Source organism: Arthrobacter sp. DualSoilB13 (genome assembly GCF_055389195.1).
In genome coordinates this window covers 2,455,671-2,915,753 of sequence record NZ_AP035865.1, presented here as the reverse complement: position 1 = coordinate 2,915,753, position 460,083 = coordinate 2,455,671, and the positions used below count along the sequence as shown (strand labels likewise).

Below are 460,083 nucleotides of genomic sequence, written 5' to 3'. Positions count from 1 at the left end.
CCTTGCGTAAGCTCGCCTTGCGGGACCTTCGTGAACGGCGGGCTCGCCGTGCGGCTCAGGCCTCACCCATCCCCACGCCTGCCCGGTACTTGCCCAAGGAGCCGCTTGTCGCAGCGAAGGAAACCACGGTTTTTGACGCCGAAGCCTCTAGCCGTGAAGCTCCTCGATTGTCAGCCAAGGAATTGCGCGAGGCAGCGCTTGCTGTGGCAGTTGCCGCAGGCGATAAATCCGCTCAAGTTGCCAACGACTCCAAAGGCGCCAGCTGGCAGCCGGTGGAGGTCCCCAAGCCAACGTACGTGGCCGCTGCGAAAGCACCGCGACCAGCTCCAGAGCCCTTGGACCTGCCCGAGGCACCAAAGCCCGTTGGCAAGCCTGTGCTGAAGCAGAACGTTGAGCAGGCCGAGGCAGCAGTTGCTGTAGTGGCCACTGCTAAGAACCACAGCGCCCTGAGCAACTTGGACGATGTCCTGCAGCGTCGCCGCGCCTAAGTCCTGGAAGCGACCACAGGTGCAAGGCCAGGAGACGTTCGTGTGGTGGTTGGAAAAGCGCAGGGAAAGTTTGTAGCCTAGGGACACTGGCCGGGCAGTTGAGGCTCTCGGTCCAGGGGCTATAGCTCAGTTGGTAGAGCGCTTCGTTCGCATCGAAGAGGTCAGGAGTTCGAATCTCCTTAGCTCCACAGATTTTATTGCACTCAATCGTTCAAGTGCGGAAGTATCCACCATGCCGGCTGAGCGAAACATGCGCTGCGCGAATGAGGTTGGACCGTGATGCAAGGCAGCGGTCCGTTGTTTGCCTCAGCGCCGGGAGTGCTTGGGCGGCGTCGTCGAAATGATTTTCACGGATCATTGATTCCATCGCCCGGCACTGGTGCTCTGTTTCCAAGGCGCCCACCATGGCTGAACTGATCTTCAGGCTGAGGAGTGCCGTTGTGGTCTCTGATGCGTCGCCCTCATCCACAGCATGAACGATCCTTTCCACCCGTTGAGGGAGCATTGAAAGGTACTTTGCCAAGAACCGCAATGCCGGCCTCGGGTTTCCAAGCTCGTCGGCGAGTGACTGGATTCGGCTCAAGTCCCAGTCGCCGGCGGCAGCGCTACGCGGCGCTTTCATCCCCGGCTCCTACTGTGGCTTGCGGGGCTGTGTTGTCCGGGTTTTTGGTCCAGATGGAGGCCAGCATTCCGATGACGAGGATGGCGGGTGCGCCGTACATGAGGGTGTTCATGACGATGGGTTCACGTAGGGCCCGGATGGCGTTGCCAACGTAGGGGATGGTGGCTACGTGCTTGTCCACGGTTTTGCCTTGGAGGGTGGCGATCCAGGGGTCGATGCCGTTGTTGGCGTCGCCTTTGGTCTGGACTGCGATACCGCCGTCGGCGGTGGTGGTGATCTCGGTGATGCGGTGGGTTTCCACGCGCTGGTCTTCGACGGGGATGTGGTAGGTGATGATGTCGCCTACTTTGACGTCGGTGGTGGGTGTGGGGACGGTGACCACGACGTCGCCCGGGTTGATCAGCGGGGCCATGGAACCGGTGAGCATGGTGGAGGTTTGGTAGCCCAGGATCCGTGGCCCGATCGCCAGGAACAGGAACACCAACGCGCCTAGGATCAGCATGCCCACGCCGATGCCCTTGACCACATTGCCGGCAATCCGACGGAACCGGCCCGAAGTGCCAGCGGCGCTGGCAGCAGTTGTAGGGGCCGCTGCGGGCTGCTTCACAGCGGCGGTCTCGGCGGCGGTTACGGACTTTGCGGCTGAACGCCGGCCGTGGACGGCGGGGGTGGAGATGGTGCTCAGTGCGCTCATGCCTGGCGTTCCCTTCAGGTGTTCGTTGTGCTTTTAGTGTCTCTGGACAGGCTCAAGGGTTGGTGTGCAATGCCCTCAAGACTTGCTCAGGATATGGACCGGGGACCGGCCTGAAGGGCAAACGGGCCGGCCCCCGGGGCCTTGGGTGGGAGCCTTTGGCTCCCTCTGGCTTTACTTGGTGGTTTCGGTGCGTTGGGTGCCGGTGAAGGCGAAGGCGATGGTGGAGGTGGCGCCTTGGAAGTCGTTGTTCGCGGTGGTGGGGAACGCGGTGGTGACTTTGAGGTTGTCGGTCTTGGCCGAGGTCAGCGAGGTGAGGTTGTTCAGGACCTTGTTCGCTGCGATGACCGGGCCGGAGGCCAGGACGGTGGTCTTGGTCCCGGTGCAGTTGTACGGGGCTGCGGCGCCGGTCCAGGCCACGGAGCAGTTTTCGATGGTCAGCTGCAGGCCGTTGGTCACGTCCGTGGTGAGCAGGGATGCGGTGGTGCCGGCGTTGGTGGTGAGGGTGACGTTGTTCAGGTCCGAGTTGCCGGTGTTGGCCAGGGTGACGAGTTTTTCGACCTTGTCGCCGGGCAGCAGTCCAGCGACCGGGACGTTGAGGGTGTTCGCGGGGCCGGGTGCGCCCAGGGCGATGGTGACCGTTCCTGCGGTGACGGCTTGGGAGGCGGAGGTCGAAGAGGTGAACGCGCCGTAGGTGCCCATGCCGGCGACGGCGGCTGCGGTGCCGACCAGTGCGACGGAAGCGAGGATCTTGCCGGAGGTGGTCTTGAGGCTGATGGCCATGGGAATCAGTTTCCTTTCGGGAGGCCACCGTGAGACCGGCCGGCCGTTCGTTTCCAGCCTCTCTGGCTGACAAGAACTACTGTGCCGGGCCCGGATCAAGAACAAATCCTGCATACCCGCAACACTTCCTCAGGAAAACCTCAAGACTCCCGCACGGGTCCAGACTGGAACTCCGATCCTTTTGCCCCTGGAAGTAGGCTGTAGGTGTGAGTCAACCGCTGATGAATCAACCGCTTGACGAGGGTCCCTTTTATCACGGGACGAAGGCCGACCTCACGACGGGCGATCTCCTGAGTCCCGGCTTCAGATCCAACTATCGTCCTGAAGTCGTGATGAATCACATCTACTTCACAGCTCTTCGGGATGGCGCGGGGCTGGCTGCCGAGCTCGCTGCCGGCGATGGCGAACCGCGCGTCTATGCCGTTGAGCCAACCGGAGCTTTCGAGGACGACCCGAATGTGACGGACAAGAAATTTCCTGGCAACCCCACCCGGTCTTATCGCAGCAGCGCCCCCCTCAAAGTTATCGGTGAAGTTGACGGGTGGACTCGCCTAACTCCTGAGGCGCTGCAGGAGTGGCGGGTACGACTGGCGGCGATCGTTGCGGACGAACGCGGCGAAATCATCAACTAAGGATGACGAACACGAAGGGTGCGTTAGCCTGCCAGGCAGCCATTGTTTCGCGCATCCAGCATGTATATCGTTAAGTATCGTTCAGTATCGTTCACGACCAACCGAGGTGAGCTTGATGCACAATTCATTCCCTGCAAGCGGATTTATGGGTAACAACCTTGACGGCATGTGGCAGGCCGTGGAGGAGTTCAGGTCGCGGTTTGAAAAGCGCTCCGGAACCCGTGCTGGACGGGGTGAGTTGAGGACAGCCATTCTGGCCCTCCTCGCTGAACGACCCATGCACGGTTATCAGATCATCCGTGAAATCGAAGAGCGCAGTGGCGGAAGCTGGAAGCCAAGCGCCGGCTCGGTGTACCCCACCTTGCAACTGCTGGCAGATGAGGGTTTCGTCAGCACTGAGGAATCCAATGGCCGCAAAATATACTCCCTCACTGAGGCGGGCCGCGAAGATGTCGCAAGCGCCGAAACGGCAGCGCCTTGGGAATCCACAGGCAGCACCTCAGGTTTCGCGGCATTGCCCAAAGCGGGGGTGGAGCTTGCCCAGGCTGCTGCGCAAGTAGGGCGGACAGGAACCCCCAAACAGGTGCAAGAGGCCGTGACGGTGCTGGAAGAGGCTCGTCGTCGGCTGTATTCGATCCTCGCCCGGGACTGAAGGGAGTGACGTCGCTTCGACGCGACCGGACAGATCCCATGGCCGGGGAAGCCCGTGCCCGCTATCGTCGAATCCTCAGGTTTGCTGCATGGCATTTGCTGGTGACCTGGTGGTTTGAGCTGTTCCTTCCTCGTGTGGGCCTGCGAAAACTGACTGAACGCAGCCGTTCGCGGAGGATGCAACGCTTTGCCCGGCGATTCCATGGCCTCGCCGTGGAGCTTGGTGGGCTAATGATCAAGGTAGGCCAGTTCATGTCCTCCCGGCTGGATGTTCTACCGCCTGAGATTACGGCTGAACTGGAGGGCCTTCAGGACGAAGTGCCGCCGGTTCCCTTCCCCGCCATCAGGGCCCTTGCCGAGGCGGAGCTGGGGGCGCCCTTGGAATCAGTGTTCGCTTCGATAGAGGAGTCGCCCATAGCCGCGGCATCCTTGGGGCAGGCGCACCGGGCGAAGCTGCTCGCGGGCAATGCCGAGGATACTGGCCTAAGCAGCGTGGTTTTCAAGGTACAAAGGCCGGGCATCGACAAGATCGTGGACGTCGATCTTGCCGCTCTGCGACGGGTGGGAGGCTGGCTTAGCCGCATCCGCCTCGTCTCAAACCGCGCCGATGTTCCTGCTCTGATCAAGGAGTTTGCGCAGACCAGCCTTGAGGAGATCGATTACCTTAATGAGGCCGCAAATTCAGAGCGCTTTGCAGCTGATTTCGCCGCCGATGGCAGGGTGACCGTGCCGGGGGTGGTTTGGGAACGGACTACACGCCGGGTGCTCACCCTGGAAGACGTCACAGCCATCAAGATCACGGACGCAGAGTCGCTTCGTATGGCGGGGATTGACCCGGCGGAGGTTGCCCCCGTTTTCGCGTCAGTGATGTTTGACCAATTGTTCACCAAGGGCTTCTTTCACGCCGATCCACACCCCGGCAACATCTTTGTCACACCCGATTCCGGGTCAGTGGAACATCCATGGAAGCTGACGTTCATCGACTTCGGCATGATGGGGGAGGTTCCTGCGAAGACCAGAAGCGGATTGCGCAAGCTCCTGATTGCGGCTGCTTCGCGGGATGGAAGGGGGCTCGTGGCTGCCATCAGCGATGTTGGCGTTCTGATGCCTTCGGCTGACACGGCCGAGCTGGAGCGGGCCATGACGCAGCTCTTCGCACGCTTTGGCGGCATGGGCTTTGCCGAACTTCGAGAAGTGGACCCGCGGGATTTCCGAGATTTTGGGACGGAGTTCGGCAGCGTCATCAGGTCGCTTCCGTTTCAGCTGCCGGAGAATTTCCTGCTCATCATCCGCGCCATGTCACTGACGTCGGGTGTATGTAGTTCGCTGGATGCCCGGTTCAACTTGTGGGACTCGGTGGAACCATACGCTGCGCAACTGCTGCGGGATGAGCGAGGCAACCTGGTCACTGACGTCGCAGGGCAGGCATTCGAGGCCGCGGCGGTCGCCTTGCGATTGCCGAAACGGCTGGATGGGCTGGTTACCCGGTTCGAAGACGGAACACTCCAAGTATCCAACCGCCGTCTGGAACGACAAATGTCCCGGCTTATTATCCTGGCGCGGCGAGCAGTAGCTGCCGTGATCTTTGCAGCCCTCCTGGTGGCTGGATCCGTGATGAGAGCTGACGACCTCATACTTGGCAACGTGGTGATGATCGCGTCGGCGGTTCCGCTGCTCTATGGTCTGTGGCCCGGCCGCGGCAATCTGTGAGCCGACTCCGTCGTCGTAGAATTGCGCTGTGACTGAGACCCCTACACCCCATCCCGAGGCCTCCGGCAAGATGTCCGGACCCGTCCTGGTAGGCGTGATGCCCGGGCAGCAGCCCGCAGTCCTGGAGCAGGCAGCACGGTTTGCCGCCCGTGCGGGCCTGCCACTTGTTTGCGCGTATGCCGACGTCACGGTGTATCCAGTCGATGGGACCACCGGAGGGCCGGCAGCGCCCATCGACCCCGATACCGTTGATGGAGCCCAAGGGATCCCGGAATCACTAGCGACCACCATTGCCCAACTCTTGGCTGATCAAGACGTTGAGTGGTCCATTGTCCCGCTTGCAGGGGAACCAGCGCACGCCTTGGCCCGCGAGGCCAGGAGCATCGGCGCCTCCATGATTGTGGTGGGCACCCGTGAGCATAAGCTGACGGCCGCGATCAAGGAGCTGACGGCTGGTTCCGTGGCCCGGCATCTGTTTCATCGGCAGGACGTGCCGGTCCTTGTGGTGCCCGTGAACCCCCGGGTCCCGGACGACGATGACGAGGACTGAGGCAAGCAAGCCAGTTCACCTTCACTGGGGTTTCATCGGCATCGTGGCGGCAGGCGGCGTGTTCGGAACGCTCGCCCGGTACAGCCTTGGACTGGTGATCCCAGCGCCGGATGCCTGGCCGCTGCCTACCTTGGTCATCAACCTCTCAGGTGCCTTGGCCCTGGGGGCCCTGCTGGAAGGACTCTCGCGCAGGGGGCCCGACGTCGGCAGCCGCCGGGTTGTGCGCCTCGCCTTGGGTACGGGGTTCCTGGGCGCGTTTACGACGTACAGCACACTGGCTTTGGATGCCATCCACTTATTCAGAGCGGATGCGGCCCCGGAGGCTGCCGGGTACCTCGCAGCGAGCTTGTTCGGCGGGGCCGCTGCCACTACTGCCGGCATCTGGTTGGGTGCCTGGCATCACCGTCGCGTTACCGGGCGTGTGCCGTGACGGTGATACTTCTCGCCCTTGCTGGCGGAGTCGGTGCAGCGGTCAGGTTTATGGTGGACGGATTGATCCGGCAGCGCCTCAGGACTGCACTTCCCTGGGGAACCATCCTGATAAATGTCACGGGCTCGTTTGCTCTCGGGTTCCTTGCCGGACTGGTAATGCGGGGCCAGGCGCCGGAGTCCCTGTTGCTAATACTGGGGACGGGCTTCCTGGGCGGGTACACGACCTTCAGCACGGCGAGTCTGGAGACCATCAGACTGGTACAGAGTGGAAGGGTGGGTTTGGCGCTCATCAATGGATTGGGATCCATGGTGGCGAGCGTTATCTCTGCTGCGGCCGGTGTTGGGATCAGCCTTCTGCTGCCTTGAGTAGTGGCCAACCTCACCAATAAAAGTGTCATGCCCCGGCTGTAGGATCGAGCCATGGCTAAGAAGACTTTCAATGAGCTGTTGTCCGCCCAGGTTGCCAATGAGTTTGCGGCCTCCCAGCAATACATCGCCGTGGCTGTGTATTTTGATGGCGAAGACTTGCCACAGTTGGCCCGCCACTTTTATCGCCAGTCCCTGGAAGAGCGCAACCACGCCATGATGATGGTCCAGTACATGCTGGACCGCAACGTCCACGTGGAGATTCCGGGCATCGCCCCGGTTCGCAATAACTTCGCCAACGCCAAGGAGCCCATTGCGCTCGCCTTGGAGCAGGAAAAGGAAGTCACCCGCAACATCGAGGAGATGTTCCGTGTTGCCCGTTCAGAGGGCGATGCCTTGGGTGAGCAGTTCATGCTGTGGTTCCTGAAGGAGCAGGTTGAGGAAGTTGCCTCCATGACCACGCTGCTGAACATCACCGAGCGCGCCGAGAACCTCTTCGACATCGAGAATTATGTAGCCCGCGAAACCGTTGGCGACGGCGGTCACGACGCCAGTGCTCCCTCCGCGGCCGGCGGCGTCATTTAGCTGCCAGCCTCGGGGTATTTACTACAGGAGGCCGTTGGAACCTTACCTTCCGGCGGCCTCTTCGCGTTCCAAGGCCTGGTCCGGATGGGATCGACTCAGCGGGGATAACCGGCTGGCGATGCGCGCGAGATCCACGGGTAGAGCGTTGCCGTTAGGCTCGATGTCCCAGTCGAGGGGGCCGTTGCCGATCAGGAAGAGGGTGATGTCCTGGTCGTAGAGCACATCCACCACGTTGCTGAAGCGCTGCCAGGCCGGCGCGGACGCAGCGTCACCTACCGCTGGCGAAGGGACGTCGTCGATGACCCACGTCCTGAATGTTTCGGCCAGGACCAGAAAGTCCGACGTCGAGGTCAAGCCACCGCACAGTTCCGCAAAACCAACCCATAGAAGGTCCGGGTCGGAGTTCTTGACCACTATCGGCTGGGTAGTTGGATGTCACCACGAGGGAGACGCGACGCTGCGCGGCGGTCCGCAAGAGTCGGTAAATGAACATGCCGTCACCGATGTCGTGGACGTGGAACTCGTCAAAGATCAGCACCTCAACACCGTCCAACAGCGCGTCCACGGACTGTTGGATTGCTGTTCCATTGCCAGCTTCCAAGCCATGTGTTCCGCTGTGGACCTTGCGGAAGAAGTCGTGGAAGTGGACACGCCGTTACCGCGCCTCAAGCCTTCCGTAGAAGCTGTCCATCAGCCAGGTTTTCCCGCGGCCCACAGGGCCGTGCAGGTAGAGGCTTCGTGGCGGCTTTCGGGGAAGCGCCCGACGGCGGCCTGTCACCTGGGCGCCAAAGGTCGCCAACCGCTCAGCTGCTTGCCGCTGGCTGGGTTCAAAGGCAAAACCGGACTGCCCGGCGTCGTGTGCCATGCCCTCGAGTAAAGTCCTGGCAATGTCGCGTTGACTTTGAGGACGTCCCAAGGAAGGCGTCACAGCCAACCTTTGCGTTTGAAGATGGCGTACATGAGGAGGGCTGCGCCAAACATCAGCCCTACCGCCAGGGGATAACCGAAGTCCCAGTGGAGTTCGGGCATATGGTCGAAGTTCATTCCGTAGACGCCGGCTACGAAGGACGGCGCAAACAAGATGGCCGCCCAGGATGAGATCTTCTTGACCTGCTCGTTTTGGGCGGCGCTTGCCTCGTTTTGGCGGTTGGCCGTTAGCGTTCCATCTAGGGTGAGCGCATTCTGGAGGAGGTCCCTGAACGAGTTGGCCCTTGAGATCACCCGTTGGACGTGGTCCTCCACGTCGCGGAGGGAGCGCTGGAGCTCGATGTCAACGCCGTACTTTTCGAAGCCCTTTTCCAGTAGCACCATCATGTCCGGCAGAGGGTGGATGGCACGCTGGAACTGGATCACTTCACGGGCCAGCTCATAGATACGACGTGAAACAGCGCTGTCGCCGCTGAAGAGCTGGTCTTCGATCTCGTCGATGTCGTTTTCCAGGCCTGCGACCACGGGAGCGTAATCATCCACCACTTGGTCCAGGAGGGCGTACAGCACAGCCTCGGGGCCATGGCGAAGGAGATCGGGGCGCTCCTCAAGCCGTTTGCGCACTCGAGCCACGCCACCGGTTTCGGCATGGCGGATGGTCACCACAAAGTTTGGTCCGGTGAAGACATGGAGCTCGCCGAATTCCACCGTCTCGGTTTCGTCCAGGTACCGGGCCGGCCGTAGGACGGTGAACAGGTTGTGGTCGTAGCGCTCCAGCTTGGGCCGTTGGTGCGCCGAGACGGCGTCTTCCACGGCGAGGTGGTGAAGCCCGAACTCGTGAGCGACGGCGGCCATCTCATCCTTGGTGGGACGGTACAGCCCAATCCAAGCCATGCCCCCATGTTCGGAGAGCGTCTCAAACGTCTGTTCAAGGCTGTGAGGGGTGGCGGTGCGCACGCCGTCTACATATACGGCGTTGTCGATAATGGTCACTGGTTGAACGCTACTGCATGGCACCGATGATGGCGCCCGCAATGGTCATTGCCAGGAGGTCGTGGCCGGAATCAATGACGGTTACTGCGGTGGGGCGGCCAGCGAACCCGTTGTGAATGACGTGGCCCCCGGCACGGAATACCAAGGCAAGGATGAGGGCGAAGAAACCGCCGGCAACAAAAGTATTGAGATCCAGGGCGCTGATGAGGACGGCCAGGAGAATGCTGGTCACGGCCGCTGCCACCATCATGGGAACCCAGATGCCCGCTCCGCCTTCGATGTTCTTGAGGTCGTCTTCGGTCTTACCGATTGCCTGCATCCACCTGCGGCCCAGAACGGCCGGCATGTACCAGACAAAGCCGATCACCATGGATGAAACGAAAGCCAGAAGTACGGCGAGCCAGTTGATCTGGGAAATGTGTGAGAGCCAATCCATGCCTAAAAGCCTAGTCCGTTTAGCCCTCCGAGCCGGCGCTCCGGCCCTCTTGCCGGGGCCGTGTTGGCGTTGCCGCCATCCTGCCGATCAATGGCTCCGTGCGGTACGGGATGTGGGTGTGCAGAGCAAGCACCGTTTCGGTTCTGATGACTCCCTTAGTGCGAAGCACCGAGCGCAATGCAGACTGCAGGTTGTGGGTGTCCGTTGCCACCACCCGGCACCACAGGTCGCCGCGACCGGAAATTTCGTGGACCTCCAACACTTGGGGGATCAGGCGCAAGGCGCCAATAACGCCGTCGAGTTCCCGGTGGGTGACTTCAATGGTCACAAAGGCGACGACGTCGTACCCCACCTTTTCGAGGTCTACTTCCCGCCCGGCTGCATGAAGCACCCCGGACCGGAGAAGGCGCTTGACCCGGCTTTGAGCAGTGTTACGCGCTATGCCCAGTTCCTCGCTCAACTCGGCGATCTGGATGCGTGGATCCTTAATGAGTTCCAGGAGGATCTTCAGGTCCATGGGGTCAAGGGTGTTCAAATGGTCACTCCAGCTCATTTGGCTCGCAGTACTTTGAGTATTTTGCTCAATTCTTGCATCTCCATAGCTCTTCGAGGTCAATGCCATTGCATTCTGTTGCCATCAATACTTAGCCGGACTGCGCTTCCCACAAGGAGATCAACAGCCCGGCCACCGAGCCCGAAGGCAATGAAATGACTGTCTTGAGCGAACTCCGCATGCGCCCGGCCACAGCCGCGCGCTGGGGATGGGATGCCTCCACCACCGCCAGGCTGGTCCTGGCCGGGGTTGTGATCTTTACGCTGCTGGTTGGCGCCAACCTCGCTACGCCCTTGTATCCCTTGCTCCAAGCCAGGCTCGGAATGTCATCGCTGGGCGTCACTGTCGCTTTCTCGAGCTACGTCCTTGCCCTGGTAGCCGTCCTCATGGTGGCTGGCCACTGGTCCGACCACATAGGGCGGAGGGCTGCGCTGGTCCTGGCTGTGCTTGTCGGTTTGGCAGGCGGGATCATCTTCGCCAATGCGGACTCGCTGGTCTGGTTGTGCCTTGGCAGGGCGCTGCAGGGCGTGGCCGTAGGGCTTGCTACGGGAGCCAGCTCCGCGGCGCTGCGCGAACTGCTTCCCCTGCGACCTGACTGGGCCTCCCGTTTTACATTGCTGTCCTCAGCCGGAGGTGTAGCGGCAGGCCCCGCCATCGGTGGCCTCTTGTCGCTCTTGCCGGACCCCACCCGCACCCCGTACTTCGTCCATTCGGCAGTGTTGATTGCTGCCCTCATTCCCCTGTGGCTCCTGAAGGCCAGGCCTGCGATCGCTCCGGCGGAAGGCCCCAAACCCCTCAAGGTCCTGGCTCCCCGGAAGCCGTCCATCTCCCGGGATGCCCGCGGAGCCTTCTGGATGGCTGCGGCAACGGGGTTCCTCAGCTTCGCGGTATTCGGCTTCTGCCTTTCGTTGGCACCCGGATACTTCGCCAGCGTGGTCCACGCCGATTCAAGGCCCCTGATCGGGCTGCTTGCCGGTGTCACTTTGGGTGCCTCGGCCCTGAGCCAGCTGCTGGGTGCCCGTGGAAGCTTGGTTGTTCCTGTGTCCCTTGGCGTGCTGGGGGTCTCGGTGGTTCTGGTGGGAGCCGCGGCGGCGTGGTCCAGCCCTTGGCTGCTGGTGGCTGCCAGCATAACTGCCGGGGTAGGCCAAGGGATTGCCTTCCGGCAGGTTTTCAACGAGGTGGCCGGAAAGGTCGAAGCAGCGCGTCACGCCCAGGTGATCAGCACCGTCTACGTCATCACCTACCTGGGCAGTGCTGCTCCGGTGATTGGGCTGGGACTTGCAGTCACCGCACTCGGCCTGCAGACCGCCGTCGTAGTTTTCACTGCTCTGTGCGGCGTGGCAGCCATGATCCTCGCGGCAGTGTCCCTGCGGAGTTCAGTGTCTCGCCGTAGCGCCCTGTCTCTTCGAGGTTCTTCGGGTTCCTGAGGTTTACTCGGGCAACGGTCCGCGATTGCCGGGAATGTGCTGGAAGACCATGGTGGTTTCGGTGTGGCCGACCACGGGGTCCGTGGCGAGGTTGTCTAGGAGCCAGTTACGGAGGTCGTCGGTGTTGGCGACGGCAATGTGGAGAAGGTAGTCCACTGAGCCGGTGGTGTGAAACGTGGAAATGACCGCCGGAAGCTTGGGGACGCGCGCCGTGAAACGGTCAATCTGGTCCCGGTCATGGGCGCGCAGGCGTACAGCGATGAGGGCCTGAACAGAGCGGCCGATGGCCGGCAGACTCAACACGGCCTCGAAGCCTTCAATGATTCCGCGTTCGGAGAGTGCCCTGGTGCGCATCAGGGCCGTGGAGGGGGCGATCCCCACTAGTTCAGCCAATTGCTTATTGGAGATGCGGGCGTCGTCCACCAACGCTGCGAGAATCCGTTCATCGATCGCGTCAAGGGGCTCTGCGCTGCCCGTGGTTGACCGAACATTCTTCGTGGGGTTGCTCACGGATCCTCCTGAAATTGCCTTTCATTCATCTTAGGCCGTCAATTCTTCAGGTGACTATCGTTTCAGGGACGAGCGGGCGCCTCGTCGCCGGTCCAAGCGTTGGAGCGGCTCGCTCAGGAGCATCAACAGCAGGGGCCAATTTCCCGCGCCGGGGATAACGACGGACAGGACCAGGGCCGCCAGGAAGAGCCCGGAAACGATGAAACTGGCTCGAATCCCCATAACAGCGTCGTCGTCAGACATCTGGTGGAGGTCAGGGTGGGACCGCAGATAAGTGCGTGTCAGGAGAAGCATCAGGCTGGTGGCCAACAGGGTTCCTATGTAGACCAAAGGCTGGGCCCAATCAGACTCCATCTGGGTGGACAACGATGTTGCCACCGGCATCACCACAATGGTGAACATCCATGCAACGGTCAACCACAACAAACCCGCGTCCACCTGCTTGACGCTGCGAAAGAGCTTATGGTGGTGCACCCAAAAAACTGCGATGAGGATGAAGCTCAGGGCAAAACCGAGAAGGGCGTATTGTTCCTCCGCCAACCACTCAGCCGTAGTGCCGTCATGGTCCGCCAGTTCACCCACGCTCTCCATGAGCGGCAAGATCAACAACGTCAATGCAATCGCCACCACGGCATCCGTAAACGCCTGCAAACGCTCCGGTGACGACAGCTCCCGGTTTTTCGTGACCTGTGTCATGCCTCCGATTGTAGGGGCAGACCGCCTTGAATCAGCGGGAGTGGCGCGGTGGGCGGTGAACAATCAAAGTGACGGCCGCCGTCGTGCAAGACAGTGCGATCACGCTCAACGCCAAAGCCGGCCAGCCAAAAGCCTGAAAGGCAAGACCGCCCGCCCAGCCAATGACGCTGGAACCCAGGTAATAGGACAGGTTGTATAAGGACGCTGCTTGCGCCCTGCCTGTTGTGGCGATGGCCCCGGTCCACCCTGAACCCACGCTATGGGCGGCGAAGAAACCGCCGGTGAAGATCACCAGCCCCACCAAGGTGGCTGCCAGGTTCTCCACCAACGTCATGGCCAAACCTGCCGACATAATGGCGATACCTGCCACCAGGACGTTCCGCCGTCCAAACCTGGTGGTCAGGCCCGCTGCCCAGCGCGAACTGACCGTCCCGGACAAGTACGCCAGGAAAATGAGGCTCACAACGGTGGCAGGAAGCCCAAAGGGTTCTGCGTGCAAACGGAAGCCAAGGTAGTTATAGACGGCCACGAAGCCACCCATGAGCAGGAACGCCTGCAAGTAGAGGGACAGCAGCTTGGGATTGCTTGAGTGCCCACCCAGGGTCCGGAGAGCTCCGCGAAATCCCAAAGCAGGGGCGGGGCTGAACCTGCGTTGCTTCGGAACAAGCACCAGGAACAGGACAGCTGAGACCGTGGCCAACAGGGATACCGCCAGGGCTGCGGCGCGCCATCCCCATAGTTCTCCAACGGGCCCGGCCACCAGGCGCCCGGCCAATCCGCCCAGGGTGGTTCCGGCAACGTACGTGCCCGCTGCGAGGGCTGTGTGGACTTTGGTGACTTCCTCGTTGAGGTAGGCGATGGCGATTGCGGGGATGCCTCCCAAGGCCATGCCTTCCAAGGTCCGCAGTCCCAACAGCACAGGCACGGTGGGCGCAAGGGGCACCAGTAATCCCAACAACGTGGCGATGGCGATGCCAAGGGCCATGGCGCGGACCCGGCCAATTCTGTCCGCCAGGAAGGACCATGGAAGTACGGTGGCAGCCAGGCCCACAGTGGCAAGGGAAATGCTCAGCGCGGCTCCGGCTGCAGTGATCTGGAGGTCAGCTGCCATGAGTGGAAGGACGGCTTGGGTGGAGTACAACTGCGCGAAAGTCGCGACGCCGGCAAGGGCCAGCGCTGCCAGGACGCGGCTGTAACCGCGGGATCCCTTCGCATGCCCGTCCCAGGCTACGGTGCTGGTCACGGAGGTTGTTTTGCTCACTGGGCCAGATTAGGAGGGAGCACACTCCCCGTTCCAATGCATAGGTCTACTAGGATCAATGCATTGACGCATCAATCGTGAATGGCAAAGGAATGCTGTGGAGCCGAATCATCAGCAACTCGTCCAGCTTCTGCCCCTGTTGCCCGTCCTGGCTGAACTGGGACGTACGGAACACATGACTGAAACGGCGGAGATCCTCGGCGTGCCCCAGTCAACGGTCAGCCGGGCTGTGGCACGGGCCAGCGCCATAGTCGGCGTGGATCTGCTCATCCGGGACGGCAGGGGGATCCGGCTTACGTCAGCAGCCAGGACCTTGCTGCCCTACATTGAGGCAGCACTCCAGGATTTTCAGTCGGGGCTGGACAAGGTACGGCACGAATCGGACGTGGTGCGCGGGCGCATAGGGGTCTCCTTCCAGCACACCTTTGGCGAAGCGACGCTGCCCCTTCTCATCAGTGCCTTCCGCAGCCGGTACCCGCATACGGTCTTCGAACTCTGGCAGGGTCCCCGCGACGACTGCCTGACGCAGCTGGCCAGCGGGGACATGGATTTCGCCCTCACGGCGCCTATTGCACCGGAGGGGCGGGGCGTTCGTGCCATGCCGCTGTACCGCGAACCGTTGCGGGCCGTCCTTCACTACAGGCATCCCTTGGCGGAGCGGAGCAGCGTGCACCTCTCCGAGCTCCGGCACGATCCCTACATCACCCTGCCCGAGGGAGTGGGCCTGCGGGCGCTTGGGGAGGCGCTGCTGCGGGAAGCCGGCTTTCGTCCGCGGATTGCCTTTGAAGTCCAGGAGTCCACCTCGGCCCGTGGCCTGGTCTCCGCCGGGCTGGGGTTCAGCATCCTGCCCCCGGCAGGCCCCGGCTCAGGGACAGGCCAGTTCCTTCCTGAAGCTGAACTTGGTCTGGTGGAAGTGCCGATCGAATCGGACCTGGCCTTCCGGCAGATCGGTATTGCCTGGCGGGAGCGCAGCTTCGAACCGGACGCCGTCAGGCTTTTCCGGGAACTCGTTGCCAATGAGGGCGGGGACTTGCTCGCCGAACTTGTCAGAGCCCGTTCAGGAACTCCCTGACCACATCCGCCGCCGAACCGTCCTTGGCCCGCTGCCAACCTGTCCCGGCCCATAGGTTGAGGCGGTGGGGGTCTCCGGCCGCAGCTGCCGCAGCCCGAACAGGGCTGGTGAGATGGTGGATGGCGGGGTAGCCCTCCGGTGCGTCCCGGTGGTCCCGGACGAAGTCGTTAACCAGGGATCGGGCCCATCGTCCCGTGAAAGCCCGCGTCATTGCCGTCTCCGTAAATGCCGGATCGCCCAGCGCGTCCTTATGCGGCTTCCGTGCACCGCTCTCCTCGGTGCGCACCAAAGCGGTACCCACCTGCGCGGCCTCCGCACCCGCTGCCAGCACTTCACGCAGCGCGGAACTGTCCATGATGGCGCCTGCCGCAATGAGCGGAAGCCCGACGGCGGCACGCACCTGGGCGACCAGTTCCGCCGTCGTACGGGCTAATGGTTCCCGGCCGCCAGGCAGAAAGGCTGCCGCGTGTCCCCCCGCGGAGCTATGTTGCACGGCGATGGCATCAGGGCCTTCCTCTGCCGCAGCTAGAGCTTCCTCCACACTGGTGACACTGGAGATGACCCGGCTGCCGGCTTTTTGCAGGGCCCGGACCACCGGCTTTCCCGGGAGGCCAAACGCGAAGCTTACAAACTCCACCGGGTCGGCCAGCAGGGCGTCGATCTTGTCCTGCCATGAGTCGTCGTCATTGAGCCGAAGGGGCGGAATCGATACACCGTAGCGGGCTGCCTCGGTTTCCAATGCGGCACGGTACGCCTCCAGGCTTGCCTGGGCTTGAGGAGTTGGAGGGAGCTGACTTGCATCCGGTACGAACACATTCATGCCAAACGGAACGTTGAGGGCCCGCGTGGCAGCGATTTCGGCCGTCATGCCTTCGGGGCTCTTGTATCCGGCTGCGATGAAACCCAGCCCACCACCCTCATGAACTGCCTTCACCAACGCCGGTGTGGACGTTCCCCCAGCCATGGGAGCTGCAATAAACGGTTTTCCAAACAACGATTCGGACATGTGCGGTTTCTCCTCCGGACGCTCCAAGCTAGTCTTTCACGGTGAACAATCCTGACTCTGGCCAGCATTCCCACGCCCGCCCGGAAGCCGTGAGCGGCACCGTCATAGGGCTCGACATTGGCGGCACAAAGACCCGCGGCGTTCGGTTCGAAAACGGTACGCCGGTCCGTGATGAGAATGCAGGCAGTTCCAACGTCCAGAACGTCAGCCGGGAGCAAGCCGCAGCCAACCTGGCTGAGCTGTTCGGGAAGATCGGTGGCGGCCATGTCGATCAGGTGTACGCCGGGGCCGGCGGTATCGATACCGACCAAGACGCCCAGGCGCTGGCTGATCTGATTGCACCGCATGCGCCGGGCGCGCGCATCACTGTGGTGCACGATTCGCGCCTGTTGCTGGCAGCAGGGGGAGCGAGCACGGGCGTTGCGGTCATCGCCGGCACCGGCTCGGCCGCGTGGGGACGGAACGACGCCGGTGAGGAAGCCCGGGCTGGCGGCTGGGGCTACCTCCTTGGGGATGAAGGTAGCGGTTACTGGCTTGGACGCGAAGCTGTCCGGCACAGCCTGCGCCGGATGAACCAGGGCCTGGAGCCTGATCGGCTTAGCCGGGCATTGTTGGAATCCGTCGGTGTGGACGAGCCGGGCAAGCTGATCGCATTGTTCCACTCCCCGGACACGGGCCGTCGCTATTGGGCCCAGCAGGCCCGGTTGGTGGTGGAAGCCGCCGACGCCGGTGATGAAACCTGCCGGGCATTGGTGGATCAGGCGGGTGGTGATCTGGCTGACCTTGCCGAACAAGCCATCCGTCAACTGGGCCTGGACGGTCCGGTGATCCTCGGCAGCGGACTCGGCATGAACGTCCCCCGGCTTCAGGAAGCATTCAAGGCCAAGCTGGCCGAGGGCGGTATCACTGATGTGCGCATCCTCCAGCAGGACCCCGTGTTTGGTGTCCCGCGGCTTGTAGCGGAGCAGCGACCCTAGCGGAGTTTTTGTACACCTAATGACCTCAAAGGGGCCTCTTTAGGGCATTAGCTGTACAAAATCTCAGCCGCGGGTTCGTGGACGCAGCTTTACACCCGGCAGGGGCGGGGCCGGAATGCGGCCGGCTTCCGGACCTGCGTCAGGGCCATGGCCGGGAACGAAACCGAAGCGTGAGCTGGCGGCAGCATCGTCGTCGAGCAGCCCGTCGGCTTCCCATTCCTCACGGGCCTTCTCCACTTCTTCGTGCGTCCTGCCTACAAAGTTCCACCACATGAGCAGGTCTTCACCGAACGGTTCGCCGCCGAGGAGCATGAAGCGGGTGTCCGGCTGCGCTTCCACAAAAAGGCTGGACCTTCCGGCTCCCAGGTAGGCCAGGGGGCCCGCTTCAATGTCCTCACCATCGATCAAGAGGTGGCCGTCAAGGACCAACACTGCGTGCTCGAAGTCCGGCCGTAACGGCAGTTCAAGGGAGCCTGTTCCGGTGATGTCCGCTCCAACTATGGGGCTGAACATGGTGGCGGGGGAACGGTGACCGGCAAACTCTCCCACCATAACGGTGGCCCTGAACCCATCGCCCACTGCCACCGGCAGATTCTTCACTTGTTCAAAGGACGGCGCCCGGTGCCGGTGCTCGTCCGGTAGCGCCACCCACAGTTGGAGTCCGCGGGACATGGGAATTTCTTCCACCAACGCAGCGGAGCCGCCCTGGGGCCCGGCTGTAAGGACAGAGAACTCGGAGTGGGAGATGCCATGGCCTGCTGTCATGATGTTCAGCTCACCGGGCTGGACTACAACATCGCTACCCACGCTGTCGCGGTGCCGGACCGAGCCTTCCATGGGCCAGGTGACGGTTTGAAGCCCGCAGTGCGGGTGGGGGAGTACGCTCATGGCCACCCGATCCGGACCGAAGCTGTCCAGGAAGCACCACGCACCTACGGTGGGCAGTCCCCGCTGGGGCAGTGTCCGCATCACGTTCATGGCGCGCACTCCACCCAAAGGAACCTCGCGCTCGGGCCACAGTTGAACGCAGGGACCTTGACCTTCCGGCGCTGCGGGGCAGACTTCCTGTGCGGGAGAAGTATCAAGATTGGTCATGTGATCATCGCCTGTGCATAAATGTTGGAAATTGAGCTAATCTGTTGCACGTGAACAACGCCCTCCTGAGCTACCGTGACGCTGTCCTTTACCGTTCGGGTGAACCGTATCGCATCCTCGCCGGAGCCATCCACTACTTCCGTGTTCACCCGGCCCTGTGGCAGGACCGGTTGCGTCGGCTCAAAGCGATGGGCGCCAACACGGTGGACACGTACGTTGCATGGAACTTCCACCAGCCTAAGCGCGATGAGGCGCCCGACTTTAGCGACTGGCGCGACCTGGGCCGGTTCATCGACCTCGCCGCCGAGGAAGGGCTGGATGTCATCGTCCGCCCCGGCCCCTATATCTGCGCCGAATGGGACAACGGCGGCTTCCCCGCCTGGCTGACCGGCATCCCCGGCATCGGCCTGCGCTGCATGGACCCGGTGTTTACCGCTGCCATCGAGGAATGGTTCGATCACTTGCTTCCCATCGTCGCCTCACGGCAGGCGTCCGCGGGTGGCCCGGTGGTGGCGGTACAAATCGAGAATGAGTACGGCAGCTACGGCGATGACCACGAGTACATTCGCTGGAACCGGCGCGCACTGGAGGACCGCGGCATCACTGAGCTCCTTTTCACCGCCGACGGCGGCACGGACTACTTCCTCGACGGCGGTTCCATAGAGGGAACTTGGGCGACGGCGACGCTGGGAAGCCGGGGCGACGAAGCGATGGCCACATGGCAGCGACGCCGGCCCGGCGAACCCTTCTTCAACGTGGAGTTCTGGGGAGGCTGGTTCGATCACTGGGGTGAACACCATCACCGCCGGGATGCCGATGAAGCTGCTGTTGAAGCGCGCAAGATGCTGGACCTTGGCGGATCGATCTGCGTCTACATGGCCCATGGCGGGACCAACTTCGGCCTCAGCTCCGGAAGTAACCACGATGGCACCATGCTGCAGCCGACGGTCACCAGCTACGACTCGGACGCGCCCATCGCAGAGAACGGCGCACTGACGGCCAAGTTCCATGCCTTCCGCAAAGAGTTCTTCCGCGCCCAGGGAATCGAAGAGCTGCCCGAGCTGCCCGCTGAATTGCTGGCTGACGCTCCCGTACTGCCCGCCCAGTCCTTGCCTCTGAGCGATGGCCTGGACCTGTTGGAGTTGGCGCGCTCCGCCGGAACGCCGATAACCAGTGTCAAGCCACTGGGCTTCGAGCAGCTGGGACTCGACACCGGCATGGTCCTCTACGCCTCCGAAGCCATCCTTCCCGGGCGCGCCGATGCTCCCACAGAGAGCCGGTTGAAGATCACAGGGCTTAACGACCGTGCCTACGTGTGGGTGGACGGCACCTTCGCCGGGGTCCTTGATGACGTCACAGGAGCGGAGGGTCTCGCCGTTACGGGCACAGGCGTCGCCGCCAAGCTGGAGATCCTCGTAGAGAACCTGGGCCGCATCAATTACGGCCCCCTGACGGGTCACGGCAAAGGAATTCTGGGCGGCGTTCTGGTCAACCAGCGCTACACCTTCCACTGGACACAGACCCCCGTGGCGCTCGCCGACTGGAAGCTTGAAGACCTTGAAAGCTTGGCAGGAGCCGACTTCGAGGTGGACGAGCCGGCCGACACCTATATCGCCTTGCCGGATTCCGGAAAGGGCTTCGTCTGGCTCAACGGCTTCCTCCTGGGCCGCTACTGGGATCAAGGCCCACAGGTCACCCTTTACGCACCGGCTCCACTGCTGAAATCCGGCCGCAACAGCATCAAGGTGCTGGAACTCGTGACGCCCGGCAGCGTGGTTGAACTACGCGGTGTACCGGACCTGGGTCCCGAAGAAGCGGGTCTCATCGAGGCCGCCGAACTTCCCTAGCGTTCGACGCAAGGATTTATGCTGACACCATGACCCTGCAGTTCGATACCCGCCCAGCCGCTTACGCCGTGATGATCCATGAAGGGAAGATCCTGCTGGCGTATTGGAAGCAGGACGGCAAAGAAGGTTGGACATTGCCGGGCGGCGGCTTGGATCTGGCAGAACATCCTGTGGATGGTTGCAGGCGTGAGGTCTTTGAGGAAACCGGATACGAAGCCAGGATTGAACGAATGCTGGGTATCGATGTCGGACACTGGCCGGGCGAGATCCGCCCCGACGGTTCGGTGAAGGATTTTCAAGCCCTCAGGCTGGTCTACGAGGCCACAGTCGTGGGCGGCGAACTGACACACGAAGTGGATGGCAGCACCACCCACGCAGCATGGATCCCGCTGGAGGACGTACAGAAACTCAACCGCGTCTCCTTGGTGGATACAGCACTCCGCCTACACCGGGAGCGTCCTGCCAACGGAAAACTGAGCTAAAGCCTAGCCAAGAGCACTTCGCCTTGGCTACGCTATACATCGTTGCCGGCTCACCAGTTGCCGGCGCGGATGCCAAGGAGGTGGATTTGATGATTGCCGAGACCTTGCGCGCCCCGCACTCAGTTGCGGCGCGCCGTCATCAGCCCACCATTCCTGTCCCGGCGTCAGCCTGCCAAAACTAGGCGGCCGGGCCTCATCAGAGGCATTTCATTGAACACTTACGCTTCTTCAAGCGAACCATTTTTCAGCACCACGTCAGAACAAATGCAGGGGCCTGTGGAGTACGGCTTCACAGACAAAACCGCGGACCTTTTCCGTGCCCATGCCGCTCCTGATGGCCAGGAAACGGCCGTCCCCGGCCGCGTAGTCCGCTTGGACCGGAATCGGGTCCTCGTAGCCTCGGCAGAAGGCCTCCTGCATCTGCCGTATCCACACCACGGCCTTGTGCCGGCCACAGGGGACTGGGTCTGGGTCGGCCACAACAACGCCGGTGAGCCATCCGTCGTCGAGGTCCTGCCCCGCCATTCCGCTCTAAGCCGCAAGCGTGCCTTTGAGGCCTCCTCGGAGGAACAGATCCTGGGCAGCAACATTGACATTGTTGCCGTTGTGGTCCCCGTGGATCGTCCGCTGACCCATAACCGGCTCGAGCGGACGCTGGTGGCGGCATGGGATTCCGGTGCCACGCCGCTGGTGGTCATCACCAAAGCAGACCTCGCCCACCTTGCGGACGACGTTGTAGGGGAGGTTATCCTGCAGGCCGCCGGCGTGGACGTTGTCACTACCTCCGCGGAGCAGGGCGACGGCCTGGAGGAACTGATGCAGCACATACCCCAAGGTGCCACGTTGGTATTACTGGGTCCTTCCGGCGCCGGTAAGTCAACACTCATTAACGCCCTCGCCGGGCGTGACATTCAACAGACAGGTTCCGTCCGAGCCGGTGACGGCAAAGGCAAGCACACCACCACCTCGCGGGAGCTGGTGCCTCTAGCCGGCGGCGCCGTACTCATGGATACGCCGGGAGTCCGTGGCTTCGGGCTCTTCGACGCCGATGAGGGCATGGAGGAAATGTTCGGCGATCTGGAGGAACTTTTCTCCAAATGCCGCTTTACGGACTGCGCGCATCAAGCAGAGCCGGGATGTGCGGTTCAGGAGGCGCTCGCGGAGGAAACCCTTGATCACCGGCGTTGGGCCAGTTACCTCAAGCTGCAACGCGAATTGGCAGCCTTGGCCAGAAAACACGATGCGGCCGCACGCCGCGCCTACCAGCGTGAATGGCACCAGAAGGTGATGTCGGCTGACCGGGGCCAGCGCGCCGCTGAGCGGTACAGGCACGATCAAGCTGAGGAGCGGGCCGGAAAAGGCGGCAAACGACGGAAACGCTGAACATTGCCGATTCATTACGGAACTCGTGGCGGCGCTGACATCGTCGGTGGTGCTGGCTACGCTGGGTGAAGATTGCTTTGCAGCCAAGTAATAAGAGTGCATATGATCATCAGGCTCTACCGATGTTCTCCTCCACAGATAGGTAAGCCCGGGTATGGCCGAAGCCATGATTGAGTTCAAGAGCGTCACCAAGCAATACCAAGGCGGGCAACCGGCGGTGGATGCCCTCACCATGTCCATCGACAAGGGCGCTATTACTGTGTTCGTCGGCCCCTCGGGCTGCGGCAAGACAACCTCCCTGCGCATGATCAACCGGATGGTGGAGCCCACCAGCGGAACCATCACCGTTGCCGGGGAAGATGTCTCGCGGGTTCCCGCAGCCCAGCTTCGTCGTTCCATGGGTTACGTGATGCAGTCATCAGGCCTGCTGCCGCACCGTTCCGTACTGGACAACATCGCTACGGTTCCGCGGCTCAACGGCGTTCCCAAAGCGGCGGCGAGGAAACGCGCTGCGGAACTGCTCGACGTCGTCGGGTTGGCTTCCGTTCTGGGCAAACGGTATCCGTCGAAACTTTCGGGTGGTCAGCAGCAGCGTGTGGGGGTTGCCCGGGCGCTCGCTGCTGATCCGCCGGTACTGCTGATGGACGAGCCCTTCAGTGCCGTGGATCCTGTGGTCCGTGACGAACTTCAGCAGGAACTTCTCCGACTTCAGCGGGAGCTGGCCAAGACCATCGTGTTCGTCACCCACGACATCGACGAGGCAACCGTTCTTGGCGACAAAGTGGCTGTTTTCGCCGTCGGGGGAAAGCTCGCACAGTACTCGGCGCCGGAAGAGATTCTGCGCGCACCCGCCAACGACTTCGTTGCCTCCTTCGTGGGACGTGACCGCGGTTTCCGGCACTTGGCCTTCAACGCCGCAGATGCCGTGACCTTGCACCCGGTGACCATGGTGAGTCCCTCCGACGGCCACCACGCGGGACGCCAATCGGGGGAGTGGGCATTGGTGGTCGATGACGCTTCGAGGCCACTGGGCTGGTCCTCGCCGCGCGACGGCGCCGGACTGATCCCCGGAGGGTCACTCTTTCGCAAGGGAGACACTTTGCGGCGGGCGCTGGACGCGGCGTTGTCGTCGCCGTCCGGCCTTGGCGTTGCGGTAGACGACGACGGCCGGGTGGCCGGAGTCCTGAAGGCCCCGGAAGTCCTGGCACTGATCGAAGAAGTCCGCCACCACAGGGAGGATGCCACCTGATGGAGTGGTTCCTTGCCAACAGTGGCATGGTCCTGGGGCTTGCCGGTCAGCACATTGTCCTGGCCGTCATCCCCATGATCCTTGGCCTGCTGATTTCGGTTCCCCTGGCCCAGTTGGCCAGACGTAACAGCACGCTCAGGTCAGTGGTGGCCACTGCGACGTCGCTGCTCTACACCATTCCATCACTGGCCCTGTTCATTATTCTTCCCACTATCCTGGGCACGCGGATCCTGGATCCCCTGAATGTGGTGGTGGCGCTAACAATCTATGCGGTGGCCCTGCTGGTGCGTGCTGCGATGGATGCCTTCGACTCCGTGGACGACGACCTCCGGAACGCTGCGGTGGCCATGGGTTTCAAACCCTTGGCACGCTTCTTCCAGGTGGACCTTCCGCTGTCCCTGCCAGTGCTGTTCGCAGGTCTCCGTGTGGTTTCGGTCAGCAATATCTCCCTGGTGAGCGTGGCGGCACTGCTGGGGGTGGGCAACCTGGGGGTCCTTTTCACGGATGGCTTGCAGCGCACCTTCATTACCGAAGTGGTGGTGGGCATCATCGCCATCCTGGTGCTGGCGCTGTTGATGGATGCAGTGCTGGTGGTCTTGGAGCGGCTGTTGACCCCGTGGACCCGGGCAGCTGGTGGAAAGTCGCCGCGTCCGGACACCAACGCCCTGGTAACTGAGCCCAAGACCGGGGCTGCCAAGCCCGTCGCGGCAGTACGCCCGGACCCGGGAGCGTCTGCATGAACATCTTTGCCGAAACCATCGCCTGGCTGACCAACCCCAAAAGCTGGGCCGGTAGCGGGGGAATCCCCACCCGCTTGCTGGAGCATCTGCAGTACAGCGCGTTGGTCCTGGTTATCGCCGCTGCGATCGCCATACCCATCGGCCTCTATATTGGGCACACCGGCCGTGGCCGCGTAGTTGCGGTTGCCGTGGCGGGCGCTTTGCGTGCTCTCCCCACGCTCGGGTTGCTGGTCCTTTTTGCGTTGCTGGCCGGTAGTGGCCTGATGCCTCCTGTGTGGGCGCTTGTCATTCTCACTGTGCCGCCGCTGCTGGCCGGGACCTACGCCGGCATTTCCAGCGTTGACGCCACTGTGGTCGACGCCGCCCGGGCCATGGGGATGACCGAACTTCAGATCCTGTTTCGGGTGGAAGTACCCAACGGGTTGCAGGTGATGTTCGGCGGTATTCGCACCGCCGTTCTGCAGGTCATTGCCACAGTCTCCGTGGTTGCCTACCTACCGTTGGGCGGGCTGGGCCGGTATCTATTCGATGGCCTGGTCCTGCAGGATTTCCCCAGGATGCTCGGTGGTTCCCTGCTCATAGCGGGGCTGGCCATTGCCGTGGACCTGGTCCTCGCCGGAGTGCAACGGCTCGTTATTTCGCCAGGACTCACCCTCGACTCTCGCGGCCGCCAGAAGGCAGCCGACGATCTCACAGCCGCGGCTCCCGCCGAGGCTGCCGTTCAAGGAGGTACACCATGAAAAACCCCGTCCCCATGACCCTGACGCGCCGTGGTCTCGGCGGCCTCGCCGCTGGACTGGGCGTGGCCCTCGCTTTGAGCGCGTGCGGCGGCAGCCCCTTGGCCACCCCGTCCACCTCCGCAGCCAGTGGCTCCGCCGAAGGCGGCTCGTTGGTGGTTGGCTCCGCTGACTTCCCGGAGAGCCAGGTTGTCGCAGAGATCTATGTGGGTGCCCTCAACGCTGCTGGTCTGACGGCAACGTCCAAGCCGAATATCGGTTCGCGCGAGATCTACTTCAAGGCGGTCCAGGACGGCTCCATAGACCTCGTCCCGGACTACTCCGGCAACCTCCTGTCCTATGTGGACACGGAAGCTACCGAGGTCTCCGCCGACGACGTTTACAAGGCACTCCCAGGCAAGCTTCCGGAAGGCCTTGCAGTCCTGGAGCCGGCCAAGGCCGAGTCCAAGGACGCCATGGTGGTCACTAAGGCCACCGCCGAGAAGTACCAGCTGAAGTCCATCGAGGACCTGGCGAAGGTGTGCAAGGACTTCACCATGGCTGCACCGGCCACTTTCGAGACCCGCGCCTACGGCTTCCCGGGACTGAAGGCCAACTACGGTTGTGAGCTCAAGGGTTTGCAGCCTTTCAATGACGGTGGCGGCAATCTGACGCTCCAGGCCCTCCTCGAAGACAAGGTCCAGGTGGCGGACATTTACACCACCACTCCGTCCATCGCAGATAATGACCTTGTGGTCCTGGAGGATCCGAAGAACAACTTCAAGGCCCAGCAGGTCCTGCCGTTGGTCAAGGAAGCCAAGATGACGGACAAGGCCAAGGAAGCACTCAACAACGTCTCCAAGATCCTCACCACCGAGGACCTGATCAACCTGAACCGCGCAGTCAGTGGCGACCAGAAGCAGGCCCCCAAGGACGCAGCCGCAGCCTGGCTGAAGGACAAGGGAATCGTCAAGTAACACCTGAACAAAACCGCGTACGACGGCGGTGACGGGCCCGCGCGGGACCGTCACCGCCGTCGTCGTTTCTGTGAGTTAAGTCTCAACTAAACTCCATCACCCGTATGGCATATTTGAGGGATGGCGAATTTCAAGCAGTCCACCAAGCTTCATAATGTGCTTTACGACATCCGTGGACCGATTCTTCAGGCCGCCCAGCAAATGGAAGCAGAGGGTCATCGGATCCTCAAACTGAACATCGGAAACCCGGCACCTTTTGGTTTTGAAGCGCCCGACGCCATTTTGGTGGACATGATCCGGCACTTGCCTAATGCCCAGGGCTACAGCGACTCCCGTGGCATTTTCTCTGCCCGGACCGCGGTCTCGCAGTACTACCAAACGCGTGGCATCCAGAACATCCACGTTGACGATATCTACCTGGGCAACGGGGTCAGTGAGCTCATCACCATGTCCCTCATGGCGCTCCTGGACGACGGCGACGAAGTGCTGATTCCCACTCCGGATTACCCGCTGTGGACCGCCTCGGTGGCCCTTGCCGGGGGCCGTCCCGTGCACTACCTCTGCGACGAAGATTCCGGATGGCAACCCGATCTTGAGGATATGGAATCCAAGATCACGCCGCGGACCAAGGGCATTGTGGTGATCAACCCCAACAACCCCACCGGAGCCGTCTACCCGGAGGAGACCCTCAAGAAGATCGTGGCTTTGGCGGAGAAACATGGACTGGTTCTCTTCGCTGATGAGATCTACGAGAAGATTCTCTACGAAGACGCCGTCCATGTGAATCTCGCCGGGCTCACCGGGGACGACGTCCTGTGCCTGACGTTCAGTGGATTGTCCAAGGCCTACCGTGTGTGCGGTTACCGCGCCGGCTGGATGGCCATTTCCGGTCCCAAGAAGGATGCTGCGGACTATCTTGAGGGCATCAACCTGCTGGCCAACATGCGGTTGTGCGCCAATGTTCCTGCACAGCACGCCATCCAAACTGCGCTGGGGGGCTACCAAAGCATCAACGACCTCATCCTGCCCGGCGGCAGGCTCCTGGAGCAGCGCAATAAGGCCTACGACCTCTTGAACGAGATTCCCGGCGTCAGCACCCAGCAGGCTCGAGGTGCCCTCTATTTGTTCCCGAAGTTGGACCCGGAGGTCTTCCACATTCGGGATGACGAGAAGTTCGTCCTCGATTTGCTGAAGGAACAAAAAATCCTGGTTTCCCACGGACGTGCCTTCAACTGGGTTCGACCGGACCACTTCCGAATGGTGACCTTGCCCAACGTCAAGGACATTGAAGAAGCGATTGGCCGCATGGCGGACTTCCTGTCGAGGTACCCGGGCAACTAGCCTGAGGTCCATAGCCGCGCCACGGAGGCGCGGCAGGGCAGAAAGGCATGCCGATGGCTGCAGCAGTTGAGTTCGCCACAAGTCCGGCCGAAGCCCTCAGGGTGGGATCAGGGTTTTCGCTGGCAGAAGTGGATCCTGAATCCACCCCCGGCTACACAGGCGCGAAAGCGGATGGCACAGAACTGCTGGGGGCGCAGGACGCGCAGCTGGCGGAGCTGCAGGAGAAGCTCTTTGCCGCTGGTAGGGCCGGCAGCCAAAAACGGCTCCTGCTGATACTCCAAGCCATGGACACTGCGGGCAAGGGCGGCATCGTCAGCCACGTGGTGGGGGCCATGGATGTGCAAGGCGTTCAAGTGTCCGCTTTCAAAGCCCCAACTGACGAGGAAAAGGCGCACGACTTCCTGTGGAGGATCGAAAAGCGGGTTCCCGACGCCGGGATGGTGGGGGTCTTCGACAGGTCACACTACGAAGACGTCCTGATCCACCGCGTCCACGGCTGGGCTGACGCTCCCGAGCTGGAACGCAGGTATGCCGCGATCAATGACTTCGAGGCTCGCCTTACCGAGCAGGGAACCACCGTGGTGAAGGTCATGCTCAACATCAGCAAGGACGAGCAGAAGAAACGCCTCATTGCCAGGCTGGACGATCCCACCAAACATTGGAAGTACAGCCGCGGTGACCTCGCGGAGCGTGCATTCTGGGACGACTACATGGACGCCTATCGCGTTGCCTTCGAGAAGACCTCCACGGAGATTGCTCCCTGGCACGTGGTGCCGGCCAACAGGAAGTGGTACGCGCGCATCGCAGTGCAGCAACTCCTGTTGGATGCCCTCGGTGGGCTGCAGCTGGACTGGCCCAAGGCTGACTTTGACGTCGCCGAGGAACGCGCCCTCGTGGAGGAGTCCTAAACGGTCCGGTTGCCGGGTGCCGAAGTGCCGTCGTCGTTGCTTGCATCGCGGGCGGTTGCCAGGCGCTGACGGGCTCCTTCAAGCCAGTCCTCGCAGCGCTTGGCCAATGCCTCGCCGCGTTCCCAGAGAGCCAGCGATTCTTCCAAACTGGCTCCGCCTGCCTCCAGGCGTCCCACCACCGCCACAAGTTGTTCGCGGGCTTCCTCATAGCTCATCCCGTCAAGGGATTCCGGGGTAGGTGCTGTCTGGTTGTTCTCAGTCATGGTGGTCCTTCGTGGTGGTGACGGTGTAACCGGCGCATCAAGTTCGGGTGAGAGGTGGGTGCTGGGAGGGTTGTCAGCGTTCCATAAGCTGACCCGATCCAGCCGAGACTGCCCTGAAACGACCCTCAGCTACCCGAACGCTCAGTGGAGTTCCGTCCGGAGCTTCTTCGGGGCTGCTGACCACGTGGTGACCCGCTTGGTCCTGGCCAATGAGCTGAACGACGGCGTAGCCCCGGTCCAGCGTCTTCTGGGGTGACAGGGCGCGAACCTGCGCACGGAGGTGGTGGACCTGGTCCAAGGCCCGGAGAACCGCGGTGCTGACCGCTGAATGAGTTCGTCGCTGGAGGCGGTGGATGTCCTCGGAACGGGCATCCACCATCGAAGAGGGGGTGGCCAGGACGGGCCGGGACCTCAATGCGTGGAGCCGATCAGTCTCCCGGTCCACCATGCGGCCAATGCTCCGGCGAAGATGGTCCCTGGCCTGCCGGACCATGGCCAGTTCCTCGGCCACATCCGGAACGATTCGTTTGGCCGCATCAGTGGGTGTTGACGCCCGGAGGTCCGCGACGTCGTCCAGGATAGGACGGTCGGCTTCATGGCCGATCGCACTAACAACCGGTGTAGTGGCCGCAGACACGGCACGGATGAGGTCCTCATTGCTGAAAGGCAGGAGATCTTCCAAAGCGCCGCCGCCGCGGGCAAGGACAATCACATCCACGTGCGGGTCGGCATCCAGTTTCTTCAAGGCGGCTATGATCTGTGAAACGGCGTTGTTGCCCTGGACAGCCACTTCGCGGACGTCAAACTCCACCGCCGGCCAACGCAAAGCAGCGTTGCGCATGACGTCCTTCTTGGCATCGGAATCCCTGCCGGTAATGAGGCCGATGCGGTGGGGAAGAAGAGGAAGCTTCCGCTTCCGGGAGTCAGCGAACAGGCCCTCGGCCGCCAGCGCCTGGCGCAGCCGTTCAATTCTTGCCAGCAGATCGCCGAGGCCTACCGGACGGATGTCCTTCACGGACATGTTCAGGCGTCCTGTCTTCACCCAGAAGTCCGCTTTCACCAAGGCAACCACGCGGGAGCCACGTTCCAGGGGTATCTTCTGGCGGTCAAGCACCGTTGACCACACAGATGCAGGGAGTGAAATCTCCGCGTCCACATCACGCAAGGTCAGAAAAGCGTTACCGCCCCTGCGGTTCAGTTCGATGACCTGACCCTCAATCCACGCAGCCGGCGCCCGCTCTATGTGTGCCTTGAGCTTGCGGGAGAGCAACTGCAGGGGCCATGGATTGTCCGGGCTGGTCTCAGCAGCGGTCCCAGGCAGCGTCGATTCCGGCGTTGCTTCAGCGGACATGGGTGGTCCATGCCTGGTTCAAGCGCCGTGTTTGTACCTGCATTGTCATTGTCCTCGCTCAGGGGTGCGGCTGTGGTGCCAACCGGCCTTCCAACTCTATCCATAGCTTGGGCGAGGCCTCCGACATTTTTTCTGCTATGTGGACACACCTAGGATGGTGGCATAGCCCCCGAACCCCGAGGATGACCTTGCGTAGTTTTGTTTCAGCATTGGGAGTGATCCTCGCTTTACTCCTCACAGCCGTCGCCGTTCCTACCGCGTGGGTTGACCAGAACATCGTCAAAGAAGAGGGCTTTGTCCGGATGGCAGGTGCACTGGGCAATGATCCGGAATTCCAAAGCAAACTGGCCGCTGCCGCAGTTGGAACCTTCGAGTCATCCGTGGATCTCCCAGGGCCCATCCAATCGTTGGCGGCTGACGCACTCCGCAGCGCTGCATCTGGAGTGCAATCGTGGAGCGACTACCCCCGGGCGTGGGAAGAGACAGTGCGCAACAGCCACAGGTTGAACTTCGGCGCGGCGAACCAATCAGAGGAAGCAGCCACCACCTCTGCGCTGGTCCTTGATATCAGCCCCATGGTCAGACTCATTCGCGATCATTTCGCCGAGGCCACCCGGATCCGGATTGATGTTCCAGCGGAAAGCCTGGTCTCTCTGGGGGAGCCCTCCCACCGCCAACTGGTGGAGCGGGTGGCTGCGTTTGCGCCCCTATGGTGGGTGGCCGCACTCGGCGCTCTCATTTCCTTATTGCTGGCTCTTGTGGTTGCACGCAGGCGTTCCCTGGTGCTGGTCTTCGTTGGGCTTGGCGGCCTGGCGCTGGCTGCGCTCTGGACGGCGGGCGCGGACCTGGCCGGAGGAGTAGTGGGTAACCTGTCCAGCGCAAACGGTGTGGCTGAGCTTTTCAAACAAGAGTTCTTCACGGCCGCAAAGACAAGCTTCGGGCAATGGATCCTGATCGCAGCGGTGACATCCGGCGCATTGTTTGTGGCAGGCGTCATAGGATCCTTCGTGTCAGGGCGACGACGGTCACGTTCGGCCCCCGGGTAAAGGCCGGGCCGGTAGCATGGAGGAATGACCAGCACAGCAGTTTCCATTCCTATGCCCACGGTGCCCCGCAGACGCCGTTCTCCGGAAGAGGTCCAGGCAGCGGCGCCCGTCACGGGTCCCAAGAAGGTCCTGTTGGCGGCCCCTCGAGGTTATTGCGCTGGCGTAGACCGGGCTGTCATTGCTGTGGAAAAGGCTTTGGAGCACTACGGGCCTCCCGTCTACGTACGCAAGCAGATCGTCCACAACGTGCACGTTGTTAGCTCCCTGGAGGAGCAAGGCGCCATCTTCGTTGAGGAAACCGACGAGGTCCCCGAAGGCGCACTGGTCATCTTCTCCGCACACGGCGTCTCACCTGCAGTGGTGCAGTCAGCCGAGGATCGCGGATTGCGCACCATCGATGCAACCTGCCCTCTGGTCACCAAAGTGCACAAGGAAGCTGTGCGCTTTGCCAAGGAAGATTACGACATCCTGCTCATTGGCCACGAAGGCCACGAGGAAGTCGAAGGAACAGCCGGCGAAGCTCCGGAGCATATCCAGATCATTAACGGGCCCCATGAAGTGGACAAGGTCACCGTCCGTGACCCTGAGAAAACCATCTGGCTTTCTCAGACCACGCTCAGCGTGGACGAAACCATGGAAACCGTTCGCCTCCTCAAGGACCGTTTCCCCACCCTGCAGGATCCGCCCAGCGATGACATTTGCTATGCCACCACCAACCGGCAGGTGGCTATCAAGAAGATCGCCCCGCAGGCTGACCTCGTGATCGTTGTTGGTTCGGCCAACTCTTCCAACTCCGTGCGCTTGGTTGAAGTAGCGCTGGAATATGGTGCCAAGAGCTCGTACCGCGTGGATTTTGCCAATGAAGTGGACGAGTCCTGGTTCGAGGGCGTTGCCACCGTGGGCGTGACTTCCGGCGCTTCCGTTCCTGAGGTGCTCGTCAAGGATGTTCTGCGGCTTCTGGCTGACTACGGTTACGGTGAGGTCCAGGAAGTGGTGACAGCAGAGGAAGACCTGCTTTTCTCGCTTCCCAAGGAACTGCGGGCCACCTTGAAAAAGGCCGGCGACGTCACACGCGCCCTTGGTGGTCGCGGAAACCGCACAACGTCCTAGCAAACAGTTGCTAGACAACTTGCCCGCAGTGGTTACCTTCCTTCGGGAAAATCTCCACTGCGGGCCAGTTCAGTTAAGCGGCATATCTTCTAGGCTGCCGACTCCCGGTCGTCGCTGTCATCTTGGTCGCGGGCTGTCTCCTGATGTCCGAGGGTGTCAACCGCCAGCAACTCCGGGGCTGCCAACGCGCGGGGGACAACCTCGACGGATATCGGTGCGGACAGGCCGGCATCGTCCATGGTGTTGAGCTTTCGCGCCGTCGGGAGAACCCGGGCCTCCAACGTGCCCACCATGGCGTTATAGCGATCCACGGAGGTCTTCAATGAGCTTCCCAGCTTGCTGACATTGTCCCCGAGGGTGCCCATGCGTTCGTACAGTTGCTTGGCGAGCTCGAACAGCTCATGGGCGCTGTCGGTGAGGACATCCTGTCGCCAAGTGAAGGCTACGGACTTGAGGACCGCCAGCAGGGTGCCTGGCGAGGCGAGAACTACATTCCTGGACAAAGCGTGTTCCAGCAGGGCAGGGTCGGCCTCAAGGGCTGACGCCAGAATGGACTCTGCCGGAAGGAAGCAGATCACCAGCTCGGGGGAGTTCCCAGGAATGTCCCAGTACTTCTTGGCCGCCAACGCATCGATGTGGGCCTTGAGAGCCTTTGCATGCTGTGCCAGCAGCGTCTTGGAGTCATGGCTGATGGCAGGACCTACCGACTCACCGAAGGATCCGTCTCCGTGGAGTTGTTCCTGCGCAGCGAGGTAGGAAGCCAAGGGCACCTTGGCATCTACTACCAGCTGCTTACCACCAGGAAGCTGAACCACCAGGTCCGGCCGCAGCGTGTTGTCGTTACGGCCCGAATGAACCTGCTCATGGAAGTCCACGTGCTTGAGCATTCCAGAGGCCTCCACCACTCTGCGGAGCTGAACCTCGCCCCACTGGCCGCGTGCACTGTTGGAACGGAGTGCTGAGGCCAAGGCGTGCGTTGACCGCAAGAGCTGTTCGTCGGATGAACGCGCATCCTGCAATTGCTGGGCCAGTTGGCCGTACTGCTCCACCCTGTCCCGCTCGAGCAGCGATACCTGTTGCTGCACCGCTGTGAGCTTTTCGGCCACGGGAGCGAGCGCGCGCAAAACACTGCCGTCGGAGTTCCTTGCTGCGCTCAACTCCCGGTTCTGTGTGAACAAAAGCCGCCGCTCGGCGTCGGCGGCTGCCAGCTGTGCCGTCACTTCCGAAAGCCGTGACGAAACGGCATCAAAGTCCTCCTCCAGCCCAGCGCCCCGGCGTCGGAAGACAATATAGCCGGCCGCAAGCCCAACCGCGGCGCCAATCAGCAGCATGAGCAGGGCCAATACCAATCCAAATCCATCCATGTGGCAACCCTGTCACAGGGGTACGACAGTTTTAGCGAGGCTGTACGCGTGGGCCCGGTTTGCGGGTGGTGGCAACCCCGGACGTGGTTCCAACGGGTAGAATCAATGCTCGTGGCTCTTACTATTGGCATCGTCGGACTGCCCAACGTCGGCAAATCAACTCTTTTCAATGCACTGACTCGTAACCAGGTGCTCGCTGCGAACTATCCGTTCGCAACGATTGAACCCAACGTCGGCGTGGTGAACCTTCCCGATCCGCGTCTGGCGAAGCTGGCGGAGATCTTCGGTTCGCAGAAGTTGCTGCCCGCTCCGGTGTCCTTCGTGGACATCGCAGGCATCGTGAAGGGTGCCTCGGAAGGCGAAGGCCTGGGGAACAAATTCCTGGCCAACATCCGCGAAGCGGAGGCCATCGCGCAGGTGGTTCGTGTTTTTGATGACCCGGATGTCATCCACGTCGATGGCAAGGTTGATCCGCGCTCCGACATGGAAACCATCAACACCGAGCTGATCCTTGCTGATCTTCAGACCATCGAAAACGCCATCCCGCGTATCGAAAAAGAAGTCAAGATCAAAAAGCGCGAAGCAGCTGAACTGGCCGCCATCAAGGCAGCCCAGGCAGTCCTGGAACGCGGCGACACCATCTTCTCCTCGATCAAGAGCGACAAGCTGGAGATGGAGCACCTCAAGGAGCTCGGGCTTTTGACTGCCAAGCCCTTCATCTACGTCTTCAATGCCGATGAAGGCATCCTTGGTGACCAGGAAAAGCAGGATGAGCTGCGTGCTTTGGTGGCCCCTGCTGATGCGGTGTTCCTTGATGCCAAGCTCGAATCCGACCTCGTTGAACTGGACGAGGAAGAAGCCCGCGAAATGCTGGAAATGAACGGCCAGAGCGAATCCGGCCTGGACCAGTTGGCCCGCGTTGGGTTCCACACCCTTGGCTTGCAGACCTACCTCACAGCCGGTCCCAAGGAAACCCGTGCATGGTCCATTCGCCAAGGCGACACTGCGCCTCAGGCCGCTGGCGTGATCCACTCCGACTTCCAGCGCGGCTTCATCAAAGCTGAAGTTGTTTCCTTCGACGATCTCATCGACGCCGGTTCCATGGCTGAGGCCAAGTCCCGAGGCAAGGTCCGTATTGAAGGCAAAGAGTACGTGATGGCCGACGGCGACGTGGTGGAGTTCCGCTTCAACGTGTAGGTCCACAGCCAAAAAATCCTTGGTCCGCTCGCAGACCATGCGTTATCCACATATGGCCACTGGCCGGGCCTTCCGAGGTCAGCCAGTGGCCATACTTGGCAAATGGGAATCAGATACTACGCATATGCCTTCGACGCTGACGTCACGGACTTAGTCCTCGCCGATCCGAGACGCTTTTTATCGACAGACCCAATTGCTGACGCTTGGGGTCTCAAAGCTGCCGACGGGTTTGAGATCGCCACCTTCGAACAAGCCGTACCGGAGTGCGACATGCTCTACCTGGACAAAGCATGGCGCTACTTGCAGGCCTTCTTCGCGCCCTCAAGGGCCGGAGGCGAAGCAAGGCCTGCGTTTCGCATGTTTGAAGGTGCAGTGACCATGCATCATGACGGGTGGGAATCATGGGTGCGCGTCCTTCCTCCGTCCGACGTGGTGGCCATTGCCGAGGATCTGCACGATGTATCTGACTCGGAGTTCGGCGACTGGCTGCAGGAGTACTTGCCGACCGAGAGGGACTCGAATGTCCCGTACGGTGTTGGCTATCTCCAACAGGCCCGGGTTTTCGTCACGGATCTGGCGGCCGTCGGTCGCGGGCTGGTCTACCTGATTGGCTAAAAGCCAGCGACGACATATCACGCGATATCATGGCTGCATGGGAAACGCGGTGAGGGAAGTCCGTGAGGCTGCTGGCATCAGCCAGGGCGAGTTGGCTCGGCGCTCTGGGGTGGCCCAGCCAAACATTGCTGCTTACGAAGCTGGTCGGCGCACGGCATCCCCGGTGATGTTGGACCGTCTTCGTGCAGCAGCGCGCCCTTTGCCGCATGAAGTCCTTGCATCGCGGGGCCAGGAATTGCTTCAGCTGGCACTGCGCTATGGTTTCAGCAATGTTCGCGTCTTCGGTTCTGTGGCCCGCGGACTCGATCGCCCAGGAAGCGATCTGGACATCCTGGTCACACGATCACCCGGCGTCGGGTTATTGACTGTCGCGGCGTTTGCCGCCGAAGCAAGTGAATTGTTGGGGGTAGAAGTTGACGTCGTCACCGATGGCGGCTTGCGGGAAGATCACGAAATCCTGACCACCGCGGTGGCCCTATGAATCAAAGGGACGCAGCCGCACTCAGAGAGATCGTCCGTTTGTGTGGCGTCGGGGCTGCCCTCGTCAAGCGCGGCCGTGCCTGGTACCTCGGCGACGCTGACAATGTGCCGGGCTTGGCGGCGGAGTCGTTGATCATCAAAATCGGAGAAAATGTCGCTCGCTTGAGCATCGAGACGACCGATCGGTACCCCGAAGTTCCGTGGTCTCTGATCAAGCGAATGCGGGATCGGCTCGCGCATCACTATGAGGGGACAGACTACGACGCGGTCTGGGACACCCTCGACGCTGACTTACCGACGATAGAGCACCTTATCCGATCGATCAACTAGTTCCTCTATCAGGAGCCTCGATCCACTGTATGTTCAGCGCGGACCGGGGCTCCTTTTTCGTCTGAAAATCGTCCTGTCCTGCTGTCAGACAGCGTATGCTACCACCGAGTAACGTTTGACTTGAAATCCGCGGCAAATTAGGCATGTGTAGGTTGCGGAACGGTTACAGTTTGGCCAGCATGTCCCATCATCTGGACACAATGTGGGTAGGCTTACACTCACATGTAGGCAACGTCACAGTAGGAAACTGTGCCTGTGCCTGGGGGAAATCACGAATTTTCCCTGCTCAACTCCACGACTCATAGGAGGCGGAATGCGTTTCTCGCGCACTTCCAAAGCTCTAGGCGTAGCGGCGATCATCGCCCTCGCAGCTACCGGTTGCGGTGGCGGCGGCAGCAACGACTCCGGTACATCCGCGGGCGACCCGAACAAGGTCATCATTGCCGACGGCTCCGAGCCGCAGCGTCCGCTCATGCCGGCTGACATCAACGAAGTCGGCGGTGGCAAGATTGCCACGCTGATCTTCTCTGGCCTTGTCAGCTATGACCCTTCCGGCAAGCCGGTGAACGAGTTGGCGGAGTCCATTGAGGCGCCTGACGCGCAGAACTTCACCATCAAGATCAAGAAGGACCAGAAGTTCACCAATGGTGACGCCATCACGGCCAAGACCTTTGTTGACTCCTGGAACTACGGTGCAGCGGCAAAGAACGCGCAACTGAGCGCCACCTTCTTTGAGAGCATCAAGGGTTACGACGAAGCCAGTGCAGAGGGTTCCACGGTGGACACGCTGTCCGGCCTGAAGGTTGTCGATGACACCACCTTCACCGTCGAACTCAAGCAGCCGGAATCTGACTGGCCGCTCCGTCTCGGTTACACGGCGTTCATGCCGGTTCCGGCGGCAGCACTTGCCGACCCCAAGACCTACGGCGAGAAGCCCGTGGGCAACGGCCCGTACAAGATGGCGGAGAACGGTTGGCAGCACAACGTGCAGATCCAACTGGTCCCGAACCCCGATTACAACGGTCCCCGTAAGGCAAAGAACGGTGGCGTGACGTTCAAGATCTTCCAGAACGATGACGCTGCCTACCAGGATCTGCTGTCCAACAACCTGGACATTCTGCAGGTCATCCCCACGAGCGCCCTCAAGAACTTCAAGTCTGATCTTGGCGATCGATTCATTGAGAAGCCGTACGCAGGCAACCAGACCATTGCTATCCCGGAGTACCTTCCGGAATGGAGTGGCGAGGCTGGCAAGCTCCGCCGTCAGGCAATCTCCATGGCCATCAACCGGGAAGAGATCACTAAGGTGATCTTCAGCGGTGGCCGCCAGCCGGCCAAGGACTTCACTGCCCCCGTCCTCGACGGTTACAGCGACAGCATCCCGGGCTCGGATAACCTGAAGTTCGACGCCACCAAGGCCAAGGACCTCTGGGCCAAGGCAGATGCAATCCAGAAGTGGGACCCGAACACGGCCTTCACCATTGCGTACAACGCTGACAAGGGCGGCCACAAGGCTTGGGTTGAGGCTCTCACCAACCAGCTGAAGAACAACCTCGGCATCAAGGCCGAGGGACTTCCCTTCGCAACGTTTAAGGAAGCACGCGATCTTGCAACCACCGGCAAGCTCACTGGCGCCATCCGCGCAGGCTGGCAGGCAGACTACCCGTCGCTGTACAACTTCCTCGGCCCGATCTACAAGACCGGCGCTGGCTCGAACGATGCCCGCTATGAGAACCCCACCTTTGACAAGGCTATCTCTGACGGACTCTCCGCACCTTCCGTTGCCGAAGGTAACAAGGCAATGAACAAGGCACAGGAAATCCTTCTGCAGGATCTTCCCGCCATCCCGCTGTGGTACCAGGTTTCACAGGGTGGCTGGAGCACTGGCGTCTCCAATGTTGACTACGGCTGGGACGGCGTTCCGCTGTACTACAACATCACTGGCAAGTAACCGCGAAACGGCGGCGGGGGTGCTCAGCTGAGCATGTCCGCCGCCGTATCACGTTGCAAATCAATGACGCCCAACTACGGTTGGGCGTCCTTGTGCAGGCCTACTTGCCCCGGCAGGGAACGTTTGCACATCAGACGAAAAGGTTCTTTGATGAACAACTCCGCTGCACCCCTGGACAGGGTGCCTGCTGATCGGGGTGTGATGCGCTGATGGCCACATACATCCTCAAACGATTCCTCCAGCTGATTCCAGTTTTCCTGGGGGCCACACTGCTGGTGTACTTCCTGGTTTTCAGCCTTCCCGGCGACCCCATTGCCGCCTTGTTCGGTGATAAACCGGTTAACGAAGCGGTTGCTGCGAAACTACGGGCTCAGTACAATCTGGACCAGCCTTTCTTCATCCAGTATTTGCTGTACCTCAAGAGCATCTTCACCTTCGACCTTGGCCAGGACTTCTCCGGCCGGCCCATTGCCGCCGTCCTCGGCGAGGTCTTCCCAGTCACAGCCCGGCTTGCCGTGATGGCTCTGATTTTTGAAGCGGTCTTCGGCATCGCCTTCGGCCTCATCGCCGGTCTTCGCAAGGGAAAGCTCTTCGACGGCACCGTCCTGATCGCCTCGCTAATCGTCATCGGTATCCCGATCTTCGTGCTCGGCTTCATTCTTCAATTCTTCATCGGTGTGCAGCTGGGGTGGGCTAAACCAACTGTCAGTGCGGCCGCGACAGTGCAGGACTTGATCCTGCCTGCAATCGTTCTTGGCCTCGCGTCGTTCGCTTACGTTCTCCGTTTGACCCGGACCAGCGTCATCGAGAACATGAATGCCGACTACGTCCGGACAGCCACGGCAAAGGGGTTGTCCCGTTTCAGGGTGGTCAACGTCCACATTTTGCGTAACTCGCTTATTCCAGTGGTGACGTTCCTGGGCGCAGACCTTGGCACCCTGATGGGAGGAGCGATTGTCACAGAAGGTATCTTCAACGTTCCCGGCGTAGGCAACAGGCTTTATCGGGCCGTCCTGTCGGGTGAGGGACCCACGGTGGTCTCCATTGTCACGGTGTTGGTGTTGATCTACTGCCTCTCCAACTTGCTTGTTGACCTCCTTTACGCCTGGCTTGACCCGAGGATCCGCTATGACGCCTGAAAGTAACCTGACCGGGCAGGACACCACCCGGCGACACATTGAGCACTTCGTTGCCGATCTTGACGAAACGCCGCTGCAGGCAACCGACAAGGTCAAGGAAGACAGCGCTCCCTCCAGCCTTTGGGGTGAGGCATGGAAGAACCTGCGCAAGCAGCCATTGTTCATCATCTCGGCCATCATGATCCTGGCCGTAGTAGTGGTTTCCCTCTTCCCGGGTTTGTTCTCTCAAATTGATCCCTCCAACGAAGCCTGCCAGCTGTCCAACTCAGACGGCGGACCGGCATCGGGTCACCCTCTTGGCTTCACGCAACAGGGCTGCGACGTTTACGCTCGCGTCATTTTCGGTACCCGATCGTCGGTGACCGTCGGCCTGTTCACGACCATCGGCGTCGTCCTGTTCGGGGGCATCGTTGGTGCCCTCGCCGGATACTACGGCGGTTGGGCGGATGCACTGCTGGCCCGCCTGACGGATATTTTCTTCGCACTGCCGCTGATCCTTGGCGCCATCGTGATGATGCAGCTCCCCGTTTTCCGTGCGAACCGTACGGTATGGACGCTGGTGTTGATTCTTATCGTCTTCGGGTGGCCGCAGATTGCCCGCATCACCCGAGGCGCAGTGATCGAGGTCAGAAATGCTGACTTTGTGGTGGCCGCGCGATCCCTTGGTGTTTCGCGTTTCCGTTCGCTGCTGCGCCATGTGCTGCCGAACTCGCTGGCTCCGATCATCGTCGTGGCAACCATCTCCCTCGGCACCTTTATCGTTGCCGAGTCCACCCTTTCCTTCCTTGGAATCGGGTTGCCACCGAGTGTCATGTCGTGGGGCAATGATATTCAGGCCGCACAGGCATCCTTGCGATCCAATCCGATGCCCTTGCTTTACCCGGCAATAGCTCTATCCATCACAGTCTTGAGCTTCATCATGCTGGGCGACGCCCTGAGGGATGCGCTGGACCCCAAGGCGCGTAAACGATGAAAGGCGAAGCCATGAACTCTTCAGTTCACATCAAGGAAGAAGTCGCCGGCTCTGAGCGTCCGCTGCTGGAGATCAGAAACCTTGCAATCAACTTCACCACCAGTAATGGTGAGGTCAACGCAGTAAGGAACGCTCATCTGACGGTCATGCCCGGCGAGACTGTCGCAATCGTGGGGGAGTCGGGCTCAGGAAAATCAACCTCAGCCCTGGCTGCCATTGGACTACTTCCCGGAAATGGCCGGGTGGCCGGCGGAGAAATTTTCTTTGACGGCGAGGACATTGCCCACGCGAGCGAGAAGCGCATGATCGAGCTCCGCGGCAATTCCATTGGCATGGTTCCTCAGGACCCCATGTCCAACCTGAACCCCGTGTGGAAAATCGGATTCCAGGTCAAGGAGACTTTGAAAGCGAACGGGCTCCCCTCAGGGCCCGAGGACGTCGCCAAGGTCCTCTCCGAGGCAGGCTTGCCCGACGCTTCGCGCAGAGCCAAGCAGTACCCGCATGAGTTCTCCGGAGGCATGCGTCAGCGTGCGCTCATTGCCATCGGACTTTCATGCCAGCCGCGCCTGCTGATCGCGGATGAGCCGACGTCGGCACTTGACGTTACGGTACAGCGGCAGATTCTGGATCACTTGGACAAGATGACGTCCGAGCTGGGTACAGCCGTGCTTCTCATCACCCACGATCTCGGCCTCGCCGCCGAGCGTGCGGACAAGGTGGTTGTCATGTACAAGGGCCAGGTTGTGGAGTCCGGGCCTTCGCTGGAGCTGCTCCGCAACCCACGGCACCCCTACACGAAGCGACTGGTCGCTTCGGCGCCGTCGCTGGCTTCACGTCGTATCCAAGTGGCTAAGGAGCAGGGGATCGAATCTGAGGAGCTGCTGGCTCCTGCAGAACCGGTGGTCGTCGAGGCAGCCCTGCCGGAGGAGGTTCTGAAAGTTGAGGACTTGACGAAGGTCTTCAAACTTCGTGGCGGCATTGGCAAGTCCACGGACTTCACTGCAGTCGACTCTGTTTCCTTTGCCGTTAAGCGCGGAACCACTACGGCCATTGTTGGCGAGTCCGGATCCGGCAAGTCGACTGTGGCGCAAATGGTTCTCAACCTGTTGGAACCGACGTCGGGAAAGATCATCTTTGACGGCGTGGATACGTCGACGCTCAGCAGCAAGGACCTGTTTAAGTTCCGTCGCCGGGTCCAGCCGATCTTCCAGGATCCCTACGGTTCCCTCGATCCCATGTACAACATCTTCCGCACCATTGAAGAACCGTTGAGAACACACAAGATCGGCAACAAGGCCAGTCGTGAGAAGAAGGTCCGTGAGCTGTTGGACCAGGTGGCCCTGCCGCAGTCCACCATGCGCCGGTACCCCAACGAGCTCTCGGGTGGCCAGCGGCAACGTATTGCCATTGCACGAGCCTTGGCTTTGGACCCTGAAGTCATCATCTGCGATGAAGCGGTCTCAGCATTGGACGTGCTTGTCCAAGCACAGGTGCTGAACCTGCTGGCTGATCTTCAGGACAACCTCGGCCTGACGTACCTGTTCATCACCCACGACCTCGCCGTGGTCCGGCAAATTGCCGATCACGTCTGTGTCATGCAGAAGGGCAAGCTCGTGGAGACCGGCAGCACGGATGATGTCTTCGACAACCCTCGAGAGGCATACACCCAGGCACTCCTGGACGCCATTCCGGGTGGTTCGCTGCTCTTGCCGCCAGAGGTGGCCTGACCGGCGTCGTACGTTCTCTTCGCCGTAACGCAACAGAGCCGGTGGTTCCCTGAGAAGGGGACCACCGGCTCTTGCCGTTTAAGGCACGTGTTGCGGGGCCCGCTCTGCAGGCCAAGGCGCTCACAAAGCATGCAAAGCGGGCCTCACAACGTTCGGGTTGACGACGGCGCGGGCTACTTCGCCGGCGGGGCGGTATCCGGGCGGGCCGTGAGGCCAAGGGCCGTGAATTCGCGAGCCAATGCTGCGCCCAGTTTCGCGTGCCCGGCAGGCTTCAGGTGCACGCCATCTTGGAGATCCCCGATCGCGTCGTAGCGGGTGAGCCAGTCGCCCGCACTGACGAACGGGATGGCGTGCTTGGCCGCGATACGTCCCAAGAGGGCGTCAATTTCCGTACGGCGTCCGCCGCCATTGCTCACGCCTCTGGCCAGGGTTCCAATCATGGCGAAGGTGGTTCCCGGGTAGCGCTTCTTGAGGGCAGCGAGGAGCCGCTCGGCATTGCTGGTGATCTGCGCGTCCGTGGCGCGTTGGGTGGCGTCATTGCCGCCACCCTGGATCACGATCAACGGTGGATCGCCAAAGGGCAACACCCAGTCTCCGCGTTGCAACGCATCGATGTAGTTGCCGGTTTTCCCGTTGGTTGCTACGTATCCTGTGCCGCCCATGCCCACGACGTGCAGTTTGTAGCCCATCGCAGCAATTCCTTGCTGCGGCCATGAATCCTTCGGCATGGATTGGGAATCGCCGATGAGTACAGCGGTGTGGCGAACGTCCGCCAGGACCAGCTCGCTGCGGTTATTCGCCGGGTTCTTGTACAGCGAGCCCACCGGTAGGTTGAGGGAACTGGGGGCAGGGGCCACTCGTAGCGGTTTATCGGCGGCCGCTGTCTGCGCGGGCACGGGCGCGCCTGATCCAGAGGGGGCGGTGATTGGCGCTGGGTTTGATCCGCAGCCCACCAGGAGAACGCCGGAGGCGATCAGTGGTGCGAGCATGCGGAACGCGGCCGGAGCTTGTCGCATCTATTGTTCTCCACGTGGCACTGGTTCTGGAGCCAATCATGCTGCACGCGACCGCGAAAATCCAGCATCTTGACTTGCGTTTACGTCACAACGCGGGAGTGTGAGCAGTGCCACATTCGGGGGGTGAATGGCTTGCTTTTTAGGCTCATAAATGCAACTGCGTTTAGACTGGATGCAGGTGCCCTGTGTCCCGGGGTCTTTTCGCTGTGTGTTCCGATCAAGTCGATCAGGTATGCGCGCGGATACAAACAGCTGACTTCACCACTGAAACGAGTCATTAACGCATGTCTGAAACCATCACCAACACTGCGTCGCGGAGCGATCTGCGCAACGTCGCGATCGTCGCACACGTTGACCACGGCAAGACCACGCTGGTCGACGCCATGCTCAAGCAGACCAACTCCTTCGCTTCCCATGGTGAGGTTGAGGACCGTGTCATGGACTCCGGTGACCTGGAGCGCGAAAAGGGCATCACCATCCTCGCCAAGAACACCACGGTTGCCTACAACGGCCCGTCGTCCAACGGCGAGACCATCACCATCAACGTCATTGACACCCCCGGCCACGCCGACTTCGGTGGCGAGGTAGAGCGCGGTCTGTCCATGGTTGACGGCGTCGTCCTGCTGGTCGACTCGTCTGAGGGTCCCCTGCCCCAGACCCGCTTCGTGCTGCGTAAGGCCCTCGCCGCCCACCTGCCGGTGATCCTCCTGGTCAACAAGACCGACCGCCCCGATGCCCGCATCGATGAAGTTGTCCACGAGTCCATGGACCTGCTCCTCGGCCTTGCCTCGGACCTTGCTGACGAAGTTCCGGACCTGGATCTGGACAAGGTCCTCGAAGTCCCCGTCGTTTACGCTGCCGCCAAGGTTGGCCGCGCTTCCCTGGAGCAGCCGGATAACGGTTCCGCTCCGGAGAACGAGGACCTCGAGCCGCTCTTCAAGACCATCATCGAGCACATCCCCGCTCCCACGTACAACCCGGACGGCGTGCTGCAGGCACACGTGACCAACCTGGACGCATCGCCGTTCCTTGGTCGCCTCGCCCTGCTCCGCATCTACAACGGCACGCTCCGCAAGGGCCAGACCGTGGCCTGGGCGCGCGCAAACGGTGAGCTCAAGAACGTCAAGATCACCGAACTGCTGGCCACCAAGGCTCTGACTCGCGTTCCCGCCGAAGAGGCCGGCCCGGGCGAAATCGTTGCTGTTGCCGGTATCGAGGAGATCACCATCGGTGAAACCTTGACGGATGCCGAGAACCCGCAGCCGCTGCCGCTGATCACCGTGGATGATCCCGCGATCTCCATGACCATCGGTATCAACACCTCGCCGCTGGCCGGCAAGGTCAAGGGCGCCAAGGTTACGGCCCGCCAGGTGAAGGATCGCCTGGACAAGGAACTGATCGGTAACGTCTCCATCAAGGTTCTCCCCACCGAGCGTCCCGACGCCTGGGAAGTTCAGGGCCGTGGTGAGCTCGCGCTGGCCATCCTGGTTGAGCAGATGCGCCGTGAAGGCTTCGAACTGACCGTTGGCAAGCCGCAGGTTGTTACCAAGACCATCGACGGCAAGCTCCACGAGCCGATGGAACACATGACCATCGACGTGCCGGAAGAATACCTCGGCGCCGTCACCCAGCTCATGGCTGCCCGCAAGGGTCGCATGACCAACATGGCCAACCACGGGACCGGCTGGTGCCGCATGGAGTTCATCGTTCCTGCACGTGGCCTGATCGGCTTCCGCACCCGGTTCCTCACGGACACCCGCGGCGCCGGCATTGCTGCCTCCATTTCCGAAGGCTACGAACCGTGGGCCGGCCCGATCGAGTACCGTACCAACGGTTCCATGATCGCCGACCGTGCCGGTGTTGTTACGCCGTTCGCCATGATCAACCTGCAGGAACGCGGTTCCTTCTTCGTGAAGCCCACCTCCGAGGTCTACGAAGGCATGATCGTGGGCGAGAACTCCCGCGCTGATGACATGGACGTGAACATTACCAAGGAAAAGAAGCTCACCAACATGCGTGCGGCTTCCTCCGACACCTTCGAGAACCTGACGCCGCCGCGCGACCTGACCCTCGAAGAGTCCCTGGAATTCGCCCGTGAGGACGAATGCGTTGAGGTCACCCCGGAATCCATCCGAATCCGCAAGGTCATCCTGGACTCGAACGATCGCGCCAAGGCCAACCGCGCCCGCGCCAAGTCCTAGCCTGGACTTTCTGACGCAGTCAGGAACAGCTGAATGAAGAAGAGAGCCGCCGGTATGGCACGCAGCATTGCTGCGGCCGTGCCGGCGGCTCTTTTTGTTGCCCTCGCCGGAACAGCGCTCCATCGGCAGACCGTACTGTGGTCCGGCGTTGAGCTCCCATGGGGCGTGGCCGCAGCTCTGCTGCTCGTGGCGTCCGTACAGTTGTGGCTCGCTGCCTGGTGCCGCTCGGTGGTACCGGCGGCGGTGGCAGGCGTGGTGAGCTACGCCGTCGTCGGAATCCTGTCCTCAGCCGGTCCGGCCAAGCAGTTGATTCCGGGCGACGCCGTGGGGAACGTCTGGGTTTTCGGCATCGGCGGAGTGACGTTAATCATGCTTGTGGTCATCAGCCGGCTGCCCGTCAGTCGGACGCGGCGCGCACGGATTGCCGGCGCGGCGGCGGAGGTGGAACCTCTTTCGCGGCGATAACCATTGCCAGCGGAATGTCGACGTCGGACGTGCGGGTCCGGACTGTACAGGCGCCTTCGGTGGTTCCTACCAGATAGCCGAGTGCGTCCGTCAAACCGTCCTCGATCCTGTACCGGACCACTACCCGGATTCCTGGCTCTGCGTTGAGGAGGAACTGTTGGGGCGGCACATTCGGGGGAGTCACCGTTTCATACTAAGACGCGGGCTAGGTTGGCGTTAGCGCACTGTTGGATAATAGGCTCGGAAGTTGAGTGCCCGGCATGATGCCGGCAGTGTTACCCCGGCCATCGCCGGGACAAACCGTGGAGAGGTCTGGGACGTGACGTACGTAATCGCGCAGCCGTGTGTGGATGTCAAGGACAAGGCATGTATTGAAGAGTGCCCTGTCGACTGCATTTACGAAGGTGAGCGTTCCCTCTATATCCACCCCGATGAATGTGTCGACTGTGGTGCTTGTGAACCTGTGTGCCCTGTTGAGGCCATTTACTACGAGGATGACACCCCGGAAGAATGGGCCGACTACTACAAGGCCAACGTTGAGTTCTTTGATGACCTGGGTTCCCCTGGCGGAGCCGCCAAGATCGGAAACACGGGCAAGGACCACCCGTATATCGCTGCACTGCCCCCGCAGAACCAAGACCACTAAGGGCGGTTGTTTCCTTGATTTCCGCGGCGCCGGCTTTCGGCCTGAACCTGCCTGACTACCCGTGGGAGGCTATGGCGCCGTATGTTGCCACAGCCGCTAAACACCCCGGTGGCGCAGTGAATCTTTCCATCGGCACGCCGGTGGACCCCACTCCCGAACTCATCCGTGAGGCCCTAGCGGCGGCCTCGGACGCCCATGGTTACCCCACGGTGCACGGCACAGAGGCCCTGCGCCAAGCCGTGGTGGACTGGTTCGCCAGCCGCCGCGGCGTGCCGGGGCTGGACCCCAAGGACGTCATGCCAACCGTTGGCTCCAAGGAGCTCGTGGCCTGGTTGCCGTTCCTGCTCGGTTTGAGCGCCGGCGATGTTGTTGTCCGGCCTACCGTTGCCTACCCGACGTACGATATCGGCGCCTCACTTGCAGGTGCCACGGCAGTTGCTGCGGATGACCTCGACGAACTTGATGCAGCCACCCGCGCGAAGGTTCGTTTGATCTGGATCAACTCGCCCGGCAATCCCACCGGTAGCGTCCGTGATGTTGAGTCACTGCAGCGGATCGTGGGCCAGGCCCGCGAGCTCGGCGCGGTGGTGGCTTCGGATGAATGCTACGCCGAGCTGGGTTGGGGCGTATGGGATGCCCAACGCGGGGGAGAAGCCGTGCCCAGCATCCTGGATCCCCGCGTCACCGGCGGCTCCACGGACGGCCTGCTGTGCGTGTACTCGCTGAGCAAGCAATCCAACCTTGCCGGATACAGGGCAGCCTTCGTTGCCGGGGATTCGGCTATTATGGCCAACCTGGTGAACAGCCGTAAGCATGCGGGCATGATTGTTCCCTACCCCGTGCAGGAAGCCATGCGCGTTGCACTGGGCGATGCCAGCCACGTGCTGGCCCAAAAGGACCTGTACCGCGGACGCCGCGAGAGGATTGTGCCTGCGCTGGAGAAGTTCGGGCTGACCATCCACGAATCCAAGGCCGGGCTCTATCTGTGGTCCACGGCCGGAGAAACCACGTGGGACACCGTGGCTCGATTCGCTGACCTCGGCATTGTGGTGGGCCCGGGCGTTTTCTATGGAGACGCCGGTAACGGATTCATCCGGGTGGCCCTCACCGGCAGTGACGAACGAATCGATGCCGCAGTTGAACGGCTTGCCACAGCCTCATAACAATGCTGTGACTTGCGCCACTAATAGCGTCATTCCGCCAGTAACCGGACGGTACGGATTAGTTCCGTAGGGTTACTGGCGGTAGCTTTTTAACTGACTATCAATGGTGGCCTTCTCTAAGAATGCACTTCGGCCGTTGGAGCCCTGCAACAGTAGGGCCGAAGGCGGCGGCACCAGAAGGTGGTTGGACAAGCGTTCGATAGAGGCCCTGAGGCCTCATGAAGGGGACTCCATGACTGAGACCACCAGCGCGACACTGCGCCATGCCGGCGGCGAACTCGAACTGCCGCGCATCAAGGTTGTAGAAGGAAACGAAGGCTACGACGTTTCCAAGCTGCTGAAGCAGACGGGCGCCGTTGCCTATGACCCCGGCTTCATGAACACAGCGGCCACTACCTCGGCCATCACCTACATCGACGGTGACGCAGGCATCCTGCGCTACCGCGGTTACCCCATTGAGCAGCTCGCGCAGCACTCGAGCTTCCTCGAAGTTTCCTACCTGCTGATCTACGGCAACCTTCCCACTCCTACGGAATTGGAAGAGTTCGATCAGAAGATCCGCCGCCACACACTCCTGCACGAAGAGCTCAAGGGCTTCTTCGGCGGGTTCCCGCGTGACGCCCACCCCATGCCGGTGCTCTCCTCGGCTGTTTCTGCGCTGTCCACGTTCTACCAGGACTCGCTGGATCCCTTCAACGCGGAGCACGTGGAAGTTTCCACCATCCGCCTGATGGCCAAGTTGCCGGTCATTGCTGCCTACGCGCACAAGAAGTCCATCGGCCAGCCGATGCTCTACCCGGATAACTCCATGAACCTGGTGGAGAACTTCCTGCGCCTGAGCTTCGGTCTTCCGGCCGAGCAGTATGAGATGGATCCGGTAGTGGTCAAGGCACTGGACCTCCTGCTCATCCTGCACGCAGACCACGAGCAGAACTGTTCCACGTCCACCGTGCGTCTTGTGGGCTCGTCCAACGCCAACCTCTTCGCGTCGGTGTCCGCCGGCATCAACGCCCTCTTCGGCCCCGCACACGGTGGCGCCAACGAGGCCGTGCTGAAGATGCTCCGCCAGATCCAGGCCGACGGCATCAAGCCCGAGGACTACATGGAGAAGGTCAAGAACAAGGAAGACGGCGTCCGCCTCATGGGCTTCGGACACCGTGTCTACAAGAACTACGATCCCCGCGCCAAGATCATTAAGGCAACGGCACACGAAGTTCTGGGCAAGCTCGGCGGCAACGACGAACTGCTGGACATCGCCATGCGCTTGGAAGAGAAGGCCCTGGCTGACGACTACTTCATCCAGCGCAAGCTGTACCCGAACGTCGACTTCTACACCGGCCTCATCTACAAGGCCATGGGCTTCCCGGAGAAGATGTTCACCGTACTGTTCGCCATTGGACGCCTCCCGGGCTGGATTGCCCAGTGGCGCGAAATGATCAACGATCCCCAGACGAAGATCGGCCGTCCGCGGCAGCTCTACACAGGGGAGCCGGAGCGCAACTACCCGGCCAACTGACACGGCAGCAGCGTTAATAACGACGGCGGCCGCTTACCTCGCGCGAGGTGAGAGGCCGCCGTCGTTGGTTGCGGTGCTTGCAGACTAGGCGTTGTTCGCCGCTGCAGGCTGAGCAGAGTTGTAGCCGTAGGGGTTGTTCTTCTGCCAGCGCCAGTGGTCCTCGCACATCTGGTCCACCGTCTTGGTGGTGGACCAACCGAGGTCTGCAAGGGCGGAGGAAGCGTCCGCCCAGAAAGCGGGGAGATCGCCGGCCCGGCGGCCGGTGATCTCGTAGGGGATGGGCTGGCCCACGGCCTTCTCGAAGGACCGCAGAACCTCCAGGACGGAGGAACCGCGGCCCGAGCCAAGGTTCCAGCGGCGGACACCGGCACGCTCAGCGATGTAGTTCAGGGCTGCTACGTGCCCATCGGCCAGGTCAACCACGTGGATGTAGTCGCGCTGGGCTGTGCCATCGGGGGTGTCGTAGTCTCCGCCGAAGACCATGAGCTTCTCGCGGCGTCCCACGGCTACCTGCGCGATGAAGGGGACAAGGTTGTTGGGGATGCCCTGGGGGTCCTCGCCAATGCGGCCGGACGGGTGTGCTCCCACGGGGTTGAAATAGCGCAGCAGTGCGATATGCCAGCGGTCGTCCGCGTTGCCAAGGTCAGAGAGGATGTCCTCGATCTGCTCTTTGGTGCGGCCGTACGGGTTGTTGGCGCCGATTTCCATCTTCTCGATGTACGGGATGGGGTTGTGCTCACCATAGACCGTGGCGGAGGAGCTGAAGACGATGGAGCGGACGTTGTGCTTGTCCATGGCTCGGAGCAGGTTAAGGGTGCCCACAATGTTGTTGTAGTAGTAGGCGAGGGGTTCCTGGACGGACTCGCCTACGGCCTTCAGGCCGGCGAAGTGGATCACGGCGTCGATCTGGTGCTGGTCGAAGACCGCCTCAACGGCAGGCTCATCCACCAGATCCACCTTGTGGAAGGCGGCGGTCTTGCCGGTGAGCTCGGAAACGCGGCGGAGGGATTCCTCGCTGGAGTTCACGAGGTTGTCGAGCACAACGACGTCGTGGCCGGCTTCCTGGAGGGACAAAACGGTGTGGGAACCGATGTAGCCGGTGCCACCCGTGACAAGAATTTTCATGGTTCCTACGCTATCGGAAATTGGAGCCACGCCGCTCTCTGTTGAGCGGTGTTGAAGCACGTTCGTGCTAAAAACAATTAGTGCCCAAAATTGTTGATGCCGAAGCCCGGCGCCATGAAGTTGTCCAAGCCGTCTTCCGGATCATTGCCAGCGATGGCTTGGAACGGGCATCACTGAGGGAAGTGGCTGACGAAGCAGAACTGGCTGTTGGTTCGGTGCGCCACTACTTCGCAAGCAGCGATGAGCTCTTGGTCTTCTCCTTCGGGGCAGTGATCGATCGCATCGTAGGCCGCCTTGAAGCGGCACTTGCATCGGTCGAGGATGCGTCGCCGGACAGCGCCGAACAACACGATGCCGTGCTATACCTCCTCGGCCAGTTCCTGCCGTTGGACGAGGAACTGGCGGTAGACGCTTGTGTATGGATGGCGTTCCGGCAGGCTGCCCGGATCAGGCCGGTCCTGGCCGCTGAAGCCGAGCGCAGCCACCGCACCGTGGCCGCCGTCGTCGGTCGCCTCATCCTGATCCTTAACCCCGGTGAAGCTGACGCCCGGCAAACCCTTGTGACTGAAGCGGAGAGGCTCCTTGCCACCATGGACGGCTTGTGCATGCACGCATTGCTGCAGCCCGAGTGGATGACCGCAGAGATGTGCAGCGACGTCCTCACGGCTCACCTGCGGTCCCTCAGGGCCGCGCCATCCAGCCGCTAAGCGTCATTGCGTCGGCCGAGCCCCATAAGAGGCGGATGACGCCATTACCGTGCGGAGTCATCGGGAATAGACTGGAACATGTCGGGGACCTGCCAAAGGGAGGAATTCGCATGCACGAGTCAGGCGGCCCGGGATGGCGCATCACCATGGATACGTCCGGGCCGATGCTCATCGCCCTGTACTTGCGCGACGTAGCGGGACTTGATGGCGCCGGAAAACCCATACTCTCGCACGCAACACCAAAAGTCCGGCATGCAGACCATAAACACCTCACTTCTGATGTGGGTGGCCTCCCTGCACTGAAGACCGAGTGGGAGGCTTGGTGGGAGAGTCTGGTGAAGTCCTATCCCCATCCGGCCCCGGAGCTCTCGCCGCCCAGCTTCAAGGCTTTTGGCAACTCACCGGCCCTTCAACGCGTTCTGCAAGCTCATTTTGGCTCTGCCTTGGGGTGGGCCACCGACAGGATCGATGAGTATGCCAACCTTGAGGCCACCCGTGAAGCCAACGGGATGACACAGGTGCTGAGCGAAATGGTGGAGGACAGGCTTCTTGAAGTTGGCCGCAATTCCCATGACTTCGAACTCACCATTATTGAGTTGCCGCTCAATGAACCCCGTGCCTGGTATTTGGAACCCAACACCATGATCATGAGCCACCAACTGCTCTCCGAGCCGGATGTCTTCCGCAGCTACGTCCAACCTGTGGTGGAGATTCTCGCCTGAGCGAGTTTTTGGACAGATACGGCCCTTAAGACGCGCGTATAAGGGCGGGAGCTGTACAAAAACTCAGGTGGCGGGGGCGGAGACCGTGATGGTGACCATCTCAGATGGGGCGGCAGAAGGTTGCCAGCCGTCCCGTTTCTCCCGGTTCCACGTCTGGCCAGCAACGTCCACCTGGGTAATGGACAGCGTCTTGGCGTTGGCCACTGCCCAATGGGCCACAGCCCAGGCCAGTGTTCCATCGATGTCCAGCTGCACCGAGCGGCCCTGTACGGTGGCCGCTTGGGTGCCGAACGCCGTCGTGAGTTCATCAACGACGGCGGCAGGGTCACCAGCCGCCTCGGGCATGCGCAGTTCGCAGTTCAGTGCAGCCTCGGAGTGACCGGTGAGAGCAGAAGCGAAGGCCCTGCCCATGCCTTCGTGCTGGGCATAAGCGCGGGGGAAGGCTGAACGTTGGACCGCTTGGGCGGCCTGGGTGATCTCCATGGATTCGTAGCCTGGGACCTTAACCAAGCCGTCATAGAACGCGTTCGATGCGTAGACGGGGTCCATGACCTGTTCTTCGGTTCCCCATCCCTGCGAGGGCCTTTGCTGGAACAGTCCACGGGAGTCCGGGCCGGCGTCATCGCCGTAGTTGATGTTCCGCAGCCTGGATTCCTGCATGGCTGTGGCCAGGGCAATGGTTGCTGCCCGTGGTGGAAGCCCTCGCTGGACGGAGATTGCGGAGATGAGTGAAGCATTGGCTGTCTGATCCGTGGCGAGCTCGTGGCTTTCGGGACCGACCATGGCGAGGCAGCGCTCCGTGACAAGTGTCTCGGAGCGCTGCAGCACTGCAACTATCGCGTAAATGGCACCTGCTACGAGGGCCAAAGCCAGCACCGCAACTATGGCGCGGCGGAACCGGCGCATTGATTCTCTCCTGCTAATTGGCGTGGAGAGCCTCGTTCAGCTCCACCGTTTGGCCCTTGCGGGGAAGTACTTCCACGCCGCCGGTGGTGGAGTTGCGGCGGAAGAGCAGGTTGGGAACGCCGGAGAGTTCCACGGCTTTGATGATCTTGGTGGTGTCCTCGCCGTTTTCGTCTTTGGGGCCCGGAACGCGGACACGGGTACCGGCGGTGACGTAGAGTCCGGCCTCCACCACGGAGTCGTCACCAATGCTGATGCCTACGCCGGAGTTGGCACCGAGCAGGACGCGCTCGCCCAGTGCGATCTTTTCCTTGCCGCCACCGGAGAGCATGCCCATGATGGATGCTCCGCCGCCAACGTCTGTACCGTCGCCGGCAACAACGCCAGCAGAGATGCGGCCTTCCACCATGGAGGTGCCCAGGGTGCCGGCGTTGAAGTTCACGAAGCCTTCGTGCATCACAGTGGTGCCCTCGGCGAGGTGGGCACCCAAGCGGACGCGGTCGGCGTCGGCAATGCGCACACCCGTGGGAACCACGTAGTCAACCATCCGCGGGAACTTATCCACGCCGTACACCACAACGTTGCCGCGCTTGCGAAGGCGTGCGCGGGTCAACTCGAAGCCGTCAACGGCGGCGGGGCCGAAGTTGGTCCACACCACGTTGGGCAGCTTGCCGAAGACGCCGTCCAGATTGATGCTGTTCGGTTTGACCAGGCGGTGGGAGAGGAGGTGCAAACGCAGGTAAGCATCGGCAGTGTCTGCCGGGGCGGCGTCGAGGTCGATCTGCGCGAAGACCACTTTCTGCTCCGTCCCGCGGGCGGCATCCTTGCCGTCGTTGGCCAGTGCAGTGAGCGCGGGGTCGGCATTCTCAACGTCACGGAGGGTTTCGGCCGCAACGCCAAGTGCGGGTGCCGGGTACCAGACGTCCAGCACGGTTGCTTCCCCGGAAGCCGAGGTGGCGATGGTGGCCAGGCCGAAGCCATAAGCCGATCGGGGGTTGGCGGGCGCGGTTGCGGGCACAGCAGAGGAAGCAGTTTCAGTCATGCGCCAAGTCTATCCAGCAGGCGGAGGTCGGTTAAAACCTGTCTCACACCACAGAAGTCGCATTTGCGGGCATTAGGCTGGACGGGTGACTTTGAACCCTGCCCCCGCCCTCCTTGACCTGCGCCAGGACGTTGCCTTGCTGACGGCTGCGATCATCGACTTCAACAGCGTTTCCGGCAACGAGACCGAACTCGCCGACGCCGTCGAGGCAGCTTTGCGCGCCATTCCTGCCTATACCGTGATTCGGGACGGCGACGCCATCATTGCACGGACCGAACTCGGGCGCTCGGAGCGTGTCATCCTGGCCGGACACCTGGACACCGTGCCCCTGCCCACGGTTGAGGGCTCCTTGGGTACAGTTCCGGCCACCTGGGAGTCCGGCGTTCCTGGTGAAGGCGTGCTGTATGGCCGTGGAACCACGGACATGAAGGGCGGCGTGGCGGTGCAGCTGGCGCTTGCGGCAACACTGTTCGACGACGGCAGGCAGCCGGACAAGGACGTCACCTTCGTCTTTTATGACCATGAAGAGGTGGAAGCGGTCAAGAGCGGACTCGGCAGGTTGGTTCGGAACCACGGAGATCTGCTGAAGGGTGACTTCGCAATCTTGTTGGAGCCAACCCACGGCACGGTGGAAGGTGGTTGCAACGGAACCAGCCGTTTCGAGGCCACCACTATCGGCGAAACAGCCCACTCTGCGCGTGCCTGGATGGGCGTCAACGCGATCCACGCCGCGGCACCCATCCTGGCGCGGCTCGCCGCTTACGAGCCACAGACCATCAACGTGGACGGCCTGGATTACCGCGAAAGCCTGAACGCCGTGAAAATCAACGGGGGCACGGCAGGGAACGTCATCCCGGACCGCTGCGTGGTGGAGATCAACTACCGTTTCGCTCCGGACAAGAATCCGGACCAGGCAGAGGCCACCGTCAGGGAGCTTCTGGAAGGATTCGACGTCGTCCGTACAGACGCTGCTGCCGGCGCGAGGCCCGGACTTAGTCACCCCGCCGCCGCGTCCTTCGTCGCCGCAGTGGGTGCCGAGCCCAAACCCAAATACGGATGGACCGACGTCGCGCGTTTCAGTGAACTGGGCATCCCGGCGGTGAACTTCGGCCCCGGCGATCCTTTGCTGGCGCACAAGGACAACGAGCACGTCGACGCCGATGCCATCCGTGAGTGCCTCCGTGCACTGAGGACGTGGCTGGCGCCGTAGTCCCGAGCACGTTCAAGAAATCAAAAACGGCGGGTCCGGTTCCATTGGAACCGGACCCGCCGTTTGCTTGCCAGAGAACTACTTGGCGGTGGGAACCGCTCCGGCTGCGGTCGCCTTGGCCGTGCCGCCAGCGGTTTTTTTGGAACCGCGGCGTTCAATCCAGATGGCAATCCGCGACACTGTCAGGTTGATCAGGATGTAGATGGCCGCGCCCACAAAGAACGCCGGGAACAGGAAGTCCGGGCCCAGGAAGTCGGCCATGATCTGGATCTTCCGGAGCAGTTCCTCGTAACCGACGATGTAGCCCAGCGAGGTGTCCTTGAGCAGAACCACCAACTGGGCAACCAATGAGGGAAGCATGCGGCGCACAGCCTGCGGGAATTCGATGGACATCCGTGACTGGAAGCTGCGGAGGCCAATGGCCAAACCAGCCTCGCGTTGTCCCTTGGGGAGGGACTGGATGCCGGCACGGAGAATTTCAGCGAAGATAGCGGCGTTGTAGAGAACCAGGCCAACAACAACGGCTTGGAACTGTCCCGTGGCGAAAACCAGCAGGACGAACAACATCATGAGCACCACAGGCATGCCGCGGAGGAACTCCAGCACTACCTGCGTTGGTATACGGACCCAGGGAATCAGGGAGATGCGCAGGAGGCAGAGCGCGATACCCAGGGGGAACGCGATCACGGCTGCAACGGCAGCAGCGGTCAGGGTGGAAACGATGCCCTGGCCGATCAGGTTCCAGACGTCCGGCGCCATGGGGCCGTAGAAAATCTCCCAGCGGTCGGCATCGAAGATACCCTGCTGCGCCAGCGTTATGACAGCGATAGCCAGGATGCCAAGAATGATCAGAACGCCGGCGGCAGAGCCGATGAGCGAATAGAGGCGGGCCTTGGGCCCGGGGACGTCGTAAAGGACCGATGTCATCGGGCAATCGCCACCTTTCGTTCAACAAAGTGCGCCAGGAGTCCCAAGGGAACTGTGATCAAGAGGTAGAAGAACGCCACCCCGAGGAGGATCCAGAGGACCTGGTTGCCGTAGTCGTTGGAGAGCTGCCGGCCGTAACCGAAAAGCTCCAGGACGAAGAATGCGCCGGCCACCGAGGAGTTTTTGACCAAGGCAATCAGGATGTTGATCAACGGGGGTATGACGGTCCGCACGGCTTGGGGGAGGACGATGAAGCCGAGGACCTGGGTGAAGGTCATGCCGACGCTGCGGGCAGCTTCTGCCTGGCCCACAGGCACGCTGTTGACACCGGAACGGACCGCTTCGGCGATGAAGGCGGCCGTGTAGCTGCTCAACGCGATGATGGCAGCAACTTCGAATTGTTCGAACTTGACGCCCAATCGGGGCAAAACAATGGCGGCGAAAAAGAAAATGATGGTCAACGGGGTGTTACGCGCCACTTCAACATAGAACATGCTGAAACCGCGAAGTGCTGCCACGGGGGAAACCCTCATGGCCGCCAGGAGTGTGCCGACAATGAGGGCAATGATTCCTGAAATTACGGAGAGATACAGGGTTCGGAGAAATCCGTCCCAGTATTCGGGGAGGCTTGCTATGACGGCGTCCATGGCTTCCTTTGGCTGCAGCTAATCAGGGAACAGGGTCCTGGATTCGTCAACTGCCGCCGCCCGGAGGGGGCGGCGGCAGTTGACGGGTCCCGACTAGTAGCGGTTGATCGTAGGAAGTTCAGGTGCGGTCTTGATGACCTTGCCTGCTGTGGCTTCCCAAGCCTTCTTGTAGGTATCGTCCTTGGCGAAGCCCTCAAGCTGATCGTTGATCCAGTTGCGGAAGACAGTGTCATCCTTCTTCAGACCGATGCCGTAAGGCTCCTTGGTGAAGGTTTCATCCGAGGCGAGCTTGAAAGCATCCGGTTCCTTGTCCACATAGCCGGCAAGGATCACGTTGTCAGTGGTGACCGCGACGACCTGCTTGTTGCGCAGCGGTTCCAGGCAAGCGGTGTAGGTGGCCGCGGGGACTACCTCTGCGTTGTACTTCTCGGCGATGGTCTTGGCCGGGGTGGAACCCGTAACGGAGCAGACCTTCTTGCCGGCAACATCTTCAGGCTTGGTGATGGAGTTGTCGTCCTTATTCACCAGCAGAGCCTGGCCAGCTTCGTAGTACGGTCCGGCGAAGGAGACCTTTTCCTTACGGGCATCGTTGATGGTGTACGTGGCGATAACGAGGTCCACGCGACCCTGCTCGATGAACGACTCGCGGTTTTGGGAGACCGTCTCTACCCACTCGATCTTGTCCGCGGCGATGCCCAGTTTTGCGGCGATTGCCTTGCCCATTTCAACGTCGAAACCGACAGGCTTGCCATCAAGGCCCTTTTGGCCGAACAACGGCTGATCGAATTTGGTTCCGATCTTGATGGTCCCGGCCTTGTTGAGCTTCTCCATGGTGGTGCCGGCTTCGAAGCTTGCCGAAGCAACCGGGGGAGTAGTTGTGGTGCTGCCGCCGCCGCAAGCGCTCAGCGAGAGAGCAAGCGCAGCCGATGCGGCCACCAGGAGTGACTTCCTCCGGGTAATAAGAGACTTCATGGTGTTCCTTTCATATGGGTGGCCGCCTTACGGCCGGGGGTGCTGGCGGTAAGGAGCTAGTGGGTCAATAGCTTGGACAAGAAGTCCTTTGCGCGGGTGCTCTTCGGGTTGGTGAAGAATTCCTCGGGGGTGGCGTCCTCGACGATCTGGCCGTCAGCCATGAACACCACGCGGTCGGCAGCCTTGCGGGCGAAGCCCATCTCGTGGGTGACCACGATCATGGTCATGCCTTCCTTGGCCAGCTGGATCATGACGTCCAACACTTCGTTGATCATCTCGGGGTCCAGTGCCGACGTAGGTTCGTCGAACAGCATGACCTTAGGCTTCATGGCAAGAGCGCGGGCAATGGCCACACGTTGCTGCTGGCCGCCTGAGAGCTGGGCGGGAAGCTTCGGGGCTTGGTGGCCAACGCCTACGCGTTCCAGGAGGGCCATGGCTTCCTTGTCGGCCGTACCCTTGGCCACTTTCTTCACCTTGATGGGACCCAGCGTGACGTTCTCAAGAATCGTCTTGTGGGCGAACAGGTTGAAGGACTGGAAGACCATGCCGACGTCGGCACGCAGGTGCGCGAGGTCCTTGCCTTCTTCGGGAAGCTTCTTCCCGTCGATGGCGATGTCGCCGTCGTCGATTGTTTCCAAGCGGTTGATCGCACGGCAGAGAGTGGATTTACCGGATCCGGATGGTCCGATAACCACCACCACTTCACCCTTCTTAACCTGAAGGTTGATGTCTTTGAGGACATGCAATTGACCGTAGTGCTTATTGACGCCGTTCAGGGAGACGAGGGCATCGCCGGACGCTTGAGTAGTCATACGACGAATCTAGCGAACAAAGAAGCAAATATGACCACGGTCACGGCAACTTCCTGAAGATCGTGACTGAACAGAAACCTGCCCCACAGCGATATACCAGACTGCAATGCAAGATGCGGGTCGCTGCCACGGAGCGCGCCGTCATCCGCGCTAGCCTTGGGCAATGAGCATGAGCCAGCACCACGTTCCCCGTCCGGATGCCAACGGCCGCGTCACGGGCACCCATGTGCCCCTCCCTTCGGAGGTCGCCCCCGCCAAGCACAAAGGCTCCCTTGAGCTTCGGCGCAAACAGGCTGACACGGGAATGTCGGACCAGCATTTGCTGGATACCAGCGGTGCCGGGCAGTTCATCCACACCGATCCGTGGCGTGTCCTGCGAATCCAGAGTGAGTTCGTAGAGGGCTTCGGAGCCTTGGCTGATCTGGGTCCTGCCGTTAGTGTGTTTGGCTCCGCGCGGACCAAACCCGGATCCGAGTACTACGAGATGGCCGTGGATGTGGGCCGCAAGCTTGCTGAAGCCGGCGTGGCCGTGATTACCGGCGGTGGCCCGGGATCCATGGAAGCTGCCAATAAGGGCGCTGTGGAGGGCAATGGCGTTTCCGTTGGCCTGGGCATCGAACTTCCCTTCGAGCAGGGGCTCAACCAATGGGTGGATTTGGGCATCAATTTCCGCTACTTCTTCGCCCGCAAAACCATGTTCGTCAAGTACGCGCAAGGCTTCGTGGTGCTTCCCGGAGGACTAGGGACTCTCGATGAATTGTTCGAAGCCATGGTGCTGGTGCAAACACGTAAGGTCACTTCCTTCCCCATTGTTCTTCTGGGAGTGCGGTTCTGGGGTCCCATGATCGAGTGGATCCGGGAGACCTTGGTGGCAGAGGGCATGGTTTCGGAGAAGGACCTTGACCTGATCCAGTTGGTGGATGACCCCGCCGACGCCGTGCACCGCGTCCTACATGGCGCGCCGTTGCCTCCGACTCCCAACGGAGACCAGCGCCCGGAGTAGACCTTCGTTTCTGGCACGATGGACCTGTGAGCTTTTTCCTGGTGTTTCTCGCGATAGTCCTCGTCGGCGCTGCGTTGTATCTCGGTGCCGGAATCGTCAAGGGGCGCTCTCTTGGATCGGGACTGGAGCAACCCGTTCCCAACCTGCCCGCTGTCCTGCTGCCGGAGGACGCCAAGCCCGTCGACGTCGATTCCCTCCGTTTTGCGCTTGGCCTCCGTGGCTATCGGATGGATCAGGTGGACCAGGTCCTCGACGAGCTCAGGGACCAGTTGCAGGCCAAGGATCGCGAGATCCAACGGTTGGGCGCGCTGGTTCAGCGTCGTGGCGAGGACGGCGAAACCGGCCGGACCCGGCAGTGAGCTCGCGGACTCCAGCCTCGCAGCCCCCTGGCTCAAAGACGCAAGGGGCGCGGGGACCCGCGGACCGGCTGTCCTTGGGTCTATCAGCTGCCGTCGCCGGAATGGCCGGATGGCCTTGGTGGCTGCAGGTTACCTTGATATTTGTGGTGGCCCGGCTGGTCAGTGCCTGCATCTTCATGGCGGCAGCCATTCACCAAGGAACCAACCCGTGGTTCCCGCCCGCTCCGGATTACTGGAACTTCATCACTATCTGGGATGGACGCTGGTATCAGGAAGCGGCTGATAAGGGCTATCCCTCGGTCCTGCCCGTGGACGCGAACGGCGTCGTTCAGCAAAACGCATGGGCGTTCTATGCACTCTTTCCCTTCCTGGCCCGGGGTCTCGCGGCAGCCACCGGGATAGGAACCCTCCCGGCGCTCACCATCATCGCCATGGTGGCGGGTGTGGGCGCCGCTTTGGTGATTTACAAGCTCTTCCGCGAGTTCGCAGGTAAGCGCGCGGCGCTGTGGGGCGTCGTCTTCGTTTCCACTTTTCCGGTGTCCCCAATCCTTCAGGTCCCGTATGCCGAGTCCTTAAACCTGCTGCTGTTGTCCGGCTCGTTGTTGCTGGTGGTCCGCGGCCGATATCTGGCGGCAATTCCGGTAGTGCTTCTCATGTGTCTTTCCAGGCCCACGGGAGTCCCGTTTGCCGCCATGGTGGGATTGCTGTTGCTCTGGCGTCTGTGGCAGCGCTTCAGGCCTTCGGGGACGCTGTCAGCCCCCGCGTCAGGCGGTGACGACGCGACGTCGGTGCGCAGCTTGCTCTCGCTGGGGGCGATGGTGCTTGCGGCGGGCATTGGAGCTCTCGCGTGGCCAGCCATTGCCTGGGCAACCACCGGTGAACTCACTGCCTACACACGCACGGAAACAGCGTGGCGGGGGCACGATCTTGTGCCTTTCAAGCCGTGGTTCGACACGGGTCGGATGCTGTTCGGTCCTGTGTTGGGCGTGTTGGCCCCGTTCGTCTTCACGGCGCTTTTCGTGCTGGTCATGATGTCCAGGCCGGTCAGGGCGCTGGGAACTGAGTTGCGGCTTTGGTGCGCTTGTTACATGGGCTACCTGCTGGTCTTCCTTCACCCCCAGACCAGTACCTTCAGAATGCTGCTGCCGCTTTTTCCCCTGGCCTTGGCGGTGGCGTTGCTCTCCAAATCCAAAGCGTACCGGGGGACGGTCGTGGTGATGTTCGTCCTCCTCCAGATCGTCTGGGTGGTGTGGCTGTGGGCGTGGGCTCCGCTCCCCGGCGGCGGGGACTATCCGCCCTGACGTGGACGTTTGCCGCGCCGGCGGAGTATGTACAAAGTCCGGACAAATGCGCGTTTGATTAGCTACGGACAGGTAATTACGGGATAATAGGACAAGAGCAAGGACAAAGCACCGAAAAGTGCCCGGCCAAGGCGGCCTCCCAAGCGGTGCCGCCGGCTGCAATTGCGACGCGGAACCAGCCCGGCCGGGTTGGCGTGACTTGGGACAAATGGAGGGGATTTTCCTAATGGCGGCTATGAAACCACGTACCGGCGACGGCCCTATGGAAGTTACCAAAGAGGGACGCAGCTTGATCATGCGTGTGCCGCTCGAAGGCGGAGGACGACTCGTTGTCGAACTCAACGCTGCGGAAGCGGCCAACCTCAAGGAATGCCTCGTAGGCGTTACTGAATAGGCATTTGGATAGATTTACAAAGCAGGGCCCGGAAAACCGGGGCCCTGCTTTTGTTTAACCTGCTTTTCCTGATGCTGGCAGGCACCCTACTTCTTGACGGCCACCAGAAGGCCGTCGCCCGTCGGCAGCATCGCCGACGCCAACCGGTCGTCGTCGCGGATGGCCTTCACAATCTGACGCAGAACCACCGTGGTTGCCTCACGCGCTGCCGGGTTGGCGACGCGGTCCTTGTCCAAAGCATCGTTGATCACCAGGGTGCCGCCTGATTTCAGGAGGCGGATTGCCTGTTCCACGTATTTGGGGAAGTTGGGCTTGTCGGCATCGATGAACACGAGGTCGTACGCGGAGTCGGTCAGTCGTGGCAACACATCCGCCGCGCGGCCTGAAATGGTGCGGGTACGGTTGGCAGGGCTACCGGACTCAAGGAATGCTTCCCTGGCGGCCTTCAAATGCTCGACGTCCACATCGATGGTGGTCAGCACGGCATGGGGGCTGAGGCCACGCAGCAGGCAAACCCCGGACACTCCTGCCCCGGAGCCAACTTCCACCACTGTCTGCGCTTTGGACGCCGCGGCAAGCACTGTCAGCACCGCACCCACACCGGGGCTGATGGGGGTAACACCCAGCTCAAAGGACCGCTCACGGGCGCGCAACAACACGTCATCCTCAGCCGGCAGATCTTCTGCGTAGGACCAGCTGCTTGACTTGTCGGCACTCATGAAGGGGTTCGCTTTCCGCGGGAAGGGGTGTTTGTACCAAGACTACTGTGTCCGCACGGGTAAACCCGCTGAAGGGATGCTCCCTGGGGCTGTGTCCATGGCCGTTTTCAGCCTTGCGGAGAAATCGCCGTCCAGTCAGGAAATTCCCAGACAAACTTGGGATGATAATGCTCCGGTCATCCATGAGGTGGGCGGCACCGAAAGTTCGGTGAACCACAGTTTGAGGGGAGTGGACGATGCCGGCATCGCATGCTGCGCCAGTCCAAACAGCGGAAAGCCTGGAGGCCGTTACTGACTGGGTCATGCCCAGCTGGGAGGAAGTGGTGTCAAACCACTCCGCCAAGGTATATCGCCTCGCCTATCGCCTGACCGGCAACAAGTACGACGCCGAAGACCTCACCCAGGAAGTTTTTGTCAGGGTGTTCCGTTCCCTGGAAAACTTCAAACCCGGAACCTTGGATGGCTGGTTGCACCGCATCACCACCAACCTGTTCCTGGACGGGGCACGGCGCAGGAGCAGGATCCGCTTCGATGCGCTCGCCGAAGATGCCGAATCCCGTTTGCCGGGCCGTGAACCCGGACCTGAGCAGAGCTTCGAGCACAATAACCTTGACCTCGACGTCCAGCGCGCTTTGGAAGAACTCCCGCCGGACTTCCGCGCCGCCGTGGTGCTGTGTGATCTTGAAGGTCTTTCCTATGATGAAGTCGCCGAGGCGCTCGGTGTGAAACTGGGAACTGTCAGGTCCCGAATCCACCGCGGGCGGACCATGCTCCGGGAGAAACTGGCCCACCGCGATCCCCGCCCGGCAGAGGCGCGCAAGCCGCGGTTGAAGATGCCCCGCATCGCCAGCATTCTTTAGGTTGTCGATGCCTCGACGTCCCCTTCGTCCGGGAGCCCCGCCCCGGCGCACCTTGGCTTCGCTGCGCCATACTCGCAGCACGGAACACCTGCAGCACTGCGCTGAATGCCGCTTGGCCCTCCGCCGCGAACGGCAGTACATTGAGCGCCTTCGTGGCGCGGCCGTACCTGAAGCCAGCCAGGACCTTGCCGCGCGACTGATCCAGCACACGGAACGCCTGGCGAACGATCCTGGACCGGCTGGCTCGACGCCGCACTTCCCACCGCTGCGAAATTCGTACCGTCGTTTCCCGGGCCTTCGTATGGCAGGCATTGCTGCGGGCACCCTGATGGTCAGTGCGGGTGCACTGGCTGTGTCTGCCTACGTGATCGCCGGCGATGCCGAGCCGCAAGTCCTCGCGGGAACAAGCAGCGCCAGCGGGTTTGCCGGTGCCTGGACGGGCAGCCCCGCCGATGCCATGGTGGGACCTGCGTTCCGAGCCGGGAGCACCGTCAGTTTGAGCCCTGACCAGTTGGATTCACTTCGGGCAGAAGGTTGGGCGTGCCCTGAGCTGTCAGCAATGGGCTTCCACGTTGTATCCGCCCAAGCAACCAAGCACAATGGCAACCCTGCTGTAGAGATCCGGCTGGAAAACAACGGTCACTTTGCCACCATCGTGGAGGAACACTTGCCTGCGAACCGAGAACCGGGGCAATCTACATCCGCGCAACTCTCACTCACGCAGGGAACCCCATGGAAGGCTGTCTACACCATGCCTGCAGCCGTTATCAGTTACGCCTCCGACCTTCCGGCGGACACTGCGGACGATGCTGTCCCTGAAATCGTCCGCGCGGGGGAGTCCATGTCCATGGCTCCTGCACCGGAAGATCAGGAGCCGTGGTACAAAAGGGTGCTGCGAGGCGTGCAAACCCTACTCCGTCCTGCCGGTTTAGGAGCGGCACCAGAGACAAGGTAATCTTCGTTACGTGCTTGGAATCAATGGCCCGGAGTTCATACTTCTTCTGATTATCGGCGTACTCGTCATCGGTCCCAGCCGTTTGCCCGAATACACTCAAAAGCTGGCCAACCTGGTTAAGGAAGTGCGTCGGATGGCATCCGGCGCCCGCGAGCAGATCAAAGAAGAAGTCGGCATCGACATCGATGAGGTCGATTGGAAGAAATACGATCCCCGCCAGTATGATCCCCGGCGCATCATCAAGGATGCTCTTCTTGATGACGAGAAACCTGTCAGTGCCGGAGCGCCCGCTGCTGCCGCTGCCGTAGACGTTAAACCCAAGACCCCGGTGCGGGTCATTGAGCGGCTGGCCGAGGGCGAAGCCGCCCCCTTCGATTCCGAAGCGACCTGAGCCGAACTAGAAGCAAGCTCTGCCGAGGTCCGTCGGCCCAGGCCTCGTGACTTAGCGGGGCTGGATCCCCAACGGCATGCCGGACAGCCCGCGGGGCCGCGTGGCCAAAGAGGCAGCAATACCCTCCAGCGCTTTCGCGGCAGCCGTCTCTGGTGCTGCCAGAACCACAGGCTTCCCGGCGTCGCCACCCTCCCGCAATCGGATGTCCAGCGGAATCTGGCCGAGGAGCGGAACGCTGGCGCCCACGGCAGAGCTCAACCGCTCAGCCAGGATGGCGCCCCCGCCGCTTCCGAACAATTCCATGCGTTCGCCGTCGGGCATTTCCAGGTAGGACATGTTCTCGATAATGCCGGCCACCTTCTGTCCGGTCTGGGTGGCGATGGTGCCGGCTCGTTCGGCCACATCAGCGGCAGCTGCCTGCGGGGTGGTCACTACCAGAATCTCTGCGTTGGGTAAAAGCTGCGCCACGGAGATGGCGATGTCCCCCGTGCCGGGAGGCAGATCCAGGAAGAGGGCATCGAGGTCGCCGAAGTAGACATCGGTCAGGAATTGTTCAAGGGCCCTGTGCAGCATGGGGCCGCGCCATGCCACTGGCTGGTTGCCGTCAACGAACATGCCAATGGAAATGACCTTGACGCCGTAGGCCACGGGCGGAAGGATCATGTCGTCCACCTGCGTGGGTTTTTGGGTGATCCCCATCAGCCCGGGCACGGAAAAGCCGTGCACGTCGGCGTCCACGATGCCCACACGGAGGCCTTGGGCGGCCAGTGCGCAGGCCAGATTAACAGTGACAGAGGATTTGCCTACACCGCCTTTTCCGCTGGCCACGGCGTACACCTTGGTCAGGGAACCGGGTTTAGTGAAGGGTATGCCGCGTTGTCCGGCGGGTCCGCGGAGCTGTTCCTTGAGGGCTTCACGCTGTGCCGGCGTCATGACCTTCAGCTCCACGTCTACACCGGTGACGCCTTCCACGTGGAGGAGGGCGTCTGTAGCGTCCTTGGTAATTGTTTCCCGCAGGGGGCACCCGGCGATGGTCAGCAGAACAGCCACATGCACGGTGCCGTCATCATTGGCCGATACCGATTCCACCATGCCAAGTTCGGTAATGGGGCGCCGTAGCTCGGGATCAATGACGGTTGCCAAGGCAGCATTCAGTGCCTCGACCGATGCGATGCTCATATGGTCAGGCTCGGCTTTCAGGGTTTTCAGGCGATGGTTTGGTGGTTGAATGCTGCGGACCTGCGGCCCGAGGGGCGCGGACTCGGGGAATCTGCTGGGTGCGGGGCCCGCGCGATTTGTCCCGCTTGTCCTTCAGCTTCTCCTTGACCCTCTCGCCGGGTGATTCAGTGCCGTCAGCGGCGGCATCGCCCTCGCGAAGTTCCTCTTGGGCATCAATGATGTCTTCAAGCAGGCTTCGGAGTTCGGTCCGGACATAGTCACGGGTGGCCACTTCACGCAAGGCAATGCGGAGCGAGGCCAATTCCCGTGTCAGGTACTCGGTGTCGGAGAGATTGCGTTCGGCCCGCTGGCGGTCCTGCTGGAGCGAGACGCGGTCGCGGTCGTCCTGCCGGTTTTGGGCCAGCAGCAGGAGCGGCGCGGCGTAGGAGGCCTGCAGCGAAAGCATCAGCGTCAGCAGGGTGAAGCCCAGCTCCATGCGGTCGAACTGCCAGTCCGTGGGAGCGAAGGAGTTCCACGCAAGCCAGAACACACAGAAAACCGTCATGTAAACCAGGAACGTAGGCGTGCCCATGAACCGGGCGAAACCCTCCGTAGCGTTTCCAAAAGCGTCCGGGTTCGGCGAGAACTTGGGCAGGATGCGTTGACGTCCGCTCAGGGGCGTGTCGAGGCTGCTGCTTGAGCGTCCCGTGGACTTGGTGGATCGGGTGGCGTTGTTATCAGCCAATGCGGCCTCCAAGTTTCCTTATAGGGGCGTCGTCCTCGTGGGCGCGCCAGTCATCCGGCAACAGGTGATCCAGCACGTCATCAACAGTCACCGCCCCCACAAGGCGGCCGTCGTCGTCCACGACTGGAAGTGAATTCAGGTTGTACGTCGCCAGGGTCCGGGCCACTTCGGAGATGTGGGCTTGGTCCGAGAGCGGCTCCAGGTTTTTATCGACCAGGTTGCCCAGCGGTTCCGGCGGAGGGAAACGCAGGAGCTGCTGTATATGCACCACGCCCAGGAAACGACCAGTGGGGGTCTCCAAAGGGGGACGAGCGATGAAGATGGAGGAGGCCAGCGCAGGCGAGAGTTCCTCGCGTCGGACGTGGGCAAGGGCTTCAGCGACAGTGGCTTCCGGCGGAAGGATGACCGGGACAGGCGTCATGAGACCACCGGCGGTGTCTTCGTCGTATTCGAGGAGGCGGCGGACGTCCTCGGCCTCCTGGGGTTCCATGAGCTGAAGCAGCTCTTCCGCCTGGGCGGAGGGAAGCTCGGCCAGGAGGTCGGCAGCGTCGTCAGGATCCATCTCTTCGAGGACGTCAGCGGCGCGTTCGACATCCAGGGCGGAGAGGATCTCCACCTGGTCATCTTCCGGGAGTTCCTGGAGGACATCTGCCAGGCGTTCATCCTGAAGCTCACTGGCCACTTCAAAACGCCGTTTGTCGCTCATTTCCTGCAGTGCTTCAGCGAAGTCGGCAGGTTTGAGGTCTTCGTGGGTGGCAACGAACTGCGTTGCGGCCTGTGGCTCGTTGTGGCCGCCGGTCTGGGCATCGGCCCAATCGATGATCAGTGTCTCGTTGCGGCGGAGCCTGCCGAAGGGCGAGAGAGAATGGCCACGACGGACGAACAGCTTGCTGACAAACCAGTCCTTGGACCTGTGCTGGTCCATGGCGATGTCCTCGATCGTTGCGTCTCCACTGCCATCGGCCAGCGTCACGCGGCGGTCGAACATCTCAGCCACCACCAGAGTTTCGGCACCGCGCTGCTCGAAGCGCCGCAAGTTCACCAGTCCGGTGCAGATAATTTGCGTCTGGTCGATGGACGTAATCCGCGTCATGGGAACGAAGACCCGCTTCTTGCCCGGAACTTCAACCACGATGCCCACCACATGGGGAGCGCCACGGGTGCCGCGGGAGAGCACCACGACGTCGCGCAACCGGCCAAGACGATCGCCCAGGGGGTCGAAGACGTCCAAGCCGAGCAAGCGCGCGACAAAGACGCGTGAGGGATGTGTGCTCATATTTACAGGCTACCGAGTCTGCTCTCTTTTAGCTGAATTCCAGCCGCTACACATGTCCATGAGACACAATGGGGCTATGTCAAACATTTTTGGTGGTCCCAAAGCCGTTGAGGAGTCCCGCAGCGTCCCCCAAGGGGACACCGTAGGCTCGTACACCTCGTATTTGGACGCCCAGAAGGCGGTGGACTACTTGGCGGATCAGCAGTTCCCTGTTCAGCTGGTGTCGATCGTGGGCAATGACCTCAAAATGGTGGAGCGGGTGACCGGCCGCCTGAGTTACCCGAGGGTGGCACTGTCCGGTGCCCTCAGCGGCATGTGGTTCGGCCTGTTCGTCGGCGTCATGCTGTCCTTCTTCACTCCCGCCGGGGGTCCGTTCTCTATCATCACCTCAGTTCTGATGGGTGCGGCTTTCTTCATGCTGTTCGGCATCGTCACTTATGCCACGCAACGCGGAAAGCGTGACTTCACCTCCACCAGCCAGGTGGTGGCCACCAATTACGATGTGATCGTTGCCGTGGAGGCAGCCCAGGAGGCCCGCCGACTGCTCCATCAGCTGCCGATGAACCCGTCCCAGGCTGCTACGCCGCAGGCCAGCGGCTACAACCAGCCAAGCGCCCCCTTCCAGCAGCCCGGTACGGCGCCTGAGCGGCCCACCACGTGGAATGATCCCTATGGCCAGCGCGCCCCCGAGCCCAGTGGCTCAAGTGCCCCGGAGGGACAGGACGCAGCCCCGGCGAACCAGCCGGCACCATCCCCCGCGCCGGCAGCTGTCCGGTACCCCGACCTCCCGGACGGACGTCCGCAATACGGTGTTCGGGTAAGCGACGGACAGGCTCCTGCACGGAATCATGAACAAAACGCGCCGCAGGAAGATTCACAGCAGTCCAGCTCCGAGGATTCTTCCAAGCAGTAGACGCCTCCGCAGGACAACAATTTTCCTCAGTACAGATTTTCCTCAGTACAGAAGGGAAGGCCACCGGATCCCCGGTGGCCTTCCCTTCTGTACTGTTGAGTCCCTGGGTTATTCCAGAGGCCTGGTTAGCCCTGGGCTTCCTGGTAGATGCCTGCCATCCAGGACTCGACGTCGTCGGCCTTGCGCGGCAGCGCGGCGCTGAGGTTGACGGGACCGTCGGAGGTCATGAGGATGTCGTCCTCGATGCGGACGCCGATCCCGCGGTACTCCTCGGGGATGGCGAGGTCTTCGTTCTTGAAGTACAGGCCAGGTTCGATCGTGAAGACCATGCCCTCGGTGAGGATGCCATCAAGGTAGAGCTCACGTTTTGCCTGCGCACAGTCGTGGACGTCGAGTCCCAGGTGGTGGCTGGTGCCGTGAGGCATCCAGCGACGATGCTGTTGGCCCTCGGGGGAGATTGCTTCCTCGACGGAGACGGGCAGCAGGCCCCATTCAGCCAGGCGTTCGGCCAGGACCGTAGTTGCCGCCGTGTGGATGTCCCGGAACTTCACGCCCGGTTGTGCGGCCGCGAAGCCGGCATCTGCGGCGTCGAGTACAGCTTCATACACCTTCCGCTGGACGTCGGTGAAGGTGCCGGTGGCCGGAAGCGTGCGGGTGATGTCAGCTGTGTAGAGGGAGTCCGCTTCCACTCCGGCATCGAGGAGCAGGAGTTCGCCGGCGTTGACGGTACCGGAGTTGCGGTTCCAGTGCAGCACCGTGGCGTTGTTGCCTGACGCTGCAATGGTGTCGTAGCCGAGTTCATTGCCTTCCTCGCGGGCTCGGGCAAAGAAGGCGCCTTCGACTACCCGCTCGCCGCGCTGATGGGTCAACGCGCGGGGGAGTGCGCGGACTACGTCAGCGAAGCCTTCCACCGTTGCAGCCACGGCAATCTTCATCTGCTCGATTTCCCAGTCGTCCTTGATCAGGCGCAGTTCGGACAGTGCTTCGCTGAGCTTCTCATCCAAGGCGTCCAGTTCGCCGAGGTCAAGGTTCTCGGGGTCCTTGGCCGTGTTGTAGCGGGCGGTGTCCACTAGGGCGTCAATGTTCTCGTCTGTTTTGCGGACCAGCCGAATGGAAATGCCGCCGATTTCCGGGGCGCCAACATTCTTGGTGATCGCCATTTCGAGCTCGGAGATGTGGGCCGTGGGAAGGCCGAGACGGGCTTCGAATTCGGCGAGTGTGGGCCGTGCACCGATCCAGAACTCGCCGGCGCGCGAGTCAGCGTAGAACTGTTCGGTATCCCGGCCGGCCAACGGGCGGAAGTAGAGCGTGGCAGTGTGGTGACCGCCGTCGTCGCCCTTTCCTTCGGCTACGGGCTCGAGGATCAGTACGGCGTCGGGCTCGTGGTCCAGCCCCAGCCCCGTGAGGTGGGCGAACCCGGAGTGGGGGCGGAAGCGGTAGTCGCAGTCGTTGGATCGGACCTTCAGCGGACCGGCCGGGATGACTAGACGTTCGCCTTTGAACTGTTCGGAAATAGTACGACGCCGGCGTGCGGCGTGGTCTGCAACGGCGTCACGCGCAGGGGTCACCTGCGGGGCGGGCGCCCAATTGCTGGCCATGAATGCCTTGAAGGCATCTGACGTGGGCCTTTGCGAGCGGTTGTTGACACGCTCCTGCAGTGGCTGGGAGGACGAGTTTTGGGTGTTTTCGGCATCGTTCACCGTTACATCGTCCCACCAGTTAGGTGAGGAGGCCAACGGCGCAACCCGCCAAGCGGGCCCGCATCCCATAGGCTGGGAAAGTGAGGATAGACCTGCATGCGCACTCGAATGTTTCCGATGGAACCGAGACACCGGCCGGGGTGATCATTTCCGCCGTCTCGGCCGGTCTGGATGCCGTGGCCCTGACAGACCACGATTCCACAGATGGCTGGGAGCCTGCCGCTGCCGCCGCACGGGAGCATGGCATTGCATTCGTACCCGGGATGGAGATCTCCTGCCGTACGGAGCAGGGAATCAGCGTCCACTTGCTCAGTTACCTCCACGACCCCGCCCATGCCGGCCTGCTGGAGGAAATTACCAAGTCCAAGGATGCCCGGCTCACCCGTGCCGAGCATATGGTCACTTTGCTGTCCGAGGATTATCCATTGACCTGGGACGACGTGATCCACCATGTTGCACCCGGTGCCACGGTGGGCCGCCCCCACATTGCCGATGCTTTGGTGGCCGCCGGCGTGGTGGCGGATCGAACGGAAGCGTTCACTTCCATCCTCACCTCCCACTCGCGGTATTTCGTGCAGCACTATGCGCCCAACCCGGCTTTCGCCGTCGAGCTTGTCCGCGCGGCTGGCGGCGTGCCCGTCTTCGCCCATCCGGTGGCTTCATCGAGAGGACGGATCGTGGGGGAGCGTACTTACCGGGACATGATTGATGCCGGACTGTTGGGACTTGAGGTTGAACACCGGGACAACCCGGAGGAGGGCCGCGCTTTCCTCCGTGGCCTGGCGGTCGAACACGGCTTGCTCATGACAGGATCTTCCGACTATCACGGGGCAGGCAAACCCAATCTCTTGGGCGAGAACACCACCCCGCCCGAGGTCTTGTCCAGGATCGAGGAGCTGGCAACGGGCAGCACGGTCATCCGGTGATGCACGGGCATTCCGTGAGAGGAGTCCGCTGATGGACCTGCAGCTGCTGGCCTCCGTGATCATCACGTTGTTCGTGATCATGGATCCGCCGGGTACAGTCCCGATATTCATGTCCTTGACGGCCCAAATGTCCGCCAAGGACCGGAATCGTTCCGCGTTCCAAGCCCTCTTGGTGGCCACAGGTGTGATCGTGGTGTTCGCGATCTTCGGCCAGTCGATTCTCAACTACATGCACATCTCGCTGGCGGCGTTGCAGGGTGCCGGTGGCCTGCTCCTGGTGCTGATCGCGCTGCAGCTGCTCACAGGCTCCACCAGCGGCGAGGAAAACGCCGCCAAGTACAAGAACGTGGCGTTCGTGCCGCTGGGCACACCGCTCATGGCCGGGCCGGGCGCGATTGTTGCCGTCATGGTGTTCGTGCAGCAGTCCAGCCAGCTCGCGGAGTATCTGGCGGTGGGTCTGGGCATCGCTGTGGTGCTTGGCTCGTTGTACCTGGCGATGCGCTTCGCGGGCGTCGTTCAGCGGGTCCTCGGTGAAAACGGTGTGGAGCTGGTGACGCGGATCGCCGGCCTGCTGCTCTCAGCCATTGCCGTGCAGATGATCGCGGACGCCGTTCAGGCTTTCGTGAAAGGTGCTGCCTGATCCTGGCTGGTGTCCGGCAAGGAACCGCTCCGGCGGAAGTCTGCCTTGTTGCCCAGCCTTTTCCGCATGACGTCGATGGCTTGCTCGTTCTGGTCGACGCACACAAAGTTGCGGCCCAACTTGGCTGCCACAGCTCCGAGGGTCCCTGAACCAGCGAAGAAATCGAGGCACCAATCGCCCTCACGGCTTGATGCGGAGACAATCCTGCGTACCAGGCCCTCGGGCTTTTGGGTGGGGTAACCGGTCTTCTCGCGGCCGGTAGGCGAGACGATGGTGTGCCACCAGACATCCGTGGGCAGCTTGCCGAGCTCACGTTTGGCGGGGGTGACCAGGCCAGGTGCCATGTACGGTTCCCGGTCCACTTCGGCGTTGTCGAAGTGATACTTGGTGGGGTTCTTGACGTACACCAGAATGTTGTCGTGCTTGGTGGGCCAGCGGTTCTTGGCCCGGGCGCCGTAATCGTAGGCCCAGATGATCTCGTTGAGGAAGCATTCCCGGCCGAAGATGGCATCGAGCATGACCTTGGCGTAATGAACCTCGCGGTAATCCAGGTGCAGGTACAGTGTGCCGTCGTCGGACAGCAGCCGCCAGGCCTCCACGAGCTTGGGCTCCAGGAAGGACCAGTAGTCGCTGAAGGCGTCGTCGTAGCTGTGCAGGGCGCCCTTGATGGTGTCGTAAGAGCGGCCTTTGAAGCCGACGCGGTCGCCGTCGCCGTCCGCGTTGCGGACCATGCGGGTTTCCTGGCGGCGTTGGACCCGGCCCGTGTTGAAGGGCGGGTCCACGTAGATGAGTGTGAAGGCGCCGTCCGGCAGCGTAGGGAGGAATTCCGCGTTGTCCGCGTGCACCACCAAGTTGCCGCCGTCCGGCGCCCAAACAGATTCAGTCATTGAGGTTTTTAGGCCTCGGTGCTACCGGACTGGGCAGCTGCGGTCTCACCGGAAACCACTTCGCCGTTGCGGCGGCGCGTGCGGGTCCGGCGCGTGCGGGCCGGCTTTTCTGCGTTGTCTGCGGTGGCAGTGCGGGTTTCCGATGCACCGGCAGCGGGGGCTGTCTCACCATCAGAGGTACGACGGCGGCGCGTACGGTTGCGGCCACCCTCGCCCTTGGATCCGCTGGACTCGGCGTCGCCGGACCTACCGGAGCGTCCACGACCGCCATCACGACCGCCGTCGCGCTTGCCGTCACGTCCGCCATCGCGGCCTGAGCCGCCGGAGCGTGCATTCTTCTTGCCGGTTTCGCCGAGGTCCTCGAGGACTTCGGCGTCAACGCCGGCGAGGACGCGCTTGTTGCGCGGCAGACGACCCTTGGTGCCCTCGGGAATGTCCAGATCCGTGTACAGGTGCGGCGATGAGGAGTAGGTTTCAACGGGCTCGGGGACACTGAGTCCCAAGGCTTTGTTGATCAGGCCCCAGCGAGGCATGTCGTCCCAGTCAACAAACGTGACGGCGGTGCCCTTGTTGCCGGCGCGGCCCGTACGTCCAACGCGGTGCAGGTAGATCTTTTCGTCCTCCACGCACTGGTAGTTGATGACGTGGGTAACGTCATCGACGTCGATGCCGCGGGCTGCGACGTCGGTGGCCACCAGGACGTCAACCTTGTTGTTGCGGAACGCGCGGAGGGCCTGTTCACGGGCGCCTTGGCCGAGGTCGCCGTGAATGGCTGCAGCCGCGAAGCCGCGGTCCACGAGTTCCTCGGCAACCTTTGCGGCGGTGCGCTTGGTCTTGGTGAAGATGATGGTTCGGCCACGTCCGCGGGCCTGCAGGATGCGGGCCACAACCTCGGTCTTGTCCATGCTGTGCGCGCGGTAGATGAGCTGGCGGATGTCGCGCTTGGTCAGGCCTTCATCATTGGGGTCGGCTGCCCGGATATGGGTGGGCTGCGTCATGTAACGGCGAGCCATCGCGATCACGGGGCCGGGCATGGTTGCCGAGAAGAGGAGGGTCTGGCGGACTGCGGGGGTGCCGGCAATCAGGGTTTCCACGTCCGGGAGGAAGCCAAGGTCCAGCATTTCGTCGGCCTCGTCAAGGATGACCATTTTGACGTTCTTGAGGCTGAGGTGCTTTTGCTTGTAAAGGTCGATCAACCGGCCGGGGGTGCCGACAACGATTTCCACGCCCTTCTGCAGGGCATCAATCTGGGGTTCGTAGGCACGGCCGCCGTAGATGGTGGCGATGCGGGCGTTGCGCTTGCGTGACGCGGCCTGGAGGTCGTTGGCTACCTGCACGGCAAGCTCACGCGTGGGGACGATGACCAAGGCCTGCGGTGCGCCCGGGACAGCGAGCTTGGCGTATCCTGCATCATCCCTCCCGGCGACGCGCTGGAGGGCGGGGATGCCGAAGCCCAGCGTTTTTCCGGTACCGGTTTTGGCTTGGCCGATGATGTCGTGGCCGCTCAAGGCGACCGGCAGGGTCATGGCCTGGATCGGGAACGGGTGTGTGATTCCGGCGTCGGCCAAAGACTCAACGATGTCGGCGCGGACGTTGAAATCAGCGAACGACTTCTCTTCGATCTCGTGGGGCGTCTCATCCGAGATGATCGTTTCCTCGGGTTCGATGGATTCGGTTCCGGTGGAGTCCGTCAGGACTTCGTGGGTATGCAATTCACTCACAGGGAGTTTCCTTATTCATTTAGGCATTGGCGCTGCATGCTCAACGGGGCGGTAGAGCCGTACCGGAGCACGAACGGGCGCGCAAGCAAATCCAGTGGAAGCCGATCGCGGGCTATCTAAGTACTGGCACTGGTGACCAGTTGGTACATCTCAAGATCGCGTAGGGGCGGGCTTGTTGAGTTCAAAAATTAACTGAATCAACGACCGGGCATCCATTACTACACGCCCAGTCTATCCTCTGAGGGCCGGAAAGCCCGGATCGCCGCATGAACGCCGGTCAGGGCAGCAGCTCGAACCTGATTTCCCGGCTGGCAATGTCGGCCTTGAGCAACCGCACCCGGACTGTGGTTCCGGACTCCATTTCTCCGTCACACCGGGCGGTAACCGCGGGGTCTGCTATCTGTATGACGCCGAAGGGCCCGTTGCCGTTGCTGCTGCCGTTGCCGTTCTTTGAGCTGGATCCGTTGGAGGGTTTGGATCCGGAAATGACGACGGCGTCGAATTCCTGGCCGATGTGATTGGCCACCAAGGCTGCTTCCACGGTGTCCAGTGCGGCGCGCTCAAGGCGTCCGGCCAATTGGTCTGAGGAGGCCATGATCTCCGGCAGCGAGGGGAGTGCTTCCCGGGCCCATTGCGGGATGTCGTGGTTGTTGCTGAGTGCTTCGCAGATCACCAAGACAAAGCGATCGATGAGCCGCCGCAGGGGTGCGGTGGTGTGCGCATACGGAGCCCCGATGGCTGCTTGGATGACCTCCGCGGGCACCTCACCGTCAAAGGGTGTGTAACCGGCGCCCCTGAACAACATGCCGGCAGAGTGCAGGATGGCCAACTGTTTGGGATCGGATGCGTCCAAGGTCCGCAAATATTCGCCATAGGATACTTGGCCGTCCCAGGGCTTTCCGAGTGCAGAAGTCTGGCGCTTGAAATGGAGCAGGGATCGATCGTCAGGTGCCGGCATGGTGCGCAGTATCCCCACTTTGCCATCAAGCATCATCTGAGCTGCGGCCATACCGGTCATGAGGGATATCTGCGCGTTCCAGTCCTCAACCGGCAGCGACGGCGCAGCGACGATCCTGTACCCGCCGCCGTCGGTGGCTTGAACTATTTCCTGTTCCGGCATGTTCAGGCTTGCGCCCCCACGTTGCCGCTCCAGCTCAACGCGTTTGAGCCCTACTTCTTTGAGGAGCTGCAGAACGGGTGGGGCCGTACCGTCGTCGAGTTGCTGTTGAGCGCCCTTGTAGCTCAGTTTGGCCCTGCTGCGCACGGCAGCCCGGGCAACGGTGACCGTCTGAACTTCGGCTTTGGCATCCAAGTCAAAACGCCACACGAAAGCACTGCAATCCTGGTTGGCAAGCAGGCTGCCGGCGTTCTCGCTGATAACTTCCGGATGCAACGGGATCCGCCCGTCAGGAGCGTAGAAGGTTTGTCCGCGTTGACGCGTTTCTGCGTCCAACGCCCCACCCGGAGCCACGAAAGACGGAACATCGGCGATTGCGTAGAGGACCGTGTAACCGTTACCGGTGCGGTCGATGAACAGGGCCTGGTCCAGGTCGGTGGATGTCGCCGGATCGATAGTCACAAACGCTATGTCCCGCAGGTCCTGTTCCGGAAGCTCGAGGGCGTCTACGGCCTGCTGTGCTTCTTCCACAGCGTCTTCAGGGTATTCACCGGGGAGTTCCAGCTCTGTCCTGAGAGCGGCAAGGGCCGCGGCGAGCTGGTCCGATGAGTCGTCGACGTTGGGTGCTATCCGATGATGTGACACGAAATTCAGGTTAGCCCGAAATGGGCCGATAGTCTTGGACGCGCTAGCGAAGGAACCCGCCGTCCATGAGGGACGGCGGGTTCCTTCTTTGAGCGCGTAAGCCTGTCCGGGTGGGTTATTGACCGGCCGGAGGTGTCAGCGTGAAGGTTGCGGCCTCATCGCCATAGACATCAGTGACCACGATCTTGGTGGGGCCGTTCTTGATGTCGAACGCGATCACTCCCTGTTTGACCTCCCCCGTGGCGACGCTCCCCATCGGCAGGCTGCCCAGGTCCTCAGTGAGGAACAGCAACTCACCTTCTTTTCCGTCAGCGTCGAAGGCCTGGAAGTTCGTTGAGGAAGCGAAGCTTGTCCCCGTCAGTGTCTCCCAGGACACCTCCACCACGAGGAACCCCCCGTTGGCGGGTTTCATGTACGACATCGAGGGGATTTCGTTGGTGTAAAGAGAATCGACCACGCCCACCTTTACCTTGGTGCTGTCATCAACATCCACGGTGAAGGAGTTCGCCTCGTTGGCAGTGCCAGGCGAGGGCACCAGGGGCCCTTGACTGGCGGAAGGGAGCGGTGCAGCAGGTGTGGTTCGTCCCTGCTGGACTGCAGCGGCGAAGAGGTTGAAAGACAGCACAGTGGACACAATTCCCACGATCACACCAGCGAACCAGACGACGATGGTGATGATCCACGCCTTCTTCTTGTTCTCCAGGTAGCCTGCCAGCGGCCTGCCCTCTTTGTCCCGGGCGTTTCCTGTCAAGGTGATGATGAGGTCCACAATGGACCAGATGCCGAAGCCGCCGGCAGTGAGCAGCTTCGCGATTCCGGTACCAATCTTGCCCAGATAGAAGCGGTCCACACCCAAGCCACCCAGAAGCAGCGCCAAAATCCAGGTGGTCATGAAGGACTTGGCCGGAACCGCCCCGCCCGTAGTTCCATAAGGGCCTGAAGCCGGTCCGGGTTGGTAGCCAGGCTGTGCTCCACCTTGGAACTGGCCGCCGTAAGCATAAGGCGCGGCCGGGACCTGCGGAACTCCTGATCCGGCATCGTTTTGGGGCGCGGGCGGGTAACTCGGGTGACTCATGGAAATTCCTTCAGTGAAGTGGGTGCGAGGAGGAGGACGGGCGGTATGCAGGGCACATGGCAGTCAACTCACGTCGAGCCAGCCTAGTAGGAACGAGGCCGGAAGCAGAACGCAAACCCCGGGAATCTCATGCCCGGCCAGGGATAGGCTGGGTTCATGGGCATATCCCCGGACGCCGCAGCCTCTGCCAGGGAACTCTCAGCGGAGTTGCTTGGAGCCATGGCCTATGGCGAGCTGTCTGCTTTCGGACGGCTCTCGCTGGACTCCCGTTATGCTCCCACCCTTCATGACAGGTCAGTGCTGGCGAAGATCGCTGTGGGTGCCTACGGCAACTTCGCGCTCCTCAGCGATCGATTGGTGGAGATGGGGGTCGACCCCGAACATGCGATGCTGCCGTTCCAGCGTTCCTTCGACCATTTCCACGAGCGCACCAAACCGGGAGACTGGTTCGAATCCGTCATGAAGGCCTATGTGATCGACACTGTGTCGTCGGACTTCTACAGGGCTGTCGCGATGTTCCTTGACCCACAAACGCAGCATTTTGTTGAACGGGTGGCTTCCCCCGATCAAGCCACTGAAGTCCTTCGGGTTCTGCTGAGGAGGGCCCTGAGTGATGACCCACGCCTGGCATCGCGCCTTGCACTGTGGGGCCGCCGCCTGGTGGGAGAGGCCTTGACGCAGGCGCAACGCGTCGGCATGGAGCACCCGCGGCTGGGCCCAACGCTGAGAAGCGGAGGGGACTCGCGTGCTGAGGTGAAACGGCTGACGACGGAACTCGCCGGGAAGCATTCCCGCCGGATGACGGGCCTTGGCCTGACAGCGTAGACGCCGGCCAGCTCAGGACCGGCTAGGGCTCAACGGTGTCCAACGCCTGCAGCAGCGACTTCGCTGCCGCCGTCGGGTCTGTTGCCTCCGTGATTGCGCGCACGACGACGATGCGGCTGGCCCCCGCGGCGACTACCTGTTCAACGTTGCTGTGGTCGATGCCGCCAATGGCGAACCACGGAAGTGTCGTCACGTCGCCTGCACGTTTCTGTGCCTCTGCGGCATATGTGACCAAACCCGGACCCACAGCCGCGCGCCCGGGTTTGGTGGGCGTTGCCCAGACCGGACCCACACAGAAGTAGTCCAGTCCCAAGGGGCCTTGGGCGGTAGCAATTGCCGCGTCGATTTGTTCCGGTGTGTGGGTGGAAAGACCGATGCCGGTGACATTCGGCAGGAGTGTGCGGGCGGCCGTCAGAGGCAGGTCCTTCTGACCGATGTGGAACACGGGAGCCCCGGAAATACTGGCAACATCGGCCCGGTCGTTGACAGCCCACAGCCGTCCGTGCCGTTGTGCGACGCTCCGCAAAACGGCCAGCATTTCAAGCTCCTCGGCAGCTTCCAGCGTCTTGTCGCGGAGCTGGATGATGTCCACACCACCGGCGAAAGCGGCGTCCACAAAGTCTTCAAAATCGCCCTGCCGTTGACGGGCATCAGTGCACAAATAGAGGCGGGCAGAGGCGAGGGCGTCAGGCTGGGTCATGGAAACCAGAGTAGTTCCTCTAAACTGGGCACGTACTGCGGGAGCCGCGACATTCGTCATATGACTGTCCGGCTGAGAGGGCTTCAGCGCCGACCGCTTGACCTGATCCGGCTAGTACCGGCGTAGGGAAGGAAACCAATGGCAGATCCCCGCCATACCCCCATCCAGGCAGACGTGGCCGTCATTGGCGGCGGCATCATAGGCCTGGGCATCGCTCATGAAGCCCGGCGACTTGGCCGTTCAGTGGTGCTGATCGACCCCGCCCCGGCCTCGGGCGCAACGTTCGCCGCCGCCGGAATGCTTGCACCCGTCAGCGAACTGCATTACCAGGAGGAAGACCTCCTGGAATTGATGATTGAGTCTTCCCGGCTGTGGCCCTCCTTCGTGGACAGACTGCACTTGGGGGGAGCGGGCAGCGGATACCGCACGACGCCCACCCTCGCCGTGGGTGCCGACGCAGCCGACCGCAGGGCGCTCGCAGACCTCAGGAACGTACAGCTCGCAGCTGGCTTGGGAGTCGAACCTCTTGCCCTGCGGGACGCGAGGAACCGCGAGCCGCTCCTTAGCCCGCAGATTTCCTGCGCTTTCGACATTCCCGCCGACCACCAAGTGGATCCGCGAAAGCTCGCCGCGTGCATCCTGGCTGGATTGGCTAACCATTCGCCTGACGACGCCTCCTGGGTGCCCGGGGCCGATGACGGATTCGCCGTTCTTTCCCCGGCGCGCGGTGTGCTGCGGGATGGCGGGCGGGTCACCGGAGTGGAACTCGAATCCGGAGTCGTGGTCCTTGCCGCGGAGACTGTGGTGGCCAACGGGCTGGGGGCATCCCACGTGTCGGGGCTCCCTGAGGGACTGACCCTTCCAGTGCGGCCGGTCTATGGCGACATCCTCCGGCTTCGCGTCCCCGAAAAGCTCCGGCCCTTGGTGACGTCCACTGTTCGGGGGATGGTTCGAGGCGTTCCGGTTTACATCGTTCCCCGGGACGACGGAACCGTGGTGATCGGAGCGACGCAACGCGAAGACCGGTTGTCAGCGACTTCCAACGCAGTCTCGGCCGGCGGCGTCTATCAACTGCTGAGGGATGCCCAAACTCTGGTCCCCGCAGTGGCGGAACTGGAACTCCTTGAAGCAACTGCCCGCGCCCGCCCCGGCACTCCGGACAACGCCCCCCTGCTTGGACGGGTCAGCGGTCCCCACGGCGACATTGACGGCTTGGTGATCGCTACAGGATTCTTCCGCCACGGTGTACTCCTGACTCCCGTAGCCGCCAGGATCGTGGGCGAACTCATCAACGGATCCAAGGACCCTCGATGGGCTCCGTTCCTGCCTGATCGCTTCGCGGGCAACGCTTCAGTTCCCCAAGTACTCACACCAGCAGCACACGCTCCCACCAAGGAAACAGCATGAACATCAAACTCAATGGAACTGATCACGCAGTCTCCGATGACGCATCCGTCAGCACTCTGGTCACAGCGATCACGGGCCGCGCCTTGGACCCTCGCGGTCAAGCGGCCGACGGCGGCAAGCTGGGAGTCGCGGTCGCACGTAACTCCGAGGTGGTGCCCCGCAGCCAATGGGCCGTGACGGCGCTGGCCGACGGAGACGAACTCGAACTCGTAACAGCAGTCCAAGGAGGCTGAACCATGACAACAGCAAACATTGACGGTCGAACCACTGATGTGCTGGCGATCGACGGCGTGGAATTCGGTTCCCGACTCATCATGGGCACCGGAGGCGCGCCGAGCCTTGATGGCCTGGGATCAGCGCTCCTGGCTTCGGGGACCGAGCTCACCACCGTAGCCATGCGGCGCTACTCACCCGCCGAAACGGGATCGCTGTTCCAGCTCCTGGTGGACCACAACATCCGGGTACTTCCCAACACTGCGGGCTGCTTTACTGCCAAGGACGCCGTGATGACCGCTGAACTGGCCCGCGAAGCGCTGGAGACAGATTGGGTGAAGTTGGAAGTCATCGCCGACGAACACACGCTCCTGCCCGACGCCGTGGAACTGGTGGATGCAACGGAACAACTGGTGAACCGGGGCTTCAAGGTTTTCGCCTACACAAATGACGATCCCGTGCTCGCGCTCAGGCTCGAGAACCTGGGTGCCACCGCCGTCATGCCCTTGGGATCACCCATTGGAACCGGCCTCGGCATCCTGAACCCACACAACATTGAACTCATCGTGTCCCGGGCCTCCGTACCCGTGGTCCTCGACGCGGGAATCGGAACCGCCTCCGATGCCGCGTTGGCCATGGAGCTGGGCTGTGACGCCGTCCTGCTGGCCACCGCTGTAACCCGGGCCCAGAACCCGGTGCAGATGGGGGAGGCCTTCAAGCACGCTGTCATCGCCGGTAGGCTGGCGCTGCAGGCAGGCCGGATTCCCCGGCGGGAGCACGCGCTCGCGTCCTCGGCGATGGAAGGCCGGGCAGAGTTCCTCTGATCTGAACCTCGGAATGTGGCAGCCGGGCTCGGCGACGCATTTCAGAACGACAACCTCGGCGCACACGCGGCGTCGTGCGGGGCTTAAGTCGTGCCGGGGCTTAAACAGTAGTGACCGCCACCATGGGGTGACGGTCACTACTGTCTAAGGTTCTAAAGCCGCAGCGCCTTGGTGAGGGCCGCAGTATCGTGCTGGGTCCTGGTCCGGCCGAGAAAGAGCACCACGGCAACCGCCGCGGCAGTGCCGAGCACAATAGGCAGGACCCACGGAATCCACGTTGCGCCAGGCTGGTAGCCCAATCCGGCGCTGATGAACGCGATCCAACTCAGCGTGCCCACAGCTGCTGAGACACCGGCCGGCAGCGCGATCCCGTACTTGCCGTGCCGCTTGTCGTTAGCCCACACAATGAAACCGGTGGCAATGGTGGCCAGAACCACCACGACGAGAGAAAGCATGAAAACTCCTTAGCGGACGACGAGACGTAGGAAGACCCTAGAGAGCGCCGAAGCCGACGCGCCGGGTTTCCTCGGCGCCGATTTCCACGTAGCCCAGCACGTTGCCGGGAACAATGACCTGTCGGCCCTTGTCATCAGTGAGGCGAAGCTCGGAGCCTTTGGTCACGGCCTCAGCCACAATCTTGGCGACGGCGTCGGCATCCAGGGAGGATTCGAGCACGATCTCACGGCCAACGTTCTGAATGCCGATCTTTACTTCCACAGCAAGGCCTCCAAGCCAATCAAGTGTTAAGTCAGTCCTCTATTTGTAGCCTAGGACTCTTTGGGGAATCGACTGATTCCGCGCCAAGCTAAACGATAGATCAGATCGCTGGCCACATCGAGGTCCAGGTTTCCGTCCGTTTCGAGCCAATATCTGGCGCTGACCTGAGCCATTCCGGCCAAACCACGGCCAAGAAGCTGCGCTTCCAGAGGGGGCAGCTTGGTGTCCTCGGCAATGACACGGGCCACGGCGTCCGCGAACGTCTTGTTGAAAGTCTCCAAACGCGAACTGACATCGGCATCATTGATCAGGTCGGATTCGAACACCAGGCGATGGGCTTGGTCGTCATCGGCAATGAACCTGTAGTAGGCGCGCATGACGGCCTTGACGCGTTCCTTGTTATCCGTGGTGGAGTTCAAGGCGTTGAGCATCAGCTGCGTCAGGGTTGCAAGGTGGCTGTCCAGGAGCGCCATGTAAAGCTCGCGCTTGGAGGGAAAGTGCTGATAGAGCACTGGTTTGCTCACATGGGCGGCCTCCGCGATTTCGTCCATGGCCGCCCCGTGGAAGCCGTTGGCAACGAATACTTCCAGCGCCGCGTTCAGCAACTGTGCGCGGCGCTCGTCCCGCGGCAACCTTGGTGAACGCGTTGTACCTGCCCGTTCCTGCCTGGCCGGTGCCCCATCGTTTGCCCGTGTGCCGTCAGCCACAGTCTGCCGCCTTTCCTTCGCAGTTATGACTACTCTACCGGGGGGTAATATGACCGGGCGGCATCTGCAGGCATAGATTGGGGTATGGCCTCAATTGTTGCTGCCCACGCTACTGCGCCCGCTGTCCTCCCGCCCCTCGTTGAACCGGCCGCCGAACTTACGCCGGCCGAGGTGGAGCGGTATTCCCGGCATCTCATCATTCCTGAAATTGGCGCCCTGGGCCAACGCAGGCTCAAGAATGCCAAAGTCCTGGTCATAGGCGCCGGTGGCCTTGGTTCCCCCGCACTGCTGTACCTGGCCGCCGCCGGAGTGGGCACTCTGGGCATACTGGACGATGACGCGGTGGACCTTAGCAACCTGCAGCGGCAGGTCATCCATGGTGTGAAGGACGTGGGTACGCCCAAGGTCGAATCCGCACGTAACGCCATCGCAGAACTCAACCCCTTGGTCAACGTTGTCCTGCACAATGTCCGCCTTGACGCTTCCAATGCGCTGGATCTGTTTGCGCAGTATGACCTCATCCTGGACGGCGCTGACAACTTTGCAACGCGGTATCTGGTGAACGACGCCGCTGCCATCCTCGGCAAGCCCTATGTCTGGGGATCCATCTTCCGCTTTGACGGCCAGGTGAGCGTCTTCTGGGCGGACCACGGGCCCTCGTACAGGGATCTCTACCCGGAAGCGCCTCCCGCCGGCTCGGTGCCGTCCTGTGGCGAGGGTGGCGTGTTCGGCATGCTCTGCGCAGCGGTTGGATCGCTCATGGTCACCGAGGCCGTGAAGCTGATTACCGGCGTCGGGCGTTCATTGCTGGGCCGGGTGGCACTTTTTGATGCTTTGGGCGGAAACTGGCGCGAGATCAAGGTCTCCAAGGATCCGGAAGCCGAACCCATTACGGAATTGACAGACTACGAGGCCTTCTGTGGAGTAACGCCGCCGGCGGCCACGGACCAGGAGCACACTGTTTCCGCCAAAGACCTGGCCGCTATGCTTGCCGAACGGGAGTTGGGGGAGCGGGACTTCGAACTCGTGGATGTCCGCGAGTCGGGCGAGCACAGCATCGTGAGCATCGACGGCTCTATCCTGATTCCGCAGGGACGCATACTCTCCGGCGAAGCGTGGGTGCAGCTGCCGCAGGACAGGGACATCGTGTTCCACTGCAAGGCCGGGACTCGATCGGCTGCTGTCCTTGAAGCGGCGCAAAAGGCCGGCTACACGCGCGTCAGCCATCTCGACGGCGGTATTCTCGCCTGGGTGCGCGATGTGGAACCGGAGAAGCCCATTTACTGATCGTTGCCCGTTCAGGCCTTTGTCTGTAAAGCTCAACCATGAGCGAAGATCTGGCAGAGACCCTGCAACACCCTCTTGGTTCCGGTTTTGGGCACGGTTCCACCGCCCGGGAGGTCATCGATGGAATCGACCTCGCCGGAAAGGCGGCTATCGTTACCGGCGGATACTCCGGGCTCGGCCTGGAGACAGTTCGGGCGCTGGTTTCAGCCGGCGCGGAAGTCACAGTCCCGGCTCGCAGGACCGAACACGCGAAGGAAGTGCTGGCTGGCGCCGGTCTCGGTGACACGGTCACGGTGGAAGAGATGGACCTGGCAGACCAGGACAGCGTTAAAGCATTCGCCCAGCGATACATGGCCGGGCACGGTTCGTTGGAGATCCTCATCAACAACGCGGCCATCATGGCAAGCCCGGAACAACACGTGGGACCGGGCTGGGAAGCCCAGTTCGCCACCAACCACCTGGGGCACTTCACTCTGGTCAACGCCCTCTGGCCTGCCCTGTCGGCATCCGGCAACGCCCGCGTAGTTTCCTTATCCTCCACCGGCCACAAGCTGTCCCCGATCCGGTTCGAGGACATCAATTTCGCTACCGGCTACGACAAATGGCGGGCCTATGGTCAGGCCAAGACGGCCAATTCACTTTTTGCCGTGGAACTTGACCGGCGGGGACGGGAATTCGGCGTGCGGTCTTTCGCGGTGCATCCAGGGGGCATCATGACTGAGCTGCAACGGCATTTGCCCAAGGAAGAGATGGTGGCCGCAGGCTGGATGGACGGCGAGGGAAATCTCCGGGAAGGATTCAAGACGCCGGAACAGGGCGCAGCAACCTCGGTTTGGGCGGCGACGTCACCGGCTTTGGCAGGCAAAGGCGGGGTTTACTGCGAGGACTGCGACATCGCCAATCCCACCGACAAAGATTCACCCCTCGCCCGCTACCAAGGTGTGGACGCGCACGCTATCGACAAAGCAGAAGCAGGGAAACTGTGGGACCTGTCCGCCGAGCTGACAGGTATCAACGCTTTCGCGTAAGTGGCGAGGTGGCCTCAGGCGCTTTCGGAGCGGAGTTGCCCGTGATCCACCGGGCACTCCGCGGCCGGGGCGGCTTGGGGCTTCTCCACTTCGATGCCGTAGAGGGCTTCCAGAGCGGCAACATACTCTTCCTGTTGGCCGTTGGCTGCCAGTTCGCGTGCCCTGACCGTGGGAATGTGCAGGAGCTGCTTGACCATCCGGCGAAGGGCGAACTCAACCTCTTCGGCGGCGGCGGTGCAACCATGCCGTGCCCGGACTTTTTCCATTTCCGCGTCAAGGACGTTCATGGTGTGGCGGCGCAGCGCCACAATGGCAGTGTCCACGGAGCGGGCTTCGCGTTCGGACTCGAAAGAGGTGGCGGCGCCGTTGACTATTGCGCTGGCCTGGGAAAGTGACTCTGCCTGCTCCTGAGGCGCAGCCAGCCGTACGGATTCAAGCGTCAGGAGCTCAACGCCATCGAGTTCGCCCACTGCGGGGTCGAAGTCGTGGGTGAGGGCGAGGTCGATAGCGATCAAGGGTTTGCCCGAGTGGGCCCGGACGCGGGCAAGATCGGCGGCCTCCACTCTGTTGTCAGAGCCGCTGCAGCCAATCATGACGTCAGCTGCGGCAACAGCAGCGGGAAGAGTGTCGGCGTCGAGCGCTGTTCCGCCGCGGGTGGCTACAAAGCCTTCGGCGCGGCCGGAAGAAGAGTAAACGGAGACGTCTGTGCAGCCGCGCTCCCGCAGAAGCGACATGGTTGCGCCGGCGTAGGCACCGGTTCCGAAGACCACAACCTTTTTGCGGGACCAATCGTCGTTTTCGGCGAGGTCGGTGGCAAGGTCCAATGCGACGGAAACGATCGAGAGCCCGCGCGAGCCGAGGGCTGTCTGCGCGCCGACATCCTTGGCCGTTTTGGAGGCCGCCTGGAACAAGCGCACAAGGCCGGAGCTGGCGGTGCCTTCCTGCTGTGCTGTGATCAGCGCCCGGCGAACCTGGCCTGCGATCTCGCGCTCACCTACCACGGCTGAATCCAGGCCGGCGCTCACAGCAAACAGGTGCCGTGTGACGTCCGGACCGGTGTTTGTGGCGAAGGAGCGTGAGACGAGTTGCTCGTTGAGGCCGCTGAGTTCGCTGATCTGGGAGACAAGGGCCGAACGAGCCGCCTCAAGGTCAGCTCCGTTGGCTGTTTCTCCGTAAATTTCGTAGCGGTTGCACGTGGCCAGGACAACGGCTCCGGAAACCAGGGAGGAGTCTGTCAGGGCTGCCGAGGCAAGCTCAGAGGAACCGTTGCTCAACTGAGCGACAGTTTCGAGGTCGATGTCGGCGTGTGTAGCCACCAATGAGAAAAGAACCACAGCACCCCAATCATAGCTTTTTCGTAGCCCGGTAGAACAATGCAGCACCGTGGTGATCCCCACGAAGGCCAGTGATCCCCGACACAACGGCCCGGGCCGGGCGCGACGTGACAGCTTGTCGTTATCTTTTGCCCCGGATTTTCGGCACAATCGAAGGCATGACTTCTAGCGCGGCAGCATCCAACAGTACGGCTTCCAACGCCCCGGCGGGAACCCTCGGCGCCAACCACCCGCTCAACGACGGCCGTACCTCGGACTCGCCGTTGATCACTGCCTACCGCGGTGGCACGCCGTCCCGCAGGCCTGTATGGTTCATGCGCCAGGCGGGTCGTTCCCTGCCTGAGTATCTGAAGGTCCGCCAAGGCGTTGCCATGCTGGACTCTTGCCTGCGGCCTGAACTGGCCGCCGAGATCACCCTGCAGCCGGTTCGCCGCCACGACGTTGACGCCGCCATTTTCTTCTCGGACATCGTTATTCCTTTGAAGCTCGCCGGTGTGGGCGTGGACATCGTCCCCGGCGTAGGACCCGTGTTGGACAAGCCGGTGCGAACGGCAGCTGATGTGGCCGCCCTTCCCACCCTGACGTGGGAAGCCCTCGAGCCGATCCGCGAAGCCGTCCGCCTGACGGTTGCCGAACTCGGAAAGACCCCGCTGATCGGCTTCGCCGGTGCGCCATTCACCCTGGCCGCCTACATGGTTGAAGGGAAGCCCTCCCGTGATCACCTCGGGCCCCGGACCATGATGCACGCCGATCCCGAGACGTGGGCGGCGCTGGCCAACTGGGCTGCCGATACCTCCGGAATGTTCCTTCAGGCCCAACTTGAGGCAGGCGCTTCGGCGGCGCAGCTCTTCGATTCCTGGGCCGGATCCCTTGGCCTGGCTGACTACACCAAGTACGTGGCGCCGGCATCCACCCGGGCGCTTAACCACGTCCGTGGACTCGGGGCGCCGTTGATCCACTTTGGAACCGGCACTTCCGAGCTTCTGGTTGCCATGCGCGACGTCGGCGTAGACGTCGTAGGTGTGGACTACCGGCTGCCCTTGGACGAAGCCAACCGACGCCTGGGTGGAACTGTGCCGCTTCAAGGCAACATCGACCCCGCTCTTCTGTCCGCCCCGTGGGAGGTCCTTGAAGCCCACGTCCGGGAGGTCATCGCTGCTGGTTCCCACGCCCCGGGCCATGTGCTGAACCTTGGTCATGGAGTTCCTCCCGAAACAGACCCCACCGTTCTGACGCGCGTTGTGGAGCTCATCCACTCCATCCCTGCGGAGTAGGCGCTATGCGCGCGGGGCATGCGACGTCCACGTCGGAGCCGATACCAGCAGCTGCACGGCCAACTGCCGTGGTAGTTGGCGGCGGCATCTCAGGCCTGATCGCTGCGCGGGAGCTTGCCGCGGCCGGGTCAGCGGTTACTGTCCTCGAGGCGACCACCGCATGGGGAGGCTGCGTGGGAAGCCATGTTGTTGCCGGGCTGCGCCTGGACAGCGGGGCGGAGTCGTTTGCCACACGGTCCACGGCCGTCGCCGACCTCGCGCGTGAGTTGGGCCTGGCGGACCATATAGTTGCTCCCCATCCCGGAGGTGCCTGGGTGCAGCTTCCGGACGGCCCGCAGGAGCTTCCCAAAACCGGAGTACTCGGTATTCCCGCGAATCCCTGGGACCCTGAGGTTCGACGATCCCTGGGTCTCCTCGGAGCCATCAGAGCCTCGTTTGACCGCTGGCTCCCGGCATCTGTCGGTACGTCCGCGGAGGTCACCAGTGTTGCCGCTCTGGTTGGTACCCGTATGGGCAAAAGGGTTCTGGAGCGGCTTGTTTCGCCGGTGGTAGGCGGCGTTCATTCCGCTGACCCTGCCCTTTTGGACGTGGATATGGTGGCCCCGGGCCTGCGCGCCGGAATCCGCTCTCATGGCTCACTTGCTGCTGCTGTCGCAGCTCAACGCAAAGGGGCCAAGGACGCCCCGTCTTCATCCTCCGGGGCGTCGTCCGGAACGGCAAAAGCGGGTTCCGCCGTGGCCGGCCTGAAGGGTGGAATGAACACTCTGGTGGACGCCCTCGTCGCTGACCTGCAGGAGCGGGGGGTTCAGTTGCTCGCCGGTCGGCGTGCCGAGGACGTTGTGAAAACTGAAGAGGGTTGGCGGGTCACCGCTGAAAGTTCCACCTACGACGCCGGCCGCCTGGTGGTTGCGCTTGACGGCCCGGCCGCCGTCAGGTTGCTGGAGAAGTCCTTGCCTGTGCTGTCCGGCCTCCGTCCGGCTCCAGGACCCCTGGTAAGCCTGGTGACCTTGGTGGTGGACCTGCCGCAACTTGATGGCAGGCCCAGGGGGACCGGAATCCTGGTTGCACCCGAAACCCCGGGGATCAAGGCCAAAGCCCTCACCCATGCAACGGCGAAGTGGGATTGGTTGGCTGACGAAGCCGGTCCGGGCACCCACGTCCTGCGCCTGTCCTATGGTCGGCGTGAAGTGGCAGGCGGCGGCGCGGACGTTGTCATGGACGATGAGTCGCTCCTTACCGCCGCCGTGGCAGATGCTTCCGCGCTGCTGACGGTTCCGGTATCCAAGGCGGACATCGTGGATTGGGATGTGGTGCGCTGGGCTGGCGCCCTGCCGTTCGCCGCCGTCGGTCATAAACAGCGCGTGGCGGAGGTTCGTCAGGTGTGCGCCGCTGCCGATCGTCTTGCCTTGGTGGGTGGCTGGTTGGCCGGAAATGGCCTGGCCGCGGTGGTGGCCGATACGCGTGCACAACTGGCCGTTGCGGCCGCAGGCGATTCCTCTCATTTGTGATTTGCATCACTTCTACGCCTTGTAGAAGTGATCCGTTTCGACTTAGCGGCTGGCACGGGGCAAACTTGAACCATGAGCCACACTTCTGCCGAATCTGTCACTAAAACTGCTGGTACCGAAGAGCAGTTCTTCACGCTCTGGACTGTCTTCAAGCGCTCGGCCGATGTCCTGCGCAGCGGCGACGCAGCCCAGGAGTACGAGGCGCTGGTAGAGAAGCTTGCCGAAGGCGGAGTCACCGTTCGCGGCAGCTACGACGTCTCCGCTATGCGCTCCGATGCCGACATCATGGTGTGGCTCCATGGGGCCAAGCCCGAAGACCTGCAGTCCGCGGTCCGCTCCATCCGGCGCAGCAAACTCTTTGCCGGCACCGAGATCGTATGGTCCGCCATGGGCGTGCACCGCGAAGCGGAGTTCTCCAAGAGCCACATTCCGGCCTACGCTCGTGGCGTGGAGCCCAGCACCTGGCTGTGCGTGTACCCCTTCGTCCGCTCTTACGAGTGGTATATCCTCCCGGCCGAGGAACGCGGCGCCATGCTCCGCGAACACGGTCTGCTGGGCAGGGAATTCCCGCAGGTCATCTCCAACACCGTCTCCTCGTTCGCGTTGGGTGACTGGGAATGGATCCTCGGACTCGAGGCACCGGAACTGGTGGACCTTGTGGACCTGATGCGCCATCTGCGGGACAGCGAGGCCCGCAACCACGTCCGTGAAGAAATCCCGTTCTACACCGGCCGCCGCGTGTCCGCTGCCGAGATTGCCGAGGTCCTTGCATGAGCACTCCAGTCGTTTCCACGGCCGTCAACGAAGTCACCGAGCGCGGCCGCCAGGAACCCAAAAATTACGACGCCGTGCTGCTTGCGTCCTTCGGCGGGCCCGAAGGCCAGGACGACGTCATTCCCTTCCTCCGCAATGTCACCCGCGGTCGCGGCATTCCGGATGAACGTCTCGAAGAGGTCTCCCACCACTACCGCGCTTTTGGCGGCATTAGCCCCATCAACCAGCAGAACCGTGAACTGAAGGCTGCCATTGAGGCCGAGCTGGACCGCCGTGGCATCGAACTGCCGGTCCTCTGGGGTAACCGCAACTGGGACCCGTACATCGCCCCGGTACTTCAGGACGCTTACGACGCCGGACACCGCAGGCTCCTGATGCTCACCACCAGCATCTACTCCTGTTACTCAAGCTGCCGCCAGTACCGCGAGGACATCGGCGTTGCCCTGACGGAAACCGGGTTGGATGGCAAGCTCCAGGTGGACAAGATCCGCCAGTACTTCGACCACCCCGGCGTAGTCCAGCCCTTCCTGGAGGGTACATCTGCGGGCTTGGAGGAGATCCGCGGCAAGCTCGTCGCAGCCGGCGAGACTGACCCGGACTCAAAGATCCGCGTCCTGTTTGCTACGCACTCGATCCCCACCCGGGATGCCGAGGCCGCTGGAAGGTCCGAGGACGAGCCCCGCGAATTCGCGGAAGGCTCGGCTTATGCTGCCCAGCACTTGGCCAACGCCAAGGCCATCATGGATGTTGTGGCACCCAATGTTGCCTGGGACCTGGTGTACCAGTCCCGTTCCGGCGCCCCTCACATCCCGTGGCTTGAGCCGGACATCAACGACCACCTCGAGGAAATCGCCCCTGAAGGGGTCCGCGGCGTCGTCATTGTTCCCCTCGGCTTCGTCAGCGATCACATGGAAGTTGCCTGGGACCTGGACACCGAGGCTCTGGAAACCTGCAAGGACCTCGGCATCGAAGCAACCCGTGTCCCCACCCCGGGTACGCACGCAGCTTTCGTGTCCGGCCTGGTAGACCTGATCTGCGAACGCACGGTGGAGAACAACATCGCCGAGCGCCCCCACGTGACGGACCTGGGTGCTTGGTACGACGTCTGCCGTCCCAACTGCTGCGAAAACTTCCGCGGAGCGAAGCCCGTCATTTCGGAAGTTGGTACCACAGTGGGCATCGGGCACGACGCGTACCCCGCTCCGGAGGCTGCCAAGTGACCGTACGCATCGGCACCAGGGCGAGCAAGCTCGCCCTGACGCAGACGCAGCAAACTGCGGACCGGTTGGCTGCCGTTGGCGGCTTCCCTGTGGAACTCGTGCACATCAAGACCGAGGGCGACGTCAAAACCGGGTCCCTTTCCCAGATGGGCGGCACAGGCGTGTTCGTCGCGGCCCTTCGGGACGCACTTCTCGCTGAGACCTGTGACGTTGCCGTGCACTCCCTCAAGGACCTGCCCACGGGCGCCGCACTTGGCCTGAGCATCGCTGCAACACCCAAACGGGTGGATGTCCGCGACGTACTCTGTGCCCGCGATGGCATGACGCTCGCCGAACTGCCGGGCGGCGCCAAAGTCGGTACAGGCTCACCACGGCGGGCCGCGCAACTCCGGGCTGCACGTCCGGACATTGAGGTGCTCGACATCCGTGGGAACGTGGATACCCGCCTCGGCCGTGTCCCTGGTTTGCCGGGAAATGTGACCGATGTTGTTGTCCCCGGCAAGACCTGCGATCTTGACGCTGTGGTGTTGGCCGCAGCGGGCTTGGAACGCATGGATCGGTTGGACACCGTCAGCGAATTCTTCGAATCCGACGTCATGCTGCCGGCCCCCGGGCAGGGAGCGTTGGCCATCGAATGCCGGACGGATGACGCTCCGCCACTGGGCGGTTCCACCGAGGGATCAAACTCGGTGCTGGCCCAGGCCCTTGCCGCTTTGAACGACGATGACACCCGCCTCGCCGTTACGGCCGAGCGTGCCGTTCTGGCCCGGCTCGAAGCCGGTTGTGCTGCCCCCGTGGGGGCTTACGCCTTCCGGAAGGGCAGCATGCTGCACCTTGAAGCAGTGGTCTGCGCCGTGGACGGCACCAAGACAGTCCGCGAAAAGAAAGCCACGGACGGTCTAACGGAAGTCGGAGCCACGTTGCTCGGCATCGAAGTGGCTGAGCTCTTGCTCGCTGCCGGCGCCGCGGAGATCGCGGACCTTGCCGCGTCCTGAGCCGTATGAAGTAAATGGGCTGACCGGCCGGCGTGTCCTGATCACCAGGAGCGCCGACCGTGCACGCCCTTTGGCGGCGCTGCTGAGTGAGTTGGGGGCCGAGCCCTTGGTGCTTCCGCTCATCGATTTTGAGAGGGCAGGGGACCAGGCTTCCCTTGATGCGGCCTTGGACAAGTTGGCGGCCGGTGACTTTGACTGGCTGGTGATCAGCAGTATCACCACCGTCCGGGTTCTCATGGAGAAGGCTGCCCAGCGCGGGATGGCACTCGCGGATCTTGTTCCATCGGGAACAAAGGTGGCCACCATTGGCTCTTCGTCCCATCAGGTTCTCGAATCCGTAGGCCTCGCCGTTGCTCTGGCGCCTGAGGATGTCCAATCGGCGGACGGCCTCCTTGCTGTGTGGAAAGCGTCCCGCGTACGCGTGTTCCTGCCCCAAGCCGATATTGCGGCGGCCAGCCTGCGCGACGGCCTGGCGGCAAGCGGTGCGGACGTGACGTCCGTGGTCGCCTACCGCACGGTTGACTACCCTGCCCGTGCCGAACTCCGCCTGACAGCGGTACTTCCCTCCGGCGTCGGGACGTCCTTCACTGACGATCCGGCAACACTTGTTCCGGAAGACGCGCGGGCAGCACTGGATGCCGGAACCGTGGACGCTGTGGTGGCTGCTTCTCCCAGCGCGACGCGCCGTATCGCTGCAACATTGATGCCCTTGGGCAGGTGCCGGCTGATCGCCATTGGACGGCCGACGGCGGCAGAGGCCTCCCGGATAGGCCTCACCGTGGCAGCCACCGCCAAAGAACCAACCCCGGACGGCATTGTGGCCGCCTTGGAATCTGTTTTCGCCAACGAAGGGAAATCGTCATGAGCTTTCCGAACCATCGTCCCCGCCGCTTGCGCACCACTCCCGCCATGCGCAGGCTCACCGCCGAAAACCGCCTGGCGCCCGCGGACCTGATCCTCCCGGCGTTCATCCGGGAAGGCCTCACCGAGCCGAGTCCCATCAGTTCCATGCCGGGAGTCGTCCAACACACCACAGAGTCCCTCAAACGGGCCGCAGCCGAAGCCGTGGAGTTGGGCGTAGGAGGCATCATGCTGTTCGGTGTGCCCGCCGAACGCGATGCGCAAGGCACCGCTGCACTGGACCCGGATGGCGTCTTGAACAAGGCCATCCGCGACGTCAAAGCCGAGGTGGGCGATTGCCTGGTGATCATGGGCGATGTTTGCCTCGACGAGTTCACCGACCACGGCCACTGCGGCGTCCTCGATTCCGAGGGCTACGTGGATAACGACGCCACGCTGGAGATCTACGGTCAGATGGCAGTTGCCCAGGCCGACGCGGGCGCCCACGTGCTGGGGCCCTCGGGAATGATGGACGGCCAGATCGCGGTCATCCGTCAAGCACTGGAGGAATCCGGACACAAAAACACAGCAGTCCTTGCCTACGCAGCTAAATACGCCTCAGCGTTCTACGGCCCGTTCCGTGAGGCCGTGGATTCCCAACTCAAGGGTGATCGCCGTACTTACCAGATGGACGCAGCCAACCGCCGGGAAGCCATCCTGGAGGTGGAACTCGACCTCGAAGAAGGCGCCGACATGGTGATGGTCAAGCCCGCCATGAGCTACCTGGACATTCTCGCTGATGTGGCTGCAATGAGTCCGGTGCCTGTTTCGGCCTACCAAATCTCAGGCGAATACGCCATGATCGAAGCGGCCGCCGCCAACGGCTGGATCGACAGGCGGGGCGCCATTACTGAATCTGTCCTCGGCATCAAGCGTGCTGGAGCCGATACCGTATTGACCTACTGGGCCTCCGAACTGGCAGGCTGGTTGAAGGAGTCCTGATGTCTTCTCTCCCTGCAGAATCCGCTGTTCCCCTGGATCCCACGGCACCGTCCCGGACCGCCGTGCCTTCCGATCCCGCTGCGCCAGTGGCGGCCAACCAGATCCTGCTCGGCCTGAACACCTTCGGCGACGCCGGTGTGGATGCTGACGGAAACCCGAAGGAGCATGCGCTTGTCCTGCGGGAGCTGCTGCAGGAAGCGAAACTGGCTGACGCCGTCGGAATCCATGCCTTTGGCGTGGGGGAGCACCACCGCCGCGATTTCGCTGTGTCCGCGCCTGAGGTTTTCCTTGCTGCGGCGGCCGCCGTGACATCACGGATCCGCTTGGGGTCCGCTGTTACCGTGCTCAGCTCAGATGATCCCATCCGCGTCTTCCAACGTTTCGCCACGGTTGATGCCTTGTCCAATGGCAGGGCCGAGGTCATGCTCGGCAGGGGTTCGTTCGTGGAGTCATTCCCGCTGTTTGGCTTGGACTTGGCAGACTACGAAGTCCTCTTCGAAGAAAAACTGGAGCTGTTCGACAAAGTACGCGCCCAGAAACCCGTTCATTGGGCGGGGCGCACGCGGCCCAACGTCAATGGGTTGCAGGTATACCCCCAACTCCAGCATCACCTCCTGCCGGCCTGGATTGGTGTGGGTGGCACACCGGAGTCCGTGCTGCGCTGCGCCGAATACGGCTACCCCATCATTTTCGCCATTATTGGGGGAGAGCCCCGACGCTTCGCACCGCTGGTCAACCTGTACCGTGAGGCGATGGCAAAGTACGGCCATCCCATGCGCCAGATTGCCACGCACTCACCAGGATTCATCGCGGACACGGACGAGGCCGCCCGCGAGGAGCTGTTCCCGCATTGGCTGGAGCAGCGCAACAGGATCGGTGCCGAGCGTGGGTGGGGGCCAGGGAACCGTGGCGAGTTCGACGCCATGTGCGGCCCTGAGGGTGCCCTCTATGTTGGTTCCCCGGAAACCGTGGCGCAGAAAATCGCTCTTCTCAAGAGGAATCTCGGTGTGGACCGATTCGACCTCAAATACAGCAATGGAACGTTGCCGCATCAGTCAATGATGCGCTGCATTGAGCTCTACGGCACCGAGGTGGCCCCGCGGGTCACCGAGCTGCTGGCCGACGCCGCATAAGACTGCGCCCGGCCAAGCTGAAATCACTGAAAGAATAGGAACCATGACCTCAAATACCCCCGTGTCCGATCAACTTTACGACCGTGCCCGGTCCCTGATGCCCGGCGGCGTGAATTCGCCGGTGCGGGCCTTCGGTTCAGTGGGCGGTACCCCGAAGTTCATGGTCTCGGCCAAGGGCGCCTACCTGACGGACGCGGACGGCAAGGAATACGTGGACCTCGTCTGCTCCTGGGGGCCTGCGTTGTTGGGACACGCCCACCCCGCCGTGCTCGATGCCGTTCACGCAGCTGTGGATCGAGGCCTTTCTTTCGGAGCTTCCACACCGGACGAAGCCAACCTCGCTGAGATCGTCAAGGACCGGGTGTCCGCTGTTGAACGTCTGCGGATGGTATCCACTGGAACCGAAGCCACCATGACCGCCGTTCGTTTGGCCCGCGGTTTCACCGGCCGCAACTTGATCATCAAGTTTGCCGGGTGCTACCACGGCCACTTGGACGGGCTGTTGGCAGCGGCAGGATCCGGCGTGGCAACGTTGGCTTTGCCCGGCTCTGCCGGCGTTACGGAGGCCACTGCCGCTGAAACCCTGGTTCTGCCGTATAACGATCTCGCCGCCGTCGAGGCTGCCTTCGCTGCGCACGGCAAAAACATTGCTGCCGTCATCACCGAAGCGGCACCGGCCAACATGGGCGTCGTCACTCCGGGTGAGGGCTTCAACGCAGGCGTGTCCCGCATCACCAAGGAGCACGGTGCGCTCCTGATCGTGGACGAAGTCCTCACCGGCTTCCGTACCGGGTACGCCGGCTACTGGGGCTTGACCGGCCGCCAGGAAGGCTGGGCTCCGGACCTGCTCACCTTCGGTAAGGTCATTGGTGGTGGAATGCCGACGGCGGCACTCGGCGGCCGTGCCGACGTGATGGACTACCTTGCTCCCGTCGGTCCCGTGTACCAGGCCGGAACCCTGTCCGGAAACCCCGTGGCCATGGCTGCAGGAGTGGCAACTCTGACCCACGCAACTCCTGAGGTCTACGCCTACGTTGATGGCCGCTCGCTGGAACTCTCCGCAGCGCTTTCCTCTGCCCTTGATGCAGCAGGGGTGGACCACTCGATCCAGCGGGCGGGCAATCTGTTCTCCGTGGCGTTTGGGACCTCCGCCCATGGCGTACACAACTACGACGACGCGCAGCGGCAGGAAAGCTTCCGCTATGCCCCGTTCTTCCACTCCATGCTGGACTCAGGCGTCTACCTTCCGCCGTCGGTCTTCGAAGCCTGGTTCCTTTCCGCCGCTCACGACGACGCAGCGATGAACCGGATTATCGACGCCCTTCCGGCGGCGGCAAAGGCTGCAGCGGGCGCTACGGCTTAGTTTTTTAGTGATGCCCCGGCCAGATGCTCGAAGCATGTGGCCGGGGCATCGTTGTTTGTCCCGGGGTAGGCTCGTAGGTGGAAACCCACCCCCAACGAATTCACGGTTTACCATGCGCAAGTTCCCGTCCATTGCATCGATTAGTGTCAGCATCGCCACCGCCGGTGTACTTCTGGTGACGGCCTCGGGTTGTTCCAGTGGCCCATCCAACTCCGGCCAAGCCACGGCGGAGGGGACGCCGTCTGTTTCTCCTTCCTCACCGACAACCACACCGGCACCCTCATCCCCGCCGGCGTCAACCACGCCGTCTGCTGTTACTTCCCCGCCTCCCTCCGCAGCGTCGGCCCCGGCACCTAGCACCCCGTCAGCTGTTGAGAAACAACTCGCCGCGCTCAGCCTTGAGCAGCGCGTGGGACAACTGTTCATGGTGGCCGCCAAAGCCACCGGCGCCGAGCCCGGAACCATGGAAGCACTGACCAAGTACCATGCCGGAAACGTTTATCTCAGCGGGCGCAGCAAGGCCGGAACTGCTCCGACGGCCGCCGTGGTGTCTTCCTTGACGGGCACTGTCTCTGCTGCCACAACGGGCGGGCTGCCTCTTTTTGTTGCTACCGACCAAGAAGGCGGATACGTTCAGGTGCTCTCCGGCCCGGGCTTCTCCACGATTCCTGCTGCCCTGGTCCAAGCATCTTCCGGGGCGGCCAAGCTCCGGGCGGATGCCGCAACGTGGGGAAAGGAACTTCGCAGAGTAGGGGTCAACGTGAACCTCGCACCGGTCCTGGATACAGTGACCAGCCCGGAATTTGCACCCTCAAATGCCCCCATCGGCCATTTCCAGCGGGAGTACGGCTATGACCCCGGCAACGTCTCGCTGCTGGGCAACGCTTTTGCCGACGGCATGAAAGACGCCGGGGTTGCTCCGGTGGTCAAACACTTCCCGGGCCTGGGCAGGGTGGTTCCCAATACGGACGTCAGCAAAAATGTCCGTGACACCACCACCACAAGGGACGATCCCGCGCTGGAGCCGTTCCACACCGCCATCGCATCGGGTACCAAGTGGGTCATGGTCTCCAACGCCTACTACGACAAGATCGACCCCGCAAACATCGCACCGTTCTCAGCGACGATCATGGACGCCATGCTGCGTGCTGACGCAGGTTTCACAGGGATTGTCCTTTCTGACGACCTCTGCAGTGCTGCGCAATTGGAAGCCTGGTCAGATGCTGATCGGGCCCTGAACTTTTTCGGCGCAGGCGGAACCATGTTGGTGTGTGCCGATCCCACCAGCATTCCGGCGATGCACCAAGCTGTAGTGCAAAAGGCCACGTCAGATCCGGCCTTCCGGGCCAAGGTGGACGCCGCCGCGCTTACTGTGTTGCAAGTCAAGGCCGGTCAATAGCGGCTCCACGTCAGGGATCAGGAACAAAGAACCCCGCCTTCCATGTGAAAGCGGGGTTCTTTGTACGTGGTGCGTGTCCTGTTGTGAACAGGTCCTTAGAGGACGTCCGAAAGGAAGCCCTGAAGGCGTTCCGTTTGCGGGTTGGTGAACAGCTGCTCCGGAGGGCCGGATTCAACCACCACACCGGCGTCCATGAAGGTCACCACGTCGGAGACATTGCGGGAGAAGCCCATTTCGTGGGTCACCACCACCATGGTCATGCCTCCTTGGGCCAGGTCCGTCATGAGGGCAAGGACGCCCTTGACGAGTTCCGGGTCCAGTGCGGAAGTGGCTTCGTCGAAGAACATCACCTCGGGCTTCATGGCCAAGGCGCGCGCTATGGCTACGCGCTGTTGCTGGCCACCGGAGAGGTTTGCCGGACGCGAGTCAGCCTTGTGCTTCAAACCCACCAGGTCCAATTGGGCCAGGGCTTCGTCGCGTGCCTGCTCCTTGGACATGCCACGGAGCTTACGCAGGGCCAGGGAGATGTTCTCTGCCACAGTCTTGTGGGGGAACAGGTTGAACTGCTGGAACACCATGCCAATACGGCGGCGCAATTCGTCCGGATTGTCCTTGAGGACCGAACGTCCGTCCAGGAGGATGTCGCCTTGGTCCGGTTCGATCAGCCGGTTCATGACGCGCAGGAGCGTGGACTTGCCCGAGCCGGACGGGCCGATCACCGAGGCCGTGGTGCCCTTCTCAACATGCAGGTCAATGCCGCGCAGTACGTGGTTGCTGCCAAAGGACAAATGGATGTTCTTGGCTGTCAGTGTGCCTGATGCAAATTCGCTCATGCCTGGGCTCCCTTTCCTACCACGGCTGCTGCCTCGTCCGGTTCTTTCTTCTCCGGCCGGCCGGAGCGCATGCGGGCGTCAATCCAGTTCACAAAGTGCGTGAGTGGAATGGTCAGCGCCAGATAGAAGATGGCAGCGGCCACGTAAGGGGACAGGTTGCCGCTGTTGGCGGCTGCGTCCTTGCCGATCTGGAAGATTTCACGCTCCGTGGCCAGAAGACCGAGCATGAACACCAGCGAGGATTCCTTGATCAGTGCGATGAACTGGTTCACCAGGGCGGGAAGAACCCGCCTTATTCCCTGGGGTACCACCACCAGGCGCATGGACGAGCCGTAGCTGAACCCGAGGGCCCGGGTTGCTTCGAGTTGTCCCTTGTCCACGCTCTGGATGCCTGAACGGAAGATCTCACCGATGTAAGCGCCCGACATCAAGGACAGTGCCGCGATGGCCATGGGGTACGGGCTGGTTGAACCCGTGAGTTCGCGAATGATGGGGCCGAAACCGAATCCGATCACGAGGATGGTCAGCACCGGTGGAAGCCCGCGGAGGATGTCGGTGTAGATGCGGGCTATCCACCGTGCCGCTGCGTTCCGGGAAATCCCCATCAGGGCGAGCAGCATCCCGAGAGCAGTCCCGATGATGCCCGAGACGACAGCCAGAACGATGGTGTTGGGCAGCCCGACGGCAAACATCTTAGGGAGAACTTCGCCTATTGCCTCCCAGTCAAAGAAGGACTCGGCTAGTTGATTGAGGATATCCATGGAACGCCCTGGTTACTTGGCGGGGAGCTGGACGGCCTTGCTGCCCGGCTTCCAGCCCTGGGGGGTCTGCTCGGCGGCAGTCGGACGGTCCTTGTACCACTCGGCCGTGAGCTTGGCCCAGGTGCCGTCAGCAATGACAGCATCCAAGCCGGAGTTCAAAGCGTCGATCAGCGGCTGGTTGTCCTTATTCACGGCGTATGCAGTGAAGTTCTGGGTGTTGACAACCTTCTCGGCGATCTTGGTGTTGTCGCCTTCCTTGACCTGGCCTTCGGCCTGCTGGGAAGGAGCAACCCACGCGTCGATCTGGCCGTTCTTCACGTTGCCGTAGACCGTGTTGTAGTCAGGGAAACGGACGGGCTCAATCTTGAGTGTGTTCGTCATGTAGTCGTCCTGGACGGTGCCCTGGACGACGCCGATGCGCAGGCCTTCCTTGACGTCGGCGAAGCCGGTGACCTTGGAGTCGTTCTTGGTCACGATAGCCATGTAGCCGAAGTCGTAGCCGTTGGTGAAGCCGACCGTCTTGCGGCGGGCGTCCGTGGTGGAGATGGAGGAGGATCCGACGTCGAACTGCTTGTTGCCCACCTGGGACAGGAGCGCCGAGAAGTCGGTGGATGCAAACTCCACCTTGAGGCCCAGCTTGTCGCCGATGGCCCGCAGGAGCTCATTGTCGTAGCCGGTGAACTTACCGGAAGGATCGATGAAGATGTTCGGCGGGGCGTCTGAGAGGGTGCCTACGCGCAGGGTGCCGTCGGTGATCAGGCCTAGCTTGGTCTTGTCGATCTTGTCCAGAGGCGTCACATCGGCGGTGGTGAAGGTATCGAGCGATTTCTGGTCGCTGCCAGCCAGCGCATCGGTGGGCGAGCCGCTGGGCTCGGAGGTTCCTCCACCGCATGCTGCCAGGGAAATCACCAGGGCTGCTGCCACGGGGGCAACAGACAGCCACTTAGGGGCTTTGAATTTCATGAAGAAATCACTTTCATCGGGTAACGGAGACGTTTCGCGGTGGGCGGGGAATGCGGCAGCAGAAAAGCAGCAGAACAAAGGTTGGCTGCCCTAGCAGACTTCAACCCGCCAAACTTAATTATGTCACCAGCCCACTAGCCCGCGGTGAATCGAAGAAGTGAATGCCAGCAATCGAATTAACCGAACAAAGTTCCCATCAGGTGCCCGATGGACTCTGGACTATTCCGGGTTCGAGGCCACGCCTGGAATCTCCGCGCGGCCAGTCCCACCTTTTGGGTTCCCGAATTCGCTGTGACATGCGTCGCAAAAAGTAATGCCTGGCGTGCTTCCTGTTCTACCTGCCGTGCTTCCTGTTCTAGAAGCCGCCCCGGCTGGCGTCCTCAGGCGGCAGCACCGGCCACTCACCCTCGATCACGGCGGTGGGCTTGCTCCGCCGCAAGTATTGCTGGAAATCAGCAGCCTGGGACGCCGCCCAGTCTACTTGCAGCTGATGCAGTGTGGACGCCGGCATCTGCAGCTTGGGAAACTTGCCGGCCATGGCATCCAAAACGCGGAGGGTAGCCAGCGCATCCGCCGCGGAGGTATGGGCGTTTGTCAGGTCCACGCCGTATTCCTCGCACAAAGCGGTGAGGGTGCGCTTTCCCTTGCGGTAGCGGTCCACTTGCTTGTTCATGACATACGGATCCAGCACGGGGAAACGGCTCAGTTGGGGAACGCCGTAGCGGGCAGACTCTGCCGCCAACACGGTGAAATCGTAACTGGCGTTGAAAGCAATGACGGGAGTGCCGTCGTCGAACAGTCCTTGGAGTACCCCTGCGACTTCGCGTGTGACTTCTGCTGCCGGGCGGCCTTCGGCGCGGGCCTTCTCCGTGGATATTCCGTGCACCTCACTTGCTTCGAGCGGGATCTCCACCCCTGGATCTGCCAACCACTCGTGCTCTGCGATGAGCTCCCCGTGAGCATCCACTACTGTGATGGAAGCGGTGACGATCCGCGCTGACCGCGAGTTTTTCCCGGTGGTCTCGAGGTCGAATGCGGCACGGGAGAGGGTATTCCAGGAACTCATGCCTTCAAGCTACCGGCTGGGTCCGACACTCTTTGGGCACGACACTCCTGCCGTTACGCTGAACACATGCGGATGGAGTATGTGACGGCGGTTCTGGCCGTTGTAGACCTTGTTCCGTCAGGCTCGGCGGTCTCCTATGGTGACGTCGCGGAGCTCCTGGGTGCTGGCGGACCGCGGCAGGTGGGCGCAGTCATGAGCCATTACGGTAGCTCTGTGGCCTGGTGGCGCGTGCTCAGGGCCAGCGGGGAGGCGCCTCCCGGTCACGAGGTTGACGCGTTGAAACATTACCTGCAGGAATCGACCCCGCTTCATGGCGCGTACGAGGCATTCCTGAGGACGGGGGAAGGCCGTTGGAGGGTCGACCTGACAGCAGCACGCTGGGCGCCTTCGGATGGCGACTTCGATCAACTTGATGTGATCTCTGACCAGTTGGAGCGTCAACTCCATAAATTGTCGGTGCCCGATGATGAAATGACTGTGTGACCGCCACTCCTGCCAAAACCCGCCAAGCACCGGCAGCCCTCCGCCTGCTCCCGCCGCGTGAGACCCACTACGCGGCACCCGTTTTGTCCCCGGATCAACGTGCAGTCGTTTCCCTCCCGCAGGGGAGCGGCCCCGTCCTGGTGCCCGGCGGGCCTGGGACGGGCAAGTCAACGGTGCTGGTGGAATCGGCAGTCCGCCGTGTTCGTGAAGACGGCCTGGACCCGGAACAGATTCTCGTTCTCGCTCCCGGGCGCCACGCCGCCGCTGCCTTGCGCGACACCTTCACAGGGCGCCTGGACCGCAGCCTTAGTACGACGCCGGCACGCACCTGGGCGTCGTACGCTTTCGACGTCATCCGGCGGGCAAAGGCTGAAGGCATCCTGCCGCTGTCGCGGCCACCGAAGCTTCTGTCAGGCCCTGAACAGGACCTCATCATCAAGGAACTGCTGGAAGGCCACTCCCGTCCCGGCTTCCATCTGCCTTGGCCGGAGGACCTCGCAGCAGCACTTCCTACCCGCGGTTTCCGTCACGAGATCAGGCAGCTATTCGACCGCATCATCGAATCGGGGCGCACCGCGGAGGACTTGGTGGGGCTTGCCTACGAGTGCGGACGCCCTGATTGGATGGCGGCGGCCCAGCTGTACAGCGAGTACCGGGACGTCCTGGACCTCCGCATGCCGGAGGCGTTTGACCCCGCCGGGATCATCACCACGGCACGGCAAATTTTCCAAGACTCGCCGGAGTTCCTCGCCGCCGAGAGGCAACGCCTCCAACTCATCCTCGTGGACGACGCCCAGGAATCAAATCCGGCAGTATTCGAACTCCTTGCCGACATTGGAGAAGGCAAGGATGTGGTGGTCACCTACTCACCGGACACGGTAGTGCAAGGTTTCCGCGGCGCACGCCCGGACTTGGTTTCAGAGTTGCCATCGCTGCTGGGCGGCACCCAGCAATCCGTCCTGGAACGACCCTTATCGGCGACCCACCGGCATACGCCGGAAGTAGCCGAGGCGTGGATGCGGGTAGCGGCCCGCATCTCGCAGCGTTCCGGTGGTCAGCTGGCCAGACAGATGGAACAACCTCAACATCCGGAAAGCCCACGTGAGGCGACCGTCGGCGATGGTCGCGTAGAAGGGCACGTGCTGCCGTCCGCAGTCCACGAGCTCCGGTACGTCGCGCAGCGCATCCTTGAAGCGCAACTGCGGGAATCGCGGGAGTTCAGCGACATCGCAGTGATCGTGCGGAACGGCGGACAGATCTCTCAGTTGCAGCGGTATCTGAGCGGCCAAGGAATCCCGGTGCGCGTTCCCGTAGCGGACTCAGCTGTCCGTGACGAAGTCGCTGTCCGCCCGCTGCTGGAGGCTTTTGCCGTTGTTCTGGACCCGGCAAAACTCACACCGGAAACTGCAGTATCCCTCCTGACATCGCGGATCGGAGGCGCCACTGCCATCGAATTGCGGAGGCTGCGGCAATCCCTACGCCGCGAGGAGCTTTTAGGAGGCGGCGGCCGCTCCAGCGACGCTCTGTTGGTCGAAGCCTTGCTCCAACCGGGGGCACTGGCATCGCTGGGAATTGAAGGCAGCTCTGCCCGCAGGCTCGCCCGTATGATCGCGGCCGGTACCACTGCTGCCGCCGAGCCGGGCGCCAACGCGGAATCTGTTCTGTGGGCCTTATGGCACGCAACGGGGTTGTCATCGCGTTGGTCGGAGATGGCACTTGAAGGGGGCAACGCGGGGGCGCGCGCAGATCGGGACCTCGACGCCATGATGGCTCTGTTCCACACAGCCGAGCGCTTTGTCGACCAGCTGCCCGGTTCCGGTCCAGAGCAATTCCTCGACTACCTGCTGAACCAGGAACTGCCCATGGACACCCTTGCCGCACGGGCACAGCTGGAGGCATGCGTGGAGATCATGACTCCGGCGAGTGCGGCGGGCCGGGAATGGCCGGTGGTAATCGTTGCAGGCCTCCAGGAAGGAGTGTGGCCCAACACGCGCCTCCGTGGAGAGCTGCTGGGCAGCACCGTCTACGCCGATGCCGTGGAGCATGGAGTGGACTACGCCCTCCGGCGTGGACCCCTCAGCAGGCTCCGGGATATCCGCTATGACGAACTCAGGAGCTTCTCAACAGCCGTGTCGCGAGCCCGTGAAGTGTTGATTTGCACTGCAGTGTCTTCCGAGGACGAACAGCCTTCTGCCTTCCTGGACTACGTGGCCCCGCTCGCATCCGGTGAGTACAAACGCGGTTATACAGCTGTTGACCGTCCCATGACCTTAAGGGCACTCGTTGCGGAACTGAGGCAGCATGCCCAGGCAGAAGACGAAGCACCCGGGGAATCCCGTTCCGCGCACGAGGCGGCACGGATACTGGCCAGGCTCGCCACTACGGACCCGCCGGTTCCGGGGGCGCACCCGGACACGTGGTGGGGTTTGGCGCCACTGAGTTCCCAGGCAGCCGTAGTGCCGGCTGGCGGTACCGTCTCCGTCTCGCCGTCCAAGGTGGAAGCTGTCCACAAATCCCCGTTGGACTGGTTTGTCCAAGCAGCCGGCGGGGAAGCGGCCACCGACTTCGCACGCAGTCTGGGCACGTTGGTCCACGCCATTGCGCAGGAGCTTCCCGAGGCCTCGGGAGCCGAGTACGTCGCCGAACTCGTCCGCCGCTGGCCAAGCTTGGGCATGAAGGATAACTGGGAGGGGAAACTTGATTTCCAGCGGGCGGAACTCATGGTCCGGAAGTTGGCCCAGTATGTGCTCATCATGCGCAACGACGGACGAAGCTTGCTGGCAGTAGAGCACGACTTTGAAGTTCAGCTTCCTGATGTCACGGTTGATGCCGTTGGCGTCAGTGGTCCTGAAGCTCTTGAAGAGGTGGCCGTACGTCATGCGGTATTACGCGGCCAGGTGGATCGCCTCGAAATAGATTCGGAGGGCAGGCTTGTGATTGTGGACCTTAAGACCGGCAAACGGCAACCCGGCAAGGCCGAGGTTGCCCGGCACCCGCAGCTGGGTGCCTACCAGGCTGCGGTCCTCAAAGGTGCTTTCCAGGACGCTGCAACGGGACAGGGGCTCACTGCTTCCGGGGCAGGAACAGGCTTCGCTCCCGGTGGCGCAGTGTTGGCCCACCTTGGGACCAAAACAAAGAGCCCCGGAGTGCAGCAGCAGGATCCATTGGATCCGGCAGAGAACTGGGCAGAGAGCCTGGTGAACGAGGCGGCCACGCTCATGGCAGGGTCAACGTTCGATGCACGGCACGACCCCGGCAAGTCAGGGCATGGCGGCCATGGATGCCGTCTGCCCGACATTTGCCCGTTGTGCGCCCGAGGAAAGCAGGTCACCGAATGACAACCGAGCTCCTGGACGGCTTCGCCTCCAGCCCCCTGGGTGTAGAGGGAGTCCCCGCGCCCAGATTTTCGCCTTCCGAACTGGCCGGTATCCTTGGCGAGAAGAACCACCCGACGCACGAGCAAGCGGCGATTATTGCCTCGCCCCTCTCACCCCGCCTGGTGATCGCAGGAGCAGGTTCCGGCAAGACGGCCACCATGGCCGACCGTGTGGTGTGGCTGGTGGCCAACGGCTGGGTGCGTCCGGAAGAGGTTCTGGGGGTAACGTTCACCCGGAAAGCTGCTGGCGAGCTGGCGAGCCGGATTCGGTCCAAGCTGGCCACACTCCAACGGATCGCGGCGGAGGACGACGGCAGCATTGGCTTCCCGGAGGGGCTCGTCGGTGCTGACGAGCTCGAACCCAAAGTGTCCACTTACCATTCCTACGCAAGCGGCATTGTGTCGGACTACGGCCTGCGGTTGGGCATCGAACGGGACGTCGTCTTGCTTGGCGGTGCACAGTCCTGGCAATTGGCCAGCGAAGTGGTGGAGGCGTACGACGGCGACTACGAACACTTCACCGCCGCAAAGTCCACCCTCGTAAATGCGGTCATCCAGCTGGCCGGAGAGTGCGCGGAGCACCTTCAGGACCCCGGGGAGGTGCGCGAGTGGGTTCTGGAACGCGTTGAGACCTTTGAGCAGCTTCCTTATGTAGCCGGGGCCAAGAAGAATCCCAGCCAGGCCGCGGGAGACCTCGCGGCTATGCTCCGGACCCGAGCCAGCGTTGCCGACATGGTGGTTCGCTATCAGGAGGCCAAACGTCAACGCGGGGTCCTCGATTTCGGCGACCTCGTGGCGCTGGCAGCGCGTATCGCCAGTGACATTCCGCTCGCTGCAACCACTGAACGTGCCCGCTACAAGGTGGTGCTCCTGGACGAGTTCCAGGACACCTCCCACGCACAGCTTGTCCTCTTTTCACGCCTTTTCGGCCAGGGTCACGCAGTTACCGCGGTGGGAGACCCCAACCAGTCGATCTATGGGTTCCGCGGCGCTTCTGCAGGGCAGCTCTTCCACTTTGTGCAGGAGTTTCCCGTGCAGCGCTTGGACCCCTCCGGAAGCGATGGTTCCTTCTCCATTGCACCCACCTCTTATCTGACCACTGCCTGGCGGAACGGCAGAAACATCCTCGAAGCCGCCAACACCATCGCAGCGCCCTTGAACAGGGCGGCAGCATCGGAGGGTCCGGCAGGGGACAGGAAGAAAGCCGGTAATGTCTCAGTCCCCGCGTTGGTACCCAGCCCTGCAGCGGTGGATGGGAGTGTAGTGATCGGTCGCTTCGGCACGGATGAGGACGAGGCCGCCGTCATAGCCCGCGATGTCCGTCGCTATCAAAGAACTGTTTTCGAGGAGGAGAAGGACGGCACCCCCGTCAAGCCCACCATGGCGGTCCTGTGTCGCCGGCGGGCGCAGATGGAGTGCCTCCGCCGGGAGTTCGAACTCCAGGGCATTCCCTACGAGATCGTTGGACTTGGCGGCTTGCTGGACACACCGGAGATCGTGGACCTGGTGGCGACGTTGCGGGTCCTCGCCGATCCGGGACGTTCCGATGCTCTGATGAGGTTGTTGGCCGGGGCACGATGGCGGATTGGTCCGGCAGATTTGATGGCGTTCAGCGACTGGTCCCGCTTCCTGGCCCGTCGCCGGTCGACCCCGGAAGCCCGCCATGACACTTTCGAAGACAACGAAGAACCCGCAGCAGTCGTGGTTGAAAGCGATATCACCGATGCCGCAAGCCTCGTGGAGGCCCTTGATTTCCTCCCCCGGCCGGACTGGACTTCAGGGCATGGGCGGAGCCTGAGCCCTGCCGCCCTGGATCGACTGACCAGCCTTGCCTCGGAGCTCCGCTCGCTCAGGAGCTACATCGGAGACGACCTCACCACACTCCTTGGAGAGGTGGAACGTGCCATGCTGCTGGACATTGAGGTTGCCGCCAAACCAGGAATCAGTATTCACCAAGCACGCCGCAACCTGGATGCATTCCAGGATGCAGCAGCAGGGTTCCTGCAGACTTCACAGCGTATTGATCTGCTGGCGTTCTTGTCGTGGCTTGAAGCCGCGGCCTCAGAGGAAGGCGGCTTGGATGTGGCCCCCGCTGAGACCAACCGGGAGGCGGTGCAATTGTTGACTGTCCATGCCTCCAAGGGCCTGGAATGGGACGTGGTTTTTGTCCCTGGACTCAATGCTGGTTCTTTTCCCAGCAGCAGGGATTCGAGGTGGAGCACCGGCGCCGCGGCCTTGCCGTGGCCATTGCGGGGCGATCGTGCTGACCTTCCCCAATGGGACCTGGAGCAGCCTGACCAAAAAGGATGGTTGGACGCCGAGAAGGACTTCAAATCCGAGGTCCAGCATCACGGCGAGGCAGAGGAGAGGAGGCTCGCGTATGTTGCCTACACCCGTGCCAAATTTGTCTTGTGGGCCTCCAGTGCTGCTTGGAACGGCTCTCGATCGGGAATGACCGGAATGTCCTCCTTCCTTTCCGAACTCGCACCGCTTGCCGGAATGGCTGCAACGGCAGAGGGCGCCAGTGTCACTCATTCGCAGGGCAGTGCTGTGGTCCATCCCCAATCGGTAGCCGAGGAGGCCTTGCCCGAGGAAAGCCCCTTGACCGCAGTGCTCGAGGTAGCCCAATTTCCCTATGACCCCTTGGAGGGGCCTTCGGACCCACGGACCGGTGCCCGCCTGAGGCTTACCCCAGGCAGAAGGCTGGCCATGGATCAGGCTGCGGCCATGGTTCGTCGATACATGGAGGAACCCGGCAAGGATCCTTCAGGCGACCTAACCGGTGCGGCCGGGAAGTGGGCACAGGAGGCAGAACTCCTGCTGGATCGCCAGCGCCAGCTGAAAACCGTTCAGGATGTCCACTTGCCCAGCCATATCTCCGCTTCACTTTTCGTAGATTTGGGGGCTGACCCGGCGGCCGTCTTGCACCAGCTTCGCAGGCCGGTGCCCCGTGAACCGGGCATTTCGGCCCGCAAAGGTACGGCCTTTCATGCCTGGGTGGAGGAGTACTTCGGGACAACGGGCATGTTGGACCTTGATGAAGCGCCGGGTTCGGACTCCCATATTGATCAGGCCTACGGGCTGGATGACATGGTGGCGGCGTTCAAGAAGTCCGAGTGGGCCCAAAGGGCTCCCGCTTTCGTCGAAGTACCTGTGGAAACCCGGATTGGCGACGTCGTAGTACGCGGGCGCATCGATGCCGTGTTCCGTGATGCCGACGGCCGTTGGCAGCTCATTGACTGGAAGACCGGACGACGCCCGGCAGGTATACAACTGGCAACCCGCGCGGTGCAGCTGGCTGTTTACCGGCTCGCATGGGCTCGACTCAAGGAAGTTCCCCTGGAGGACGTCAGCGCTGCCTTCTACTACGTTGCGGATGACGCCGTCGTACGCCCACACGATCTTGGCAGTGCCGAGGAGTTGGAGCTGATTGTCGCGAGGGCGTTGAAGAGCGGCAGCTGAATGACCGAAGCCCGGAATTCAGGAACGTTCGGCCGCGCGAAGCGGCGTTACGCTGACCACGCTGATCGCGGCAGTCGAGGTCTCGTCATACCTTGGGGTAGTGCCGCCGTCGCCGTCCTGGGAGCTTTCCGACTCGCCTCCATCCGGAATCGCCGCGACACTGACAGCGGGAACGCCCGCCGGGGAATCTGAAGCCCTCAGCATGGCGGCTTCATTCTCAGCGGCTAGCGCAGCTTCTTCATCGCGGCGCATCTGCTCATCAATGTCGTCGGCGAGTGTCTGCAGCATGGATTCTGCCTCGGCCGTCATGCTCTGGTGCCCAGCCGCCATGGCCTTGACCAAATACTGGGCGAGGGCAAACTCGGCCAACAGCGCCGCCCGGCGGAGAAGGTGGGCGTCAGGGACGTCCCGTCGGGCCTGGGTGTAGTCGTTCAGGACCGCCTCAACAAATGATGCTTCGTTGGACGCCACCAGCCAGGCGAAATCATCCGCGGGATCACCGATCCGCAGGTCTGTCCACCCCGTCAGCGCTGTCACGGTGTCGTCCTGCACCATGAGGTTGTCCTCGTGAAGGTCCCCATGGACTACTGAGGGATTGAATCGCCAAAGGGCGACGTCTTCAAGGGCATGCTCCCACCGACGCAACAGTGTGGCCGGTATCTTGCCGGTGGTTGCTGCCTGGTCCAGCTCATTGAGTTTTCGTTGCCGGAACTCATTTGCCGAGTAGCTGGGAAGATCCGCGTTGATGACCAAAGTCAATGGAAGGTCGTGAATAGCCGCCAGAGCTGTGCCCACTTCCCGTGCCAGGGCGGGGCTGCCGGCTGAAAGTTCTTCGATCGAGAGCATTGAGCCTTGCAAGTGCGTGTAAACGAACGTCGTCAGGGCACCTTGCCGGACTGTGCCGGCAATGGTGGGCACGTGAAAGGGAAGTTCGGCACGGATTGCCGGCGCGAAGGCGCGCAGCACCATGAACTCGGTTTCAAGCCGCGTGCTTGCCTCCGGATGGCGCGGTGAACGAACCCGCCAGCGTTTACCCTCCGCATCGAGCAGCAACGCTGAGTCGAAGTCAGCGTCATCGTCGGGGGAGTATGCTGCGGCCGTCGGCGCCAGGCCGGGCACCGCCGCGGTTGCTATGGCGGCCAGTTCGAGCGGTGTTCTTCTCACGTTCTCCACGGTAGATTGAGTGCGGCCTGTGGCCATGATGTGGTGCGGCGAGTCTTCAGATCCGCAGGAAATACGAAGCAAATCCCGGTATTGACACCCCATCGGGCAACATCACAGACAGGTGTCCACAGCGGGGGGCCTTCCAAATGTTTTTTGTCGGTGTGAGTCAGTACGGTAGATACATGAGTTATACGGAGTCGCCGGCGCTTGCCAATCACCTGATGGAGACTGTCCTTCCCATCCGCCCCGCCATGGTGGATCGCGGCTCGGGCATCCGTATGAAACCGGGAATGGTTGAGGAGCTTGTTGCCTCCGGCTCGGCGAAGGCCATGGTCATTTCGCAGCGCAAAGCTTTGGTGTCTGGTGACGGTCTCTGGTTCGGGGACGCCGCGCCGCTCTATAACGCTCTCACCGCCTCGGGCGGCGGTGCTGTTTCTGCCATCTACCTGGGCACCACCTTGACGTCGTCCTCATTGCCCGAAGGCACGTCGGTTGTGCTGTTCACTGTTGCGGAACCGCCAGCGCCGGGAACCGTTACGGTCCCGCTGGGTACGGAATGGGCAGGCTTCCGGGATGTCGCGGCGCGTCTGGACGCGAACGACACCGCTCTGTTCATTGAGGCCAGTGCAATCTCCAACTGGCATGCAACCCACACGCATTGCCCGCAGTGCGGGACGCCCACGGAAATCGAGGCAGGCGGCTGGGTTCGGCGGTGTCCCAAGGACAACTCAGAGCACTATCCGCGGACTGATCCGGCCATCATTGTCACGGTGGTGGGCCCCGATGGCCGGCTCCTTCTCGGTGGAGGCGGGCCCCTTGACGCCAGGAATTACTCAACGCTCGCTGGATTCGTTGAGCCCGGCGAGTCGCTTGAGCAAGCCGTCGTGAGAGAGATAGGGGAAGAAGTCGGCGTCCGTGTGACCGCCTGCCAGTACCTCGGTTCTCAGTCCTGGCCTTTCCCTGCCTCCCTTATGTTGGGGTTCACGGCCACGACGGACGACACCGTGGCGCGGCCCGATGGCGTCGAGGTCACCCGTGCCCGGTGGTTCAGCCGCGAGGAATTGCAGGAGGCCGTGCTGAGCGGTGAAATCACCATCTCAACGCGCTTGTCCATAGCACGTTCACTGATTGAGCATTGGTATGGCGGCGTCATCGAAGACCTCCAGCCGTGACTGAAGGAATCTTTGACGGCGGTGTCTCACTTGAGGATCGCATCCTCGGCGGCTTGGACGACGAGCAGCGCGAAGTAGCCAGTACGCTGACGGGACCCATGTGCGTCCTGGCAGGAGCAGGCACGGGTAAAACTCGCGCCATTACCCATCGAATTGCCTACGGGGTTCACTCCGGTGTGTACAGTCCGCAGAGGCTTTTGGCCGTCACATTTACTGCCAGGGCCGCGGCCGAGATGCGCAGCAGGCTCCGCGATCTCGGCGTTGCAAACGTGCAAGCCCGCACCTTCCACGCCGCCGCGCTGAGGCAGTTGCAGTTCTTTTGGCCGCAGGCAATCGGTGGCACTTTGCCCAGCCTGCTGGACCACAAAGCAAACATGATTGCCGAAGCTTCCCGCAGGCTGCGCCTGAGCACTGATCGGGCATCCATCAGGGATCTGGCGGCCGAGATCGAGTGGGCCAAAGTGTCCATGCTTACCCCGGCCAACTATCTGGAGAATGCCCAAGGACGTGGAACTCCGGGAGGCTTCGATCTCACCGCGGTCTCCAGGGTTTTCCAAGCTTATGAGGACATCAAAACCGATCGAAACGTCATCGACTTCGAAGACGTCCTGCTCATCACCGTGGGGATCCTTCAGGAGGACCCCAAAGTGGCGGCAACAGTGCGGGAACAATACCGCCACTTCGTAGTGGACGAGTACCAGGACGTTTCGCCGCTGCAACAGCGGCTCCTGCATTTGTGGCTCGGTGGTCGGAACGAGTTGTGTGTGGTGGGCGATGCCAGCCAGACCATCTATTCCTTTACCGGAGCTTCCCCCAAGCACCTTCTGGGTTTCAAATCGCAGTTCCCCGAGGCAACGGTCGTGAAGCTCATTCGCGATTATCGCTCGACCCCGCAAGTGGTGAAGTTGGCCAACGATCTCCTGGGATCCCGCCGTAGCGGCGGACCCGTTGCCGATGCCGCGTGGGCCTCGCCCCTCAAGCTCGTCGCCCAACGGCCGTCCGGTCCGGAGCCACGCTTCATGGAGTGCCCGGATGACGAGGCAGAGGCCGCGGTAGTCGCAGGCAGAATCCAGGAACTGCTCAGCACCGGGGTCAAGGCCAGCGAGATTGCCATTCTGTTCCGCACCAACGGCCAGTCCGAAGCGTACGAGCAAGCACTTGCCTCGGCTGGTATCGGCTACCAGCTCCGGGGAGGGGAACGGTTCTTTGCGCGGAAGGAAGTCCGTGATGCGATCCTCCAGTTGCGGGCGGCAACCCGTGCCGTGGCAGAAGGACCCCAGGAAGCACTAGGCCAAATCGTTCGTGACATCGTCGCGTCACTCGGGTATACAGCGGCCGCTCCACACAACGGGGGAGCACTGCGCGAAAGGTGGGAATCCCTGGCAGCTTTGGTCGCATTGGCTGATGAGCTAGCTGTTAGCCGCGGAGAGTCCTTCACCCTGGCTGAGTTCGTGAACGAACTCCAGGAGCGATCGGTCGCGCAACACGCCCCGACCGTTCAAGGTGTAACTCTGGCTTCCCTTCACGCCGCCAAGGGCCTGGAATGGGATGCAGTGTTCCTGGTGGGCCTCAGCGAAGGCCTCATGCCTATTTCCTTTGCCGACGCCCCCGAGGATGTGGACGAAGAGCGAAGGTTGCTCTATGTCGGCATAACCCGGGCGCGAGAGCACCTGAATCTCTCATGGTCCACGGCCCGAACACCGGGCGGTCGGGCCAACCGCAAGCCGTCCCGTTTCCTCGACGGACTTCGCCCCAATTCCGTGGCTTCCGCAAACGCGCGCAGCAAAACAGGTCCCACCCGACGGAAAGCTGCCGCACCGGCGTCATGCAAGGTATGCGGAAGCATGCTGGCAAGTGGAGCCGAACGCAAGGTGGGTCGATGTAACCAGTGCCCGCCCACATATGAGGAACAAACGTTCGATGCGCTGAGGCAGTGGCGCAGGGACGAAGCCCAGACGGCCGACGTTCCGGCATATGTTGTTTTCACGGACGCCACACTCACGGCCATCGCGGAGGCCAAGCCTTCATCGTTGGAGGAACTGTCTGGCCTGGCTGGAATTGGCCCATCCAAGCTTGAACGCTACGGCGAAGCTGTTCTGGCCGTACTTGCTGAGAGTTCGGAACTCTGATGACGCGTCCACCCGCCCCCGGTGCCGGTGGTTCGCACACCACAGACGACGGCGCTCCGGTGGTCGTGCGTCGATCAGCCAGACGCCGTCGAACTGTTGCTGCCTTTTGGGAAGACGGCAACGCCGTGATCGCAATCCCAGCCAGCTTCACCAAGTCCCAGGAACATGAGTGGGTCCAGCGAATGCTGGCCAAGCTGAAGAAACAGGGAGAACGGCAAACAGGTCCTGGCAGGCGCCGCCCCGCCACGGATCAAGCCCTCGCCAATCATGCGGAGCACCTTTCTCGGACGTACCTCGGCGGGCGTGCGGTTCCGACGTCGGTTCGCTGGGTCTCCAATCAGAACTCCCGTTGGGGTTCGGCTACTCCTGCGGACGGCACTATCAGGTTATCGAACAAGCTGCAGCGAATGCCGCAGTGGGTCATCGACTACGTCCTGGTCCATGAGCTCGCGCACTTGCTGGTGGCGGGCCACAACGCCGAGTTTTGGAGACTAGTCGAGGCATACCCTGAGACTCATCGGGCAAAGGCCTTCCTGGAAGGCGTTGCCTTTGCTACATCCCGGGGACTCCCGGAAGAGCCAGGCTCTGAAAACTCCGACGAACCAGCTGGGGACGTGACTGACTAAGCGCTGTGTGACGGAATTTACCCGATGACGGTGCCTTAACCGAGCAGCGGCCGCCATGGATATGGCGGCCGTTGCACTTTTTATTTCTAAGAGTGGAGCCTACTTGGTGGGTGCCTCGGGGTCGGAGTCATCCGATTCCGACTCTTGCCCGGACCCGGTCTCCGTGGAAGTGCCCTCTGAGTCTGAAGCTTCAGCTTGATCGGCGTCGGAGGTTTCGTAGCCGCCGCTCAAAAGCTTCTGCAGGGCGTCATCAACTTCGCTGTCACTTGCCTCGGCAAGGCGCCTACGTTCGGAGAACCCCTTCGGGTCGTCGAGGTCCTCGCCGGTGGGCAGGAGATCCGGGTGGTGCCAGATCGCGTCACGGCCGGCGATGCCTCGCTCTTCCTTCAAGGTCGCCCACAGCGTTGCCGCTTCACGGAGCCTGCGGGGCCGAAGTTCCAAACCGACGAGGGACGAGAACGCGTGCTCGGCCGGTCCGCCGGTGGCGCGGCGGCGCCGCACCGTTTCGCGCAGTGCAGTAGCGGACGGCAGTACCTTATCAGTGGCTTCCGCTGTGAGCTCGTCCACCCAGCCTTCCACCAGGGCAAGCGCTGTTTCCAGCTTCTCCAGTGCTGCCGTTTGGACCGGCGTGCGTTCAGGAGTGAAGACTCCCTGGGACAGAGCTTCCTGAATTCCTTCGGGGTTGCTCGGGTCAAGGTCCCGGGCGAGGTCTTCGATGCGGGACATATCTATGTGAATACCGCGGGCGTAGGCCTCGATGGCTCCAAGCAAGTGACCTCGCAACCAAGGAACCTGGACGAACAAGCGTGCGTGGGCGGCCTCGCGTACGGCAAGGAAAAGTCGGACGTCGTTCTCCGGAAGGCTCAGTCCTTCCCCGAATTTTGCGACGTTGGCAGGCAACAGGGCCATTTCGAGGTCTGCCAAGGGGACTCCAATGTCAGTGGAACTGACAACTTCCGCTGAAAGTGCGCCGATGGCTTGTCCCAGTTGCATGCCGAAAATGGCTCCGCCCATGTTCTGCAGCATGGATGAGGCCCCGCCCATCATGGACTTCATCTCTTCGGGCATTTGTTGAGTGAGTGCACTGGAAAGGGCGTTGGCGATGCTGTTGGCCACCGGCTCTGTCAGGCGCTTCCATGTGCCCAGGGTCGCTTCAACCCATTCGGCCCTTGACCAGGCCCGCCCGATCAGGCCGGTTGCCGAGAGATCAGTAACCGGGTCCAGCCAAAGCTCTGCAAGCCTGAGGGCTTCGTCAATCTCTCTGGCCTGTTGGGCGTTGACCGAGGGATCGCTACCGGCGGCGGCCACGCGGCGTGCATTCTCGTGGGCGAGTTGCCAGTTCACGGGGCCATCGGAGGTGGAGCTCATCATTGCCTGGACCTGGGCGAACATCTGCTGTAGGAGCTGGGGATCGTTGGGCAAGCCAGCGGCCTTAGCCAGCTCAGCGGGATCGATGTTTCCCATGCCCTGGCCACCCATCAGGTTCTGGAGCATTTCTGCCAGCGGATCCTTGGGGGTTTCGTCGTCGTTGGACGGATTATTGGGGTTGGAAGTCATGGTGCCGCCGATCGTCGAACTGGCTGGTGATCTCTTTCACCGTACCGCGCGGCCGGAAGGCTGTCTGCCCGGAGGAGGTCCCGTTCGCTGTAGGCAAAGCAGCCCTGCAACGTCAGACCGCGTAGTGTTGATGTTTGGTATGTGCCGCCGCTGCCTTTGGCGGCAGGAACCATGGATCCGGTCACGCAATGCCGGCATAGAGAGGCCTCAATGCTTACTTCGCCCAGCCCCGAGGGCTCATTGGACCCGCGTCAGACGCCCGACGCCGATTCCACCTCCGTGCCTACGTCGCCTCCCCGGGATGGCCGGTACATGATCATGGTGATCTCCGGGCTTGTCGCGCTGGGGCTTGGCATCGGTGCGGCAGCGTTGCCTGTCCCGTATGTCATTGAGTCAGCCGGTCCCACTTTCAATACTCTGGGCAAGGACGGCGACAAACCTGTGATCAGTATTTCCGGTCGCGAGTCCTTTCCGGCGAATGGCAACCTTGACCTGACCACTGTTGTCATGACGGGTGGTCCGAAAACCCCGGCAACCATCTTCGACGTCTTCCGGGCCTGGGTGGATCCCTCCAAAGCCATATATCCGGAGGAACTCATCTATCCCAAGGGCACCACGGCCGAACAGACGGTGCAGCAAGGCGAAATTGCGATGGAAACATCGCAGGAGAACGCAGTGGCCGCAGCATTGCGTGAACTCGAAATCCCGTTTGAGCAACGGCTCAACGTCGCGGGACTGTCTGATCCTTCGCCGTCAGCTGGAAAGATCCAGGAAGGTGATCGGCTTGTTTCCATCAATGGCAAAGCGATTACGTCCATGAGCGTGGTCCAAGCAGAACTGGCCGCAGGTGCAGGATCGCCGGTCGTTGTGGGCCTGGACCGGAAGGGTATGGCAGTTTCGGAAACCATAACTCCTACCAGGAACCAGGCTGACCGTTACGTTCTGGGTGTGCTGCTCGCCAGCGACTTCACCTTCCCGTTCGACGTCAGCATTTCCCTGGACAACGTCGGCGGACCCAGCGCAGGTTTGATGTTTGCTCTGGGAATAGTGGACAACCTCACGCCGGGGGATCTCACGGGCGGCAAACACGTCGCTGGCACGGGAACCATCACAGCCGATGGTGCGGTGGGACCTATCGGTGGCATTGCCCAGAAGATGATCGGTGCCCGCCAAAAAGGCGCAACCATGTTCCTCGCTCCGGCTTCCAATTGTGCCGACGTCGTAGGCCACGTACCGGACGGGCTTCAGGTTGTAAAAGTGGAAACCCTTGCAGACGCCACCTCCGCCGTGGAGCGCCTCGGAGCCGGCCAGGACACGGGGAGCCTCCCCACCTGCACAAACAACTAGACTGACGGTGGAACTTAGCTCCACTGCCACTCGTGGCATAGATGACGGCCTCTGCCACCTCCCAGCGGTAGAGATTGTCAGCACGCGCACACCGACTGTTCACTGACACCAATGAGGTACAGAGTTTGTCCCGTCCCGCCAGCTCCAACCCGCCCGGAAGATCACCGCTGAGACGAGGTGCCCTGACGCCGACGCTCATTGTCGTGGCCGTGGCCGTCGTCGGGTTCATTTTCTTCGCCAATGTGTGGACTGACGTCCTCTGGTACCAGCAGCTTGGCTTCTTCGAAGTTTATCTCCGCGAAAACCTCGCCAGGATCATCACATTCATCATTGGCTTCGCCATGATGTTTGCCGCTGTTTTCTTTGCCATCAGGATCGCCTACCGTTCCAGGCCCGTCTATGCTCCGGATGCTGAGGCCCGGGACAACCTCAACCGCTACCAGGCGCAGCTCGAGCCTGTTCGCCGGGTTGTCATGATCGGCCTCCCTATCCTGTTCGGGCTCTTTGCCGGCAGTGCGGCCGCTAGCCAATGGCAGAAGGCACTGTTGTTCTTCAACCAGGAACCTTTCGGTCAGAACGACCCGTTGTTCAACATGGACATCAGCTTCTACCTGATGACGCTGCCGTTCCTCGGTTTTGTCACAGGATTCCTGATCAGCATCGCGGTTGTCGCCGGCATCGCAGGCATCCTGACCCATTACCTTTACGGCAGCATCCGCCTCATGGAACGCGGTATCTTCACCAGCCGTGCAGCGCAGATTCACATCGCCGTCACGGGCGCTCTCTTCCTTGTCCTGCTTGGTATCAACTTCTGGCTTGACAGGTACACGACTGTCCAGAGCAACTCAGGCCGCTGGGCCGGGGCCCTCTACACGGATGTTAATGCTGTTGTACCTACCAAGGCGATCCTTGCCGTGGCCGCGGGCCTCGTTGCCATCCTGTTCATCATTGCTGCAATCATTGGTCGCTGGCGCCTGCCAGTCATCGGTACTGCGATGTTGGTTATCACGGCCATACTGGCCGGTGGCGTTTACCCGTGGGTTATCCAGCAGTTCCAGGTACGTCCGTCGGAGAACACCTTGGAAAAGGAGTTCATTGATCGAAATATCAAGATGACGCGCGCTGCTTATGGTCTGGACAAGATCGATGTCTCCGCCTATAACGCCACTACCACCGCCACCACCGGTGCCTTGGCCGCGGATGCCCAAACCACTGCCAACATCCGTCTCCTTGACCCGAACCTGATTTCCTCCGCATTCGCTCAGCTGGAGCAGTATCGTCCGTACTACCAGTTCCCGCAGACCCTGAATGTCGACCGATACATGGTTGACGGTAAGGTCCAGGACACCGTTATTGCGGTTCGTGAACTGAACCCGGACGGCCTCAGCGCCAACCAGCAGACGTGGGTCAACAGGCACATCGTCTACACCCACGGCTACGGTGTGGTGGCAGCCAAGGGCAACAAGTTCACCGCCGATGGCAAGCCGGAGTTCCTGCAGTCGGGGATTCCGTCCACTGGCGTTCTCGGTAACGATACTTCTTACGAGCCCCGCATCTACTTCGGTGAGAACTCACCTGAATACTCCATTGTGGGAGCGCCGGATGGTGCCCCCAACCGCGAGCAGGACCGGCCGGCGGGCCGCGAAGGCGGCGGGGAGACCCAGTACACCTTCAGCGGTAACGGTGGACCGAACGTAGGCAACTGGCTGAACAGGATTCTCTACTCCATCAAGTTCCAATCTTCCGACCTCCTGCTCTCGGACGGCGTGAACGCGGAATCCCAGATCCTCTACGAACGCAATCCGCGCGAACGCGTTGAGAAGCTCGCCCCGTACCTGACCGTGGACGGCAACGCCTACCCGGCGGTGGTGGACGGCCGCGTCAAGTGGATTGTGGATGGTTACACCACCAGCCAGTACTTCCCGTACTCACAGCCCCAACAATTGCAGAACGCCACGGCCGATTCCCAAACCAGCGCAGGGCGCACAGTAGCCTTGCCGAACAGCTCGGTGAACTACATCCGGAACTCGGTCAAGGCCACCGTGGATGCGTACGACGGTTCGGTGAACCTCTATGCGTGGGATGATCAGGACCCCATCCTGAAGGCTTGGCAGAAGGTCTTTCCCACAGTCATTAAGCCGTACTCGGAAATGTCCGGCGACCTCATGAGCCACGTTCGCTACCCCGAAGATCTCTTCAAGGTTCAGCGTGAACTTCTGGGCCGCTACCACGTGACGGATCCGGACAGCTTCTATCAGAACAACGATGCTTGGAGCGTGCCGAACGATCCCACCGTTTCCGAGGCCGTCAAGCAGCCGCCGTTCTACATGTCCCTGCAGATGCCTGACCAGGAGAAGCCGGCCTTCCAGCTGACGTCATCGTTCATTCCGCAGACTGTCAACGGCAGTGCGAGGAACATCTTGTATGGATTCCTTGCAGCTGACTCTGATGCCGGAAACGAGAAGGGAGTCAAAGCCGATAGCTACGGAAAGCTAAGGCTCCTCGAGTTGCCAACCGACACCCAGGTGCCCGGTCCCGGCCAGGCCCAGAACAAGTTCAACTCCGATCCCACGGTGTCCCAGGCGTTGAACCTCCTGCGGCAGGGTGCATCGGATGTACTTAACGGCAACCTGTTGACCCTTCCCGTGGGTGGCGGTTTGCTCTACGTACAACCCGTCTACCTGAAGTCCACCGGCGAGACGTCCTACCCCACATTGCAGCGTGTGCTGGTTGCCTTCGGTGACAAGATCGGCTTCGCGCCCACCCTTGACGAAGCACTGAACCAGTTGTTTGGCGGAGACTCCGGCGCTTCTGCCGGGGATGTCGCCAACAATGGCCAGACACCGACAGCGCCGCCCGGCACTACGACGCCGCCGGCTGGTCCCACCGATGCCAAGGCAGAACTCAAGGCGGCCCTGGACGAGGCCAACAAGGCCATCCAGGACGGCCAGGCAGCATTGGCTAAGGGAGACTTCGCCGGCTACGGTGCTCAGCAGACCAAATTGTCTGACGCGCTAAAGAAGGCGATTGACGCTCAGGCCCGTTTGGACGCCACTCCAGCTCCAACGGCGACGCCGGGGGCTACTCCCAGCGCGACGCCCGCACCTACGCCGAGCAGCTAGTCCTGTAGGCAGCTGAAAGGCCGGTGCCTGTTCCCTTCGGGGGCGGGTGCCGGCCTTTCGCGTAGGGGGAGATGCAGATCACGTCGCCAGGATTTGGTCTCTCATTCACCGGCCGGTAATGTTGTTCTTGCGACGCGGGGTGGAGCAGTTCGGTAGCTCGCTGGGCTCATAACCCAGAGGTCACAGGTTCAAATCCTGTCCCCGCAACTGGAGAAAAGGTCCGGATCAGTAATTACTGATCCGGACCTTTTGTTGTGCCCTCACCCCCGCGATGGGCGCCCCCTCAGGCCCATCGCTCTCTCACATCCCGACGGGTTGGGCTGGATCCTCTCTCACATCCCGACGGGTTGGGCTGGATCCCCTCTCACATCCCTCTGGCCGGGGTGCTGCGGCAGCTATTGTGTGGGGCTTTAGGGTGCGGGGGAGTGATCTGCGGCACCTTAGGGGCCATATGGTCAGAAGCACCCTGAGGGGTGCGGTAGAGTTGTTCTTGCGACGCGGGGTGGAGCAGTTCGGTAGCTCGCTGGGCTCATAACCCAGAGGTCACAGGTTCAAATCCTGTCCCCGCAACTGGAGAAAAGATCCGGATCAGTTATTACTGATCCGGATCTTTTGTTTAACTGTTCGTCGGGATGCGAGTGCTAGCATCAAACCGGATTCGCTGAGGTATGAAATAGATGGGACGCTCAATGGTCAACGACGACTATGGATTTGGCCTTCAGCGGGAAGTTCTTCAGAGGGATGGCCCGGTGGCCGTGTATCAGCAGGTGGCTGACGTTTTGACGGATCACGTCAGCCGGCTGGAGCCAGGATCACGGATCCCCACGGAAGAGACTCTGATGGACGCCTACGGCATTAGCCGGACCACGGTCCGGAAAGCGCTGGAAACCCTGGTTGTGAAGGGTTTGTTGGTTCGAAGGCAGGGCAAGGGAACGTTCGTGATGGCCCAGCGTCCCGTCAAGATGCTGAACCGCCTGGCGCCGTTCATGGAGACGTTCACGGCGGCCGGCATGAAGACGGTCAAGGGACTCATCGAGTATAAGTGGATGGAGAAGGACCAATCAGTGCCAGCCAAGCTGGTGTCTGACGACAATCTGGTTTTGGTGATCCGGCGTTCCTACTCAAGCGCTGGGTGGCCTTATGCCATTGCGGAGATTTTCATTCCCTCCCACATCGGGCGCCATATCAGCTTGGCGGACGCCGAACGGAACTCCATTTATCAGGTCATTCAGGACAGAACGTTGAAGCCCCTCCACCGGGCTGAAATTACCGTTACCATGCATGCCCCGCCTGAGCATTTGGCAGACGCTTTGAACGTCCGTGGGTTCCCTATGGTCCCGCGCTTGGAACGAACGACGTTGGGCGCGCATGGGGAGGTCCTCGAGTGTACGGTGACCTACTTTCATCCCAAGGGATTCGAAATCCGCGCCGAGGTGGCAACCGACGTCAGCCCCGGCCAAGACACGCTAGGTCCCTTGACGGACCAGATGTAGTGCATGAAAAAACCGGGCCGGATCCACTTCAGGATCCGGCCCGGTTCTGGTTTCAGTCTCTGGGCAGCTTGACCGATCGGTAGCTGGAGCCCAACTTCTTCTTAGAGTTTGTCGAAGTCGGCTTCGTCCACAGTTGCTCCGGTTGATGCGGGGGCGCCTGCGCCAATGGCGGGCTTGGCACCGCCCGATTTCAGGGCCGCAAGGCGGGCTTCGATCTCAGTCTGCTCTCCGAGGTCTTCGAGCTGGTTGAACTGGGCGTCAAGGCTGGAGCTGGCGAGTTCCTGCTGGCCCAGGACCTTGGCCTCTTCGCGACGGATCTTCTCTTCGAAGCGACCTACCTCGCTGGTGGGATCCATGATGTCGATGCTCTTGAGTGCGTCGTGCACCTGGGATTGTGCGGCGGCGGTCTTAGAGCGTGCCACGAGTTCGTTGCGCTTGGCGGTGAGCTGGTTCAGCTTGTTCTTCATCTGGTCAAGCCCGGTTTTGAGCTTGTCCACTACTTCGGTCTGGGAGGCGATGCTCGGCTCAGCTGCCTTTGCCTCGGACTCGGCAGTCATCTGGCGCTGGATTGCCACCTTGGCAAGGTTGTCAAACTTCTGTGCGTCTACGGGATCTCCGGCGGCACGGTACTCGTCGGCCTTGCGGGACGCTGCTAGAGCCTTATTGCCCCAGTCCTGTGCGTTCTTGACGTCTTCGTTGTAGTCCGCCTGCAGCATCCGGAGATTGCCGATGGTCTGGGCCACGGCTGATTCGGCCTCGGCAATGTTGTTCGTGTAGTCGCGGACCATCTGGTCCAGCATCTTCTGCGGGTCCTCAGCCTGGTCCAGCAAGGCGTTGATGTTCGCCTTGGCGAGCTGTGAGATCCGACCGAAAATGGACTGCTTAACCATGGTGTTGCCTTTCGTCCTGCTCAGTGGTGCCACTGGAAATCAGTGATCAGTTGTTGTACCGCTTCTATACGGGGCGTTGACCCCGCCTAGTTTGTCTGGCTAGAAGCTGCCGGAGTCTCCGCCGCCAAAGTCGCCGCCGCCGCCGAAGTCGCCTCCGCCGCCGGAGTCGCCGCCGAAGAATCCGCCGCCGCCTCCGCCGTCGTTGCCGCCTCCCCAGCCGCCTCCGCCGCCGTTCAGGATGGAGTTGATGAGGATACCGCCAAGGATGGCACCGCCAAGGCCGCCGCCTCCGCCGCCTCCGCCGAACATCCCACCGCGGCCGTAGCCCTGATCGGCGTAACCGAACTGATCGACGTCGGACTGGGCGAGTTGTGCAGCCTGCGCCGCGAGCGAGTGCGCCTGCTGGGCGTAGGTAAGTGCGGTGACTGGATCATTGCGTGAGATGGAGAGTGCATAGTCAAGGTTGCGCTGGGCCTCGGCCAACCTTGTCCGGGCCTCTGTGCCCACGCCCCCGCGACGTGCAGTGATGTAGTCGGATGTAGCGCTGATCTGTGCCTGCGCCGCCATGATGGTTTGCTGAAGCGAGGCCTGGGCCCGGCGGGCTTGCTCCTGCTGATCGCGGACGCCGGACAAGGACTGATCGAGCGCCTGATGAGCAGACTCCAAACGGCTAAGCGTCGCGATGGGGTCGATCTTTCCGCCCTGAATTTCGGTTTTTACCTGTGCCAAGGCCGCTTCCACCCCGGCCACTGGACCGGCCAGTTCAGGGTGTGCACCGGACTGGATCATTGCCCGCGCCTGTGCGAGGTCCTGGCTGGTTTCTGCCACAGCGCCTTCCAGGGAAGCCCGGGCCTCATCCAGGCTGCCGGCCGTCTTGGAGATGGCATCGATCAACACGTTGGTTTGGTGCAGGCTCTCTTCTGCGGCGCGTACCGCAACAGCAGCGAGGCTGTTTTCGCCGCTTGCCAGCTTCTCCTGGGCAGCAGTTGCAGCGTTCTGTACGAACGCGAGCCGCTCCTTGGCCTGCAAGATGTTGTCGGAGACCTGGGTCAAAGCAGATTCGGCATATTTGGCGCGCAAACCTTCAAGCGACTGTTCCGCGCTGGCGATCTTGGCGTCGGCTTCCCTGGCTCCGGCCGTTACCGCTGCCAAGGCTTGAGGAGCGTTCTTTTCAAGCTCGCGCAGAGAGTCGAAGTCAGCCTTCTGATCTCGCAGCGAAGCCAATGCGGCTTCTGAGCGGCGAATGATCTCGCCGAGCCAACTACGCTGCTGCTCTTCAGTGTCAGGAATGTGGTCATCCAGCTGCTGCTGCAGCTTGAACGACTCCGTCATGTGGCCCTTCGCTTCTTCCAGGGCTTTGGTGAAGTTACCAATTGCGGAATCACCATACTGAGCCTGGGCGAAGCCCAGTTCCTGCTCGCTGGACTTGATGGCGTCGTCCGCCTCGATCAACAGTGAGCCGCTCTTCTGGCGCAGTTCCGGAATGGTCAGGCCCGCCAAGGGGTCAAGCTGTTCACCTTGTGGTCCATAGCTGGCGCTGACCGCCTTGGTGCTGCCCTTCTTGCGTCGGTTACGGAGGTACAGATACGTGCCTGCACCGCCGGCCGCTACGACGCCTACGCCGACAAGGACACCGACACCTGCGTTTCCGCTCGGAACGGTACCGCTACCGCCGCCGGCAGCGTCCCCGATGGCAGCCGCTGTGTCGATGGCCGCCTGTGCGAAGTCTTTCTTGCCGCCTGCCAGATTGGCTGTCACGGCATTTTGCGTAATGGCGGACTGCTTGGAGCGGATGGAACTTCCGGAATTCAGTACGAAGGTGTACTGGCCGGAAGCGGCAATTGCCAGGATCGCGTCTGCCTTACCCATGCCCTTGTTCTTGGCTACGGCCTCCGCCCAGGCGGGGGGTTCGGAGGGATTCGTGAAGGAGTCCACAGTGACCACATACAAGTTGTATTTGTGGTCCTTGAGCGTCTTTTGGATCGCTTCCTGAACTTCGCCCTTACGGCTACCCAGAAGATTGGCGTCATCCACAATGTTCTGGCCGGACGGAATGGTCACCGGATCTGCAGCCCAAGCGGAAGTGGCCGGTAGGGCCAACATTCCAGCCAGGCCGATTACGGCGAGTACGCGTTTAACTATTGACCGCATGTGCAACCCTTCAGCACGTCTGCGACTGGAACAAGGCGTACCAATCGTCACAGAATGCTCAGCGCCCCCACGCATGGTGTAAAGCCGCAGGTCGCTGTGGCAATTCCTCTTGATTCTATGGTGCACCCCCGAACCCGTCCACAGGGTTGAATATGCCACCAGCGAAATATAGGAGAGAGCTGGATTGGTGAGCCGTTGAGAGTCTTCTTGAGGGGTCGGCTACCAGCGACGACTTTCTTTCAGCAAGCTCCCAGCGAACGTCCGCTTTTGTTCCAGTTATTGGGTACATAGTGGTTGAAGACGAGGATGAAAGGAAGACCCATGACGGAGAACCCAGCGCAGGGCACTGCACCAGAGAACCGCGAGCCGTCGGAGCCGCGGGACAGCACGGGGGAGCAGGGCGATGCCGGCACCACTCCGCAGCAGCCCGCGTGGACTTCCCGGCAGGAGGCGGGGACCGAAAACCCGGCGCAGCCCACTACTCCGCTGCCTGCCTTCCAGCCTCCTGCGGCTCCGCAGCAGCCGCAGTACTACGGCGCTCCGCAGCCGCACAATCAGTCTTACCAGCAGCATGACCCGTCTCATCGCCCAAGCTACCCGCAGCACCAGCCGTTCTACGGGGGCTCAAATCCGGGAAACAATGCCGCTTCCCAGTTCCACAACCAGCAAGGTTTCCAGGAACAGCAGGGGCACAACAGTCCAGGGATGCAGCACACCCCAGGGCACTCTTCCGCGGTGACAACCAAGCGCAAGCCGGCTTTCGGCGTCGGCACCCTTGTAGCTAGCATGCTGGCAGCGGGTCTGATCGGTGGCGGCGTGGTGGCGGGCAGTAACGCTCTGTGGGATAACCCCGCCCCGGCTGCTTCAACCGGCGGACAATCCAGCACCGTTATCGTGAATAACAAAGATGACGTCAACGTCATTACCGCTGCGGCCGCCAAGGCTTCGCCCAGCGTGGTGACCATCAAGGCGACCAGCGGAAATGAGGGCGGTACTGGTTCCGGCATCATTTTGGATGACCAGGGCCACATCCTCACCAACACCCACGTCGTCACGCTCGATGGCGCCACCGCAAACGCCGCAATTGAGGTCCGCACCAGCGATGGCAAGGTCCTCAAGGCCACTGTGGTTGGCACTGACCCTTTGTCCGACCTTGCAGTCATCAAGGTAAGCGATGCCTCTGGCCTCGTCCCGGCAACGCTTGGTGACTCTTCCAAGATCAATGTGGGGGACACCGCCGTCGCCATCGGTTCACCGTTGGGTCTTACCGGCACGGTGACCGATGGCATCGTGTCCACGCTCAACCGAACCATCAGCGTGGCGTCCTCTGCTGTGCCGGAAGGCACGCCGGATGAGAGCCAGGGCGGAGACGAAGGCTTCCAGTTCGCGCCGCCAAATGGTGGCCAGAGCCAGAGCACAGCCAACGAGGGCTCGATTGCCATCAACGTCATCCAGACTGATGCTGCCATCAACCCCGGCAACTCCGGGGGCGCGCTCGTGAACAGCAAGGGTGAAGTAATCGGCGTCAACGTGGCCATCGCTTCGGCGGGCAGTGGAACGTCCGAATCGTCCAGCGGTAACATCGGCGTCGGTTTCAGTGTTCCCATCAACCACGCCAAGCGCGTGGCGCAGGAGATCATCGAAACCGGTAAAGCCAGCCACGGGCAGTTCGGTGTGTCAGTTCGTTCGAAGTCGTCCTCGGGCAGCGATTCAGGCTTCTCGGTGGGTGCTGAGGTTGCGTCGGTGACCTCGGGTTCTGCTGCTGCGAAGGCAGGACTCAAGGTTGGCGATGTGGTGACCAAGTTCGGCGACTACGCCGTGAGCGATCCCAACCAGCTGACTGCGGCGGTTCGGGAGCAACCTGCCGGTGCCAAGGTCAAGGTAACCATTCAGCGCGGGGGACAGACACAAGAGGTTGAGGTCACCCTCGACGCCGCTCAGCAGTAGCGCTCAGCAGTAGGCGGCCCAGCGGGAGGCAGGAGCAACCCACGACGGCGGACGGCACCTTGGCGGTGCCGCCCGCCGTTTGTGGGTGTCCCGGCACCGCACGCTGCAGCACAAGAGCATCGCGCGTAGCTGAAACAGGGCTTAACGCTGGGAGTGGTTTTCTGCGGGCAATATGCTTAGCTAGGACGAGCCCACGCGCTGGGTTATTCACGGCCACGCTGCTGCGTTTGGCCGTCCACAAGCATGGAAGGCTGCTTCGAAGACAGTGGAAGAGACATTGAAGATTGTCGTTCTGGTCAAGCACGTCCCGGACGCCCAGTTTGACCGGCACATCACCGGACCTGGCAACACGACCGACCGTGATGAGAGCATCTTGTCTGAATTGGACGAGTACGCCCTCGAGGCAGCGCTCCAATTGGCGGAGGAACGCGGCGGACCGAAGGCCGGGAATGAGGTCATTGCTTTGAGCATGGGCCCGTCCGGTGCGGTCAATGCTGTGAAGAAGTCCCTACAGATTGGCGCGTATTCCGGCGTGCACCTCAGCGACGACGCTTTGGCTGGTTCGGATGCGGCTGCCACTTCGCTGGCGCTTGCCGCTGCTATTCGCCACATCTCGGCCGATGGCCGCCCGGTGGACCTGGTCCTGACGGGCATGGCTTCCACCGATGGCGAGACTTCGCTCATCCCGGCCCAACTTGCCGAGCGCTTGCAGTTCCCGCAGGTCACGTTCGCTTCCAGCCTTGAGGTTACGGGTGGCCGGGTCAGCGCCCGCCGTGACGCCGGCGCCTTCTCGGAAACCGTTGAGGCGGAGCTCCCGGCCGTTGTTTCCGTCACGGACCAGATCAACGAGCCCCGTTACCCCAACTTCAAGGGCATCCTGGCGGCCAAGAAGAAGAAGATCGCCTCCCTGTCACTTGCTGACATTGGCGTGGACGCTTCACAGGTGGGCTCGGCTGGCTCCTGGACAGTGGTGGAGTCCGCAGAGGCCCGCCCGCCGCGGACAGCAGGAACCATCATTACCGACGACGGCGACGCCGGCATCAAGCTGGTGGACTTCCTAGCCGCACAGAAGCTGCTCTAAAGGGGACTCGAACCATGGCAAATGCACTTGTTTTCATTGACAACCCGGGATCAGCTCTCAAGAAGAGCAGCCTGGAGCTCCTGACCATCGCCCGCTCGCTGGGGGAGACCGCCGTCGCGTTCACCGGGGAGTTGAACGACGACGTCGCCGCCACTTTGGGTGCCTACGGTGCCACGACGGTTTACCAGCCGTCGGTGGACGACCTCGACAACTACTTGGTGGGCCCGAAGGCCGCCTACCTTGCCGCTGCAGTAGCAGCATCCGGCGCCACAGCAGTCCTCGTGGACAACTCGCCTGAGGGCAAGGAGATTGCGGGCAGGCTGGGCATTAAGCTCAGTGCCGGCGTCATTACCGACGTAGTGGGTGTTGACGCTGACGGCACTGCGCACAAGTCCGTCTTGGCGGGCTCTTACAACACCACGGCGAAAGCTACTACTCCTGTGACCGTCCTTTCGGTCAAGGCCAACAACGTGGAACCTGTTCCTGCCGGTGCCGCCGCTGCACCGGCAACTGCCACTGTTGAGGTTCCCGCTCATGGCTTGGCGAACTCCGCACGCATCGCAGCCCGCACCGAGAAGCCCGTCAGCGGGCGGCCTGATCTGAGCGAAGCGAGGATCGTGGTTGCCGGCGGCCGTGGCGTAGATGGTGACTTCGGCCCGCTCGAAGAGCTTGCCGACGCCCTTGGCGCTGCTGTAGGTGCTTCCCGCGCCGCTACTGATGCGGGATGGATTGGCCATGATGCGCAGGTTGGCCAGACCGGTGTCACGGTGTCTCCGCAGCTGTACATTTCAGCCGGTATTTCAGGTGCAATCCAGCAGAAAGCTGGAATGCAGACTTCCAAGGTCATTGTGGCCATCAACAAGGACGCGGAATCGCCGGTGTTTGAGATTGCCGATTACGGCATCATCGGTGACCTCTTCAAGGTCCTTCCGCAGGCCACCGCAGAGATCAAGAAGCGGAAAGGCTGATCCCTTTGACCACTGACATCACGTCAGCAAAGAGCCCGTTCGATGCCTCCACGGAGCGCGTTGAGCGGGTGCTTTGTTTTACTGCCCATCCCGACGATATCGATTTTGGCGCGGCCGGGACCATCGCGGCCTGGACGGCTGCCGGCGTCGAGGTCAGCTATTGCATCATGACCGACGGCGATGCCGGAGGCTTCGATCCCGTGGACCGCGAACGGATCATCGAACTGCGGGCTGAGGAGCAGAAGCGTGCTGCCGCTCTGGTGGGCGTTACGGATATCCACTATCTTCACGAACGGGACGGGTATCTGGAGCCGACACATGACGTCATCAAGCGCGTGGTGAAGCTGATCCGGGAAGTCCGGCCGGACATCGTGTTGACCATGCACCCCGAAAGGAACTGGGACCGGCTCCAGAAGAGCCACCCGGACCACCTTGCAGCGGGGGAAGCCGTGACCCGGGCAGTCTATCCGGCAGTGGAGAATCCGTTCGCTTACCCGGAACTGGATGCGGCCGGACTAAAGGCCTACAAGCTACCGTGGCTGTGGTTCATCTCCAGCCCGGAGGCCAGGGAGAACCACTCTGTGGATGTTTCGGATCATGTCGACGCCAAGCTTGACGCCATCAGGATTCATGCGAGCCAGCACCCCGATATCGAGGGCATGGAGCGTGTGGTGAGGTCCATGATGCTCGGCAATGGCGAGCGGGCCGGGCTGCCCGAAGGAGCCAGCGCAGAGTATTTCCACGTTGTCCCAGTCAACGGTTCCACTACGATCGCCGGCTTCTGACGTTGCTGTGGTGTAACCCGTGTCATATGCTTGATCTCGGTTAAATCATATTTATTCGAGGAAGGCAGACTTTGATGGCGAAGACTGCGCAACAACCCGTACTGGTGATTATGGGAGTCTCCGGTTCCGGCAAGTCGACGGTGGCCGGCGTTCTCGCCGGGAAGCTTGGATGGGATCTTGCCGAAGGCGACGACCTGCACCCGGAGGCCAACGTGGCCAAGATGCAGTCGGGGCTGGCTCTGAGCGATGAGGACCGGTGGCCCTGGCTGAGCATCATCTCGGACTGGATCCGTGAGCGCGCGGATGCCGGAACACCGGCAATCATTACGTGCTCGGCACTCAAAAAGAAGTACCGCGACGTGCTCCGCGGCGACAACGTTGTTTTCGTCTTCCTGCAGGGGAGCAAGGACAAGATCTCCGACCGCCTGGCCTCCAGGCATGGCCACTTCATGCCGCCGTCGCTCTTGGAATCGCAGTTCGACGCACTTGAGGAACCCACCCGGGACGAGAACTACATTTCCTTGTGTGTTTCCGCGTCCCCCGCAGAGGAAGCCGACGAAGTTATTGAACGGCTCGGTCTCCGGCCTGTAGGTGCCGGTACCGAAGCGACCGCCTCGTGAAAGTCCTCGATACAGCGACGCAGATACAGGAATGGACGGCCCACGACACGCAACTCCTTGTGGTGGCTGCACTGGGCATTGCACTGATTGTGGTGCTGATCGCAAAGCTCAAACTTCACCCGTTCCTGGCGCTGGTTCTGGGCTCGGCCTTTGTGGGCCTGGCGTCCGGCGTCGAGCTTGGCAAGGTCATCTCCAACTTCGAGGACGGTGTGGGGGGTGTCCTTAAGGAAGTCGGCTTACTCATTGCGCTCGGGGCAATGCTTGGTAAATTGCTGGCCGATTCCGGTGGCGCAAACCGGGTGGTGGATACCCTGTTGGCCAAGGCCAGCGGGAACAAGCTCGTCTGGATGATGACCTTGGTGGCCGTGATCATCGGCCTGCCCATGTTCTTCGAAATTGGGCTCGTCCTGCTCCTTCCGGTGATCGTCCTGGTAACGCAGCGCTCCAAGATGAAGCTGATGCGCATCGCGATCCCGGCGCTGGCCGGCCTGTCCGTGCTTCACGGGCTGGTGCCGCCGCACCCGGGGCCATTGATTGCGATCAGCGCAGTCAAAGCCGAACTTGGCACAACGTTGGCACTTGGCATTCTTGTGGCCATTCCCACGGTGATTATCTGCGGCCCGCTGTTCTCCAGGCTTGCTGCCCGCTGGGTACCCGTCGACGCGCCCGCCGTGGCCGGCGGGATCGACACGCAGCATGCAGTGGACCTCAGCGCGGTCAAACGCCAGCCCTCGTTCCTGGTGACTTTGCTGACCATCATTTTCCCTGTGGTCCTCATGCTGTTGAAGGCCGTGGGTGGAATTATCTGGCCGGACCCGGAGACGGCACCAGCCCTCCGGACCTTCTTCGACTTCGTGGGTCAGCCCTTGGTGGCCATGACGTTGGCTGTGCTTCTGGCCATGGTGACGTTCGGATACGCTGTTGGGTTCACCGGCAGCAAGATCACAGCCAAGCTGGGTGAAAGCCTTGGACCCATTGCGGGGATCCTCCTCATTGTTGGCGCGGGCGGCGGTTTCAAGCAGACCCTGATCGGTGCCGGGGTAGGTGACTCCGTCAAGAAGTGGGCCGAGGGCACCAACATGTCAGTTCTGGTGCTGGGCTTCATCGTGGCTGTGGCGCTCCGGCTGGCCACGGGCTCGGCAACGGTGGCCACTGTTACGGCCGCCGGCATCGTGGCACCCCTTGCCAGCAGCCTGAGCCCCACGCACGCGGCTTTGTTGGCACTTGCCATAGGTGCGGGTTCCTTGTTCCTGTCCCACGTCAACGACGCTGGATTCTGGTTGGTCAAGGAGTTGTTCGGACTTACCGTGGGGCAGACTTTCAAGACATGGTCTGTCATGGAGACGTTGATCTCCGTGGTGGCCTTCGGCTTCGTCATGCTTTTATCGCTCGTGTTGTAGCTGCGGAAGCAACTGCTAAATGCCCGACGGCGGCCGTCCCCTGGGTGGGGCGGCCGCCGTCGGGCGTTGGAACGTCAAGAGTCAGGCGCTGAGCCCGACCACCAGCACCGGATCCGTGGTGGGGGCGCTGGAGCCGCCCGTGGGTTCCACCGTGATGGCTACGGACGACGCTGAGGACAAGCCCTTCACTACCGCCGGTTTGGAGAGTGTCTCAGCATCCATGGTGCCCTGCGGTACAGGGGCAGAGCCGTCCTTGGGGAGGGTCCACAACTGGTAGACCTTGCCCTCCGGTGCGGGCGAAACGCCATCCATGAGCACCACAAAGGAATCCTTGGCCGACGATGCGGAAATGGTGGCGGTACCGCCGCCGGGAACCGGTGCAGACTTCTTTTGGACGTCCTGGGCCTGGAGTACTTGGTTCACCGGGTCATTTTGTGCAGAGACGTAGGCGCCCACCCCGATGCCACCGAGTGCGATGACGGCTGCGGCGGCGGCGCCCACGATCCACCGGCGTGCGCCACCAACGCGCGTACGCTCCTCACGCCTCATCCTGGCGGCAGCGAGGTCATCGACGGCGGGGCTTTCCACTGAGGGAGCCACCGGCTGTGCGAAGGGCTGGGCGGCGGCATCCTTGGTGATGCGCTCCAGGATATCGTCGAAGAGACCTGCAGGCGGTTCTTCCTCCGGGGCAAAACTCACGGCAAGGGTCTCGCGGGTTTCGCGTACCCGCTCCAGGAATTCAGGACGTTCGGGGGCGTCCTTGATGTAATGGTCAATCATTGCCCGTTCGTCGTCACTCACGGCGTCCAGGGCGTAGAGTTCGGCGAGTTCGAGGACACGGCCCTCGGCGAGGTCTGTAGCGATGTCGTTGGCAAACATTCTGCGGATAAAGCCTCCACTGGTGTTTTCACTCATTTCAACCCACCCCCAGGCACGTCTTCAGGCGCAGTAGTCCATCACGGATGCGGGACTTGATGGTGGGGACTGCGGCACCGAGATGCTCGGCGACTTCCCGATACGTCAGCCCGCCGTAGTACGCGAGCCTGACGGATTCTCGCTGCGTGTCCGTCAGGGTACCGAGGCATCGGCTGACAGCTTCAGCTTCCAAGTTGGTGTCGGCTTCCTCGGTTACCAGGTCCCGGTCCGGGTCCTGGCTCGCTGCGCCGTACTTGGCTTCCCGGTCAGTTGCCGCTTGCACGGCGCGGACACGGTCAATGGCGCGCCGATGTGCGATAGTCATGAGCCAGGCCAGCGGTGTCCCTGCAGCGCGGTCAAATTTTGCAGCTCCCTGCCAGACCTGGAGATAAACCTCCTGGGTTGCGTCCTCGCTGAGGTCAGGGTCTATCAGGACGCGCCTGGCCATGCCGAAGACACGCCTGGAGGTGAGGCGATAGAGCTCGGCGAATGCCTGCTGGTCGCCTGCTGCCACGAGTTCGAGCAAGAGGGCAAGCTGCGAATTCAGATCAGTCGAAGAGCCTGTAGCTTCGAAGACCGGGGGGCCGGGATTGTTGGGGATGTCCATCACGGTCCAGCATATGTCGTCCCGTTTGAAAGCGGCAGCATCATGGGGTCGCGTCGGCGGCGCGGCGGTGCTCTGACTTGCCGTCATCACCCTGGTCTGCAACGCGCTCACGTAGGCTCCCTCAACGAATGTCCAAGGCAGGAATTGTCCTGCACAAGGTATTCGGTGCCGGGACGCCGTTGGATGGGCTACATCTTGGCGCCGGCAAATCCGTTCTGCCGCCAGGCTTCAAACACGGCGATTGAAGCAGCGTTGGCCAGGTTGAGCGAACGCAGAGAAGGCTTCATGGGAAGGCGGACACGAGCGGTTACGTGTGGATCCTGCTTGAGCCAGTCCGGCAAGCCCACGGATTCGGGCCCGAACATCAGGACGTCACCTTCGCGGTAGCTGATGTCCGTATAGGAGGTCTCGCCGTCGGAGGTGTAAGCGAAAACCCGTTCCGGGGTGAGGGCAGCCCAGGCGGCGTCGATGTCTTTGTGGACAGTAACTACGGCCAGATCGTGGTAATCGAGACCGGCACGACGCAACTTGGCGTCGGAAAAATCAAAGCCGAGTGGCTCCACCAGGTGAAGCTCGGCCCCCGTGATGGCGGCCAAGCGGATGGCGTTGCCCGTATTGCCCGGGATTTCTGGAGTATGGAAGAGGATGCGGAACACCGTCCCATCTTAGTCAGCCCGTGCGGCTAGGGCCGCGTCCAGAGACGGCACCGCTGTGACTAGTGCATTCCGCGAATCAGCCTGGCCAGGACCGGCACGACTACGGTGTTCGGCGCCGGCCCGGAGCTGAGGAACTGCTTCAGCCCCCTTACCAGCCCCGCCGCGTTGACTACCTCCACAGCTGTGTTGCTCGATTGTCCCTTGCCATATTGGTCAATGACAGGTTCGTGAAGATTTCCGTCAGGACTGTGAAGGACCACCCATCCGGTGACATTGAGCTCCGGAAAGAGGTCCTGCATATGCCGGACGATATGGCCGAGCTGTGGAGGAGCCACCGAACGACCACCATGGCGCAGCGAATGGCCGTCCCAGGCGTATGCCCCTTTGGGCAGCAGCATGGAACCTATCAGTGCCAATCTGTAGCCGGACAGGACGGCGTGGTCGATGTGGTTGTTGTCCGACGGCGAGCGCAACCCATTGATGAGCCTGGCTGCGGGTATGGCGGGCAGGACTTGCCGGCTGATGAGCTGGACCGTGCGCATTTCGCGTTGGATGCGGGCATCGGCGCCAAAGATGCCTCGTTTGCGGGGGAGGCCGTGAACCTGTTGGGCCGCTTCCGCCGCTGGGATGAGCGGAACCTCGTTGGGATCATCAAAGGGGGGAACATAGACTGCAGGATCGCCGGCAGTGTTGCGCTGGGCCTGGGGTCGTTTGAGGTTTGCGGTCGCGAAGGGCCCCGGTGCCGCAGCGCCTGTGTAGTCGCCCGCCCGAGGCTGGCTCACATCGGAGGCACCGCGGCCGTACCTTCGGTCGTAGTCGGCCCTGCGTTGGGGATCTATGAGAGTTTCGTATGCGAGGGTCACCCGCCGGAACATCTCCGCTTCTCCGCCGTGATCGGGGTGGGCTTTCCGGGCAGCCTTGCGGTAGGCCACTTTGATCTCCTTGTCCGTAGCGGTGACGGAAACGCGGAGAACCTGATAGTGCGAACTGCTGCCCTCGGCCAAGCACGGGCCCTTCTCTATGATGGTGGTCGCGCCTCTGGAGAGGTGCGGTACTGGCAAGTTTATCCAGCCACTCTGTGAACGTCGGTAACGTGGCGTGTGGTTCCCGCTGGCATAATTCAGGCTGTGAATCCTCCGGCAGCGAAGAACCCATCCATCGCGCCGATGAAGATCGCTGTTGCCATTAATCCTGAGGCATCTTTTGGTCGTCGGCGCAGTGCCGGGCACCAAGCCGCAGAGTACATCCGCGCCGCCGGTTGGGACGTCGTCGTACTTGAAGCGGAGAACTATGACGCTTTGCGCAGATCGGTGGACCGGACGCTGGAAACCGGGGTGGAGGCGTTGGTAGTGGTGGGCGGCGATGGCATGGTCCACCTTGGCGTCAACGCGCTCGTGGGGCTGGACTTCCCTCTCGGCATCGTTCCCGCCGGGACAGGCAATGATGTGGCGCGGCTGTTGGCTTTACCGTTGAACGACACCGCGGCCGCGTGCCGTCGGCTACTGCTTGCGTTGGAGACCGGCGGGCGGAGGATCGACGCCGGAAGGGTCACCGCTGGTGGTGAGACCACCTACTTCGCAGGCGTCCTGTCCGCCGGATTCGATGCAGCCGTCAACGAGCGCGCCAATTCGTGGAGCTGGCCACGCGGCAGGAGCCGCTACAACCTTGCTATGCTCCGGGAGCTGGGCTCTTTTCGCCGGATCACCTACTCCGTGACTGCCGATGGCGTGTTGTGGAGCCAGCCTGCCCTGCTCATTTCAGTGGCCAACGGACAGTTCATTGGCGGGGGCATGAAGATCACCCCTGAGGCAGTGCCCGATGACGGGTGGTTGGACATGTTTGTGGTCAAGCCCCTGTCCAGGATCCGTTTCCTGGGCGTGTTTCCCAAGGTTTTCGCCGGAAAGCACACCAGCCATCCTGCCGTGGAGATCATGCGCGTCCGGAAAGTGCGCTTGGAGGCTGACGGGGTGGTGGCATATGCGGACGGGGAACGAATCGGCCCATTGCCGGTGGAGGTGGAGGTGGTTCCTGCTGGTTTGCGGGTTCTCGCCTAGTGCGTCCGTCTATGAGTGAGTCCTCAAGCGCGCCTCCGTACTGACGCAGCCTCGCTGCGACGGGCAGCTAGACTCGATCGCGGTGGCAGGCGAGTCGATCGGCGCGGTCCCCACACCATATTCCAGAGCGCACGGCAAGGAGACATAGTGGCGAGCAACGTTCGACGACGACTGGCCGGCTTCGCTGCCCTCGGAACCGCCGGTGTCCTGCTGGCAGGCTGCAGCGTCAACGTCCCTGACCCTACTGCCCCTAAGCCGTCGCCGTCGGTCTCCACGCTGGCGACGCCCACCATCACTCCGGGACACGACGCGGCCGCGGTGGCTGCGAAGGACTTGCCGCTTGCGGCAGGGAGCACGTTGGCTGCGGGGGAGCCCGTGACAGTTTCCACACGGTTGGAGGAGGTTCCCGGTTGGTCGGTGGTGCACTCCGGCCTGCAGGGCGAAAGCAGATACAAGAAGGCTGACGGTTGCACGCTCGCAGTCCGCGTGAGCGTGAATCAGGGCCCGCTGGTGGTGGCCGCTGACGACGTCGCCTCAACCAAGGAACTGTTCACCTATCTCAACGTCGGTTCGCTGGACGGCCTGAAGCCGGCGACTTTGCGTTGGGGAGAAGGATCCGATAAACCACAGCGTAGCGTGGAGTTCCTGAGCCTGGAGTCTTCGGCCGCATCCGGCGGTAAGCCTGCCTTGGTCCTGGCCAGGTTGTTCAGCGCCCCCGCGTCCTCCGTCTATGTTTCCCTGTCGTGCCCGGACGACGCAACGTTGAGCGCCGCCCGTGCGGAAACTGTGGCCCAGCTCGTTGTGGTACCGCCGTCCTGACCCTGCCTTTCTTGGCTATTCCGCTAAAGCAACGATTCTTATTTTTAGATATATCTTTGGTGTATGGGCACGTCCGAACTCCCGTGGATCCGGAAAATCACTGCTGTTGCTGCCTTGGGCGATGAAAACCGCCGCAGGCTATATGAGTACGTTCTGAGTGCAGGGGAGGCCGTCAGCCGGGATGGGGCGGCCTTGGCACTCGAGCTGCCCCGCAGTTCGGCTTCCTTCCATTTGGACCGTTTGGTCCGCGAAGGGCTCTTGCGGGTTGAGTTCAGGAAATCCCCTGAGAAGACAGGGCCTGGGTCGGGGCGGCCATCAAAGCTCTACAGGCCCGTCATGGACGAGGTGGGCGTCTCTGTTCCTGAGCGGCACTACGACCTCGCCGGTCACCTCATGGCCGCGGCGATCACGCGCTCTCAGGCCGACGGTGTGCCGGCGCTGGAAGCGATGCGCGATGTCGCTGCAGCTGCAGGGCGCGAGGTTGGACGCCCTGGCCATTTCCTGGGTGCACTCTCGGAACTCGGATACGACCCCTCGCCGGACGCTGCCGGGGGATACCGCCTGCTCAACTGTCCGTTCCATCGCTTGTCGCGGGACCACACGGAAGTGGTGTGCGCAATGAACGGCGCGTTCCTCAGCGGTGCTGCTGCGGCCTCCGGACTCAGTGCCGGCATCATCGTGCCGGATCCGGACCATGGTCCGGGACACTGCTGTGCGCGCATCAATGCCCTTGGTAAGGAATCCTGAACGCCAGGCATCGGTAGAATTACAAGGTGCCTGTATACCTTGACCACGCCGCAACCACGCCCCTGTCGGCCGAAGCGCTCGCTGTGATGACGCGCGAGCTGGCGCGGACCGGTAATCCTTCGTCGCTTCACGGTGCGGGCCGCCGCGCGAGGCGAGCGGTGGAGGATGCCAGGGAGGCGCTGGCGGCGGCTGCCGGGGCACACCCATCCGAGGTTATTTTCACCTCAGGCGGGACGGAAGCGGACAACCTGGCGGTGAAGGGTCTGTTCTGGGCCAGGCGGGACGAGAACCCGCGCCGTACACGCATCCTTTGCTCCGCCGTCGAGCACCATGCGGTCATGGATACCGTCGAATGGCTTGTAAGGCATGAAGGTGCTGACGTTGTGTGGATTCCGGTAGACAGCGAAGGCGCTATTCGGCTGGAGGTCGTCCGGCAGGAAATCGAACGCGATCCCGAATCAATTGCCTTGGTCACAGTGATGTGGGCCAACAATGAAGTAGGTACCATCCAGCCGGTGACGGAGATTGTGGAGCTGGCAAAACCGCATGGAGTCCCGGTTCACTCCGATGCCGTCCAGGCTTTCGGATCGATTCCCGTGGACTTTCGTGGCTCGGGACTCTCTGCAATGTCCGTTTCGGGGCACAAGCTTGGTGGTCCGGTGGGGGTCGGCGCACTTTTCCTGGGAAGGGCCGTGAAGCTGACGCCGGTGCAGCACGGCGGCGGGCAGGAACGCGATGTGCGCTCGGGAACACTGGACACTCCCGCAATCGCCGCTTTTGCCGCAGCCGCGGAGGCTGTCACTGCAAACCTGCCCGTTGAAAAAGAACGTCTCAGTTTGTTGCGCGACCGCCTTATCAACGGAGTACACGATTCCGTGCCGGGCGCGGTGCTGAGGGGTGCTCCCGGGGACGGGCGGCTGCCGGGGAACGCCCACTTCACCTTCCCTGGTTGTGAAGGCGACTCATTGCTCTTTCTCCTGGACCTGGCAGGCGTTGAATCCTCCACGGGTTCGGCGTGCACGGCAGGGGTGCCACGGCCTTCGCACGTCCTCCTGGCAATGGGCCTGGATGAAGATACTGCACGCGGCGCCCAGCGCTTTACGCTGGGGCACAGTTCCACCGATGCGGATGTGGACGCGCTCTTGAAAGCCCTGCCCGAGGCGTGCTTAAGGGCCCGGCAGGCCGGAATGGCCGGTCATGAATCCAGCATTCAAACAGCAGCGACGGTGGCTCGGCAGGCCTCGTCGGAACCTTTCTAGCTCTTACGGCTCATCGGGCAGCAGTTCGTCCAGTGGCACCCCGAGATCCGTCAGTTTGTTGACGTTCACAGGGGTGCGGGTTGAAATCAAGGCCTTGATGGGCTTCTGAACCCGGCGCTGGTTGACGCTCATTCCGGCAACTACCACCCCCTCCCTCAACCAAAAAGCGATGAAGCTGCCGTCATCAAGCGAGCCGCGGATCATCGGTGTGATTCCGGAGGTCAAGGAGGGAAACCCCGAGTACTCCATGCTGACGGTGAACTGGTCCGTATAGAAGTACGGCACCACGTCCAGTTGGGCATCCCGGCCCATCATGGACTTTGCAGCCACCTTGCCGCCGTTGAGCGCGTTGGCCCAATGTTCGCTGCGATGGTGCTCGGCGGTAAATGGGTGGAGTGCGTTGGCTACATCTCCTGCAGCCAGCACATCCGGTGCACTGGACCTCAGCCCGGTATCCACCAGTATTCCATTGCGGATGGCAAGCCCTGCGGCTTCGCCGAGTGCGGTGTCAGGTACCACGCCGACGGCAACGATCACCACATCGGCGGGCAGCGTTTCGCCGGTATTGGTGCGGACCGCCGTCGCCCTGCCGTCCTGTCCTTCAATTCCGGCAGCGCTTGCCGGAAGGCGGAACGTCACGCCCTGATCTTCGTGGAGCCGATGAAAGAATCCACCAAGTTCAGGTCCGATGGCGGCACTCAGCGGTATGTCTTCCAGCCCCAGCAGTGTGACGTCGTTGCCATATGTGCGGGCTGCTGCCGCCAGTTCCATGCCGATCCACCCGGAGCCGATCATGACCACCTTCTTGCCTCCGTCCTTAAGGAGGTTCTGAAGCTGCACACTGTCATCGAAGGTTCGGAAGGTCATTACCCCGTCAAGGTCCGCACCTGGAAGCGGAATGGTTCGAGGCCGGGCGCCCGTGGCGAGGAGCAGCTTGGAGTAGTGAAGGCTTCGGCCGTCGGCCAGTGCCACAGCGTGCCCCCGGGGGTCGATCCGGCTGGCGAGGCTTTCGAGAAGAAGCTCGACGCCGTTTTCCCCGTACCATTTATCCGGCACCACCAGAGCAGCATCTGCCTCAGCTTTGCCAAGGAGGAATTCCTTGGAGAGGGGAGGGCGTATATAAGGTGGTCGGTTCTCTGCGGCCACCAAGGTTACGGGCCCTTCATAGCCTTCGGCGCGGAGGGTTTTGGCTGCGGTGGCGCCGGCAAGCCCGCCGCCGACGATAACTATGTGTTCGTGTGCCATGTCAGCTCGATTCTAAAACCAATTATTTTGACTTTAGAAGCACGGGTGGGGTCAGTCAAGGGTTTTAGGGTAGGCGTGGCACGGCAGGCTAGAATAGATGGGCACGCCGGCTGTTCCCAGCCGGATCAGTTGCTCCAACTCCCACAGACAGAAAGCCAGCATGCGAGTACTTGCAGCAATGAGCGGCGGAGTTGACTCCGCTGTGGCCGCAGCCCGGGCAGTCGAGGCCGGACACGACGTCGTCGGGGTCCACCTTGCGTTGTCGCGGATGCCCGGCACCCTGCGCACAGGAAGCCGGGGTTGTTGCACCATCGAGGATTCCCGCGATGCCTGGCGTGCTTGCGATGTCCTTGGAATTCCCTACTACGTGTGGGACTTCTCGGAGCGCTTCAAGGAAGACGTTGTCCAGGACTTCATTGACGAGTACGCCGCTGGCAGGACACCGAACCCGTGTATGCGGTGCAACGAGCGGATCAAGTTCGCAGCACTTCTGGAGAAGGCCATCGCCCTTGGTTTCGATGCTGTGTGCACCGGACACTACGCCAAGGTCATCGAAGACGCTGACGGTAACCGGGAACTCCACCGCGCCGCCGATTGGGCCAAGGACCAGAGCTATGTTCTGGGCGTCCTGACCCACGAGCAACTGAAGCACTCCATGTTCCCGCTGGCGGACACTCCTTCCAAGGCCGAGGTACGTGCCGAGGCAGAACGCCGGGGCTTGTCCGTGGCCAACAAGCCCGACAGCCACGACATCTGCTTTATCTCCGACGGCGACACCCGCGGCTGGCTGGCCGAGAAAATTGACATGACCACCGGGGACATCGTTGACGAAACCGGTGCCAAGGTTGGTGAACATCCAGGTGCCAACGCCTTCACGGTGGGGCAGCGACGAGGCCTGAAGCTGGGTACGCCCGCGGCAGATGGCAAGCCTCGGTTCGTCCTGGAGATCCGTCCCAAGGAAAACAAGGTGGTTGTGGGGCCGGAAGCCCTGCTGGCGATCGACGAGATTCGCGGCATCAAGGTTTCGTGGGCCGGTTTGCCCATTTCCGAGGTAGCAAGCGGCGCCGAGTTCGACTGCCATGCCCAAGTGAGGGCTCATGGCGATCCCGTTCCGGCGCGTGCCCGGGTGGAAGCCGTCGCTGATGATTCAGGCGTTGAGCGCGCCCAGCTGGTTGTCACGTTGACGGATCCGTTGCGCGGCGTTGCCCCGGGGCAGACCATCGTTCTTTATCAAGGTAGTCGTGTCCTGGGACAGGCAACCATAGATGCCGCCCGTTCCCTTCAGCGGGAAGTCCTATAGTCCGGGCGTTCAGAGCAAAAGCTACTGGAAAGTAAATTTTGTGTCTCAAATCACAAAATGAGGGGTTCGCGGCCTGCGAAGTCTGGTTGAATCGTGGAATCAAGAGTGCGCGCCGTCACAAATATCTGACGGCGGCGCGCCGAATCCATCGAACAGAAGGTTCACCAGATGGCACTGAACAAGAAGGCCCTGCACGGCGCTATCGCGCTGGCGGGCATCTCCGCGCTCGCCCTGACGGCATGCACGGGACCCTCCGGTGGCGGCTCATCTTCCGCCCCGGCCGCCGCAGGCCCCATCGCCTACGGCACCACTGACAAAGTCACGTCTTTGGACCCCGCAGGATCCTATGACAACGGTTCATTTATGGTGATGAACCAGGTCTACTCATTCCTGCTCAATTCCAAGCCCGGCGGCGCGGAACCCGTTCCGGACCTCGCCGAATCGTCGTCTTTCACGGCGCCGTCGGAATACACCGTGAAGCTCAAGTCCGGGCTCAAATGGGCCAACGGGCACACTCTGGATTCCAAGGACGTAAAGCACTCCTTCGATCGGCAGGTGGCCATCAATGACCCCGCCGGACCAGCCTCGCTCCTGACCAACATCGACAGCGTGAGCACGCCAGACGCCACCACGGTGGTGTTCAAATTGAAGAACGCCAACGACCAGACATTCAGCCAGATCCTCAGCAGCCCCGCCGCGCCGATCGTGGACGATGAAGTCTTCCCGGCCGACAAGATCCTTTCCGACGACGAGATCATCAAGGCGAACGCGTTCTACGGCCAGTACACGATTGACAGCTACAAGAAAAACGAACTTGTCAGCTTCAAAGCCTTCGCCGACTACAACGGTGTCCTGGGCAAGCCGGCCAACGATGCCGCCACCATCAAGTACTACGCCAGCCCCACCAACCTGAAGCTGGAAATCCAACAGGGCGCCATTGACGTTGCCTTCCGCAGCCTCAGCGCGACCGACATCGACGATCTCCGCAAGGACTCCAAGGTCAAGGTCCTCACTGGTCCGGGCGGCGAAATCCGCTACATCACGTTCAACTTCGACACTATGCCGTACGGAACCAAAGCGACCGGGGCGGACCCCGCCAAGGCCCTGGCCGTACGCCAGGCGATAGCCAACCTGGTGGACCGGCAGGCAATAGCCGACCAGGTGTACAAGGGCACCTACCTGCCTCTGTACTCCAACGTCCCCAGCGGATTCCTCGGCGCCAACGAATCCTTCAAGGACGCCTACGGCGATGGCGGCAAACCAAGCCTGGACAAGGCCAAGAAAGTCCTGACGGACGCCGGCATCAACGAACCCGTTGCCCTGAACCTGCAGTACAACCCGGACCACTACGGTGGATCCTCCGGAGACGAGTACGCCATGGTCAAGGAGCAGCTGGAAAAGTCCGGGCTCTTCACTGTGAACCTGCAGTCCACCGAATGGGTCACCTACAGCAAGGCCAGCCGTGCTGACGAATACCCGTTGTTCCAGTTTGGTTGGTTCCCGGACTTCAGCGATGCCGATAACTACCTCACCCCGTTCTTCCCCGAGGGCGGCTTCCTGAAGAACCACTACAACAACGCCACGGTCAACGAACTCATCGGCAAGCAGCTCACCGAAGCGGACAAGACCAAGCGTGAGGCAGCCATCAAGGAAGTCCAGAACGCCCTCGCCAAGGACATCTCCACACTGCCCCTGCTTCAGGGTGCGCAGGTGGCGGTCGTCGGAAGCGGCGTCAACGGAGTCGACAAGACCCTGGATCCGTCCTTCAAGTTCCGTCTGGGCGTAATTTCCAAGTAACCGCACCTTTGTGAAGAGAAGGGAGGCGGGACACTGATCCGGTGTTCCGCCTCCTTTGCTGACCACCAACGTGGCCGGCACGCATCAGACAGTCCCGCGTAATCCACGGGCAAGAAATGCAGGTAGCACATGACAACACTTATTGAGGTTCCCGAGGCTGAACCCGGCATCGTCGCTCCCAAGAGCAAGTCCAAAGCCGGGGGAGGGCTGGGCAGATACATCGTGATCAGGTTCTTCCTGATCATTCCCACCGTTTTCATCCTGGTAACACTGGTCTTCTTCCTGATGCGGGTCATCGGCGATCCCATCACCGCATCACAAGGCGGACGGCTTCCCCCGGACGTCCTGGCCCAACGCATCCATGATGCCGGGTACGACCGTCCGGTCCTGGTTCAGTACTTCGAGTACCTTGGCCAGCTGATCACCGGGAACTTCGGAACCACCATCACTGACCGGCGTCCTGTAGTTGAGGTGATGACCACCTTCGGCGCAGCCACCCTTGAACTCTCCATCAACGCGCTGATCGTGGCGCTCGCAGTCGGTATCCCTTTCGGGCTGATTGCCGCCCAACACCGGGACAAGACTCCCGATGCCCTGCTGAGGTTCTTCGCCATCCTTTGCTACGCCACTCCGGTCTTCTTCTCAGGGCTGCTCCTCAAGCTGACGTTTTCCGTATGGCTCGGATGGTTCCCGGTAGCAGGCCGCGCCTCCACTCGTACGGAACTAACCATGAGCGCTTTGGCTGCTCCATCCGGTATCTACTGGCTCGACGCGCTGCGAAGCGGAAACTTCACCGCCCTCGGTGACATAGCGTCCCACGCAGTTCTTCCGGCAGTCGCCCTTGGCCTACTCACCGCAGGTGTGTTCCTTCGCCTGGTCCGCACCAACGTCATCGGAACATTGGGAAAGGACTACATTGAGGCAGGGCGCTCCAGAGGCGTCAGGGAGTTCCGCCTGGTGACCAAGCACGCCTACAAACCCGCGCTGATTCCCATCATTACCGTCATGGGCCTGCAAATTGCCCTGATGCTGGGCGGCGCGATCCTCACCGAAACCACCTTTGAGTGGAAAGGCCTTGGCTACCAGCTGGTGCAGTACTTGAATGCCCGCGACTTCGTGGCCGTCCAAGGGATCGTGGTGCTGCTGGCCATCATCGTGGCCGTCACCAACTTCATCGTGGACATCATTGCCGCGCTCATCGACCCCCGAGTGAGGTACTGACCATGAGCACCCCTCAATTGACCCGGGCCAAGCAGCCCTTGTTCTCACGGCTTCCCGTGATCAGCCACCTGAAGAAGAGCGTAGGCCTCCAGCGAGGCATGCTGGTGGTGGGTGTTGTCCTCAGCGGAGTCTTCCTTCTCACCAGCATCTTCGCCCCGCTCCTTGCTCCCTATGGCTACTCCCAACTCAGCGATGCCTCCGGCTCGTTTCCCACCCAGGAAGCCCCTGGCGGCAAACACCTGCTGGGAACGACCGTTGGTGGCTACGACGTCCTGTCTCGAGTGATTTGGGGTTCCCAAACGGCAGTGACAGTCATCATTGTGTCCGTGGCAATGTCCTTGTTCCTCGGCGTGGTGCTGGGGCTTCTCAGCGGATACTTCGGCGGATGGCTGGACAGAATTTTGGTCGTCGTTGCGGACGCCATCTACGCATTCCCAACACTGCTCCTGGCGATTGTGATCTCAATTGTGATCAGCCGCGGCCAGTCCAGCTTCTGGGGCGGCATCTTCTCCTGTGCTTTCTCCATCACTGTGGTCTTTGTGCCGCAGTACTTCCGGGTGATCCGTGCAGAGACCATCCGGCTCAAGGCCGAGCCTTTCGTGGAGTCGGCCAAGGTCCTCGGGGCGTCCAGTGTGCGAATCATCGGGCGGCACATCTTCAAGAACGCCACCCGAACCTTGCCGCTCATGTTCACCCTCAACGCCTCCGAAGCGATCCTGACACTGGCCGGTTTGGGATTCCTTGGCTTCGGGATCGAACCCACGTCCGCGGCCGAATGGGGTTTCGACCTCAACAAAGCCTTGGCTGACACCTCCTCCGGTATTTGGTGGACAGGCGTCTTCCCCGGCATCGCGATCGTCCTCACCGTCCTGGGGCTGACCCTGGTGGGCGAGAGCATCAACGACCTCAACGACCCCAGGATCCGTGGCCGCAAACGCGCGGGCCGAACACCAGTACCCGGTACACCGGCAGGACCGGAATCGTCGGAAAACCCGGCAGAGGCAGGAAAGTCATGACCACCAACCTTGGAAACCTCTCAGACGGGACAGGCACGGAACAGCCGGTACTTACCATTGATCGGCTCCAAGTCACCTTCGCCACTGACGGCGGCGACGTTCATGCCGTCAAAGACGTAAGCCTGAACGTTGGAGCCGGAGAAGTAGTTGCCATTGTGGGCGAATCGGGTTCCGGTAAAACCGTGACGGCCAAGACCATCCTCGGCCTGCTTCCGGAAACAGCCATCAGCTCAGGCGCCGTGGTGATCAACGGCAACAACGTCATCAGCGTCAGCAAATCCACCCTCCGCACAATCCGCGGCCGCGATGTGGCCATGGTGTTCCAGGAGCCCTCCACAGCCCTCAACCCGGTCTTCACCGTGGGCTGGCAGATTGCCGAAGGCATCAGGGCGCATTCCACTGACGGACGGCGCATCTCCGCCAAGGAAGCCAAGGAACGGGCAACCGAGGCACTTCGCAAGGTTGGCATCCCGGACCCCGAAACGCGGGTCAACTACTATCCTCACCAGTTCTCCGGCGGACAGAAACAACGCGTGGTCATAGCCGCGGCGTTGGCACTCAATCCCGGACTGATCGTGGCCGATGAGCCCACCACGGCCCTGGATGTGACAGTCCAGGCCGAAATCCTCCAGCTCCTGCGCGATTTGAGGGACAATTACGGCACCTCGATCGTGCTCATTACCCATAACATGGGCGTCGTGGCAGATCTGGCCGACCGTGTAGTGGTGATGTACCAGGGCGACGTTGTGGAGGAGGCCCCGGCCAAGGTCCTGTTTGCTGAACCCCGGCAGGAGTACACCAGGAAACTGCTGGCCGCTGTGCCGCACCTCGGACGGAACTCCGCCTCCGAGGGTGCCCGAGGCCGGCTCCACCAAGATGGCAAAATCCTGGTGGAGGCAAAGAACCTCACCATCGAATACCCCGGCCGTTTCGGCAGGCACGGATTCAAGGCCGTGAACGATGTCAGCTTTACGGTGTCCGAAAACGAGGTCTTCGGGTTGGTGGGTGAATCCGGTTCCGGAAAGTCAACCATTGGACGAGCGATAGCCGGCCTGACCCGGACCACAGGGGGAAGCCTGAAGGTCCTTGGGTACGAGATGTTGGACTTCAAGGAGCGTTCCTTCCGACCCCTCCGCAAGGAAATCGGCTTCGTGTTCCAGGATCCGGCGGCGTCCTTCAACCCGCACCTCACCATTGGCGAATGCGTCGCCGAACCGCTGCTGATCCACACCCGGCCGGGCGCCGCTGAGGCGAGGAAAAAGGTAGGTGAGCTGCTCGAATCAGTCCAGTTGCCGGCGTCGTACGCCGAACGCTACCCGCACGAGCTCTCGGGCGGGCAGCGGCAGCGCGCATCCCTGGCGAGATCCCTGGCGCTTAATCCGCGCCTGTTGATCGCCGACGAACCCACATCCGCCCTTGACGTCTCGGTGCAGGCCAAAGTCCTGGACCTGTTCAAAGACATCCAAGCGCAGTACGGTTTCGCGGCTCTCTTCATCAGCCACGACCTCGCAGTGGTGGACATGCTGTCCCACTGGGTTGGCGTGTTGTATAAGGGCCGGCTGGTGGAGCAGGGGATCGGCAACCAAGTGATGGGCTCACCGCAACACGACTACACCAAGCGGCTCATCGCGTCCCTGCCGGTACCGGACCCGGATGAACAAGCACGACGGCGGGATGCCCACCGATCGCTGCTGGGTGGCTAAACCGTTCGAAAGGACGTTGGTAAGAAGCGAAGGCACGCCCCCTCATCTGCGGAGGGCGTGCCTTCGCCATCACGTCAGGTAACACCCACGGCGGTACAACCTCACACCATAGACTGGGGTGCATGACCGAGCAGAACAACGCCCTTCCCCATGACGCCGATTCCTTCAACCCGGCAGCGAGCTCCTTGGCCGGCCACGTGGACCGTGCCGTCATGGATGAGCTGCTGTCCATCCGGTCCAGCATCGACAACATTGACGCAACACTTGTTTTCCTGCTCGCTGAACGCTTCAAGGCCACCCAAAAAGTTGGCATCCTGAAGGCCACACACAAGCTTCCCGCCGGAGATCCGGGCCGCGAATCCGCCCAGATCGCCCGCTTGCGCAGGCTCGCCGAGGATGCGCACCTCGATCCAGCCTTCGCAGAGAAATTCCTCAACTTCATCATCAGTGAAGTGATCCGCCATCACGAGGCCATCGCCGAGGATCACCAGATCTCCAGCCAGCAGGCCTAACCCGTGACAGAAGTGGAAAGCGTACGCGCCAGCGCCACCGCACTAGGGCCGTGGCCCGGCACCGATCCCGCGGAAGCCAACCGGATCATCAGGGGCGAGTTGGGAGACCCCCATCTTCCGTTCCTGCCCGAACTGCCGGAGCGAGGGGTGGGATCGGACGCCGTTGGGCGGACAGGTTCCCTGCTGATTGACCTCCCACTCGACGTCCAACCCCACGGCTGGCGTTTGGTGGACAGGCCCGGTAAAGATGCCCGTCGCGCCAGCTCGGCACTATTGACCGACATCAACATTTTGGCCGACGTCGCCGGCGCCGAGGATGTTTCAGCAACGGAGTTCAAGATCCAGGTGCTGGGACCCATGAGTCTCGCGGCCAATCTTCACCTGCACAGTGGCGAACGGGCACTCTTGGACTACGGCGCTCGGAGGGACATTGCTGAATCCTTGGCCGCAGGCGTGGGAGAGCACCTCAGCCGCATTGCCGCCGGTGTCCCGGGCGCCCGGTTGGTGGTCCAGATAGACGAACCGGACATTGCCTCCGTCATGGCAGGGACCATTCCAACAGCCAGTGGCTACCGCACGTTGAGGTCCATCTCCGGTGAGGAAGTCACAGGTGCCTGGAAGCTGGTGATCGACGCCCTGAAATCTGCTGGCGTCATGGAGACAGTGGTCTCCATACCGGAAATTGAAGCGCCCATCGACAGGGTACTCGCCGCCGGTGCTGATGGCGTCGCAGTTCCCCTGAAGGCCCTGACGTCACGCCAGTGGGAACAGCTGGCCGCAGCCGTGGAGGACGGTAAGCGTGTGTGGGCAGGGGCGCTTTCCACCAGCGATCCCCGGGCGCAACTACCGCGTACGGCCGAGGTAGTTGAAAGCATCTGGAAACCGTGGCGCCAGCTGGGCCTTCCTGCATCCGGCTTGGCGGGACTGCGCGTCACACCCTCCACTGGACTGGCAGACTTCACTCCTTCAACGGCCAAAGACGTTCTGACGAAACTGACACAAGTGGCTGACGGACTGGACCAGCTGGCTCAGGGCTGACCTCAGGGAAGTCAGATTCTCTTTTCCCAGCGGTCTGGTTCGGCATAGCGGGGGAGGGAGTTACCGGGGGCCATTCCTGGCAAGTACGGTGCCAGGCGGTAGTCGAAGCGTCCTGCATAGACAAGAACCAGACCGATCTGTGGCTGGATGACCTTGACCTGAATGCGGTGCTTGCCCTCGTCGTTGTCCCACCATTGTTCGGCATACGCTCGTGCGTCGAGGGCTGCCGGCAGCGGAATGCGCAGGGGGCCCAGGAAGAGCCTGCTCGCCTGGGACACACCACGGAGGCGGCCTTGGGAGGTGACGCTGACATCCAGGTCCGTGACCAGTCGGCGGTAACGGCCTACATGGTCCACCAAGCGGGCGTTTCGATCCCCATGGCCAGGCAGGATGGCGCTGGTCGTATCGTGGAAGAGCCGTGTTCCGGACGGGAAGTAGATCTCCCGGCGCGCTGTTAGTGCCGGGCGTCCGAAAGGATCCACATGGGCGTGGTTTTCGATCCGGAACGGAATTCCCTCGCCGTACTCTGGAAAGAAGGCTTCCTCGCCTCCTGTCAATGCGAGGAGCGGCCGCAACCATTTCTGCCGGCACCCCACCACATCAAAGACGCCTTCGCCTATTCCATAGAAACCCGATCCGGCCGCCAACGAGAAATACTTTTGGAGTTCCGGGGTGAGCCGGGCGAAATCCTCGCCCAGCGCCAGCTGGTAGATGGGGCTATTCATGGCAGTCCTTCCTTGAACACAACATCGGAGCCGTACTTAGGCTGGAGCTTTGCTTTAGAGCCGGCCGGCTGCTTTGAGGCGAATATACGTATCAGCGAGCAGTGGAGGAACATCGTGGGGTTCGGCATCCACCACCTCGGCTCCAAGCTGCCGGAGCTGAGCCATCACCGCTGAGCGTTCCAAGAGCGCGCGTTCGGCAGCCGCTGCCCGGAAAACCTGACTCGCCGTAGTCCTCTCTTTCTTCATGGCAGAAAGCAAGGGATCCCGGACGGATGCCACCACCACAACGTGCTGGCGTGCCAGTTGGGCAACGGTAGGCAGGAGGCCCTCTTCCGGGGCGCCGCCGTCAAGCGCCGTCAACAGCACCACCATGGAGCGATGCGCCGAGACGGCACGCACTTGAGCAGGAACCTGCTGCCAATCGAGCTCGATCAGTTCAGCCTCCAAGGGAGCCATGGCTTGAACGAGCTGACCCAGCAAATTTCCTTTCGACGCCGACTCAACCCGTGCGCGGAGCCTCCGGTCGTAGGCGAGGAAATCCACACGGTCGCCTCCGCGCTCGGCCAGCACGGCGAGCAGCAGAGCGGCCTCAATTCCAGTATCGAGCCGCGGTTCATCTTCGATTCTTGCTGCCGCCGTACGGGAAGTATCAAGAACAATCACCACGCGCCTGTCGCGCTCGGGGCGCCACGTCCGCACCACCACCGATGTGCGGCGTGCGGTAGCGCGCCAGTCGATGGACCGGACGTCGTCACCGCGGACGTAGTCACGCAACGAGTCGAATTCGGTACCTGCCCCGCGGATCTGCACGGCGGCCCTGCCGTCCAGTTCCCGGAGCTTCCGGAGTTTGGATGGGAGATGACGTTTCGAGTGGAACGGCGGGAGGACCCGCAACTGGCCAGGCAGGACGCGTGTGCGCTGCCTCGCCGCCATTCCCAGGGGACCCATGGAGCGGATGGTCACATGGGGGCTTGTAAGGTCGCCGCGTCGCCGAGGGACCAAGGTCACTGTCATGCGCCGGCGCTCACCAGCCGGGACCACAAGGGATTGCGCAGAGTTCACGGCCCCCGCTGAGGGCTGCCAGGTATCTCTGACTTCCGCCCGCAATGTGCGCCGGGTGGGGTTGGTGATGGTCACTACAGAGTCAGCTTTGCCCTCGAGCGTCACGTTTCCAGGGAGGACGCGTTCCAGGGCAAGCTGAGCGGGCGACGCCGCCAGCACCAGATCCAACACCAGCACAAGAACCAGCCCCGCGCCAACCAACAGGACAGTGCTCCACGCGGGAAAAGCCACCAACGGCACCAGACCCAGCAGAGAAAGCAACACAAAACGACCCGTTATGGCCACTCAAGCCCCCTCGGCCAACGTCGCCCCGGCGATCATCGCGGTACCGGGACGGAGGCGAGAATACTGCCCAAGACATCGTCCACCACAATGCCGTCCATCTGGGCTTCCGGCCGCAGACCTACCCTGTGCCTCAGGCACGGCAAGGACAACGCTTTGACGTCGTCCGGGGTGACGAAGGACCTGCCGGACAACCACGCCCACGCTTTTGAGGTTTTGAGCAGCGCGGTTGCCCCGCGCGGCGAAACGCCGAGTTGGAATGAGGGCGCAGACCTTGTGGCGCGAACAACGTCAACGATGTACGCGAGGATCTCCGGAGCCACAGCCACGTGCGCAACGGCTGCTTGGGCGTTGGAAAGCTCGACGGCGCCAGCCACCGGGCGCACGCCGGCTGCGGAAAGGTTGCGGGGATCAAACCCGCTGGCATGGCGGCGGATGACTTCAATCTCCTCAGCCCGGCCGGGCAGCGGCATGGTCAACTTGAGGAGGAAACGGTCCAGCTGCGCCTCCGGCAGGGGATAGGTTCCCTCGTACTCCACAGGGTTCTGGGTGGCCGCAACAATGAACGGACTTGGCAGTGGACGCGATACGCCGTCCACGGAAACCTGGCGCTCTTCCATTGCCTCCAGGAGTGAAGCCTGGGTCTTCGGCGGGGTTCGGTTGATCTCGTCGGCCAGCATGATGTTGGTGAACACCGGGCCTTCACGGAAAGTGAACTCGGACGTGTGGGAGTCATAGACCAAAGAGCCCGTGACGTCACCGGGCATGAGGTCCGGAGTGAACTGAACACGCTTGGTGTCCAAGCTCAGAGCGGTGGACAAAGCCCTGACCAAAAGGGTCTTGGCCACGCCGGGAACACCCTCGAGGAGGACATGTCCGTCACATAGCAGGGCGATCAGCATGCCGGTAACCGTGGAGTCCTGACCGACTACAGCTTTGCCCACTTCGGCTCTGACATTGAGCAACGACTGCCGTGCCGGATCCTCAAGGGGGTGCCTCTGCCCGTTTTCTGAAGGTGGCGCCTCGTGCTGCGACGCCTCGTTCTGCAGGGCTTCCTGCTGGGACGTCGTCTCCGCGTAGTGGCTGTTGCTGTCCGTGTGGCTGCTCATCTGGCGATCGCTTCCTGTTCGATTCGTTCAATCTGTTGTGCCCACTGCACCAGCTGTCCTTCACTTTCGGGCATGAAGTCGATCAGGACGGACCGCACTTCCGTGGCCGGCAGCTTCACATGGCGGGCTGTTGTATCCAGAATTGCTTCGGTGGTGGCGTCGGCTCCAAGGTTGAAGTGCCGGGCCAGCCGTGACAGGGTTCCGGCCCTCAAATTCCGGGCGGCCCGCTCCACGGCGCGTGAGTCCTGGTACAGGCGAGCACGCCCTTCTGCTGTTTCGGCGGCCTTGACCACCACGGGCAGTGGCTCGAAAACCAAAGGGCCCATGCGTCGGCCCCGCCATACGATGGCCAGCAGGGCTACGAAGCCCAGCCAGGGGCCCGCGAAGGCAAGCCATCGCGGCGCGAGCTCGTTGAGCGTGGGGCTTGAATTTGACGCCGGGATATCTCCGACCCCGGGGAGGTACCACACGAGGTTCGCGTTGTTGCCCAGCGTTCGGAGGGCGAGGGCCGCATTTCCCTCCAGTGCAACGTGTTGATTGTCCAAGAGCTCCCTGCTGCCCAAAACAATGACCCTGCCATCGGCTGATTCCGCGTACAACCCGGGTCCGCTCCCACGCGGGGCGTAGCAAACTACGGGTCCTGAAAAGACGGATCCTTGCGCCGATACGCGGCCCGCTGCCAAGGCATCGTCCTGCTCGCAACCCGGTTCAATGACCTGTATCGCTTCCGGAACCACGCCGCCAGGGCGGATACCTTCAGCCAGGCCATTGAGCGTCCTGAGTCGTGGAGTCACCACCACTACACGGTCTGCTGCGGCTGTGATCTCCTCAAGCTGGGACCGGTCAAGGAAGCCCTGTGCGTCAAAGAGGAATACCGTGGCGTCATCTTTGTTTGATAGCGCCTCCAACGTGTCCTCGAACGTCTCGGTCGGAGTGACGGACACGCCGTGGCGCCCCAGGATCTCGGCTACCGCCATTCCGCCGTCCGGTGCCGGGTTCCGCGCTGACAAGCGCCGGGAGTCGGTGGCGCCTGCAACGCTGTCAATAGCCAGGAAAATTACCAAACCAGCAAGCAAGGCCCCCAAGGCAATCCACACGAGGTGTTTTTGGAACCAGGCTTTGAACCTCCCGCCGGCCGGGAAACCTGGGGTAGTGATTTCCTCCTGGCCCACATGTTCGTTCGTGGTCATCGGGGAACCGCGAATCCAGCGTTGGCCTGTCCTGCGAAGTCAGGCTTCAGCGCAAGAAGTTCAGCATCCAGCTGGCGGACTGACTCGTAGTCCGCGCGTGTTGCCGGGTGGTCGCCATACCGCACGGCATCGAAAACACCGGCAGCGGCGATCAGCTTGGCTTGTGCCGCACCAAAAACCCCGCCCAATTGAGCGGCGGCTTCGTCTGCGGTCCTGCCGGCTCGAGCATCAATGATGTCCCGTTCTTCCGCGGAGCGGACAAGAGCACGGAACTGATCGACGACGGCGGCCGGCCAGTTGCCGCCGTCGGCTGCTGTCGCCGCCCGTGCACGGTAGCCCTCTGCGTCGACTGTGCGGTCGTTTCCATAGAGGTCTTCCGCCTCTTTAGCCCTCCGGGCGTTCAACCTCGGCCTCACGAAGAAGATGGCGGCGATGATGAGCACCAAAGCCAGAACCACCATCAACGGAACAGCGATGTTGGGCCCGGCACCGGATCCACCATCCAAGGATGAAAGCCAATCCATGAAATCCCGCCACATCTGTTCAAGCCAGCCGGGCGTCGCGTCCGGGTACCGGGGGTTAGATAGCTCCTCAACGGCCCAGCGTCGCGCTTCGTCCCGGTCCGGGATCACAGGCGGTTCCATCAATGCCCATGACGAAAATACATCGATCGCGGCTGCCCTCATGCCTGAGGTTGCTGCCCTGGGGGAGCGGACGGAAACTGTCCCTCGCTCGGTGGCCAGGCGGTGTTAGCGGGCGCATTGGATGGTCCGCCGGGGATCCCTTCAGGATCGGAACCCGTTTCCATCAGCCGCATCAATTCAACATCCAGACCGTCCCGCCGCATGCGTAGGTCCATATAGATCAGGCTGGAAACGGACGCTTGAAAGGCGAACGTTACAGACCCCACCAGTGCCCCGATCGCCGTGGAAATCACGGTCGTCAGAACCAGCGTGGAGGTCATCGACTCCGCGTCGGGGTGGGGGGCCACTACTCCACCGATGGCGGCGGAGACCAAGGACACGGGAATTTGGACAATTTGGGCGATGATTCCCACCATGATGGCTACCACCAGCGTGATGCCGAAAATGCGCCACCAGTTGTTCCTGGTCAACTTCCACGACCTGAGAAGTCCGTCGTAAACTCCGGTCCGCTCCACCACTATCACTGCAGGGGCCAGCATCAACTTCAGGCCGATCCACACAAAGGCCACCACTGCACCCAGCCCCAGAGGCAGGACGATCAGCAGCGCGGCAGGTCCCATGGCGGTGAACAGCAAGATCGCAATCCCGATCACCGCGGCAACGGCGAGAAGGCCGCCCAGCGTCAGCAGCGCAGCAACGCCCAGCAGAGGAATTATCCGGGGGCCCGCCAGTTTCCACATCTGCTTGAATCCTGTCCGCCGGTTGAGCACCGAACGGGAGACGGGCACCACCAGGACACCTTGGAGGACGGATCCCAGGAACCCAATCAGCACCGAAACCCCTAGGGTGCCGGCCATGAACGCGAAGAACGGACCCATCGCGTCGGCAAACTCCGCTTCCGAACTGACGGATTCAAAGGTCGTGGACAACTGGACCATGCCCACCGTGACAATGCCGATCAGGACTGCCCCGAGGACTTGCACGATCAGCGCGGAGCCAAACATGGAAGCGGCATTGCGGCGGATCGTCTGGAACGAGCCATCAAGGATCTCGCCGAATTGCAGCGGACGCAGGGGGATGATTCCGGGCTTGGGAGGCGCGACATAAAAGGGTTGCCCGTAGGGTGGACCTGGAGGCCAGCCGCCAGGAGGTTGACCTGGACGATATTGCCCGCCAGCCTGCGGCGCAGCCCAAGCCTGGGGGCCGCCCCACTGTGGTTGGCCGCCCCACTGCGGCTGATTGCCGCCTTGTGGTTGGCTGCCCCACGGTGGCTGATTGCCGTTTTGTGGTTGGCCGCCCCACGGTGGCTGATTGCCGCCTTGTGGTTGGTTACCCCACGCGGGCTGACCACCCGGCGGTGGATTCTGGCCGTGCTCTGGCTGTGACACGATTTCCTCCCCATAAGATCCGGCCCGCCGACTCCCGACGTCCCCCACACGGACCTTCGCACCCAGCCTATAGTCCCGCCGTCGTCCCTCATAGCCTGCCGCCCGCGCGGCCATCACGGAGCGTGGTGAATAACAGTGCAGTACGGTGGAAGTGCCCCGGGGGCGCCATGCCGTGCGCTGCGCCCAACGGGACAAAGACTTGGCGATAAGGGAATATATAACTATGAAGGCACGCATTCTGGTAGTTGACGACGACGAAGCACTCGCAGAGATGATTGGCATCGTCCTGCGCAATGATGGCTTCGAGCCGGTGTTCTGCGCAGACGGCGGCCAGGCCTTGGAGATCTTCCGCTCCTCGAAGCCGGACCTGGTGCTCCTGGACCTGATGCTCCCGGGCTCGGACGGGATCGAGGTATGCCGCCAAATCCGCGGCGAGTCGGACGTTCCCATCGTCATGCTCACCGCAAAATCTGATACTTCGGATGTGGTTCGTGGCCTTGAATCCGGCGCCGATGACTACGTGCCCAAGCCCTTCAAGCCCGCTGAGCTTGTAGCGCGGGTTCGTGCGCGGTTGCGGCCCGGGGACCAGAAGGCCCCCGAAACCCTGCGCATTGCCGATGTCACTATTGACGTTGCAGGTCACTTGGTGACCCGGGGCGGAGAGCGGATCTCGCTGACTCCCCTTGAATTTGATCTCCTGGTTGCGTTGGCCCGCAAGCCGTGGCAGGTGTTTACACGTGAACTTCTGCTTGAGCAGGTGTGGGGATACCGCCACGCCGCCGACACGCGGCTGGTCAATGTCCACGTCCAACGGCTGCGCTCCAAGATTGAACGTGATCCCGAAGCGCCCGAGGTCGTTTTGACGGTGCGTGGTGTCGGATATAAAGCAGGTTCCTGAGTCGCCGGTCGGAAAGACCGGCGCGGAGGGCGAGAACCCGGGGGCCAAGGATCCCGGCGCGGCCGGAGTCGAGCATGTGACCCCGGCACAGTCAGAGTCCCCGGAAACTTCCCCTGAGCCAGTGGGCGCCACCCACGAGCGGCCCGCCAGGAACACCAAGAGTCTTTCCTGGCTCCTGTCCCGGGCACGGATCTGGACACGCCGCGGCCTGATTCTCGTCCTTCGGATTACGCGCCTTGTGTCTCTTGGCATGAGGCAAATCAGGCCAGGACTGCGCTTCGTCTGGCGTTCACTGTTGCGGCGTTGGCGCCGGTCCTTGGAGTTCCGCACGGTCCTCACCACATTGCTTCTGGCAGTGACGTCATTCGCCATTGTGGGCGCATACCTGTCCAACCAAATCGCCAACAACCTGTTCCAGGAACGGCTGGCCCAGGCGGAATCCGAGTCACGGTTCAACGTCAAACAAGTACAGGACACGTTCGACGGCGCGCAGGTCACCGACCAGTCAAGCGTGATCACCCTGGTCTATGACACGTTGACTGCCGTGGAAGGCCGCGGCTCGGTTATACAGCGTAGATACGTTTTTGAAGCCGCCCCGGAACAAACAAAACCCCGTAACCGGTGGGTCGAGTCACGTGCTTCGGACCAACTAACGGTCCGCGTCATTCCCCCCGAGCTGCGCAAGGCCGTGCAAAGCGGTGGCAAGCAGCAATTTTGGGCCTCCACACAGTTCCCGGTGGGAAACGAGGACAGACCCGGTATTGCCGTGGGGAACCTTGTCACATTCAACGGAACAGCCTACGAGCTATATCTGATCTACGACCTCAACACAGCCCAACAGACACTGGACGAGATCCAGAACGTCCTGTGGGCGGGTGGTGCGGCACTTGTCCTCATGATTGGTGCCATCGCCTGGTACGTGACCCGTAACGTCGTCAGCCCGGTAAGCCATGCTGCCGTGGTGTCGGAAAAGCTTGCTGCCGGCCAGTTGCAGGAACGCATGGTGGTCAAGGGGGAAGACGAGGTCGCGAGATTGGGCGCGTCCTTCAATCACATGGCCGCAAGCCTCCAGGAACAGATCACCCAATTGGCCACCCTGTCGCAGATGCAACAGCGCTTTGTGTCCGATGTATCCCATGAACTGCGTACCCCACTGACCACCGTGCGCATGGCGGCCGAGGTTCTGTTCGATGCCCGCGAAGATTTTGATCCCATGAACAAGAGGTCGGCAGAGTTGCTCTACCACCAGGTTGAGCGCTTTCAGTCCTTGCTGTCGGATCTGCTGGAGATTTCGCGGTTTGACGCTGGAGCCGCCGTCCTTGATGCAGAACCGCAGGACATCTTCCAAGTGATCTCGCACGTCATGGAGGGTGCGGCACCGGTTGCTGCGGAGTACGGCTCCGAAGTGCGACTGAACGCCCGCCAGAAGAGCATCATCGTGGAGATGGATTCGCGCAGGATCGACCGGATTCTCCGTAACTTGTTGCTCAACGCCCTGGAACACGGCGAGGGAAAGCCAATCCACATCTCCGTTGCGGCCAACCATGATGCTGTAGCGGTGTCAGTAAGGGACCACGGTATTGGGATGACCCAGGCTGAGGCTGCCAGGGTTTTCGACCGGTTCTGGCGGGCAGATCCTGCACGGGCCCGGACCACCGGTGGAAGCGGACTGGGCCTCTCCATCGCTGCCGAGGACACCAAGCTCCATAACGGCTGGCTCCAGGCATGGGGGCGAAAGGGCGCCGGTTCCAACTTCCGGTTGACACTTCCGTTGCGGCAAGGCGGCACCATTGTGAAGTCTCCCCTTCAGTTGGAGCCTGCGGACATTAAATTTCCCGGGTCGCCAAGCGAACGGCAGATGCTTGTACTGGCCCCGGAATCCGGCAACACTCCGGCGCAACCCCAAGCCGCCGGGGGAGATCCCGGTCCCGGCGAGGGCAGAACAGGGGAGATCTCATGAGTGCGGGAAGGTCACAACGCGGCAGGGCAGTGGTCGCATTGTTTGCCGTGCTGATGATTCTGCTGGCTTCCTGCGCCCAAATTCCCCGCTCCGGGCCTGTTGGCAAGAGTAAGGACGAGGGCGCCGGCAATCCCAACGCCCCGGTCTTCTTCCCTGCCGCTCCGCGTGCAGGTTCCAGCCCGGAAACCGTGATCGAGGATTTCTACATGGCAGGTAGCGGTTATGAGGATGACTACCCCGTGGCACGCCAGTTCCTGACGCAGGCGCAGTCGGTGACGTGGAAACCGGACAAACGCGCCTTGGTGTTTCGCGAGCAACGGGTAGTCAAGGCAGCGGGGGAGAACGAATACCTTTACGAGCTCGACGTTGCCTATTCAGTGGATGCTGACGGCGTTGCAACGCAGTTCCCTCCCGGAACCAAGGAAACCATCCCCTTGACGCTCGAGCAGGTGGAGGGCGAATGGCGTATTTCCAAGGTGCCCGATGGCACCGCCATCCCCGAAGAGACGTTCAAAGTGATTTACGGGGCCAACCCCATCTACTTCTATGACCCGACGTTTACCTACGCGGTGCCGGACTATCGATGGTTCATCAAGAAGAACACCGTGAAGTCCATGACCAGCGCGTTGCTTGCCGGGCCGGCCCCTTACCTGCGAGGGGCAGTGGTCAGCGCCTTCCCCTCGGGGATGAAGCTCGCACGGGAATCTGTGCCGGTTGTTTCCGGCGCAGCTCAGGTGGACCTCTCAGCCAAGGAACTCTTTGACGCCTCCGCCGAGGACCGGCAGAGGATGCAAAATCAGTTGGCACTGACGTTCCGTAGTCAGCCCGATGTCATTAACGTTCAGCTCCGTGCCGACCAGGACCTGGTGCGTGTTGAAGACAACGGGACAGTTCTGCCCCCGGTGCTGGACAAGAGTGTTCCTGCCCGCCAGATCGCAGTGAACAATGGCGATCTGGTGCGCTACGAGAACAACAGGGTCACTCCGCTGCCGGACATACAGTCGGTTGCCGGGCTTGGTCCCCACTCGCCCGCTGAGTCGCCGGTCTCCCAGACCGCTGCTTTCCTCAACGGCGACAAAACGACGCTTTACTCCATCGAACCAGGGCAGGCAGCGCGACAGCTAACCACCAGAAGCACTCTTACCGGACCCTCCTTCAGTCCGAACGATTGGGTCTGGACAGCGGGGCCCGGTGCAACCGGTGCCGCCGAAGTTGTGGCTTACAAACCCACAGGGATAGCTCCAGGTGCCGCGATTCCCAGTGTCACCATGACGCCGGCCTGGCTCACGGGACGAACAGTCAAGGATTTCAGGGTTTCTCGCGAGGGAACCAGGGCCTTGGTCATTTCCGAGGCAAACGGTAAATCCGCCGTGCAGATCACGGGCATCGTCCGCAACCCGGACGGTGTTCCCAAGGACCTCACGCTTCCCATCACACTGCTCAGTAGTAGTGCTGCCGATCAAGGCGCCTGGGTCAACGGGTCCACGGTGGCGGTGATGTCCGGCTCGGCTACTTCAACAGTGGTTCCGGAACTCCTGTCGCTGGCATCCGGTGAACCGCAGCAGTTGGCCCCTTGGGATGGATTGACCAGCCTCAGCGTCGGAAACGGCGCCGAGCAAATTTACGGACAGTCGGCTGCAGGGATCTTCCAACGCGTCGGAAATGGCTGGGAGCTCCAGCTCAAGGGACCTACCGAACCAGCCTTCCCGGGGTGAGCGCCCGGCGCCTGTTTCCCTCCTTTATCCACATAGCTCCCCTCGTGCCCTCCTCAAGGCGAACATCACGTTCAAACTGCCAGAATGACGTTCTCCTCCCTTGGTCCATGGTTCCGTAACCGGCTCCGCCGCCGTATCGATCCCGACCTCGGTTTTCCTGAACCTGCCGGGGCGCGGCGTCGTGGCCCTTTTCGAGGAAGAACGGGCCGGATCATCGCCGCCCTGCATGGCACTGTGGTTGACCTGCTGGCAGTGCTCATTCCTGTGGACTGCGTCTGCTGTGAGATGGAAGATGCGGTGCTTTGCAGCAGTTGCGCAAGAAGAATCCGTCAGCTGTGCCGGCACCCATTTCGGGCCGAACTTGAGTCACCCGCTTTGATTGACATCAATGGAACAGCGAAGATCGGGGTGGTGGCGGCGGGGCCGTATCGGGATGAGCTCGCCCGGTGCCTCCTCTCGTTCAAGAGCCACGGCCAATGGCGCCTTGCCTCTGTTCTGGCTCCCTGCTTGGGCAAAGCCGTGGATGCTGCCATCGGCGGCCGCTCCGGCTACTGCCTTGTGCCCGTTCCCAGTAGCGGTAAGGCGTTCCGGAGGCGAGGATTCAGCCCGGTACACCTTCTGCTCTTTTTCCTCCGAATCCGCCGAATGCTGCTCCATTGCCCCATTCTTGACGTTCTGGAGAAGTCGGGGGAGTGGAGGATATTTGTGGCGGGCCCCGACGCTGTCCGGCAGAGAGCGGCCCGGCTTGGTGACGAAGTTCTGGGACGTGCTTCCGTTCGATATGGAGGCGGAGGTCAAAAGGGGCTTGGAAGAGGTGAGCGCGCCCGCCGGGTCCGAGGATCCATGAGAGTACGGCGGGGACAAGCGGACAAGCTCAAAGGCCGCAAATGCATACTTGTTGACGATGTCCTGACCACTGGTGCCACACTCGCTGAGGCGGCAAGGGCGGTCACGGCTGCCGGTGGCCTGGTATCAGGCGCAGTTGTACTCGCAGCCACGAGGCCACCAGCCTACGCTTCCGCAGCGGCCATGGACCACCCCGGTTCGGTCCTTAAGACTCAATCAAAAAATAAGTGGCTAAAGGATGAATAACCGGTGGCGATGAACTAACGTCGGTTGTGGGTACCAAGAAAAGATGTACCTGTCGATAGCGGCTCGGAAAGGGGCTCGACTGTCCGTCAGACAAGCCCCCAACAGCGCCGTTGTCGTGTCACCTGAGTTATTGGAGGGCACCATGGAGTTCATGATCAGCGGACGAAATCTGACAGTTTCTGACCGCTTTCGCGAATATGCCGGCGAAAAAATCTCAAAGATTGAATCGCTGGGGGATAAGGTCCAGCGGGTTGACGCAAAGGTTTCCAAGGAAACCAACCCCAGGCAGACGCCTGGCGAGCTCACCGTAGAAGTCACCGTCCTGGGCCGGGGCCCCGTTATCCGTGCCGAGGCCACAGCCGCCGACAAGTTCGCTGCCTTCGACCTGGCGTACAACAAGCTGCTTGAGCGGCTTCGTCGTGCGAAGGACCGTAAGAAGGTGCACCACGGCCGCCACACACCCAAGGCTGTGCGCGAAGCCACGGCCACACTTGAACCAGCCAGTACGAGTGAGCCGCTTTACGTCGAGGCAAGCAATCATCATGAGTCCGCACCGGCGGTAGATGAGCGGTCTCCTTACGACATCGAGAACGACATTCCGGCAGGCGACTCACCTGTCCTGATCCGCCGGAAAGTATTTCCCGCAGCATCGCTGACCCTCGATGATGCTGTGGACAACATGGAGCTTGTTGGACACAACTTCTACTTGTTCCTGGACAAGGAAACGAACGCGCCGTCGGTTGTGTATCGGCGCAGTGGCTGGACCTATGGCGTGATCACCCTCGACTCCAACTGCGAGCCCGGCGAGGAAGCCGTGGAAGAGAAGATCCACGCCTACCGCTCCGATGATCAGGCCGCCACAGCCAAGTAAAGCCTCATCTTAGGTACGAAGGGACTTCAATGACCGTTTCGCTGAGCCTTTCACAGGCACGGCGGATCGCATTGGCAGCTCAAGGATTAGCGAAGGTCCGGCCCACCGGCCCCGTGACTTCACGGGCGGTGGGCCGGACCTTTGCCCGGATCCAGCTAGTCCAAATCGATTCAGTCAACGTTGTGGCGCGAAGCCACTACCTTCCATTCTTTTCCCGGCTTGGCAACTACGATCCCTTCATCCTCCAATCGATGGCCAGCCGCAAGCCACGCAAAATGATGGAGTACTGGGCACACGAGGCGAGCTTTATCCGGCCGGAGCATTTCCAGGACCTGCTCGTATGGCAAAAGCGGGCGTGGGTGGGCGCACACCGTCTTGATCCGGCCGTACGGCAGGACATGGAAGACCGCATTCTGATTGCGCTCACTTCAGGGCCTCCCATGACTGCATCCGAGTTGACTGCAGAACTCGGTCACGACGAGGACCCGGACCGTGATAACTGGGGCTGGAACTGGAATATCGTCAAACGGGTGCTGGAGCACCTCTTCGAGGAAGGCCGGATTTCCGCCGCTTCCAGGACAGCGCAGTTCGAGCGAAAATACACCCTCACTTCCCGGGTTGTTCCAGACGCCCAACCGCCCGAAGGCGATGCTGAAGCGTCCCTTGACCGGCTCATGGATGCAGCCGCGCGAGCCCACGGAATTGGCACGGTAAGGTGCTTCTCCGACTACTTTCGGACGCCCTTGAAGGCGGGCGCGGGTTCGGTGCAACGCCTGGTCCGCGCGGGCCGTCTTGAACGCGTTAGTGTTCGGGGATGGGACAGGGAAACCTTCCAACACGTCGATGCCACCTTGCCGCGAAAAGCAGCAGGCAGGGCCCTCCTGAGCCCATTCGATTCCCTGGTCTTCGAAAGACGGAGGCTGGAGGAGTTATTCGGATTCCATTACAGGATTGAGATCTACACCCCTGCCGCCAAGAGACGTTTCGGCTATTACGTCTTGCCGTTCCTGCTCAGGGAAGCCATCGTTGCCAGAGTGGACTTGAAAGCCGATCGGATATCCCGTCAGCTTCTGGTGCGCTCCGCCTTTGGTGAGATGGACGCGCCAGCGGATACCGCCGTCGAACTTGCCGCGGAACTCAGGCTCATGGCAACGTGGCTCGGCCTCCAGGAGGTGGTCGTCTGGCCAGTGGGGGACCTCGCCGGAGCGTTGTCCGAAGCCTTGGCGAACGATGGTCCTGCCCCGGGAGAATACGTCCAGCCGGGCAGTCCGCTCAGAGGTGAACCCGGCAACGTGGCGCTGGTCTCTCCCGTAGACTGAAACAGCCAGAATTCGGCAGCATGAGACTGGGAGCAATTTCACGTGGCATCACTAATCGAAAAACTTCTCCGCACGGGTGACAAAAAGACACTCAAGACACTGCGGAACTATGCCGATTCCATCAATGCCCTGGAAGACACTTTCAAGTCCTTCACGGACGCTGAAATCCGCGAGGAAACGGACCGGCTAAGGTCGCGCCACCAGGACGGCGAAACCTTGGAAGCACTCCTCCCGGAAGCCTTTGCCGCTGTCCGTGAGGCCTCCTCCAGAACGCTGGGAATGAGGCACTTCGATGTCCAGCTCATGGGTGGCGCAGCCCTCCACCTGGGCAATATCGCGGAAATGAAAACGGGTGAAGGCAAGACCCTCGTTGCCACAGCTCCCGCATACCTCAATGCGCTGTCCGGCAAGGGTGTCCACGTTGTCACGGTGAACGACTACCTCGCCGAATACCAGTCCGAACTCATGGGCAGGGTCTACCGTTTCCTTGGCCTTACCAGTGGCTGCATCCTGTCCAACCAGGACCCCACGGTACGCCGCGAGCAGTACAACGCTGACATCACTTACGGAACCAACAACGAATTCGGCTTCGATTACCTGCGCGACAACATGGCCTGGGATGCCAGCGAACTGGTCCAGCGCGGGCACAACTTTGCGATCGTGGACGAGGTGGACTCCATTCTGATTGACGAAGCACGTACACCGTTGATCATTTCGGGTCCTGCGCAAGGCGACACCAACCGGTGGTACAGCGAATTTGCCAAAGTTGTCCTCCGCTTGCAGCCTGACGTCGACTACGAGGTGGACGAGAAGAAGCGAACCGTGGGCGTGCTGGAAGCCGGGATTGAGAAGGTAGAGGACTACCTCGGCATCCAGAACCTCTACGAATCTGCCAACACGCCGTTGATCGGCTTCCTCAACAATGCGATCAAGGCAAAGGAACTGTTCAAGCGGGACAAGGACTACGTCATCCTCGACGGCGAGGTGCTGATCGTTGACGAGCATACCGGCCGTATCCTGGCCGGTCGTCGCTACAACGAAGGCATGCATCAGGCCATCGAGGCCAAGGAAAACGTAGAGATCAAGGCAGAGAACCAGACGCTCGCTACGGTGACGCTGCAGAACTACTTCCGCATGTACTCCAAGCTCGCTGGCATGACCGGTACGGCTGAGACCGAAGCCGCAGAATTCATGAGCACCTACAAGCTCGGCGTCGTTCCCATCCCCACAAACCGCGACATGCAGCGCATCGACCAACCGGACCTCGTCTACAAGAACGAGGTAGTTAAGTTTGATGCTGTCGTTCAGGACATCGCTGAACGGCATGAAAACGGCCAGCCTGTACTGGTGGGTACCACCAGCGTTGAAAAGAGTGAGTACCTCTCGAAGCTCTTGGCCAAAGAAGGCATCCGGCATGAGGTGTTGAACGCCAAGAACCACGCGAGGGAAGCGTCCATCGTTGCCCAGGCCGGACGAAAAGGCGCAGTTACGGTAGCAACCAACATGGCGGGCCGAGGCACTGACATCATGCTCGGCGGCAACGCCGAGTTCACTGCCATCGCCGAACTCGCCAAACGTGGGTTGGATCCCGAGGAAAACTCGGAAGAGTACGAGGCCGCATGGCCCGAGGCCCTGGCTGCAGCCAAGCAGGCCGTCAAGGACGAGCACGAAGAAGTTCTGGACCTCGGCGGACTGTACGTGCTTGGCACCGAGCGCCACGAATCCCGCCGGATCGACAACCAGTTGCGCGGACGTTCCGGACGTCAGGGTGACCCTGGCGAATCCCGTTTCTACCTCTCCCTCACGGACGACCTCATGCGGTTGTTCAACTCAGGTGCGGCCGAACGGCTGATGAACAGCTCCGTTCCCGACGACGTAGCGCTGGAGTCGAAGCTCGTATCCCGCGCCATCGCGTCGGCGCAAGGCCAAGTAGAGGGTCGCAACGCCGAGCAGCGCAAGAACGTCCTCAAGTACGATGACGTCCTCAACCGCCAGCGTGAAGCGATCTACGGCGACCGTCGTCGCATCCTCGAAGGCGATGACCTGCACGAAAAAGTGCAGTTCTTCTTGGAAGACACCATCAACTCACTCATTGATGCCGCTACGGCCGAGGGGTCAGGTGACGACTGGGACTACAACCAGCTGTGGGCAAACCTGAAGACCCTGTACCCGGCAACGGTTACCGCCGAGGAAATCATTGACGAAGCCGGCGGTAAGTCCAGGGTCACGGCAGAATTCCTGAGGGAGGAAATCCTCTCTGACGCCCGGCTTGTCTACCAGGCGCGGGAAGAATCCATCGGCGCCGAGAGCATGCGTGAGCTTGAGCGGCGGGTTGTGCTTTCGGTCCTTGGGCGTAAATGGCAGGAACACCTCTACGAGATGGATTACCTCAAAGAGGGAATCGGACTTCGTGCCATGGCCCAGCGTGATCCCCTGGTGGAATACCAGCGCGAAGGGTTTGTCATGTTCCAGAGCATGATGGAAGCCATTCGTGAGGAAAGTATCGGATTCCTCTACAACCTGGAAGTCGAAGTAACACCAGCCGAAGACGTAGTGGTGGCAGACGATTCGGCTTCCGGCGCACACACAGAGCACCACGATCCTCAGATCCGTGCGGCGGGCCTTCAGGCGCCGGAGAAGCCCGCGCAGCTGCAGTACACCGCGCCCGGAGAAGACGGAGCGACCCAGACGCGCATTGAGGGTAGGGCATCGGGCCGGTCCGGAAATCCTGCTAAAGCAGCAAGTCAGGATCAGCGGAAACAGGCAAAGAAGAAGCGTCGCTAAGCGGTTTCCGTAACGCGGTCACAGCAAAGGGTGAAGCCCGGACGGAACGTCCAGGCTTCACCTTTTTGCTTTCTCTCAAAGCACGATCGGTTGGGCCTACCCTATTTCCAGGGCGGTAACCTGCCAAACACCGTCCAGCCGCTCCAGCCTCATGGCGACGGCACGGCAACGCTGCTCCTCAGCGACGACGATGCTTGCTTCACAGATTGATTCGGAAATGGAACAGACCCGAACCGAACGCACCATGGGACTACGGTGCGGTTGGGCAGTACCTCGGCTCCTGGCTGAGTGTTTTCGGGTCAATGCTGCCCGATGCTGGAGCGACAGATAACACTCGGCGTCCAGCGAGCGTGAGAGCTGCTGGACGGGACGGGTTCCCGCCAGTACTTCCAAGGTTGCCTGCGCGATGCTTCGGGCAACAAGCCGGACGTCGATGTCCGAGCCGCTTTGGCCGGATGCTGGTGCCGTATGTTGCGTGCTCCGAGGGCCTGCTGGCCGGGTTTTCGTTGCAAGGGTCATGGTCATACCTCTGGCATTCACTACATGAGTTGCAGCGTGGGGACGCTTTACTCATTGGCTTCTGCTGGGATGACACTACGGATTGGCTTTGAGATGTGAAGGTTGTCCCTGAGCGGACGGTCCTTATGGAGGAAGCGGGCACTGAAGTCCCGGCCTTACTAGCTTGGTGCCGGGGGCTGAAGAACCTGCCCCGGGAGTAGCACGGTGGGGTCCCCTCCGATGACTGCCCTGTTGGCGGCATACCACTTGGGCCACGTCAACGCGACGTCCACGTCGGTTGCAAAGGGTCCGAGCCGGGAGGCCGCAATCGACCATAGCGAGTCGCCATCCTCAACAACAACGGCGGCTTCTCCCGCTAGGGTGGTTGAACGTGTGGACTGGCGGCTTAGCAACCCCGGGTCAACCACGGGGGGCCGGGGTTGCCAGCGCGGGTCATGAGGCCGGGATGCTGAAGCATGGGCATCGTCTACAGATCGCGGGATGGAACTCGCGCGGTCCAAGGAAGCCGGAGTCCACGCCGCTTTTCCCGGCGCCCTATGAGGAGAGGCGCTTTGCCAGCCAGGTTCCGGTGGTGCGGCATCTGCTTGGGCTATTCCCGCGCCCATGAGATTCAGGCTCACGACGGCCACCGCGAGCCGCAACATAAAGGCGGGGCTGAACCGTGAAAGGAGATGGGCGCTCTTCTTGTGCCCAACCCGATGCAACAACGATGCCAGGAAAGCGATGAAGAACGTCAGTGCCCACCAGATGACAACAGAAAGTCCCACTGCGTTGGCTGAGAAGCCGAGAAGATGTTCGAAGGTAAGGGTCTGACCATGCCGCTCCGCTGCCTGCCACTGCGTAAGCAGCACATTTCCCGTAAGTACCAAGGACAGTCCCAGCCCAAGAACAAACGCTGCCAGGGCAGAGTCACTACGCAATACTTTTGCCACTAAAAGCCCCCATGCTCCCTTTGATGCAATTTGATGCGGTTTGATCTATTTGACTCATTCTGAACATGTTTGCAGTGCCTTGTCCAGTTGCAACCCTGATGTACCTCTCCGATTCGTCGCACATCCTTCATGCAGCCTAGTCTGACCACATGAGATGGGACTCTCTCTTTAGCGATCTGGAAGCACAATTCTCGGCGGGGCGCGCCTTGGAAGCCGAACTCGAGATCACAGAGCGGGCAAGGGTTGAGCTGGCGGGCATCGAATTGGCTGACCGTCTGCGTGGGGCCTTCGGAGCGGACATCAAGGTCGTTCTGATTGACGGCAGGGTCCTACGAGGACGGTTGAGCCACGTGGGCGGCGAATGGCTGGTCTTGACGGAGCGAGCGCGGGAGTGGTTACTGCCCTATCCCTCCGTTGTGACATACGAAGGACTCGGCAGGGTAGCGCTGAAACCTGCGTCCCGGATACAGCAGTCGCTGGGCATCGCCTCAGCACTGAGGGCACTGGCACGCGATCGTGCCGAGCTGGTGGTTCATCTGAAAGTAGCGGCACGTGATGGATATGAGCTGCAAGGAGTAATAGACAGGGTCGGCCGGGACTACCTTGACCTTGCGGTGGTTCAGAACGGTGAATCGCGCCGGCCCGGCAGGGTGGCTGCGGTAATGACCATTCCCTTCAGTTCGTTGGCAGCGCTTTGCTCGGCGGGTAACCAGGACTTCAGGAGCGGCGGGGACTAAGACCGGTTGGTTTTGGCCTTGGCCTCTTCGATCATGCGGCCAGCTTCTGCATAGCGGTCTTCGATATATTGCTCCAACATCTTCTCTTCGATACGCCACTGTCCTCGGCCACCCACTTGAATGGCCTTCAGCTCGCCACTCCTAACCAGCGCGTAGGCCTGTGGCGAGTTGATTTGTAGTTGTTCTGCGACGTCCGCAAGAGTCAGGAATCGGGGCATGGCTTCATTTTGCCACCGTTGCTGATGTTTGGTGTAGTTATCCACAGTTTCGGCCCATTTGAGGCCGGTGGCCTTGGCTCCGCGAAAATGCGCCGGTAAGAATGAGGAGGCAGGTGCTTCCACCATGCCGTAACTCAAAGCGGGGAAGCAGGAAAATGGGAGAAAGTATCGGCGTGGCCGCGAGGCTAAGGAAACCATCATGGAAAGATCCGCGGCTTCTTATCGGTCTTTTGCTGGTCCTGGGGTCCGTCGCAGGCGTCATTGCCTTGGTGGGCACCGCAGACAGGACAACCCAGGTCTTCGCCGCCCGGGAAGACATCGCGGTAGGTCAGGTGGTCACGGAGGCGGACCTCTCCATTGTCAAAGTTCGTTTGGATGACGTTGAGGCCGGCTACATCACTGTGGAACAAGGGCTTGCGGAGAGCAGCGTGGCACTGCAGCGGATGGCAAAGAACCAGTTGATCCCTCGGGCAAGCCTGGGAGTCGCCGATGCGTTGGACCGCAAACCTGTAGCGATTGCCTTGGAGGAAGAACTCCCCCCGCAGGCCGTTCCAGGCGCCAGGGTGGACGTGTGGGTCTCCATGCCGGGTGCAAGCAGCGCTTTTGACGCGCCGGAGATGCTCCTGCCGAGCGCAGAAATTGCCGCGGTGACTCCTGGGAGTACTACGTTGGGCTCGGCCAGAACAACTGTGGTGATGGTGCTGGTGACGGATGAACAAATGCCGAAATTGTTGGGCGCCCAGGCGAACAGGGCCAAGGTCTCCGTCGTGTGGAACCCCACGGGCGTTGTTCGATGAGCATTCCTGTAGTGACCGTCGGCTCCGCTCAGGAAGCTGTAGTGGGCGGGTTGGAGCGCCTCCGCGGTCCCGTAACGGTTGTGCGCCGTTGTTCGGAGCTTGCTGAGCTTATTGCTGCTTGCCAAAGCGGCCTCGCGGTTGCCGCCGTCGTAGCGGAGGGCTGCGAGGAACTCACCACCACGCTGGTTGATCGTCTTGGGGCGGTGGGTGTCTCAATCATCGCCCTGACGGACGATCCAGCCGAGGCCAAACGTCTGCACTCCATAGGTGCCTTACCGGCTATGACGGGCATCGAAGCCGGTGACTTGGCGGCCAAAATATCTGAGGCCGTTGGCAGGGGGAGCCGGCAAAGCCTGCCTGCCTCCGCCCGAGACACCGGATTTGCCGATCCTGGGGCAGAGCTGCGCTCGATGCCGGAATCGGACCGCAGGGATGAAGAGACTCCGCAGGGAGGCGGCCGGATCATTGCCGTGTGGGGGCCGATCGGCGCCCCCGGAAGGACGTTCCTTGCTGCCAACATCGCGGCGGAGTTGGCCGCGGAAGGCAAATCAGTCCTTCTGGTGGATGCGGACAGCTACGGCGCAAGCATGTCGGCGGTGCTCGGCCTTCTGGAGGAGTCGGCTGGTTTTGCCCAGGCTTGCCGACTGGCGGACCAGGGACTGCTGGATGGTCAAGCCCTCAGGGCGGTGGCGATTCCTGTCTTCACCAAGGGAGGAACTTTTAGGGTGCTGACGGGTACAACCAGAGCGGATCGATGGACCGAACTCAGGGCGGGAGCCGTCGCGATGGTTCTGGATGCGGCGCGGCAACTAGCGGATCATGTTGTGGTGGACACAGGTTTCTGCCTTGAATCAGACGAAGAGCTTAGCTTCGACACTATGGCTCCGCGTCGGAATGCCGCCACCCTGCGGAGCTTGGAAATGGCTGATGTTGTGTTTGCCGTTGGTTCCGCCGACGCGATTGGAGTGCCACGTTTGGTACGGGGACTGGCGGAGCTTGAGGCTGCGGTCCCGGAGGTATCTCCCCGGGTCGTGTTGAACAAGGTGAAGCGCTCGGCAGTTGGCCATTCGCCCCGGCAACAACTGAACGATGCGTGGGACCGATACGGCCCCGGAGTGGGCGTGGACGCCTACCTTCCCGCTGACCCCGTGGCATGTGACGCGGCTTTACTCACGGGTTCAGTATTACTGGAAGTAGCACCCGACTCGCCCCTGCGAAAGGCCATAGTAGGGCTGGTCTGTGCACCTGTCCAGCAAAAACAGGATTCCTTTGGCCGAACTATCAGAGCTTTGCGTCTGCCAAAGCGCTAGGCTCGCCATGTGGGCTGCAGAGTCGCAGCAATCAACATGTGATGGAGGCGTTTGTCGATGTCGTCAGGATCCAGCGTGGAGGATCGGTCCGATGCAGCAGTTGTCCGTGAAGGGTTCTTCGGTGACTACTATGAACACCTTGCAGAGGAGGATTCACGTGCGTATTCGCCCGAACTCTTGATTGCGCGGGCTACAAAGCACAGGGACATCGCCCAGTCCCGTCTACCTGGGAATGCAGTCGTCAAAATCGCCGGTGAGCCCGAGCGAAGTGTCGTTTACATCGTCACTGACGATATGCCGTTTCTGGTCGACTCCGTCAATGCAGAGCTTGTTCGCCAGAACTGCGCCATCCGGCTGGTCATGCACCCTCTGTTCGTGGTCACCCGTGATCGCAAATCCGGCGAGCTCACCAGTATCTCCAGGGTCCCCTCCAATGTCGGCATTTCCAGTGGCGACACCGCAGCACTCCCCAGCGTGGCCCATCTGCTGGGCGATGGCGATAACGCTTCCCACATGGAGTCATGGATCGCGGTTGAAATTGACCGGATAGGTGACGACGCGCGGGAAGAATTGATCGCAGGGCTCCAACGTGTCCTCGGCGACGTCAGGGCGGCAGTGGAGGACTGGCCCAAGATGCGCAGCAAGGCGCTCGAGCTGGCCGAGGCATTGGGTGGCGTGACGCACCCCGAGCAAGTGGCTGAGCTCAGGCAGGCACAAGACCTTTTGCGTTGGCTGGACAACGGAAACTTCACGTTCCTGGGCTACCGCGAATACGACCTTGTGGATGAAAACGGTGAGGACGTTCTTCAGCTCCGGGAAGACAGCGGCCTGGGCCTCCTGCGTGCCGGAGACACCACGCGTCAAGTCCAGCACCTCACGGATGCGGGCCGGAAGCGTGCAAGGGAAAAGCGTGCTTTGGTGATCACCAAGGCCAATTCGCGCTCCACTGTGCACCGACCCGCCTATCTCGACTACATCGGCGTCAAGAGCTTTGATGCGTTGGGCAACGTCAACGGGGAACGCCGCTTCATCGGCCTCTTCGCCACGAGTGCATACACCGGATCCGTGCGCAGCATCCCGATTGTTCGGGACAAGGTGGACGCTGTTCTTCGTAACGCCGGCTTCCCCATTGACTCCCACTCCGGCAAGGACCTTCTGGGAATCCTCGAAACGTATCCCCGCGACGAACTCTTCCAGATCGAGATTCCGGACCTTGCCTCCACGGCCACCGGAATTCAACGGCTCCAGGAACGCCGGCGGACCAAGCTGTTCTTGCGCCCGGACATTTACGGCCGCTTCATGTCCGCAGTGGTCTACCTGCCTCGTGACCGTTACACCACCAGTGTTCGTCTCCGAATCGAGCAGGAGCTTCGCGAAACGTTCCATGCCGAGAGCATCGACTACGAGGCCCGGATCACTGAATCTGCCTTGGCCCGTGTTTTCTTCAGGATCAGGTTGCCCCGCACAGCTGAACTGGCGGAAGTGGACGTAAAAGAGTTGGAACAACGTCTGATGCGCGCCTCCAGATCGTGGAGTGAAGGTATCTCAGAGGTTCTCCGCGAGCACAGGTCTTCGGCGGATGCCGACGTTTTGTCAGCACTCTGGGCCGAGGCATTCCCTGCAGGCTACCGTGTTGACTACGAAGTGGAAGACGCTCTTGAGGACATTGAGCGCTTCGAGAAATATGGAGCGGAGGCAGAGCGGGCAGGCCGGGTAACCAAGCAGATCAGGCCTGGCGTCCATGTGTATCTCCCTGAGGGCGCCGGTGAGGCCTTGGAAGAGGATGCCCGCGTCAAGCTCTACTTGATGGAGCCCAAGAGCCTCAGCCAGATCCTTCCCTACTTCCACAATCTCGGCCTTGAGGTCCTGGATGAGCGGCCCTTCGAGATTGAGACCTCGGATCACCGCGACTTCTTCCTGTACGATCTCGGACTCAAGTACCCCGTGGGTGTAGACCCGTTGGCCACGGGAGATCTCCTGAGCGATTCCTTCGGCGCAGCCATCACCGGCGCTGTCGAGTCGGACAACTTCGATCGGCTGGTACTCCGCGAAGGAATCCACTGGCGTCAAGTGGTGGTGCTCCGCGCCTACGCCAAATACATGCGGCAGATGGGCAACACCAACTCCTTTGGGTTCATCGCCGATACGCTGCTTGGCAATCCTGATGTTGCGCGGGGGCTCAACGAACTCTTCTCCGCGCGGTTCGATCCCACAGTTGCTGAAGAGCAGCGGCCCGAGCGCCAAGCTGCAGCCCGGGCAGCCCTTGCGGAGTCGATTGAGCAGGTGGCCACGTTGGATGCCGATCGCGTCCTGCGAACTTTCGTGAACCTTATTGAGGCGACTCTGCGGACCAATTACTACCAGAACAAGGAATACCTCAGCTTTAAGCTGGACCCCACATCGATCGATGGTCTTCCTTTCCCGCGCCCGATGTACGAGATCTGGGTCTACTCACCGAGAGTTGAAGGCGTGCACCTGCGGTTTGGAAAGGTAGCCCGCGGTGGCCTTCGCTGGTCCGACCGTCGGGAGGACTTCCGGACGGAGATTCTGGGACTCGTCAAGGCTCAGACCGTCAAGAATGCCGTCATCGTCCCCACAGGTGCCAAGGGTGGCTTCTTCGCCAAGAAGCTTCCCAACCCGGCCGCGGACAGGGCAGCTTGGATGGCCGAGGGAATCGAGAGCTACAAGACTTTCATTCGAGGCCTGTTGGACATTACGGACAACCTCGTTACATCAGCAGACGGCGAAAGGCTCGTGCCGCCGTCGGACGTTGTCCGGCACGACGGCGACGATTCCTACCTCGTGGTGGCAGCAGACAAGGGCACGGCAACGTTCTCCGACACCGCTAACGGATTGGCGGCCGAATACGGATTCTGGCTTGGTGACGCGTTTGCCTCGGGCGGGTCGGTGGGCTACGACCACAAGGCTATGGGCATCACCGCGCGCGGGGCGTGGGAATCAGTCAAGAGGCATTTCAGCGAGCTTGACCTCGACACCCAGACCGAGGAATTCACAGTAGTTGGCGTCGGCGACATGTCCGGTGACGTCTTCGGCAATGGCATGCTGCTTTCCCGCCATATCCGGCTGCTCGCCGCCTTTGACCACCGCCACATTTTCCTTGACCCCGCACCTGATGCGTCCTCATCGTTTGACGAGCGCCAAAGGCTCTTCGAACTGCCCCGGTCTTCCTGGGACGACTATGACCGGTCGCTGATCAGCGAAGGCGGCGGCGTTTACCCCCGTCAGGCCAAGACCATCCCGGTCTCGGAGCAGGTACGCAAGGCGTTGGGTCTGCCCGAAGGAACGACGCAGCTAAGCCCGCCGGAGCTTCTCCGCGCGATTTTGCTGGCGCCGGCTGACCTTCTCTACAACGGTGGTATCGGCACTTACGTCAAGGCCAGCACTGAAACGCATGCTGCCGTGGGCGACAAAGCAAATGACGCTATCCGCGTGGACGGCCGGGATCTGAGGGTCAAGGTTGTTGGCGAAGGTGGAAACCTGGGCCTGACGCAAAGGGGCCGCATCGAAGCCGCATTGCAAGGCGTCATCCTGAATACTGACGCAATCGATAACTCTGCCGGCGTGGACTGCTCCGACCATGAGGTCAATATCAAGATCTTCGTTGACCGGATGGTAGCGGCCGGCAAGCTTGACGCGGCGGAAAGGGCCGGCTTCCTGGCCGATATGACCGATGAGGTGGGACGGCTTGTCCTGCAAGACAACATTGACCAGAACATTTTGCTTCTGAACGACCGCACACGGGTCGCGGACTGGAGCCCAAGCTACGAGCGGCTCATGGACTGGCTGGAGAAGTCCGCCGATCTCAAGCGCGATCTGGAAGCACTTCCCACCACAGAGACTCTCCGGTCCAGGCTGGAACAGGGGCAGGGTCTTACGTCTCCCGAACTTGCGGTCCTGGCCGCATACGCAAAGATCGAACTGGCTGCAGCGTTGCGGGATAGCAACCTTGCCGATGATCCGTGGTTTGCGGACACTATTCGTGACTATTTCCCGAAACAGCTGCGGGAGAAATTCGACGCTGAGCTGGATACGCACCCGCTGCGGCGCGAGATCATCGCCACAGTAGTTGCCAACGACATCATCAACCTGGGCGGCATCACATTCGCTTTCCGGGCCATTGAGGAAACCTCGGCCAACGAGGTAGCCGTTGGCAAAGCCTTCGTTGCGCTGCGTGAAATCTACGATCTTGATCCGATGGTGGCCGAGCTGAATGCGCTTCCCGCATCATTCCCGACTGAACACTGGAGTGAAGTCCATTTGGACATCCGGCGGTTGCTGGACCGGGCAGTGCGTTGGGTGCTGGGGCAAGGGATGGCGTCGCAGCCTATTTCGGACGTAGTGGAATCCTTCAAGCCCTTGTTGGCCCCACTGAGGGCCAAGCTTCTGGACTACCTTCGGGGTGAGGACAAGGTCCGCATTTCGGGCTGGTTGGACAAAGCCCGTGGCTGGGAACTTCCGGACCACCTCGCGAAAAGGTGGGCGGAGTTGTTCGAAAGTTACGCGCTTTTGGACATCGCGCGAATCGCCGAGACCGGAAGCGAAGGCGTCGAGGATGTAGCGCACGTTTACTACACGGTGTTCAACCGCTTCCACGTGGATTCACTTCTGGAACGCATCAGTTCCCTGCCCCGCGATGACCGCTGGCAGGCCCTGGCACGGGCAGCCCTTCGCGACGACTTGTACTCCACAGTGGCTGACATGACGACGTCGGTCCTTGAGTCGACGGAGTCCGGCACCGTGGCTGAAGAACGCCTTAAGGCCTGGGAAGGGCAAAATGCTGAGCAGCTGGCACGCGCCAAGACCATGTTTGACGAGGTCAACGCGCTGGAAGCCGACGACATGGCCTCACTGTCGGTAGCATTAAGGCTCTTGAGGTCAATCGTTCGACGCTAGGGTCAGTCCCGGCGTCGCAAATGGAGGTGCAGTGGCAATCTTTACAGACCCCATCAGGGAACACGCTGATTTCGGGCCTGGGGATGCCGAATGGCTGCACCTCCTCGTCGGCGACTGGCAAATGGTCGCTGACTTGGCTTTCGCGGACCTCGCTTTGTGGTTTCCGCACCCGGAATTTGGCTACATCGCCCTCGCCCACGTCCGTCCGTCGACATCGCATACGGTGTTCCACGCGGACTTCGTGGGTGAGGGCATACGCTCGGATCTGCGCCCCCTAGTGGATAAGGCGTGGAACAGCCGGTCGATTGAACGTTCCAGCGAAACGAGTTGGAGCAGCGAGATGGCACTCCGGGTAGAGGCTGTGCCGATGGTGCGCAACGGCCGGACTCTGGCGGTTGTGACATCGCATATGGACTTGTCCAGTTCACGCATGCCATCGAGGCTGGAACTCACCTATCGCCAGTGCGCCTATGACCTCCTGCGGATGGGTACGTTGGGACTATGGCCCGACTTTGCCTCCCCAACGGGCTCGCGTCGCGGAGCACCTCGAGTCGGCGACGGCCTCATCCGACTCGACGCCGAAGGCATCGTCCAATACGCCAGCCCCAATGGCGTTTCCGCTTTCCGTCGACTCGGCGAAGTTGAGTCCTTGGAAGGCCGTTCTTTGGCGGAGGTGACGGCCGGCCTTCTGAAGGACCGGCGCATGGTGGATGAAACGCTGCCCTTGGTGGTCACGGGGCGCATGCCTTGGCGCAGCGAAATTGAGTCCAGGGGTGTCAGCCTTTCACTCCGAGCCATCCCTTTGCGCGATGAGCAGCACCGCTTCGGAGCCCTTGTCCTGTGCCGCGACGTCTCTGAATTGCGTCGCAGGGAAATGGAACTTGTTACCAAGGACGCCACGATCCGGGAAATCCATCACAGGGTCAAGAACAATCTTCAGACGGTGGCAGCCCTTCTGCGAATGCAATCACGGCGAATGGTCAGCGACGAAGCCAAGCAGGGCCTCGAGCAAGCGATGAGGCGCGTAGCCACCATTGCCCTCGTTCATGAAACTCTTTCTCAGGGGCTGACGCAGAGCGTCGACTTCGACGAACTGATCGGGCGCCAGTTCCGGCTTTCTGCGGAAGTAGCCTCCCCGTCCCAACAGGTGCGGACGGAACGCTCAGGAATGTTCGGCGAATTGCCCAGCGATTTCGCCACTCCGCTGGCTTTGGTCATCAACGAACTGGTCACCAACGCTGTTGAGCACGGACTCGAGGGGCGGACAGGAACCGTATGGCTCCTGGCCGACAGGGCAGAAGGGGACGGAGACGACGAATTCCTGACTGTGACTATTGCAGACGACGGCGTTGGACTGCCTGACGGCCAATACACCGAGGGTCTGGGCTTGCAGATTGTTCGCACACTCGTGACAAGCGAACTTGGAGGGTCCATCCAGTGGATCCCGCGCGAAGGGGGCGGAACCGCCGTCGAAATCGTCCTCAACCTTGCCAGGGCTTAGCCCCCGGGGGCAGGAGACTGACTCCCGGGGGCGGGAGTCAACGAGAAGCGCGAATAAGCCAACGAAAAGGCCGCGGACCAAACGGTCCGCGGCCTTTTTCGGTCCGTGGGTTAGGAAGCGCGACGTGCGCGTGCAGCGCGGCGCTTGAGCGCGCGTCGTTCATCTTCACTCATGCCGCCCCAAACACCGGCGTCCTGTCCGGACTCCAAGGCCCACTGAAGGCAAGTGTCCACAACGGGGCAGCGGCGGCAGACGCTCTTGGCTTCCTCGATCTGCAGAAGTGCTGGTCCCGTGTTGCCGACTGGGAAGAAGAGCTCCGGGTCCTTGTCGAGGCAGGCTGCGCGATTACGCCAATCCATGCTGATCAGTCACTCCATTCGTGAGAACTAGAAGGGCCTTTTGTGAAAACATTCACGAGAGGCTCCAAAGGAAAGGGGCCCGCATGGGCCCCCTTGGTCGTCTGAGTCAAGCGTTTCATGTTAACGCCTTGTAAACAAGGGGTGTTAGTGGTCGAAATGCTCGGAATCCGTGAGCGATGCATCACATCAGCCGCCAGTGCCCTCACTGCTAGATGACTATGTCCGGTAGTGTGCCAGTGTGTCAAGACCTCCCGAAAACCCAGCCCAGCCCGTGTCCGGCCCGGACGGTAGCGATGATTCCGGCGCGACCGGGAACAACGCTTCAAGCTCATCTGGCGTAGCTCGACCGCCGTTGGGAATTGTGATCATTTCAGTGGTTGTACTGCTCGAAGCACTAGCTCTCCTCGGTGCCGCCGCATGGTACGCATATGAACTGCTGCGTGGTGCTCCTGTACTGACTTTTTGGGGGGCAGTTTTCACTCTAGGGCTTTTGCTGGCCTTCTCCGTCTGGTTATTCGCCGTAGGCCACTTCCTCTACCGTGGCTATAGGTGGACGCGGGCGGCTGCGCTCGTGGCCCAGTTGTTTGTCCTCACCATCGGCTTTCCCACCATGACCGGCGGGCTGGTGTGGCAGGGACTGGCAATGTTGCTCCCGGCACTGGCTGCGATCGTCTTCCTATTTCAGAAGGATGTTGTGGCTTATGCCTCACGGACCGGGGGAGCGTCCGCGGCACTGTGATGACCGGCGGTCCCTTCCGGTGCGGCGTGCTTACGGCTTCAATGGATTTTGCCAGACGGCGGAAAACCTGAAGTGAAGACGCCCTGAAAGGGGATTATCTGCTGCCCGTTGACCAGAAACCCGCGCCCTGGACGCCCGGCGCGATCGGCCTCAAGCCGGACGCCAAGGAGATCTCCGTCGTGGGGTGTCCCGGGCGCCAACACCAATCCCATGCTGGAAGCCTGCGCTTCCTTTGCGAACGGCAGATGTAAAAGCAGGGACGGCCCTGGTGTCGCTGTCATGATGATGCCGCGGACTTTTCCAACCAAGCCAGCCAAAGCCTGGCGCCCTTGGGCATCCAGTGTCTCCGCGTCGTCCACCAGCAGAATGCTGTTGGCGCAAAAGCTACCCGCTGCAGCCTTGCGCGCGACCGAAAGCCAAAAAGTCCCAGCCGTCGACGCGTCCGGCGGGTATACCCACGGAAACGAAGGGTTGAGAGCAAGCAGTGACGCCAAGGTGGAGCTCTTTCCAGATCGTGGCGTGCCAAGGATAGTGCTGACCCCATTTTCGCGGAGAGGCATGGACACAGGGTCGGCTTCATCTCCGCCGACGCCGATCCATAGCGGGCCCTGCAAATGACCGTAGGCGGCTTGTGCGCTCTCCGGGCGGGCTATAGCCGCGACGCCGAATCCGCCCGGCACTTCCCGTGCGCGTAAGGCGGCCACTAGGGCCTGAAGGTCCCTGACGTGAAGAAGGTCGGGGAGTGGTCGCACCCTAAAAGGCGGTTCGGAAGGCTCGAGATCATCGAACGGCCAGCGCTCGTTGGACGGAGCCCCGCGAAACTGAGCCACGGTTCCGTCTTCTTTGGCAAACTTTCCCATGACGACGGCCCTCCCGGGATGTGATTGCACATCCGGGAGCCGCGGCCAGTGGAACCGCGACTCTTCGGTGGATCCCAAAGGGAAATACGCGCGGTTCTGTATTGCAGCAAAAAAGCGCGAGCTGACAAGTTCCCTTTCCCCTGAAATGAGAACAGTGACGCCAAGGGAACCACCGTCCCTGACGATGTCCTGCAGGATTCCTTCTGCGTATCCGAAGGGCCCGCTCCGGATTGCTGCAGCCCACGAGCACCACCCGGCCACGATCAAGACCAAGGGTGAATTGCCTGCCTCGAAGACACCAGCGCTTCGTCGACGTTCCATTTCTTCGGCGAGGCGTTTCAAGACCCGCGTGGCCAAGGGCAATTGGTGCAGGCCCACCACGGCGCCAATCCGGCCCTCAGGACCGAGGTGCCCAAGCGCGCCCGTCGCATCCAGGATATAGACGTGGGGTTGGGGTCTCCGGGTAGCAAGCATCGCGGATGCAGCGATGAAAGACTCCCGCATGCCACTGGAGTCGCTGCCTATCATTGCCAGATGTCCGTCTTCGGAAGGCGACCACACCAGCGGTTCCACAACTTGGTGCAGTGGCCTATCGATCATCGCCAAGGGGCCGACTGTCCAACGGTCCTTCTCATCGGACCCATCTCCTTCATCAACAAGAAGCTGTTCGTGCCACGGAATTGATGTGGTCAGTGGCGCCGCAATCGGACGCCGGGGGAAGGGCTCGCCTAGTACCCGCCAAGCCTCGCGGACTATTGAGACGACCCCTTCGGGACCGGTATTCGGGGGAGAGCCTTGCTCATTGGCCGCATACCGCACGTCGGAATGCTGTAAGGCCCGCGAAGCCGATTGCACGGCCTGCTGCGAACCATCAGGTCCTGCGCCGGATGCTTCACTGTCGGGGGAGAGCGCGAGAGAGGCTGTCTGAAATTCTTCGGGGCTACTCGACGCTTTGGCAAGGTATGCCCGCCCAGGAGTCTCTACCCGTATGGAGGCGGCGGCCTTCGTATTGATGATGTCCATGGACTCTGCTTCCGTTTGCACTCGCATGGCTATGCTGGACGTCACATTTGCCCGGATATCTGCGGTGAGTGCTCCCTGCGGCCTCTGCGTAGCCATCACTAGGTGAATGCCCAGTGACCGCCCGATAGTCGCGATACGCATTAGCTCGCGGAGTGTGTTTGGGGTCTCGTCCACCAGGACCCGGAATTCATCAATCACGAGGACCAGATACGGGATATTCGGGTCGGTGACGGAGCCCGCTTGCCGATACTGCGCAAGATCAGACACGTTGGCCGCAGCGAACAGCTCCTCGCGGTACCGGATCTCTCCGCGCAGTGATACAAGGGCGCGATCCACATGGTGCCTGCTGAGGTCTGTCAGGAGTCCGACGCAGTGCGGAAGCTGAGCAAGTGGTTGCAGTCCCGACCCGCCCTTGAAATCCAGGAACAGGAAAGTTGTGTGATCCGGAGAATGGCTCAACGCGATGGAAGACACCAGCGTCCTCAGGAGCTCGGATTTACCTGCGCCGGTGGTTCCGGCAACCAGAAGGTGGGGGCCGTCGAGCCTGAAGTCAAAGGTCACTGGGCCGCTGTTACCTTTACCCAGCGTCGCGATTGGCCCGTTTCGCCCGGACGTCTCGGTCCACTTACGAAGTACCCTGCGTTGCCCGTGGGGAAGCAACTCAGCCAATGAACACTCCTCCGGAATCACTGCGCCCTGCCCCGGGTCTTCAGCGAGGGACGTGGCGGAGGACTTACGGCAGAACCTGTCGAAAACTTGCGCTGACACCAGGTCCGGTACAAACGATCGGCGCTCGCCATCCGTCTCCACATAGCCGGCACTTCCCGAGGGTGAAATTTCAACCACCACCGCCGAACGTTGTAACGAAACGCAGCAATGTAGCACCTGCCACCCGGAGGATCGTGCGGCTTTCAGGAGGGATGACCATAATTCCGCGTCATCAGGTAGGAAATCATCGACCATGAAGAGCCTGCCGCCCATCTTCCCGCTTCCGCGGTGCAGGGCGGCAAGGACGGTTTCCGGGCTGATTGCCAGCGTAACGCGGGGGAGAAACCGGGCACTCAGTGGCAACCTTCCCGCTCGTCCAAAAACAACGACAGGCGTTTCCGCGGCAGCGGGGAAACTGGCTAGCTGCATCAATAGGAAACGAAGCAAGCCATCTGTATGGTCCGGCTGTCCGCACAGCGCCACTTCGGGATACCTGGGGTCCAACGTTATCGCCGCCGCCCCAATGGTGGGCTGCCGAAAGTCTGGATCATCAGGAGTCAGTCGAATGTTTGCCACTGTTTGAGTGACTCCGATACGAAGCCATACATCTGGCCCATGTGCGTGGGATTCTGCCGCCGAAGCCGCAGGCCGGGTGACGGCTGGATCTCTTGTGGCAGGTTCCATTGCCAGTTGTTCCACAGGGGAGGGGTGATGAACTGCCAAAACCAACTCGGCGGCCGATGGCGAGCATCGGTGTCGGCGTTCTATGTCGTCCTGGACGGCGCGCGATATGGCCAGTTTGCCGGCCAGCCGCCCTTTCCGCCCTGCGATCAACGGGACGAGAATGCTCATTGCTGAAATGGCGGTGAACCCCAAATACATCCACATCCCCGTAGCCAGGGAGAGGCCGATTCCCGCTACCAAGGGCAGGCCGGCAGCCAAGGCCATGGCCCGGCGATTTCCTTGGCGGCGGGTATGGCGTACTTCCAGCGGTTCTTCAATCGACAGCCCTGCGTCGACGGATATAGGTGGGTAAGAACCGCCGTCCATGGCGACTGTGAAGGTGGAGTTGCCACATCGCACCGTTGATGAGGAAGAGAGCAAAGTACGATTGGTGGACCGATCGTCCACGAACACCGGATTCGCACCGCTTACCGCCCTCACCGCGAGAGCTGTACTGGATACTTCCAAAATGGCGTGTTCCCTGGACATCGCGGGATCAGACACAGGAATGTCCGGCGACGCCCTTCCGATTCGGTATCGGCCACGGTGAATCCGGAAGATGGAACCCGCTCCGGGGCCTGTGTGGGTAAGCAGCATCAGGGACCTAAACAGGATCCTCCCTCCTCGATGAGGCGGAGCATCATCCACAAGGACGGCCCCTGTGATGAGAGGCGGTTGTCCCACCGTCAGAGAGCTAAGGAGGCGTCCGCCGACGGACAGGACGCCTGTCCCACGCGCGTCGGTGAGAAGTTGCTGCACCCGCGTACCGGATGCGCCCACCGGGACGGCGATGCTTAGTTCTTCAGGCTCCGCCGTTTCAGCAGCACCAGGGGCGCGTACCAAGGTGCACTCCAAGGCCATGGCTCTCCCTCTACGTCGTGGCGGTGATCAAGTGTGGGGTTGATACGAATCACGCTACGGCCCCGCGAACTCAAGCGCGGGGGCTGTTGTGGCCTATGTGGACAACTTTTGCAAAGCCCGTCGACGCGCATCCTTGACACCGCGGCTTGGTGTCTCAGCTAAGATGAATCTCGTTGTCGCGTGTGCTCAATGAGGAAGGACCTTCACCGGTGATAGTGGTTGCGGAGAGCGCCGATGTTTCAGACAAGGCGGTAATTGGTGATGGATCAAAGATTTGGCATCTGGCCCAAGTCCGCGAGCAGGCCGAATTGGGCGTCAATTGCATCGTAGGACGCGGAGCTTATATTGGCACCGGGGTCAAGATGGGGGACAACTGCAAAGTTCAGAATTATGCACTTGTCTACGAGCCCGCGGTACTGGAGGCCGGCGTCTTTATCGGCCCGGCCGTGGTACTCACAAACGATACTTACCCCCGGGCGGTTAGCCCGGATGGCGGCTTGAAGAGCGCTCACGACTGGGAGCCCGTTGGCGTCACCATTCGTGAAGGAGCATCAATCGGTGCCCGCGCCGTCTGCGTCGCACCCGTGACCATTGGTCGATGGGCAACAGTGGCTGCTGGTGCTGTTGTCGCCAAAGACGTCCCTGATTTTGCCCTGATGGTCGGAGTCCCGGCCAAACGCCATGGTTGGGTCGGTAAAGCTGGTTTCCCGCTGCAGCGCAGTGGTGAGAACTGGGTATGCCCGGAGACCGGCGCCACATATGTTGAACAGAACGAGACCCTTCGAGAGGTAGAGGCATGAGCCCCGAATTCATTCCCCCCGCTAAGCCCATCATCGGTGATGACGAGCGCAAGGCAGTAGAGGCCGTCCTGGCCTCCGGCCAACTCGCACAGGGTACGGAGGTTGCGTCCTTTGAGCAGGAGTTCTCGCAGGTCCTCCTCGACGGCAGGGCTGCCGTGGCGGTTAACTCCGGCACTTCCGGACTGCACCTCGGCCTGTTGGCTGCAGGCATCGGCCCCGGCGACGAAGTAATTGTTCCGTCGTTCACTTTTGCTGCCACCGCCAACTCCGTGGCTTTGACCGGTGCGACTCCTGTCTTCGCGGACGTGGACCTGGATCACTACACCCTTGATCCCGCATCCGTTGAATCTAAAATCACGGACCGCACGGCTGCCATCATGCCCGTTCACCTCTACGGCCACCCCTTTGACGTAGACGGAATCGGCGCGGTCGCTTCCAAGCACGGCGTGAAGGTATTCGAAGACGCAGCCCAGGCACACGGGGCGGCAGTCAACGGCCGGAAGGTGGGTACCTTCGGTGACTTCGCTATGTTCAGCCTGTACCCCACCAAGAACATGACCTCCGGCGAAGGAGGCATGGTCAGCACCGGCCTGCCCGACGTCGAGCGTCGACTCCGGCTGCTTCGCAACCAGGGCATGGAGCGCCAGTACGAAAATGAGCTTGTTGGCTTCAACGCGCGAATGACCAACATTCACGCTGCAATCGGTCGCGTGCAGCTGACCAAAATCAATGCGTGGACCAAGACCCGTCAGGAGAACGCTGCCTTCTTCGACGCCAACATCGAGGGTGTTGTCACTCCCAAGGTGTCTGAGGGCTACGAGCACGTGTACCACCAGTACACCATTCGCATTGCCGAGGACCGTGATGGATTCGCGAAGGCACTGCGTGAGGAATACAACGTTGGCTGTGGCGTGTACTACCCCATCCCCAACCACCGCCTCGCACCTTTCCAGACTTCAGATGACCTGCCCGTCACTGAGGAAGCCGCGGCCAGTGTGTTGTCGCTCCCGGTGCATCCTTCGTTGAGCCAGGACGACCTTGACCGCATCGTTTCCGCGGTCAACGCCATTGCGAAGGCAGGCAGCTAGTGGCAAATCTGCGCGCAGGCCTTATCGGGCTGGGGATGATGGGCCGCCACCACGCCCGCGTTATTCGCGAGCTTGAAGGCGTGGACCTCGTCGCCGTCGCTGATTCCTTCGGTGATCCTCACAACGTAGCCAGTGGGCTTGAGGTTTGCAGCTCGGTTGAACAGCTCATCGAGCAGGGTATCGACATGGCTGTAGCCGCGGTGCCTACTGTGCTGCACGAAGAAGTGGCGCTGCAATTGGCGGAAGCCGGAGTGCACTGCTTGGTGGAGAAGCCCATAGCCAACGACTCCGAGTCAGGCCGACGAATTGCCGAGGCTTTCGACTCACGGGGATTGATCGGTGCGGTAGGTCACATTGAGCGGTTCAACCCGTCTTTGCAAAGCCTCCGCGAACGGCTCGGCAACGGTGACCTCGGCGAGGTCTACCAAATTTCGACCCGTCGTCAGGGGCCGTTCCCGTCCCGCATCGCCGATGTCGGTGTGGTCAAGGACCTCGCAACTCACGACATCGACCTCACGGCTTGGCTTGCGCAAAGCAATTTCGTGAACGTCGTGGCACACACTACGTCCAGGAGCGGGCGCGAGCACGAGGACATGGTCACCGCTATTGGCCACCTCAAGAGCGGTGTAGTCACCAACCACATCGTCAACTGGTTGTCGCCCATGAAGGAGCGCACAACTGTGGTTTTGGGTGAGCGGGGTGCTTACATCGCGGATACCATCTCGGCTGACCTGACCTTCATCGAGAACGGCACTTTCCAGACCGATTGGGACTCCGTCGCGGCATTCCGTGGTGTTTCCGAGGGCTCGTCAACGCGTTTTGCCCTGGCAAAGCGCGAACCGCTCAAGATGGAGCACGAGGCATTCCGTGACGCTGTGCTCGGGAAGTCCATGAACATTGTCACAATGGCCGAAGGGCTTGAGACACTTCGAGTTGCTGAGGCGGTACTGGAGTCTGCAAATACGGGCTCCGTGATCTCGCTCTAGCGTTGTTCTTTTTGCAGTATTGAACGGGAGGCTGCCTGAGGGCCGAGCCTCCCGTTCGTTTTTTCCGGACAATTGCTGCCTTGCTGCCACGTACCGCCGAATCGGGGAACGATCGTAACGTCGGGTAGCCTTGACAAGTAGACGTGGGCATTTCTGTGCCCGCACGCCAATACACAGGAGAGTTTGTGAACGCTGATCTCGTCGTCGTCGGCTCGGGTTTCTTTGGCCTGACCATTGCAGAACGCGCCGCTACCGAGTTGGGGCTGAAGGTTGCGGTGCTCGATCGCCGCCACCATATTGGTGGAAACGCCTACAGCGAGAATGAGGCGCAGACCGGAATCGAGGTTCACCGCTACGGTGCACACCTCTTCCACACCTCGAATGAACGTGTATGGGAGTACGTGAACAGGTTCACCAAGTTCACGAGCTACCAGCACAAGGTTTACACCAGCCACAAGGGCGAGGTGTACCCCATGCCCATTAACCTGGGCACCATCAACCAGTTCTTCCGTTCGGCCATGAGCCCCACGGAAGCGAAGGCTCTCATCGCCGAGCAGGCTGGCGAACTGGCGGGCACCGATCCCCAGAACCTCAATGACAAGGGCATCCAACTCATTGGCCGTCCCCTGTACGAGGCTTTCATCAAGCACTACACGGGCAAGCAGTGGCAGACTGACCCGAAAGACCTGCCGGCAGAGATCATCTCGCGGCTTCCCGTGCGTTACAACTATGACAACCGGTACTTCAACGACACCTACGAAGGTCTCCCGGTAGATGGCTACACCGCTTGGATTGAGCGCATGGCAGATCACCCGAACATCGAGGTTGTCCTGAACACGGACTTCTTCGACGACGGCGAGTACGGTCGGTCATCTGTCCTCGGTCAGGTGCCGGTCATCTACACGGGTCCGGTGGACAGGTACTTCGACTACACCGAAGGTGATCTCTCGTGGCGCACCATCGATCTCGAAGAAGAGGTACTGCCGATCGAGGACTTCCAAGGCTGTTCAGTCATGAACTACCCGGACGCTGACGCCGCGTTCACGCGCATCCACGAGTTCCGTCACTTCCACCCTGAGCGCGACTACACCAAGGACGCCACCGTCATCATGCGTGAGTTCTCGCGCTTTGCTGAGAAGGGCGACGAGCCTTACTACCCCGTAAACACCTCTGATGACCGTCAGAAGCTCCTGGCGTACCGTGACCTCGCCAAGGGCGAGAAATCGGTTCTGTTTGGTGGCCGTCTTGGAACGTACAAGTACCTCGACATGCACATGGCCATCGGTTCGGCTTTGTCCATGTACGACAACAAGATCAAGCCGCACTTTACCGGCGGCGCCAAGCTTGAAAGCGGGGGAGTGGACGCATGACCGCTACAACAAACGAAAGCCAGGAGATCTCCATGACGGGCACTACTGCCGCTGAAACCCCGGCACCGACGGAAGAGAACCTGCGGATTGTCCAGCGCGTAATTTTCCCCGCCAACCGTGACCTCGACACTCTGCCGCTGTACGTGGATCCTGACACCAACAAGGTCCAGAGGAGCGGCGGGAATACCGATGTACAGGCCATCGGCATGGCACGGAAGCTCCACCCCGAAGACATCCTGGGCCGCGGCTCCGTCCAGGTCCGCCGTGGGGAGCGCCTTTCATTCGGGTCCTACTTCAACGCTTTCCCTGCCAGCTACTGGCGTAAGTGGACTATTGCTACCAAGACCGTTCTTCACATTGAAACCGAGGGCGAAGGAACGGTCATCGTGTACCGTTCCAACGCTCGTGGTGCGGCCCAGCGTGTTGATTCGATTTTGGTGGAGGGCTCGTCCACTAATGATTTCGAGCTGACATTGGCTCCCTTCGGCGACGGCGGCTGGTACTGGTTTGATCTCATTGCCGGCGGCGACGGCATGACGCTCAAGAGTGCTCATTGGGCCGTCCCTGATGAGGGTCGCGCACAAGGCCGCGTCACGCTCGGCGTCACAACGTTTAATCGCGCCGATTACTGCCTCGAGACCATCAAGTCCATCGATGCCGACGCGGGTCTCCGGGAAATCCTTGCCGAGCTCATCATCGTGGATCAGGGCAACAAGAAGGTAGCTGACGAAGCTGGCTTCGACACCGTTGCAGAGTCCATGGGTGATCAACTCCGGATCATCAACCAGGGTAACCTGGGCGGCTCTGGCGGCTTTGCCCGGAACATGTACGAAATGGTTGTTTCTGACAAGAGCGACTACGTCATGCTGCTCGACGACGACATCGAGCTGGAAACAGAGGGAGTCATGCGTGCGGTGGCGTTTGCCGACCTCTGCCGCAAGCCGACCATTGTTGGCGGCCACATGTTCGACATGTACAACAAGTCGGTCCTGCACGCCTACTCAGAGGTCGTCAACTTCTACCGGTTCCTCTGGGGCCCGGTGGAAGGGCTCGGTAATCACGACTTCTCCAATGCAGGTCTGCGTTCCACGCCTCAGCTTCACCGTCGCTGGGATGCAGACTACAACGGCTGGTGGATGTGCCTTATCCCCAAGACGGTTGTGGAGACCATTGGCCTGTCCCTCCCGGTGTTCATTAAGTGGGACGACGCGGAGTATTCCCTCCGCGGCCGCGCAGCCGGCTTCCCAACAGTAACCCTTCCCGGGGCTGCAGTTTGGCATGTCTCTTGGGCCGATAAGGACGACTCCGTAGACTGGCAGGCCTACTACCACGAACGCAATCGTCTCATCGCGACGCTCTTGCATTCGCCGTTCCCCAAGGGCGGACGCATCTTGCGGGAGAGCCTGAACACGGATGTCAAGCACCTGGTGTCAATGCAGTATTACCCCGAGCAGGCCCGCGTTATGGCGCTCCGGGATGTACTTGCCGGACCGGGCAATCTGCACGAGCAACTGCCCACCACCATGCCTCAGCTCCGTGCCATGCGGGAGGAATTCCAGGACTCCCAGGTCAAGACGGACCCCGCTGCGTTCCCGGAAGTTTTCCGCAAGCGTCCTCCGAAGAAGCCGCAATCCTACAAGCAGCCCGGGGCGCTGGGCCTGCTTCCCTGGGCCGTGAAGACTGTCCTTAAGCAGACGCTTGCGCCTGTCCGTGATACCGCGAAGGCCAACCCTGAAGCGCATGTAGCTCATCAGGATGGCAAATGGTGGAGCTTGGCGCACTTGGACAGTGCCGTTGTGTCCAACGCGGACGGCACAGGGGCTTCCTGGCATTTGCGGGATCCCAAGATGGCCCGGCAGCTGCTGGTCGAATCCGCCAGGCTCCATGCGCAGCTCTTCTCCAACTGGGAGACCCTTCGGGCCCAGTACCAGGAGGCGCTTCCTGAGATTACTTCCATGGAATCGTGGCGGAAAACCTTCGAAGCCTCGGAGCCCAGCAAGTAGCGATGACGACTTCCACTGATACCTATGCTGTTCCCGGGGTAGGAGCGGGGCTGCTGGATGTTTACCGGCGCCGCTATCTCCTGAAATTGATCGTGCGTAAGGAACTCCGTGTGAGGTACCGGGGTTCTGTCCTGGGCCTTGCCTGGTCCTACGTCAAACCTCTGGTTCAGTACGTTGTGCTGTTCTTCGCTTTGGGGATTGTGCTTCGCGTAGGGGATCAGATTCCCAATTACGCGCTGTACATGTTCTCCGGCGTCATCGTCATCAATTTCTTCTCGGAAGCGTTCTCGAATGCCACGAGATCAATCGTGTCGAATGCCGCGCTGGTCAAAAAGATCTATCTGCCAAGGGAGCTGTTCCCGGTAGCCTCTGTCTGGGTGGCAGCGGTTCATTTCCTTCCCCAACTGGTGGTCTTGTTGGCAGCTGCGCTGCTCAGCGGGTGGAAACCGGACATTATGCAGCTCATTGGAGCTGCTCTGGGCTTCGTCATTGTGGCAGTAACGGCGACCGGCCTGGGCCTCTTGGCCGGAGCCGTCAATGTCTTCTTCCGCGATGCTGAGAACATCGTCGACATGTTGATGATGATCGTCACGTGGACATCGCCCGTGCTTTATGACTGGACCATGATCCGCCGGCTGGCACCGCCTTGGGTGTTGTTCATCTACCAGCTCAACCCGATCACGGTGGCTGTCGAGTTGTTCCACTGGGCCTTCTGGTATCCCACTGTTGACCGTCCAGTCGAACTGCCTCCACATCTGATGTGGACGGGATTGATTGGTTTGGGCATGGCTGCCTTGTTCCTTATCATCGGCCAACTCGTCTTCCGACGACTTGAGGGCCACTTTGCGCAGGAGGTCTAGATGAGCGCCGCAATAATCGTCAAGGGCCTTAAGAAGACCTTCAATCTCCGCCATTCGCACTCCCTCAAGGAGACCCTGGTATGGCTGGTGAAGGGCCGGAAAAGCGACCTCAGCAAGAAGTTCGATGCACTCCATGACGTGAGCTTCGAGATTCAGCCAGGGGAGACCGTGGCTTTGTTGGGTTTCAACGGCTCGGGTAAATCCACGCTGTTGAAACTCATCTCCGGCGTTATCCTGCCGGACAAAGGCACAGTCCGCACGAAGGGTCGCGTTGCCGGGTTGATCGAAGTTGGCGCAGGTTTTCACCCGGACTTGTCCGGTCGCGAGAATGTCTTCCTCAATGCCGCTATCCTCGGAATGACCGAGCAGGAAATCAACGAGAAGTTCGACGAAATCGTTGCGTTCTCCGAGATAGAGCAGTTCATCGACACCGAAGTGAAGTTCTATTCCTCCGGTATGTTCCTGAGGCTTGCTTTCGCAGTAGCAGTCCACACTCAGCCCGATATCTTCTTGGTGGATGAGATTTTGGCGGTGGGCGACGAACCCTTCCAGAAGAAGTGTCTGGCTAAAATCAAGCAGCTTTCGGATGAGGGACGGACGCTGGTTGTGGTCAGCCACGACCTCGACATGATCTCGCGCATCTGCGACAGGGGAGTTGTGCTTGCCTCCGGCACGGTGCAGTTTGAAGGCCCCGCTGACCAGGCTGTGGCATGGCTTCGCGATAGCAACTAGCAGGTACTGGCTGTTTGAACCCTACGGTGGACAGTAATATGGCCACCGCACATCATCTCTGTATGATGCGCGGTGGCCTTTGTCGTATGTGAGTAGCAATAGGCGGGAACGGGGCCCCGCCCGCACTACTTAATGGCTGCTGAAGGCACCTGCCAGGGGTCCACAAAGAAGAGCGTCCGCCCCCTTTGGGGCGGACGCTCTTCTGACTTATGGGTGGCTCTACTGCCTTTCAGCCGCTTAGACAGCGACCTTCTCAGCTGAAACCGGTAAAACGTCTGCCTCTGACCGCGTGCGGCGATGCCGACGAACATAGTGGAATACCGTGAACAACAGAATGCCGAACCATGCAGCGCCCTGAGCGGCGAGACCCATGGTGAGGCCCGGCGTCGTGAACGTTACGTCCACGGATGTGGCGCCGGCCGGGACATCCACCAGTATTACTCCTGCCGGACCCTGCGTGAGCTTCTGCGGTTCGCCATCAACCGTGACGGTGTAGCCGGGCCATGCGAGACGGGCAAGCGTCAGCTTTCCCGCAGTGCCGTCTCCGGACAAGGTGATGTGTTCGTCATTGCCGTTCCTGACGGAATCCTTGACGGAGATGCCATCTGAAGCCCAGGAAACGGTGCCTGGATAGGGCAACGGGTTATCCCGCTGAAGGATGGTCCTGGTCTCATCCGAGGCCACAATTGACCAGCCCGGGGCAACGGTGAGTTGGTCAGGGGCGATCAGCGTCTTTTGGACGGACACCGTCTCGACCTGAAGAACGTCAGCCAACGTTACGTCGATTTCCCCGGAGGCCTGTTTGAACAGCTCAGTGTAGGCCAGAGGGCAGGTCTCGCCCCGGTAGTTCATGCACAAGGCATTGACGTATGTTGTGAAGCTGATTCCGCTATAGCGGCCCATGCTGTTGTTGACGTCTGCATTGAGGATCTGATTGCCGTAGAGGAGGCGGCCCTCAGTGAATTCCTGGCCAGTGATCTTCATAGTGTTGAAGATCTGGATTGTGTTGCCTTTGTAGCTACTGGTGGCGTCACGGAGCGTGTCCGCATCCACGGGGGAGCCGATGCCGGCAACAGCATTGTTAGGGATGAACTGCCTGGACTGCATGCCCAGCGTCGCGATCGTTCCCACCACCATCACTGCCGCCAGCCCCCGGTAGCCGAACCGTTTCCATCCAAGTACAGCCAAAGCCACCAGAACAAGCGTCACGAACAGTGTGAAAATCTGCCATTTGCCGCCGCCGGGCACCATGGACCAGGCCCGGTAGGTCCCAAAGCCGAGGATGGCGACGGTGATGAACAACCGTTTCTTCCAGGATGAGGTCTTCAAACCGGCTGAGGCCACCACCGCGACGAGGACGATGACGCCGAGGTAGACGTATTCGATGAGTCGGATGGGCCAGCGGAAGACGAGCACCTGGGAGGGGGCAAAGGTCAGCAGGAAGTAAATGCCAGTGATGATGTAGATGCTGAATATTTGGCGCGAGCGGTTACGGAAGCTGCGGAAATCCAGCCACGGAAGCAAAGGCAGGACGAACCACGCCAAGTAACTTGAGGGAACGTTGTCTATGGGGGCCCAGAAGTTGTTGATCCGAGGCATCATCGAGGATGTACTCATCGTTAGCAGCGATGACATGTCCGGAGCGAGAAAGAGGTCATTCAGGATTTCGTTCTGCTGGCGAACGGTCACCGCGGAGCTGAGTGGCAGGGGGAAATAGACCAGGACAGCGGTCAGACCCACCAAGGCGCCGACGATGACGATTGGAATGAGCCGACGCCAGTGCCTCATCAGCATCAGTTCGACGGCGACTGCTGCCAGGACCAGGATGACGCCAATGGCTCCGTAGGGATTCCCGGCCGTCATGGTAAGGAAGCCCAACAGGAACGGCAGGAACGGGGAGGTGTTGCGACGTGCGTAGCGTCGGACCGACCACCAGAAAACGGTAATCCAAGCGAAGGCCATGAGGCCTCCCGGCCAGCGGGCTGCTTCGTAGAAGAGCGTGAAGCCGCTGAAGGGGATGGCTACGCCGGCGGCCAAGGCAAGCGGCCGGTTGGAACCGTAATCGCGGGCCAGCATGAACGTACCAAATGCGAGCAACGCGATGAACTGGACGATGATGAAATAGCTCGCCAGAGACAGGTTCTCGAAGTTCGAAACAATAACAGAGTTGACGATGTTGACCGGGTTGAAGATACCGTAGCCCACCTCGGCCACAATGTTCCCGCCAACCCAGCCGCCTGGCTCCATGAGCGGGAATCGGCCGGACCGTATTTCCTCGCCCATGTGCCGCCACAGAGGGAGGAAGGACTGCATCATGTCGTCCCAGTAATAGAACGTGGGGTTGAAGAGTCGGGGGATGATGGAGGCGACGGCTGCTATGGCGGCAGTGACTATGCCCCAATGCCAGTCGTGCTGCAAGAAGTAGCGCCGCCGGGCAACCGGCGGGCGCTGGGCAGTAGCCCCGGATGTTCCTGCTGTCATGGTCTTGGCTTGCTCCTTAGCGCGCGGCATAAGTCTGAATATTGGCCCGGGGCATCCGGAACCCGCTACTTGGCCTCGGCGGTGGAGTCAGCGGGGGTCTTGGAGACGGACTGCTGCCGCCACCGGAAGTGAACAAAAGCGATACCGACGCACAGCAGGTCCGCAATGGTGAACATGATTCGTGACAGGGCTGCGATTGCTGTTGCAGCGCCGGCGCTCATCATTCCGGCCAGGGCAAGGATGAGGATGGCTTCCCGGGCACCAACGCCGGCAGGAAGCAGGAATGCGAGTACACCCAAGGTCATGCCAAGCGCCAAAGCGCCGGTCAGGACCAGGAACGTCGCGAGGTCCAGGGTGGCCTCGTGGCCGACCAGGATCCACAAGTGCAGGCCAAAGCACAGGTACATCAGAACGCCAAGGATGAAGGCCTTCACCATGGTGTTGGCCTGAATACGCTCGGGAAGCGGCGGACGGCGGAAGACCCGCAGGACGATATTGACCAGGAACGTCACAACGTTCGGGTTCATCGCCAGGATCACTACAGGGAGTATGACGTACAGCCACTGCAGATTTGGCTGACGCTGGACCAGTATCGGAAGAGCCGAAGCTCCAACTACCAATGCCGCTCCGATGGTGATCCCCGTACTCACCAGGGATGCAACGAACACCTGCGCACGCGCGATGCCGTTCTTACGTCCAAGCTCCATCTGCAGCACGAACGCCCACACGGAACCGGGCAGGTATTTGCCGATTTGGCCGACGAGGTAGATCTGGTTGAGCACCAAGCCCTGGGGTTCGATGTCTACTGACCGTAGGAGGCTTGCCATGACGACGCGCCACATAAACATCCCGAGGAGAACACCAGGGATGAGTGCCAAGAGGGACAGCAGGACCTGCCACCACTGCAGGGCGAAAACTGTGGCCTGCACCTGCGGCCATTGGACTGCAATGAAGTACACTGCGGCGGCGAAAACGATGACCACCAGCGCGCGCCGTGCGAAGTCAACCAGCTTGGCTTTCGTGGTCTTTGCAGGCGGCTGTTCCTGGTTCAGATCGTTGTCGTTTGACGGAGTCTCTGCGATTGAATCCGTCATGAGGCGTGCGTTCCCGCGCTGGGAGCCGCGGCGAACTCCCGCCGGCGGCGACGCATGGCCACCAGTCCTTTGAACATCTTCACGACGTCGGCAGTCCGGATGGTTGTTTCGCCCGGTTCGTCGTCGGGTGCCAGAGTGACGGGCACTTCGACGATCTGGAAGCCTTGCTTTTCAGCGGCATAGACGACTTGGGTGCTGAAGAGGAACCCGGGATCGTCGAAGCGGTCAACCATGCTTCGAAGCCACTCGCCGTCAACAATCAGGGTTCCCTGGGAGTCGCCGATCTTGGATCCAAGGATGACCTGACGCAGGGTCTTAAAGCCGAAGGTGGTGATTCCACGGATTGCACTTCGCTCAGTGACCGAGTCCTTGTGGGCCTTCGAACCGATGACAACGTGTGGTTTGGTGGCTAGTTTCTTGTCTTCGTCCAGATCATCCGTGCCGAAGGGGAGATCGTCGGCCGTAAGGAGTACCCGGCGGCCGGAGCTGGCTTCGATGCCCCTGCGGTAGGCATTTCCCATGCCCTTTTGGCTCTGGAGAACCTGGAACGTCACGTGGGGAGTGTCCACCGCGTGCTTGTGGGCGACCTCGAGTGTTTTGTCGGAAGAACCATTCTCCACGATGATGATCTCGGAGGTGCCACTGGTCAAGTAGCCGGAAAGACGGGCCATTGTTGCCGCCAAAATCCGTTCTCCGTTATAGACCGGGATCACAACGGAGAGATCCGGTTGGCCTGCCTGGTCGAAAGTCAAGACTCTCCTCGGTAGTTCGTGCCGACGAATTCTTGAACGCCAGCCGCAGCCCGCAACGCTGGTGTCACGAGTTCCTTGCAAACCCTCAGTCTAGTTCATTGTTGGATGCCTTCTGTGGAAGGGCAGCAGCTTCGCCGCCCATGGCAGACAAAAGGGGTGCACCGGATATTCTCCGATGCACCCCTCGAAACAGCAAGCTACGTCCGGCCCCTATCAGGGGAGCGAAGTGAATCCTTGCCATCCGTTGCCGACCTGGCCCCAGGCCAGCCAGCCGCCGGAACCGTTGCCGGGATAGAGCCACAGATTGCCGTTGGCATCCCGGGCGAGGACATCAGCTTTGCCGTTGCCGTTGAAATCGCCAGGTCCGAGCAGCGCCGTCATGCCACTCCATCCGCTGCCGATCTGCGTGCGCGTTCCCCAGCCGCTGCTGCCGTTGCCTGGGTAGAGCCACAAGCCGCCGCCCGTATCCCGGGCAATGACATCGGTCTTCGAATCACCGTTGAAGTCGCCGGTGCTGAAGATGGCATTCATGACGTTCCACCCTGCTCCGACCTGGGTCCGGCCGGCGCTGAACTTACCTAGTCCGTCACCCTTGTAGAGCCACAGCACTCCGGAGGCATCCCTGGCCAGGACATCGGATTTGCCGTCTCCGCTGAAGTCGCCCGGTGCCAACACGGCCGTGAAGCCGCTCCAGCCGGCACCTACAGCTTCCGCAGGTTGCCACCCACCTGCGCCGTTGCCCCTGAAGAGCCAGATCTGGCCCGACGCATCCCTCGCCAGCACATCGCTTCGTCCATCGCCGCTGAAGTCCCGCGTGGGGATGATCAGGTTGTAGTTGTTCCACGATGTACCGGTGTTGACCTTGCCCAACCAACCGCCGGTGCCATTGCCCGGATAGAGCCACAACGTACCAGCAGCGTCCCTGGCGAGGACGTCATTCTTGGCGTCGGAGTTGTAGTCCTTCCAAGTGTTTGCCGGCGCCGCTGGAAGTGTGTACGTCTGCGAGGCCACCGCGGATTGGTTCCCGGCAGCATCAACCGCGAAGTACTTCACCGTGGTAGTGGACGCCGGAGTAACTGTCACCGTCGTGGTCCCGGAGGGGCTTGAAACGGTTGGAGTGGAGTTGTCCGTGGTGTAGTAGATCTTCGCCCCGGACTCCGTAGTCAACGTGACCTTTTGACCAAGGGTGAGCTTTCCGCCCAAGGGGCTTGCAGTCACCGTTGGGGCGACGTTGTCCAGTACGTACACCTGGGATTGAGGTGCGGAGGCATTGTTGGCTGCGTCCACGGCAATGTACTGGATGGTCTTGTTTCCCATGGTGATGGGACCGGTGTAGAGCGTGCTGGCAGCGGTGGGAGTGGTGCCATTGTCCGTGTAGTAGATCTTGGCATCGGGCTCATTCGCGGTCAGCGTGACCTTGGTTGCAGGTCCGTACGTTCCGCCTACGGGACTGGCTGTCACCGTCGGTGGAGTCGTGTCAGCTACGAAGACCGTGAAGTTGACGCCCGCAACAGTGGTGTTGCCTGCCCCGTCCCTGGCCTCTACCTCGAACCTCTTTGGTCCGTTCGCGATGTCCGCGTAGACCTTCGGCGAGGTGCATGCGGTAAAGGCATCGGTTCCCAAGCGACAGCGGAATCCCGCCACGTCCGGGGAGCTGGAGCCAAATTGGAACTGGTAGCCAGCACCTACGGTAGCTCCGCTGGCCGGAGCTGTGATGGCCACCTGGGGGGCGGTCAGATCAGCTGTCACTGTTTGTGCAGCAACGGGGCTGACGTTGCCGGCCCGGTCTGTACTGCGGATCCTCAAAGTGTGCGCACCTTCTGTGGTGAGCGTGAAAGTGTCTCCGGGTACACAAGCCTGGAAAGCGGCGTCGGCCGTCGAGTCGACTGAACAGGTGAGCGCTGTTCCCGGCTCGAACGTGGCACCCAGGACAGGTTTACCGTTGACTACCTGTCCACTGTTTGGAGCGGTGAAGACAGGCGCAGCAGGTGCGACCGTGTCCACAGTGAAGCTCCTGGACACCGGGACTCCACCCGGGGCAGGCCTTACGGAGAAGGTCTGGGGTCCGTTGAGCAGTGCAGCTGACGTATACGTTCCGCCTGTGCAGTTCACCCACGTGCCGCCCATTGAACATTCCAAGGCACTGCCGGCCGGTTCAGCTGTCACAACGAACGTTGGTGTGGTGTCATTGGTGAATTCGGGGTTGGGGGCCAGTGCACCGTTGGCCAGCGTGGGTCCTGAGGTAATTTTGGCCACCGCGCCGCCAAGGATGCTGATACTGCCCCGGCCGGTACCCGGGGTTGAGCCCAGTTGTCCCGGATCGTCCAGGACCAGAAGTTGACCCCCACGCATGCCCAGGCCGCTGATTTTGCTGAATCCCAAGGCCCATTGGTTGTCGACTGCGCCGGTGCTGAGGTTTAGCCGCGATACCTTGTCTGCGCCCGCCGTGGTGCCGCTGCTCGTCCCTGTGTAGATAACGTGGGCGTCGTAGTCGTAGAAGATCGCTGAAGCGACGCCTACGTTGTAGGAGGTCAACGGTACGTAATCTGTCATTTCACCGTTGCCCGGAGCGGAGAATGCCCGGAGGCCACTGGTTTCGAGTACATAGACACTGACGTGTCCGTTGCTGTCCCAGCCTGCTGCAACAAGGCCCAGCGCCCGAGTGGTGACCGATGCGATGGATTCGATGCTCGGATGCATGATGGTCGGATCAACGATCTTGATGATGGAGCGGGCATTTGCGAAAGACAGGTAAATGTTGCCGTCAGGGCCGTCGGAAACTGCATTGGGACGAACGTCGCCATCGAGGACCGTCAGCGTACTGCTGTATTCGAAGAGGTCCAGCGGCGGATTCCACACTGCCCGGACAAGATGTGAACTCCCCACAGCGGAGTCGGGGATGAATGCTGTCTCATCACCGTTGCCTATGGATCCAGGCGTCGGATCAAGGACGATGGAGACTCCTGGAACCTTGGGTCCTGGCCCGGCATCGGGTGAGGTTCCGCCCAGGCACGTGTCCTGTTCAATGGTGCCTGCATTTCCGTTCACTGGTTCGGACATCCGGCAGAAACCGGCCACGCTGTCTGAAACCCACATCCGCCCAATCGGGTCCAGCACCGTCCCCGCCGGCTTGGTAAGCCCGATCCCAATGATTTGTTTCTGTTGGTCTGCATGGGCTGGGGTGCTTGAGACCACCGCCGACATACCCGCCACCGTCAGAAGAACCGCAGCCAATGCTGTGATGATCTTGTGTCCCCGAAGCCGCCAACCGGCGTCGTTCCTTTTTTGCTGTTCCATCACGCCACTTCCTTCAGCCACTTGGTCAGGACTGCGGCCTGAGGTGCCATGGGGGCCAGCGTGAGCGCTCCCTTAACAATGGGAACTCCACCAAGCCCATAGAGTGCGGTACTGATGGTTGGCGGATTGTTTCTGGTGCAGGCTTTGATAATCGCAAGACAAATGTCAGTGCGCGCGCCGGTGGCTCCGGCTTCTACAGCGACATTAACCGCGGCATTTTCTTCCGCTTCCAATACTTGGGGCTGAGGGCCCACATAAGTCACTACGACGTCGGAGAATTTTTTGTATTGGGTGTTTGCCCAAACCTCTTGAAGGCTCGACAAGATGATGAGCGGATTCCCGTTGGGTCCGCGACACTCGAATTGATAGCGCTTTACTGGTTCAGGTCTTTCGACGCGTGGTTTGTCGGCATCGCCGGCATTCGTCACGCCCAGTTTGAATGGCTCAACATTTTCAACGACCTTGACCGAGCAGCCTGTAAGAACGAGACCGGCTAGGCCAAGCTGGACGACAACGCGTCTTGGCATGTCCACCGAGGGATCCCCACTTCATTCGGATGCTCCCCAGCTCCGCATGCAGTTGGATTTTCGCCCCAGCCGTTACCGGCTGCATTACTCCATCTTCTCCCAAATTCCGCATTTGTCACTAGTTAGGACGTCTTTTTCTTCAAGGATTATTCCGGATTGACCTTCTGCTGCCCCGCCCGAGGCCTTTTTGCTGCCATCAGAGGCCGAGACCGACCAGGTGCAGGCCTCGGGCGGGGTCTTCCGGAGCTGGAACTTCCCCGGAACCAGGCCGCCGTCGGCTACTGCATACTCGCCGTCTGCAGCCCGTTCGCCTGATGCCCAGAGCCCTATGATTCTTCCTTGTGGTGCCCTCGGGCAAAGCTCACTGGCGGCCTGCAGCATCTGCCGGCTGCTTCGTCCGAAAAGCTCTGACGCAGCGTCATCGCTGACCCGCGTGCATAGTGCCAGTGCCGTCAGGTAGGTGTCGAGACCTTCTGAGGGAGTAATGCCGGGCTTTGCCAGGGAGATGATCCTTGCTTCATCCTCAGTGGGTTCGAAGGGAAGGGGGCCTTCAAAGCTCGCGGTGCATGAAGACAGCCGCACATATTCTGTCGAAGCCCACACCTCGGCAAGGCTTGAGTACGTAACATCCGGAACAGCCTCGTTGAGGTTCGAGCACGTATAGAGAAACCGGCCCGAATCATCAGGGGCACCGGCACCCTGGCCGCTGCCACTAGCTGCTGTGGTGGGTTCGGGATCCGACGCTGGCGATGAAGGAGTTGAGCTCGGAGGTGCCGACGCGGAGGAAGGGGCGGTAGGGGCGGGCGGTGCTGTTGGCCCGGAGCATCCGGCAATCAGCAGTATCAGCGCCGCAGCGGCCGGGTACAAGGTTCTCATGATGACCTCCACCTCCATGGTTGTCGTACCGCGAGTGCCGGTCAATGAATTTGCCCCGGAATCGGGTATCGATACCGCTACAAAATGGTGCAACCGTCGAAGGCCCTGCTCCTTGGACCAGGGCCTTCCGCAGTGATGGTTTTCAGGCGAACATCGAGTTCAGGGTGTTGATGACCGTTGCTTCAACGCCTGTTGTTCCACCCCGGAAGTGGCCGATGTGTCCGTAAACGGTCATGGAGCCTCCCGCAATGCCCGGATGGTCAGGATCCCAGCCGCCCTCGTAGCTGCCCCCGGATGAATAGGGTGGCAGGAACTGCGCACTGGGGACGTAGTAGCAGGACTCGTTTCCGTAACCACCAACAATCACTCCGTTGGCGCCTCCGAATCTTCCACGGAAGTATGCGGCATAGCCGCTGACCAGCTCTCCACCGACGATTCCGATCCTCAGCTGAGGGCTGCCCCCGAACTTCCACACTTGGAACGGGCAGACAACCGACGTCTCATAGCTGCCGCTATCGATTCGACCGATCATGACTTGGGCATGGCGGCCGTACCACGCCGGGTTTCCGTCCAGATTGGGCAGACGGGAAGCGTAAGCGGCGCGTACCGCTGCCATGTTCCCGGCCGTGGGCGTGATGTCCAGCGGGATCTGCACTTCCTGATAGCTGGTCTGGAGGGGGCTGCCAATGGACCTTCCCGGTGTTTGCATGGCCCGGTCAACAGCAGCGCCGAGGGTGGTGGCATACTCATCCCTCAGCTCCCAGCTGGGCACTCCCATGGGGTTCTGGTCTCCAGCCGCTCCCTGGAGGAACAAGGCAAAGCACTCGGGGTTGGTGTTTTCGATGTAGTTGCATGCTCCGGCGGGATAATCGCCGTCGAAAAGCGTGCGCATACCAGCGGCCACAGGGTGGCAAGCGTAGTTGAAAATAACCGCAGCGGCGTTGCCGTTTGGCTTGCGCGCGACGATGACCGGAACAGTGTTCTCAAGATAGGGCAATCCCACCCTGTTGTACGCGATGCTGGCAGTGGTGACTTTGTAGTCCAAGGTGACCGGCGTCTGGGCTGCGTTCAGCGCTTCACTGGCAGCCTGTACGAGATCGTTCTCCAAATGCTGGCTGTACGTCTCCACCATGGACAGATCCGACAACCCATAGCACATGAACGGATGCAGGGTGTCCACCACGGCCGGTCCGTTGTGGGTGTGCGTGGACTGGATCAGGATGTCGCCGTTGGACCAGCCCGCCAGCGCCAGGATCCGTTGCCGGGCCCGTTGGTGGATAGACCTGGGGAGGGCAAGAATGTCCACGCTCATGATCAGGTTGGGGGAGCCGTTTTCCCACAGTACGATCGCACGAACCCACAATGATTCGTAGGGTGCACTGCTGGTGGCCTCCCGGCCGCCGTCGAGAGTCCCGTACCCCGCCATGTAGGGATTGACGTCAAGCGGCGGCGAAATGCTGACCTTGGCCGTTGAAACGGTAAACGCCATGAAAGATCACTCCTTGATTGTGCGCATTGGTGACCTTCGTTTGCCCCCAAACAAAGCCCGTTTCCCGAATGCGCTGAACAGCCAATACGTGAGACCACCTTCATTAGATCACGCAACCCCGTGATTTAGACCCCGTCCTTCGACCGAAACATTATTTGTTTCCTTTAGAGAGTTTTTCCAAATGCGAAAGGACCTGCACGCTCAATTATGGAGCGTGCAGGTCCTTCTCAAATTCCGGGACCTCAGCTGAGCTGGGCCGATCCGGGGGGGCTTAACCGGCGGGGGCCTAACCGGCGGGGGTGAAAATTTTCAGAGCGCCCCAATCGGTGCCCACCCTGGTGGGCGTGCCCCAGCTTCCCTTCTGTCCCAGAGGGTAGTAACGCAGATCGCCGCCAGTTGTCCGTGCCAGGATTCCGGTGGACCCGGCTCCGGCGAATCCACGGATGGCTCCATAGCTGTTGATCACGTTCCAGCCGACCCCCACGGTGTTGGCCGGTTCCTGCACGAATGATCCACTGCCATTTGATCTGTAGAGCACCAACTCGCCGGCAGTATTCTTGGCCAGCAGATCCATATTCGAGTCTTTGTCGAAGTCCACCTGGATGATGCTCAAGCCGGACCAACCCGTACCAATCTGCACGCGCGCTCCCAATCCTGCGCCGGACGGGTTGCTGATATGGAATAAACGACCTGAGGGGTCGTATCCTACGATGCTGGGCCTGGCATCGGACTTCTTCCACGAACCCACTGTGAGGGTCCAGTCCTTCCAGCCGGTGCCGAGGCTGATCGGGGCCCCGTAGCCACGACCCTTGAACCCCGGGTAGACGCTGAGCCGCCCGTCATTCCATTGCGCAAGGATGTCCAAGGCGCCGTCTTTGTTCCAGTCTGTCAGGAAACCTGCCTTTAGGCCGGTCCACTGTACGCCGATAAGTTCGGCAGGCAGTAAGGAAGTGGAACCTGATCCCGGGTATCGGTAAAGGTTGCCGTCCTGGCGGGCAGCGACGACGTCTTGCGTGTCGACTCCCAGAGTTGCCTCGACGTTGACAGGCGCTCCACTGATGACGTTTGCGTCATTCCAGCCCACGCCGATGAGGAAGCGGTTACCCCAGGACTCGGAGACCGCAGGATAGTAGTAAAGGTCGCCGTTGGCGGTTCGGGCTTGAAGTCCCTGCGAACCGGCGCCGTTGAAACCGGCTGCGGAGCTCACCGATGTCATGGCAGACCAGCCGTTTCCAATCACCCGGCTCGGTTCGGCAAAGAACGAACCTACGCCGTTTGAACGGTAGAGGCGCATGATGCCATCGCTGGTTCGGGAGACGATGTCCTGGTTGCCGTCACCGTCGAAGTCCAATTGGTTGAACTGGTGCCCACCGAATCCGGTCCCGATCAGCACGCCGCCGCTGAGGGCGCCCGCGCTGGCATTCGTATAGCGGTAGAGGTTTCCTTTGCCATCCTGCCCAATAACACCGGGATATGCGTCCTTGGAGTTCCACCATCCCACGGTCAGCGACATCTCCTGCCACCCTGTTCCCACGAGTATGGGAGTGAGGAAACCGCCGCCCGACGTTCCTCTGAAGACTTGGAGCGAGCCATCCGGCCATTGAGCGAGGATGTCCTGGACGCCGTCCTGGTTCCAGTCAACGACGTGGACGGATTGTGCGGTTCCCCAACCGGCCCCTATGGCTACCGGCCCTGTGATGCGGCCCTGTCCGTCCGCCGGGAAATTGTCCAGGCGCCCGGAGGGCATGACGGCGAGTAGGTCGGCCCCGGATCGGATCGAAGGGCTGGAAGGCCGGGAGGCGCCTCGCGCGAAGGTTCGAAGCTGGTCATAGGTGCCATTGAAGATGTTTGAATCACCTTCGAAGGGACCGGTGCTGCTGTACTGCCACATGGTGTAGTTGTCCCAACTGACGGGCATGTTCCCGGGCGAGTTGGTGGGGTTGTTCCAATAGGAGGCGAGCCACAGCGGATAGTTTCCGAAGGTCGGGTTCCCTACGCAGGTGTTCCACCAATCGGTGGTGCTGTAAATGACAGGGAAGCGGCCGGTGAGGGCCTTGACGGTGTTACCAAAATCAGCCGCCCATTGTCCGAGCTGGGCTTTAGACATGTCGTAGCAAGTGTTGCCGAAGTAGAAGCCGTTGATGGTGCGTCCGGCGTAGGGGTTGTATTCGATGTCCAGGACGGGCGGGAGGGTGTAACCGTCGGCAGTCCAACCGCCACCGTTTGCCACGAAGTACCTGGCCTGGTCCGCGCCCGATGACCAGTTGGGGATAGCGAAGTGGTAGGCGCCCCTGACCATGCCTACGTCACGGGAGCCGTTGTACTGCTGTGTGTAGTTTTCATTGAGGTAGTAGTTGCCTTCGGACGCCTTGACGTAGGCCCATCGGGAACCTTGGTTCCATTGGCTTTGCCAGTTGACGTTGCCTTGGTGGGCGCTGACATCCTGCCCGGCGATGCCGATGGTTGGGCGCCAGTGACCCGGGTCGGCCGCCATGGGAACCACCGAATTCACTGCTCCGCCTATTGAACGTGCTCCCGAAGGCGGTGCACTTGCGCTCTGTTGCTTTGACGACAACACCCTTGGCGATCGCTGGCCCATTTCAGCGCCACCGGCCGGAATTGCTGCCCGCATGGCCGCTTTCATGGCATCGGCATTGGGTGCGGTGCCAGGCGTTGCCTGGGGCGTCGGCCGTTGGGCTTCACCCTGCCCCAAGGCCTTCGAGGCTTGCGGCGGTGCAACAGCTGGTGAAGGTTCGACGGCGGGCAGCGGCTCTTGCTGCTTGGGTACCAACGTATTACCCGGCAACTCGCTGCCGGGGGTCGCTGATCCGGAACCGTTTCCGGCCGGGCGGGGACCCTGCGATGGCGAAGTGTCCTGGGCTTCCGACTGCGGAGCCGGTTGCGGTCCGGGGGTCTGGGCCCCTGCAGGCGCCCCAAGGCAACTTCCCCCCACCAAGGCGAGAGTGAGCGCCAGGGCTGCACGTGCCAGCGTGATGCGGCGGACCGGGTCCATCCACTTAATGTTCATTTTCACATCCGGCCCTGTACCGCGGCTCAGCGGCGCATGGGGTGGCTTGCGGACAAGCTCCAGGGCGGGCGCTTGCGCATGAGACCAAAGGCCAGCTCCTAACGGGCTTACCCTAACATTCCGAAACTGGAGTGACTAGTGGGATTGACGATGCTGAGGTGACAGTTGGTGATAGTTATCCACATGCGCTTCACGGCAACTTGAGGCCCCGAATCCGCTCGCCTAGCGTGAGAACTCGAGATGCGCCTCTCGTTTACGTGCTCGCGATCATCGGGGAAAGATGTGGATGCTGTAAAAATCGTCGAAGGAGAAGTCCGGGAGCTCATACGACGCCGCGGCTTGGATCCATTGGAACAAGCCAAGGACGTGCGGCTCCTAGTGGACGCCGCAGTCAACGATTACGACGAACGGGCATTACTGGGCCCGCTGCCTTCGCTCGGACAGCTCGAGGCCGCCCGACAACAAATCTTTGATGCGGTGGCCGGATTTGGCCCCCTGCAGCCACTTCTGGATGATCCCGGAATTGAAGAGGTATGGATCAACGCGCCGCACGAAATCTACGTGGCCCGCAATGGGGAGTCCGAGCTGACGGCCATCAGTCTTAGTGAGCAGCAAGTGCACGATCTTGTTGAAAGGATGCTCAAGAGTTCCGGGCGCCGTGTGGATCTTTCGTCCCCTTTTGTGGACGCGGCCCTTCCGGACGGTTCCAGATTGCATGTAGCGATCCCGGACATCACCCGAAAGCACTGGGCTGTTAACATCAGGAAGTTCATCGCAAGGGCAAGCCGGCTCGAACATCTGGTTGAGCTCGGCAGCCTGACACCCCAGGCTGCCAGATTCCTGGGAGCGTCGGTAGCCAGCGGATTGAACATTCTGGTGTCGGGGGCAACCCAAGCGGGGAAGACCACCATGTTGAACTGCCTGGCTTCAAGCATCGGTTCCCGTGAACGCGTCATCACTGTTGAGGAAATCTTTGAGCTACAGCTGCCTCTGCGCGACGTGGTGGGTTTGCAATGCCGCCAACCCAACCTTGAGGGTGAGGGCGAAATTCCTCTGCGGCGGCTTGTCAAGGAAGCGCTCCGAATGCGTCCTGATCGCTTGATAGTAGGAGAGGTTCGCGAAGCGGAAAGCCTGGACATGCTCATTGCACTGAACTCAGGCTTACCCGGGATGTGTACTGTGCACGCCAATTCCGCCCATGACGCTGTCACCAAGATCTGCACCCTCCCGCTCTTGGCCGGGGCTAATATTTCAAGCGCCTTCGTGGTGCCGACTGTCGCATCATGCATTGACCTCGTAGTGCACTGCGGTCGTCATTCAACCGGGCGCAGGCAGGTGACAGAGATCCTGTCCCTGGGACGGAGGGTGGAGAACGGGATCATCGAGTCCTCCGGAGTTTTCGGGATGGTTGCGGGGCGGCTGCAGCCCCGGGCCAACTCCATGCCTGCAGCGGAAAAGTTTGCGCGTGCAGGCTTTGACGTGGCTGCCCTGCTGGAGTCGAACTGATGGCGCCTCTCCTGGGGATCATCGCCGGCTTGGGAGTCTTTCTCGTGTGGTGGTCCACGTGGGTCCAGCCACCCTCTGAACCCAAACGACACAGACCCCGACGCCTGGACCTTCTCCTGATGTCAGCAGGAATCGAGAAAGTTTCCGGTGGCGGACTCCTGCTAACCTGCGCCGGATTTGGCCTCTTTGCACTGCTTGCGTTTTATGTGCTGACAGGATCCCCGCCAATTGCACTGTGTTTCGCAATTTTCGGCTCCTGGGTTCCTTTTGCCATTGTGCGTTGGCGGGCGGGGAAGCGCAGGAACGCACTGCGGCAGCTATGGCCGGACGTAGTGGACCACTTGCGCTCAGCGATCCGTGCCGGTCTCGCACTACCGGAGGCTTTGATACAGCTGGGACACAACGGGCCCGAAGAACTGCGGGAATTGTTCCTGGATTTCGGGTCCGACTACAGAGCCACCGGCAATTTTGAGGCTGCGGTGAACAAACTCAAAGAGCGCCTCGCTGATCCCGTGGCCGATCGCATCATCGAGGCCTTGCGAATGACCCGCGAAGTGGGCGGCTCCGACCTCGGGCGGATGTTGGGGACTTTGTCGGGCTTCCTTCGTGATAGCGCACGGACGCGTAGCGAGCTTGAAGCCCGTCAATCATGGACCATCAATGCAGCCAGACTCGCCGTAGCCGCGCCCTGGATAGTTTTGGTGGTCATGACAAGCAGGCCTGAAGCCATGCTTGCGTTCAACTCCGGCATCGGCGCCATGGTGTTGCTTGGAGGCCTTGTGGTCTCTGCTTTCTGCTACTCCGTGATGCTTCGGGTCGGCGCCTTGCCAGAGGACGAGCGGGTTTTCGGATGAACACGTCAACCGCTTTAGCCTTGCTGTGCGGCCTGCTTCTGGGTGCCGGATGCTGGTTAATCCTGGCGAGGCTCCCGTTCATGCGGGGAACGAGATTCTCCGAGCGCATCGAACCGCAGTTGAAGTCGCAGAATCTCGAATCACGCCTTCTCCGCAGGCCCACGCACAATCTCACGCCGTTTGGACCCCTGGAACGAATACTCCGGCCTATCATCCGCGATGCGGTCTCCTCCATGTCCCGCTTCAACGTAGGCTCCACCGCCCTTGCAAAGCGCCTTGCCCGTGCCGGTTCAACTAAATCAACGCTGGACTTCCGGGCCGAGCAGCTTCTTTGGGCCGGAGTCGCTTTTGTGCTTGCTGTCATCGTGGTTGTTGCCGGCGCCAGTGCCGGCCGGTTCAGCCCGGTGGTGTCCTGCATCTCGGTCATCGGAAGCGCACTGGGCGGTTACCTGTTGCGCGACTATCTGTTGGGGCAGACGATCAAACGACGCGAATCAAGGATGTTGTCTGAGTTTCCCAGCCTCGCGGAGTTGATGGCGCTCGCCGTCGCTGCGGGGGAGAGCGCAATGGGCGCGATGGACAGGGTAAGTCGGAGCTCCAACGGTGAGCTCTCCGGGGAGTTCGCCACAATCCTGGCGGATACACGATCCGGTAAGCCCCTGACTGAGGCGCTCCAGGCTTTCTCGTCAAGGGCGGAACTGCCACCTTTGGTCAGGTTCATCGACGGACTGGTGGTAGCTGTGGAACGCGGGACGCCCTTGGCAGACGTTCTCCGGGCGCAGGCGGCGGACGTCCGCGATGCCGCACAGCGGGAACTCATGGAGTCCGCGGGGCGAAAAGAAATTGCCATGATGGTGCCGCTCGTCTTCGGAGTGCTGCCCCTGACCGTAGTATTCGCCGCTTTCCCTGCTATCGCTGCATTGGAAATGAGCCTTTGACGTCCAGCCATCAAGCCACCTAGGTAGTCGCTTAACGCGCCACGCACTAAGACGCCACAACACGTCAACACTTCTCGAAACCTTAAGGAAAATCATGAAACAAAGTGCACGCAAACTGTCCGTACTATCACTCCTGCTGCTCGGCTCCTCTTGGTTGTTCGGGCTGATCACACGCAGAGCGTTGCCGCTGCGGAGTGACCGCCAACGTGGTGACGTACCGGGCTGGGTGATGATCACCCTCATGTCCGCGATCCTCGTGGCAGGACTTCTTGCCATCGCCACGCCGGCGCTGAGCGACCTCTTCAATCAGGCAATGAGCAAGGTAGGCAAGTAGCGCGCGTGATGGAACGTGCTACATGGATCACCCACGACCGTGTTTCCGTAGGGCCAGCCGGAGCCGCAAAGGAGCGCGGATCCGCGGTGGTTGACTTCGTGTTGGTTGGTGCATTGCTGACTATGTTTTTTATGTCGATTGTTCAACTCATGCTGGTCCTGCATGTGCGGAACACACTCATTGATGCAGCGGCGTCGGGTGCGCGTTACGGGGCGTTGTCGGACCGCACTTTCATGGATGCCCGGGCCAGGACCGCTGAGTTGATCGGTGGCGCCTTGAACCACGATTTTGCCCGTGACGTCACGTCGACTGAAGTCAGTATTGATGGGATACGAACCTTGGAAGTTACGGTGAAGGCACCCTTGCCTGTTGTTGGCCTGATCGGTCCTGGTGGGATGTTGGAGGTCAAGGGACATGCGGATCTCCCGGGTTGACGCGCCAAAGGCTGTGCTGGCCGCTTGCCGGCAAAGGGTGCGCCAGGCCTTGTGCTCGCCGGCCAGATCGCCTGGCGGCGCGTCTGATGGCTCTGCGACTCCTGAACTTCAGAATCCTGGACTTCAGAATCCTGAACGTCAACGGGGAAGCGCCGTCGTGGAATTTACGTTCCTCGCGTTGTTGCTCATGGTTCCTGTGGTCTATTTCGTAGTAACCGTAGGTCAAGTCCAAGGCGGATCCTTTGCGGTGGTGGGTGCTGCGGATCAAGCAGCAAAAGTCTTCGTGACTCAATCGGACCCGGCCATGGCGAGGATTGCGGCGGAGCGTAGTGTGCTCCTTGCCCTCAAGGACTACGGTTATTCGCCCGAACTAGCGAGCGTGGCGATCGAGTGTGATCGTGCGGTTTGTTCGTCGGCGGGTACAACGGTGACTGTGACGGTAAGCCTGGACGTTTCGCTGCCTCTAATGCCGTTCGGGGACTCGCTGCAGTTGAAGGCAAGCCGACTCAGCGCATCAGCGTCGCAGGTTGTGGGGCGTTACCGGTGAGAGTGGTCTCGTCGAGGAGCGGGGCCTCGGAAGAAGGCCAAATAACGGTTCTCATTGTTGGCTTCGTCCTCTTGTCCCTTCTCCTCGCCTCGGTGGTGATGGCTGCTTCCACGGTCTATTTGGAACACAAGAAGCTGCTGTCCCTGGCTGACGGTGCCGCGCTCACGGCAGCGGATTCCTTCGTGGCGGGAGACGTCGGTGGAGCTAGTTTCCCCTCCCCCTCCTTGGTCGAAGCGAGAGTGCTGGCCGCAACGGAGTCGTACCTGAGAGCTGGTAATGCCGGATCCCGGCATGAAAACCTGGCTGTCGCGGAAGGTACCGGAAGTGAGCCTGGCGGGACTGCCGTAGTGGTCCTCACCGCCGTCGTGCGCCCTCCCGTGGTCAGTTTTCTTCTACCGGATGGGATTCTCATCGAGGCGAAAGCGACGGCCCGATCCCGACTGACCCAGTAATAATCCGCCGGGCGGGGAGCTATGGGTGCCCGCGGGCACGGGGTTAGGGGAGCCATCGGGGAGTGCAATGGATAGCGTACGCTGGGATGATCATGGCTGAAATTGATTTTCCCGCGGAAATCCGCGCACTTCGAGCAACGTACAGCTCCATTGAAAACGTCACCGATGTCGATGCCCTCAAGGCTGAGATCGCTGAGCTGAGCGAGCAGGCAGGGGCTCCGGACCTTTGGGACGATCCTGCTTCCGCCCAGGTCATCACCTCGCGTTTGTCGCACAGGCAGTCTGAAGTTGAGCGCCTGTCCAAGCTTGCGTCCCGTATTGACGACCTCGAAGTCCTTGTGGAACTCGGCCAGGACGAGGGCGACGAGGACTCCATGTCCGAAGCGGCCAAGGAACTTTCCTCCATCCGCAAAGCGCTGGCTGAGCTTGAAATTACTACGCTGCTGTCCGGAGAGTATGACGAACGCGAAGCCGTCGTCACCATCAGGGCCGGAGCCGGTGGCGTTGATGCAGCCGATTTCGCCGAGATGTTGATGAGGATGTACCTGCGTTGGGCTGAACGCCACGGCTATCCGACCACCGTCATGGATACGTCCTACGCTGAAGAAGCGGGCTTGAAATCCGCCACCTTCGAAGTGAAGGCCCCCTACGCCTTCGGCACCTTGAGCGTCGAGGCCGGTACGCACCGGTTGGTTCGCATCAGTCCCTTTGATAATCAGGGACGCCGTCAGACATCCTTCGCTGCGGTAGAAGTCATTCCCTTGATCGAGCAGACGGACTCGATCGAGATCCCGGATAACGAGATCCGTGTTGACGTCTTCCGCTCGTCGGGTCCGGGTGGGCAGTCCGTGAACACCACTGACTCCGCCGTGCGGCTGACACACATCCCTACGGGCATTGTGGTCTCTATGCAGAATGAGAAATCGCAGCTTCAAAACCGTGCGGCCGCCATGCGTGTGCTCCAGTCGCGATTGCTGCTGGTTAAGAAGGAACAACAGGACGCCGAAAAGAAAGCCCTGGCTGGAGACGTCAAGGCGTCCTGGGGCGATCAAATGCGCTCCTACGTCCTGAATCCCTACCAAATGGTCAAGGACCTGCGGACGGAACACGAAGTGGGCAACACCTCGGCCGTACTTGACGGCGACATTGATGACTTCATCGACGCCGGCATCCGCTGGCGTACCGGAAACCGAAACGCGGCAGCCAACTAGGAGTTGGGCTGCCTCATGTGAGCCACATGAACCACATGAGTCTTCGGATTCCGCGACACGCCTTTGAAAGCTGCGGAATTACAGTTGCCCCGTGCGTATAGTCGAGTGGCCGGTGCTCTCACTTCCCCCATCGAAAGCCCGCGCTCCGGCTGTTGGACTGGGCGGCTACGTCATGTCCGGCGGGGTTCTAAAGGGCCATGATCAGATTTGAGAATGTCACCAAGGTCTATGAGCAGAATGCCCGACCGGCGCTCGACTCTGTGAGCCTTGAGATCAACCGCGGCGAATTCACCTTCCTGGTGGGCGCTTCAGGCTCTGGCAAGTCCACCTTCCTTCGGCTGATCCTGAAGGAGGACAAAGCCTCGTCCGGCTCGGTGTATGTCGCGGGCCAGAACGTTGCCAACATTTCGAGTTGGCGTGTTCCAAAGCTTCGGCGCGGAATCGGTGTTGTCTTCCAGGACTTCAGGTTGCTCCCGCAGAAGAATGTGTTCGCGAATGTAGCTTTTGCGATGCAGGTGATAGGTAAGAGTCGCTCCATTATTCGGGAGACCGTGCCGGAGGTCTTGAAGACCGTTGGCCTGGAGGGCAAAGAACGCCGTATGCCCCATGAACTCTCCGGTGGCGAGCAGCAGCGCGTGGCGATTGCCCGCGCCGTCGTCAACCGTCCGGGCATTTTGCTGGCCGACGAACCGACCGGAAACCTCGACCCCATTACCTCAATGGGAATCATGGGCGTCCTGGACAAAATCAACCAGAACGGGACCACTGTGGTCATGGCAACCCACGACGACGACATCGTCAATGAAATGCGCCGCCGCGTGGTGGAACTTAAGAACGGCAAGGTTATTCGCGACGAAGCGAAGGCACTGTACACCTCGATGATTCCGGTGGTTGGCGAGTCGCGCCGGCTCAGGGATGCCAGCGGCGAGGAACTTAACCGTGCGCAGGGGGCACAGCTGTGAGGCTTTTGTTTATCCTGGGGGAAATCGGCAGTGGCCTGCGCCGGAATCTCTCCATGGTCATTTCCGTGGTCCTGGTGACTTTTGTGTCCCTGACGTTCGTCGGTGCGGCAGGAATGCTGCAGATGCAGATCAACCAGATGAAGGGCTTTTGGTACGACAAAGTCCAGGTTGCGGTGTTCCTCTGCAACGATGGCTCGACGGCGGTCGGTTGCGCTTCGGGTTCGGCCACCAAGGAGCAGCAGGCTAACCTGCAGGCGATGCTAGAATCCCCGGCAATAAAGCCGTATATCAACGATTTCCAGTTTGAGTCCCAAGCTGAGGCGTACAAGCATTTCAAGGAGCAGTTCTCCAATTCGCCCATTGTGGACTCCGTCTCTGAAGACCAGTTGCCGGCCTCCTTCCGCATCAACATGAAGAACCCTGAAAAGTACCAAATCATCAGCGAGACGTTTTCTTCGCAGCCCGGTGTTGAGACGGTCAGCGACCAACGGCAGGTGCTGGAACGCATCTTTTCCTGGATGAACGGGGCATCAGTTGCAGCCATCGGCGTGGCGGCGGTGATGATCTTCTGCGCGGTCCTGCTGATCACCACCACCATCCGGCTCTCGGCCTTCAGCCGACGGCGGGAGACGGGAATCATGCGGCTCGTGGGAGCATCAAAGATGGTGATCCAATTGCCGTTCATCCTTGAGGGTGTCATAGCGGCCGTGGTGGGGGCACTGCTGGCCTCCGTCACTCTCTGGCTTATGGCACATTTCTGGCTCAATGGTGATTTGTCGCGTCAGTTCCTGAATACTCCGTTCATCTCCTCCACCCAGGTCCTGGTGATCGCACCGGTCCTGATTGCACTTGGCGCCGGTTTGGCGGGTATATCTTCGCTGTTGACCCTTCGGCGTTACCTGAAGGTGTAACCGTGGATACCCGGAATGAAATAACTGCCATGCTGACAAGCGAAAAGGACTTCTGATGACCACGTTGGACCCGAACCCCCTGCGCCGGCGCTTTGCGCCAGGCCATGCTCGGTTTTTGGGGGCCGTCCTCGCTGTGGGCTTGGCAGTCAGTCTGCTATCGGGCGCGCCAACCGCAACAGCTGACAGCCTGGAAGACCAGCAAGCTGCCTTGGAAGCAGAATCTGCGCGGGTTCAAGCATCATTGGAGTTTGTTGATGCGAACATTGCAAAGGCTGCCGGTGATCTGGTGATCTACCAGGGCCGCCTTCCCGGAGCGCAGCAGGCGCTGCTGGAGGCGCAGGGCAGGGTGGCCAGTGCGGTCAAGGAAGTCGAAGCTCTTGCCGCCAGGGTTGAACTTGCCCAGCAGAACAAGGCCAAGATTACTGAGCAGCTGGAGAGTGACAAGCAGAAAATCACCGACACCAAGAAGCTGATCGGTCAGATCGCCTCACAGGCGTACAAATCCGGTGGTGTCCCCACCAATATTGCACTGCTGTTCGGATCCAGTGAATCCGGCAGCCTGACAGAGTCCATGGACTTGGCTGATCAGGCCATGCGTAGCCAAAACGCGGCGATGACCAAACTCACCCAGCAGAACGCCACCAATGTGAACTCGCAGGCGAGACTTGTTGCTGTTGAGGAAGAAATCCAAGACCTGAAGAGCAAGGCGGACGCCGCGCTGGAGCGCGAAAAGTCGGCAAGGGATGAAGCTGCGAGCAAAAAAGCTGAAGTCGACAAGCTGATTGAGGACACCACCCGCCTCAATGGGCAACTTCAGGCCGCGAAACCCGGCATTGAAGCCAACCTGGCCCGGGTAAAGGCAGAACAGAATACGATCGCCGCCGAAATCGTGGAGCGCGACCGGAAGCTGAGGGAAGCATGGGAAGCAGAACAACGGCGGATCGCGGAAGCAGCTGCTGCTGCCGCCGCTGCTGCGGCAGCAGCCCAAGGACGGCCTGCACCTCCTGAGCCGCCGTATTCTCCTCCGCCTGCCGGTTCGCCGTCGGCGTTTGGTCTCCGGCACCCGTTCGCCAGCGCTGTTCCCATTACCTCTGGTTTTGGCTGGCGGGCGACACCACCGGGCACCATTGATTTCTATGGCACCGGTGGTTACATGCACACAGGGATCGACTTCGGAGCGGCATGCGGCACGCCCGTCTACGCAGCCGCTGCGGGCGAGGTCTTCAATTCTGGTTGGAACTCTGCCGATGGCGGCGGATGGCGCGTGAAGATCTCCCATGGTGTGGTGCAAGGCAACTCTTTGACCACCATCTACTACCACAACAGCAGCATTGTGGTGGCGAATGGTCAGCAGGTTTCGGCGGGGCAACTCATTGCCTATTCGGGCAGCACGGGTAACTCGACGGGTTGCCACGCGCACTTCGAAACCTGGCTCAACGGTGCCGCAGTGGATCCCATGACTCTTCTCTAACGTGCGCCTGGCGCGCGGAGGCACCGCCGCGCTGGCGTACACTAGTTGAAATCCGCATCTAACAAGGAGTTCTACCGTGCCCAAGGAAAGTGGCCGTAAGGTAGTGGCCACCAATCGAAAGGCCCGGCACAACTACCATGTCCTGGATACCTATGAGGCAGGTATTGCCCTCATGGGAACAGAGGTGAAGTCCCTCCGTGAGGGCCATGCCTCCATGGTTGATGGCTTTTGCACCTTCTACAATGACGAATTGTGGATGGAGGGTATCCATATCCCGGAGTATCACCAGGGGAGCTGGACCAACCATGCCGCCCGCCGGCGTCGTAAGCTTTTGCTGCACCGCGATGAACTGAACAAGATTTCGCAGAAGATTCGTGAGTCCGGATTCACTGTCGTGCCTCTCCAGCTCTACTTCCTGGACGGCCGGGCCAAGGTGGAGATCGCGATTGCCCGCGGTAAGAAGGACTATGACAAGCGTCAGACCCTTCGCGAGCAGCAGGACAAGCGAGAATCTCTGCGTGAGTTGCGCGAGCGCAACCGCCGCTAAGTGGCATGTGTCCGGGGAATGATCCACTGCATGAATGCGTTATGATAAGTAGTCCGACGAGAGTTCAAAGACTCTTGGCGGGTTTGGTAACAAAATACGGGGATGATCGGTTTCGACGATGTTAGTCGCGACAGGTGAAGCGGGCCGAGGATGCAGAATTATCTCGTAAACGCTGTCTGCAAACCAATAAGTGCCGAATCTAAGCGCACTGACTTCGCTCTCGCTGCCTAAGCAGTAAGACAGTCCGTCAGCCCGGGGTTGCTATCGCCCCGGTTCCTGGCGTCATTTAGATAGCCACTGCTGTTTGCCTTCGTCATTGAGGTAAACGGGACTCTTAGATGACTGGGCCCGGATCAGCCACCTGTTCGCAGGATGGCTGGGGCCGAGAAAATCCGACGCGAACTGCGCCCGGAGAAGCCCTGACAAAACGACATCGGACGGGGGTTCAATTCCCCCCATCTCCACCCCTGAAAGCCCTCGGATCCTCGTGATCCGGGGGCTTTCTTTTTGCCGTCTGCAGGGTGCGTTCACCTACGGCGTAGCGCGTTCAGGACTACCGGCACCTGCTTGGCCGTTGTACTGGTTGGGCGCTTCGCCGAAGGATCGCGGTTAAGCGTGGCAGGGCGTTGGCAGGAGGCACATGATGAGCACAAATCCAGCATTTGAAGAGCAAGCCGCGGACGACCATGAAGCCTTGGACGCGTACTCCCGGATCGTCATAAGCGTTGCTGAATCTGTGACACCCCACGTTGCCGCGATCGAGATGACAAGTACTGACCGCCGCGGCCGGGTCCGTGGGGGAAGTGGTTCAGCTGTGGTTTTTACCGCCGACGGATACATGCTGACCAACGCCCACGTGGTGGCGGGCATCCAGTCCGGCCGGGCTGTGTTCGCTGATGGCAAGCACACTGACGTGGAGCTGGTGGGAGCAGATCCACTCTCGGACCTCGCAGTGGTCCGTGGCCTGAAGTCCACCCCGCCGCCGGCATTGCTGGGCAATGCCGACACGTTGCAGGTAGGCCAATTAGTGATTGCCGTGGGCAATCCGCTGGGCCTGGCCGGTTCGGTGACCGCTGGCGTAGTGAGCGGCTTGGGGCGGTCCATTCCCGTGAGGGCAGGCGAGCACAGGCGGGTGATCGAGGATGTCATCCAAACCGACGCCGCCCTGAATCCGGGAAACTCCGGAGGTGCACTGGCCGACACAAGGGGGCGAATCGTGGGCATCAACACCGCCGTTGCCGGCCTCGGGCTCGGGCTGGCAGTACCAATCAACACCACGACGCAACGGATCATCGCGTCGCTGCTGAGGGACGGCCGCGTTCGCCGCGCATACCTGGGCCTGGTCAGCACGCCCATACCCCTCGATGCGAGTGCGGTGGTTAGGACCGGCCAGAAGGAGGGTCTGCGGGTGGTGGAGGTCATTCCGGGCTCGCCCGCGGAGTTGTCCGGACTCCAAGCAGGGGATGTGGTGTTGCGCGCGCAGGACCGAGCGGTTTCCAGCGCTGAAAGCCTGCAGAAATTGCTGTTTGCCGAGGCTATCGGCGAAACTTTCCCGTTGACGGTGCTCCGCGATGGCAAGGCCCTCCAGCTCACTGCCGTGCCATCCGAAATGAGTCAGCCGGCCTAGGAGTTCCCGGCTAGGCTCCCTGTTTAGCCTTGGACCTTGCGGACGTCCACTACACCGACGAATCGGCTTCCGACGCCTTCATATTCGCTGCGTACGTCACCGAGGAAGAGTTCGGGCAGTTCGCTGTTCCGGTGGGTGCCACAGAAGACGAAGGAGAAATCGGGCCACCATTTCTTGGGGCGAACGGCCTCGGTGTAGCCGCACACAGCGCAGGTCAGATGGACCCACACGGGTCGCTTACCGGTTCGGTTGGCTCGGGACTGTACCAACCACGCTGGGGGGTTGTCCTGCATGTCCCTGAGGTCGGCCTCAGAGAGGCGGGACGGAATACCGTGGCGTTGGGCCATTTCCATCGAAATATCAAGGGCCAAGGCGGCATCACGTCTGCTAATCACCATTCAACGATACGGGACTTCCCCGGCGTAGGCTGTGCACATGACTGACGCAGCGGCCCTCCTGCCGAGAACTCCGCTCCAAAAGCGCGTACTTGTGGTGGCAATTGTGGCTTCGTTCATCGCCATCCTTGATGGATTTGTGGTGAATCTCGCACTCCCGGCCATCGGGCGTGAACTGGGTGGTGGGCTGGTCATCCAGCAATGGGTGGTGGACGCTTACCTGCTCACCCTGGGCGCGTTGATCCTGGTTGCCGGCTCACTGTCCGACCATTTCGGCAGGGCAAGGATTCTCGAATGGGGCCTTGCTGGTTTCGCGGTCACCTCTGTGATGTGTGGTCTGGCATGGACCGGTGAAGTGCTGGTGGTGTCCCGTGCGTTGCAGGGGATCGCCGGCGCACTCCTGGTTCCGAGTTCGCTTGCCATGATCATCTCGTCGTTCTCCGGCCCGGCGCAGTCGAAGGCCATTGGGCAGTGGTCCGGGTGGACCAGTGCCGCGGCCATTGTGGGTCCGCTGATCGGCGGAATGGCCGTGGACCTTTTGTCCTGGCGGGTCATCTTCTTCATCAATGTCATCCCGGCCGTTGCCATCTGGCCTTTGCTTGCGGGTTTGCGCGCATCCGACGCCGCAAGGGACAAGAGCAAGAGCATCGACTACTTGGGAGCATTCTTGGCCATGGTCGGCTTGGGTGGGCCGGTGTATGCGTTCATCGAGCAGGGGAGGATGGGGTGGGGGAGCCCGCAAGTGTGGATTCCGCTTATGGTGGGCATTGCGGCAATGGTTTTGTTCCTCCTCCATGAGGCCCGGACTGCTCAGCCCATGTTGCCTCTGAGGCTCTTCACTATCGGCAACTTTGCCTGGGGTAACCTCGCTACCTTGGCCATTTACGCCGCGATCTCCCTGGGCTTCTTTGTGCTGGGCATTTACCTGCAGCAGGTGGGTGGCATGGGAGCCACTGTGGCGGGCTTGGCGCTGCTACCAGGGACGGTCATCCTGATGCTGGGTGCGTCCTACTTTGGTGGGCTTGCCGGTAAGTACGGCCCACGATGGTTCATGACGATCGGACCGATTCTGTGTGGTGGGGGTTTCCTGATGTCGTTGACTATTCAGGACCCCCTCAACTACTGGACGCAGGTGCTGCCGGGCCAGGTGGTCTTTGGTCTCGGGCTGGCTACCTTGGTGGCGCCGCTGACGGCCGCAATCCTTGGCGCCGTCCCGTCTGAGGAGGCTGGGATTGGTTCGGCGGTGAACAACGCCGTGGCGCGTATTGCGGGTCTGATCTCCATCGCTTTCGCCGGAGTCATTGTGGGGCCGGCCTTTACCCGGGAAGGCCTGTATAACGCTTTGCTGGTGACGGCGGGCCTGTTCCTGTTCGGGGCGGTGGTTTCCGCCGTCGGAATCCGGAACCCTGTCCAGGACGCCGCAACTGCCGCTGTCAGCGAACCTGGTACAGCGTCCGACGACGGCGGGCCGGGCGGGCAGGTCAACTGACCTCGGGCGCGCACGGGCTCAGACGCGAACGGGATCAGGCGCGAACGGACTCAGCGGGCGGGAAGAACGCAGCCTTCGTGCGTCTCGGAGCTCTGGACCCACAGAGCTGACGTGATTTCATCCGCGAGATCGAATTCCCGGCCACGGGAGCCGCTGCCGATGCGCACTACCAAAGCTCCGCCAAAGGGTTTACGCCCCACCACTTCCACCGGTGCGTCCAGGGAGATCTCCTCCGAGGCAAGGTAGCGCAGGAGGTCCGGATTTTCGTCGCTGATTCGTGTGATGCGACCCGAGTGGCCCTGATCCAACTCGATCATTCGGTAGGCGTGCGGCAGCTCAACCGATCCATCGGCCGAAGGTATCGGGTCCCCGTGCGGGTCCCGGACAGGATGGCCAAGCTTGGCGGACATGCGTTCGATGAAGGTATCGGACACCGCATGTTCCAACATCTCGGCTTCGTCGTGGACTTCGTCCCAGCTGTATCCGAGTTCCTCAACAAGGTACGTCTCAATGAGCCGGTGCCGGCGCACCATGGAGAGGGCGAGCCGCATGCCTTCAGGGGTCAGTCTGATGGCGCTATAGGGCTGGTGATCAACCAAACCCTGGTCCTTGAGTTTGCGCACCATCTCCGACACTGAGGAATTTGCCACCCCGAGGCGCAGGGCGAGCTGGGATGACGTAATCGGCTTGTCCTGCCACTCCGTGTAGGAGTAGATGACCTTGACGTAGTCCTCAATCGAGGAGGAGGGCGTACTGGTCTTCACACCCCAAGCCTACCGTGGCGCCGGACCCTGAATCTTGAACGCCCGCCAGGTTTGCGTCATGTAGGGCAACCCGATGGTTTCACCTGGGGCATGACCGAGGTGGTCATGGAGGTACCACTCCAGGTTGTGCATGACCTTAGCCCGGGTGGCGTCGTTGGCTCGGAGATAGTAGCTGCGGGATTTGGTGAGTTCCATGATGTCCTCAGGAGTCAGGGCATCCTCCCACTGGGTCAGGTGGCTTTCCAAACCACCAAACTCCGGGCCAATGACTGGCCGGAAGCCAGGCTTGTGGACATCGCCTGCATGCATGATGCGGGAAAGGCGGTGTACCCAGGGAATAGACGTGTCCAACTGATTCCAGATCAGCCCCAGGACTCCGTGCGGACGCAGGATCCGGGAGATCTCCGTGCTCGCTGCCATGGGCTCACACCAATGCCAGGCTTGGGCAACGCTGACGACGTCGAATGCTGAGTCCGTCAGTCCAGTTCCCTCTGCCGTTCCCTCCAGCGCGTTGACGAGGGGGTAGCTTTTTCGCAGTTGCTCCAGCATGTCCGTGGAAGGATCGACGGCGGTGACCGCCAGTCCGCGCTGGATAAGGAGTGCCGTGAATTTTCCCGTGCCCGCGCCGAGGTCGGCCGCCGACCTTGCCGCGGGAGGAACGAGCCAATCCAGGGAGTCCCGTGGGTAGCCAGGACGCACACGGTCATAGTGTTCTCCGCCGTCCTGGAAGCTCTGGCCGAGTTCGCGCCGACGGGCAGCGTGGAGCTTGGGACCTCGCGGTCCAGCGGGTCCGGGAATGCCGGCCGCACCGTTTGCGGCGCCCGGGGGACGCAGGGACACGCAGAACTCCTTCACAGGATGGCCAGTGGGTACCCTACGAATTTACCGCAGCGGCCGTTACGCCTGGTCCACAGTGTGCCTGGTCCACAGTGTTTCTAGTCGACTGTGTGTTTTCTAGTCGACTGTGCAGGGAGCTGCTCCCGCAGTGCCCGGAGTGTTGGGCGCCCATTCGGGGTAGGTGCGGTGGTCATTGGCGGGAACCCATCGGCCCTCGTCCACCACGTAGTCCCAACCCAATCCGTCGCGCTTGAGCCCTTGGATGCCTGCGAGCAGCCTGGAAGCGTCCTCCAACCGGGAGCCGACGCCGAAGCTGGCACGCAGAGAGCCAGACGGGAGCCCCAGGCGCTTGAGGAGCGGGTGGGCGCAGAAGCGGCCGTCCCGCAGGCCCACGCCGTGCTCTGCTGCCAGGTAGGCGGCCACCAATCCGGCGTCGAATCCTTCGACGGAGAAATTGACCACACCGATGGTGTCCAAGGAGTCTGTGAAGATCTTGTGCACGGTCACGCCGTCGATGGCTTCCAGGCCTTCCACCAAGTAGGAGCGGATGGCGGTTTCATGGGCGTGCCACTCGTCCTGGTCCAACCCGGCCAGCACCTGGGTGGCACGGGCGAGGGTTGCGGCACCCAGAACATTGGGCGAGCCGCCCTCGTGCCGCGCAGGGCCTGCTGCCCAGCTAACGGAGTCCAATCGGGCTTCACGGACTGCGCCGCCACCGGCCAGGTGCGGAGTGCCGGCGTCGAGCCAGTCGGGACGGCCCACCACAACGCCGGCACCGAAGGGGGCGTAGAGCTTGTGTCCGGAGAAGACCACGTAGTCCACGTCTGCCTCGGTGATGTTGATCCGACGGTGCGGTGCGAGTTGGGCGGCATCCACCACAATCCGTGCACCGTACTGGTGGGCCAGGGAAGCAAGCTCTGCGATGGGTAGGATCTCACCGGTGACGTTGGAGGCTCCGGTTACCGCAAGCAGGCTAACACCGCCTTGAGCCAGCTCCCCGCGGAGTTTGTCCAGGGTCTCGGCCAAGGTTGATGCCGCTACGACGCTGCGGTGCGGGACGCCCTGCCACGGAAGCAGGTTGGCGTGGTGTTCGATATCCAGGTACAGGACCTCACCTGCGGGCTTGCCGTTGATCAGCGGAAGGCAGCCGGCCAGCAGGTTCAAGGAGTCCGTGGTGTTCCGGGTGAAGATGACAGAATCATCTGCCCGCCCGCCAACGAATTCGCGGACGATGTTCCGTGAATTTTCGTACACCGACGTGCTGATCTGGGAGGCGTAGCCCGCACCGCGGTGGACACTCGCATAGTAGGGAAGGACTTCGTTGAGGTAGGCCGAGACGATGGTCAACGCCGGAGCCGATGCCCCGTAGTCGAGGTTTGCGTAGCGAACGTGTCCGCCCTGAATCAGGGGCGCTTGCAACTCGGCGCCGGTAACAGCGGCCAGCGGCCGTGCAGCGGCAGCTGTCTCTGCTGTGGTTTCTGCGGCGAAGGACGGAATGATGTTTGAGTCGAACGTGACAGTGCTCATAGGACCTCACTCAAGAGGGACCCCCATAGGGAATCCGCGCTTGCCGCATCCGTTCCGGACCGGCCGGGTCGTCACCCGGGGCACCCCACCGCGAATGGAGGGTTGCCGGCCAGCTAACCGGGGTTTAGCGCTGGCACTCGTGACCTGTAAAAAGGCTAAAGCACGTCCGGGGGGCCTTCCAAAGCCGCTGCCGATTGTTAAGCCCTTTGTTACGTCGGAGCCAAAATGCCTGCTTCGTCGAATAAAAAACGGCGGAGACCCACAAAAGGGGGCTGCCGCCGTCGAATATTCCGTTCCTGCTGGTTTGCAGGAGGACTAGAGAAGATCGTCCAGGCCCGGGTTGAGCCGCTTGAGGACTTCTGAGTGGAGGATCGAGTTGGTGGCCAGTGCATTGCCGCCGAAGGGACCGTCTTCGCCTTCCAGGGAGGTGAAACGGCCACCGGCCTCAGTGACGATGGGGACGAGTGCTGCCATGTCATATAGGTTCAGCTCAGGCTCGCAGGCGATGTCCACTGCGCCCTCGGCCACGAGACAGTACGACCAGAAGTCACCATAGGCGCGCGTGCGCCAAACATCTTCGGTGAGGTCCAGGAACTCGTCAAGATTGCCGCGTTCCTTCCAGCCCGAGAGGCTGGAGTAGGACAAGGAGGCGTCAGCCAAACTGGAGACGTTGGAAACTTTGAGGCGCGTGGCCGAGGCGAGGGACCGGCCCATGTAGGCGCCCATGTCCTTGGCGGCCCACCAGCGTTTCCCCAATGCCGGGGCGCTCACAACGCCCACCACAGGTTCGCCCTCGTCCACGAGGGCAATTAACGTTGCCCACACCGGAACACCCCGGACGAAGTTCTTGGTTCCGTCGATGGGGTCGATGATCCAACGGCGCGAGCCGTGGCCGCTGCTGCCGAACTCCTCGCCCAGGACCGCATCACGTGGGCGCGAGCGGGACAGCTGGCCGCGGATAGCTTCCTCAGCGGCCTTGTCAGCGTCAGTGACCGGCGTGAGGTCAGGCTTGGTTTCGATCTTGAGGTCCAGTGCCTTGAAGCGATCCATGGTCTGGGCATCGACTGAATCAGCGAGGACGTGGGCCAGGCGCAGGTCATCGTTGTACGTGGAAACGGGATGGGTCATGCCACCAAACTATCCTGAATCGTTCGCCTCATTGGGGACGTGAAGCCGGTAACGATCAGTTGACGGTGCCCAGTTCCTTGGTCTCTTTCGCCTCGAGTCTTGGGTCTGCACCCAACAGGCGGCGCAGGGAGGCCAACCGTGCTACTCCTGATGGTCCTGCGTGGCCATCGTTCACCCATGCATCCAGCCCGCAATTGGTGGCGGTTGCACTGTGCTTGCAGCCCCGGTCGCAGGTTTCCGTGCCGGGCTCAAGGTCCGGGAACGAATGGAGGATCCGGTCCGGGTCCACATGCGCCAGGCCGAAGGAACGGATGCCGGGCGTATCGATAATCCAGCTGCCGGACGGGGCGTCGTCCAGCTTCAGCGCCAAGGCCGAGGATGAGGTGTGCCGGCCACGGCCCGTCACCGCGTTGACGCCGCCCGTGGCGCGCTCCGCCCCTGTCAGTGCGTTAACCATGGTGGATTTGCCGACACCCGAGTGGCCCAGCATGACGGTGACTTTGCCACCTAGATGTGAGCGGAGCTGGGATACGGCGTCCTTGTCCAGCCGGGCTGAGAGTCCATCATCCGAGCGGGCATCAATGCCGCCGGCCTCGGAGTCAGCGGTACGGCTGATGATCACGGGAAAGTCCAAGCTCAGGTAATTGGCAAGGAGCTCCGCCGGATCCTTGACGTCCGCCTTGGTGATCAGCAGCAACGGCTCGATGCCGGCGTCGTATGCCGCAACCAGGGCACGATCAATAAACCCGGTGCGTGGTTCCGGGTTGGCCGCCGCAACAACCACAACAAGCTGATCGGCGTTGGCTACAACTACCCGTTCTATGGGGTCGGTATCGTCAGCGCTGCGGCGAAGAAGTGTCTTCCGCTCTTCCACCCGGACAAGCCGCGCCAAAGTGTCGGGGGACCCGGAGACATCACCTACCAGCGCGACGAAGTCCCCTGGGACAACGGGATTTCGCCGCAGCTCACGGGCGCGGGCTGCAATCACGATCCGCTCGTTGGCGGAATCTTCGCCAACAATTGCCCGGTAGCGCCCGCGGTCCACAGTGATGATCCTGCCTATCACGGCGTCATCGTGGCTGGGGCGGTCCTTGGTGCGCGGCCTGGATCCTTTTTTGCTGGGACGGATCCGGACGTCGGATTCGTCCCAGGAACGTGCGTCACGGCCCATGGTCAGTTACTGGCCTCATCAAGATCGTCGCTGTCATCTGTTTGCTGCAACATGGCCGCCCACATCTGTGGGAATTCCGGCATGGTTTTTGACGTCGTGGCGATGTCTTCGACTTGTACGCCTTCGACAGCGAGCCCGAGGATCGCGCCGGCAGTAGCCATGCGGTGGTCGGCGTAGCTGTGGACGACGCCTCCATGAAGGGCAGCCGGGCGGATCACCAAGCCATCGGCGGTTTCCTCAGCATCGCCTCCGAGGCCATTGATCTCGGCAACCAGCGCGGCAAGCCGGTCGGTTTCGTGTCCCCGGAGGTGGGCGATGCCGGTCAACCGTGAGGGCCCGTTGGCCAGGGCGCACAATGCGGCGACCGTCGGCGCCAGTTCGCTGGTTTCGTCGAAGTCGGCACCTTTGATCTCGGCCGCGCCGGTCACTGTCAGCGTTCCGTCGTCAAACGTTACTTCTGCACCCATGGCAGCCAGGATGCTCCGCCATTGATCGCCTACCTGCGTGGTGCCGGCAGGCCAATTGGGAATGCGGACGGTGCCACGTGTGGCCAGCGCCGCGGCGAGGAAGGGTCCGGCGTTGGAGAGGTCCTGTTCAATCCGTTGGTCAAAGGCCCGGATGGGGCCGGGCGAGACACGCCAGTGGTTGGGTACGGAATCGTCCACCGTGACACCCACGCTGCGGAGGACCTCCACCGTCATGGTGATGTGGTCCAAGCTGGGAACGGGTTTGCCCACGTGTTCCAGATGCAGGCCCTCAACGAACCGGGCACCCACCAGCAACAACGCGGAAACGAACTGCGATGAAGCGCTGGCATCAATCACCAGGTGGCCGCCCCGAACTTCGCCGGTACCGTCCACAGCGAAGGGAAGGGACGACGGCGTCCTGCCGCCATCTGCTGCCACCGGGACTCCGAGGGCGATCAGGGCTTCGATGATGGTCCCCATGGGCCGCTTGCGGGCGTGGGGGTCGCCGTCGAAGACTGTGACGCCGTGACGCAGCGCAGCCAATGGGGGAACGAACCGCATAACGGTTCCTGCGAGCCCGCAGTCGATTGCCGTCTCAGCTCCGGGTGCAGCCGGATCCAACGGAGTAATTTCCAGGTCCGGACCGAAGTGGCCGTCGCCGGGTACCTCCTTGACGGTGGCACCCAGATGCTGGAGAGCTTGGATCATCAGTGCGGAGTCGCGCGAGTGAAGGGGAGCCCTCAACCGTGAGGGACCATCCGCCAAAGCCGCCAACACCAGGAACCGATTTGTTAGCGACTTTGAACCTGGGACCGTCACCGTTGCGTCCACTGGCCCCTTGGCGTGAGGCGCCGGCCACAAGGGCAGCGTGGTGGCGGCTTTTGCTGATTCGGTGTTAGCGGAGGTGGTGCCGGTCATGCTTCCTTATGCTCCAACTGCGTTGTCTACGGCCTTGCGAACTGCTTTGTCTGCGCGCTTGATTTGCTTGCCTGTCACTTTTTTGGCATCGGCCGCCAAGTGTTCTGCCCGCCAGGCAATGCTCGGACGGCCGTCGGTATCAACTGCGGCAAGAAGCACGCCGCCCGTGAGGGAAATGTTCTTCAGCAACTGCGCCTTGCGGGCGCTCCGGCCTTCCTTGGTGCTGATGTCGGCCGAACGCCACTCGACATAGGAGTTCAGCGCCGAAGTGATAGCGAGAACCGTGGCGGCAAAGCGTGATAGCTTCCCGAGCCCGAGCAAAGCGCCGGCGCCCAACTGTGCACCGCCGAGGACGCGCGCGAGTGTCTTTTCGTCAGCTTTGAAGGGCAGCGATTCGGAGGCGCGACGAAGGACGGGAGAGAGTTGCTTCGCAGTGTCGTCCGCGTTCCTGAGCTTGTCCAGCCCTGCGACGACGAAGCTGGACGCGAGCATGGGACGTGCGAGAAAACGGATAACAGACATGTCTTGCCTCCTGATGGCTTGCCACATTAGTTCGGTGAATGTTGTGTTCAAGGGGTGCAGTCTGATCTAGTCTTGCACTTTTGCGGAATATTTACCCGGCAGCCACCGTTGTGAACCACAGGTGCGGCGGAGACCGGACTGCGGCATGGTGTGTGCCGCCTGTTGAACGGAGTGGGTTTTTTGACTTTGGTTAAGGACCGGGTGGTGCTGCCGGAGCCTGGATATGGAATGCAGCCGGAATCGCGGCAGCTGACAGTAGACTTGGCAACGATGAGCACCACTGAACCGGCCGCAGCGGCCAAGTACCAGGCAGCCGGCGCGGATGATGACGCGACGGCGGCAAACGACGTCGATCCTGCTTCGGAAACCCCGGAACAGCGGCGGGCACGCTTTGAGCGTGACGCCATGCAGTACGTGGACCAGTTGTATTCGGCAGCCATGCGTATGGCGCGCAACCCCTCCGATGCCGAAGATCTGGTCCAAGAGGCCTACACCAAGGCGTTTTCGGCGTTCCATCAGTACAAGCCGGGGACTAATCTCAAAGCCTGGCTGTACCGGATCCTCACCAACACTTACATCAACCTTTATCGGAAGCGCCAGCGTGAGCCGCTGCAGTCCAACTCGGACACGATCGAGGATTGGCAGTTGGCCAAGGCGGAGTCGCACACTTCGGCAGGCTTACGGTCGGCAGAGACCGAAGCACTGGATCACCTCCCTGACTCCGACGTGAAGAACGCTTTGCAGTCGATTCCTGAGGAATTCCGCCTTGCGGTCTACTTCGCGGACGTTGAGGGCTACGCATACAAACAAATTTCAGAGATTATGAATACCCCGATCGGCACGGTCATGTCACGGTTGCACCGCGGCAGGAAGATGCTGCGGGATATGTTGGCGGACTATGCCGCCGAACGGGGCTTCAGGGCCCAAACCGAAGATCAGGCCGCGGCCGGAAGCAACAATCAGGAGAAAGAGAAATGAGCGACTGCCAGGGATTGGGCGATTGCGACGATACGCGAATGCAACGGATCTACGAGTACCTCGACGGCGCATTGACCCGCGAGGATCTCACTGAGATCAAGCAGCACTTGGATACCTGCGAGGAGTGCGCCGAGCAGTATGACCTTGAGTGCCTCATCCGCACCATGGTTAAGCGGTCATGCACTGAATCCGCCCCGGAGAACCTGAAAAACTCCATACTGGACCGCATCCACGCCATCAAGCCAGTGGACGCCTGATCCCGGCCGGATGCTGAAGAGCCTCATTCTTTTACAGGATTGACCTTAACGTCGAAGGCCCCGGAAACCGCATGGTTTCCGGGGCCTTCGCTTTTAAGCCTGTGACGCTAAGCCGGTGGCTTAGGTGTTGGGACGCTTGCCGTGGTTCGCGCCGCCGCGCTTACGGTCACGACGCTTACGTGCACGCTTGCTCATAGCTGGCCTCCTTCAAGGATTGATACTCAATAAAGCTGCCCTCCAGTTTCGCACATCCGGGTGCTGCGCCGCGAACCGGCAGGTTTCGTGCTGCTTGGTGGCCGCCGGCGTCGTCAATGATGCAGCGTGTTCCTGATCGATATGCGGGCCTGGTCCAATACGGTGCGCACGGTTTCGAGCGTCAGGGGAGTCAGGGACTGCGAGGCGCCGTATTGGCGTAACTCGACGCGGATGTCATCCCTGAAGGACTGAACCAATAATTCCGCTTCCTTGAGCATGCGTTGACTTTCGGGAGTATGCCCCATCGTCCTGCTCCGCAAATGGGCCGAAGAAGCGCTGGTTCGTGCAGCTTCAGCAGTGGCCGCAAGATCTGCCCGCAGGCCGCGCATGTTGGTGCGGATGTCCTCCCGCAGGTTGTCGGCAAGTCGCCTGACGGACGCGGAGATGGTGTCTTCGACATTGGCCAGCTCATCCCGGCGAGTATCGAGCTCAGCGCGACCGGCGTCCGTAATGAGGTACTTGGTGCGGCGGCCTTCGGTCTCCGTGGCAACCAGGCCTTCCTCCTCCAGCTTGCCCAAGCGCGGGTAAATAGTACCGGCGCTAGGGGAGTAGGTGCCCCCAAACCGTTCGCCCAACGCCTTGATGAGCTCGTAGCCGTGCTTGGGACCGGCCTCCAGCAAGGCGAGCAGGTACAGCCGCAGGGCGCCGTGAGCGAAAACCGGAGGCATCAGAGGCCCGCTTCCCCGGGGATTGGGTGGCCGCTTTCCGGTGTGGGAGCCGATCCGTGCATGATGTAGGTCTTGCCGGAAACGGTGTTGGTCCGCACCAGCATCAGCCTTTCGTCGGGACCGACAATAGTGTGAACAGTGCTGCCTGCTTGGGCGTACATTTGGTCGTCGATCACCACGGTTCCGCTGGCCGACTTCGCCACGATGTCCAGGCCGACGTCGTGCGGCAGCCGGATGGTCAGGTCTCCGGAAACGGAGTTGGCCCCGAGGTCGTTGGTGTAGTCCTGCAGGTCAAAGCTGAGGTCGCCGCTCACGGTGCTCGCACGGACGTTCTTGAACTTGCCCGAAGCGGTGACTTCGCCTGAGACGCTCTTGGCGGTCAGGACGCCGTCGTGGTTTCTGGCGATGACCTCGCCACTGACTGTATTGACGTGCAGTTCGCCGCTGGTGCCGTCCGCCAGGACAGAACCGGACACCGTATTGAGCCGGGTGCGTCCACTGATGCCCGAGACCATTCCGTCACCGCTCACGGTACCCGCCTCAACGTCGACGCCGGATGGCAGCGCAATGCCGACGATCACCGAGTTGCTGCTGGTGTTATTGACGGTGCTCATCAAGTTGCGGAACCAGCCCTGCGGTCCATGCAGTTGGTGGCGTACTTCCAACCTTCCGTCAACAAGAGTGACCGTCAGCGGGTCGCCCGTGATCTCACTGACTTCGATGCGGACGAAAGGTTCCTGGTGCGTCACGACGTCAAAGCGGCCTTTGACAATGCCGAGTTTGAGTGAGCGCACATTCTCCACGTCAATGGTTTGGGGGCCCGTCACGGTCCATAGTTCGTCAGACATCATTCCTCCAGGTTGCGATATATCGCGTTTATGTAAACACGATATATCGCATCTGCTGTGGAGGCAATGGTTCTGCGTGTGCTAATCAACGGCAGGGTGGGCCTAGGACCGGTACATCTTTCCGATGAGCGTGACGTCGTTGGGCGCGAGCGTGCCGGCGATGGCTTCCTGCTGCATGGCCTCCGGCAGCGCGGGATTAGTCATGGTCAGGACGTTGTCCCCGAAGAAGTAGCCCTGGGGGTGGGGTGCGGGAATGCTGTTGGACGAAATGTCCGGGAAGACTGTTCCTGTCATGCCCAGCGGCTCGAAGATGCGGTCCCTGAACAGTTGCCCCAAGGGTTTCCCGTCGACTTTTTCGGCGATGAGGCCTAGCAGACCGTACTGGTATTGGAGTAATGAAAACCCTGGCCGGGCGCAAAGTACGGTGGGTGCCTGTACGCCAGGGCAAGTAGTTCGTCCGGTTGCCAGACCCTTTGCGGGTCTGTGTCCATGGCCGAATTGAGGTCAAGGGTTTCCGTGTAGTTGTACAGCCCGCTCCGCATGGTCAGCAGTTGGTCGATGGTGATGTTGTCGCCGTTGGGAACGTCGGGGCGGTGCCGGGACACCGGATCATCCAAGGAAAGCTTGCCCTCCTGGACCATCTGCAAAATGGCAGTTGTGGTCCAGGTCTTGGTGACGGAGCCCACCCGGATATGGTCCTCGATGGATACTTCGCGCTGGGCGTCGCGGACACCAGTGCCGTACGAAGCCGTGAGGGCGGACCGGAACTGCAGGAAACTGTAGCGACCACTGCGGCAACAACGGCCGCGGTGAATGGTGCTCTGACAGAAACCTACACGATCCGCGTCATGGCTACTCCGGTTGGGCGATATTAAGCCACTGGAACCAGCCGCGGTGCAGGACAAGCCACGCAATCAATCCGTAGCCGGCCTGGCCCGGTGTTCCCCCATTGGCTGCGAGGTCCGTCCTCCACTGCTCATGATTGAGCAAGGGAGAGAACGTGTCAACGTAATGGTGGTTCCGCCTGGTGGTGACGTCGGCAAACGCCGTGTTCAGCTCGGCCAGACGTTTGTTGCGTGCGGGGTCCAAGGTAGGCGGCGGGCCCACCACAAAGACCTCCACGCTGCTGTGCGAAGCCCCGTCAAGGATGTTCGCAAGGTTCAGCCGGCTGCGTGCCGTGGACAGTCCAAACTCAAGGTCGCGACCCGAAAGGCCGATCACCAGTCGATTCTCATGCTGATCACTGAAGCGCCTTCCGGCTTCATCCTGCCAGCGTGCGGCGAGGCCCTCGGTGCCTTCCATGGGGCAGGGGAGCGGGAAACTTTCCACCACGACGGAATCCTGGGGTGTGCGGGCCAGGACTCTACCGAGCCAGCCCAAGGCGCGGGGATCCCCCAGGCCCGCGAGCAGTTCATCTCCTACAGCTGCGATGCGCAGCTTCCTGTCTTCCACGGCTACCTCTTCACACTCGTTACGGTCCTTGCACGGTTTGGCCGATCATCGGCCGGTTTGGGAACCGGGTCCTGTCCCATTAAACAGAACTGCCCGGCCTAAGGCGCGCACATCGCTCCTCAGGCCGGGCAGTTTCGCTTACTTGCGTTCGAACGCCTGCTTTATCAGGGTGTCCTGTTCAGCGGCGTGGCGCTTCATGGATCCGGCAGCGGTGGAGGCCGAAGCCGGACGCGACACGAGGCGGAGCTTGCGGTCAAGCTCCGGTGCCAGGTTAAGGCCCATGAACGGCCAAGGACCCTGGTTGGCGGGCTCATCCTGTGCCCACACGATGTCAGCGTTCGGGTACTTGGCGAGCTCGGCATCGATCTCTGCCTTGGGCAGCGGGTACAGCTGCTCCACGCGGATGATCGCCGTCGAGGTATCGCCGGACTTTTGACGGTTGGACAGGAGGTCGTAGTACAAACGCCCGGAGACCAGAATGACGCGGTCCACGTTGGCCGGCTGCACGTCCGGATCACCGATAACCGGCTTGAAGCCTCCGGTGGTGAAGTCCTCAACAGCCGAAGCCGCGCCCTTGAGGCGAAGCAGCTGCTTGGGGGTGAAGATGATCAACGGCTTCCGTGGGCGGCTGTAGGCCTGGCGGCGCAACAGGTGGAAGTGTGAGGCAGCAGTGGTGGGGTTGGCCACGATCATGTTGTCCTCGGCGCACATCTGCAGGAAGCGCTCAATGCGTGCCGACGAGTGGTCCGGTCCCTGGCCTTCGTAACCGTGCGGGAGCATGAGCACCAGCGAGGAGCGCTGGCCCCACTTCTGTTCCGCCGAGGAAATGAACTCGTCAATGATGGTCTGGGCGCCATTGACGAAGTCACCGAACTGGGCTTCCCAGAGGACCAGAGCATCCGGACGCTCCACAGAGTAGCCGTATTCGAAGCCCATGGCAGCGTATTCGGACAACAGGGAGTCGTAGATCCACAGCTTGGCCTGGTCGTCGGAGAGGTTGCCCAAAGGCAGCCACTCGTTGCCGTTGGCGCGGTCGTGGAACACTGCGTGACGCTGGACGAACGTGCCGCGGCGGGAGTCCTGGCCGGCCAGGCGTACGGGTACGCCTTCCATGATCAGTGAGCCAAAGGCTGCGATCTCGCCAAAGCCCCAGTCGATGCCGCCCTCACGGGACATCTGCTCACGCTTCTCCAGGAGCTGCTTGAGCTTGGAGTGAACGGTGAAGCCATCCGGAATTTCCAGGTGCGCCTTGCCGATGCGGGCAAGGGTTTCGGCGGAAATCGCTGTGGACGTGGGGGAGTTCGTCCCGAAGTCAGACTGCTGCGCAATGGGACGCTCGATGTCCGAGACAGCAGCGGAGTCCGCCGTGATGATCGGGATCGGGGAAGTCTGTGCGGCATGGGTTTCAGCGAAGACGCGCTCAAGGCGCTCCTGGTAGTCGCGGAGCAGCTGCTCAGCTTCTTCCTCGGTAATGTCTCCGCGGCCGATGAGCGACTCGGTGTACAACTTGCGAACGGAGCGCTTGGCTTCGATCAGGTTGTACATGAGCGGCTGGGTCATCGAGGGGTCGTCGCCCTCGTTGTGGCCGCGACGACGGTAGCACACCATGTCGATGACGACGTCCTTGTGGAACCGCTGGCGGAACTCGTAGGCGAGCTGCGCAACGCGCACCACGGCTTCGGGGTCGTCGCCGTTCACGTGGAACACCGGTGCCTGGATCATCTTGGCAACGTCGGTGGAGTACGTTGACGAACGCGATGACGACGGTGCGGTGGTGAAGCCAACCTGGTTGTTGACGATCACGTGAATGGTACCGCCGGTGCGGTAGCCGCGCAGTTGCGAGAGGTTGAGGGTTTCAGCCACAACACCCTGGCCCGCGAAGGCTGCGTCGCCGTGGACCATGATGGGCAGGACAGGGAAGGACTCACCCTGGTCCAGGCGGTCTTGCTTAGCGCGGACAATGCCTTCGAGGACGGAGTCAACAGCTTCCAAGTGGGACGGGTTGGCGGCGAGGTAGACCTTGGTCTGCTTGCCGTTGTCCGAGGTGAAAGTACCCTCAGTGCCGAGGTGGTACTTGACGTCACCGGAGCCCTGGACCGAGCGGGGGTCCTGGGTGCCTTCGAATTCGCGGAAGACCTGTGCGTAGGTCTTTCCTGCGATGTTGGTCAGCACGTTGAGGCGGCCACGGTGGGCCATGCCGATGGCAACTTCGTCCAGTCCGTCGTCGGCCGCGTCAGAGATGACGGCGTCGAGCAGCGGAATCAGCGACTCGCCGCCCTCGAGGGAGAAGCGCTTCTGGCCAACGAACTTGGTCTGCAGGAAAGTCTCGAAAGCCTCTGCGGCGTTGAGCTTGGAAACGATGCGCAGCTGCTCTTCGCGGCTCGGCTTGGAGTACGGGTGCTCCAGCTGATCCTGGAACCATTTGCGTTCCGCCGGCTCCTGGATGTGCATGTATTCGATGCCCGTGGTGCGGCAGTACGCGTCGCGGAGGACTCCAAGGATGTCGCGGAACTTGAGCTGTGGTTTGCCACCGAACCCGCCGGTAGGCCACTCGCGGTCCAGATCCCAGAGGGTCAGCCCGTAGGTCAGGACGTCAAGGTCCGGGTGCTTGCGCTGGACATACTCCAGGGGATCGGTGTCAGCCATCAGGTGGCCGCGCACGCGGTAGGAGTGGATTAGCTGCTGGATACGGGCAACCTTGTTGATCTCGTCTGCAGGATCAACCTGGAGGTCCGGGCTCCAACGCACGGGCTCGTACGGGATGCGCAGGGCTTCGAAGATCTCATCATAGAAGTTTTGCGCGCCAAGGAGGAGCTGGTGGACGAGCTTCAGGAACTCTCCGCTGCCTGCGCCCTGAATAACACGGTGGTCATAGGTGGAGGTCAGGGTGAGAATCTTGCTGATGGCGTTCTGGGCGATGATCTTCTCGCTGGCACCCTGGAACTCGGCCGGGTAATCAAGCGCGCCGACGCCGATGATGGCAGCCTGGCCCTTGGAAAGGCGCGGCACCGAGTGGACGGTGCCGATCCCACCGGGGTTGGTGAGGGACACCGTGGTGCCCGCGTGGTCGTCAGCAGTGAGCTTGCCGTTGCGGGCGCGCTTGATGAGGTCCTCGTAGGTGTGCCAGAACTCCGCGAAGTCCATGGTCTCGGCCTTCTTGATGTTCGGAACCATCAGGAGGCGGGTGCCATCGGGCTTGGGCATGTCAATGGCGATGCCGAAGTTGACGTGAGCCGGCTGGACGGCGCTCGGCTTGCCGTCGATTTCGTCGTAGTAGACGTTCATCGAGGGGAACTGGGAGAGCGCGCGGACAACGGCGTAACCGATGAGGTGCGTGAAGGACACCTTGCCACCGCGGGCGCGGGCAAGGTTGGAGTTGATGACAACCCGGTTGTCAATGAGCAGTTTGGCAGGAACTGCCCGGACGCTCGTGGCGGTGGGTACTTCCAGGCTGGTCACCATGTTGGTGGCGATGGCCTTGGCCGGGCCGCGGAGGACGGAAACGACGTCTTCCTCGGGTGCCGTGGGAGCTTTGGTGCTCTTGGGAAGCTGTGCCGGAATCGGCTGGGCCGTGGCACCGGCGACGGGCTTCTTTGCTCCGTCCCGGGCAACCGTGGCGGGTGCCTTCTTCGCCGGGGCGGGTGCCGCCGGTGCAGGCTCGGGGGCAGCTGCGGGAGCGGCCGGCGTCGGTGCCGGTGCCGCTGCGGGCGGAGCTACCACGGGAAGTGCTTGGGTAGGGGGATTGACAGCCGAAGCGGCTGCGGAGGATCCGTTGGAAGAAGTGCCGTCACCGGAAGCAAAGGACTCGAAGAGCGGCCACCACTTGGCGTCGACCGAATTCTTGTCCTGTTGGTACCGCTCGTACAGTTCGTCAACGAGCCACTCGTTTCCGCCAAATTCCTCTGGTAGACGGTGGCTGGGCTGCTCTGGCACTTGAAATACGCCTCTTCCATGAGTGTTGTTTTCCCGCTGGCCACAGATGCTCTCCACAATGACGGGCCAGGGTCCGGGTCCCGCGAACTCAGACCCATGTCAGTCTAGTTAGCATCGTTGGTTAACTGCCAATAGTGGTGACCTAAATCATGTTGTGGCTGACTTAATGGACATGTGCCTCTTCTTTGAAGGGTACGTGACGCCGGCAGGGCATCACTGCCCGGCTGACTGTAGACTGAAAGTCTTATGGACAGTAAATCTAGGTGCCGGCCTGGGAACTGTCGGGGGAGCCGCTCAGGCAACCCCGCACAGCGTGCCCGTCGAGCCGGCAACACCCGTTCACATGCCCATCACTCGCCGGCGCTCACTGCCGGTGGTTCTGCGGACCGTCCGTCTGCGGGACCCGACCAGCCTCCGCCCGGGCGAATCCCGGCGCAGCAGGCATTATCTCCACTGCACGCGCCCACTCTTGGAGTGATGCGCTAAGTGGAATGGATTCTCCTCCTAGCCGGTTTTGCTCTGATTCTTGGCACCGGCTTTTTCGTAGCAGTTGAGTTTTCCCTTGTTGCTTTGGACCAAGCCAGCGTTCAGCGCGCGGTGGATAATGGCGACCACGCCGCCGCCCCGCTGTTGAAGTGCCTCAAGTCCCTCTCCACCCAGCTTTCCAGCTGCCAGTTGGGCATTACGCTCACCACCTTGCTGACAGGTTTCGTGATGGAACCGTCGCTGGGGCAGCTTCTCCTGGGACCATTGGGTGCGGTGGGCATCCCTGCCGAGGTCACCCATTCCGTGGCGTTGATCCTTGCCATGGTGATCGCAACCCTGTTGTCCATGCTGATTGGCGAACTGGTCCCCAAGAACATGGCCATTGCTCTCGCTTTTCCGTTAGGTAAGCGCCTGGCGCGCCCCCAATTGATGTTCACAGCTGTCTTCAAGCCCGCAATCGTGGTGCTGAATGGATTCTCGAACAAGGTGTTGAACCTGTTCGGTCTTGAAGCCAAGGAAGAGATCTCAGGGGCAAGGACACCTGCAGAACTCGCTTCCTTGGTACGGCGCTCCGCCGAGTTGGGGACATTGGATGCCGGCACGGCCAACTTTGTTGCCCGCACCTTGAACTTTTCCGGTCGCACTGCGGCGGACGTCATGACGCCACGCATCCGCATGGAAACGATCGACGCCGACCAGCCGGTATCCGATGTCCTGGATGCTGCGCGACGGACCGGATACTCCCGATTCCCTGTCATTGGTGATTCCACTGATGACATCCGCGGCGTGGTCCACGTCAAGAAGGCGGTAGCCGTCCCCGCTGAGCGCCGGGCCAAGCTCGAGGCCGGTGCCATCATGACGGATGTCCTGCAGGTCCCGGAGACGATCCACTTGGATGCGCTCCTGTCCGAGTTGCGGGAAGGCAACCTCCAACTGGCGGTTGTACTCGATGAATACGGCGGAACCGCAGGAATCACCACGCTGGAGGACCTTGTGGAAGAAATCGTCGGGGAAGTTGCTGACGAACACGACAAAGTCCGGCCGGGAGTGCTGCAGAGTGCATCCGGCGATTGGTACTTTCCGGGCTTGCTGAGGCCGGACGAGGTATCCGAGCAGATACCCAACCTCACTGTCCCCGACGAATCGGCCTACGAGACCGTGGGCGGGTACGTCATGAGCCAACTGGGGCGCATCGCAAGGACTGGCGACGTCGTCGAAACCGTCGGCGGGACGCTGACTGTGACCAGGATGGACGGCCGAAGGATCGACAGGATCTGTTTCCATCACGTGGAGACGGACATGTCGGATGCTGCGGATGCCGAAAATCCGCGCCGTGAAGCAGGTGCCCTATGAATGACTGGGTAGGAATCGTCTGGCTTGTGGTGCTTCTGATTGGCAACGCCTTCTTTGTTGGCGCTGAATTCGCGGTCATGTCCGCGCGTCGAAGCCAGATTGAGCCGTTGGCACAAGCCGGGTCCAAGCGCGCGCAAACAACACTGCGTGCAATGGAAAACGTCTCGCTGATGCTCGCCTGTGCGCAACTTGGCATTACCGTCTGCTCGCTCCTGATCCTTCAGGTTGCGGAGCCGGCCATCCACCATCTGTTGGCGGAGCCCCTTGAGCTGGTTGGTGTTCCGGTTGAATTGGCAGACATCATCGCGTTTGCCATCGCTTTGCTGTTCGTCACGTTCCTGCACGTTACCTTTGGCGAAATGGTGCCCAAGAACATCTCGGTTTCCGTTGCAGACAAGGCGGCTCTCTTGTTGGCGCCGCCGCTGATGTTCATAGCCCGGGTGGTGAACCCGGTGATCTGGTCATTGAACTGGCTCGCCAACCACATCCTGCGGCTGATGAAAATTGAACCCAAGGATGAAGTGTCCTCTTCCTTTACGCTTGAGGAAGTCCAGTCGATCGTCCAGGAGTCCACGCGCCATGGGTTGGTGGACGATGAAGCGGGTCTTTTGAGCGGTGCTCTGGAATTTTCCGAACACACTGCTTCGCACATCATGGTTCCCTTGGACAAGCTGGTGGTCCTGAAGACAGCATCCACTCCCGTGGATTTGGAGAAGGCGGTCAGCCGCACCGGTTTCTCACGGTTCCCGATGGTTGACGACGACGGCGAACTCGCCGGGTACCTCCACGTGAAGGACATCCTGTCCATTCCGGACGAGGGCAGGAAACACCCGATTGCCGAGGGCAGGATACGGTCATTGGCCAACCTGGCTCCGGACGACGAGATCGAGCAGGCATTGTCCGTCATGCAGCGAACGGGTTCGCACTTGGCCCGTGTAGTGGGTTCGGGCGGGGAGACCCAGGGCGTGTTGTTCCTGGAGGACGTCATTGAGCAGTTAGTGGGTGAGATCCGCGATGCTACACAGGCAACCGGCATTCGCCGTTATGGCGGTCAGCAGGTGCAGTAGGAAGCGGTAGATCCCTCTGGCGTCGCCTGGTTCCAGGTGACGCCAGAGCCTTCTAAATAGGAATCATTCCCATTTGGGGCTACACTGAAATCTCCCAGTAATTGTGTTTGATTCTCATTTTGAGTAGATCCGAGGTCTTCGTGCGTCGTTCCGCCACCCGCCTGTCCGTGGCCGCTTCTGCAGCTCTGTCCGCCCTACTGCTGTCGTCCTGTGCCGGGACCGCCGGAGCGAACAATGATCCCACAACAGGCGCCATTGAAGTTGTCACCTCTACCAATGTCTACGGGGATGTCGTGAAGGCTGTCGGCGGGGACAAAGTCAACGTGAACGCCATCATCACCAAGACCAGCCAGGACCCGCACTCATACGAGGCAAGCGCCCAGGACAAGCTGGTGATTTCCAAAGCCAAGCTCGTAGTGGAGAACGGCGGTGGCTATGACGAGTTCCTCCACAAGATTGCTGATGAGACGAAAGTCGGCCACGAGAACATGATCAGCGCCGTCGAGATTTCAGGCCTTGCTCCGGAAGAGGAGGGCCACAGCGAAGAAGCGCACAGCGAAGAGGGCCACACCCACAACCACGGAGACTTTAACGAGCACGTTTGGTACAGCCTGGACACCATGGGCAAGGTTGCCGACGCGGTGGCCGCCAAGCTGGGCAGCCTTGACGCGGGATCGGCCTCGACCTTCACGGCTAATGCGGAGACATTCAAGGCAAAGCTCTCAGAATTGACGGGCAAGCTTGACGAGATCAAGGCCAGCAATGAGCACGCCCCCGTGGCCGTCACTGAACCCGTTCCGCTGTACCTCCTCGAAGCTGCAGGCTTGGAAAACAAGACGCCGGAAGCCTACAGCGCGGCAATCGAAGAAGAGACCGATGTCCCGGCTGCGGTACTGAAGGAAACCACAGATCTGGTCAGTGCCAAATCGGTCCGGTTCCTGGCGTACAACGAGCAGACGGAGGGGCCGCAGACCGAGTCGGTCAAGCGGGCTGCGGAAGCGGCCGGGGTACCTGTTGTGAACTTCACTGAAACGCTGCCGGACGGGAAAGACTACCTCCAGTGGATGACGGACAACGTGGAATCAGTCACCGCCGCACTCAAGAAGTAGCGTTCCCTGCACCCGTTATGGGGTGAAGGGCCCCGCTGGCGTCCTAAGATATTCAGGATGGCTGCGGGGCCTTTTGCTTGCCACCAGCCTGGTGGCCAATACCAGCGGCACAACAACTGCGTTCCACGGAATGCATGGATATGAGGATAACTTTTGACACCGGTAGTGAGCCTCCGCGGAGCCAGCCTGCAGTTCGGCAAGCGGACACTCTGGCGGGACCTGGACCTGGACATCAACCCGGGTGAGTTCTTCGCTGTCCTTGGTCCAAATGGCAGCGGCAAGACCAGCTTCCTGAAAGTTCTGCTCGGATTGCAGGAACTGCATTCCGGAACCGTGTCCCTGGGTGGGCACCCGGTGGAGCGGGGAAGCAAAAAAATCGGCTATATACCCCAGCAAAAATCGTTTGCCCCGGACACCCCGCTTCGCGCCCGTGACCTGGTGGGGCTGGGGATCGATGGGCACCGCTGGGGAATGCGGTTTGCATCCGGCAAAGTCAACGAGCGGATCGACCAGCTGCTGGAGCAGGTGGGCGCATCGGACTACGCCAGGGTGCCGGTTGGACAGTTATCCGGCGGCGAGCAGCAACGTCTCAGGGTGGCGCAGGCCTTGGCGACCGAGCCGCAGGTTCTCCTCTGCGATGAGCCACTGCTTTCCCTGGACCTGCATCATCAACAGGGCGTCAGTTCACTCATCAACAAGCAATGCCATGAGCGGAACAGCGCCGTGGTCTTCGTGACCCACGAAATCAACCCTGTGATCGACTACGTGGATCGTGTGCTCTACCTGGCCGGTGGAAAGTTCCGTGTCGGAACTCCGCAGGAGGTCATGACCACGGAAGTACTCTCCGAACTGTACGACAGCCACGTGGAAGTCATTCACGCCAATGGAAGGATCGTGGTGGTGGGTCTTCCCGACGCAACCACCCACTTCCATGACGAAGCCCACGCAACCACCGGGGAGGAGTTCTAGATGGACGTCGAGAGCATCCTGCAGACCATTTTCAATTTTGAGAATTATGGTGAATTGCTGGTTCTCGTCCAGAATTCCATCTGGGCGGGTGCCGTACTGGGGCTTCTGGGCGGGTTGGTGGGTACGTTCGTGATGAAACGGGACCTGGCTTTCGCGGTCCACGGCATCTCCGAACTGTCCTTCGCCGGTGCTGCCTTCGCCCTGCTGATCGGAGCCGACATCATTTTCGGCTCCCTGATTGGCTCTGTGGCCGCGGCTGTACTCCTGGGCTTCATGGGAGTAAGGGCACGCGACAAGAACTCGATTATTGGTGTGATTATGCCGTTCGGGCTGGGCCTGGGCATTTTGTTCCTGGCGCTCTATGAGGGTCGCGCGGCAAATAAGTTCGGTCTGCTGACAGGTCAGATCGTGTCCGTTGATACGGTGCAACTGCAGGTGCTTGCCGGCACGGCTGTGGTGGTGATGATTGCTTTGGCGGCAATCTGGCGTCCACTGAGCTTCGCCAGCGTGGACCCTGAAATGGCAGAAGCGAGGGGTGTGCCGGTTCGTGGCCTTGCCATCGCTTTCATGGTGCTGCTGGGTGTCAGTGTGGCGTTGTCCATCCAGATCGTGGGCGCGCTCTTGGTCCTCGCCTTGCTGATCACCCCTGCAGCTGCCGCGCTGAGGGTGACTACATCACCCCGTTTGGTAGTGCTGCTGAGTGTGCTTTTCGCGATGACGGCCACAGTGGGTGGAATTCTTTTGGCTTTGGGCAGCCGCCTCCCCATCAGCCCGTATGTCACCACGCTGTCCTTCCTGATTTACGTGGTGTGCCGGATCATCGGCAGGGTCCGCGCTAACAGGGGCCTTAATGGCCGCGTATCACGGGACCAGCCGGCGGGAGCGCTCTAAAGCTTGCCGGCTGCCTTTTTGGCTGTGCATTCGGGGCACAACCCGAAGATTTCCACTGTGTGGGCAACCTCGGTGAAGCCGTGTTCAGTTGCCGTCCGGGCAGCCCAGGTCTCGACGGCGGGTGCCTCCACTTCTTCTGCCTTACCGCAGTTGCGGCAGAGCAGGTGGTGGTGGTGTCCGGTGACCGCGCAGCGCCGGTAGACGGCTTCACCGTCGCCGTTTCGAAGGACATCAATGAGGCCGTCGTCGGCCAGGGACTGCAGAATCCGGTAGGCCGTGGCAAGCGACACGGAGATGCCTTTGTTCTGCAGCAGCCGGTAAAGCTCTTGAGTGCTCACGAAGTCATCCAATTCGTCCAGGGCGGCGCTGACGGCCAAGCGCTGCTTGGTGACGCGCTGCTCCCTGACACCGCTGGTGGCCGGCGCTGCGTTGCCGGTCGTGGCCGAATTGGTGCCCTGTGGCATTGAAAGACTCACTTCCCTGGGGATGTTGGCAAAGCCCAATTTTACCAGTAGGGGAGGCTTGGAAACTGTCAGTGGGCGCCCATAGGCTGTCTCCATGAAGCTCACCAAGTACACCCACGCTTGTGTCCGGTTGGAGAAGGAAGGAAAGGTCCTGGTGATTGATCCCGGGACTTTCTCCGAGTCTGAGGAAGCCCTGCGCGGAGCCCACGCCGTACTTGTCACCCACGAACACAATGACCACATCGACCAAGCGGCAGTGACAGCAGCCCTGCGCAGCAACACTGCGCTGGAGGTCCATGCGCCGGCCGGGGTGGCTGCTGCTTTGAAGGAAAACGGGGATGTGGCCGATCGCGTGTATGCCGTGGAGGCCGGTTCTGGCTTCGAAGCGGCAGGGTTCAGCATCCGGACTTTTGGTGGCCAGCACGCTGTCATCCACGCTCAGATCCCGGTGGTGGCGAATATTGGCTATCTGGTGGATGACAACGTCTTTCACCCCGGCGATTCGTTCGTAGTCCCCGATGGAATCAATGTCCAGACCCTTTTGGTTCCCCTCCATGCTCCGTGGTCCAAAGTGGGCGAGGTAGTGGACTTCGTCATCTCCGTCCGTGCTCCCCAGGCTTTTCCGGTCCACGACGCCCTGCTCAACGAACTGGGCCGGGGGATCGTAGAGGGCCATGTCACCCGGATCGGCGCCCGCTACGGAACCACCTACAGGCGTCTTGCCCCGAAGGAGTCGGTGGAGGTCTAGGCGGGCCACACCCCGGTGTCGTGAAAGCGTTCCAGAACTGCTTCATGCGGTGCGGGGTCCAGGCCGTGCGCGGCCAGCCACCCGGCGTCGTTGTAACTACCCGCGTAACGGTCGCCGGCGTCGCACATGAGAGACACGATGCTGCCTTGCCGGCCCTCGGCCACCATCGCGGCCACCAACTGCCAGACGCCCCAAAGATTTGTCCCTGTGGATGGTCCTGCGTGCAGGCCGGTGAGTTTCCGTAAGTGCCGCATGGCGGCTACCGAGGCAGCATCAGGCACTTGGATCATGTGGTCGATGACTGCCGGGACGAAGCTGGGCTCTGACCGCGGCCGGCCGATGCCCTCGATCCTGGACGGAAGGCCCGTTGCCGCGGCCGCGTTTCCGTCGCGCCAGGCCGGAAAGAAAGCCGAGTTTTCGGGGTCCACGACGGCCAGCCGGGTGTCATAGCGGTTGTATCGGAGGTAGCGACCAATGGTGGCGCTGGTACCGCCGGTGCCTGCACCCACCACAATCCATTCCGGAATCGGGTGTTCTTCCAAGGAGAGCTGTTCAAAAATCGATTCCGCGATGTTGTTGTTGCCGCGCCAATCCGTTGCCCGTTCGGCGTAGGTGAATTGATCCATGTAGTAACCACCCGAGGTCCTTGCGGTCTCTTCCGCAACGGCGTAGACCTCCGAAGCATGGTCAACCAGCAGGCATGCGCCGCCGAAGTCTTCGATCAGGGCGATCTTCTCCGGGCTGGTGGTCTTGGTCATGACCGCGATGAACGGTAGCCCGATGAGCCGGGCAAAGTATGCCTCGGACACCGCGGTGCTCCCGCTTGAGGCTTCGACGATGGTAGTGCCTTCGGTGATCCAGCCGTTGACCAGGCCGTATAGGAAAAGTGACCTGGCCAAGCGGTGCTTGAGGCTGCCCGATCTGTGGGTCGACTCGTCCTTAAGGTACAGGTTGACTCCCCAGTGGTCCGGGAGTGGGACGGCATAAAGGTGGGTGTCGGCCGAGCGGTTGTTCTCAGCCTCGATTTTACGGATGGCCTCGTTGGCCCATGCCCTGTCCTGAATACACGAATTGCTCACCGGATAAGCCTAGGCTGGAATCCGGGCGCCGGAAGCAAAGGGGTCCATGCCGCAGGAACGAAGGAGAACTTATGGCCACGCTGATCAGCGCGTCGGAACTGCACGCGCGCCTCGAGTCCGGGAAACGCACTGCACTTCTGGACGTCCGCTGGGTCCTGGGCCGTACTGATGGACACGACGAATACACGGCCGGTCATCTTCCTGGCGCGGTGTTCGTGGATCTCCCCACAGAGCTGGCCGATCACGCACAGCCCCGGCAAGGCCGCCATCCTCTGCCAACCCGTGAGCGCTTTCAGGAATCCGCGCGCTCGTGGGGCATCAGCGACGGCGACACCGTGGTGGCGTATGACAACAGTGGCAGCATGGCCGCGGCACGCGTTTGGTGGATGTTGCGGAATGCGGGCTTTGACTCTGTGTACCTGCTCGACGGCGGCCTGGCCGCCTGGCGCGCGGCAGGGCACCCGGTGGAATTCGGTGAGGTGCGACCCGCCGTCGGAAATGTCACTTTGGGTGAGGGCCGCATGCCGGCGATCACTGAGCATGACGCGGGGCAGTGGCACCGCAACGGTGTGTTGCTGGACGCCCGGGCAGGGGAGCGGTACCGCGGTGAGGTGGAACCCATCGATCCCAAGGCCGGGCACATTCCGGGCGCCGTGAGCGCGCCCACCACGGGGAATGTCGCCGCTGATGGCACGTTCCTTCCGGCAGAGGAGCTACGCCGGCGTTTTGAGGAGCTGGGTCTGGAGCCGTCGTCCAAGGTGGCTGTCTATTGCGGGTCCGGGGTGACGGCCTCCCACGAGGTGGCTGCATTGGAAATCGCTGGATACCGGGCTGCGCTGTATCCGGGCTCGTTTTCGCAATGGTCCAACAATCCTGCCCATGACGTTGCCGTGGGCAGTGCGCCGTTTGAACAGCACGCCGCCGGACCAAGTGGCACAAGCAGGGCTGCCGGGAGTAGCGTCGAAGCATGACTCCCGGACGCCCTGTGCCCCCACCTCTTGCCAAGCCGATCACCATGGACACCAGTGAAGATCGCCCCGGAACGCTGGCTGCAGCGTACGGTGCCACATCCCCGGATAGTGGGTTGGTACCCCTGACGGTGGCCCGCCGCGTACCTACAGAGGATGACGTGGAGATTGCCATTGAGTTCTGCGGGCTGTGCCACTCGGATGTGCACGCAACGCGCGGTGAGTGGAGGGTTCCGCCCTACCCGTTGATCCCGGGTCACGAAATCGTGGGCCGCGTAACCCGTGTTGGGGCGGCCGTTCAGGACTTCGCCCCAGGCGACCGCGTGGGCGTTGGCTGCATGGTGGATTCCTGCCGCGAATGCGAGAGCTGCCTCGAAGGACTGGAACAGTACTGCGAGCGGGGCAATGTAGGCACCTACGGGGCTGCAGATCCGCGGCACGGTGACGAGATCACCCAAGGTGGATACGCAACCTCGGTGGTGGTGGACAGGCGTTTCGTGTTGCGGGTCCCGGATGCGCTGGATCCGGCTGCGGCGGCTCCGCTGCTGTGTGCCGGTATCACCACGTACTCGCCGCTGCGGTATTTCGAGGTGGAGGAAGGCGACTCTGTGGGTGTTGTTGGCCTGGGCGGACTGGGACACATGGCCGTCAAGATCGCCAAGGCCATGGGTGCTGAGGTAACGGTTTTCACCACCTCCGAATCCAAGTTCGAGGCCGCACGGGAGCTGGGCGCGGACCATGTGGTCCTGTCCAAGGACGCCGATGCCATGGAGGCAGCCAACCGGAGCATTGACGTGATCATCGACACCGTTGCAGCCCCGCACGATCTCAACCCGTACTTCCGGACCCTTCGCCTGGACGGGGCCCTCTTCCAGCTGGGCCTTCCCGCCGATGACATGCCACCGGTCAGCCCCGGGTTGCTCATCCGCCGGAGGCTCGCCTACGCAGGTTCGTTGATTGGTGGCATTGAGGAGACGCAGGAAATGCTGGACTTCTGTGCCGAACACGGCGTAGTGAGCGACATCGAGGTGGTGGCGGCCGGGCAACTCAACGAAGCTTATGACCGCATGGTGGCCGGAGACGTGAAGTACCGTTTCGTTCTGGACACAGCAACACTTCAGGAACCATCGGAAAGGGCAGACGCATGAGCACGCTGTTTACCAAGATCATCAACGGTGAGATCCCGGGCCGCTTTGTCTGGAAGGACCAGGACGTGGTGGCGTTCCTGACCATCTCGCCCATCACCCAAGGACACACCTTGGTGGTGCCGCGTGAAGAGGTGGATTCGTGGACGCAAGCCAGCCCGGAATTGCTGGCCAAGGTCATGGACGTGGCCCAGCGCATCGGCAAGGTGCAGGAGTCCCTGTTCGACGCCAAGCGTGTTGGCGTGTTGATGGAGGGTTTCGAGGTGGATCATCTGCACGTCCACGTGTGGCCGGCGTATTCCACGGCGGATTTTGAACTTCACAACGTGGACCACAACCCGGACCCCGCCATCATGGATGCCACTGCCGTGAAGCTGCGCGCGGCTTTACGCGACGCGGGCCACAGCGACGCTGTCCCCGAGGGGTGACTTTGCCAGTGGTGGCGGTCTCTGCCTGTGGCTGATTCCTGCATTATTTAACCCGGCGGTGCTTGTGAAGCGCCGCCGGGTTTTCTCATGCCTGCCCGGCTATACCGGCGCGAGTGCTTGGTTCAGTGCCGTGCGGATTCGCTTCTCCGACACGGAGTAGGCCGTGCCAAGTTCAACCGCGAAGAGGCTCACCCGCAGTTCTTCGATCATCCAGCGCACACGTGTTAACTCCGGGCCGGCGCCGCGCCCTGGAAGCAGAGCCGATACGGCGTCGTCGTAGTCATCCTCCAACGCCTGTACCACTGCCATGTTCAGGCCGTCACGCTGGACGTTGCCCGGGAGCTTTTCCAGCCGCTTCTCGATTGCCTGAAGGTACCGCGGGAGTTGGCTGAGCTGCGCATAGCCCGTCTGTGCCACAAAGCCCGGGAACACCAGCTGCTCCAGTTGGCTCTTCATGTCATTGAGGGCGCTGATCAGGTGCAGGCTGGTGTTGGACTTCAGCTGCTTCTGGATGCGGCGGGTACTGGCCAGGACACGTTCGACGACGGCCGTCACCGTGAACACGGTATCGATCAGTTCTGCACGGACTACCTCGTACAACGCATCGAACGATTTCTTGTCCCACGGCAGATCCTGCGGAACCAGTTTGTCGATGGCTGCCAGTGCGCAGTCCGCGATGAGTGCGCTCACGGATCCATGCGGGTTCTGGCTAAACGTCAGCTTCTCCGTATTACTGAGGTGCTCCAGCACGTAACGGTCCGGTGGCGGGATCCGCAAGGCAAGCAATCGGATGACGCCGCCACGCATGGCGGCTTCCTGCTCCGGCCGGGTCTGAAATACCCGCAGTGCCACGGATTTTCCTTCGTCCACTATCGCCGGGAAGCCGGTGACGGCATGGCCCTTGACAGTCCGGGTAACATGGCGCTCCACCGTGCCGAACTCCCACATGGTGATGCCGCCGCGTTCGGCAATAATTCCATCGCCTGCCGGCGTTGCGCCCGGGGCTGGCGTTTGACCGTTGGGTGCGCCCGACGTGCCGGTTCCCTTGCCGCCCTTGGCGCGTGACGTCGTCGCGGGTGTGGCGCCGAGCGATTCGGCGATGGCACGGCGCGTTGCCGGCGCCAGCTTCTCCTGGAGTTCAGCAAGGTTCTTTCCTTCGTCAAGCACCTTGCCCTTGCTGTCCACCACCTTGAAGCTAACCCGTAGGTGCGGCGGTACGGCATCCCAGTTCCACGAACCTGGAGGAATGACGTGTCCGCGGAGCCGGCGAAGAACAAGTTCCAAGGATGGCTCAAGTTCGTCGGTGGCGGGATCAAAGTCGGCTTCCAGCGCTGCGGTTGCCTGCCGTGCAACGTCCGGGGCAGGCACAAAGTTCTTCCGTACCTGTTTGGGTAGTGACTTGATCAGCGCCGTGACCAGTTCCACCCGTTGCCCGGGAATTTGCCAGCGGAACGGGGCGTCGTCCAGTTGGTTCAGGAACAGCACCGGGACTTCAGCCGTGACACCGTCAGATGGGTTGGGGGCCGAGCCTGGCGCCACGGGATGGAACTCGTAGCTCAACGGCAGGTCGAAGCCCTTGTGCAGCCAGCTCTTCGGATACGCGGAGTCGTCCAGTGCTTCGGCGTCTTCGCTCATGAGTAAGGATTGGTCGAAGTCCAGGAGATCGGGATCTGACTGCCGGGCATCCTTCCACCACTTATCAAAGTGCCTCTCGGAAACTACGTCCTTGCCGACGCGGGCGTCATAAAACTCGAAGAGTGTCTGGTCGTCCACCAGAATGTCCCGGCGCCGCATGCGGGTTTCGAGTTCTTCGATCTCCTGGAGCAGGGCCCGGTTCCGGTGGAAGAACTTATGGTGTGTCTTCCACTCGCCCTCCACCAGGGCATGGCGGATGAACAATTCGCGCGACAACTCGGGATCGACGCGCCCGTAGTTGATGCGACGGTTGGGAATGATGGGTACGCCGTACAGCGTCACTTTCTCGTGAGCCATGACAGCGCCCTGCCGTGATGACCAATGCGGTTCGCTGTAGGACCGCTTCACCAGATCCGGGGCTACCTGTTCAGCCCACAGGGGATCGAACTTGGCGGCGACGCGCGCCCAGAGGCGGCTTGTCTCCACCAGCTCAGCGGCCATCACGAAGGTGGGTGATTTCTTGAACAGCGCTGAGCCGGGGAAGATCGCAAAACGGCTTCCGCGGGCACCGGCGTATTCACGCTTGCGCTCATCAAGGAGGCCGATGTGGCTCAGCAACCCGGAGAGCAGGCTGATGTGGATGCCCTCGTAGTTGCCCGCGGGATCTGCTTCGCGCTTATTGTCCAGCGCGATGCCGAGGGGTTTGGCCATTTGCCGGAGCTGGGTAAAGAGGTCCTGCCACTCCCGGACGCGCAGGTAGTTGATGAACTCGTTGCGGCACAGTTTGCGGAACTGGGTGGAGGAGAGCTCGCGCTGCTTTTCCTGGATGTAGTTCCACAGATTGAGGAAGCCGGTGAAGTCCGAGAGCTCGTCACGGAAACGAGCATGCTTCTCCGCAGCCAACTGTTGCTTGTCCGTCGGCCGTTCCCGGGGGTCCTGGATGGTCAGGGCAGCCGCCAGGATCATCACCTCGCGCACACAACCCCGCTTGCCCGCCTCCACGATCATCCGGCCCAGCCGTGGATCCACCGGCAGTTGGGCCAATTTCTGCCCGACGGCGGTCAGTCCACTGCCGCTGCGACCGTTGCCGGCCGCGTTACCGGACTTGGGCGAGGTCAAGGCGCCGAGTTCGCGCAGGAGAGTGACGCCGTCGTTGATGGCCCGCGAGTCCGGTGGTTCCACAAACGGGAAGTTTTCAACGTCCTTGGGACCGCGGGCAACTCCCATGGCGGTCATCTGCAGGATGACGGCCGCGAGGTTGGTCCGGAGGATCTCCGGGTCCGTAAACAAAGGACGCGACTCGAAGTCCTCTTCGGAGTACAAACGGATGGCAATGCCCTCCGAGACGCGGCCACAGCGGCCCGAGCGCTGATTGGCAGAAGCCTGGGAAACACGCTCGATGGGGAGCCTTTGTACTTTGGTCCGGTGTGAATAGCGCGAGATGCGGGCGGTTCCGGTATCTATCACGTACTTGATGCCGGGAACGGTCAGGGACGTCTCGGCCACGTTGGTAGCCAGGATGATGCGACGTTTTCCGCCGGGATTGAACACCCGGTGCTGCTCCTGCAGGCTCAAACGGGCAAAGAGCGGCAGGACTTCCGTCCCGGCAAGTCGCCTGTTTGTTTGGATACGGCCGTTGATCGCCTCAGCGGCGTCCCGGATTTCGCGCTCGCCGGAGAAGAAGATGAGGATGTCCCCGGGCGCTTCCTTAGCGAGCTCGTCCACAGCGTCGCACACAGCGTCCAAGGGATCGCGGTCCTCTTCGAGTTCGTCGTCCGAGGTATCTTCTTCTCCACCGGCCGGCTGGAACAAAGGACGGTATCGGATCTCCACCGGGTAAGTTCGTCCGGAGACTTCGATGACCGGCGCTGGATCATCCTCACTGCCGAAGTGCCTGGCGAACCTTAGGGGATCAATGGTTGCCGAGGTGATGATGACCTTGAGGTCCGGGCGCTGGGGGAGGATGCGCTTGAGGTAGCCCAGGATGAAGTCGATGTTGAGGCTGCGCTCGTGGGCTTCGTCAATGATGATGGTGCTGTATTTCCGGAGCAGTTTGTCCCGCTGAATCTCGGCGAGGAGGATGCCATCAGTCATCAGCTTGATCTTGGTGGATGAGCTGACCTCACCGGTGAACCTGACCTGGAAGCCCACCTCCTGGCCAATCTCTACGTCCAGTTCAGAGGCGATGCGCTCGGCCACCGTCCGGGCTGCGAGTCGGCGTGGCTGGGTATGCCCGATCAGGCCTTTGTCTCCAAGGCCCAGTTCGAGGCACATTTTGGGGATCTGTGTGGTCTTGCCCGAACCGGTCTCACCGGCAATGATGGTCACCTGGTTTGCGGAGATGGCCGCCATCAGATCCTCGCGGCGCTCGGATACGGGCAGCTCTGCGGGGTAGGAAATATGAAGTGTCATGGCTGCTGCCAGTCTACTGTGGCTGGGCTCCCGCGTCCGCTGTGTCCGTCACAGTCCCGGCTGCAGCACTGAGACGGTGCGAAAGTTCCATGGCGTAGGACTTGAATTCAGCAGGCTCGAGGATCTCGAAGTCAACATCGAGTGCTGCAAGATACGCCGCCGGGGCTGCGAGGTTGTCCCATCCGGACCGCAGGATGGTGGCTTTGGGTCCGTCGGACGCCAGTGTTGCGTACTGGGAATTTACGACGGCGGCAATCTCGGCCAGGGGCGCGCGGAGCCGCACCACGACGTCGAACCTGTACGGCGAACGGGTGATGGACTGCTGCACGTAGGCGGCGAGGTCTTCCGCGGGCAGCGGACGTGGAGTGTATTTCTTGCGTTCCGATGGCAGCGAAGCAAGACGGTCCGCCCGGAAGGTTCTCCAGTCCTCCCGTTCGACGTCCCACGCCACCAGATACCATCGCCGGCCGGTGTCCACCAACCTGTAGGGCTCCACCAGCCTTCGTGCGGATTCGCCGCCGGACGTGACGTACTCAAAGGAGATTTGCCGTCTGTCCGATATTGCGGCGGAGACGACGGTCAGTTGTTGAGGATCAACAGTTCCTGCATTGCTGGGAAGGGTAGTGACGGCGGCCTTCAGCATGGCGAACTTGGGACGCAGCCTGGACGGCAGGACCTGTTCCAGCTTCGCCAACGCGCGCACAGAGGCCTCACCAATGCCGGCTACGGGGCCAGCAGCCACAGAGTTCAATCCCAAGGCCACCGCCAGGGCTTCATTGTCATCCAGGAGCAGAGGCGGGAGCTGCGCACCTGCACCAAGTTGATAGCCACCCGCGATTCCCGGGGATGCGTGAATGGGATACCCGAGATTGCGCAGTTTGTCGATATCGCGGCGGACGGTCCGTTCGGTCACGCCCATCCGATCAGCGAGTGCCGGGCCCGTCCATTCCCGACGCACCTGCAACAGTGACAGCAGCTGGAGGAGCCGGGCAGAGGTTTGGATCATGCAAGTGAATCTAGCTCATGTCCGCGTAAAACCTTGGTGGGATTGGGACCGCGTAGGGACGCCCGTCGATCGAAGAATCCTGCAGAATTCCGTGAACGGACGGGCGTCGGTTTGAGTGGCTTTGGTGGACCTTGCAGTCGCTTGGCATGCCCCTAGTAGATGCGGGGGTTCCAGTACGGGCTGCTCGGAGAGTCGAAGGCGCTCCAGGGTTCCTTTGAGTTGATGGGCGGGTTGTGCCCGAGTCCATCCTTTAGCAGGGCTGAAACGGTAGCTGCTACGGCGGTGATGAGGACGATGAAGAGGATGATTCCGAAGATTTCCATGCCTCAAGCCTGCTCCTGAGGATGGACAAGAAACAGTGGCAGAAATGCCCCAAATAGATAAATTTCTGCCACACTGGAGATATGTTGAAATCAGTGGCTGTGATGGTGGTACCCAACTTCTCGGTCTTCGAATTCGGTACGGCCTTCGAGGTCTTCGGCATCGACCGATCTGACCGTGGGGCCGGGGTGCCGGCCTTCGATTTCCGGGTGGTGACACCGGAACCGGGTGACGTCCGTATGAAGTCCGGCCTGTCCCTTCATGTGAACCTCGGCCTCGAAGCAGCGGCCGATGCAGACCTCGTCATCATGGCGCCGTTTGGCCGGGACCAGGACGTCCCCGAGTCCGTCATGGAGGCGTTGCGGGCAGCACATGCCAGGGGCGCGTGGGTGATGTCCATTTGTTCGGGCGCCTACGCGCTTGCCCGTGCCGGTTTGTTGGGCGGGCGCCGGTGCACCACTCACTGGCATTATTCTCAGGATCTGGCCAGCCAGTACCCGTCTGCGATCGTGGATGAGAATGTCCTCTATGTGCAGGACGGGACCATCATCACCAGCGCCGGGACGGCCGCCGGAATCGACGCCTGCCTCCATCTTGTCCGCGAGGAGCTGGGAGCCAATGTGGCCGCCGCAATTGCACGCGACATGGTGGTACCGCCACACCGCGACGGCGGCCAGGCCCAGTTCATCGACAGGCCCATGCCCCGTTGCGGTTCCGCGCCCATGGAGGAGCTGCTTCGCTGGATGGTTGAACACCTCGACCAAGAGCACAGTGTGAACGAACTGGCGGCCCGACTCCACATGTCTCCCAGGACGTTCGCCCGCCGTTTCCGGGCGGAAACCGGAGCGACCCCGGCAGCGTGGCTGAACTCGCAACGCGTGCTGCGTGCGCAGGAACTGTTGGAAACCACTGAATTGAACATCGACGAAATCGCCAGGGAAGCAGGGTTCGGACATTCAGTGCTGCTCCGCCACCACTTCACAAAGGTGCTGGACACAAGTCCGCAAAGTTATCGTCGTGCATTCCGTGGGCAGTTGGCAGAAGCCATCTGAGTCAGCTGGGCAGATGTTCGCAGCTTTGCCGGGTGGACCCCCGCTCCAGCGGGGGCAGCGGCTTTAACGACGGCTACCTAAACGACCCCGTGACTCTGATCCTTCAGCCTTGGCGCATTCGACCAATTCCTGCCAAGGGCCGGTAACAGCACGTTCCGGGAGGGTGGCACGGCGTTGGCCTGCCCTGATGGAGTACATGAAGCGGTCCGGCTCGTTGGCCGCTTGCGCCTGGCTTTTGGCCTCATCCCATGGGCAAGCCTCCACGATCGGGACCCATCGATTCTTGTCATCAGGGGAGACTGCGTCCACGCTCCAGATGCGGGTCAGCGCTGCGATTCCCCCACTGCGTTGGACGGTGATCTTCATGACCGGCTGCTTCTCGTTCGGTTGATCCTTAGTTAGCCGACCGGCAGGGACCGAAGGAAAGACATCCGGTCCCGCCACCTGACTAAACCTTGACCTTCACAGTCTCCCACGCCTTCAGGACGGCGTCATGCTCCGCTGAACCGGAGCCGAAGAGTTCCTCTGCCGTGGCCACAGTGGTCTTGGCAAACTTTCCGAACGTGCACGTCGCTGGAAGGCTTCCGCTGGTCAGCGTGCCGTACCAGATCTGGCCCGGCGCTTCCCACGCATTGCCACCAATTTCAGAGGCCACCACATAGAAAGCCTTGTTGGGGATGCCGGAGTTGATATGGACTCCGCCATTGTCAGCACTGGTCCGTACGTATGTATCCATGGAGTCCGGCTGGGGATCCTTGCCGAGAACGTCGTCGTTGTAAGCGGTGCCCGGTGCTTTCAGGGAACGCAGGGCATCGCCTTGAACCTGGTCCGTGAAGAGGCCCTCCCCGATGAGCCAACTGGCCTGCTCTACCGACTCCTTCTTCAGGTATTGCTCCACGAGGACGCCGAAGACATCAGACATGGACTCGTTGAGTGCGCCAGCCTGATTCCGGTAGGCCAGATTGGCCGTGTATTGGGTAACTCCGTGAGCGAGTTCGTGGCCGATGACGCTAAGGGACTTGGTGAAGCGCTGAAAGATCTGCCCATCGCCGTCGCCAAACACCATTTGGGAGCCATCCCAGAAGGCGTTGTCATAGAGCTTCCCGTAATGGACGGTGGCGTCCAGGGCCAGCCCGGCATCATCAATGGAGTCCCTGCCGAAAATCTCGCCATACAAGCGATGCGTGCTCCCCAGGCCGTCGTAGGCCTCGTCGGCTGCCACGTCCCCGACAGGTGCCGCACCTTCCTTCCGGACTACGCGTCCGGGCAAAGTTTCCAAAGACTCAGCATCGTAAATGGTCCGTTTGGCGGGGCCGGGCTTAGCTTGGCGTGCGCTGGGGGGAGCGGCGGGGATGGGGGCTGTGCGGATGGCCTGCAAGTCTTTGATGTGAAGCAGGGACTCTTTTGCTGCCCTGGCCACGGCGCGCAGCCGTGGCTCGTTCTGGGCGGCTAACTTGCGAAGCATGTACGGAGGGACGATGGAGCACATCATGGCTAACCCCTTTGGCTATCGGTATGACCAACTGAATTCAGCCTAGGAGTAGGGGCAGACATTATTGCGGCACAGGATCGGCAAGCCCCGAACTGATAGTGAGTATCCGGCACACAAAAATACCCCGCCAGCTTTGCTGGCGGGGTATTCGTTGTGCCCTCGATAGGATTCGAACCTACGGCCTTCTGCTCCGGAGGCAGACGCTCTATCCCCTGAGCTACGAGGGCATCCAGGGTTCCCTCCGTTGCCGGTGGGACGTCCTAGAGCTTAGCAGCCACTGAGCCGCAAATGAAAACCCGGCGCCAAGCCGGCGAGCCCGGCCGGAACCTAGCCCATCAGTAGCCTGCGAACGAGTCCACGTGGACCCGCCGAGCTCCTGCACCACGTGCCGCAGCGCGCAGGGAATCCACGCTCGCCGGAGACCCGGATACAAACACTTCCCGTTCCCCAATGTCCGGAACCAGCTCCTTAAGGCGCGGGGCGTCGATTCTGGAGGCGCCGGCGTCGACCATGAACTCCGGGGGAGTGGACCCGTCCGCAAGCCGGGCTATTACCTTGGCGCCCGATGCTTCCAGTTGTTCCACGCTGGCCAGCTCATGGCGCCCCTTCGCGAGATACAGCACCACGGTGTCGCGCGCGGCGTCCTTGGCCGCCAGCTGCGACAGGAAAGGGGTAATGCCGATTCCCGCAGCGATGAGCAACACCGGCTTCCCGGCGTCGTTCGGCAGAACAAAGTCCCCACCCACTGCCGTTGCGGAGATACGGTCCCCGGGCCGAAGCGCAAACAGTGCCTTCTTCGCCGTAGAAAGGGGCTCCGCCGTGCCCACGCCAAACGTTATTTCGGTGGCGCCGGGCGGGCTGGTGATGCTGAAGACGCGACGACGCCCCTTGCCATCAGAGCCTGCATGCGGGAGGTTGAGCTCCATGAACTGCCCTGCGGCAAAGCGCACCGGCCTGTATGCCTCGAACCTGAATTCAGTACTTGCCGGGGTGAGGGGGCGCGAACCTTTGAACGTCAGTTGGACGCCACCTCGTTGTCCCAGGAAGAACGCCATGAGGTTGCCCACCAACAGTGCCAATTCCGGGGAGTTGGCAATGAAACCAAAGTTATAAGGCACCGCAAAAACAACACCCACGACGGCGGCCAACGCCAGCTGCTGCCAACGACGGGGAGGCAGGGTGAGGGGCTCCGAGAGCATGAAGCCCACAAAAAACAGCAAGGGCCGTTGCGCCAGGGACTGCCACAGGGCCTGGCCCAACGTCATATTGCGGCCGAGCAGTTCCACCGTGATGATGCTTGTGGCAGCCACCAGGAAAACGGTGGCCATGAGCAATTTTCGTGTGCGGTACAGGACAAGCAGGACCCCGGGTACCAGGAGCCAGAGCATGGCCGGCGTCGCGGCCCACCATGTGGCGATGTTCAGCCCGGTCAGACCCGTGATGAACGCACCCACCGCGGCCGGGTTGAAGATGTGCCGGCCACGGAACGCCAGGGCATACTTGGAGACGCTGGCCAGCACGCAAGCCAAAGCAACCCCCGCCATGTCCATCACCCCAAAAGCGGGCCAAAACAGGAAGTACAGCAGCAGCCCGGTGATCAGCGAGGACTCCGTGTGCGGTTTGACCCCGAAGAGCAAGGCAAGCAGCCGGCTGGACGCGTAGGTCACACCCAGGCAAAGCACCAGGTGTACCGCCATCTCCGGAAGCCCGAAGGTCAACCATCCCAGGATGTTCAGGACCATGCTGTAAACAACCAGTACGCCCAGCACCCAGAGAATCAGGCGGTACATGGTGAAGTGGCCCAACCAGGTGTCCAGGCGCGACTTAGCGGCAATCATGTGAACAGTCTCCCCTCAAAACCGTGCGAAAACGCGGCAACACCACTCGATGACACCGAAAGCCATGAGAAATCAAATTCGACCTCCAGCCGAGGCGGTTCAAGCATGAACAATGCCGTAGCAAGTCCGTCCGCAACCAGGGCGCTTTCAGCCATGGTCCATGTAGCCACAGTGGTGTGTATGGGCTCGCCCGTAGTTCCATCCAGGACATGGTGGAGACCGTCACCCCACGTGCGCCGGTTGGAGGCGGAGGCGCACAGCGCGGAATTGTGCAGCTCCACCGTTCCTATGGCCTGCCGGGGGTTATAGGGATGTTCCAAAGCAACGGTGACCGGATGGTTACCGGAGTGCAGCATGTCGCCGCTTCCATCCACCAGGAAATCGCTCTGGCCCTGTGATCGCAGGGCTGCGCCCAGCAGGTCAACGAGCTGGCCCTTCCCGGCTGCTCCGACGTCCAAAACCACCGGTTCTTTCGCGGCCAGGTCCGTGCCTGTCCAATCGAGGACGTCTTCCCACCGCGGCGGAGCGAGGGGGAGTCCTGACGGAACAAGCGCATAACCGGCGTCGTAACCCAGTCGCTCCAAGCTGCTCCCGATAAGTGGCGTCATGGCACCATCGCTGAGGCGGTACAGCACGGCATAGAGCTTCTGCAGGGCTACTGCATGATCCGGCAGCGTGATGATGCCCGGGCCACGGGACAGGATGGACACCAATGAATCCGGCCTGAACCGGGACCACGCCTTGTCGTACTCCGCAACAATCTCCAGCAGTTCGCTGCGGATCGCGGGTGCCAAACGGTCCGGCGTCGAGATTTCCCACTGCGTACCGATCCCTTCGAAGCGGAAAGTGCTCCAGCCAGGGTGGGGCATGGCCCCTACTTGGCCTGAGACTTGATCTGTTCCACGGCCTCGTTGAAGCCGCCGGACGTCAGGGAAGAGCCAGCGACCTTGGAGACATTGAGGTCGTCGATGTCCTTGCCCACGATCTGCGCGGCGATTCCGCTGGCAAATTCGCCTTGGAACTTCTTGGTATTCGGGTTGGAAGGGTGGACCGTGATGTTGACCGCAGAAACCTTATCCGAGGCAAGCGTCAGTTCAACACCCACCTTTTCCTGACCATTGGGCGAGGTGTACGTGCCGTCGGAGCTGTAGGTTCCGTCCTTATAGGTGGATCCCCCGGTGGAGGCTACAGCCGTTGATGACGACGTACCTGCAGGTGTTGGGCTGCCTGTCGCGGCCTGACCGCCATCCTGTGTGGCCGGTGTACTGCTGGTGGGGGCTTCGGTTGTGGGGGCGCATGCCGCGGCCGTTCCGATGATGGAGAGGCCGGCGAAACCAACGTAGAGGCTCTTGCGGAGTGGCGTAGTCATGGGTCTGCTCGTTTCAACTGGACAAGAATTCTTCAATGGTCATTTTCGTCAGAGGTGCTTCTACTACGGTGATGGCCAACAAGGCCACCTCCTACGTGTTCACAACGTCGGATTCAGCGTAATGGTTCACCCTGTGCTGCCAGATAGCCATACCTGTGAACGGGCTTTGTCCCACTATCCACATACGGCAGCCTCAATTCCGTGACTCTGCGGGCCCCCGGTAGGCTAGAAGCGTGACTCCCGAAGAACTCTCTGCTGCCATATCCGCCTGCCTTAAGGACGCCGTCGCTACCGGCGAAATCGCCTTGACGGAATCTGCCGTGCCCGACGCCGTGCGAGTGGAGCGACCCAAGAACCGGGAGCACGGAGACTGGGCCACCAACATCGCCCTGCAACTCTCCAAGCAGGCCGGTATGAACCCCCGTGAATTCGCAGCAGTCCTCAGCAACCATTTGCAGGGCATTCCCGGTGTTACGGGAGTGGAGATTGCCGGTCCGGGCTTCCTGAACATCACCGTAGACGCTGCCACAGCCGGTGCACTCGCCAAGGCCATTGTTGAAGCCGGGGCCAGCTACGGCACCAACAAGGCGCTCGCCGGCAGGGTGGTCAATATGGAGTTCGTTTCTGCGAATCCCACCGGTCCGCTGCACATCGGACATACGCGCTGGGCGGCTCTTGGCGACGCCATTGCCCGCGTCCTGCGCGCCTCCGGTGCCGACGTCACCGCCGAGTACTACATCAACGACGCCGGTTCGCAGATGAACGTGTTCGCGAACTCGGTCCTTTCCCGCCTTCATGGCCGTGGCGTACCGGAGGGTGGCTACCCCGGCGAGTACATCCGCGAACTGGGCGACGAAGTACTGAAAGCCCACCCAGGCATCCGCGAACTGACGGACGAGGCGGCACTGCCCGTCATCCGCGCCGCAGCCTACGAGGCCCAGATGGCTGACATTAAGGCCACGCTGGCTGAATTCGGTGTTGCGTTCGACGTCTTCTTCTCGGAGAAGGAACTGCACGACGCCGGTGCGATCGAATCTGCCGTCGCCCGGCTTCGCGAACAGGGCCACGTATTCGACGACGGCGGGGCCGTCTGGTTGCGCACCACCGATTTCGGCGACGACAAAGACCGCGTGATGATCCGTGCCAACGGCGAACCCACCTACTTTGCAGCGGACGCCGCGTACTACCTTTCCAAGAAGGACCGCGGGTTTACGGAGAAGATTTACCTTCTCGGCGCGGACCACCACGGTTACATCAACCGTCTGAAGGCGATTGCAGCCTGCGCGGGCGATGATCCCGAGGTGAACATCGAGGTCCTCATCGGCCAGCTTGTGTCCGTGAATGGTGCCAAACTGTCCAAGCGCGCCGGTAACATCATCGAGCTCAAGGACCTCATCTCATGGCTCGGGAAGGACGCTGTCCGCTACTCGCTCGCTCGTTTCCCGGCTGACTCGCCCCTGACGTTGGATCCCGAACTGTTGAAGAAGCACAGCAACGAGAACCCCGTGTTCTACGTGCAGTACGCCCACGCCCGGTCGCGTGGTACGGCCCGCAATGCTGCCGAGGCCGGGGTGGAACGCCAGGTTGACGGAGTGGACGCCTTTGACGCATCACTTCTGGACCACGCCACCGAAAACGAGTTGCTCTCCTATCTGGGCAGCTACCCGTCCATCGTGGCAAAGGCCGCCGAACTGCGTGAACCGCACCGTGTGGCGCGCCACCTTGAGGTCATCGCCGGCGCTTATCACCGCTGGTACGACGCTTGCCGCGTCTCGCCGCAGGGTGAGGAACCCGTGCTCGACGTCAACCGCGCACGTCTGTGGTTGAACGACGCCACCAGCCAGGTCCTCGCCAACGGACTCGAACTGCTGGGCGTTTCTGCGCCGGAACGGATGTAGGGAAATGAACACAGACACTGCACATGCTTCTCCGCTCGCGCCCGGGTGGTTGGCTGTTCCCGAAGACCTCAACGCCTTGCAAGCACCTATGTGGGCGGCTGGGGTTGTGAAGAACGACGCCGGCGAGGTCACCATTGATGGCGTGTCCGTTAGCGAACTCAAGGAACAGTACGGAACCCCGCTGTTCGTCATGAGTGAATCGGACTTCCGCTCCCGTGCACGTGCGTTCAAGGACGCCTTTGATGCCGCCTTCGCGGACATTTGCGGGGGAGTGGACGTCTACTACGCGGGGAAGTCGTTCCTGTGCACTGCAGTGGCCCACTGGGTGGCTGAAGAAGGCCTTCGCCTGGACACTTGTTCGGGCGGCGAGTTGGCTGTGGCGGCACGTGCTGGTATTGAAGGTCCCAACCTTGGCCTGCACGGCAACAACAAGTCCGACGCCGAGATCAACCGTGCCCTGGATATGAAGCTTGGCAGGATCGTGGTGGACAGCCTCGATGAACTTGAGCGCGTTGCCAAGATCGCTTCCAGCCGCGGCGAGACTGCCAAGGTCATGCTGCGGCTTACCCCCGGCGTGCACGCCCACACCCACGAGTTCATTGCCACGGCCCACGAAGACCAGAAGTTCGGCCTTTCCATGGCCGAGGATTCCACCGAGGAAGCCGGCCTGTCCGCAGCCGAAGAGGCAGTAGCCGCAGCAACCTCATACGCCAGCATCGAGCTGCTTGGCCTGCACTGCCACATCGGTTCGCAGATCTTCGAGCCCGATGGCTTTGCTGTTGCAGCGGAGAAGCTTTTGGGCTTCCTTGCCGCGATGCAGGCCAAGTACTCCATCGTCATGCCCGAACTGGATCTCGGCGGTGGCTACGGGATCGCTTACACCCCCGTGGACACGCCCCGCCCGGCAGCGGAAATCGCGCAGGCAATGGCCGACGTCGTCCGCGCCAAGTGCGCCGAGCTGGACATCACGCCACCGCGTATCTCCATAGAACCCGGACGTGCCATTGTGGGCAGCACAACCTTCACGCTCTATGAAGTCGGCACGCTCAAAACGGTCCGGGTTGACGCCCCTGAGGGCGAAGAAGGGCAAGAGAACGTTACGTATCCGCGCCGCTATGTGTCGGTGGACGGCGGAATGAGCGACAACGCCCGTCCGGTGCTGTACGACGCGGATTATTCGGCAATTCTGGCCTCCCGGAACTCTTCGGCGGCTCCGCAACTGTCCCGCGTAGTGGGCAAACATTGCGAGAGCGGCGACATAGTTGTTAGAGATGTATATCTGCCCGCGGATGTGGCAGCCGGTGATTTGCTCGCAGTACCGGGTACCGGCGCCTACTGCTGGGCCCTCTCCAGCAATTACAACTACCTGGCCCGGCCTGGCGTTGTCGCTGTACGCGACGGAGCCGCCCGGCTGATTGTCCGCGGGGAAACCGAAGAAGATCTCTTGAACCGCGACATGGGAGTGGCGAATGTCTGAAATGCGAACCTTGAAGGTGGCCCTGCTGGGCTGTGGCAACGTTGGGGCCCAGGTTGCGCGGATTCTGATTGATGACGCCGAGGCCCTCGCCGCACGCAGCGGCGCCCGCCTGGAACTCTCCGGCATCGCCGTCCGCAATGTCGACGCGCCGCGTGAGGTCGAACTGCCGCGTGAACTGTTCACCACCGACGCCGATACCTTGGTCAAGGACGCTGACCTGGTCATCGAACTCATGGGCGGCATAGAGCCTGCACGCTCTCTGATCCTGACGGCCATCCAGAACGGCGCATGCGTCGTTACCGGCAACAAGGCCTTGCTCGCCCAGGATGGCCCCACTCTTTACGAAGAGGCTGATAAGGCCGGAGTCCAGCTGTCCTACGAGGCCGCCGTAGCGGGAGCGATTCCCATTCTGCGCCCTATCCGTGACTCCTTGTCCGGAGACCGCATTACCCGCGTCCTCGGAATCGTCAACGGCACCACCAACTTCATCCTTGACCAGATGGACAGCACCGGCGCACAGTTCGCCGATGCCCTCGCCGAAGCACAGCGTCTTGGCTACGCGGAAGCGGACCCCACTGCCGACGTCGAAGGCCACGACGCTGCAGCGAAGGCGGCGATTCTTGCGTCGTTGTCGTTCCACACCCGCTTCTCCCTGGACGATGTGTATTGCGAAGGCATCACCAAGGTCAGCGCTGCCGACATCGCATCGGCCAAGGAAGCCGGCTTTGTGATCAAACTGCTCGCCATTGCCGAGAAGATCGATTCATCGGATAACGGCAGCGGAATTTCCGTGCGGGTTCACCCCACCCTCCTGCCGCGTGAACATCCGCTGGCAGCTGTCCGTGGTGCGTTCAACGCTGTGTTCATCGAGGCCGAGAACGCAGGCGAACTGATGTTCTATGGCCAGGGCGCCGGTGGGACTCCCACTGCATCTGCCGTGCTGGGGGACCTCGTGTCCGCTGCGCGTCGTCTGGTCCTGGGCGGCCCCGGGCGCACTGAGACCACCACGGGCCACGTTCCGGCGTTGGCCATCGATGCCTCCACCACGAGTTACTACATCGGCCTGGATGTCGCTGACCAGGCCGGCGTGCTGGCCCGGATTGCCCACATCTTTGCCGAGAACGGCGTTTCCATCGAAACCATGCGCCAAACGATCCACCGCGACTCTGCCTCGAACGTTGAGTCAGCCGAGCTGAAAATCGTGACGCACCGTGCGTCCGAAGCTGCACTAGCGGCAACCGTCGAGGCCGTCAAAGGCTTGGACGTCATCAATTCTGTAACATCCGTACTTCGGGTAGAAGGGGTCTAAGTGGCTCACCAATGGCGCGGAGTAATCCGCGAATACGCTGATCGTTTGCCTGTAACGGAAGCCACCAAGGTCATCACCCTCGGCGAGGGCGGCACGCCGCTTGTCCACGCGCAGAAGCTTTCCGAGCTGACCGGCTCAGAGGTGTACCTGAAGGTCGAAGGCATGAACCCCACGGGTTCCTTCAAGGACCGCGGCATGACCATGGCCATGACCGCTGCCGTCGAAGCCGGTGCAAAGGCTGTAGTTTGCGCTTCCACCGGCAACACTTCCGCCTCGGCTGCGGCCTATGCCACCGCGGCAGGCCTCAAATGCGCTGTGCTGGTACCCGAAGGCAAGATCTCCATGGGCAAGCTGAGCCAGGCCATCGCCCACGGTGCCACGCTGCTCCAGGTGGACGGCAACTTCGATAACTGCCTGGACATCGCTCGAAAACTCGGCGAGTCCTACCCTGTGTTCCTGGTGAACTCCGTCAACCCTGCGCGTATTCAGGGCCAGAAGACCGGCGCCTTCGAGGTAGTGGACAGCTTGGGCGACGCCCCTGACATCCACGTGCTGCCCGTGGGCAACGCCGGCAACATCACGGCCTACTGGAAGGGCTATAAGGAATACTCCGCGCCCTTCGAGACCGCCAATGGAACACTTCCGGCTGTTTCCTCCAAGACGCCAGTCATGTGGGGCTTCCAAGCCGCAGGTGCCGCGCCGTTCGTTGCAGGCCACCCTATTACCGAGCCCGACACGATCGCCACCGCCATCCGCATCGGCAACCCGGCCTCGTGGGAAACCGCCGTTGCGGCCCGTGACGAATCCGGTGGACTGATCGAGGCCGTCACCGATGACGAGATCCTTGCGGCTCACCGCTGGCTTTCGGCAAAGGAAGGCGTTTTCGTTGAACCCGGCTCCGCTGCCGGTGTCGCGGGCTTGATCAAGAAGCATGCCGCAGGCGAGGTTCCGTCGGGCAAAACCATCGTCATCACGGTTACCGGACACGGACTCAAGGACCCGCAGTGGGCCCTCCGCACCGAAGACGGCAGCGATGTGCAGCCCGTCAAGGTGCCGAACGACGTCGTCACCGTTGCCGCAGAACTGGGACTGGAAGAAAACTAAGAGTGGAATCAATGCAGCCCACCGCGACCGATCGTGCACTCGTCGCGGCAGGCCAGCGGCTGACCGTCAAGGTCCCCGGTACGAGTGCCAACCTGGGCCCCGGTTACGACAGCCTCGGTTTGGCCCTGTCCATCTACGACACCTTGACGGTGGAAACCCTCAGCACCGGGGAGCTTGAGTTTGAGCTCTCCGGTGAGGGCGCTGAGACTCTCCCACGTGATGCAAGTCACTTGGTTGTGCGCGCTATTGACCTTGCCTTGGAACGCCTTGGCTACCAGCGATCGGGCCTGAAGATCATTGCGGATAACGTCAACCCGCATGGCAGGGGGCTGGGATCTTCAGCCTCGGCTGTAGTAGCCGCGGTTACTGCCGCCAATGCGCTGGTCCCTTCGGAATCCCGGCAGGACCGTGACTGGATCCTGCAGCTGACAAGCGAGATGGAAGGGCACCCGGACAACGTCGCACCCGCGATTTTCGGCGGACTGGCGCTGTCATGGCAGGACAGCGAGCAGTACAGCAGCACGCGCGCTGACGTCGCGTCGTCGGTTATTCCTGTAGTGGCAGTCCCGGACTACGAGCTCGCTACTGAAACTGCGCGCGGTCTACTCCCCGCATCGGTTGGTCACCACGCGGCGGCCATGAATTCCGGGCGGGCGGCCTTGCTGATCCATGCGCTCACTGCAGATCCCGCTTTGCTGCTCCCAGGAACGGAAGACTATCTCCACCAGAGCTACCGGGCACAGGCCATGCGGCCCAGCGCAGACCTCCTTGCAGCCCTCCGTGGTGCGGGCCATGCGGCCGTTGTTTCCGGCGCTGGTCCCACAGTGATGGTGCTGGCTAATGGTGCTGACCAAGCCGCTGCGGTTGTTGAATTCATTGAAGCGTTCACGGCGGTCAACACACCCGACGTCAGTTGGCGCGTGATGACGCTGGCTGTGGACGTTCAAGGTGCTAGAGTGGAAGTGCACCGCCGGTAAAGCCGCGGGCAGTTCCCTGATTTTGGATCTCGGTGTTTTGCCGTACCTTTCGTCAACTGTGCCAACGTCGGTGGTGTCGTCTCTTTCCGGCCTGTCTCAGGTGCCGCAGAAATCTCTCTGTTCCCTGAACGCACGCCGGCTGTCCGGGCAACTGGATCCAGTGATGACGATCAGTATCCGGCCCTGTTGGCCATAATCCATCAGGCACGGCCCAAGTCACCGGCTGCAGATCTGAACTGCAGCCCAGAACAAATCATCGCGTCCAGCTCTCGCTCTGGACGCCGTCGAGGGGGAAGGATCCTTCGTGACAGAAACCACTGAGCTGGCTTCAGCTGTGGACACAACATCTTCTGCTGCTGATTCGTCAACTGCAGCAACCACCAAGAGCAGCGGCCTTGCAGGCCTTAAGCTCGCCCAGCTTCAGGCTCTTGCGAGCCAGCTGGGCATTTCCGGGGGATCCCGCATGCGCAAGGGGGACTTGGTCACGGCCATTTCTGCACATCGTGCCGGAACGTCCACCACCAAGGCGCCCGCCAAGGCCACGGCCAAGGCAACTGCGGCCAAGGAAACACCGGCTGCAGAGCCAAAAGCTTCCAAGGAAGCCAGCGCGCCTGCCGCGGTGGCTGAGGAAGCCCCTGCCCAGGAAGCACCGCGGGGCCGCGGTCGTGGCCGCAGCCGCCGTGCCACCAGCGACGGAGTCGTAGCAGCTGCTGAGGCCGCTGCTGCACCGGTCGAGGCAACAGCCGCACCCGAAGCTGACGCTGCTCCGGTGGTCGTCGAGACCGCTGAGGCCGCTACGGAGCGCCGTCAGCCACGCACCCGTAACCGGCGCCGCGGCGAAGCTGCCGCCGCGCCTGCCGAAGCGGCAGAAGCACCCGCCACCGAGCAGCGTGCCGATCGCTCGGAGCAGCGTGAGCAGCGTGCTGACCGTTCGGAGCAGCGTGCCGATCGTTCGGAGCAGCGTGAGCAGCGCGCCGACCGTTCGGAGCAGCGCGAACAGTCCGATTCGGGCGACCAGCGCGGCGAGCGTCGCGACAACACCCGCGGTCGCCGTGACGACAACAACGACGGCGACGATACCGGCAACCGCCGTAACCGTCGCAACCGTCGTGACCGCAACGAGCAGAACGACCGGAGCGACCGTAGCGATCGTCGTGGGGGTCAGGACAGCCGTGACGGCAATACCCGCAGCGACCGTTTCCGTGACCGCAATGAACGCCGCCGTGGTCGCGCGCAGGGACCGGACGTCGACGACGTCGAAGTAACCGAAGACGACGTCCTGCTGCCTGTCGCCGGCATCCTGGACGTACTGGAGAACTACGCGTTCATCCGTACATCCGGCTACCTGCCCGGTGCCAACGACGTCTACGTATCCTTGGCGCAGGTCAAGAAGTACAACCTTCGCAAGGGCGACGCCGTCGTCGGTGCCATCCGCGCACCGCGTGACGGTGAGGACCGCAGTCAGCAGTCCGCCCGCCAGAAGTTCAATGCGCTGGTTCGCGTCACTTCCGTCAATGGCAAGACGCCCGAAGAGCTCAAGGATCGCGTCGAGTTCGCCAAGCTTGTGCCGCTGTACCCGTCCGAGCGTCTGCGCCTCGAAACCGACCCCAAGAAGATTGGCCCGCGAGTCATCGACCTCGTGGCACCGATCGGCAAGGGCCAGCGCGGCTTGATCGTCTCCCCGCCGAAGGCCGGCAAGACGCTCATCCTGCAGTCCATCGCAAATGCAATCACCACCAACAACCCTGAGGTTCACCTCATGATGGTTCTGGTTGACGAGCGACCCGAAGAAGTCACGGACATGCAGCGGACCGTCAAGGGCGAGGTCATTGCCTCCACCTTCGATCGTCCCGCCGACGACCACACCACCGTTGCCGAGCTCTCCATTGAACGTGCCAAGCGTCTCGTGGAAATGGGCATGGACGTGGTGGTTCTGCTGGACTCCATGACCCGCCTGGGCCGTGCCTACAACCTGGCAGCACCGGCCTCCGGCCGCATCCTGTCCGGCGGTGTCGATTCTGCAGCACTGTACCCGCCGAAGCGCTTCTTCGGTGCAGCCCGCAACATCGAAAACGGTGGCTCGCTCACCATCCTTGCAACCGCACTCGTCGAGACCGGTTCCAAGATGGACGAGGTCATCTTCGAAGAGTTCAAGGGCACCGGCAACATGGAGCTCCGCCTTTCCCGCCAGTTGGCAGACAAGCGTATCTTCCCGGCCGTGGACGTCAATGCGTCCGGTACTCGCCGTGAAGAGAATCTGCTCTCGCCTGAAGAGGTCAAGATCATGTGGAAGCTGCGCCGCGTCCTTTCGGGCCTGGAGCAGCAGCAGAGCCTTGAGCTGCTGACCAACAAGATCCGGGAGACGCAGAGCAACGTCGAGTTCCTCATGCAGGTTCAGAAGACGACGCTCGGAGCGAAGTCGGACAACGACAAATAGCGTTATCTGGGGTGGGGCCGTCGAGTAATTTTGCCGGCCCCGCCCCTTCGCGTTGCTGCTGACATACTGCGTACGTCAGCAGCAACGCTACGACAGGCCCGATGCCACTCCCGGGCCGGCAAAATTACTCGACGGCGGTCAGGTCACCTTGAGCGTTGCCGTCACCTTCGCTGGCCGGCTTATTTGAGCGGTTGGTCGTTAAGTCACCAATCGTCGCAACTAGACTTGTCTGCGAGTCGAAAGAGGTTTGAAAATGTTTGAGTCCGTACAGGGATTGCTTGATGAGCATGCTGCTATTCAGGCGCAGTTGAGTGATCCTGCTGTTTATGCTGATCAGTCTGCGGCCAGGAAGTTGGGGCGGCGGTCTGCTCAGCTTCAGGGCATTGTGGAGGCGTACAACAAGTGGCGCGGGCTCAACGATGACCTGGAAGCTGCCAAAGAGATGGCTGACGAGGATCCCGAATTCGCTGCCGAAGTGGAGCAGCTGGAGGAACAGATCCCCGCCGCACAAGAGCGGCTGCGTCGTCTGCTGATCCCGCGTGATCCGGACGACGCCCGCAACGTCATCCTTGAAGTGAAGGGTGGCGAAGGCGGCGACGAAGCTGCATTGTTCGCCGGCGACCTTCTGCGCATGTACATGCGTTATGCGGAGTCGCGCGGCTGGAAGACCGAAATGATTTCCGCCACTGAATCCGATCTGGGTGGCTATAAGGACGTTGCAGTTGCCATCAAGGGCAACTCCAACGATCCTGCGCAGGGCGTTTTTGCCCGTTTGAAGTTTGAAGGCGGCGTCCACCGAGTGCAGCGCGTACCCGTCACGGAGTCGCAGGGCCGCATTCACACTTCGGCCGCCGGCGTGCTGGTGCTTCCCGAAGTTGATGAGCCCGAAGAACTCGAGATCAGCCAGAACGACCTCAAGATTGACGTTTACCGTTCATCCGGGCCCGGTGGCCAGTCCGTGAACACCACCGACTCCGCTGTACGCATTACTCACTTGCCTACGGGCATCGTTGTAGCCATGCAGAACGAAAAGTCGCAGCTGCAGAACCGCGAAGCCGGCATGCGCGTTCTCCGCGCCCGCCTCCTGGCCCACCAGCAGGAACAGATTGACGCCGCCAACTCGGAACAGCGCAAGTCGCAGATCCGCACCATGGACCGTTCCGAGCGCATCCGGACCTATAACTTCCCGGAAAACCGTATTGCTGACCACCGCACCGGCTACAAGGCCTACAACCTTGATGCCGTCATGAACGGTGATCTTGAACCAGTGATCCAGTCAGCCATTGAAGCTGACGAGCAGGCACGCCTGGACGCAATCGGCGAGTAACGACCTGCCGATCAGAGCAGCGCCGAACAACCACAGCGCCGAACAAACACAGCAGAGTACATCCATGACGTTTCACCAAGGCCAAAGCCTCGCGGACGCTGTCCGCGAGGCTACTGCTGTCCTGTCCGACGCCGGCGTACCCAGCCCGCGTGTGGATGCCGAGTTGCTTGCCGATCACCTACTGGGCGTCGGCCTTGGTCGTCTCCGTGCCCTGTTGCTCGGCGACACCCCCGCTCCCGAAGGTTACCGGGAACTGGTGGAGGAACGCGCGGGACGCGTCCCCCTCCAGCACATCACCGGCGTCGCATATTTCCGGCACCTGGCGTTGCGGGTGGGTCCGGGCGTTTTCATTCCGCGTCCCGAAACGGAGTCAGTTGTTCAGTTGGTCATCGACCACCTCTCAGGACTGCAAAGTCCCAAGGTGGTGGATCTTGGCACAGGATCAGGTGCAATCGCCGGCTCCATCGCCTACGAAATCCCAGGCGCTGAAGTGCATGCGGTGGAATTCAGCACGCTCGCGCATGCCTGGGCTGCCAGAAACCTCGAACCGCTGGGCGTGGTACTTATTGAAGGCGACTTGCGGGATGCCCTTCCCGAGCACAACGGAACCTTCGACGTCGTCGTATCCAATCCGCCGTACATTCCGGCCGAAGCGATCCCCACAGAGCCTGAAGTTGCACTGCACGATCCACCAGAGGCGCTTTACGGCGGGGGAGCGGACGGCATGGTACTTCCGACCGCGGCAGCTGCCTCAGCGGCCCGTCTCCTCAAGCCCGGTGGTTATTTTGTGATGGAGCACGCGGAAGTCCAGGCTGCATGGATCTGCCGGATGCTGCAAAGAACCGGACGTTGGAACAACGTCACCACGCACTACGACCTGAACGGCAAGGAACGTGCCACCAGCGCGATCCTTGCAAGCCTGTCTCCTGATGAGTGAAAGAATGGCGCTGTGACCACAACCTATAACTGCACTTCCGATGACCAGCGTTCTGAAGGGCTTCAGCATGCCCAGCGCGCCATCAGCGAGAAGAAGTGCGTCGTGCTGCCAACAGACACCGTCTACGGTATTGCCGCAGATGCTTTCTCGCCGTTGGCCGTGACCATGTTGTTGGCCTCCAAAGGGCGCAGCCGTCAAATGCCTCCTCCGGTCCTGATTCCACGGGTCAACGCCCTGGACGGACTGGCCACCGACGTACCAGCCGATGCCCGGGCGCTGGCCCAAGCCTTCTGGCCCGGTGGGTTGACGCTGATCCTTCATGCCCAGCCGTCCTTGGACTGGGACCTCGGCGAGACCAAGGGCACCGTTGCCCTGAGGATGCCCGACGACCAGATCGCCCTGGAACTCCTGGGGCTCACGGGCCCCTTGGCTGTTTCCTCCGCCAACCGGACGGGCCAGGAAGCGGCACAGACAGCCTCGGAAGCGCGACTCCAACTGGCGGAGTCCGTTGAGGTCTACCTCGAAGGCGGCTTCCGTCCGGTCAAGGGAACTGCTGCCTTGCCCTCGACGATTGTGGACGCCACGTCCACTCCGTTCCGGGTGGTGCGCCAAGGAGCGATTGAGCTGGAACGGCTTCGCGAGATCGTTCCGTCCATCCTGGGTGTTGGTGAAACCATTCCTGCTGCGCCGCCGGCTGCTGATGACACGGCAGCCGAAGAACCTGTAGTTGAAGCGACCCCAGGTGTAGAGACCGCAGTTGAAGAGACCCCAGGTGAAGAAACTGCAGCCGACGCCGTCGTCGTCGAGGAGTCAAGCCATGAGACTGCAAAGCCGGAGGCCTCCAACGAAGCCAAGTCCGAATGATTCCGGAGCGTCAACGCGTCCCCGTCCTTGACGTCGACGCCACGCCGATGCGCGTCAATGAGGTTATAGACGCAATGGGCAGTCTCATTTCAGCCGGATCAACCGCTACTGTTCTTGGCCACAATCTGCACAGCATCACGTTGCTTCATTCGCGCCCGGATGTCCGTTCTTTGTATGAGGGCAGCTCGATCGTCCTCTTGGATGGTGCTCCCGTCGCGATGCTCTGGGGGCTAGCCCACAAGCGTCAACTCCAGCCCTTGGGTGAGGGAACCATGGCATACCGGCTGGGTTCCATGGATTGGATCCCGGAGCTTGGAAAGGTCAAGGGGCTGGAGCGCGTGGCCGTAGTAGGCGCGGGACGCGCGGCCAATACGACGGCGGTCGCCCGGCTGCGCGCTATCGTCCCCGGTGCAACAGTGGACGGAATGCCCGGTGAGGGGTGGGACAGCACCCTGGAAGACGCGGTGGTGGACTGGCTGACGGACTTCCGTCCGCAGTTGGTCCTGTTGGGACTCGGGATGCCCCTTCAGGAGGCTGTCCTTCACCGCAGGCTCGCCCATCTGCCGGCTGCCGTTTATTGCGCCGTCGGCGGCGCCATTGAGCAGGTTGCGGGCATCCAGAAACTGGCGCCGCGGTGGCTTGGTCGCCTAGGACTCGAGTGGGCCTGGCGGCTGGTCCTTCACCCGGGCCGCGTGGCTTACAGAGTTTTTGTTGAACCTTGGAAGCTGGCTGGCCTGCTGATCGGGCGCCGTTTCCAACCATCCAAGACCAAAGGCAAGTAAATGACGTCCCACCCTGTCGTGGTCGCCGTTGTAGTGACCTATAACCGGCGTGAACTTCTCCAGACCACCTTGGACGGCATTGCTGCAGGTACACAGGTACCGGACGCCGTCGTGATCGTGGACAACGCCTCCACGGATGAAACCGCTGAGTTCCTCCAGCAGTACCACGGCGCATTGACCACTGATGTGGTCACCTTGAACACCAACGTGGGCGGTGCCGGGGGTTTCGTCGTCGGCATGGAACGGGCTGTACTCGACCACGGGGCGGATCACGTGTGGATCATGGACGACGACACCGAACCTCAGCCGAACGCCCTGCGCGAGGCGTTGGACCTCTCCGAGTCCTACCTTCGGGAAACCGGAGAGGCACCGGCGTTCATCGCCAGCCGTGTGGTGTGGACTGATGGCCGCGACCACCCGATGAACCGCATGCGGCCGCGTATGGGGGCAAGCGAGAACGCGCGCACCGCTGCTGCCAGGCTGGGTGCCACCCAAATCCGCAGTGCTTCCTTCGTGTCGGTGCTGATTCGTGCTGAGGAAATCAGACAGCACGGCCTGCCCATCGCGGACTACTTCATCTGGAATGACGATCTGGAGTACACCGCCAGGATTTCCCGTAGAGGGACCGCGCTGACTACCAACGCATCAGTGGCCAATCACCATACGAAGGTCTTTGGCGACGCCGGAGCGGATCCTGGCGCGCGCTTCTACTATGAAGTGCGAAACAAGCTCTGGGTTTACACTCGATCGAACGCCTTGGCACCGTGGGAAAAGGTTCTTTTTACGGGTGCTTCATTGCGCAACTGGACCCGCACGATTGCCGCCTCGCCGAATCGTAAGGTGCTGTTGGCCGGGCTTCTCAAGGGCCTGCGCCACAGCCTGAGAGCCCCGCGCGCCAACGCCCATGTGCTGAACGGAATCTACGCACTGCGTAACGTCCAGGAGCCCGTCAGGTAGCCATGAGGCGGCCTGAACCCTAGCCAAACACGCTGGGGCTTCGCGGCTGCATCACAGGGTGGTCACGGCCATTGGCATTAGTATCGTGACTAGAGTCCACAGAAATCCCGCAACATTCGGCACAGCCGGTGCAGGCATGGCGACGGAGTAGTTCCATTTATCCAAAGACAGATTTCCACACCTTGAGCTGCCCACAACCCGACGGCATTCAATCCCGCCGGCTGCATTCGATGATCCATTCTTGCCCTCTGGTGTGCGGGCTGCTATTCGGGGCCGCGTCATGATCATGTACATGCTGATGGCCCTGACGGCGGCCGTTGTAGCGTACGCCGGGACGTGGGGTGCCCGCGTGCTGGGAAACAAGCTGCGGTTGTATCAGCCCATACGTAGCCGTGACATGCACTCGGCGCTGATCTCAAAACTCGGTGGACTGGGCATTTTTGTCGGATTCTTCGTCGCACTGGTGGTGGCGAGCAATTCCTTCTTCGTTAAGGACATCTTCAGACACAACGATGCACCTTGGGGGATCCTGGCGGGTGCCGTGGTGATCGTCGCTGTGGGGGTGGCTGATGACATCCTTGACATCCGTTGGTGGATCAAATTGCTGGGCCAGGCTGCAGCTGCGTTGATCGTGGCCATCTGGGGCGTGCGGATGTCTGTGGTTCCCTTCATCCCGGAACCGATTGTCCTTGAGTCCGAGGTAGTTCAGATTGCGCTGACCGCAGGGCTAATTGTTACCACCATGAATGCAGTCAACTTCATTGATGGGCTGGACGGCTTGGCCGCCGGTGTCGCCATCATCGGTGGCGGAGCCTTCTTCCTTACCGCCTACTGGGTTCACCGTAACAATCCGTCCACGGACAACTCGGACCTCGCGACACTCCTGATGGCCATCCTGGTTGGCAGCTGCATCGGATTCCTGCCGCACAATTGGTTCCCCGCCAAAATCTTCATGGGAGATTCCGGGGCGATGCTCATTGGCTTGCTCATGGCTTCGGCCGGCGTCGTGGCCACGGGGCAGATCAGCTCCGGTCTCTACGACCGCGCCAACGGTATCCCCACCATTGTTCCCATCTTGCTGCCCTTCGCCGTGCTTTCCCTTCCCCTTCTTGATTTGGGGATGGCCGTTGTCCGAAGAACAGCCAGAGGCCAGTCACCGTGGTCCGCTGACCGCGGGCACCTTCATCACAAGTTGGTGGACCTTGGGTACTCGCACCGCAGCGCCGTCGTCATGCTTTATGTTTGGACGAGCATTCTTGCCTTTGGCGGCGTCGCCTTTGCGGTTTTCCCATGGCAGATCGTGCTCATTGTCCTCATAGCGGCAGCGCTGGTCATGGCTGCCGTGACGGCGTGGCCCTACTTCACCCGGAACTCGACGCGGCCGGGGGAGTAGTTGTGAGAGTCGGTTATGGTCACAGTTCTATCTCATGTAGAATTCTTACTGCGGACAGTCACTCGCCCGTAACCCCACTTTGAGAATATGGCACCCGTGCCACGAGGATTGGTATCCCCATGACATCCAACGCCGAAACCGGACACCCGTCCGGTAAACGTGGTGTTGGGGCCGTTGGCAAGCCGTCCTCGTTGTGGCTCCGGTTGCTTCTTCTTAGTTCCGTAGCAGCTCTGGCAGCCACTGCTGTCACGTGCGTGATTGCGGCCTTCATGAACGGCGGACAAGGCGCGCTATCAGCCGCGTTCGGTGCCGTGCTGGTCATGCTCTTCTTTGGAATCAGCCTTTTGATCGGTCACTTTGTTGGCCGTAACAACCCCTCCGGCGCAGTAGGCCTCTTTGTTGCAACATATTTCATCAAGGTGGTCGGCTTTGCTGTAGTGCTTTTTGTGCTGGGTGCTCCGGACTGGCTCCATGGCCGATGGTTCCTCATCGGTGCCGTTGTGACAGTCGTGTTCTGGCAAGCCGCCGAAATCTACGGCTTCAGCAAGGCCCGTCTCCAGATCTACAACGATCCAGAGGAGCAGAAGGGTGGCCCGGATGTCTCCGCGTAAGCGCTATACACGCCCCGGGGCCACTACTCAGCAGCCCGTCAAACATGGTGAATCAGCAGAAGCCGGAAACGATGGCGGATACAACGCCGGCATAGCCGTCTTCAGCTACATCATTGGCGGGATCATTGTCTGGAGTTTGATAGGCTGGGGTCTGGATAATCTGTGGGGGACCCGCTGGATTGTGCTCCTTGGCGCTCTGCTGGGAGCCGCAGGAGGGTTCTATCTTTCCCATATGCATGGCCTCACCAGACAAAGCTCCTCATCTGGCGAGAGCAAAGCAGACAGCGGTCCGTCCACGGACGGGGACAGTAATGCCAAATAATTTCACATGGATTACAGATGCGTCCAACGCGTCCGGATTCCAACCAATGCCCAATGATGGACACAGCAGAGAGGAAACGCGTTGATCGCGCTTGCGCTCCCCGCCCAGGATTCGGGGTCATTCACCCCACCCGGAATCGACGAAATGCACCTGCCGGCAATCCTGCCTTGGGGTGCGCACGATGGCTTCTCCAAGCAGATGTTGCTGGTGATCCTTTCGGTCGTCATTATCGCTACATTCTTCATCCTCGCTGCACGTAAGCAGCAGCTGGTACCCGGCAAGCTGCAGTTCGCAGGCGAGATGGCGTACGGCTTCGTGCGCAACAGCATCGCCAAGGACATCATCGGCGGCAAGGACTTCATCAAGTACGTCCCGCTGCTGTTCAGCTTGTTCTTCTTCATCCTGGTGAACAACATCTATGGCGCCATCCCGCTGATCCAGCTCCCGAGCTTCTCGCATGTAGGCGGCGCCTACGTCATGGCCGGCATCGTATATGTCACCTGGATCGCCATCGGCATTAAGAAGAACGGCCTGAAGTACTTCAAGCTCGCCACCGTTCCGTCCGGTGTTCCGTGGTACATCCTTCCGATCGTCGTACCGATCGAAATCATCTCCAACTTCCTGGTCCGCCCGGTCACGCACAGCCTCCGTCTGTTTGCGACCATGCTGGCAGGCCACTTGATCGTCATGCTCGCCGGTTCCGGCATCGAGTTCCTTGTTATGCAGGAGAACGTCCTGCTCAAGGGCGCATCGGTACTGGTGCTGGTAGGCGCCGTGGCCATGTACATGCTCGAAGCACTGATCATGGCCCTGCAGGCTTACGTGTTCACACTGTTGACCGCGATCTACATCGAAGGCGCCCTGCACGCCGACAGCCACTAGGCTCCCAAAACTTCCCCTCGCGGGGATGAAGCAACCCAAACAACCTGCCGCACGGGCGGCATCTTGAAAGGAAGAAAAAATGGAAGGCACCATCAACGGCTCCCTCAACCTCATCGGCTACGGTCTCTCGGCCATCGGCGGTGGTATCGGTGTGGGTCTCGTGTTCGCCGCTTACATCAACGGTGTTGCACGTCAGCCGGAAGCTCAGCGTGTGCTGCAGCCGATCGCGTTCCTTGGTCTGGCTCTGACTGAAGCTCTCGCCATCCTCGGCCTGGTCTTCGCTTTCGTTCTTTCCTAGTCCTGGAACCCAAGCGAATCCCAAGCACGAGTAGATAGGACGGGTGAAATATGAATCAGCTGATCATCTCAGCCGCCACTGAAGGCGCTGCGGAGGCTAATCCGCTCGTTCCCAACGTCTGGGAAATGGGCGTAGTCCTCGTGGGCTTTGCGGTCCTCATGTACATCGTGGTCAAGTTTGTTGTCCCGATGTTCGAGAAGACTTTCGCAGAGCGCGCTGAAGCAATCGAAGGTGGCATTGCAAAGGCCGAAGCGGCCCAGGCGGAAGCTTCTGCAGCTCTTGAAGAGTACAAGCAGCAGCTCACCGACGCCCGTGCCGAAGCCAACCGCATCCGCGAAGAAGCACGCGCCGAAGGCGCCCAGATCCTCGCGGACCTGAAGGCAAAGGCTGCGGCAGAATCTGCACGCATCACTGAGCAGGCACATGCTGCCATCGAGTCGGAGCGCCAGGCAGCTGTTGTCTCGCTTCGTTCGGAGGTTGGCACATTGGCCACCACGCTGGCCGGCCGCATCGTTGGGGAAGCACTCACCGACGATCAGCGTGCCGCGCGCGTTGTGGACCGCTTCCTGGCAGATCTGGAGACCCAGAGCGCAGGTGCAGCTAAGTAATGGCAGGTATATCGAGCGAATCGCTGACCACAGCGCTGGCGCAGCTGGAAGCCAAGCTTCCCTTCGCCTCGCTGCAGTTGGCTAAGGACCTCTTCGGAATCCTGGGAACGGTGGACAGCTCGGCTGGCTTGCGCCGCGCCCTGACTGACCCGTCCCGTTCCGGTGACGAGAAGTCGGCGCTGGTCAAGCAGCTGGTTGGCGGAAAAGTCTCCGCTGATGCTGCTGAGATTGCAGGCGGATTGGCCAGCTCGCGCTGGGCATCGGCACGCGATATCGGCGATGCACTCGAGACGCTTGCCGCCACGGTTGTCATTGCCGTAGCTGAAAACAAGTCGGCCGTTTCTGCCTCCGGTATCACGGGGCTGGAAGAGCTGGAAAACGACCTGTTTGCCTTCAACCAGGCCGTCGCCTCCAGCCACGAAGTACAACGTGCTCTGTCTGAGCCGCAGGCATCACCAGCGGCGAAGATTGCATTGGCCGAGAAACTTGTTCCTGGCAGCAGCGAGGAAGCAAAAGTTCTCATCAGCCAGGCAGTTACGCAGCCGCGTGGTGTCAAGCCGAGCAAGCTCGTCGAGTCATTCGCCAAGCTTGCAGCCAAGCGTCAGCAGCGCTGGATTGCAACTGTCAGCGTTACCCGTCCGTTGACGGAAACGCAGGCCAGCCGTCTGCAGGCCGGGCTGGATGCCCTGTACGGCCGCGAACTGAAGGTCAACGTCAATGTTGATCCCGCACTGATCGGTGGAATCCGCGTGCAGGTGGGTGACGAAGTGCTCGACGCTTCGGTTATCGCCCGCCTGACCGAACTCCGCCGCCAGCTCGCTGGCTAGCGAAGACAAAGCACAACTTAACTGATATAAAACCCGGTCATCGTGAGCAACGATGATCACGAAAACAGGAGAGCAGGGACTGCAGATGGCCGAATTGACCATCAACGCCGACGACGTCCGTAATGCGTTGAACGAGTTCGCGGCGTCCTACGAACCCGGAAACGCAGAGCGCGTAGAGGTTGGTCGTGTGACCACCGCAAGTGACGGCATCGCCCGTGTTGAGGGTCTTCCCTCGGTCATGGCGAACGAGCTGCTTCGCTTCGAAGATGGCACGCTGGGCCTGGCCCAGAACCTTGACGTCCGCGAGATCGGTGTCATTATCCTCGGTGACTTCACCGGTATTGAAGAAGGCCAGGAAGTTCACCGTACCGGTGAGATCCTGTCCGTTCCCGTTGGCGACGCCTTCCTGGGTCGCGTTGTCGACCCCCTGGGCCAGCCCATCGATGACCTCGGCGAGATCAAGGCCGAGGCCACCCGTGCACTGGAACTTCAGGCTCCGGGCGTTACCGAACGCAAGTCGGTTCACGAACCGATGCAGACCGGCCTCAAGGCTATCGATGCCATGATCCCGATCGGCCGTGGCCAGCGTCAGCTGATCATCGGTGACCGCCAGACCGGCAAGACCGCCATCGCCGTGGACACCATCATCAACCAGAAGGCCAACTGGGCTTCGGGAGATGTCACCAAGCAGGTACGTTGCGTCTATGTTGGTGTTGGCCAGAAGGCTTCCACCATCGCAGCCGTTCGTCAGACCCTCGAGGATCACGGCGCACTGGAGTACACCACCATCGTGGCGTCCCCGGCATCTGACCCCGCCGGCTTCAAGTACTTGGCACCGTATGCAGGTTCGGCCATCGGCCAGCACTGGATGTACGGCGGCAAGCACGTTCTGGTGATCTTCGATGACCTGTCCAAGCAGGCCGAAGCCTACCGCGCCGTATCCCTGCTGCTGCGTCGTCCGCCGGGACGCGAAGCATACCCGGGTGACGTTTTCTACTTGCACTCCCGTCTGCTGGAGCGTTGTGCCAAGCTCTCCGACGAGCTCGGTGCAGGTTCCATGACCGGTCTGCCGATCGTCGAGACCAAGGCAAATGACGTTTCTGCCTACATCCCGACCAACGTGATCTCCATTACCGATGGCCAGATCTTCCTCCAGTCGGACCTCTTCAACGCCAACCAGCGTCCCGCTGTTGACGTTGGTGTGTCCGTCTCCCGCGTTGGTGGCGCTGCACAGGTCAAGTCCATGAAGAAGGTCTCCGGTACCTTGAAGCTGGACCTGGCTCAGTACCGCGACATGCAGGCATTCGCTATGTTCGCCTCTGACCTGGATGCTGCTTCCCGTCAGCAGCTGACCCGTGGTGCACGCCTGATGGAACTGCTGAAGCAGGGCCAGTACTCACCGTTCCCGGTTGAGAACCAGGTTGTGTCCATCTGGGCCGGTACCAACGGTTACCTGGACGACGTTCCGGTTGAGGACATCAGCCGCTTCGAGTCCGAGTTCCTGGAGCACCTCACGCACAAGTCCTCCATCCTGACCACGCTGGCTCAGACCAACGTCCTGGATGACGACACCGCTGCAGCCTTGAAGGAAGCCATTGTTTCCTTCAAGAAGGGCTTCTTCGGCGAAGGCGACAACCACCTGGTAGGCGCTGGCCACGAAGAGCACGCAGCGATCTCCGGCGGCGACGTCGACCAGGAAAAGATCGTCAAGCAGAAGCGCTAGTTTCGATAACCTGCTCTGCCGGGGTCCGTAAGGGCCCCGGCAGGGCAGCACATCGGGAACTTAGGAAAGGATAAGTATGGGAGCCCAGATTCGGGTCTACCGTCAGAAGATCAGCTCGACGACGTCGATGCGCAAGATCTTCAAGGCGATGGAACTGATCGCTACCTCGCGCATCGGTAAGGCCCGCGCCCGCGTAGCAGCTTCACTGCCTTACGCGAACGCGATTACCCGCGCCGTTTCTGCTGTCGCAACTCAGAGCGAAATCGACCACCCGCTGACCACCGAGCCGGAGCAGATCCGCCGCGCCGCAGTCCTGATCATTACATCGGACCGCGGTCTTGCAGGATCCTACTCCGCAAGTGTGCTCAAGCAGGCTGAAGGTCTCACCGAGCTTCTTCACGCAGAAGGCAAGGAAGTCAAGGCGTACCTGGTTGGCCGCAAGGCGCAGGCGTACTTCGATTTCCGCAACCGGTCCTACGCCCGCGTATGGACCGGTGGCACGGACGCACCGGAATTCGAAACCGCGCAGGAAGTCGGAGCTGCACTTCTTGAAGACTTCTCCACCGACTTCGAAGAGGGCGGCGTGGACGAGATCCACGTTGTGTACACCCGCTTCAAGTCCATGGTGACGCAGGAGCCGACGGTCATCCGTTTGCTTCCGCTGGAGGTCGTAGAGGAGGAAGCAGCCTCGGAATCCGAGCTGTTGCCGTTGTACGAGTTTGAACCGGAAACAGAGCAGGTGCTTGACGCACTGCTTCCGCGTTACATCGAGTCCCGCATTTTCGCAGCCATGCTGCAGGCCGCAGCTTCCGAGCTCGCAGCCCGCCAGCGCGCTATGAAGTCGGCCGGTGACAACGCTACGGATTTGATCAAGAAGTACACGCGCCTTCGCAACACGGCCCGCCAGGCCGAGATTACGCAGGAGCTTTCCGAAATCGTGGCCGGCGCAGACGCCCTCGCGTCCTAGCCAGCAACGGATTCGGCTCAAAGCCGCACCTGCACCAAACAGATAAACTTAACCCCACGCCATCTACTGAGTGAAGTGAGAGAGATGACTGCCACTGCTACCGAACACGTAGCTACGGCCGGTGCCACCGGCCGCATTGCCCGTGTTATTGGTCCGGTTGTCGACGTCGAATTCCCGGCTGACGCAATCCCCTCGATTTACAACGCTCTGACCACTGAGATCACTCTCAACGGCCAGACGAAAACCATCACGTTCGAGACCTCCCAGCACTTGGGTGACAACCTCGTTCGCGCCATCTCCCTGCAGGCAACCGACGGCCTGGTCCGCGGTACCACCGTGCGGGACTCCGGCTCTCCCATCTCCGTGCCCGTCGGCGACGGCGTCAAGGGCCACATCTTCAACGTTCTCGGCAAGCCGCTGGACGTCGAAGAGTCCGAGATCAAGGCAGACGCCTACTGGCCGATCCACCGCAAGGCTCCGTCCTTCGCGTCCCTCGAGGGCTCCACGGAGATGCTCGAGACCGGCATCAAGGTCATCGACCTTCTCACCCCGTACATCAAGGGTGGAAAGATCGGCCTGTTCGGCGGCGCCGGCGTTGGCAAGACCGTTCTGATCCAGGAAATGATCACCCGTGTTGCCCGCAACTTCGGTGGTACCTCGGTATTCGCCGGTGTTGGTGAGCGTACCCGTGAAGGAAACGACCTCTGGGTTGAAATGGAAGAGGCAGGCGTTCTTAAGGACACCGCCCTTGTGTTCGGCCAGATGGATGAGCCGCCGGGAACGCGCCTTCGCGTGGCTCTGTCTGCTCTGACCATGGCGGAGTACTTCCGCGATGTTCAGAACCAGGACGTGTTGCTCTTCATCGACAACATCTTCCGCTTCACGCAGGCAGGTTCGGAAGTCTCCACGCTGCTCGGCCGTATGCCGTCCGCTGTGGGCTACCAGCCCAACCTTGCTGACGAGATGGGTCTGCTCCAGGAGCGCATTACCTCCACCAAGGGTCACTCCATCACGTCGATGCAGGCCATTTACGTGCCGGCTGACGACTACACCGACCCGGCTCCGGCAACGACCTTCGCACACCTGGACGCGACCACGGAACTTTCCCGTGAAATCGCCTCCCGTGGTTTGTACCCGGCCGTTGATCCGCTGACGTCCACCTCCCGTATTCTGGATCCCCAGTACATCGGCAAGGATCACTACAACACGGCTGTCCGTGTAAAGCAGATCCTGCAGAAGAACAAGGAACTTCAGGACATCATCGCCATCCTCGGTGTTGACGAACTGTCTGAAGAGGACAAGATCGTCGTGTCCCGTGCACGTCGTATCCAGCAGTTCCTCTCCCAGAACACCTACACCGCCAAGCAGTTCACCGGCGTCGAAGGCTCCACCGTGTCCATCAAGGACACCGTGGAAGGCTTCACGGCTATCTGCGACGGCGAGCTTGACCACATCGCAGAGCAGGCGTTCTTCAACGTCGGCGGCCTGGATGACGTCGAGCGTCAGTGGGCCAAGATCCAGGAACAGACCAAGTAGTATGGCTGAGCTCGAGGTTGAGATTGTCGCAGCGGACCACTTCGTGTGGTCCGGTGCGGCCAAGATGGTGAAGGCCCGCACCAGCGATGGTGAAATCGGAATCCTGCCGGGCCACTCGCCCCTTTTGGCCATCATGGCCGCGGGCGAGCTGGCAATCCAGCCGGTTTCCGGTGATCGCATTGCAGTAGTCGTTGACGGCGGATTCTTCTCCGTCGACAACGATCGCGTGGTGATTGTTGCTGACAACGCCAAATTGGGCGAAGCGGCTACAGCGGGGATCCGATAGCACGACCTTGATGGACGATTCCCTTATTCCGTTCATCGCCCTGGCAACAGCGTTTACGTTGCTGATCATTTCACTGTGCCTTTTCGGGGTGCGTCGCTTCAATCTGCGGCGCGCCCTGGGCACGGTCGACGCCTCCATTTGCATGGCTGGAAACAGCTGGCAGATGGGGGTTTGTCGTTATCAGGACAACGAGCTCGAGTGGTTCCGCCTGATGTCCCTGAGCGTCATCCCCAAACATAAATTCACGCGCAGCTCCCTTGAATTGTTGGGACGCCGTCAGCCCACGGAAGACGAGCTCGTCCGGATTCAACCTGGCGTCGTGGTGGTTGAACTGCAGTATGAAGGTCAGAAGTTCATGCTCGCCATGAATTTCGATGCCTATGCTGGTTTGTCGTCCTGGCTCGAAGCGGGGCCGGTCATCGGCGTCGGAACCTGGCGTTAGGCGTTATGGATTTTCTTTCGGACGTCAGCTTGGTGGATGGGCCTTTCCTTTGGTTCAGTATCGCCTGCGGTGGAGTCGGCGGGGCCTACCTCCTATGGCGTCGACGACGATCCTGGCTGCTGCTGGTACCGGCCAGCCTGCTTGTGGCGATCGGGGTAGTGGCCCTTATTCACTGGATCCTTGTGGATCTGTTGGCCACATTCTCGGAGAACCTGCCGTTTCAGACCGTGGCTTGGGCGGTACCAGCTGTCGCTGCAGTGCTCCTGTGCGTTGCGCGGTTTCCCCGAAATTCCTGGCGCGGCCGTTCGTTCAGCGTGGCGGCGATGTTCGGCGTTCTTCTTTTATGCGTTGTCCAGATAAACCTCTATTTCGGACTGAACAACACGGTCTCGGACCTGCTGGGTACCGCGGTGGCACGCATACAGCCACTTGAAGCGAGCCTCAAACGCAGTCCGGATGCAAAGCCAGGCCCTGCCCTGTCCGCATGGAAAGCCCCCGATTCCATGCCCCGAAACGGCGTCCTGCGCAAAGCCGCCATTCCTGGAACCGCTTCAGGTTTCAACGCACGGGATGCTTATATTTACTTGCCGCCCGCCTACCAGACTGCAGAACGTCCAACCTTGCCTGTGCTTGTCCTCTTCGCTGGTCAACCAGGCGGTCCTGCGGACTGGCTTACCGGTGGCCAGCTCCGGTCCCTCCTGGACCAGTACGCTGAAGCCCATCAGGGAATCGCCCCTGTCACCGTGGTGGTGGACCCCAACGGATCAGCCAATGCCAACACCATGTGTATGGATAGCAAAATCGCTTCCGTGGATACGTATCTTTCGCAGGATGTACCCACGTGGATCACTGAAACGCTGGATGTCTCCAGGGATCACAAGCTGTGGGCTGTAGGCGGTTTTTCCTTTGGCGGCACGTGTGCCATGCAGATGGGAACCTCCCACCCGGACCTTTTCGCGTCCATTCTTCCCTTCGCCGCCGAGCGGGAACCTGCACTCGCTAAAGACAGAAGCAAGACAATCTCGGACTCGTTCGACGGTGATGTTGAATCGTTCGAGTCCAGGACACCTTTGGTGTTGATGCAGCAACGCGATTTCTCCGGAAGCGGTGTGTACCTGGTTTCAGGTGAGGCTGACCATGAGTTCACCAGCTACATGCATGAGCTTGCGGACGCTGCAAGAAACGCCGGTTTTGCAACTGAAGAACATTCAATTCCACAGGCCGGGCACTCATGGGACGCCGTGATACGTGGCATGCCCGGTGGCCTCGACTTCCTGGCCTCCCGATGGGGGTTGCGGCGGTGAGCCTGGCCGTCAAAGGCGTCATCAGACCTGCGTTGGGGCAAGCAGGACGGCATCTGCGATCAACGCCGTTCACAATGATGGTTCTCGCCCTCTTTGTTGGCCTGTCTTTGGTGTCTGCGAGCTTCCTGACGGGCCCGGCGGAGCCTTGGCTTTCCGTTGCCAGTGTTTCGCTGGAGGGTCTGCGGTCCGGGGAATGGTGGTCTATTTGGACGTCGTTGTTCTTCACCACCAATCCGTTGGCCTACGTCACGGCTGTCCTGATGATTCTGTTCTTCCTTGGCTTGGCAGAGCGGCACTTGGGCTCCCTCAGGACGGCAGGAGTGCTCTTTGGTGGCCAGTTCGCCTGCGTATCCGCCTTCCTCCTTGTAACCCAGGTTGCCCAATACCTGGGCGACGGCTGGCTATCAGGAATGACTGGCATCCGCCTGATCGGCCCTTACGGCGCCGTTCTCACCACCGTTTTGGCGGCCAGTGCGATCCTGCCCACCTTGTGGCAACGGCGCCTGAGGACCGTGGTGCTCGCGATTTCCCTGCTATTGGTTCTGTACGTAGGGCATGCGGAGACCGTGGTGGGCTTCCTGGGCGCGCTCATAGGTCTACTGACCGGGTGGTGGATGCAAAGCAGCCAGGGCCATCTCCACCTGCACAGGTCAACCAGCCGGGAAATCCGCAACCTTCTTTCATTGACCATGGCAATTTTCGCCGTGGGTCCCATCGTGACCGCTGCGGCAAAAAGCCCGTCCGGACCCTTGGCTTTGCTCAGGGATGTCATCCTCAACCCGCTGCCCACGCTAAGTCAGCTGGAGAGCAACTGCGGGGGAACCATCGACGTCACCTGCCTCGACATCACCCGCCAAGGCTACACAGGGCCGTTCGGATTGGCACTGGCGGTGGTTCCCGTTGTATTGCTACTCATTTGCGCCGACGGCATGAGGCGTGGGCGGCGGTTGGCCTTGGGAATCGCAATCGGGGTGCAGTTGGTGGTGGTGGCCTTGTCCACGATCTACCTTGGTCTCTTTGCCGGCATCCCGCGGCCCCCAGGTCGACCACATGCGGGGATGCTCAATACGGCAGTGGTTCATATCATTCCGCTGGTGCTGGTTCCCTTGGCGTTGGCGTTGCTCCTGTTTGTCTACAGGGGCCATTTCCGGGTGGAGACTTCTGATCGTCTCCGCCGGAAGGTGTTTTTGCTGGTCGGACTGACTGGGGGAGGCCTGGCGCTGGCCTACACGGTGGTGTGGTTGGCCTCCGGGGGGTTGGTTCGCGACGGCGGTCTGCTGGGTTTGGCGGCTGAACTTGCCAGGCAGTACCTCCCCGTTCCGCTTCCCGGCGTTTACCGTAAAGTCTTCGCCGAGCGCGATGTGCTGGAAGTCTTCCTCTTTTCCTATTCGGGCACACTGTTTTGGCTCGTAGCGTTACTTGGTGTGTGGGTGCTGCTAATCCGGGGACATCACGCCGGAGGACTTGACCGCCAGGCGCGGCAGGCGGCCCGTGCACTGGTGAAGAGGGGCGGAGATTCGCTCTCATGGATGGCGCTGTGGGAACCGAACAAGTATTGGTTCACTCCAGATGGAACCGGGGGAGTGGCCTACCAACAGCACAGTCACGTGGCATTGACGCTGGCCGGTCCCTTCGGAGCGCGCCAGCACCATGCGGTGACCGCCCAAGGGTTCCTGGATTTCTGCTCCCAGCGCGCGTTGACTCCGTGCCTCTACTCCTGCACAGACGAGCTATGGCCCATGCTGCGATCGCGCGGTTTCCGCCGTGTGTCTGTCGCCCAGGAAACCCGCCTACGAATTAGGGGCCTGGAATTCAGGGGCAAGGAGTGGCAGAACGTCAGGACCTCACTAAACCGCGCCTCGAAGATGGGGATCACGGCAAACTGGGGTCGTTACTCCGAACTGCCGCTCGGGGTACGCGCCCAAGTGAGTGAAGTCTCGGAAGAGTGGGCAGCCCAAAAGAAGATCCCGGAAATGGGTTTCACTATGGGCGGTCTGGACGAGTTGGATGATGAAGACGTCCTGTGTTGCGTTGCGGTTGATGGCACGGGCTTCGTCTATGGCGTCACCAGTTGGCTTCCCGTGTATGAAGACGGCGTTGTTGTCAGTTGGACGTTGGACTTCATGCGGCGGCGCGGCGACGCTTTTCCCGGGGTCATGGAGTTTCTCATCGCATCGGCAGTATTGCATTTGCGGGACTCCGTGGAACTTATTTCCTTGTCCGGGTCGCCCTTGGCCCGGGAAGAGGGGGAGATCGAGCAGAGGGCCAAAGGTTTGGCCGGAATACTTGAGGTGGTGGGACAGGCCTTGGAGCCCGTTTACGGATTCAGGTCCCTGGCCTCATTTAAGTCGAGATTCCAACCCGAGTACAGAACGTTGTACATGTATTATCAAGACCCACTGCATCTTCCTGCAATAGGTCGCGCGCTCAGCAGGGCGTACCTTCCTGGATTATCAGTCCGGCATTCCGCACGGCTGCTCCGGAGCTTGGTTGGTTGAATTGTCAACGCCTATTCGAAGGGCGCGATTGGTATTTCTTCATGGTTAGTAACAGTCGTTGTTGAGAACCCGCAGAGGGTGGCCGGGGTTTCCTCCATTAAGACACGTTGACCCCGGCTGGAAAGCCAGGGTCAACGAGTTGTGTTGTCTCCGCAATATGCAGGGATCAACAGGTACGACTAGACGACCGTAACGCCGGTTGCCTGGGGGCCCTTGGCTCCCTGACCGATCTCGAACTGAACGCGCTGGTTCTCGTCGAGGGTCTTGAAGCCACCGGTCTGGATCTCGGAGTAGTGGACAAAAACGTCCCCATCCGCGTCATCCGGGGTGATGAAGCCGAAGCCCTTTTCGGCGTTGAACCACTTGACGGTTCCCAGTGCCATGTATATCTCCTCATTGTGGAACATCAGTCCGATACACCTCGTACCGGATTTGTTACTCCGCGAGAAGACCCGAATACCAACCAAGCCTGGGCCTGATTGATTCGCAGGAGCTTCACGCTCGCAACTGGTCTTGCGAGCATGAAAAACACCTACACAAAGACTGCTATAACACTTTCATGTGCTCTGCCGGAGGTCAACGGTCTTTTGGGCAATTCAGGAAAATTTTCGGTAAAAAGAAGGTAACGCCGGGTCCGACAATTCAACGGCCTTTTCCAAGGAACGTGTAGGAACCCGGACGCCGGGAATCTAGGACAACCACTGCCCATTGCGCATTACGCCCGTCAGTTGCAGATCCTGGTTTGTTACCACCACATCGGCGCGAAGTCCTCTTCGGAGCCCGCCTATTTCATCGGAAAGTCCAAGGACCGCGGCCGGGACCGCTGTTGCCGAGCAAATCGCGTCGGGAAGTCCGACGCCGGCTGCCACCGTTTTGCTGACAACTTCCAAGAGGGTGGAGGTGCCTCCGGCGATGGATCCCGTGGCATCGAGTGTGGCCACGCCGTCGCTGACGGTGACCGGGGACGGGCCGAGCATGTAGCTGCCATCGGACAATCCTGCGGCAGCCATTGAATCCGTGACCAGGACGATGTTTCCGGCGCCCACTAACTGGAAGACAGTTGCCACGGTGCTCGGGGCCAGGTGCGTTCCGTCTGCAATGAGTTCAACAACGGCCTTTCCCTCCTGCGCCATGCGCAGGCACGCCGCAACGGGACCCGGGGCGCGATGGTGCATGGGCGGCATCCCGTTGAAGAGGTGCGTCACGGTGGGAAGCGAGCTGACGCCGTCGAACCCTGCCGACTCAAGTCCCTCCCGTGCCGCAGCGAGCGACGCCGCGGCCGTGGCGTCGTCGCAGTCGGTGTGGCCCAAGGAGGGAGTAACGCCATGGGAAGTCATCAGGTCCACCAGGGCAGCTGCGCCTGGAAGTTCGGGGGCGTAGGTCATGGTGGACAGCTTGCCGGCCGCGGCAGCCACCAGTTCGTCCATGAGCTCCAGATCCGGTTCCAACAAGTAGTCGGGATTCTGGGCCCCGCATCGGGCATGGGAGAGGAACGGGCCTTCAAGGTGAATGCCGGCCACCAGCCCCTCATCCACGAGCTTCACATAGAGCTCGATACCCCGGAGGAGGTCTTCCCGGGGAGCAGTGACCATGCTGGCAAGGAATGTGGTGGTACCTGATCTATGAAGGAAGTCCACGGCCTTGCGCGCGGAAGATTCTTCACCGCCAGGGAAGTCGCCGCCATTGCCGCCGTGGCAGTGCACGTCAACGAGGCCGGGGAAGAGGTAGCTACCGCTGGGGATGCCTAAGTGGATCGCGTTGCGAAAACCGTCGAATTCTTCCGGATCGAAGGCGCTGGCCGGGCCTGCATAGGCAATCCTGTCGCCGTCGACGGCAACCAATCCGTCTTCCACCACCTCGCCGTCGCTGACAAGCGTTCCTTTAATGATCTGATGGCTTGGAGCGGACGATGGGGAGGATGCAACAGTCATGGTCTTGATTCTAGTGGCCTGCGGCACACCCTCCCGAAGACGGGAACCTAGAAAAGCCGTGACTCGCTGTCATCCACGCCGCGCATGGCGTCATAATCCAGCGTGACGCAATCTATTCCGCGGTCGTTGGCCAGGACCTTCGCTTGGGGTTTGATCTGTTGTGCGGCAAAAATTCCCCGTACCGGTGCCAGCAGGGGGTCGCGGTTGAGCAGCTCGAGGTAACGCGTGAGTTGTTCAACGCCGTCGATGTCTCCACGGCGTTTTAGTTCGATGGCAACAGTGGCCCCGGCCGCGTCCCTGGCCAAAATGTCCACAGGACCGATAGCTGTGAAGTACTCGCGCCGAATCAGGGAGTAACCGGACCCCAAAAGTTCGATTTGCTCGGCCAGCAACCTCTGAAGATCCGCTTCGACGCCGTCCTTGATCAGGCCGGGATCGGTGCCGAGCTCGTGCGAGGTGTCGTGCAGTTGCTCGTAGATATTGATGATGAGGCGGTCATCCGTTTTGGCGGACTGAACAGTCCACTGTTCCACCACCCCTTCCTCCACTTCGGTCTCCTCCGGTGAGGTCACCCGAAGGGTCGCGGGGGGACTCATCCAGTTCAGCGGCTTATAGGAGCCGCCGTCGGAGTGCACCAACACCGAACCATCCGCTTTGACCAGCAGGAGCCGGGTGGCGAGCGGGAGATGGGCCTTGAGGCGGCCAACGTAATCAACAGAACAACGGGCTATGACGAGTCGCACCCGCCCCACATTACCGTCTGCAACGGTATGGCTGGGGCAGAATGGAAGTATGCCCCGCTCCAACCGTCCCCGTCGCAACGCGTCCAGCACACGCTCCGGCAACTCCGGTGGAAAGTGGACTGAACCGGCGCAGGAGCTGGACCTTGAGCGGGCCCGTGCCGGAATCGCCAGGAGGGAAAGCGCCCCGGATGGTGACTGGATGGTGCGAACCATGACGGCCAGGAAAGCGGAGAAGCAGTACATCTGCCCTGGCTGCTCCACTGCCATCGTCCCGGGTATCGCCCACTTGGTGGTGTGGTCCGACAGCCATCTGTTTGGACAGGCCGCAGGGCTGGCCGAACGCAGGCACTGGCACACCAACTGCTGGACGGGCCGGACGTACCGTTACCGCTGATTCGCTAGGCTTGGAACCATGACTTTCGACCCCGCCTCGTTCGTGTTCACCCCGCAGAATGCGCCCTCGGAAATCCGTGCTTCCACGGTCCTTCCCGCTGTGCGCGAGAATGTGGAGTTCACCACAGAGGACGGCAAGGTGCTGCTGGGCGAACTCGCGCTCCCGGCGTCAGGGGAAATTACCGCCACCTTGATCACGCTCCACCCGTTGCCCACTCACGGTGGATTCATGGATTCGCACGTGTACCGCAAGGCCTCGTACAGGCTTCCGGCGCTGGCCGGCGTCGCCGTGCTGAGGTTCAATACGCGGGGCACGGCATCGCCGCGCGGAACCAGCGATGGTCAGTTCGAAGAGGGCATTGGTGAGCGGTACGACGTCGAGGCCGCCGTCCGTTTCGCCGTTGAACGCGGCTTGCCGCACCGCTGGCTGGTGGGGTGGTCTTTCGGAACTGAACTGGCCCTGATGTACGGGGCGGTGGAGCCGGTAGCCTCGGAGATCGAAGGTGCCGTGTTGTTGTCGCCACCGTTGCACCGGGCCACGGACGTGCACCTCAAGGAGTGGGCCGAGTCCGGGAAGCCGTTGACCGTCCTGGTGCCCGAGCACGATGACTACTTGCAGCCTGCTGAAGCAGCCCAGCGGTTCGCTGTGGTGCCTCAAGCCCGGATTGTCGGCGTCGACGGCGCCAAGCACCTCTGGGTTGGCGAAAAGTACGCAGCGCGAGTCTTGAATGAAATCGTCGACGACGTCACTCCGGCGGGTGCCGGAGCCGACGGTCTACCTCGGGAGTGGGCGGGGCCGGTCGCAAGCGCCTAGCTGGGCCCCGCGTCCGGTTTTTGTACAGATAATGCCCCTAAACACGATGCTTAGGGGCATTATCTGTACAAAAACCGAGAGAAGGCTCAGTGCCTGTCTTGCCGGACGATGAAGACTTCCTTGATGAGCAGCATGATCGCTGCTGCTGTGGGAATGGCAATCAACGCGCCAAGGACGCCAAGCAGGCTGCCACCGGCTATCACCGAGATCACGGCCACGGCTCCCGGAACCGCCACAGCGCGCTGCATGATGCGCGGTGAGATGAAGTACGCCTCGAACTGCAGGTAGGCGAAGTAGGCGATCGCGTAAACCACCGCTGTCTGCCAGCCGGCGGTCAGTGCCACCAGGATAACCACTACTGCAGCGATCATGCCGCCCACCAAGGGGATGAACGCCAGCAGGGCAACGACGAACGCAAGCAGGACGCTGAATGGTATGCCCAGGATGGTCATCAGGATGAACGCAAAAATAGCATTCAGGAGGGCTACGCAGACCTGGCCAATGACGTAATTACCCACGGAATCAGTGATCGCTTCGGAGAGCGCCTCAACACGCGGACGGCGGGACCGGGGAGCCAGGCGGTAAGCCCATTTCTTCATGGACGGCAGGGCTGCCAGGAAATACAGGCTCAAGACCAGGACGATCAGCGAACCAAACAGGCCGTTGGCCACAGTGGAACCGAAACCCACCACGCCGCCGAAGATGCCACCCATCGCCTCGGGGTCCTTGACGAACTTGTCCAGCTCAGTAGTGATACGGTCACGCACGCCGAATTGGCTGTCTGCGCTGCGGAAGAAGTCCGAGTCGAGGAAGCCGCGGATCCACTCAGGGGCTTGGCGGACGATTTCCGATACCTGTTCGACGATGGTGGGTATCAGTGTTGCGAAGAAGCCTGCCACTGCAAGGACAAGCGCTGAGACGGAAATGAGGATGCCCGCGGGGCGGGGGACTTTGCGGCCTTCAAGCCAACGAACCACGGGATCAAGTCCAAGTGCGATGAACAGCGCGGCCACGATCCACAAAATGAGTTGGGTGGTGTTGCTGGCAATGTAGAACACGGCCAGGGCGATGCCGACGCCGGCGGTACCCATGAATCCGACATATACAGGATGCTGTGATGACATTCGCGGGCCGGGGGCGCCGAATCCGTGGTCGTCCTCGGGGCGGAACCTTTCGCTGCCTTCATCGGATTCAGTTTCCGGGGGCATCTCGAATCGCACCCGGTTGCGGGCTCCGGGAATGGGCTGCCGAAGTCTGCGGCTGATGGCAGCCAGGCGTCCGGTGCGGACCGGAACCGTTGCAGCAGGGCCCTCGGAAGTAGCGGTGCCACCCCCGGAAGGGGAATCCACCGCACCTGACCCTGACTCTTCGACGGGACGGGGCTCCATGTGGTCTTTCACGCGGTTTAGCTGCCTTTTCAGTGGTGGTACAAGGTGGACTTAGGCGTTGGGAGGCCCGTATATCATGATCATCGCCACACTATCAGGACCGCGTAATGGCGCCGGAGCGGCGCGGTGGCGGGCTTTTCGGGGTGTCGGGGAGATCACCTCGATCTGACTCTCTGATAACAAAACGGTTACCCTTGAAGTTCAACGACCGCTGATGATAGGTGATCCTGTGCGTTTGAAGACTGCAGCCTTGCTGGTGCTGCTGGGCCTGCTGACGATGCTGGCCGGTATAGGCCAGCTGACTTTTTGGGCCCCCGCTGAGACCGTGACGGCTTCGGTTCCGAGCGATACCAAAGCTGCCCCGCTGACCGTGATTGACCAAAAGTTGATCGCTCTCCATGACGGGCCGGTGAAGATCAAAATCCAGGGTGAAGGCAACTTCATGGTGGCCACCGGACGACCGGACGATGTGGAAGCGTGGGTCGGTGAGACCGCCCACAACACGCTGACCGGTGTCTCTGCCGACCAGAAGTCGCTGGAGGTGTCCTCCGCAGATGGCGAGGCCACGGCGCCGTCCCCGGCTGGATCCGATTTGTGGGTCAGCACTGAGGATGCCAGCGGAGATCTTGACTACACCTGGAACCCTCCCGCTGACGGCGAGTGGTCCCTTTTGGTAGCCAGCGACGGTACCAAGCCCGCGCCGTCGTCAATTTCCATGACGTTCCCCAACAACGCCACCACCCCCTGGGCAGTGCCGCTGATTGTTGTGGGCATCATCATCATCTTGGTGGGAGCGGCGTTGCCGTTCATCGCCAAGGCAATGAGCAATCGACGCAAGGACCGTGATGACGATGAGCCGCGCGATGGTGGGGAAACCACCACGCTGCCGGTTCAACCCTCAGCCAAACAGTCAACTGAAGTCCAGTCGCCCACGGGTGACGAAGGCCGCCGTCGTGGCGCGGGCACCGAAGGTCCGGCACTCCGGATCACTGCCCTTGCCGCCACAATGGCAGCAGTCATGGTGGGAGGGACAGCCATTGCTGCCCAAGCCACCACGACACCCGAGGCCACGTCCACATCCTCGGCCGCAGCTGCTGCCGACGGTGGAACGCCGGTCATGCTGGAATCCCAGTTGCAGCGGATTCTTGAGCAGGTCGCCAGCACTGTGGATGCAGCCGATGCGGCCAAGGATGCGGCCAAGCTGGCTCCGCGCGTAGACAAAATGGAACTCCAGATCCGGACGCAGAACTACAAGATCCGGTCCGCGGTTTCCGCCTATGAGCCGCGCATGCCGGTCCGTGCCACCAAGCTTCAGAGCAGTGTGATCAGCACCAAGCGTGACTGGCCCCGCACGGTCTTTGCCCTCACTCAGGGTGAAGGCAACGTTGTGCCGCAGGTTCTGACCCTGGTGCAGCTTTCACCCCGCGAAAACTACAAGTTGTGGGGCAGTGCCCCGCTTCAGCCCGGGACCAACTTCCCCTCATTCCCGATTCCGCGCAAGGGTACCGAACCTGTACCGGCGAGTGACAGCACCGGACTGGCTTACAGCGGTAACGAGGCTCTGGAAATCCTGAGTGAAATGCTCACCAACCCGGAGTCTCCCAACCGCAGCAAGCTGGCTGACGGGCAGTCTTCCCCGTACATCGCAGGGGCACTGGCGTACCAGGCGGACACCGTGAAGAACGGAACAAGCGCCAACTTCAAGTTCACCCACACTCCGGTCACCAACCAGACCGTGGTGCTCCGGACTGCCGACGGCGGTGCCGTGGTTGTGGGACGTTTGGACTTCGCTTTCGAAGGCACGCCCAAGGCGGCAGGAGACAAGCTTCTCCTTGAGGACGATTCCGCTGTCTTCGCCGGTGGAAAGGAAACCACCACGGGCATGGTCCTGAACTTCGCCGAGTCCGTGGCGGTGTACATTCCGCCAGCTGGTTCTGCAGACCCCATGAAGCTCGTGGCAGCTACCCGCGGACTGGTCGGAGCCAGCTTCAAGTAGGGCTTACCCATGGCAGGGCAGCGGCTAGAGTGGACGGTATGAGTTCGCCCGGATACCGACCCACTCCAGCCGCTGCCAGCCAGCTCAATCTTCGCGGTGCCGTCGACCTATCGTCGCTGCGCCGCCCGGCCGCCCCGCCGGCGCCTTCCCCCTCCGCTTCGGCGGACGGCGGATCGCCCGCGGCCGGCACGCCCCAAGGGGGCGAAAACGGCAAAGCACCACTCCGAGTGGATGCCACCGAAACAAATTTCCAGGATCTGGTGCAATTGTCTGCGCAGATCCCCGTGCTTTTCCTTCTTTGGTCGCGCTACGCACCGGAGTCACCCGCGGTTCTCGAAGCAGCCGAACGCGTTGTGGAAACCTATGGTGGCCGGCTGGTGCTGGCCGCTGCCGATGTTGATACTTTCCCCCAGCTGGCGCAGGCCTTCCAGGTTCAGGCCGTTCCCACAGCAGTTGCTGTGGTCAAAGGACAGCCTGTACCGCTTTTCCAGGGACCTGCCGATGATGAACAGATCCGAAACCTGGTGGAGGAACTTCTTAAGGTTGCTGCAGCCAACGGTGTCACCGGCAGCATAGGTGAGGCCGGTGAGTCAGGTGAGGACCCGGAGCCCGCACCGCTCCCGCCGCTGCACCAGGCAGCCATTGATGCGATCGAGGCCGGCGACTATGCGGGGGCCATAGCGGCCTACAAGCAGGCGCTTCTCGAACAACCCGCAGACACCGACGCCAAAGCGGGTCTGGTGCAGGTGGAGCTGATGGCAAGGCTGGAAAAGCTCTCCGCGCCTGAGGCTGAAAGCCTCCGCCACCTCGCCGCAACAGAACCCGACAACATTCAGGCTCAGTTGACGGTTGCTGACCTCGACATTTCCGGCGGCCACATCGATGACGCCTTCAATCGCATCATCAGCTTTATCGGCAGGAATTTCGGTCCGGAGCGCGAGACGGCCCGGGTACGCCTCCTGGAGCTATTCGAGGTGGTAGGGACACAGGACGAGCGCGTGGCTAAGGCCCGCCAAGGACTCGCGAGGGTCCTCTTCTAGTGCCGTCCGCGCTGTTCACGCCGCTGCAGCTGCGTGCACTCACCGTTGCACACCGCGGCTGGGTATCGCCCATGTGCCAGTACAGTTGCCACCCGGAGACCGGAGAAGGTGTCCCGCACGACTGGCACTTGATGCACCTGGGTTCTTTTGCAGCCGGTGGTGCCGCATTAATCCTTACCGAGGCAGCTGCAGTGAACGCGGCGGGCAGGATCAGCCCGCTGGACGCCGGTTTGTATTCCGATAACCAGGCCGCGGGGTGGGAACGGATTGTGGACTTTGTCCACCGGCATGGCGCCGTCGATGCCAAGATCGGTGTCCAGCTGGCCCATGCCGGGCGCAAGGCGTCCACCTACTGGCCGTTTTCCGAACGCTCCGGCTCTGTTCCGGAAAGCGACGGCGGTTGGCTCACGGTAGGGCCCGGCAGCGCTCCTTTTGACGGCTATGCTTCGCCCAGAATGATGAGCGAAGAGGATATCCAAGCCGTGGTGACCGACTACGCCGCTGCTGCCAGGCGCGCGGTGGCCGTGGGTTTTGACACCGTGGAGATCCATGGTGCCCACGGGTACCTCCTTCACCAGTTCCAAAGCCCTCTCATCAACACCCGGACAGACGCTTGGGGCGGCAGCGAGGAACGGCGTAACCGGCTGATGCTCGCGGTGGTGGACGCGGTCAGGGAAGTCATCCCGGATTCGATGCCGCTGCTGCTCCGTATCTCGGCGTCGGACTGGGCCGAGGGCGGGGTTGACGTGGAGGCCTCAGTGCGTTTGGCTCGCGCCGCTGCTGAACGTGGTGTTGACCTGGTGGACGTCTCCAGTGGCGGCGCGGTTGCGCATCAACAGATCAGGGCCGTGCCAGGTTACCAGGCAGGGTTCGCCCAGCAGTTAAAGAACGACGCCGGGGTCCTCACCGGTGCGGTTGGTTTGTTGACGAGTCCTACGCAGGCGGAGGACATTGTGGCCAACGGGAGGGCTGATGCGGTGTTCATGGCCCGTGCCGCGTTGCGTGATCCGCACTGGTGGCTGAGGGCCGCCTACGAATTAGGCCATGACATTGCGTGGGTCCCGCAGTACCAGCGGGCCGTTCCCCGCCACGGCTTCTAGGACCTCCTCCAGGTTTCCGCCTGCAAGGTTAGGCTGGGTTCATGACGGAACCACGCCATGAACCCATGCCCACATTCGAGCCGCCACGAGCTGCCGCGCCGCCACAAGCTGCCGAGCCACCGCAGGTGGCCGCTCACCCGATGCCCTCGGAGGACTCGCCCGGGAGCGAGCCACTGGCTGCGCTGTCCATTCGGGGCCTGGCCAAACGATTCGGCGAGAAAATCGCCGTCGACGGCGTGAGCCTGGAAGTCCCTGCCGGATCCTTCTACGGGATGGTCGGGCCTAACGGTGCAGGAAAGACCACCACGTTGTCCATGGCCACCGGACTGCTGCGGCCGGACTTTGGCACAGCCTTGATCCACGGGGTTGACGTCTGGTCGCGGCCGCTGGAGGCCAAGAAGCTCATGGGCGTCCTGCCTGATGGCGTGCGCCTGTTTGATCGGCTGACCGGCGAACAGCTGGTGACGTACTCGGGTCTGCTCCGCGGTATGGACCGTGAAGTGGTGGGCTCCCGGGTGCCTGAATTGCTGGCTGCCCTGGATCTCCAAGCGGACGCCGGCAAATTGGTTGTGGACTACTCGGCAGGTATGACCAAGAAAATTGCCTTGGCCTCAGCGCTGATCCATGCTCCGCGTCTGCTTGTCCTTGACGAGCCCTTTGAGTCGGTGGATCCTGTGTCGGCCGCCAATATCAGGGGCATCCTTGAGGGGTATGTTGCTTCCGGCGGTACGGTCATCGTTTCGAGCCACGTCATGGATCTTGTGCAGCGCATGTGCAGCCACGTAGCAGTTGTGGCTGGTGGGCGTGTTTTGACCGCGGGCTCCGTGGACGAGGTCCGCGATGGTTCCACGTTGGAGGAACGCTTCGTCCAGTTGGTGGGCGGCGGACACCGGACGGAGGGCTTGGAATGGTTGCGCACCTTCTAAACCTCAAGTGGCGCCTGCTCCTGAACGGGTTCAAGCGCAGCCCGTGGCAGCTGGTAGGCATGGCGTTGGGGCTCGTTTATGCATTGGGATTGCTGGTCCTCCTGGTTGGAGGCCTCATAGCGCTGCGGTGGGCTGATCCGGAGATCGCCCACACTGTAGTGGTATTGGGTGGAGCGGCCGCTGTCCTGGGTTGGGCCATCATTCCGCTTATTGCTTCGGCCGCGGACATGACCTTGGACCCTGCCCGGTTCACCACCTTTGCCATACCGCCTAGACAACTCTTGACCGGCCTTGCCCTCGCGGGCTTCATCGGTATTCCCGGTCTGGCCACTTTGCTGGCTGCGCTCGGGACGGTAGGGACCTGGTGGCGTAGTTTTCCAGCGGTGGCAGGTGCCTTGTTGGGTGCGGTTCTGGGTGCCATAACGTGCATCGTCCTGTCCAAAGTAGTCACGACGGCGACTGCCGGCCTTGCGGCGTCGCGGCGTTTCAAAGATGCCAGCAGCATTATTGTGTTCATTCCGCTGGTGTTGCTGGGCCCCATCATGATGGGAATTATTGACGGCGTTCGCGGAAGTGCTGATTACCTCCCCGTGTTGGCCAGGGCTGTTTCCTGGACGCCGCTGGGTGCAGCGTGGTCTCTGGGCGGAGACCTCGAATCAGGCAATGTGGCCGCCGCGGGGCTCAAGTTGCTCATTGCGGCAGCAACCATCGTCGCCCTGCTCCTGTGCTGGCATGTTCTGCTGCAGCGGGCGTTGGTGACGCCTCCGTACTCCGGAGGGTCAGCAAAGAAGGGTGGAAAACTTGGACTGTTCGGTCTTCTTCCCGCAACACCGGCAGGTGCAGTTGCTGCCCGGGCTCTGGTCTATTGGATGAAGGATCCGCGGTACGCGGCATCCCTGGTTATTGTTCCCCTGTTTCCTGTCATCTTTTTCTTCAGCGGCTCACAGAGCGGCAGTTACGGCATGCTCATGATCCTGGGGCCGCTGACGGCCTTTGTGATGGCCTGGTCGATTTGCGCTGATGTCTCGTACGACAACACAGCTTTTGCGCTTCACCTCGCAGCAGGTGTCCGTGGCATCGATGACCGCCTGGGCCGGGCGTTGGCTTGCCTGGCACTTTCCCTTCCGGTGGTGCTGGTGTTCACCGTAGGGCCGCTTTTTGTCACCGGTGACTGGCAATGGCTGCCCAATCTCTTGGGCTTGTCGTTGGGCACGCTCTTGACCGGGCTGGGGCTTTCATCCGTGATTTCAGCGCGTTACAACATCGCCGTGCCCTTGCCGGGGGACAGCCCGTTCAAGAAACCCCCGGGAAATGTCGCCCAGACCCTCGCAGTTCAGGCAGTTGGTATGGGTCTTTTGGCTCTTCTACTGGTTCCGGAGCTTGCGCTGGTGGCTGTTCAGGCGTTCAGTGGAGGTTCGGAAGCTGGATGGATCAACTTGGCAGTAGGTCCGGTACTGGGCGTTATCCTGTTCGTGGTGGGCGTCCGCCTTGGTGGAAAGTGGTTGGACGCCAGGGGGCCGGAGATGTTCGCCCAGCTCAGCGCAAACCGATAACCACGTAACAACCGTGCCCGTAGGTGGGACATGGGATAACGTCTTTGTCAGATAGCTCGACGACCACAAGTAGAAAGGCCGTGACGATGGAAGTTGTCATTCTCCCTGGCACTAAACAGATCGGTGCACTTGCAGCCGATGCCATCGAAGCGCTGGTCCGCCGTAAGCCCAACGCTGTATTGGGTCTGGCAACGGGTTCGTCCCCTCTGCCCATTTACGACGAGTTGGCCAGCCGTTACGAGGCCGGGGGATTGGACTTCAGCCAGGCGCATGGATTCGCGCTGGACGAATACGTGGGGCTTGAAGCGGGACATCCCGAGTCCTACCGCGAGGTCATCCGGCGCGAGTTCACCAACCGCGTGAATATCAAGCCGGAAAACGTCCATGGACCCGACGGCGCAGCCGGGGACCTTGAGGCAGCATGCCAGGCCTATGAGGATGCCATCAAAGCCGTGGGTGGAGTGGATCTCCAGATCCTGGGTGTGGGGACAGACGGGCACATTGGCTTCAACGAGCCCGGGTCCTCCCTGGCATCCCGAACGCGCATCAAGACGCTGATCGAGCAGACCCGGAAGGACAACGCCCGCTTCTTCGACAGCATCGACGACGTTCCCCACCACGTAGTCACCCAGGGACTGGGAACCATCATGGACGCCCGGCATGTGGTGTTGGTCGCAACAGGGGCGCAGAAAGCCCAGGCTGTGCGTGATTTCGTGGAGGGACCAGTAGCTGCAATTTGTGCAGCATCAATCCTTCAGATGCACCCGCACGCCACGATTTTGGTGGATGAGGCAGCCGCGTCATCGCTGAAACTGGCTGATTATTATCGGCACACTTACGACAACAAGCCGGAGTGGCAGGGACTGTAGACGGTAAGATGTTTGGCATGACTACGCTTCCTCCGGATCCATTCGAAAACGACCCCATGCGAGAGCTTTCCGGAGCCGGAACGTCCACTGCCACCATTGAGCGCGAGGAAACGCGCCAGGAAGTGGAACCCGGCGACCGCGAGCGGTTTTCGCACTACGTCCGCAAGGAAAAGATCATGGAGTCGGCCCTGAGCGGTGAGCCAGTCATTGCCCTTTGCGGCAAAGTCTGGACACCGGGGCGCGATCCCAAAAAGTTCCCGGTCTGCCCGGAGTGCAAGGAGATTTACGACGGCCTCCGCCCCGGCAACGACGGTGGAAACAACGGCGGCCCGGGCAACTCCAAGTAGTGGGTGGGAAGAGAACACCGGCCCTATCTGATCATCTCCGGCCCGTCAGCTTTGGCGTGCCCGGAAATCCGGAAATGATCATCGCTGCCATCAGCCCGGGGGAGCCAGCATGACAGAAACACTATTTGGTGGACCGTCCCTGCCTCCGGCGTACCCGGAACGTGCTGCGTGGGGTACAGCGCCCAAGCTCCGTGCGTGGCAGCAGGAGGCACTTGACCTCTACATGAACCGCAATCCCAAGGACTTCCTCGCCGTGGCAACCCCCGGCGCCGGTAAGACCACCTTTGCCCTTCGCATCGCCACCACGCTGCTGGATAGTGGGGTGGTCAACAGGATCACCATCGTGGCACCTACGGACCACTTGAAACGTCAGTGGGCGGATGCCGCAGCCAAAGTGGGAATCGCCATTGATCCAAACTTCAAGAATTCCGATGGCCAGCATGGTCGTGGCTTCGTGGGCGTTGCCGTCACGTACGCACAGGTAGCCAGCAAGCCCATGCTGCATCGGGCGAAAACTGAAGCGGCACGCACTTTGGTGATCCTGGACGAAATCCACCACGGCGGCGAAGCTTTATCGTGGGGCGATGGCCTGCGCGAGGCCTTTGATCCGGCCGCCAGGCGCCTGTCACTGACAGGTACTCCGTTCCGCTCGGATACCTCGCCGATTCCCTTTGTTGACTACGCTGAGGACCGGGACGGCATCCGGCGTTCCAAAGCCGATTACACGTACGGCTATGGCAATGCGCTGCGGGACCACGTAGTGCGCCCCGTACTTTTCATGGCGTATTCGGGCCAGATGCGGTGGCGTACCAGTGCAGGTGACGAGATGGCTGCCTCGCTGGGTGAAGCTGCTGTCACCAAGGACATCACCTCCCAGGCCTGGCGCACGGCGTTGAACCCCACCGGCGAGTGGATTCCTGCCGTCCTGGCTGCGGCGGATAAGCGCCTCAGCGAGGTCCGGAGGACGGTGCCGGACGCCGGTGGCCTGGTCATTGCCACAGACCACGAGGACGCCCGGGCCTACGCGGGCCAGCTCAGGAAGATCACGGGCCAGTCGCCCACGGTGATCCTTTCGGACGACTCCAAGGCTTCGAGCAAGATCGAGGAATTCTCCGCGGGTGAACAGCGCTGGATGGTTGCTGTCCGCATGGTGTCCGAAGGCGTTGACGTGCCGCGGCTGTCGGTGGGCGTCTATGCCACCTCCACCTCCACACCTCTGTTCTTCGCTCAGGCCGTGGGGCGTTTTGTGCGTGCCCGCAAGAGGGGTGAGACGGCGTCGGTCTTCCTGCCCTCCGTGCCGCCGCTGATGATTCTCGCCAACACCATGGAGGCAGAGCGGGACCACGCGTTGGACCGCCCGGAGAAGGACGAAGACGGCCTCTTCAATCCCGAAGAGAACCTCATGGCAGAGGCCAATCGGGAAGACAAAGCGTCGGACGAGCTCACCAAAGGCAAGTTCGAGGCTCTGGATTCCCAAGCGTCATTTGACCGCGTCCTCTTTGACGGTGGTGAGTTTGGCACGGGAGCGGACATCGGTTCCGATGATGAATTGGACTTCCTTGGCATTCCCGGGCTCCTGGACGCAGAACAAGTGGGCACACTGCTGCGCCAACGCCAGCACGATCAGCAGTCCCGCAAGAAACGCCAGTCACCGCTGGCGGCTGCGGCCGCGCCGGCTGTGCCTGACCACCGGATGCTCATGGACCTGCGCAACGAGCTGGCCAAAAACGTGGCTGCCTGGGCTGCCCGTACCGGCACGCCCCATGGTGTGGTTCACACCAAACTGCGTGAAGTGTGTGGTGGCCCGGCTGTCGCCCAAGCGAACGAGGAGCAGCTGCAGGCCCGCCTGCGCAAGCTTCAGGACTGGTTCATCGGCAGGAAGTAGCTGGAACCACTAGCAGCTGAAACAGGGAAGGGCGCCGCGGTTGCGGCGCCCTTCCCTGTTTCCAGGAATTCACGAATCAGTCGCGTTCGACTTCCACTCCGGCGGCTTCCATTTCGTCATAGGCATCGCTGAGGTCATCGGCGATGCCTGCCGTGAGCCCGGCAATCACCGTGGTGGTGTATCCGGCCTGGACCGCATCCAGCGCCGTAGCCTTCACGCAGTAGTCCGTGGCAAGTCCTACCACCACCACTTCCTCGACGTCGTGGCTTTGGAGCCAATCGTCGAGTCCGATCGCGTCTTCGTCGAGGACTTCAGTTACGGTGGTGCCTGCTTTGAGGTCGCCGGTGGGGACGTCGTCTTCGGGCGCCAGGACGCCCTCGAAGCCGGAGTAGGCCGCGGTGAATTGACCTTTCCGGAAGTAGGCATGGATGTACTCGGGATCCAGGTCTTCGTGTAGCTCGGCACCTTTACTCCTGGCCCTGCAATGCGGAGGCCAGGAATCCACCATGTCCGGGTTATCTGAGAAGTGGTCGCCGGGCTCGACGTGCCAATCCTGAGTGGCCACGATGTGATCGAAATGCTGTTGGTTGGCGTCCATGTATTCGGTGATGGCACTTGCAACGGCGGCGCCACCTTCAACAGCAAGCGTTCCGCCCTCGCAGAAGTCATTTTGAACATCGACGATAATCAGGGCCCTGGACATCAGTTCTCCTCGTAGATGGTGGGAATGGCAGCTTCGCCTCGCTGGAGTCGGTTCACGACGGCGGGCAGCTCGGCCATGGTGGCAGCGTGCCGTTCCCGGGCGCGGATGACACCTTCGGGTCCGGTCCACCCGGGCAACACCTCACCGTTCTTGACGAACTGGTGAAGCAGTTCGCGGTCGTTGCCGTCATCTTCGGGGCGGTGGCCGATCCCCACGACTTCCTGGGTGGCCCGCCCGCGCTCGTTGAGCTTCCGCAGGGCGTATTTGCGACCTCCGACGCTTGCCTTGTTCTTGGCGGCCTTGGCTACCGAGATGAACTCGCCGGCATCGTTGGTGCGGCTGACGAGTTTGTAGACCATGCTGGCCGTCGGAGCACCGGATCCGGTGACCAACGACGTTCCAACACCGTAGGAGTCCACCGGGGCGGACTGCAGGGCGGCGATGGCGAATTCGTCGAGGTCGGAGGTGACCACAATGCGGGTGTTGACGTTGCCGAGGTCATCAAGAAGTTGCCGGACCCACTGTGCTTGCGCAATGAGGTCGCCGGAGTCCAGCCGGACGGCGCCGAGTTTATCGCCGGCCAGCTCGACGGCGGTACGCACCGCGGTCTCGACGTCGTAAGTGTCTACCAAGAGGGATGTACCGGGGCCGAACGCTGCGATCTGTGCCTCGAATGCTTCACGCTCGGTGTCATGAAGGAGCGTAAAGGAGTGCGCTGCCGTGCCGACGGTCCTGATACCGTACCGCCGTCCGGCTTCGAGGTTGGACGTGCTGGCGAAGCCGGCAATCACGGCGGCGCGGGCTGCCGCCGTCGCCGATTCCTCCTGGGTGCGCCGGGAACCCATCTCGATGCAAGGGCGTGTGCCGGCTGCCGAGGTCATCCTCGAGGCTGCCGAAGCAATGGCGCTGTCGTGATTGAGGACCGACAGGATGAAGGTTTCCAGGATGCAGGCTTCGGCGAACGTGGATTCGACAATGAGGATGGGGGAGTTGGGGAAGTAGGCGTCACCTTCGGCGTAGCCCCAGATGTCGCCGCTGAACTTGTAGTCGGCCAGGTAGTCCAGGGTCTCCTGGTTGACCACTTTGTTTTGCTCAAGGAATGCGAGCTCGGCGTCGCCGAACCGGAAGTCCGCTATGCCCTCCAAAAGGCGTCCCGTGCCGCCTACCACGCCATACCGGCGGCCATCCGGCAGTCGCCGGGCGAATGCTTCGAACACCGAGCGGCGGTGCGCGGCGCCCGAGTGCAGGGCTGCCTGAAGCATGGTCAGTTCGTAGTGGTCTGTGTACAAGGAAGTTGCGGGGTGGTCCCACGACGAGGCTCTACTCACGAATTCACTCTAGTGCGAGCCGCCCTAGAATGGACAGATGAGCCCTAGCGTTGCGTACGGCACGGACATCGATGAGCGGACGAAAGCTGCAGAGCAGTCCTCCACCGATGTCCTGACAGCCCCTGATATCCCGTGGAACCTTGTGATCTGGAATGATCCCGTGAATCTGATGAGCTACGTGAGCTTTGTGTTCCAGAGTTACTTCGGCTACTCCGAATCCAAAGCCCACAAGCTCATGATGGAGGTCCATAAGAAGGGCCGGTCCATTGTTGCCCATGGCAGCAAGGAACAAGTGGAGCAGCATGCCGTAGCCATGCACGGCTTTGGCTTGTGGGCCACGGTTGAAAAGGCCGCGAGCGGCAACGAGACACCCGGGAAGGGCGGCCGCCAGCGTGGCTAAGGCATTCAAGTACGGACTCAAGGGCATCAGCGGATACCTGGAGCCCGCGGAGCGTGACCTCCTGCGGGGATTGCTGGACGACGTCATTTCCATGCTGGAGTCGGACGCCCGGGAGAACGAGGATCCGCTGGCTGCGCTGATCGGCCTGGATATGGACGTCCAGCAGCCCAGCGACCGCGCCCTGCTGCGTCTCTTACCGAACGTCATGAAGGACGACGACGACGGCTCGCTGGAATTCCGCCAACTCACCGAACGCTCTGTCCGGGAAAACAAAATCGGTGCCCTGAGGGCTGCGGCTTTGGGCCTGGACAAGAACGAGCTCGTTTTGACCCCCGAGGACGCGACCCGCTGGTCCATGGCGCTAAACGATGTCCGGCTCGTGCTGGCCGAACGCCTGGATATTCGCGATGAAGCCGATGCCGAGCACATCCACAGCATGCAGGACTGGAGCCAGGCAGAGGACGTGGAGAGCTACCTGGCCCTCGTCTACAACTTCACCACCTGGCTTCAGGAGTCTTTGGTGCAGGCGATGATGGCCGCACGACAGGCGAAATCCTGATCCGGGTGGCGGGATGCTCCTCACGCCGTGTGACACATCAGACACGAGGCGGAGAGCACAGGTAATGGCCGCACACCACGGGAAGCCTTATTCTCGAATAATTATGACTTCAGATTCGGGCTCACCCTTCGGCGCGTTGGGCAGTAATGCCCCCATTGGCAATGGGGAACTCCTAGGGACACGTCCGATCGGCATCTTTGATTCAGGCGTGGGTGGGCTGACTGTTGCACGGTCCATCATTGACCAGCTCCCCAACGAATCAATCCTTTACGTGGGCGATACCGCTAACGGCCCCTACGGTCCGCTGCCTATTGCCGAAGTTCGCGCGAACGCGCTGGGCGTCATGGACGAGCTCGTGGATTCGGGCGTCAAGTTGCTGACCATTGCGTGCAACTCAGCCTCCGCCGCGGTGCTCCGCGATGCCAGGGAACGCTATACCGCCCGTTATGGCATCCCGGTGATCGAAGTGATCCAGCCGGCAGTCCGGCGCGCTGTCTCGGCCACCCGTTCCGGCAAGATTGGTGTTATTGGAACCTCGGCCACCGTGGGTTCGAGAGCCTATGAGGACACTTTTGCCGCCGCCCCGGACCTTAGCATCACGTCCGTGGCCTGCCCGGCTTTCGTGGAGTTCGTGGAAGCTGGAATCACCACGGGCCCCGAGCTCCTGGCTGCTGCCAATGAGTACCTCGAGCCCCTCAGAGTCGCCGGAGTGGACACTGTTGTCCTGGGCTGCACCCACTACCCGCTGCTGACTGGTGTCATTTCATTCGTCATGGGGGAGGACGTCACGCTGGTTTCCAGTGCCGAGGAGACGGCCAAAGACGTCTACCGCGCGTTGGCCAACCACGGCATTCAGCGTACAGGGACGCGGGCACCGAGCCACGAATTCATAGCTACCGGTGATGCTACCCAATTCGAGACTCTGGCCCGCCGCTTCCTGGGGCCGGAAGTCCTCTCCGTAAAGCATGTGGACCACGTCGCGGCCCAGTACCCCACAGGCAGCCTGGCTCGAATAACTCCCGAGATGCTCGAAGCAGCACGGTCCGGATCCGGGCTCTCCCGCCGCTCGTACTTCGTCCAGCCCGATGAGACGCTCAGTCGCGGCACCGGAACAACCATGGGACGTGACCTGTGAAGCTGACCATCGTGGGCTGCACGGGCTCGTTCCCCGGCCCTGGCTCGCCGGCGTCGTGCTATCTGGTGACAGCGCACGACGGTGAGCGCGAGTGGAAGATCGTGATGGACCTGGGCAGCGGAGCTTTGGGTGCCATCCAGCGCTATACGGATCTGGAAGACATCGACGCGATCTTCCTCACGCACTTGCATCCTGATCACTGCATGGACCTCTGCGGCCTTCACGTCGCGGTTCGTTGGAAGCCGGGCGGCTGGGGCAGGGATCGCCTGCCGGTGTGGGGACCTGCAGCCACCGCGGACAGGATGGCCACCGCCTATGGGCTGGATCTCGATCCCGGCATGCACGAGGAATTCGACTTTACCAACTGGACCGAGCTCAAGCCGGTGACGGTGGGTCCCTTCACCGTGACCCCTTTCGCCGTCAACCACCCCGTTGAAGAGGCCTATGCCTTGCGCGTCACCGCTACGGAACCGGGCAAGGACGGCCTTCCCGTCACCAAGGTCCTGACCTATTCGGGGGATACGGATTCCTGCCAGGGACTCGAGGACGCCGCGAGGGGCTCGGACTTGTTCCTGTGCGAGGCGGCATTCGAGGAAGGCAGGGATGACGGCATCAAGGACGTCCACCTCACGGGCAAGCGTGCAGGTGAGGCTGCCATGAATGCCGGTGCCAAGCGACTCCTCCTCACGCACATCCCTGTATGGACCTCGCAGACCAAGGTGTTGTCCGAAGCTAAACCGGTCTTCACCGGTTACGTGGCAGTGGCGGTTGCCGGAGTCCACTACACGATCTAGCCTCACACCATGTTCAGCCCTACCCGGCGTCGGGGTGGTGGCGTCAGCTTGGCTAAGCTTGAACCATGACTTCTGAAGCTACAGCCACTCCCGTCATCCGCGCCGATGGCCGGACCCCCGATCAACTGCGACCCATCAGCATCACCCGCGGCTGGTCGAAGCAGGCCGAGGGCTCGGCACTGATCGAATTCGGCAACACCCGGGTTCTGTGCACCGCTTCCCTGACTGAAGGTGTGCCCCGTTGGCTCAAGGGCGAAGGCCGCGGATGGGTCACGGCCGAGTACGCCATGCTGCCGCGCGCCACAAACACCCGTTCGGACCGTGAATCCGTCAAGGGCAAGATCGGTGGGCGCACGCATGAGATCTCGCGCCTCATTGGCCGCTCGTTGCGCTCCATCATCGACACCAAGGCACTGGGCGAAAACACGATCGTTCTGGACTGTGATGTCCTGCAGGCCGACGGTGGCACACGCACCGCCGCGATCACCGGCGCATACGTGGCGCTGGCGGAAGCTATCCGCTTTGCCCGGGAGAACAAGCTCATTGCCCGCAACGCGGAGCCCCTGGTGGACACCATTGCGGCAGTGTCCGTGGGCATCATTGACGGCGTTCCCATGCTGGATCTGCCGTATGTGGAAGACGTTCGCGCGGAGACGGACATGAATGTTGTGGTGACCGGTTCGGGGAAGTTCGTGGAAGTTCAGGGCACGGCGGAAGGCGCTCCGTTCGATCGCGACGAGCTCAACGCCCTGTTGGACCTCGCACTGCTGGGCACCACCCAGTTGTCCGCCATCCAGCGCGAGACGCTGGCCGAAGCCCCGTGAGCAGCGCACAGGCCTCTGGTGCTCCACGCCTCGTCCTGGCAACACACAACAAGGGCAAGCTGAAGGAACTCCGGGAACTGTTGCGGGGCCAGGTGCCGGGTCTCGACGTCGACACCCAAGTGGTGGACGCCGCTGCGGCAGGTGCCCCGGATGTTGCCGAAACCGGTGTCACCTTTGCTGAGAATTCCCTCCTCAAGGCCAGAGCGGTGGCGGAGGCGACCGGCCTGGTGGCCATCGCCGACGATTCGGGATTGGCCGTTGATGTCCTGGGCGGGGCTCCGGGTATTTTCTCGGCGCGATGGTCCGGCACGCATGGTGATGACATCGGCAACCTGAACTTGTTGCTGGCACAGCTCTCCGATGTTCCGGACGCTTTCCGCTCAGCTGCGTTTGTATGCGCAGCTGCATTGGCGGTGCCGGGTCCGGACGGAATTGCCCAGGAGACGGTGGAGTACGGCCAGTTGGAAGGGACGTTGTTGCGTGAACCCCGTGGCGAAGGTGGCTTCGGCTATGACCCCATACTGCAGCCGGCCGGGATGGACCGCAGCTGTGCGGAATTGAGCTCGGAGGAGAAGAACGCCATCAGCCACCGTGGACAGGCGTTCCGTGCTCTGCTTCCCGCGATCGTCGCGGCGTTGTCCGGGCCCAACGCCACGTAGCTTCTTCCCCTACGCGAAAAGGCACCCCGCTGTTGCGGGGTGCCTTTTGTGTTTCAGGGTTCAGGGAGCTTAGTGCTCGCTGTGCTTGCCGCCCTCGTGTTCGTCGATGAATTCCTCCACAGGGTCCGTGCCTTCGGCAGCGGCCCGGCGCTTGGCCATGAATCCACGCCCGATCTCAATGAAGATCGGGATGACTGAGATCAGGACGATGACGATGAAGATGATGTCGATGTTGTTTCCAACCCACTCAAACTGGCCAAGCCATGCGCCGAGCAGGGTAACGCCGCCGCCCCACAGGACGGCACCGATGACGTTGAAGAGGAAGAACTTACGCTTGTCCATCTGAGCCACGCCCACGATCACCGGCACGAACGTGCGGATGATGGGCACGAAGCGCGCCAGAATCAAGGCCTTGCCGCCGTGCTTTTCGAAGAATGCGTGGGCGCTCTCCACGTTTTCCTTCTTGAAAAGCCTGGAATCCGGCTTATTAAAGATGGCAGGGCCGGCCTTGGACCCAATGAGATAGCCGGTCTGGTTGCCAATGATCGCGGCCACGATGATCATGCCGCACATGGCCCAAAGATTGAACTCGATGGCACCCGTGGAGACCAGGAGTCCCGCCGTGAACAGCATCGAGTCGCCGGGAAGGAAGAACCCCACCAGGAGGCCCGTTTCTGCGAACACAATGGCGCAGACCAGAAGGACCACCCACGGCCCCAGGGGTGAATCACGGAGGAAGACGTCGGGGTTCAACCAGTCCGGCAGGAACGAAGCCATAGGCGGCTGTACCGGGCCCGCGCCCCCGAAAGTGGATACGGCAAGGTCGCTTATCGCAGAGAAGATCACCCATCAAGCCTACTTGACGGCCGTCGTCGTATTTTTCCCGGGGACCTCTTGACACTAGGTTTGTCAGTTGTATGGTTAGTTACATGAGTAATGAACCAATGAGGCGGTGGAGCTCATGATCGATGACAGCAAGCCGATCTTCATGCAGATCGCCGAACTCATCGAGAACGGCATCGTGGACGGCACCATGGCAGAGGAATCCCAGGTGCCCTCCACCAATGAGTTCGCGGCCTTCCACCGCATCAACCCGGCAACCGCCGCCAAAGGCGTGAACGTGCTGGTGGATTCGGGAATTCTCTACAAACGCAGGGGGATAGGGATGTTCGTCGCCACAGGAGCCCGCGCCCAGCTGATAGCGCGCCGCACCGAAGAGTTTGTTGAGCAGTACGTCAAGCCGCTGGCAGTGGAGGCCCGGAAGCTGGGCATTTCGGCAGAGCAGCTGAACACCATGATCGAACGCAATTCCGGGCTGGCCCCGGAAACCGGGACAGACAAGGAAAGGAGCGCGGCCCTGTGAACGAGACCATCATCGAGGCCCGTCATCTGGTCAAGCATTACAAGGAACTCAACGCGCTGGACAACGTCAATCTGAGCCTGACGGCCAACCGCATCTACGGATTGCTTGGGCGCAACGGCGCAGGTAAGACCACCTTGATGTCCATTCTGACCGCGCAGGCCTTTGCCACGTCCGGTGAAGCGCTCGTCTTCGGCGCCAGCGCCTACGAGAACGACGCCGTATTGTCCCGGATCTGCTTCATCAGGGAATCGCAGAAGTATCCTGAGGATTTCCATCCGCAGCACGCCTTCCGCTCCGCCGCACTTTTCTACAAGAACTGGGACCAGGACTTCGCTGACCGCCTGGCAGAAGACTTCCAGCTTCCCCTCAAGCGAAGGATCAAGAAACTCTCCCGGGGCCAGTTGTCCGCGGTGGGAGTCATCATCGGCCTCGCCTCGCGCGCCGAGCTGACGTTCTTCGATGAGCCCTACCTCGGCCTTGACGCCGTGGCCCGCCAACTGTTTTACGACCGCCTCGTGGAAGATTATGCAGAACACCCGCGGACCATCATCCTGTCCTCCCACTTGATCGACGAGGTAGCGAACCTCCTGGAACATGTTGTGGTCATTGACAGGGGACGGATCATCATGGACGCCGACGCCGAAGAAATCCGGGGTTCGGCTGTGACTGTCTCGGGCTCCGCCGAAAAGGTGGACACGTTCCTGGCCGGCCGGAAGATCCTGCATCGCGAAACCCTCGGTTCCCTGGCATCAGTGACTGTGGATGAGGCGCTGGGCAGCCGCGATCGTGCCGAAGCGCAGGAGTTGGGCCTGGAGCTCTCGCCCGTCTCCCTGCAGCAGCTGGTAGTCCGCAAGACCATGGCGGGACCGGGAGCCACCGGAGCCGCGTCAAAAACAAACGATTTCGCCGATGACACGTTGGAGGCAAGGCGATGAGCAGGACCGTAGCAGTTGCCCGGATGCAGCTGATCAACAAGTGGACATACATCGGATGGCCCTTGACCATCCTGGCGGCATCGTTCCTGATGTCGATCGCCATCTTCGCGCTGATCCCAGTCACCGAAGGAAAAAACGGTGGCGGAAGCCAGGCACCCCTGTGGTACTTCCTGGTCCTCGGCATCCAAAGCATGACCTTGGTCTTCCCGTTTTCGCAGGGTCTGAGCATCAGCCGGAGGGCCTTCTACCTGGGGACCCTGGGCCTGTTCTCCCTCATTGCCCTGGGGATGACGGCGCTTTACCTGATCGGTGGCGTCATTGAGAAGGCAACCACCGGCTGGGGAGTATATGGGTACTTCTTCAACATTCCATGGGTAACCGAGGGCCCCTGGTACTCCACCGCAGCATTCTTCTTCGTGGTCATGATGTTCATGTTTATTGTCGGATTCTGGTTCGCCACCATTTTCAAGCGCTGGGGAACCACAGGCACCCTCATCTCAACCCTGGGCACGGGGTTGGTCCTGATTGGCATGGCAGCTTTGGCAACATTGGCCGAATGGTGGGGGTACGTGGGCAACTGGTTTGCCCAACAGTCGCCCCTGAGCATCAGCGGATGGACGGCGCTCCTTTGCGTAGTCCTCGCAGCAGGTTCCTATGCAACCCTGCGCAGGGCCACTCCATAGAGGCCCAAATGTCACGTTGACCACAATGCAGGCCGGAAGGGCCGCCCCGCCGTGCAAATCGGTAAGGGCGGCCTTTTTCGGCTGTAATCTTGTCCAGTGGCATTGGACTTTACGGCGATCGACTTTGAAACAGCCAACGGCTTCCGGGGGTCGCCGTGTTCGGTGGGCCTCAGCAAAGTCCGTGGCGGCGTCGTGGTGGAGGAAGCCTCCTGGCTCATGCGCCCGCCGGAGAACCATGATCATTTCGAGTTCCACAACACCCGAATCCACGGGATCCGCGCCGAAGACGTGGCGGGGCGCCCCCGCTTCGGTGAACTCTTCCCGGAAATCGGCGCCTTCATTGGCAACGACGTACTCGCCGCCCACAATGCAGCCTTCGACCTCGGCGTGATTCGCTCAGGACTGGAAGTCTCCGGCCTTGCCGGACCCGCTTACGACTATGTGTGCACGGTCATGCTCTCCCGCCGCTGCTATTCACTGGTTTCAAATTCCCTGCCGTACGCCGCCGAGGAAGCCGGAGTTCCCTTGGTCAACCACCACGACGCCGCGGAAGATGCCCGCGCTTGCGCCGGCATTCTGGTGGACATCGCCAGGCGGAACAACGCCAACAGCATCGCCGAACTCTACCTTTCCCTCGGCCTGAACCTGCCACAGCAACCCGCCTTCGATCCCGCGCATGGCCTCTCCAAGGCGACCATGTCCGCGCTCGCGGCACGGACCGGAAGCGCCGCCGAACGCACGGTCGAACGCGCACTGGGCGTTGCAGGAAGCTTCCAGGCCTGGCCGGAGGAGGGCCCCAACCCGTTGCCCAACCCGTCCGCGGAACCCGGACATCCGCTTTTCGGGCAGACCGTGGTGTTCACGGGCGACCTCGCCATCACCAGGCCGGAGGCGAAGTCACGGGCCGCGGACATGGGAGCACGTCCCGAAAGCCGGGTAACAGCGCGGACTACTGTGCTGATAGTTGGTGACGGTTTCGTGGCGGGTGACTTGCGCGCAGGCCGCCTCACAGGCAAGGCCAAGCGCGTCCTGGAGCTGCACGCCAAGGGCCAGCAAATCGAGGTTGTCTCCGAAGGTGAATTCCTGCAGATGGTGGGCGGCGCATAGCCTCCACCACACGGTCAGCAGTTCATACTGCGCAACAAAGCTATCCGCTGGGAGAGCCGCACTCCTAGCCTTGGGGCATGGCCAAACCAGTCCTTCCCCAAGCACCCGCTCGCCAGCCTGCCGCTGCGGCTACTTCTGCTGGCGCTGCTCAACGCGGCGGGGTGGACTGGCGGGCAGTTTTTGCTTTCCCCAACCCGGTTAACGAATACGCCGCCCGGATTACGGCGGGCTTGGTGGTGGCGGTGGCCGTCGCCACCCTCCTGACCGGCTGGGCTTGGGGGCTGGTGGCTCTGGCTGTGGGCTTCTGGCTCCGTGTGCTGTTCGGTCCGCGGATCTCCCCGCTCGCACTTCTGTCAGTGAAGGTGTTGGCACCCCGGCTTGGACACGCCAAGCTCGTTGCCGGTCCACCAAAGCGTTTCGCGCAAGGCATCGGTGCCGCCTTGACGAGTGCCGCCGTCGTGCTGTTTTTCACCGGTTTCCAGCCCGCCGCCTGGATCCTGCTGACGCTGCTGATCGTGGCGGCTTCGCTGGAAGCATTCGTGGGCTTCTGCCTCGGATGCGCGATCTTTGGCTTCCTGCAGCGCCGTGGCTTTATCCCTGAGGACGTGTGCGAAGCCTGCAACAACGTCACGCTCCGCAAGGCGTAGCCACTACCTACCCGGTGGTGACGGCAAGCAATCTGTCCGCCATGCCGCGAATGACTTCCGGGGCCTCCAGGGCCTCCAGCCAATCGGCCGGCAAGCATGCCAGACCATAGTACGCGCCCAGGATGTTCCCGGTAATGGACCCTGTGGAGTCACTGTCGCCACTGTGATTGATGGCCACGGCGATTGCGTTGCGGAAGTGCTCTGCCGGCGTGCCGCCTTTGGTTGCCAGCACCGCGTAAAGCCCGACGGCGAGCGCTTCCTCGGCGATCCAACCCTCACCAAGTGCTGTGGTCAGTTCTTCCGGGTCCAGAGGGGCGGGCCGCAGGGACAACTGCAAGGCTCCTTCAAGACGCTCCGCCAGTTCGGGTGCTTTGGTAGGAACGGCGTTGACGTAGTTGAGCGCCTCGGTTGCTGCGGTGCGGACGTCCATACCGGCCACGACGTTGTGGATCAGCAGGCTGAAGGCGGCTGCGCTGAGCCGTGCTGAAGGGTGTCCGTGCGTCAACGACGCGGCGTCCGAACTGAGCTTGTACACGGCTTCGCGTGAAATGTGGGGGATTAGTCCAAACGGGGCTGAACGCATCACGGTGCCACACCCTTTGGAGTCGGCATTGACCGGACGGGCCACCGTTCCCATAGTGCCCGTTGCCAAACCGCTGAGGCACGCGTTACCGGGTGCGCGGCGGTGGCGCAGGACCTCCTGGGCATCGATCCACCGCGGTTGCGGCACGGGAGCGGCGGAGTCAACAGCAACGTCCTGGGTGGCGAGCCAACGCAGGTAGGCAAGCCATAGGCAGGCGATCTCGTCCGCAGCTACGCCATCGTTGGCCCATTCGAGTGCTTCCACCAGGCCGTCAACGGTGTACAGCGTCATTTGCGTGTCGTCCGAGAAGTGGCTGGCGCCGTCGAGCTGACCGAAAGTCTTCAGGCCCTCGGAACCATACCGTGCGCGGATCGCGGCGATGGAGTCGAACTCCACTGCGTAGCCAAGCGAATCACCCAGTGCCCCTCCCAAAAGTGACCCATGGACACGGGACTCGAAGGATGGATCAGCGGGCGATTTAGGTTCAACACTCATGCCAGTAACTTACCAAGCCGTGAGACCCCGCTGGTATGGTGGGGAAGCTGCCCGGCACTGACAAAACTTGGAGAGACATGGCGCGTGAACCTCAGTGGCGACGGACAGGCAGGACACCCGACTACAGGTTTTCTCTCGCCAACGAACGTACTTTCCTCGCATGGATCCGCACATCCTTGGCACTGCTTGCCGGGGCGGTTGCCGTAGACCAGTTGGCCCCGAACATCGCGCCCACCCCGGTGCGGCTGGTTCTTTGTGTTTTGCTTGCCTTGGTTGGTGCGGGGTTGGCGGCACTTTCGTATCGTCGTTGGGGTCAGATGGAAGCGGCGATGCGCAATGATCAGGCGCTCCCTTTCTCCCGGGTCATGCTGTTCATGACCATCGTGGTTGCCGTGGCGGCCTTCGCTTTCGCGGTGCTGATTTTGGTGGCGCGGTAACTATGGAAGTCCGTGACCCCGGATTGCAGCCTGAGCGCACTATCTTGGCATGGCGCCGGACGCTGATCTCCCTGGTGGTGGTGGACTTGTTCATTTGGCGAAGCTGGCTGACGTCTGAGCCCTCAACCGGCCACCTCGTCGCGGGCCTTCCCGGGCTTGATTACCAAGGCATCTGCGCTCTCGTGGCGGCTGCAGCCACCATCGTGGTGGCGGCAGTGGTGTGGGTTCGCTCACGGCAGCTCCACGCCGGCAACGGGGCTGCTTCGGCCCGGCTGGTCCGGGTCAGCATGTTGGCTGTGGTGGGGCTCGGTGCTACCGCGATCGCAGCGATCGCCTTGGGCGGATAAGCTCGGAGGCGGGATTCAGCTGGCGCCCAGACTCGGCTGACAAAATGCTCAGTGGCCTTGAGCTTGCATGACCCCTGCAGCGTCGGTGCCAAGCATCAGCGTCCGCCGCGACCGAAGCCGGCCATACCGGCATCCAGACCAACCGAAGGACTCCTTGGACATGACCTCTCCTGTACAGGCCACACCTGAACCCCAACCGGGACTTGTTGCCCGGTTGTCGGCTGAAGCTTTGGGATCGATGTTCGTTGTGGTTGTCGCGGCGGGAGTCGGGATTTTCTCCAATCCTGGTGGTGCCCCCGTGCCTGTTGCCCTTGCAACCGGCATTGCGGTGACAGTGGCCATGCTGGCCTTCGGCTATGTCTCGGGAGGCCACTTCAACCCTGTGATCACTGTGGGCAATCTGATAGCCGGTCGAGTCCGGGCTGTTGCGGCATTGGGCTATGTAGCAGCGCAAATTATCGGCGGCGTGGTTGGTGCTGCCTTGATCTACTTTGTTGTGAGCACGGTGCCCGTCCTTACGGACGCGAGGGCCGCTTTTGACGTCGTTGCACCAGGTTATGGCGACCACGCTGCCGCCCAAACACAGCTCGCCGGGGTTCTGTTGGTCGAGGTCCTAGGTGCAGCTCTCATCGTGGCTGTGTTTCTTGGCGCGACCGCCGGCCGCCGCGCTGTTCCGGCTATGGCCCCCTTCGCCGTCGGCTTGGCTATGGCTGTCCTGCTTCAGCTGGGACAGGTACTGGGAAACCTTCCCTTCAACCCTGCGCGGGCAACAGCTCAGGCATTCTTCAGCTCGTCCTGGGCGCTTGAGAGTCTGTGGCTCTTCTGGGCGGCCCCGCTGATGGGCGCCGCGCTTGCAGGCCTTGCCTTCCGCGGCTTCCAAGGCTTCTCCACTACTGCCGTGGCGGCACCTGGTGACGTTCAAGGCGGCAGCGATGGCGTCAACGACTCTTTTGATGCCAACGATGAGCCGGACGAGGACATCGGGGCCAAGGACGCTGCTGCGGAAGCAGACGGTTCCCCTTCCCGCGCAGTGCCGGCCACGCCGGTCAATGATGACGCCCGGGACTTCTTCGACGGCAAAAAGGGCAAATAACCCTACGGGCTCGACGGCGGACGGCTCGCCTGCGCTTTATTGTCGGTGCCCCCGGTTAGCTTAAAAGTATGCGGCTACTTCACACTTCCGATTGGCACCTTGGCCGGTCTTTCCACGGCGTTGGCATGCTCGATGCCCAGCGGAGCTTTGTGGACCAGTTGGTATCACTGGTGGAAGCCAAGTCCGTTGACGTCGTGCTGATTGCCGGGGACGTCTATGATCGTGCTTTGCCCGGATTGGATGTGGTCAAGCTGCTCGATGACGCACTGGTGCGCATCACGCAGGCAGGAGCCGCAGTGGTCCTGACCAGCGGTAACCACGACTCCGCGATCAGGCTGGGCTTCGCTTCCCGCTTGTTGGAACGCGGAGGCGTCCACCTCAGGACCAAGGTGGAGGAACTCAACGTACCGGTGCTTTTCCCGTTGGCAGACAAAGGGGCTGGCAAGGACGGCGCGGGGAACGGCCAGGTGGCGGTCTACGGCATCCCCTATCTTGAACCGCGGCTTGTGGCTGAACGGTTGGGAGCTGAGAACGCCAACCATTTTGATGTGACCCTGGCCGGAGTGGAACGGATCCGGCGTGATGTTCAGGCGCGTCGTGCATCAGGACCGGTGTATCCGGTGGTCCTCGCGCATACCTTTGCCAGTGGGGGCATTACCTCGGAAAGCGAACGGGATCTGAGCATTGGCGGCTTGGGCGCGGTTCCCCTGGATCTCTTTGAAGACTTCGCCTACACAGCTTTAGGTCACCTCCATGGGCGGCAGGAGCTGGCACCCAATGTCCGGTACTCCGGTTCTCCCTTGGCCTATTCGTTCTCGGAAGCCAAACACCACAAGGGTGCCTGGCTGGTAGACCTCGACGCCAGCGGCGCGATCGCCGTTGAGGAGGTCCTGTGGGAGGCTCCCAAAGCGTTGGCCACCTTGCGCGGAACGCTGGAGGAGCTATTGGGCGGTGAAGAGCACGCGTGGGCAGAGACAGCCTATTGCCAGATCACGCTGACGGACGCGCAACGTCCTGGGCAGGCCATGGAGAAGGTGCGCACACGTTTCCCGGACACCTTGGTCCTCTCCTTCGATCCCCAAGGTGGTCAGTCACGGCCCTCCACCAGTTACAGCAACCGCCTCGCCGCGGCAGAAGACGACCTCGGTGTCTGCTGCGGTTTCCTGGAACATGTACGGGAACGCGGTGCAAACGATGCAGAAGAAGCTGCCCTGACGGAAGCACTTGAAGCCGTCCGGCTGCAGGAGGCTGAGCTATGAGGATTCATCGTTTGGACATCGAAGCTTTCGGTCCGTTTGCAACACCCCAACACATTGACTTTGACCAGCTCAGTGCGCAGGGCCTTTTCCTCCTTAACGGCGCCACAGGCGCCGGTAAGACCAGCATTCTGGATGCCATCTGCTTCGCCCTGTACGGGTCCGTTCCCGGTGCCCGCCAGGAAGGGAAACGGCTCCGAAGCGATCATGCTGCGCCGGGTGCTGAGCCGCGGGTGGTGTGTGAGTTCTCTGCGCGTGGCCGCCGTTTTGAAGTGACGCGCTCCCCGGCGTGGGACCGTCCAAGCGCCCGCGGCCGCAATGGATTCACTACCCAGCAGGCCAAGACCCTCCTCAGGGAACGCGTAGCCGGGAGCTGGGAGGAGAAGTCGTCCAGGAATGACGAGGTAGGGGCTGAGCTTTCGGACGTCCTGGGAATGGACCGGGAGCAGTTTACCCGTGTGGTGATGTTGCCACAGGGCGACTTTGCCGCTTTCCTGAGGTCCAAGGCCAACGACCGACTGGACCTGCTCCAAAAATTGTTCGGCACGCAGCGATTCGAAGCGGTGGAACGCCAGCTCCTGCAGCAAGCCGCCGATGCCGCCCGCGCTGTGCAGGACAATGCCTCCGAACTCCAGCAGCTACTTGACCGGGTCGCATCTGAGCATGACCATCTGGATCTTCCTGCAGCTGCTACTCCGGCTGCCGACAAGGAGCCAAACCAGGAGCCGGGACAAGAGCCAACGCCGGAACCAGGCAAGGAACCGGAAGCTTGGCTGGCCGTCATGGAGGCTGAAATTCACTCTGAATGGCAGCGTCGGCAGGACGAGGCAGCGGAGGCAGAATCAGCGGCCACCCGCCTGCTGGAACAATTCCACGAGGCTCAGGAGAGGTCGCTCAGGCATGGTCGGCTGGGCGCTGCGATGCAACGGCGGGTGTTGCTTGAACTGGCAGCGCCCCGAGCGCTGGAGAACAAGGAGATGCTGGGCAGACACCGGCGTGCCGCCGTTCTCAGCGGCCAGCTCGAAGCTGTCGATTCGACGGCGCGCAAACTCGAAGCCGCCGCAGAGCGGGCTGCCGGTGTGCGCGGGAAGCTTGGTGCAGCTGGCCTGGACGCCGCTACTACGGATGTAGCTTTGGAAGCCGTTAAAGCCGTCTGCGCAGTGGTTGAGGCACGGCTGCCCGATGAACAACGTCTGGAAGTCATCACGGCACGTTTGGCAACCATGCGTGGTGATATCGCCGAACAGCAGGCCGCTGCCGGCGCTTCGGCCGGTCTACTGGAACAGTTGCGCTCCGACGTGTCCACCGTGGAAGCAGAGATCCAGCCTCTGGAACCGTTGGCTGGCCAGCTCACGGAACTGGAGCGGGAGGCTGCTGGTGCCGCCGAGCTGGTAGGGATTGTGGCCCGCCACGCAACGGCCACCAACGAGTTGGACGGGATCACCCTGAAGCATCTTCAGGCTCGGACCGAATCGCAGGACCTCCGGCAGCAATGGCTTGATGTCCGTGAACTGCGTTTGGCCAACGCTGCGGGGGAGCTCGCTGCGGCGTTGGAAAGCGGTAAGCCGTGCGCCGTGTGCGGAAGTGAGGAACATCCCAACCCAGCCGAAGCCGTGCAAACGGCGCTCTCCCTCGCCCAGGAAGAGGAAGAAGCCAAGGATCGGTTTGAGGCCAGCGAAAAAGCCTTGGCGCTCCTCGCCGAGCAGCTCTCCTCCGCAGCGCAGGTGCTCGCCGGACTGGTGGCCCAGGGAGGTGCAGTGGATGCTGCTGAAGCAGAATCCAAGCGGGCGTCTGCCCAGGAGGCTGCCTCGACGGCTCGCAAGGCGGCGGTGACATTGGAGAAGCTTCGCGCCCGGCACGAGGCCCTCAGCAAGCGGATCGCCCTGGTGCAACAAGAACACGACGCTTCCGCGAACGCTGCGGCCCAGGGGTCTTCGGCAGCACAGCTGCTTCAGGAGCAGTGTGCTGCCCTTGAAGTAGAACTTGCCGGTTTGAAGGACGGCTTCCCCAGCCTTCGCGAGCGGCTGGAAGCACTCTTCGATGAGCGCGGGCTTCTGCAGGCGGCCGTGGATGCAGAGCGGGAACTGGAACAGGCACAACAAGCCTGCGAAGCCGCAGCCGCTTCCCTTGACAAAGCCTTGGTGGAATCCGGATTTGCTTCGGCTGACGAAGCCCGCCGGGAGATCCTCCCGCCCGCAGATGTGGTGGGCCTGGAAAAGGATCTGGCCGATTTCGAGGCCGAATCGTCCCGCTTGGATGAGCTGTTTGCCGGTGAGGACCTGATCCTTGCGGCCAAGGAAGCCAGCATCGGCGAACTCCCCTTGGCCGAAGCCGAGCTTGCCGAGGCGAAGCTTCTTGCTTCAAAGGCCGCCGATGACGCACGGGCCAAGGAATTGGCAGCCGGCCTTGCCGGCAAGTCAGCGGACGCTGTTGCCCGCCTGGGGAAGGAGTACCGGACCCTGGCCCAATCGGGAAGGGAACCTCGGCGCCGGGCACATATGCTCGCAGAATTGGCCGACACCGTAAGGGGCTCGGGTGATAACAACTACCGCATGAGTCTGAACACTTATGTCCTGGCGGCAAGGCTGGAACAGGTAGCCATTGCAGCCTCCGAGCGGCTCGTGGCCATGAGTGATGGCAGATACACCTTGCAGCATACGGACGCCAAGGCCGCCAGAGGCGCAAAGTCGGGCCTTGGGCTGGAAGTCGTGGATGAATGGACCGGTCAGCGGCGGGACACTTCCACGTTGTCGGGCGGTGAATCCTTCATGGCGTCATTATCCCTGGCGCTGGGCCTCGCCGATGTAGTGCAGCAGGAGGCCGGCGGAGTCGATATTGAGACGCTGTTTGTGGACGAGGGCTTCGGCAGCCTGGATGAGCAATCCCTGGAGCAAGTGATGGACGCCCTTGAGGGACTGCGCGACGGCGGCAGGGTTGTTGGCCTTGTCAGTCACGTCGCGGAGATGAAGCAACGGATCACCAACCAGCTGCAGGTGATCAAGGGCAGGCATGGTTCCAGCGTGCGGATTGCCGACGCTGTACCGGTCTGAGACGTATCCGATAGACTTAACCCGTTACACCGGGTCGCGCGCATCGGGAGGAGGGACGATGCGCATCCTTTAGCGAACCCGGATTGATGGAAAAAACTTCTGTAACGTCACAGCCTGCACCCCAGGCTCCCTCCCGCCCCTCCCGCCTGCCGGGCCGTTTCGCTCGGCTGCCTGAACTGGCGGGACCTGGTTTCCTGCCCTTGGGGCTCTTCGCCAGGCTACCCTTGGCCATGCTGACCGTGGGCACCCTGACCTTGGTCACAGCCGTCAGCCACTCCTACGCCATCGGCGGCATGGCAGCCGGAGCCGTCGGTATCGGCTCGGCGGTGGGGGCTCCCGTCCTGGGCTCCCTGGCCGACAGGGCCGGGCAACGGATCGTGCTGCTTGTGGCGGCAGTGGTCAACACCCTTGCTGTAGTGGGGCTCCTTGCTGCTGCGTACCTCACTACCGGTTACGGTTCCGTGGGCGAGGCGGCTGGTGTCCTCATTGTGGCCTTTCTCGCTGGCGCCAGTTGTCCCCAGGTGGGGCCCATGGCCCGTGTTCGGTGGATGGCGCTGACCACCCGTAATTTGTCCCCGGCTGCAGCAAACGGGGCCAGAAGCGTAGCAGCCAACCGGGCCGACCTTGATACCGCTCTGTCCTACGAAGGCACCGCTGACGAGGTCACTTTTGTCCTGGGCCCCGCCTTGGTGGGTGTTCTTGCCAGCTTGGTGGCACCCTGGTTGCCGCTCGCTTTGGCCGCTGTCATGACCATCACCCTGGTTCCGGCCTTCGCCGTCCATCCAAGCCAACACGCGGTGGTGCCCGCACCCCGCAAGCCGCGTACCGGCGTCGCGCCTTCCAATGGACAAGCCTCTATTGGCGAGCACTCCGCCCAAGTCCCTGCGCAGCGGCGTCATCGTTGGGCCGGAGCCGTGGTGGCCGTTCCCGTGGTGGCCATGGTGTGCATGGGTACGTTCTTTGGAGCTACCCAGAACGCGCTGAGTGCCTTCTCGGCGCAGTACGCTACGGCCGAGATCGCCGGACTGCTGTATGCAGTGATGGGGCTTAGTTCAGCTGTGGCGGCGCTGTCTGTAGCTTTCTGGCCGCAACGGTTCAGTCTGGCTTCCCGTTGGGTCGCCGCAGCGCTGGCGATGTCCGTTTTGTCGCTCCTGTTGCTTCTCCCTGCTGGTATTTGGCCCATGATCTTTGTCCTGCTGATACTAGGAATCCCCGTGGGGCCAGTGATGGTCACCGTCTTCAGCATCGGCGGCGTGGTGGCTCCAGCCGGTCGCATGGCCACTGTGATGACGGCGCTCGCCAGCGGAATCGTGGCAGGAACAGCGTTGGGCTCCTACCTGGCCGGGCAATTGGCGCAAACGCAGGGGCCGGGCGCAGCCTTTGTCGTCTCGATGGCGGCTGCAGCAGGGCTGTTGCTGCTGGGTGTCCTCACATCCTTGGTGATGATGCGCCAACCTCAGGGGTAACCGCTATGCGGCACTGCGGTAGCCGGTGGGGGAGTTCCCGAAAGCTGCGCGGAAGATACGGCTGAAATGGGCTGCATCGGTGAACCCCCACCGCGCCGCGATGGCTGTTACAGGTCGATCGGCCAGCACAGGATCTCTAAGGTCCCGCCGGCACCGTTCCAGTCGCCGTTGCCTGATGGAGGAGGCTACCGTGGTCCCGATTTCCTGGAAGAGGTCGTGCAGATGCCGCGTTGAGATGTAGTGGGCCGCGGCAATGCTTCCGGGGGAGAGTCCGGGATCACCGAGGTTGGCCTCGATGTAGTCGTGAATGCGGCCAAGCAGCAGCAGATGCGGATCCCTGCCCGTCTCGATCAGTTGATCGAGCTCACCGTTGAAAAGTGTAGTGACCAGGTCCAAGGCGTTGTGGACCAACCGGAGTCCATTGGCCCCGGAGAGGGCCTCAAGGTTGTCGGCCAGTTTCACCAGGAAGGGGCTGATGAGCTCGCCCAGGCCCTCATCGCCCGGAATTCGCAAGGCTGTCACATGTCCCATGGCTTCGGCGGGCAAGTCCAACAAAACGTGCGGGAACATGAGCACCAACGTGCGGAAGTCGTCGTCGAAGGTTAATTGATACGGACGCGAGGTGTCGTAGATGGAGAGGTCCCCGGGGCGGAGCACGGCCTCGCGCTCGTCCTGAACCAGGCGGCCCGATCCACCGAGCTGGATGCTGAGTTTGAAAAAGCGCCCCGTGGACTTGGCAATCAGCTCCGGCGTGCGAAGCACAGTGTGAGGCCCGGCTGTAATCTCCACCACGGAGATCTGCCCCAGCACTCGTGCCCTCATCATGCCGTGGAAGTCAGTGCCCGGGAAGGATGAGCTGTTGGGGCCCGTAGCCAGCAGGGGCACGAAAGAGCTGGAGATTGCTTTGCTCCACTCCTGGAACGACTCCGCCACAATGGTTTCCACGGTTGCGGGGCCCATATCAGCCGCGACGGTCATCAAACTCCTTTTCAGTGGCCCGCGGCGCCGGTGCCACTGGGGCAGGGAATGCCGGGTTTGCGGGCGTGAGCTTGCCCACGATTCTACACCGGCGCCCGCATGGGCTCGTGCTTGCGTGCAGCGACAAACTCCCTGCCGTGTGAGACAAGTCACGCGACGCCGCTGCGGTGGAAGATTGCGGAATGACACACACCGTGCCGCGCAATCTCCAGCGGCACCGAGGCAGGAGCACACTATGAGCGTGGACAACCCCGTCAAGGGCAGCGCCCCCGGAGCCGTAAGCACCAAGGGTCGGCTCGGCGTACCGGCAGTAACCTTCATGATTATCGCGGCCTCGGCGCCGCTGACCGTGCTGGCGGGCGGCGTGACCACCACTTTCGCGGTCACCGGGGTCACCGGCGTGCCGTTGTCATTCTTGATCCTTGGTGCAATTCTGGCGCTTTTCGCCGTGGGATACGCCGCCATGAGCCGGCACGTCACCAACGCAGGAGCGTTTTACGCATACATTGCGCAGGGCATCTCAAGGCCAGCCGGGGTGGGCGCGTCACTGATCGCCCTCATGGCATACAACCTGATGCAAGTGGGCATCTACGGGCTGTTCGGCTTTACGGTCTCGTCACTGCTGTCCGCCCGCCTTGGTATCAGCATGCCGTGGTGGCTCCCCGTGCTGGTGTGCATCGCGATCGTCGGATGGCTGGGGGTGAACAGGGTGGACCTGTCCGCTAAAGTCCTTGGCGTCCTGGTGGCACTGGAGTTCCTGGTGGTCATTGTGTACGACGTCATCAGCCTCGCGGTGGCTCCAGAAGGTATCAGCGCTGCAACTCTAAGCCCCGAAAGCCTGTTCGTTCCCGGTATCGGAGCGGTACTCTCCTTCGGCATCGCCGCTTTCATGGGATTCGAATCCGCCGCTATTTATGGTGAAGAGTCCAAGGACCCGCAACGCACGGTCGCAAGGGCAACGTTTGCTGCGGTTGGCATCATCGCTGTCTTCTATGCAGTCTCTGCCTGGGCCATGACTGTGGGAACGGGACCGTCCGCCGTGATTGAGACTGCCACCACCAATGGCCCGGACATGATCTTCGCCTTCCTGGGCGACCACGGTGGCGTGTTGCTCAGCGACATCGCCCAGGTCCTCTTTGTCACCAGCCTCTTCGCCGCACTCGTTAGCTTCCACAACGCGGTGGCCCGCTATTTTTTCTCCCTGGGTCGCGAGCGTGTCCTGCCGTCTGCGCTGGCGAAGGTGCGGACCGAAAGCGGGGCGCCGTTCGCCGGTTCGCTGGCGCAGACGGTGATTGCCGTCGTCGTAACCGTCGCCTTTGCCATTGCCGGTGCGGGTTCCGAACTGGGCGAGCTGTACCCCGTGCTGACCATGTTCACATGGCTCACCAACAGCGGAGCCATGGGGCTCGTGCTGCTCATGACCGTAGTGTCGGTGGCGGTGATCGGGTTCTTCCGCCGGCAGCAGCACGGGGCGGGCCTGTGGGTCAGGGTGATCGCTCCCGGCCTGGGGTTCGTGCTTCTGGCTATCGTCTTTGTGCTCATCATGGCCAACTTCAACGTCTTGCTGGGGCAGACCGAGTCAACGGCGGCGACGTTCGTCCTCCCGATGCTGGTGCTGCTGCCTGGGCTGGTTGGCGTCATGTGGGGATTGCGGCTCCGGCGCTCTCAGCCTGACGTGTACGCCCGGATCGGCCATGGCTCGGAGGGCTAACGCAGCGTCAGGCCAGTTGGCTTTCGATTCGGGCAGCGCTGTCCGCGAGCGCTTTGCCGACTTCGTCGGGGTCCTGATCCAAGCGGATATAGACGACGGCGATCGCTGCCGGCCGCCCGCCCGGGACCCTGATGGGGGCGGCAATGGAGGACAATCCTGCAATGACTTCGTCGTGGCTGGTGGCGTACCCCAGGCGGCGGGCTTCGTGGGCTTCGGCGCGGTAGGGGTTCGGAGCGCCTACCTGCTGCCAGCGCTCTTCGGTCATGGTTGATTGGATGGCGATCCCGGGGGCGCCGGTGGCGATGGGGTGGCGGTTGCCCGGGTGCTGGGCCAGGGCGGCGCCGGAGTGCCGCGGTTCAACGGTGACAAGGTTGACGCACTCCTGGTGGTCCCACACTGCGACGAAGGCGGTCATATGCAGCGTGTTGGCAAGTTGGGTGAGCTCGGGCAGCGCCGCAGTTTGCAGGCTTCTTGAAACACCGCGGGCCAGGACGGACAGGCCCGGGCCGGGTTGAACGCGCCCGGAGTCGTCGCGCACCAGCAGCGAGTGGTCTTCCAGCGTCCGCAGGATCCGGTAGGCCACGGAACGGTGTACGCCAAGGGCCTCGGTGAGTTCGGCGATGCTGAGGGGCCTTTCGGCGGCCGCCAGAATCTCCAGCGCGCGGATTCCGCGTGAGAGGGTTTGCGACGGCGGAGCTTGCGTTGGTGCTTCCGTTGGGCCCTTGACGTCGCTGCGGGGGTTCATGCGAACCATTCTATGGTGGCCCACACCGCAGGGGTCTGTGCTTTGGCTCACAGGTTGTAGTATTCTTTCCTAACTGACCGTTCTGTCGGTTAATGCAAGTCAAGCGCCGACCAGTCACTCTCACCCCATGGAGTTCCAATGACCGCAACTTCCACTGTCGACTCTCCGTCAGGACCCAGCAGCAAGCGCGAGGAGCGCAGGGTACTGGCCGGGACGTTGGTGGGCACCACCATTGAGTGGTACGACTTCTTCATTTTCGCCCAGCTCACCGCCACCCTGTTGGCGCCGTTGTTCCTTTCTCCCTTGGAGAAGTCCAACCCGGGAGTAGCCCAGCTCCTGTCTTTCGCCACGATCGGCATCAGCTTCCTGTTCCGTCCCCTCGGGGCCTTTGTGGCCGGACACCTCGGCGACAGGATGGGCCGCAAGGCTGTGCTTGTCATGACGCTGGTGATGATGGGTGCTGCCACTGCGCTGATCGGCCTACTGCCCACCTACGCCACTATTGGCCTTTGGGCCCCCGTCCTGCTGATCACCCTGCGCGTTGTCCAGGGATTCTCGGCCGGTGGGGAATGGGGCGGCGCTGCACTGATGGCCGTGGAGCATGCACCTCTGAAGAAGCGCGGGCTTTTCGGCGCCTACCCGCAGATCGGTGTTCCGATCGGCATGATCCTGGCCACGGGGCTGTTGTTCCTGCTGCAGTCGGGGATGTCCAAGGAAGACTTTGCCTCTTGGGGATGGCGTGTGCCGTTCCTGCTGTCCGTGGTCCTCATCGTGGTGGGATACCTGATCCGTCGCGCCGTTGGTGAGAGCCCCGTCTTCAAGGAGATCGCCCAGCGCAAGGCTGAAAGCAAGGCGCCCCTGGGTGAACTGTTCCGTAAGAACAAGAAAGAAGTTGTTCTTGCTGCCTTGATCTTCATCGCCAACAACGCTGCCGGCTACCTGCTGATCGCCTTCTTCATCTCCTACGCCACACGTACCTTGAAGATGCCTACGCCTCAGGTCTTGCTGGCCACCACCATTGCGTCCTTCGGGTGGCTCATCTTCACCATGGTGGGCGGTTGGTTGTCGGACAAGATTGGTCGCGTCAAGACGTTCCTGATCGGTTATGGCCTGGTCTTCGCATGGATGATTCCCATGTTTGTGCTGATCGATTCCAAGGACATCGTGCTTTACGGAACTGCACTGTTCGTCCTCACTATCGGACTGGGTCTGTCCTACGGTCCAATGTCCGCCATGTATGCGGAGATGTTCCCGGCCCAGGTCCGGTACTCGGGAATTTCCATCGGCTACGCGCTCGGTGCAATCCTGGGCGGCGCTTTCGCTCCGCTCATTGCCCAAGCTCTCCTGGATACCACCAAGTGGTCCGGATCGGTGGGCATCTACATCATGGTTCTCTGCGTGATCTCCGCAATTGGCGTGATTTTGGCCAAGGAAACCCGTGGCCGTCCGCTGGGGTACAGCGTCCACCACTAACAAATGGCAAACAAAAGACGGGTGTGGTCCACAGTGACCGCGCCCGTCTTTGCGTTCAGATCACGACGGCGGCTACTTACGGCCGCTGGCACCGGCACCTTCCAACTGGCCTACGACGTCGGCGTCGGACAATTGCTCGAAGCGTTCATAAAATGCGCCAACTGCATGGAACTTGCCGGGCGTGTGCAACGCGATCACAACGTCGCAGACCCGGGCCAAGGAGGTTGAGGCCTCCAGGGAGGCGACCGGCACTGCAGCGATGACGGTGCCGGCCCCGCCGGCCCGGACGGCCTCCACGGCTGCCCGCATGGTGGCGCCGGTGGCCAGTCCGTCGTCGGCCAACACCACTGTTTTTCTGCGAAGATCGTGCTCGATGCCGGGGTATTTGCGCGCACGGCGGATGAGTTCGGATCGTTCATGGGTTTCCACGGCATCCAAAGCGGACTGGGAGATTCCGTGCGCGAGAATGAGCTCCTTCAGGGGCCTGTTGACCATTCGCAGGACGTCGCCCTGCGACCACGCCAGCGCCCCGAAAGCGGTCTCGTCACGGCCGGGGATCCCCAATTTTCGGACCAGCACGGCGCCAAACGGCAGGTACAGTTCTGCGGCCGCGGCTGCGGCTACCGGGACTCCACCACGGGCCAGGCCCAGGACGATGGTGTCTGGCCGTTCCCTCAGTTGGGGGAGTGCTTCAGCCAGGCGTCGACCGGCTTCCGCACGGTCCTTGAAACGCATGCCCATCTGCTCCACTTCCACGTAATTCGTTGCACTCCCAAGCCTACAGTCCACACCTTGCCCGGTTGCGCGCCCACTGAAAGCATGGCCTTGTGAACAAGCCCATCGGATATTGGATCAAGAGGCTCGACGCCGCACTGGAAATACAGCTGGACGCCACCCTGGCCAGGATCAAACTCACCCGGCGCCAATGGCACACCTTGGGCACGCTATCGGAGGGTGCCATGCGGCCGGATCGATTGGAGGACATCCTGCAGCCGCTGTGGGGCGGCGATTCCCGGCTGCGCGAACGCGAACTTGCGGCCTTGGTGGGGCGGGGAATGATCATCATGATCGACGACAGGCTGGCGCTGAGCGACCGGGGCCGCGAGAAATACCACGAGGCCCAGCGCTTGGTGGAAGATGCGCGTCAGGACCTGTCCATGGGCATAGGCATTGACGAGTACGCGATGGCCCTGAGCGTGTTGGAGCGCATGAGCCTGAACGCGGAGCGACTGGCCCGCTGAGACCTACACGCCGAGGAACTCGACCGCAGCTTCCTTGAAAGCCCGGCTAGTAATGACATTGGTGTGGGTGCGTCCCGGGATCACCAGGGTCTCCACCATGCCGCCACGCTTGCCGGCAATGGAGGCCAGCTCCGGCATGGTGGCTGCCCGTTCGTCTTTCTCTCCTGCCACGAGCAGCAGTGGCATGTGAGGGGCGGCCTCTGCAGGATCGAAAGGTTCGCCCTTGATGGCTTCGATGAGCGACAACATGGCAAACAGGTTGTTGCTTGGAAGCATTTGGGCCATCTTCAGCAGGCCTGCCGTGGACCCGTCCTCGATGGGTGTACCGTCGGCCAGATGCCGCTGCGCGGCCACGAGGTCGAAAGCTGCCAACGGATCCGCCGAGCTCGGACCGCCCAGGACGATGCGGTGAACGAGGTCCGGCTGGGTGGCCCCGAACTCCCACGCCAGCCTGGAACCGAGCGAGTAGCCAATGACGTCCAGTCCCGTGGAAGGATCGCCTTCGCGCAGGGGCCGGGCGCCGGCGTCGGTCACTATTTGGAGAAGGTCGGCGCGGATGCGGCTGGGCGTGTACGAATCCAGGTCCTCAGGGGAGTGGCTCCGGCCGTGACCGGGCAGGTCTACGGTGATGACCCGGCGCCCTGCGTCCTGAAGCGTGGTGATCCAACCGCTGTCCACCCAGTTCAGTTTCGTGGAGGAAGAGAAGCCATGGATCAGCAGGACGGGGCGCAGCCCGGCGTCGGTAGCCGGCTCATGGACTTCCACGAACAGTCCGGGGTCGGTGCCCTCCACTGTGTGCCCGTGCTGTTCCATGGTGTGCCTTCCGGTCATCACGTCAGTCCTCATCCAGTACGGCGCTCAGGCGGACCCGGCGCTTGGGTGCTTCGTCCTTCGGAACAGTGCCCACGATCCCGGCAGTGTCATCCGGAACCTCGAACACGATCAGCGGCTCGCCAACGTTGATCGTGTCACCGGGCGCTCCGTGAATACGCACCACTTTACCCGCCTGCGGGCTGGGCAATTCGAGGGCCGACTTGGTGGTTTCCAACTCCACGATCGCCTGGTTGCGTTCCACCTGCTGACCGGGCTCCACGAGCCAGTCCAGCACTGTTGCATCAATCAAGCCCTCGCCGAGGTCCGGAAGGGGGAAGGAAATTTCAGCCACGGCGGTACTCCAGTACGCGTTGGATCCCAAAGAGGATGCGGTCGATGTTGGGGATGTATTCGTCTTCCAGGTCTCCGGAGGGATAGGGCACGTCGAAGCCCGTCACGCGTTCCACCGGCGCTTTGAGCGTCGCGAAACAGCTCTGCGTGATGAGTTGGGCCACTTCGGCGCCCAGGCCTGAGGTCAGCGGCGCTTCATGGACGACGACGGCGCGGCGCGTCTTCCCGACGGAGGTCGCCAACGCTTCGGCGTCAATCGGTTTCAGCCAGCGAAGGTCCAGGACTTCGACGTCGATGCCGTCTTCGGCCGCCAGTTCGGCAACCTGCAGGCAACGGGCCACCATGGCGCCCCACGCCACGAGGGTCAGGTGCCTGCCTTCCCTCGCCACGCGGGCGCCGGTGAGGTTGCTGCCGTTGTCCGCTCCGCCGTCGTGCGCTGCAGTGGCCGCTTCCACCGAGGTGAGGTCCACCGGTCCCTTCTGCCAATAGCGGGACTTCGGTTCCATGAAAATGACCGGGTCCGGCCGGGTCGCCGCGTACTTGAGCAGGTGGTAGGCATCGTTCGGGGTGGACGGTGATACCACTTTGAGCCCCGGAACGTGGGCGAAGAGCGCCTCCAAGGACTCTCCGTGGTGCTCGGGTGCACGGATACCGCCAAAGCTGGGCACGCGCAGGGTGATGGGCATGGGCAGGGTCCCGCGGCTGCGGTAGTTCATCCGTGCGATCTGGCAGACGATCTGGTTGATGGCCGGATACGCGAAGCCGTCGAACTGGACTTCGGGGATGGGGTGGAAGCCTGCCATGGCCAGGCCCACGGACATTCCGAGGATGCCGGATTCGGCAAGCGGGGTGTCGAAGACGCGGTCCTCGCCGTGCTTCGCCTGGAGGCCGTCGGTGATACGGAAGACGCCGCCCAGCCGGCCGCAGTCCTCGCCAAAGATGACCGTCTTGGGGTTCTCGGCCAGGATCTCGTCCAGGGCACGGTTGAGTGCTTGCTGCATGGACAGTTGCTGAACGCCAGCGGCGGCAGCTTCAATGCCTGGCAAGGCAGTCATGGTCTCAGACATGTTCGGACTCCTCGCGCCACGAGGTGGCCTGGGATTGAAGGGCGGGCGTTGGTTCCTGGAAGACCAGGCCGAACATTTCGGCGCCGGGGCGGGGGCCCAGGTCCTCGATGCCGGTACGGATGGCTTCCTCTTCTTCTTCGGCCTTCCGCTGCGCTTCGGCGAAGAAGGCCTCGTCTGCAACCCCTTCGTCGAGCAGCCGCTGCCTGAAGCGCTCCAGCGGATCCTCGCCGGCGTCGGTGCGTTCCTCGTCCAGCGTGCGGTAGCGGCCGGGATCGTCGGCGGTGGAGTGCGGACCGCGGCGGTAGGTCATGGCTTCGATCACCACGGGTCCGTTGCCGGCGCGGCAGTGCGCGAAGGCGGAACGAGTGGCTTCGAAAACAGCTACCACGTCATTTCCGTCCACCTGCAGGGACGGGATTCCGTACCCGGCAGCGCGAGCCGCGACCGATCCGCCGGCTACCTGGCGTTCCGTGGGGACGGAGATGGCCCAGCCGTTGTTCTGGATGAAGAACACCACGGGAGCCTTCATGACTGCCGCGAAGTTCATGGCTTCGTGGACGTCGCCCTGTGAGGAGGCGCCGTCGCCGAAGTACGTCATGGCAACGCCCGTTTCACCCTCCGCGTGGCCGGAAAGGGTTTGGCCATGGGCCCAGCCGACAGCGTGCAGGACCGAGCCCGCAACCACGGCCTGAATGGGTGCGAACCTGGATTCCAACGGGTTGTACATGCCACCGTGCCACGTGGCCTTGTGGGTGGACATGTAGCCCACCATGTCCAGGCCCATCGCCCGGGCAACGCCCATCTCACGGTAGGTGGGGAAGACGAAGTCACGGGTCCGGTCAACGGCGTAGCCGCTGCCTACCTGGGCGGCCTCCTGGCCGAGCTCCGGGGCGTATCCCGGGATGATGCCTTGGCGCTGCCAGGCGACGGCTGAGGTGTCCAGGTGCCGGACGGCTGCCATCAGGGTGTACAGCTCACGGAGTTGATGGTGGGTGAGCGGGGCCGCGTCATCATCGACGGCGGCCAGCACGGCTTTGGTAGTCATGGCTGTGACCCTAGTCACCCAATACGCCTGTGCGCAATCAGTGCAGTTCATGCGGCACACTTTGTACATTTTGGGCACACAAAGAAGCCCTGCACAGTACAAACTGTGCAGGGCTTCCTGATGATGATGAGCAGCTGGCTACTCGACCGGCGTGGTCTGCCTGCCAGCCTTGGCCCTGGCGTTGAGGAAGCAGCCGGCGGCGATGACCATGATCAGGATGAACGTTCCGATCAGCTGCCCGGCACTTTCCGGGTTGGCGAAGCCCACCACCAGGATGAGGCCCAACAGGACAAGGCCCACGATGGTGAGGAAGGGGAATCCCTTCATGCGCAGCGGCAGCTCGGTGCCGTCCCGGTCAGCCCTACGGCGCAGGATGAACTGCGAGACCAGTGCGGTGCCCCACACCACGAGGCATGTGGATCCCACAAGGTTCAGCAGTGCCGGCAGGATCTTCTCCGGAAACAGCAACTCAAGGACCGTGGCGATGAAGCCGAAGGCAACTGAGATGCCGACTGCGGCGACGGGAACCTTTGAACCGCTCAGGCGGGACAGGAAGCGTGGAGCTTCGCCGCGCTCTGAGAGGGAGAAAATCATGCGGGAGGCGCCGTAGAGGTTGGCGTTGAGGGCGGACAGCAGGGCGACGACGGCTACCAGGGTGATGGCCGCTCCGGCGCCGGGGATTCCTGCAAGGTCCAGAACTCCGGCGAATGGGGACTTCAATCCTTCCGATCCCACCGGAAGGACGGCTGCGATCACGAACACCGAGCCGATGTAGAAGACCAGGATGCGCCAAACAACTGTACGGATGGCCTTGCCTACGCTGTGGGCGGGGTTCTCGGTTTCGGCGGCGGCGACGCTGACGATCTCGGTTCCACCGAAGGCGAAGATCACGACGAACAAGGCGGCCGCGATGCCGCCGATGCCGTTGGGGGCAAAGTCGCCGAACGCTGAGAATCCGGGGGAGGGCACGTTAGGCAGCCAACCCAAGAGCAGGGCTGCGCCGATCAGCAGGAAGATCACGATCGCTGCGACCTTGAGGATGGCGAACCAGAACTCGAACTCACCAAAGTTGCGGACGCCCACAAGGTTGATGCCCGTGAAGACCACCATGAAGACCAACGCCAGGACCCATACGGGGATGACGGGCCAGATCGAGAACAGCAGACCGGCTGCTCCGATGGCTTCGGCTGCAATGACTACTACCAGCTGCAACCACCACAACCAGCCGATGGTTCCGCCGGCGGTCTTGCCCATGGCCTTCTCCGCGTACACGGAGAACGCGCCGCTGTTCGGGTTGGCTGCCGCCATCTCGCCAAGGGCCCACATGACCAGGATGATCAGCGTACCGGCGACGAGGTAGGAAATAAGGACTGCCGGACCGGCCGCCTGAACGCCCGCCCCCGAGCCGAGGAAGAGGCCCGCGCCGATCGCGCTGCCTAGCCCCATCATGGTGAGCTGGCGCGGCTTGAGCGAATGGCCGAGGCCGGATGTTGGCGCAGGAGCCGCGATGGACTTCGTTGTCATACGTGTCTACCTTCTATGGGTTACATGCTGGTTTGGCGTGCTAGCCTCATGGGTTTGGCACGCGGGCGTCGACGACGCAGCAAGAGCCGTGGAATAATTCTCGCAGTTTGTAAGATACATCACTTTTTGCTGTAGCGATGTGATGGGTATGTTACCCCGGGGACAGGAACTTTGATGCTGGTGGATGCGCTTGATGCAAAAATTGTACGTTTCTTCACTGATTCACCGCGATCTTCAGTGCTGGAAGCTTCCCGCGTGCTCAGGGTTGCCAGGGCGACGGTGCAGTCCCGGATAGACAGAATGATTGAAAACGGGGTCATCGGTTCCTGGGTTCCCCAGCCTGATCCCGCCAACTTCGGCTTTCCGGTGGTGGCGTTCTGCTCGGTGACCATCACCCAGGAAATCGGCCACGATGCCATCATCGAAAGCCTCAGTGCCATCCCGGAAATTATCGAGGTTCATACTGTCACTGGAAATTCGGACCTGATGGTGCGGATCGCCGCGCGGTCCAACCCTGATATGCAACGCGTCCTTGATGCCATGATCGCCACCAAGTCCGTGGTCCGGTGTTCGTCGGTCATCGTCCTGAACAGCCACATCCAGGGCCGCACGCTCCCGCTGATGGAAGCTGCCGCCAAGCCAGTGTGACGTAAAGCATTTTGCTCCGCGTCGATCGAGCCGTACCATTAGTTCTAGTCAACATGACTTTAACTAGCGCTTCACTGACCGGGGAGCGTTTCGGACGGCGATGAAGCGAGGTGAACGCCGTGAACACCAACTCAGCCAACGTTGCCGAGCGGCGGCTTGCACCGCCGTCGCTGGCTATTTCAACGGTGATTTTCGCCCTCCGCCCCAGCGAGACATCCGGGCGCCCAACCCTGTGGTTGCCGTTGGTACGGCGTATCCGTGAGCCTTACAAAGACATGTGGGCGCTCCCGGGTGGACCGTTGGCCCACGACGAATCCCTCCAGGATGCGGCTTCACGGAACCTCCGCGAAACCACCGGCCTGGCGCCTCACTACCTTGAGCAGCTCTACGCTTTCGGCGGCCTCCATAGATCGCCCACCCAAAGAGTGGTCTCCATCGTGTACTGGGCACTGGTGCAACCCACTGAAGCTGCCCTCGCTGACGAGTCCGAGAATGTGCGCTGGTTCCGGGCAGACAAGCTCGCCGAACTGGCCTTCGACCACAACGCAATCGTGGACTACGCCCTGTGGCGGCTGCGCAACAAGATGGCCTACGGGACCATCGCCTACCACCTGCTGGGAGAGTTTTTCACCCTCGCCCAGGTCCGCGAAGTCTACGAGGCCGTGCTGGACCGCCAGCTCGATCCCGCTAACTTTCGCAGGCACGTCAAGGCAACACCGGAAATCGAAGAAACCGGTGAATACCTTCAAGGCGGAAAACACCGCCCGCCACGCCTCTACCGCTTCACAGGCACGCCCGGCCTCGGGCCAGATAACAGGAGTACACCATGAGCAGCGTTAACACTGCCGTCCAGCTGATCACTCGCGAAGAAGCCGAGAAAGGCCTCTCCCGCGCAGGGGCCACGTGCAGCCCGGCCTTGGCCAGGGGCCCATGGGAGTACGACCTCGCCGAAGCACTTGCCGGCGAACCTGCTTATGGCCCGGGTGCTTCCAGCGAGGATGTCGCTCCCAAAGCCACACCGCGCCAGGGCCAGCTGCCCGATGAGTACAAAAAAGCCACCGACGCCGAACTTGACGCCCGCATCCGGGCCGCCAAAGCGACACTCGGGGACCGGGCCGTCATCCTGGGCCACTTCTACCAGCGTGACGAAGTCATCCAGTACGCGGACTTCGTGGGCGATTCCTTCCAGCTCGCCAACGCTGCCCTGACCAAGCCCGACGCCGAAGCGATCATCTTCTGCGGTGTGCACTTCATGGCCGAGACAGCGGACATCCTCTCCACGCCCGAACAGGCCGTCATCCTGCCAAACCTTGCCGCGGGATGCTCCATGGCTGACATGGCAGATGAAGACTCCGTGGAGGAATGCTGGGAGCAGCTTGAAGAAATCTTCGGCACGGACCCGGATGGCTCCGGCCGGGTACCCGTCATCCCTGTCACCTACATGAACTCCTCTGCAGCACTCAAGGCGTTCTGTGGCCGCAACGGTGGGATCGTCTGCACCTCGTCCAACGCCAAAGTGGTTCTGGAATGGGCGTTCGAACGCGGTCAGCGCGTTCTGTTCTTCCCCGATCAACACCTGGGCCGCAACACCGCCAAGGCACTGGGCGTCCCGCTTGAGCAGATGCCCATGTGGAACCCGCGCAAGGAACTTGGCGGCAATGACGAACAGGTACTACAGGACTCCCGGGTCATCCTCTGGCACGGCTTCTGCTCAGTCCACAAGCGCTTCAACGTGGGCCAGATCGAGAAAGCCCGGCAGGACTTCCCGGGCGTCAACGTGATTGTCCACCCCGAATGCCCCATGGAAGTAGTGGACGCCGCAGACTCCGCAGGATCCACCGACTTCATCAAGAAGGCCATCGCCGCCGCCACCGAACCCACCACGTTCGCGATCGGCACCGAGATCAACATGGTGAACAGGCTCGCCGCCGAATATCCGCAGCACACCATTTTCTGCCTCGATCCCGTCATTTGCCCCTGCTCCACCATGTACCGCATCCACCCCGGATACCTCGCCTGGGTCCTGGAGGAACTCGTGGAAGGACGCATCGTCAACCGCATCACCGTTGACGACTCCGTGCAGGACAACGCCAAAATTGCGCTCGAACGCATGCTGGCAGCCAAACCTGCCTAAAACCGACGGCACCACAAAGCCGGCATCACCGTCCGGGCACATCAACACCCGTCTAGCCGAATCGAGCCTCATATGACTACAGAGAGCCTTACCGACGGGGCCGCCCCCCAAAGGCTGGTCGTCGTCGGAAGCGGCATCGCAGGACTGTACTCAGCCCTTCTTGCTGCCGATGCCGGCGCGGAAGTGGTGCTGCTGACCAAGGGTGCGCTCGCAGACAGCAACACCTACTACGCCCAAGGCGGGATTTCCGCTGTGCTGGACGAGCCGGCCCCCGGCGATACTGTGGCAGCCCATATCGCGGACACACTTAAAGCCGGGGCCGGCCACTGCAATGAAGAAGCAGTACGGGTGCTGTGCACCGAGGCACGGTTGGACATCGCAGGACTGGCACGTTTCGGCGTCCACTTCGACCTTGACGACGACGGTGATCCCGCGCTGGGTCTAGAAGCCGCCCACTCAGCTCCCCGCATCCTCCACGCCGGTGGCGACGCTACAGGAGCCGGAGTGGCGGCCGCGCTGATCAAAACCGTGCTGGACTTCCAAGCCGCAGGAAAGATCCAGGTCATAGGGCACGCCCACGTGACATCGCTCTCCTTGGGGGGACCGGGCGGCGGCCGTGTAGTGGGAGCGAACTTCCTCCACGATGGCCGCCACCTCGGCGTCCACGGCGACTCTGTGCTGCTCGCCACCGGGGGAGCCGGCCAGCTGTTCGCCCAAACCACCAATCCCTCAGTGGCAACAGCGGATGGCCTGGCCCTGGCGTGGCGTGTTGGGGCGGCTGTGGCAGACCTTGAGTTCTTTCAATTCCACCCAACGTGCATGGTTCTCCCGACTGAGGCACGGGAAGCAGAAGGCAACAACGACCCCCTGCTCATCTCCGAAGCGGTACGGGGCGAGGGCGCCATCCTGGTAGATGCCACCGGTCACCGCTTCATGCCCGACTACCACCCTGATGCCGAACTCGCACCCAGGGACGTCGTCTCCCGCAGCATCGCCCTTCACCTCACAAAACTCGGCGACCCCAACGGCCACGTGTTCCTGGACGCCACCGTGATTGAGGAAAGCCGAGGAAAAGGCTTCCTGGCCAAACGTTTCCCCACCCTCAGCAAACGCACCCGCCAAACCGGCGTTGACTGGACCACCGAGCTTGTTCCTGTAGCACCCGCGGCCCACTACTGGATGGGCGGCGTGGTCACCGACCTTTACGGCCGCACCTCTGTTCCCGGGCTACTGGCCGCCGGCGAAGTGGCGTGTACCGGGGTGCAAGGTGCCAACCGGCTGGCCAGCAATTCCCTGCTCGAGGGCCTCGTGTTCGGGCGGCGGGCTGTTGAGGGCTTCCTTGGCTTGTCCGGCGGGTCGCCAGACGCAGTCCCTCTGCGTGCTAACTCGGCCGCGGGCGGCGGCGCCGGAGGCCCCTTGGCGCCTGCGCTCGCGCCTCGTACCGGCAATCGCCTCGCAAGCTCGGCGGCCGGTTCGGCCGCTCACGCGACAACGGCGCGGTCGGGGCCTCCGGCCCCGCTACTGGGTTCGGAATTGGAACTTGAGCCGGTGCCTGCTCCTGTTTCCTGGGAGTTTGAGTCTCTGCCGGGGCCGGGGGCTCGGGAGGTTTCTTTTGCGCGGGCGGGGGTGTTTTCGCGGGGGGCTCTGCGGCGGTTGATGACTGCCAAGGCCGGGGTCTTGCGTGATGGTGCTCTGATTCGTGAGGCCGGTGTGGCGTTGGCTGCCTGGGCAGAGGATGTGCTTCCACTGAATGTTCCTGAGTCTTTGGATGTTCGGGAGCATGAGGATTCCAACCTCTTGTTGGCGGCGCAGTTGCTGGTGCATGCCGCCCGGGAACGGCGTGAGTCCTTGGGGGCTCATTACCGCAGCGACAGCTGGGAGGACCCCGGAGTCGTCGAAGATATTGACAAGCGTTACACCATGAGCCGGAAAGTGAGCCTCGTCCATGACTAAACTGACCCTCCCCGCTGCCCCCGTCCGGGACATCCTGGAACGGGCGTTCGCGGAGGACGCGCCCAGCGGCGACATCACCTCGCAACTACTGATCCCCGCCGACGCCCGGGCAACTGCAGTGTTGAATGCGCGAGTCCCCGGGGTCTTCAGCGGCGGTCCCGTTTTCCGTGATGCCATGAAGCTCGTGGACCCGGACACGGACGTGGAATTGCTCCTCGCCGACGGTGAAGCGTTCGACGCCGGAACACACCTTGCGCGGGTCAGCGGCAGCGCCCGCTCGGTGCTCCTCGCCGAAAGGGTGGGCCTGAACCTGGTGCAGCGGATGAGCGCCATAGCCACCAAAACGGCGGAATTCGTGCGGCTTGTGGAAGGGACGCGCGCCCGGATCACGGACACCCGCAAGACCACCCCCGGACTTCGTGTGCTGGAGCGCTATGCGGTGCGCTGTGGTGGGGGAGCCAACCACCGCTACAGCCTCTCCGACGCCGTGCTGGCCAAGGACAACCACCTGGCCGTCATGACTGGAGGCGACTCCAGCAAACTGACCGAACTGCTGATTGCAGCCAAAGCCCAGCTTGGCCACACCACCCACTTCGAGGTGGAAGTGGACCGGGCCGAGCAGATTGAACCCGTGCTGGCTGCCGGTGTGGACACCATCATGCTGGACAACTTCTCCATCGAACAGCTCCGTGCCGGGGTCAAACAGGTGGACGGACGGGCCATCGTGGAAGCCAGCGGCAACGTGAACATCAATACCGTCACCGAGATCGCTTCCGCCGGCGTGGACGTTATTTCCATTGGTGGCCTGACCCACAGCGTGAGCGCCCTCGACCTGGGGCTGGACGTCGTTCTAGAGACAGCCTGACCATCCCATGATCTTCCTTGACGCCGCAGCCACCACTCCGGTTCGCCGTGAGGCCCTTGAAGCCATGTGGCCTTACCTGAGCGGCGAGTTCGGCAACCCCTCCAGCCACCACAGCCTGGGCGAAACGGCAGCGGGTGCGCTTGCCGAAGCCCGTTCCGGCGTCGCGAAGGTCCTGAACTGCCGTGCCGGCGAGGTGACTTTCACTTCCGGCGGCACGGAAGCGGACAACCTTGCCGTCAAAGGCATAGCGTTGGCGCGGCAGGCGGCTGATCCGTCGCTGAACCGTGTGGTGATCAGTGCCATCGAACATCCCGCAGTGGAAGAATCAGCCCGTTACCTGGAACGGGTGCATGGATTCACCGTGGATGTGCTCCCCGTGGACGGGAAAGGTCTGGTCTTCATTGATGGCTTAAGGTCGGTCATAGGCCCCCACACCGCTCTGGTGAGTGTCATGTACGCGAACAATGAGGTCGGAACCGTCCAGCCCATTGCAGCCTTGGCCGCAGTGGCCCGGGAACACGGAGTGCCGTTCCACACGGACGCAGTGCAAGCCGCTGGGTGGTTGCCGGTGGACGTGAAAGCGCTCGGTGTGGACGCGTTGAGTATTTCCGGACATAAACTTGGTGCGCCCAAGGGATCCGGTGTCCTGTTCACCAAGGGGCGGCTTCGGGTGGAGCCCCTGGTGCACGGTGGCGGCCAGGAGAAGGCAAAGCGCTCGGGCACAGAGAACGTGGCAGGGGCTGTTGCGTTGTCCACGGCGCTCAAGCTCTCCCACGCTGAGCAGCCCCATCAAGCAGCGCGCGTTTCGGATCTCAGGGATCAGTTCATCCAGCGGATCCTCGCCACCGTACCTCACGCCCTGCTCACCGGACACCCCATCCAACGCCTGCCCTCCGTAGCTTCTTTCTGCTTCCCCGGAACCAGCGGCGAGTCTGTGCTGCTTGAGCTGGAGCGGCTCGGCGTGGTGTGTTCCAGTGGATCGGCCTGCGCGGCGGGATCCGACGCACCCTCGCCGGTGCTCCTGGCCCTGGGTATCGCCCCTGAAACGGCCCAGACGGCGGTGCGTTTTAGCTTCACCTCAACTGTCACCGACGCCGAACTGGAACAGGCAGCCGTTGCCGTGGAAACCGCCGTCGGACGCGTCCGGAACCTGGCTGTCCCGCAAGAAAAGCAGTAATTACTACCTGGGTGATCACACGTGCCGCGCGCGCCTGAAAATCCAATGCCGCAGCAGGGTAAACCGGACCGCCGTGGCCACGAAACCGGACAACGTGGTGGTCCACAACTCTTCGGTGACCGTGGCTTCGGGCCGAAGAAGATGCAAAACACCCAGGCTCCCGCCGGTGATGATCAGCGCGATGCCAATCACAATAACCCCACTGAGGTGGTCTTGCGCACGTTTCCTGCGGCCGGTGATTTTGAACGTCAACCGTCGATTCAGGGCCGTGTTCATCAACGACGTCAGAACAAGGGCAACGGCGTTGGCCAGCTGGGGATCGATCCACGGACGCAGCACAGCGTAAATGGCGAGCGAACTCGCCGTGCACACCACTCCGACTCCGGTGAAGCGGATTAATTGCCGCACAACTGGGTACTTCAGGACGCCGCGGTGCCGTTTGCGTTGACGCGGGGGCTTTTGAGAGGGAGACGGGCGTAGCTCAGTGGCCTCCGCAGCTATCTCCATGGGGTTAAGCCTGACACACTATGCAGGCTGCTGCTCCCATGAAGCACCGGTGACGGGGTTGTGAAGCTCGCCGATTCCTTCCACGCGGCACACCACGGTGTCTCCCGGTTGGATTCGTGCGCACTCCGCGGGGAACCCTGTGAGCACAAGGTCGCCGGGGTGGAGCGTCATGAATGAGCTCAGATAGACCATGATTTCGTCCACTTTCCAGCCCAGGTCCGCTGAACTCGCAGTCTGCAGCTTCTTGCCGTTATGCACAATCCCGATCTCCAGGTTTGAGTCATCCAGGCTGGTGACTATCCACGGACCTGCGGGAGTGAAGGTGTCCTGGCTTTTGGCGCTGATCCAGAGTTCGTCGGACTTCTGGAGGTCGCGGGCGGAGACGTCGTTACCGATGGTGTATCCGAGAATTGCCGACCTCGCTGTTTCCAAGGTCAGGCCTCGGGCGGCACGGCCGACGACAACCGTCAGTTCAGCCTCCGGGTCCACGTAACCAACGGTGGAGCCCAACTGAATTGCTTCGCCCGGTCCGATCACGCTTGATGCTGCTTTGTGGAAGGCCTGTGGCGGCAGGTCCCGGCCAGGCTGACCGGTGTTGTGCGCCATGCCGAAGACGTTTACAGGTACCGAGGGGGCCAAAAAAGTGAACGCATCCTGGCTGACCACCGCCCCGGGTTCCCACCCGTTTCTGGCCGGGCTGCTGGCATTGGCCCTCGACGTCGGGAAGGGGGACTCCACCACAGTCCACTGTGTGCCTTCCACCGAGTCGAAATCCCGGGCGTCGTTGGCCACAAAGAACTGCTCGTCAGGAGACTGGCGGGCCAAAGTTTGATCGGTGGCAGTTGCGATCGGGACGGGCCGGACTCGGGCGATGCGACGGGAAAAAGGCGAAGTCATGATGACATCCTACGTCCTTCCTGGCCGGTGGGTTGTGTTGTGGGGCCCGCTCTGCATGCTTTGCCACTCCCTTAGCGCGCAGAGCGGGCCTCACAACTCATCAGGTGAGGGGCGCGGATCCGAATGCCACGCTGAAGCGGTCACACCACAGCACCACGGATGTCAGCCCCGTGATGTCCGTTCCTGGCGGAAGTAGGTAGTTGTGATTGCCGTGCGTGGCTTTGACCGCACCGAGATCCACGTATCGGCCGGACCGGTATTTGAACCAGTCGCCGCCGGCCGGCAGGCTGCTCAACCAGACTTTGACGTCCGGGCCGTCGCTGCTGGCCAGGTCCTCGAGCCGCAGCAGATGGCTGCCATCGGCAAGTCTCACCAACCGGGCAGTGCCTGTGGTCTCATGCTCTTGGGATTGGAAAGTGCCCGAGCCAAGAACCACCGGTGCCTCGGGAGTTGCGGGTAAGGGAATTGCGGGAGCCTGTGCGCTCGCGGAAGCGGGAGCCTGTGCGCTCGCGGGAGCGGGCGCGGCAGGCAGGGCTTCGTAGACGCTGCTGCTGGTGAAGATGCGCCACGGCTGGAACAGGGCGGCCCCCACAACCACTACGGAAAGGACCACCACCCCTGCCACAACCGCAAGGATCCTGTTGGCCCGGATCATGCGCTGCAGTCTGTTCATGCTTCAAAGTTAGGCTTCGCGGCAGGGCTTTGGGGGTTCTTTTGCTTACAGGACGGTGACGCCTTCTTCCAGTGCCGTGGAAGGAACTCCTGTGCAGAAGGAAACGCCGTGCAGGATGAACACAGGACCCGGGCTTAGAATCCGTTCCATGCGTCTGGCGATTATCGGGTTGGTCCTCCTTGTGGCTGGTGGGGTCACAGTGGTTACGGGTGTCCTGCCCTGGCAGGAGGTGGCAGTCCTTGTAGACCGGGTGGCACCCATCCTGGGTTTTGTCATTGCCATGACGGTGGTTACGGAACTTGTCAGTGAGGCCGGCGCCTTCCAGTGGATTGCCCGCCATGTGCGGGGGTGGGGGCGTGGACGCAGTGTCATGCTGTGGTTGCTGCTGGCGTTGTTTGCCACACTCAGTACCGTTTTCCTGTCACTGGATACGACGGCGGTGCTGCTCACCCCGGTGGTGGTCACCGTAGCCCGCCAAGCGGGCCTCCCCGTTCTGCCCTTCGCCCTGACCACGGTTTGGCTGGCCAACACTGCCAGCTTGTTGCTTCCCATCTCCAACCTGACCAACCTTTTGGCGCAGCACAATCTCGGTGGCATCAGCCCGGCACAGTTCGCGCAACTGATGTGGGCGCCCTCGATCGCGGCAATTGTGGTGCCCTTGGCATTTGTTGCTGTGGTTTTCCGGCGGGAGCTTCGCAAAACCTACGCGCTCGATTCCGCCCGTCCGGGCCCGACCACCTCATCCACGGCAGCGCCGGACAAAGTCCTGCTCCTGGTCAGTGCGATCGTCCTGGTGTTGCTGTTGCCGGCGTTGGTATCCGGAGTCGCCATTTGGATTCCCGCCGCGTTGGCTGCCGCGATACTCGCCGTGACCTTCGCCGTCCGCCGACCCAAGGTGTTCAAGGTGGCCTTGATCCCGTGGTCCCTGCTGCTCTTTACCTGCGGCCTCTTCCTTGTAGTGGAAGCAACGCAATATCTTGGCGCATCAGTGCTGCTTGGCCAGGTGGCAGGGCAGGGGAACGGATTCCTTGAGCTGCTGAGGCTGGCCATGACAGGCGCCCTTGGCTCAAACGTCGTCAACAACCTGCCGGCCTACCTTCTGGCCGAGCCACTGGCCGGAACTCCTACCAGGATGGCTGCGCTGTTGGTGGGGGTGAACGCGGGACCCCTGATCACTCCGTGGGCCTCTTTGGCCACCTTGCTATGGCACGACCGCTTGGTGCGGATGAATGTACTGATCAAGTGGAGGGGGTACGCGGTCTTCGGCCTGATGGTGGCGCCGCTGACAATAGTGGCGGCCATTGCGGCCCTCGCAGTTGTCGGCCCCGGAGGGGTGTTTGGTTAGCCGAGATACTGTTCGCCCACTGGGACCTCGGCAGCCAGGCGGTTTGCTGGTCCCGCCAGCGGACACGCCCAGGCCTCGTTGTAGGCGCAAGATGGGTTGTACGCGAAGTTGAAGTCCAGGACAAACTCCTGGGCTGCTCCGGATCCCCGCGTCCCATGGAACGAACCCTTGACCGTGTCCACCAAGTACCGTCCAGCGCCGTAGCTTCCGCCGTCCTTGCCTGCAGTGGCGTCGCGGAACGGCACGAAGATCCCGCCCCCGTAGCTCCTGAGCTTCCAGGCCGCCAACGAGCCCAGCCCGGGGAGGTCGAAAGTGCCGATTCGGACGAATGGCACCAACCCGTCAGTCCCCGTCTCAACGTTCATTTCCTGGCCGGCTCCCTCGGGTGACAAGGCGGCGTACCTCCGGAAGGAGGGATCGTAGTCAGCTGTTGGCAGTCCGGAGAAGGAAGCCTTCATATCGGCGGTGAGCGCTGAAGCCGGATGCGTAGCGAACATCAGGTCCCGTTCCTGCCGCCAAAACACGTGGGCGTCGAACGGGTTGGTGGCCGCGAGCTGGCGCACTTTGTCGTAGAGGGCGAACGTCCGCAGGCGCCAATCAGCAATATCAATAGCTGACATGGCGGGAATGTCGTCTTCGAAATAGTCCTTCTGGTCAGGAGCCATACACTCAGCCTAGTCCTGTGCGTGTCGCAGGAGCGCCGCCGATAGGCTGTGGGCATGAAGGGCATCCTGAACCTGCACTGCAATCCGATGCGGCTTGCCGTGTTTGCCATGGCGGTCACAGTCCTCGCCGGCACAGCATCCTGCTCCGCCGAGAACAAGGGCCCGCAAGTCAACTCCACTACCGGCTCCCAACCAAATAGATCGGAATCGGGAACGGCAACACAGGGCAGCACGACGCCGGCGACAGGCACCGGCGAAACTCCAAGCACCGGCGGGAGTACTTCGGCCAGCCCCGGGTCAAGCCCGGTGGCGACGGCAGTGTCCTGGAAGACGTACACGGACTCCGCCAAAACCGTCAGCTTCGAGTTACCTCAGGAGTGGATAGCCCAGTCGGTAACGCCGGAGGCGGGATCGTTGGCCAACGCTGTGAAGGTGGAGGTCAAGGATGCCGAGGGGCGGTACATAGCCACGTTACACACCGGTTTGCCTACGACGTCGCCTGCCGCCTGCCCGGCCGGTCAGGCACGCCCCTATGTGGTGATCAGCAGTGTGCCATTGGACATTCCCCACTCGGATGGCCAGGACACCATTGATCCGCGAGTAGTCTTCCGCGTGGTTCAGGGCTACAAGTTCTTCGGCTCTTACGGCATCACCAATATGGTGGCGGGAGTGGACGGACAGGCCTGCGAACTGAGGAACCGGGTTCAGGGCCCAGCCGGCAAGGGCGACATCACCTTTGGGGATGTCCCGGCCATCCATGCCTTTGCCGCTGATGAGAAGGTGGCACCGGCCAAGGCTTTCGATACCTTGGACCTGGCTGCAAAGTATGCGGTCCACGGTTCTGAATTCGCCAATGTCCAGCGGATGCTACTGTCGCTGAAGGTTAATCTGTAGCTCTGCGATTGGCTGATTCACATACATGGCGGCAATGGGGGCTGTCCGCCGCAACCCACCCCGGAGATCAATGGAACGCAATGTTGCTGCCTCACTCGTGTTCAAGACTGCAGCCAACACCAAGGTGGCCATGGCCATAGCCGTGGCCAATAATCGTGGTTACCGCTCTGTGAACGAAAACCTGTCCATCACCAGCGGTGGTGCCGAGGTTCCCTTTGCTGAACTCAGCGATCACCACGGCGGCCGCTTTCACTACCTGGAATTCAGCGAGCCGAGCGAGGTGACTGTGGACTACCGGGCAACGGTTCATGGCTTTGGGGAGCCGGATACATCCAGTCCGATGGAACTCATCAGGTACGTCAGGCCCAGCCGGTATGCGGAGTCGGACAGGCTGCTGCCTACCTCCTATGCCGAGTTTGGAAGCCTGCACGGTGCCGAGCTGCTCCATGCCGTCCGCAATTGGGTCAACGGGGAACTGCGTTACGTCAGTGGGTCCTCCCGGGGGACAGACGGCGCCGTGGAAACCCTGCTGCACCGCAAAGGTGTGTGCCGCGACTTCGCACACCTTGCCATTGCCCTCCTGCGGTCCAAGGATGTTCCCGCGCGGTTGGCGGCGGTGTACGCCCCCGGGCTAAGTCCTATGGATTTCCATGCTGTTGCGGAGGCGCACATCGACGGCGCCTGGCACATCATTGATCCCACTGGTCTCGCGCCCCGCGAATCCATGCTTCGCATCACCGCAGGCCGGGACTCCTCGGATACGGCCTTCCTGTCCACCGTGGGCGGCAGCCTGACCCTCAAAACGCTCAAGGTCAGCGCATCGGTCAACGGGGAGCTCCCGGTGGAGGACCCCTGGGAGCTCATCAGCTTGCGCTAGTGTCCGGCCACCGAGGCGCGGAGTTTCTCCGTGAGCCGCAGAAGCTCCTGCTGCTCCTCGGCCGTGAGCGCGGGCGCCACCAAGTTGGCGATGTCGCGGACATGTTCGCGGCCGATGGTCTTTTGGAGCTCGCTTCCGGCCTCGGTGAGTGAGAGCAGGACTCCGCGGCCGTCGTCGGGCGCTATGGTCCGCTCCACCAGGCCGCGCTTCTCCAGGCGGTCCACCAAGCGGCTTAAGCTGGACTGGCTGAGCAGGACCTTGTCATTGATCTCATTCAGGCGCAGCTGGCCCGAAGGGCAGCGGGAAAGCGTGAACAGGACGTCGTACTCCTTGACAGGAAGTGCTTTGAACGCCGGCCCGGACTGAAGCTTCCGCATCACCGCCACCTGGGAGCGGAACAACGACTCCCAGGTTTCGGCGGCGAGGCGCACGGCGGAGGATGCCGAAGGGCTGGACATCAGGCGTCCTGCCCCGCAGCACCAGCAGTAGCGGACGCGCTGACCTTGGCCTCCAACGCGGCGGCAACCCGTGAGGCGTGCGTGGGTGCGTCCGGCACGTTCGCAGGCTTCATGGCGGCGTACTCCTTTCGAAGAACCGGCAACACCTCTTCGCCGAAGAGATCCAACTGCTCCAGGACGGTCTTCAGGGGCAGTCCGGCGTGGTCGATCAGGAACAACTGGCGCTGGTAGTCGCCGAAGGCCTCGCGGAAGGTCAGCGTCTTCTCGATGACTTCCTGCGGGCTGCCCACGGTGAGGGGAGTCTGCGAGGTGAAGTCCTCCAGGGACGGTCCGTGCCCGTAGACGGGTGCGTTGTCGAAGTATGGCCGGAATTCCTTCACGGCGTCCTGCGAGTTCTTCCTCATGAAGAACTGTCCGCCCAAGCCAACAATTGCCTGCTCCGGAGTTCCGTGGCCGTAGTGTGCGTAGCGCTCACGGTACAGGCCGATCAGCTGCTGGTAGTGCTCCTTAGGCCAGAAGATGTTGTTGGCGAAGAAACCGTCGCCGTAGTAGGCGGCCACTTCTGCGATCTGAGGCGTGCGGATGGAACCGTGCCACACGAAGGGGGCGACGTCGTCGAGCGGACGCGGCGTGGAGGTGAAGTTCTGCAGGGGTGTGCGGAACTTGCCGGACCAGTTGACGGTGTCCTCGTCCCACAGCTTGCGGAGCAGGCTGTAGTTCTCGATAGCCAGCTCGATGCCGTCCTGGATGTTCTTTCCGAACCAGGGGTACACCGGAGCTGTGTTGCCACGACCGAGCACCAGGTCCACGCGGCCATCAGAGAGGTGCTGGAGCATGGCGAAGTCTTCGGCGATCTTGACCGGATCATTGGTGGTGATCAGGGTGGTTGCCGTGGACAACGTGATGCGCTCGGTCTGGGCTGCGATGTAGGCCAGGGTGGTGGTGGGGGAGGAGGAGAAGAAGGGCCGGTTGTGGTGCTCGCCCAGGGCGTACACATCCATGCCGATTTCTTCGACCTTTTTGGCGATGGCAACGGAGGCCTTGATGCGCTCGTTTTCCGTGGGCGTGCGGCCCGTGGTGGGGTCAGTGGTGATGTCGCTGACGCTGAATACGCCGATCTGCATGATGTGCCTTTCTCCCTGCCCGAAGTCCCGGGCTCTGTAAACAGTGTACCTCAAACTAGATGCATTTGCATGTATCGATACCTGTAACAGGACAGGCCCGGGAATTGTTCCCGGGCCTGTCCACTACCAGTGCTTCTGTTGGGGGAGCCCGCTATTCTGCGGGATTATGGGCCGCACGGCGGCCAGTGACGCGTGGAATCATGCCCGTGGTCCAGTCCTGGAAATCTCCCGATGCGGAGCCGCCGTTCCCACCGGGTCCGTCGCCGGGAGCAGCCGTGGGCTTGTCCTGCAAAGCCTTCAGCAGGTCCTTCTTTTCCCGGCGCCCCTCCACGAGTTTGTAGAGCACCGGAACCAGGACCAACGTCAGGGCCGTGGACGAAACCAAGCCACCGATCACCACGATTGCCAGGGGTTGGGAAATGAAGCCGCCGCCACCAGTAAGGCCTAAAGCCATGGGAGTCAGGGCGAACACCGTCGCCAAGGCGGTCATGAGGATGGGCCGCAGGCGCCGGCGCGCACCGTGTGTGATGGCATCGGCAACGTTCATGCCCGGAGAGCCGTCATGTGGCTTGCGATATTGGTTAATCAGGTCGATCAACACAATGGCGTTGGTCACCACGATGCCCACCAGCATCAGCATGCCGATCAGTGACGGCAGCCCCAAGGGAACGCCGGTGATCAACAGCAGTCCCACGGCGCCGGTCGCGGCGAACGGTACAGAAACCAACAGGATGAGCGGCTGGATGAGGGACTTGAAGGCGGCCACCATGATCACGTAGACGATGGCAATTGCCGCCAGCAGGGCCAAGCCAAGCTGCCGGAAAGACTCCGCCTGCTGCGTTGTGGCACCACCGATGGTGGCGGTGACCCCCGCAGGCAAGTCCACAGCCGCCAGCCGCTCCTGCACCGCTGCGCTGACACTGCCCAGGTTGGATCCGGACGGCGTCACGGTCACTTTGGCGGTTCGCTGCCCGTTGCTGCTGGTGATGGACACCGGGGTGTCAACCTGCTCGACGGCGGCAATCGTCTCCAGTGCCACGCCGCCACGGGCTGTGGGAAGCTGGAGTGCCCGAACTGCGGCAATGCTGGTAAAGCGCGTGCCCTCACCGATCTGCACAGGGTAGTCGTTGGTCTCGATCCGAACGGTACCGGCCGGAATGGGGCTGACCGTGGAGGCCAGGAAGGCTCCTACTTGTTCTTCCGTCAGGCCTGCCGCCACGGCCTTGGCCCGGTCAACACGGACCTGGACCACCGACTGCTTGGAAGCAAGGTTCGTGGCGACCTCCGAGCTCCCAGGAACGCCTTCCATAGCCTTGACCATGGCATCACTTGCTGTCTGCAGGTCAGCGGAATTAGCGGCCCTGATGGTGATATCCACCGTTGAGGATGTCCCGAATCCGCCCTGCTGCGATCCCACCGTCACCTTCCCGGGGGCCCCTGCCAGCTTGGCGCGAACCTCATCCTGGAGTTTGGTTTGGTTCACTTTCTCGTCAGTGACAATGGTGAATGTCGAGTTGGAGGAACCAGTGGAAGTGAGTGCAGCGAAGCCGGTCTGGGCGTTTCCGGAAGTGACCTGCACGTCCTTGATGCCCGCAATGCCCTTGAGGGACTCCTCAATCTTGGAGGCTTCATCGCTGGTGGCCTGCAGGCTGGTGCCCGCTGGAAGGACTTGGCGCACAGTCATGCTGTTCTCGCCGGAGCGGCCCAACAGATCGGTAGACAGTAGGGGCGAGACGGCGATGGTGGCCACCAGAATCAGTGCTGCTGCCGACAAGGTGATAACCGGATGCTTTTGCGTCTTGGCGAGAAGAGGAAGGTAGCCTCGCTGGAGGCGACTGCGCTCCTCGGCCTCTTGGGCTTTCCGGGCGGCTTCCTTGGCGGATGCCTGTGCCTCAGCGCCTCTTCCGGGCGAGGAAAGGAACCAGTAGGCCAGGACCGGAACGATTGTCAGGGAAACCAGCAGTGATGACAACAACGCAATGGTTACGGTCAGGGCAAAGGGCCGGAACAGCTCACCGGCGAGGTCGCCGACGAAAGCGATGGGCAGGAATACGGCCACAGTGGTCAAGGTGGAAGCCGTGATGGCCCCGGCCACTTCCCGGATGGACGTCAGGATGGCTGTCAGCTTGTGTTCGCCGTAGCTCAAATGCCGCTTGATGTTCTCGATCACCACGATGGAATCGTCAACCACCCGCCCGATCGCAATGGTGAGGGCGCCCAAAGTAAGGATATTCAGCGAGTATCCCGTGGCGGAGATGCCAATGAAGGTAATCAGCAGGGACAGCGGGATGGAGACGGCCGTGACCAACGTTGAGCGTACGGACATCAGGAAGACCAGGATGACAGCTACGGCGAAGCCAAGGCCAAGGAGCCCTTCGGTGGTGAGGTCCTTGATGGACTTTTCAATGAAAGGAGCTTGGTCGAAGACCGGCGTGAAAGTCGCGTTGTTGCCGAGTTCCTCCTCCATAGGGCCGACGGCGTCCCTCACGGCGTGCGAAATCGCCACCGTATCGCCTTCCGGCTTCTTGGTGACGGACAGGGCCAATGTGGGCTTGCCGTTGGTGCGGGTGATGGACGTGGCGGCGTCGTCCTCGATGCTGACATCGGCAACAGCCCCAATGGTTGCAGCCGTTTTTGCGCCGGCCAAAGGGAGTCCCTTGATGATGTCCAGGGAATCCACCGGGCTGCCGAGCTGGAGGGAAAGGGTCTTGCCTTGGTCCTCAATGGTGCCCACGGGGACCAACGTGCCGTTGTTCTTGAGCGCATTGCTGATGGACTGGACAGAGGCCCCTGTAGTTGCCAGATCAGCGGGGCGGGGCTGGATCAGGATGTGCTGGCTGGAGCCGCCGGTCACGTCGGCGCCACGGACGCCGTCGATCTTCTGCAGGCGGGGAACGCTGAGTCGAAGGAGGTCGGCGTTGAGTTCGCTCAGCGGCTTGTCCGACGACACCGCCAAGTAGACAATCGGGAAGTCGCTGATGTTACCGGCGATGGACTGGGGCTCGACGTCGGCCGGCAGCACGCGTTTGGCATTGGAAATCGCCCGGTCAATCTGGTTCCGCGCCCGGTCCAGGTTGGAGCCGTACGTGAACACCATAGTGATCTGTGAAACGCCGTTGCGGGACGTCGATGTGGTGGATTCAAGCCCCTCCACGCTGTTCAAAGCTGTTTCCAGGGGCTGGCTCAACTGCTTGTCCACAACCTCCGGCGAAGCGCCCGGCATGGAGGTCACCACGGTGATCTGCGGGAACTCGATGGACGGAATGAGTTCCTGCTTCAGCGACCCCATGGTGATCACGCCGAACACCGCCGCAAAGACGGTGATCAGCGCGATCAGGGCCCGGTTTCCCAGGGACAGTTTGGCCAAGCGGAACATTGCATTGACTCCTGCGGTCTACGTAACGATTCGGCTGAGGGAACCGGCCGCAGCCCCGGGTGTGGCCTAGCTTTGGATGGCGTTAGCCACTTCCAATTGCAGGGACCTTGCAGTGCTTGCTTCCAGTTCGGCGGCCAGGTCCGCATTCTCGTTGAGCTTGACGCCGTAGCCCGGCATCATGTCCTTGAGTTTGGACTGCCAACCCTTGAAGTTCTTGGGGAAGGACTTCTGTAGCAGTTCGATCATGATGGGCACGGCGGTGGACGCGCCCGGAGAAGCGCCCAGCAGTGCGCCGATCGAACCATCGCGGGAAGCGATGACTTCGGTGCCGAACTGCAGGACGCCACCCTTCTGTGGGTGCTTCTTGATGATTTGTACACGCTGACCGGCGGTGATCAGTTCCCAATTGCCGCCGGATGCTTCAGGGTAGTACTCGCGCAGGGCCTCAACCTTGGCCTCGTGCCGCTTGGCAACCTCCTTGATGAGGTAGGCGGTGAGGTCCATGTTGTCCTTGGCCACGGCCAGCATGGGAATGATGTTTCCCGGGCGGATGGACAGCGGAAGGTCCAGGTAGCTGGAGGTCTTCAGGAAGTTGGTGGAGAACCCGGCGTACGGGCCGAAGAGGAGGGAGCGTTTTCCGTCCACATAGCGGGTGTCCAGGTGCGGGACGGACATTGGCGGCGCGCCGACCGAAGCCTGGCCGTAGACCTTTGCACTGTGCTGGGAAGTCACGGCGTCGTCGGTGCAGCGGAAGAACTGGCCGGAGACGGGGAAGCCGCCGTAGCCCTTGCTTTCAGGGATGCCGGATGCCTGAAGCAGGTGGAGTGCACCGCCGCCGGCTCCTACGAAGACGAACTTGGCATGGATGCGGCCGTGTTCGCCTGACTTGGGGTGCTTGATGGACAGATCCCATCCACCGCCTGCTGCGCGGTGGATGTTGGTGACGTCGTGGCCATAATTGACCTCGGCGCCGCTGCTCTGCAGGTAGCCCGTCAGCTCGCGGGTCAAGGCGCCGAAGTCGACGTCGGTGCCTTCAGCTGCGCGGGTTGCGGCCACGCGCTGCTTGCGGTCGCGGCCCTTGACGATCAACGGTGCCCATTTGGCGATCTGGTCCTGGTCCTCGGTGTACTCCATGCTGCGGAACAGCGTGTTGGGTTTCAGGGCCTCGTACCGCGTTTTGAGGAAGTTCGCGTGGTTATCGCCGATGACGAAGCTCATGTGCGGAACTGTGTTGATGAAGCCTTTGGGAGACCCGATCACTTTGCTGTCCACAAGATGGGACCAGAACTGGCGGGACAGCTGGAACTGTTCGTTAATGTGCAGGGCCTTGGACGGGTCTACGGAACCGTCTTTTGCTGCGGGGGAGTAGTTCAGCTCACACAGCGCGGCATGGCCGGTGCCGGCGTTGTTCCAGGGTCCGGAACTCTCAAGCCCTGCTTCGTCGAGTCTTTCGAACATGGAGATGGTCCAGGTGGGTTCAAGTTGCTTGATGAACGCACCAAGGGTGGCACTCATGATTCCGCCGCCAATAAGGACGACGTCGGCATGTTGAGTCTTGGAAATGAAGGTCACGATCAATCTCCGTTAGCGGCGGCACTGGCTGTCACAGAATATCCCCGTGCAGTCTCAATACTGAAATTGCGGGGAATCGTCAAGGCTTTAGGCGGACGTTTGTGAAAACTTCGTTGAGGACGGGGGAAGCCGGGTAGCTTTCAACCTTGTTGGACAGAGCCAGCGCCGAGATGGGGAAGGCTATGGGCACAGCCGGTACCGACGCCGCGATCTCAGCATTGATGGCCTGGTACTGGGCGTTGCGTTCATCGCCTTCGGGCATTGCCCGTGCGCGTTCTATCTTGTGGAAGACTTCCGAGTCGGCGTATCCGAACTCGGCGCGGGTTTCGCCAAAAAGGGGTCCGAGGAAGTTGTCTGCGTCCGCGTACGAACCGTTCCAGCCCAGGAGGTGAAGGCCCCGGTCGCCGGCCGACTGGACGCTTTGGAGGTAGCCATCTTCCCAGTCGATGGGAACCGGTTTGATGTTGAAGCCGACGGCGACGAGTTGGCGGCTGAGCTCGGCGTAAATCTTTTCCGGGGTGGGCATGTATGCCCTTGTGGCGTTGAGGGGGTAGTAGAACTTCAGCTCCTCACCCTTATAGCCGGCTTTCTTCAAGAGCTCCTTGGCCTTCTCTGGGTTGTACCCCAGGGAGGGGGCATTGTTGTTGAAGCCGCTGAGCTTGGGTGGCACGAATTGTGATGCCTGCGCCGTGTTGTCGATGAAGAACTTCCGGATCAACGCTTCCTTGTCGATCGCCATCTCGATTGCTTGGCGCACTTCGGGCTTTTCCAGCGGTGCAACAGCTTGGTTGATCCCCAGGTACATCACCGAGAAAGGGTCGCGCTGGATGATCTGGACACCCTTTTTGACCAGTTGGTCAAAAGTCCCTGAGGTCACAAGGTCGTAGGCGTCGATCTTGCCATCCAGAAGGGCCTGCTGGCGTGATTCCGCGCGATCGTAGGGGATGAAGTTGATGGTTGCGATCTGTCCCTTGTTTCCCCAGTAGCCCTTGTAGCTGGACAACGTGAGCTTTTTCTCATCCCACGCGGTGAATGCATAGGGGCCTGTGCCCACGGGATGGCCGGCGTAGGTGGACATGGCTTGGCCGTTGCGTACTTGGTCAAGGACATTGGCTGTCTTTGCCTGCAAAGCAGCCGGGGAAGATATTGCGAAGGCTGGCAAGGTCAACGCCTGAAGGAATCCAGTGAAGGGCCGCGTCAGATTGATCTGGACGTCGGTGGCCGAAACCACCTTGCAGTCTTTGAAAATGGAGAATACCGGCTGATCCGAGTACGCCTTGAAAACGCTCTGAAAGGAGATGCCCGGCGCCTGATTCCTGAGCTCCTCGGGAAACGTGAACCAGCGGTTGAAGTTGGCGCATACGGCGGTTGCATCCAGGGTAGTGCCGTCGTGGAAGGTCACACCGGACCGGAGCGTGAAGTCGTAACTGAGCCCGTTGTTGCTGTCTTTCCACTCGGTGGCGAGGAGGGGCGTGGTTTGACCTGTTTCGCCATCCACCCCCACAAGTCCTTCGAGGACTTGGCGGGTGACACGGTAGGACTCGGAATCGGCGGTCATGGCGGGATCCAGGCCCAAGGGCATGGACGCCGTGCCGAAATTGAAGGTTGCTGTCGGTTCAACCGCGGGGGAGCTGCCGGTGGATGACGACGGCGACGGGCCCGGGGTTCCGGTGCACCCTGCCAGTCCCAAAGCCAGTACGGCAGCTCCGAACTGCATGCCCAGGCGCCGCATTTTGCTGCTTGCCACTCGTGTCCCCTCAAGCCGGTTGGAAGTGCTGTGGCCGGCTTCGGCCAGACCGCATTCCAGTCTAGTTGAACGTCCTGACTGCGCTTCCCAGCGGACTTTCAGGTGCCCCGGCTGCATGAAAATAAAATACCCCCGGTCTTGCAACCGGGGGTATTTCCGTATCTGTGCGCAAGGGGGGACTTGAACCCCCACGCCCGAAGGCACAGGAACCTAAATCCTGCGTGTCTGCCAATTTCACCACTCGCGCTGGCAGGCAATCCGACCGCCTGAAAGGACGGTCGCTGCCATATACCGGCCTCCAGTGTACCCGTTACTTGTCCAGCTTGAGATCCCGCCGGAGCTTGGCTACGTGCCCGGTGGCGCGCACGTTGTACTGGGCCAGGGAAACCTTTCCATCGGGATCAACCGCAAAGGTGGATCGGATCAATCCCATGTAGCTGCGGCCGTAGTTCTTTTTCTCACCCCAGGCCCCATATGCCTCGGCGACGGTGTGATCCTCGTCCGATAGCAGCCGAAAGGTCAGTTGTTCTTCTTCGGAGAACTTGGCAAGTGCCTTGACGGGGTCGGGGGAGACACCCACCACTTCGTATCCTGCAGCCTGCAGTGACCCCAGGGAGTCGCGGAAATCGCATGCTTCCTTGGTGCACCCGGGAGTGGAAGCGGCCGGGTAGAAGTAGAGGATGGTTTTTCGTCCGCGGAGGTCCGACAAGCTCACGCTTTTGCCGGTCTCATCCTGAAGTGTGAAGTCCGGGGCGGCATCTCCCGGGATAAGTCGTTCAGCCAAAATGTTCTCCTTACCAGTGGTCGCGATTTTCCAGTTTAGTGGGCGAGGCCGCGTCCTCACCGCTTCCGCGCATATACTGTCGGCATGCCAGATATGGAGAGATGGCCCACCACCCGTTTGCTTTCGACAGCCGCGCGCCTGGTGGAAATCTCGTGGAACGAAAAATTGAAGTCCATCGGTCTTACCCACGCCGGTGTCATTGCCATGCAGGTGTTGGCTGCCAAGGGTGCCATCACGCAGGCGGCTCTGGCCGAAGTTGCGCGGGTCAAGGCTCAAACAATGGGTACCACCCTCGCGAGGCTGGAGCTGCACGGGCATGTCACCCGACAACGCAGTGACTCCGACCGCCGAAGTCACGTGGTGACTCTTACTGACGCCGGCATTGCAGCTCTTGCAGAGGCAGTAAAGCTTGAGCAGGATGTTCTGTCCCCCGTTGCCGTGGACACCGTCCGGCTGCGGGAGGAACTTCGGTTGGTCGTCCGGGGCCTGGCGGGGTTGCCCGCGCCGGAGCAGGAAGCCCACACGGAAAACACCGACTTGCCGCAGGCCTGACCTGAGCCCGTTGCCGGGCTTCCTGCGGGAAGCTCGGCATGGAAACGCGAAAGGCTCCGGATCGTAGATGCGATCCGGAGCCTTTACTTTGTGGTGCACCCCCCGGGACTCGAACCCGGAACCCATTGATTAAGAGTCAATTGCTCTGCCAGTTGAGCTAGAGGTGCAGCTATTGTTTCGGCTTATGAGGGAATTTGCATTCCCCGTTGGCCTCTGCAACGACAAATAACTCTACACCAGTTTTTTGTGGTCACGGACCACATTCGGCTCTGCGTGATGAACGCCATGTGGTCGGTGCAGGAAGCGGCATGAATTAACACAAAAAAGGCCTTGGCGTGATATTCACACCAAGGCCTTTTGTTTTGTGCACCCCCCGGGACTCGAACCCGGAACCCATTGATTAAGAGTCAATTGCTCTGCCAGTTGAGCTAGAGGTGCAGCTGTTGATTTCGATCCCAAGGGGAAGCTTTTATTTCCCCGGCGATCTCCGCAACGACATGTAACTCTACACCACTTCCGTCCGAGTGTGAAATCCGCGGCATACCGCTACTGGCATCACGGCGCAGGCCTCAAAATCAGCGCAAAATCAGGGTTTCTGTTGTTGCTGATGACCCAGAGTGTGCCATCAGGAGCGCGGGCTACATCCCGGAGGCGCCCATATTCTCCTGTGAAGTAGGCCACAGGGGAGCCTGCGGTCTCCCCGTTAAGGGGAACCGCCCAAAGCCGTTGTCCCCGGAGCGCCCCTGTGTAGGCAACGCCGTCCACGATTTCCAGCCCACTGGGTGAGGCGTCGGACGTTGAGGGCCAGACGACCTTCGCGTCGATCAGGCCGCTGCGGCCGGGCGCTCCAGTCACGGTGGGCCAACCGTAATTGCCTCCAGGGGTAATCAGGTTCAGTTCGTCATCCACGTCAGGACCAAATTCACTGGCCCAGAGTCGTCCGGCGTTGTCCCAGGCCAGGCCTTGCACATTCCGATGCCCGTAGCTGTACACGGGATTGTCGCCGAAAGGATTCCCTGGCGCCGGGCGCCCCTCCGGAGTGAGTCGTAGGATTTTGCCGCCCAAGGCGTTCGTGTCCTGCGGCTGCTCCCGACGCTGAGAGTCACCGGTTCCGACGTAGAGGAACCCGTCCGGGCCGAATCGAATCCGGCCGCCGTTATGAGTGGAAGCCTTGGGCATTCCGGAGAAAATCACTTCAGCCTTCCCCAAAGTCACCATGCCGCTTGGATCCTCGGTCAGTTTCATGCGCACAATCCGGTTGTCGTCCGAGGACGTGAAATATGCGTACATCCAGCGGTCCGTTACGAATTCCGGCGAGAGGGCAAGGCCCAACAGCCCGCCTTCTCCGCCGGGTTCGACGCCGGGCACCTCGCCTAAGGTAGTGGCTTGACCGTCCCGGATGCTCTTTACCTGAGCGGTGTCCCGCTCGGACACCACGGCAGTGCCGTCCGGCAGGAAGACCACCGACCACGGCAGCTGCAGTCCGACGTCGAGTTTTTGGGTGACTTCCGGGGTTTGTGGCGCGGCGGGCTTGGATTCGCCGGCTTGCGTGGACTGAGACCCCGGCGAAAGGGGCCCGCCCAGTGCGGTAGCGGTGCCCTGACTTGTCGATGCCGCTGGTGTTGCCGCTGTGCCCGGAGACGACGGACTGCCCGTACATCCAGGCAGGAGAACCAGGATTGCCAGCAACAGGGCATAAGAAGAAGCGGGCACCCAACGATCGCGGGTTTCCGAGGGGCGCCTTCTTGTATCCCCGACCGCTGCGTTCATGACCGCTGGCGGAAAGTCAGTGCCTGTTGCGACGTGGAGGCCGGAAACCGGCAGCTTCGGCGTGGGCGGATGATTCGAACCAGACGTCGGCGGCAGCGTCGTCATAGCCTGCAGTGTCTTCGTCGAAGTAGGTCATGGCGGACGCGCTGGCCTTGACGGGATAGGAGTCCCCGGGTGCGCTGGAGGAGCCCGTGCCGTAAGGGTGCTCGACGGCCAGATGACCAGTGCCCGCCGAGTCTTCGGCGGCAGCGGACTCGGCGCCCGGCAGGGTGGGTGAATGTGCATCGGTGTACTCGTGGTGATGGACCGGGGTACCGCTTGCATCGGTCCATGAAGATTCCCACTCCGCCTTGTCCTCAGCGGTATCCCTTGCGGCCGTTTCATCAGCCTTGGGGGCGGAGGTTGCCGTTGTGGAACCCGATTCCCAGTCGTCAACATCGCCGGCGTCAGCCGCGTGGACCTTGGCGTCAGTATCCACGACGGGCTCGTCCACCACTGGTTCGTCAATGACAGGATCGGCCACTGAGGGGGCTGCGATGACGGGTTCCTCCACCGTCAATCCGGGTGTGGAAGCCGGGTGGACGTCAGAGGCGGCAACGGCGGGTGAATCGTCGACGGCGGTACGCGGCTCGGTCTCTACATCGGCCGCGGCGGGGGAGGCCCCGTGCGCTTCTCCGGAAGGTGCGGGTACGGGTGGGGCGGGTTCGTCGGCACGGGCTTCGATGACCTCAGGCTCCCTGACATCGGGTTCGTCGGCACGGGGGCCACTGCCCTCGGAGGCCGCTTTGCCGAGATTGGTCACACCTGCCAGGCCTGCCACCCCTGCTGCGGCTGCACCGGCATCCGGGATGGATCCCGTACTGGCGGGCGCCGTCGCTGCCGGGGGAGTGGTGCCGGATACCCCGGCGGTGCGATCCTCGGCGGTGGCGTGGGTTGAGGTGGGATCGGTATTCCGCGTCTTGTTGCGGTTCATCAGCCACCAAACAATAGCGACGACCAAAACAATGACAATGACCCAAATTAACCAGTCCATGGTGGAGGCCCTTCTGCTCACAGGGTTGCAGCTCGTGGTATTCCCGACGTTACGTGCCTGCTAATGGGCTGTCCAGCGTTTGACCTGCTGCTTCGCCCGAAAACATCTCCCTACTGACCATTTGTGGAGCGGCGGATGGATGACGCAAAGACCGCACCATGGAAAAAGTATGGGCTTAATGCGGCGTGCAACAGCGTCGGCAGAGGCCCGGTAGACATAGACTTTGGACCATGAGTGACGCCACCCAGATTGCGACAGAGAATACCCCGGACATCAAACCCCGCAGCCGGGTGGTGACCGACGGCATTCACGCGGCGCCGGCCCGTGGCATGTTCCGTGCGGTGGGCATGGGCGACGACGACTTTGCCAAACCTCAAATTGGTGTCGCGAGTTCGTGGAACGAGATCACACCCTGCAACCTTTCCCTGAACCGCCTTGCCCAGGGCGCCAAGGAAGGTGTCCACGCCGGCGGCGGTTTCCCCATGCAGTTCGGTACCATCTCCGTTTCGGACGGTATCTCCATGGGCCACGAGGGCATGCACTTCTCCCTGGTCTCCCGTGAGGTGATCGCGGATTCCGTGGAGACAGTGATGCAGGCCGAACGCATCGATGGCTCTGTGCTGCTGGCAGGCTGTGACAAGTCCCTCCCGGGCATGCTCATGGCTGCTGCCCGCCTGGACCTCGCGTCGGTCTTCCTTTACGCAGGCTCCATCATGCCGGGCTGGGTCAAGCTTGAAGACGGCTCCGAGAAGGAGGTCACCCTCATCGATGCCTTCGAGGCAGTCGGTGCCTGCGCTGCGGGCAAGATGAGCATGGAAGACCTCACCCGGATCGAAAAGGCCATCTGTCCCGGCGAAGGCGCCTGTGGTGGCATGTACACGGCCAACACCATGGCCTGCATCGGTGAGGCCTTGGGCATGTCCCTTCCGGGTTCAGCCGCCCCGCCGTCGGCAGACCGCCGTCGTGATGATTTCGCACGCAAGTCCGGCGAAGCGGTAGTTAACCTGCTGCGTCTGGGGATCACGGCCCGCGACATCATGACCAAAAAGGCGTTCGAGAATGCCATTGCGGTCACCATGGCCTTCGGCGGTTCCACCAACGCTGTGTTGCACCTGCTCGCGATCGCCCGGGAAGCCGAAGTAGAACTGACGCTGGACGACTTCAACCGCATTGGCGACAAAATCCCGCACTTGGGGGACCTCAAGCCTTTCGGCCGCTACGTCATGACCGACGTCGACAAAATTGGCGGCGTGCCGGTCATCATGAAAGCACTGCTCGACGCCGGACTGCTGCATGGTGACTGCCTCACCGTGACCGGCAAGACCCTCGCCGAAAACCTCGCCTCCATCAACCCGCCTGACCTTGATGGCAAGATCCTCCGTGCCTTGGACAATCCCATTCACAAGACCGGCGGCATCACCATCCTGCACGGTTCCATGGCCCCCGAAGGCGCCGTAGTGAAAAGCGCCGGGTTCGATGCGGATGTCTTTGAAGGAACTGCTCGTGTCTTCGAGCGCGAGCAGGGCGCGCTGAGCGCGTTGGATAACGGTGAGATTAGCAAGGGTGACGTGGTGGTTATCCGCTACGAAGGGCCCAAGGGCGGGCCGGGCATGCGCGAAATGCTGGCCATTACAGGAGCCATTAAGGGCGCAGGGCTTGGCAAAGACGTTCTGCTGCTGACCGACGGCCGCTTCTCGGGTGGCACAACAGGATTGTGCATCGGCCACGTTGCGCCCGAAGCCGTCGACGGCGGGCCCATTGCCTTCGTGAAGGATGGCGACCGCATCCGTGTGGACATCGCCGCGCGCTCTTTCGACCTCCTGGTGGACGACGCCGAACTCGAAGCCCGTAAGGAGGGCTGGGAGCCGCTGCCCGCAAAGTTCACCAAGGGCGTGCTGGCCAAGTACGCAAAGCTCGTCCACAGTGCCTCCACCGGGGCGTACTGCGGATAATTCCTGCCGTGGACTCCGACTGTTGAGACACAGTCGGAGTCCGGCAGGCGGACATGGCTGTCCAAATAGTGAGATACGATAGTGGTCAATTGACACGTATCTCACTTTGAGGGAACACTGAACGCATGATCACATTCGTTACCGTTGGCGTCGTCGTCCTTACCAAGCGCGTGGCTTAGCCCGACTGGTAACGAACCGTCACGCGCAAACCCCTCGAAGAGCCGGAAGGCTGAGGGGTTTTTTTATTCCCCGAAGCAAGACCCATCTAATGAAGATCCACTAAGGAAGAGTCCGATGAGCAAAGGATCGCCGATCAGCCCCTCGCTGATGGCTGCAAAGTCCGCTGGAGCCCACAAAGCTCCGGAAAAGATCGACCGTACGGCTGAAGCCGTCGTCGTCGACGCTGCTGCACCTCTCTCTCCTGTACTTGGGCCGAACACTGTTGTACCCCCAACGGTGATGTCCGGCTCACAAGCAATTGTCCGCTCGCTCGAAGAACTCGGCGTGGACGATATTTTCGGTTTGCCCGGTGGCGCGATCCTGCCCACCTACGACCCCTTGATGGCCTCCAGCATGAATCACATCCTGGTCCGTCACGAACAGGGAGCCGGCCACGCCGCGCAAGGCTACGCCATGGTCACCGGACGGGTTGGCGTTTGCATCGCCACCTCAGGACCCGGTGCCACCAACCTCGTTACCGCCATCATGGACGCCCACATGGACTCCGTGCCGATGGTAGCCATCACCGGCCAGGTTTCCAGCGGAGTCATCGGAACCGATGCCTTCCAGGAAGCGGACATCGTGGGAATCACGATGCCCATCACCAAGCACTCGTTCCTGGTCACTGACCCCAATGACATCCCGCACGTCATGGCAGAGGCTTTCCACCTCGCATCCACGGGCCGCCCGGGACCTGTCCTGGTGGACATTGCCAAGGACGCCCAAGTTGGCCAGATGACCTTCTCCTGGCCGCCGAAGGTTGACTTGCCGGGCTACCGTCCCGTCGTGCGCGGACACAACAAGCAGGTCCGTGAAGCTGCCAAGCTGATCGCTGCTTCCAGCAAGCCGGTCCTGTACGTGGGTGGCGGTGTGGTCAAGGGCCATGCTTCTGCCGAGCTCATGGAACTCGCGCTTGCTACCGGCGCTCCCGTGGTCACTACCTTGATGGCCCGCGGCGCCTTCCCGGATTCCCACCCGCAGCACGTTGGCATGCCAGGCATGCATGGTTCCGTCTCTGCCGTCACCGCGCTCCAGCAGGCCGACCTCCTGATCACGCTCGGTGCAAGGTTTGATGACCGCGTCACCGGCGTGCTGAAGACCTTTGCCCCGTTTGCCAAGGTCATTCACGCTGACATCGACCCCGCGGAAATCTCCAAAAACCGCACTGCCGATGTTCCGATCGTTGGCTCGGTCAAGGAAATCATTCCGGAACTCACCGAGGCCGTGAAGACACAGTTCGAGCTGAGCGGGACCCCGGACCTGGATTCGTGGTGGGCCTTCCTGGGCAACCTCCGCGACACCTACCCGCTGGGTTGGACGGAGCCCGAGGACGGCCTGACCGCCCCGCAGCGCGTGATCAAGCGCATCGGCGAACTCACCGGACCGGAAGGCATCTACGTGGCCGGCGTGGGCCAGCACCAGATGTGGGCCGCTCAGTTCATCAAGTACGAGCGCCCCCACGCATGGCTGAACTCCGGTGGCGCAGGAACCATGGGATACTCGGTTCCGGCAGCCATGGGCGCCAAAGTTGGTGAACCGGACCGTGTGGTGTGGGCCATCGACGGGGACGGCTGCTTCCAGATGACCAATCAGGAACTGGCCACCTGCGCCATTAACAACATCCCCATCAAGGTGGCCATCATCAACAACTCCTCGCTGGGTATGGTCCGCCAATGGCAGACGCTGTTCTACGAGGGCCGTTACTCGAACACGGATCTGAACACAGGCCACGACACCATCCGGATTCCGGACTTCGTCAAGTTGGCTGATGCCTACGGTTGCGCCGCACTGCGTTGTGAGCGCGACGAAGACATTGACGCCACCATCCAGAAGGCGCTGGAAATCAACGACCGCCCGGTGGTTATCGACTTCGTCGTCAGCCCCAACTCGATGGTGTGGCCGATGGTGCCTTCAGGCGTCAGCAATGACCAGATCCAAGTTGCCCGCAACATGACCCCGGAATGGGAAGAGGAGGACTAGGCATGAGCCGTCACACACTGTCCGTTCTGGTCGAAGACAAGCCCGGCGTGCTGACCCGCGTGGCCAGCCTCTTCGCCCGGCGCGCGTTCAACATCAATTCCCTTGCTGTGGGCCCCACTGAGGTTCCGGGCATGTCCCGCATGACGGTTGTCGTCGACGCCGACGGCGACCTCATTGAGCAGGTCACCAAGCAGCTCAACAAGTTGGTCAACGTGATCAAAATTGTTGAACTGACTTCAGAATCTTCCGTACAACGTGACCACATCCTGGTCAAGGTACGTGCGGATGCCGCGACACGTCTGCAGGTAACCCAAGCTGCAGACCTGTTCCGTGCCGCAGTCGTCGACGTGTCCACAGACTCGTTGGTGATTGAGGCAACCGGTACCCCCGAGAAGCTCGCCGCGCTGCTGTCAGTGCTCGAGCCGTTCGGCATCCGTGAAATCGTGCAGTCCGGCACCTTGGCCGTTGGACGGGGATCCCGCTCCATGAGTGACAGGGCGCTCCGCTCCGCGTGAGCCTTGCGTCCAGTACCGCAGCACCACTATCAATATCTACGAAAAACCACTCAAGAGGAGTTACGCAAGTGACTGAAATGTTCTACGACGATGACGCAGACCTGTCGATCATCCAGGGCCGCAAGGTAGCAATCGTTGGCTACGGCTCGCAGGGCCACGCCCACGCACTGAACCTCCGCGATTCCGGCGTCGAGGTCGTTATCGCGCTCAAGGACGGCTCAAAGTCGGCCGCCAAGGCAGAGGACGCAGGCTTCACTGTCAAGAACGTTGCTGACGCCGCCGAATGGGCCGACGTCATCATGATCCTGGCACCGGACCAGCACCAGCGTGCGATCTACAACGACTCCATCAAGGACAAGCTGACCGAGGGCAAGGCACTTGCGTTCGCACACGGCTTCAACATCCGTTTCGGCTACATCGAAGCTCCGGCCGGCGTTGACGTCATCCTGATCGCCCCGAAGGCTCCCGGCCACACTGTGCGCCGCGAATTCGAAGCCGGCCGCGGTATCCCGGACATCATCGCTGTTGAGCAGGACGCATCCGGTTCCGCTTGGGACCTGGCGAAGTCCTACGCCAAGGCAATCGGTGGAACCCGCGCCGGCGTCATCAAGACCACCTTCACCGAAGAGACCGAAACCGATCTCTTCGGCGAGCAGTCCGTCCTCTGCGGCGGCGTTTCCCAGCTGGTCCAGTACGGCTTCGAAACCCTGACCGAAGCCGGCTACCAGCCGCAGATCGCCTACTTCGAGGTTCTCCACGAGCTCAAGCTCATTGTTGACCTCATGTGGGAAGGCGGCATTGCCAAGCAGCGCTGGAGCGTTTCCGACACCGCAGAGTACGGCGACTACGTTTCCGGCCCGCGCGTCATCACCCCCGAGGTGAAGGAAAACATGAAGGCTGTCCTCGCGGACATCCAGAGCGGTGCTTTTGCCAAGCGCTTCATCGATGATCAGGATAACGGTGGCGCCGAGTTCAAGGAACTGCGTGCCAAGGCTGAGCAGCACCCCATCGAAGAGGTCGGCCGCGAACTGCGCTCCCTGTTCTCCTGGCAGCAGCAGGACGCTGACTACGTTGAAGGTTCCGCAGCCCGCTGATCCTTCCGTGCCGGCCTGAAGGCCGCACACTACGACGCCCGTCCGGCGAACACAGCCGGGCGGGCGTTGTTGCGTATGATCCGCTGTTTCTCCACCGAATAGCACAGCAGTGTGGGCTGTGAACTTCTTCACAACCGCCGCCGGTCCGGCCGTAACATCGCTCCCCGGCAACGGAATCCCGGCCCGGATTCGATATTCTGGGCTGGTCCCGGCGCCGTGCCCCGGGCCACGCATCCGCTCCTTGTCCAGTTCTGTCCAAAGTTGTCCAAAGTAAGGTGCCACCCGTGTCAGCCAGCAAACCCGTCGTCCTCCTCGCCGAGGAACTTTCGCCCGCCACAGTCGAGGCATTGGGCCCGGACTTTGAAATCCGACAGACCGACGGCGCCGACCGTTCCCAGCTGCTGTCCGCCATTGCCGACGTCGATGCCATCCTGGTCCGGTCTGCCACCCAAGTGGATGCCGAAGCAATCGCGGCGGCTAAGAACCTCAAGGTCATCGCCCGTGCTGGCGTGGGCTTGGACAACGTGGATATCAAGTCTGCAACGCAGGCCGGCGTTATGGTGGTCAACGCCCCGACGTCCAACATTGTCTCTGCCGCTGAGCTCACCGTGGGTCACATCCTGAGCCTCGCCCGCCACATTCCGCAGGCCAGCTCTGCGTTGAAGAACGGCGAGTGGAAGCGTTCCAAGTACACCGGAATCGAACTTTTTGAGAAGAAGATCGGCATCATCGGCCTGGGACGCATTGGTGCTTTGGTGGCTGCACGCCTCCAGGGTTTCGACACTCAGATCCTGGCGTACGACCCCTACATCACGTCCGCCCGCGCAGCCCAGCTGGGCGTCAAGCTGGTCACACTGGATGAGTTGCTGGAAAACTCGGACTTCATCACCATTCACATGCCTAAGACACCTGAAACGGTGGGGATGCTCGGCGCCGATGCTTTCCGCAAGATGAAGGAAACGGCCTACGTGGTCAACGTGGCCCGCGGTGGCCTCGTGGACGAGGAAGCACTTCACATTGCGCTGAAGGAAGGCCAGATTGCCGGAGCAGGCGTTGACGTCTTCGTCAAGGAGCCCAGTACGGATCTGCCGTTCTTCGAGTTCGACAACGTCATTGTGACCCCCCACCTCGGGGCATCCACGGATGAGGCCCAGGAGAAGGCAGGCGTTTCAGTTGCCAAGTCCGTGCGCCTCGCCCTCGCCGGCGAGCTGGTACCGGACGCCGTGAACGTAGCCGGCGGAGTCATTGCTCAGGACGTGCGTCCTGGCATCCCGCTGATCGAGAAGCTGGGGCGGATCTTCACCGCGCTGACCCACGCTTCCTTGACGCAGATCGACGTTGAGGTAGCCGGTGAGATTGCCGCACTGGACGTCAAGGTGCTCGAGCTCGCCGCACTGAAGGGCGTTTTCGCGGACGTCGTCACGGAGCAGGTCTCCTACGTGAATGCTCCGGTGATCGCCGAACAGCGCGGCATCAACACCCGCCTCATCACCACCCCGGACGCTGAGGATTACCGCAATGTCCTAACCATCCGTGGTGCGCTCAGCGACGGTTCCCAGATTTCCGTCGCCGGAACCCTGACCGGTCCCAAGCAGGTGGAAAAGCTTGTGGGCGTCAACGGGTACGACGTCGAAATTCCCATCAGCGAACACCTGGTGGTTGTAGCCTACGCCGACCGTCCGGGCGTGATTGGCACCATTGGACACATCCTGGGCATGAACAACATCAACATCGGCGGAATGCAGGTGGCACGCCAGACCGAAGGCGGCCAGGTACTGGCACTCCTGACCATCGACAGCTCCGTTCCGCAGCAAGTGCTGGAAGCCATCAAGGCCGGTATTGGCGCTGAGATGGTTCGCGAAGTGGACCTGGAGGACTAGCACTGATCCGTATCAGTTAGGTTCGCGTGCCGGCGACACACCTTGGCACGCAGGAGTGGCCGGTCTGCTTACAATGGCTGGGTCCGGAATTCGGACCCGGCAGCAGGCCGGCCACAACTTTTTTGCACATACAGCCCGGTATTCCTTTGTGTCTTTTGAGGAATAACGGAGCATGTGTGCGCGCCCGTAATCAAGGTCTCAGGGAGCCCAATGAACGCCGTCCAAAGGTTCATCAGAAGCCGTGTGCTGCTGCTGACCGCGGCCATTTTGATCGTCGCCATGTGCTTGTCCGTCCTCGTCCAGAGCCAGTCGCAGGCGGCTCTGAACAGGACAGTGGACGAGAACTCGCGGGGACTCTACGACATCCTGGTCCAGGCAAAGCCTGACCAGTCACAAGATGGCGACGGCGGTGCATTGATCCAGCCGGAAATCGCCAACGGCCAGGGCGGCATCAGCTTTGAACAGTTGGAGAAGATTCGGACCATGGGCCAAACGGCCGTGGCCGCGCCCATCAGCCTGGTCTCGCGCGTATCGCAAAACCTTGAGGCCCCTCGCCTTAACGCCATGGACTACCTGGGGTACAACGCGGGACTTGCCGGGGCAGTAACGGCGGGGGACCCCTCCGCCATGGACTCCAGCAAATGGCCTGCAGCGGAATCCGTGCTCTCTGATTCCCCCAAGAAGTATCGTCTGACCGCCTCTGCCACCAGCTCTGACGGCGTTAACCAGCAGACTCTCTTCAAGACCAGCGCTGAAGGTACTTTGGGCAAGGGCCGGCTGATCCAGGAACAGACTGCGGGCGGCACCAACGTCCGGATCGCGGGCCCCGAGGGCGAGACCGGCGTCAAGTTCCCGGCCCCCGCCTTGGGCTCCGAGCATAACCTCTTCAATCTCTCCGTAGCGCTTCCCTTGGCGCCCGAGGTGACAGAGTCCGTCGTCGCCGTCGACCCCGCCGCTGAGCGCGCGCTGCTGGGCTCCGCAGGAGACTTCCTGGCACCACTGGAGAAAGCTCCTCCGGCAGACGCCCGTGACGCCGGTGCAATCGGACGCCACTTCGAAAGTCTTTTCACCACCGGCCTCAGCATGGACCAGCTGGAAGAAGGACCGGATTTCCTGGGTGTAAAGCTCAAATACTGGGCGCCGCTGATGACGCAGTACCAGCAAGCCAAGCGCGACGGCCTACTGACCAATGATTCCAAGGCCATCCCGCTGATTGTCCGTTCCGGCACCTCCCTTGACCTCCAGTACTCGGTAAAGATCGAGGAACTTGATGCAAGTGGCAAGGTGGTCAAGGATGTTGGCACCGTAACGCGGTCCTTGGACAAGGACTACCTCCCGTTCGTATCCAAGTCCCCGTTCGCCCTCGAATGGCCGGGATCCACTGACCACAGCCAATTGCTGGGCAGCACGGCTTCCTTCAGCCAGGGCCTGTACAACCCGGCCGCTTGGAGCACCGCTTTTGCCGCCGCTCCGCAGTACAAGGACGGCGATGAAGCCGCCAACGGTGCAACAGACAAGAGCGCCATCCCGGGAGACTGGGTGACGGTCAACCGTTTGCCCGAGAAGTCCTCCTTTGGGGCAGCGGTGGACCAGACGCAACGCAAGCCGGTGGACGAACGTTCCTACCGGGAGGACCTGGAGACGGGCAAGAAGCCGGCTACACCATTGCCCATGGTGTACGGAACCTTCGACCCTGCCGCCGTAAAGTCTGCGGCCGGGGACGTCAACAAGCTTCCCTTGGGCGGCTATGACCCCACTCCCATGACGCTGAGCAAGGACGCTGAGGGCAAAGAGGTGGAGGGCACGGAACTGAAGCCGTCCCTGAGCGCTACGGGCCTGGTCAGCCAGTCCGCCGGAGCCATCACCGACTACTACGGTCTGGCAGCAGCTCGTGGCTACGACAGCAACGCAGATGTCATTGACGCCATCCGGGTCAAAGCATCAGCAAGCGGCAACTGGAAGACGGCACAGCCCGAGGTGGAGAAACTTGCCACCCAGATCCGCGAGCTGGGCCTTGAGGCCACTGTGGTGGCTGGATCCGCCCGCGAGGACGCCAACATTTTTGTCCCCGGCTATAGCAAAGACGACGCCGGTAAGGAATCACCGCTGGGCACCGTCCAGCAGTCGTGGGTACGGCAGGACGCGGCCGATGCCGTCTCCGGCTCCCTCACCGGAACCAATATCACCCTGCTGTTCCTGACCCTTCTTGGCGCCACACTCCTGACGGGTGCCTCCACCGTGAGCTACATCCGCCAGCGCAGGAGCGAAGCCGGAATTCTTCGCGCCATGGGGTGGACGCAAAAACGCATACGATCCTGGGTCCTGGAAGAGTTCGGCGTAGGTGCCGCTGCTCTCGCTGCCGCCGGCATTGTCCTGAGCCTGCTGAGCTGGAATATCGCCACCGTGATCGTCTCGGTGACCATGCTTGTCATTTACTGTGGTGCTGCATTGCTGGCCGCCCAGCAGTTGCGCCACCGCGTGGTGATTGATCAGGAGCCGCAGCACGACGACCGGCTGGTCACCGTGGACTCGCCGCTGACATTTGCGAACAGGCAGCTGACAACCAACCGGTTCAACTCGATCTCTCTGGCCGTGGCAGTGGGTGTGTTTGGTGCCGCAGTGGGTGCCCTCATCGCGCTCCTGATCGACATTCCCCGGGCTGCCGGCGCCAGCGCACTGAGTGGTCTTGCCGCAGCAAGCATCGCCCTGCCGAGCGTCATCCTCGCTGTTTTCGGTGTGGTTGTCGGGCTCCTGTTGACCTTGGTCACCGGCCGCTTCGAACTCCATGCCAAACGGGAGTACCTCGGTACCTTGCGTGCCATGGGCTGGAACCCGGACATGCTGGGCCAGGTCCGCTTCTTTGAAAACGCGCTTGTGGGCACGGTGGCACTTCCGCTGGGTGTCCTCGGTGCCTTGGGGCTGGGGCTGCTCCTGGCTCCCTACGCGGCTCTTTGGGCCGGGCTGGCCGGTCTGCTGGCCGTAATTTGCTGGATTCCGATTGCAACGAAAGTAGTCAAATGACTGACAATCCCAACCCCGAGCTGACGGCCACCCCGGAATCGGCGGAAGAGTCATTGCAGACCCGTGCCAACACCATCGTGAGGGCCACGGATCACGCAACACCCCTGGAACTGAGCCGGGTCACCATCCACTACGGTGGCGACAAAGGCGGAGCCGAGGAAGTTGACGTGGTGGACGACTTCAACCTCACCCTTCATTCCGGCGAAATGCACTGTGTTGCCGGTCGAAGCGGCTCCGGTAAGACCAGCATCCTGACCGTCAGCGCAGGACTGACGCTCCCGACGTCGGGCAAAGTCTTCTGGGAGGGCCAGCCCCTGGACAGCATGGGCGACGACGAGATCGCGGACCGCCGCCGGGCGCTGATCGGCTACGTGGATCAGGGCGGTGCCTTGATTGACGGCATGAGCGCGTTGGAAAACGTCCTGCTCCCCGCCGTGCCCGATGGCGAAGTGGAACAGCGTACCGAGATGGCCAAGGACCTCCTGGACCTCGTGGGCCTGGGACGCCGCATGCGCCACCGTCCTGCGCAGCTTTCCGGTGGTGAACGTCAGCGCGTGGCTATTGCCCGCGCCCTGATCCTGGGAACCCGCGTATTGGTGGTGGACGAGCCCACGGCCAGCCTTGACCGTGCGGCGGCCAACCGCATCATCGGCATTCTGAAGGACACCACCAGCGATGGCATTGCCGTCCTGGTTGCCTCCCACGACCACGAGCTCGTGCGGCTCAGCGATACGCTGACCGAACTTAACTAAGCTATTTCATCCCAAAAAAAGGTAACTTCTTAGAGTGACGTCTCCAGAGAAATCCCCGTTCTACATCACCACCGCAATCAGCTACCCCAACGGCGTGCCGCACATCGGCCACGCTTACGAGGTCATTGCGACTGATGCCATGGCACGCTTCAAGCGCCTTGACGGCCATGAAGTGTTCTTCATGACCGGAACGGACGAGCACGGACTCAAGATGCAGCAGTCAGCCGAGAAGGAAGGCATCTCTGCCAAACAGCTCGCTGACCGCAACTCGGCAGCCTTCAAGCAGATGAGCCAGGACTTGGGCATCTCCCATGACCGCTTCATCCGCACCACGGACCAGGACCACTACGCCGCCTCCCAAGCCATCTGGAAGAAGATGGAAGCCAACGGCGATATCTACCTGTCCAAGTACGAGGGCTGGTACTCCGTCCGTGACGAGGCATATTACGTCGAGGACGACACCGTGGTGAAGGAGGACGGGCTTCGCTACTCCAAGGAAACGGACACTCTGGTGACGTGGACCGCCGAGGAAAGCTACTTTTTCCGGCTCTCCAATTACCAGGAGAAACTCCTTGCCCTGTACGAGGAACAACCGGAGTTTGGTGCGCCGCAGTCGCGCTTTAATGAGGTCATCAGTTTTGTCCGGCGCGGCCTGGAAGACCTGTCCATCAGCCGCACCACCTTCGACTGGGGCGTTCCCGTCCCCGGCGATGAAAAGCACGTCATGTACGTCTGGGTCGACGCCCTGACCAATTACCTGACCGGCGTGGGCTACCCGGACATCGAGTCGGAATCATTCAAGAAGTTCTGGCCTGCCGACGTCCACGTGATCGGCAAGGACATCTCACGCTTCCACGCTATTTACTGGCCCGCTTTCCTCATGAGTGCAGGCCTGGAGTTGCCCAAGCGCGTCATGATCCACGGCTTCCTCACCAACAATGGTGTGAAGATGTCCAAGTCTTTGGGCAACGTGGTGGCACCGCAGGACTTCGTGGCACAGTACGGCCTGGACCAGTGCCGCTACTTCTTCCTCCGCGAAGTTCCGTTCGGTGCGGACGGCAACTACAACCACGAAGCCATTGTGGGCCGCATGAACTCGGATCTTGCCAACAACTTCGGCAACCTTGCTCAGCGTTCGCTGTCCATGGTGGCGAAGAACTGTGACGGCAAGGTTCCCGTACCCGGCGCATTCACGGCAGAGGATGATGCTTTGCTGGCACAGGCTGGTGCGCTGCTGGAAACTGCCCGCGCAGCGTTCGACAAGCAGGAATTCAGCCGGGCCTTGGAAGCCATCTGGACTGTCCTCGGCGACACCAACGCGTATTTCGCCGAACAAGCTCCGTGGGTACTGCGCAAGACGGACATCGACCGCATGAACACGGTCCTTTACGTCACCCTGGAGGTTGTGCGGATCGTGGCGATCCTCGCACAGCCGGTTATGCCGTCGTCGTCGGCCAAGTTCCTTGAGGTTCTCGGCCAGCCGGAGGGTGAGGCCCGCCAGTTCGCCGCAATCGCGACGCCTTTGGTGGCAGGGACAGCGCTGCCGGCACCTGCACCTGTCTTCCCGCGGTACGAAGAACCCGCCGAGGCATAAACCTTCTCTCACATCACAGCCGTAAACAAGAAACGCTCTCTCACTTCCTGCCGGTCTATCCAGGGAAGTGAGAGAGCGTTTCTGTTTAAGGGTGATTAGCTGATAGAGCGTCGGGGGCTTAGGCGGTAGCTAGCCCCTCAACCGGTGACAACCGTGCCGCCCGCCGGGCAGGCACCACCGATGCCAGAAGTCCGGCGACTACGGCTACGCCAAAGACAGCTGCCAACTGCAGCCACGGCACCGCCGGAACAACACTGGCCACGCCGCCCAGGGTTGCCTGCGCTCCAAGCCATCCGTAAACGACGCCCATGCCGGCTCCCATGATCGCTGCCACGCCTGCGACGAGCACGGCTTCAATAGCCAACATCCCGCGAAGCTGCCCCTTGGTCAGGCCAAGGGCGCGGAGCAACGAGTTCTCGCGCGTCCGCTCCAGGACCGACAGCGACAAGGTGTTGGCCACGCCAATCAACGCGATCACCACTGCGACACCAAGGAGCCCAGTGACCACCAGCAACAGGACATCGATGATGCTGTTGAAGGTCACTCGCTCAATTGCTGCACCGCTGACAGTGCGCTCATGAACACCCAGAGCGGACGCGATGTCCTTCTGGATGGCCTGAACCCGGTCCCCGGATACCGAATCGTCCAGTTTCACCCACACCATGCCCGGCGTTTCCGGGAGCGCAGCTGAGGAGATGCTGGAACTCTCCACAAAGGCGGGTACGTGGCGGGTTCGCAGAACCTTGGCATCGAGCGTAACGCTGCCTGCCGCCGTCGAGATGTCTGCTGGTCCCTGCCCGGAGTCTTCAGGCAGGTACACGGTGCCTGGCGCCGGCTTGAGTTTGTTGTCGCGCAGTACGGATGCGGCATCAACGGCGGAGAGCCCGTAGACGGTGGTGGCGGCGTCAGGCGTCGCTCCGTCCTGCAGCGTTCCCAACGGTTGGAGCAGCACCGCAGCGCTGACGCCGTCGAGGGCTTTGATTCGAGACAGGGCCTGCGTGGGGTCGGTGCCGTCCACTACTGTCTGAGCGGACAGGTCCACCGGATAGTTTTCCGCCAAGGTGTCGTTGAATGCCTGCCTGGACGTCGCCGCCCCCGTCATCATGAGGGAGACCAGCGTGACCCCGATCAGCAGTGCAGCGGCCGTAGCGGAAGTGCGGGCAGGGTTTCGCGTCGCGTTAACTGCTGCGAGCTTGCCGGGCACACCGGCCGGTGCTGCCAATCGGCCTGCCATGGCTACCACGGATGGGATGAACAGGGTGGAGCACAGCAGGATGCCCACAAACGAGGCAGCACCCCCGAGCAACGCCACCAGCAAGGAGACCGTCAGGCTGCCGTACACCAGCACGACGGCTCCGCCCAGCACGGCCACGAGGCCCAGGATAAGGCGGATCTTGCCTCGCCGGTTGCCCACGGTGGCGTCGTCGGCCGGTCGGAGGGCCGCCAGTGGTGCCACGGCTGTTGCCGCTTTCGCGGGTACCAGGGCAGCCACCACCGTCAGGAGCGTGCCGGCTACCAGGCCGGCAATGATGGCCGACGGCGGTACCGCCAGTGTGGCGAAGGCTTGCTCAGGTTGGGACTTGGCCCAGGCAATCAAGCCGGTCATCAGGCCGGTGGCAGCGAGGACGCCCACAACCGAGGAAATGAAACCGACCACCAGCGCCTCCAGCATGACGGATCCGCGGATCTGTGACCGGCCGGCACCAAGGCACCGAAGCAAAGCCAACTCCCTGGTCCGCTGGGCAACCAGGACTGAGAACGTATTGGCTACCACCAAAGTGGAAACAAGGATGGCCACTCCAGCGAAAGCGAGCAACACAACGGTCAACTGATCCTGGCCGGCACTGAGCATGGCCACTGTGGAGGTGACCTTCTCCTGCGCCGTTTCCAGCACGGGTCCAACGGTGCCGGCCGCTTCCATACGGTGTGCGATGAAGTCCTTGGCTGCGGTGACGTCTTCCCCGGGCTTGAGCGCGAACTGCAGCCCCGAATACCCGGCGCCCGCGTCCTGCACGGCGTTCAGAACCGATTCCGAACCCACCAACTGGGCAGCCGATGACGAGAAAGGATCGTTAGTGGCTTTCATGAGGCCCGATACGGTGACCTTCGCTGTCTTGACCGGTCCCGCGCCGCGCAACTCCACGGTACTGCCGACTGTGAGGCCCAAATGCTCGGCAGTCTTGACGTCAATTGCGGCTTCCAAGCCGCTCGATGGCATGGACCCTGAGGACAGCATGCCACTCTCCAGGGAAACCGGCGCCGCATTGCGCAGGCGCCCGTACTGCTCACCGCCACCGGCCACGAACGTCACATACGTGGAACGCTCGGCGTAGCTGTCCTGGACTGCAGGGGATGAAACGGCTGCATCCACCGCAGCCTGGGTGAACGGCTCCCCGTTCTTGGACGTAGCCACAACATCGGCGTTGCGGTACGCCTCGCCGATACTCGCGCCCAGTGAGGCATTGGTGCTGGCGCCCACCATAAGGGTGGCCGAGAGAAACATGACGGACAACATGACTGCAAGCCCGATAGCGACGAATCGTCGGAAATGCGTCGTCAATTGGGAGACGGCAACACGCAACATGCCTCAGGCCCCCAGCTTGCCGAGGGCGGTCAGCACAGAGTCTGCCGTTGGATGGTGAATCTCGCCCACCAGGCCTCCGTCGCTCATCAGTACTACGCGGTCCGCGTAGCTGGCGGCCACGGGATCGTGGGTGACCATGATGATGGTCTGCCCCATCTCCTGGCTGCTCCGGCGCAGCAGTGCCAATACTTCCCCGCCGGCCTTTGAGTCGAGGTTGCCGGTTGGTTCGTCACCAAACACGACGTCGGGACGAGTCAGCAGCGCCCGGGCAACAGCCACGCGCTGCTGTTGGCCACCGGAGAGCTCATGTGGCCGATGCTTCATACGGTCCTTGAGCCCAAGGGTTGTGACAACGGTATCCAGCCATCCGGCGTCGGCAGTGGTTCCTGCCAAGGCGAGGGGGAGCGTGATGTTCTGTTCGGCAGTCAAGGTGGGCACCAGGTTGAATGCCTGGAAAACGAAGCCGATCCTCTCACGGCGGAGCGCCGTGAGCTGGCGGTCGTTGAGCCCTGTCAGTTCCGTGCCGCCCAGCACAATCCGTCCGGAATCAGCCGTATCCAAGCCGGCGAGACAGTGCATCAAAGTGGATTTGCCGGAGCCGGACGGCCCCATGATGGCAGTGAACTTTCCGGCGTCGAAGCTCACGGACACCCTGTTCAGGGCAGTCACGGTGGTATCGGCGCGGCCGTAGCTCTTGGTCAGCTCATGAGCCTCCACAGCGGGACGGGCCTGAGCGCCTGACGAGCCTGCCGGACGATCGGTTCCTGACGGGTGGGGGAGAGACGTGAATGTTGTCATGGTTCCACGCTATGTTTCAGCCCTGCGCTGGAGGATCGGGCTGCGGGCCCATTATTCCGGGGGCCCGCTCATACCGTGGTCTGAGACAGGCCGCCGCAGTGCAGGGCTGCCTAAGTACCCGGCGCCACCACGCCGGTCTCATAGGCAATGACTACAATCTGGACGCGGTCCCGTGCACCAAGCTTGGCCAGAATATGGCCCACATGGGTCTTTACCGTTGCCTCGGAAAGGAACAGACCCGCTGCTATCTCCGGATTGGACTGTCCCTGTGCGATCAGCTGGAATACCTCGCGCTCGCGGGTGGTCAGGCGCTCGACTGCGGCTGCATGTTCAGTTTGCTCCGGCGATTGAGTCCTCAGGAGCGGTGCCACGTGGTCAAGCAGGCGCCGGGTGGTGGAAGGAGCGATCACGGCGTCACCGCGGTAGACGGTGCGGATGGCCTCGAGTAGTTCCTCTGGCGGTGCATCTTTGAGGAGGAACCCGCTGGCACCGGCCTGAATCGCGGCAAGGGCGTACTCGTCCAGATCGAACGTGGTCAGGACCACGATTTTGATTTCGGCCCGTTGGGAGCCGGAGGGCTGTGCCGCAGCTTGTTCCAAAAGTCGACGGGTTGCTTCAATGCCGTCCATCCCGGGCATGCGGACATCCATCAGGACCACGTCGGCGGCAGTGGCGCTCAGGGCCTGTACCGCCTCCATCCCGTTTCCTGCCTCAGCCACCACCTCCAGGTCCGGCTGGGAATTGATCAACATGCCAAAACCGGACCTCACCAATTGCTGGTCATCAACGAGTGCCACACGAATGGGCGCAGGAACTTCAGGCATGGCTAGGCCTCCGAATAGGGGATGAATGCGGACACACGGAAACCGCCGCCCTGTACCGGGCCTGCGGTCAAGGAACCATCGTAGAGGGAGACTCGCTCGCCCATTCCCGGAAGCCCGTTACCGCCGCCTGCCGTTGGCGGATCAGCAGCGGCACCCCGGCCGTCGTCGATGATGTCCACTTGCAGGCCTCGGGCCTGCCATGTGAGCGTTACCGCCGCCGTCGCCTTGGGGCCGGCGTGTTTCATCACATTGGTGAGTGCTTCCTGAATGATTCGATAGGCAGTGAGTTCGGCGCCGGCAGGAAGGGCCCTGCGGGGCACACCGGTCTGTTCGAAGGCCACCTGAAGTGTCGCAGCGCGGAAGCCGAGGAGGAGTTCATCGAGATCCGAAAGCCGGGGTTGTGGGCGGGTAGGGGAGTCCTCGTCCGAGCGGAGGACCCCCAGCAGCCTTCTCATTTCGCCCAAGGAATCCCGGCCTGTAGCTGCGATGGTGGCCAATGCTTCGGTGGCGAGCTCGGGTTGTGCCGCAGCCGCGTATCGTGCGCCGTCCGCTTGGGTAATGATGACGGACAGCGAATGCGCCACGATGTCGTGCATCTCGCGGGCGATGTGGGAGCGTTCGTCGGCAGCGGCCAGTTTCCGTTCCTGCATCTGCTCCACTTCGAGTCGCCGTGTTCGGTCCTCCAGTGCCTGAAGCTGGAGGCGGCGGACGCGCGTCAGGTCACCAAGTGTCCAACTCACCAAGACAAGCATCCATATCAGCACGGTATAGAGCGCGCCTATGGTCAGGCCCAGAATTCCGGATTCGGCGGTAGTGGAAAAGAGCCGTGTGGTGAGCATGACCCCACCGACGAGCCCGGCCAGCAGAACCGTCCGGCTCGCCCACGCAGGTCCGTAGGCAGCCGTTGCGTAGATGACCAGCGGGACCGCGATTTGGCCCGCTACCGGTTCCGCACCCACGGCCCACTGGATGAGGCACACAAGGATCACGACGCCGGCCGCCACAGCCGGGCGCGTACGTCGCCAGGCGAGGGGGAACAGGAGGCTGCAGGACAGAAGGAACAGCCCAGGCCTGTCGGCGACCAGATATACGGGACCGAAGAGGAGAATCAGCAGGCAGGTGGCCGTCATGTCCACTTTGAAGCGGTTGATCCGGAACCATTCGTAAGCTGCGTGCCTTCTATCCACGCTGTGACTCTATGCGCTGGGTCCCGGCATGGGCATCATGCCGTGGTCTGAGCCTTCCGTTGCTGCAACCAGATGCCGCTGTTCAAGGAGTGAGACGATTTTGACCAGCATGTGGATTGCTTGGCTAGATAGAACCATGAGTGCAACGTCCATCAATCTCGCTGTCATCCCTGGCGACGGCATTGGCCCAGAGGTCATCGCCGAAGCCGTCAAGGTCCTCGAAAAGGCTGTCGCCGCCGAAGGCGTCGCCCTCGAACTGACCAACTATAAGCTCGGTGCCCAGCACTGGCTTGAGACCGGCGAGACCCTCCCGGACGAGGTCCTGGCGGATCTGCGCACCCGCGATGCAATCCTCTTTGGTGCAGTAGGCGCAGCTCCGGGCGATACCCGCATCCCGTCCGGCATCATTGAACGCGAGATGCTGCTCAAGCTCCGCTTCAGCCTGGACCACTATGTAAACCTGCGCCCGTCCCGCCTCTACGGTACGGTCGGCAGCCCGTTGGCCAACCCCGGCGCCATCGATTTCATCGTGGTCCGCGAAGGCACTGAAGGTCCCTATGTGGGCAACGGCGGCACATTGAGAGGCGGGACACCCCATGAGGTGGCCACGGAAGTTTCCCTCAATACCGCCCACGGCGTGGAGCGCGTGGTTCGCGATGCCTTCCGCCGCGCCAGCGAGCGTCCGCGCAAGCACGTCACCCTTGTCCACAAGCACAATGTGCTCGTGTTTGCCGGGCACCTGTGGAAGCGGACCGTCGAGGCCGTGGCCAAGGAATTCCCCGAGGTCACCCACGACTACCTGCACATTGACGCAGCCACCATCTTCATGGTGACCGACCCCTCCCGCTTTGATGTCATCGTCACCGACAACCTGTTCGGCGACATCCTCACCGACCTCGCCGCAGCCATTACCGGTGGCATCGGCCTGGCGGCATCGGGCAACATCAACATGGACCGCACAGCACCGTCCATGTTTGAGCCCGTCCACGGCTCCGCTCCGGACATCGCCGGACAGCAGAAAGCCGATCCCACCGCGGCCATCCTCTCCGCAGTGCTGCTCCTGGACCACCTTGGCTACACCACGGCGGCCCGAAAGATCGAAGCGGCAGTAGTCGCCGACGTCGAAAGCCGCACCGGCGAGCCACGCAGCACAGCTGCCATTGGCGACGCCATTGCGGCCGCACTTTAGGCCCAATACTCAGGCGTAAGCTTGTCTTGAATTATTTACCTGCTTCCCTGGTCCATCGCTGAACCACACCCTTTTGGGGACCCGGTTCGCCCTGCCAGGTAGCTGACTGTGGAGGAAACATGACTCAGACTGCCCATGGCGTCGAATTCAGCCAGCAGCTTTCGGAAACCCCGAAGTCTGCTGAGGAGCGTGCAGCCGTCCTGGCGAACCCGGGATTTGGCGACTACTTCACCGACCACACCGCCGTCGTCGACTACAAAGTTGACGCCGATGGCAATGGCGGTTGGCAGAACGCCCGGATCGAGCCCTACGGACCCATCTCCCTGGACCCGTCCGCTGCCGTGCTGCATTACGGCCAGGAAATCTTTGAGGGTCTGAAGGCCTACCGTCACGCCGACGGATCCGTGTGGACCTTCCGGCCTGAGGCCAACGCCGCGCGCTTGAACAAGTCGGCACGCCGCCTTGCCCTTCCGGAGCTGCCCGAGGAGTACTTCCTCGGTGCCATCCGCGAACTCGTACAGGCGGACCAGGAATGGGTGCCGTCCGGCGACGGTGAAGCCCTGTACCTGCGCCCGTTCATGATCGCCACAGAAGCGTTCCTTGGTGTCCGTGCTGCCCGCGAAGTGTCTTTCCGAGTCATCGCTTCCCCTGCCGGCAACTACTTCGGTGGCGAGCTCAAGCCTGTTTCCATCTGGATCTCCCGCGAATACGCCCGTGCGGGCCGCGGTGGAACAGGTGCGGCCAAGTGCGGCGGAAACTATGCAGCGTCCCTGATCGCACAGCAGGAAGCCGAAGCGAACGGTTGCAAGCAGGTACTTTTCCTGGACCACTTCAACGACGACGCCGTGGAAGAACTCGGCGGAATGAACGTCTTCTTCGTCATGAAGGACGGTTCCTTGGTTACTCCCGCACTCAGCGGCACCATCCTGGAAGGCGTGACGCGTATGTCCGTCATCCAGGTGGCCAAGGACATGGGCCGTGAGGTCACCGAGCGGAAGATCACCCTGGACGAGTGGCGCGAAGGCGTCGCTTCCGGCGAGATCACCGAAGTTTTCGCTTGCGGCACTGCAGCAGTGATCACGCCGATCGGTGTGCTCAAGGACGCCACGGAATTCATTGGTTCCGAGGACGCGAAGGCCGGGGAGACCACCATGGCCATCCGCCAGCAGCTCCTTGGCATCCAAACCGGAACCGTTGAGGACACCCACGGCTGGCTGACCCGCCTGGTCTAGTACCCGGGTGCCCTGCACAAACTAAAGACGCACGACGGCGGCCCGTCCCCTTGGCAGACAAGCGGACGGGCCGCCGTTCTGCTTCCCCGGACGCTCTCGCAGATCCCTCGGGTTTGGGGCGGGCCCTCTTGCAGTTCACTGGGGGCGTTCTAACGCTGTTAATTCTGGCACTTCAAGGCGTCTAGCCCGGGAAGGGCGTGGGATGTGAGTGAGGGTTGGTGGTTTGGGCGCCGGATGTGAGTGCGGGTTGGTGGGAAGGGCGCCGGATGTGAGAGAGCGTGGGTTCAGTGCCAAGATGGGACAGTGACTTCTGAATCAATGGCGACTTCCGGCACCACACCCTCCGGCGATGGCTCCTCTCTGACGCCCAGCGCGGAGTCTTTGCAGCGCAGCAGCGAGCTCACCCGCTACCGATTGGCTCCAAACCCGGGACCGATGAGCCTGGACGGCACCAACTCCTATGTCATTGGCGCCCCGGATTCTCCCAACATCGCGGTGGTGGACCCGGGCCCTGAAGACGAACACCACTTGGCCGTGCTGGCATCGGCGGGCGTTGTGGAGGTGGTCCTCATTACGCATCGGCATGCTGACCACACTGAGGCATCAGCGCGGTTCCATCAGATCACCGGGGCGCCGGTGCGTGCTGCGTTGCCGGAACATTGCCATGGCGGCGAGCCGCTGATGGACGGCGAGGTCCTGATGGCGGGTGGCGTGGAAATCCGCGTGGTGGCAACCCCTGGCCATACGTCCGACTCCCTCTGTTTCCATCTTCCGGATGACGGCCCCGCCGGTTCCGTTCTCACCGGGGACACCATTCTGGGCAGGGGAACCACCGTGCTGGATTACCCTGATGGCCGATTAGGCGACTACCTTTCAAGCTTGGACAAGCTGGAAGCGATGGGGCCCGCAACTCTGCTGCCCGCCCATGGGCCTGTGCTCCCGGCTTTGGACGAGAAGTGCCGCGCGTATCGTGATCACCGTGAGCAGCGGCTCGATCACATCAGGGCCGCGCTGGACCACCTGGGGCAGGACGCCTCGATTCCAGAGGTCACCGATGCCGTTTATCCCGACGTCGACCCATCCGTCAGGTGGGCGGCGGAGACTTCCGTGGCAGCACAGTTGGATTACCTCCGAAGCTAGAGGCGGACTGTAGGCTTGAGCCCATGCGTATCGCCCGGTTTGTAGTTGATTCTGATCCCCTTTATGGCGTTGTTGAAGGCGAGCCCGGCAGTGAGGAAATCACTGTCATCAACGGCGACCCCTTCTTTAATGGTGTTGAGCGTACCCACGTGAAGCACAAGCTCGAGGACGTGAGGCTCCTCGCTCCGATCATTCCCCGAAGCAAGGTCATCGGTGTAGGCCGGAATTTCGCAGCGCACGCTGCTGAGCTCGGCAACGAGGTTCCCCAGCAACCCTTGCTTTTCCTGAAGCCCAACACCTCGGTGATCGGCCCCAACGATCCCATCATCCTCCCTGAGTTCTCGGAGGAAGTTTCCTTCGAAGCTGAGCTGTGCGTGGTGATCGGCCGGATCTGCAAGGACGTTCCCGAGGACCGTGCGGACGACGTCATCTTCGGCTACACCTGCGGCAACGACCTCACTGCCCGCGATGTCCAGAAGACAGACCTTCAATGGGCGCGTGCCAAGGGATTCGATACCTCCGCGCCGCTGGGTCCGTGGATCGAAACCGAACTGGACCACGAGGACCTGTCCATCCAGGGCCGCCTCAACGGCGAACTCCGCCAAGATGGCAGCACCAACCAGATGATCCGGGGTGTACGCGAGCTTGTCTCGATCGTTTCGCACGCATTCACCCTCCTTCCGGGCGACGTCATCATGACCGGCACCCCCGCCGGCGTAGGCCTGGTCAGTGAGGGCGACCGGTTCGAGGTGGAGATCGAGGGCATCGGCCGGCTCTCCAACCCGGTGGTCCGCCGCTAGGCATCACGCAAAACGCCAGACCCCGACGGCGGTACGCGCCTCTCGCTCGAAAGGCGCGTACCGCCGTCGGGCTTTCCCGGCCGGGAAACCGAAGCGGCGCCAAGCGGTAAAGTTGGAACCACTATGACTACTGCTTCTGCGTCGAACGCTGCCTCCAGCGCCATTCCTGCCGTCAACGCCGAGACTCCGGTCCGCGTCCGTTTTTGCCCGTCGCCTACGGGTACGCCGCACGTTGGCCTGATCCGCACCGCCCTGTTCAACTGGGCCTATGCACGCCACACCGGCGGCAAGTTGATCTTCCGCATCGAGGACACAGATTCGGCCCGCGACAGTGAAGAGAGCTATCACCAGTTGCTGGACGCCCTGAAATGGCTTGGCATCAACTGGGATGAGGGCGTTGAGGTTGGCGGACCGCACGAGCCGTACCGGCAGTCGCAGCGAGGCGAGATCTACCAGGACGTCATCGCCAAGCTCAAAGCCGGGGGACACGTTTACGAGTCCTACTCCACGCCGGATGAGATCGAGGCCCGCCACAAGGCCGCCGGTCGCGACCCGAAGTTGGGTTATGACGGCTTCGACCGCCATCTGACGGATGAGCAGCTGGCACAGTTCAAGGCCGAGGGCCGCGAAGCAGTGCTCCGCCTCCGCATGCCGGACGAGGACCTGACCTTCAACGACCTGGTCCGCGGTGAGATTACGTTCAAGGCGGGTTCGGTTCCGGACTTTGCTGTTGTCCGCGCCAACGGTGCACCGCTTTACACACTGGTGAACCCGGTGGACGATGCCCTCATGGGAATCACCCACGTCCTTCGTGGCGAGGACCTGCTGAGCTCCACTCCACGTCAGATTGCGCTGTATCGCGCCCTCTATGCAATTGGCGTCGCCGAGTACATGCCGGAATTCGGGCACCTGCCCTACGTCATGGGCCAGGGCAACAAAAAGCTTTCCAAGCGTGACCCCGAGTCCAGCCTGTTCCTGCACCGTGAACGTGGCTTCATCCCTGAGGGCCTTCTCAACTACTTGTCCCTGCTGGGCTGGTCCCTCAGCGCTGACGAGGACATCTTCACGGTGGAGCAGCTCGTAGCCAACTTCGACATCCACGATGTCCTGGGCAACCCGGCGCGCTTCGATATCAAGAAGGCTGAGGCCATCAATGGAACCCACGTGCGGATGCTCGCACCGGAGGACTTCAAGGAACGCTTGGTTCCCTACCTCCGTGCTGCAGGTTTCGTAGGGGAAATCCTCACTCCGCGTCAGGAGGAGATCCTCGCCGAGGCGGCGCCTCTGGTCCAGGAACGCATCACCCTCCTGGGCGAAGCTCCCGAGATGCTGGCCTTCCTGTTCAAGGCTGATGACGCCGTTGATGTTGCCGACGATGCCCGCAAGGGCCTTCCGGAGAACCTGGAGGAAGTACTCGATGCGGCCTTGGCTGCCTTGGAACCGATTGGGGAGTGGTCCGCGGAGAACATTCAGACCGCGCTCAAGCAGGCTCTGGTTGAGGATCTTGGCATCAAGCCGCGGGCAGCATTCGGGCCCGTGCGCACGGCCATTTCCGGACGCCGCATTTCTCCGCCGCTGTTCGAGTCGATGGTGATCCTCGGCAAGGATTCCTCGCTCGCCCGTGTCCGCGCCTTCCGCGGCTAGAGGCAGAAGCAGTCATGGCTATCTCCAGCTCGTTCGGAACTGTCCGCGGCGTCCTCTTCGACATTGATGACACCCTGGTGGACCTTGAGTACGCCATGACAACGGCACTGCGCGATGTCAGCGAACATCTCCTGCCCGGCCTGGATCAGGCCGGGTGGGCGAAGTTCGGACGTATCTTCACGCACGAGACCACGCACTTTTACGACCGCTATCTGGCCGGGGAGCTGACTTTCAATGAGCAGCGGCTCCTGCGGGGCAGGGCTGCTTTGGGACACTTTGGCGTGGAGCTTCAGGACGGCGAGGAATCCCAAGCCTGGGTAGCCGAGTACCATCAACGCCAGACGGCGTATGTGCGGGCTTTTGACGACGTTGAAGGCGTACTCGACGCCCTCGATGCCGCAGGGATTCCCTACGGCGCCGTGAGCAACAACGTGCATGATTACCAGCGGGCCAAGCTGGACGGTGCAGACCTGTCAAGGATCAAGGTCCTGGTGGGTACGGACACGGTGGGCGTGCCAAAGCCGGATCCGGCGATCTACCTCGAAGGTGTGCGTCTGCTGGGCACGGTGCCGGGAGAGACGTTGTATGTGGGCGACAACAGGTTGCTTGATGCCGACGGTGCAACGGCGGCGGGCCTGATCGGCGTTTGGCTCAACAGGACGGGAGAAGTGGTGGAAGAGTTCACCGGGCGCCAGGTGGACTCTCTGTCCCGGCTGCTGGTAACAGCTCCTGCTGCGGCGTGAGAATGGTGTGATGCAGGTAACGGCTTTCCGATTTGTGCAGGTGGCCAGACTCCGGTAGAGTCATTACTCGTGCTGAGGGGCACGGAGGGAAAAGCTGAGGGAAACCAAAGCGCTGAACTCCGGTCCGAAAGTCACTTTGGGATATGGTGTAATTGGCAACACTACGGTTTCTGGTACCGTCATTCTAGGTTCGAGTCCTGGTATCCCAGCTCTGAAAATCCGCGTGAATACGCCGGAAATTCAGAACCTCCAAGTCGCTGAAGCGATTTGGAGAGAAGCTGAAAGTATGAAATACTCATTCAGCTTGATCGCCGGAAACGGTGACAAAAAAGTGCAAGGCCCCATCGTATAGCGGCCTAGTACGCCGCCCTCTCACGGCGGTAACGCGGGTTCGAATCCCGCTGGGGTCACAGACAAATCCCCCGGAACCACGGTTCCGGGGGATTTCTTTTTTCCTTGGTTTTATCCTCTGTGCCTGCGGCGCCGCTCCTGTGACGGGGATTGGGCTGGCATGATGATGCTGTGACCGCAAATGATGATGAGGCAAGACCCCGGGCTACCCCAGCTGCCTCGGGCGCGGCAGCCGCCGTCGAGACCCTGGTAGCTGCCCGCACTGAACTTGCGGCCACAACCCTTCCGCTCGCCGTGCCGGAGGTTCGGGAGGCCCGTCAGTGGATCCGTGAGTCCCTGGCCCAGCTCGACGATTATGTGATTCCCCGCTACCGCAGCCTCGACGCTCCGCTACTGGCAGTCGTAGGCGGTTCCACGGGGGCGGGGAAGTCAACGCTGGTTAACGCGCTGATCGGCTATCCGGTGACGCGTGCCGGCGCTATCAGGCCCACCACCCGCCAACCCATCCTCCTGCATCATCCGTTGGACGCTGAGTGGTTTGAAGGCCACCGGATCCTTCCGGGCCTGGACCGTATCCGCGGAACCGTGTCAGCGAGCCCGCTGCCGGCCCATCAGGCAGGTGCCGCTCCCGACGCGCAGGCCATCACGTCATTGGTACTGGTGGGACACGAGGCAGTGCCGCAGGGAATCGCGCTCCTGGATGCGCCCGACGTCGACTCCATCTCCGATGACAACCGCAGGCTCGCCGGTCAGCTTCTTGCCGCCGCCGACCTTTGGGTGTTTGTCACCACAGCAAACCGCTACGCCGACGCCGTGCCCTGGCGGCTGCTCTTGGACGCAGCTTCGAGGGACATCACCGTTGCTGTGGTGCTGGACCGTGTGCCCGTCGCCGCGGAAGAAGAGGTCAGGACTGACCTCCAGGCAATGCTGGATCGGCAAGGCTTGGGTGAGGCGGAGCTTTTTGTCGTTCCGGAGAGTGCCTTGAATGGGCTGGGGATGCTCCCGGAGGAATCCGTGATTCCCCTGCGTCAGTGGCTGGGCGCTTTGGCAGCCAATGCAGCCGGCCGGGCAGAGGTCGCCAGACGCACGCTTAATGGCGCCGTCAAAGCAGTCAGCGTCCGTTTGGAGGGAATCGCGGAGGCCGCTGCCGTCCAGGACACCGCTGCGCACAATCTCCGGGCAGCCTGCATTGCAGAGTACGAGCAGGCGCTCCAACGTATTCTTGAGGCCACCAGAGACGGAGCATTGCTCCGCGGCGAGGTATTGGCGCGATGGCAGGACTTCGTAGGTACGGGAGAGTTCTTCCGTGCGCTCGAGCAGAATATCGGCAGGATGCGGGACCGCGTAGGAGCGTTCTTCCGTGGCGAACCCGCTCCTGCTGTGAAAGTTGAGACCGCCATTGAGACCGGCTTGCAGGCGGTGATCCTGGACGAAGCCGCGAACGCAGCCGAAAACGTGGACAGGCGGTGGCGTTCGGACATGGCTGGTCGGGAACTCCTTGGCACTGAGGATCTTTCGGGAACCAGCGAGGGGTTTGACGCGAAGGCCGCAGCGGCTATTCGATCCTGGCAGGAAGGGCTGATGGAGATGATCCGTACCCAGGGCCAGGGCAAGCGAACCCAGGCACGGTGGCTATCCTTGGGCGTCAACGGGCTTGGCGCCGCGCTCATGGTGGTGGTGTTCTCCATGACTGCCGGTCTGAGCGGCTTGGAGATCGGCATTGCCGGCGGAACGGCCGTTGTTGGCCAGAAGCTGCTCGAAGCGGTGTTCGGTGAGGACGCAGTACGTCGACTGGCCCAGCAGGCAAGGGACGATCTGCATACTCAGTGCCAACGGCTCCTTGACGATGAGAGGGAGCGGTTCCTTGGCCGCCTCGAGGCAGCACTTCCTGGATCTGGAGTTGACCTCGCCCGGCATGCTCAAGCATTGCGCGGCTTGGCAGGGGTCGCATGAGCCGGCACAGCCAGGTTCGCGAATCGTCCCGGTTGCAGCGCAGGCTTGAATCGCTCAATGCCGCACGGGAGCTGGCCGAGGGCGTCCTCCCGGATCCGGAGTTGCAATCCGTCTACGAGGTCCTGGAGCGTGCCACCTCGCGGCGGTCACTCTCGGCCGATCACACCGTGGTGGGATTCTTCGGAGCGACAGGCAGCGGAAAATCCTCCCTGTTCAATGCTGTTTCGGACAGTCGGCTGGCAACTGCCACCGCGCGGCGTCCCACAACGTCAGCACCTTTGGCGGGCATTTGGGGAGAGCAAGGCAGCGGGCCGTTGCTCGACTGGCTGGATGTCAAAGAGCGGCACACGCTGCCGCCAGTTCCAGGTCTCGCGGACGAACACACCGGCCTGGTGCTGCTGGACCTACCGGACTTCGATTCCACCAAGGTGGAAAACCGGGAGATCGTCCAACGGATGGTGGGCATGGTTGACGTCCTGGTGTGGGTCTTGGACCCACAAAAGTACGCCGACGCCGCAGTGCATAATGACTTTCTTCGCCCCATGGCCTCCCACGGTGCAGTCACGCTGGTTGTCCTGAACCAGGTGGACAAACTCAGTGCTGCCGACGCCTCTGCGGTGATGGAGTCTTTGGAAGCTATCCTGGCGCGGGAGGGACTGGGGAAAGTTCGGGTCCTCAGTGCCTCAGCACTGACTGGCGACGGCGTCCAAGCCCTCCGCAGTGCCATCAGGAAGGTGGTGGTCCAACGGGAGGCAACCACAGAACGCTTGGCGGCGGACGTTGCAAAGGCGGCCGGGGAACTCGCCCGCGCCTCCGGCGAAGGCGAAGCCCGGGGCGTCAAGGTAGGTACGAAAGCCCGCCTGGCGTCTGAATTGTCGACGGCGGCAAATGTACCGGTGGTGGTGGACGCCGTTCAGCGATCTTTCCAAAGAGAGTCCGCCAAGAGGACGGGGTGGCCCGTCACCCGCTGGCTCTTGCGTTTCCGGCCCGACCCGCTCCGGCGGTTGAACCTTGGCAGGGATGACACCAGGCCGGAGCTGAACAGGACATCGCTGCCACCTGCAGGCGCACCCGAGCGGGCACGCACGGATGCGGCCGTCAGGGATTTTGCCGACGACGCCTCGACGGGTGCCCCGGGTCCTTGGCGCGCAGCCATCCGCAGCGCGGCAAGGGACGGGCGGGAGGAGCTGCCCGACGCCTTGGACCAAGCGATTGCAGGCACTGACCTCTTGGCGGGCAAACGTCCCCTGTGGTGGCTTCTTTTCAATACCCTCCAATGGATCGCGCTTGTGCTCGCAGCAGGGGGCCTGGGCTGGCTGGGTGTGTTGGCCGTGCTCGGCTACTTCCAAATGCCGGTGCCTGAGGTGCCTCGAACAGAAGGGTGGCCGTGGCCAACCCTGATGGTTGCCGGGGGAGTGTCGCTGGGAATTGCCCTTGCCATCACCGGGAGGATTCTTGGTGGATGGGCCGCTCGGGTTAGGGCGTCGAGGGCAGGGAAACGGTTGAAAGCTGCCGTGGCGGCGGTTGCCGAGAAGCGGATTGTAGAGCCCGTCGAGGTGGAAATTACCCGCTTGAAGGCGTTCAACGCAGCCCTCAAGGCCGCACGTTCCGGCTAGAGGGCCGCGGCTGCGTCCCTGACTTTGATGAGTGTTCTCAAGTTCCGGGTAGTGGTGCCGGCTTTGTAGCGTGCCTTGGCGGAGAGCTTGCTGAAAGGGCTGTCCAGCGTGCCGCCAGCCGGTGCCAGCCAAGCGGAGGCCTCCGGGCCAAGGCGCACTTGTTCTACGCCGCCCAGGTTTTCGCCTGCTTCAAAGAGTTCGTCGAGCATTGCGGTGTCCGAGGCGAGGGTGATGTAACTGTGCGTGGATTTGTCGTCGGCCGGGTATGGGCACGCGTCCACCAGTTCGCTGACCCGCGCGGCGGTGAGGACCACCACCCAGGCGTCGTATCCGAAGGTTTCCCGCAAGCACTTTTCGAACTGCGCTTTGACGAACTTTGGGCTGAGGTCACTCTGAAGCACCACGTTTCCGCTGGCCAGGAGCGTTTTGACCTTGGTGAACGGGTAGTCCTTCAGGGCTGCGGAGAGATCGGCCATCTTGATGTTGATGCCGCCCACGTTGATGCCGCGCAGAAAGACGGCGTAGCTTTCCATGGCTAGTCGTTGTTCTTCCTGAGGGCCTCGGTCAGTACCCTGGCGGCGTTACAGACCACTTCGGCGTGCAGCCTGCCCGGCTGGCGGGTGAGTCGCTCAATAGGACCGGAAATCGATACTGCGGCAATGACCCTTCCGGAGGGTCCGCGCACGGGGGCCGAAACCGAGGCGACCCCAGGTTCGCGTTCGCCGAGGCTCTGACCCCAGCCCCGGCGTCGTACTCCTGCCAGGACGGTAGGCGTAAAGCGGGCGTTTTGCAGCCCCTCAAGGAGGCGGTCATGGTCTTCCCATGCCAGCAGTACTTGGGCGGCGGAGCCGGCCTTCATGGACAGCTGGGTGCCGACGGGAATGGTGTCGCGAAGGCCGATAGGGCGTTCCGCCGACGCCACGCAGACACGCCAGTCGCCTTGGCGGCGGAAAATCTGCGCGCTTTCGCCCGTGGCGTCGCGGAGCTGAATGAGAACGGGACCGGCGGAGGCGATGAGCCGGTCTTCACCGGCAGCGGATGCGAGTTCCACCAGCCGGCTGCCCAGGACGAAGCGCCCTTGAATGTCGCGGCTTACCAGGCGGTGGTGAACCAGGGCCAGCGCGAGCCGGTGAACTGTGGGCCGGGCAAGGCCTGTGGCCGCCACGAGCTGCGCGAGAGTGGTGGGCCCGGCCTCAAGGGCATCGAGTACTTGGGCCGCTTTATCAATGACACCGACTCCACTAGAATTGTCCATGTAATGATATTGCCGTCTCAATATCTGAGATGCAAGTTGTTTCGCTGGCCTATTTTGACGCCGGGCTGCTTCAGTGGAACAAGAACATGCAACAAGCCAATCGCAGTGAAGGGAGCAAGGCCGTGGGAAAGACACTGGCCGAGAAGGTCTGGGACGCGCACATAGTGCGCAAAGGTGAAGGCGAAGGAGCCAATGCCCAGCCCGACCTTCTCTTCATCGACCTGCACCTTGTCCATGAAGTAACGTCCCCGCAGGCATTTGAAGGCCTGCGCCTGGCCGGCCGGCCTTTGCGCCGGGTAGACCTCACGATTGCCACCGAGGACCACAACACTCCCACGCTGGACATCGACAAACCAATTGCGGACCTGACCAGCCGTACCCAGATTGAAACCCTCCGCGCAAACTGCAAGGAATTCGGCGTCCGCTTGCACTCCCTCGGTGACAAGGAACAGGGAATCGTGCACGTAGTGGGTCCGCAGCTGGGCCTGACTCAGCCGGGTATGACCGTGGTTTGCGGCGACTCGCACACCTCAACCCACGGGGCCTTCGGGGCGTTGGCCATGGGCATCGGCACGTCCGAGGTGGAGCACGTCATGGCCACCCAGACCCTGTCCTTGAAGCCGTTCAAAACCATGGCCATCAACGTTGAAGGTACCCTGCGCCCCGGCGTCACCGCCAAGGACATCATCCTGGCCGTCATCGCCAAGATCGGCACCGGCGGCGGTCAGGGATACGTCCTGGAATACCGTGGCTCCGCCATTCGTGCGCTGTCCATGGACGCCCGCATGACCATCTGCAACATGTCCATCGAAGCCGGCGCCCGCGCCGGTATGGTGGCTCCGGACCAGACCACCTACGACTACATGCAGGGCCGCCCCCACGCCCCCGAAGGCGCCGACTGGGATGCCGCCGTCGAGTACTGGAACACGTTGAACACGGACGCCGACGCGACCTTCGACGTCGAAGTTGACCTCGACGCTGACACCCTGGAGCCGTTCGTGACCTGGGGAACCAACCCGGGCCAAGGCGTCTCGCTGTCCGCCAAGGTGCCTTCGCCCGAAGACTTCGGTGATGAGAATGCCAAGGCAGCCGCTGAGCGCGCACTGCAGTACATGGGCCTGGAGGCCGGCACTCCCATGAAGGACATCCGTGTGGATACGGTCTTCCTGGGTTCCTGCACCAATTCCCGGATTGAAGACCTGCGCGCTGCTGCAGACATCATCCGTGGCCGTGAAAAGGACCCCAACATTCGCATGCTGGTGGTTCCCGGATCAGCCCGTGTCCGGCTCGAAGCCGAAGCAGAGGGCCTGGACAAGGTCTTCAAGGACTTTGGCGCTGAATGGCGTTTTGCTGGTTGTTCCATGTGCTTGGGCATGAACCCGGACCAGTTGGAGCCGGGGGAGCGTTGCGCCTCAACATCCAACCGCAACTTCGAGGGACGCCAAGGTAAGGGCGGCCGCACGCACTTGGTCTCGCCGGTGGTGGCCGCCGCCACGGCGGTCCGAGGCACGCTGAGCTCGCCGTCGGACCTCGAGTCCGCTGCCGCAGGCACACTGACCGGAACCGCAGTCTAGGAGGATCCCATGGAAGCATTCACTACCCACACCGGCATCGGCGTTCCCCTGCGCCAGAGCAACGTGGACACGGACCAGATCATCCCCGCTGTGTACCTTAAGCGCATCACCCGGACAGGGTTTGAGGACGCGCTGTTCGCCGCTTGGCGGAAAGACGAGTCCTTCATCCTGAACCAAGCCCCGTTCAGCGCAGGCTCCGTCCTGGTGGCCGGCCCCGATTTCGGTACGGGGTCATCCCGCGAACACGCCGTCTGGGCGTTGAAGGATTACGGCTTCAAAGCTGTTCTGTCATCACGTTTCGCAGACATCTTCCGCGGAAACTCCGGAAAGCAGGGGTTGCTGGCGGCGCAGGTAGCCCAGGACGACATTGAGTTGATCTGGAAGGTCCTGGAAAACCACCCCGGTACCGAAGTCAAGGTGGACCTGGTCTCCAAAACGGTTGAGTGCGGCAATGTAGTGGCGCCGTTCGAGATTGACGACTACACCCGGTGGCGCCTGCTGGAAGGCCTCGACGACATCGGCCTGACCCTTCAGCATGAGGCAGACATCACGGCGTACGAGGCCACGCGCCCGTCTTTCAAGCCGAAGACGCTGCCAGCGAAGGTTCAAGCCCAGTAGCCTCAGCTGTGAGGTCGCAACCTTGCGGATAACGGACCGGCGGGCCCCTTTGGGAGGGCCGGCCGGTCCTTTTTCGTCGGTGTGCTTCAGGGGCCTGATCGGCGGGCCGTTGGGCGGTTCCATTTCGGATCGGTAAAGCGAGCTTCTATGCTTAGCTGGAGCCTTTGTAAGTTTGGGGGGCGAGTAGTCGTGAGGAAACCGGTATAGATGAGTAGTGTTCTGACAATCCGCGGTGGCGTCCCGTTAACCGGACGAGTGACCGTTCGCGGTGCCAAGAACCTGGTGCCCAAGGCCATGGTGGCGGCGTTGCTGGGCAGCGAGCCATCGGTGCTGAGGAATGTGCCGGAAATCAAGGACGTAGAGGTAGTCACCAGCCTGCTGCAGCTGCATGGCGTGACCGTCGTTAAGGATCCGGTTTCGGGCGACCTCACCTTGGATCCCAAGGATGCGAAGACGGCCTCCAGCACAGCAATTGATGCACACGCGGGCGATTCAAGGATTCCTATCCTGCTGTGCGGACCCCTGATCCATGCGATCGGCGAGGCATTCATCCCGGATCTGGGTGGCTGCAAGATCGGCGACAGGCCCATCGACTACCACCTGAACGTTTTGCGGCAGTTCGGTGCCGTGGTGGAAAAGCGCCCCGGTGGCATCCACATCTCTGCCCCGAACGGCCTTCACGGAGCCAAAATTTCCCTGCCATACCCCTCGGTTGGGGCCACCGAGCAGGTGCTGCTGAGTGCAACGCGTGCGGAGGGCATCACCGAACTCATTGGCGCGGCCACGGAACCGGAGATCATCGATCTCATAGCTGTCCTGCAGAAAATGGGCGCCATCATCAGCGTCCAGACGGACCGGACCATCCGGATCGAAGGCGTCAAGGACCTGCGTGGATACAACCACCGCGCACTCCCGGACCGCAACGAGTCCGCGTCCTGGGCTTCGGCTGCTTTGGTGACCCGGGGCGACATCTATGTTGAGGGCGCTTCGCAGCGGGACATGATGACCTTCCTCAATACCTACCGCAAAGTGGGCGGTGGCATGGACATTGGCGATGACGGCATCCGCTTCTACCATCAGGGCGGCAAACTCTCCCCGCTCGTCCTGGAGACGGACGTCCACCCCGGATTCATGACGGACTGGCAGCAGCCGTTGGTGGTTGCCCTCACGCAGGCCGAGGGCGTCTCAATCGTCCACGAGACGGTCTACGAGAACCGGTTCGGATTCACCGAAGCCCTTGCGCGAATGGGTGCGAACATTCAGGTACACCGTGAGTGCCTGGGCAGTGTTCCCTGCCGGTTCGGACAGCGGAACTTCCTCCACTCAGCAGTCATTTCAGGTCCCACTCCACTCAGGGGCACCGATATTGACATCCCTGATCTCCGGGGCGGTTTCAGCCACCTCATCGCAGCGCTTGCTGCTACGGGAACTTCACGGGTTACGGGCATCGACATCATCAATCGCGGCTATGAGCGCTTCACCGAGAAGTTGGCCGGCCTGGGCGCCGATTTCGATATCACCACCACCAAGTAGCGGGGGCTCCTTTGAAGGAATCGGCCAAGAGCCGTGCAACATTCATGCTGCTGGCCGGTCTCGCGCGTCCGCTGATGAATCTCCTGATGGCCAAGAAGTGGGAAGGCATGGAGAACCTGCCATCCGGCGGCTTCATCGCAGTACCAAACCACTGCACCGAGATCGACCCCATCGTGATCGGGCATATGGTGTACAACCAGAAGCGGCCACCGCACTTCCTCGCGAAGACGGGCCTCTTCAAGGTTCCCGTGTTGGGTGCCCTGTTGCGCGCCACCAGGCAAATTCCGGTTGAACGCTCGACGGCGGGAGCGAACCGCTCGCTTCAAGTCGCCAAAGAGGTAGTGGACGCCGGCGGCGCAATCATTATCTATCCCGAGGGCACCCTGACCCGCGACCCCCATCTGTGGCCGATGAAGGGCCACACCGGGGCCGCCAGGCTTGCCCTGCAGACCGGCGCGCCCGTGGTACCCATGGCGCACTGGGGTGCACAGGAAGTTTTTCCGCGGTACGCCAAGCGGTTCCACATCTTCCCTCGCAAAACTGTGCGCGTGCTTGTGGGTAAGCCCGTTGATCTCAGTGCGTTCAGCGACCGGCCCATGGACCGTACAACGCTGACGGCGGCCACGGAGGTCATCATGGATGCGATCACGGAACTTCTTGAAACCCTTCGCGGAGAAGATGCGCCGGCTGAGCGCTGGGATCCGGCTGTCCACAAACAGTCCAAGCACGGCCGCTTCACCCAGGAGGGCTCCCTTGACGAGCACGAAGGGGATGACGGCAAATGACCACTGTGGACGGTACCGTCAATACACCGGATATCGTGGCAGTTTTGGGTGCGGGGTCCTGGGGAACCACGTTTGCCAAGGTCTTGGCCGATGCCGCTGCAGCAACCGGATCCGAGCGCAGCATCCGGATCTGGGGTCGCCGCTCCCAGGTGGTTGAGCAGATCAACTCTTCGCACCGCAACGAGCAATACCTCAAAGACATAGTGCTCCCGCCTTCAGTCACCGCCTCCACGGATGTGGCCGAGGTGCTGAAGGACGCCACCTTGGTGGTCCTCGCCGTGCCCGCCCAATCCCTGCGGCCACAACTCGGGGAATGGAAGCCCTTGCTTGCACCCGACGCCGTGGTTGTCTCTTTGATGAAGGGCCTCGAGCTGGGCACGGACGCCCGGATGAGCGAAGTCATCGCCCAGGAGTTGGGTCTTCCCGCGTCCCGCGTAGCAGTGGTCTCCGGTCCTAACCTGGCAATGGAGATCGCCAGGGAGCAACCAACAGCATCCGTTGTTGCTTGCAGCGACGCGGACACCGCTGCTGCCATAGCCTTGTGCTGCACGGCACCGTACTTCAGGCCCTACACCAGCACTGACGTTGTGGGCGTGGAAATCGGCGGGATCGTAAAGAACGTGATTGCCCTTGCCGTTGGAATTTGCGAAGGCAAGCAGATGGGCGACAACACCAAAGCGTCGGTGATCACACGAGGACTCGCCGAGACGTCCCGGCTTGCGCTGGCCCTCGGCGGAGAAGCTCACACCATGGCCGGCCTTGCCGGGCTGGGGGATCTTGTTGCCACATGCTCGTCAGCTCTCTCACGCAACCACACCGCCGGGAGGTTGCTTGGAGAAGGCCTCAGCCTCGAGCAAGTTGCCGAACAAATGACACAAACAGCCGAGGGCATCAAATCGGGCCCGGCTGTACATGAGCTCGCTGGCAAGTTGAATGTAGAAATGCCGATTACGGCCGCCGTCGTGGCAGTGCTGGAAGGCAGAATGTCCGTTGATGATCTGGGACCGCGACTGCTGGCCCGGGCACTGAAGTCCGAAGGCGACTACTGATGGTGACTGACCAATCCACCCCCGTGACGGGCCGTCCCCGTGTAGCAATCCTCTTCGGGGGGCGCTCCAGCGAACACGCAGTCAGCTGCGTCACTGCCGCTGGCGTGATGGGCGCGATCGACAAAAACAAGTACGAGGTCATACCGATCGGCATCGCCAAATCCGGTCAGTGGGTTCTCGCTTCGGGCGACACCAGCGACTGGTCCTTGAGCTCCGCAGCGCTTCCCGAGGTGTCGCCGTCGGGTAAAACCGTCACCTTGGCCGAGGTGGGTGGTGAGCATCAGCTCATCGTGACCGAGCCCAACGCCGTTCCCTTGGAATTGGGTGCCGTGGACGTGGTCTTTCCCCTGCTGCATGGGCCGTGGGGAGAAGACGGTACAGTCCAAGGCCTCCTGGAGCTTTCGGACACCCGCTATGTCGGAGCCGGTGTGCTGGCCTCGGCTGTGGGAATGGACAAGCACTTCATGAAGGTGGTGTTTGAATCCGCCGGACTAAGCGTGGGCCCGTACGTGGCTGTCACGGACCGCGAATGGAGCACTGACGCCGAGGCAGTTCGTAAGCGGGTGGACAAGCTTGGGTTCCCCGTGTTCGTCAAGCCTGCCCGCGCGGGTTCGTCCATGGGTATTTCCAAAGTGGACTCGATGGATGGGCTGGACGCTGCCATAGAGGAAGCGCGACGCAACGACCTGAAGCTTGTCATTGAAGCCGGCATCGTGGGCCGTGAGATCGAATGCGCGGTCCTTCAAGGCCGTGGCACCGATGCTCCCCGTACTTCCATGCCCGGTGAAATTGCCGTGGCAGAAGGAGAGCATCAGTTCTATGACTTTGCCGCCAAATACGTGGAGGACGGGGCCGCAGCCCTGAGCTGCCCTGCCGATATGCCGGATGAGGCAATCGCGCGTGTGCGCGAACTTGCCGCCGTCGCTTTCGACGCCGTCGGGGCAGAAGGCCTTAGCCGTGTGGACTTCTTCTACACCCCGGCCGGCGAGCTCATCATCAACGAGATCAACACGATGCCTGGCTTCACGCCTAAGAGCATGTACCCGCAAATGTGGGCCGCATCCGGCCTTGCCTACGGGGATCTGATTGACGAATTGATCCATCTGGCGCTGACCCGCAAAACGGGCCTGCGCTGACCTGGTTGATTGACTACTGCGCTGACGGCAGGTTCTGAAGGTCTTCCTGGCCAACGCACTTTCCGGTTGCCTTGATCTTGCCAACAGCTGCTGCCAGTTCGGTGAGCACGGTAGCCGAACTGATGTTCGCTGCCTCCAATTTGACCGGATCAATCAGGATTTCCGTGGCGGGTTCGCGCCCGAAGGTGGTCAGGGTATAGACGGGATCGCCTTCCTTGATGACCCAGTCGATGTCATTGACGCTCACGCAACGGTCTGTGGTGGGACCTGGAACGTTTACGCCGCAGCGGAGAATAACCTGAGAAGGATCTCCCCATGCGGCTGTGGCCTGGCTGTTGGTTTTGCGAAGGGCCGCATCACCGATTTGGTCTGGCAGGGCCACCATCATGGGTGCGCAGGCAGGATTGGCCGCGTCCGCGGCGGCCGTGACGTCCACGGCCGGGGAGCAGGCCGACAAAGCGGTGACGGATGCGGAAGCCAGGGCGATGGCCAGAGCTGTCCGGCGGAGGGTCTTACGGTGCATCCATCCAGCCTATCCCGCACGCGGGTGCTGGAGATACGCGTTGCCGGGGTCACATTCCTGCTGGAACGCCAGAGGGAGTGCCGCATTATCCTGTCGGTGGAGCGCGATAGCGTTATGCAGTACCTGGAAAAGGGTGGAGATCCGTGTCGAGAGAAGAATCGAGTGCAGTGCCAGTAGATCAGTTGACCGTCCAGGACCTAACGGAGTCCGCGCTCCTTGCCCGGATCTTCCCGCGACTGCACCATAGTCCCGGCGTTCTCCTGGGACCCGGCGACGACGCTGCCCTGATCGCAGCACCGGACGGCCGTACCCTCATCTCCATCGACACCCAGACCCAGGACCAGGACTTCAGGCTTGAGTGGCGCAACGGCTATCGGACCACCGGATACGACGTCGGCTGGAAGGCCGCGGCGCAAAACCTCAGCGACATCAACGCCATGGGTGGCAGTGCCACCAGTATGGTGGTGAGCCTTACCCTGCCACCGGACACGCCCGTCGAATGGGTTGAAGCGTTTGCCGATGGCCTTACGGCGGCGATTAGTGGCCTGGGAGCACCGGACTGCTCCGTGGCTGGCGGGGACCTGGGCCGTGGCCGGGAGCTTGCAGTGACTGTCGCCGTCGTCGGCACGCTCGCCGGCCTCGCGCCGGTGCTGAGGTCCGGCGCCGAACCCGGGGACATAGTGGCTGTTTCGGGAACGCTGGGAAGGGCAGCTGCCGGGTGGGCGCTGTTGGAAAGCGAGATTTCCTTAGACAGCTTGTCCGCTGACTTGCGGATCCTGGTGGACAACCAATGCAGGCCGCTGCCACCACTGCTCGCCGGGCCTCTGGCTGCGCGCGCGGGTGCCACCGCCATGTTGGACATCTCCGATGGCCTGATGCGCGACGGCAGCCGCCTGGCCGCAGCAAGCCGCGTGATCCTGAATTTCGATTCTGCGGCCTTGGAGACTTATGCAGCCACGTTGGAACCGGCAGCTGCCTTGCTTGGCGATGACGCTATGCGATGGGTACTGGGCGGGGGAGAAGACCATGGTTTGCTTGCCACTTTCCCGGCAGATATACAGCTGCCGAAGGGCTTCACTGCGATAGGCTCGGTTCAAGCCGTTGTCGAGCCGCCAGGCAGTGGCGTCCGGATTTCCGGGCAAACTGCTGACACCGTTGGATGGGATCACTTTGCAGACTAAGATCGCCGCGAATGCGCACGCCATGAAACGTTGGCTCGGCAAGGCGGAGGTGGTCCTCGGCAATCACAGCGACCGTCTCAACGCGATTAACATTTTTCCTGTTGCCGATGGCGATACCGGAACCAACCTCTATCTCACCGTCCGGGCAGCCGTCACTGCCTTGGGTGGCACGGCAACTGATGCCGCGGAAACCGGCAACGACGTCGGCGCCTTGCTGTCGCGTGCCGGGCAGGCAGCCATGGAACAAGCACGGGGTAACTCGGGCACGCTCTTTGCCGTTTTCCTGTGCGCCGCCGCAGAGCCTCTGGTTGGTAAATCGCGCCTCAGTGCACCACTGCTTGCCACCGCATTGAACAGGGCGCAGATCAGGGCCTGGTCCGCGCTCAGTGAGCCGGTTGCCGGCACTATGCTCTCCGTCCTGGAGGCGGCCGCCCATGCTGCCCAAGCAGTGGACGCCTCCCAGAGCGGCGATGACAGCAACCATGCCTTGGGGCTTTCACTTGACGCCGTGGTGGAGGCCGCCTACCAGGCTGTTGTCCGGACCGAGGACGAGCTCGCACAGCTGCATGAAGCGCGCGTTGTGGATGCAGGGGGCGTGGGCATGCTGCTGGTGCTCGATTGCCTTCGTGCTGCCGTTTTGGGGGAGGAACTTCAGGATGAACTTCTGGACGGCCTCCACGGATACAAAATGCAGGACCCTCACATCCATGAGCACATGCCTGCCGATGACGGTGTGGAAGTCATGTGCACCATCAACCTTTCGCCCTTGAATGCGGCCATTCTCCGCCAACGTTTGGACGAGATGGGCGAATCCGTGATCATGAGCCAGGTTGGCGGTGCCCAAAGCAGCGATGATGACGACGACGAAACCGGCGTCGAAGTCAGCTATCGTTGGCGCGTTCACGTCCATGTTCCCGATCCGGAGCCGGCTGTCGCCCTTATCCGCTCATTGGGAGAACCGACGGATATCGCGGTAAGCCAGTTGGCGATACCCCGCGACAACGAGCCGGCCTCTCAGGAAAGCTCCGGTGGTGCCAATGGCAGCGGTATCGAAGCCGTCAACGTCCCAGGCCAGTCACGGCATGAATTCTGAACTGGAACTGCCCCTCGAACGCCGGATTGGAAAGCGCTCTGCGGCTGTCATCGACAAACACCTGGGCCTTAAGACCACCGGGGCTTTGCTGAACTACTTCCCGCGCAGGTACTTGAGCCGCGGTGAGCTGACGCCCATCAGTAAGCTCCCCCTGGATGAGGAGGTCACGTTGATTGCCCGCGTGCTGTCCAACAGCACGCGCCAGATGCGGGCCCGGCGTGGTTCCATCACCGATGTGGTGGTCACTGATGAGGCGGGTGGCGGCGGCGTTCCAGGTACCTTGAAGGTCAGCTTTTTCAACGGATTCCGGGCGAAGGCAGAACTTCTGGCTGGGCGGCGGGCCATGTTCTCGGGCAAGGTGTCCCGGTATGGTGGGGCTCTTGGCCTGACCAACCCGGACTTCCTTCTGCTGGATGAGGATCCTGAAGCCGAGGGCGCCGTAGACCCCGAAAAGCTCGCGGCCATGCCCATTCCCGTCTATCCTGCAACGGCTAAGCTGACCAGCTGGTCCATTCACAAAGTGATAACAGCGTTGCTCCAGACCATGGACCTGGATTCCCTGCAGGATCCCTTGCCGCAAAGCATCGTCCGAAGGGACGCATTGCTCAGCGTGGCTGAGGCATACCGTCTGATCCATTCACCCGAAATTGCCAAGGACTGGCAACGGGCCCAAGAACGCTTTCGATTTCAGGAAGCCCTTGTGCTGCAAACGGCGCTGGCACGCCGGCGCGCGCAGCTTGCCGCTGAGGAAGCCACTGCGCGCCGGCCGCGCGCGGGCGGTTTGCTCAGCAAGTTCGATCAAAACCTCCCTTTTACGCTGACCTCCGGCCAGGCCGCCGTCGGAAAGACATTGGCTGAAGAGCTCGGGCGAGATACTCCCATGAACAGGCTGCTGCAGGGTGAAGTGGGCTCGGGCAAGACGATCGTCGCCCTACGGGCCATGCTGCAGGTGGTTGACGCAGGCGGCCAAGCTGCCCTGCTGGCTCCCACTGAGGTGTTGGCGGCCCAACATTTCCACTCCATCCGAAAGACTCTAGGGGTGCTGGCCCGCGATCAGATCTTTGGCGGTGCGGGCATGCTTGGCGGTGACGCGGCTCAGGAAGCGGTGCAAGTAACGCTCCTGACCGGTTCCATGCCCACGGCTGCACGCAAGCAGGCTATGTTGGATGCGGCCTCCGGGAATGCGGGAATCGTCATTGGCACCCATGCCCTGCTGAGCGACAAAACCAGCTTCCAGGACCTCGGACTAATCGTGGTGGATGAGCAGCACCGCTTTGGCGTGGAGCAGCGTGATGCCCTCCGCGCAAAGGCTCAGCGGCCTCCACATTTGCTGGTCATGACGGCCACTCCGATTCCTCGTACGGTTGCCATGACAGTGTTTGGCGACCTTGAGACGTCCATTCTTGATGAGCTTCCCGCCGGGCGCGCACCTATTTCCACGCACGTGGTGGGACTCGCTGAAAATCCAGGCTGGGTGGACCGCATCTGGAAGCGTTCACGCGAAGAAGTGGACTCCGGTCACCAGGTCTACGTGGTGTGTCCCAAGATCGGTTCGGACGACGACGGCGACTTCAGTCCGGGCGAAGCGGAACCAAGCGATGCCGAGCTCGCGGACGAAGGCCCGGCGCGGGAACTGGCATCGGTGACCGCCGTCGTCGACGCCCTCCTGCAGGAGCCGGCGCTGGCCGGCGTCCCCGTTGCCCCGCTTCATGGGAGGCAGGATCCCCAGGTGAAGTCCGAGACCATGGCGTCCTTCGCATCCAACAACACCAAAGTACTGGTGTCCACCACCGTCATTGAGGTGGGCGTGGACGTCCACAATGCCACGCTCATGGTGATCCTCGATGCCGACCGTTTCGGTATCTCGCAGCTCCACCAGCTGCGTGGCAGGGTGGGCCGCGGGGGACTGCCGGGCACTTGCCTGTTGGTGACTACTTTGGAACCCGGGCATCCGAGTCGTCGGCGGCTCGATGCCGTTGCTTCAACAACTGACGGTTTTGAGCTGTCCCAGGAGGACTTGAAACTCCGCAGGGAAGGGGACATCCTCGGTGCTTCGCAATCGGGCGGACGGTCCACGCTGAAGTTGCTCCGCGTACTTGAGCACGAAGACATCATTGCCCGTGCACGTACTGACGCCCAACGCCTCGTATCGGAAGACGTGTCCTTGGACCATCAGCCGGCGTTGGCCGCCGCTATTGACGAATATTTGAACCCTGAGAAGGAGGCGTTCCTTGAGCGCGGTTAGAGATTCCTGGATGCTCGCACGCGGAGAATCCCGGTGAGCCGCATTATTGCCGGCGTTGGGGGTGGAAACCCGCTGACCAGCGTCCCTGGGACTGCCACGCGACCAACCACGGACAGGGTCAAGGAGGCTTTGTTTTCCCGTCTGGAATCCTTGGCCGTCATTGACGACGCCCGGGTTCTGGACCTTTATGCCGGTTCTGGAGCCTTGGGTATTGAAAGTGCCAGCCGAGGCGCCCGGAGCGTGGATCTGGTGGAGTTCGATGCCAAGGCCAGCGATGTCTGCCAGCGTAATGCGGACTTGGTGAACCAGCTGCTGCGCAGCAGGGCGGTCTCAGTGCACCGATCCAAGGTGGAGTCATTCCTGGAGCGGGCAAGCGATGCAGACGGGTGGGATCTGGTCTTTCTTGACCCGCCGTACCCTTTGGATGAGGCGGCGCTGAGTGCTGTGCTGGAGAAACTGGCGCCGCATATGGAAGACGGTGCCGTTGTAGTGGTGGAACGGAGTTCGCGGAGCCCGGAACCGCTCTGGCCCCAGGGTTTGGAGTGTTTTGCCGACAAGAAGTACGGGGAGACCAAACTGTGGTTCGCTGAGCCTGCCTAACGCTCGCGGGCGCTAGGCAGTAATCTTGTCCAGCTCCACGCCCGTGAGGACGGTGGCGGGGTGGGGGCCGCGGGCCAGTAGCTGCGCTGTCCATTCCGGAGACCACTGCTTGCGGGTGCCCACCAGGATGATGTTGCCGGGGTAGCGGCCGGCAAACATTCCTGTTTCAGCGAAGGCTGCAACATCAGCCATGGCTTGGCGCAGTGCGCTCACTTGGCTGCGTACCAGAGTCAGCGCAGGTTCGTCGCCCACGTTGACGATCAACACGCCGTCGGGCCGCAGCCGCGCCGCTGCTTCTTCGTAGAATTCCCTGCAGGCGATGTGGGCAGGGGCTTCCGGTCCGGAGAAAATATCGAGAATCACGACGTCGAACCCCACTTGGGCGGGAAGCTCACCTAGGGAGTCTCGGGCATCGCCGATGTGCGTGGTGAGGATGGTGCCGTCAGGCATGGGCAGCTTCTGAAGCACGAAGTCCAGAAGTTCGCGCTCAAGCTCCACGGCGTACTGTTCCGAGCCGGGGCGGGTGGCTTGGATATAGCGCGCCAAGGTAAGGGCACCGGCACCAAGATGGAGGGCGTTGATGGGTTGTCCGGGCTCGGCCGCCAGGTCCACCACATGCCCGATCCTGCGCAGGTATTCGTAGAAGATCTCTGAGGGATCGGCCAGGTTCACATGTGATTGCTCGGCGCCGCCGATGCTCAGGATGAACCCGCCCGCAACCAGTGTGTCGGCCTCGATCGTGGCGTGCTGTCCTGTGGTTCGGAGGAAGCGCGTGGCCTGGTGCTGGCCGGAGCCTGCGGCGTTCAGAGCCTGTCCTTCAAGGTGGCGAGCCGTTCGGCGGCTTGCTGGAGGACATCGGTCTTCTTGCAGAAGGCGAATCTCAGCAGGCTGCGCGTGCGTTCGGCTCCTGCCGGGTGGCAAAACACCGGAACCGGAATGGCTGCCACTCCAATGAGCCCGGGCAAGCGCCTTGCGAGGTCGACCGAGTCGTGGATGCCCAGGGGTGCTGTATCGACGTTGATGAAGTACGTGCCGCTCGGGTTGTACACACCGAATCCGGCAGCGCGCAGGCCCTCGGCGAGGATGTCGCGTTTTTCGCGGAGGGTGGCAGCGATGCCTGTATAGAACTCGTCGGGAAGGGCGAGGCCCACGGCGATGGCGCCCTGGAAGGGTGTGCCCGAGCTATAGGTCAGGAATTGCTTGACGGTGCGAACGGCGGCCACCAGTGGCTCCGGTCCGGTGAGCCAGCCAATTTTCCAGCCGGTGAAGGAGAAGGTCTTACCGGCAGAAGAAATGGTGATGGTGCGTTCTGCGGCGCCGGGCAGTGATGTGATGGGCAGGTGCGCCACGCCGAAGGTGAGGTGCTCGTACACTTCGTCGCTGACGATCATGGCATCGTACTTTTCGGCCAATTCCACGATCCTGGCTAGGACGGGCTCCGGGAAGACGGCACCTGTGGGGTTGTGCGGATTGTTCAGAAGGACGATTCTTGTGCGGCTGCTGAAGGATTCTTCCAAGACGTTGAGGTCGGGAAGAAAATCCGGGGCGAGCAAGGGGGCTGTGACGTGCCGGCCTCCGGCCATGCCAATGATGGCCCCGTAAGAGTCGTAGAAGGGTTCGAAGGTCAGGACTTCGTCGCCAGGCTGGATGAAAGCCAGCAGGGTAGCTGCGATGGCTTCCGTTGCGCCCGTTGTGACCAGGACTTCAGTGTCCGGATCCGGCTCCAACCCGTAGAAGCGTTGCTGGTGTGAGGTGATGGCTTCCCTGAGGGCGGGAACGCCTTTGCCGGGCGCGTACTGGTTGACGCCGGTTGCGATCGCTGACCTCGCCGCGGCCTTGATCTCCGCCGGGCCGTCTTCGTCGGGAAAGCCCTGGCCGAGGTTGATGGCGCCGGTGGACAGTGCCAAGGTGGTCATTTCCTCGAAGATTGTCACTCCCAGATGTCCTCCCGGGGCGAGCAGGTTGGCTCCTGTGGCGGCCCGCTGCCACGGTGCCGGTCGGGTGCCTCCGGGGGTGCCGGCGCTCATATCTAGGGAGGGGCTACTGCCTGCGGATGCCATGTCAGCCATGGTATCCCGGCAAAGTCATGGGGTAGGTTCGTCTCATGAGACGCGCGGTATGCCCTGGATCCTTTGACCCCATCCACAACGGACATCTCGAAGTCATTGCCCGGGCCGCCGGCCTGTTTGACGAAGTCATCGTGGCCGTGTCAACGAATTACGCCAAGAAGTACAGGTTTAGTCTTGAGGACCGCATGGAGATGGCCCGTGAAACGCTGGCTTCGTTGCGGGGCATCATCGTTGAGCCCATGGGCGAAGGGCTCTTGGCTGAGTACTGCCGTCACCGGGGTGTTTCAGCCATCGTCAAGGGTCTGCGGTCATCCTCGGATTTCGATTACGAGCTTCCCATGGCCACCATGAACCGCCAGCTGACTGGCGTCGAAACGGTCTTCCTGCCTGCTGAAGCGCATTACCTGCACCTTTCCTCCACTTTGATCAAGGAAATCAATGTGCTTGGCGGTGACATCTCCGATTTCGTCCCTAAATCTGTCCTGAAAAGGCTTCTGGCAGGCGAGCCGCCAGCGGAACAGTCTCGTAAGGGGTAGGCTTGACGGGTACCTTGCGCCTTAGCGCGGAGTTCCCCAAGCTGAAACCTTGCGCATTTACCTGTGCCCGGGGCCGGTTTGAGTCCTCAAGCGTGATCAGGCTAAGATGGTACGTCGGTCATATGTTCTACAGGAGTTCTCATTAAGCGAGATGCAAGTTCGCCCTTGGCGCTGGTAGTCAAGGACCTTGGACGTAGTCCAGGGACCATGCGGACACTCAACGAGCATGTACCTGCGCCGAGTGACCTTGGTGTGGCGCTCATTGGCGTAAAGGAAGGCTCGGATGTCGAGCTGGATCTTCGTCTCGAGGCCGTACACGAAGGAATTCTGGTATCCGGAACCGTAGTCGTCGAAGTAACCGGCGAATGCGGTCGATGCCTGGATCCCCTTGCGTATGACCTTGAGGTCAATGTGCAAGAACTTTTCTTCTATGAAGGTGCTGAGCTTTCAGAAGAGGAAGACGATGAAGAGCAACGTCGAGTCGAGTACGATCTGATCGATCTTGAGCCGGTGTTGCGGGACGCAGTAGTCACAATGCTGCCGTTCCAGCCGGTGTGCCGGGAAGACTGCCAGGGCCTGTGTTCCGAATGCGGAGCGCGCCTGGAAGACGAGCCGGGGCACCACCACGAGGTCATTGACCCTCGCTGGGCTGCCCTAGCTGATCTGGCTAAGACTGACCGGCAAACCGATTAGTAAGTGTTCGTCTAAGAGAGAAATGAGATAGCCGTGGCTGTTCCCAAGCGGAAAATGTCTCGCGCAAATACACGCGCCCGCCGTGCCCAGTGGAAGGCAACTGCCCCCAACTTGGTCAAGACCATCGAAAACGGTCAGGTTACTTACAGCCTGCCGCACCAGGCAAAGGTCGTTACTGACTCTGCCGGCACCGCGCTGTTCCTTGAATACAAGGGCCGCAAGGTCGCAGACGCCTAATCTGCCGTACAGGCTGACTAAGGATGTCTTCAACTGAAGAGCTTCTGAAGCGTCTCGGTGTCTCGATTGACACCGAGACGCTTCGTCTTGCTCTGACACATCGCTCATATGCGTATGAGAACGGCGGGATTCCCACCAACGAGCGCCTTGAGTTCCTTGGCGACTCCATCCTGGGATTCTCGGTCACCGATTCTCTTTATCGTGAGAACCCCTCACTGCCTGAAGGTGAGCTCGCCAAGCGGCGTTCCGCCGTCGTCAGTACCCGGGCGTTGGCCGGTATTGGCCGGGAGATCGGCGTCGGCGAGTTCATCTACCTCGGGCAGGGCGAAAAGCTGACCGACGGCAAGAACAAGGCCTCCATCCTGGCTGACACCATGGAGGCCCTGATCGGTGCCACGTACCTCTCGAACGACATCGAGACCGCACGGCAATTGGTCATGCGCCTGGTGGGCCCGCTCCTCAAGGACGCCGGTGCGCTTGGCGCAGGAACCGACTGGAAGACGAGCATCCAGGAGCTTACGGCGAGCAGGCAATTGGGCGCCATCCACTATGCCGTGGAAGGCTCGGGGCCGGATCACGCCCGGACCTTCGAGGCAGTGCTTAATATTGGCGGTACGCCCTACGGCCGGGGATCGGGCCATTCCAAAAAGGAAGCAGAGCAGGAGGCAGCCGCTGATGCCTGGCGTGCTCTGACTGCTTTGGACCCCACCTCCGCCGGTCCCGCTACGTCATAAACCCACATGCCTGAACTTCCCGAAGTAGAGGTAGTCCGACGCGGCTTGGCCCGTTGGGTGCGTGGACGTACCATCACCGGTGTTGACGTGCTGGATGCACGCTCCATCCGCCGGCACACCCTTGGTACCGAAGACTTCATCGGTAATCTTGAACACGCCACCGTTCTGGACGTTGTGCGCCGTGGGAAGTTCCTCTGGATGCCACTTGCCATGTCGGACTCGCCGGATCCCAGCACTGAAATCAACCCGGAAGACCTCCCCAAGGTAGCGCTCATGGCCCATCTGGGAATGAGCGGCCAACTCCTCATGCAGGACCCGGACGTTGCGGACGAAAAGCACCTCAAAGTCCGAATCAGGTTAAGCAGCGCTGACGGCATGCCTGAACAACTGCGGTTCGTTGACCAGCGCATTTTCGGCGGCCTCTTTGTGACGTCCTTGGTGCCAACGCTCGACCGCGGTCCCGGTGGCCTGGGCGAAACGCCGCTGCCCGAGATCGCCGAGGAAGCGTCCCACATCGCCAGGGACCCGTTGGACCCCTTCTTCTCCTTCGATGCCTTCTACCGAAAGGTTAGAGGCCGTAAGACTGGCCTGAAGCGCGCGCTGTTGGACCAATCGGTGATTTCCGGCATCGGCAATATTTATGCGGACGAAGCCTTATGGCGTGCCCGCCTCCATTACGCCAGGGCAACGGACACACTTCGCAGGGCGGACGCGGAACGGCTGATTGAAGCTGTGAAGGACGTCATGAACGCCGCCCTTGACGCAGGAGGAACAAGCTTCGACTCTCTCTACGTCAACGTCAACGGCGACTCAGGCTACTTTGCCCGTTCCCTCAATGCCTACGGACGTGCTGGTGAACTGTGCAGCCGCTGCGAGGCAAAAGGCTTACGGAGCATCATGAAGCGGGAACAGTTCATGAACCGTTCCTCCTACACCTGCCCGGTGTGCCAGCCGCGGCCGCGAAATGGACGTTGGTAGGGCCAAAACTGTTCCCGAATCGGGGCGGCAATGGCAGACTGTCCCCATGAACAGCTTGGCGCTTCGAATCGCCATCGCAAACGTCAACGCCACCACAATGCGGGTGGCGTCAGTTCTACCCGCAGTGTTTTCCGAAACGGCCCATCAACCTCTTGCCCATCCCGTCACCCCGGACATGCCATGATGGCGCGGCGGCTGGTCATTGCGGGTATTTGCCTTGCTGTGCTGATCGCCGCCGTAGCATTCATTTTGGACCAGATGGCAGGGAAGCCCGGCCCGACGGCCGCCCAAAGCACATCGTCTTCGGCCCCAACCCCAGGCTCCAACGCCACCGCTTCAGGGACACCGACCCCAGGTGGTGCCGGGGAGCCCGCCCAGTCCGGCAGCCCGGCGTCGGGCACTGAAGGCAGCGGCGGCAGCAGCAGCGACAACAGCACCGAAGGTACCAGCAGCGAGGGCGGCCCTTCCACGGCTAAGCCGCTTGAGGTCCTGCCGCCGGTCACGACCACCCCCACCGGCTTGCCCGAACCTTCCGCCCCCGCGCCGTTGATTACCGGCTCCTTGCCCCAGCCGGGAAGTGCGGCCGGTGAAGTGGTGGACGGTTGGCCGGCCGGCGTCCTGACCTTGCCCGAAGGTACAACAATCGGCTCCACGTCAGTCTCGACCTCCGGTGATGTCCTCCAGGTTGCTGCGGATGGTGTCATCGGCAAACCACAGGCTGAGGTTCTGGCGAACTTCCGCCAGTCCTTGGTGGCTCATGGATTCTGGTTCGAGGCGGCGCCGGCGGCGGAGGGGGCGATGGCCGAACGGTTCGTTCGTGGCACGGATACGGTCACGGTGTCAGTGACGACGACAGGTACAGGCAACTCCCGTTTCCAACTTTTGGGCAGCCTGCGTACGGCGGCGGACTAGGAGCTGCGATGTACATTTCACTCTCGGACCGAGGCAAGCGGGACAAACCGGAGGGAGGACGAACGGCACTAACAAGTGAAGTGCCGTTCCGTTTGTCCCCGGTCATCCTCTGGCTGGGCATTGTGAGCATGGTGACCGATGTTTCCTCGGAATCGGTCACCGCGATCCTCCCGTTGTACGTGACCGGATTCCTGGGTCTGTCCACCATTGCCTTCGGCCTCATCGACGGCATCAACCAAGGAGCCAGCGCGATTGTCAGGATCGCAGCCGGCTGGGCCGCCGACCGCAGCGGCCACCCCAAACGAATCGCCTTGGCCGGCTACGGCTTATCCATGCTCGCCAGGATCGGTTTCCTCTTCGCCGGCGGTTTCTGGGCGATCGCTGCGATAGTCACCGGTGACAGGATCGGCAAGGGCATTCGCACAGCCCCGCGGGACGCTCTGATTTCCGTGTCTGCACAGCCTGAACATCTGGCGCGATCCTTTGGCGTTCACAGGATGCTGGACAACATTGGCGCTGCAACCGGTCCGTTGATCGCCTTCTTTGTGTTGCTGATGATTCCCAACGGTTTCAGTACGGTGTTTGTGGTGTCTCTGGCTTTCGCGGTGATTGGTGTCGCCGTCCTGGCTCTGGTGGTGCCGGATATCAAAGCACGTGGCCTCCAAGGCACGGAGGACCGCGGGGAGCGGCGTTTGTTCGCTTTTTCCTGGAGCCACCTGAAGGAGCCGGGGCTGGGCAAGCTGCTGGTTGCTGCTGGCCTCCTGGGTTTGGTCACCATTGGTGACGGCTTCATCTACCTCGTCCTGCAGGCTCGGGATTCTTTTGCCGTACAGTGGTTTCCCCTGTTGTTCGTAGGCACCAACGTGGTGTTCCTGGCGTTCGCCGTTCCGTTGGGCAGGCTCGCGGACAGGGTTGGGAAAATTCCGGTGTTCGTGGGTGGGCACCTTGCATTGCTGGCAACGTATCTCCTGGCGGCAGCACCTTTCGGAGGGCCCTGGGCAACCATTGGCTGTCTGGTCCTTCTGGGGGCGTTCTACGCGGCCACGGACGGAGTTCTGGCGGCCTTGGCGAGCCAACTGACGCCCCCGGGAAAGCTTGCCATGGGCATCGCATCCGCACAGACGGTGGTGGCCCTCACCCGGATGACGGCATCGGCAGGTTTTGGTGTCCTGTGGTACGCAGTAGGTGCTCCAACGGCCATGGTGGCAGCGGCCGGTTTGCTCGCTTGCGCTGTGGTGGCTGTGGCTTTCATCCTGCGTGGCGCCCGGGTGGCTCCGGCAGGGGACGTGAGTGACGGGGCATGAGTGGCGCGCTGGCTCAAAGTAAGTTGCGGTGGGGCGCACTCCTTGCTGTCACGGCACTGGTCCTGGTGACAGCCGGTATCTATGCTGTGGGCGCGTACCAGCGTTTTGAAGAGAGCCGAACTGCCGCTTCATCAGTAGGCGTCACGGCAGGCCAGCCTCTTCCGGCAGGCCCGTTTATCCTTTTTCGGAACACAGCGTCGGGCCAGGGATACGGCAAAGCAGCTACAGTCCCGCTGTCGGCTCCTGACGGTCCCCGGGCCGTGAGTGAGCATGAGTGCGATCGTGTTTACGGAACACCGGAGAAAGTGGTGTGCCTGAGAACAAACCGGGGCTTGGTAACCGCGTTTGAAGCTGAGGTCCTGGACCGCAACTGGCAGCAACAGCGTTCATGGCCGATCCCGGGAATTCCCAGCAGGACCCGCATCAGTCCTGATGGGTCCATGATCGCCACCACGGTATTCGTCTCCGGCCATTCCTATGCCGCCGCGGGGTTTTCGACCGCCACAGAGATCAGCTTCCCGGACGGCACCTCCGGAAACCTCGAGGACTTCGCCTTGATGGTCAATGGTGAGCGGGTTCTTGCCACGGACAGGAACATATGGGGTGTGACGTTCGCTCCAGGCCAGGGTGATGTCTTCTACGCCACTGCCGCTTCTTCCGGACGCATCTGGCTGGTGCGGGGGAGCCTGTCCGACAGGACCTTGACAGCTATTCACGACAACGTGGAGTGTCCGTCCATTTCCCCGGACGGTACACGTATTGCGTATAAGAAGAACGACGGCGGGGCGCTGGCGCCGCAATGGAACGTCGCTGTGCTGGAGCTGGCCACGGGACAGGAAACCGAGCTCTCAGAGAAGCGCAGCGTTGATGACCAGATCGAGTGGCTGGATAACCAGAACCTTCTTTATGGTTTGGCTGACGAAACCACCGACGGAGACAGCAACATCTGGAAGCTGGGAACCGGACCCGGCTCCCAGCCCAGTTTGTTCATCGCCCATGCGTGGTCCCCGGGCGTTGTTCGCTAAAGCCGTCAGCAGACCCGCAACAGCCCGCAGAGTAGCCCGCCTGATTGCGTGGGACTGGGTGTCGGGCTCGGTGACGGACTAGGAGTTGGCGTCGCTGTGCCTGTCGCAGTCGCCGTGGGGGTCGGTGCCGGTGTCACTGTGGGGGTGGCTGTAGACGACGGAGCTGGCGCGGCCAACTGCTGCTGGGCCGGCGCAGTGGTTGAGTACACCACGTCCACAAAGTAGTTCGTGGCGTTCCACGAGTTAGTGGGCATGGCGCCTCCCGAGCCGTACCGGTACCGGCCGTTGTTCGGACCGGTGGCGGTGAAGACCCCACTTGTCCAGGTCTGGTTGAAGAAGCCCTGCGTCGAAGAGTAACGGCCATTCGGTGCCCGGTAGGACACCACGTAGGTTTGGCCGGTCGCCAGTGCCACTGGTGTGGCCAAGGTGGCGGTTTGCCAGCCCGTGGCCGTCTCGTTGGTGAAGGTCACTTGCGCCAGACGGGTGCCTGCCGAGTTCCACAGCGAGCCAACGTGGGTTCCAGTGTTTCCAGCTCCCTTGTAGAAGCGGATTCCCGTCACGTTCCCGGCTTGGGACACCGTAAAGGCGGTACCCAATTCGACAGGCATGAAGTCCGATGTTGTGGCAACCTGTGGAACCAGCGACCCGAAAATTGTGGATTGCTGGACGGCCGGGGCCGCAGTAGTGAATTGCCATGTAGTGGTGGGGAAAGCTTGCCCCTGTTGGGACAAGACATTCGCCACGCTTGCAGTAACCACAGTGCTGGCGGGCAGCGCCGCTGCGGGGGTGAACGTCACGCTCCGGTTGTCGGCGGATAGGGCTGCCGCCCCGGCGATCGGGCCGCCATTTGCCGTCAGGGTGAACGAAGCGCCCGGCCGTATGGCTGATGAGAAAGTGATCGACGGTTTGACGTCAACCGGAATCCCAGTAGCCCCCGGTGCCGGAACTTGCTCGGAAATCGTCAATGGTGGCGTGGTCACCGTGAACACCAGATCCACCAGGTAATTGGCAGTAGAGGATGCATTGGGGAAGTCACCGCTGTAGGAGAAGGCTCCGGAATCGGAAGCCGCACGGAGCGGACCACTTGTCAGGCCGGCACCAAATCCGCCGGAGCTGTAGGAGTACTTGCCGGTGGGAGACTTGTAGGCCACCACGTACTCTGTATCTGCTTCGATGCTCACTGGCTGGCTGAACGACGCAGTCTGCCATCCTTGACTGGACTCGTTGGCGAAAGTCACGGTTGCCAGTAACTGCCCGGCCGTTGTGTACAGCGAGCCCGTGTGCGTTCCGGTGTTACCGGCCGCCTTGTAGAACCGCACGCCGGTGACCTGCCCGGCGGTGTCGCTGGCAAACCGGACACCGAGAGACAAAGGCACGCCGTCATTCGCATCCGGAGTGGTGGGAGTCACAGTGTCCTGGAAGAGCGTGCAGGGGCAAACCCCGGGCGTTCGCGGAGCCGGAACAGTGGTGAAGGTCCACGTGCTTCCGCCGGACATCGGCTGGCCGGACACCGAAGTCGCAGTAACTGTTGCCGTGTAGGACGTCCCGGCGGCCAAGGGTGCAGCCGGGGTGAAGGTGACCTTGCGGGTGGCTTGATCATAGGTGGCGGACCCTGCTACCGAGGCTCCACCGGTGACTTTCAGTCCCAGTGTGACGCTGGATGCGACTGCTGCCTCGGAGAGCACTGCACTGACCGCGGAGCTCAAGGGAACGCTGGCAGCGTTGGGTAGCGGGGACTGTGAACCGACAGTAAACGGCGGGTTGGGGACGGTGACCACCACATCTACCAGGTAGCTGGAGGTGGACCGGGAAGAGGCAAAATCGCCGCTGTACGTGTAAGCGCCTGCGTCGGAAGCAGCCCTCAGCGGGCCCACACTCATCCCTGATCCGAAACCATTGGTTGTGGCTGAATAGGTGCCGGTCAGTGACTTGTAGGACACGATGTAGTCCGTATTTGCGGCCATTTGGACAGGTTGACTGAACATCGCGGTTTGCCAGCCGGAGGCGGTCTCATTCGTGAACGCGACCGTTGCCAGTTGCTGGCCGGTGGCCGAGAAGAGGGCGCCGTTGTGGGTTCCTGTGTTCCCCGCCGACTTGTAGAAGCGCATGCCCAGAACCTCACCCGCCGAGACACTGGAGAACCTCACGCCAAGCGTCAGGGGAACCCCTTCACGCAGTTCGGCGATGCCGGGAGTGACCGAGTCATTAAAGAGACTGCACGGGCAGGCGCCGGGGACCGGCAGCGTTGCTGCTGTGGTGAAGGTCCAGGTTCCGCCGGCTGTTACCGGACCACCAATTGAATCGGTGCCGGATAAGGTTGCGGTGAATTGGGTGCTGAAGGCTAAAGCGTTCGACGGCGTGAACGTCGCCCGACGCGTGGCGGCGTCGTACGCCGTGGTGCCTGCTACCGGCCCCGACGGCGACTGCACGGTCAGTTGCACACTGGCGCCAGTGACGGGCTTGGAGAAGACCGCGCTCACCTTCGTGTCAACAGGAACACTCGAGGACGAGGGAATGGGGGAATGTCCCGAAACGGTCATAGGCGAGCTGTCCACGGTGCTGAAAAGAGCATCAGCGAAGTAGTTGCCGCCGTTATAGCTGGCGGTGGGGAAGCTTTGGGATGTTGCATAGACACCGGCCGGTTCGGCCCCGAATCCTCCGGCCACCTTCAGCGGGGGATCGGCGGATCCGAAGCTCGCCCACTGGAAGTCCTTGGTGGCGTAGTGACCGTTGGGTGCCCAATAGGAGACCGTGTACTTTTGTCCGGCCGCCACCGGAACAGCTTGCGTAAAGAGTGCGGTCTGCCACCCCGAAGCCGTTTCATTCGTGAAGGTCACTGTGGCCAGGCGCTCGCCGGTGGAGCTCCACAAGGATCCTGTGTGCGTTCCCGTGTTGGCAGCACTCTTGTAGAAGCGAACCCCTGTGATGAAGCCATCCACAGAGGGAGTGAACCGGAGGCCCATCTCATAGGCGCCTCCGTCACCGGAGTCTTTGACCGTTGGAACGGTTTGGCCGAAGACGCTGTAGGGCCCACTGAGAGTCAGGTTTCTGACGGTGGCCGCCCCGATGTTGGCACTATCGTCGATGGCCCGGGCCTGAATGGTTGCCGTGGCGAAGCCCGTTTGGACGTAGCTGTATGTCCAATTTTGCTTGCCTTGGGCAGGATGCCACGTGGTGCCGCCGTCGGTGGAGACTTCCACGCCAGCGATCACGCCGCCCACATCGGCGGCAGTTCCCGTTACTGTGACGCTGCTTCCGTGGGCCACCGTTGCACCATTGGCCGGCGCTGTGATGGCGGCCGTGGGCTTGGTGGTATCGGTGCTCGGTGCTGCCGCAACCAGACCGGCAGCCCTCGTGGCGGGCTGTGCACCCATATCGGCCAGTAGGTTGACCTGTGCCTGCCTCATGCGTACATCGGCCGCTGCACCATTGCCGTCGTGCTCCTGGTCCAGGCCCCAGGTCCATTGGACACTGCCTGCAGAAAAGACCAAGGCTCCGCTTGCTGCCCGGTAAAGAGTCACATTGTGCGTGGTGCTTCCCGGAGCCACTGTGTTGCCGAAGTCCTGAAGATATTGTGGAACGTTCCCCACGGTGGTGGACAGCTTGACCAGACCCGCAGGCCGGAACCCGTTGTCCAGATCTTCATTTGACTCGTATCCGATGGTGTGGGGAGCCAATGCTGCCGAAGAACCAGCCGGAAGCGACGCCAACGACGTATTGCGCCATAGGCGGGCCTTCCCTTCCTGAGCCGAGACTGTCACCGGCAGGTCTGAAAAGTTTGACATGTACAACGTGCCTGTCAGGCCGTTTTCGGGAAGGCCTCCGCCGTTGGCTTGGGACGCGAAGCGAGGATCACGCCAGGTGCCTGTCCACTGGGCAGTGGGATCAATCTTTTCGTTTGCCCACGTCTCCTTGTAGCACGTCAGGGTGCGGTTGGCTGCACCGTCAACCGCAGACGGCTCAAACCGTGTTCTCCAGTACATTTCGTTACCGGAGAGAAATTGAAGATTCACTCCTGCATCCCTTGCAGCAGTGACGTTCGCACGTTGCGGTCCCGACCAGTATTCGTCGTGGCCTACTGACAGGAACACCTTGTGGTTCAGCAGCTCTGCGCCATTGCGGTCCGCGTCCAGGCCGCTGATGTAGCTGACGTCGTAACCATTCTGTTCCAGGAAACGCACCATGGGGTATTCGTTGGCGAAGTAGAAATCCCGGCCATCCGGTCCTCCCCTGGTGGCCACGGGGCGGTTATAACTGACTTTGTAGGCACGGCCATTGACGCCTTGGTAGAAGTCAGCACCGCCGTATGAGTTGTAGGCCTGCCACGTCTGGTCAGCGGTTTGGAAGATCACAGCGGAACGGTTTCCGTCGTTGCGCACAATGAAGGTGATGTGGCTCTTCGCCCCCGTATCGGGCCGCTTCAGCAGGGCGATATAGACCCCTGAGACGGCTGTGGCCGGCACCTGCCACGTTGCGGAAACCGCCCAGGTTCCGCAGTCATATATGCCGGTGGTGGCGTCACTCCGGCAAGCTGGCTGGTTTTGCCGCAGCACCGAAGGCACTACGTCGGCGATCTTGCGCGCCCCCTGGCCGCCATACCAGCCTGTTCGATAAATCGCAATGGTGTAGCTCGGGGCACTCGTATCCACCTTGAAGCGAATGGGTTGCCCCGCATTCACACTGATTTCGGTGGAAAAGCCCTGAATGCTGTCATCGCCGGCACCGCTGATGTCCCATTCCGACGGCGGACTTCCGGCCTTAGAGTTCTCGCACGCCACGAGGTTCACCACGGGGTCGCAGGGCCCTGCCGCAACTGCAGCTGGTGCGGTAAGGGGCAGCAGGGCCGCCGTCATGCCAATCACCAAGGGAACAAGAAATCCCCTGAAGACTCGCTGTGATCGGGTAGCTGAACGACCGGGCATGAGAACTCCTGGAGTGGTACGCCAATTGCCAAGACAGGCCACGCAATTAAGCGCAGCCCCTGCTTTGCCGCTCCCCAGCCAGGGTCAAGCCAAGATCTTCAGTTATGAAACCCAAGGTTGACACCGATGATTGTTCCGTAGATCGGGACCGGATCCAGCAATAACCGAACCGAAGTTCAAGCAAAAGCCGGATCACAGGAACGAATCCGCCAAGTAACCCTTGGCAGGAGTGTAGGGGCGTGGCATGCCGCCCGCAAGAGCTTCCGCTTGCAGATCAGCATATTTCGCACAAACCGCAGTAGATTTAGTGGATACAGACACCCGGGCCACCCAGGAGAACCGAAGCACCTTGCACTTGAAAAGTTTGACTGTCCGAGGATTCAAGTCGTTTGCGTCGGCCACGACCTTCGACTTTGAACCTGGCGTCACCGCCGTCGTCGGGCCCAACGGATCGGGCAAATCCAATGTGGTGGATGCCTTGGCCTGGGTCATGGGAGAGCAGGGCGCCAAAACCCTCCGGGGTGGCAAGATGGAAGACGTCATTTTCGCAGGTACTTCTGGCCGCCCACCGTTGGGCCGGGCCCACGTCGCCCTGACCATTGACAACGCAGACAACGCGCTCCCCATCGAGTACAGCGAAGTCACTATCTCCCGCACTCTGTTCCGTACCGGTGGGTCCGAGTACGCCATCAACGGCGCCCCGTGCAGGCTGTTGGACATTCAGGAACTTCTCTCCGATTCCGGCTTGGGCCGTGAAATGCACGTGATCGTGGGACAAGGCCAGCTGGACCGCGTACTCCATGCCACCCCCGAGGACCGCCGGGGCTTCATCGAGGAAGCAGCGGGAATCCTCAAGCACCGCCGCCGCAAGGAAAAGACGGTCCGCAAGCTCGAAGCCATGCAGGCCAATCTCGCACGGCTCGGTGACCTCACGGCAGAAATACGTCGGCAATTGACTCCGTTGGGCAAACAGGCGGAGATAGCCCGCCGCGCCCAAACAGTCCAGTTCGACGTCCGGGATGCCCGCGCCCGGCTTTTGGCGGACGACCTTGTCCAACTGACAACCACCCTTGAAAAGGACGTTGCAGACGAAGCCGCCCTCAAAGAGCGCCGCCGGGTGGTTGAGGCAGGGCTTGGGACGGGTCGGCGCCGCCAAGCGGGATTGGAGCAGCAAGCCGCCGAAGCCACGCCGCGACTCAATGCCGCACGGGAGCAGTGGTACCAGCTTTCGGCCAACCGGGAACGACTCCGCTCACTCGGATCCTTGGCCAGCGAACGCAGAAGACTCCTGGGTTCCGCGGAGGCCTCACCGGACACCGGACGTGACCCCGAACAACTCGAGCGCCAGGCTGCCCGGGTCCGTGAGGAACAGACTGCCCTCGAACACGACATCCTCGCCAAGCAGGCGGCTCTTCTTGAGGCAACGGTTGCAAAGGACTCGGCCGAGGCGCTCGCAGCTGCGGAGGACAAGCGCCTAACAGCCATGTTGAGGGCGGCCGCCGACCGCAGGGAGGGGCTGGCCAGACTGGCAGGCCAGGTGGCCGCGGCCAGGTCCCGGGCCGAAGCTGCCGAGGCCGAACGTGGTCGCCTCAGGGAATCCCTCGCTGCAGGTGACGAACGGCGCCGCAAGGCGCAGAGCGAGTTCACTGCCCTCGAAACGCAAGTGGCTGGCGTTGAAGATGGCGAAGAGAGCCTCGACGCTGACTACGAGAATGCCAACGAGGTCCTGGATGCAGTCCTCGCGGAGATCGAGGAACTGAAAGCTTCCGAGCGGGAAGCTGTCCGCGAGCGGGACGCCCTGACGGCACGACGCGATGCCCTTCAACTCGGGCTCAACCGCAAGGACGGGTCGGGAAGTCTTCTGACGGCTGAGGGCGTTCTTGGACCGTTGGCGGCGCTGGTATCCATCGAGCCGGGATACGAGGCCGCCATAGCTGCCGCCTTGGGCAGTGCCTCGGACGCCTTGGCGGTTGCCGACACCGACAGCGCCCTGGCAGCCATCCGCCTGCTGAAGGATAACGACGCGGGGCGGGCATCACTGCTTCTTCCCGGAAGTACTTCCCCCGGTGAAGATCCCGGCACCAACCTCGAGCTTCCCGCCGGCTGCCGTTGGGCTGCCGACGTGGTGAAGATCGCTGATCCTGTTGCCCAAGGCGCGCTCGGGCTCCTGGTCCGTACCGCCGTCGTTGATGATGTTGCGGTGGCGGCAGCTCTCATCGCAGATAATCCACACCTCAGGGCGGTGACCCGCGAGGGTGACGTTTTTACCTCCCTGACCATCACAGGAGGATCTGCCACCGCGCCGTCGCTGCTGGAAGTTCAGGCGGCAGTGGACGACGCCGTTGCCCGGCTCCAGGAGGTCACGGCCCGTCTGGAACGTGGACGCTTCGCCTTGGCCGCCGCTCAAACGCGCCGTGCCGAAGCGCAGGACCGCGCGGACGCCGCTTTGGAGCGGTTGCATGAATCGGATGCCCGCCTTGCCGCTGTTGCTGAGCGCCTGGGTCATCTCAACTCCGTTCTTCGCAGCGCTGTGGGCGAAAGCGAACGGCTCGCCACGTCCATGGCCAAGGCCGAAGCCAACATCGCAGAAGCCCAACTTGACCTTGAAGTCGCCGTGGAACGCCTCGCTGCGGCCCAGGAAGCACCTGACGAGGAACCATCCACGGAACAGCGGGATGAACTCGCTGTCCAGGCCAGGACTGCCCGGGCATTGGAAACCGAAGCCCGGCTTGCCCTCCGGACATCCGAGGAGCAGTTGGGAGCCATCAGCAACCGGGCGGCATCGCTTGAGCGCGCCGCGGCTACCGAACGGCGTGCCCGTGAGGAGGCCGCCCGGCGCGCGCAACGCCGACGCGCGCAGGCGCAGCGTGCGGCGGCGGTCGCGTCCGCTGTGGAGCAGACCCTCAGGTTCATCGACGTTTCAGTTGACCTGGCCGGCTACGATCGCGACCTTGCCGAGCAAAAGCGGGATGAGTTGGAGAAGGAACTCGCTGAGGTCCGCTCGGGCAACGACGCCTTGGCGCGGGAGCTTGCCGAGCTAACGGACTCGGTACACCGGGATGAGATGGCCCGGACGCAGCAGCGGCTCCGTATCGAGGCTTTGGAAAGCCGGTCCATTGAAGAGCTGGGACTCTCGGCCGAACAACTCATTGCCGATTATGGTCCGGATAAAATGGTGCCCCTGCCTCCCGGATCGGCTACAGATAAGTGGGCCGAACTCCGGGCGCCTGTTGACGAAAACGGTGACGCCATCATTGAGGGGATTCCGTTCGTCCGGGCAGAGCAGGAGAAAAGGCTGAAGAAAGCCGAGCGTGAGCTCGGGGCCCTTGGCAAAGTGAACCCGTTGGCGTTGGAAGAGTTCGCCGCCCTGGAAGAACGGCACCAGTTCCTGAGCTCGCAGCTGGAGGACCTCAAATCCAGCCGCAAGGACCTGTTGGACATCATCAAAGAGGTGGACAACCGTGTCCAGCAGGTGTTTACCGAGGCTTTTGCTGACACGTCAGCCCAGTTCGACCACGTCTTTGCCAGGCTTTTTCCCGGCGGTGAGGGCAGGTTGGTTCTCACGGACCCCGACGACATGCTTAATACCGGGATTGAAGTGGAGGCGCGTCCGGCGGGCAAGAAAATCAAGAGGCTTTCTCTGCTCTCTGGCGGGGAGCGCTCACTGACGGCAGTGGCGCTGTTGGTGGCCATCTTCAAAGCCCGCCCCTCGCCCTTCTATGTCATGGACGAGGTAGAGGCGGCGTTGGACGATACCAACCTGGGCCGACTCATCACCATCTTTGAGGAACTGCGTGAGTCCAGCCAGCTGATTGTGATCACCCACCAGAAGCGCACCATGGAAGTGGCAGACGCGCTCTACGGAGTGACGATGAGGGGCGACGGCGTCTCAACCGTGATCAGCCAGAGGCTCGGTGCCGGGGCATAGCTTTATGAGAAGGTAGGGGAGTGAACGATTTCCTACCCATAATTCTGTCCATTCTCGCTGCGCTCGTAGTGGTCGGCGGACTCGTGCCGGTACTGATGAAAGCCCGGAAGACCGGCGCAAAGTACCCCGGAACACGTGACGCGAACGATCCCGTCCAGTCATCGGCAGCAGGCGGCGGAACCCTTGTGGAGGACCGCCCGGATGCGGTAAAGGCTCCGGCCCCGACCTTCGACGGAACCGTTGCGGACACAGACGTCCCGGATGACGCCGCCGGGCTAGAGACCATCGCCATCGATACACCGGCGCCGGTGGAGGGTCGCCTGACCCGTCTTCGTGCCAGGTTGATCAAGTCCAACAACATCCTGGGCAAGGGCCTCCTCGCACTGTTGTCCGGCGACAAGATCGACGAGAACGTGTGGGACGAGGTAGAAGAGACCCTCCTGCTGGCCGATCTTGGAACCGAACCCACCATGCAGTTGGTCGACTCCCTGCGTGAGCGCGTCAAGGTTCTGGGCACCCGCAGCCCCGAAGACGTCAAGGCGATGCTCCGTGAAGAACTGATCAAACTGGTTGATCCAGGCATGGACCGTTCCTTGAATGTCGAGCGCAAGGGCGACCGCCCCGCCGTCGTGCTTGTTGTAGGCGTGAACGGCGTTGGTAAGACCACCACCGTGGGCAAGCTGGCGCGTGTGCTGGTGGCTGAAGACAAAGATGTCCTGTTGGGCGCCGCAGATACTTTCCGTGCTGCTGCTGCCGAGCAGTTGGCCACCTGGGGACAGCGCGTGGGTGTGCCCACCGTCAAGTCCGACATCGACGGCGCCGACCCCGCGTCGGTGGCTTACGAAGCGGTGAAGGCCGGCATCGATCAGGAGGTCGATGTGGTCATGGTTGACACCGCAGGACGCCTGCAGAACAAAACCGGACTCATGGATGAGCTCGGCAAGGTCAAGCGGGTCATTGAGAAACTGGCAGAAGTGGACGAGGTTCTGTTGGTCCTGGACGCCACCACCGGACAGAACGGACTCAATCAGGCACGCGTCTTTGCGGAGGTAGTGAACATCACCGGCATCGTTTTGACCAAGCTGGACGGAACGGCCAAGGGCGGCATCGTGGTGGCTATCCAGAAGTCTCTGGGAGTTCCCGTGAAGCTCATTGGTTTGGGCGAAGGCCCGGACGATCTTGCACCGTTCGACGCCGAAAGCTTCGTGGACGCACTGCTCAACTAGCGTCGTGGCCGGCGGGGGAGTGCTTCGAAGGCTCCCGCGCCGGCAGCCATGCCGCCGCCGTAAGGAGGAGCACGCCTCCGGTGATGCCGAACGCCCATCCGTAGCCGAGGCGGTCAGCGAGGAGCCCGGCCACGATCGGACCGACGATCGCACCCGTGTCAGCGGCCATTTGGAAGATGGCCAGTACTTTCCCTCCCGAGCGTCCGCGGCCGATGACATCAGCGACAGCAGCCTGCTGTGCCGGGCCCAGCAAACCGGAACCGAAACCCGCCACTGCTGAGGCGATGAGGAATCCGGTGAGATCCGTGGTGAGTCCGATCACGCCGGTGGCTGCGCCCGTGATGAGCAGGCCGGGAATCAGCAGCGGCTTTCGCCCCCAAGCGTCCGCGAGCCGTCCACTGAACGTCAGGGCAAGGGCGTTGCCCACGGCAAAGATGGCCAGGGCCCAAGCGGCGGTCTCCGGCGCGGACTGCAGGACCGCAACGGCGAACAGCGGGATGGTGGCCATTCGGACGCCGAACGTCACCCAGCCGTTGCCAAAACTCGAGAAAATGGCGGCACGGTACGCGGAGTCCGCCAGTGCTTCCTTCACGGTCATTGCCGGGGCAGGAGCGGTGTCCTCGGCCGTGTTGCCTTCCCCGCTAAGCATGGTGCGTACCACCAAGGCAGCTACCAACAACGCTCCGGCGTAGGCAAGGAAGGGCACCCGGAGGCCAAAGCCTGCCAGCAAGCCGCCCACTACCGGCCCCAGGACGCTTCCAATCAGGAAAGCCGAGGCGTAAGCACCGGAGACCCGTCCCCGCCGTTCGGGTGGTGCGAGTCGGATGAGTAGTCCCATGGCGGCAACGGTAAACATCACTGAGCCGGCCCCGCCTAGCCCGCGGAAGATCAGCAGTTGCCAATAGTCCTGGGCAAAGGCGCAAGCCGCCGTGGACACCGCTACGATCAGCAGGCCTGAGACGTAAACGTTCCGTTCGCCAAACCGTCCGATCAGGGCGCCCCCCGCCGGGGCGAAGACCAGCCTCATGAAGGCGAAGATGCTGACGATCACCGCGGCAGCCGTAGCGCCGACGTCGAACGTTGTGGCGAATTGCGGCAGAACCGGGGCCACCAGGCCAAAGCCCAAGGCAATGAGGAACGCCGCGGCCAACATCACTTTGATGTCGCGCGGAAGGGGAGTCTTGTCCGGCCTGATCCTTTGGGCTTTGACGGATCTGGGCGACTCGGTCATACGGTGCTGGTCCTTCGGTGGGATTCACGGTGGTATTTCTGGGGCAAATGAGGTGCATGTGGTGCCAAACCGGATTTTTCCGGTGAAGTCCGACGCCTGAAACATATCCGTAACACCGGGGATATGCACCATTTACGTTGGGGAGGTTGTTGTAACGAGCCCGCAATGTAAAACCTGCGCAGGTGAAACACGGCGGCACAAAACTCTTAAGCAGGACGCAAACGGCGTCAGGACAGCGGTTGAACCGCAGATCTAGCAAGAGAGGAACGTGCACCATGGAACTTACCGCAGGTCACGTATGGGTCATGGTGGCGGCGGCGCTTGTGCTGTTCATGACACCTGGTCTGGCATTTTTCTACGGCGGCATGACACGCGCCAAGGCAGCCCTGAACATGATGATGATGAGCTTCATCTCCATCGGCATTGTGGGCGTCGTCTGGGTGCTCTGGGGTGCTTCGATGAGCTCCGGCGAAGGCTTCATGCAGATTGTGGGTAACCCCTTTGCTGCCTTCGGTCTTGCCGGGGTGGAAACCACACCCGACGCCATGATCAAGATTGGTTACGCGGCAACCTTCGCCATCATCACGGTAGCCCTTATCAGCGGCGCGATTGCTGACCGCGCCAAGTTCGGCGCCTGGAGCATCTTTGTCCCTGTATGGGTCACCCTGGTTTACTGCCCGCTGGCCTACATGGTCTGGGGTGGCGGGTTGTTCGGTCCCGAAGGTGCGATCGGCAAGGCCCTCGGCCCGGCCATTGACTTTGCCGGCGGCACCGTAGTTCACATCAACGCAGGTGTAGCGGCACTTGTCCTGGTGCTCATCATCGGCAACCGCCGCGGCTTCGGTAAGGACCCGAACCACCGCCCGCACAACATCCCGTTCGTGATGCTCGGTGCTGCAATCCTCTGGTTCGGCTGGTTCGGTTTCAATGGCGGCGCAGCTACAACCGCTGAACAAGCGGGCCTGATTTGGATCAATACCCTGGCGGCCCCTGCAGCAGCCATGATCGGCTGGCTCATCACCGAACGCATCCGTGACGGCCACCCGACGTCGCTCGGCGCGGCATCCGGTGTGGTTGCCGGCCTGGTAGCTATCACCCCGGCCTGCGCAAACGTGGACCCCATTGGCGCCCTCGGCCTGGGTGTAGTTGCCGGTGTTGCCTCTGCCTTGGCAGTCGGCCTGAAGTTCCGTTGGGGCTTCGATGACTCCCTGGACGTTGTAGGCGTCCACCTCGTTTCCGGCATCATCGGCACCGTGGCCCTTGGCTTCATCGCCAAGTCCACTGACGGCGTGGGTGGTGGCCTCTTCTACGGCGGCGGCATGGCACAGATGTGGGCACAGCTCGCAGCAGCCGGTATTGCGATTGCCTTCTCGGCCATCATGACGGCCATCATTGCCTTCGCCATCCACAAGACCATGGGCTTCCGTGTCTCCACTGAGCAGGAAAACGTTGGCGTGGACCTCAGCCTCCACGCTGAGACGGCCTACGAGTTCGGAGTCAATGGCCACGGTGGCAGCTTCCAGCCGTTGCACAATGCAATGACAGGTAAGGCAGACACGGCAGCAGACGCCAAGACCCCCGCAGAAGGCAAGGAGAGTGTCCAGGCATGAAGCTCATCACAGCGATCGTCCGTCCCGAAAAGCTTGAAGCAGTCCGGGAAGGCCTCGAATCATACGGGGTCCAGGGCCTGACGGTCAGCGCGGCAAGCGGCTACGGCCGTCAGCGCGGCTACACCGAGGTGTACCGGGGAGCCGAGTACAACGTGGATTTGTTGCCGAAGATCCGCATCGAGGTCCTTGCCACGGATGAGCAGGCAGATGACATCCTGGATGTCCTCATCGCCAGCTCAAACACAGGCCGCGCCGGTGACGGCAAGGTGTGGACCGTGGATGTTTACGAAGCAGTCAGGGTCAGGACCGGGGAGCGCGGCGCAGCCGCAATCTAAGTCCCTGATGCAGCAAAGCGGGCCGGGTACCAGTCAAGGTACCCGGCCCGCTTGTGCTGTTAACGCTGTCTTGGATGTGCCATCAGTCTTTAGTCCACGACGCCGGTGGGCCAGTTCGCCGGCCCCGCGCTGCCGGCGCCGTACTCGTCCAGCGGGACGTCGCCTGCCTCCCAGGCGCGGAGGACCGGCTCGATGATCCGCCAGCAGTCCTCCGCGGTGTCGCCCCGAACAGACAGCAAGGGGTCGCCGTTCAGGATGCCTTCCAGCACCTCACCGTAAGGGAGCATTCCGGCTGCGCTGAGCTGCGCCACCAGACTTGCCCGGTCCAGCGTGAAAATGTCGCCGGGTCCGTTGACGTCGATGTCGAATTCCAGCACGTCGGGTCCGAAACCGATCCGCAGCTGGTTGGGGGAGTCCACGCCTGAGAATCCCTTCGGAAGGTGGGGGACAGGGCGGAAGGTGATCACAGCTTCCTTGCGTCGGCGTCCCAGGGCCTTGCCCGAGCGAAGGATGAACGGAACACCCTTCCACCGCCAGTTGTCGATCTCCACCCGGACTTCGGCCAGGGTTTCGGTATTGCGGGAAGGGTCTACACCCTCTTCGGCAGCGTAATCCGGAACTGTCCGTTCGCCGAGTGTTCCCGCCGTGTAGCGGGCGCGGCCAGTGGATTCGCTGTACGGAGCTTTGATGCTGCTGGCCCGCAGGACGGTTGCCACGGCGTCACGCAGGTCCCGTTCCTCGATGGTGGCCGGGGCGTCGATCGCCAGGAATGCCATGATGTGCAGCAGATGGCTCTGGATCATGTCCCGCAGGGCGCCGGCAGTGTCGTAATACCGGGCCCGGCCCTCCAGTGCCAGGTCCTCATCAAAAATGACCTCCACCTTTTCGATGTGGTCCCGGTTCCAGACGGGCTCCAGGAACCTGTTGGCGAAGCGTAGTCCCAGGACGTTCAGTACAGTGGCTTTACCCAGGAAGTGGTCCACACGGTGGATGTGGTCCTCGGGAACCAGCTCAGCAAGTGTTTTATTGAGCTCGTGCGCAGATTCTGATCCCGAGCCAAATGGCTTTTCCATCACCAGGCGCGTTCCAGGGGGTAGCTGATCCCGGTGGAGGACCTCGCAGGCCTTTTGGCTGACGTGCGGGGGCAGAGCGAAGTAGATGGCAATGGGCCCCTCCAGCTGCGCGAGCAGGTCCGCCAAGGGGCCGTCGGCGGTGACATCCACCTGATGGTATTCAGTGCTGGAGGCGACAGCAGCCACGTCAGCGCGACCCTCGGCATCGGCGGTAGCTGACGCCGCAGCGAAGGCGCCATTGACCCGCTCCTGCCACTGTTCGGGGGACCAGGGGTCAGAACCCGCCCCCACCAATCGCAGGCCGGGCGCCCGGCCGGTAGCCAGGAGTCCGGCCAGGCCGGGCAGAAGCAGCCGGCCCGTCAGGTCCCCGGACGCGCCGAGGATGAGCAACGTTTTTACAGTTGTTTTGCTGGTCACTGTGCCAGCATGCCATCTTGCAGGTGCGACTTGGTACCCTAGATAGTCGAGTCCCGTAGTCGAAACAGAATTGTTGGCTGAGGCAGGTTTGCCGGGGCAAGAATGATCAGGACTATGGCGTGCCGCATTGGCCGCCATTCGTAGACCATCGAAAGAAGTGCACGGCGCGTGTTCAATTCACTCTCTGACCGGTTGACAGCAACCTTCAAGAACCTTCGTGGCAAGGGCCGCCTCACCGAGGCTGACGTCGATGCCACAGTTCGTGAAATTCGCCGTGCCTTGCTGGATGCGGACGTTGCAGTTTCCGTGGTCCGCGAGTTCACAGGCCGCATCCGCGAACGTGCCCTCGGCGCCGAAGTCTCGGGAGCGTTGAACCCGAGCCAGCAGATCGTCAAGATCGTCAACGAGGAACTCAAGGAGATCCTCGGCGGCGAAACGCGCCGTATTCGTTTGGCCAAGACCGGCCCCACCATCATCATGCTCGCCGGCCTCCAGGGTGCCGGTAAGACCACTCTTGCAGGCAAGCTATCCAAGTGGCTCAAGTCCCAGGGCCACAGCCCCATGCTGGTGGCTTGTGATCTCCAGCGCCCCAATGCCGTGACCCAGCTCCAAGTGGTGGGACAGCGCGCGGGCGTCCCGGTGTTCGCTCCGCACCCCGGTGCAACGTCCGAGCTCGAGCACCCTGCGGGCGACCCCGTAGCCGTCGCCAAGGCCGGTGTTGAGGAAGCACGTCAGAAGTTGCACGACGTCGTGATTGTTGACACCGCCGGTCGTCTTGGCGTCGACGCCGAGATGATGGATCAGGCCCGCCGCATCCGTCAGGCGATCATCCCCAACGAAGTTCTCTTCGTTATCGACTCCATGATTGGCCAGGACGCCGTTAACACGGCGATGGCCTTCGATGAAGGCGTTAACTTCACGGGCATCGTTCTGTCCAAGCTCGACGGCGACGCCCGCGGCGGTGCCGCGCTCTCGGTCGCGTCCGTCACTGGTAAGCCGGTGATGTTTGCCTCCACCGGTGAAGGCCTGGATGATTTCGAGCTCTTCCACCCGGACCGTATGGCTTCCCGCATCCTGGACATGGGCGACGTCCTCACCCTGATTGAACAGGCCGAGAGGTCGTGGGACAAAGACGAAGCTGCCCGGATGGCGAAGAAGTTCGCTGATCAGGAAGACTTCACCCTGGACGACTTCCTCGCCCAGATGCAGCAAATCCGCAACATGGGCTCCATGAAGAAGATGCTCATGATGATGCCGGGTGCGCAGAACATCCGTCAGCAGCTGGAGAACTTCGACGAAAAAGAGATCGACCGCGTTGAGGCGATCGTCCGCTCCATGACTCCGCATGAGCGTGTTGCTCCGAAGATCATCAACGGCTCACGCCGTGCCCGTATCGCCAGGGGTTCCGGTGTGCACGTGTCCGAGGTCAATGGCCTGTTGGAGCGGTTCGCGCAGGCCCAGAAGATGATGAAGAAGCTCGCTCAGGGCGGCGGCATGCCGGGCATGCCCGGGATGCCTGGTCTCGGTGGTCCTGGCGGCGGGCGCAAAAACGGGAAGAACGCCCCTAAGAAGAAGGCTCGTTCGGGCAACCCCGCAAAGGCGGCACAGGAACTGCGCGACGCTGAGGCCAAGCGGGCCAACGCGGCCTCGGCAGCACCCACGGGCGCGGCTTTTGGACAGGGTGCCGCGGACTTCGATCCGTCGTCCCTGAATCTCCCCAAGGGCTTCGACAAGTTCCTCGGAAAGTAAGTAGTGCTTCCCAAGGAGCCGGGATTTCCGGCCCTTGGGATGTCAGAGCCGTGGAATAGGCTGAACCAATGCATAAGCAGCGCGTAGTCTTCGTTCACGGCCTGGGCAGTTTTGGTGCTGCGGCATGGCCGAAGCAACATGGAATGGCACTTGCTTACGACGCTTTGTTCCTGAGGCGGCACGGCTTTGACTCCATCGCAGAGCCCGTGGAATCCAATGTGGCAGCCGATGTTGCCATCGTGATCAATGCGTTGCGTGATTCGGCAGGTGGGCACGTGGTAGCCCACCAACAAGGCGCTATCTCTGCCATGCTGGCGGCCATTGAACGTCCTGATCTGGTGCACTCGCTGACTCTGGTGGAGCCCGCTTGTTTGTCGTTGACGGCTGAGCTTCCGGCAACGGGTTCCCACCGGGCCCTTATGGAACCGTTATTCGACGCCCGCATGCAACTCAATGACGCTGATTACCAACGTGAGTATTTCCGCAGGGCGTTTTCTGCCGAAACCGGAGGCCTGGACACTCCGGAAGCACGCCGTTCAGCCCGCCGGCTCAGACTCCAGGCGCCACCATGGGAGGCCCCGCTCCACATTGTTCCCGGGGTTCCCACTTTGGTTCTCACCGGCGGATGGGAGCCGCTTTACGAGGAAATTGCCGGCTACCTCCAGGAGACCGGTGCCCTTCGCCGCGTAGCAGCGGGAGGACACCGGCCCCAGGATTCGGTCGACGGCGACCAGGCTATCCGCTCGTTCATCGCGGATGTGGGCCGGGCGATGTCAGTTCAGGCCTCCTGAGCTGCTGCCTTGGTTCGCGGGGACGTGAAGCTGCGGCAGGTACACCTTTCCCCCTGAAGCCAAGAACTCCTCGCTCTTTTCGCGCATCCCGTTATACATTCCTGCGATTGCAGCCTGGGATTCTGCCGAACCGTATTCGTCGCGGATGTCCTGGCTGATGCGCATCGAACAGAACTTAGGTCCGCACATGGAGCAGAAATGAGCGGTTTTTGCCGGTTCTGCGGGCAGTGTCTCATCATGGAACGCTTCTGCTGTGACGGGGTCCAGGGACAAAGCGAACTGGTCCCTCCACCGGAACTCGAACCGTGCCTTGGAAAGTGCATCATCGCGTTCATGAGCGCCGGGGTGCCCTTTGGCGAGGTCAGCCGCGTGCGCCGCGATTTTGTACGTGATGACGCCAGTCTTGACGTCATCCTTGTTGGGCAGCCCCAAGTGCTCCTTCGGAGTCACGTAACAGAGCATCGCGGTGCCGTAGCGTGCAATTTCCGTGGCGCCGATGGCCGAGGTGATGTGGTCATAGCCGGGGGCGATGTCGGTAACCAGTGGACCCAAGGTGTAGAACGGCGCACCCTTGCACAGTTTCTGCTGGCGCTCAACATTCTCCCGCACCAGGTGGAAGGGAATATGCCCGGGGCCTTCCACCATCACCTGGACGTCGAACTCCCACGCCCGCTGCGTCAGCTCTGCGAGGGTGTCCAACTCGGCGAACTGCGCGGCGTCGTTTGCGTCCGCAATGGAACCGGGACGCAGCCCGTCTCCCAAGGAGAACGCGACATCGTACCGGGCAAAGATTTCGCAGAGCTCGTCAAAGTGCGTGTAAAGAAAGTTCTCCCTGTGGTGCGCCAGACACCAACCGGCCATGATGGACCCGCCGCGCGAAACGATGCCCGTGACCCGGTTGGCGGTCAACGGCACGTACCTCAGCAAAACGCCCGCATGGATGGTCATATAGTCCACGCCTTGCTCGCATTGCTCAATGACGGTATCGCGGAAGATTTCCCACGTCAGCTTGTTGGCCTCGCCGTTAACCTTTTCAAGGGCCTGATAGATAGGGACTGTTCCGATCGGGACAGGTGAGTTGCGGATGATCCATTCACGCGTCGTGTGGATGTCGTCCCCCGTGGAGAGATCCATCACCGTGTCAGCGCCCCACTTGGCAGCCCACTGCAGCTTGTCCACTTCCTCGGCGATGGAGCTGGTGACCGCTGAGTTTCCGATGTTGGCGTTGATCTTGACCAGGAAAGCTTTGCCGATGATCATTGGTTCGGATTCGGGGTGGTTGATGTTGTTCGGGATGATCGCCCTTCCCGCGGCAACTTCGCTGCGGACGAGTTCAACATCGCAGTTCTCCCGCAAGGCGACGAACTGCATTTCAGGAGTTACTACTCCCTGCTTCGCGTAGTACATCTGCGTGACAGTCCTACCTTCCACGGCGCGGCGCGGCACGGGTTGCGCGCCCTTCCACTCCGCTGACGCTGCCCCACGCCGGACCGCGGACTTGCCGTCGTCGAGCAGGCTCCGCTGCCGACCGGAATAGGCTTCCGTATCTCCGCGGGCTTCGATCCACGGTGCACGGAACGGCTCCAACCCCACCACCGGATCGCTGCCCGGGCCTGCTGTTCGGTAAACCTGCAAAGGTGGATTGGCTTGCCCGTTGGGGGAGGGCTCCAAGGCGATCGCGGTGACGGGGACGCGTATGCCGTTGTCCGGATCTTCCAGCCACGCCAACGAGTGGGACTGCAACGATTGCGTGACGGACTGTTTTTGGTCCATGCCGAACTGATTTTGGACAGGGCTGTGCTGTGTTTCTGCGGTGCTCAAGGGAATACTCACTTCCTTCGCCGGCATTACCCGGACAGGTTCAACGGTCGCAGACTGCATCAGTCCGATCTCAGCCCCTGCAAGGGCTCCCGTGTGGTCGTAGACGAAGCTACCACAGCTACGAACCACCGCCCAGTCACATGGTGGGAACCGGCTCTGCCATGCCACCCCGGCTACGCTTTTGCCATGGCCAACATCATCGAATTCAGTGGACCCGTGCTCGTCTCGGCGGACGAAGAGCGCCAGGGGCTATGGTCAGTGGACGGCACCTTGACGTTCCAGCGTCCCGCTTCTGCGCCGGACAGAGTGCTGGACGGTTGGGTCCTGCCGGGTTTGGTTGACGCTCACTGCCATGTCGGACTCGGTGTTGGAGGAGCCGTTGATGAGCACGCCACGCTGGCCCAAGCCCAAGCAGACCTCGACGCCGGGACGCTGTTAATCCGCGATTGCGGATCGCCCTCGGACACCCGCTGGGTACAGCAGCGATCGGACTTGCCCCGCTTGATCCGTTCAGGCCGGCATATTGCGCGGAGCCGGCGGTACCTCCGCGGCCTGGGGCATGAAATTGAGCCCGCTGAACTGGTTGAGACCGTACGAAAGGAAGCCCGGGACGGCGATGGCTGGGTGAAACTAGTGGGCGATTGGATAGATCGCGACGTCGGTGACCTCGCGGTTTCCTTCCCGGCCAGGACCGTGAAGGATGCCATCTCAGCGGCACATGATGAAGGTGCCAGGGTCACGGCTCACTGTTTCGCTGAGGACACCATTGACGACATGCTCGATGCCAATATCGATTGCATTGAGCACGCTACCGGTCTCCTCCCGAGGCACCTTCCCCGCTTGGTGGAGCAGTCGGTGCCGATTGTTCCCACGTTGGTCAATATCGCTACCTTTCCCGATATTGCCGCGCAGGCAGAGCCAAAGTTTCCGAAGTACGCGGACCACATGCTGCGTCTGTGGGAGCGTCGCCATGAGCGTTTGTTGTCGGCCTTCGAAGCGGGGGTTTCGATCTATGCCGGGACTGATGCCGGCAGCGTCATCAGGCACGGCCGGATTGCGGAGGAGATGAAGGAACTGCACGACGCCGGCCTTCCGCCGGCGGCGGTCCTGAACGCCGCATGCTGGGGCGCCCGGGCCTGGCTGGGAGCCGAAGGCATCAGCGAAGGGGCCAGTGCCGACGTCGTGCTCTGCAGTGAGGATCCGCGGCGTCAGCTGCGGACTATGGACGAACTCCGGCACATCGTCATTCGGGGGAACGTCGCGCGTTAGGAATAAATTGAAGCTTCAAGTAATTTAGATAACTAAGAAGGTGCCGATAAGCGGCCACCTCGGAACCGGGAGCTTCACATGACCTCATCATCCAGCCAGGATCTTCTGCCTGCCGAACTCACCATGGGCACCGTCATGCTCAAGGTGGGCGACATGAAGGTCATGAGTGATTACTACCAGCGGGCCCTTGGCCTGGACGTGGTGGCCGAGCAAGACGGCGGGCTGTATTTGGGGCGTGTCGGCAAGCCGGTCGTCCACCTCGCTCCCGCGGCTGGCCTGCAGATTCCTGGGCGGGGCGAAGCCGGCCTGTTCCACACGGCCATTCTGTTCGAGGACCAGCCCTCATTGGCCGCCACCATTGCCACGGCAGCCGAATACGAACCCCGTGCGTTCGCAGGCAGCGCCGATCATCTGGTCAGTGAAGCGTTCTACTTCACCGACCCCGAAGGCAACGGCATTGAGCTGTACTACGACAAGCCCCGTGACCTCTGGAAGTGGGATGGCAAGAACGTTGTCATGGACAACGTTGCTCTCCCGCCGCAGCGGTTCTTGCAGCAGCACCTGAGTGAAGCTGCCGTGACCGGGCAGCGCGAGTCGGTGGCCGGAGTCGGGCACGTTCACCTGCAGGTGGGTGACGTGGAGACCGCGCAAAAGTTCTACGTTGAAACCCTGGGCTTCGAGCGCACCGCAGGCTGGCACGGCCAGGCGCTTTTCGTCTCCGCGGGCGGCTACCACCACCACATGGCCATGAACGTCTGGAACAGCCGCGGAGCGGGCCCGCGAAAGGACACGCTGGGCCTGGGGGAGGTCCTGATTCAAGTCCCCGGCGCCGATGACGTGGCCGCGCTTGCTGATCGCCTCAAGGTTGCCGGTGTGCAGAGCCACCATACCGGTGCCGAGCTGCGCTTTGATGATCCTTGGCGGAACAAGCTGCGCGTCACCGTGCGCTGAGGACCAGTCCGCGCCCCCGGCTGCACTAGGCTTGGCATGACGGCACGGAACCTCCGGGTTCCTGTGCCGCCGCCCCGTCAGCACGAAGGAATGAGAGTACTTTCCATGGGCTTTGCCGAAGTTTTTGTAGCCACCCACGATGAAGCGCTCAAGCGGGCTGCAGCCTTGGAGAAGGGTGCAGGTGTAACCGGCCCGGCCGTTCGGATTGACGGCATCACCGATTTCGAAGTCGAACAACTGGGCGACCTCGCAGGACAGGCTGTTCACGCCGCCGGAGCTGACTACGAGCTTGCCCTGGTTGACGTCACAAGCGACGCCCTCCTGGGTGTCCCTGAAGCCATGGTGCGGGCCCTTGCCGAACTGCTCACCTATGAGAGCGAAGGCGACGCCAACGTTCTTGACGACGTTGCCGCTGCATGGGCTGAACAGGACGATATGCCTTTCGATGCCGCGCAATCGCGCCAGTATGTCCAGCAGTTGGCTGCCCTCGCGACGGACGTCGAGAAGGCGGAGCGCGCCGGGCTTTACGTCTGGTCCGAATGACGCCCCTGTTCGCCTCAGGCTGCACCATCAACCGCGGGAGTGGGCAAGAACACGCCGGGTAGGGGGACCGGAGTCGTATTTGCTCCGGGCATCTGGCACAATAGACAGGTACTCGATCGGTGCGGCCCCTCTCTCCGTGCTCGTATCTTGTCCTTCGAACCGTCTAGTACGGCCCGCCCCACGGGTGCAGAACGTCGGGTTCAACCTCGTTTCAGAAACAGGAGTGACCACAAAAGTGGCCGTAAAGATTCGCCTTAAGCGCTTCGGTAAGATGCGCGCACCGTACTACCGCATCGTCGTCATGGATGCCCGCGCCAAGCGCGATGGCCGTGCCATTGAAGAAATCGGCAAGTACCACCCCACCGAAGAGCCGTCGTACATCGAGGTCGCTTCCGAGCGCGCCCAGTACTGGCTTTCCGTTGGTGCCCAGCCCACCGAGCAGGTTGCCGCGATCCTCAAGATCACCGGTGACTGGCAGAAGTTCAAGGGCCTGCCGGGCCAGGAAGGCACCCTGAAGACCAAAGCTCCGAAGGAAGCCTTCGTAGCCCCGGAGAAGGGTTCCGTTATCATTCCGGAAGCCATCACCAAGAAGGCCAAGAAGGACGAAGCCGAAGCTCCGGCCGAGGCTGAAGCAGAGACCACCGAGGCTGAGTAAGTTGCTGGCAGAAGCGCTCGAGCACTTGGTCCGTGGGATCGTTGACAGCCCTGAGGATGTCAAGGTCAGTGCCAAGAACAACCGCCGCGGGGAATCCCTCGAGGTGCGAGTTCACCAGGAGGACCTCGGACGGGTGATCGGCCGACAGGGACGCACCGCGCGTGCATTGCGCACGGTGGTTGCAGCCCTGGCCGGTGGCGAGCAGGTCAGGGTCGACGTCGTCGACACCGACCGTCGCCGGTAACGCGCTCAGCACTACTTGTCTTAGATCCGGCCCCTTCACCGAATATGGTGGAGGGGCCGGATTGCTTTATCCACAATTTCCTGTCTTTGCCGCCGCGCGGCGCAGGCACTATAAGAATTCAGAGGAACCCATGCAGCTCCAGGTGGCCCGGATCGGCAAACCGCACGGTATTCGCGGCGAGGTAACGGTGCAGGTACTCACCGACGCGCCTTCCGAGCGTTTCGTCGCTGGAACCGAGTTCGTTGTGGAGCCCGCCTCCGCTGGCCCATTGACCATCCGCAGTGCCCGGTGGAATAAGGACATCCTCCTGCTTGGCTTCGAAGAAATTGCCGACCGCAATGCTGCCGAGGTCATCCGGGGAGCGAAGCTCTTCATCGAAACCGAGGAACTCGACGACGAAGACGACGACGAGGGCTGGTACGAGCATGAGCTGGTTGGCCTGGAGGCCCGCGTTGGCTCGCAGGTAGTGGGCAAAGTAGCTGCTCTCACCACCCTTCCAGTCCAGGACCTGCTGACGGTCGAGGCTGCCGATGGCAAGGAAATCCTCATTCCCTTCGTCGATGAAATCGTTCCCGAGGTCAACGTCGAGGAAGGCTACATCCTCATCACCCCACCATCAGGCCTGTTTGAGATCAACGACGAGAACGTCAAGGAGCCCAAGGATGGCGCCGGGGATGATGCCTAAATGAGGATCGATGTTGTCAGCATTTTTCCTGAGTACCTCGCCCCGCTGGAGCTCTCGCTCATAGGCAAGGCCCGGCAGGACGGGTTGCTGGAGCTGAACGTCCACGATCTGCGCACGTACACGACGGACAGGCATCGGACGGTGGATGACACCCCGTATGGTGGCGGCGCCGGTATGGTCATGAAACCTGAACCGTGGGCGCAGGCCCTGGAATCAGTCGCAACCGTCCGCGAAGGCTCACAACCGGTGCTGATAGTTCCGTCGCCGGCAGGGGAGAAGTTCAACCAAGCCCTGGCGTATGAGCTCGCCGAAGAGCAACACCTGGTCTTCGCCTGTGGCCGATATGAAGGCATTGACGAACGCGTCATCGAGTGGGCCCAGGATCATTTCACCGTCCGGCCTGTCAGCCTCGGCGACTACGTCCTCAACGGCGGTGAAGTGGCAGTGTTGGCCATGGTTGAAGCCATTGGACGCCTTCTTCCAGGGGTGGTTGGCAATCCGGAATCGCTGGTTGAGGAATCCCACTCGGATGGCCTTTTGGAGTATCCCGTGTACACCAAGCCCTCAGCGTGGCGGGACCACGACGTCCCTCCGATCCTGCTCAGCGGCAACCACGGCAAGATTGCCCAGTGGCGGCGCCATGAGCAATTCCGCCGGACGGCGGAGCGCAGGCCGGATCTTATGGAAGGTTTCGACGCCGGCGGGTTGAGTCGCGCGGACCGGCAGGCCCTCGCGGAGCTCGGGTACGACGTCGTCGATGGGCGCCTGCGTGCCAAGCCCGGCGGCAAGGCCGGGAACTAAGTCACGTCCCGCCGTCGAAAGGTGCGGGGCGCCGGGCAGTTGGCCGGATGGCAGCGCATATGGCAGAATTAACCCTTGTGTCTGCTGGGCTGACACCTGCCACAGGGGGAGTTCAGCCAACAGTCGGACAACCCGGTGGCGCCAATCAGTGGCGGAACCGGACACTAAGAAACTTCGGCGGAGATTTCCGGTAGGCCTTTGCGCCCCGGGCTTGTCCGCCGTAACCCAAAGTGAATGACCTGTGGCGTTCACCAGGAGTGGATTAATGCATATCCTCGATAGCGTAGACGCAGCCTCGCTGCGTAACGATGTTCCTGAGTTCCGCGCGGGCGACACCCTCAAGGTTCACGTCAACATCATCGAAGGCAAGAACTCCCGTGTTCAGGTATTCCAGGGCTTCGTCCTGGGCCGCCAGGGCGACGGCGTTCGCGAAACCTTCACCGTGCGCAAGGTTTCCTTCGGTGTCGGCGTAGAGCGTACCTTCCCGGTACACTCCCCGATCATCGACAAGATCGAGGTCGTCACCAAGGGTGACGTCCGCCGCGCCAAGCTTTACTACATGCGCGCACTGCGCGGTAAGGCTGCGAAGATCAAGGAAAAGCGCGACTTCGCCAAGTAAGTCCTCCGACTTACGTAACGGGTCCAGGATTCGTGCCCGGTTGTTCCGGAGCAATCCGCAACGCAACAGGGATACGAGTCATGGACACATCAGAACGCCAGCCCCGGAAACAGGGCTGGCGTTTTGTTTTGCTCGCACTAGTGCTGGCCGTTGCGATCAGCGGCCTGGTCCGGTCCTTATGGCTGGATGTTTACTACATTCCCTCCGAGTCCATGGAACCCCTTCTTGAAGAAGGGGACCGGATCCTGGTCTCTCGGACGGCCTTCGCCTCTGAACCGATTCGCCGCGGGGACATTGTGGTTTTCGACGGCCGCGGTTCCTTCGACCCCCTGAGCAGCGGACAGGGTCCTTTTGTTGATGCGGTGTCCGCCGCCAGCCAATGGTTTGGGCTCACCGGCAGCGACACCACATACGTGAAGCGTGTCATAGGGGTGGGCGGCGACCACGTCCAGTGCTGCGACACGGCAGGGCACCTCACGGTGAATGGTCAGGTTCTTGAGGAACCCTATCTGTATCCCGGGGACGAGCCCAGCAAACAGAAGTTCGACGTCGTGGTCCCTGATGGGCGCCTCTGGCTCATGGGTGACCACCGTTCACGTTCCGCGGACTCGCGCGGGCTGCTGGGCGCCCCGGGTGGCGGCATGGTTCCCGTGGATCGGGTTGTAGGCCGACCGGTCCGGATCGTCTGGCCACTTGATAGATTTGCAGAGATGCCTCGCTCAGAGCAGGCCGAAACACCACCGAAGAACGGACAGTAAATGCCGGACAAAGCTCCAGAGAACCCCGAGCGTTACGACGACGACGCCCGGCTCTCGGATGGAACGGCCAGTGCCGCCGGCACGGCTGAGTCCCGCCCGGATGACGACGTGACGCCTCGGCCCGAAGAAGCGGACGGGCCTCTTACCAGGGACTCCGAAGGAGGCTCCCACGCAGCCGAGAAACCACGCAAAAACCCCGTGCTTGTGTGGGTCAAGGAAATCGTCACCGTTGTGGCGATTGCGCTGGTGCTGTCCTTCCTGCTCAAGACTTTCCTGTTCAGGGCGTTTTACATCCCCTCCGAGTCCATGGAAAGTACGTTGGACGTCAATGACCGCATCTTCATCAACCTCCTGGTGCCAGGGCCTTTCGACCTCGAACGAGGGGATGTTGTGGTGTTCAGGGACGCTCAGGCTTGGTTGCCGCCAGTAGCCACGAAGCCGGCCGGACCCATGGACTGGGTGGGAGACGGCCTGGAATTCGTCGGCCTGGCTCCTGACAACAATGATCAGCACCTGGTCAAGCGCATCATCGGGCTCCCGGGGGACCGGGTGTCCTGTTGTGATGCAGAAGGCAGGCTTTCCATCAACGGTGTGCCTGTGAACGAGACTTACATCAATCCGGCCGAGGTGCCGCAGCCGAAGCCCTTCGATATTGTTGTTCCGGAAGGAAAAGTTTGGGTGATGGGGGATAACCGCAACCACTCCGAGGATTCCCGGATGCATCAGGAAGTCAACGGCGGATTTATCAACATCGAGGATGTTGAAGGTAAAGCCACCGTTATTGCCTGGCCGATCAACCGATGGACCATCCTCGATAACTATCAGGACGTTTTCCGTGACGTCCCTGACGGCACCCCGGCTAAGTAAGGCACTTGGGCAAAGCAATGGCATCAACGGCTACCGGCTCCAAGGTCAAGGCGCAGAGTAAGACACAGAGCAAGACGCAGGGCAAGGCAACGGCTAAATCCACTAAGAAGGCCAAGAGCCCTGTGGGTGTCCCCACCCTCGATGTCGAACGGTCTTTCTTATCCTCCGGCGTCCGTTTGCTCGCAGGAGTGGATGAGGTTGGGCGGGGAGCCTTGGCCGGACCGGTCAGCGTTGGCATTGCCGTAGTAGACCTTGCCGAGCATGGCCTGCTGGCTGACGTCAAGGACAGCAAGCTGCTCAAACCCGAGGATCGGGACAGACTGGAGCCTCTTGTTCGACAGTGGGCTGTGGCCTCCGCCGTCGGGCATGCATCGTCCCGGGAGATTGACGAAATCGGCATCATCGCCGCCTTGCGGCTGGCCGGAACCCGTGCTTGGTTTGAAATCCTTGAAGGCGGCATCACTCCGGATGTTGTGCTGTTGGACGGCAGTCACAATTGGCTTTCGCCGGACGTTCAGGCCTCGCTCTTCGACAGTCCCGACCCCGGCCCTTGGTGCGAGGCGCCAGTGCATACCAGGATCAAAGCGGATATGAGTTGTCTCAGTGTTGCCGCCGCCAGTGTCCTGGCCAAAGTTGCCCGCGACCGGATTATGGTGGACCTGCATTCGGAAATTCCCTCCTATGGCTGGAACGTCAATAAGGGTTACGCCACTTCCGCTCACCGTGAAGTCATTCGCTCGCAAGGCCCCAGTGTCCATCACCGGACAAGCTGGAACCTCACCGGTCCTGATCTGGCCTGATGCCTCAGACCCACGCCGCCATCCCATGTGGCGCTTGCTGCCCGGCTGATAGTGCAAGATGGAACTATGAGCGCCGAGGACCTTGAGAACTATGAAACCGACATGGAGCTTCAGCTCTACCGCGAGTACCGGGATGTTGTCGGTCTGTTCAGCTACGTAGTGGAAACCGAGCGGCGTTTCTATCTGGCCAACCACGTGGACCTTCAGGCCCGCAGTGCGGACGGGGAAGTCTACTTTGACCTCACGCTTCAGGACGCCTGGGTCTGGGACGTTTACCGCTCTGCCCGCTTCGTCAAGAATGTTCGCGTGATCACGTTCAAGGACGTCAACGTAGAGGAACTGCCGCGGAGCGAGGACCTGGCTTTGCCGAAGGATGGCGGTCTTGGGGACCTTGGGGATCTCGGAAACTAATCAGGCGCTCCTCAGTATTCCTCCACAGCACTGACTTCCGCAGGTTTACCCACATAGCTAATTGACACCCTGCCGCAGCCTCCCGCCAGCCTGAAAACTGGTGCTTGGAGGTGGTGGTCATGAGAGCAAAAGACCTGCTTGGCCGTAATGGTGAGGCCCTGGCGGCCGATTTTCTGGAGAACCAGGGAATGCGGATCGTCGATCGCAATTGGCGGTGCCCGGACGGTGAGATCGACATCGTGGCGATCGAGGGCGAAATCCTGGTTGTTGCCGAAGTAAAGACCCGCAAGAGCCTCGACTACGGACATCCTTTTGAGGCGGTGGGTGCCGCCAAGCTCGCGCGCCTTCATCGTCTCTCGTTGTCGTGGTGTCGCGAGCATGATCTTGCTGCTCTGCGCACGCGGATCGATGTTGTTTCCGTCATTGACAGCGGCGTCGGTGAACCGCGACTTGAGCACTTGCGCGGTGTCGGCTGATGGGGGTCGGACGCAGCTACTGCGTTGCCTTGGTGGGGCTCAACGGTTACATCGTGGAGGTAGAAGCTGACATTGGCCAAACGCTCCCGAACTTCGTCATCCTGGGGTTACCAGATGCCGCTTTGAATGAGGCTAAGGAGCGCATTCGTTCGGCCGCCCAAAACTCGGGAATTCCCCTCAGCCGGCGTAAGATCACGGCCAACCTCATTCCCGCATCTCTTCCCAAGCGAGGCTCTGGATTTGATCTAGCCATCACCATGGCGGTGCTCCGTGCTGCCGACGATATCCGCGAAATTGGCGGAACCGTGTTTATTGCAGAGCTGGGGCTTGATGGACGATTGAGGCCGGTACGTGGCATCCTCCCTGCCGTCATGGCGGCTGTTCAGGCGGGTTACCCGGACGTCGTGGTGGCTGACGCCAACGCTGAGGAAGCGTCGCTTGTCCCCGGAGCGAAGGTTCGCGGCTACAAGACCCTTGCCCGGCTTGCCTACGACTTCGGCGCGGATCCCAAAGACCTCGCCCTCGACTACGACCCTGTTGACGCCGATGTGCCTGCGGATGACGCGGGCCACGTCCCGTTGATGCCGGATCTCTGTGACGTGTCGGGCCAAGGCGAGGCAAGGCGCGCCTTGGAGGTAGCCGCTGCCGGCGGCCACCACATGTTGCTGACAGGACCCCCGGGGGCAGGAAAAACAATGTTGGCAGAGCGCTTGCCGGGCCTGCTCCCGGACTTGGCCGACACAGCGGCCATGGAGGTGACGGCAATACACTCGTTGGCTGCTGTCCAGTCGGCAGCTGTCAGGCTCATCCGCAGGCCTCCCTTTGAAAGTCCCCACCACAGTGCCACCGCGGCCGCCATCATCGGCGGAGGCTCGGGGCTTCCCAGGCCCGGTGCCGCTTCGCGGGCTCATCGCGGCGTCTTGTTCCTGGACGAGGCTCCGGAGTATGAACGCCGAGTCCTGGATGCCCTCAGGCAACCTCTGGAGAGCGGGGAGCTGGTCATACACCGCTCGGCGGGCACGGCGGCGTACCCCGCCAGGTTTCAGCTGGTACTCGCCGCAAATCCCTGCCCATGCGGCAAAGCCTCCGGGAAAGGCATGGACTGTACGTGCACGGCAATGATGCGCCGGAGATATTTCGGCCGGATCTCCGGGCCTCTGCTGGACCGCGTGGATATCCAGTTACAGGTTGAGCGGGTGTCTTTGGCTGACTTTGGCCATGCCGGTCAGGAAGAAGATACAGGCACTGTAGCTGCACGAGTGCTGGCGGCCAGGGAGAGGCAACTTGAGCGTTTGATGGAGATGGGGCTCGAGACCAATTCGCAGGTGCCGGGGCGCACCCTTCGGGGTGAGCTGCGGCTGGCCCCTGGGACCACCCGGATTCTGGACACTGCACTCGAGCGGGGCACCCTCACTGCACGCGGCTACGATCGCGTCCTGCGGCTGGCATGGACGCTGGCAGATCTGGGGCACCGGGATGCTCCGGACATCGACCATATTGGTCAGGCTTTGGGCTTGCGCCAAGCTGCGACTGCCACATGAGTCATCAAGCTGCCACCGGCACATGAGTAAAAGAGACGCGAAAGGATTCACAGCCATGGCTGGTGCAGGGAAGCAAGAGAGAGAACGAATTGCCAGGGCGGCATTGGCCAGGCTCATGGAGCCGCAGGACTCTGTAGGCCTGGCACTGGTGCGGGCAGTAGGTGCAATAGATGCTCTGGGTGTCGCAACCGGTGAACTGCGCGCAGGGCCAAACCTCGAGCGGGAGATCTCAGGGCTGTTGATGGAAGGAGGCGGACCTTCGTCATGGGCAGGGCTACCGGCGAGCCTTCGACGATGGGCACCCCGAATTGCTGATCTCGCGCCGGACCGGGACCTGGAAACCATGAACAGACTGGGAGGGCGGTTGATCGTCCCGGGCGATGAGCTATGGCCCGAACAATTGGAAGGCTTGGGACTCCAGGAACCTCTTTGCCTGTGGTGGCGGGGAGGGGAACAGCCTCTGCCGTCTGTCGGGCAGGCCATTGCCCTGGTTGGATCGCGGGACAGCACCAGCTACGGAGCCTCCGTCACGGGCGACTTCGCCTACGGCCTGGCGCAGCGCGGATTTACCGTGGTCTCCGGCGGGGCCTATGGCATTGACGCCCATGCCCACCGCGGTGCCTTGAGCGGCGGAGTAGCCAGCCTGCCCACCATCGCCGTCATGGCAGGAGGCGTGGACCGCTTCTATCCATCGGGTAACGAGGACCTCCTTCGGGCAGTGTCCACACAGGGGGCTGTCCTGTCAGAGGTCCCGCCCGGGTCCGCACCCACCAGGTACAGGTTCCTGCAACGGAACCGGATCATCGCAGCCTTGGCATCAGTAACCGTGGTCGTGGAGGCACGATGGAGATCGGGAGCCCTCAATACGGCCCATCATGCCGAAACCATCGGAAGGGTTGTTGCCGCTGTCCCCGGATCCATTCACAGTGCCAACTCGGCCGGATGCCACCGCCTTCTCCGTGACGGGGGAGCCGTCTGTGTCACCGACGTCGGGGAGATTGCAGAGCTTGCCGGCGCCATCGGCGAGAGCACAAGTGAGGGACGGGCCTCCGACACCTCCGTGCATGACGGCTTGTCCTTGGAGGACCTCATTCTCCTGGATGCCTTGCCGCTTAGATCCACAAGCTCGGTGGAAAAGCTGACGGTGGTGGCAGGCCTGAGCGCGGATGCCGTCCGCGCGGGCCTGGGCCGGCTGGGGCTTCTGGGTTTGGCCACCTCGGAACGGGGCGCCTGGAAACGGACCAACACTTCTTAGCCCTTGGAGGATGCATGTTGATGCGCCTGGTTGGCACCTGCGGCTGGCACAGTGGGAAGGGTGGACGGACAATCACTACCAGCACCGCTTCAAAATGCGGTCGACGACTTTCGACGCTACTTGGAGGGGGAGCGGGCAAGGTCTGCGCACACAGTCCGCGCCTACATTTCCGATGTTGAGAGTCTCCTTGGCTTTGCCGCGTTGGAGGGTGTTCAGGAACTTGGGCAACTGGACTTGGGCTCCTTGCGGCGCTGGCTCGGAGCGCAGAGCGAGTCAGGCATGGCGCGGGCCACGCTGGCGCGCCGGGCCGCAACGGCCCGGTCTTTCACTGCATGGTTGTTGCGGGAAGAACTCATCGGGACGGACCCCGCAGTCCGTCTGCAGGCACCCAAGCGGGAGAAGTCCCTGCCGGGTGTCCTTCAGCAGCAGCAGGTCTCCCGGATGGTGAATGACCTGAATACTGCTGCCGCCGATGGTGGTCCAATGGCATTGCGCAACAGGGCAATGGTGGAGCTCTTGTATGCCACTGGTGTCCGTGTGGGTGAATTGACCGGGCTGGACATCGACGATCTTGATTCCGATCGACGCACGCTGCGTGTGCTAGGTAAGGGCAACAAGGAGCGTACTGTTCCTTTCGGTGTTCCGGCAGCTGTGGCGGTGGATGACTGGCTGAGGCGGGGCAGGCCGGCTGTAGTGACTTCCACGAGCGGGCCAGCCTTGTTCCTGGGATTGCGTGGCAAGCGTGTTGATCCGCGCCAAATCCGAGCTGTGGTGAGTGAGCTGCTGCAGGCATTGGGTGACACCTCTGCCACTGGGCCGCACGCGCTCAGGCACAGCGCGGCCACCCACCTGCTGGACGGGGGAGCGGACTTGCGCGCTGTTCAGGAAATACTCGGTCACAGCAGCCTGGCAACCACGCAGATTTACACCCATGTTTCGGTGGACCGCCTCCGGAAGAGCTACCAGCAAGCGCACCCAAGGGCCTGAGTATGCCCCGCACGTGCGATACTGGCGGAAACGGGCAGGGTACGGCAAAATGAAAGCACCACGGGGAAACCTTCAATTCACGGTTGAGGGTTAAATCTGTGCCAATATCGTCTTTAATACCAAGAAAACTAAATAGCCTGTCAGGGCCCGCATGATTTACATGGCATCCGGCAGCAACAGCAAACATCCAGGCAGAGGTCGTTGGGGAAGACGTACCTACAGCTATGGAGGATGGAATGTCTGTTGCAACAACCCGCGGTGTCTTGTTCGTGCACTCGGCCCCAACGGCACTTTGCCCGCACGTTGAGTGGGCCATTGGATCGGTCGTGGATAAGCGAACCGATCTTGAGTGGACCCCTCAACCTGCCGCGCCGGGAATGTTCCGGGCGGAGTTGTCGTGGACCGGCGCTCCGGGTACGGGGGCCCAATTGGCGTCCGCTCTCAGAGGCTGGGCACACCTGCGCTACGAGGTGACTGAAGAACCCAGCCAGGGGGTAGACGGTGCACGTTGGTCCCACACACCCGAGCTAGGTATCTTCCACGCCGTCACTGATGTTCATGGCAACATCATGGTGACGGAGGACCGCATACGCTACGCCTACGAGTCCGGCGCAGGAGACCCCTCCGCCGTTTACCATGAGCTTTCCTTGGCGCTGGGCGAAGCGTGGGATGAGGAATTGGAACCCTTCCGTCACGCAGCTGAGGGTGCGCCCGTGCGCTGGTTGCACCAGGTCGGGTAACAAAACCGATTTAAGCGTTTCCCCATAGCAAAAGGAAGGGCCCCACCTGCTGGTGGGGCCCTTCTTTTGTCTCATTGGGACGGCTGCGTAATTCCTCGCTCAGACGTTCCGGACAGCGATGACGGCGTTGTGCCCGCCGAAGCCGAAGGAGTTACTCAAGGCCACGATGTCGCCGGCGGGAAGATCGCGAACGGACGTCACGACGTCGAGGGGGATCTCGGGATCCTGGTTCTCGAGGTTGATAGTTACCGGCGCCTTGCGCTCGTAGACGGCTAGTACGGTCAGGACAGCCTCAACGGCCCCTGAAGCACCCAGGAGGTGACCCATTTGCGACTTGGTAGCGGAGACCGCCACGTTGTCTACATGCGTGCCCAGGGCGGCGCGTAGGGCCGTGTACTCAGGCTTGTCGCCAACGGGAGTTGAGGTGGCGTGTGCGTTGACGTGCACCACGTCCTCCGCTTGGATCCGGCCATCGAACATGGCCGCCTTCAGGGCACGGGTTGCGCCCAGGCCCTCCGGGTCCGGTGCCGTGATGTGGTAGGCATCGGCAGTGACGGACGTCCCAGCGAGTTCGGCATAAATGCGCGCCCCTCGTGCGATCGCGTGTTCCTCGGCCTCGAGGACCAAGGCGCCGGCGCCTTCGCCCATGACAAAGCCGTCACGGTCGATGTCGTATGGACGGGAGGCACGTTCCGGCTCGTCGTTGCGACGCGACAAGGCCTGCATGGAGGAGAACGCAGCCAAGGGCATCGGGTGGATGGCAGCTTCAGCACCACCACACACCACAACGTCTGCTTTGCCGGAGCGGATCAGGTCCAATCCGAGGTGGAGGGCCTCGGTGCCGGATGCGCAGGCCGAAACGGGAGTGTGCGCGCCAGCGCGGGCACCGAGGTCGAGGCTGACAGCGGCTGCCACGCCATTGGGCATGAGCATGGGAACAGTCATGGGCAGGACCCTGCGGGGGCCTTTGTCCCTGAGCGTGTCCCACGCATCCAGCAGCGTCCAGACACCGCCGATGCCGGTGGCGAATGCTACGGCGAGCCGGTCGTGGTCGATTTCTTCGATCCCGGAGTCAGACCATGCCTCACGCGCTGCGATGACACCAAACTGCGTGGAGGGGTCCATGCGCTTGGCCTCAACGCGGCTCAGGACCTCGAGTGCCGGCGTCGAGCACCGTGCAGCAAAGTGGACGGGGAGGTCGTACTTGGTCACCCACTCGTCGCCAAGCGTGCGGGCGCCGGAGACCCCTTTCAGCGCGTTCTGCCACATTGTGGGTACGTCGCCGCCGATGGGAGTGGTGGCCCCCAGACCGGTTATGACTACTTTGCGTGCCATGCGATCACTCTCTGTCGGATAGCCGTCCCGCATGCGCGGTTCACAGGGGGAGGCAAGAAAATCTATGGGTGTTACTGCGGCTGTGCCGGGCGCAAGGATAGGGATCCCGGCCCGGCACAGCTGGTGACAGGACTAGGCCTGTGCGTTGGCGATGAAGCTGACGGCATCGCCGACGGTCTTGAGGTTCTTGACCTCTTCGTCCGGGATACGTACGCCGAACTTCTCTTCAGCGTTCACGACGATGGTCATCATGGAGATGGAGTCGATGTCCAGGTCCTCGGTGAAGGACTTGTCCAGCTCCACGGCTTCGGTGGCGAGGCCGGTTTCTTCGTTGACGATTTCAGCCAGGCCGGCCAGGATCTCTTCGTTGCTAGCCATTGTTGGCTCCTTTTCTTGTTGGACCGGCTACTGCCGGAAAGGGGGCAAACCGCGGGTTGCGGCTTGGGTTTGTAAGTCGTATTCAGTTGGGCTGTTGCCAGGTGACCGGGAGGAGGCCCGGCTACGGCAGAACCACTACCTGGGCGCCGAAGACCAGTCCGGCGCCGAACCCGATCTGCAGTGCCAGGCCGCCGCTCAGCTCAGGGTTCTCCTGGAGCAAGCGGTGTGTTGCCAACGGGATGGATGCCGCGGACGTGTTGCCCGCTTGGGCGATGTCGCGGCCGATGACAACAGATTCGGGAAGCTTGAGCTTCTTGACCATCTCGTCAATGATGCGCATGTTCGCTTGGTGGGGAACGAAGGCAGCGAGGTCGCTGGCTTCGATGCCGGCGGCGTCCAGAGCCTGCTGCGCTACCTTGGCCATTTCCCAGACGGCCCAGCGGAACACGGTCTGACCGTCCTGCCGCAGGGTGGGCCAAACATCCTGGGTTGCCGAAAGAATGGCGGGGTCGTCAGTTTCATCGGAGTGCCGCGCGGATTCGCCCAGCTTTTTGACGTCCTCCAGGGAGTGGGTCATGCCGATGGCGTCCCACTTGCTTCCATCGGAGCCCCAGACCGAGGGGCCGATGCCGGGAGTCTCAGATGGGCCAACCACAACGGCACCTGCGCCGTCGCCGAGCAGGAAGGATATGGTGCGCTCGTGGTTATCGATGACATCGGAGAGCTTCTCCGCACCGACAACCAGGACGTACTGGGCTGCACCTGAACGTACCAGGGCATCGGCCTGGGCCACTCCGTAGCAGTACCCTGCACAGGCGGCCGAAATGTCGAAGGCCGGTGCCGGCGTCGCGCCCAAACGGTCGGTGAGTGCAGCGGCGGCCGACGGAGTGGCGTAAGGGTGTGTCACGGTGGACACGATCACGGCGCCCAGTTGGGAGGCTTCGATTCCGGCTTGCTTGAGCGCTTCGCGTGCAGCGCCTTCTGCCATGTCGATGACGCTGACGTCAGCAGCAGCGCGGTGGCGGGTGATGATTCCGGTGCGCTGGCGGATCCATTCATCCGAGGAGTCGATCCACTGGCAGACGTCGTCGTTGGTGACGATGACATCCGGGCGGTATGCACCGATGCCCAGGATGCGGGCATTCTCGTTGACAACAGCCTTGTTCAATACGGGAGTGCTCATGCCTGTCCCTCCAGTTCTGCGAAGAGCGCGAGAGCCGCGGACAGGTCATCCGGGGTTTTCACGGCAACAGTCTTGACGCCAGGCATGCCGCGCTTTGCGAGCCCTGCGAGTGTGCCGGCCGGTGCCAGTTCAATGACGCCGGTGACGCTTCGCTCAACCAGCGTTTCCATGCACAGATCCCAGCGGACCGGCCGTGAGACCTGCGCAATCAGGCTTTCCACGGCTGCAGGACCTGCTGTAACTTCCTTGCCGTCGAAGTTGGACAACAGCGGAACAGCCGGGTTCTGCGGCGACAAGGACGGCTTGAGGGCTTCGAGGGCGCTGACCGCCGGTGCCATGTGGGAAGTGTGGAAGGCGCCGGCAACCTTCAGCGGGATGACGCGGGCCTTCGCCGGTGGGTTGTCCGCCAAAGCCTTGAGCTGTTCGAACGTCCCCGCGGCAACTGTTTGTCCGGCACCGTTGACGTTGGCCGGAGTGGCGCCCGTGGCTTCAATAGCTGCCAGGACCTCCGCGGGGTCTCCGCCCACAACTGCACTCATGCCCGTGGGCGTCACGGCAGCTGCTGCGGCCATGCTGTTGGCGCGTTCCCGAACGAAGGTCATTGCCTCGGACTCGGTGAGCACACCGGCAAGGGCTGACGCCGTGATTTCGCCGACGGAGTGCCCGGCGAGGATGACGGGAAGTGTGCTGAGTTCGACATCGAACAAGGACTTGGCAGCCACCAGGCCGGCAGCGACGATCAGTGGCTGCGCTACGGCAGTGTCCTTGATGGTCTCTTCATCCGACGTGGTTCCGTGGGCCTTGAGGTCAATGCCTGCGATTTCGCTTAGTGCGGCCAATTGGCCTTCGACGGAGGGGAGTTCCAGCCAAGGGGCCAAAAATCCGGGGGTCTGGGAGCCCTGTCCAGGGCAGACGATTGCAAGCACGTATCCAGCTTTCCAAATTGGCGCGTGATCCACTGGTGTTTTGGTACACCAAGCTCACTGGGTCAGTTTGTAGGAAGTCTACAACGGTTCAGTTCTGTGAACGTGACGCGTGACGTTCGGGAGCAGCTTTTGGTTGGGCTGAAAGACGGCCAACCACCAGCGCCGTTTGCAGCACAAACGCCTCCCGCGGGAGGAGAGGATCCCACCCTGTTACGTCGCAGACACGCTTCAAACGGTAGCGCACAGTGTTGGCATGGACGAACAGTTCACGCGCAGTGGCTTCCAGTGAGTGCCCCAATTCCAAGTACGTTCCCAAGGTCTCAACGAGGCCATTGGAGGCGGCCAGCAGAGGCCTGTAAATGTTTTTGATCAGTGATCTGCGGGCGGCGTCATCACCGGAAACAACCCGCTCCGGAAGGAGATCGTCGGCAGCTACGGGCCGTGGTGCGGAAGGCCACGCACGGGCCGCAGTGAGCCCTGCGAACGCCGCCTGGGCTGAACCGCTCGCCTCCAGCAAGGAACCTGCTTCCGGTCCGTAGACCACGGCGCCGGGGGCAAAAAGCTCACTGAGCTTGACGTAGGCGGTGTCGCGGTCCTGCAGGCCGCCAAGGATGAGAATGAGCCGATCACCCTGGATTCCTACGAGTGCGTCCTCGGCGAAGCGGCCGGCAGTGCGGCGGAGTTCGCTAACGTAACTTGCGCTTGGTTCCGAGGGCGAATTTCCCACCATTACGGTGAATCGCTCCTGAGCTTTCCAGCCAAGGGCGGCGATTCGGGACCTCAGGGCATCAGTGTTTTCGCCCCGCAGAATGGCGTCAACGATCAGCGCCTCAAGGCGTGTATCCCATGAACCTCGGGATTCGGCAGCCCGTGCATACACATCGGCGGCCGCGAAGGCCACCTCCCGTGAATAGCGCAGGACGGCTTCGCGGAGTGAGGGCTGGTCCGATTCCGGCGCAATGACAGGTACCTGGTCCTCCACGACTTCCACAACGATGCGGATCAGTTGCAGGGCCTTTTGCAGGCTGATGGAGCGGGTCAGCTCAGTAGGGGCGTTGCCAAAGACGTCGGTGAGAATCCACGACGGTGAACTGGGCCTCTCGTACCACGTCACAAAGGCGGCAATGCCGTTCTGGGCCACCAGTCCCAAGGCCGAGCGTTCGTCGGAGCTCAGACGGCCGTACCATGGCAATGATTTCTCCAGTTGGCGCATGGTGCTGGTGGACAATTGGCCCACATTGGCGCGGAGTTGCCGCAGGGTTTCGGCCTTTTCGGGTGACAATGCCTGGGGCGCTGCCTTGCGCTTGGTAGTGGTTTTGCTCGGCTCTGCCATGGAACGAGCATACGGCCCATCCCGGACAAGCTCCATTTGTGCGAAGGCTACAACTCTTGTTGTTGCTGGTCACGTCGTTGCCGGCACGCCCAGCCCGGTTAAAACCCGACGGCGGCCCTCACCTTTCGGTGAAGGCCGCCGTCGCGGTTAGTGCTGGCGTAGCTGGTGACTGCAGGAGTCACCCACTATCAGTTAGGCGTCGCCGCCTGCTCCGCCTGTGGTGCCGGCGTTCACATCCAGAAGCCGGTACTTCTCGATCGCCTTTTCCAGCGCACCTGCTTCAACTTCTCCCTTGGCGGCGAGGAGCTGGAGGGTTTTGGCGACGATGGAGTGGGTGTCGTTTTTGAAGTAGCGGCGTGCGGCTTGGCGGGTGTCGGAGAAGCCGAAGCCGTCTGCTCCGAGGGAGGCGAAGTCGTTGGGGATGAATTGGCGGATTTGGTCGGGGACGGCTTTCATGTAGTCGGACACGGCGATGACGGGTCCGGTGGTGTCTTTGAGTTGTTCGGTGATGAAGGGTGTGCGGGTGGGTTGGCCGGGGTTGAGGAAGGCGTGTTCTTCGGCGGCGAGTCCGTCGCGGCGGAGTTCGTTCCAGGAGGTCACGGACCAGACTTCGGCGGCGACTCCCCAGTCTTCGTTCAGGATCCGGGCTGCTTCGATGGCCCAGGGCACGGACACGCCGGAGGCGAGGATGTTCGCGGTGGGCCGGTTTGAGTCGCCTTGCGGGGCTTCTGCGAGGCGGTAGATGCCTTTGAGGAGTCCGTTGATGTCGAGGTTTTCCGGTTCCGCGGGTTGGGTGATGGGTTCGTTGTAGACGGTGAGGTAGTACATCACGTTCCGGTCTTCACCGGTGCCGTCAGTACTGTCGGGTCCGTACATTTCTTCGAGGCCGTGGCGGATGATGTGGCCGATTTCGTAGCCGTAGGCGGGGTCGTAGGTTTTCACGGCGGGGTTGGTGGAGGCCAGGACGGGGGAGTGTCCGTCGGCGTGTTGGAGTCCTTCGCCGGTGAGGGTGGTTCGTCCTGCGGTGGCGCCGATGATGAAGCCGCGGGTCATTTGGTCTGCTGCGGCCCAGAACGAATCTCCGGTGCGTTGGAAGCCGAACATGGAGTAGAACACGTAGATCGGGACCAGGGGTTCGCCGTGGGTGGCGTAGGAGGTCCCGGCGGCGGTGAACGCTGCGACGGCGCCGGCTTCGTTGATGCCGGGGTGGATCAGTTGCCCGGCGGGTGATTCTTTGTAGGCCAGGACGAGGTCGCGGTCCACGGAGAGGTAGTTCTGGCCTTTGGGGTTGTAGATTTTCGCGGTCGGGAAGAACGCGTCCATCCCGAAGGTCCGGGATTCGTCCGGGACGACGGGCACGAAGCGTGCGCCGAAGTTTTTATCCCGCATGAGGTCCTTCAACAGCCGGACGAAGGCCATGGTGGTGGCGGCTTGTTGTTTCCCGGATCCGCGTTTGGCGACCTCGTAGGATTTGGCCTCGGGCAGGGTCACGGGGGTGTGTTGGCGGCGGCGTTCGGGGACGAACCCGCCAAGTTCTGCCCGGCGGTCCATCAGGTATTTGATTTCCGGGGCGTCCATGCCGGGGTGGTAGTACGGGGGCCGGTAGAGGTCAGCGTCGAGTTGGTCATCGCTGATGGGGATCCGGAGGTGGTCACGGAAGGCTTTGAGGTCTTCCATGGTGAGTTTCTTCATTTGGTGGGTCGCGTTGCGGCCCTCGAAGTGGGGGCCCAGGCCGTAGCCCTTGACCGTTTTGGCCAGGATCACGGTGGGTTTGCCCTTGAATTCGGTGGCTGCCTTGTAGGCGGCGTAGACCTTGCGGTAGTCGTGACCGCCGCGTTTGAGGCCCCAGATCTGCTCGTCGTCCAGGTCCGCGACCATGTCTTTGGTCTGCGGGGATTTGCCGAAGAAGTGTTCCCGGACGAACCCGCCGGACTCGGCTTTGTAGGTTTGGTAGTCACCATCGGGGGTTTCGTTCATGATTTTCACCAACGCCCCGTCCTTGTCCGCTTCCAGGAGGGAATCCCATTCCCGGCCCCAGACGACCTTGATCACGTTCCAGCCCGCACCGCGGAAGAACGCTTCGAGTTCCTGCATGATCTTGCCGTTGCCGCGGACCGGTCCGTCCAGGCGCTGGAGGTTGCAGTTGATCACGAAGTTCAGGTTGTCCAGGTTCTCGTTCGCGGCGAGCTGGAGCAGGCCACGGGACTCGGGCTCGTCCATTTCCCCGTCGCCGAGGAACGCCCAGACCTGCTGATCGGAGGTGTCTTTGATGCCACGGTTCTGCAAATACCGGTTGGACTGGGCCTGGTAGATCGCGTTCATCGGGCCGATACCCATGGACACGGTGGGGAATTCCCAGAAATCCGGCATCAACCGCGGGTGCGGGTACGAGGACAGGGCATGGCCTTCTTTGGACTTTTCCTGACGGAACCCGTCCAAGTCCTCTTCCGTGAGGCGGCCTTCCATGAACGCCCGGGCGTACATGCCCGGCGAGGCGTGACCCTGGAAAAACACCTGATCCCCGCCCGAGGGGTGGTCCTTGCCGCGGAAGAAGTGATTGAAACCCACCTCATACAGGGTCGCAGCACCGGCATAAGTGGAAATGTGCCCGCCCACACCAATATCGGACCGCTGCGCACGATGGACCATCACCGCAGCGTTCCAGCGCATATAAGCCCGGTACCGGCGCTCGAACTCCTCGTTCCCCGGGAACTGTGCTTCCTGGTCCACCGGGATCGTGTTCACATAATCAGTGGTCGTCACCATCGGCACACCCACCGACCTCGCACCAGCACGCTGCAACAACGAACGCATAATGTACTGGGCACGCTCGGTACCCTGCTCCGCGATCAACGCATCAAGGGACTCAATCCACTCCGCGGTCTCTTCCGGATCACGATCAGGCAGCTGGGCAGTCAACCCGCTGAGGATGTGTGAGGTCTCTTCTCCTGCAGCCACGTCCAACCTTCCTTTAGGCGCATGCATCGGCGCCTCAAGTCCGGCAGGGTATCTGCCCGTCGTGAACGCGTCGTGTGCGACATCTCTGTTTCAACAGCCCGGTCGGATGCGCCGGGCAGGTCTTGTGAGCGCGTGGCTGCCTTTGGGAACTTCCCGGGGCGATCGCCCTGCAGCCGTAGCACTCATGGCCACTCTAGCTTTCGCGGCGTCGCGATGCGTAGCCGCGGGACCTGAGGAGCGTTGTATGTCACAGTCCGGGCCCCTCCGTGACGCAAAGCACGCGATCTTCGAGGACCCAAAACACCGTGTGGAATGCGGAATATGGCCGCTGGCTGGGACAATGGCTTGAAGCACACGCCCAAAGGGTGTTGGCTGTTAGTAATGGAAGTCACTGCAAAAGGAGGAAACGTGAGCGAGGCCGACGCCGCCACATCGGTAAATGTGGCGGAAAGAATGGGTTTCAAAGATGGGGATCTGATTCAGGAACGCGGCTACGACGACGACGTCGATTTCGACTTGCGTGAGGACATCGAAGATGTCACTGGCTCCGAGTTGTTGGATGAAGATGATCATGATGTCGTGGATGCTGTTGTTTTCTGGTGGCGTGACGGCGACGGTGACCTTGTTGATGCCCTCATGGACTCTCTCACCAACCTGAAGGAAGGCGGAGTTGTTTGGGTGCTGACGCCAAAGTCAGGCCGTGACAACTACGTATCTCCGGCAGACATCCAGGATGCCGCACCCACCTCCGGGTTGCACCTGACTACATCGGCAGGGGTTTCAAAGGACTGGAGCGCCACGCGTTTGGTGCCCAAGAAGAACAAGTGACCGAAGTCCAACAGGTAGCTGCCTCCATGCTCGCTCCCCAAGTAGGGCAGCTCGCACCGGATTTTGAACTGCTGAACCAGTACGGTGAGCCTGTGCGCTTGACCGACTTTCAAGGCCGCAACGTTGTTGTCGTGTTCTTTCCTTTTGCCTTCTCCGGGATTTGCACGGGGGAACTTTGTGAGATTCGCGACAACATCGCTGCCTTCAAGGATTCGAACGCCACGGTATTGGCTATTTCCGTTGACAGTAAGTTCGCCCAGCGGGCCTACGCTGAGCACGAGCAGTTCGGCTTTGATCTCTTGGCAGACTTTTGGCCACACGGGGCGGTAGCAAGAAACTACGGTGTCTTCGACGAAGCGAGTGGCATGGCGTTGAGGGGGACGTTCATCATCGACGCTTCGGGACTCGTCCAATATGTGGTTATCAACCCTCGCGGCCAGGCAAGGGACTTTGCCGAGTACCGTCGGGCGTTGTCGGCGTTGGCAGGGCAGTAGTCGTGAGCCGTCACAGCCCCGGGGTGGGTATGACTGGATTTGCCAGCATGGCCCCTGCGCCGGCCGCGCAACTGAGCCCCAAGGAACTGGAAGAACTGAGGGCTGCCTTGGATCTCCTTGGGGGGAAGCGCTTGGCTGTTCTCACGGGGGCCGGGTTGAGTACCGATTCCGGAATTCCTGATTACCGAGGACCGGGTTCTGCGCCTCGGAACCCCATGACCTACCAGGAGTTCATAGGAAGTGAGCCGAATCGTCGCCGTTATTGGGCGCGGAACCACCTTGGGTGGTCCCATCTCAGGCACGCCGATCCTAATGCCGGGCATGTGGCCGTCGCCCTTCTGGAGCGGCGAGGTTTGCTGACAGGTCTTATCACCCAAAACGTTGACAGGTTGCACGAGGACGCCGGAAGCCTCAACGTGGTGGACCTGCATGGGCGCTTTGACCAGGTCATTTGCCTGGATAACGGGCACACCTTCAGCAGGCGCTTGATCGCAGCAATCCTTGAAGAAATCAATCCCGGTTTCCTGGAAGCCGCGTTGGAATCCGGAGTGGTGGAAATGGCTCCGGATGCCGATGCCACGGTGGAGGATTCTGAGCTCATCACCTCGTTCGTTATGGCTGTGTGCCCCATCTGCGGCGGGACGTTGAAGCCGGACTTTGTGTACTTCGGAGAGAACGTCCCCAAGGACCGTGTGGCCCGCGCTTACGGGATGGTGGATGATGCGGAGGCACTCCTCGTGGCGGGGTCGTCACTGACGGTTCAGAGTGGACTGCGGTTCGTGCGGCACGCTGCTAAAGCGGAAAAGCCAGTGGTTATCATCAACCGCGGAACTACCCGTGGGGATGACTTTGCACAGCTGAAACTGGAGCTGGGTGTGAGCGGCGCTTTGGACTACCTGGCACGCACTTTGCCGGATCTTCCCCGGGCTCATGAGCCGATTGGTGTTTCCGGCGGTTGATCATGTAGAGTCATTGTTCGTTGGTCGAAGCGCGGAGGAAGTTGCGAAGCGCGGAAACAGCACATTGGGTCTTTAGCTCAGCTGGTAGAGCGCCACGTTTACACCGTGGATGTCATCGGTTCGATCCCGGTAGGACCCACCAAGGAAAACCCCGCTGTTCAAGTCATAAGGCTTGGGCGGCGGGGTTTTTTGTGCCTCCGAATCCCGGCTCGGATCGATAGCTTCCGCAAACCTTAAATGTCAGAGCCACCCCCTACGGTTCTTTGCATGGAGCAGGTATACATCCCCACAGTTGAGCAAGGTGCCCCGGCAGTAATAGTGCGGGGAGGTAGGGAGTGGCCCATGGTTGTGGAACCTGTCCGCTGGTTTGAGCGGGTTGCCTGGTGGGAGGATTCCCGGCGGATGCCGCGGGGGCAGGGGCGGGTAGATGTTGAAGTCTGGCAGGTTCAGATTCGCTTGGGAGACAACCCGGAGTCTGGCATCGTCACCTGGGAATTGGTGCGGGACGGTTCCGGTGGCAGCTGGTCCGTACGGGGTGAGGAACTCGCTGCTGCGTAGAACTGGTCGGGGAAATGGATGAGCTCTCCACCACGACTATTGGGGGATGCCGCGGTGGAGAGCTCGAAGATGAATATACAGAGAACTTTTGGGTTTGAAAAGTATGGCCCATGCCCAAGGGTTAGGGCGGTCGGGTTCCAGCCCTTCTCGCGGTCCTCATTCCACTATGATGAGTAATGTTCAGCAGAATGGACACCGAATTGCGATGTTGAAGGAGAATCATGGCCGATTCCCGCTCCTCCCGTTCCGAAGGGCTGGGCGCCTCATCGCCGGCGCCCGCCGTCACTCGTGCCGCTGCGGTGCTGGAGGCGCTTGCGGAGTCGCCTGCAGGCCGCTTGACGCTCAGCGACCTCTCGCGTGAACTCGGCATCCCCAAGTCTTCTACCTCCAATTTGCTGTTGGCGCTCGAAGAGGCCCGCCTCATCACCAGGCAGGGCGCGAATTTTGCCTTGGGTAGAAAGCTCGTTGAACTCGGTGCTGCTTATCTCAGTCGACTCGACGAGGTCCAGGAGTTCTATAAATACTGTGAGCAGGCCCCTACGCTCTCCGGGGAGACCGTAAGGATCGCGATGCTCGACGGTGATCACGTCATCTACCTGGCCCGGTACGAGGGTCACCCGGCCGTTAGGTTAACGTCCAATATCGGCGACAAGATGCCCGTCTCGCTGTGCAGCGTAGGTAAGGCGCTCATTGCGCAGCTGCACGATCACGATATCGACTCCATGTTCCCTGATGGCATGGCGCTCCCCACCATGACTGCCAACTCCCTCAAGACTGCTGAGGAGCTCAAGGCGCAGATTTCCGCTATCCGTAAGCAGGGGTACGCGTTCGAAGACGAAGAGTCCACCGTGGGGGTGGTGTGCCTGGCCGTTCCTGTCCCCACTCATGGAGCCCATGGCCCCAGCCTCGGTCTGTCCGTGACAGCACTGAAGGCTACGTATTCGGACGAGCAAGGCGCGCTCATGGTCAAGGAACTCAAGGAGTTGGCACGGTCATTGGGCAACCCCATGGGCTAGTCTGACCGGCCTAATTAATAAATCTGATTACAACCTTGGCAGCGCGTTCAACAAGCTGTACGCTGTTCATCATAGTGATCTTGGCGGTGATGCCATCACTATCTCACTGGGCCAACGGGGGCCCGGGGTGATTTTGAGGGAGTGCTTGTGATAACTCGTGCAAATGAAAAGCTCGCAGCCGAGGCTGACGACGCCGTAGTTGAGCCGGAACAGCTCCGCAGGGCTACATTGGCCAGCTCTGTGGGATCGGCGCTGGAGTACTACGACTTCTACATTTACGGCTTGGCGTCGGCGCTGATCTTTGGTCCACTGTTCTTTTCGCCGCTGGGCCCCGATGGCGCACTGATTGCTTCCTTCGCAACCTACGGCGTTGGCTTCGCCGCACGGCCGTTTGGTGGTTTGATCTTCGGCTACATCGGGGACAGGTTTGGCAGGAAAATGGTGCTGATCCTGACCATCGCGTTGATGGGGACGGCGAGCTTTGCCATCGGCCTGCTCCCTACGTTCGAGCAGGCCGGAATGCTCGGCGCTGTTCTGCTGGTGACGCTGCGAATCGTTCAGGGACTGGGAGCCGGGGCGGAGCAGGCCGGCGCAACAACTTTGATCTCGGAAGTGGCTCCGCGTCGCCGTCGTGGGTTCTTCGCTTCGCTGCCGTTCGTCGGCATCCAGTTAGGCACGCTCCTCGGTGCCGGAACTTTTGCTCTTATTGCGATGGCGGATAAGTCCGTCCTGCAGGGCTGGTTGTGGCGAGTGCCCTTCCTTGCCAGCTTCATTCTGATCGCAGTAGCCATCTTCATCCGCCTCAAGCTCAAGGAAACCCCGGCCTTCCAGGAGCTGGAGAAGCACAAGAACGTGGTCAAGAATCCGATTGGCGCGCTCTGGAAGCACTCAAAGAAGAATGTCCTGCTGGGCATTGGTCTTCGCATGGGAGAGAACGGCAACTCATCGATCTACTCCGCACTGCTGGTGTCATTCATGAGCATGCCGGCAGGTGTTTTTGCAGGCAACAACTCGATTGGTCCTATTGGGTTGTTGATTGCGGCCGGGTTCGCCGCCGTTCTGGTGGTCACGTTCGGCGCGCTATCCGATAGGTTTGGTCGAGTGCCTGTCTACCGCTATGGAGCTCTCTTCCAGGCGATCATCGCGGTTCCCGCCTTCTATCTGGTCACTCTCGGAAACGTCACTCTGGTCTGGGTAGTCATGGCGGTGGGCATTGCAATCGGTGTCCAGTCGATGCTCGGCCCACAGTGCCCTCTGCTCCCCGAACTCTTCGGATCGCAATACCGTTTCACCGGCGTGGCCATGAGCCGCGAAATTTCAGCGGTTCTGGCTGGTGGCTTGGCGCCGCTGCTTGGCGCGCTCATGTTGGCTGCTACAAACCACTCATGGCTGGTCCTGGCCATCTACTCGCTGGTCCTGGCTCTTATCTCCTTCGTGACCACGTTCTTCACGCCTGAAACTGCAGGCAGGGACCTCGTCAGCACGGAAGACGCTAAATAGTTCCCCAACGAACAACCGGGCGCAGGAATACCTGAAAACCAACAGAAACAGCGCGGCACCTTCCTTGTGGAGGGTGCAGCGCTGCTTTGTCTTGGACACAAAAACGCGTCCGAGGAGTGTGATGGCAAAACCCCGGTGGCAGTGCAGAATTGGTGCAGCGAATGAGGAGCGTGTCCATGACGGCTACCAAGGGCCTCACATCACCGGAAAGTCCTGGTCAGGTCCGGGCGGGCGGACGGGGTACAAAGTTTAGGCCCGAGATCCAGGGCCTTCGATCTTTGGCCGTTCTCATGGTTGTCTCATATCACATCTGGTTTGGCCGGGTTTCCGGTGGGGTGGATGTCTTCCTGCTGATTTCGGCGTTCCTCATGACCCTGCAATTCGTGAGCCGTTTCGAGGATGCCCGGCCGGTATCACTGGTGCGGCACTGGTTGCACCTGTTCTGGCGACTGCTGCCCGCCGTCGTGGTGGTGCTGCTTGGCACGTTGGCGGCCACGTATGTGGTCATTCCCCGCACGCGATGGATCGAGATAGTCAACCAAGGCTGGGCGTCCCTCTTCTACGTTCAAAATTGGCTGCTTCAGCGCCAGGTGGTCAACTACTACGCTGCAGACCACAGCGTGGCAAGCCCTTTTCAGCACTTCTGGTCCCTGTCCATTCAGGGGCAAGTGTTCATCCTGTGGCCGGCCATTTTTGTTGCTACGGCCTGGGCGTGCCGCCGGTTCAGCTTGCGGTATCGGGCCGTGCTGCTAGGAGTGTTCGGACTGATTTTTGCAGTTTCGCTGGCTTATTCGGTCTATTTCACGGCCGCCCATCAGGAACTTGCTTATTTCGATACGTTTGCCCGGCTGTGGGAGTTTGCGTTGGGAACCCTGGTGGCGCTGTTGCTTCCCTATCTTCGGCCCGGCCGGGGGCTGAGGGGCGTGCTGGGGTGGGTGGGCATAGCCGCCATGCTGAGCTGTGGTGCTGTCCTGCAGGTCCAGACCGCGTTTCCGGGTTTCGTGGCGCTGTGGCCGACCCTCGCGGCCGTGGCTGTCATCGTCGCGGGGCAATCTGGAAGCCGCTTCGGAGTTGACAGGATCCTTTCGTCCAAGCTGCTGGTGGGGCTGGGCTCCACCTCATATGCCCTTTACCTGTGGCATTGGCCGCTGTTGGTGATCACCTTGGTGTGGATCGGCCAAGACCACGCAGATGCGATCACCGGCACCTTGATTGTGGGTGCGTCCTTGGTGTTGGCGTTTCTCACCACCAGGTTTGTAGAGCAGCCCCTGCGTGCATGGAGGTGGCCGGAAGCTAGGAAACGTCGTCTGGCTGTGGCTGTGCTGGTTTGCCTGGCAGTGGCTGCAGCCCCGATGGCGCAGTTTGGATTCCAGCAACAGGCGGAGAAGAACCTTATTGCCAAGCAAAGTGATGATGACAACCCCGGAGCGCGGGCCTTGCTACCTGGCTACGTTGACCGGGTTGGCGACGGCGCACGGACGCTGCCCACCCCTGAGCAGCTTCCGGAAGATTGGGGAAAGCTCGATGGCCCGTGTACCAGTGAGCTCCGCCCCACGGATCCGGTGCTTTTTGCAGAGTGCCAGCAGAACGACGTCGGCGCTGACGCAGAGAAGACCGTCTTTGTGGTGGGTCAGTCCCATTCGCTGCAATGGCTCGGAGCGATCGGTCCGCTGGCCAAGGAGAACCGCTGGCGTGTCCAGGCAGTCACCTTCGGTGCCTGCCCTTTCATGACTGAAACCGATGAGGTAGGGGACGAATGCAATGCGTTCAACAGAAACGTCAGGGAACACATCCGTATCCATCGGCCCGATGCTGTCTTCCTGGTAGGAACAGCGGCAGTTCCCGACTCACCCGACGAGGACCTCACGTGGGGGCTCGACGAGTTGGTGGGTGAAATTACTGATCAGGGCGTGGAAGTCATCGCCATGCGGGACAACCCGCGTTTCTCCTTTAGCCCCAGCGAATGTGCCATGGCCTCCGGAGTGGATGATCCGCGGTGCCGCCCTGCCCTGTCTTCGGTGCTCGCCGAGACCAATCCTTTGGATCAGTTGGAAGGGACTTTCACGGGATTGTCCATCCTGGACATGACGGACCTGATCTGTGACGGCACGGCCTGTCCAGGCATTGTGGGCAACGTTTATGTTTACCTCGACGACAACCACCTCTCGAGCACTTATGTCAGGACCATGACCGACACGTTGTCCGAGAGGTGGCTTGACGCCACGGGCTGGTAGCAGGCCTAGTAGAAGTGAACCGGATCCACCACGTGCGGGAGTTCTCCACCGTCCAGGAATGAACGCAGGTTGCTGCAGAAGCGTTCGGCGATGAGCCGGTTTTCGGCAGCACTCAATGCAGAAGTGTGCGGGGACACCAGGACCTTGGGGTGGTTCCATAAGGGGCTGTCCTGGGGGAGCGGTTCCACCGCGAAAACGTCCAGGCAGGCGTATGAAAGCTGGCCGTTGTTCAGCGCCTCCAGCAAGGCGTCTTCATCCACTACGGTTCCGCGGCCCACGTTCACAAACACGGTGCCCGGTTTCATGGCGGAGAAAATGTCACTGTTGAAAAGATTCTCCGTGTACGGCGTGCCGGGAAGTGTATTGATCACGGCATCGGCATCAGCCACCAGGCGGGGAAGACCATCATTGTTGGTGACCTCCTCGATTCCCTCGATGGGTTCCACAGTGCGCTTGGTTCCGCTGACTTTCATGCCCAGCGCCCGTGCGATTCGGGCAGTTTCCATGCCAATTTCACCGAGGCCGGCGATGACCACTTTCGAGCCGTTGGCCAGTTTGGTGGGTGTTCTCAGCTCTGGCCAAACCTTGGCGGCTTGATCCTGTGCCATTTCGGCGCTGCGCTTGAAGCCGTTGAGGATGCCGAAGGCTGAAAACTCTGCCAGCGGCAGCGCGTGGACACCTGCGGACGTGGTCACGCGGAACTTCTGCAGGGTTTCGGTGTCGAGCCCTGAAGCCTTGACCGCGCCACCGGCTCCTGCCGCCATGGCGTGAATCCACTGCAAGTGCGGGTTGCTCGCAGCGATGCGCGCCAATCCGGCTGGGCTTTCATTGGGGAAGCCGTACAGGACCTGTGCCCGGTTGAGCATGTCCCAGTAGCGTTCCTCCTGCTCGGGTGTGCGCGTGAATTCCGGATCGCCGGCGTGATCGGCCGGGAAGCGTTCCGGCGGCAGGAGCTCGGGTTCGTAGAGAATTGTTATGGAAGGATCTACGGCGCGGATCAGCTCTACATGCTCGGCTTCGAGGGGTACAGCGATGGCGATGGTAAGTTCATCAGTCGTCATAGTGTTCATCATACTGAATGACGGCTAGGATATTGAACAGAATTTCTATAGATGACCACAACGAAGTGAGGTTACCCACCATGACAAGCAAACGCGTAGGCTTCGTAGGCTTAGGTCTCATGGGAGCCCCCATGGCATCAAACATCGCCAGAGCCGGTTGGGACGTCACCGCCTGGAATCGCTCCGGGGCCGTCTTTGAAGGCCTCTCCGGCGTGCGGCGCGCAGCAGCCGTGGCGGAGCTGCGGGACGAGGACACCATCATCTTTATGCTCCCCGATCTGCCCTTCATCGAGGAAGCCGCCGCGGACCTTCTCGAATCATGGCGGAACAAGGCACCCCGGCCGGGTACCGCCGTCGTCGTCATGAGCAGCGTTTCCCCCACCGCGGTCCAACTGTTTGGCGACACCGTTCACGAGGCATCCGGCGGTAACGCCGCGGTGGTGGACGCGCCGGTCAGCGGCGGTACCGCCGGGGCGCACAGCGGAAGCCTTGCCATCATGGTGGGCGGCACCCAAAGCCAGTTCGAAGCGCTCAAGCCGCTTCTGGAAACCATGGGGACCACGGTCCGGCGCATGGGGCCGCTGGGTTCGGGGTCGCTCGCCAAAGCCTGCAACCAACTCATCGTAGGGACAACGACGGCGGCCCTCTCCGAAGCGGCTGAACTCGCGGAACGCTCCGGTATGGACGTGCGGGCACTCTTTGAGGTCCTTTCCGGAGGGCTGGCCGGAAGCCGGGTGCTGGAGAACGTTGGCCCACGCCTGGCCGCCAAGGACTATGCGCCCACCGGGCCGGCAAAGTTCATGCACAAGGACCTCGGCTTCGTGCTCACCAGCGCACAAGCCGTTGGTTCCGCGGTCCCCATGGCATCGGCAGCAATCGACCTTTACGCCGAACTCCAACGCCAAGGACTCGGTGATCAAGACCTCGCCGTTGTCCGTCAGGCCATCGCAAACCTCAGCCTTTCACCAGCCGCGACGTCGAACAGCAACTGAACCGGCGCAACACCAGAAGGAATGAAGAACAAAACTATGAATGGACTTTTTGATCTGACCGGGCGGGTTGCCTTGGTCACTGGTTCAAGCCGCGGTATCGGCAATGCCCTGGCCAGGGGCCTTGCCGATGCCGGCGCGACGGTGGTGCTCAATGGCATCAGCACTGAACGCCTGGAGAAAGCCCACCAGGCCATGGCCGCTGACTATCCGGTGGAAAGGGTCCATAGCCGGGCTTTCGATGTCACCGACGCAACGGACGCTGCTGAGGGTGTGGCTTGGATTGAACAGAACGTGGGGCCTTTGGACATCCTGGTTAACAACGCCGGAATTCAGCACCGTGTCCCCATGCTGGAGCTCGACGTCAAGGACTGGGACCGCGTCATTACCACGGACCTCACCAGCGCCTTCCTGGTAGGCCGGGAAGCGGCACGGCATATGATCCCCCGGGGTCACGGCAAGATCATCAACATCTGCTCGGTTCAAACGGACCTGGCGCGCCCCACCATCGCCCCCTATGTGGCTGCCAAGGGCGGTCTCCGTAACCTCACCCGCGCCATGACGGCAGAATGGGCCGCCTCCGGTTTGCAGATCAACGGAATCGCGCCGGGGTACATCCACACGGAAATGACCCAAAACCTGGTGGACGATGCTGACTTCAACTCCTGGATCCTTGGCCGGACCCCGGCCAATCGCTGGGGCACTACGGCAGACCTTGCCGGGCCCACCGTATGGCTCGCCTCCCAGGCCTCGAACTTCGTGAACGGCCAGACGATCTTCGTCGACGGTGGAATGACGGTGGTGGTCTGATGAGCATTATTCTCCCGGCCTCAGGCCCCGCCGTGGTTGCCCATGGCAAGGGCGACCTTAGGATTGAAGACATCCCCTTGGCAATACCGGCTACCGATGAAGCGATCGTGGAGATCGCCTACGGCGGGATCTGCGGATCAGACCTTCACTACTGGCTGCACGGAGCAGCAGGGGAGTCCATCCTCAAAGAGCCCATGGTCCTTGGACACGAAATCGTGGGCGTAGTGGTCCAGCAGACAGCCGACGGTACCGGCCCCGCCGAGGGAACCCCCGTGGCCGTCCACCCAGCAACCCCGGCACCCGGCGACGTCAGATACCCCCAGGAACGGCCCAACCTCTCCCCGGGCTGCACCTACCTTGGCAGTGCTGCCCGGTACCCCCACACAGACGGCGCGTTCAGCCGCTACGCAAACCTTCCCTCAAGGATGCTGCGCCCGCTTCCGGAGAACCTGAATCTCCGTACTGCCGCCCTGGTTGAGCCCGCCAGTGTCGCTTGGCACGCCGTAGGCCGCGCGGGAGACGTCAGGGGAAAGACAGCCCTGGTGATTGGCAGCGGTCCGATCGGTGCACTCGCCGTTGCCGTCCTGAAGCGTGCCGGCGCGGCCCGGATTGTCGCCGTCGACATGCATGACAAGCCCCTGGAAATCGCCCTTGCCGTTGGCGCCGATGAGATCCTCAAAGGCGACAACACCGAGGCCATCGCGGCAGTGGACGCCGACGTCGTTATTGAATCCTCTGGAAGCCATTTTGGCCTTGCCTCGGCCATCAAGGGCACTACTCGCGGCGGCAAGGTGGTGATGGTGGGACTCCTGCCGTCCGGACCCCAGCCGGTGTTCATCTCCCTCGCCATCACCCGCGAGCTGGAACTCCTTGGCTCGTTCCGCTTCAACGACGAGATCGATGAGGTCATTGCTGCACTGGCCGATGGTTCGCTGTTCGTCGACCCCGTGGTAACCCACGAGTTCAGCCTTGCCCAGGGCCTGGAGGCTTTTGAGGTGGCGAAGAACTCCGCTGAATCCGGAAAAGTGCTGCTGAACTTTCAGGGATAAAGACTAGTTCCTGGCGACGGGGACGAACACGCGGGGCTGGTCATTCCAACTGGGTGCCAGCTCCGCAATGGTCTGCTTCATGATTTTTGCAGCGGCTTCGCGCGCGACGGACCCGTCGCCCGCATCAATCGCGTGGGCGACGTCCATGTGCCACTGAAGCGCTTGCTTCTGGGGATGTTCCGGCATAAGTCCGTGCACAGTTCTACCTGTGAGGGTCTCCGTGACCTGGCCAATCAGGTTGGCGAACATTTCGTTGCCGGAGCCGGAGAGGACCAACGCGTGGAACCTGATGTCGAGGTCAAGGAACCGGGCCATGTCACCGGCATCGCCGGCTTCCTTCATGGCAAGGGAGATGCCCACCAGCTCCTTCCGAAGACTTTCCGGGGCGTTCCCGGCGGCCAGTTCCGCTGCTATAGGTTCGACGGCGGAACGCAGCTCAGCGAGCGACCTCAACTGGGCGCCGCGCCCTTCGCCGGCCAGCCGCCAACGAATCACCAGAGGATCGAAAGGGTTCCAACGATGTGCCGGCAAGACCCTGATGCCTACTCGCTTGATGGTCTCCACAAGTCCCAGCGACTGCAGCACACGGACGGCTTCACGGACCACTGAACGCGAAACTTTGAGTTCGTCTTCCAAATGCTCGGCCAGCATGACATGGCCCGTGGGCAGGGCGCCGCCGACGATTTTGGTGCCCAAGTGCTCTACGGCGCGGTGGTGGAGGCTGGTTGACATAGAGGTAAGCATAGTGGCGCGGCGACCTCAGATGCGCAGAGGAATCCGGGGCGGCATCATAGACTGTTTATGACGCGGCACCGTTCCAAAACGTGGGCGCCGCTTTCCCGCACCTGGCTTAAATACGTATGGTTTATTACAGCCCCTGGTTTTGAAATCGCTTCCCGCGTGCCCCATTGGGTATCGGGCGACTGTTTGTACACGAACTTGTACAAGAACGAAATGGAGTTTTGATGTCAGCACACATCGGTGTCACCGGCCTTGCGGTGATGGGCGCCAACCTGGCCCGCAACCTTGCCCGCAACGGCTTCACCGTGGCTCTCCACAACCGCTCCGTGGAAAAGACTGACGCCCTGCTGGAAAAGCACGGCACGGACGGCGACTTCATCCGCACGGAAACACTGCAGGAACTCGTCGACTCCCTTGAAAAGCCCCGCCGCGTCCTCATCATGGTCAAGGCAGGCGCTCCCGTTGACAACGTGATCGAGCAGCTCGAGCCGTTGCTTGAAGCCGGGGACATCATCATCGATGCCGGTAACTCGCACTACGAGGACACCCGCCGCCGCGAAGCTGCCCTGGCCAAGAAGGATCTGCACTTTGTCGGCGTCGGTGTCTCCGGTGGCGAAGAAGGCGCCCTGAACGGCCCGTCCATCATGCCCGGCGGCTCCAAGGAGTCCTACGACGCCCTCGGACCCCTGCTGGAGAAAATCTCCGCCAAGGTGGACGGCGAACCGTGCTGTGCATGGATCGGCACCGACGGCGCCGGCCACTTCGTCAAGATGGTCCACAATGGCATCGAGTACGCCGACATGCAGGTTATTGGTGAAGCATTCGACCTCCTCCGCTCCGGTGCAGGCATTGAGCCCGCCGAGCAGTCCAAGATCTTCGCTGAGTGGAACAAGGGCGATCTGTCCTCCTTCCTGATCGAAATCTCCGCAGAGGTCCTGGGCCACGTTGATGCCAAGACCGGCAAGCCGTTTGTTGACGTCGTGGTGGATGCCGCAGGTCAGAAGGGCACCGGACGCTGGACGGTCATCTCCGCTCTGGAACTGGGTTCCCCGGTCTCCGGCATCGCTGAGTCCGTTTTCGCCCGCGCACTGTCCTCCCAGACAGAGCAGCGCAAGCTCGGCCAGGAACTGCTCGCCGGTGAAGAAGCTTCCGTGGAAATCCCTGAAACCTTCGTCGAGGACGTCCGCCAGGCTCTCTACGCCTCCAAGCTGGTCTCCTACGCCCAGGGCCTGGACATGCTGACCTCCGCCGCCAAGGAGTACGGCTGGGACCTCAAGCTGGACGAGATCGCTTCCCTGTGGCGCGCCGGCTGCATCATCCGCGCAGAACTGCTCAAGGACATCACCAAGGCCTACGCTGCCGATGAGAAGCCCGCCAACCTGCTGTTTGCGCCGGCCTTCACCAAGGCCATCGCTGAAGCGCTTCCGGCTTGGCGCCGGGTTGTAGCCACGGCTGTCCAGCTGGGCATCCCCGTTCCGGTGTTCTCGTCCTCCCTGGCGTACTACGACGGCCTGCGCCGCAAGCGCGTTGCCGCTGCCCTGATCCAGGGCCAGCGCGACCTCTTCGGTGCACACACCTACGGTCGTGTGGACACCGAGGGTACGTTCCACACCCTCTGGGGCGAAGACAAGTCCGAGATCTCGGCCGTCGACACCCACTAGCAGCACCCTTCCCGCAAGGCCGGTTCCTCCCAGTTACGCTGGGTGGGCCGGCCTTTGCCGTAGTGAATTGTTTTCCGTTCCTTACCGAACTCAAGGAGACCAGCCATGGCACCCCGTATCGCGTTTGTCACCGGGGCGTCCACCGGGATCGGTTTCGACGCGGCCATAGCACTCAGGTCAGCTGGTTTCACTGTCTATGCAGGCGCACGACGTGTGGGCAAGATGGAGCCGTTGAAGCAACACGGCATTAGTGTTCTGTCTTTGGATGTCACGTCGGAGGAATCGATGGCGTCCGCGGTGGCGCTGATCGAAGCTGCCCATGGACCAATTGACGTGCTGGTCAACAACGCGGGCTACGGTTCCTATGGCTCACTGGAGGAAGTTCCTCTGGCTGAGGGCAGGCGGCAATTTGAGGTCAATGTCATGGGTCTGGCGAGGATGAGCCAACTCGTCATTCCCGGGATGCGCAGGGCCGGATCAGGCCGGATCATCAACATCACCTCAATAGGCGGCAAAATATATGAGCCGTTGGGCGCCTGGTACCACGGCACCAAGTTTGCGGTGGAGGGCATGAGTGATTCGTTGCGGCTTGAGTTGAAGCCACACGGAATCGACGTGGTCACTATTGAACCATCGGGAACAGACAGTGAGTGGGGCGGCATTGCGGGGGAGGGCCTGCTCATGGCCTCGGGCAGCGGGCCCTACAGGCAACAAGCGCACGTTGTGGCTGCCGCGTTGGCATCCACCTCCGGAACCGGCCATGTGTTGTCTACGCCGGCGGGGGTTGTGGCCAGAACCATTACTCGCGCCGCAACGGCAAAACGCCCCAGAACCCGTTACCCGGTGGGTAGGGGCGCCTGGGGCGTCCTGGCGATGCGTAAGATTCTTCCGGACCGCGCCTTCGACATTGTCTTCTGGAACTTCTACCGAAGGCTTGCCGGTTAGATCCGGTATTCGATGTAGTACTCCGCCGGATCCACCGCCGGTTTGGTTTCGGACCGGGCATCACGGTGCCGCCACGTGGCGGGGATGCCTGTGATGATGGACTCCGGTGGTGCGTCCTTCACCACCACGGCGTTGGCGCCGATAGCGCTGCCGGCACCGATGGTAATGGGACCCAAGACCTTTGCACCGGCTCCAATGGTGACGCGGTCGCCGATGGTTGGGTGACGCTTGACCTTGGCCAACGATCGTCCGCCGAGCGTTACTCCGTGATAAATCATCACGTCCTCGCCGATCTCGGCTGTTTCACCAATCACCACTCCCATGCCGTGATCAATGAAGAACCGCCGGCCAATGGTCGCGCCGGGATGGATTTCGATGCCGGTGAGGAATCGAGCCAACTGGGATATCAGGCGCGCAGGAAAACGGAGCGCCGGATTCTGCCAGAGCCGATGAGTTATCCGATGCGCCCAAATGGCGTGCAGTCCGGAGTAGGCGAAAAAGTTCTCAAAAGAGCCTCGAGCCGCCGGGTCGTGGGACCGGGCGGCGTCGAGGTCTTCCTTAAGCCTTGCGAAGAAGCTCACAAAGACCTTTCTACAGGAAATGAAGGCGTGCCGGCGTGGTGTTAGCCGCGGATGTCGTCGAACAGCACCGTGGAGATGTAACGCTCCCCGAAGTCGCAGACCACGGCCACGATCAACTTGCCGGCATTCTCAGGGCGCTTGGCCAACTCGAGGGCACCCCACACAATGGCGCCGGAGGAAATGCCGCCGAGGATGCCTTCACGTGCGCCGAGGTCACGGGCTACGCGGACCGAGTCTTCCAGGGTGGCGTCAAGGACTTCGTCGTAGACGTTGGTGTCCAGGATTTCCGGAACAAAGTTGGCGCCGATGCCCTGGATCTTGTGCGGGCCAGGGGCTCCACCGTTGAGGATCGCCGAATCTTTGGGCTCGATCGCAACAATCTGCACACCGGGCTTGCGCTCCTTGAGGACCTGGCCAACACCGGTGATGGTGCCGCCGGTGCCTACGCCGGCAACAAAGATGTCTACTTCGCCGTCGGTGTCTTCCCAGACTTCCTCGGCAGTGGTGGCGCGGTGAATGGCTGGGTTGGCCTCGTTGGCAAACTGCTGGGCCCAGATGGAGTTCTCCGTGTTGGCAACGATTTCCTGTGCCTTCTCGACGGCACCTCGCATGCCTTCGGATCCGGGCGTCAGGACGATTTCGGCACCGTAGGCGCGCAACATGACGCGGCGCTCGGTGGACATGGTCTCAGGCATGGTCAGGATGACCTTGTATCCGCGTGCTGCGCCCACCAGCGCAAGTGCGATGCCGGTGTTCCCCGATGTACCTTCGACGATGGTTCCGCCCGGCTTCAGGGCGCCGGACTTCTCGGCAGCATCAATAATGGCCACGCCGATGCGGTCCTTGACGCTGTTGGCCGGGTTGTAGAACTCG

Annotated in this window: 416 protein-coding genes, 10 tRNA genes, 1 other RNA gene, 3 pseudogenes and 3 riboswitches (2 of these 433 running past the window's edge); of the genes and pseudogenes, 279 read left to right on the top strand and 151 right to left on the bottom strand. The window is 61.7% G+C overall.

Annotated features, from left to right (window positions below):
* A protein-coding gene (locus ACZ5J0_RS13420; RefSeq protein WP_223942659.1) for a hypothetical protein crosses the window boundary here: on the top strand, positions 1-488 show its 3' portion. It extends 403 nt beyond the left edge of the window; 488 of the gene's 891 nt are visible here — the last part of the coding sequence; the start codon falls outside the window, past its left edge; it ends in the stop codon at positions 486-488.
* 115 nt (positions 489-603) lie between these two features.
* Positions 604-676, top strand: a tRNA-Ala gene (locus tag ACZ5J0_RS13415).
* Positions 677-699: 23 nt separating this feature from the next.
* Here the strand turns inward: ACZ5J0_RS13415 and ACZ5J0_RS13410 are convergent.
* The 3 genes from ACZ5J0_RS13410 to ACZ5J0_RS13400 form a co-directional block, all read right to left on the bottom strand.
* A complete protein-coding gene (locus ACZ5J0_RS13410) occupies positions 700-1,110 on the bottom strand; it encodes an Hpt domain-containing protein (protein WP_165450178.1) in 411 nt (136 codons plus the stop codon).
* Positions 1,094-1,804: a signal peptidase I gene (locus ACZ5J0_RS13405; RefSeq protein WP_166840001.1), complete on the bottom strand. Its 711-nt coding sequence runs from the start codon at positions 1,802-1,804 to the stop codon at positions 1,094-1,096. Before ACZ5J0_RS13405 ends, ACZ5J0_RS13410 begins: the two co-directional genes overlap by 17 nt.
* A 171-nt stretch (positions 1,805-1,975) precedes the next feature.
* The gene (locus tag ACZ5J0_RS13400) at positions 1,976-2,584 is read right to left on the bottom strand and encodes a TasA family protein (protein ID WP_142936802.1); all 609 of its coding nucleotides are present in this window, start codon (positions 2,582-2,584) and stop codon (positions 1,976-1,978) included.
* Positions 2,585-2,805: 221 nt separating this feature from the next.
* On the opposite strand from ACZ5J0_RS13400, the gene arr reads away from it, so the two are divergent.
* From arr to ACZ5J0_RS13365, 7 genes are all read left to right on the top strand, one after another.
* Positions 2,806-3,216: an NAD(+)--rifampin ADP-ribosyltransferase gene (gene arr, locus ACZ5J0_RS13395; RefSeq protein ID WP_142938650.1), complete on the top strand. Its 411-nt coding sequence runs from the start codon at positions 2,806-2,808 to the stop codon at positions 3,214-3,216.
* Between the two features lie 115 nt (positions 3,217-3,331).
* Complete coding sequence (locus ACZ5J0_RS13390) at positions 3,332-3,868, top strand: PadR family transcriptional regulator (protein WP_142938434.1); 537 nt, start codon at positions 3,332-3,334, stop codon at positions 3,866-3,868.
* A gap of 5 nt (positions 3,869-3,873) precedes the next feature.
* Positions 3,874-5,577 (top strand): ABC1 kinase family protein, encoded by a 1,704-nt coding sequence (locus ACZ5J0_RS13385; RefSeq protein WP_464093288.1) that lies wholly within the window; start codon positions 3,874-3,876, stop codon positions 5,575-5,577.
* Positions 5,578-5,605: 28 nt separating this feature from the next.
* The gene (locus ACZ5J0_RS13380; protein WP_464093287.1) at positions 5,606-6,127 is read left to right on the top strand and encodes a universal stress protein; all 522 of its coding nucleotides are present in this window, start codon (positions 5,606-5,608) and stop codon (positions 6,125-6,127) included.
* Positions 6,114-6,557 (top strand): fluoride efflux transporter FluC, encoded by a 444-nt coding sequence (locus ACZ5J0_RS13375; RefSeq protein WP_142938437.1) that lies wholly within the window; start codon positions 6,114-6,116, stop codon positions 6,555-6,557. Before ACZ5J0_RS13380 ends, ACZ5J0_RS13375 begins: the two co-directional genes overlap by 14 nt.
* On the top strand, positions 6,554-6,925 hold the full coding sequence (gene crcB, locus ACZ5J0_RS13370; RefSeq protein WP_166840004.1) for a fluoride efflux transporter CrcB: 372 nt from the start codon (positions 6,554-6,556) through the stop codon (positions 6,923-6,925). Before ACZ5J0_RS13375 ends, crcB begins: the two co-directional genes overlap by 4 nt.
* 54 nt (positions 6,926-6,979) lie before the next feature.
* Complete coding sequence (locus ACZ5J0_RS13365) at positions 6,980-7,510, top strand: ferritin (RefSeq protein WP_142938439.1); 531 nt, start codon at positions 6,980-6,982, stop codon at positions 7,508-7,510.
* A 42-nt stretch (positions 7,511-7,552) separates the two neighbouring features.
* Here the strand turns inward: ACZ5J0_RS13365 and zapE (ACZ5J0_RS13360) are convergent, their stop codons facing one another.
* The 5 genes and pseudogenes from zapE (ACZ5J0_RS13360) to ACZ5J0_RS13340 all read right to left on the bottom strand — a co-directional run bounded on the left by zapE (ACZ5J0_RS13360) (position 7,553) and on the right by ACZ5J0_RS13340 (position 10,401).
* Positions 7,553-7,924: an AFG1/ZapE family ATPase gene (zapE, locus tag ACZ5J0_RS13360; protein ID WP_464093286.1), complete on the bottom strand. Its 372-nt coding sequence runs from the start codon at positions 7,922-7,924 to the stop codon at positions 7,553-7,555.
* Positions 7,925-7,985: 61 nt separating this feature from the next.
* Positions 7,986-8,375, bottom strand: a pseudogene (zapE, locus tag ACZ5J0_RS13355) (AFG1/ZapE family ATPase); the annotation flags it as partial.
* Between the two features lie 59 nt (positions 8,376-8,434).
* A complete protein-coding gene (gene corA, locus ACZ5J0_RS13350; protein ID WP_223940607.1) occupies positions 8,435-9,430 on the bottom strand; it encodes a magnesium/cobalt transporter CorA in 996 nt (331 codons plus the stop codon).
* Positions 9,431-9,440: 10 nt separating this feature from the next.
* Positions 9,441-9,866, bottom strand: coding sequence for a DUF1761 domain-containing protein (locus ACZ5J0_RS13345; RefSeq protein WP_166840006.1), 426 nt, complete (start codon positions 9,864-9,866; stop codon positions 9,441-9,443).
* A 19-nt stretch (positions 9,867-9,885) separates the two neighbouring features.
* Complete coding sequence (locus ACZ5J0_RS13340; protein ID WP_243753078.1) at positions 9,886-10,401, bottom strand: Lrp/AsnC family transcriptional regulator; 516 nt, start codon at positions 10,399-10,401, stop codon at positions 9,886-9,888.
* A gap of 173 nt (positions 10,402-10,574) precedes the next feature.
* On the opposite strand from ACZ5J0_RS13340, the gene ACZ5J0_RS13335 reads away from it, so the two are divergent.
* Complete coding sequence (locus tag ACZ5J0_RS13335; RefSeq protein ID WP_223940605.1) at positions 10,575-11,846, top strand: MFS transporter; 1,272 nt, start codon at positions 10,575-10,577, stop codon at positions 11,844-11,846.
* Positions 11,847-11,849: 3 nt separating this feature from the next.
* Here ACZ5J0_RS13335 and ACZ5J0_RS13330 read toward each other — a convergent pair whose 3' ends face one another.
* From ACZ5J0_RS13330 to ACZ5J0_RS13320, 3 genes are read right to left on the bottom strand one after another with little or no spacing between them, the layout of a single operon-like run.
* A complete protein-coding gene (locus ACZ5J0_RS13330; RefSeq protein ID WP_024817495.1) occupies positions 11,850-12,356 on the bottom strand; it encodes an Lrp/AsnC family transcriptional regulator in 507 nt (168 codons plus the stop codon).
* A gap of 54 nt (positions 12,357-12,410) precedes the next feature.
* Positions 12,411-13,052, bottom strand: a complete 642-nt coding sequence (locus ACZ5J0_RS13325) for a TMEM175 family protein (RefSeq protein ID WP_464093285.1) — start codon at positions 13,050-13,052, stop codon at positions 12,411-12,413.
* A gap of 31 nt (positions 13,053-13,083) precedes the next feature.
* On the bottom strand, positions 13,084-14,313 hold the full coding sequence (locus tag ACZ5J0_RS13320) for an MFS transporter (protein WP_464093284.1): 1,230 nt from the start codon (positions 14,311-14,313) through the stop codon (positions 13,084-13,086).
* Positions 14,314-14,410: 97 nt separating this feature from the next.
* Between ACZ5J0_RS13320 and ACZ5J0_RS13315 the strand changes: the two genes are divergently transcribed.
* Entirely contained in the window at positions 14,411-15,385 is a 975-nt protein-coding gene (locus ACZ5J0_RS13315; protein WP_464093283.1) for a LysR substrate-binding domain-containing protein, read from the top strand.
* On the opposite strand, the gene ACZ5J0_RS13310 is transcribed toward ACZ5J0_RS13315, so the two are convergent.
* Positions 15,360-16,391: an NAD(P)H-dependent flavin oxidoreductase gene (locus ACZ5J0_RS13310; protein WP_464093282.1), complete on the bottom strand. Its 1,032-nt coding sequence runs from the start codon at positions 16,389-16,391 to the stop codon at positions 15,360-15,362. The genes ACZ5J0_RS13315 and ACZ5J0_RS13310 overlap by 26 nt on opposite strands.
* Positions 16,392-16,432: 41 nt before the next feature.
* Here ACZ5J0_RS13310 and ACZ5J0_RS13305 point away from each other — a divergent pair, with 41 nt between their 5' ends.
* A complete protein-coding gene (locus ACZ5J0_RS13305; protein ID WP_464093281.1) occupies positions 16,433-17,368 on the top strand; it encodes an N-acetylglucosamine kinase in 936 nt (311 codons plus the stop codon).
* Between the two features lie 63 nt (positions 17,369-17,431).
* Here the strand turns inward: ACZ5J0_RS13305 and ACZ5J0_RS13300 are convergent, their stop codons facing one another.
* Positions 17,432-18,463, bottom strand: a complete 1,032-nt coding sequence (locus ACZ5J0_RS13300; protein ID WP_464093280.1) for a pirin family protein — start codon at positions 18,461-18,463, stop codon at positions 17,432-17,434.
* A 50-nt stretch (positions 18,464-18,513) separates the two neighbouring features.
* On the opposite strand from ACZ5J0_RS13300, the gene ACZ5J0_RS13295 reads away from it, so the two are divergent.
* The 9 genes from ACZ5J0_RS13295 (at position 18,514) to ACZ5J0_RS13255 (ending at position 28,106) form a co-directional block, all read left to right on the top strand.
* Complete coding sequence (locus ACZ5J0_RS13295) at positions 18,514-20,310, top strand: glycoside hydrolase family 35 protein (protein ID WP_464093279.1); 1,797 nt, start codon at positions 18,514-18,516, stop codon at positions 20,308-20,310.
* Positions 20,311-20,339: 29 nt separating this feature from the next.
* Positions 20,340-20,792 (top strand): NUDIX hydrolase, encoded by a 453-nt coding sequence (locus ACZ5J0_RS13290; protein ID WP_142938451.1) that lies wholly within the window; start codon positions 20,340-20,342, stop codon positions 20,790-20,792.
* Between the two features lie 210 nt (positions 20,793-21,002).
* On the top strand, positions 21,003-22,175 hold the full coding sequence (gene rsgA / locus ACZ5J0_RS13285) for a ribosome small subunit-dependent GTPase A (RefSeq protein ID WP_464093278.1): 1,173 nt from the start codon (positions 21,003-21,005) through the stop codon (positions 22,173-22,175).
* A 154-nt stretch (positions 22,176-22,329) separates the two neighbouring features.
* A complete protein-coding gene (locus ACZ5J0_RS13280; RefSeq protein WP_464093277.1) occupies positions 22,330-23,424 on the top strand; it encodes an ABC transporter ATP-binding protein in 1,095 nt (364 codons plus the stop codon).
* Entirely contained in the window at positions 23,424-24,164 is a 741-nt protein-coding gene (locus ACZ5J0_RS13275) for an ABC transporter permease (RefSeq protein WP_166840031.1), read from the top strand. Before ACZ5J0_RS13280 ends, ACZ5J0_RS13275 begins: the two co-directional genes overlap by 1 nt.
* Positions 24,161-24,904, top strand: coding sequence for an ABC transporter permease (locus ACZ5J0_RS13270; protein ID WP_464093276.1), 744 nt, complete (start codon positions 24,161-24,163; stop codon positions 24,902-24,904). Before ACZ5J0_RS13275 ends, ACZ5J0_RS13270 begins: the two co-directional genes overlap by 4 nt.
* Positions 24,901-25,857, top strand: coding sequence for an ABC transporter substrate-binding protein (locus ACZ5J0_RS13265; protein ID WP_142938456.1), 957 nt, complete (start codon positions 24,901-24,903; stop codon positions 25,855-25,857). Before ACZ5J0_RS13270 ends, ACZ5J0_RS13265 begins: the two co-directional genes overlap by 4 nt.
* Positions 25,858-25,977: 120 nt before the next feature.
* Positions 25,978-27,198, top strand: coding sequence for a pyridoxal phosphate-dependent aminotransferase (locus tag ACZ5J0_RS13260; protein ID WP_142938457.1), 1,221 nt, complete (start codon positions 25,978-25,980; stop codon positions 27,196-27,198).
* A 53-nt stretch (positions 27,199-27,251) separates the two neighbouring features.
* On the top strand, positions 27,252-28,106 hold the full coding sequence (locus ACZ5J0_RS13255; protein WP_464093275.1) for a polyphosphate kinase 2 family protein: 855 nt from the start codon (positions 27,252-27,254) through the stop codon (positions 28,104-28,106).
* Here ACZ5J0_RS13255 and ACZ5J0_RS13250 read toward each other — a convergent pair.
* A complete protein-coding gene (locus ACZ5J0_RS13250; protein ID WP_464093274.1) occupies positions 28,103-28,369 on the bottom strand; it encodes an exodeoxyribonuclease VII small subunit in 267 nt (88 codons plus the stop codon). The genes ACZ5J0_RS13255 and ACZ5J0_RS13250 overlap by 4 nt on opposite strands.
* A 73-nt stretch (positions 28,370-28,442) precedes the next feature.
* A complete protein-coding gene (gene xseA / locus ACZ5J0_RS13245; RefSeq protein ID WP_464093273.1) occupies positions 28,443-29,720 on the bottom strand; it encodes an exodeoxyribonuclease VII large subunit in 1,278 nt (425 codons plus the stop codon).
* A gap of 182 nt (positions 29,721-29,902) precedes the next feature.
* Between xseA and ACZ5J0_RS13240 the strand changes: the two genes are divergently transcribed.
* Positions 29,903-30,766 carry a hypothetical protein gene (locus tag ACZ5J0_RS13240; protein ID WP_464093272.1) on the top strand — a complete coding sequence of 288 codons (864 nt, stop codon included), beginning with the start codon at positions 29,903-29,905 and terminating at the stop codon, positions 30,764-30,766.
* A 24-nt stretch (positions 30,767-30,790) separates the two neighbouring features.
* A complete protein-coding gene (locus ACZ5J0_RS13235) occupies positions 30,791-31,876 on the top strand; it encodes a 4-hydroxy-3-methylbut-2-enyl diphosphate reductase (protein ID WP_142938462.1) in 1,086 nt (361 codons plus the stop codon).
* Between the two features lie 89 nt (positions 31,877-31,965).
* Here ACZ5J0_RS13235 and ACZ5J0_RS13230 read toward each other — a convergent pair whose 3' ends face one another.
* Positions 31,966-33,240 (bottom strand): DNA recombination protein RmuC, encoded by a 1,275-nt coding sequence (locus ACZ5J0_RS13230; protein ID WP_142938463.1) that lies wholly within the window; start codon positions 33,238-33,240, stop codon positions 31,966-31,968.
* Between the two features lie 111 nt (positions 33,241-33,351).
* On the opposite strand from ACZ5J0_RS13230, the gene ychF reads away from it, so the two are divergent.
* The 8 genes from ychF to ACZ5J0_RS13190 all read left to right on the top strand — a co-directional run bounded on the left by ychF (position 33,352) and on the right by ACZ5J0_RS13190 (position 41,652).
* Entirely contained in the window at positions 33,352-34,437 is a 1,086-nt protein-coding gene (gene ychF, locus ACZ5J0_RS13225) for a redox-regulated ATPase YchF (RefSeq protein ID WP_464093271.1), read from the top strand.
* A gap of 102 nt (positions 34,438-34,539) precedes the next feature.
* On the top strand, positions 34,540-35,052 hold the full coding sequence (locus ACZ5J0_RS13220; RefSeq protein WP_464093270.1) for a hypothetical protein: 513 nt from the start codon (positions 34,540-34,542) through the stop codon (positions 35,050-35,052).
* Between the two features lie 37 nt (positions 35,053-35,089).
* The gene (locus ACZ5J0_RS13215) at positions 35,090-35,533 is read left to right on the top strand and encodes an XRE family transcriptional regulator (protein ID WP_142938465.1); all 444 of its coding nucleotides are present in this window, start codon (positions 35,090-35,092) and stop codon (positions 35,531-35,533) included.
* A complete protein-coding gene (locus tag ACZ5J0_RS13210) occupies positions 35,530-35,862 on the top strand; it encodes a HepT-like ribonuclease domain-containing protein (protein WP_464093269.1) in 333 nt (110 codons plus the stop codon). The genes ACZ5J0_RS13215 and ACZ5J0_RS13210 overlap by 4 nt, the downstream gene beginning before the upstream one ends.
* A 313-nt stretch (positions 35,863-36,175) precedes the next feature.
* Positions 36,176-37,813, top strand: coding sequence for a peptide ABC transporter substrate-binding protein (locus ACZ5J0_RS13205; protein WP_223940590.1), 1,638 nt, complete (start codon positions 36,176-36,178; stop codon positions 37,811-37,813).
* 209 nt (positions 37,814-38,022) lie between these two features.
* Positions 38,023-38,952 (top strand): ABC transporter permease, encoded by a 930-nt coding sequence (locus ACZ5J0_RS13200; RefSeq protein ID WP_142938468.1) that lies wholly within the window; start codon positions 38,023-38,025, stop codon positions 38,950-38,952.
* Positions 38,942-39,925, top strand: a complete 984-nt coding sequence (locus ACZ5J0_RS13195) for an ABC transporter permease (protein WP_062072945.1) — start codon at positions 38,942-38,944, stop codon at positions 39,923-39,925. Before ACZ5J0_RS13200 ends, ACZ5J0_RS13195 begins: the two co-directional genes overlap by 11 nt.
* Before the next feature lie 11 nt (positions 39,926-39,936).
* A complete protein-coding gene (locus tag ACZ5J0_RS13190) occupies positions 39,937-41,652 on the top strand; it encodes an ABC transporter ATP-binding protein (RefSeq protein ID WP_223940589.1) in 1,716 nt (571 codons plus the stop codon).
* 173 nt (positions 41,653-41,825) lie between these two features.
* Here ACZ5J0_RS13190 and ACZ5J0_RS13185 read toward each other — a convergent pair whose 3' ends face one another.
* The gene (locus ACZ5J0_RS13185) at positions 41,826-42,668 is read right to left on the bottom strand and encodes an SGNH/GDSL hydrolase family protein (protein ID WP_464093268.1); all 843 of its coding nucleotides are present in this window, start codon (positions 42,666-42,668) and stop codon (positions 41,826-41,828) included.
* A 284-nt stretch (positions 42,669-42,952) separates the two neighbouring features.
* On the opposite strand from ACZ5J0_RS13185, the gene typA reads away from it, so the two are divergent.
* The gene (gene typA, locus ACZ5J0_RS13180; RefSeq protein ID WP_464093267.1) at positions 42,953-44,869 is read left to right on the top strand and encodes a translational GTPase TypA; all 1,917 of its coding nucleotides are present in this window, start codon (positions 42,953-42,955) and stop codon (positions 44,867-44,869) included.
* 33 nt (positions 44,870-44,902) lie between these two features.
* The gene (locus ACZ5J0_RS13175) at positions 44,903-45,334 is read left to right on the top strand and encodes a hypothetical protein (protein ID WP_166840044.1); all 432 of its coding nucleotides are present in this window, start codon (positions 44,903-44,905) and stop codon (positions 45,332-45,334) included.
* On the opposite strand, the gene ACZ5J0_RS13170 is transcribed toward ACZ5J0_RS13175, so the two are convergent.
* On the bottom strand, positions 45,267-45,455 hold the full coding sequence (locus tag ACZ5J0_RS13170; RefSeq protein ID WP_464094730.1) for a putative acetyltransferase: 189 nt from the start codon (positions 45,453-45,455) through the stop codon (positions 45,267-45,269). The genes ACZ5J0_RS13175 and ACZ5J0_RS13170 overlap by 68 nt on opposite strands.
* Before the next feature lie 198 nt (positions 45,456-45,653).
* On the opposite strand from ACZ5J0_RS13170, the gene fdxA reads away from it, so the two are divergent.
* From fdxA to ACZ5J0_RS13155, 3 genes are all read left to right on the top strand, one after another.
* The gene (fdxA, locus tag ACZ5J0_RS13165; RefSeq protein ID WP_017200392.1) at positions 45,654-45,980 is read left to right on the top strand and encodes a ferredoxin; all 327 of its coding nucleotides are present in this window, start codon (positions 45,654-45,656) and stop codon (positions 45,978-45,980) included.
* A 14-nt stretch (positions 45,981-45,994) separates the two neighbouring features.
* Positions 45,995-47,143 carry a succinyldiaminopimelate transaminase gene (gene dapC / locus ACZ5J0_RS13160; RefSeq protein ID WP_464093266.1) on the top strand — a complete coding sequence of 383 codons (1,149 nt, stop codon included), beginning with the start codon at positions 45,995-45,997 and terminating at the stop codon, positions 47,141-47,143.
* Positions 47,144-47,375: 232 nt separating this feature from the next.
* Complete coding sequence (locus ACZ5J0_RS13155; protein ID WP_024817462.1) at positions 47,376-48,659, top strand: citrate synthase; 1,284 nt, start codon at positions 47,376-47,378, stop codon at positions 48,657-48,659.
* An 84-nt stretch (positions 48,660-48,743) separates the two neighbouring features.
* Here the strand turns inward: ACZ5J0_RS13155 and galE are convergent, their stop codons facing one another.
* Positions 48,744-49,784 (bottom strand): UDP-glucose 4-epimerase GalE, encoded by a 1,041-nt coding sequence (galE, locus tag ACZ5J0_RS13150; RefSeq protein ID WP_166840046.1) that lies wholly within the window; start codon positions 49,782-49,784, stop codon positions 48,744-48,746.
* An 80-nt stretch (positions 49,785-49,864) separates the two neighbouring features.
* Between galE and ACZ5J0_RS13145 the strand changes: the two genes are divergently transcribed.
* Positions 49,865-50,491 carry a TetR/AcrR family transcriptional regulator gene (locus ACZ5J0_RS13145; protein ID WP_250821128.1) on the top strand — a complete coding sequence of 209 codons (627 nt, stop codon included), beginning with the start codon at positions 49,865-49,867 and terminating at the stop codon, positions 50,489-50,491.
* Between the two features lie 110 nt (positions 50,492-50,601).
* Positions 50,602-51,213 carry a hypothetical protein gene (locus ACZ5J0_RS13140; protein WP_464093265.1) on the top strand — a complete coding sequence of 204 codons (612 nt, stop codon included), beginning with the start codon at positions 50,602-50,604 and terminating at the stop codon, positions 51,211-51,213.
* 63 nt (positions 51,214-51,276) lie between these two features.
* On the opposite strand, the gene ACZ5J0_RS13135 is transcribed toward ACZ5J0_RS13140, so the two are convergent.
* Positions 51,277-52,119 carry a transglycosylase SLT domain-containing protein gene (locus ACZ5J0_RS13135; RefSeq protein ID WP_464093264.1) on the bottom strand — a complete coding sequence of 281 codons (843 nt, stop codon included), beginning with the start codon at positions 52,117-52,119 and terminating at the stop codon, positions 51,277-51,279.
* Between the two features lie 13 nt (positions 52,120-52,132).
* Positions 52,133-53,158, bottom strand: coding sequence for a 2,3,4,5-tetrahydropyridine-2,6-dicarboxylate N-succinyltransferase (gene dapD, locus ACZ5J0_RS13130; protein ID WP_464093263.1), 1,026 nt, complete (start codon positions 53,156-53,158; stop codon positions 52,133-52,135).
* An 85-nt stretch (positions 53,159-53,243) separates the two neighbouring features.
* Here dapD and dapE point away from each other — a divergent pair, with 85 nt between their 5' ends.
* Positions 53,244-54,368: a succinyl-diaminopimelate desuccinylase gene (gene dapE, locus ACZ5J0_RS13125; protein WP_166840054.1), complete on the top strand. Its 1,125-nt coding sequence runs from the start codon at positions 53,244-53,246 to the stop codon at positions 54,366-54,368.
* 78 nt (positions 54,369-54,446) lie between these two features.
* Here the strand turns inward: dapE and ACZ5J0_RS13120 are convergent, their stop codons facing one another.
* The 4 genes from ACZ5J0_RS13120 to ACZ5J0_RS13105 form a co-directional block, all read right to left on the bottom strand.
* A complete protein-coding gene (locus ACZ5J0_RS13120) occupies positions 54,447-55,295 on the bottom strand; it encodes an amino acid ABC transporter permease (RefSeq protein ID WP_142938480.1) in 849 nt (282 codons plus the stop codon).
* The gene (locus ACZ5J0_RS13115; protein WP_011775440.1) at positions 55,292-55,942 is read right to left on the bottom strand and encodes an amino acid ABC transporter permease; all 651 of its coding nucleotides are present in this window, start codon (positions 55,940-55,942) and stop codon (positions 55,292-55,294) included. Before ACZ5J0_RS13115 ends, ACZ5J0_RS13120 begins: the two co-directional genes overlap by 4 nt.
* 93 nt (positions 55,943-56,035) lie before the next feature.
* Positions 56,036-56,914, bottom strand: a complete 879-nt coding sequence (locus ACZ5J0_RS13110) for a glutamate ABC transporter substrate-binding protein (RefSeq protein WP_142938481.1) — start codon at positions 56,912-56,914, stop codon at positions 56,036-56,038.
* A 56-nt stretch (positions 56,915-56,970) separates the two neighbouring features.
* On the bottom strand, positions 56,971-57,726 hold the full coding sequence (locus ACZ5J0_RS13105; RefSeq protein WP_062072913.1) for an amino acid ABC transporter ATP-binding protein: 756 nt from the start codon (positions 57,724-57,726) through the stop codon (positions 56,971-56,973).
* 163 nt (positions 57,727-57,889) lie between these two features.
* On the opposite strand from ACZ5J0_RS13105, the gene ACZ5J0_RS13100 reads away from it, so the two are divergent.
* The 4 genes from ACZ5J0_RS13100 to ACZ5J0_RS13085 all read left to right on the top strand — a co-directional run bounded on the left by ACZ5J0_RS13100 (position 57,890) and on the right by ACZ5J0_RS13085 (position 60,783).
* On the top strand, positions 57,890-58,729 hold the full coding sequence (locus ACZ5J0_RS13100) for an LOG family protein (protein ID WP_187697133.1): 840 nt from the start codon (positions 57,890-57,892) through the stop codon (positions 58,727-58,729).
* Between the two features lie 26 nt (positions 58,730-58,755).
* Positions 58,756-59,088: a DivIVA domain-containing protein gene (locus ACZ5J0_RS13095; RefSeq protein ID WP_166840055.1), complete on the top strand. Its 333-nt coding sequence runs from the start codon at positions 58,756-58,758 to the stop codon at positions 59,086-59,088.
* A 101-nt stretch (positions 59,089-59,189) separates the two neighbouring features.
* Positions 59,190-60,389 carry a hypothetical protein gene (locus tag ACZ5J0_RS13090; protein ID WP_464093262.1) on the top strand — a complete coding sequence of 400 codons (1,200 nt, stop codon included), beginning with the start codon at positions 59,190-59,192 and terminating at the stop codon, positions 60,387-60,389.
* A 226-nt stretch (positions 60,390-60,615) separates the two neighbouring features.
* Entirely contained in the window at positions 60,616-60,783 is a 168-nt protein-coding gene (locus tag ACZ5J0_RS13085) for a DUF3117 domain-containing protein (protein WP_009357720.1), read from the top strand.
* A gap of 86 nt (positions 60,784-60,869) precedes the next feature.
* Here ACZ5J0_RS13085 and ACZ5J0_RS13080 read toward each other — a convergent pair whose 3' ends face one another.
* Positions 60,870-61,502: an O-methyltransferase gene (locus tag ACZ5J0_RS13080; protein ID WP_142938483.1), complete on the bottom strand. Its 633-nt coding sequence runs from the start codon at positions 61,500-61,502 to the stop codon at positions 60,870-60,872.
* 236 nt (positions 61,503-61,738) lie between these two features.
* On the opposite strand from ACZ5J0_RS13080, the gene sigE reads away from it, so the two are divergent.
* The 3 genes from sigE to ACZ5J0_RS13065 are packed head-to-tail and all read left to right on the top strand — an operon-like array spanning position 61,739 to position 63,708.
* Positions 61,739-62,362 carry an RNA polymerase sigma factor SigE gene (gene sigE, locus ACZ5J0_RS13075; RefSeq protein ID WP_142938484.1) on the top strand — a complete coding sequence of 208 codons (624 nt, stop codon included), beginning with the start codon at positions 61,739-61,741 and terminating at the stop codon, positions 62,360-62,362.
* Between the two features lie 7 nt (positions 62,363-62,369).
* Positions 62,370-63,317 (top strand): hypothetical protein, encoded by a 948-nt coding sequence (locus tag ACZ5J0_RS13070; protein ID WP_464093261.1) that lies wholly within the window; start codon positions 62,370-62,372, stop codon positions 63,315-63,317.
* A gap of 10 nt (positions 63,318-63,327) precedes the next feature.
* Positions 63,328-63,708: a Sec-independent protein translocase family protein gene (locus tag ACZ5J0_RS13065; RefSeq protein ID WP_223940579.1), complete on the top strand. Its 381-nt coding sequence runs from the start codon at positions 63,328-63,330 to the stop codon at positions 63,706-63,708.
* 51 nt (positions 63,709-63,759) lie between these two features.
* Here ACZ5J0_RS13065 and ACZ5J0_RS13060 read toward each other — a convergent pair whose 3' ends face one another.
* Genes ACZ5J0_RS13060 through ACZ5J0_RS13050 form a run of 3 tightly spaced genes read right to left on the bottom strand, consistent with a single transcriptional unit; the run spans position 63,760 to position 66,887 of the window.
* Positions 63,760-64,887, bottom strand: a complete 1,128-nt coding sequence (locus tag ACZ5J0_RS13060) for an Mrp/NBP35 family ATP-binding protein (RefSeq protein WP_223940578.1) — start codon at positions 64,885-64,887, stop codon at positions 63,760-63,762.
* Between the two features lie 4 nt (positions 64,888-64,891).
* Positions 64,892-65,623 (bottom strand): DUF1003 domain-containing protein, encoded by a 732-nt coding sequence (locus ACZ5J0_RS13055; protein WP_142938487.1) that lies wholly within the window; start codon positions 65,621-65,623, stop codon positions 64,892-64,894.
* Positions 65,604-66,887 (bottom strand): magnesium transporter MgtE N-terminal domain-containing protein, encoded by a 1,284-nt coding sequence (locus ACZ5J0_RS13050; protein ID WP_142938488.1) that lies wholly within the window; start codon positions 66,885-66,887, stop codon positions 65,604-65,606. The genes ACZ5J0_RS13055 and ACZ5J0_RS13050 overlap by 20 nt, the downstream gene beginning before the upstream one ends.
* A 76-nt stretch (positions 66,888-66,963) precedes the next feature.
* On the opposite strand from ACZ5J0_RS13050, the gene ACZ5J0_RS13045 reads away from it, so the two are divergent.
* Complete coding sequence (locus ACZ5J0_RS13045) at positions 66,964-67,800, top strand: YflT domain-containing protein (protein ID WP_464093260.1); 837 nt, start codon at positions 66,964-66,966, stop codon at positions 67,798-67,800.
* Between the two features lie 125 nt (positions 67,801-67,925).
* On the opposite strand, the gene ACZ5J0_RS13040 is transcribed toward ACZ5J0_RS13045, so the two are convergent.
* Positions 67,926-69,500: an aminopeptidase P family protein gene (locus tag ACZ5J0_RS13040; protein ID WP_142938489.1), complete on the bottom strand. Its 1,575-nt coding sequence runs from the start codon at positions 69,498-69,500 to the stop codon at positions 67,926-67,928.
* 80 nt (positions 69,501-69,580) lie between these two features.
* On the opposite strand from ACZ5J0_RS13040, the gene ACZ5J0_RS13035 reads away from it, so the two are divergent.
* A complete protein-coding gene (locus ACZ5J0_RS13035) occupies positions 69,581-70,426 on the top strand; it encodes a PHP domain-containing protein (RefSeq protein ID WP_142938490.1) in 846 nt (281 codons plus the stop codon).
* Between the two features lie 31 nt (positions 70,427-70,457).
* Positions 70,458-71,066 carry a MarC family protein gene (locus ACZ5J0_RS13030; protein ID WP_142938491.1) on the top strand — a complete coding sequence of 203 codons (609 nt, stop codon included), beginning with the start codon at positions 70,458-70,460 and terminating at the stop codon, positions 71,064-71,066.
* On the opposite strand, the gene ACZ5J0_RS13025 is transcribed toward ACZ5J0_RS13030, so the two are convergent.
* The 4 genes from ACZ5J0_RS13025 to ACZ5J0_RS13010 all read right to left on the bottom strand — a co-directional run bounded on the left by ACZ5J0_RS13025 (position 71,039) and on the right by ACZ5J0_RS13010 (position 76,511).
* Positions 71,039-71,953: a DNA-methyltransferase gene (locus ACZ5J0_RS13025; RefSeq protein WP_464093259.1), complete on the bottom strand. Its 915-nt coding sequence runs from the start codon at positions 71,951-71,953 to the stop codon at positions 71,039-71,041. The genes ACZ5J0_RS13030 and ACZ5J0_RS13025 overlap by 28 nt on opposite strands.
* Positions 71,954-71,961: 8 nt before the next feature.
* Positions 71,962-73,674 carry a DEAD/DEAH box helicase gene (locus ACZ5J0_RS13020; protein WP_142938493.1) on the bottom strand — a complete coding sequence of 571 codons (1,713 nt, stop codon included), beginning with the start codon at positions 73,672-73,674 and terminating at the stop codon, positions 71,962-71,964.
* Positions 73,675-73,951: 277 nt separating this feature from the next.
* The gene (locus tag ACZ5J0_RS13015; protein ID WP_464093258.1) at positions 73,952-75,436 is read right to left on the bottom strand and encodes an RNB domain-containing ribonuclease; all 1,485 of its coding nucleotides are present in this window, start codon (positions 75,434-75,436) and stop codon (positions 73,952-73,954) included.
* Positions 75,437-75,551: 115 nt separating this feature from the next.
* Positions 75,552-76,511: a TM2 domain-containing protein gene (locus tag ACZ5J0_RS13010; RefSeq protein ID WP_464093257.1), complete on the bottom strand. Its 960-nt coding sequence runs from the start codon at positions 76,509-76,511 to the stop codon at positions 75,552-75,554.
* A 156-nt stretch (positions 76,512-76,667) separates the two neighbouring features.
* Here ACZ5J0_RS13010 and ACZ5J0_RS13005 point away from each other — a divergent pair, with 156 nt between their 5' ends.
* Complete coding sequence (locus ACZ5J0_RS13005) at positions 76,668-77,336, top strand: ferritin-like fold-containing protein (protein ID WP_166840064.1); 669 nt, start codon at positions 76,668-76,670, stop codon at positions 77,334-77,336.
* Between the two features lie 22 nt (positions 77,337-77,358).
* Here ACZ5J0_RS13005 and thiE read toward each other — a convergent pair whose 3' ends face one another.
* Complete coding sequence (gene thiE, locus ACZ5J0_RS13000; RefSeq protein WP_223940573.1) at positions 77,359-78,036, bottom strand: thiamine phosphate synthase; 678 nt, start codon at positions 78,034-78,036, stop codon at positions 77,359-77,361.
* Between the two features lie 27 nt (positions 78,037-78,063).
* Positions 78,064-78,182, top strand: a riboswitch (TPP riboswitch).
* On the opposite strand from thiE, the gene thiO reads away from it, so the two are divergent.
* From thiO to ACZ5J0_RS12985, 3 genes are all read left to right on the top strand, one after another.
* The gene (gene thiO, locus ACZ5J0_RS12995) at positions 78,175-79,443 is read left to right on the top strand and encodes a glycine oxidase ThiO (protein ID WP_142938498.1); all 1,269 of its coding nucleotides are present in this window, start codon (positions 78,175-78,177) and stop codon (positions 79,441-79,443) included. It overlaps the preceding riboswitch by 8 nt.
* On the top strand, positions 79,440-79,676 hold the full coding sequence (thiS, locus tag ACZ5J0_RS12990; protein ID WP_011775416.1) for a sulfur carrier protein ThiS: 237 nt from the start codon (positions 79,440-79,442) through the stop codon (positions 79,674-79,676). Before thiO ends, thiS begins: the two co-directional genes overlap by 4 nt.
* Positions 79,677-79,679: 3 nt before the next feature.
* On the top strand, positions 79,680-80,480 hold the full coding sequence (locus tag ACZ5J0_RS12985) for a thiazole synthase (protein WP_166840067.1): 801 nt from the start codon (positions 79,680-79,682) through the stop codon (positions 80,478-80,480).
* Between the two features lie 152 nt (positions 80,481-80,632).
* Here the strand turns inward: ACZ5J0_RS12985 and ACZ5J0_RS12980 are convergent, their stop codons facing one another.
* Genes ACZ5J0_RS12980 through ACZ5J0_RS12970 form a run of 3 tightly spaced genes read right to left on the bottom strand, consistent with a single transcriptional unit; the run spans position 80,633 to position 81,982 of the window.
* The gene (locus ACZ5J0_RS12980) at positions 80,633-80,935 is read right to left on the bottom strand and encodes a hypothetical protein (RefSeq protein WP_011775413.1); all 303 of its coding nucleotides are present in this window, start codon (positions 80,933-80,935) and stop codon (positions 80,633-80,635) included.
* A 37-nt stretch (positions 80,936-80,972) separates the two neighbouring features.
* On the bottom strand, positions 80,973-81,197 hold the full coding sequence (locus ACZ5J0_RS12975; RefSeq protein ID WP_142938500.1) for a DUF3107 domain-containing protein: 225 nt from the start codon (positions 81,195-81,197) through the stop codon (positions 80,973-80,975).
* A gap of 50 nt (positions 81,198-81,247) precedes the next feature.
* Positions 81,248-81,982, bottom strand: coding sequence for a TetR/AcrR family transcriptional regulator (locus tag ACZ5J0_RS12970; protein WP_166840884.1), 735 nt, complete (start codon positions 81,980-81,982; stop codon positions 81,248-81,250).
* Between the two features lie 6 nt (positions 81,983-81,988).
* Here ACZ5J0_RS12970 and moeB point away from each other — a divergent pair, with 6 nt between their 5' ends.
* Complete coding sequence (moeB, locus tag ACZ5J0_RS12965) at positions 81,989-83,191, top strand: molybdopterin-synthase adenylyltransferase MoeB (RefSeq protein WP_464093256.1); 1,203 nt, start codon at positions 81,989-81,991, stop codon at positions 83,189-83,191.
* A gap of 38 nt (positions 83,192-83,229) precedes the next feature.
* Positions 83,230-84,219: an SDR family NAD(P)-dependent oxidoreductase gene (locus tag ACZ5J0_RS12960; RefSeq protein WP_464093255.1), complete on the top strand. Its 990-nt coding sequence runs from the start codon at positions 83,230-83,232 to the stop codon at positions 84,217-84,219.
* 14 nt (positions 84,220-84,233) lie between these two features.
* Here ACZ5J0_RS12960 and ACZ5J0_RS12955 read toward each other — a convergent pair whose 3' ends face one another.
* Positions 84,234-85,553 (bottom strand): glutamyl-tRNA reductase, encoded by a 1,320-nt coding sequence (locus ACZ5J0_RS12955; RefSeq protein ID WP_223940569.1) that lies wholly within the window; start codon positions 85,551-85,553, stop codon positions 84,234-84,236.
* Between the two features lie 158 nt (positions 85,554-85,711).
* Here ACZ5J0_RS12955 and hemE point away from each other — a divergent pair, with 158 nt between their 5' ends.
* The 10 genes from hemE (at position 85,712) to ACZ5J0_RS12905 (ending at position 97,061) form a co-directional block, all read left to right on the top strand.
* Positions 85,712-86,827: a uroporphyrinogen decarboxylase gene (gene hemE / locus ACZ5J0_RS12950; protein WP_464093254.1), complete on the top strand. Its 1,116-nt coding sequence runs from the start codon at positions 85,712-85,714 to the stop codon at positions 86,825-86,827.
* 5 nt (positions 86,828-86,832) lie between these two features.
* On the top strand, positions 86,833-88,335 hold the full coding sequence (gene hemG / locus ACZ5J0_RS12945) for a protoporphyrinogen oxidase (protein ID WP_464093253.1): 1,503 nt from the start codon (positions 86,833-86,835) through the stop codon (positions 88,333-88,335).
* 72 nt (positions 88,336-88,407) lie between these two features.
* Positions 88,408-89,109 carry a hydrogen peroxide-dependent heme synthase gene (gene hemQ / locus ACZ5J0_RS12940; RefSeq protein ID WP_464093252.1) on the top strand — a complete coding sequence of 234 codons (702 nt, stop codon included), beginning with the start codon at positions 88,408-88,410 and terminating at the stop codon, positions 89,107-89,109.
* Positions 89,106-90,329, top strand: coding sequence for a ferrochelatase (locus tag ACZ5J0_RS12935; RefSeq protein ID WP_142938508.1), 1,224 nt, complete (start codon positions 89,106-89,108; stop codon positions 90,327-90,329). The genes hemQ and ACZ5J0_RS12935 overlap by 4 nt, the downstream gene beginning before the upstream one ends.
* Complete coding sequence (hemC, locus tag ACZ5J0_RS12930) at positions 90,326-91,324, top strand: hydroxymethylbilane synthase (RefSeq protein WP_142938509.1); 999 nt, start codon at positions 90,326-90,328, stop codon at positions 91,322-91,324. The genes ACZ5J0_RS12935 and hemC overlap by 4 nt, the downstream gene beginning before the upstream one ends.
* The gene (locus ACZ5J0_RS12925; protein WP_464093251.1) at positions 91,311-92,189 is read left to right on the top strand and encodes a uroporphyrinogen-III synthase; all 879 of its coding nucleotides are present in this window, start codon (positions 91,311-91,313) and stop codon (positions 92,187-92,189) included. Before hemC ends, ACZ5J0_RS12925 begins: the two co-directional genes overlap by 14 nt.
* On the top strand, positions 92,186-93,166 hold the full coding sequence (gene hemB, locus ACZ5J0_RS12920) for a porphobilinogen synthase (protein ID WP_142938511.1): 981 nt from the start codon (positions 92,186-92,188) through the stop codon (positions 93,164-93,166). Before ACZ5J0_RS12925 ends, hemB begins: the two co-directional genes overlap by 4 nt.
* Positions 93,166-94,299 carry an LLM class flavin-dependent oxidoreductase gene (locus ACZ5J0_RS12915; RefSeq protein ID WP_187697139.1) on the top strand — a complete coding sequence of 378 codons (1,134 nt, stop codon included), beginning with the start codon at positions 93,166-93,168 and terminating at the stop codon, positions 94,297-94,299. The genes hemB and ACZ5J0_RS12915 overlap by 1 nt, the downstream gene beginning before the upstream one ends.
* Positions 94,300-94,342: 43 nt before the next feature.
* A complete protein-coding gene (gene hemL / locus ACZ5J0_RS12910) occupies positions 94,343-95,662 on the top strand; it encodes a glutamate-1-semialdehyde 2,1-aminomutase (RefSeq protein WP_223940564.1) in 1,320 nt (439 codons plus the stop codon).
* 112 nt (positions 95,663-95,774) lie between these two features.
* Complete coding sequence (locus ACZ5J0_RS12905) at positions 95,775-97,061, top strand: glycoside hydrolase family 3 N-terminal domain-containing protein (RefSeq protein WP_464093250.1); 1,287 nt, start codon at positions 95,775-95,777, stop codon at positions 97,059-97,061.
* Positions 97,062-97,156: 95 nt separating this feature from the next.
* Here ACZ5J0_RS12905 and ACZ5J0_RS12900 read toward each other — a convergent pair whose 3' ends face one another.
* The 4 genes from ACZ5J0_RS12900 to ACZ5J0_RS12885 form a co-directional block, all read right to left on the bottom strand.
* Positions 97,157-97,894 (bottom strand): amino acid ABC transporter ATP-binding protein, encoded by a 738-nt coding sequence (locus ACZ5J0_RS12900; RefSeq protein ID WP_024817418.1) that lies wholly within the window; start codon positions 97,892-97,894, stop codon positions 97,157-97,159.
* Positions 97,891-98,655, bottom strand: a complete 765-nt coding sequence (locus ACZ5J0_RS12895) for an amino acid ABC transporter permease (protein WP_223940562.1) — start codon at positions 98,653-98,655, stop codon at positions 97,891-97,893. The genes ACZ5J0_RS12900 and ACZ5J0_RS12895 overlap by 4 nt, the downstream gene beginning before the upstream one ends.
* Before the next feature lie 12 nt (positions 98,656-98,667).
* Positions 98,668-99,618: an ABC transporter substrate-binding protein gene (locus ACZ5J0_RS12890; RefSeq protein WP_202979310.1), complete on the bottom strand. Its 951-nt coding sequence runs from the start codon at positions 99,616-99,618 to the stop codon at positions 98,668-98,670.
* A gap of 355 nt (positions 99,619-99,973) precedes the next feature.
* Positions 99,974-100,684: a 3'-5' exonuclease gene (locus ACZ5J0_RS12885; protein WP_166840086.1), complete on the bottom strand. Its 711-nt coding sequence runs from the start codon at positions 100,682-100,684 to the stop codon at positions 99,974-99,976.
* 66 nt (positions 100,685-100,750) lie between these two features.
* Here ACZ5J0_RS12885 and ACZ5J0_RS12880 point away from each other — a divergent pair, with 66 nt between their 5' ends.
* The 3 genes from ACZ5J0_RS12880 to ACZ5J0_RS12870 are packed head-to-tail and all read left to right on the top strand — an operon-like array spanning position 100,751 to position 108,005.
* Positions 100,751-101,167 carry an MGMT family protein gene (locus ACZ5J0_RS12880; protein WP_142938515.1) on the top strand — a complete coding sequence of 139 codons (417 nt, stop codon included), beginning with the start codon at positions 100,751-100,753 and terminating at the stop codon, positions 101,165-101,167.
* Positions 101,164-104,505 (top strand): ATP-dependent helicase, encoded by a 3,342-nt coding sequence (locus ACZ5J0_RS12875; RefSeq protein ID WP_223940561.1) that lies wholly within the window; start codon positions 101,164-101,166, stop codon positions 104,503-104,505. Before ACZ5J0_RS12880 ends, ACZ5J0_RS12875 begins: the two co-directional genes overlap by 4 nt.
* Positions 104,502-108,005, top strand: coding sequence for an ATP-dependent helicase (locus ACZ5J0_RS12870; protein WP_464093249.1), 3,504 nt, complete (start codon positions 104,502-104,504; stop codon positions 108,003-108,005). Before ACZ5J0_RS12875 ends, ACZ5J0_RS12870 begins: the two co-directional genes overlap by 4 nt.
* Positions 108,006-108,023: 18 nt before the next feature.
* Here the strand turns inward: ACZ5J0_RS12870 and ACZ5J0_RS12865 are convergent, their stop codons facing one another.
* Positions 108,024-109,169 (bottom strand): macrolide 2'-phosphotransferase, encoded by a 1,146-nt coding sequence (locus ACZ5J0_RS12865; protein WP_464093248.1) that lies wholly within the window; start codon positions 109,167-109,169, stop codon positions 108,024-108,026.
* 182 nt (positions 109,170-109,351) lie between these two features.
* Here ACZ5J0_RS12865 and nudC point away from each other — a divergent pair, with 182 nt between their 5' ends.
* Genes nudC through ACZ5J0_RS12850 form a run of 3 tightly spaced genes read left to right on the top strand, consistent with a single transcriptional unit; the run spans position 109,352 to position 113,096 of the window.
* Positions 109,352-110,341, top strand: a complete 990-nt coding sequence (gene nudC / locus ACZ5J0_RS12860; RefSeq protein WP_142938519.1) for an NAD(+) diphosphatase — start codon at positions 109,352-109,354, stop codon at positions 110,339-110,341.
* Entirely contained in the window at positions 110,338-112,470 is a 2,133-nt protein-coding gene (locus ACZ5J0_RS12855) for an ATP-dependent DNA helicase UvrD2 (protein ID WP_464093247.1), read from the top strand. The genes nudC and ACZ5J0_RS12855 overlap by 4 nt, the downstream gene beginning before the upstream one ends.
* Positions 112,470-113,096 carry a M48 metallopeptidase family protein gene (locus tag ACZ5J0_RS12850; protein WP_464093246.1) on the top strand — a complete coding sequence of 209 codons (627 nt, stop codon included), beginning with the start codon at positions 112,470-112,472 and terminating at the stop codon, positions 113,094-113,096. The genes ACZ5J0_RS12855 and ACZ5J0_RS12850 overlap by 1 nt, the downstream gene beginning before the upstream one ends.
* A gap of 99 nt (positions 113,097-113,195) precedes the next feature.
* Here ACZ5J0_RS12850 and ACZ5J0_RS12845 read toward each other — a convergent pair whose 3' ends face one another.
* Entirely contained in the window at positions 113,196-114,653 is a 1,458-nt protein-coding gene (locus tag ACZ5J0_RS12845) for a zinc-dependent metalloprotease (protein WP_464093245.1), read from the bottom strand.
* A 210-nt stretch (positions 114,654-114,863) separates the two neighbouring features.
* On the opposite strand from ACZ5J0_RS12845, the gene ACZ5J0_RS12840 reads away from it, so the two are divergent.
* The 5 genes from ACZ5J0_RS12840 (at position 114,864) to ACZ5J0_RS12820 (ending at position 120,615) form a co-directional block, all read left to right on the top strand.
* Positions 114,864-116,000 (top strand): YlbL family protein, encoded by a 1,137-nt coding sequence (locus tag ACZ5J0_RS12840; protein WP_142938523.1) that lies wholly within the window; start codon positions 114,864-114,866, stop codon positions 115,998-116,000.
* A 125-nt stretch (positions 116,001-116,125) separates the two neighbouring features.
* A complete protein-coding gene (locus tag ACZ5J0_RS12835; RefSeq protein WP_142938524.1) occupies positions 116,126-119,122 on the top strand; it encodes a UPF0182 family membrane protein in 2,997 nt (998 codons plus the stop codon).
* Between the two features lie 133 nt (positions 119,123-119,255).
* Positions 119,256-119,329, top strand: a tRNA-Met gene (locus ACZ5J0_RS12830).
* 289 nt (positions 119,330-119,618) lie between these two features.
* A tRNA-Met gene (locus ACZ5J0_RS12825) sits at positions 119,619-119,692 on the top strand.
* A gap of 107 nt (positions 119,693-119,799) precedes the next feature.
* Complete coding sequence (locus ACZ5J0_RS12820; RefSeq protein ID WP_223940558.1) at positions 119,800-120,615, top strand: GntR family transcriptional regulator; 816 nt, start codon at positions 119,800-119,802, stop codon at positions 120,613-120,615.
* A gap of 101 nt (positions 120,616-120,716) precedes the next feature.
* Here the strand turns inward: ACZ5J0_RS12820 and ACZ5J0_RS12815 are convergent, their stop codons facing one another.
* Positions 120,717-121,505, bottom strand: coding sequence for a PspA/IM30 family protein (locus ACZ5J0_RS12815; protein WP_142938525.1), 789 nt, complete (start codon positions 121,503-121,505; stop codon positions 120,717-120,719).
* 99 nt (positions 121,506-121,604) lie between these two features.
* Positions 121,605-123,656 (bottom strand): TPM domain-containing protein, encoded by a 2,052-nt coding sequence (locus ACZ5J0_RS12810; RefSeq protein WP_187697141.1) that lies wholly within the window; start codon positions 123,654-123,656, stop codon positions 121,605-121,607.
* 321 nt (positions 123,657-123,977) lie between these two features.
* Here ACZ5J0_RS12810 and ACZ5J0_RS12805 point away from each other — a divergent pair, with 321 nt between their 5' ends.
* From ACZ5J0_RS12805 to ACZ5J0_RS12780, 6 genes are all read left to right on the top strand, one after another.
* Positions 123,978-125,603 carry a S1C family serine protease gene (locus ACZ5J0_RS12805; protein ID WP_464093244.1) on the top strand — a complete coding sequence of 542 codons (1,626 nt, stop codon included), beginning with the start codon at positions 123,978-123,980 and terminating at the stop codon, positions 125,601-125,603.
* Positions 125,604-125,880: 277 nt separating this feature from the next.
* On the top strand, positions 125,881-126,684 hold the full coding sequence (locus ACZ5J0_RS12800) for an electron transfer flavoprotein subunit beta/FixA family protein (RefSeq protein WP_142938528.1): 804 nt from the start codon (positions 125,881-125,883) through the stop codon (positions 126,682-126,684).
* 14 nt (positions 126,685-126,698) lie between these two features.
* Positions 126,699-127,652 carry an electron transfer flavoprotein subunit alpha/FixB family protein gene (locus tag ACZ5J0_RS12795; RefSeq protein ID WP_142938529.1) on the top strand — a complete coding sequence of 318 codons (954 nt, stop codon included), beginning with the start codon at positions 126,699-126,701 and terminating at the stop codon, positions 127,650-127,652.
* A 5-nt stretch (positions 127,653-127,657) separates the two neighbouring features.
* The gene (locus ACZ5J0_RS12790; protein ID WP_223940557.1) at positions 127,658-128,437 is read left to right on the top strand and encodes a PIG-L deacetylase family protein; all 780 of its coding nucleotides are present in this window, start codon (positions 127,658-127,660) and stop codon (positions 128,435-128,437) included.
* Positions 128,438-128,511: 74 nt separating this feature from the next.
* Positions 128,512-129,057, top strand: coding sequence for a gluconokinase (locus ACZ5J0_RS12785; RefSeq protein WP_142938531.1), 546 nt, complete (start codon positions 128,512-128,514; stop codon positions 129,055-129,057).
* Positions 129,054-130,457, top strand: coding sequence for a GntT/GntP/DsdX family permease (locus tag ACZ5J0_RS12780; protein WP_142938532.1), 1,404 nt, complete (start codon positions 129,054-129,056; stop codon positions 130,455-130,457). Before ACZ5J0_RS12785 ends, ACZ5J0_RS12780 begins: the two co-directional genes overlap by 4 nt.
* Before the next feature lie 81 nt (positions 130,458-130,538).
* On the opposite strand, the gene ACZ5J0_RS12775 is transcribed toward ACZ5J0_RS12780, so the two are convergent.
* The 4 genes from ACZ5J0_RS12775 to ACZ5J0_RS12760 form a co-directional block, all read right to left on the bottom strand.
* Entirely contained in the window at positions 130,539-131,372 is an 834-nt protein-coding gene (locus ACZ5J0_RS12775) for an anti-sigma factor (RefSeq protein ID WP_464093243.1), read from the bottom strand.
* Position 131,373: 1 nt separating this feature from the next.
* A complete protein-coding gene (sigK, locus tag ACZ5J0_RS12770) occupies positions 131,374-131,979 on the bottom strand; it encodes an ECF RNA polymerase sigma factor SigK (RefSeq protein WP_165450183.1) in 606 nt (201 codons plus the stop codon).
* A 188-nt stretch (positions 131,980-132,167) separates the two neighbouring features.
* Entirely contained in the window at positions 132,168-132,635 is a 468-nt protein-coding gene (locus ACZ5J0_RS12765) for a tRNA (cytidine(34)-2'-O)-methyltransferase (protein ID WP_223940554.1), read from the bottom strand.
* Between the two features lie 59 nt (positions 132,636-132,694).
* On the bottom strand, positions 132,695-133,639 hold the full coding sequence (locus ACZ5J0_RS12760) for a J domain-containing protein (protein ID WP_464093242.1): 945 nt from the start codon (positions 133,637-133,639) through the stop codon (positions 132,695-132,697).
* A gap of 123 nt (positions 133,640-133,762) precedes the next feature.
* On the opposite strand from ACZ5J0_RS12760, the gene ACZ5J0_RS12755 reads away from it, so the two are divergent.
* The 4 genes from ACZ5J0_RS12755 to ACZ5J0_RS12740 all read left to right on the top strand — a co-directional run bounded on the left by ACZ5J0_RS12755 (position 133,763) and on the right by ACZ5J0_RS12740 (position 137,514).
* Positions 133,763-134,689, top strand: coding sequence for a diacylglycerol/lipid kinase family protein (locus ACZ5J0_RS12755; RefSeq protein ID WP_464093241.1), 927 nt, complete (start codon positions 133,763-133,765; stop codon positions 134,687-134,689).
* A 147-nt stretch (positions 134,690-134,836) separates the two neighbouring features.
* The gene (locus ACZ5J0_RS12750) at positions 134,837-135,508 is read left to right on the top strand and encodes a hypothetical protein (protein ID WP_464093240.1); all 672 of its coding nucleotides are present in this window, start codon (positions 134,837-134,839) and stop codon (positions 135,506-135,508) included.
* A 63-nt stretch (positions 135,509-135,571) separates the two neighbouring features.
* A complete protein-coding gene (locus tag ACZ5J0_RS12745) occupies positions 135,572-136,255 on the top strand; it encodes a helix-turn-helix transcriptional regulator (protein ID WP_142938537.1) in 684 nt (227 codons plus the stop codon).
* Between the two features lie 26 nt (positions 136,256-136,281).
* Complete coding sequence (locus ACZ5J0_RS12740) at positions 136,282-137,514, top strand: cysteine desulfurase family protein (RefSeq protein WP_142938538.1); 1,233 nt, start codon at positions 136,282-136,284, stop codon at positions 137,512-137,514.
* A 3-nt stretch (positions 137,515-137,517) separates the two neighbouring features.
* Here ACZ5J0_RS12740 and ACZ5J0_RS12735 read toward each other — a convergent pair whose 3' ends face one another.
* Positions 137,518-138,759, bottom strand: coding sequence for an NAD(P)/FAD-dependent oxidoreductase (locus tag ACZ5J0_RS12735; RefSeq protein ID WP_142938539.1), 1,242 nt, complete (start codon positions 138,757-138,759; stop codon positions 137,518-137,520).
* Between the two features lie 178 nt (positions 138,760-138,937).
* Here ACZ5J0_RS12735 and mnmA point away from each other — a divergent pair, with 178 nt between their 5' ends.
* From mnmA to ACZ5J0_RS12700, 7 genes are all read left to right on the top strand, one after another.
* Positions 138,938-140,059, top strand: coding sequence for a tRNA 2-thiouridine(34) synthase MnmA (gene mnmA / locus ACZ5J0_RS12730; RefSeq protein ID WP_238703393.1), 1,122 nt, complete (start codon positions 138,938-138,940; stop codon positions 140,057-140,059).
* A gap of 168 nt (positions 140,060-140,227) precedes the next feature.
* Positions 140,228-141,856 (top strand): ABC transporter substrate-binding protein, encoded by a 1,629-nt coding sequence (locus ACZ5J0_RS12725; RefSeq protein ID WP_464093239.1) that lies wholly within the window; start codon positions 140,228-140,230, stop codon positions 141,854-141,856.
* 129 nt (positions 141,857-141,985) lie between these two features.
* The gene (locus tag ACZ5J0_RS12720; RefSeq protein ID WP_464093238.1) at positions 141,986-143,077 is read left to right on the top strand and encodes an ABC transporter permease; all 1,092 of its coding nucleotides are present in this window, start codon (positions 141,986-141,988) and stop codon (positions 143,075-143,077) included.
* A 2-nt stretch (positions 143,078-143,079) separates the two neighbouring features.
* Positions 143,080-144,093 (top strand): ABC transporter permease, encoded by a 1,014-nt coding sequence (locus ACZ5J0_RS12715; RefSeq protein WP_464093237.1) that lies wholly within the window; start codon positions 143,080-143,082, stop codon positions 144,091-144,093.
* Complete coding sequence (locus ACZ5J0_RS12710) at positions 144,090-145,796, top strand: ABC transporter ATP-binding protein (RefSeq protein WP_464093236.1); 1,707 nt, start codon at positions 144,090-144,092, stop codon at positions 145,794-145,796. Before ACZ5J0_RS12715 ends, ACZ5J0_RS12710 begins: the two co-directional genes overlap by 4 nt.
* A 122-nt stretch (positions 145,797-145,918) precedes the next feature.
* Positions 145,919-146,308, top strand: a complete 390-nt coding sequence (locus tag ACZ5J0_RS12705) for a chorismate mutase (protein WP_142938545.1) — start codon at positions 145,919-145,921, stop codon at positions 146,306-146,308.
* Positions 146,309-146,311: 3 nt separating this feature from the next.
* Positions 146,312-147,346, top strand: a complete 1,035-nt coding sequence (locus ACZ5J0_RS12700; protein WP_464093235.1) for a uroporphyrinogen decarboxylase/cobalamine-independent methonine synthase family protein — start codon at positions 146,312-146,314, stop codon at positions 147,344-147,346.
* Between the two features lie 11 nt (positions 147,347-147,357).
* On the opposite strand, the gene ACZ5J0_RS12695 is transcribed toward ACZ5J0_RS12700, so the two are convergent.
* From ACZ5J0_RS12695 to ACZ5J0_RS12670, 6 genes are read right to left on the bottom strand one after another with little or no spacing between them, the layout of a single operon-like run.
* The gene (locus tag ACZ5J0_RS12695; RefSeq protein WP_142938547.1) at positions 147,358-148,071 is read right to left on the bottom strand and encodes a DUF4166 domain-containing protein; all 714 of its coding nucleotides are present in this window, start codon (positions 148,069-148,071) and stop codon (positions 147,358-147,360) included.
* A gap of 54 nt (positions 148,072-148,125) precedes the next feature.
* Complete coding sequence (locus ACZ5J0_RS12690) at positions 148,126-149,418, bottom strand: DUF58 domain-containing protein (protein WP_142938548.1); 1,293 nt, start codon at positions 149,416-149,418, stop codon at positions 148,126-148,128.
* A 32-nt stretch (positions 149,419-149,450) separates the two neighbouring features.
* Positions 149,451-150,524, bottom strand: coding sequence for an AAA family ATPase (locus ACZ5J0_RS12685; protein WP_223940548.1), 1,074 nt, complete (start codon positions 150,522-150,524; stop codon positions 149,451-149,453).
* The gene (locus tag ACZ5J0_RS12680) at positions 150,521-151,714 is read right to left on the bottom strand and encodes a DUF4350 domain-containing protein (RefSeq protein WP_223940547.1); all 1,194 of its coding nucleotides are present in this window, start codon (positions 151,712-151,714) and stop codon (positions 150,521-150,523) included. The genes ACZ5J0_RS12685 and ACZ5J0_RS12680 overlap by 4 nt, the downstream gene beginning before the upstream one ends.
* Positions 151,711-152,400 (bottom strand): DUF4129 domain-containing protein, encoded by a 690-nt coding sequence (locus tag ACZ5J0_RS12675; protein WP_142938550.1) that lies wholly within the window; start codon positions 152,398-152,400, stop codon positions 151,711-151,713. Before ACZ5J0_RS12675 ends, ACZ5J0_RS12680 begins: the two co-directional genes overlap by 4 nt.
* Positions 152,397-153,746: a DUF7847 domain-containing protein gene (locus ACZ5J0_RS12670; RefSeq protein WP_250819709.1), complete on the bottom strand. Its 1,350-nt coding sequence runs from the start codon at positions 153,744-153,746 to the stop codon at positions 152,397-152,399. The genes ACZ5J0_RS12675 and ACZ5J0_RS12670 overlap by 4 nt, the downstream gene beginning before the upstream one ends.
* 223 nt (positions 153,747-153,969) lie before the next feature.
* Here ACZ5J0_RS12670 and mtrA point away from each other — a divergent pair, with 223 nt between their 5' ends.
* From mtrA to secA, 7 genes are all read left to right on the top strand, one after another.
* Positions 153,970-154,644 carry an MtrAB system response regulator MtrA gene (mtrA, locus tag ACZ5J0_RS12665; protein WP_090818324.1) on the top strand — a complete coding sequence of 225 codons (675 nt, stop codon included), beginning with the start codon at positions 153,970-153,972 and terminating at the stop codon, positions 154,642-154,644.
* Complete coding sequence (gene mtrB, locus ACZ5J0_RS12660) at positions 154,616-156,604, top strand: MtrAB system histidine kinase MtrB (RefSeq protein WP_142938552.1); 1,989 nt, start codon at positions 154,616-154,618, stop codon at positions 156,602-156,604. The genes mtrA and mtrB overlap by 29 nt, the downstream gene beginning before the upstream one ends.
* Positions 156,601-158,319, top strand: coding sequence for an LpqB family beta-propeller domain-containing protein (locus tag ACZ5J0_RS12655; protein ID WP_223940545.1), 1,719 nt, complete (start codon positions 156,601-156,603; stop codon positions 158,317-158,319). The genes mtrB and ACZ5J0_RS12655 overlap by 4 nt, the downstream gene beginning before the upstream one ends.
* Before the next feature lie 84 nt (positions 158,320-158,403).
* Positions 158,404-159,411: a ComF family protein gene (locus ACZ5J0_RS12650; protein WP_464093234.1), complete on the top strand. Its 1,008-nt coding sequence runs from the start codon at positions 158,404-158,406 to the stop codon at positions 159,409-159,411.
* 142 nt (positions 159,412-159,553) lie between these two features.
* Positions 159,554-160,282 (top strand): ribosome hibernation-promoting factor, HPF/YfiA family, encoded by a 729-nt coding sequence (hpf, locus tag ACZ5J0_RS12645; RefSeq protein ID WP_142938555.1) that lies wholly within the window; start codon positions 159,554-159,556, stop codon positions 160,280-160,282.
* A 29-nt stretch (positions 160,283-160,311) separates the two neighbouring features.
* Positions 160,312-161,601, top strand: a complete 1,290-nt coding sequence (locus ACZ5J0_RS12640; protein ID WP_464093233.1) for a winged helix-turn-helix domain-containing protein — start codon at positions 160,312-160,314, stop codon at positions 161,599-161,601.
* A gap of 42 nt (positions 161,602-161,643) precedes the next feature.
* Entirely contained in the window at positions 161,644-164,385 is a 2,742-nt protein-coding gene (secA, locus tag ACZ5J0_RS12635; protein ID WP_142938557.1) for a preprotein translocase subunit SecA, read from the top strand.
* Between the two features lie 96 nt (positions 164,386-164,481).
* Here the strand turns inward: secA and ACZ5J0_RS12630 are convergent, their stop codons facing one another.
* Together ACZ5J0_RS12630 and ACZ5J0_RS12625 are read right to left on the bottom strand one after the other, a co-directional pair.
* Positions 164,482-164,904, bottom strand: a complete 423-nt coding sequence (locus ACZ5J0_RS12630) for an Rv3235 family protein (protein WP_223940541.1) — start codon at positions 164,902-164,904, stop codon at positions 164,482-164,484.
* Between the two features lie 158 nt (positions 164,905-165,062).
* The gene (locus tag ACZ5J0_RS12625) at positions 165,063-165,836 is read right to left on the bottom strand and encodes a LysM peptidoglycan-binding domain-containing protein (RefSeq protein ID WP_223940540.1); all 774 of its coding nucleotides are present in this window, start codon (positions 165,834-165,836) and stop codon (positions 165,063-165,065) included.
* Positions 165,837-165,985: 149 nt separating this feature from the next.
* On the opposite strand from ACZ5J0_RS12625, the gene ACZ5J0_RS12620 reads away from it, so the two are divergent.
* Entirely contained in the window at positions 165,986-166,573 is a 588-nt protein-coding gene (locus tag ACZ5J0_RS12620) for a hypothetical protein (RefSeq protein ID WP_223940539.1), read from the top strand.
* Here ACZ5J0_RS12620 and ACZ5J0_RS12615 read toward each other — a convergent pair.
* Positions 166,570-166,791, bottom strand: coding sequence for a helix-turn-helix domain-containing protein (locus tag ACZ5J0_RS12615; protein WP_142938660.1), 222 nt, complete (start codon positions 166,789-166,791; stop codon positions 166,570-166,572). The genes ACZ5J0_RS12620 and ACZ5J0_RS12615 overlap by 4 nt on opposite strands.
* A gap of 155 nt (positions 166,792-166,946) precedes the next feature.
* Here ACZ5J0_RS12615 and ACZ5J0_RS12610 point away from each other — a divergent pair, with 155 nt between their 5' ends.
* From ACZ5J0_RS12610 to ACZ5J0_RS12595, 4 genes are read left to right on the top strand one after another with little or no spacing between them, the layout of a single operon-like run.
* Complete coding sequence (locus ACZ5J0_RS12610; RefSeq protein WP_142938561.1) at positions 166,947-167,588, top strand: SAF domain-containing protein; 642 nt, start codon at positions 166,947-166,949, stop codon at positions 167,586-167,588.
* The gene (locus ACZ5J0_RS12605; RefSeq protein WP_166840135.1) at positions 167,585-168,898 is read left to right on the top strand and encodes an AAA family ATPase; all 1,314 of its coding nucleotides are present in this window, start codon (positions 167,585-167,587) and stop codon (positions 168,896-168,898) included. Before ACZ5J0_RS12610 ends, ACZ5J0_RS12605 begins: the two co-directional genes overlap by 4 nt.
* Positions 168,899-168,955: 57 nt before the next feature.
* Entirely contained in the window at positions 168,956-173,812 is a 4,857-nt protein-coding gene (locus tag ACZ5J0_RS12600; protein ID WP_464093232.1) for an NAD-glutamate dehydrogenase, read from the top strand.
* 31 nt (positions 173,813-173,843) lie between these two features.
* Positions 173,844-175,313, top strand: coding sequence for a sensor histidine kinase (locus ACZ5J0_RS12595; RefSeq protein ID WP_142938564.1), 1,470 nt, complete (start codon positions 173,844-173,846; stop codon positions 175,311-175,313).
* Between the two features lie 110 nt (positions 175,314-175,423).
* Here the strand turns inward: ACZ5J0_RS12595 and ACZ5J0_RS12590 are convergent, their stop codons facing one another.
* Positions 175,424-175,672, bottom strand: coding sequence for a WhiB family transcriptional regulator (locus ACZ5J0_RS12590; protein ID WP_003804966.1), 249 nt, complete (start codon positions 175,670-175,672; stop codon positions 175,424-175,426).
* Positions 175,673-175,910: 238 nt separating this feature from the next.
* Here ACZ5J0_RS12590 and ACZ5J0_RS12585 point away from each other — a divergent pair, with 238 nt between their 5' ends.
* Positions 175,911-176,411, top strand: coding sequence for a hypothetical protein (locus ACZ5J0_RS12585; protein ID WP_142938565.1), 501 nt, complete (start codon positions 175,911-175,913; stop codon positions 176,409-176,411).
* Between the two features lie 38 nt (positions 176,412-176,449).
* Here the strand turns inward: ACZ5J0_RS12585 and ACZ5J0_RS12580 are convergent, their stop codons facing one another.
* Both ACZ5J0_RS12580 and ACZ5J0_RS12575 read right to left on the bottom strand, forming a co-directional pair.
* Positions 176,450-179,143: an FtsK/SpoIIIE domain-containing protein gene (locus ACZ5J0_RS12580; protein ID WP_250819793.1), complete on the bottom strand. Its 2,694-nt coding sequence runs from the start codon at positions 179,141-179,143 to the stop codon at positions 176,450-176,452.
* A gap of 996 nt (positions 179,144-180,139) precedes the next feature.
* Positions 180,140-180,214: pseudogene (locus ACZ5J0_RS12575) on the bottom strand (hypothetical protein); the annotation flags it as partial.
* Positions 180,215-180,768: 554 nt separating this feature from the next.
* On the opposite strand from ACZ5J0_RS12575, the gene ACZ5J0_RS12570 reads away from it, so the two are divergent.
* From ACZ5J0_RS12570 to ACZ5J0_RS12540, 7 genes are all read left to right on the top strand, one after another.
* A complete protein-coding gene (locus ACZ5J0_RS12570; protein WP_014922230.1) occupies positions 180,769-181,386 on the top strand; it encodes an acyltransferase in 618 nt (205 codons plus the stop codon).
* The gene (locus tag ACZ5J0_RS12565) at positions 181,383-182,474 is read left to right on the top strand and encodes a DegT/DnrJ/EryC1/StrS family aminotransferase (RefSeq protein WP_142938567.1); all 1,092 of its coding nucleotides are present in this window, start codon (positions 181,383-181,385) and stop codon (positions 182,472-182,474) included. The genes ACZ5J0_RS12570 and ACZ5J0_RS12565 overlap by 4 nt, the downstream gene beginning before the upstream one ends.
* Positions 182,474-183,460 (top strand): Gfo/Idh/MocA family protein, encoded by a 987-nt coding sequence (locus ACZ5J0_RS12560; RefSeq protein ID WP_142938568.1) that lies wholly within the window; start codon positions 182,474-182,476, stop codon positions 183,458-183,460. Before ACZ5J0_RS12565 ends, ACZ5J0_RS12560 begins: the two co-directional genes overlap by 1 nt.
* Before the next feature lie 185 nt (positions 183,461-183,645).
* On the top strand, positions 183,646-184,830 hold the full coding sequence (gene glf / locus ACZ5J0_RS12555; protein WP_142938569.1) for a UDP-galactopyranose mutase: 1,185 nt from the start codon (positions 183,646-183,648) through the stop codon (positions 184,828-184,830).
* Entirely contained in the window at positions 184,827-186,833 is a 2,007-nt protein-coding gene (locus tag ACZ5J0_RS12550; protein ID WP_142938570.1) for a glycosyltransferase, read from the top strand. Before glf ends, ACZ5J0_RS12550 begins: the two co-directional genes overlap by 4 nt.
* A 2-nt stretch (positions 186,834-186,835) precedes the next feature.
* The gene (locus ACZ5J0_RS12545) at positions 186,836-187,693 is read left to right on the top strand and encodes an ABC transporter permease (protein WP_165450180.1); all 858 of its coding nucleotides are present in this window, start codon (positions 186,836-186,838) and stop codon (positions 187,691-187,693) included.
* The gene (locus tag ACZ5J0_RS12540) at positions 187,694-188,425 is read left to right on the top strand and encodes an ABC transporter ATP-binding protein (protein ID WP_142938572.1); all 732 of its coding nucleotides are present in this window, start codon (positions 187,694-187,696) and stop codon (positions 188,423-188,425) included.
* 237 nt (positions 188,426-188,662) lie between these two features.
* Here the strand turns inward: ACZ5J0_RS12540 and ACZ5J0_RS12535 are convergent, their stop codons facing one another.
* The 8 genes from ACZ5J0_RS12535 to ACZ5J0_RS12500 form a co-directional block, all read right to left on the bottom strand.
* The gene (locus tag ACZ5J0_RS12535; RefSeq protein ID WP_223940535.1) at positions 188,663-190,906 is read right to left on the bottom strand and encodes a glycosyltransferase family protein; all 2,244 of its coding nucleotides are present in this window, start codon (positions 190,904-190,906) and stop codon (positions 188,663-188,665) included.
* 65 nt (positions 190,907-190,971) lie between these two features.
* Positions 190,972-192,000 carry a lysylphosphatidylglycerol synthase domain-containing protein gene (locus ACZ5J0_RS12530; RefSeq protein ID WP_142938574.1) on the bottom strand — a complete coding sequence of 343 codons (1,029 nt, stop codon included), beginning with the start codon at positions 191,998-192,000 and terminating at the stop codon, positions 190,972-190,974.
* Entirely contained in the window at positions 191,997-192,752 is a 756-nt protein-coding gene (locus tag ACZ5J0_RS12525) for a glycosyltransferase (RefSeq protein ID WP_223940534.1), read from the bottom strand. Before ACZ5J0_RS12525 ends, ACZ5J0_RS12530 begins: the two co-directional genes overlap by 4 nt.
* Before the next feature lie 213 nt (positions 192,753-192,965).
* Positions 192,966-196,049, bottom strand: a complete 3,084-nt coding sequence (locus ACZ5J0_RS12520; protein WP_166840147.1) for a chitobiase/beta-hexosaminidase C-terminal domain-containing protein — start codon at positions 196,047-196,049, stop codon at positions 192,966-192,968.
* Complete coding sequence (locus ACZ5J0_RS12515) at positions 196,049-196,576, bottom strand: hypothetical protein (RefSeq protein ID WP_142938662.1); 528 nt, start codon at positions 196,574-196,576, stop codon at positions 196,049-196,051. Before ACZ5J0_RS12515 ends, ACZ5J0_RS12520 begins: the two co-directional genes overlap by 1 nt.
* Before the next feature lie 84 nt (positions 196,577-196,660).
* Positions 196,661-197,452, bottom strand: coding sequence for a hypothetical protein (locus ACZ5J0_RS12510; protein WP_223940533.1), 792 nt, complete (start codon positions 197,450-197,452; stop codon positions 196,661-196,663).
* Positions 197,453-197,594: 142 nt separating this feature from the next.
* On the bottom strand, positions 197,595-198,941 hold the full coding sequence (locus ACZ5J0_RS12505) for a hypothetical protein (protein ID WP_142938577.1): 1,347 nt from the start codon (positions 198,939-198,941) through the stop codon (positions 197,595-197,597).
* Positions 198,942-199,227: 286 nt separating this feature from the next.
* Positions 199,228-201,969 (bottom strand): GH25 family lysozyme, encoded by a 2,742-nt coding sequence (locus ACZ5J0_RS12500; protein ID WP_464093231.1) that lies wholly within the window; start codon positions 201,967-201,969, stop codon positions 199,228-199,230.
* 282 nt (positions 201,970-202,251) lie between these two features.
* On the opposite strand from ACZ5J0_RS12500, the gene ACZ5J0_RS12495 reads away from it, so the two are divergent.
* From ACZ5J0_RS12495 to ACZ5J0_RS12430, 14 genes are all read left to right on the top strand, one after another.
* Entirely contained in the window at positions 202,252-203,475 is a 1,224-nt protein-coding gene (locus ACZ5J0_RS12495; protein WP_166840151.1) for an ATPase, T2SS/T4P/T4SS family, read from the top strand.
* Positions 203,475-204,329: a type II secretion system F family protein gene (locus ACZ5J0_RS12490; protein WP_142938580.1), complete on the top strand. Its 855-nt coding sequence runs from the start codon at positions 203,475-203,477 to the stop codon at positions 204,327-204,329. The genes ACZ5J0_RS12495 and ACZ5J0_RS12490 overlap by 1 nt, the downstream gene beginning before the upstream one ends.
* Positions 204,326-205,267 carry a type II secretion system F family protein gene (locus ACZ5J0_RS12485; RefSeq protein ID WP_142938581.1) on the top strand — a complete coding sequence of 314 codons (942 nt, stop codon included), beginning with the start codon at positions 204,326-204,328 and terminating at the stop codon, positions 205,265-205,267. The genes ACZ5J0_RS12490 and ACZ5J0_RS12485 overlap by 4 nt, the downstream gene beginning before the upstream one ends.
* A 94-nt stretch (positions 205,268-205,361) precedes the next feature.
* Positions 205,362-205,601 (top strand): hypothetical protein, encoded by a 240-nt coding sequence (locus tag ACZ5J0_RS12480; RefSeq protein ID WP_166840153.1) that lies wholly within the window; start codon positions 205,362-205,364, stop codon positions 205,599-205,601.
* A gap of 8 nt (positions 205,602-205,609) precedes the next feature.
* Positions 205,610-206,035, top strand: a complete 426-nt coding sequence (locus tag ACZ5J0_RS12475) for a TadE family protein (RefSeq protein WP_142938583.1) — start codon at positions 205,610-205,612, stop codon at positions 206,033-206,035.
* Positions 206,036-206,192: 157 nt separating this feature from the next.
* Entirely contained in the window at positions 206,193-206,582 is a 390-nt protein-coding gene (locus ACZ5J0_RS12470) for a hypothetical protein (RefSeq protein WP_308196338.1), read from the top strand.
* 2 nt (positions 206,583-206,584) lie between these two features.
* The gene (locus ACZ5J0_RS12465) at positions 206,585-207,034 is read left to right on the top strand and encodes a pilus assembly protein TadG-related protein (protein ID WP_353618807.1); all 450 of its coding nucleotides are present in this window, start codon (positions 206,585-206,587) and stop codon (positions 207,032-207,034) included.
* Between the two features lie 92 nt (positions 207,035-207,126).
* Positions 207,127-208,245: a peptide chain release factor 2 gene (gene prfB / locus ACZ5J0_RS12460; protein WP_142938586.1), complete on the top strand. Its 1,119-nt coding sequence runs from the start codon at positions 207,127-207,129 to the stop codon at positions 208,243-208,245.
* 197 nt (positions 208,246-208,442) lie between these two features.
* Positions 208,443-209,207, top strand: coding sequence for a cell division ATP-binding protein FtsE (ftsE, locus tag ACZ5J0_RS12455; protein WP_017198501.1), 765 nt, complete (start codon positions 208,443-208,445; stop codon positions 209,205-209,207).
* A complete protein-coding gene (gene ftsX / locus ACZ5J0_RS12450) occupies positions 209,204-210,118 on the top strand; it encodes a permease-like cell division protein FtsX (protein ID WP_142938587.1) in 915 nt (304 codons plus the stop codon). Before ftsE ends, ftsX begins: the two co-directional genes overlap by 4 nt.
* A 55-nt stretch (positions 210,119-210,173) precedes the next feature.
* Positions 210,174-211,589 carry a M23 family metallopeptidase gene (locus ACZ5J0_RS12445; RefSeq protein ID WP_223940529.1) on the top strand — a complete coding sequence of 472 codons (1,416 nt, stop codon included), beginning with the start codon at positions 210,174-210,176 and terminating at the stop codon, positions 211,587-211,589.
* 76 nt (positions 211,590-211,665) lie between these two features.
* On the top strand, positions 211,666-212,136 hold the full coding sequence (gene smpB / locus ACZ5J0_RS12440; RefSeq protein WP_464097196.1) for an SsrA-binding protein SmpB: 471 nt from the start codon (positions 211,666-211,668) through the stop codon (positions 212,134-212,136).
* A gap of 98 nt (positions 212,137-212,234) precedes the next feature.
* Positions 212,235-212,603, top strand: a transfer-messenger RNA (tmRNA) gene (gene ssrA / locus ACZ5J0_RS12435).
* Between the two features lie 173 nt (positions 212,604-212,776).
* Complete coding sequence (locus ACZ5J0_RS12430) at positions 212,777-213,763, top strand: S1C family serine protease (RefSeq protein WP_464093230.1); 987 nt, start codon at positions 212,777-212,779, stop codon at positions 213,761-213,763.
* Positions 213,764-213,786: 23 nt separating this feature from the next.
* Here the strand turns inward: ACZ5J0_RS12430 and ACZ5J0_RS12425 are convergent, their stop codons facing one another.
* On the bottom strand, positions 213,787-214,161 hold the full coding sequence (locus ACZ5J0_RS12425) for a hypothetical protein (RefSeq protein ID WP_464093229.1): 375 nt from the start codon (positions 214,159-214,161) through the stop codon (positions 213,787-213,789).
* A gap of 31 nt (positions 214,162-214,192) precedes the next feature.
* On the opposite strand from ACZ5J0_RS12425, the gene ACZ5J0_RS12420 reads away from it, so the two are divergent.
* Positions 214,193-215,647, top strand: a complete 1,455-nt coding sequence (locus ACZ5J0_RS12420) for an MFS transporter (protein WP_142938589.1) — start codon at positions 214,193-214,195, stop codon at positions 215,645-215,647.
* A gap of 50 nt (positions 215,648-215,697) precedes the next feature.
* Here ACZ5J0_RS12420 and ACZ5J0_RS12415 read toward each other — a convergent pair whose 3' ends face one another.
* The 7 genes from ACZ5J0_RS12415 to ACZ5J0_RS12385 all read right to left on the bottom strand — a co-directional run bounded on the left by ACZ5J0_RS12415 (position 215,698) and on the right by ACZ5J0_RS12385 (position 222,981).
* The gene (locus ACZ5J0_RS12415) at positions 215,698-216,411 is read right to left on the bottom strand and encodes a metal-dependent transcriptional regulator (protein ID WP_142938590.1); all 714 of its coding nucleotides are present in this window, start codon (positions 216,409-216,411) and stop codon (positions 215,698-215,700) included.
* A gap of 9 nt (positions 216,412-216,420) precedes the next feature.
* Positions 216,421-217,245, bottom strand: a complete 825-nt coding sequence (locus ACZ5J0_RS12410; RefSeq protein ID WP_464094729.1) for a class I SAM-dependent methyltransferase — start codon at positions 217,243-217,245, stop codon at positions 216,421-216,423.
* A 120-nt stretch (positions 217,246-217,365) separates the two neighbouring features.
* On the bottom strand, positions 217,366-218,775 hold the full coding sequence (locus tag ACZ5J0_RS12405) for an aminotransferase class V-fold PLP-dependent enzyme (protein ID WP_464093228.1): 1,410 nt from the start codon (positions 218,773-218,775) through the stop codon (positions 217,366-217,368).
* Between the two features lie 31 nt (positions 218,776-218,806).
* Positions 218,807-218,920, bottom strand: a riboswitch (SAM riboswitch).
* A gap of 170 nt (positions 218,921-219,090) precedes the next feature.
* Complete coding sequence (gene hisN / locus ACZ5J0_RS12400) at positions 219,091-219,903, bottom strand: histidinol-phosphatase (protein ID WP_464093227.1); 813 nt, start codon at positions 219,901-219,903, stop codon at positions 219,091-219,093.
* 55 nt (positions 219,904-219,958) lie between these two features.
* Positions 219,959-221,074: a ribosome small subunit-dependent GTPase A gene (gene rsgA, locus ACZ5J0_RS12395; RefSeq protein WP_142938594.1), complete on the bottom strand. Its 1,116-nt coding sequence runs from the start codon at positions 221,072-221,074 to the stop codon at positions 219,959-219,961.
* A 2-nt stretch (positions 221,075-221,076) separates the two neighbouring features.
* Complete coding sequence (gene aroA / locus ACZ5J0_RS12390) at positions 221,077-222,459, bottom strand: 3-phosphoshikimate 1-carboxyvinyltransferase (protein WP_142938595.1); 1,383 nt, start codon at positions 222,457-222,459, stop codon at positions 221,077-221,079.
* A gap of 6 nt (positions 222,460-222,465) precedes the next feature.
* Positions 222,466-222,981 (bottom strand): DoxX family membrane protein, encoded by a 516-nt coding sequence (locus ACZ5J0_RS12385; protein ID WP_142938596.1) that lies wholly within the window; start codon positions 222,979-222,981, stop codon positions 222,466-222,468.
* A 180-nt stretch (positions 222,982-223,161) separates the two neighbouring features.
* Between ACZ5J0_RS12385 and ACZ5J0_RS12380 the strand changes: the two genes are divergently transcribed.
* The gene (locus tag ACZ5J0_RS12380; protein WP_142938597.1) at positions 223,162-223,959 is read left to right on the top strand and encodes a sigma-70 family RNA polymerase sigma factor; all 798 of its coding nucleotides are present in this window, start codon (positions 223,162-223,164) and stop codon (positions 223,957-223,959) included.
* Positions 223,956-224,216, top strand: coding sequence for a mycothiol system anti-sigma-R factor (gene rsrA / locus ACZ5J0_RS12375; RefSeq protein ID WP_142938598.1), 261 nt, complete (start codon positions 223,956-223,958; stop codon positions 224,214-224,216). The genes ACZ5J0_RS12380 and rsrA overlap by 4 nt, the downstream gene beginning before the upstream one ends.
* Before the next feature lie 120 nt (positions 224,217-224,336).
* Here the strand turns inward: rsrA and ACZ5J0_RS12370 are convergent, their stop codons facing one another.
* The 4 genes and pseudogenes from ACZ5J0_RS12370 to ACZ5J0_RS12355 all read right to left on the bottom strand — a co-directional run bounded on the left by ACZ5J0_RS12370 (position 224,337) and on the right by ACZ5J0_RS12355 (position 226,691).
* The gene (locus ACZ5J0_RS12370; protein WP_369299106.1) at positions 224,337-224,411 is read right to left on the bottom strand and encodes a 50S ribosomal protein bL37; all 75 of its coding nucleotides are present in this window, start codon (positions 224,409-224,411) and stop codon (positions 224,337-224,339) included.
* A 113-nt stretch (positions 224,412-224,524) separates the two neighbouring features.
* Positions 224,525-225,139 carry a PadR family transcriptional regulator gene (locus ACZ5J0_RS12365; RefSeq protein WP_250819721.1) on the bottom strand — a complete coding sequence of 205 codons (615 nt, stop codon included), beginning with the start codon at positions 225,137-225,139 and terminating at the stop codon, positions 224,525-224,527.
* Positions 225,139-225,987 carry a DUF4097 family beta strand repeat-containing protein gene (locus ACZ5J0_RS12360; RefSeq protein WP_464094728.1) on the bottom strand — a complete coding sequence of 283 codons (849 nt, stop codon included), beginning with the start codon at positions 225,985-225,987 and terminating at the stop codon, positions 225,139-225,141. The genes ACZ5J0_RS12365 and ACZ5J0_RS12360 overlap by 1 nt, the downstream gene beginning before the upstream one ends.
* Positions 225,988-226,089: 102 nt before the next feature.
* Positions 226,090-226,691: pseudogene (locus tag ACZ5J0_RS12355) on the bottom strand (serine hydrolase domain-containing protein).
* Here ACZ5J0_RS12355 and ACZ5J0_RS12350 point away from each other — a divergent pair.
* On the top strand, positions 226,680-226,862 hold the full coding sequence (locus tag ACZ5J0_RS12350; protein WP_238703398.1) for a hypothetical protein: 183 nt from the start codon (positions 226,680-226,682) through the stop codon (positions 226,860-226,862). The pseudogene ACZ5J0_RS12355 and the gene ACZ5J0_RS12350 sit on opposite strands and share 12 nt — an antisense overlap.
* Here the strand turns inward: ACZ5J0_RS12350 and ACZ5J0_RS12345 are convergent.
* Positions 226,840-227,439: a GDSL-type esterase/lipase family protein gene (locus ACZ5J0_RS12345; RefSeq protein WP_141282482.1), complete on the bottom strand. Its 600-nt coding sequence runs from the start codon at positions 227,437-227,439 to the stop codon at positions 226,840-226,842. The two genes, ACZ5J0_RS12350 and ACZ5J0_RS12345, sit on opposite strands and share 23 nt — an antisense overlap.
* A gap of 138 nt (positions 227,440-227,577) precedes the next feature.
* The gene (locus tag ACZ5J0_RS12340) at positions 227,578-231,372 is read right to left on the bottom strand and encodes a multifunctional oxoglutarate decarboxylase/oxoglutarate dehydrogenase thiamine pyrophosphate-binding subunit/dihydrolipoyllysine-residue succinyltransferase subunit (RefSeq protein ID WP_142938600.1); all 3,795 of its coding nucleotides are present in this window, start codon (positions 231,370-231,372) and stop codon (positions 227,578-227,580) included.
* Between the two features lie 486 nt (positions 231,373-231,858).
* Between ACZ5J0_RS12340 and ACZ5J0_RS12335 the strand changes: the two genes are divergently transcribed.
* From ACZ5J0_RS12335 to ACZ5J0_RS12315, 5 genes are all read left to right on the top strand, one after another.
* Positions 231,859-233,211 carry a hemolysin family protein gene (locus tag ACZ5J0_RS12335; RefSeq protein WP_142938601.1) on the top strand — a complete coding sequence of 451 codons (1,353 nt, stop codon included), beginning with the start codon at positions 231,859-231,861 and terminating at the stop codon, positions 233,209-233,211.
* Positions 233,208-234,278: a hemolysin family protein gene (locus ACZ5J0_RS12330; RefSeq protein WP_166840169.1), complete on the top strand. Its 1,071-nt coding sequence runs from the start codon at positions 233,208-233,210 to the stop codon at positions 234,276-234,278. Before ACZ5J0_RS12335 ends, ACZ5J0_RS12330 begins: the two co-directional genes overlap by 4 nt.
* A 107-nt stretch (positions 234,279-234,385) precedes the next feature.
* Positions 234,386-235,387 (top strand): metal ABC transporter solute-binding protein, Zn/Mn family, encoded by a 1,002-nt coding sequence (locus ACZ5J0_RS12325; RefSeq protein WP_250819724.1) that lies wholly within the window; start codon positions 234,386-234,388, stop codon positions 235,385-235,387.
* A 153-nt stretch (positions 235,388-235,540) separates the two neighbouring features.
* On the top strand, positions 235,541-236,356 hold the full coding sequence (locus tag ACZ5J0_RS12320; RefSeq protein WP_187697145.1) for a metal ABC transporter ATP-binding protein: 816 nt from the start codon (positions 235,541-235,543) through the stop codon (positions 236,354-236,356).
* Positions 236,357-237,247, top strand: a complete 891-nt coding sequence (locus ACZ5J0_RS12315; protein ID WP_142938604.1) for a metal ABC transporter permease — start codon at positions 236,357-236,359, stop codon at positions 237,245-237,247. It abuts the gene before it with no gap.
* Here the strand turns inward: ACZ5J0_RS12315 and ACZ5J0_RS12310 are convergent.
* Positions 237,244-237,711 (bottom strand): Fur family transcriptional regulator, encoded by a 468-nt coding sequence (locus ACZ5J0_RS12310; RefSeq protein ID WP_142938605.1) that lies wholly within the window; start codon positions 237,709-237,711, stop codon positions 237,244-237,246. The two genes, ACZ5J0_RS12315 and ACZ5J0_RS12310, sit on opposite strands and share 4 nt — an antisense overlap.
* A gap of 94 nt (positions 237,712-237,805) precedes the next feature.
* Between ACZ5J0_RS12310 and ACZ5J0_RS12305 the strand changes: the two genes are divergently transcribed.
* Positions 237,806-238,459 (top strand): MBL fold metallo-hydrolase, encoded by a 654-nt coding sequence (locus ACZ5J0_RS12305; RefSeq protein ID WP_142938606.1) that lies wholly within the window; start codon positions 237,806-237,808, stop codon positions 238,457-238,459.
* Here the strand turns inward: ACZ5J0_RS12305 and cds1 are convergent.
* Entirely contained in the window at positions 238,456-239,538 is a 1,083-nt protein-coding gene (gene cds1, locus ACZ5J0_RS12300; protein WP_250819725.1) for an L-cysteine desulfhydrase Cds1, read from the bottom strand. The genes ACZ5J0_RS12305 and cds1 overlap by 4 nt on opposite strands.
* 71 nt (positions 239,539-239,609) lie before the next feature.
* Here cds1 and ACZ5J0_RS12295 point away from each other — a divergent pair, with 71 nt between their 5' ends.
* The 3 genes from ACZ5J0_RS12295 to ACZ5J0_RS12285 are packed head-to-tail and all read left to right on the top strand — an operon-like array spanning position 239,610 to position 242,079.
* Complete coding sequence (locus ACZ5J0_RS12295; RefSeq protein WP_250819726.1) at positions 239,610-240,509, top strand: sulfurtransferase; 900 nt, start codon at positions 239,610-239,612, stop codon at positions 240,507-240,509.
* Positions 240,506-241,654 carry an NAD(P)-dependent alcohol dehydrogenase gene (locus tag ACZ5J0_RS12290; protein ID WP_464093226.1) on the top strand — a complete coding sequence of 383 codons (1,149 nt, stop codon included), beginning with the start codon at positions 240,506-240,508 and terminating at the stop codon, positions 241,652-241,654. The genes ACZ5J0_RS12295 and ACZ5J0_RS12290 overlap by 4 nt, the downstream gene beginning before the upstream one ends.
* Positions 241,651-242,079: an HIT family protein gene (locus ACZ5J0_RS12285; RefSeq protein ID WP_142938610.1), complete on the top strand. Its 429-nt coding sequence runs from the start codon at positions 241,651-241,653 to the stop codon at positions 242,077-242,079. The genes ACZ5J0_RS12290 and ACZ5J0_RS12285 overlap by 4 nt, the downstream gene beginning before the upstream one ends.
* A gap of 99 nt (positions 242,080-242,178) precedes the next feature.
* On the opposite strand, the gene hrpA is transcribed toward ACZ5J0_RS12285, so the two are convergent.
* The 3 genes from hrpA to ACZ5J0_RS12270 all read right to left on the bottom strand — a co-directional run bounded on the left by hrpA (position 242,179) and on the right by ACZ5J0_RS12270 (position 247,455).
* On the bottom strand, positions 242,179-246,126 hold the full coding sequence (gene hrpA / locus ACZ5J0_RS12280) for an ATP-dependent RNA helicase HrpA (RefSeq protein WP_464093225.1): 3,948 nt from the start codon (positions 246,124-246,126) through the stop codon (positions 242,179-242,181).
* 13 nt (positions 246,127-246,139) lie between these two features.
* On the bottom strand, positions 246,140-247,132 hold the full coding sequence (locus ACZ5J0_RS12275) for a helix-turn-helix transcriptional regulator (protein ID WP_142938612.1): 993 nt from the start codon (positions 247,130-247,132) through the stop codon (positions 246,140-246,142).
* 152 nt (positions 247,133-247,284) lie between these two features.
* A complete protein-coding gene (locus ACZ5J0_RS12270) occupies positions 247,285-247,455 on the bottom strand; it encodes a hypothetical protein (protein WP_165450181.1) in 171 nt (56 codons plus the stop codon).
* A gap of 81 nt (positions 247,456-247,536) precedes the next feature.
* Here ACZ5J0_RS12270 and ACZ5J0_RS12265 point away from each other — a divergent pair, with 81 nt between their 5' ends.
* Complete coding sequence (locus tag ACZ5J0_RS12265) at positions 247,537-248,505, top strand: GlxA family transcriptional regulator (RefSeq protein WP_464093224.1); 969 nt, start codon at positions 247,537-247,539, stop codon at positions 248,503-248,505.
* Positions 248,506-248,568: 63 nt separating this feature from the next.
* On the opposite strand, the gene ACZ5J0_RS12260 is transcribed toward ACZ5J0_RS12265, so the two are convergent.
* From ACZ5J0_RS12260 to ACZ5J0_RS12235, 6 genes are all read right to left on the bottom strand, one after another.
* On the bottom strand, positions 248,569-248,871 hold the full coding sequence (locus ACZ5J0_RS12260; protein ID WP_142938614.1) for a protealysin inhibitor emfourin: 303 nt from the start codon (positions 248,869-248,871) through the stop codon (positions 248,569-248,571).
* 82 nt (positions 248,872-248,953) lie between these two features.
* Complete coding sequence (locus ACZ5J0_RS12255) at positions 248,954-249,997, bottom strand: M4 family metallopeptidase (protein WP_223940520.1); 1,044 nt, start codon at positions 249,995-249,997, stop codon at positions 248,954-248,956.
* 154 nt (positions 249,998-250,151) lie between these two features.
* A tRNA-Arg gene (locus tag ACZ5J0_RS12250) sits at positions 250,152-250,224 on the bottom strand.
* A gap of 108 nt (positions 250,225-250,332) precedes the next feature.
* Complete coding sequence (locus tag ACZ5J0_RS12245; RefSeq protein ID WP_464093223.1) at positions 250,333-251,835, bottom strand: FAD-dependent oxidoreductase; 1,503 nt, start codon at positions 251,833-251,835, stop codon at positions 250,333-250,335.
* Positions 251,832-252,704, bottom strand: a complete 873-nt coding sequence (locus tag ACZ5J0_RS12240) for an FAD:protein FMN transferase (protein ID WP_464093222.1) — start codon at positions 252,702-252,704, stop codon at positions 251,832-251,834. The genes ACZ5J0_RS12245 and ACZ5J0_RS12240 overlap by 4 nt, the downstream gene beginning before the upstream one ends.
* A gap of 5 nt (positions 252,705-252,709) precedes the next feature.
* Positions 252,710-253,204, bottom strand: a complete 495-nt coding sequence (locus tag ACZ5J0_RS12235) for an FMN-binding protein (protein WP_142938617.1) — start codon at positions 253,202-253,204, stop codon at positions 252,710-252,712.
* 233 nt (positions 253,205-253,437) lie between these two features.
* Between ACZ5J0_RS12235 and argS the strand changes: the two genes are divergently transcribed.
* The 25 genes from argS to ACZ5J0_RS12110 all read left to right on the top strand — a co-directional run bounded on the left by argS (position 253,438) and on the right by ACZ5J0_RS12110 (position 280,970).
* Positions 253,438-255,102: an arginine--tRNA ligase gene (gene argS, locus ACZ5J0_RS12230; protein ID WP_464093221.1), complete on the top strand. Its 1,665-nt coding sequence runs from the start codon at positions 253,438-253,440 to the stop codon at positions 255,100-255,102.
* Positions 255,103-255,106: 4 nt separating this feature from the next.
* Entirely contained in the window at positions 255,107-256,579 is a 1,473-nt protein-coding gene (gene lysA, locus ACZ5J0_RS12225; protein WP_464093220.1) for a diaminopimelate decarboxylase, read from the top strand.
* A complete protein-coding gene (locus ACZ5J0_RS12220; protein ID WP_142938620.1) occupies positions 256,572-257,888 on the top strand; it encodes a homoserine dehydrogenase in 1,317 nt (438 codons plus the stop codon). Before lysA ends, ACZ5J0_RS12220 begins: the two co-directional genes overlap by 8 nt.
* A complete protein-coding gene (thrC, locus tag ACZ5J0_RS12215) occupies positions 257,889-258,992 on the top strand; it encodes a threonine synthase (RefSeq protein WP_142938621.1) in 1,104 nt (367 codons plus the stop codon). It abuts the gene before it with no gap.
* Positions 258,993-258,994: 2 nt separating this feature from the next.
* A complete protein-coding gene (gene thrB / locus ACZ5J0_RS12210) occupies positions 258,995-259,969 on the top strand; it encodes a homoserine kinase (protein WP_464093219.1) in 975 nt (324 codons plus the stop codon).
* A gap of 304 nt (positions 259,970-260,273) precedes the next feature.
* Positions 260,274-262,406, top strand: a complete 2,133-nt coding sequence (rho, locus tag ACZ5J0_RS12205; protein WP_464093218.1) for a transcription termination factor Rho — start codon at positions 260,274-260,276, stop codon at positions 262,404-262,406.
* A 253-nt stretch (positions 262,407-262,659) separates the two neighbouring features.
* Positions 262,660-263,733: a peptide chain release factor 1 gene (prfA, locus tag ACZ5J0_RS12200; RefSeq protein WP_166840197.1), complete on the top strand. Its 1,074-nt coding sequence runs from the start codon at positions 262,660-262,662 to the stop codon at positions 263,731-263,733.
* 64 nt (positions 263,734-263,797) lie between these two features.
* Positions 263,798-264,670 carry a peptide chain release factor N(5)-glutamine methyltransferase gene (gene prmC / locus ACZ5J0_RS12195; RefSeq protein ID WP_166840199.1) on the top strand — a complete coding sequence of 291 codons (873 nt, stop codon included), beginning with the start codon at positions 263,798-263,800 and terminating at the stop codon, positions 264,668-264,670.
* A 12-nt stretch (positions 264,671-264,682) separates the two neighbouring features.
* The gene (locus ACZ5J0_RS12190) at positions 264,683-265,534 is read left to right on the top strand and encodes an L-threonylcarbamoyladenylate synthase (protein WP_464093217.1); all 852 of its coding nucleotides are present in this window, start codon (positions 264,683-264,685) and stop codon (positions 265,532-265,534) included.
* The gene (locus ACZ5J0_RS12185) at positions 265,531-266,316 is read left to right on the top strand and encodes a WecB/TagA/CpsF family glycosyltransferase (RefSeq protein WP_142938627.1); all 786 of its coding nucleotides are present in this window, start codon (positions 265,531-265,533) and stop codon (positions 266,314-266,316) included. The genes ACZ5J0_RS12190 and ACZ5J0_RS12185 overlap by 4 nt, the downstream gene beginning before the upstream one ends.
* The gene (locus ACZ5J0_RS12180) at positions 266,317-267,273 is read left to right on the top strand and encodes a glycosyltransferase (RefSeq protein WP_166840203.1); all 957 of its coding nucleotides are present in this window, start codon (positions 266,317-266,319) and stop codon (positions 267,271-267,273) included.
* A 280-nt stretch (positions 267,274-267,553) separates the two neighbouring features.
* A complete protein-coding gene (locus ACZ5J0_RS12175; protein WP_166840890.1) occupies positions 267,554-268,666 on the top strand; it encodes an MraY family glycosyltransferase in 1,113 nt (370 codons plus the stop codon).
* Between the two features lie 119 nt (positions 268,667-268,785).
* A complete protein-coding gene (locus ACZ5J0_RS12170; protein WP_142938629.1) occupies positions 268,786-269,277 on the top strand; it encodes a hypothetical protein in 492 nt (163 codons plus the stop codon).
* Positions 269,264-269,599: a hypothetical protein gene (locus tag ACZ5J0_RS12165; RefSeq protein WP_142938630.1), complete on the top strand. Its 336-nt coding sequence runs from the start codon at positions 269,264-269,266 to the stop codon at positions 269,597-269,599. Before ACZ5J0_RS12170 ends, ACZ5J0_RS12165 begins: the two co-directional genes overlap by 14 nt.
* 81 nt (positions 269,600-269,680) lie before the next feature.
* Positions 269,681-270,481: a F0F1 ATP synthase subunit A gene (gene atpB, locus ACZ5J0_RS12160; RefSeq protein ID WP_142938631.1), complete on the top strand. Its 801-nt coding sequence runs from the start codon at positions 269,681-269,683 to the stop codon at positions 270,479-270,481.
* Between the two features lie 79 nt (positions 270,482-270,560).
* Complete coding sequence (gene atpE, locus ACZ5J0_RS12155) at positions 270,561-270,779, top strand: ATP synthase F0 subunit C (protein ID WP_011775261.1); 219 nt, start codon at positions 270,561-270,563, stop codon at positions 270,777-270,779.
* 50 nt (positions 270,780-270,829) lie between these two features.
* Positions 270,830-271,387, top strand: a complete 558-nt coding sequence (locus tag ACZ5J0_RS12150) for a F0F1 ATP synthase subunit B (RefSeq protein WP_011775260.1) — start codon at positions 270,830-270,832, stop codon at positions 271,385-271,387.
* Positions 271,387-272,214: a F0F1 ATP synthase subunit delta gene (locus ACZ5J0_RS12145; RefSeq protein ID WP_142938632.1), complete on the top strand. Its 828-nt coding sequence runs from the start codon at positions 271,387-271,389 to the stop codon at positions 272,212-272,214. The genes ACZ5J0_RS12150 and ACZ5J0_RS12145 overlap by 1 nt, the downstream gene beginning before the upstream one ends.
* An 85-nt stretch (positions 272,215-272,299) precedes the next feature.
* Positions 272,300-273,937 carry a F0F1 ATP synthase subunit alpha gene (gene atpA, locus ACZ5J0_RS12140; protein WP_011775259.1) on the top strand — a complete coding sequence of 546 codons (1,638 nt, stop codon included), beginning with the start codon at positions 272,300-272,302 and terminating at the stop codon, positions 273,935-273,937.
* 76 nt (positions 273,938-274,013) lie between these two features.
* On the top strand, positions 274,014-274,904 hold the full coding sequence (locus tag ACZ5J0_RS12135) for a F0F1 ATP synthase subunit gamma (RefSeq protein WP_011775258.1): 891 nt from the start codon (positions 274,014-274,016) through the stop codon (positions 274,902-274,904).
* A gap of 84 nt (positions 274,905-274,988) precedes the next feature.
* Complete coding sequence (atpD, locus tag ACZ5J0_RS12130; RefSeq protein ID WP_091468394.1) at positions 274,989-276,440, top strand: F0F1 ATP synthase subunit beta; 1,452 nt, start codon at positions 274,989-274,991, stop codon at positions 276,438-276,440.
* Between the two features lies 1 nt (position 276,441).
* Positions 276,442-276,726: a F0F1 ATP synthase subunit epsilon gene (locus ACZ5J0_RS12125; RefSeq protein ID WP_014922172.1), complete on the top strand. Its 285-nt coding sequence runs from the start codon at positions 276,442-276,444 to the stop codon at positions 276,724-276,726.
* Between the two features lie 10 nt (positions 276,727-276,736).
* On the top strand, positions 276,737-277,168 hold the full coding sequence (locus ACZ5J0_RS12120) for a DUF2550 domain-containing protein (protein ID WP_142938633.1): 432 nt from the start codon (positions 276,737-276,739) through the stop codon (positions 277,166-277,168).
* A 5-nt stretch (positions 277,169-277,173) separates the two neighbouring features.
* The gene (locus ACZ5J0_RS12115; protein ID WP_464093216.1) at positions 277,174-278,472 is read left to right on the top strand and encodes an alpha/beta hydrolase; all 1,299 of its coding nucleotides are present in this window, start codon (positions 277,174-277,176) and stop codon (positions 278,470-278,472) included.
* On the top strand, positions 278,454-280,970 hold the full coding sequence (locus tag ACZ5J0_RS12110) for a phosphatidylglycerol lysyltransferase domain-containing protein (RefSeq protein ID WP_464093215.1): 2,517 nt from the start codon (positions 278,454-278,456) through the stop codon (positions 280,968-280,970). The genes ACZ5J0_RS12115 and ACZ5J0_RS12110 overlap by 19 nt, the downstream gene beginning before the upstream one ends.
* A 179-nt stretch (positions 280,971-281,149) precedes the next feature.
* Here the strand turns inward: ACZ5J0_RS12110 and ACZ5J0_RS12105 are convergent, their stop codons facing one another.
* The 3 genes from ACZ5J0_RS12105 to nucS all read right to left on the bottom strand — a co-directional run bounded on the left by ACZ5J0_RS12105 (position 281,150) and on the right by nucS (position 283,644).
* A complete protein-coding gene (locus ACZ5J0_RS12105; RefSeq protein ID WP_017199737.1) occupies positions 281,150-281,353 on the bottom strand; it encodes a cold-shock protein in 204 nt (67 codons plus the stop codon).
* A 306-nt stretch (positions 281,354-281,659) separates the two neighbouring features.
* Positions 281,660-282,901 (bottom strand): N-acetylglucosamine-6-phosphate deacetylase, encoded by a 1,242-nt coding sequence (locus ACZ5J0_RS12100; RefSeq protein ID WP_464093214.1) that lies wholly within the window; start codon positions 282,899-282,901, stop codon positions 281,660-281,662.
* A gap of 47 nt (positions 282,902-282,948) precedes the next feature.
* Positions 282,949-283,644 (bottom strand): endonuclease NucS, encoded by a 696-nt coding sequence (gene nucS / locus ACZ5J0_RS12095; protein ID WP_014922168.1) that lies wholly within the window; start codon positions 283,642-283,644, stop codon positions 282,949-282,951.
* Positions 283,645-283,693: 49 nt separating this feature from the next.
* Between nucS and ACZ5J0_RS12090 the strand changes: the two genes are divergently transcribed.
* Both ACZ5J0_RS12090 and ACZ5J0_RS12085 read left to right on the top strand, forming a co-directional pair.
* The gene (locus ACZ5J0_RS12090) at positions 283,694-284,038 is read left to right on the top strand and encodes an ATP/GTP-binding protein (RefSeq protein WP_142938637.1); all 345 of its coding nucleotides are present in this window, start codon (positions 283,694-283,696) and stop codon (positions 284,036-284,038) included.
* 18 nt (positions 284,039-284,056) lie between these two features.
* Positions 284,057-284,851 carry an alpha/beta hydrolase gene (locus tag ACZ5J0_RS12085; protein WP_142938638.1) on the top strand — a complete coding sequence of 265 codons (795 nt, stop codon included), beginning with the start codon at positions 284,057-284,059 and terminating at the stop codon, positions 284,849-284,851.
* 86 nt (positions 284,852-284,937) lie between these two features.
* Here ACZ5J0_RS12085 and ACZ5J0_RS12080 read toward each other — a convergent pair whose 3' ends face one another.
* Positions 284,938-286,251: an AI-2E family transporter gene (locus tag ACZ5J0_RS12080; protein WP_464093213.1), complete on the bottom strand. Its 1,314-nt coding sequence runs from the start codon at positions 286,249-286,251 to the stop codon at positions 284,938-284,940.
* 202 nt (positions 286,252-286,453) lie between these two features.
* On the opposite strand from ACZ5J0_RS12080, the gene ACZ5J0_RS12075 reads away from it, so the two are divergent.
* The 8 genes from ACZ5J0_RS12075 (at position 286,454) to ACZ5J0_RS12040 (ending at position 295,955) form a co-directional block, all read left to right on the top strand.
* Positions 286,454-288,235 carry a DUF8094 domain-containing protein gene (locus ACZ5J0_RS12075; protein ID WP_464093212.1) on the top strand — a complete coding sequence of 594 codons (1,782 nt, stop codon included), beginning with the start codon at positions 286,454-286,456 and terminating at the stop codon, positions 288,233-288,235.
* 38 nt (positions 288,236-288,273) lie between these two features.
* Positions 288,274-289,275 carry a tetratricopeptide repeat protein gene (locus tag ACZ5J0_RS12070; protein WP_464093211.1) on the top strand — a complete coding sequence of 334 codons (1,002 nt, stop codon included), beginning with the start codon at positions 288,274-288,276 and terminating at the stop codon, positions 289,273-289,275.
* A complete protein-coding gene (locus ACZ5J0_RS12065; protein ID WP_464093210.1) occupies positions 289,275-290,375 on the top strand; it encodes an NADH:flavin oxidoreductase/NADH oxidase in 1,101 nt (366 codons plus the stop codon). The genes ACZ5J0_RS12070 and ACZ5J0_RS12065 overlap by 1 nt, the downstream gene beginning before the upstream one ends.
* Positions 290,376-290,416: 41 nt before the next feature.
* The gene (locus ACZ5J0_RS12060) at positions 290,417-291,301 is read left to right on the top strand and encodes an ABC transporter ATP-binding protein (protein ID WP_464093209.1); all 885 of its coding nucleotides are present in this window, start codon (positions 290,417-290,419) and stop codon (positions 291,299-291,301) included.
* Complete coding sequence (locus tag ACZ5J0_RS12055; protein ID WP_464097195.1) at positions 291,283-292,854, top strand: transporter; 1,572 nt, start codon at positions 291,283-291,285, stop codon at positions 292,852-292,854. The genes ACZ5J0_RS12060 and ACZ5J0_RS12055 overlap by 19 nt, the downstream gene beginning before the upstream one ends.
* An 86-nt stretch (positions 292,855-292,940) precedes the next feature.
* Entirely contained in the window at positions 292,941-293,723 is a 783-nt protein-coding gene (gene nagB, locus ACZ5J0_RS12050; protein WP_142938671.1) for a glucosamine-6-phosphate deaminase, read from the top strand.
* Between the two features lie 8 nt (positions 293,724-293,731).
* On the top strand, positions 293,732-294,070 hold the full coding sequence (locus ACZ5J0_RS12045; protein ID WP_142938704.1) for a DUF3039 domain-containing protein: 339 nt from the start codon (positions 293,732-293,734) through the stop codon (positions 294,068-294,070).
* A gap of 109 nt (positions 294,071-294,179) precedes the next feature.
* On the top strand, positions 294,180-295,955 hold the full coding sequence (locus ACZ5J0_RS12040; RefSeq protein ID WP_142938672.1) for a DEAD/DEAH box helicase: 1,776 nt from the start codon (positions 294,180-294,182) through the stop codon (positions 295,953-295,955).
* Positions 295,956-296,031: 76 nt separating this feature from the next.
* Here the strand turns inward: ACZ5J0_RS12040 and ACZ5J0_RS12035 are convergent, their stop codons facing one another.
* Both ACZ5J0_RS12035 and ACZ5J0_RS12030 read right to left on the bottom strand, forming a co-directional pair.
* On the bottom strand, positions 296,032-296,658 hold the full coding sequence (locus ACZ5J0_RS12035) for an isochorismatase family protein (protein WP_250819745.1): 627 nt from the start codon (positions 296,656-296,658) through the stop codon (positions 296,032-296,034).
* Complete coding sequence (locus ACZ5J0_RS12030) at positions 296,658-297,947, bottom strand: nicotinate phosphoribosyltransferase (RefSeq protein ID WP_208096082.1); 1,290 nt, start codon at positions 297,945-297,947, stop codon at positions 296,658-296,660. The genes ACZ5J0_RS12035 and ACZ5J0_RS12030 overlap by 1 nt, the downstream gene beginning before the upstream one ends.
* A 76-nt stretch (positions 297,948-298,023) precedes the next feature.
* Here ACZ5J0_RS12030 and clpS point away from each other — a divergent pair, with 76 nt between their 5' ends.
* The 6 genes from clpS to rdgB all read left to right on the top strand — a co-directional run bounded on the left by clpS (position 298,024) and on the right by rdgB (position 302,357).
* Positions 298,024-298,386, top strand: a complete 363-nt coding sequence (gene clpS / locus ACZ5J0_RS12025; protein ID WP_024817261.1) for an ATP-dependent Clp protease adapter ClpS — start codon at positions 298,024-298,026, stop codon at positions 298,384-298,386.
* The gene (locus tag ACZ5J0_RS12020; protein WP_142938675.1) at positions 298,379-298,945 is read left to right on the top strand and encodes a DUF2017 domain-containing protein; all 567 of its coding nucleotides are present in this window, start codon (positions 298,379-298,381) and stop codon (positions 298,943-298,945) included. Before clpS ends, ACZ5J0_RS12020 begins: the two co-directional genes overlap by 8 nt.
* A 64-nt stretch (positions 298,946-299,009) precedes the next feature.
* Complete coding sequence (murI, locus tag ACZ5J0_RS12015; RefSeq protein WP_464093208.1) at positions 299,010-300,080, top strand: glutamate racemase; 1,071 nt, start codon at positions 299,010-299,012, stop codon at positions 300,078-300,080.
* Positions 300,077-300,874 (top strand): MBL fold metallo-hydrolase, encoded by a 798-nt coding sequence (locus ACZ5J0_RS12010; RefSeq protein WP_464093207.1) that lies wholly within the window; start codon positions 300,077-300,079, stop codon positions 300,872-300,874. The genes murI and ACZ5J0_RS12010 overlap by 4 nt, the downstream gene beginning before the upstream one ends.
* 65 nt (positions 300,875-300,939) lie before the next feature.
* Positions 300,940-301,698, top strand: a complete 759-nt coding sequence (rph, locus tag ACZ5J0_RS12005; RefSeq protein ID WP_011775233.1) for a ribonuclease PH — start codon at positions 300,940-300,942, stop codon at positions 301,696-301,698.
* A complete protein-coding gene (rdgB, locus tag ACZ5J0_RS12000; RefSeq protein WP_142938678.1) occupies positions 301,695-302,357 on the top strand; it encodes an RdgB/HAM1 family non-canonical purine NTP pyrophosphatase in 663 nt (220 codons plus the stop codon). The genes rph and rdgB overlap by 4 nt, the downstream gene beginning before the upstream one ends.
* Before the next feature lie 69 nt (positions 302,358-302,426).
* Here rdgB and ACZ5J0_RS11995 read toward each other — a convergent pair whose 3' ends face one another.
* Entirely contained in the window at positions 302,427-303,188 is a 762-nt protein-coding gene (locus tag ACZ5J0_RS11995; protein WP_187697156.1) for a DedA family protein, read from the bottom strand.
* 130 nt (positions 303,189-303,318) lie between these two features.
* Between ACZ5J0_RS11995 and ACZ5J0_RS11990 the strand changes: the two genes are divergently transcribed.
* The 5 genes from ACZ5J0_RS11990 to ACZ5J0_RS11970 all read left to right on the top strand — a co-directional run bounded on the left by ACZ5J0_RS11990 (position 303,319) and on the right by ACZ5J0_RS11970 (position 307,092).
* Positions 303,319-303,720 (top strand): GntR family transcriptional regulator, encoded by a 402-nt coding sequence (locus ACZ5J0_RS11990; RefSeq protein WP_464093206.1) that lies wholly within the window; start codon positions 303,319-303,321, stop codon positions 303,718-303,720.
* On the top strand, positions 303,717-304,655 hold the full coding sequence (locus tag ACZ5J0_RS11985) for an ABC transporter ATP-binding protein (protein WP_142938681.1): 939 nt from the start codon (positions 303,717-303,719) through the stop codon (positions 304,653-304,655). The genes ACZ5J0_RS11990 and ACZ5J0_RS11985 overlap by 4 nt, the downstream gene beginning before the upstream one ends.
* Positions 304,652-305,338 (top strand): hypothetical protein, encoded by a 687-nt coding sequence (locus ACZ5J0_RS11980; protein ID WP_464093205.1) that lies wholly within the window; start codon positions 304,652-304,654, stop codon positions 305,336-305,338. Before ACZ5J0_RS11985 ends, ACZ5J0_RS11980 begins: the two co-directional genes overlap by 4 nt.
* A gap of 96 nt (positions 305,339-305,434) precedes the next feature.
* A complete protein-coding gene (locus ACZ5J0_RS11975) occupies positions 305,435-306,445 on the top strand; it encodes a 3'-5' exonuclease (protein WP_142938682.1) in 1,011 nt (336 codons plus the stop codon).
* A gap of 77 nt (positions 306,446-306,522) precedes the next feature.
* Entirely contained in the window at positions 306,523-307,092 is a 570-nt protein-coding gene (locus tag ACZ5J0_RS11970; RefSeq protein WP_464093204.1) for a DUF4395 domain-containing protein, read from the top strand.
* A gap of 7 nt (positions 307,093-307,099) precedes the next feature.
* Here ACZ5J0_RS11970 and ACZ5J0_RS11965 read toward each other — a convergent pair whose 3' ends face one another.
* Positions 307,100-308,170, bottom strand: coding sequence for an ADP-ribosylglycohydrolase family protein (locus ACZ5J0_RS11965; RefSeq protein WP_464093203.1), 1,071 nt, complete (start codon positions 308,168-308,170; stop codon positions 307,100-307,102).
* A gap of 77 nt (positions 308,171-308,247) precedes the next feature.
* Between ACZ5J0_RS11965 and ACZ5J0_RS11960 the strand changes: the two genes are divergently transcribed.
* From ACZ5J0_RS11960 to ACZ5J0_RS11935, 6 genes are all read left to right on the top strand, one after another.
* Positions 308,248-308,607, top strand: a complete 360-nt coding sequence (locus ACZ5J0_RS11960; RefSeq protein ID WP_284705199.1) for a YidH family protein — start codon at positions 308,248-308,250, stop codon at positions 308,605-308,607.
* A gap of 2 nt (positions 308,608-308,609) precedes the next feature.
* Positions 308,610-308,954 carry a DUF202 domain-containing protein gene (locus ACZ5J0_RS11955; RefSeq protein ID WP_142938686.1) on the top strand — a complete coding sequence of 115 codons (345 nt, stop codon included), beginning with the start codon at positions 308,610-308,612 and terminating at the stop codon, positions 308,952-308,954.
* 160 nt (positions 308,955-309,114) lie between these two features.
* Positions 309,115-310,047, top strand: a complete 933-nt coding sequence (locus ACZ5J0_RS11950; protein WP_464093202.1) for an aquaporin — start codon at positions 309,115-309,117, stop codon at positions 310,045-310,047.
* 68 nt (positions 310,048-310,115) lie between these two features.
* Entirely contained in the window at positions 310,116-311,306 is a 1,191-nt protein-coding gene (locus ACZ5J0_RS11945) for an exonuclease SbcCD subunit D (RefSeq protein WP_464093201.1), read from the top strand.
* Complete coding sequence (locus ACZ5J0_RS11940) at positions 311,303-314,353, top strand: AAA family ATPase (RefSeq protein ID WP_464093200.1); 3,051 nt, start codon at positions 311,303-311,305, stop codon at positions 314,351-314,353. Before ACZ5J0_RS11945 ends, ACZ5J0_RS11940 begins: the two co-directional genes overlap by 4 nt.
* 86 nt (positions 314,354-314,439) lie before the next feature.
* Positions 314,440-315,819, top strand: coding sequence for an MFS transporter (locus tag ACZ5J0_RS11935; protein ID WP_250819751.1), 1,380 nt, complete (start codon positions 314,440-314,442; stop codon positions 315,817-315,819).
* A gap of 3 nt (positions 315,820-315,822) precedes the next feature.
* On the opposite strand, the gene ACZ5J0_RS11930 is transcribed toward ACZ5J0_RS11935, so the two are convergent.
* Positions 315,823-316,797: an AraC-like ligand-binding domain-containing protein gene (locus ACZ5J0_RS11930; protein ID WP_142938691.1), complete on the bottom strand. Its 975-nt coding sequence runs from the start codon at positions 316,795-316,797 to the stop codon at positions 315,823-315,825.
* A gap of 235 nt (positions 316,798-317,032) precedes the next feature.
* Between ACZ5J0_RS11930 and ACZ5J0_RS11925 the strand changes: the two genes are divergently transcribed.
* The gene (locus ACZ5J0_RS11925; protein WP_464093199.1) at positions 317,033-318,508 is read left to right on the top strand and encodes an APC family permease; all 1,476 of its coding nucleotides are present in this window, start codon (positions 317,033-317,035) and stop codon (positions 318,506-318,508) included.
* A 7-nt stretch (positions 318,509-318,515) separates the two neighbouring features.
* On the opposite strand, the gene ACZ5J0_RS11920 is transcribed toward ACZ5J0_RS11925, so the two are convergent.
* Complete coding sequence (locus tag ACZ5J0_RS11920; RefSeq protein ID WP_142938706.1) at positions 318,516-319,262, bottom strand: IclR family transcriptional regulator; 747 nt, start codon at positions 319,260-319,262, stop codon at positions 318,516-318,518.
* 129 nt (positions 319,263-319,391) lie between these two features.
* Between ACZ5J0_RS11920 and ACZ5J0_RS11915 the strand changes: the two genes are divergently transcribed.
* Positions 319,392-320,726: an MFS transporter gene (locus tag ACZ5J0_RS11915; protein WP_142938693.1), complete on the top strand. Its 1,335-nt coding sequence runs from the start codon at positions 319,392-319,394 to the stop codon at positions 320,724-320,726.
* 72 nt (positions 320,727-320,798) lie between these two features.
* Here ACZ5J0_RS11915 and ACZ5J0_RS11910 read toward each other — a convergent pair whose 3' ends face one another.
* Positions 320,799-321,467, bottom strand: coding sequence for a phosphoribosyltransferase (locus ACZ5J0_RS11910; protein ID WP_464094727.1), 669 nt, complete (start codon positions 321,465-321,467; stop codon positions 320,799-320,801).
* Between the two features lie 86 nt (positions 321,468-321,553).
* Between ACZ5J0_RS11910 and ACZ5J0_RS11905 the strand changes: the two genes are divergently transcribed.
* Positions 321,554-321,967 carry a MarR family transcriptional regulator gene (locus ACZ5J0_RS11905; RefSeq protein WP_142938695.1) on the top strand — a complete coding sequence of 138 codons (414 nt, stop codon included), beginning with the start codon at positions 321,554-321,556 and terminating at the stop codon, positions 321,965-321,967.
* Positions 321,968-321,970: 3 nt separating this feature from the next.
* Here ACZ5J0_RS11905 and ACZ5J0_RS11900 read toward each other — a convergent pair whose 3' ends face one another.
* From ACZ5J0_RS11900 to ACZ5J0_RS11880, 5 genes are all read right to left on the bottom strand, one after another.
* Positions 321,971-322,798, bottom strand: a complete 828-nt coding sequence (locus ACZ5J0_RS11900; RefSeq protein WP_250819753.1) for an alpha/beta fold hydrolase — start codon at positions 322,796-322,798, stop codon at positions 321,971-321,973.
* A 4-nt stretch (positions 322,799-322,802) separates the two neighbouring features.
* The gene (locus tag ACZ5J0_RS11895) at positions 322,803-323,132 is read right to left on the bottom strand and encodes a biotin/lipoyl-containing protein (protein WP_464093198.1); all 330 of its coding nucleotides are present in this window, start codon (positions 323,130-323,132) and stop codon (positions 322,803-322,805) included.
* The gene (locus tag ACZ5J0_RS11890; protein ID WP_464093197.1) at positions 323,125-324,198 is read right to left on the bottom strand and encodes an alpha-ketoacid dehydrogenase subunit beta; all 1,074 of its coding nucleotides are present in this window, start codon (positions 324,196-324,198) and stop codon (positions 323,125-323,127) included. Before ACZ5J0_RS11890 ends, ACZ5J0_RS11895 begins: the two co-directional genes overlap by 8 nt.
* Positions 324,191-325,243, bottom strand: coding sequence for a thiamine pyrophosphate-dependent enzyme (locus ACZ5J0_RS11885; RefSeq protein WP_464093196.1), 1,053 nt, complete (start codon positions 325,241-325,243; stop codon positions 324,191-324,193). Before ACZ5J0_RS11885 ends, ACZ5J0_RS11890 begins: the two co-directional genes overlap by 8 nt.
* A gap of 138 nt (positions 325,244-325,381) precedes the next feature.
* Positions 325,382-326,767 (bottom strand): amino acid permease, encoded by a 1,386-nt coding sequence (locus ACZ5J0_RS11880; RefSeq protein WP_223940489.1) that lies wholly within the window; start codon positions 326,765-326,767, stop codon positions 325,382-325,384.
* A 174-nt stretch (positions 326,768-326,941) separates the two neighbouring features.
* On the opposite strand from ACZ5J0_RS11880, the gene ACZ5J0_RS11875 reads away from it, so the two are divergent.
* From ACZ5J0_RS11875 to ACZ5J0_RS11850, 6 genes are all read left to right on the top strand, one after another.
* Positions 326,942-327,415 carry an Lrp/AsnC family transcriptional regulator gene (locus ACZ5J0_RS11875; RefSeq protein ID WP_014922130.1) on the top strand — a complete coding sequence of 158 codons (474 nt, stop codon included), beginning with the start codon at positions 326,942-326,944 and terminating at the stop codon, positions 327,413-327,415.
* A 110-nt stretch (positions 327,416-327,525) separates the two neighbouring features.
* A complete protein-coding gene (locus ACZ5J0_RS11870) occupies positions 327,526-328,245 on the top strand; it encodes an NUDIX hydrolase (RefSeq protein ID WP_142938700.1) in 720 nt (239 codons plus the stop codon).
* Positions 328,242-329,549 carry a quinolinate synthase NadA gene (nadA, locus tag ACZ5J0_RS11865; protein WP_250819758.1) on the top strand — a complete coding sequence of 436 codons (1,308 nt, stop codon included), beginning with the start codon at positions 328,242-328,244 and terminating at the stop codon, positions 329,547-329,549. The genes ACZ5J0_RS11870 and nadA overlap by 4 nt, the downstream gene beginning before the upstream one ends.
* A gap of 72 nt (positions 329,550-329,621) precedes the next feature.
* Positions 329,622-331,502 carry an L-aspartate oxidase gene (locus ACZ5J0_RS11860; protein WP_464093195.1) on the top strand — a complete coding sequence of 627 codons (1,881 nt, stop codon included), beginning with the start codon at positions 329,622-329,624 and terminating at the stop codon, positions 331,500-331,502.
* Positions 331,495-332,367 (top strand): carboxylating nicotinate-nucleotide diphosphorylase, encoded by an 873-nt coding sequence (nadC, locus tag ACZ5J0_RS11855; RefSeq protein WP_464093194.1) that lies wholly within the window; start codon positions 331,495-331,497, stop codon positions 332,365-332,367. The genes ACZ5J0_RS11860 and nadC overlap by 8 nt, the downstream gene beginning before the upstream one ends.
* A gap of 7 nt (positions 332,368-332,374) precedes the next feature.
* On the top strand, positions 332,375-333,544 hold the full coding sequence (locus tag ACZ5J0_RS11850) for a cysteine desulfurase family protein (protein ID WP_464093193.1): 1,170 nt from the start codon (positions 332,375-332,377) through the stop codon (positions 333,542-333,544).
* Positions 333,545-333,559: 15 nt separating this feature from the next.
* On the opposite strand, the gene ACZ5J0_RS11845 is transcribed toward ACZ5J0_RS11850, so the two are convergent.
* The 3 genes from ACZ5J0_RS11845 to ACZ5J0_RS11835 form a co-directional block, all read right to left on the bottom strand.
* The gene (locus ACZ5J0_RS11845; RefSeq protein ID WP_142938709.1) at positions 333,560-334,051 is read right to left on the bottom strand and encodes a GtrA family protein; all 492 of its coding nucleotides are present in this window, start codon (positions 334,049-334,051) and stop codon (positions 333,560-333,562) included.
* 18 nt (positions 334,052-334,069) lie between these two features.
* Positions 334,070-334,948 carry a fumarylacetoacetate hydrolase family protein gene (locus ACZ5J0_RS11840; protein WP_464093192.1) on the bottom strand — a complete coding sequence of 293 codons (879 nt, stop codon included), beginning with the start codon at positions 334,946-334,948 and terminating at the stop codon, positions 334,070-334,072.
* Positions 334,949-335,048: 100 nt separating this feature from the next.
* On the bottom strand, positions 335,049-335,621 hold the full coding sequence (locus ACZ5J0_RS11835; protein ID WP_464093191.1) for a DM13 domain-containing protein: 573 nt from the start codon (positions 335,619-335,621) through the stop codon (positions 335,049-335,051).
* Between the two features lie 148 nt (positions 335,622-335,769).
* On the opposite strand from ACZ5J0_RS11835, the gene ACZ5J0_RS11830 reads away from it, so the two are divergent.
* Positions 335,770-336,966, top strand: coding sequence for an SLC13 family permease (locus ACZ5J0_RS11830; RefSeq protein WP_464093190.1), 1,197 nt, complete (start codon positions 335,770-335,772; stop codon positions 336,964-336,966).
* Here the strand turns inward: ACZ5J0_RS11830 and ACZ5J0_RS11825 are convergent.
* Positions 336,963-337,631, bottom strand: coding sequence for a DUF1684 domain-containing protein (locus ACZ5J0_RS11825; protein ID WP_464093189.1), 669 nt, complete (start codon positions 337,629-337,631; stop codon positions 336,963-336,965). The two genes, ACZ5J0_RS11830 and ACZ5J0_RS11825, sit on opposite strands and share 4 nt — an antisense overlap.
* Positions 337,632-337,685: 54 nt before the next feature.
* Here ACZ5J0_RS11825 and ACZ5J0_RS11820 point away from each other — a divergent pair, with 54 nt between their 5' ends.
* Both ACZ5J0_RS11820 and ACZ5J0_RS11815 read left to right on the top strand, forming a co-directional pair.
* Complete coding sequence (locus ACZ5J0_RS11820) at positions 337,686-338,525, top strand: hypothetical protein (protein WP_464093188.1); 840 nt, start codon at positions 337,686-337,688, stop codon at positions 338,523-338,525.
* A 70-nt stretch (positions 338,526-338,595) separates the two neighbouring features.
* Positions 338,596-339,402, top strand: coding sequence for a transglutaminase-like domain-containing protein (locus ACZ5J0_RS11815; RefSeq protein ID WP_464093187.1), 807 nt, complete (start codon positions 338,596-338,598; stop codon positions 339,400-339,402).
* Here the strand turns inward: ACZ5J0_RS11815 and ACZ5J0_RS11810 are convergent.
* From ACZ5J0_RS11810 to bcp, 7 genes are all read right to left on the bottom strand, one after another.
* Positions 339,399-339,860: a MarR family winged helix-turn-helix transcriptional regulator gene (locus ACZ5J0_RS11810; protein WP_142938716.1), complete on the bottom strand. Its 462-nt coding sequence runs from the start codon at positions 339,858-339,860 to the stop codon at positions 339,399-339,401. The genes ACZ5J0_RS11815 and ACZ5J0_RS11810 overlap by 4 nt on opposite strands.
* Complete coding sequence (locus ACZ5J0_RS11805) at positions 339,860-340,984, bottom strand: LLM class flavin-dependent oxidoreductase (protein WP_464093186.1); 1,125 nt, start codon at positions 340,982-340,984, stop codon at positions 339,860-339,862. The genes ACZ5J0_RS11810 and ACZ5J0_RS11805 overlap by 1 nt, the downstream gene beginning before the upstream one ends.
* 151 nt (positions 340,985-341,135) lie before the next feature.
* Positions 341,136-344,360, bottom strand: coding sequence for an efflux RND transporter permease subunit (locus ACZ5J0_RS11800; protein WP_464093185.1), 3,225 nt, complete (start codon positions 344,358-344,360; stop codon positions 341,136-341,138).
* A 66-nt stretch (positions 344,361-344,426) separates the two neighbouring features.
* Complete coding sequence (locus ACZ5J0_RS11795; protein ID WP_223940481.1) at positions 344,427-345,932, bottom strand: malate:quinone oxidoreductase; 1,506 nt, start codon at positions 345,930-345,932, stop codon at positions 344,427-344,429.
* A 79-nt stretch (positions 345,933-346,011) separates the two neighbouring features.
* The gene (locus tag ACZ5J0_RS11790; protein ID WP_374206963.1) at positions 346,012-347,679 is read right to left on the bottom strand and encodes an ABC transporter substrate-binding protein; all 1,668 of its coding nucleotides are present in this window, start codon (positions 347,677-347,679) and stop codon (positions 346,012-346,014) included.
* Positions 347,680-347,844: 165 nt separating this feature from the next.
* Positions 347,845-347,926, bottom strand: a tRNA-Leu gene (locus tag ACZ5J0_RS11785).
* Positions 347,927-347,989: 63 nt separating this feature from the next.
* Positions 347,990-348,463, bottom strand: a complete 474-nt coding sequence (gene bcp, locus ACZ5J0_RS11780; RefSeq protein ID WP_142938721.1) for a thioredoxin-dependent thiol peroxidase — start codon at positions 348,461-348,463, stop codon at positions 347,990-347,992.
* Positions 348,464-348,547: 84 nt separating this feature from the next.
* Between bcp and ACZ5J0_RS11775 the strand changes: the two genes are divergently transcribed.
* A complete protein-coding gene (locus tag ACZ5J0_RS11775; protein ID WP_142938722.1) occupies positions 348,548-349,015 on the top strand; it encodes a MarR family winged helix-turn-helix transcriptional regulator in 468 nt (155 codons plus the stop codon).
* Between the two features lie 91 nt (positions 349,016-349,106).
* Here ACZ5J0_RS11775 and ACZ5J0_RS11770 read toward each other — a convergent pair.
* The 4 genes from ACZ5J0_RS11770 to ACZ5J0_RS11755 all read right to left on the bottom strand — a co-directional run bounded on the left by ACZ5J0_RS11770 (position 349,107) and on the right by ACZ5J0_RS11755 (position 351,818).
* Positions 349,107-349,182: transfer RNA gene (locus ACZ5J0_RS11770), tRNA-Lys, on the bottom strand.
* 198 nt (positions 349,183-349,380) lie between these two features.
* Positions 349,381-349,453, bottom strand: a tRNA-Lys gene (locus ACZ5J0_RS11765).
* Between the two features lie 117 nt (positions 349,454-349,570).
* Positions 349,571-350,785 carry a PQQ-dependent sugar dehydrogenase gene (locus ACZ5J0_RS11760; RefSeq protein ID WP_464093184.1) on the bottom strand — a complete coding sequence of 405 codons (1,215 nt, stop codon included), beginning with the start codon at positions 350,783-350,785 and terminating at the stop codon, positions 349,571-349,573.
* 16 nt (positions 350,786-350,801) lie between these two features.
* Positions 350,802-351,818, bottom strand: coding sequence for a sunset domain-containing protein (locus ACZ5J0_RS11755; RefSeq protein ID WP_464093183.1), 1,017 nt, complete (start codon positions 351,816-351,818; stop codon positions 350,802-350,804).
* 230 nt (positions 351,819-352,048) lie between these two features.
* Here ACZ5J0_RS11755 and ilvD point away from each other — a divergent pair, with 230 nt between their 5' ends.
* The 8 genes from ilvD (at position 352,049) to metG (ending at position 364,825) form a co-directional block, all read left to right on the top strand.
* Positions 352,049-353,770: a dihydroxy-acid dehydratase gene (gene ilvD / locus ACZ5J0_RS11750; protein WP_142938725.1), complete on the top strand. Its 1,722-nt coding sequence runs from the start codon at positions 352,049-352,051 to the stop codon at positions 353,768-353,770.
* Between the two features lie 294 nt (positions 353,771-354,064).
* Positions 354,065-355,969: an acetolactate synthase large subunit gene (locus ACZ5J0_RS11745; RefSeq protein WP_011775175.1), complete on the top strand. Its 1,905-nt coding sequence runs from the start codon at positions 354,065-354,067 to the stop codon at positions 355,967-355,969.
* A 2-nt stretch (positions 355,970-355,971) separates the two neighbouring features.
* Positions 355,972-356,484 (top strand): acetolactate synthase small subunit, encoded by a 513-nt coding sequence (ilvN, locus tag ACZ5J0_RS11740; protein ID WP_011775174.1) that lies wholly within the window; start codon positions 355,972-355,974, stop codon positions 356,482-356,484.
* A 68-nt stretch (positions 356,485-356,552) separates the two neighbouring features.
* Positions 356,553-357,578, top strand: coding sequence for a ketol-acid reductoisomerase (ilvC, locus tag ACZ5J0_RS11735; protein WP_142938726.1), 1,026 nt, complete (start codon positions 356,553-356,555; stop codon positions 357,576-357,578).
* A 284-nt stretch (positions 357,579-357,862) separates the two neighbouring features.
* Positions 357,863-359,458 carry a phosphoglycerate dehydrogenase gene (gene serA / locus ACZ5J0_RS11730; protein ID WP_142938727.1) on the top strand — a complete coding sequence of 532 codons (1,596 nt, stop codon included), beginning with the start codon at positions 357,863-357,865 and terminating at the stop codon, positions 359,456-359,458.
* 210 nt (positions 359,459-359,668) lie between these two features.
* Entirely contained in the window at positions 359,669-362,479 is a 2,811-nt protein-coding gene (locus tag ACZ5J0_RS11725; RefSeq protein WP_142938728.1) for an FtsX-like permease family protein, read from the top strand.
* Positions 362,476-363,231 (top strand): ABC transporter ATP-binding protein, encoded by a 756-nt coding sequence (locus ACZ5J0_RS11720; protein WP_166840275.1) that lies wholly within the window; start codon positions 362,476-362,478, stop codon positions 363,229-363,231. Before ACZ5J0_RS11725 ends, ACZ5J0_RS11720 begins: the two co-directional genes overlap by 4 nt.
* Before the next feature lie 34 nt (positions 363,232-363,265).
* A complete protein-coding gene (gene metG / locus ACZ5J0_RS11715; protein WP_464093182.1) occupies positions 363,266-364,825 on the top strand; it encodes a methionine--tRNA ligase in 1,560 nt (519 codons plus the stop codon).
* Between the two features lie 118 nt (positions 364,826-364,943).
* Here metG and ACZ5J0_RS11710 read toward each other — a convergent pair whose 3' ends face one another.
* From ACZ5J0_RS11710 to ACZ5J0_RS11695, 4 genes are all read right to left on the bottom strand, one after another.
* Entirely contained in the window at positions 364,944-367,409 is a 2,466-nt protein-coding gene (locus tag ACZ5J0_RS11710; RefSeq protein ID WP_464093181.1) for an ABC transporter permease, read from the bottom strand.
* 3 nt (positions 367,410-367,412) lie between these two features.
* Positions 367,413-368,207 (bottom strand): ABC transporter ATP-binding protein, encoded by a 795-nt coding sequence (locus tag ACZ5J0_RS11705; protein WP_464093180.1) that lies wholly within the window; start codon positions 368,205-368,207, stop codon positions 367,413-367,415.
* A 110-nt stretch (positions 368,208-368,317) separates the two neighbouring features.
* Positions 368,318-369,031 carry a response regulator gene (locus tag ACZ5J0_RS11700; RefSeq protein ID WP_464093179.1) on the bottom strand — a complete coding sequence of 238 codons (714 nt, stop codon included), beginning with the start codon at positions 369,029-369,031 and terminating at the stop codon, positions 368,318-368,320.
* Between the two features lie 2 nt (positions 369,032-369,033).
* On the bottom strand, positions 369,034-370,218 hold the full coding sequence (locus ACZ5J0_RS11695) for a sensor histidine kinase (protein ID WP_464093178.1): 1,185 nt from the start codon (positions 370,216-370,218) through the stop codon (positions 369,034-369,036).
* A 136-nt stretch (positions 370,219-370,354) separates the two neighbouring features.
* Between ACZ5J0_RS11695 and ACZ5J0_RS11690 the strand changes: the two genes are divergently transcribed.
* From ACZ5J0_RS11690 to ACZ5J0_RS11645, 10 genes are all read left to right on the top strand, one after another.
* A complete protein-coding gene (locus ACZ5J0_RS11690; protein ID WP_464093177.1) occupies positions 370,355-371,407 on the top strand; it encodes a 3-isopropylmalate dehydrogenase in 1,053 nt (350 codons plus the stop codon).
* 119 nt (positions 371,408-371,526) lie between these two features.
* Positions 371,527-372,639: a branched-chain amino acid aminotransferase gene (locus ACZ5J0_RS11685; protein ID WP_142938735.1), complete on the top strand. Its 1,113-nt coding sequence runs from the start codon at positions 371,527-371,529 to the stop codon at positions 372,637-372,639.
* 318 nt (positions 372,640-372,957) lie between these two features.
* A complete protein-coding gene (locus ACZ5J0_RS11680) occupies positions 372,958-373,779 on the top strand; it encodes an MBL fold metallo-hydrolase (RefSeq protein ID WP_464094726.1) in 822 nt (273 codons plus the stop codon).
* Between the two features lie 23 nt (positions 373,780-373,802).
* Positions 373,803-374,579 carry a fumarylacetoacetate hydrolase family protein gene (locus tag ACZ5J0_RS11675; protein WP_464093176.1) on the top strand — a complete coding sequence of 259 codons (777 nt, stop codon included), beginning with the start codon at positions 373,803-373,805 and terminating at the stop codon, positions 374,577-374,579.
* A gap of 123 nt (positions 374,580-374,702) precedes the next feature.
* On the top strand, positions 374,703-376,223 hold the full coding sequence (gene gltX / locus ACZ5J0_RS11670; protein WP_142938736.1) for a glutamate--tRNA ligase: 1,521 nt from the start codon (positions 374,703-374,705) through the stop codon (positions 376,221-376,223).
* A gap of 14 nt (positions 376,224-376,237) precedes the next feature.
* Positions 376,238-376,966 (top strand): HAD family hydrolase, encoded by a 729-nt coding sequence (locus ACZ5J0_RS11665; protein ID WP_142938737.1) that lies wholly within the window; start codon positions 376,238-376,240, stop codon positions 376,964-376,966.
* Positions 376,967-377,103: 137 nt separating this feature from the next.
* Positions 377,104-377,175: transfer RNA gene (locus tag ACZ5J0_RS11660), tRNA-Gln, on the top strand.
* Positions 377,176-377,303: 128 nt separating this feature from the next.
* Positions 377,304-377,376, top strand: a tRNA-Glu gene (locus ACZ5J0_RS11655).
* Positions 377,377-377,488: 112 nt separating this feature from the next.
* On the top strand, positions 377,489-379,270 hold the full coding sequence (locus ACZ5J0_RS11650) for a dynamin family protein (RefSeq protein WP_464093175.1): 1,782 nt from the start codon (positions 377,489-377,491) through the stop codon (positions 379,268-379,270).
* A complete protein-coding gene (locus ACZ5J0_RS11645) occupies positions 379,267-380,886 on the top strand; it encodes a GTPase (protein ID WP_464093174.1) in 1,620 nt (539 codons plus the stop codon). The genes ACZ5J0_RS11650 and ACZ5J0_RS11645 overlap by 4 nt, the downstream gene beginning before the upstream one ends.
* Here the strand turns inward: ACZ5J0_RS11645 and ACZ5J0_RS11640 are convergent.
* Together ACZ5J0_RS11640 and ACZ5J0_RS11635 are read right to left on the bottom strand one after the other, a co-directional pair.
* Entirely contained in the window at positions 380,883-381,419 is a 537-nt protein-coding gene (locus ACZ5J0_RS11640) for a DUF1697 domain-containing protein (RefSeq protein ID WP_142938740.1), read from the bottom strand. The genes ACZ5J0_RS11645 and ACZ5J0_RS11640 overlap by 4 nt on opposite strands.
* Before the next feature lie 2 nt (positions 381,420-381,421).
* On the bottom strand, positions 381,422-382,141 hold the full coding sequence (locus tag ACZ5J0_RS11635) for an IclR family transcriptional regulator (protein ID WP_014922101.1): 720 nt from the start codon (positions 382,139-382,141) through the stop codon (positions 381,422-381,424).
* 122 nt (positions 382,142-382,263) lie between these two features.
* Here ACZ5J0_RS11635 and leuC point away from each other — a divergent pair, with 122 nt between their 5' ends.
* The 6 genes from leuC to ACZ5J0_RS11605 all read left to right on the top strand — a co-directional run bounded on the left by leuC (position 382,264) and on the right by ACZ5J0_RS11605 (position 388,836).
* Positions 382,264-383,715, top strand: a complete 1,452-nt coding sequence (gene leuC, locus ACZ5J0_RS11630; protein ID WP_142938908.1) for a 3-isopropylmalate dehydratase large subunit — start codon at positions 382,264-382,266, stop codon at positions 383,713-383,715.
* A 9-nt stretch (positions 383,716-383,724) separates the two neighbouring features.
* Positions 383,725-384,333 (top strand): 3-isopropylmalate dehydratase small subunit, encoded by a 609-nt coding sequence (gene leuD / locus ACZ5J0_RS11625; RefSeq protein ID WP_142938741.1) that lies wholly within the window; start codon positions 383,725-383,727, stop codon positions 384,331-384,333.
* A 207-nt stretch (positions 384,334-384,540) separates the two neighbouring features.
* Positions 384,541-385,866, top strand: coding sequence for a UDP-N-acetylglucosamine 1-carboxyvinyltransferase (gene murA, locus ACZ5J0_RS11620; protein ID WP_091468167.1), 1,326 nt, complete (start codon positions 384,541-384,543; stop codon positions 385,864-385,866).
* An 11-nt stretch (positions 385,867-385,877) separates the two neighbouring features.
* Positions 385,878-386,651 carry a lysophospholipid acyltransferase family protein gene (locus ACZ5J0_RS11615; protein ID WP_142938742.1) on the top strand — a complete coding sequence of 258 codons (774 nt, stop codon included), beginning with the start codon at positions 385,878-385,880 and terminating at the stop codon, positions 386,649-386,651.
* The gene (locus ACZ5J0_RS11610) at positions 386,648-387,700 is read left to right on the top strand and encodes an NAD(P)H-dependent glycerol-3-phosphate dehydrogenase (RefSeq protein ID WP_166840295.1); all 1,053 of its coding nucleotides are present in this window, start codon (positions 386,648-386,650) and stop codon (positions 387,698-387,700) included. The genes ACZ5J0_RS11615 and ACZ5J0_RS11610 overlap by 4 nt, the downstream gene beginning before the upstream one ends.
* Positions 387,700-388,836, top strand: coding sequence for a D-alanine--D-alanine ligase family protein (locus ACZ5J0_RS11605; protein ID WP_464093173.1), 1,137 nt, complete (start codon positions 387,700-387,702; stop codon positions 388,834-388,836). Before ACZ5J0_RS11610 ends, ACZ5J0_RS11605 begins: the two co-directional genes overlap by 1 nt.
* A 13-nt stretch (positions 388,837-388,849) precedes the next feature.
* On the opposite strand, the gene ACZ5J0_RS11600 is transcribed toward ACZ5J0_RS11605, so the two are convergent.
* Positions 388,850-389,359, bottom strand: coding sequence for a DUF3515 family protein (locus tag ACZ5J0_RS11600; RefSeq protein WP_142938745.1), 510 nt, complete (start codon positions 389,357-389,359; stop codon positions 388,850-388,852).
* A 167-nt stretch (positions 389,360-389,526) separates the two neighbouring features.
* On the opposite strand from ACZ5J0_RS11600, the gene ACZ5J0_RS11595 reads away from it, so the two are divergent.
* Genes ACZ5J0_RS11595 through rsmD form a run of 4 tightly spaced genes read left to right on the top strand, consistent with a single transcriptional unit; the run spans position 389,527 to position 394,478 of the window.
* Positions 389,527-390,540, top strand: a complete 1,014-nt coding sequence (locus ACZ5J0_RS11595) for a thiamine-phosphate kinase (RefSeq protein WP_464093172.1) — start codon at positions 389,527-389,529, stop codon at positions 390,538-390,540.
* Positions 390,541-390,562: 22 nt separating this feature from the next.
* A complete protein-coding gene (locus tag ACZ5J0_RS11590) occupies positions 390,563-391,633 on the top strand; it encodes a DAK2 domain-containing protein (protein ID WP_250819778.1) in 1,071 nt (356 codons plus the stop codon).
* Positions 391,623-393,878 (top strand): ATP-dependent DNA helicase RecG, encoded by a 2,256-nt coding sequence (locus ACZ5J0_RS11585; protein WP_142938748.1) that lies wholly within the window; start codon positions 391,623-391,625, stop codon positions 393,876-393,878. Before ACZ5J0_RS11590 ends, ACZ5J0_RS11585 begins: the two co-directional genes overlap by 11 nt.
* 33 nt (positions 393,879-393,911) lie before the next feature.
* Positions 393,912-394,478 (top strand): 16S rRNA (guanine(966)-N(2))-methyltransferase RsmD, encoded by a 567-nt coding sequence (gene rsmD / locus ACZ5J0_RS11580; RefSeq protein WP_464093171.1) that lies wholly within the window; start codon positions 393,912-393,914, stop codon positions 394,476-394,478.
* 12 nt (positions 394,479-394,490) lie between these two features.
* On the opposite strand, the gene ACZ5J0_RS11575 is transcribed toward rsmD, so the two are convergent.
* Both ACZ5J0_RS11575 and ACZ5J0_RS11570 read right to left on the bottom strand, forming a co-directional pair.
* Positions 394,491-395,285, bottom strand: coding sequence for a spermidine synthase (locus tag ACZ5J0_RS11575; protein ID WP_187697164.1), 795 nt, complete (start codon positions 395,283-395,285; stop codon positions 394,491-394,493).
* Positions 395,282-396,547: an aminotransferase class I/II-fold pyridoxal phosphate-dependent enzyme gene (locus ACZ5J0_RS11570; RefSeq protein ID WP_464093170.1), complete on the bottom strand. Its 1,266-nt coding sequence runs from the start codon at positions 396,545-396,547 to the stop codon at positions 395,282-395,284. The genes ACZ5J0_RS11575 and ACZ5J0_RS11570 overlap by 4 nt, the downstream gene beginning before the upstream one ends.
* Before the next feature lie 35 nt (positions 396,548-396,582).
* Between ACZ5J0_RS11570 and coaD the strand changes: the two genes are divergently transcribed.
* The 9 genes from coaD to ACZ5J0_RS11525 all read left to right on the top strand — a co-directional run bounded on the left by coaD (position 396,583) and on the right by ACZ5J0_RS11525 (position 402,966).
* Positions 396,583-397,083, top strand: a complete 501-nt coding sequence (coaD, locus tag ACZ5J0_RS11565; protein WP_142938752.1) for a pantetheine-phosphate adenylyltransferase — start codon at positions 396,583-396,585, stop codon at positions 397,081-397,083.
* A gap of 165 nt (positions 397,084-397,248) precedes the next feature.
* Entirely contained in the window at positions 397,249-397,776 is a 528-nt protein-coding gene (locus tag ACZ5J0_RS11560) for a YceD family protein (protein ID WP_142938753.1), read from the top strand.
* Positions 397,777-397,809: 33 nt separating this feature from the next.
* Entirely contained in the window at positions 397,810-398,013 is a 204-nt protein-coding gene (gene rpmF / locus ACZ5J0_RS11555; protein ID WP_011775139.1) for a 50S ribosomal protein L32, read from the top strand.
* Positions 398,014-398,036: 23 nt separating this feature from the next.
* Complete coding sequence (gene rnc / locus ACZ5J0_RS11550; protein WP_142938754.1) at positions 398,037-398,747, top strand: ribonuclease III; 711 nt, start codon at positions 398,037-398,039, stop codon at positions 398,745-398,747.
* A 6-nt stretch (positions 398,748-398,753) separates the two neighbouring features.
* Complete coding sequence (gene mutM / locus ACZ5J0_RS11545; RefSeq protein ID WP_464093169.1) at positions 398,754-399,725, top strand: bifunctional DNA-formamidopyrimidine glycosylase/DNA-(apurinic or apyrimidinic site) lyase; 972 nt, start codon at positions 398,754-398,756, stop codon at positions 399,723-399,725.
* Positions 399,726-399,771: 46 nt separating this feature from the next.
* Positions 399,772-399,909 (top strand): hypothetical protein, encoded by a 138-nt coding sequence (locus tag ACZ5J0_RS11540; RefSeq protein ID WP_250819780.1) that lies wholly within the window; start codon positions 399,772-399,774, stop codon positions 399,907-399,909.
* Positions 399,906-400,637, top strand: a complete 732-nt coding sequence (locus ACZ5J0_RS11535; protein ID WP_464093168.1) for a hypothetical protein — start codon at positions 399,906-399,908, stop codon at positions 400,635-400,637. Before ACZ5J0_RS11540 ends, ACZ5J0_RS11535 begins: the two co-directional genes overlap by 4 nt.
* Before the next feature lie 80 nt (positions 400,638-400,717).
* On the top strand, positions 400,718-401,941 hold the full coding sequence (locus ACZ5J0_RS11530; RefSeq protein ID WP_464094725.1) for an MFS transporter: 1,224 nt from the start codon (positions 400,718-400,720) through the stop codon (positions 401,939-401,941).
* Positions 401,938-402,966 carry a hypothetical protein gene (locus ACZ5J0_RS11525; RefSeq protein WP_464093167.1) on the top strand — a complete coding sequence of 343 codons (1,029 nt, stop codon included), beginning with the start codon at positions 401,938-401,940 and terminating at the stop codon, positions 402,964-402,966. The genes ACZ5J0_RS11530 and ACZ5J0_RS11525 overlap by 4 nt, the downstream gene beginning before the upstream one ends.
* A 5-nt stretch (positions 402,967-402,971) precedes the next feature.
* On the opposite strand, the gene ACZ5J0_RS11520 is transcribed toward ACZ5J0_RS11525, so the two are convergent.
* A complete protein-coding gene (locus ACZ5J0_RS11520; protein WP_464093166.1) occupies positions 402,972-407,888 on the bottom strand; it encodes a DUF4082 domain-containing protein in 4,917 nt (1,638 codons plus the stop codon).
* Between the two features lie 349 nt (positions 407,889-408,237).
* On the opposite strand from ACZ5J0_RS11520, the gene smc reads away from it, so the two are divergent.
* On the top strand, positions 408,238-411,816 hold the full coding sequence (gene smc / locus ACZ5J0_RS11515) for a chromosome segregation protein SMC (protein WP_250819799.1): 3,579 nt from the start codon (positions 408,238-408,240) through the stop codon (positions 411,814-411,816).
* Between the two features lie 20 nt (positions 411,817-411,836).
* A complete protein-coding gene (gene ftsY / locus ACZ5J0_RS11510; protein WP_464093165.1) occupies positions 411,837-413,042 on the top strand; it encodes a signal recognition particle-docking protein FtsY in 1,206 nt (401 codons plus the stop codon).
* Here ftsY and ACZ5J0_RS11505 read toward each other — a convergent pair.
* Positions 413,035-414,273 (bottom strand): MFS transporter, encoded by a 1,239-nt coding sequence (locus ACZ5J0_RS11505; RefSeq protein WP_464093164.1) that lies wholly within the window; start codon positions 414,271-414,273, stop codon positions 413,035-413,037. The two genes, ftsY and ACZ5J0_RS11505, sit on opposite strands and share 8 nt — an antisense overlap.
* A gap of 275 nt (positions 414,274-414,548) precedes the next feature.
* Between ACZ5J0_RS11505 and ACZ5J0_RS11500 the strand changes: the two genes are divergently transcribed.
* Positions 414,549-415,883: an ammonium transporter gene (locus ACZ5J0_RS11500; protein WP_142938762.1), complete on the top strand. Its 1,335-nt coding sequence runs from the start codon at positions 414,549-414,551 to the stop codon at positions 415,881-415,883.
* Entirely contained in the window at positions 415,880-416,218 is a 339-nt protein-coding gene (locus ACZ5J0_RS11495) for a P-II family nitrogen regulator (protein ID WP_011775128.1), read from the top strand. The genes ACZ5J0_RS11500 and ACZ5J0_RS11495 overlap by 4 nt, the downstream gene beginning before the upstream one ends.
* A gap of 89 nt (positions 416,219-416,307) precedes the next feature.
* On the opposite strand, the gene ACZ5J0_RS11490 is transcribed toward ACZ5J0_RS11495, so the two are convergent.
* Complete coding sequence (locus tag ACZ5J0_RS11490) at positions 416,308-417,846, bottom strand: glucose-6-phosphate dehydrogenase (protein WP_464093163.1); 1,539 nt, start codon at positions 417,844-417,846, stop codon at positions 416,308-416,310.
* A 30-nt stretch (positions 417,847-417,876) separates the two neighbouring features.
* Between ACZ5J0_RS11490 and ffh the strand changes: the two genes are divergently transcribed.
* Both ffh and ACZ5J0_RS11480 read left to right on the top strand, forming a co-directional pair.
* Positions 417,877-419,457 (top strand): signal recognition particle protein, encoded by a 1,581-nt coding sequence (gene ffh, locus ACZ5J0_RS11485; protein ID WP_142938764.1) that lies wholly within the window; start codon positions 417,877-417,879, stop codon positions 419,455-419,457.
* 68 nt (positions 419,458-419,525) lie between these two features.
* A complete protein-coding gene (locus ACZ5J0_RS11480; RefSeq protein WP_464093162.1) occupies positions 419,526-420,248 on the top strand; it encodes an alpha/beta fold hydrolase in 723 nt (240 codons plus the stop codon).
* Here ACZ5J0_RS11480 and thiC read toward each other — a convergent pair.
* Positions 420,231-422,069 (bottom strand): phosphomethylpyrimidine synthase ThiC, encoded by a 1,839-nt coding sequence (gene thiC, locus ACZ5J0_RS11475; RefSeq protein ID WP_464093161.1) that lies wholly within the window; start codon positions 422,067-422,069, stop codon positions 420,231-420,233. The genes ACZ5J0_RS11480 and thiC overlap by 18 nt on opposite strands.
* Positions 422,065-422,172: riboswitch (TPP riboswitch) on the bottom strand. It overlaps the preceding gene by 5 nt.
* A gap of 83 nt (positions 422,173-422,255) precedes the next feature.
* Between thiC and ACZ5J0_RS11470 the strand changes: the two genes are divergently transcribed.
* From ACZ5J0_RS11470 to ACZ5J0_RS11390, 17 genes are all read left to right on the top strand, one after another.
* Positions 422,256-423,338 (top strand): amidohydrolase family protein, encoded by a 1,083-nt coding sequence (locus ACZ5J0_RS11470; RefSeq protein WP_464093160.1) that lies wholly within the window; start codon positions 422,256-422,258, stop codon positions 423,336-423,338.
* A 78-nt stretch (positions 423,339-423,416) separates the two neighbouring features.
* Complete coding sequence (locus ACZ5J0_RS11465) at positions 423,417-424,289, top strand: VOC family protein (protein WP_464093159.1); 873 nt, start codon at positions 423,417-423,419, stop codon at positions 424,287-424,289.
* A gap of 90 nt (positions 424,290-424,379) precedes the next feature.
* Positions 424,380-424,832 (top strand): hypothetical protein, encoded by a 453-nt coding sequence (locus ACZ5J0_RS11460; protein ID WP_142938910.1) that lies wholly within the window; start codon positions 424,380-424,382, stop codon positions 424,830-424,832.
* Positions 424,833-425,067: 235 nt separating this feature from the next.
* Entirely contained in the window at positions 425,068-425,487 is a 420-nt protein-coding gene (gene rpsP / locus ACZ5J0_RS11455) for a 30S ribosomal protein S16 (protein ID WP_017199647.1), read from the top strand.
* A gap of 1 nt (position 425,488) precedes the next feature.
* Complete coding sequence (locus ACZ5J0_RS11450) at positions 425,489-425,731, top strand: RNA-binding protein (protein ID WP_011775119.1); 243 nt, start codon at positions 425,489-425,491, stop codon at positions 425,729-425,731.
* A gap of 130 nt (positions 425,732-425,861) precedes the next feature.
* On the top strand, positions 425,862-426,416 hold the full coding sequence (rimM, locus tag ACZ5J0_RS11445) for a ribosome maturation factor RimM (RefSeq protein ID WP_223940456.1): 555 nt from the start codon (positions 425,862-425,864) through the stop codon (positions 426,414-426,416).
* On the top strand, positions 426,417-427,217 hold the full coding sequence (gene trmD / locus ACZ5J0_RS11440) for a tRNA (guanosine(37)-N1)-methyltransferase TrmD (RefSeq protein ID WP_464093158.1): 801 nt from the start codon (positions 426,417-426,419) through the stop codon (positions 427,215-427,217).
* A gap of 265 nt (positions 427,218-427,482) precedes the next feature.
* Complete coding sequence (gene rplS, locus ACZ5J0_RS11435) at positions 427,483-427,836, top strand: 50S ribosomal protein L19 (RefSeq protein WP_014922079.1); 354 nt, start codon at positions 427,483-427,485, stop codon at positions 427,834-427,836.
* Between the two features lie 80 nt (positions 427,837-427,916).
* Positions 427,917-428,594: a signal peptidase I gene (gene lepB / locus ACZ5J0_RS11430; protein WP_142938771.1), complete on the top strand. Its 678-nt coding sequence runs from the start codon at positions 427,917-427,919 to the stop codon at positions 428,592-428,594.
* Complete coding sequence (gene lepB, locus ACZ5J0_RS11425; RefSeq protein ID WP_464093157.1) at positions 428,595-429,461, top strand: signal peptidase I; 867 nt, start codon at positions 428,595-428,597, stop codon at positions 429,459-429,461. It begins immediately after the preceding gene.
* A gap of 17 nt (positions 429,462-429,478) precedes the next feature.
* A complete protein-coding gene (locus ACZ5J0_RS11420) occupies positions 429,479-430,261 on the top strand; it encodes a ribonuclease HII (RefSeq protein WP_464094724.1) in 783 nt (260 codons plus the stop codon).
* A gap of 66 nt (positions 430,262-430,327) precedes the next feature.
* Positions 430,328-430,672, top strand: coding sequence for a DUF2469 domain-containing protein (locus ACZ5J0_RS11415; RefSeq protein ID WP_018776202.1), 345 nt, complete (start codon positions 430,328-430,330; stop codon positions 430,670-430,672).
* Between the two features lie 110 nt (positions 430,673-430,782).
* Entirely contained in the window at positions 430,783-431,148 is a 366-nt protein-coding gene (locus ACZ5J0_RS11410; protein ID WP_464094723.1) for a YraN family protein, read from the top strand.
* Positions 431,148-432,689, top strand: coding sequence for a YifB family Mg chelatase-like AAA ATPase (locus ACZ5J0_RS11405; protein ID WP_464093156.1), 1,542 nt, complete (start codon positions 431,148-431,150; stop codon positions 432,687-432,689). The genes ACZ5J0_RS11410 and ACZ5J0_RS11405 overlap by 1 nt, the downstream gene beginning before the upstream one ends.
* Positions 432,690-432,711: 22 nt before the next feature.
* Positions 432,712-433,944 (top strand): DNA-processing protein DprA, encoded by a 1,233-nt coding sequence (gene dprA / locus ACZ5J0_RS11400; RefSeq protein ID WP_250819789.1) that lies wholly within the window; start codon positions 432,712-432,714, stop codon positions 433,942-433,944.
* Between the two features lie 60 nt (positions 433,945-434,004).
* Positions 434,005-434,931, top strand: coding sequence for a tyrosine recombinase XerC (locus tag ACZ5J0_RS11395; protein WP_464093155.1), 927 nt, complete (start codon positions 434,005-434,007; stop codon positions 434,929-434,931).
* Between the two features lie 236 nt (positions 434,932-435,167).
* Positions 435,168-435,671 carry a DUF3145 domain-containing protein gene (locus ACZ5J0_RS11390; protein ID WP_018776197.1) on the top strand — a complete coding sequence of 168 codons (504 nt, stop codon included), beginning with the start codon at positions 435,168-435,170 and terminating at the stop codon, positions 435,669-435,671.
* A gap of 99 nt (positions 435,672-435,770) precedes the next feature.
* On the opposite strand, the gene ACZ5J0_RS11385 is transcribed toward ACZ5J0_RS11390, so the two are convergent.
* From ACZ5J0_RS11385 to aceE, 6 genes are all read right to left on the bottom strand, one after another.
* Positions 435,771-437,006, bottom strand: coding sequence for a beta-ketoacyl-[acyl-carrier-protein] synthase family protein (locus ACZ5J0_RS11385; RefSeq protein WP_142938953.1), 1,236 nt, complete (start codon positions 437,004-437,006; stop codon positions 435,771-435,773).
* Between the two features lie 132 nt (positions 437,007-437,138).
* Positions 437,139-437,384 carry an acyl carrier protein gene (locus tag ACZ5J0_RS11380; RefSeq protein ID WP_011692310.1) on the bottom strand — a complete coding sequence of 82 codons (246 nt, stop codon included), beginning with the start codon at positions 437,382-437,384 and terminating at the stop codon, positions 437,139-437,141.
* Positions 437,385-437,505: 121 nt separating this feature from the next.
* Entirely contained in the window at positions 437,506-438,567 is a 1,062-nt protein-coding gene (locus tag ACZ5J0_RS11375; protein ID WP_142938954.1) for a beta-ketoacyl-ACP synthase III, read from the bottom strand.
* A complete protein-coding gene (locus ACZ5J0_RS11370) occupies positions 438,564-439,493 on the bottom strand; it encodes an ACP S-malonyltransferase (RefSeq protein WP_464093154.1) in 930 nt (309 codons plus the stop codon). Before ACZ5J0_RS11370 ends, ACZ5J0_RS11375 begins: the two co-directional genes overlap by 4 nt.
* An 88-nt stretch (positions 439,494-439,581) precedes the next feature.
* Positions 439,582-440,826, bottom strand: a complete 1,245-nt coding sequence (locus ACZ5J0_RS11365; protein ID WP_142938956.1) for a PucR family transcriptional regulator — start codon at positions 440,824-440,826, stop codon at positions 439,582-439,584.
* Between the two features lie 192 nt (positions 440,827-441,018).
* The gene (gene aceE, locus ACZ5J0_RS11360) at positions 441,019-443,811 is read right to left on the bottom strand and encodes a pyruvate dehydrogenase (acetyl-transferring), homodimeric type (protein ID WP_464093153.1); all 2,793 of its coding nucleotides are present in this window, start codon (positions 443,809-443,811) and stop codon (positions 441,019-441,021) included.
* Between the two features lie 381 nt (positions 443,812-444,192).
* Here aceE and ACZ5J0_RS11355 point away from each other — a divergent pair, with 381 nt between their 5' ends.
* The 8 genes from ACZ5J0_RS11355 to ACZ5J0_RS11320 all read left to right on the top strand — a co-directional run bounded on the left by ACZ5J0_RS11355 (position 444,193) and on the right by ACZ5J0_RS11320 (position 451,373).
* Complete coding sequence (locus ACZ5J0_RS11355) at positions 444,193-444,612, top strand: DUF3052 domain-containing protein (RefSeq protein WP_024817136.1); 420 nt, start codon at positions 444,193-444,195, stop codon at positions 444,610-444,612.
* A complete protein-coding gene (locus tag ACZ5J0_RS11350) occupies positions 444,609-445,106 on the top strand; it encodes a peroxiredoxin (RefSeq protein WP_166840463.1) in 498 nt (165 codons plus the stop codon). The genes ACZ5J0_RS11355 and ACZ5J0_RS11350 overlap by 4 nt, the downstream gene beginning before the upstream one ends.
* Before the next feature lie 29 nt (positions 445,107-445,135).
* Positions 445,136-446,065 carry an NAD-dependent protein deacetylase gene (locus ACZ5J0_RS11345; protein ID WP_208095840.1) on the top strand — a complete coding sequence of 310 codons (930 nt, stop codon included), beginning with the start codon at positions 445,136-445,138 and terminating at the stop codon, positions 446,063-446,065.
* Positions 446,066-446,131: 66 nt separating this feature from the next.
* Positions 446,132-446,207: transfer RNA gene (locus tag ACZ5J0_RS11340), tRNA-Val, on the top strand.
* A 125-nt stretch (positions 446,208-446,332) separates the two neighbouring features.
* A complete protein-coding gene (locus tag ACZ5J0_RS11335) occupies positions 446,333-446,623 on the top strand; it encodes a hypothetical protein (protein WP_142938960.1) in 291 nt (96 codons plus the stop codon).
* Between the two features lie 221 nt (positions 446,624-446,844).
* On the top strand, positions 446,845-447,639 hold the full coding sequence (locus ACZ5J0_RS11330) for an IclR family transcriptional regulator (RefSeq protein WP_464093152.1): 795 nt from the start codon (positions 446,845-446,847) through the stop codon (positions 447,637-447,639).
* Between the two features lie 141 nt (positions 447,640-447,780).
* Positions 447,781-449,139, top strand: a complete 1,359-nt coding sequence (locus tag ACZ5J0_RS11325; protein WP_142938962.1) for an MFS transporter — start codon at positions 447,781-447,783, stop codon at positions 449,137-449,139.
* A gap of 176 nt (positions 449,140-449,315) precedes the next feature.
* Positions 449,316-451,373: an acyltransferase family protein gene (locus tag ACZ5J0_RS11320; protein ID WP_464093151.1), complete on the top strand. Its 2,058-nt coding sequence runs from the start codon at positions 449,316-449,318 to the stop codon at positions 451,371-451,373.
* A 5-nt stretch (positions 451,374-451,378) separates the two neighbouring features.
* Here ACZ5J0_RS11320 and ACZ5J0_RS11315 read toward each other — a convergent pair whose 3' ends face one another.
* The gene (locus tag ACZ5J0_RS11315) at positions 451,379-452,446 is read right to left on the bottom strand and encodes a D-2-hydroxyacid dehydrogenase (protein ID WP_464093150.1); all 1,068 of its coding nucleotides are present in this window, start codon (positions 452,444-452,446) and stop codon (positions 451,379-451,381) included.
* A gap of 68 nt (positions 452,447-452,514) precedes the next feature.
* Here ACZ5J0_RS11315 and ACZ5J0_RS11310 point away from each other — a divergent pair, with 68 nt between their 5' ends.
* From ACZ5J0_RS11310 to ACZ5J0_RS11300, 3 genes are read left to right on the top strand one after another with little or no spacing between them, the layout of a single operon-like run.
* Positions 452,515-453,426: an NAD(P)-dependent oxidoreductase gene (locus tag ACZ5J0_RS11310; RefSeq protein WP_464093149.1), complete on the top strand. Its 912-nt coding sequence runs from the start codon at positions 452,515-452,517 to the stop codon at positions 453,424-453,426.
* A gap of 36 nt (positions 453,427-453,462) precedes the next feature.
* Complete coding sequence (locus tag ACZ5J0_RS11305; RefSeq protein ID WP_142939134.1) at positions 453,463-454,233, top strand: SDR family oxidoreductase; 771 nt, start codon at positions 453,463-453,465, stop codon at positions 454,231-454,233.
* Entirely contained in the window at positions 454,233-455,282 is a 1,050-nt protein-coding gene (locus ACZ5J0_RS11300) for an L-idonate 5-dehydrogenase (RefSeq protein WP_464093148.1), read from the top strand. Before ACZ5J0_RS11305 ends, ACZ5J0_RS11300 begins: the two co-directional genes overlap by 1 nt.
* Positions 455,283-455,285: 3 nt before the next feature.
* On the opposite strand, the gene ACZ5J0_RS11295 is transcribed toward ACZ5J0_RS11300, so the two are convergent.
* Positions 455,286-456,014: a FadR/GntR family transcriptional regulator gene (locus ACZ5J0_RS11295; protein WP_464093147.1), complete on the bottom strand. Its 729-nt coding sequence runs from the start codon at positions 456,012-456,014 to the stop codon at positions 455,286-455,288.
* 233 nt (positions 456,015-456,247) lie between these two features.
* Here ACZ5J0_RS11295 and gndA point away from each other — a divergent pair, with 233 nt between their 5' ends.
* Positions 456,248-457,684 (top strand): NADP-dependent phosphogluconate dehydrogenase, encoded by a 1,437-nt coding sequence (gndA, locus tag ACZ5J0_RS11290; protein ID WP_142938968.1) that lies wholly within the window; start codon positions 456,248-456,250, stop codon positions 457,682-457,684.
* 105 nt (positions 457,685-457,789) lie between these two features.
* A complete protein-coding gene (locus ACZ5J0_RS11285) occupies positions 457,790-458,629 on the top strand; it encodes an oxidoreductase (protein WP_464093146.1) in 840 nt (279 codons plus the stop codon).
* Here ACZ5J0_RS11285 and epsC read toward each other — a convergent pair.
* Together epsC and cysK are read right to left on the bottom strand one after the other, a co-directional pair.
* Complete coding sequence (epsC, locus tag ACZ5J0_RS11280; protein ID WP_062069163.1) at positions 458,626-459,210, bottom strand: serine O-acetyltransferase EpsC; 585 nt, start codon at positions 459,208-459,210, stop codon at positions 458,626-458,628. The genes ACZ5J0_RS11285 and epsC overlap by 4 nt on opposite strands.
* A 41-nt stretch (positions 459,211-459,251) precedes the next feature.
* Positions 459,252-460,083 carry the 3' portion of a cysteine synthase A gene (gene cysK, locus ACZ5J0_RS11275; RefSeq protein ID WP_062069167.1) on the bottom strand. It continues 104 nt past the right edge of the window, so only the last 832 of its 936 coding nucleotides appear in the window; the start codon falls outside the window, past its right edge; its stop codon occupies positions 459,252-459,254.

Coding starts and splice junctions, on each gene's coding strand:
- ACZ5J0_RS13410 (WP_165450178.1), bottom strand. CDS start 1,110: ATGAAAGCGCCGCGTAGCGCTGCCGCCGGCGACTGGGACTTGAGCCGA.
- ACZ5J0_RS13405 (WP_166840001.1), bottom strand. CDS start 1,804: ATGAGCGCACTGAGCACCATCTCCACCCCCGCCGTCCACGGCCGGCGT.
- ACZ5J0_RS13400 (WP_142936802.1), bottom strand. CDS start 2,584: ATGGCCATCAGCCTCAAGACCACCTCCGGCAAGATCCTCGCTTCCGTC.
- arr (WP_142938650.1), top strand. CDS start 2,806: ATGAATCAACCGCTTGACGAGGGTCCCTTTTATCACGGGACGAAGGCC.
- ACZ5J0_RS13390 (WP_142938434.1), top strand. CDS start 3,332: ATGCACAATTCATTCCCTGCAAGCGGATTTATGGGTAACAACCTTGAC.
- ACZ5J0_RS13375 (WP_142938437.1), top strand. CDS start 6,114: ATGACGAGGACTGAGGCAAGCAAGCCAGTTCACCTTCACTGGGGTTTC.
- ACZ5J0_RS13365 (WP_142938439.1), top strand. CDS start 6,980: ATGGCTAAGAAGACTTTCAATGAGCTGTTGTCCGCCCAGGTTGCCAAT.
- ACZ5J0_RS13345 (WP_166840006.1), bottom strand. CDS start 9,866: ATGGATTGGCTCTCACACATTTCCCAGATCAACTGGCTCGCCGTACTT.
- ACZ5J0_RS13335 (WP_223940605.1), top strand. CDS start 10,575: ATGACTGTCTTGAGCGAACTCCGCATGCGCCCGGCCACAGCCGCGCGC.
- ACZ5J0_RS13325 (WP_464093285.1), bottom strand. CDS start 13,052: ATGACACAGGTCACGAAAAACCGGGAGCTGTCGTCACCGGAGCGTTTG.
- ACZ5J0_RS13310 (WP_464093282.1), bottom strand. CDS start 16,391: ATGTCCGAATCGTTGTTTGGAAAACCGTTTATTGCAGCTCCCATGGCT.
- ACZ5J0_RS13300 (WP_464093280.1), bottom strand. CDS start 18,463: ATGACCAATCTTGATACTTCTCCCGCACAGGAAGTCTGCCCCGCAGCG.
- ACZ5J0_RS13290 (WP_142938451.1), top strand. CDS start 20,340: ATGACCCTGCAGTTCGATACCCGCCCAGCCGCTTACGCCGTGATGATC.
- ACZ5J0_RS13280 (WP_464093277.1), top strand. CDS start 22,330: ATGGCCGAAGCCATGATTGAGTTCAAGAGCGTCACCAAGCAATACCAA.
- ACZ5J0_RS13275 (WP_166840031.1), top strand. CDS start 23,424: ATGGAGTGGTTCCTTGCCAACAGTGGCATGGTCCTGGGGCTTGCCGGT.
- ACZ5J0_RS13270 (WP_464093276.1), top strand. CDS start 24,161: ATGAACATCTTTGCCGAAACCATCGCCTGGCTGACCAACCCCAAAAGC.
- ACZ5J0_RS13265 (WP_142938456.1), top strand. CDS start 24,901: ATGAAAAACCCCGTCCCCATGACCCTGACGCGCCGTGGTCTCGGCGGC.
- ACZ5J0_RS13260 (WP_142938457.1), top strand. CDS start 25,978: ATGGCGAATTTCAAGCAGTCCACCAAGCTTCATAATGTGCTTTACGAC.
- ACZ5J0_RS13255 (WP_464093275.1), top strand. CDS start 27,252: ATGGCTGCAGCAGTTGAGTTCGCCACAAGTCCGGCCGAAGCCCTCAGG.
- ACZ5J0_RS13250 (WP_464093274.1), bottom strand. CDS start 28,369: ATGACTGAGAACAACCAGACAGCACCTACCCCGGAATCCCTTGACGGG.
- xseA (WP_464093273.1), bottom strand. CDS start 29,720: ATGTCCGCTGAAGCAACGCCGGAATCGACGCTGCCTGGGACCGCTGCT.
- ACZ5J0_RS13240 (WP_464093272.1), top strand. CDS start 29,903: ATGACCTTGCGTAGTTTTGTTTCAGCATTGGGAGTGATCCTCGCTTTA.
- ACZ5J0_RS13235 (WP_142938462.1), top strand. CDS start 30,791: ATGACCAGCACAGCAGTTTCCATTCCTATGCCCACGGTGCCCCGCAGA.
- ACZ5J0_RS13230 (WP_142938463.1), bottom strand. CDS start 33,240: ATGGATGGATTTGGATTGGTATTGGCCCTGCTCATGCTGCTGATTGGC.
- ACZ5J0_RS13220 (WP_464093270.1), top strand. CDS start 34,540: ATGGGAATCAGATACTACGCATATGCCTTCGACGCTGACGTCACGGAC.
- ACZ5J0_RS13215 (WP_142938465.1), top strand. CDS start 35,090: ATGGGAAACGCGGTGAGGGAAGTCCGTGAGGCTGCTGGCATCAGCCAG.
- ACZ5J0_RS13210 (WP_464093269.1), top strand. CDS start 35,530: ATGAATCAAAGGGACGCAGCCGCACTCAGAGAGATCGTCCGTTTGTGT.
- ACZ5J0_RS13205 (WP_223940590.1), top strand. CDS start 36,176: ATGCGTTTCTCGCGCACTTCCAAAGCTCTAGGCGTAGCGGCGATCATC.
- ACZ5J0_RS13200 (WP_142938468.1), top strand. CDS start 38,023: ATGGCCACATACATCCTCAAACGATTCCTCCAGCTGATTCCAGTTTTC.
- ACZ5J0_RS13195 (WP_062072945.1), top strand. CDS start 38,942: ATGACGCCTGAAAGTAACCTGACCGGGCAGGACACCACCCGGCGACAC.
- ACZ5J0_RS13190 (WP_223940589.1), top strand. CDS start 39,937: ATGAACTCTTCAGTTCACATCAAGGAAGAAGTCGCCGGCTCTGAGCGT.
- ACZ5J0_RS13185 (WP_464093268.1), bottom strand. CDS start 42,668: ATGCGACAAGCTCCGGCCGCGTTCCGCATGCTCGCACCACTGATCGCC.
- typA (WP_464093267.1), top strand. CDS start 42,953: ATGTCTGAAACCATCACCAACACTGCGTCGCGGAGCGATCTGCGCAAC.
- ACZ5J0_RS13175 (WP_166840044.1), top strand. CDS start 44,903: ATGAAGAAGAGAGCCGCCGGTATGGCACGCAGCATTGCTGCGGCCGTG.
- ACZ5J0_RS13155 (WP_024817462.1), top strand. CDS start 47,376: ATGACTGAGACCACCAGCGCGACACTGCGCCATGCCGGCGGCGAACTC.
- galE (WP_166840046.1), bottom strand. CDS start 49,784: ATGAAAATTCTTGTCACGGGTGGCACCGGCTACATCGGTTCCCACACC.
- ACZ5J0_RS13140 (WP_464093265.1), top strand. CDS start 50,602: ATGCACGAGTCAGGCGGCCCGGGATGGCGCATCACCATGGATACGTCC.
- ACZ5J0_RS13135 (WP_464093264.1), bottom strand. CDS start 52,119: ATGCGCCGGTTCCGCCGCGCCATAGTTGCGGTGCTGGCTTTGGCCCTC.
- dapD (WP_464093263.1), bottom strand. CDS start 53,158: ATGACTGAAACTGCTTCCTCTGCTGTGCCCGCAACCGCGCCCGCCAAC.
- ACZ5J0_RS13120 (WP_142938480.1), bottom strand. CDS start 55,295: ATGACATCGGTCCTTTACGACGTCCCCGGGCCCAAGGCCCGCCTCTAT.
- ACZ5J0_RS13115 (WP_011775440.1), bottom strand. CDS start 55,942: ATGGACGCCGTCATAGCAAGCCTCCCCGAATACTGGGACGGATTTCTC.
- ACZ5J0_RS13110 (WP_142938481.1), bottom strand. CDS start 56,914: ATGAAGTCTCTTATTACCCGGAGGAAGTCACTCCTGGTGGCCGCATCG.
- ACZ5J0_RS13105 (WP_062072913.1), bottom strand. CDS start 57,726: ATGACTACTCAAGCGTCCGGCGATGCCCTCGTCTCCCTGAACGGCGTC.
- ACZ5J0_RS13100 (WP_187697133.1), top strand. CDS start 57,890: ATGAGCATGAGCCAGCACCACGTTCCCCGTCCGGATGCCAACGGCCGC.
- ACZ5J0_RS13090 (WP_464093262.1), top strand. CDS start 59,190: ATGGCCGGATGGCCTTGGTGGCTGCAGGTTACCTTGATATTTGTGGTG.
- ACZ5J0_RS13085 (WP_009357720.1), top strand. CDS start 60,616: ATGGCGGCTATGAAACCACGTACCGGCGACGGCCCTATGGAAGTTACC.
- ACZ5J0_RS13080 (WP_142938483.1), bottom strand. CDS start 61,502: ATGAGTGCCGACAAGTCAAGCAGCTGGTCCTACGCAGAAGATCTGCCG.
- sigE (WP_142938484.1), top strand. CDS start 61,739: ATGCCGGCATCGCATGCTGCGCCAGTCCAAACAGCGGAAAGCCTGGAG.
- ACZ5J0_RS13070 (WP_464093261.1), top strand. CDS start 62,370: ATGCCTCGACGTCCCCTTCGTCCGGGAGCCCCGCCCCGGCGCACCTTG.
- ACZ5J0_RS13060 (WP_223940578.1), bottom strand. CDS start 64,887: ATGAGCATCGCATCGGTCGAGGCACTGAATGCTGCCTTGGCAACCGTC.
- ACZ5J0_RS13050 (WP_142938488.1), bottom strand. CDS start 66,887: ATGAGCACACATCCCTCACGCGTCTTTGTCGCGCGCTTGCTCGGCTTG.
- ACZ5J0_RS13045 (WP_464093260.1), top strand. CDS start 66,964: ATGTCAAACATTTTTGGTGGTCCCAAAGCCGTTGAGGAGTCCCGCAGC.
- ACZ5J0_RS13030 (WP_142938491.1), top strand. CDS start 70,458: ATGGACCTGCAGCTGCTGGCCTCCGTGATCATCACGTTGTTCGTGATC.
- ACZ5J0_RS13025 (WP_464093259.1), bottom strand. CDS start 71,953: ATGACTGAATCTGTTTGGGCGCCGGACGGCGGCAACTTGGTGGTGCAC.
- ACZ5J0_RS13010 (WP_464093257.1), bottom strand. CDS start 76,511: ATGAGTCACCCGAGTTACCCGCCCGCGCCCCAAAACGATGCCGGATCA.
- ACZ5J0_RS13005 (WP_166840064.1), top strand. CDS start 76,668: ATGGGCATATCCCCGGACGCCGCAGCCTCTGCCAGGGAACTCTCAGCG.
- thiE (WP_223940573.1), bottom strand. CDS start 78,036: ATGACCCAGCCTGACGCCCTCGCCTCTGCCCGCCTCTATTTGTGCACT.
- thiO (WP_142938498.1), top strand. CDS start 78,175: ATGGCAGATCCCCGCCATACCCCCATCCAGGCAGACGTGGCCGTCATT.
- thiS (WP_011775416.1), top strand. CDS start 79,440: ATGAACATCAAACTCAATGGAACTGATCACGCAGTCTCCGATGACGCA.
- ACZ5J0_RS12985 (WP_166840067.1), top strand. CDS start 79,680: ATGACAACAGCAAACATTGACGGTCGAACCACTGATGTGCTGGCGATC.
- ACZ5J0_RS12980 (WP_011775413.1), bottom strand. CDS start 80,935: ATGCTTTCTCTCGTCGTGGTGGTTCTGGCCACCATTGCCACCGGTTTC.
- moeB (WP_464093256.1), top strand. CDS start 81,989: ATGGCCTCAATTGTTGCTGCCCACGCTACTGCGCCCGCTGTCCTCCCG.
- ACZ5J0_RS12960 (WP_464093255.1), top strand. CDS start 83,230: ATGAGCGAAGATCTGGCAGAGACCCTGCAACACCCTCTTGGTTCCGGT.
- hemE (WP_464093254.1), top strand. CDS start 85,712: ATGACTTCTAGCGCGGCAGCATCCAACAGTACGGCTTCCAACGCCCCG.
- hemG (WP_464093253.1), top strand. CDS start 86,833: ATGCGCGCGGGGCATGCGACGTCCACGTCGGAGCCGATACCAGCAGCT.
- hemQ (WP_464093252.1), top strand. CDS start 88,408: ATGAGCCACACTTCTGCCGAATCTGTCACTAAAACTGCTGGTACCGAA.
- ACZ5J0_RS12935 (WP_142938508.1), top strand. CDS start 89,106: ATGAGCACTCCAGTCGTTTCCACGGCCGTCAACGAAGTCACCGAGCGC.
- hemB (WP_142938511.1), top strand. CDS start 92,186: ATGAGCTTTCCGAACCATCGTCCCCGCCGCTTGCGCACCACTCCCGCC.
- ACZ5J0_RS12915 (WP_187697139.1), top strand. CDS start 93,166: ATGTCTTCTCTCCCTGCAGAATCCGCTGTTCCCCTGGATCCCACGGCA.
- hemL (WP_223940564.1), top strand. CDS start 94,343: ATGACCTCAAATACCCCCGTGTCCGATCAACTTTACGACCGTGCCCGG.
- ACZ5J0_RS12905 (WP_464093250.1), top strand. CDS start 95,775: ATGCGCAAGTTCCCGTCCATTGCATCGATTAGTGTCAGCATCGCCACC.
- ACZ5J0_RS12900 (WP_024817418.1), bottom strand. CDS start 97,894: ATGAGCGAATTTGCATCAGGCACACTGACAGCCAAGAACATCCATTTG.
- ACZ5J0_RS12895 (WP_223940562.1), bottom strand. CDS start 98,655: ATGGATATCCTCAATCAACTAGCCGAGTCCTTCTTTGACTGGGAGGCA.
- ACZ5J0_RS12890 (WP_202979310.1), bottom strand. CDS start 99,618: ATGAAATTCAAAGCCCCTAAGTGGCTGTCTGTTGCCCCCGTGGCAGCA.
- ACZ5J0_RS12885 (WP_166840086.1), bottom strand. CDS start 100,684: ATGAGTTCCTGGAATACCCTCTCCCGTGCCGCATTCGACCTCGAGACC.
- ACZ5J0_RS12880 (WP_142938515.1), top strand. CDS start 100,751: ATGCGGATGGAGTATGTGACGGCGGTTCTGGCCGTTGTAGACCTTGTT.
- ACZ5J0_RS12870 (WP_464093249.1), top strand. CDS start 104,502: ATGACAACCGAGCTCCTGGACGGCTTCGCCTCCAGCCCCCTGGGTGTA.
- nudC (WP_142938519.1), top strand. CDS start 109,352: ATGAGTTATACGGAGTCGCCGGCGCTTGCCAATCACCTGATGGAGACT.
- ACZ5J0_RS12850 (WP_464093246.1), top strand. CDS start 112,470: ATGACGCGTCCACCCGCCCCCGGTGCCGGTGGTTCGCACACCACAGAC.
- ACZ5J0_RS12845 (WP_464093245.1), bottom strand. CDS start 114,653: ATGACTTCCAACCCCAATAATCCGTCCAACGACGACGAAACCCCCAAG.
- ACZ5J0_RS12840 (WP_142938523.1), top strand. CDS start 114,864: ATGCTTACTTCGCCCAGCCCCGAGGGCTCATTGGACCCGCGTCAGACG.
- ACZ5J0_RS12820 (WP_223940558.1), top strand. CDS start 119,800: ATGGGACGCTCAATGGTCAACGACGACTATGGATTTGGCCTTCAGCGG.
- ACZ5J0_RS12815 (WP_142938525.1), bottom strand. CDS start 121,505: ATGGTTAAGCAGTCCATTTTCGGTCGGATCTCACAGCTCGCCAAGGCG.
- ACZ5J0_RS12810 (WP_187697141.1), bottom strand. CDS start 123,656: ATGCGGTCAATAGTTAAACGCGTACTCGCCGTAATCGGCCTGGCTGGA.
- ACZ5J0_RS12805 (WP_464093244.1), top strand. CDS start 123,978: ATGACGGAGAACCCAGCGCAGGGCACTGCACCAGAGAACCGCGAGCCG.
- ACZ5J0_RS12795 (WP_142938529.1), top strand. CDS start 126,699: ATGGCAAATGCACTTGTTTTCATTGACAACCCGGGATCAGCTCTCAAG.
- ACZ5J0_RS12785 (WP_142938531.1), top strand. CDS start 128,512: ATGGCGAAGACTGCGCAACAACCCGTACTGGTGATTATGGGAGTCTCC.
- ACZ5J0_RS12775 (WP_464093243.1), bottom strand. CDS start 131,372: ATGAGTGAAAACACCAGTGGAGGCTTTATCCGCAGAATGTTTGCCAAC.
- sigK (WP_165450183.1), bottom strand. CDS start 131,979: ATGGACATCCCCAACAATCCCGGCCCCCCGGTCTTCGAAGCTACAGGC.
- ACZ5J0_RS12745 (WP_142938537.1), top strand. CDS start 135,572: ATGGGCACGTCCGAACTCCCGTGGATCCGGAAAATCACTGCTGTTGCT.
- ACZ5J0_RS12735 (WP_142938539.1), bottom strand. CDS start 138,759: ATGGCACACGAACACATAGTTATCGTCGGCGGCGGGCTTGCCGGCGCC.
- mnmA (WP_238703393.1), top strand. CDS start 138,938: ATGAGCGGCGGAGTTGACTCCGCTGTGGCCGCAGCCCGGGCAGTCGAG.
- ACZ5J0_RS12725 (WP_464093239.1), top strand. CDS start 140,228: ATGGCACTGAACAAGAAGGCCCTGCACGGCGCTATCGCGCTGGCGGGC.
- ACZ5J0_RS12720 (WP_464093238.1), top strand. CDS start 141,986: ATGACAACACTTATTGAGGTTCCCGAGGCTGAACCCGGCATCGTCGCT.
- ACZ5J0_RS12715 (WP_464093237.1), top strand. CDS start 143,080: ATGAGCACCCCTCAATTGACCCGGGCCAAGCAGCCCTTGTTCTCACGG.
- ACZ5J0_RS12710 (WP_464093236.1), top strand. CDS start 144,090: ATGACCACCAACCTTGGAAACCTCTCAGACGGGACAGGCACGGAACAG.
- ACZ5J0_RS12705 (WP_142938545.1), top strand. CDS start 145,919: ATGACCGAGCAGAACAACGCCCTTCCCCATGACGCCGATTCCTTCAAC.
- ACZ5J0_RS12695 (WP_142938547.1), bottom strand. CDS start 148,071: ATGAATAGCCCCATCTACCAGCTGGCGCTGGGCGAGGATTTCGCCCGG.
- ACZ5J0_RS12685 (WP_223940548.1), bottom strand. CDS start 150,524: ATGAGCAGCCACACGGACAGCAACAGCCACTACGCGGAGACGACGTCC.
- ACZ5J0_RS12680 (WP_223940547.1), bottom strand. CDS start 151,714: ATGACCACGAACGAACATGTGGGCCAGGAGGAAATCACTACCCCAGGT.
- ACZ5J0_RS12675 (WP_142938550.1), bottom strand. CDS start 152,400: ATGAGGGCAGCCGCGATCGATGTATTTTCGTCATGGGCATTGATGGAA.
- mtrA (WP_090818324.1), top strand. CDS start 153,970: ATGAAGGCACGCATTCTGGTAGTTGACGACGACGAAGCACTCGCAGAG.
- ACZ5J0_RS12655 (WP_223940545.1), top strand. CDS start 156,601: ATGAGTGCGGGAAGGTCACAACGCGGCAGGGCAGTGGTCGCATTGTTT.
- ACZ5J0_RS12650 (WP_464093234.1), top strand. CDS start 158,404: ATGACGTTCTCCTCCCTTGGTCCATGGTTCCGTAACCGGCTCCGCCGC.
- hpf (WP_142938555.1), top strand. CDS start 159,554: ATGGAGTTCATGATCAGCGGACGAAATCTGACAGTTTCTGACCGCTTT.
- ACZ5J0_RS12640 (WP_464093233.1), top strand. CDS start 160,312: ATGACCGTTTCGCTGAGCCTTTCACAGGCACGGCGGATCGCATTGGCA.
- ACZ5J0_RS12630 (WP_223940541.1), bottom strand. CDS start 164,904: ATGACCCTTGCAACGAAAACCCGGCCAGCAGGCCCTCGGAGCACGCAA.
- ACZ5J0_RS12620 (WP_223940539.1), top strand. CDS start 165,986: ATGAGATGGGACTCTCTCTTTAGCGATCTGGAAGCACAATTCTCGGCG.
- ACZ5J0_RS12615 (WP_142938660.1), bottom strand. CDS start 166,791: ATGCCCCGATTCCTGACTCTTGCGGACGTCGCAGAACAACTACAAATC.
- ACZ5J0_RS12610 (WP_142938561.1), top strand. CDS start 166,947: ATGGGAGAAAGTATCGGCGTGGCCGCGAGGCTAAGGAAACCATCATGG.
- ACZ5J0_RS12605 (WP_166840135.1), top strand. CDS start 167,585: ATGAGCATTCCTGTAGTGACCGTCGGCTCCGCTCAGGAAGCTGTAGTG.
- ACZ5J0_RS12600 (WP_464093232.1), top strand. CDS start 168,956: ATGTCGTCAGGATCCAGCGTGGAGGATCGGTCCGATGCAGCAGTTGTC.
- ACZ5J0_RS12590 (WP_003804966.1), bottom strand. CDS start 175,672: ATGGATTGGCGTAATCGCGCAGCCTGCCTCGACAAGGACCCGGAGCTC.
- ACZ5J0_RS12565 (WP_142938567.1), top strand. CDS start 181,383: ATGAGCCCCGAATTCATTCCCCCCGCTAAGCCCATCATCGGTGATGAC.
- ACZ5J0_RS12550 (WP_142938570.1), top strand. CDS start 184,827: ATGACCGCTACAACAAACGAAAGCCAGGAGATCTCCATGACGGGCACT.
- ACZ5J0_RS12545 (WP_165450180.1), top strand. CDS start 186,836: ATGACGACTTCCACTGATACCTATGCTGTTCCCGGGGTAGGAGCGGGG.
- ACZ5J0_RS12540 (WP_142938572.1), top strand. CDS start 187,694: ATGAGCGCCGCAATAATCGTCAAGGGCCTTAAGAAGACCTTCAATCTC.
- ACZ5J0_RS12535 (WP_223940535.1), bottom strand. CDS start 190,906: ATGACAGCAGGAACATCCGGGGCTACTGCCCAGCGCCCGCCGGTTGCC.
- ACZ5J0_RS12530 (WP_142938574.1), bottom strand. CDS start 192,000: ATGACGGATTCAATCGCAGAGACTCCGTCAAACGACAACGATCTGAAC.
- ACZ5J0_RS12520 (WP_166840147.1), bottom strand. CDS start 196,049: ATGGAACAGCAAAAAAGGAACGACGCCGGTTGGCGGCTTCGGGGACAC.
- ACZ5J0_RS12515 (WP_142938662.1), bottom strand. CDS start 196,576: ATGCCAAGACGCGTTGTCGTCCAGCTTGGCCTAGCCGGTCTCGTTCTT.
- ACZ5J0_RS12510 (WP_223940533.1), bottom strand. CDS start 197,452: ATGAGAACCTTGTACCCGGCCGCTGCGGCGCTGATACTGCTGATTGCC.
- ACZ5J0_RS12505 (WP_142938577.1), bottom strand. CDS start 198,941: ATGGCGTTTACCGTTTCAACGGCCAAGGTCAGCATTTCGCCGCCGCTT.
- ACZ5J0_RS12500 (WP_464093231.1), bottom strand. CDS start 201,969: ATGAACATTAAGTGGATGGACCCGGTCCGCCGCATCACGCTGGCACGT.
- ACZ5J0_RS12490 (WP_142938580.1), top strand. CDS start 203,475: ATGGCGCCTCTCCTGGGGATCATCGCCGGCTTGGGAGTCTTTCTCGTG.
- ACZ5J0_RS12485 (WP_142938581.1), top strand. CDS start 204,326: ATGAACACGTCAACCGCTTTAGCCTTGCTGTGCGGCCTGCTTCTGGGT.
- ACZ5J0_RS12480 (WP_166840153.1), top strand. CDS start 205,362: ATGAAACAAAGTGCACGCAAACTGTCCGTACTATCACTCCTGCTGCTC.
- ACZ5J0_RS12475 (WP_142938583.1), top strand. CDS start 205,610: ATGGAACGTGCTACATGGATCACCCACGACCGTGTTTCCGTAGGGCCA.
- prfB (WP_142938586.1), top strand. CDS start 207,127: ATGGCTGAAATTGATTTTCCCGCGGAAATCCGCGCACTTCGAGCAACG.
- ftsE (WP_017198501.1), top strand. CDS start 208,443: ATGATCAGATTTGAGAATGTCACCAAGGTCTATGAGCAGAATGCCCGA.
- ACZ5J0_RS12445 (WP_223940529.1), top strand. CDS start 210,174: ATGACCACGTTGGACCCGAACCCCCTGCGCCGGCGCTTTGCGCCAGGC.
- ACZ5J0_RS12430 (WP_464093230.1), top strand. CDS start 212,777: ATGATGAGCACAAATCCAGCATTTGAAGAGCAAGCCGCGGACGACCAT.
- ACZ5J0_RS12425 (WP_464093229.1), bottom strand. CDS start 214,161: ATGGTGATTAGCAGACGTGATGCCGCCTTGGCCCTTGATATTTCGATG.
- ACZ5J0_RS12405 (WP_464093228.1), bottom strand. CDS start 218,775: ATGAGCACTGTCACGTTCGACTCAAACATCATTCCGTCCTTCGCCGCA.
- hisN (WP_464093227.1), bottom strand. CDS start 219,903: ATGACCCATCCCGTTTCCACGTACAACGATGACCTGCGCCTGGCCCAC.
- rsgA (WP_142938594.1), bottom strand. CDS start 221,074: ATGGGCCGTGACGCACGTTCCTGGGACGAATCCGACGTCCGGATCCGT.
- aroA (WP_142938595.1), bottom strand. CDS start 222,459: ATGACCGGCACCACCTCCGCTAACACCGAATCAGCAAAAGCCGCCACC.
- ACZ5J0_RS12385 (WP_142938596.1), bottom strand. CDS start 222,981: ATGTCTGTTATCCGTTTTCTCGCACGTCCCATGCTCGCGTCCAGCTTC.
- rsrA (WP_142938598.1), top strand. CDS start 223,956: ATGAGCGACTGCCAGGGATTGGGCGATTGCGACGATACGCGAATGCAA.
- ACZ5J0_RS12365 (WP_250819721.1), bottom strand. CDS start 225,139: ATGCCTCCGGTTTTCGCTCACGGCGCCCTGCGGCTGTACCTGCTCGCC.
- ACZ5J0_RS12360 (WP_464094728.1), bottom strand. CDS start 225,987: ATGTCTGACGAACTATGGACCGTGACGGGCCCCCAAACCATTGACGTG.
- ACZ5J0_RS12350 (WP_238703398.1), top strand. CDS start 226,680: ATGGTCCTCGATGGATACTTCGCGCTGGGCGTCGCGGACACCAGTGCC.
- ACZ5J0_RS12330 (WP_166840169.1), top strand. CDS start 233,208: ATGAATGACTGGGTAGGAATCGTCTGGCTTGTGGTGCTTCTGATTGGC.
- ACZ5J0_RS12315 (WP_142938604.1), top strand. CDS start 236,357: ATGGACGTCGAGAGCATCCTGCAGACCATTTTCAATTTTGAGAATTAT.
- ACZ5J0_RS12310 (WP_142938605.1), bottom strand. CDS start 237,711: ATGCCACAGGGCACCAATTCGGCCACGACCGGCAACGCAGCGCCGGCC.
- ACZ5J0_RS12305 (WP_142938606.1), top strand. CDS start 237,806: ATGAAGCTCACCAAGTACACCCACGCTTGTGTCCGGTTGGAGAAGGAA.
- ACZ5J0_RS12295 (WP_250819726.1), top strand. CDS start 239,610: ATGGCCACGCTGATCAGCGCGTCGGAACTGCACGCGCGCCTCGAGTCC.
- ACZ5J0_RS12290 (WP_464093226.1), top strand. CDS start 240,506: ATGACTCCCGGACGCCCTGTGCCCCCACCTCTTGCCAAGCCGATCACC.
- ACZ5J0_RS12285 (WP_142938610.1), top strand. CDS start 241,651: ATGAGCACGCTGTTTACCAAGATCATCAACGGTGAGATCCCGGGCCGC.
- hrpA (WP_464093225.1), bottom strand. CDS start 246,126: ATGACACTTCATATTTCCTACCCCGCAGAGCTGCCCGTATCCGAGCGC.
- ACZ5J0_RS12275 (WP_142938612.1), bottom strand. CDS start 247,132: ATGATCCAAACCTCTGCCCGGCTCCTCCAGCTGCTGTCACTGTTGCAG.
- ACZ5J0_RS12270 (WP_165450181.1), bottom strand. CDS start 247,455: ATGGAAATCTTCGGAATCATCCTCTTCATCGTCCTCATCACCGCCGTA.
- ACZ5J0_RS12265 (WP_464093224.1), top strand. CDS start 247,537: ATGTTGAAATCAGTGGCTGTGATGGTGGTACCCAACTTCTCGGTCTTC.
- ACZ5J0_RS12260 (WP_142938614.1), bottom strand. CDS start 248,871: ATGAAGATCACCGTCCAACGCAGTGGGGGAATCGCAGCGCTGACCCGC.
- ACZ5J0_RS12255 (WP_223940520.1), bottom strand. CDS start 249,997: ATGATGTGCTCCATCGTCCCTCCGTACATGCTTCGCAAGTTAGCCGCC.
- ACZ5J0_RS12245 (WP_464093223.1), bottom strand. CDS start 251,835: ATGATTGCCGCTAAGTCGCGCCTGGACACCTGGTTGGGCCACTTCACC.
- ACZ5J0_RS12240 (WP_464093222.1), bottom strand. CDS start 252,704: ATGCCCCACCCTGGCTGGAGCACTTTCCGCTTCGAAGGGATCGGTACG.
- ACZ5J0_RS12235 (WP_142938617.1), bottom strand. CDS start 253,204: ATGACTACGCCACTCCGCAAGAGCCTCTACGTTGGTTTCGCCGGCCTC.
- lysA (WP_464093220.1), top strand. CDS start 255,107: ATGAACACAGACACTGCACATGCTTCTCCGCTCGCGCCCGGGTGGTTG.
- ACZ5J0_RS12220 (WP_142938620.1), top strand. CDS start 256,572: ATGTCTGAAATGCGAACCTTGAAGGTGGCCCTGCTGGGCTGTGGCAAC.
- prfA (WP_166840197.1), top strand. CDS start 262,660: ATGTTTGAGTCCGTACAGGGATTGCTTGATGAGCATGCTGCTATTCAG.
- prmC (WP_166840199.1), top strand. CDS start 263,798: ATGACGTTTCACCAAGGCCAAAGCCTCGCGGACGCTGTCCGCGAGGCT.
- ACZ5J0_RS12185 (WP_142938627.1), top strand. CDS start 265,531: ATGATTCCGGAGCGTCAACGCGTCCCCGTCCTTGACGTCGACGCCACG.
- ACZ5J0_RS12180 (WP_166840203.1), top strand. CDS start 266,317: ATGACGTCCCACCCTGTCGTGGTCGCCGTTGTAGTGACCTATAACCGG.
- ACZ5J0_RS12175 (WP_166840890.1), top strand. CDS start 267,554: ATGATCATGTACATGCTGATGGCCCTGACGGCGGCCGTTGTAGCGTAC.
- ACZ5J0_RS12170 (WP_142938629.1), top strand. CDS start 268,786: ATGACATCCAACGCCGAAACCGGACACCCGTCCGGTAAACGTGGTGTT.
- ACZ5J0_RS12165 (WP_142938630.1), top strand. CDS start 269,264: ATGTCTCCGCGTAAGCGCTATACACGCCCCGGGGCCACTACTCAGCAG.
- atpE (WP_011775261.1), top strand. CDS start 270,561: ATGGAAGGCACCATCAACGGCTCCCTCAACCTCATCGGCTACGGTCTC.
- ACZ5J0_RS12150 (WP_011775260.1), top strand. CDS start 270,830: ATGAATCAGCTGATCATCTCAGCCGCCACTGAAGGCGCTGCGGAGGCT.
- ACZ5J0_RS12145 (WP_142938632.1), top strand. CDS start 271,387: ATGGCAGGTATATCGAGCGAATCGCTGACCACAGCGCTGGCGCAGCTG.
- atpA (WP_011775259.1), top strand. CDS start 272,300: ATGGCCGAATTGACCATCAACGCCGACGACGTCCGTAATGCGTTGAAC.
- ACZ5J0_RS12135 (WP_011775258.1), top strand. CDS start 274,014: ATGGGAGCCCAGATTCGGGTCTACCGTCAGAAGATCAGCTCGACGACG.
- atpD (WP_091468394.1), top strand. CDS start 274,989: ATGACTGCCACTGCTACCGAACACGTAGCTACGGCCGGTGCCACCGGC.
- ACZ5J0_RS12125 (WP_014922172.1), top strand. CDS start 276,442: ATGGCTGAGCTCGAGGTTGAGATTGTCGCAGCGGACCACTTCGTGTGG.
- ACZ5J0_RS12120 (WP_142938633.1), top strand. CDS start 276,737: ATGGACGATTCCCTTATTCCGTTCATCGCCCTGGCAACAGCGTTTACG.
- ACZ5J0_RS12115 (WP_464093216.1), top strand. CDS start 277,174: ATGGATTTTCTTTCGGACGTCAGCTTGGTGGATGGGCCTTTCCTTTGG.
- ACZ5J0_RS12110 (WP_464093215.1), top strand. CDS start 278,454: ATGGGGGTTGCGGCGGTGAGCCTGGCCGTCAAAGGCGTCATCAGACCT.
- ACZ5J0_RS12105 (WP_017199737.1), bottom strand. CDS start 281,353: ATGGCACTGGGAACCGTCAAGTGGTTCAACGCCGAAAAGGGCTTCGGC.
- ACZ5J0_RS12100 (WP_464093214.1), bottom strand. CDS start 282,901: ATGACTGTTGCATCCTCCCCATCGTCCGCTCCAAGCCATCAGATCATT.
- ACZ5J0_RS12090 (WP_142938637.1), top strand. CDS start 283,694: ATGCCCCGCTCCAACCGTCCCCGTCGCAACGCGTCCAGCACACGCTCC.
- ACZ5J0_RS12085 (WP_142938638.1), top strand. CDS start 284,057: ATGACTTTCGACCCCGCCTCGTTCGTGTTCACCCCGCAGAATGCGCCC.
- ACZ5J0_RS12075 (WP_464093212.1), top strand. CDS start 286,454: ATGATAGGTGATCCTGTGCGTTTGAAGACTGCAGCCTTGCTGGTGCTG.
- ACZ5J0_RS12070 (WP_464093211.1), top strand. CDS start 288,274: ATGAGTTCGCCCGGATACCGACCCACTCCAGCCGCTGCCAGCCAGCTC.
- ACZ5J0_RS12060 (WP_464093209.1), top strand. CDS start 290,417: ATGACGGAACCACGCCATGAACCCATGCCCACATTCGAGCCGCCACGA.
- ACZ5J0_RS12055 (WP_464097195.1), top strand. CDS start 291,283: ATGGTTGCGCACCTTCTAAACCTCAAGTGGCGCCTGCTCCTGAACGGG.
- nagB (WP_142938671.1), top strand. CDS start 292,941: ATGGAAGTTGTCATTCTCCCTGGCACTAAACAGATCGGTGCACTTGCA.
- ACZ5J0_RS12045 (WP_142938704.1), top strand. CDS start 293,732: ATGTTTGGCATGACTACGCTTCCTCCGGATCCATTCGAAAACGACCCC.
- ACZ5J0_RS12040 (WP_142938672.1), top strand. CDS start 294,180: ATGACAGAAACACTATTTGGTGGACCGTCCCTGCCTCCGGCGTACCCG.
- ACZ5J0_RS12035 (WP_250819745.1), bottom strand. CDS start 296,658: ATGTCCAGGGCCCTGATTATCGTCGATGTTCAAAATGACTTCTGCGAG.
- clpS (WP_024817261.1), top strand. CDS start 298,024: ATGAGCCCTAGCGTTGCGTACGGCACGGACATCGATGAGCGGACGAAA.
- murI (WP_464093208.1), top strand. CDS start 299,010: ATGGCCGCACACCACGGGAAGCCTTATTCTCGAATAATTATGACTTCA.
- rph (WP_011775233.1), top strand. CDS start 300,940: ATGACTTCTGAAGCTACAGCCACTCCCGTCATCCGCGCCGATGGCCGG.
- ACZ5J0_RS11990 (WP_464093206.1), top strand. CDS start 303,319: ATGATCGATGACAGCAAGCCGATCTTCATGCAGATCGCCGAACTCATC.
- ACZ5J0_RS11980 (WP_464093205.1), top strand. CDS start 304,652: ATGAGCAGGACCGTAGCAGTTGCCCGGATGCAGCTGATCAACAAGTGG.
- ACZ5J0_RS11970 (WP_464093204.1), top strand. CDS start 306,523: ATGGCCAAACCAGTCCTTCCCCAAGCACCCGCTCGCCAGCCTGCCGCT.
- ACZ5J0_RS11965 (WP_464093203.1), bottom strand. CDS start 308,170: ATGAGTGTTGAACCTAAATCGCCCGCTGATCCATCCTTCGAGTCCCGT.
- ACZ5J0_RS11960 (WP_284705199.1), top strand. CDS start 308,248: ATGGCGCGTGAACCTCAGTGGCGACGGACAGGCAGGACACCCGACTAC.
- ACZ5J0_RS11955 (WP_142938686.1), top strand. CDS start 308,610: ATGGAAGTCCGTGACCCCGGATTGCAGCCTGAGCGCACTATCTTGGCA.
- ACZ5J0_RS11950 (WP_464093202.1), top strand. CDS start 309,115: ATGACCTCTCCTGTACAGGCCACACCTGAACCCCAACCGGGACTTGTT.
- ACZ5J0_RS11945 (WP_464093201.1), top strand. CDS start 310,116: ATGCGGCTACTTCACACTTCCGATTGGCACCTTGGCCGGTCTTTCCAC.
- ACZ5J0_RS11940 (WP_464093200.1), top strand. CDS start 311,303: ATGAGGATTCATCGTTTGGACATCGAAGCTTTCGGTCCGTTTGCAACA.
- ACZ5J0_RS11935 (WP_250819751.1), top strand. CDS start 314,440: ATGGAAAAAACTTCTGTAACGTCACAGCCTGCACCCCAGGCTCCCTCC.
- ACZ5J0_RS11930 (WP_142938691.1), bottom strand. CDS start 316,797: ATGACCGTCGCGGCTGATATGGGCCCCGCAACCGTGGAAACCATTGTG.
- ACZ5J0_RS11925 (WP_464093199.1), top strand. CDS start 317,033: ATGAGCGTGGACAACCCCGTCAAGGGCAGCGCCCCCGGAGCCGTAAGC.
- ACZ5J0_RS11920 (WP_142938706.1), bottom strand. CDS start 319,262: ATGGTTCGCATGAACCCCCGCAGCGACGTCAAGGGCCCAACGGAAGCA.
- ACZ5J0_RS11915 (WP_142938693.1), top strand. CDS start 319,392: ATGACCGCAACTTCCACTGTCGACTCTCCGTCAGGACCCAGCAGCAAG.
- ACZ5J0_RS11910 (WP_464094727.1), bottom strand. CDS start 321,467: ATGGGCATGCGTTTCAAGGACCGTGCGGAAGCCGGTCGACGCCTGGCT.
- ACZ5J0_RS11900 (WP_250819753.1), bottom strand. CDS start 322,798: ATGACCGGAAGGCACACCATGGAACAGCACGGGCACACAGTGGAGGGC.
- ACZ5J0_RS11890 (WP_464093197.1), bottom strand. CDS start 324,198: ATGTCTGAGACCATGACTGCCTTGCCAGGCATTGAAGCTGCCGCCGCT.
- ACZ5J0_RS11885 (WP_464093196.1), bottom strand. CDS start 325,243: ATGACTACCAAAGCCGTGCTGGCCGCCGTCGATGATGACGCGGCCCCG.
- ACZ5J0_RS11880 (WP_223940489.1), bottom strand. CDS start 326,767: ATGACAACGAAGTCCATCGCGGCTCCTGCGCCAACATCCGGCCTCGGC.
- ACZ5J0_RS11875 (WP_014922130.1), top strand. CDS start 326,942: ATGCTGGTGGATGCGCTTGATGCAAAAATTGTACGTTTCTTCACTGAT.
- nadA (WP_250819758.1), top strand. CDS start 328,242: ATGAGCAGCGTTAACACTGCCGTCCAGCTGATCACTCGCGAAGAAGCC.
- ACZ5J0_RS11860 (WP_464093195.1), top strand. CDS start 329,622: ATGACTACAGAGAGCCTTACCGACGGGGCCGCCCCCCAAAGGCTGGTC.
- nadC (WP_464093194.1), top strand. CDS start 331,495: ATGACTAAACTGACCCTCCCCGCTGCCCCCGTCCGGGACATCCTGGAA.
- ACZ5J0_RS11850 (WP_464093193.1), top strand. CDS start 332,375: ATGATCTTCCTTGACGCCGCAGCCACCACTCCGGTTCGCCGTGAGGCC.
- ACZ5J0_RS11845 (WP_142938709.1), bottom strand. CDS start 334,051: ATGGAGATAGCTGCGGAGGCCACTGAGCTACGCCCGTCTCCCTCTCAA.
- ACZ5J0_RS11840 (WP_464093192.1), bottom strand. CDS start 334,948: ATGACTTCGCCTTTTTCCCGTCGCATCGCCCGAGTCCGGCCCGTCCCG.
- ACZ5J0_RS11835 (WP_464093191.1), bottom strand. CDS start 335,621: ATGAACAGACTGCAGCGCATGATCCGGGCCAACAGGATCCTTGCGGTT.
- ACZ5J0_RS11830 (WP_464093190.1), top strand. CDS start 335,770: ATGCGTCTGGCGATTATCGGGTTGGTCCTCCTTGTGGCTGGTGGGGTC.
- ACZ5J0_RS11825 (WP_464093189.1), bottom strand. CDS start 337,631: ATGGCTCCTGACCAGAAGGACTATTTCGAAGACGACATTCCCGCCATG.
- ACZ5J0_RS11820 (WP_464093188.1), top strand. CDS start 337,686: ATGAAGGGCATCCTGAACCTGCACTGCAATCCGATGCGGCTTGCCGTG.
- ACZ5J0_RS11815 (WP_464093187.1), top strand. CDS start 338,596: ATGGAACGCAATGTTGCTGCCTCACTCGTGTTCAAGACTGCAGCCAAC.
- ACZ5J0_RS11810 (WP_142938716.1), bottom strand. CDS start 339,860: ATGTCCAGCCCTTCGGCATCCTCCGCCGTGCGCCTCGCCGCCGAAACC.
- ACZ5J0_RS11805 (WP_464093186.1), bottom strand. CDS start 340,984: ATGCAGATCGGCGTATTCAGCGTCAGCGACATCACCACTGACCCCACC.
- ACZ5J0_RS11800 (WP_464093185.1), bottom strand. CDS start 344,360: ATGTTCCGCTTGGCCAAACTGTCCCTGGGAAACCGGGCCCTGATCGCG.
- ACZ5J0_RS11775 (WP_142938722.1), top strand. CDS start 348,548: ATGCCAGATATGGAGAGATGGCCCACCACCCGTTTGCTTTCGACAGCC.
- ACZ5J0_RS11760 (WP_464093184.1), bottom strand. CDS start 350,785: ATGAACGCAGCGGTCGGGGATACAAGAAGGCGCCCCTCGGAAACCCGC.
- ACZ5J0_RS11755 (WP_464093183.1), bottom strand. CDS start 351,818: ATGGACTGGTTAATTTGGGTCATTGTCATTGTTTTGGTCGTCGCTATT.
- ilvD (WP_142938725.1), top strand. CDS start 352,049: ATGAGTGACGCCACCCAGATTGCGACAGAGAATACCCCGGACATCAAA.
- ACZ5J0_RS11745 (WP_011775175.1), top strand. CDS start 354,065: ATGAGCAAAGGATCGCCGATCAGCCCCTCGCTGATGGCTGCAAAGTCC.
- ilvN (WP_011775174.1), top strand. CDS start 355,972: ATGAGCCGTCACACACTGTCCGTTCTGGTCGAAGACAAGCCCGGCGTG.
- ACZ5J0_RS11725 (WP_142938728.1), top strand. CDS start 359,669: ATGAACGCCGTCCAAAGGTTCATCAGAAGCCGTGTGCTGCTGCTGACC.
- ACZ5J0_RS11720 (WP_166840275.1), top strand. CDS start 362,476: ATGACTGACAATCCCAACCCCGAGCTGACGGCCACCCCGGAATCGGCG.
- ACZ5J0_RS11710 (WP_464093181.1), bottom strand. CDS start 367,409: ATGTTGCGTGTTGCCGTCTCCCAATTGACGACGCATTTCCGACGATTC.
- ACZ5J0_RS11705 (WP_464093180.1), bottom strand. CDS start 368,207: ATGACAACATTCACGTCTCTCCCCCACCCGTCAGGAACCGATCGTCCG.
- ACZ5J0_RS11700 (WP_464093179.1), bottom strand. CDS start 369,031: ATGCCTGAAGTTCCTGCGCCCATTCGTGTGGCACTCGTTGATGACCAG.
- ACZ5J0_RS11690 (WP_464093177.1), top strand. CDS start 370,355: ATGAGTGCAACGTCCATCAATCTCGCTGTCATCCCTGGCGACGGCATT.
- ACZ5J0_RS11685 (WP_142938735.1), top strand. CDS start 371,527: ATGACTCAGACTGCCCATGGCGTCGAATTCAGCCAGCAGCTTTCGGAA.
- ACZ5J0_RS11680 (WP_464094726.1), top strand. CDS start 372,958: ATGGCGACTTCCGGCACCACACCCTCCGGCGATGGCTCCTCTCTGACG.
- ACZ5J0_RS11675 (WP_464093176.1), top strand. CDS start 373,803: ATGCGTATCGCCCGGTTTGTAGTTGATTCTGATCCCCTTTATGGCGTT.
- gltX (WP_142938736.1), top strand. CDS start 374,703: ATGACTACTGCTTCTGCGTCGAACGCTGCCTCCAGCGCCATTCCTGCC.
- ACZ5J0_RS11665 (WP_142938737.1), top strand. CDS start 376,238: ATGGCTATCTCCAGCTCGTTCGGAACTGTCCGCGGCGTCCTCTTCGAC.
- ACZ5J0_RS11645 (WP_464093174.1), top strand. CDS start 379,267: ATGAGCCGGCACAGCCAGGTTCGCGAATCGTCCCGGTTGCAGCGCAGG.
- ACZ5J0_RS11640 (WP_142938740.1), bottom strand. CDS start 381,419: ATGGAAAGCTACGCCGTCTTTCTGCGCGGCATCAACGTGGGCGGCATC.
- ACZ5J0_RS11635 (WP_014922101.1), bottom strand. CDS start 382,141: ATGGACAATTCTAGTGGAGTCGGTGTCATTGATAAAGCGGCCCAAGTA.
- leuD (WP_142938741.1), top strand. CDS start 383,725: ATGGAAGCATTCACTACCCACACCGGCATCGGCGTTCCCCTGCGCCAG.
- murA (WP_091468167.1), top strand. CDS start 384,541: ATGAGTAGTGTTCTGACAATCCGCGGTGGCGTCCCGTTAACCGGACGA.
- ACZ5J0_RS11610 (WP_166840295.1), top strand. CDS start 386,648: ATGACCACTGTGGACGGTACCGTCAATACACCGGATATCGTGGCAGTT.
- ACZ5J0_RS11605 (WP_464093173.1), top strand. CDS start 387,700: ATGGTGACTGACCAATCCACCCCCGTGACGGGCCGTCCCCGTGTAGCA.
- ACZ5J0_RS11600 (WP_142938745.1), bottom strand. CDS start 389,359: ATGCACCGTAAGACCCTCCGCCGGACAGCTCTGGCCATCGCCCTGGCT.
- ACZ5J0_RS11590 (WP_250819778.1), top strand. CDS start 390,563: ATGAAACGTTGGCTCGGCAAGGCGGAGGTGGTCCTCGGCAATCACAGC.
- ACZ5J0_RS11585 (WP_142938748.1), top strand. CDS start 391,623: ATGAATTCTGAACTGGAACTGCCCCTCGAACGCCGGATTGGAAAGCGC.
- ACZ5J0_RS11570 (WP_464093170.1), bottom strand. CDS start 396,547: ATGGCTGACATGGCATCCGCAGGCAGTAGCCCCTCCCTAGATATGAGC.
- coaD (WP_142938752.1), top strand. CDS start 396,583: ATGAGACGCGCGGTATGCCCTGGATCCTTTGACCCCATCCACAACGGA.
- rnc (WP_142938754.1), top strand. CDS start 398,037: ATGTCTTCAACTGAAGAGCTTCTGAAGCGTCTCGGTGTCTCGATTGAC.
- mutM (WP_464093169.1), top strand. CDS start 398,754: ATGCCTGAACTTCCCGAAGTAGAGGTAGTCCGACGCGGCTTGGCCCGT.
- ACZ5J0_RS11540 (WP_250819780.1), top strand. CDS start 399,772: ATGAACAGCTTGGCGCTTCGAATCGCCATCGCAAACGTCAACGCCACC.
- ACZ5J0_RS11535 (WP_464093168.1), top strand. CDS start 399,906: ATGATGGCGCGGCGGCTGGTCATTGCGGGTATTTGCCTTGCTGTGCTG.
- ACZ5J0_RS11525 (WP_464093167.1), top strand. CDS start 401,938: ATGAGTGGCGCGCTGGCTCAAAGTAAGTTGCGGTGGGGCGCACTCCTT.
- ACZ5J0_RS11520 (WP_464093166.1), bottom strand. CDS start 407,888: ATGCCCGGTCGTTCAGCTACCCGATCACAGCGAGTCTTCAGGGGATTT.
- ACZ5J0_RS11505 (WP_464093164.1), bottom strand. CDS start 414,273: ATGACCGAGTCGCCCAGATCCGTCAAAGCCCAAAGGATCAGGCCGGAC.
- ACZ5J0_RS11500 (WP_142938762.1), top strand. CDS start 414,549: ATGGAACTTACCGCAGGTCACGTATGGGTCATGGTGGCGGCGGCGCTT.
- ACZ5J0_RS11495 (WP_011775128.1), top strand. CDS start 415,880: ATGAAGCTCATCACAGCGATCGTCCGTCCCGAAAAGCTTGAAGCAGTC.
- ACZ5J0_RS11490 (WP_464093163.1), bottom strand. CDS start 417,846: ATGGCGGCCAATGCGGCACGCCATAGTCCTGATCATTCTTGCCCCGGC.
- ACZ5J0_RS11480 (WP_464093162.1), top strand. CDS start 419,526: ATGCATAAGCAGCGCGTAGTCTTCGTTCACGGCCTGGGCAGTTTTGGT.
- ACZ5J0_RS11470 (WP_464093160.1), top strand. CDS start 422,256: ATGGCCAACATCATCGAATTCAGTGGACCCGTGCTCGTCTCGGCGGAC.
- ACZ5J0_RS11465 (WP_464093159.1), top strand. CDS start 423,417: ATGACCTCATCATCCAGCCAGGATCTTCTGCCTGCCGAACTCACCATG.
- ACZ5J0_RS11460 (WP_142938910.1), top strand. CDS start 424,380: ATGAGAGTACTTTCCATGGGCTTTGCCGAAGTTTTTGTAGCCACCCAC.
- rimM (WP_223940456.1), top strand. CDS start 425,862: ATGCAGCTCCAGGTGGCCCGGATCGGCAAACCGCACGGTATTCGCGGC.
- trmD (WP_464093158.1), top strand. CDS start 426,417: ATGAGGATCGATGTTGTCAGCATTTTTCCTGAGTACCTCGCCCCGCTG.
- rplS (WP_014922079.1), top strand. CDS start 427,483: ATGCATATCCTCGATAGCGTAGACGCAGCCTCGCTGCGTAACGATGTT.
- lepB (WP_142938771.1), top strand. CDS start 427,917: ATGGACACATCAGAACGCCAGCCCCGGAAACAGGGCTGGCGTTTTGTT.
- lepB (WP_464093157.1), top strand. CDS start 428,595: ATGCCGGACAAAGCTCCAGAGAACCCCGAGCGTTACGACGACGACGCC.
- ACZ5J0_RS11420 (WP_464094724.1), top strand. CDS start 429,479: ATGGCATCAACGGCTACCGGCTCCAAGGTCAAGGCGCAGAGTAAGACA.
- ACZ5J0_RS11415 (WP_018776202.1), top strand. CDS start 430,328: ATGAGCGCCGAGGACCTTGAGAACTATGAAACCGACATGGAGCTTCAG.
- ACZ5J0_RS11405 (WP_464093156.1), top strand. CDS start 431,148: ATGGGGGTCGGACGCAGCTACTGCGTTGCCTTGGTGGGGCTCAACGGT.
- dprA (WP_250819789.1), top strand. CDS start 432,712: ATGAGTAAAAGAGACGCGAAAGGATTCACAGCCATGGCTGGTGCAGGG.
- ACZ5J0_RS11390 (WP_018776197.1), top strand. CDS start 435,168: ATGTCTGTTGCAACAACCCGCGGTGTCTTGTTCGTGCACTCGGCCCCA.
- ACZ5J0_RS11385 (WP_142938953.1), bottom strand. CDS start 437,006: ATGGCACGCAAAGTAGTCATAACCGGTCTGGGGGCCACCACTCCCATC.
- ACZ5J0_RS11380 (WP_011692310.1), bottom strand. CDS start 437,384: ATGGCTAGCAACGAAGAGATCCTGGCCGGCCTGGCTGAAATCGTCAAC.
- ACZ5J0_RS11375 (WP_142938954.1), bottom strand. CDS start 438,567: ATGAGCACTCCCGTATTGAACAAGGCTGTTGTCAACGAGAATGCCCGC.
- ACZ5J0_RS11365 (WP_142938956.1), bottom strand. CDS start 440,826: ATGGCAGAGCCGAGCAAAACCACTACCAAGCGCAAGGCAGCGCCCCAG.
- aceE (WP_464093153.1), bottom strand. CDS start 443,811: ATGCATGCGCCTAAAGGAAGGTTGGACGTGGCTGCAGGAGAAGAGACC.
- ACZ5J0_RS11345 (WP_208095840.1), top strand. CDS start 445,136: ATGACTGGATTTGCCAGCATGGCCCCTGCGCCGGCCGCGCAACTGAGC.
- ACZ5J0_RS11335 (WP_142938960.1), top strand. CDS start 446,333: ATGGAGCAGGTATACATCCCCACAGTTGAGCAAGGTGCCCCGGCAGTA.
- ACZ5J0_RS11330 (WP_464093152.1), top strand. CDS start 446,845: ATGGCCGATTCCCGCTCCTCCCGTTCCGAAGGGCTGGGCGCCTCATCG.
- ACZ5J0_RS11320 (WP_464093151.1), top strand. CDS start 449,316: ATGACGGCTACCAAGGGCCTCACATCACCGGAAAGTCCTGGTCAGGTC.
- ACZ5J0_RS11315 (WP_464093150.1), bottom strand. CDS start 452,446: ATGATGAACACTATGACGACTGATGAACTTACCATCGCCATCGCTGTA.
- ACZ5J0_RS11310 (WP_464093149.1), top strand. CDS start 452,515: ATGACAAGCAAACGCGTAGGCTTCGTAGGCTTAGGTCTCATGGGAGCC.
- ACZ5J0_RS11305 (WP_142939134.1), top strand. CDS start 453,463: ATGAATGGACTTTTTGATCTGACCGGGCGGGTTGCCTTGGTCACTGGT.
- ACZ5J0_RS11300 (WP_464093148.1), top strand. CDS start 454,233: ATGAGCATTATTCTCCCGGCCTCAGGCCCCGCCGTGGTTGCCCATGGC.
- ACZ5J0_RS11295 (WP_464093147.1), bottom strand. CDS start 456,014: ATGTCAACCAGCCTCCACCACCGCGCCGTAGAGCACTTGGGCACCAAA.
- gndA (WP_142938968.1), top strand. CDS start 456,248: ATGTCAGCACACATCGGTGTCACCGGCCTTGCGGTGATGGGCGCCAAC.
- ACZ5J0_RS11285 (WP_464093146.1), top strand. CDS start 457,790: ATGGCACCCCGTATCGCGTTTGTCACCGGGGCGTCCACCGGGATCGGT.